At 39.4% G+C, this 461,373-nt stretch carries 433 protein-coding genes, 19 tRNA genes, 7 rRNA genes, 3 pseudogenes and 1 riboswitch (2 of these 463 running past the window's edge); of the genes and pseudogenes, 172 read left to right on the top strand and 290 right to left on the bottom strand.

Features of this window, described 5'->3' with window-relative positions; genetic code table 11:
• Both deoR and H1225_RS17785 read left to right on the top strand, forming a co-directional pair.
• On the top strand, nt 1-344 hold the end of the coding sequence (deoR, locus tag H1225_RS17790) for a DNA-binding transcriptional repressor DeoR (RefSeq protein ID WP_161671001.1). It extends 433 nt beyond the left edge of the window; 344 of the gene's 777 nt are visible here — the last part of the coding sequence; its start codon lies beyond the left edge, outside the window; it ends in the stop codon at nt 342-344.
• Nucleotides 345-700: 356 nt separating this feature from the next.
• Nucleotides 701-880 (top strand): annotated as a pseudogene (locus tag H1225_RS17785) (RtcB family protein); the annotation flags it as partial.
• Between the two features lie 221 nt (nt 881-1,101).
• On the opposite strand, the gene H1225_RS17780 reads toward H1225_RS17785, so the two are convergent.
• The 4 genes from H1225_RS17780 to dpaL form a co-directional block, all read right to left on the bottom strand.
• A complete protein-coding gene (locus H1225_RS17780; RefSeq protein WP_072064521.1) occupies nt 1,102-2,376 on the bottom strand; it encodes an MFS transporter in 1,275 nt (424 codons plus the stop codon).
• Between the two features lie 95 nt (nt 2,377-2,471).
• Nucleotides 2,472-4,058, bottom strand: a complete 1,587-nt coding sequence (locus H1225_RS17775) for an N-acyl-D-amino-acid deacylase family protein (protein ID WP_072064522.1) — start codon at nt 4,056-4,058, stop codon at nt 2,472-2,474.
• A gap of 73 nt (nt 4,059-4,131) precedes the next feature.
• A complete protein-coding gene (locus H1225_RS17770) occupies nt 4,132-5,316 on the bottom strand; it encodes a YgeY family selenium metabolism-linked hydrolase (protein ID WP_072064523.1) in 1,185 nt (394 codons plus the stop codon).
• 31 nt (nt 5,317-5,347) lie between these two features.
• Nucleotides 5,348-6,565, bottom strand: coding sequence for a diaminopropionate ammonia-lyase (gene dpaL, locus H1225_RS17765; RefSeq protein ID WP_109847930.1), 1,218 nt, complete (start codon nt 6,563-6,565; stop codon nt 5,348-5,350).
• Nucleotides 6,566-6,930: 365 nt separating this feature from the next.
• On the opposite strand from dpaL, the gene H1225_RS17760 reads away from it, so the two are divergent.
• From H1225_RS17760 to H1225_RS17730, 7 genes are all read left to right on the top strand, one after another.
• A complete protein-coding gene (locus tag H1225_RS17760; protein ID WP_115065050.1) occupies nt 6,931-8,727 on the top strand; it encodes a sigma-54 interaction domain-containing protein in 1,797 nt (598 codons plus the stop codon).
• A gap of 181 nt (nt 8,728-8,908) precedes the next feature.
• Nucleotides 8,909-9,823, top strand: coding sequence for a restriction endonuclease (locus H1225_RS17755; RefSeq protein WP_239739370.1), 915 nt, complete (start codon nt 8,909-8,911; stop codon nt 9,821-9,823).
• A gap of 125 nt (nt 9,824-9,948) precedes the next feature.
• Nucleotides 9,949-12,540, top strand: coding sequence for a type I restriction-modification system subunit M (locus tag H1225_RS17750; protein WP_161748150.1), 2,592 nt, complete (start codon nt 9,949-9,951; stop codon nt 12,538-12,540).
• A gap of 1 nt (nt 12,541) precedes the next feature.
• On the top strand, nt 12,542-13,771 hold the full coding sequence (locus H1225_RS17745) for a restriction endonuclease subunit S (protein WP_239739368.1): 1,230 nt from the start codon (nt 12,542-12,544) through the stop codon (nt 13,769-13,771).
• Between the two features lie 14 nt (nt 13,772-13,785).
• Nucleotides 13,786-17,010 carry a type I restriction endonuclease subunit R gene (locus tag H1225_RS17740; protein WP_239739364.1) on the top strand — a complete coding sequence of 1,075 codons (3,225 nt, stop codon included), beginning with the start codon at nt 13,786-13,788 and terminating at the stop codon, nt 17,008-17,010.
• Nucleotides 17,011-17,431: 421 nt separating this feature from the next.
• Nucleotides 17,432-17,689, top strand: a complete 258-nt coding sequence (locus H1225_RS17735) for a YjhX family toxin (protein ID WP_161769543.1) — start codon at nt 17,432-17,434, stop codon at nt 17,687-17,689.
• Nucleotides 17,690-17,699: 10 nt separating this feature from the next.
• Nucleotides 17,700-18,446: an SAM-dependent methyltransferase gene (locus tag H1225_RS17730; RefSeq protein ID WP_006535613.1), complete on the top strand. Its 747-nt coding sequence runs from the start codon at nt 17,700-17,702 to the stop codon at nt 18,444-18,446.
• A gap of 760 nt (nt 18,447-19,206) precedes the next feature.
• On the opposite strand, the gene H1225_RS17725 is transcribed toward H1225_RS17730, so the two are convergent.
• The 8 genes from H1225_RS17725 to H1225_RS17690 all read right to left on the bottom strand — a co-directional run bounded on the left by H1225_RS17725 (nt 19,207) and on the right by H1225_RS17690 (nt 24,359).
• Nucleotides 19,207-20,031, bottom strand: coding sequence for a DUF932 domain-containing protein (locus H1225_RS17725; protein ID WP_239739363.1), 825 nt, complete (start codon nt 20,029-20,031; stop codon nt 19,207-19,209).
• Between the two features lie 136 nt (nt 20,032-20,167).
• On the bottom strand, nt 20,168-20,587 hold the full coding sequence (locus H1225_RS17720; protein ID WP_239739361.1) for an antirestriction protein: 420 nt from the start codon (nt 20,585-20,587) through the stop codon (nt 20,168-20,170).
• Between the two features lie 121 nt (nt 20,588-20,708).
• Nucleotides 20,709-20,924: a hypothetical protein gene (locus H1225_RS17715; protein ID WP_239739359.1), complete on the bottom strand. Its 216-nt coding sequence runs from the start codon at nt 20,922-20,924 to the stop codon at nt 20,709-20,711.
• 88 nt (nt 20,925-21,012) lie between these two features.
• Entirely contained in the window at nt 21,013-21,462 is a 450-nt protein-coding gene (locus tag H1225_RS17710) for a hypothetical protein (protein ID WP_223673770.1), read from the bottom strand.
• A gap of 49 nt (nt 21,463-21,511) precedes the next feature.
• A complete protein-coding gene (locus H1225_RS17705; protein WP_223673769.1) occupies nt 21,512-21,730 on the bottom strand; it encodes a hypothetical protein in 219 nt (72 codons plus the stop codon).
• Nucleotides 21,731-21,756: 26 nt separating this feature from the next.
• Nucleotides 21,757-22,443, bottom strand: a complete 687-nt coding sequence (locus tag H1225_RS17700) for a helix-turn-helix transcriptional regulator (RefSeq protein ID WP_239739350.1) — start codon at nt 22,441-22,443, stop codon at nt 21,757-21,759.
• A 38-nt stretch (nt 22,444-22,481) separates the two neighbouring features.
• Nucleotides 22,482-23,213 carry a YaaW family protein gene (locus H1225_RS17695; RefSeq protein WP_239739348.1) on the bottom strand — a complete coding sequence of 244 codons (732 nt, stop codon included), beginning with the start codon at nt 23,211-23,213 and terminating at the stop codon, nt 22,482-22,484.
• Between the two features lie 165 nt (nt 23,214-23,378).
• Nucleotides 23,379-24,359, bottom strand: a complete 981-nt coding sequence (locus H1225_RS17690; protein WP_239739346.1) for a hypothetical protein — start codon at nt 24,357-24,359, stop codon at nt 23,379-23,381.
• A 491-nt stretch (nt 24,360-24,850) separates the two neighbouring features.
• Here H1225_RS17690 and H1225_RS17685 point away from each other — a divergent pair, with 491 nt between their 5' ends.
• Together H1225_RS17685 and H1225_RS17680 are read left to right on the top strand one after the other, a co-directional pair.
• The gene (locus tag H1225_RS17685; RefSeq protein ID WP_239739344.1) at nt 24,851-25,450 is read left to right on the top strand and encodes an inovirus Gp2 family protein; all 600 of its coding nucleotides are present in this window, start codon (nt 24,851-24,853) and stop codon (nt 25,448-25,450) included.
• Nucleotides 25,451-25,555: 105 nt separating this feature from the next.
• The gene (locus tag H1225_RS17680; RefSeq protein WP_165121797.1) at nt 25,556-25,765 is read left to right on the top strand and encodes a helix-turn-helix transcriptional regulator; all 210 of its coding nucleotides are present in this window, start codon (nt 25,556-25,558) and stop codon (nt 25,763-25,765) included.
• Between the two features lie 198 nt (nt 25,766-25,963).
• Here the strand turns inward: H1225_RS17680 and H1225_RS17675 are convergent, their stop codons facing one another.
• Nucleotides 25,964-26,356 carry a hypothetical protein gene (locus H1225_RS17675; protein WP_239739338.1) on the bottom strand — a complete coding sequence of 131 codons (393 nt, stop codon included), beginning with the start codon at nt 26,354-26,356 and terminating at the stop codon, nt 25,964-25,966.
• A gap of 441 nt (nt 26,357-26,797) precedes the next feature.
• Here H1225_RS17675 and H1225_RS17670 point away from each other — a divergent pair, with 441 nt between their 5' ends.
• The 4 genes from H1225_RS17670 to H1225_RS17655 all read left to right on the top strand — a co-directional run bounded on the left by H1225_RS17670 (nt 26,798) and on the right by H1225_RS17655 (nt 33,551).
• Nucleotides 26,798-28,354, top strand: a complete 1,557-nt coding sequence (locus tag H1225_RS17670) for a type I restriction-modification system subunit M (RefSeq protein WP_239739336.1) — start codon at nt 26,798-26,800, stop codon at nt 28,352-28,354.
• Nucleotides 28,351-29,619 carry a restriction endonuclease subunit S gene (locus H1225_RS17665; RefSeq protein WP_239739333.1) on the top strand — a complete coding sequence of 423 codons (1,269 nt, stop codon included), beginning with the start codon at nt 28,351-28,353 and terminating at the stop codon, nt 29,617-29,619. Before H1225_RS17670 ends, H1225_RS17665 begins: the two co-directional genes overlap by 4 nt.
• 128 nt (nt 29,620-29,747) lie before the next feature.
• On the top strand, nt 29,748-32,870 hold the full coding sequence (locus H1225_RS17660; protein WP_239739330.1) for an HsdR family type I site-specific deoxyribonuclease: 3,123 nt from the start codon (nt 29,748-29,750) through the stop codon (nt 32,868-32,870).
• Between the two features lie 162 nt (nt 32,871-33,032).
• Entirely contained in the window at nt 33,033-33,551 is a 519-nt protein-coding gene (locus H1225_RS17655; protein WP_239739328.1) for a uracil-DNA glycosylase family protein, read from the top strand.
• Nucleotides 33,552-33,597: 46 nt separating this feature from the next.
• Here H1225_RS17655 and H1225_RS17650 read toward each other — a convergent pair.
• The 3 genes and pseudogenes from H1225_RS17650 to H1225_RS17640 form a co-directional block, all read right to left on the bottom strand.
• Nucleotides 33,598-33,841, bottom strand: a pseudogene (locus tag H1225_RS17650) (integrase); the annotation flags it as partial.
• Between the two features lie 13 nt (nt 33,842-33,854).
• Nucleotides 33,855-35,126, bottom strand: a complete 1,272-nt coding sequence (locus H1225_RS17645) for a tyrosine-type recombinase/integrase (RefSeq protein WP_239739327.1) — start codon at nt 35,124-35,126, stop codon at nt 33,855-33,857.
• A 317-nt stretch (nt 35,127-35,443) separates the two neighbouring features.
• A tRNA-Leu gene (locus H1225_RS17640) sits at nt 35,444-35,528 on the bottom strand.
• Between the two features lie 1,338 nt (nt 35,529-36,866).
• Here H1225_RS17640 and ampH point away from each other — a divergent pair.
• Nucleotides 36,867-38,096, top strand: a complete 1,230-nt coding sequence (gene ampH / locus H1225_RS17635; RefSeq protein ID WP_072064531.1) for a D-alanyl-D-alanine-carboxypeptidase/endopeptidase AmpH — start codon at nt 36,867-36,869, stop codon at nt 38,094-38,096.
• A 75-nt stretch (nt 38,097-38,171) separates the two neighbouring features.
• On the opposite strand, the gene lptG is transcribed toward ampH, so the two are convergent.
• Both lptG and lptF read right to left on the bottom strand, forming a co-directional pair.
• Entirely contained in the window at nt 38,172-39,251 is a 1,080-nt protein-coding gene (gene lptG, locus H1225_RS17630; protein ID WP_072064532.1) for an LPS export ABC transporter permease LptG, read from the bottom strand.
• On the bottom strand, nt 39,251-40,348 hold the full coding sequence (lptF, locus tag H1225_RS17625) for an LPS export ABC transporter permease LptF (RefSeq protein ID WP_072064533.1): 1,098 nt from the start codon (nt 40,346-40,348) through the stop codon (nt 39,251-39,253). Before lptF ends, lptG begins: the two co-directional genes overlap by 1 nt.
• A gap of 286 nt (nt 40,349-40,634) precedes the next feature.
• On the opposite strand from lptF, the gene pepA reads away from it, so the two are divergent.
• The 6 genes from pepA (at nt 40,635) to H1225_RS17595 (ending at nt 48,295) form a co-directional block, all read left to right on the top strand.
• Nucleotides 40,635-42,143: a leucyl aminopeptidase gene (gene pepA / locus H1225_RS17620; protein ID WP_006535637.1), complete on the top strand. Its 1,509-nt coding sequence runs from the start codon at nt 40,635-40,637 to the stop codon at nt 42,141-42,143.
• A 105-nt stretch (nt 42,144-42,248) separates the two neighbouring features.
• Nucleotides 42,249-42,698 carry a DNA polymerase III subunit chi gene (locus H1225_RS17615; protein WP_006535638.1) on the top strand — a complete coding sequence of 150 codons (450 nt, stop codon included), beginning with the start codon at nt 42,249-42,251 and terminating at the stop codon, nt 42,696-42,698.
• A gap of 13 nt (nt 42,699-42,711) precedes the next feature.
• Nucleotides 42,712-45,600: a valine--tRNA ligase gene (locus H1225_RS17610; RefSeq protein ID WP_161748089.1), complete on the top strand. Its 2,889-nt coding sequence runs from the start codon at nt 42,712-42,714 to the stop codon at nt 45,598-45,600.
• A 374-nt stretch (nt 45,601-45,974) separates the two neighbouring features.
• A complete protein-coding gene (locus tag H1225_RS17605; RefSeq protein WP_161671012.1) occupies nt 45,975-46,484 on the top strand; it encodes a GNAT family N-acetyltransferase in 510 nt (169 codons plus the stop codon).
• A gap of 420 nt (nt 46,485-46,904) precedes the next feature.
• Nucleotides 46,905-47,072: a YhfL family protein gene (locus H1225_RS17600; protein WP_006535641.1), complete on the top strand. Its 168-nt coding sequence runs from the start codon at nt 46,905-46,907 to the stop codon at nt 47,070-47,072.
• 353 nt (nt 47,073-47,425) lie between these two features.
• Nucleotides 47,426-48,295, top strand: a complete 870-nt coding sequence (locus H1225_RS17595) for a pirin family protein (protein ID WP_109399639.1) — start codon at nt 47,426-47,428, stop codon at nt 48,293-48,295.
• 110 nt (nt 48,296-48,405) lie between these two features.
• Here the strand turns inward: H1225_RS17595 and rraB are convergent, their stop codons facing one another.
• Nucleotides 48,406-48,840, bottom strand: coding sequence for a ribonuclease E inhibitor RraB (rraB, locus tag H1225_RS17590; protein WP_109399640.1), 435 nt, complete (start codon nt 48,838-48,840; stop codon nt 48,406-48,408).
• Between the two features lie 184 nt (nt 48,841-49,024).
• Here rraB and argF point away from each other — a divergent pair, with 184 nt between their 5' ends.
• The 15 genes from argF (at nt 49,025) to H1225_RS17520 (ending at nt 61,667) form a co-directional block, all read left to right on the top strand.
• Complete coding sequence (argF, locus tag H1225_RS17585) at nt 49,025-50,029, top strand: ornithine carbamoyltransferase (protein ID WP_006535646.1); 1,005 nt, start codon at nt 49,025-49,027, stop codon at nt 50,027-50,029.
• A gap of 178 nt (nt 50,030-50,207) precedes the next feature.
• Nucleotides 50,208-50,378 (top strand): hypothetical protein, encoded by a 171-nt coding sequence (locus H1225_RS17580; RefSeq protein WP_202608156.1) that lies wholly within the window; start codon nt 50,208-50,210, stop codon nt 50,376-50,378.
• Nucleotides 50,378-51,313 (top strand): aspartate carbamoyltransferase, encoded by a 936-nt coding sequence (pyrB, locus tag H1225_RS17575; RefSeq protein WP_161769546.1) that lies wholly within the window; start codon nt 50,378-50,380, stop codon nt 51,311-51,313. Before H1225_RS17580 ends, pyrB begins: the two co-directional genes overlap by 1 nt.
• 13 nt (nt 51,314-51,326) lie before the next feature.
• Complete coding sequence (pyrI, locus tag H1225_RS17570) at nt 51,327-51,785, top strand: aspartate carbamoyltransferase regulatory subunit (RefSeq protein ID WP_006535648.1); 459 nt, start codon at nt 51,327-51,329, stop codon at nt 51,783-51,785.
• A 326-nt stretch (nt 51,786-52,111) separates the two neighbouring features.
• Nucleotides 52,112-52,498, top strand: a complete 387-nt coding sequence (locus tag H1225_RS17565) for a RidA family protein (protein ID WP_006535650.1) — start codon at nt 52,112-52,114, stop codon at nt 52,496-52,498.
• Nucleotides 52,499-52,842: 344 nt separating this feature from the next.
• The gene (gene nrdD, locus H1225_RS17560) at nt 52,843-54,981 is read left to right on the top strand and encodes an anaerobic ribonucleoside-triphosphate reductase (RefSeq protein WP_072064538.1); all 2,139 of its coding nucleotides are present in this window, start codon (nt 52,843-52,845) and stop codon (nt 54,979-54,981) included.
• A gap of 4 nt (nt 54,982-54,985) precedes the next feature.
• Nucleotides 54,986-55,450, top strand: a complete 465-nt coding sequence (gene nrdG, locus H1225_RS17555; RefSeq protein ID WP_161669232.1) for an anaerobic ribonucleoside-triphosphate reductase-activating protein — start codon at nt 54,986-54,988, stop codon at nt 55,448-55,450.
• Between the two features lie 26 nt (nt 55,451-55,476).
• Nucleotides 55,477-55,686 carry a hypothetical protein gene (locus H1225_RS17550; protein WP_072064540.1) on the top strand — a complete coding sequence of 70 codons (210 nt, stop codon included), beginning with the start codon at nt 55,477-55,479 and terminating at the stop codon, nt 55,684-55,686.
• Nucleotides 55,687-56,103: 417 nt separating this feature from the next.
• A complete protein-coding gene (locus tag H1225_RS17545) occupies nt 56,104-56,889 on the top strand; it encodes an arylamine N-acetyltransferase family protein (RefSeq protein WP_161669360.1) in 786 nt (261 codons plus the stop codon).
• A 5-nt stretch (nt 56,890-56,894) separates the two neighbouring features.
• Entirely contained in the window at nt 56,895-57,458 is a 564-nt protein-coding gene (locus H1225_RS17540) for an RBBP9/YdeN family alpha/beta hydrolase (protein WP_006535658.1), read from the top strand.
• 2 nt (nt 57,459-57,460) lie between these two features.
• Nucleotides 57,461-58,642, top strand: a complete 1,182-nt coding sequence (locus H1225_RS17535; RefSeq protein WP_006535659.1) for an MFS transporter — start codon at nt 57,461-57,463, stop codon at nt 58,640-58,642.
• A 27-nt stretch (nt 58,643-58,669) separates the two neighbouring features.
• Entirely contained in the window at nt 58,670-59,575 is a 906-nt protein-coding gene (locus tag H1225_RS17530) for a diiron oxygenase (RefSeq protein ID WP_006535660.1), read from the top strand.
• Nucleotides 59,576-59,594: 19 nt separating this feature from the next.
• A complete protein-coding gene (locus H1225_RS18460; protein WP_006535661.1) occupies nt 59,595-59,867 on the top strand; it encodes a 2Fe-2S iron-sulfur cluster-binding protein in 273 nt (90 codons plus the stop codon).
• Nucleotides 59,868-59,876: 9 nt separating this feature from the next.
• The gene (locus H1225_RS17525; protein ID WP_109399649.1) at nt 59,877-61,127 is read left to right on the top strand and encodes an ATP-grasp domain-containing protein; all 1,251 of its coding nucleotides are present in this window, start codon (nt 59,877-59,879) and stop codon (nt 61,125-61,127) included.
• A gap of 177 nt (nt 61,128-61,304) precedes the next feature.
• Complete coding sequence (locus H1225_RS17520) at nt 61,305-61,667, top strand: hypothetical protein (protein ID WP_082147380.1); 363 nt, start codon at nt 61,305-61,307, stop codon at nt 61,665-61,667.
• 23 nt (nt 61,668-61,690) lie between these two features.
• Here H1225_RS17520 and H1225_RS17515 read toward each other — a convergent pair whose 3' ends face one another.
• Nucleotides 61,691-62,131 (bottom strand): YhbP family protein, encoded by a 441-nt coding sequence (locus tag H1225_RS17515; protein WP_072064541.1) that lies wholly within the window; start codon nt 62,129-62,131, stop codon nt 61,691-61,693.
• Nucleotides 62,132-62,245: 114 nt separating this feature from the next.
• Nucleotides 62,246-62,497, bottom strand: a complete 252-nt coding sequence (locus tag H1225_RS17510) for a YdgH/BhsA/McbA-like domain containing protein (RefSeq protein ID WP_115065043.1) — start codon at nt 62,495-62,497, stop codon at nt 62,246-62,248.
• 287 nt (nt 62,498-62,784) lie between these two features.
• On the opposite strand from H1225_RS17510, the gene H1225_RS17505 reads away from it, so the two are divergent.
• The gene (locus H1225_RS17505; protein WP_072064543.1) at nt 62,785-63,075 is read left to right on the top strand and encodes a GIY-YIG nuclease family protein; all 291 of its coding nucleotides are present in this window, start codon (nt 62,785-62,787) and stop codon (nt 63,073-63,075) included.
• A 2-nt stretch (nt 63,076-63,077) separates the two neighbouring features.
• Here the strand turns inward: H1225_RS17505 and H1225_RS17500 are convergent, their stop codons facing one another.
• Nucleotides 63,078-63,584, bottom strand: a complete 507-nt coding sequence (locus H1225_RS17500) for a GNAT family N-acetyltransferase (RefSeq protein ID WP_006535668.1) — start codon at nt 63,582-63,584, stop codon at nt 63,078-63,080.
• Entirely contained in the window at nt 63,578-64,111 is a 534-nt protein-coding gene (gene ubiT / locus H1225_RS17495) for a ubiquinone anaerobic biosynthesis accessory factor UbiT (protein WP_006535669.1), read from the bottom strand. Before ubiT ends, H1225_RS17500 begins: the two co-directional genes overlap by 7 nt.
• 216 nt (nt 64,112-64,327) lie before the next feature.
• On the opposite strand from ubiT, the gene ubiU reads away from it, so the two are divergent.
• Nucleotides 64,328-65,323 carry a ubiquinone anaerobic biosynthesis protein UbiU gene (gene ubiU / locus H1225_RS17490; protein WP_006535670.1) on the top strand — a complete coding sequence of 332 codons (996 nt, stop codon included), beginning with the start codon at nt 64,328-64,330 and terminating at the stop codon, nt 65,321-65,323.
• Between the two features lie 13 nt (nt 65,324-65,336).
• On the top strand, nt 65,337-66,215 hold the full coding sequence (locus H1225_RS17485) for a U32 family peptidase (RefSeq protein WP_072064544.1): 879 nt from the start codon (nt 65,337-65,339) through the stop codon (nt 66,213-66,215).
• Between the two features lie 39 nt (nt 66,216-66,254).
• On the opposite strand, the gene H1225_RS17480 is transcribed toward H1225_RS17485, so the two are convergent.
• From H1225_RS17480 to H1225_RS17470, 3 genes are read right to left on the bottom strand one after another with little or no spacing between them, the layout of a single operon-like run.
• On the bottom strand, nt 66,255-67,418 hold the full coding sequence (locus H1225_RS17480) for an ABC transporter permease (RefSeq protein WP_072064545.1): 1,164 nt from the start codon (nt 67,416-67,418) through the stop codon (nt 66,255-66,257).
• On the bottom strand, nt 67,418-68,563 hold the full coding sequence (locus tag H1225_RS17475) for an ABC transporter permease (protein WP_072064546.1): 1,146 nt from the start codon (nt 68,561-68,563) through the stop codon (nt 67,418-67,420). The genes H1225_RS17480 and H1225_RS17475 overlap by 1 nt, the downstream gene beginning before the upstream one ends.
• Before the next feature lie 9 nt (nt 68,564-68,572).
• Complete coding sequence (locus tag H1225_RS17470; RefSeq protein ID WP_006535675.1) at nt 68,573-69,544, bottom strand: HlyD family secretion protein; 972 nt, start codon at nt 69,542-69,544, stop codon at nt 68,573-68,575.
• 233 nt (nt 69,545-69,777) lie between these two features.
• Here H1225_RS17470 and H1225_RS17465 point away from each other — a divergent pair, with 233 nt between their 5' ends.
• Nucleotides 69,778-71,481: a sensor histidine kinase gene (locus tag H1225_RS17465; protein ID WP_115065041.1), complete on the top strand. Its 1,704-nt coding sequence runs from the start codon at nt 69,778-69,780 to the stop codon at nt 71,479-71,481.
• A 2-nt stretch (nt 71,482-71,483) separates the two neighbouring features.
• Nucleotides 71,484-72,200 (top strand): two-component system response regulator BtsR, encoded by a 717-nt coding sequence (gene btsR, locus H1225_RS17460; RefSeq protein WP_006535679.1) that lies wholly within the window; start codon nt 71,484-71,486, stop codon nt 72,198-72,200.
• A 274-nt stretch (nt 72,201-72,474) separates the two neighbouring features.
• Here btsR and H1225_RS17455 read toward each other — a convergent pair whose 3' ends face one another.
• The 16 genes from H1225_RS17455 to rlmE form a co-directional block, all read right to left on the bottom strand.
• Nucleotides 72,475-74,331, bottom strand: a complete 1,857-nt coding sequence (locus H1225_RS17455; protein WP_072064549.1) for a DEAD/DEAH family ATP-dependent RNA helicase — start codon at nt 74,329-74,331, stop codon at nt 72,475-72,477.
• A gap of 171 nt (nt 74,332-74,502) precedes the next feature.
• The gene (gene nlpI, locus H1225_RS17450) at nt 74,503-75,390 is read right to left on the bottom strand and encodes a lipoprotein NlpI (protein WP_072064550.1); all 888 of its coding nucleotides are present in this window, start codon (nt 75,388-75,390) and stop codon (nt 74,503-74,505) included.
• 112 nt (nt 75,391-75,502) lie between these two features.
• Entirely contained in the window at nt 75,503-77,632 is a 2,130-nt protein-coding gene (pnp, locus tag H1225_RS17445) for a polyribonucleotide nucleotidyltransferase (RefSeq protein WP_109847951.1), read from the bottom strand.
• A 250-nt stretch (nt 77,633-77,882) separates the two neighbouring features.
• Nucleotides 77,883-78,152 (bottom strand): 30S ribosomal protein S15, encoded by a 270-nt coding sequence (rpsO, locus tag H1225_RS17440; protein WP_072064551.1) that lies wholly within the window; start codon nt 78,150-78,152, stop codon nt 77,883-77,885.
• A 123-nt stretch (nt 78,153-78,275) separates the two neighbouring features.
• Nucleotides 78,276-79,229, bottom strand: a complete 954-nt coding sequence (gene truB, locus H1225_RS17435) for a tRNA pseudouridine(55) synthase TruB (protein ID WP_072064552.1) — start codon at nt 79,227-79,229, stop codon at nt 78,276-78,278.
• Entirely contained in the window at nt 79,229-79,630 is a 402-nt protein-coding gene (gene rbfA, locus H1225_RS17430; RefSeq protein WP_006535687.1) for a 30S ribosome-binding factor RbfA, read from the bottom strand. Before rbfA ends, truB begins: the two co-directional genes overlap by 1 nt.
• Nucleotides 79,631-79,932: 302 nt before the next feature.
• On the bottom strand, nt 79,933-82,689 hold the full coding sequence (infB, locus tag H1225_RS17425) for a translation initiation factor IF-2 (RefSeq protein WP_115065040.1): 2,757 nt from the start codon (nt 82,687-82,689) through the stop codon (nt 79,933-79,935).
• Between the two features lie 22 nt (nt 82,690-82,711).
• Entirely contained in the window at nt 82,712-84,220 is a 1,509-nt protein-coding gene (nusA, locus tag H1225_RS17420; protein ID WP_006535691.1) for a transcription termination factor NusA, read from the bottom strand.
• 20 nt (nt 84,221-84,240) lie between these two features.
• Entirely contained in the window at nt 84,241-84,693 is a 453-nt protein-coding gene (gene rimP, locus H1225_RS17415; protein ID WP_036914691.1) for a ribosome maturation factor RimP, read from the bottom strand.
• A 202-nt stretch (nt 84,694-84,895) separates the two neighbouring features.
• Nucleotides 84,896-84,972, bottom strand: a tRNA-Met gene (locus H1225_RS17410).
• A 60-nt stretch (nt 84,973-85,032) separates the two neighbouring features.
• A tRNA-Leu gene (locus H1225_RS17405) sits at nt 85,033-85,122 on the bottom strand.
• Nucleotides 85,123-85,180: 58 nt separating this feature from the next.
• Entirely contained in the window at nt 85,181-85,525 is a 345-nt protein-coding gene (gene secG, locus H1225_RS17400) for a preprotein translocase subunit SecG (protein WP_036914692.1), read from the bottom strand.
• 165 nt (nt 85,526-85,690) lie between these two features.
• Entirely contained in the window at nt 85,691-87,028 is a 1,338-nt protein-coding gene (glmM, locus tag H1225_RS17395) for a phosphoglucosamine mutase (protein ID WP_006535694.1), read from the bottom strand.
• Entirely contained in the window at nt 87,025-87,867 is an 843-nt protein-coding gene (gene folP / locus H1225_RS17390; RefSeq protein WP_006535695.1) for a dihydropteroate synthase, read from the bottom strand. The genes glmM and folP overlap by 4 nt, the downstream gene beginning before the upstream one ends.
• Nucleotides 87,868-87,949: 82 nt before the next feature.
• Nucleotides 87,950-89,893: an ATP-dependent zinc metalloprotease FtsH gene (ftsH, locus tag H1225_RS17385; protein WP_072064556.1), complete on the bottom strand. Its 1,944-nt coding sequence runs from the start codon at nt 89,891-89,893 to the stop codon at nt 87,950-87,952.
• A 47-nt stretch (nt 89,894-89,940) separates the two neighbouring features.
• Complete coding sequence (gene rlmE, locus H1225_RS17380; RefSeq protein WP_006535698.1) at nt 89,941-90,570, bottom strand: 23S rRNA (uridine(2552)-2'-O)-methyltransferase RlmE; 630 nt, start codon at nt 90,568-90,570, stop codon at nt 89,941-89,943.
• Between the two features lie 145 nt (nt 90,571-90,715).
• Between rlmE and yhbY the strand changes: the two genes are divergently transcribed.
• Complete coding sequence (gene yhbY / locus H1225_RS17375; protein WP_036914752.1) at nt 90,716-91,009, top strand: ribosome assembly RNA-binding protein YhbY; 294 nt, start codon at nt 90,716-90,718, stop codon at nt 91,007-91,009.
• 121 nt (nt 91,010-91,130) lie between these two features.
• On the opposite strand, the gene greA is transcribed toward yhbY, so the two are convergent.
• The gene (greA, locus tag H1225_RS17370; protein WP_006535701.1) at nt 91,131-91,607 is read right to left on the bottom strand and encodes a transcription elongation factor GreA; all 477 of its coding nucleotides are present in this window, start codon (nt 91,605-91,607) and stop codon (nt 91,131-91,133) included.
• Nucleotides 91,608-92,015: 408 nt separating this feature from the next.
• Between greA and dacB the strand changes: the two genes are divergently transcribed.
• A complete protein-coding gene (gene dacB / locus H1225_RS17365) occupies nt 92,016-93,458 on the top strand; it encodes a serine-type D-Ala-D-Ala carboxypeptidase (RefSeq protein WP_109399659.1) in 1,443 nt (480 codons plus the stop codon).
• An 81-nt stretch (nt 93,459-93,539) separates the two neighbouring features.
• Here the strand turns inward: dacB and cgtA are convergent, their stop codons facing one another.
• The 3 genes from cgtA to rplU all read right to left on the bottom strand — a co-directional run bounded on the left by cgtA (nt 93,540) and on the right by rplU (nt 95,428).
• Nucleotides 93,540-94,712 (bottom strand): Obg family GTPase CgtA, encoded by a 1,173-nt coding sequence (gene cgtA / locus H1225_RS17360; RefSeq protein ID WP_109399660.1) that lies wholly within the window; start codon nt 94,710-94,712, stop codon nt 93,540-93,542.
• Nucleotides 94,713-94,842: 130 nt separating this feature from the next.
• A complete protein-coding gene (gene rpmA / locus H1225_RS17355; RefSeq protein ID WP_006535706.1) occupies nt 94,843-95,100 on the bottom strand; it encodes a 50S ribosomal protein L27 in 258 nt (85 codons plus the stop codon).
• A gap of 19 nt (nt 95,101-95,119) precedes the next feature.
• Nucleotides 95,120-95,428, bottom strand: coding sequence for a 50S ribosomal protein L21 (gene rplU / locus H1225_RS17350; protein WP_006535707.1), 309 nt, complete (start codon nt 95,426-95,428; stop codon nt 95,120-95,122).
• A 263-nt stretch (nt 95,429-95,691) separates the two neighbouring features.
• Between rplU and ispB the strand changes: the two genes are divergently transcribed.
• A complete protein-coding gene (ispB, locus tag H1225_RS17345; protein ID WP_006535708.1) occupies nt 95,692-96,663 on the top strand; it encodes an octaprenyl diphosphate synthase in 972 nt (323 codons plus the stop codon).
• 37 nt (nt 96,664-96,700) lie between these two features.
• Here ispB and H1225_RS17340 read toward each other — a convergent pair whose 3' ends face one another.
• Nucleotides 96,701-97,117 (bottom strand): DNA-binding protein, encoded by a 417-nt coding sequence (locus tag H1225_RS17340; protein WP_006535709.1) that lies wholly within the window; start codon nt 97,115-97,117, stop codon nt 96,701-96,703.
• A gap of 82 nt (nt 97,118-97,199) precedes the next feature.
• Nucleotides 97,200-97,550 (bottom strand): DNA-binding protein, encoded by a 351-nt coding sequence (locus tag H1225_RS17335; protein WP_109399661.1) that lies wholly within the window; start codon nt 97,548-97,550, stop codon nt 97,200-97,202.
• A 186-nt stretch (nt 97,551-97,736) separates the two neighbouring features.
• On the opposite strand from H1225_RS17335, the gene H1225_RS17330 reads away from it, so the two are divergent.
• Nucleotides 97,737-98,003 carry a helix-turn-helix domain-containing protein gene (locus H1225_RS17330; RefSeq protein WP_006535711.1) on the top strand — a complete coding sequence of 89 codons (267 nt, stop codon included), beginning with the start codon at nt 97,737-97,739 and terminating at the stop codon, nt 98,001-98,003.
• A gap of 107 nt (nt 98,004-98,110) precedes the next feature.
• Here H1225_RS17330 and mdh read toward each other — a convergent pair whose 3' ends face one another.
• Nucleotides 98,111-99,049, bottom strand: coding sequence for a malate dehydrogenase (mdh, locus tag H1225_RS17325; protein ID WP_239739324.1), 939 nt, complete (start codon nt 99,047-99,049; stop codon nt 98,111-98,113).
• A gap of 447 nt (nt 99,050-99,496) precedes the next feature.
• Between mdh and argR the strand changes: the two genes are divergently transcribed.
• Nucleotides 99,497-99,967 carry a transcriptional regulator ArgR gene (gene argR, locus H1225_RS17320; protein ID WP_006535714.1) on the top strand — a complete coding sequence of 157 codons (471 nt, stop codon included), beginning with the start codon at nt 99,497-99,499 and terminating at the stop codon, nt 99,965-99,967.
• A 57-nt stretch (nt 99,968-100,024) separates the two neighbouring features.
• Here the strand turns inward: argR and mpl are convergent, their stop codons facing one another.
• Nucleotides 100,025-101,404 (bottom strand): UDP-N-acetylmuramate:L-alanyl-gamma-D-glutamyl-meso-diaminopimelate ligase, encoded by a 1,380-nt coding sequence (gene mpl / locus H1225_RS17315; protein ID WP_072064561.1) that lies wholly within the window; start codon nt 101,402-101,404, stop codon nt 100,025-100,027.
• Nucleotides 101,405-101,568: 164 nt separating this feature from the next.
• Between mpl and fbp the strand changes: the two genes are divergently transcribed.
• Nucleotides 101,569-102,576, top strand: a complete 1,008-nt coding sequence (fbp, locus tag H1225_RS17310) for a class 1 fructose-bisphosphatase (protein ID WP_006535716.1) — start codon at nt 101,569-101,571, stop codon at nt 102,574-102,576.
• A gap of 211 nt (nt 102,577-102,787) precedes the next feature.
• Nucleotides 102,788-103,315, top strand: coding sequence for an inorganic diphosphatase (gene ppa, locus H1225_RS17305; protein WP_006535717.1), 528 nt, complete (start codon nt 102,788-102,790; stop codon nt 103,313-103,315).
• A 93-nt stretch (nt 103,316-103,408) separates the two neighbouring features.
• Here the strand turns inward: ppa and H1225_RS17300 are convergent, their stop codons facing one another.
• From H1225_RS17300 to tamA, 6 genes are all read right to left on the bottom strand, one after another.
• Nucleotides 103,409-104,587 (bottom strand): MFS transporter, encoded by a 1,179-nt coding sequence (locus tag H1225_RS17300; RefSeq protein ID WP_239739322.1) that lies wholly within the window; start codon nt 104,585-104,587, stop codon nt 103,409-103,411.
• A gap of 8 nt (nt 104,588-104,595) precedes the next feature.
• Nucleotides 104,596-105,888, bottom strand: a complete 1,293-nt coding sequence (locus H1225_RS17295; protein WP_239739321.1) for a dTDP-4-dehydrorhamnose 3,5-epimerase family protein — start codon at nt 105,886-105,888, stop codon at nt 104,596-104,598.
• 48 nt (nt 105,889-105,936) lie between these two features.
• Nucleotides 105,937-106,200 (bottom strand): XRE family transcriptional regulator, encoded by a 264-nt coding sequence (locus H1225_RS17290; protein ID WP_109399665.1) that lies wholly within the window; start codon nt 106,198-106,200, stop codon nt 105,937-105,939.
• A gap of 361 nt (nt 106,201-106,561) precedes the next feature.
• Nucleotides 106,562-106,909, bottom strand: coding sequence for a gamma-glutamylcyclotransferase family protein (locus H1225_RS17285; protein ID WP_072064565.1), 348 nt, complete (start codon nt 106,907-106,909; stop codon nt 106,562-106,564).
• Nucleotides 106,910-106,914: 5 nt separating this feature from the next.
• Entirely contained in the window at nt 106,915-110,739 is a 3,825-nt protein-coding gene (tamB, locus tag H1225_RS17280) for an autotransporter assembly complex protein TamB (protein WP_229096591.1), read from the bottom strand.
• Nucleotides 110,736-112,478: an autotransporter assembly complex protein TamA gene (gene tamA, locus H1225_RS17275; RefSeq protein ID WP_109399666.1), complete on the bottom strand. Its 1,743-nt coding sequence runs from the start codon at nt 112,476-112,478 to the stop codon at nt 110,736-110,738. Before tamA ends, tamB begins: the two co-directional genes overlap by 4 nt.
• A 138-nt stretch (nt 112,479-112,616) precedes the next feature.
• Between tamA and msrA the strand changes: the two genes are divergently transcribed.
• Together msrA and paeA are read left to right on the top strand one after the other, a co-directional pair.
• Nucleotides 112,617-113,243 carry a peptide-methionine (S)-S-oxide reductase MsrA gene (msrA, locus tag H1225_RS17270; protein WP_202608833.1) on the top strand — a complete coding sequence of 209 codons (627 nt, stop codon included), beginning with the start codon at nt 112,617-112,619 and terminating at the stop codon, nt 113,241-113,243.
• 150 nt (nt 113,244-113,393) lie between these two features.
• Entirely contained in the window at nt 113,394-114,779 is a 1,386-nt protein-coding gene (gene paeA, locus H1225_RS17265; protein ID WP_072064569.1) for a polyamine export protein PaeA, read from the top strand.
• Between the two features lie 79 nt (nt 114,780-114,858).
• On the opposite strand, the gene H1225_RS17260 is transcribed toward paeA, so the two are convergent.
• Nucleotides 114,859-115,065, bottom strand: a complete 207-nt coding sequence (locus H1225_RS17260) for a DUF1107 domain-containing protein (RefSeq protein ID WP_006535730.1) — start codon at nt 115,063-115,065, stop codon at nt 114,859-114,861.
• Nucleotides 115,066-115,347: 282 nt separating this feature from the next.
• On the opposite strand from H1225_RS17260, the gene H1225_RS17255 reads away from it, so the two are divergent.
• Nucleotides 115,348-115,908, top strand: a complete 561-nt coding sequence (locus H1225_RS17255; RefSeq protein ID WP_161669366.1) for a YtfJ family protein — start codon at nt 115,348-115,350, stop codon at nt 115,906-115,908.
• A gap of 53 nt (nt 115,909-115,961) precedes the next feature.
• On the opposite strand, the gene cysQ is transcribed toward H1225_RS17255, so the two are convergent.
• Together cysQ and H1225_RS17245 are read right to left on the bottom strand one after the other, a co-directional pair.
• Nucleotides 115,962-116,702 (bottom strand): 3'(2'),5'-bisphosphate nucleotidase CysQ, encoded by a 741-nt coding sequence (cysQ, locus tag H1225_RS17250; RefSeq protein WP_006535732.1) that lies wholly within the window; start codon nt 116,700-116,702, stop codon nt 115,962-115,964.
• 142 nt (nt 116,703-116,844) lie between these two features.
• Complete coding sequence (locus H1225_RS17245; protein ID WP_239739320.1) at nt 116,845-117,465, bottom strand: BamJ family beta-barrel-assembly machinery protein; 621 nt, start codon at nt 117,463-117,465, stop codon at nt 116,845-116,847.
• A 274-nt stretch (nt 117,466-117,739) separates the two neighbouring features.
• Here H1225_RS17245 and H1225_RS17240 point away from each other — a divergent pair, with 274 nt between their 5' ends.
• Nucleotides 117,740-119,188 (top strand): NAD-dependent succinate-semialdehyde dehydrogenase, encoded by a 1,449-nt coding sequence (locus H1225_RS17240; RefSeq protein WP_109847958.1) that lies wholly within the window; start codon nt 117,740-117,742, stop codon nt 119,186-119,188.
• A 138-nt stretch (nt 119,189-119,326) separates the two neighbouring features.
• Here H1225_RS17240 and zinT read toward each other — a convergent pair whose 3' ends face one another.
• Genes zinT through H1225_RS17225 form a run of 3 tightly spaced genes read right to left on the bottom strand, consistent with a single transcriptional unit; the run spans nt 119,327 to nt 120,363 of the window.
• The gene (zinT, locus tag H1225_RS17235) at nt 119,327-119,974 is read right to left on the bottom strand and encodes a metal-binding protein ZinT (protein ID WP_072064573.1); all 648 of its coding nucleotides are present in this window, start codon (nt 119,972-119,974) and stop codon (nt 119,327-119,329) included.
• A gap of 4 nt (nt 119,975-119,978) precedes the next feature.
• Nucleotides 119,979-120,104: a type B 50S ribosomal protein L36 gene (ykgO, locus tag H1225_RS17230; protein WP_006535739.1), complete on the bottom strand. Its 126-nt coding sequence runs from the start codon at nt 120,102-120,104 to the stop codon at nt 119,979-119,981.
• A gap of 10 nt (nt 120,105-120,114) precedes the next feature.
• A complete protein-coding gene (locus tag H1225_RS17225) occupies nt 120,115-120,363 on the bottom strand; it encodes a type B 50S ribosomal protein L31 (RefSeq protein ID WP_072064574.1) in 249 nt (82 codons plus the stop codon).
• Nucleotides 120,364-120,598: 235 nt separating this feature from the next.
• On the opposite strand from H1225_RS17225, the gene H1225_RS17220 reads away from it, so the two are divergent.
• Both H1225_RS17220 and H1225_RS17215 read left to right on the top strand, forming a co-directional pair.
• Nucleotides 120,599-122,293, top strand: a complete 1,695-nt coding sequence (locus tag H1225_RS17220) for a hypothetical protein (RefSeq protein ID WP_239739319.1) — start codon at nt 120,599-120,601, stop codon at nt 122,291-122,293.
• A 53-nt stretch (nt 122,294-122,346) separates the two neighbouring features.
• Nucleotides 122,347-123,009 (top strand): LysM-like peptidoglycan-binding domain-containing protein, encoded by a 663-nt coding sequence (locus H1225_RS17215; protein WP_161727337.1) that lies wholly within the window; start codon nt 122,347-122,349, stop codon nt 123,007-123,009.
• An 82-nt stretch (nt 123,010-123,091) separates the two neighbouring features.
• Here H1225_RS17215 and rplI read toward each other — a convergent pair whose 3' ends face one another.
• The 17 genes from rplI to tsaE all read right to left on the bottom strand — a co-directional run bounded on the left by rplI (nt 123,092) and on the right by tsaE (nt 139,584).
• Nucleotides 123,092-123,541 (bottom strand): 50S ribosomal protein L9, encoded by a 450-nt coding sequence (rplI, locus tag H1225_RS17210; protein WP_023583606.1) that lies wholly within the window; start codon nt 123,539-123,541, stop codon nt 123,092-123,094.
• A 40-nt stretch (nt 123,542-123,581) separates the two neighbouring features.
• On the bottom strand, nt 123,582-123,809 hold the full coding sequence (gene rpsR / locus H1225_RS17205) for a 30S ribosomal protein S18 (protein ID WP_000135199.1): 228 nt from the start codon (nt 123,807-123,809) through the stop codon (nt 123,582-123,584).
• A 4-nt stretch (nt 123,810-123,813) separates the two neighbouring features.
• On the bottom strand, nt 123,814-124,134 hold the full coding sequence (gene priB, locus H1225_RS17200; RefSeq protein WP_006535746.1) for a primosomal replication protein N: 321 nt from the start codon (nt 124,132-124,134) through the stop codon (nt 123,814-123,816).
• Nucleotides 124,135-124,142: 8 nt separating this feature from the next.
• Complete coding sequence (gene rpsF, locus H1225_RS17195; RefSeq protein ID WP_006535747.1) at nt 124,143-124,541, bottom strand: 30S ribosomal protein S6; 399 nt, start codon at nt 124,539-124,541, stop codon at nt 124,143-124,145.
• Nucleotides 124,542-124,703: 162 nt separating this feature from the next.
• Nucleotides 124,704-125,447, bottom strand: a complete 744-nt coding sequence (gene rlmB / locus H1225_RS17190; RefSeq protein ID WP_006535748.1) for a 23S rRNA (guanosine(2251)-2'-O)-methyltransferase RlmB — start codon at nt 125,445-125,447, stop codon at nt 124,704-124,706.
• 89 nt (nt 125,448-125,536) lie between these two features.
• Entirely contained in the window at nt 125,537-128,026 is a 2,490-nt protein-coding gene (gene rnr, locus H1225_RS17185) for a ribonuclease R (RefSeq protein WP_115065035.1), read from the bottom strand.
• 39 nt (nt 128,027-128,065) lie between these two features.
• Entirely contained in the window at nt 128,066-128,494 is a 429-nt protein-coding gene (gene nsrR, locus H1225_RS17180) for a nitric oxide-sensing transcriptional repressor NsrR (RefSeq protein ID WP_036914714.1), read from the bottom strand.
• A 427-nt stretch (nt 128,495-128,921) separates the two neighbouring features.
• A complete protein-coding gene (locus tag H1225_RS17175) occupies nt 128,922-130,220 on the bottom strand; it encodes an adenylosuccinate synthase (RefSeq protein ID WP_006535751.1) in 1,299 nt (432 codons plus the stop codon).
• A 102-nt stretch (nt 130,221-130,322) separates the two neighbouring features.
• Nucleotides 130,323-130,493 carry a hypothetical protein gene (locus H1225_RS17170; RefSeq protein ID WP_164525857.1) on the bottom strand — a complete coding sequence of 57 codons (171 nt, stop codon included), beginning with the start codon at nt 130,491-130,493 and terminating at the stop codon, nt 130,323-130,325.
• A gap of 186 nt (nt 130,494-130,679) precedes the next feature.
• Nucleotides 130,680-131,684, bottom strand: coding sequence for a protease modulator HflC (gene hflC, locus H1225_RS17165; RefSeq protein WP_006535753.1), 1,005 nt, complete (start codon nt 131,682-131,684; stop codon nt 130,680-130,682).
• A gap of 2 nt (nt 131,685-131,686) precedes the next feature.
• Complete coding sequence (gene hflK / locus H1225_RS17160) at nt 131,687-132,964, bottom strand: FtsH protease activity modulator HflK (RefSeq protein WP_072064579.1); 1,278 nt, start codon at nt 132,962-132,964, stop codon at nt 131,687-131,689.
• Nucleotides 132,965-133,056: 92 nt separating this feature from the next.
• Nucleotides 133,057-134,340, bottom strand: coding sequence for a ribosome rescue GTPase HflX (hflX, locus tag H1225_RS17155; RefSeq protein WP_072064580.1), 1,284 nt, complete (start codon nt 134,338-134,340; stop codon nt 133,057-133,059).
• Between the two features lie 94 nt (nt 134,341-134,434).
• Complete coding sequence (hfq, locus tag H1225_RS17150; protein ID WP_006535760.1) at nt 134,435-134,722, bottom strand: RNA chaperone Hfq; 288 nt, start codon at nt 134,720-134,722, stop codon at nt 134,435-134,437.
• A gap of 109 nt (nt 134,723-134,831) precedes the next feature.
• Nucleotides 134,832-135,773, bottom strand: coding sequence for a tRNA (adenosine(37)-N6)-dimethylallyltransferase MiaA (miaA, locus tag H1225_RS17145; RefSeq protein WP_072064581.1), 942 nt, complete (start codon nt 135,771-135,773; stop codon nt 134,832-134,834).
• A complete protein-coding gene (mutL, locus tag H1225_RS17140; RefSeq protein ID WP_239739318.1) occupies nt 135,742-137,754 on the bottom strand; it encodes a DNA mismatch repair endonuclease MutL in 2,013 nt (670 codons plus the stop codon). The genes miaA and mutL overlap by 32 nt, the downstream gene beginning before the upstream one ends.
• Before the next feature lie 23 nt (nt 137,755-137,777).
• Nucleotides 137,778-139,103: an N-acetylmuramoyl-L-alanine amidase gene (locus H1225_RS17135; RefSeq protein ID WP_072064582.1), complete on the bottom strand. Its 1,326-nt coding sequence runs from the start codon at nt 139,101-139,103 to the stop codon at nt 137,778-137,780.
• Nucleotides 139,104-139,116: 13 nt separating this feature from the next.
• On the bottom strand, nt 139,117-139,584 hold the full coding sequence (tsaE, locus tag H1225_RS17130) for a tRNA (adenosine(37)-N6)-threonylcarbamoyltransferase complex ATPase subunit type 1 TsaE (RefSeq protein ID WP_072064583.1): 468 nt from the start codon (nt 139,582-139,584) through the stop codon (nt 139,117-139,119).
• A gap of 228 nt (nt 139,585-139,812) precedes the next feature.
• Between tsaE and queG the strand changes: the two genes are divergently transcribed.
• Nucleotides 139,813-140,967 carry a tRNA epoxyqueuosine(34) reductase QueG gene (queG, locus tag H1225_RS17125; protein ID WP_109847962.1) on the top strand — a complete coding sequence of 385 codons (1,155 nt, stop codon included), beginning with the start codon at nt 139,813-139,815 and terminating at the stop codon, nt 140,965-140,967.
• A gap of 716 nt (nt 140,968-141,683) precedes the next feature.
• Here queG and H1225_RS17120 read toward each other — a convergent pair.
• The 4 genes from H1225_RS17120 to orn all read right to left on the bottom strand — a co-directional run bounded on the left by H1225_RS17120 (nt 141,684) and on the right by orn (nt 142,694).
• Nucleotides 141,684-141,759, bottom strand: a tRNA-Gly gene (locus H1225_RS17120).
• Between the two features lie 35 nt (nt 141,760-141,794).
• A tRNA-Gly gene (locus H1225_RS17115) sits at nt 141,795-141,870 on the bottom strand.
• Between the two features lie 36 nt (nt 141,871-141,906).
• A tRNA-Gly gene (locus tag H1225_RS17110) sits at nt 141,907-141,982 on the bottom strand.
• A gap of 166 nt (nt 141,983-142,148) precedes the next feature.
• Nucleotides 142,149-142,694: an oligoribonuclease gene (gene orn, locus H1225_RS17105; protein ID WP_006535770.1), complete on the bottom strand. Its 546-nt coding sequence runs from the start codon at nt 142,692-142,694 to the stop codon at nt 142,149-142,151.
• Nucleotides 142,695-142,809: 115 nt separating this feature from the next.
• Here orn and rsgA point away from each other — a divergent pair, with 115 nt between their 5' ends.
• From rsgA to H1225_RS17065, 8 genes are all read left to right on the top strand, one after another.
• Entirely contained in the window at nt 142,810-143,868 is a 1,059-nt protein-coding gene (rsgA, locus tag H1225_RS17100) for a small ribosomal subunit biogenesis GTPase RsgA (RefSeq protein ID WP_072064585.1), read from the top strand.
• Between the two features lie 87 nt (nt 143,869-143,955).
• The gene (gene asd / locus H1225_RS17095; RefSeq protein ID WP_072064586.1) at nt 143,956-144,852 is read left to right on the top strand and encodes an archaetidylserine decarboxylase; all 897 of its coding nucleotides are present in this window, start codon (nt 143,956-143,958) and stop codon (nt 144,850-144,852) included.
• 22 nt (nt 144,853-144,874) lie between these two features.
• A complete protein-coding gene (gene mscM, locus H1225_RS17090) occupies nt 144,875-148,210 on the top strand; it encodes a miniconductance mechanosensitive channel MscM (RefSeq protein ID WP_072064587.1) in 3,336 nt (1,111 codons plus the stop codon).
• Nucleotides 148,211-149,527: 1,317 nt separating this feature from the next.
• Nucleotides 149,528-150,403: a LysR family transcriptional regulator gene (locus tag H1225_RS17085; RefSeq protein ID WP_115065034.1), complete on the top strand. Its 876-nt coding sequence runs from the start codon at nt 149,528-149,530 to the stop codon at nt 150,401-150,403.
• 204 nt (nt 150,404-150,607) lie between these two features.
• Nucleotides 150,608-151,129, top strand: coding sequence for a fimbrial protein (locus H1225_RS17080; RefSeq protein ID WP_109847964.1), 522 nt, complete (start codon nt 150,608-150,610; stop codon nt 151,127-151,129).
• Nucleotides 151,130-151,187: 58 nt separating this feature from the next.
• Nucleotides 151,188-151,847 (top strand): fimbrial biogenesis chaperone, encoded by a 660-nt coding sequence (locus H1225_RS17075; protein ID WP_109399680.1) that lies wholly within the window; start codon nt 151,188-151,190, stop codon nt 151,845-151,847.
• A 12-nt stretch (nt 151,848-151,859) separates the two neighbouring features.
• Nucleotides 151,860-154,385, top strand: a complete 2,526-nt coding sequence (locus H1225_RS17070) for a fimbria/pilus outer membrane usher protein (RefSeq protein WP_161729719.1) — start codon at nt 151,860-151,862, stop codon at nt 154,383-154,385.
• 9 nt (nt 154,386-154,394) lie between these two features.
• Nucleotides 154,395-155,417 carry a fimbrial protein gene (locus tag H1225_RS17065; RefSeq protein ID WP_006535786.1) on the top strand — a complete coding sequence of 341 codons (1,023 nt, stop codon included), beginning with the start codon at nt 154,395-154,397 and terminating at the stop codon, nt 155,415-155,417.
• A gap of 70 nt (nt 155,418-155,487) precedes the next feature.
• Here H1225_RS17065 and yigL read toward each other — a convergent pair whose 3' ends face one another.
• The 4 genes from yigL to pldA form a co-directional block, all read right to left on the bottom strand.
• A complete protein-coding gene (gene yigL / locus H1225_RS17060) occupies nt 155,488-156,288 on the bottom strand; it encodes a sugar/pyridoxal phosphate phosphatase YigL (RefSeq protein WP_006535787.1) in 801 nt (266 codons plus the stop codon).
• A 12-nt stretch (nt 156,289-156,300) separates the two neighbouring features.
• Nucleotides 156,301-157,305, bottom strand: a complete 1,005-nt coding sequence (pldB, locus tag H1225_RS17055; protein WP_109847967.1) for a lysophospholipase L2 — start codon at nt 157,303-157,305, stop codon at nt 156,301-156,303.
• Nucleotides 157,306-157,323: 18 nt separating this feature from the next.
• Nucleotides 157,324-159,153, bottom strand: a complete 1,830-nt coding sequence (gene recQ / locus H1225_RS17050) for an ATP-dependent DNA helicase RecQ (protein ID WP_109399684.1) — start codon at nt 159,151-159,153, stop codon at nt 157,324-157,326.
• Between the two features lie 114 nt (nt 159,154-159,267).
• Nucleotides 159,268-160,143 carry a phospholipase A gene (pldA, locus tag H1225_RS17045; protein ID WP_006535791.1) on the bottom strand — a complete coding sequence of 292 codons (876 nt, stop codon included), beginning with the start codon at nt 160,141-160,143 and terminating at the stop codon, nt 159,268-159,270.
• Between the two features lie 232 nt (nt 160,144-160,375).
• Between pldA and H1225_RS17040 the strand changes: the two genes are divergently transcribed.
• Complete coding sequence (locus tag H1225_RS17040; protein WP_006535792.1) at nt 160,376-160,843, top strand: thioesterase family protein; 468 nt, start codon at nt 160,376-160,378, stop codon at nt 160,841-160,843.
• A gap of 145 nt (nt 160,844-160,988) precedes the next feature.
• Nucleotides 160,989-161,882, top strand: coding sequence for an EamA family transporter RarD (rarD, locus tag H1225_RS17035; RefSeq protein WP_109399686.1), 894 nt, complete (start codon nt 160,989-160,991; stop codon nt 161,880-161,882).
• Nucleotides 161,883-161,893: 11 nt separating this feature from the next.
• On the opposite strand, the gene H1225_RS17030 is transcribed toward rarD, so the two are convergent.
• The 7 genes from H1225_RS17030 to lptM all read right to left on the bottom strand — a co-directional run bounded on the left by H1225_RS17030 (nt 161,894) and on the right by lptM (nt 168,139).
• Nucleotides 161,894-162,289, bottom strand: coding sequence for a hypothetical protein (locus H1225_RS17030; RefSeq protein WP_115065032.1), 396 nt, complete (start codon nt 162,287-162,289; stop codon nt 161,894-161,896).
• A gap of 146 nt (nt 162,290-162,435) precedes the next feature.
• Entirely contained in the window at nt 162,436-164,589 is a 2,154-nt protein-coding gene (uvrD, locus tag H1225_RS17025; RefSeq protein ID WP_072064593.1) for a DNA helicase II, read from the bottom strand.
• A gap of 144 nt (nt 164,590-164,733) precedes the next feature.
• On the bottom strand, nt 164,734-165,450 hold the full coding sequence (yigB, locus tag H1225_RS17020; protein ID WP_109847969.1) for a 5-amino-6-(5-phospho-D-ribitylamino)uracil phosphatase YigB: 717 nt from the start codon (nt 165,448-165,450) through the stop codon (nt 164,734-164,736).
• A complete protein-coding gene (gene xerC, locus H1225_RS17015; RefSeq protein ID WP_109847970.1) occupies nt 165,450-166,373 on the bottom strand; it encodes a tyrosine recombinase XerC in 924 nt (307 codons plus the stop codon). Before xerC ends, yigB begins: the two co-directional genes overlap by 1 nt.
• A complete protein-coding gene (locus H1225_RS17010; protein ID WP_072064596.1) occupies nt 166,370-167,080 on the bottom strand; it encodes a DUF484 domain-containing protein in 711 nt (236 codons plus the stop codon). The genes xerC and H1225_RS17010 overlap by 4 nt, the downstream gene beginning before the upstream one ends.
• Before the next feature lie 25 nt (nt 167,081-167,105).
• Entirely contained in the window at nt 167,106-167,930 is an 825-nt protein-coding gene (gene dapF / locus H1225_RS17005) for a diaminopimelate epimerase (protein ID WP_072064597.1), read from the bottom strand.
• A gap of 41 nt (nt 167,931-167,971) precedes the next feature.
• Complete coding sequence (lptM, locus tag H1225_RS17000; protein ID WP_006535806.1) at nt 167,972-168,139, bottom strand: LPS translocon maturation chaperone LptM; 168 nt, start codon at nt 168,137-168,139, stop codon at nt 167,972-167,974.
• Between the two features lie 79 nt (nt 168,140-168,218).
• Between lptM and cyaY the strand changes: the two genes are divergently transcribed.
• Nucleotides 168,219-168,536: an iron donor protein CyaY gene (gene cyaY / locus H1225_RS16995; protein ID WP_109399691.1), complete on the top strand. Its 318-nt coding sequence runs from the start codon at nt 168,219-168,221 to the stop codon at nt 168,534-168,536.
• A gap of 70 nt (nt 168,537-168,606) precedes the next feature.
• Here the strand turns inward: cyaY and H1225_RS16990 are convergent, their stop codons facing one another.
• On the bottom strand, nt 168,607-171,201 hold the full coding sequence (locus H1225_RS16990; RefSeq protein ID WP_161724485.1) for a class I adenylate cyclase: 2,595 nt from the start codon (nt 171,199-171,201) through the stop codon (nt 168,607-168,609).
• Nucleotides 171,202-172,199: 998 nt separating this feature from the next.
• Here H1225_RS16990 and hemC point away from each other — a divergent pair.
• The 4 genes from hemC to hemY are packed head-to-tail and all read left to right on the top strand — an operon-like array spanning nt 172,200 to nt 176,389.
• A complete protein-coding gene (hemC, locus tag H1225_RS16985; protein WP_072064601.1) occupies nt 172,200-173,141 on the top strand; it encodes a hydroxymethylbilane synthase in 942 nt (313 codons plus the stop codon).
• Nucleotides 173,138-173,875, top strand: a complete 738-nt coding sequence (gene hemD, locus H1225_RS16980; protein ID WP_239739310.1) for a uroporphyrinogen-III synthase — start codon at nt 173,138-173,140, stop codon at nt 173,873-173,875. The genes hemC and hemD overlap by 4 nt, the downstream gene beginning before the upstream one ends.
• Before the next feature lie 20 nt (nt 173,876-173,895).
• Nucleotides 173,896-175,164 (top strand): uroporphyrinogen-III C-methyltransferase, encoded by a 1,269-nt coding sequence (gene hemX / locus H1225_RS16975; protein ID WP_006535815.1) that lies wholly within the window; start codon nt 173,896-173,898, stop codon nt 175,162-175,164.
• A gap of 4 nt (nt 175,165-175,168) precedes the next feature.
• Nucleotides 175,169-176,389 carry a protoheme IX biogenesis protein HemY gene (hemY, locus tag H1225_RS16970; RefSeq protein ID WP_072064604.1) on the top strand — a complete coding sequence of 407 codons (1,221 nt, stop codon included), beginning with the start codon at nt 175,169-175,171 and terminating at the stop codon, nt 176,387-176,389.
• Nucleotides 176,390-176,471: 82 nt separating this feature from the next.
• On the opposite strand, the gene H1225_RS16965 is transcribed toward hemY, so the two are convergent.
• From H1225_RS16965 to trxA, 19 genes are all read right to left on the bottom strand, one after another.
• The gene (locus H1225_RS16965) at nt 176,472-176,789 is read right to left on the bottom strand and encodes a hypothetical protein (protein ID WP_109399694.1); all 318 of its coding nucleotides are present in this window, start codon (nt 176,787-176,789) and stop codon (nt 176,472-176,474) included.
• 941 nt (nt 176,790-177,730) lie between these two features.
• Nucleotides 177,731-177,807: transfer RNA gene (locus H1225_RS16960), tRNA-Pro, on the bottom strand.
• A gap of 28 nt (nt 177,808-177,835) precedes the next feature.
• A tRNA-Leu gene (locus H1225_RS16955) sits at nt 177,836-177,922 on the bottom strand.
• Between the two features lie 22 nt (nt 177,923-177,944).
• Nucleotides 177,945-178,020 (bottom strand) — tRNA-His (locus H1225_RS16950).
• A gap of 64 nt (nt 178,021-178,084) precedes the next feature.
• Nucleotides 178,085-178,161, bottom strand: a tRNA-Arg gene (locus tag H1225_RS16945).
• Nucleotides 178,162-178,388: 227 nt separating this feature from the next.
• Nucleotides 178,389-179,126: a lipopolysaccharide N-acetylmannosaminouronosyltransferase gene (wecG, locus tag H1225_RS16940; protein WP_072064606.1), complete on the bottom strand. Its 738-nt coding sequence runs from the start codon at nt 179,124-179,126 to the stop codon at nt 178,389-178,391.
• Nucleotides 179,126-180,493 (bottom strand): ECA oligosaccharide polymerase, encoded by a 1,368-nt coding sequence (gene wzyE, locus H1225_RS16935; protein WP_006535820.1) that lies wholly within the window; start codon nt 180,491-180,493, stop codon nt 179,126-179,128. The genes wecG and wzyE overlap by 1 nt, the downstream gene beginning before the upstream one ends.
• Nucleotides 180,490-181,575: a TDP-N-acetylfucosamine:lipid II N-acetylfucosaminyltransferase gene (locus tag H1225_RS16930; RefSeq protein WP_161669515.1), complete on the bottom strand. Its 1,086-nt coding sequence runs from the start codon at nt 181,573-181,575 to the stop codon at nt 180,490-180,492. The genes wzyE and H1225_RS16930 overlap by 4 nt, the downstream gene beginning before the upstream one ends.
• A complete protein-coding gene (wzxE, locus tag H1225_RS16925; protein ID WP_109847972.1) occupies nt 181,572-182,828 on the bottom strand; it encodes a lipid III flippase WzxE in 1,257 nt (418 codons plus the stop codon). Before wzxE ends, H1225_RS16930 begins: the two co-directional genes overlap by 4 nt.
• 2 nt (nt 182,829-182,830) lie before the next feature.
• Entirely contained in the window at nt 182,831-183,961 is a 1,131-nt protein-coding gene (rffA, locus tag H1225_RS16920) for a dTDP-4-amino-4,6-dideoxygalactose transaminase (protein ID WP_072064610.1), read from the bottom strand.
• A gap of 1 nt (nt 183,962) precedes the next feature.
• Entirely contained in the window at nt 183,963-184,676 is a 714-nt protein-coding gene (gene rffC / locus H1225_RS16915; protein WP_006535826.1) for a dTDP-4-amino-4,6-dideoxy-D-galactose acyltransferase, read from the bottom strand.
• Nucleotides 184,654-185,535 carry a glucose-1-phosphate thymidylyltransferase RfbA gene (rfbA, locus tag H1225_RS16910; protein ID WP_072064612.1) on the bottom strand — a complete coding sequence of 294 codons (882 nt, stop codon included), beginning with the start codon at nt 185,533-185,535 and terminating at the stop codon, nt 184,654-184,656. The genes rffC and rfbA overlap by 23 nt, the downstream gene beginning before the upstream one ends.
• Nucleotides 185,536-185,554: 19 nt before the next feature.
• The gene (gene rffG, locus H1225_RS16905; RefSeq protein ID WP_109399716.1) at nt 185,555-186,622 is read right to left on the bottom strand and encodes a dTDP-glucose 4,6-dehydratase; all 1,068 of its coding nucleotides are present in this window, start codon (nt 186,620-186,622) and stop codon (nt 185,555-185,557) included.
• A complete protein-coding gene (wecC, locus tag H1225_RS16900) occupies nt 186,619-187,881 on the bottom strand; it encodes a UDP-N-acetyl-D-mannosamine dehydrogenase (RefSeq protein WP_109399701.1) in 1,263 nt (420 codons plus the stop codon). The genes rffG and wecC overlap by 4 nt, the downstream gene beginning before the upstream one ends.
• On the bottom strand, nt 187,878-189,008 hold the full coding sequence (gene wecB, locus H1225_RS16895; protein ID WP_006535832.1) for a non-hydrolyzing UDP-N-acetylglucosamine 2-epimerase: 1,131 nt from the start codon (nt 189,006-189,008) through the stop codon (nt 187,878-187,880). The genes wecC and wecB overlap by 4 nt, the downstream gene beginning before the upstream one ends.
• A 119-nt stretch (nt 189,009-189,127) precedes the next feature.
• Nucleotides 189,128-190,195 carry an ECA polysaccharide chain length modulation protein gene (wzzE, locus tag H1225_RS16890; RefSeq protein WP_109399702.1) on the bottom strand — a complete coding sequence of 356 codons (1,068 nt, stop codon included), beginning with the start codon at nt 190,193-190,195 and terminating at the stop codon, nt 189,128-189,130.
• A 24-nt stretch (nt 190,196-190,219) separates the two neighbouring features.
• Nucleotides 190,220-191,308: a UDP-N-acetylglucosamine--undecaprenyl-phosphate N-acetylglucosaminephosphotransferase gene (gene wecA / locus H1225_RS16885; protein ID WP_072064615.1), complete on the bottom strand. Its 1,089-nt coding sequence runs from the start codon at nt 191,306-191,308 to the stop codon at nt 190,220-190,222.
• 398 nt (nt 191,309-191,706) lie between these two features.
• Nucleotides 191,707-192,966, bottom strand: coding sequence for a transcription termination factor Rho (gene rho / locus H1225_RS16880; RefSeq protein ID WP_023583649.1), 1,260 nt, complete (start codon nt 192,964-192,966; stop codon nt 191,707-191,709).
• Between the two features lie 565 nt (nt 192,967-193,531).
• Nucleotides 193,532-193,858, bottom strand: coding sequence for a thioredoxin TrxA (trxA, locus tag H1225_RS16875; RefSeq protein WP_006535838.1), 327 nt, complete (start codon nt 193,856-193,858; stop codon nt 193,532-193,534).
• A 119-nt stretch (nt 193,859-193,977) separates the two neighbouring features.
• On the opposite strand from trxA, the gene rhlB reads away from it, so the two are divergent.
• Nucleotides 193,978-195,282, top strand: a complete 1,305-nt coding sequence (gene rhlB, locus H1225_RS16870) for an ATP-dependent RNA helicase RhlB (protein ID WP_072064616.1) — start codon at nt 193,978-193,980, stop codon at nt 195,280-195,282.
• A gap of 3 nt (nt 195,283-195,285) precedes the next feature.
• A complete protein-coding gene (gppA, locus tag H1225_RS16865; RefSeq protein ID WP_109847974.1) occupies nt 195,286-196,794 on the top strand; it encodes a guanosine-5'-triphosphate,3'-diphosphate diphosphatase in 1,509 nt (502 codons plus the stop codon).
• A gap of 75 nt (nt 196,795-196,869) precedes the next feature.
• Here gppA and rep read toward each other — a convergent pair whose 3' ends face one another.
• Nucleotides 196,870-198,894, bottom strand: coding sequence for a DNA helicase Rep (gene rep, locus H1225_RS16860; RefSeq protein ID WP_115065027.1), 2,025 nt, complete (start codon nt 198,892-198,894; stop codon nt 196,870-196,872).
• 172 nt (nt 198,895-199,066) lie between these two features.
• On the opposite strand from rep, the gene H1225_RS16855 reads away from it, so the two are divergent.
• Entirely contained in the window at nt 199,067-199,315 is a 249-nt protein-coding gene (locus tag H1225_RS16855) for a hypothetical protein (protein WP_004253075.1), read from the top strand.
• The gene (locus H1225_RS16850) at nt 199,316-199,585 is read left to right on the top strand and encodes a type II toxin-antitoxin system YafQ family toxin (protein ID WP_006535845.1); all 270 of its coding nucleotides are present in this window, start codon (nt 199,316-199,318) and stop codon (nt 199,583-199,585) included.
• Between the two features lie 258 nt (nt 199,586-199,843).
• Here H1225_RS16850 and ilvC read toward each other — a convergent pair whose 3' ends face one another.
• The gene (ilvC, locus tag H1225_RS16845) at nt 199,844-201,319 is read right to left on the bottom strand and encodes a ketol-acid reductoisomerase (RefSeq protein WP_006535846.1); all 1,476 of its coding nucleotides are present in this window, start codon (nt 201,317-201,319) and stop codon (nt 199,844-199,846) included.
• Nucleotides 201,320-201,489: 170 nt separating this feature from the next.
• Between ilvC and ilvY the strand changes: the two genes are divergently transcribed.
• A complete protein-coding gene (gene ilvY / locus H1225_RS16840; RefSeq protein ID WP_006535847.1) occupies nt 201,490-202,377 on the top strand; it encodes an HTH-type transcriptional activator IlvY in 888 nt (295 codons plus the stop codon).
• Here ilvY and ilvA read toward each other — a convergent pair.
• The 6 genes from ilvA to ilvL all read right to left on the bottom strand — a co-directional run bounded on the left by ilvA (nt 202,363) and on the right by ilvL (nt 208,953).
• The gene (gene ilvA / locus H1225_RS16835) at nt 202,363-203,937 is read right to left on the bottom strand and encodes a threonine ammonia-lyase, biosynthetic (RefSeq protein WP_072064620.1); all 1,575 of its coding nucleotides are present in this window, start codon (nt 203,935-203,937) and stop codon (nt 202,363-202,365) included. The genes ilvY and ilvA overlap by 15 nt on opposite strands.
• Nucleotides 203,938-203,939: 2 nt before the next feature.
• Nucleotides 203,940-205,790, bottom strand: coding sequence for a dihydroxy-acid dehydratase (gene ilvD / locus H1225_RS16830; protein ID WP_109847977.1), 1,851 nt, complete (start codon nt 205,788-205,790; stop codon nt 203,940-203,942).
• Nucleotides 205,791-205,862: 72 nt separating this feature from the next.
• Entirely contained in the window at nt 205,863-206,789 is a 927-nt protein-coding gene (gene ilvE, locus H1225_RS16825) for a branched-chain-amino-acid transaminase (RefSeq protein WP_109396579.1), read from the bottom strand.
• A 10-nt stretch (nt 206,790-206,799) separates the two neighbouring features.
• Nucleotides 206,800-207,075, bottom strand: coding sequence for an acetolactate synthase 2 small subunit (gene ilvM, locus H1225_RS16820; RefSeq protein WP_072064623.1), 276 nt, complete (start codon nt 207,073-207,075; stop codon nt 206,800-206,802).
• Nucleotides 207,072-208,721: an acetolactate synthase 2 catalytic subunit gene (ilvG, locus tag H1225_RS16815; RefSeq protein WP_161670970.1), complete on the bottom strand. Its 1,650-nt coding sequence runs from the start codon at nt 208,719-208,721 to the stop codon at nt 207,072-207,074. Before ilvG ends, ilvM begins: the two co-directional genes overlap by 4 nt.
• A gap of 130 nt (nt 208,722-208,851) precedes the next feature.
• Entirely contained in the window at nt 208,852-208,953 is a 102-nt protein-coding gene (ilvL, locus tag H1225_RS16810) for an ilv operon leader peptide (RefSeq protein ID WP_072064625.1), read from the bottom strand.
• Nucleotides 208,954-209,404: 451 nt separating this feature from the next.
• Here ilvL and H1225_RS16805 point away from each other — a divergent pair, with 451 nt between their 5' ends.
• On the top strand, nt 209,405-210,937 hold the full coding sequence (locus H1225_RS16805) for a YifB family Mg chelatase-like AAA ATPase (protein WP_072064626.1): 1,533 nt from the start codon (nt 209,405-209,407) through the stop codon (nt 210,935-210,937).
• Between the two features lie 45 nt (nt 210,938-210,982).
• On the opposite strand, the gene H1225_RS16800 is transcribed toward H1225_RS16805, so the two are convergent.
• Nucleotides 210,983-211,321, bottom strand: coding sequence for a MaoP family protein (locus tag H1225_RS16800; RefSeq protein ID WP_072064627.1), 339 nt, complete (start codon nt 211,319-211,321; stop codon nt 210,983-210,985).
• Between the two features lie 115 nt (nt 211,322-211,436).
• Here H1225_RS16800 and hdfR point away from each other — a divergent pair, with 115 nt between their 5' ends.
• Entirely contained in the window at nt 211,437-212,258 is an 822-nt protein-coding gene (gene hdfR, locus H1225_RS16795; RefSeq protein ID WP_109399710.1) for an HTH-type transcriptional regulator HdfR, read from the top strand.
• Nucleotides 212,259-212,501: 243 nt separating this feature from the next.
• On the opposite strand, the gene H1225_RS16790 is transcribed toward hdfR, so the two are convergent.
• From H1225_RS16790 to H1225_RS16765, 6 genes are all read right to left on the bottom strand, one after another.
• A tRNA-Trp gene (locus H1225_RS16790) sits at nt 212,502-212,577 on the bottom strand.
• Nucleotides 212,578-212,584: 7 nt separating this feature from the next.
• Nucleotides 212,585-212,661 (bottom strand) — tRNA-Asp (locus H1225_RS16785).
• A 50-nt stretch (nt 212,662-212,711) separates the two neighbouring features.
• A 5S ribosomal RNA gene (rrf, locus tag H1225_RS16780) occupies nt 212,712-212,827 on the bottom strand.
• Nucleotides 212,828-213,036: 209 nt separating this feature from the next.
• Nucleotides 213,037-216,212 (bottom strand): 23S ribosomal RNA (locus H1225_RS16775).
• Between the two features lie 366 nt (nt 216,213-216,578).
• Nucleotides 216,579-216,651 (bottom strand) — tRNA-Glu (locus H1225_RS16770).
• Nucleotides 216,652-216,734: 83 nt separating this feature from the next.
• A 16S ribosomal RNA gene (locus tag H1225_RS16765) occupies nt 216,735-218,277 on the bottom strand.
• Together the 16S, 23S and 5S rRNA genes with 3 tRNA genes alongside form the textbook arrangement of a ribosomal RNA operon.
• A 610-nt stretch (nt 218,278-218,887) precedes the next feature.
• Between H1225_RS16765 and H1225_RS16760 the strand changes: the two genes are divergently transcribed.
• Nucleotides 218,888-219,451, top strand: coding sequence for a gamma carbonic anhydrase family protein (locus tag H1225_RS16760; protein WP_239739308.1), 564 nt, complete (start codon nt 218,888-218,890; stop codon nt 219,449-219,451).
• On the opposite strand, the gene H1225_RS16755 is transcribed toward H1225_RS16760, so the two are convergent.
• Genes H1225_RS16755 through dprA form a run of 5 tightly spaced genes read right to left on the bottom strand, consistent with a single transcriptional unit; the run spans nt 219,427 to nt 222,800 of the window.
• The gene (locus tag H1225_RS16755) at nt 219,427-219,687 is read right to left on the bottom strand and encodes a DUF1488 family protein (protein WP_239739306.1); all 261 of its coding nucleotides are present in this window, start codon (nt 219,685-219,687) and stop codon (nt 219,427-219,429) included. The genes H1225_RS16760 and H1225_RS16755 overlap by 25 nt on opposite strands.
• The gene (gene aroE / locus H1225_RS16750; protein ID WP_072062979.1) at nt 219,684-220,508 is read right to left on the bottom strand and encodes a shikimate dehydrogenase; all 825 of its coding nucleotides are present in this window, start codon (nt 220,506-220,508) and stop codon (nt 219,684-219,686) included. The genes H1225_RS16755 and aroE overlap by 4 nt, the downstream gene beginning before the upstream one ends.
• Nucleotides 220,509-220,513: 5 nt before the next feature.
• Nucleotides 220,514-221,083 (bottom strand): L-threonylcarbamoyladenylate synthase type 1 TsaC, encoded by a 570-nt coding sequence (tsaC, locus tag H1225_RS16745; protein WP_006535526.1) that lies wholly within the window; start codon nt 221,081-221,083, stop codon nt 220,514-220,516.
• On the bottom strand, nt 221,076-221,636 hold the full coding sequence (locus tag H1225_RS16740; protein ID WP_072062981.1) for a topoisomerase DNA-binding C4 zinc finger domain-containing protein: 561 nt from the start codon (nt 221,634-221,636) through the stop codon (nt 221,076-221,078). Before H1225_RS16740 ends, tsaC begins: the two co-directional genes overlap by 8 nt.
• Before the next feature lie 18 nt (nt 221,637-221,654).
• Nucleotides 221,655-222,800 (bottom strand): DNA-processing protein DprA, encoded by a 1,146-nt coding sequence (dprA, locus tag H1225_RS16735; RefSeq protein WP_006535524.1) that lies wholly within the window; start codon nt 222,798-222,800, stop codon nt 221,655-221,657.
• A gap of 130 nt (nt 222,801-222,930) precedes the next feature.
• On the opposite strand from dprA, the gene def reads away from it, so the two are divergent.
• From def to mscL, 5 genes are all read left to right on the top strand, one after another.
• Nucleotides 222,931-223,455 carry a peptide deformylase gene (gene def, locus H1225_RS16730; RefSeq protein WP_006535523.1) on the top strand — a complete coding sequence of 175 codons (525 nt, stop codon included), beginning with the start codon at nt 222,931-222,933 and terminating at the stop codon, nt 223,453-223,455.
• Between the two features lie 26 nt (nt 223,456-223,481).
• Nucleotides 223,482-224,429 (top strand): methionyl-tRNA formyltransferase, encoded by a 948-nt coding sequence (gene fmt, locus H1225_RS16725; protein ID WP_115065025.1) that lies wholly within the window; start codon nt 223,482-223,484, stop codon nt 224,427-224,429.
• 99 nt (nt 224,430-224,528) lie between these two features.
• Nucleotides 224,529-225,797, top strand: coding sequence for a 16S rRNA (cytosine(967)-C(5))-methyltransferase RsmB (gene rsmB, locus H1225_RS16720; RefSeq protein WP_109848577.1), 1,269 nt, complete (start codon nt 224,529-224,531; stop codon nt 225,795-225,797).
• Between the two features lie 112 nt (nt 225,798-225,909).
• On the top strand, nt 225,910-227,286 hold the full coding sequence (trkA, locus tag H1225_RS16715; RefSeq protein WP_069368788.1) for a Trk system potassium transporter TrkA: 1,377 nt from the start codon (nt 225,910-225,912) through the stop codon (nt 227,284-227,286).
• A gap of 114 nt (nt 227,287-227,400) precedes the next feature.
• Nucleotides 227,401-227,808, top strand: coding sequence for a large-conductance mechanosensitive channel protein MscL (gene mscL, locus H1225_RS16710; protein ID WP_006535517.1), 408 nt, complete (start codon nt 227,401-227,403; stop codon nt 227,806-227,808).
• 3 nt (nt 227,809-227,811) lie between these two features.
• Here the strand turns inward: mscL and H1225_RS16705 are convergent, their stop codons facing one another.
• The 37 genes from H1225_RS16705 to H1225_RS16525 all read right to left on the bottom strand — a co-directional run bounded on the left by H1225_RS16705 (nt 227,812) and on the right by H1225_RS16525 (nt 245,469).
• The gene (locus tag H1225_RS16705; RefSeq protein ID WP_109848578.1) at nt 227,812-228,018 is read right to left on the bottom strand and encodes an alternative ribosome-rescue factor A; all 207 of its coding nucleotides are present in this window, start codon (nt 228,016-228,018) and stop codon (nt 227,812-227,814) included.
• A gap of 50 nt (nt 228,019-228,068) precedes the next feature.
• Complete coding sequence (gene zntR / locus H1225_RS16700; protein WP_023583474.1) at nt 228,069-228,482, bottom strand: Zn(2+)-responsive transcriptional regulator; 414 nt, start codon at nt 228,480-228,482, stop codon at nt 228,069-228,071.
• Between the two features lie 297 nt (nt 228,483-228,779).
• The gene (rplQ, locus tag H1225_RS16695) at nt 228,780-229,166 is read right to left on the bottom strand and encodes a 50S ribosomal protein L17 (RefSeq protein WP_004246940.1); all 387 of its coding nucleotides are present in this window, start codon (nt 229,164-229,166) and stop codon (nt 228,780-228,782) included.
• Nucleotides 229,167-229,203: 37 nt separating this feature from the next.
• Nucleotides 229,204-230,193, bottom strand: a complete 990-nt coding sequence (locus H1225_RS16690; protein ID WP_006535513.1) for a DNA-directed RNA polymerase subunit alpha — start codon at nt 230,191-230,193, stop codon at nt 229,204-229,206.
• A gap of 25 nt (nt 230,194-230,218) precedes the next feature.
• Nucleotides 230,219-230,839 carry a 30S ribosomal protein S4 gene (rpsD, locus tag H1225_RS16685; RefSeq protein ID WP_004246942.1) on the bottom strand — a complete coding sequence of 207 codons (621 nt, stop codon included), beginning with the start codon at nt 230,837-230,839 and terminating at the stop codon, nt 230,219-230,221.
• Nucleotides 230,840-230,875: 36 nt separating this feature from the next.
• The gene (gene rpsK / locus H1225_RS16680) at nt 230,876-231,265 is read right to left on the bottom strand and encodes a 30S ribosomal protein S11 (protein WP_002919257.1); all 390 of its coding nucleotides are present in this window, start codon (nt 231,263-231,265) and stop codon (nt 230,876-230,878) included.
• A 16-nt stretch (nt 231,266-231,281) separates the two neighbouring features.
• A complete protein-coding gene (rpsM, locus tag H1225_RS16675; protein ID WP_036914623.1) occupies nt 231,282-231,638 on the bottom strand; it encodes a 30S ribosomal protein S13 in 357 nt (118 codons plus the stop codon).
• Nucleotides 231,639-231,784: 146 nt separating this feature from the next.
• Nucleotides 231,785-231,901 (bottom strand): 50S ribosomal protein L36, encoded by a 117-nt coding sequence (gene rpmJ / locus H1225_RS16670; protein WP_071788572.1) that lies wholly within the window; start codon nt 231,899-231,901, stop codon nt 231,785-231,787.
• A gap of 42 nt (nt 231,902-231,943) precedes the next feature.
• Nucleotides 231,944-233,266 (bottom strand): preprotein translocase subunit SecY, encoded by a 1,323-nt coding sequence (gene secY / locus H1225_RS16665; RefSeq protein WP_006535510.1) that lies wholly within the window; start codon nt 233,264-233,266, stop codon nt 231,944-231,946.
• Between the two features lie 7 nt (nt 233,267-233,273).
• Nucleotides 233,274-233,708, bottom strand: a complete 435-nt coding sequence (gene rplO / locus H1225_RS16660; RefSeq protein WP_004246944.1) for a 50S ribosomal protein L15 — start codon at nt 233,706-233,708, stop codon at nt 233,274-233,276.
• Between the two features lie 3 nt (nt 233,709-233,711).
• Nucleotides 233,712-233,891 carry a 50S ribosomal protein L30 gene (gene rpmD / locus H1225_RS16655; protein ID WP_036914634.1) on the bottom strand — a complete coding sequence of 60 codons (180 nt, stop codon included), beginning with the start codon at nt 233,889-233,891 and terminating at the stop codon, nt 233,712-233,714.
• Between the two features lie 5 nt (nt 233,892-233,896).
• Nucleotides 233,897-234,397, bottom strand: a complete 501-nt coding sequence (gene rpsE, locus H1225_RS16650) for a 30S ribosomal protein S5 (protein WP_006535508.1) — start codon at nt 234,395-234,397, stop codon at nt 233,897-233,899.
• Between the two features lie 14 nt (nt 234,398-234,411).
• Nucleotides 234,412-234,765 carry a 50S ribosomal protein L18 gene (gene rplR / locus H1225_RS16645; RefSeq protein WP_006535507.1) on the bottom strand — a complete coding sequence of 118 codons (354 nt, stop codon included), beginning with the start codon at nt 234,763-234,765 and terminating at the stop codon, nt 234,412-234,414.
• A 9-nt stretch (nt 234,766-234,774) separates the two neighbouring features.
• The gene (gene rplF, locus H1225_RS16640; protein ID WP_036933221.1) at nt 234,775-235,308 is read right to left on the bottom strand and encodes a 50S ribosomal protein L6; all 534 of its coding nucleotides are present in this window, start codon (nt 235,306-235,308) and stop codon (nt 234,775-234,777) included.
• A gap of 14 nt (nt 235,309-235,322) precedes the next feature.
• Entirely contained in the window at nt 235,323-235,715 is a 393-nt protein-coding gene (gene rpsH / locus H1225_RS16635; protein ID WP_072062987.1) for a 30S ribosomal protein S8, read from the bottom strand.
• 32 nt (nt 235,716-235,747) lie between these two features.
• Nucleotides 235,748-236,053 (bottom strand): 30S ribosomal protein S14, encoded by a 306-nt coding sequence (gene rpsN / locus H1225_RS16630; RefSeq protein WP_006535503.1) that lies wholly within the window; start codon nt 236,051-236,053, stop codon nt 235,748-235,750.
• Nucleotides 236,054-236,065: 12 nt separating this feature from the next.
• Nucleotides 236,066-236,605 carry a 50S ribosomal protein L5 gene (gene rplE / locus H1225_RS16625; protein ID WP_004246952.1) on the bottom strand — a complete coding sequence of 180 codons (540 nt, stop codon included), beginning with the start codon at nt 236,603-236,605 and terminating at the stop codon, nt 236,066-236,068.
• 13 nt (nt 236,606-236,618) lie between these two features.
• Nucleotides 236,619-236,933 (bottom strand): 50S ribosomal protein L24, encoded by a 315-nt coding sequence (rplX, locus tag H1225_RS16620; protein WP_006535502.1) that lies wholly within the window; start codon nt 236,931-236,933, stop codon nt 236,619-236,621.
• Nucleotides 236,934-236,943: 10 nt separating this feature from the next.
• Nucleotides 236,944-237,315: a 50S ribosomal protein L14 gene (gene rplN / locus H1225_RS16615; RefSeq protein WP_004246955.1), complete on the bottom strand. Its 372-nt coding sequence runs from the start codon at nt 237,313-237,315 to the stop codon at nt 236,944-236,946.
• Nucleotides 237,316-237,491: 176 nt separating this feature from the next.
• A complete protein-coding gene (gene rpsQ, locus H1225_RS16610; RefSeq protein WP_072062988.1) occupies nt 237,492-237,746 on the bottom strand; it encodes a 30S ribosomal protein S17 in 255 nt (84 codons plus the stop codon).
• Entirely contained in the window at nt 237,746-237,937 is a 192-nt protein-coding gene (rpmC, locus tag H1225_RS16605) for a 50S ribosomal protein L29 (protein ID WP_004238624.1), read from the bottom strand. The genes rpsQ and rpmC overlap by 1 nt, the downstream gene beginning before the upstream one ends.
• A complete protein-coding gene (gene rplP / locus H1225_RS16600; protein WP_006535500.1) occupies nt 237,937-238,347 on the bottom strand; it encodes a 50S ribosomal protein L16 in 411 nt (136 codons plus the stop codon). The genes rpmC and rplP overlap by 1 nt, the downstream gene beginning before the upstream one ends.
• A 12-nt stretch (nt 238,348-238,359) precedes the next feature.
• Nucleotides 238,360-239,061 carry a 30S ribosomal protein S3 gene (rpsC, locus tag H1225_RS16595; protein ID WP_023583467.1) on the bottom strand — a complete coding sequence of 234 codons (702 nt, stop codon included), beginning with the start codon at nt 239,059-239,061 and terminating at the stop codon, nt 238,360-238,362.
• A 17-nt stretch (nt 239,062-239,078) separates the two neighbouring features.
• The gene (gene rplV, locus H1225_RS16590; RefSeq protein ID WP_006535498.1) at nt 239,079-239,411 is read right to left on the bottom strand and encodes a 50S ribosomal protein L22; all 333 of its coding nucleotides are present in this window, start codon (nt 239,409-239,411) and stop codon (nt 239,079-239,081) included.
• A gap of 14 nt (nt 239,412-239,425) precedes the next feature.
• Nucleotides 239,426-239,704, bottom strand: coding sequence for a 30S ribosomal protein S19 (gene rpsS / locus H1225_RS16585; protein WP_004246960.1), 279 nt, complete (start codon nt 239,702-239,704; stop codon nt 239,426-239,428).
• 14 nt (nt 239,705-239,718) lie between these two features.
• Nucleotides 239,719-240,543 (bottom strand): 50S ribosomal protein L2, encoded by an 825-nt coding sequence (gene rplB, locus H1225_RS16580; RefSeq protein WP_006535497.1) that lies wholly within the window; start codon nt 240,541-240,543, stop codon nt 239,719-239,721.
• A gap of 19 nt (nt 240,544-240,562) precedes the next feature.
• Complete coding sequence (gene rplW, locus H1225_RS16575; protein ID WP_004246962.1) at nt 240,563-240,865, bottom strand: 50S ribosomal protein L23; 303 nt, start codon at nt 240,863-240,865, stop codon at nt 240,563-240,565.
• Nucleotides 240,862-241,467 carry a 50S ribosomal protein L4 gene (gene rplD, locus H1225_RS16570; protein WP_072062989.1) on the bottom strand — a complete coding sequence of 202 codons (606 nt, stop codon included), beginning with the start codon at nt 241,465-241,467 and terminating at the stop codon, nt 240,862-240,864. The genes rplW and rplD overlap by 4 nt, the downstream gene beginning before the upstream one ends.
• 16 nt (nt 241,468-241,483) lie before the next feature.
• Nucleotides 241,484-242,113: a 50S ribosomal protein L3 gene (gene rplC, locus H1225_RS16565; protein WP_023583465.1), complete on the bottom strand. Its 630-nt coding sequence runs from the start codon at nt 242,111-242,113 to the stop codon at nt 241,484-241,486.
• A gap of 32 nt (nt 242,114-242,145) precedes the next feature.
• Nucleotides 242,146-242,457: a 30S ribosomal protein S10 gene (gene rpsJ, locus H1225_RS16560; protein WP_001181005.1), complete on the bottom strand. Its 312-nt coding sequence runs from the start codon at nt 242,455-242,457 to the stop codon at nt 242,146-242,148.
• Between the two features lie 327 nt (nt 242,458-242,784).
• Entirely contained in the window at nt 242,785-243,258 is a 474-nt protein-coding gene (gene bfr / locus H1225_RS16555) for a bacterioferritin (RefSeq protein ID WP_006535491.1), read from the bottom strand.
• Nucleotides 243,259-243,335: 77 nt separating this feature from the next.
• Entirely contained in the window at nt 243,336-243,533 is a 198-nt protein-coding gene (gene bfd / locus H1225_RS16550; RefSeq protein WP_072062990.1) for a bacterioferritin-associated ferredoxin, read from the bottom strand.
• Nucleotides 243,534-243,749: 216 nt separating this feature from the next.
• Nucleotides 243,750-244,934, bottom strand: coding sequence for an elongation factor Tu (tuf, locus tag H1225_RS16545; protein WP_006535489.1), 1,185 nt, complete (start codon nt 244,932-244,934; stop codon nt 243,750-243,752).
• Nucleotides 244,935-245,055: 121 nt separating this feature from the next.
• Nucleotides 245,056-245,131 (bottom strand) — tRNA-Thr (locus H1225_RS16540).
• Nucleotides 245,132-245,136: 5 nt separating this feature from the next.
• A tRNA-Gly gene (locus H1225_RS16535) sits at nt 245,137-245,211 on the bottom strand.
• A gap of 82 nt (nt 245,212-245,293) precedes the next feature.
• A tRNA-Tyr gene (locus H1225_RS16530) sits at nt 245,294-245,378 on the bottom strand.
• Between the two features lie 15 nt (nt 245,379-245,393).
• Nucleotides 245,394-245,469, bottom strand: a tRNA-Thr gene (locus tag H1225_RS16525).
• Nucleotides 245,470-245,906: 437 nt separating this feature from the next.
• Here H1225_RS16525 and coaA point away from each other — a divergent pair.
• Nucleotides 245,907-246,854, top strand: a complete 948-nt coding sequence (gene coaA, locus H1225_RS16520) for a type I pantothenate kinase (RefSeq protein WP_072062991.1) — start codon at nt 245,907-245,909, stop codon at nt 246,852-246,854.
• Between the two features lie 130 nt (nt 246,855-246,984).
• Here the strand turns inward: coaA and birA are convergent, their stop codons facing one another.
• The 10 genes from birA to btuB form a co-directional block, all read right to left on the bottom strand.
• Complete coding sequence (birA, locus tag H1225_RS16515; RefSeq protein ID WP_072062992.1) at nt 246,985-247,947, bottom strand: bifunctional biotin--[acetyl-CoA-carboxylase] ligase/biotin operon repressor BirA; 963 nt, start codon at nt 247,945-247,947, stop codon at nt 246,985-246,987.
• Nucleotides 247,944-248,978, bottom strand: coding sequence for a UDP-N-acetylmuramate dehydrogenase (gene murB / locus H1225_RS16510; RefSeq protein WP_006535484.1), 1,035 nt, complete (start codon nt 248,976-248,978; stop codon nt 247,944-247,946). Before murB ends, birA begins: the two co-directional genes overlap by 4 nt.
• 161 nt (nt 248,979-249,139) lie before the next feature.
• A 5S ribosomal RNA gene (gene rrf, locus H1225_RS16505) occupies nt 249,140-249,255 on the bottom strand.
• 51 nt (nt 249,256-249,306) lie between these two features.
• Nucleotides 249,307-249,382, bottom strand: a tRNA-Thr gene (locus H1225_RS16500).
• A gap of 43 nt (nt 249,383-249,425) precedes the next feature.
• Nucleotides 249,426-249,541 (bottom strand): 5S ribosomal RNA (gene rrf, locus H1225_RS16495).
• A gap of 116 nt (nt 249,542-249,657) precedes the next feature.
• Nucleotides 249,658-252,828 (bottom strand): 23S ribosomal RNA (locus tag H1225_RS16490).
• A gap of 367 nt (nt 252,829-253,195) precedes the next feature.
• A tRNA-Glu gene (locus tag H1225_RS16485) sits at nt 253,196-253,271 on the bottom strand.
• Nucleotides 253,272-253,355: 84 nt separating this feature from the next.
• A 16S ribosomal RNA gene (locus tag H1225_RS16480) occupies nt 253,356-254,897 on the bottom strand.
• 398 nt (nt 254,898-255,295) lie between these two features.
• Entirely contained in the window at nt 255,296-256,162 is an 867-nt protein-coding gene (gene murI, locus H1225_RS16475; RefSeq protein WP_109398886.1) for a glutamate racemase, read from the bottom strand.
• A complete protein-coding gene (gene btuB, locus H1225_RS16470) occupies nt 256,107-257,978 on the bottom strand; it encodes a TonB-dependent vitamin B12 receptor BtuB (protein ID WP_109398887.1) in 1,872 nt (623 codons plus the stop codon). The genes murI and btuB overlap by 56 nt, the downstream gene beginning before the upstream one ends.
• A gap of 69 nt (nt 257,979-258,047) precedes the next feature.
• Nucleotides 258,048-258,255: riboswitch (cobalamin riboswitch) on the bottom strand.
• Between the two features lie 112 nt (nt 258,256-258,367).
• On the opposite strand from btuB, the gene trmA reads away from it, so the two are divergent.
• Nucleotides 258,368-259,465: a tRNA (uridine(54)-C5)-methyltransferase TrmA gene (gene trmA / locus H1225_RS16465; RefSeq protein ID WP_161669410.1), complete on the top strand. Its 1,098-nt coding sequence runs from the start codon at nt 258,368-258,370 to the stop codon at nt 259,463-259,465.
• Between the two features lie 123 nt (nt 259,466-259,588).
• On the opposite strand, the gene H1225_RS16460 is transcribed toward trmA, so the two are convergent.
• Nucleotides 259,589-259,990, bottom strand: a complete 402-nt coding sequence (locus tag H1225_RS16460) for a YijD family membrane protein (RefSeq protein WP_072064632.1) — start codon at nt 259,988-259,990, stop codon at nt 259,589-259,591.
• Nucleotides 259,990-260,676: an HTH-type transcriptional repressor FabR gene (gene fabR, locus H1225_RS16455; protein ID WP_072064633.1), complete on the bottom strand. Its 687-nt coding sequence runs from the start codon at nt 260,674-260,676 to the stop codon at nt 259,990-259,992. Before fabR ends, H1225_RS16460 begins: the two co-directional genes overlap by 1 nt.
• 199 nt (nt 260,677-260,875) lie before the next feature.
• Between fabR and sthA the strand changes: the two genes are divergently transcribed.
• Nucleotides 260,876-262,273, top strand: coding sequence for a Si-specific NAD(P)(+) transhydrogenase (gene sthA, locus H1225_RS16450; protein ID WP_072064634.1), 1,398 nt, complete (start codon nt 260,876-260,878; stop codon nt 262,271-262,273).
• Here the strand turns inward: sthA and oxyR are convergent.
• From oxyR to argC, 5 genes are all read right to left on the bottom strand, one after another.
• On the bottom strand, nt 262,265-263,182 hold the full coding sequence (gene oxyR, locus H1225_RS16445; protein ID WP_072064635.1) for a DNA-binding transcriptional regulator OxyR: 918 nt from the start codon (nt 263,180-263,182) through the stop codon (nt 262,265-262,267). The genes sthA and oxyR overlap by 9 nt on opposite strands.
• 190 nt (nt 263,183-263,372) lie before the next feature.
• Nucleotides 263,373-264,755: an argininosuccinate lyase gene (argH, locus tag H1225_RS16440; RefSeq protein WP_239739304.1), complete on the bottom strand. Its 1,383-nt coding sequence runs from the start codon at nt 264,753-264,755 to the stop codon at nt 263,373-263,375.
• A gap of 77 nt (nt 264,756-264,832) precedes the next feature.
• Complete coding sequence (locus tag H1225_RS16435) at nt 264,833-266,041, bottom strand: argininosuccinate synthase (protein WP_115065022.1); 1,209 nt, start codon at nt 266,039-266,041, stop codon at nt 264,833-264,835.
• Between the two features lie 76 nt (nt 266,042-266,117).
• Entirely contained in the window at nt 266,118-266,891 is a 774-nt protein-coding gene (gene argB, locus H1225_RS16430; protein ID WP_161669408.1) for an acetylglutamate kinase, read from the bottom strand.
• Nucleotides 266,892-266,911: 20 nt separating this feature from the next.
• Nucleotides 266,912-267,916, bottom strand: coding sequence for an N-acetyl-gamma-glutamyl-phosphate reductase (gene argC / locus H1225_RS16425; protein WP_072064639.1), 1,005 nt, complete (start codon nt 267,914-267,916; stop codon nt 266,912-266,914).
• Nucleotides 267,917-268,016: 100 nt separating this feature from the next.
• On the opposite strand from argC, the gene argE reads away from it, so the two are divergent.
• Nucleotides 268,017-269,180, top strand: a complete 1,164-nt coding sequence (gene argE / locus H1225_RS16420) for an acetylornithine deacetylase (RefSeq protein ID WP_072064640.1) — start codon at nt 268,017-268,019, stop codon at nt 269,178-269,180.
• A gap of 72 nt (nt 269,181-269,252) precedes the next feature.
• On the opposite strand, the gene poxB is transcribed toward argE, so the two are convergent.
• Nucleotides 269,253-270,977, bottom strand: a complete 1,725-nt coding sequence (gene poxB, locus H1225_RS16415) for a ubiquinone-dependent pyruvate dehydrogenase (protein WP_109848275.1) — start codon at nt 270,975-270,977, stop codon at nt 269,253-269,255.
• A gap of 569 nt (nt 270,978-271,546) precedes the next feature.
• Here poxB and H1225_RS16410 point away from each other — a divergent pair.
• From H1225_RS16410 to H1225_RS16400, 3 genes are read left to right on the top strand one after another with little or no spacing between them, the layout of a single operon-like run.
• On the top strand, nt 271,547-272,368 hold the full coding sequence (locus tag H1225_RS16410) for a DUF3100 domain-containing protein (protein ID WP_006534123.1): 822 nt from the start codon (nt 271,547-271,549) through the stop codon (nt 272,366-272,368).
• Nucleotides 272,365-272,814: a hypothetical protein gene (locus H1225_RS16405; protein ID WP_006534124.1), complete on the top strand. Its 450-nt coding sequence runs from the start codon at nt 272,365-272,367 to the stop codon at nt 272,812-272,814. The genes H1225_RS16410 and H1225_RS16405 overlap by 4 nt, the downstream gene beginning before the upstream one ends.
• The gene (locus H1225_RS16400; RefSeq protein WP_006534125.1) at nt 272,814-273,992 is read left to right on the top strand and encodes a M20 metallopeptidase family protein; all 1,179 of its coding nucleotides are present in this window, start codon (nt 272,814-272,816) and stop codon (nt 273,990-273,992) included. The genes H1225_RS16405 and H1225_RS16400 overlap by 1 nt, the downstream gene beginning before the upstream one ends.
• A 67-nt stretch (nt 273,993-274,059) precedes the next feature.
• Here H1225_RS16400 and H1225_RS16395 read toward each other — a convergent pair whose 3' ends face one another.
• Complete coding sequence (locus tag H1225_RS16395; protein ID WP_072064642.1) at nt 274,060-275,073, bottom strand: LysR substrate-binding domain-containing protein; 1,014 nt, start codon at nt 275,071-275,073, stop codon at nt 274,060-274,062.
• A 705-nt stretch (nt 275,074-275,778) separates the two neighbouring features.
• Here H1225_RS16395 and proP point away from each other — a divergent pair.
• A complete protein-coding gene (proP, locus tag H1225_RS16390; RefSeq protein ID WP_006534128.1) occupies nt 275,779-277,281 on the top strand; it encodes a glycine betaine/L-proline transporter ProP in 1,503 nt (500 codons plus the stop codon).
• Between the two features lie 10 nt (nt 277,282-277,291).
• Nucleotides 277,292-278,719 (top strand): deoxyribodipyrimidine photo-lyase, encoded by a 1,428-nt coding sequence (gene phrB, locus H1225_RS16385; protein ID WP_109848274.1) that lies wholly within the window; start codon nt 277,292-277,294, stop codon nt 278,717-278,719.
• Between the two features lie 76 nt (nt 278,720-278,795).
• Here the strand turns inward: phrB and ppc are convergent, their stop codons facing one another.
• Nucleotides 278,796-281,432: a phosphoenolpyruvate carboxylase gene (gene ppc / locus H1225_RS16380; protein ID WP_109398895.1), complete on the bottom strand. Its 2,637-nt coding sequence runs from the start codon at nt 281,430-281,432 to the stop codon at nt 278,796-278,798.
• 639 nt (nt 281,433-282,071) lie between these two features.
• On the opposite strand from ppc, the gene H1225_RS16375 reads away from it, so the two are divergent.
• Nucleotides 282,072-282,809 carry a cyclase family protein gene (locus H1225_RS16375; protein WP_109398896.1) on the top strand — a complete coding sequence of 246 codons (738 nt, stop codon included), beginning with the start codon at nt 282,072-282,074 and terminating at the stop codon, nt 282,807-282,809.
• Nucleotides 282,810-282,867: 58 nt separating this feature from the next.
• Here the strand turns inward: H1225_RS16375 and H1225_RS16370 are convergent, their stop codons facing one another.
• The 4 genes from H1225_RS16370 to metB all read right to left on the bottom strand — a co-directional run bounded on the left by H1225_RS16370 (nt 282,868) and on the right by metB (nt 287,357).
• On the bottom strand, nt 282,868-283,029 hold the full coding sequence (locus H1225_RS16370) for a YtxH domain-containing protein (RefSeq protein ID WP_006534135.1): 162 nt from the start codon (nt 283,027-283,029) through the stop codon (nt 282,868-282,870).
• 61 nt (nt 283,030-283,090) lie between these two features.
• Complete coding sequence (locus H1225_RS16365) at nt 283,091-283,627, bottom strand: TIGR00645 family protein (protein ID WP_109398897.1); 537 nt, start codon at nt 283,625-283,627, stop codon at nt 283,091-283,093.
• 121 nt (nt 283,628-283,748) lie between these two features.
• The gene (locus tag H1225_RS16360; protein WP_239739302.1) at nt 283,749-286,187 is read right to left on the bottom strand and encodes a bifunctional aspartate kinase/homoserine dehydrogenase II; all 2,439 of its coding nucleotides are present in this window, start codon (nt 286,185-286,187) and stop codon (nt 283,749-283,751) included.
• Nucleotides 286,188-286,196: 9 nt separating this feature from the next.
• On the bottom strand, nt 286,197-287,357 hold the full coding sequence (metB, locus tag H1225_RS16355) for a cystathionine gamma-synthase (protein WP_006534138.1): 1,161 nt from the start codon (nt 287,355-287,357) through the stop codon (nt 286,197-286,199).
• 282 nt (nt 287,358-287,639) lie between these two features.
• On the opposite strand from metB, the gene metJ reads away from it, so the two are divergent.
• The gene (gene metJ / locus H1225_RS16350; RefSeq protein WP_006534139.1) at nt 287,640-287,957 is read left to right on the top strand and encodes a met regulon transcriptional regulator MetJ; all 318 of its coding nucleotides are present in this window, start codon (nt 287,640-287,642) and stop codon (nt 287,955-287,957) included.
• A 150-nt stretch (nt 287,958-288,107) separates the two neighbouring features.
• On the opposite strand, the gene yjjJ is transcribed toward metJ, so the two are convergent.
• Entirely contained in the window at nt 288,108-289,412 is a 1,305-nt protein-coding gene (gene yjjJ, locus H1225_RS16345; protein ID WP_161727307.1) for a type II toxin-antitoxin system HipA family toxin YjjJ, read from the bottom strand.
• A gap of 212 nt (nt 289,413-289,624) precedes the next feature.
• Complete coding sequence (gene rpmE / locus H1225_RS16340) at nt 289,625-289,837, bottom strand: 50S ribosomal protein L31 (protein WP_006534140.1); 213 nt, start codon at nt 289,835-289,837, stop codon at nt 289,625-289,627.
• A 203-nt stretch (nt 289,838-290,040) separates the two neighbouring features.
• Between rpmE and priA the strand changes: the two genes are divergently transcribed.
• From priA to rraA, 7 genes are all read left to right on the top strand, one after another.
• Nucleotides 290,041-292,242, top strand: a complete 2,202-nt coding sequence (priA, locus tag H1225_RS16335) for a primosomal protein N' (protein WP_109848272.1) — start codon at nt 290,041-290,043, stop codon at nt 292,240-292,242.
• A gap of 341 nt (nt 292,243-292,583) precedes the next feature.
• Nucleotides 292,584-293,579, top strand: coding sequence for a DNA-binding transcriptional regulator CytR (cytR, locus tag H1225_RS16330; RefSeq protein ID WP_229578522.1), 996 nt, complete (start codon nt 292,584-292,586; stop codon nt 293,577-293,579).
• Nucleotides 293,580-293,649: 70 nt separating this feature from the next.
• On the top strand, nt 293,650-294,441 hold the full coding sequence (locus H1225_RS16325) for an SPOR domain-containing protein (protein ID WP_239739298.1): 792 nt from the start codon (nt 293,650-293,652) through the stop codon (nt 294,439-294,441).
• A 114-nt stretch (nt 294,442-294,555) separates the two neighbouring features.
• Nucleotides 294,556-295,086 (top strand): ATP-dependent protease subunit HslV, encoded by a 531-nt coding sequence (hslV, locus tag H1225_RS16320; RefSeq protein WP_006534149.1) that lies wholly within the window; start codon nt 294,556-294,558, stop codon nt 295,084-295,086.
• Between the two features lie 12 nt (nt 295,087-295,098).
• Nucleotides 295,099-296,433: an HslU--HslV peptidase ATPase subunit gene (hslU, locus tag H1225_RS16315; protein ID WP_006534150.1), complete on the top strand. Its 1,335-nt coding sequence runs from the start codon at nt 295,099-295,101 to the stop codon at nt 296,431-296,433.
• A gap of 97 nt (nt 296,434-296,530) precedes the next feature.
• Nucleotides 296,531-297,448: a 1,4-dihydroxy-2-naphthoate polyprenyltransferase gene (locus tag H1225_RS16310; protein WP_072064651.1), complete on the top strand. Its 918-nt coding sequence runs from the start codon at nt 296,531-296,533 to the stop codon at nt 297,446-297,448.
• Nucleotides 297,449-297,557: 109 nt separating this feature from the next.
• Nucleotides 297,558-298,061: a ribonuclease E activity regulator RraA gene (rraA, locus tag H1225_RS16305; protein WP_006534154.1), complete on the top strand. Its 504-nt coding sequence runs from the start codon at nt 297,558-297,560 to the stop codon at nt 298,059-298,061.
• Nucleotides 298,062-298,154: 93 nt separating this feature from the next.
• Here rraA and zapB read toward each other — a convergent pair whose 3' ends face one another.
• Nucleotides 298,155-298,397, bottom strand: a complete 243-nt coding sequence (gene zapB, locus H1225_RS16300) for a septal ring assembly protein ZapB (RefSeq protein ID WP_072064652.1) — start codon at nt 298,395-298,397, stop codon at nt 298,155-298,157.
• Nucleotides 298,398-298,691: 294 nt separating this feature from the next.
• On the opposite strand from zapB, the gene H1225_RS16295 reads away from it, so the two are divergent.
• Together H1225_RS16295 and glpK are read left to right on the top strand one after the other, a co-directional pair.
• Complete coding sequence (locus H1225_RS16295) at nt 298,692-299,507, top strand: MIP/aquaporin family protein (protein WP_006534156.1); 816 nt, start codon at nt 298,692-298,694, stop codon at nt 299,505-299,507.
• 42 nt (nt 299,508-299,549) lie between these two features.
• Nucleotides 299,550-301,082 (top strand): glycerol kinase GlpK, encoded by a 1,533-nt coding sequence (gene glpK, locus H1225_RS16290; RefSeq protein WP_109398903.1) that lies wholly within the window; start codon nt 299,550-299,552, stop codon nt 301,080-301,082.
• 101 nt (nt 301,083-301,183) lie between these two features.
• Here the strand turns inward: glpK and emrD are convergent, their stop codons facing one another.
• Nucleotides 301,184-302,368, bottom strand: coding sequence for a multidrug efflux MFS transporter EmrD (gene emrD / locus H1225_RS16285; RefSeq protein WP_109848271.1), 1,185 nt, complete (start codon nt 302,366-302,368; stop codon nt 301,184-301,186).
• Nucleotides 302,369-302,700: 332 nt separating this feature from the next.
• Here emrD and fpr point away from each other — a divergent pair, with 332 nt between their 5' ends.
• Nucleotides 302,701-303,447 carry a ferredoxin--NADP(+) reductase gene (gene fpr / locus H1225_RS16280; RefSeq protein WP_109848270.1) on the top strand — a complete coding sequence of 249 codons (747 nt, stop codon included), beginning with the start codon at nt 302,701-302,703 and terminating at the stop codon, nt 303,445-303,447.
• 54 nt (nt 303,448-303,501) lie between these two features.
• Here fpr and H1225_RS16275 read toward each other — a convergent pair whose 3' ends face one another.
• Nucleotides 303,502-303,933 carry a DUF805 domain-containing protein gene (locus H1225_RS16275; RefSeq protein ID WP_072064656.1) on the bottom strand — a complete coding sequence of 144 codons (432 nt, stop codon included), beginning with the start codon at nt 303,931-303,933 and terminating at the stop codon, nt 303,502-303,504.
• A 97-nt stretch (nt 303,934-304,030) separates the two neighbouring features.
• Between H1225_RS16275 and H1225_RS16270 the strand changes: the two genes are divergently transcribed.
• Both H1225_RS16270 and tpiA read left to right on the top strand, forming a co-directional pair.
• Nucleotides 304,031-304,666: a DUF1454 family protein gene (locus tag H1225_RS16270; protein ID WP_239739297.1), complete on the top strand. Its 636-nt coding sequence runs from the start codon at nt 304,031-304,033 to the stop codon at nt 304,664-304,666.
• Nucleotides 304,667-304,772: 106 nt separating this feature from the next.
• Nucleotides 304,773-305,543, top strand: coding sequence for a triose-phosphate isomerase (gene tpiA / locus H1225_RS16265; protein ID WP_072064658.1), 771 nt, complete (start codon nt 304,773-304,775; stop codon nt 305,541-305,543).
• 103 nt (nt 305,544-305,646) lie between these two features.
• On the opposite strand, the gene H1225_RS16260 is transcribed toward tpiA, so the two are convergent.
• A complete protein-coding gene (locus H1225_RS16260) occupies nt 305,647-306,648 on the bottom strand; it encodes a sulfate ABC transporter substrate-binding protein (protein ID WP_161727292.1) in 1,002 nt (333 codons plus the stop codon).
• Between the two features lie 262 nt (nt 306,649-306,910).
• Nucleotides 306,911-307,888: a 6-phosphofructokinase gene (gene pfkA / locus H1225_RS16255; protein ID WP_109398909.1), complete on the bottom strand. Its 978-nt coding sequence runs from the start codon at nt 307,886-307,888 to the stop codon at nt 306,911-306,913.
• Nucleotides 307,889-308,421: 533 nt separating this feature from the next.
• Between pfkA and fabG the strand changes: the two genes are divergently transcribed.
• The 4 genes from fabG to H1225_RS16235 all read left to right on the top strand — a co-directional run bounded on the left by fabG (nt 308,422) and on the right by H1225_RS16235 (nt 312,705).
• Nucleotides 308,422-309,177 (top strand): 3-oxoacyl-ACP reductase FabG, encoded by a 756-nt coding sequence (gene fabG, locus H1225_RS16250; RefSeq protein WP_006534171.1) that lies wholly within the window; start codon nt 308,422-308,424, stop codon nt 309,175-309,177.
• Nucleotides 309,178-309,299: 122 nt separating this feature from the next.
• A complete protein-coding gene (locus H1225_RS16245; protein WP_239739296.1) occupies nt 309,300-310,841 on the top strand; it encodes a phosphoethanolamine transferase in 1,542 nt (513 codons plus the stop codon).
• Nucleotides 310,842-310,976: 135 nt separating this feature from the next.
• Nucleotides 310,977-311,708, top strand: coding sequence for a glycosyltransferase family 32 protein (locus H1225_RS16240; RefSeq protein ID WP_239739294.1), 732 nt, complete (start codon nt 310,977-310,979; stop codon nt 311,706-311,708).
• 292 nt (nt 311,709-312,000) lie between these two features.
• Nucleotides 312,001-312,705: a hypothetical protein gene (locus H1225_RS16235; protein WP_239739292.1), complete on the top strand. Its 705-nt coding sequence runs from the start codon at nt 312,001-312,003 to the stop codon at nt 312,703-312,705.
• Nucleotides 312,706-312,736: 31 nt separating this feature from the next.
• Here H1225_RS16235 and H1225_RS16230 read toward each other — a convergent pair whose 3' ends face one another.
• The 24 genes from H1225_RS16230 to H1225_RS16115 form a co-directional block, all read right to left on the bottom strand.
• Nucleotides 312,737-312,955, bottom strand: coding sequence for an ogr/Delta-like zinc finger family protein (locus H1225_RS16230; RefSeq protein ID WP_012368178.1), 219 nt, complete (start codon nt 312,953-312,955; stop codon nt 312,737-312,739).
• A 52-nt stretch (nt 312,956-313,007) separates the two neighbouring features.
• Nucleotides 313,008-314,105 carry a phage late control D family protein gene (locus H1225_RS16225; RefSeq protein WP_161745678.1) on the bottom strand — a complete coding sequence of 366 codons (1,098 nt, stop codon included), beginning with the start codon at nt 314,103-314,105 and terminating at the stop codon, nt 313,008-313,010.
• Entirely contained in the window at nt 314,105-314,569 is a 465-nt protein-coding gene (locus tag H1225_RS16220) for a phage tail protein (RefSeq protein WP_036907694.1), read from the bottom strand. Before H1225_RS16220 ends, H1225_RS16225 begins: the two co-directional genes overlap by 1 nt.
• Nucleotides 314,569-317,403, bottom strand: a complete 2,835-nt coding sequence (locus H1225_RS16215) for a phage tail tape measure protein (RefSeq protein ID WP_239739291.1) — start codon at nt 317,401-317,403, stop codon at nt 314,569-314,571. Before H1225_RS16215 ends, H1225_RS16220 begins: the two co-directional genes overlap by 1 nt.
• On the bottom strand, nt 317,396-317,464 hold the full coding sequence (locus H1225_RS16210) for a GpE family phage tail protein (RefSeq protein WP_230507027.1): 69 nt from the start codon (nt 317,462-317,464) through the stop codon (nt 317,396-317,398). Before H1225_RS16210 ends, H1225_RS16215 begins: the two co-directional genes overlap by 8 nt.
• Nucleotides 317,465-317,529: 65 nt before the next feature.
• The gene (locus H1225_RS16205; protein ID WP_239739290.1) at nt 317,530-317,892 is read right to left on the bottom strand and encodes a phage tail assembly protein; all 363 of its coding nucleotides are present in this window, start codon (nt 317,890-317,892) and stop codon (nt 317,530-317,532) included.
• Nucleotides 317,893-317,896: 4 nt separating this feature from the next.
• The gene (locus tag H1225_RS16200) at nt 317,897-318,412 is read right to left on the bottom strand and encodes a phage major tail tube protein (protein ID WP_102086885.1); all 516 of its coding nucleotides are present in this window, start codon (nt 318,410-318,412) and stop codon (nt 317,897-317,899) included.
• A 3-nt stretch (nt 318,413-318,415) separates the two neighbouring features.
• Nucleotides 318,416-319,588, bottom strand: a complete 1,173-nt coding sequence (locus H1225_RS16195; protein ID WP_239739288.1) for a phage tail sheath protein — start codon at nt 319,586-319,588, stop codon at nt 318,416-318,418.
• A 92-nt stretch (nt 319,589-319,680) separates the two neighbouring features.
• Nucleotides 319,681-320,301 (bottom strand): tail fiber assembly protein, encoded by a 621-nt coding sequence (locus tag H1225_RS16190; protein WP_239739287.1) that lies wholly within the window; start codon nt 320,299-320,301, stop codon nt 319,681-319,683.
• Nucleotides 320,301-322,268: a phage tail protein gene (locus tag H1225_RS16185; protein ID WP_239739283.1), complete on the bottom strand. Its 1,968-nt coding sequence runs from the start codon at nt 322,266-322,268 to the stop codon at nt 320,301-320,303. Before H1225_RS16185 ends, H1225_RS16190 begins: the two co-directional genes overlap by 1 nt.
• Nucleotides 322,258-322,869, bottom strand: coding sequence for a phage tail protein I (locus H1225_RS16180; protein ID WP_104836614.1), 612 nt, complete (start codon nt 322,867-322,869; stop codon nt 322,258-322,260). The genes H1225_RS16185 and H1225_RS16180 overlap by 11 nt, the downstream gene beginning before the upstream one ends.
• Nucleotides 322,862-323,770: a baseplate assembly protein gene (locus tag H1225_RS16175; RefSeq protein WP_239739281.1), complete on the bottom strand. Its 909-nt coding sequence runs from the start codon at nt 323,768-323,770 to the stop codon at nt 322,862-322,864. Before H1225_RS16175 ends, H1225_RS16180 begins: the two co-directional genes overlap by 8 nt.
• 1 nt (nt 323,771) lies before the next feature.
• Nucleotides 323,772-324,110 (bottom strand): GPW/gp25 family protein, encoded by a 339-nt coding sequence (locus H1225_RS16170; RefSeq protein WP_071233987.1) that lies wholly within the window; start codon nt 324,108-324,110, stop codon nt 323,772-323,774.
• Complete coding sequence (locus tag H1225_RS16165; RefSeq protein WP_239739280.1) at nt 324,107-324,733, bottom strand: phage baseplate assembly protein V; 627 nt, start codon at nt 324,731-324,733, stop codon at nt 324,107-324,109. Before H1225_RS16165 ends, H1225_RS16170 begins: the two co-directional genes overlap by 4 nt.
• A gap of 65 nt (nt 324,734-324,798) precedes the next feature.
• On the bottom strand, nt 324,799-325,434 hold the full coding sequence (locus H1225_RS16160; RefSeq protein WP_088206915.1) for a phage virion morphogenesis protein: 636 nt from the start codon (nt 325,432-325,434) through the stop codon (nt 324,799-324,801).
• Nucleotides 325,424-325,861 (bottom strand): phage tail protein, encoded by a 438-nt coding sequence (locus H1225_RS16155; RefSeq protein ID WP_239739278.1) that lies wholly within the window; start codon nt 325,859-325,861, stop codon nt 325,424-325,426. The genes H1225_RS16160 and H1225_RS16155 overlap by 11 nt, the downstream gene beginning before the upstream one ends.
• Complete coding sequence (locus H1225_RS16150) at nt 325,836-326,339, bottom strand: lysis protein (RefSeq protein ID WP_239739277.1); 504 nt, start codon at nt 326,337-326,339, stop codon at nt 325,836-325,838. Before H1225_RS16150 ends, H1225_RS16155 begins: the two co-directional genes overlap by 26 nt.
• Nucleotides 326,336-326,740, bottom strand: coding sequence for a M15 family metallopeptidase (locus H1225_RS16145; RefSeq protein WP_129623521.1), 405 nt, complete (start codon nt 326,738-326,740; stop codon nt 326,336-326,338). Before H1225_RS16145 ends, H1225_RS16150 begins: the two co-directional genes overlap by 4 nt.
• Nucleotides 326,733-327,047, bottom strand: a complete 315-nt coding sequence (locus tag H1225_RS16140; RefSeq protein ID WP_239739275.1) for a phage holin family protein — start codon at nt 327,045-327,047, stop codon at nt 326,733-326,735. The genes H1225_RS16145 and H1225_RS16140 overlap by 8 nt, the downstream gene beginning before the upstream one ends.
• A gap of 19 nt (nt 327,048-327,066) precedes the next feature.
• The gene (locus H1225_RS16135; RefSeq protein WP_012368195.1) at nt 327,067-327,273 is read right to left on the bottom strand and encodes a tail protein X; all 207 of its coding nucleotides are present in this window, start codon (nt 327,271-327,273) and stop codon (nt 327,067-327,069) included.
• Nucleotides 327,273-327,728 (bottom strand): head completion/stabilization protein, encoded by a 456-nt coding sequence (locus H1225_RS16130; protein WP_196572908.1) that lies wholly within the window; start codon nt 327,726-327,728, stop codon nt 327,273-327,275. Before H1225_RS16130 ends, H1225_RS16135 begins: the two co-directional genes overlap by 1 nt.
• Nucleotides 327,729-327,805: 77 nt before the next feature.
• Entirely contained in the window at nt 327,806-328,474 is a 669-nt protein-coding gene (gpM, locus tag H1225_RS16125) for a phage terminase small subunit (RefSeq protein ID WP_012368197.1), read from the bottom strand.
• Nucleotides 328,474-329,619, bottom strand: coding sequence for a phage major capsid protein, P2 family (locus tag H1225_RS16120; RefSeq protein ID WP_239739274.1), 1,146 nt, complete (start codon nt 329,617-329,619; stop codon nt 328,474-328,476). The genes gpM and H1225_RS16120 overlap by 1 nt, the downstream gene beginning before the upstream one ends.
• A 15-nt stretch (nt 329,620-329,634) precedes the next feature.
• A complete protein-coding gene (locus H1225_RS16115; protein ID WP_049256947.1) occupies nt 329,635-330,444 on the bottom strand; it encodes a GPO family capsid scaffolding protein in 810 nt (269 codons plus the stop codon).
• Nucleotides 330,445-330,616: 172 nt separating this feature from the next.
• Here H1225_RS16115 and H1225_RS16110 point away from each other — a divergent pair, with 172 nt between their 5' ends.
• Both H1225_RS16110 and H1225_RS16105 read left to right on the top strand, forming a co-directional pair.
• Entirely contained in the window at nt 330,617-332,371 is a 1,755-nt protein-coding gene (locus tag H1225_RS16110; protein ID WP_012368200.1) for a terminase ATPase subunit family protein, read from the top strand.
• Nucleotides 332,371-333,399 (top strand): phage portal protein, encoded by a 1,029-nt coding sequence (locus H1225_RS16105; protein ID WP_087726422.1) that lies wholly within the window; start codon nt 332,371-332,373, stop codon nt 333,397-333,399. Before H1225_RS16110 ends, H1225_RS16105 begins: the two co-directional genes overlap by 1 nt.
• A gap of 976 nt (nt 333,400-334,375) precedes the next feature.
• Here the strand turns inward: H1225_RS16105 and H1225_RS16100 are convergent.
• The 10 genes from H1225_RS16100 to H1225_RS16055 form a co-directional block, all read right to left on the bottom strand.
• On the bottom strand, nt 334,376-335,059 hold the full coding sequence (locus H1225_RS16100; protein WP_239739273.1) for a terminase large subunit domain-containing protein: 684 nt from the start codon (nt 335,057-335,059) through the stop codon (nt 334,376-334,378).
• Nucleotides 335,060-335,265: 206 nt separating this feature from the next.
• The gene (locus H1225_RS16095) at nt 335,266-337,644 is read right to left on the bottom strand and encodes a replication endonuclease (protein ID WP_239739272.1); all 2,379 of its coding nucleotides are present in this window, start codon (nt 337,642-337,644) and stop codon (nt 335,266-335,268) included.
• A complete protein-coding gene (locus H1225_RS16090) occupies nt 337,644-337,967 on the bottom strand; it encodes a DUF5405 family protein (RefSeq protein WP_087726419.1) in 324 nt (107 codons plus the stop codon). Before H1225_RS16090 ends, H1225_RS16095 begins: the two co-directional genes overlap by 1 nt.
• Nucleotides 337,967-338,794, bottom strand: a complete 828-nt coding sequence (locus H1225_RS16085) for a DNA adenine methylase (RefSeq protein ID WP_239739271.1) — start codon at nt 338,792-338,794, stop codon at nt 337,967-337,969. Before H1225_RS16085 ends, H1225_RS16090 begins: the two co-directional genes overlap by 1 nt.
• Before the next feature lies 1 nt (nt 338,795).
• Nucleotides 338,796-339,017, bottom strand: coding sequence for a TraR/DksA family transcriptional regulator (locus H1225_RS16080; RefSeq protein ID WP_124740832.1), 222 nt, complete (start codon nt 339,015-339,017; stop codon nt 338,796-338,798).
• On the bottom strand, nt 339,010-339,216 hold the full coding sequence (locus H1225_RS16075; RefSeq protein ID WP_232467360.1) for a DUF2732 family protein: 207 nt from the start codon (nt 339,214-339,216) through the stop codon (nt 339,010-339,012). The genes H1225_RS16080 and H1225_RS16075 overlap by 8 nt, the downstream gene beginning before the upstream one ends.
• Nucleotides 339,217-339,284: 68 nt before the next feature.
• Nucleotides 339,285-339,680, bottom strand: coding sequence for a DUF5347 family protein (locus H1225_RS16070; protein ID WP_049220105.1), 396 nt, complete (start codon nt 339,678-339,680; stop codon nt 339,285-339,287).
• Between the two features lie 8 nt (nt 339,681-339,688).
• Nucleotides 339,689-339,838, bottom strand: a complete 150-nt coding sequence (locus H1225_RS16065) for a hypothetical protein (protein WP_157849310.1) — start codon at nt 339,836-339,838, stop codon at nt 339,689-339,691.
• A complete protein-coding gene (locus H1225_RS16060; protein ID WP_049220106.1) occupies nt 339,835-340,023 on the bottom strand; it encodes a hypothetical protein in 189 nt (62 codons plus the stop codon). Before H1225_RS16060 ends, H1225_RS16065 begins: the two co-directional genes overlap by 4 nt.
• 1 nt (nt 340,024) lies before the next feature.
• Nucleotides 340,025-340,315, bottom strand: coding sequence for a Cox family DNA-binding protein (locus H1225_RS16055; protein ID WP_124740831.1), 291 nt, complete (start codon nt 340,313-340,315; stop codon nt 340,025-340,027).
• Nucleotides 340,316-340,419: 104 nt separating this feature from the next.
• Here H1225_RS16055 and H1225_RS16050 point away from each other — a divergent pair, with 104 nt between their 5' ends.
• Both H1225_RS16050 and H1225_RS16045 read left to right on the top strand, forming a co-directional pair.
• Entirely contained in the window at nt 340,420-340,725 is a 306-nt protein-coding gene (locus tag H1225_RS16050) for a helix-turn-helix domain-containing protein (protein ID WP_036908544.1), read from the top strand.
• Nucleotides 340,726-340,791: 66 nt separating this feature from the next.
• On the top strand, nt 340,792-341,763 hold the full coding sequence (locus H1225_RS16045) for a phage integrase (protein ID WP_124740830.1): 972 nt from the start codon (nt 340,792-340,794) through the stop codon (nt 341,761-341,763).
• Nucleotides 341,764-342,018: 255 nt separating this feature from the next.
• On the opposite strand, the gene cpxP is transcribed toward H1225_RS16045, so the two are convergent.
• Nucleotides 342,019-342,558 (bottom strand): cell-envelope stress modulator CpxP, encoded by a 540-nt coding sequence (gene cpxP, locus H1225_RS16040; RefSeq protein ID WP_109398939.1) that lies wholly within the window; start codon nt 342,556-342,558, stop codon nt 342,019-342,021.
• A 197-nt stretch (nt 342,559-342,755) separates the two neighbouring features.
• Between cpxP and cpxR the strand changes: the two genes are divergently transcribed.
• The 11 genes from cpxR (at nt 342,756) to trmL (ending at nt 354,171) form a co-directional block, all read left to right on the top strand.
• Entirely contained in the window at nt 342,756-343,454 is a 699-nt protein-coding gene (gene cpxR / locus H1225_RS16035) for an envelope stress response regulator transcription factor CpxR (RefSeq protein WP_006534175.1), read from the top strand.
• Nucleotides 343,455-343,466: 12 nt separating this feature from the next.
• Nucleotides 343,467-344,858: an envelope stress sensor histidine kinase CpxA gene (gene cpxA / locus H1225_RS16030; protein ID WP_161669406.1), complete on the top strand. Its 1,392-nt coding sequence runs from the start codon at nt 343,467-343,469 to the stop codon at nt 344,856-344,858.
• A 344-nt stretch (nt 344,859-345,202) separates the two neighbouring features.
• Nucleotides 345,203-345,598 (top strand): FAD synthase family protein, encoded by a 396-nt coding sequence (locus H1225_RS16025; protein WP_161727306.1) that lies wholly within the window; start codon nt 345,203-345,205, stop codon nt 345,596-345,598.
• Nucleotides 345,595-347,109, top strand: coding sequence for a lipopolysaccharide biosynthesis protein (locus H1225_RS16020; protein WP_239739269.1), 1,515 nt, complete (start codon nt 345,595-345,597; stop codon nt 347,107-347,109). The genes H1225_RS16025 and H1225_RS16020 overlap by 4 nt, the downstream gene beginning before the upstream one ends.
• An 8-nt stretch (nt 347,110-347,117) precedes the next feature.
• Nucleotides 347,118-348,089, top strand: a complete 972-nt coding sequence (locus H1225_RS16015; protein WP_239739266.1) for a glycosyltransferase family 2 protein — start codon at nt 347,118-347,120, stop codon at nt 348,087-348,089.
• The gene (locus tag H1225_RS16010; protein ID WP_239739263.1) at nt 348,086-349,234 is read left to right on the top strand and encodes an EpsG family protein; all 1,149 of its coding nucleotides are present in this window, start codon (nt 348,086-348,088) and stop codon (nt 349,232-349,234) included. The genes H1225_RS16015 and H1225_RS16010 overlap by 4 nt, the downstream gene beginning before the upstream one ends.
• Entirely contained in the window at nt 349,218-350,384 is a 1,167-nt protein-coding gene (locus H1225_RS16005; protein ID WP_239739259.1) for a CDP-glycerol glycerophosphotransferase family protein, read from the top strand. The genes H1225_RS16010 and H1225_RS16005 overlap by 17 nt, the downstream gene beginning before the upstream one ends.
• Nucleotides 350,385-350,392: 8 nt before the next feature.
• Nucleotides 350,393-351,220, top strand: a complete 828-nt coding sequence (locus H1225_RS16000) for a glycosyltransferase family 2 protein (protein WP_239739258.1) — start codon at nt 350,393-350,395, stop codon at nt 351,218-351,220.
• Nucleotides 351,217-352,368 carry a glycosyltransferase family 4 protein gene (locus H1225_RS15995; protein WP_239739257.1) on the top strand — a complete coding sequence of 384 codons (1,152 nt, stop codon included), beginning with the start codon at nt 351,217-351,219 and terminating at the stop codon, nt 352,366-352,368. The genes H1225_RS16000 and H1225_RS15995 overlap by 4 nt, the downstream gene beginning before the upstream one ends.
• Before the next feature lie 121 nt (nt 352,369-352,489).
• Complete coding sequence (locus H1225_RS15990; protein ID WP_109398948.1) at nt 352,490-353,656, top strand: nucleotide sugar dehydrogenase; 1,167 nt, start codon at nt 352,490-352,492, stop codon at nt 353,654-353,656.
• Nucleotides 353,657-353,667: 11 nt separating this feature from the next.
• Nucleotides 353,668-354,171, top strand: coding sequence for a tRNA (uridine(34)/cytosine(34)/5-carboxymethylaminomethyluridine(34)-2'-O)-methyltransferase TrmL (gene trmL / locus H1225_RS15985; RefSeq protein WP_006534201.1), 504 nt, complete (start codon nt 353,668-353,670; stop codon nt 354,169-354,171).
• Nucleotides 354,172-354,241: 70 nt separating this feature from the next.
• Here the strand turns inward: trmL and H1225_RS15980 are convergent, their stop codons facing one another.
• The 5 genes from H1225_RS15980 to H1225_RS15960 all read right to left on the bottom strand — a co-directional run bounded on the left by H1225_RS15980 (nt 354,242) and on the right by H1225_RS15960 (nt 357,704).
• A complete protein-coding gene (locus H1225_RS15980) occupies nt 354,242-354,799 on the bottom strand; it encodes a serine acetyltransferase (RefSeq protein WP_006534202.1) in 558 nt (185 codons plus the stop codon).
• Nucleotides 354,799-355,620, bottom strand: coding sequence for a serine O-acetyltransferase (cysE, locus tag H1225_RS15975; RefSeq protein ID WP_072064676.1), 822 nt, complete (start codon nt 355,618-355,620; stop codon nt 354,799-354,801). Before cysE ends, H1225_RS15980 begins: the two co-directional genes overlap by 1 nt.
• A 90-nt stretch (nt 355,621-355,710) precedes the next feature.
• Nucleotides 355,711-356,727, bottom strand: a complete 1,017-nt coding sequence (gene gpsA, locus H1225_RS15970; protein ID WP_006534204.1) for an NAD(P)H-dependent glycerol-3-phosphate dehydrogenase — start codon at nt 356,725-356,727, stop codon at nt 355,711-355,713.
• Entirely contained in the window at nt 356,727-357,197 is a 471-nt protein-coding gene (gene secB / locus H1225_RS15965; RefSeq protein WP_006534205.1) for a protein-export chaperone SecB, read from the bottom strand. Before secB ends, gpsA begins: the two co-directional genes overlap by 1 nt.
• 69 nt (nt 357,198-357,266) lie before the next feature.
• Nucleotides 357,267-357,704: a rhodanese-like domain-containing protein gene (locus tag H1225_RS15960; protein ID WP_023583406.1), complete on the bottom strand. Its 438-nt coding sequence runs from the start codon at nt 357,702-357,704 to the stop codon at nt 357,267-357,269.
• A 359-nt stretch (nt 357,705-358,063) separates the two neighbouring features.
• On the opposite strand from H1225_RS15960, the gene rimO reads away from it, so the two are divergent.
• The 3 genes from rimO (at nt 358,064) to H1225_RS15945 (ending at nt 361,868) form a co-directional block, all read left to right on the top strand.
• A complete protein-coding gene (rimO, locus tag H1225_RS15955; protein WP_006534208.1) occupies nt 358,064-359,392 on the top strand; it encodes a 30S ribosomal protein S12 methylthiotransferase RimO in 1,329 nt (442 codons plus the stop codon).
• Nucleotides 359,393-359,607: 215 nt separating this feature from the next.
• The gene (envC, locus tag H1225_RS15950) at nt 359,608-360,900 is read left to right on the top strand and encodes a murein hydrolase activator EnvC (RefSeq protein WP_072064678.1); all 1,293 of its coding nucleotides are present in this window, start codon (nt 359,608-359,610) and stop codon (nt 360,898-360,900) included.
• A 2-nt stretch (nt 360,901-360,902) separates the two neighbouring features.
• The gene (locus H1225_RS15945; protein WP_161706358.1) at nt 360,903-361,868 is read left to right on the top strand and encodes a divergent polysaccharide deacetylase family protein; all 966 of its coding nucleotides are present in this window, start codon (nt 360,903-360,905) and stop codon (nt 361,866-361,868) included.
• A 51-nt stretch (nt 361,869-361,919) separates the two neighbouring features.
• On the opposite strand, the gene tdh is transcribed toward H1225_RS15945, so the two are convergent.
• On the bottom strand, nt 361,920-362,945 hold the full coding sequence (gene tdh, locus H1225_RS15940; protein ID WP_006534211.1) for an L-threonine 3-dehydrogenase: 1,026 nt from the start codon (nt 362,943-362,945) through the stop codon (nt 361,920-361,922).
• A gap of 9 nt (nt 362,946-362,954) precedes the next feature.
• The gene (locus H1225_RS15935; protein ID WP_239739256.1) at nt 362,955-364,154 is read right to left on the bottom strand and encodes a glycine C-acetyltransferase; all 1,200 of its coding nucleotides are present in this window, start codon (nt 364,152-364,154) and stop codon (nt 362,955-362,957) included.
• 265 nt (nt 364,155-364,419) lie between these two features.
• Here H1225_RS15935 and rfaD point away from each other — a divergent pair, with 265 nt between their 5' ends.
• Genes rfaD through H1225_RS15915 form a run of 4 tightly spaced genes read left to right on the top strand, consistent with a single transcriptional unit; the run spans nt 364,420 to nt 368,124 of the window.
• Complete coding sequence (gene rfaD / locus H1225_RS15930; protein WP_006534213.1) at nt 364,420-365,358, top strand: ADP-glyceromanno-heptose 6-epimerase; 939 nt, start codon at nt 364,420-364,422, stop codon at nt 365,356-365,358.
• A gap of 9 nt (nt 365,359-365,367) precedes the next feature.
• The gene (gene rfaF, locus H1225_RS15925) at nt 365,368-366,420 is read left to right on the top strand and encodes an ADP-heptose--LPS heptosyltransferase RfaF (RefSeq protein WP_109848260.1); all 1,053 of its coding nucleotides are present in this window, start codon (nt 365,368-365,370) and stop codon (nt 366,418-366,420) included.
• On the top strand, nt 366,417-367,382 hold the full coding sequence (gene rfaC / locus H1225_RS15920; RefSeq protein ID WP_239739255.1) for a lipopolysaccharide heptosyltransferase RfaC: 966 nt from the start codon (nt 366,417-366,419) through the stop codon (nt 367,380-367,382). The genes rfaF and rfaC overlap by 4 nt, the downstream gene beginning before the upstream one ends.
• 4 nt (nt 367,383-367,386) lie before the next feature.
• Nucleotides 367,387-368,124: a glycosyltransferase family 25 protein gene (locus H1225_RS15915; RefSeq protein ID WP_072064684.1), complete on the top strand. Its 738-nt coding sequence runs from the start codon at nt 367,387-367,389 to the stop codon at nt 368,122-368,124.
• 40 nt (nt 368,125-368,164) lie between these two features.
• On the opposite strand, the gene H1225_RS15910 is transcribed toward H1225_RS15915, so the two are convergent.
• From H1225_RS15910 to rfaQ, 5 genes are read right to left on the bottom strand one after another with little or no spacing between them, the layout of a single operon-like run.
• Nucleotides 368,165-369,232: a glycosyltransferase family 9 protein gene (locus H1225_RS15910; protein WP_161729733.1), complete on the bottom strand. Its 1,068-nt coding sequence runs from the start codon at nt 369,230-369,232 to the stop codon at nt 368,165-368,167.
• 1 nt (nt 369,233) lies between these two features.
• Nucleotides 369,234-370,196 (bottom strand): polysaccharide deacetylase family protein, encoded by a 963-nt coding sequence (locus tag H1225_RS15905; RefSeq protein ID WP_161729732.1) that lies wholly within the window; start codon nt 370,194-370,196, stop codon nt 369,234-369,236.
• Between the two features lie 40 nt (nt 370,197-370,236).
• Nucleotides 370,237-371,337: a glycosyltransferase gene (locus H1225_RS15900; protein WP_161729731.1), complete on the bottom strand. Its 1,101-nt coding sequence runs from the start codon at nt 371,335-371,337 to the stop codon at nt 370,237-370,239.
• Nucleotides 371,334-372,464 (bottom strand): glycosyltransferase family 4 protein, encoded by a 1,131-nt coding sequence (locus tag H1225_RS15895; RefSeq protein WP_161729730.1) that lies wholly within the window; start codon nt 372,462-372,464, stop codon nt 371,334-371,336. Before H1225_RS15895 ends, H1225_RS15900 begins: the two co-directional genes overlap by 4 nt.
• The gene (gene rfaQ / locus H1225_RS15890) at nt 372,461-373,525 is read right to left on the bottom strand and encodes a putative lipopolysaccharide heptosyltransferase III (protein WP_239739252.1); all 1,065 of its coding nucleotides are present in this window, start codon (nt 373,523-373,525) and stop codon (nt 372,461-372,463) included. The genes H1225_RS15895 and rfaQ overlap by 4 nt, the downstream gene beginning before the upstream one ends.
• 201 nt (nt 373,526-373,726) lie before the next feature.
• On the opposite strand from rfaQ, the gene waaA reads away from it, so the two are divergent.
• The 3 genes from waaA to coaD are packed head-to-tail and all read left to right on the top strand — an operon-like array spanning nt 373,727 to nt 376,258.
• The gene (waaA, locus tag H1225_RS15885) at nt 373,727-375,004 is read left to right on the top strand and encodes a lipid IV(A) 3-deoxy-D-manno-octulosonic acid transferase (protein ID WP_072064689.1); all 1,278 of its coding nucleotides are present in this window, start codon (nt 373,727-373,729) and stop codon (nt 375,002-375,004) included.
• The gene (locus H1225_RS15880) at nt 375,004-375,783 is read left to right on the top strand and encodes a glycosyltransferase family 2 protein (RefSeq protein ID WP_109848253.1); all 780 of its coding nucleotides are present in this window, start codon (nt 375,004-375,006) and stop codon (nt 375,781-375,783) included. Before waaA ends, H1225_RS15880 begins: the two co-directional genes overlap by 1 nt.
• Nucleotides 375,773-376,258 carry a pantetheine-phosphate adenylyltransferase gene (gene coaD / locus H1225_RS15875; protein WP_239739250.1) on the top strand — a complete coding sequence of 162 codons (486 nt, stop codon included), beginning with the start codon at nt 375,773-375,775 and terminating at the stop codon, nt 376,256-376,258. Before H1225_RS15880 ends, coaD begins: the two co-directional genes overlap by 11 nt.
• Here coaD and mutM read toward each other — a convergent pair.
• Entirely contained in the window at nt 376,255-377,079 is an 825-nt protein-coding gene (gene mutM / locus H1225_RS15870; protein ID WP_072064691.1) for a bifunctional DNA-formamidopyrimidine glycosylase/DNA-(apurinic or apyrimidinic site) lyase, read from the bottom strand. The genes coaD and mutM overlap by 4 nt on opposite strands.
• A gap of 99 nt (nt 377,080-377,178) precedes the next feature.
• Here mutM and rfaL point away from each other — a divergent pair, with 99 nt between their 5' ends.
• Nucleotides 377,179-378,438, top strand: a complete 1,260-nt coding sequence (gene rfaL / locus H1225_RS15865; protein ID WP_109848251.1) for an O-antigen ligase RfaL — start codon at nt 377,179-377,181, stop codon at nt 378,436-378,438.
• Between the two features lies 1 nt (nt 378,439).
• Here the strand turns inward: rfaL and H1225_RS15860 are convergent, their stop codons facing one another.
• From H1225_RS15860 to radC, 7 genes are all read right to left on the bottom strand, one after another.
• Complete coding sequence (locus H1225_RS15860) at nt 378,440-379,609, bottom strand: glycosyltransferase family 4 protein (RefSeq protein WP_115065720.1); 1,170 nt, start codon at nt 379,607-379,609, stop codon at nt 378,440-378,442.
• A complete protein-coding gene (locus H1225_RS15855) occupies nt 379,609-380,712 on the bottom strand; it encodes a glycosyltransferase family 4 protein (protein ID WP_115064986.1) in 1,104 nt (367 codons plus the stop codon). Before H1225_RS15855 ends, H1225_RS15860 begins: the two co-directional genes overlap by 1 nt.
• A gap of 3 nt (nt 380,713-380,715) precedes the next feature.
• A complete protein-coding gene (locus H1225_RS15850; protein WP_006534246.1) occupies nt 380,716-381,717 on the bottom strand; it encodes a glycosyltransferase family 9 protein in 1,002 nt (333 codons plus the stop codon).
• 138 nt (nt 381,718-381,855) lie between these two features.
• Nucleotides 381,856-382,983: a glycosyltransferase family 4 protein gene (locus tag H1225_RS15845; RefSeq protein WP_161670752.1), complete on the bottom strand. Its 1,128-nt coding sequence runs from the start codon at nt 382,981-382,983 to the stop codon at nt 381,856-381,858.
• Nucleotides 382,984-383,131: 148 nt separating this feature from the next.
• Entirely contained in the window at nt 383,132-383,299 is a 168-nt protein-coding gene (gene rpmG, locus H1225_RS15840; RefSeq protein ID WP_006534250.1) for a 50S ribosomal protein L33, read from the bottom strand.
• 11 nt (nt 383,300-383,310) lie between these two features.
• Nucleotides 383,311-383,547 carry a 50S ribosomal protein L28 gene (gene rpmB / locus H1225_RS15835; protein ID WP_036914542.1) on the bottom strand — a complete coding sequence of 79 codons (237 nt, stop codon included), beginning with the start codon at nt 383,545-383,547 and terminating at the stop codon, nt 383,311-383,313.
• A 247-nt stretch (nt 383,548-383,794) separates the two neighbouring features.
• Nucleotides 383,795-384,466: a RadC family protein gene (gene radC / locus H1225_RS15830; protein ID WP_109406973.1), complete on the bottom strand. Its 672-nt coding sequence runs from the start codon at nt 384,464-384,466 to the stop codon at nt 383,795-383,797.
• Nucleotides 384,467-384,768: 302 nt separating this feature from the next.
• Between radC and coaBC the strand changes: the two genes are divergently transcribed.
• From coaBC to slmA, 3 genes are all read left to right on the top strand, one after another.
• Nucleotides 384,769-385,980, top strand: a complete 1,212-nt coding sequence (gene coaBC / locus H1225_RS15825) for a bifunctional phosphopantothenoylcysteine decarboxylase/phosphopantothenate--cysteine ligase CoaBC (RefSeq protein WP_239739249.1) — start codon at nt 384,769-384,771, stop codon at nt 385,978-385,980.
• On the top strand, nt 385,964-386,422 hold the full coding sequence (dut, locus tag H1225_RS15820) for a dUTP diphosphatase (protein ID WP_006534255.1): 459 nt from the start codon (nt 385,964-385,966) through the stop codon (nt 386,420-386,422). Before coaBC ends, dut begins: the two co-directional genes overlap by 17 nt.
• A 112-nt stretch (nt 386,423-386,534) precedes the next feature.
• Nucleotides 386,535-387,137 (top strand): nucleoid occlusion factor SlmA, encoded by a 603-nt coding sequence (slmA, locus tag H1225_RS15815; RefSeq protein WP_072064699.1) that lies wholly within the window; start codon nt 386,535-386,537, stop codon nt 387,135-387,137.
• A gap of 307 nt (nt 387,138-387,444) precedes the next feature.
• Here slmA and pyrE read toward each other — a convergent pair whose 3' ends face one another.
• Entirely contained in the window at nt 387,445-388,089 is a 645-nt protein-coding gene (gene pyrE, locus H1225_RS15810) for an orotate phosphoribosyltransferase (protein WP_072064700.1), read from the bottom strand.
• 80 nt (nt 388,090-388,169) lie between these two features.
• Nucleotides 388,170-388,886, bottom strand: a complete 717-nt coding sequence (gene rph / locus H1225_RS15805) for a ribonuclease PH (RefSeq protein WP_072064701.1) — start codon at nt 388,884-388,886, stop codon at nt 388,170-388,172.
• A 126-nt stretch (nt 388,887-389,012) separates the two neighbouring features.
• On the opposite strand from rph, the gene H1225_RS15800 reads away from it, so the two are divergent.
• Nucleotides 389,013-389,876, top strand: coding sequence for a YicC/YloC family endoribonuclease (locus H1225_RS15800; protein WP_072064702.1), 864 nt, complete (start codon nt 389,013-389,015; stop codon nt 389,874-389,876).
• A gap of 170 nt (nt 389,877-390,046) precedes the next feature.
• Nucleotides 390,047-390,455 (top strand): annotated as a pseudogene (locus H1225_RS15795) (type II toxin-antitoxin system death-on-curing family toxin).
• Between the two features lie 10 nt (nt 390,456-390,465).
• Here H1225_RS15795 and murQ read toward each other — a convergent pair.
• A complete protein-coding gene (murQ, locus tag H1225_RS15790; RefSeq protein WP_006534261.1) occupies nt 390,466-391,365 on the bottom strand; it encodes an N-acetylmuramic acid 6-phosphate etherase in 900 nt (299 codons plus the stop codon).
• A gap of 108 nt (nt 391,366-391,473) precedes the next feature.
• On the opposite strand from murQ, the gene H1225_RS15785 reads away from it, so the two are divergent.
• Nucleotides 391,474-392,211 (top strand): tetratricopeptide repeat protein, encoded by a 738-nt coding sequence (locus tag H1225_RS15785; RefSeq protein ID WP_109848246.1) that lies wholly within the window; start codon nt 391,474-391,476, stop codon nt 392,209-392,211.
• A 94-nt stretch (nt 392,212-392,305) separates the two neighbouring features.
• On the opposite strand, the gene H1225_RS15780 is transcribed toward H1225_RS15785, so the two are convergent.
• Nucleotides 392,306-392,764, bottom strand: a complete 459-nt coding sequence (locus H1225_RS15780) for a GNAT family N-acetyltransferase (RefSeq protein ID WP_115065719.1) — start codon at nt 392,762-392,764, stop codon at nt 392,306-392,308.
• Between the two features lie 127 nt (nt 392,765-392,891).
• Between H1225_RS15780 and pdxR the strand changes: the two genes are divergently transcribed.
• Nucleotides 392,892-394,379: a MocR-like pyridoxine biosynthesis transcription factor PdxR gene (gene pdxR, locus H1225_RS15775; RefSeq protein ID WP_109398971.1), complete on the top strand. Its 1,488-nt coding sequence runs from the start codon at nt 392,892-392,894 to the stop codon at nt 394,377-394,379.
• Between the two features lie 55 nt (nt 394,380-394,434).
• On the opposite strand, the gene H1225_RS15770 is transcribed toward pdxR, so the two are convergent.
• Nucleotides 394,435-395,004, bottom strand: coding sequence for a class I SAM-dependent methyltransferase (locus H1225_RS15770; RefSeq protein WP_072064709.1), 570 nt, complete (start codon nt 395,002-395,004; stop codon nt 394,435-394,437).
• Between the two features lie 473 nt (nt 395,005-395,477).
• Here H1225_RS15770 and asd (H1225_RS15765) point away from each other — a divergent pair, with 473 nt between their 5' ends.
• The gene (asd, locus tag H1225_RS15765) at nt 395,478-396,584 is read left to right on the top strand and encodes an aspartate-semialdehyde dehydrogenase (RefSeq protein ID WP_006534267.1); all 1,107 of its coding nucleotides are present in this window, start codon (nt 395,478-395,480) and stop codon (nt 396,582-396,584) included.
• 85 nt (nt 396,585-396,669) lie between these two features.
• Here asd (H1225_RS15765) and gyrB read toward each other — a convergent pair whose 3' ends face one another.
• Genes gyrB through dnaA form a run of 4 tightly spaced genes read right to left on the bottom strand, consistent with a single transcriptional unit; the run spans nt 396,670 to nt 402,713 of the window.
• Nucleotides 396,670-399,084 (bottom strand): DNA topoisomerase (ATP-hydrolyzing) subunit B, encoded by a 2,415-nt coding sequence (gyrB, locus tag H1225_RS15760; protein ID WP_109398973.1) that lies wholly within the window; start codon nt 399,082-399,084, stop codon nt 396,670-396,672.
• A gap of 20 nt (nt 399,085-399,104) precedes the next feature.
• Entirely contained in the window at nt 399,105-400,193 is a 1,089-nt protein-coding gene (recF, locus tag H1225_RS15755) for a DNA replication/repair protein RecF (RefSeq protein WP_115064983.1), read from the bottom strand.
• A gap of 11 nt (nt 400,194-400,204) precedes the next feature.
• Complete coding sequence (dnaN, locus tag H1225_RS15750; protein WP_006534273.1) at nt 400,205-401,308, bottom strand: DNA polymerase III subunit beta; 1,104 nt, start codon at nt 401,306-401,308, stop codon at nt 400,205-400,207.
• A gap of 4 nt (nt 401,309-401,312) precedes the next feature.
• A complete protein-coding gene (dnaA, locus tag H1225_RS15745) occupies nt 401,313-402,713 on the bottom strand; it encodes a chromosomal replication initiator protein DnaA (protein WP_006534274.1) in 1,401 nt (466 codons plus the stop codon).
• A 741-nt stretch (nt 402,714-403,454) separates the two neighbouring features.
• Here dnaA and rpmH point away from each other — a divergent pair.
• The 10 genes from rpmH to H1225_RS15695 all read left to right on the top strand — a co-directional run bounded on the left by rpmH (nt 403,455) and on the right by H1225_RS15695 (nt 413,028).
• Nucleotides 403,455-403,598, top strand: a complete 144-nt coding sequence (gene rpmH / locus H1225_RS15740; protein ID WP_004246509.1) for a 50S ribosomal protein L34 — start codon at nt 403,455-403,457, stop codon at nt 403,596-403,598.
• A gap of 17 nt (nt 403,599-403,615) precedes the next feature.
• Nucleotides 403,616-403,975, top strand: a complete 360-nt coding sequence (gene rnpA, locus H1225_RS15735; RefSeq protein WP_071788569.1) for a ribonuclease P protein component — start codon at nt 403,616-403,618, stop codon at nt 403,973-403,975.
• Nucleotides 403,939-404,199: a membrane protein insertion efficiency factor YidD gene (yidD, locus tag H1225_RS15730; protein WP_072064717.1), complete on the top strand. Its 261-nt coding sequence runs from the start codon at nt 403,939-403,941 to the stop codon at nt 404,197-404,199. The genes rnpA and yidD overlap by 37 nt, the downstream gene beginning before the upstream one ends.
• A gap of 2 nt (nt 404,200-404,201) precedes the next feature.
• The gene (gene yidC, locus H1225_RS15725; RefSeq protein ID WP_072064719.1) at nt 404,202-405,842 is read left to right on the top strand and encodes a membrane protein insertase YidC; all 1,641 of its coding nucleotides are present in this window, start codon (nt 404,202-404,204) and stop codon (nt 405,840-405,842) included.
• A 130-nt stretch (nt 405,843-405,972) separates the two neighbouring features.
• Nucleotides 405,973-407,337: a tRNA uridine-5-carboxymethylaminomethyl(34) synthesis GTPase MnmE gene (mnmE, locus tag H1225_RS15720; RefSeq protein WP_006534279.1), complete on the top strand. Its 1,365-nt coding sequence runs from the start codon at nt 405,973-405,975 to the stop codon at nt 407,335-407,337.
• A 148-nt stretch (nt 407,338-407,485) separates the two neighbouring features.
• Entirely contained in the window at nt 407,486-407,743 is a 258-nt protein-coding gene (locus H1225_RS15715) for a helix-turn-helix domain-containing protein (protein WP_239739248.1), read from the top strand.
• Nucleotides 407,744-409,057: a type II toxin-antitoxin system HipA family toxin gene (locus tag H1225_RS15710; protein ID WP_161669190.1), complete on the top strand. Its 1,314-nt coding sequence runs from the start codon at nt 407,744-407,746 to the stop codon at nt 409,055-409,057.
• A gap of 405 nt (nt 409,058-409,462) precedes the next feature.
• Nucleotides 409,463-409,927, top strand: a complete 465-nt coding sequence (locus H1225_RS15705) for a DUF1097 domain-containing protein (RefSeq protein ID WP_006534283.1) — start codon at nt 409,463-409,465, stop codon at nt 409,925-409,927.
• 180 nt (nt 409,928-410,107) lie between these two features.
• A complete protein-coding gene (locus H1225_RS15700) occupies nt 410,108-411,040 on the top strand; it encodes a metallophosphoesterase (RefSeq protein WP_109848241.1) in 933 nt (310 codons plus the stop codon).
• A gap of 23 nt (nt 411,041-411,063) precedes the next feature.
• A complete protein-coding gene (locus H1225_RS15695; RefSeq protein ID WP_239739247.1) occupies nt 411,064-413,028 on the top strand; it encodes a hypothetical protein in 1,965 nt (654 codons plus the stop codon).
• Nucleotides 413,029-413,089: 61 nt separating this feature from the next.
• On the opposite strand, the gene H1225_RS15690 is transcribed toward H1225_RS15695, so the two are convergent.
• The 6 genes from H1225_RS15690 to H1225_RS15665 all read right to left on the bottom strand — a co-directional run bounded on the left by H1225_RS15690 (nt 413,090) and on the right by H1225_RS15665 (nt 421,774).
• Nucleotides 413,090-413,884, bottom strand: coding sequence for a cell envelope integrity TolA family protein (locus tag H1225_RS15690; protein WP_239739246.1), 795 nt, complete (start codon nt 413,882-413,884; stop codon nt 413,090-413,092).
• Nucleotides 413,885-413,912: 28 nt separating this feature from the next.
• Nucleotides 413,913-416,960, bottom strand: a complete 3,048-nt coding sequence (locus tag H1225_RS15685; protein WP_239739245.1) for a TonB-dependent receptor domain-containing protein — start codon at nt 416,958-416,960, stop codon at nt 413,913-413,915.
• Between the two features lie 41 nt (nt 416,961-417,001).
• Nucleotides 417,002-418,366, bottom strand: a complete 1,365-nt coding sequence (locus H1225_RS15680) for a surface lipoprotein assembly modifier (RefSeq protein WP_109848239.1) — start codon at nt 418,364-418,366, stop codon at nt 417,002-417,004.
• Between the two features lie 184 nt (nt 418,367-418,550).
• On the bottom strand, nt 418,551-419,339 hold the full coding sequence (locus H1225_RS15675) for a Slam-dependent surface lipoprotein (protein WP_109848238.1): 789 nt from the start codon (nt 419,337-419,339) through the stop codon (nt 418,551-418,553).
• A 422-nt stretch (nt 419,340-419,761) separates the two neighbouring features.
• On the bottom strand, nt 419,762-420,649 hold the full coding sequence (locus tag H1225_RS15670; protein WP_161669187.1) for a LysR family transcriptional regulator: 888 nt from the start codon (nt 420,647-420,649) through the stop codon (nt 419,762-419,764).
• 156 nt (nt 420,650-420,805) lie between these two features.
• Nucleotides 420,806-421,774: a nitrilase family protein gene (locus H1225_RS15665; protein ID WP_109848236.1), complete on the bottom strand. Its 969-nt coding sequence runs from the start codon at nt 421,772-421,774 to the stop codon at nt 420,806-420,808.
• Between the two features lie 200 nt (nt 421,775-421,974).
• On the opposite strand from H1225_RS15665, the gene umoA reads away from it, so the two are divergent.
• Complete coding sequence (umoA, locus tag H1225_RS15660) at nt 421,975-422,511, top strand: UmoA family flagellar biogenesis regulator (protein ID WP_006534301.1); 537 nt, start codon at nt 421,975-421,977, stop codon at nt 422,509-422,511.
• Nucleotides 422,512-422,764: 253 nt separating this feature from the next.
• On the top strand, nt 422,765-423,628 hold the full coding sequence (locus tag H1225_RS15655) for an ATP-grasp fold amidoligase family protein (protein ID WP_109848235.1): 864 nt from the start codon (nt 422,765-422,767) through the stop codon (nt 423,626-423,628).
• 74 nt (nt 423,629-423,702) lie between these two features.
• Here the strand turns inward: H1225_RS15655 and fdhD are convergent, their stop codons facing one another.
• Nucleotides 423,703-424,533, bottom strand: a complete 831-nt coding sequence (fdhD, locus tag H1225_RS15650) for a formate dehydrogenase accessory sulfurtransferase FdhD (RefSeq protein ID WP_006534304.1) — start codon at nt 424,531-424,533, stop codon at nt 423,703-423,705.
• Between the two features lie 179 nt (nt 424,534-424,712).
• Here fdhD and fdnG point away from each other — a divergent pair, with 179 nt between their 5' ends.
• The 7 genes from fdnG (at nt 424,713) to H1225_RS15615 (ending at nt 435,515) form a co-directional block, all read left to right on the top strand.
• Nucleotides 424,713-427,760 carry a formate dehydrogenase-N subunit alpha gene (gene fdnG, locus H1225_RS15645; RefSeq protein ID WP_115065714.1) on the top strand — a complete coding sequence of 1,016 codons (3,048 nt, stop codon included), beginning with the start codon at nt 424,713-424,715 and terminating at the stop codon, nt 427,758-427,760.
• Between the two features lie 11 nt (nt 427,761-427,771).
• Nucleotides 427,772-428,710, top strand: coding sequence for a formate dehydrogenase subunit beta (gene fdxH / locus H1225_RS15640; protein ID WP_239739244.1), 939 nt, complete (start codon nt 427,772-427,774; stop codon nt 428,708-428,710).
• Complete coding sequence (gene fdoI, locus H1225_RS15635) at nt 428,707-429,363, top strand: formate dehydrogenase cytochrome b556 subunit (protein ID WP_072065213.1); 657 nt, start codon at nt 428,707-428,709, stop codon at nt 429,361-429,363. Before fdxH ends, fdoI begins: the two co-directional genes overlap by 4 nt.
• Before the next feature lie 205 nt (nt 429,364-429,568).
• Nucleotides 429,569-430,489, top strand: a complete 921-nt coding sequence (gene fdhE / locus H1225_RS15630; RefSeq protein WP_115065713.1) for a formate dehydrogenase accessory protein FdhE — start codon at nt 429,569-429,571, stop codon at nt 430,487-430,489.
• Nucleotides 430,490-430,504: 15 nt separating this feature from the next.
• Complete coding sequence (gene selA / locus H1225_RS15625; RefSeq protein WP_161670760.1) at nt 430,505-431,896, top strand: L-seryl-tRNA(Sec) selenium transferase; 1,392 nt, start codon at nt 430,505-430,507, stop codon at nt 431,894-431,896.
• Nucleotides 431,893-433,755, top strand: a complete 1,863-nt coding sequence (gene selB, locus H1225_RS15620; RefSeq protein ID WP_109848232.1) for a selenocysteine-specific translation elongation factor — start codon at nt 431,893-431,895, stop codon at nt 433,753-433,755. The genes selA and selB overlap by 4 nt, the downstream gene beginning before the upstream one ends.
• Nucleotides 433,756-433,865: 110 nt before the next feature.
• Complete coding sequence (locus H1225_RS15615) at nt 433,866-435,515, top strand: LTA synthase family protein (RefSeq protein WP_161729726.1); 1,650 nt, start codon at nt 433,866-433,868, stop codon at nt 435,513-435,515.
• 116 nt (nt 435,516-435,631) lie between these two features.
• On the opposite strand, the gene H1225_RS15610 is transcribed toward H1225_RS15615, so the two are convergent.
• Nucleotides 435,632-436,060 carry a TOBE domain-containing protein gene (locus tag H1225_RS15610; protein ID WP_006534318.1) on the bottom strand — a complete coding sequence of 143 codons (429 nt, stop codon included), beginning with the start codon at nt 436,058-436,060 and terminating at the stop codon, nt 435,632-435,634.
• Nucleotides 436,061-436,344: 284 nt separating this feature from the next.
• Between H1225_RS15610 and H1225_RS15605 the strand changes: the two genes are divergently transcribed.
• From H1225_RS15605 to H1225_RS15595, 3 genes are all read left to right on the top strand, one after another.
• Nucleotides 436,345-436,896, top strand: a complete 552-nt coding sequence (locus H1225_RS15605) for an NADAR family protein (RefSeq protein WP_006534319.1) — start codon at nt 436,345-436,347, stop codon at nt 436,894-436,896.
• Between the two features lie 158 nt (nt 436,897-437,054).
• Nucleotides 437,055-437,966, top strand: a complete 912-nt coding sequence (nagK, locus tag H1225_RS15600; protein WP_072065218.1) for an N-acetylglucosamine kinase — start codon at nt 437,055-437,057, stop codon at nt 437,964-437,966.
• 89 nt (nt 437,967-438,055) lie between these two features.
• Entirely contained in the window at nt 438,056-438,640 is a 585-nt protein-coding gene (locus H1225_RS15595; protein ID WP_109848228.1) for a rhomboid family intramembrane serine protease, read from the top strand.
• 19 nt (nt 438,641-438,659) lie between these two features.
• Here the strand turns inward: H1225_RS15595 and satP are convergent, their stop codons facing one another.
• On the bottom strand, nt 438,660-439,223 hold the full coding sequence (gene satP / locus H1225_RS15590; RefSeq protein ID WP_109848227.1) for an acetate uptake transporter: 564 nt from the start codon (nt 439,221-439,223) through the stop codon (nt 438,660-438,662).
• A gap of 354 nt (nt 439,224-439,577) precedes the next feature.
• Here satP and H1225_RS15585 point away from each other — a divergent pair, with 354 nt between their 5' ends.
• A complete protein-coding gene (locus H1225_RS15585) occupies nt 439,578-439,985 on the top strand; it encodes a YgiW/YdeI family stress tolerance OB fold protein (protein ID WP_072065221.1) in 408 nt (135 codons plus the stop codon).
• Nucleotides 439,986-440,241: 256 nt separating this feature from the next.
• A complete protein-coding gene (locus tag H1225_RS15580) occupies nt 440,242-440,691 on the top strand; it encodes a DUF411 domain-containing protein (RefSeq protein WP_109848226.1) in 450 nt (149 codons plus the stop codon).
• Nucleotides 440,692-440,866: 175 nt separating this feature from the next.
• Here the strand turns inward: H1225_RS15580 and H1225_RS15575 are convergent, their stop codons facing one another.
• The gene (locus tag H1225_RS15575; RefSeq protein WP_109848225.1) at nt 440,867-442,273 is read right to left on the bottom strand and encodes a YfcC family protein; all 1,407 of its coding nucleotides are present in this window, start codon (nt 442,271-442,273) and stop codon (nt 440,867-440,869) included.
• A gap of 9 nt (nt 442,274-442,282) precedes the next feature.
• A complete protein-coding gene (locus H1225_RS15570) occupies nt 442,283-443,416 on the bottom strand; it encodes a M20 family metallopeptidase (RefSeq protein WP_109848224.1) in 1,134 nt (377 codons plus the stop codon).
• An 870-nt stretch (nt 443,417-444,286) separates the two neighbouring features.
• On the opposite strand from H1225_RS15570, the gene phnX reads away from it, so the two are divergent.
• Both phnX and H1225_RS18355 read left to right on the top strand, forming a co-directional pair.
• Complete coding sequence (phnX, locus tag H1225_RS15565; protein ID WP_072065223.1) at nt 444,287-445,099, top strand: phosphonoacetaldehyde hydrolase; 813 nt, start codon at nt 444,287-444,289, stop codon at nt 445,097-445,099.
• A gap of 312 nt (nt 445,100-445,411) precedes the next feature.
• Nucleotides 445,412-445,540 carry a DUF1240 domain-containing protein gene (locus H1225_RS18355; RefSeq protein ID WP_082147399.1) on the top strand — a complete coding sequence of 43 codons (129 nt, stop codon included), beginning with the start codon at nt 445,412-445,414 and terminating at the stop codon, nt 445,538-445,540.
• 73 nt (nt 445,541-445,613) lie between these two features.
• Here H1225_RS18355 and H1225_RS15560 read toward each other — a convergent pair whose 3' ends face one another.
• From H1225_RS15560 to H1225_RS15545, 4 genes are all read right to left on the bottom strand, one after another.
• Entirely contained in the window at nt 445,614-446,741 is a 1,128-nt protein-coding gene (locus tag H1225_RS15560) for a TIGR03364 family FAD-dependent oxidoreductase (RefSeq protein WP_161706958.1), read from the bottom strand.
• A gap of 63 nt (nt 446,742-446,804) precedes the next feature.
• Nucleotides 446,805-447,815, bottom strand: coding sequence for a putative 2-aminoethylphosphonate ABC transporter substrate-binding protein (locus tag H1225_RS15555; RefSeq protein WP_198813341.1), 1,011 nt, complete (start codon nt 447,813-447,815; stop codon nt 446,805-446,807).
• A gap of 45 nt (nt 447,816-447,860) precedes the next feature.
• Entirely contained in the window at nt 447,861-449,552 is a 1,692-nt protein-coding gene (locus H1225_RS15550) for a putative 2-aminoethylphosphonate ABC transporter permease subunit (RefSeq protein WP_006534333.1), read from the bottom strand.
• Nucleotides 449,553-449,564: 12 nt separating this feature from the next.
• The gene (locus H1225_RS15545) at nt 449,565-450,641 is read right to left on the bottom strand and encodes a putative 2-aminoethylphosphonate ABC transporter ATP-binding protein (RefSeq protein WP_109848222.1); all 1,077 of its coding nucleotides are present in this window, start codon (nt 450,639-450,641) and stop codon (nt 449,565-449,567) included.
• A 721-nt stretch (nt 450,642-451,362) separates the two neighbouring features.
• Between H1225_RS15545 and H1225_RS15540 the strand changes: the two genes are divergently transcribed.
• Nucleotides 451,363-452,157: an NYN domain-containing protein gene (locus H1225_RS15540; RefSeq protein WP_006534336.1), complete on the top strand. Its 795-nt coding sequence runs from the start codon at nt 451,363-451,365 to the stop codon at nt 452,155-452,157.
• A gap of 192 nt (nt 452,158-452,349) precedes the next feature.
• Here H1225_RS15540 and glmS read toward each other — a convergent pair whose 3' ends face one another.
• The 9 genes from glmS to atpE all read right to left on the bottom strand — a co-directional run.
• The gene (gene glmS / locus H1225_RS15535) at nt 452,350-454,176 is read right to left on the bottom strand and encodes a glutamine--fructose-6-phosphate transaminase (isomerizing) (RefSeq protein WP_072065226.1); all 1,827 of its coding nucleotides are present in this window, start codon (nt 454,174-454,176) and stop codon (nt 452,350-452,352) included.
• A 159-nt stretch (nt 454,177-454,335) separates the two neighbouring features.
• Complete coding sequence (gene glmU / locus H1225_RS15530) at nt 454,336-455,709, bottom strand: bifunctional UDP-N-acetylglucosamine diphosphorylase/glucosamine-1-phosphate N-acetyltransferase GlmU (protein WP_072065227.1); 1,374 nt, start codon at nt 455,707-455,709, stop codon at nt 454,336-454,338.
• Between the two features lie 151 nt (nt 455,710-455,860).
• A complete protein-coding gene (locus H1225_RS15525) occupies nt 455,861-456,277 on the bottom strand; it encodes a F0F1 ATP synthase subunit epsilon (protein ID WP_006534340.1) in 417 nt (138 codons plus the stop codon).
• A 21-nt stretch (nt 456,278-456,298) separates the two neighbouring features.
• Nucleotides 456,299-457,681: a F0F1 ATP synthase subunit beta gene (atpD, locus tag H1225_RS15520; RefSeq protein WP_006534341.1), complete on the bottom strand. Its 1,383-nt coding sequence runs from the start codon at nt 457,679-457,681 to the stop codon at nt 456,299-456,301.
• A gap of 34 nt (nt 457,682-457,715) precedes the next feature.
• On the bottom strand, nt 457,716-458,579 hold the full coding sequence (gene atpG, locus H1225_RS15515; RefSeq protein WP_006534342.1) for a F0F1 ATP synthase subunit gamma: 864 nt from the start codon (nt 458,577-458,579) through the stop codon (nt 457,716-457,718).
• 58 nt (nt 458,580-458,637) lie between these two features.
• Nucleotides 458,638-460,179: a F0F1 ATP synthase subunit alpha gene (atpA, locus tag H1225_RS15510; RefSeq protein ID WP_006534343.1), complete on the bottom strand. Its 1,542-nt coding sequence runs from the start codon at nt 460,177-460,179 to the stop codon at nt 458,638-458,640.
• A gap of 14 nt (nt 460,180-460,193) precedes the next feature.
• Nucleotides 460,194-460,727 (bottom strand): F0F1 ATP synthase subunit delta, encoded by a 534-nt coding sequence (gene atpH, locus H1225_RS15505; RefSeq protein WP_006534344.1) that lies wholly within the window; start codon nt 460,725-460,727, stop codon nt 460,194-460,196.
• Nucleotides 460,728-460,739: 12 nt separating this feature from the next.
• A complete protein-coding gene (gene atpF, locus H1225_RS15500; protein ID WP_036914499.1) occupies nt 460,740-461,210 on the bottom strand; it encodes a F0F1 ATP synthase subunit B in 471 nt (156 codons plus the stop codon).
• Nucleotides 461,211-461,271: 61 nt separating this feature from the next.
• A protein-coding gene (gene atpE / locus H1225_RS15495) for a F0F1 ATP synthase subunit C (RefSeq protein WP_004246596.1) crosses the window boundary here: on the bottom strand, nt 461,272-461,373 show its end. The gene runs 138 nt beyond the window's last position; only the last 102 of its 240 coding nucleotides appear in the window; its start codon lies off the right edge, out of view — the gene reads right to left on this strand; it ends in the stop codon at nt 461,272-461,274.

The following is a 461,373-nucleotide window of genomic DNA, read 5'->3' as shown; positions in this document are numbered from 1 at the left end:
TACTCTGTGGAGGTGAATACCGCCCTAAAAGTGATTCATTCTTCAATCCAACCCAACCTTCTTATCTTGATAGCATTAATCCTAAAAAAGCCTTTATTTCAGCTGAAGGTGTCCATCTTGATTTTGGCGTTACTTGTTATAACATCGACGATCTTTATATGAAGAAAAAAGCGATGGATAAATCTATTCGTAAGATCTTACTCACCAAATATCACTATTTTGATGAAACAGCGACAGCCAATATGGGTGATTTAGCGCAATTTGATGTTGTTATTACTGATAGAAAATTAACGGATGATTACGAAGAGTATTGCCGAAAAAGCTCAGTAAAAGTGATTTATTAATTAAAAGTAGATAACTAACTAAAATAGATAATAAAGAAAAATTAACCTTAAATTAAATAAATTATATTTATTCTCTTTGATAAAAATAAAGAAAAACAACACCAACTTTTAATTGCTAAAGCAAAAAAAAGTGGTTACTATGCCTGCGATTTATTATTTTATCCATTTCACTTAACTGCAAGGAGGTATCCCATGACAACAACAAATATGAATACTCTTTGCGGACAATCTCAGAAGTAATCCTTTTTTCTTTCTTTTTGCTGTCCGCCAACCAATTTATTTTTTAATCCTTTACATTATATGGATTGGTATATGGACAACTGTGTTCATTATTTATCTGATCGCGTTTGCTATAACGAACGGCATTAGGTAGCCGTATTATTTGTGCCAATAAACAACTGATTTATGAAGAAGCACCACAATCTTATAAATCGATTGAGACTGTGATTGAAAGTATGGTGAGCATTGGATTAATTGAGGTTATTGCTCGTTTAAAACCCGTGATCACCTACAAAACAAGTGGGAAGATGGCGTAATGTTATTAATCTAACAAAAACAAAGCCACGATTTTTAATCGTGGCTTTTTTAAGACAACAATACCCTGCAATAAGATTTTTTAAATTAAAAAATCAATAAAGCGTATAGAGCGTTTTAATAAATAAATCTTACTGTTAATACATTTATTTTATTTAATTAATCTTATTTATTTTAATAACATCACATTTATTTAAATATAAACGTTATTGATACTGATTAATTAAACGGGTGCTGGTGTATTGCGCATTTTAACAGTGAACGTCACAACAGCAGAAGCGACTAATGCAATTATCATAAACATAAATGCACTGTCATAACTGCCGCCACTCGCTTTAATTAAGAAGCCCATAACCGGTGCGGAAACAACCCCCGCCATTTGGCCACCGAAGTTAACAATTCCTGAAGCACGACCCATGATTTTATTGGGGATAGTATCCATTAAAATACCCCAGAACATTGCCATGGCAAAGAACATAAACAGTGCTGAAATACACTGATATACAACAGCCATATCCGCACTTTCAACAGTATAAGTCATATATAAGAAGCCCGCGGCAATCACTGCGGTGATCATATATAACCATTTACGCTGTGCTTTGCATTTATCAGAAACATAACCGCCTAATAATGTCCCACCCGCACCAAATAAGAATGGAATAGCCGCCATTACCCCTGTTTTAGCCAAAGAGAATTCACGAACAGTAATTAAATAGCTTGGTAACCACGTTGAAAATCCCCAAAAGGTAATATCAAACAGAAACCAAATCGCCGCCATTTGCCATAACACTGGCATTTTTAACACATCTTTAAAAGGTACGGCTTCAACAGGTTTATCCGTTAATGTGCCATCCGCTGCTAATTCATCGAGATCTTGTTGAGTAATACTTGGGTGATCTTTTGGGTTATCACGAGTAAAGAAATAAATACCCGCTGCAATTAATAAGCCCGGAATACCTAAAACAATAAACACCATATGCCAGCCAAAAGCGCCGATAATACTGGCTGCAACAATGACGGCTAATGCTGGTCCTAACGTATTGACTGTTGATTGAATTGCCGTTGCACGACCACGCTCTTTAGATGGGAAATAAGTCGAGATCATTTTCCAAGAAGCGGATGGAAAACAGCCTTCACCAATACCAAATAAGAATCGCACTGCTAACATTAACGGTAATGTAAACACCATACCCGTTAAACTGGTGAAGACTGACCACCATGCAATGCCAATTGCCATAATTTTACGAGCACCAAAGCGGTCAGCTAAGAAACCACCCGGTATTTGGAATGCCGCATAACCGACAAAGAACGCACTGATGATTAAGCCTTGTTGTGTGGTATCAAGATTAAGATCACGCCCAATAAAGGGTAATGAAACACTCATTACCATTCTATCTAAAAATGAAAGTAACCATGCTAACCAAATTAAGGATAAAACGGTGTAACGAGCTTTCCATGTTTTCTTCGGTTGAAGGTCTGGAATAATATTTGAACTCATTTTCCTGTTCCTCAAGTAAGGGGAAACCATCACGGTTGAAGAACAACCGTGATAAACAGAGATAAGATTTAACGTTTAAGAGCGCTATTGTGTTGTTATGCTCTTAAAACATGACCGCTACAGGCGTAACTTTCGACTCCATTAATTAAAGCGATACGCCCATTGACCATTACCAGATCAATCCCTTCTGGGTATTGGTTTGGTTCAACAAACGTGCCTTTATCAATAATGGTTTCAGGATCAAGCATCACAATGTCTGCCGCATAGCCTTCTTTAATTAAGCCTCTATCGGTTAATCGAAGGACTTCAGCTGGTTTACCTGTCATTTTGCGGATAGCTTGTTCCCAAGTGAGACATTTTTCTTCTCTGACGTATTTCCCTAAAACACGAGGGAATGCACCAAATACGCGAGGATGAGGTTTACCAGCTCCCATTAACCCATCAGTACAGACGTTTTGTTCAGGACGACATAAGAATTTGATAACGTGTTCTTCTGTGCCGTAAAAATCCACCATTCCTACCGCATTTTCTTCTTCGTATAGCAGATCAAAGGTTGCGTTATACGGATCTTTACCTCTCAATTTGCCTAGCTCGACAAGGCTAAGTCCAACGGCATCTTGGTTTTTTTCTGTTTTAGAGCTAGTGACATAAATATTTTCTAAGCCTGCAAAATCAATAAAGTTATCCCAACCCGGAATACCTTTTTCGATATCTTCAATCATCTTTTTACGCAGTTCAGGAGAAGCTAAGCGTTCTAATAATTTCTCTGTACCTCCTGCGTGAACCCAAGGCGGTAAAATCACCCCAAGCATGGTACTGCCTGCCACATACGGATATTGGTCAAAAGAGATACGAATGCCCTCTTCTTGTGCTTGCTCTAACATACCAAGCATTTCGTCGATTAATCCCCAGTTTTTCTTACCGCAAACTTTCATATGGGAAATATGCAACCAAACACCTGATGCTTTGGCGATATCAATAAGCTCTTGAGTTGATTGAATAATATCGTCAGCTTCGCTACGCTGGTGTACAACAAAAATACCATTATGTTTTGCTGTAACCTTACAAAGTTCGATCATTTCAGCGGTATCACCAAAGGCACAAGGCATATAAATCAATCCTGTTGATAAACCAAACGCCCCTGCTTTTAACTCACGCTCTAAGATCTCACACATCTTGGCAACATCTTCACGAGTAGAAGGATTACCTTCTAATCCCATCGCTTCCATTCGGATGTTGCCATGAGGAACAAGGTAAGCAAGATTGGTTGCTGAGCCTCGGGCTTCCAACATTCCCAAGTAACCTTCGGTATTTTTAAAATGCCAATCAATGCTGTCAGAATCTCCATCTAACCCCGCAATATTCTTGCGCCATGCAGAAATATACTGTTCTGGTAAGGGTGCTAACGCGACACCATCTTGCCCTAACAATTCAGTGGTGATCCCTTGGCGGATTTTGGCAGATAACGCAGGATTAAGCAGAGCAGAAAGATCTGAGTGGGTGTGGGTATCAATAAAGCCGGGGCAGACTATCTTCCCTGTAGCATCAATAATTTGATCATTCGTTTTAGCATCAAACTGACCGATTTTTATTATTTTTCCTTCGTTAACCACAACATCAGCTTGAAATGCACTTGCCCCTGTTCCATCAATAACAGTGGCGTTTTTAAATATTGTTTTCATTCTGTTATTTCTCCAAAGAGCATCTGACTATTTCGCCAGATACTCTTCTAGTAAGGATTTTTTTGAGTAAGAATTAAAGGTGATAAAGGCTGTTCATAATGCTGTAATACCCCTTCGCCGCACCTTTTAACTGTTCAATTTCGATATATTCATCAATGGTGTGTGCTAAGTTTTCGCGAGATGGGCCAAAACCAATGGTTTTAATACCCGCTTCACCCGCATAGTGGCTACCGTTGGTACAGAAAGAGTATTGTGTGACGGTAGGGTTAAAGCCGGACTCATGCAGCCCTTTTAAAACGCTTTGCACGTAAGGATCACTCTCTTCTAATACCCAACCTGGGAAGAAACGTTCACCTTCAATAGTGGCGCCGGTGTAACATTTTTCAGTACCGTAGGCATAAGAGACTTTAGCTTTAAAATCAGCGTCTTGAGAAGTTAGTTCATCAATGGCTTTTTGTAATGGTGCAAGCACTTCCTCTTTAGTTTCACCGACTAATAAACGACGATCGTAAGTGGCACGGCAATATTCAGGTACAACCGAAGCGCCTGGATAAGGTGATGATTTAATATCCGTAAGTTCTAAGATCCCTTTTCCTAAAACAGGATGAACGGGTGGTGTTAGGGTTCTGATCTTCTCGATCAGTTTTGCCATTTTATAAACAGAGTTGATCCCTGCATCTGGATTGGCGGAGTGAGCGGGTTTACCAAAGGTTTCAACAACAATCTCGGCACGACCGCGTTGCCCAATTTTGAGGTTTAATTCTGAGGCTTCACCAATCACCACATAGTCTGGCTTATAGCGCTCAGAAACTAATCTAGCGGCAACACCTTCAAAACACTCTTCATGCACAATACAAGAGACATAAATACGACCGGCAAAATTGCGCTGATTATCTTGGCCATAAAAACCAATCGCTGAAATCATGGCTGCGACAGCACCTTTCATATCACTGGTGCCACGACCATAAATCTTGCCATCTTTGATTTCTGCACCATAAGGCTTTTCTTTCCAATCACGTTCACTTACTGGCACAGTGTCGATATGACCATCAAAAACAAGGGTTTTCCCTGGGTGTTGACCTATAATTCCGCCAATGATATTGCCGTATTTATCAATATGAATATCATCAAAATCATAGCTTTTCATCATCTCTTCTATGACTTTAACAACGTTACCTTCTTCACCTGAATAGCTTTTTTGTTGGATTAATAATTGGCAATTCTTAATAACTTCATCAAATCGGTTTGCTGATAACATACTTTTTCACTCCAAAAGACTTATTTGTTTTTTAAAATTGTTTGAAGCTAGGCAACTCGCCATCCCACACGATATCGCGATAACGCTCAGGATCGGTGTCACCTTCAGTGCTGATCACAAGCACTCTTGCATTTTCATCTAATCCCAGCTCTTCTTTCACGCTTTGATAAACTGGTGATTGCATTAAAATAGAGAGCAACCCTGTTGTCACAGCGCCAGATTCACCAGAAATGATGTGCGGATCACCGGGTAAAGGGTTCCCTAAAATCCGCATTCCCCTAGTCGCGACGGCATCAGGGCAAGAGAAAAATGCCGCTGAATAATCGCGTAATAAATTCCAACCAATACTATTCGCTTCACCACAAGCAAGCCCCGCCATAACGGTTTGTAAATCTCCGCCAACAGGAATGGCATCCGCTTTTCCTGATACGGCAGATCGATATAAACAGTCGGCAATACGTGCTTCTGCCACAATCACTTTTGGCGCTTGTTTACCATAAGCAGCGGTGACCATACCTTGCACCATACCCGCAAAAGAGCCTACGCCGGCTTGCACAAAAATATGCGTCGGAGGTACTTCATGTAATTGCGCGAGAGATTCCAGCATTAAAGTGCCATAGCCTTGCATGATCCAAAGTGGGATCTCTTCATAGCCATCCCATGCAGTGTCTTGAACCACGATCCAGCCATACTTTTCAGCCATTTCCGCCGTCATTCTCACCGCATCGTCATAGTTCATATCAACGATTTCAGCGACGGCACCTTCACGTAAAATGGCATCTAAGCGTTCTTGTGATGATCCTTTTGGCATATAGACCACCGCTTTTTGCTTTAACTGTCTTGCCATCCAAGCAACACCACGTCCATGATTCCCGTCAGTGGTTGTCGCAAAAGTGACGCCATTTAACTTTTTCCTGATCTCATCACTGATCATTACCTCATAAGGTAATTCACTTATGTCCATTTCGAGGAAATCAGCAATATGGCGCGCCATCGCGTAAGCACCACCTAACGCTTTAAACGCCTTCAAACCAAAACGGAAAGACTCATCTTTAAGATATAATTCACCCACCCCTAAAGTTTTAGCTAACTGGGGTAAATGAAATAACGGTGTAGGTGCGTATCCTGGAATAGTTCTATGAAAATCTAACGCTTTAGCTAACTCTTCATAACGAAAAGGGGCTAGCTCAGCGGTTGGTTTTCGCGTAAATGAACTTTGGTTAATCAGGTACTGCAATTGCTCCTGCATGGAATTACCTCTTAATCACACTTTAAAATTCGCGATAACCCAATATCGCGATTAATCGGAATACAATAGGGTTATCCCCTATATCGCAATATGTATGCCAACTCACTCAAAAAGCATTTAATAGAGATGCAATATTTTGATTTTAAATAGATTTATTATTTAACTGATTAAAAGATGAAATTAATCATGCAGAAAAGCTGTGATCTAGGCGGTTTTATTTAAGTGATAAATTATCAATAATAAGAAACTGTGTGAGCTTTATACAAAAAATACATAACTATTTAATAAATAACAATTAAATTAACCAATCTAAATAAGTGATGATAATTTATTATCAATATTGATAATTTTAAGGTGAGAATGTGATGCACTCATTGCTAAGTACCCTACAAGATGAAATCAGCAAATATACCGATGCCATTGCAGGGATCACTGGCACTGATGTTGAAATTATTGATAACAATTTAATTCGTATTGCTGGTACAGGACGTTACCGTTATATGCTCAATCAAGATGTCTCCAATAATGGGCATATTTATCGCCATGTGCTGCAAGTACAAAAGACTATTTTGATTGAAGATCCGAAAGAAAATAGCCTCTGCCAACTGTGTCAAAATCGCTTAACATGCACTGAAGAGCTTGATCTAAATGCCCCTATTTTTCTGAATAACCAAGTTATTGGTGTCATTGGCATTATCTGTTCTAACCGAGAACAGAAAATGTTTTTAATGAAGCAAAAACAAGCCTTTATCACCTTTATTGAACAATTTTCAGAGATGATTTCAAGTCGTGTTTTTGAATGCCTTGAAAGGCTTCGTGAACAAGAGCGATTTGGTACTTTTCGCAATTTAATTGATGTGATGGATAGAGGCGTAATTGCTATTGATAGCCAAGGTAAGATTTGGCACGCCAATCTTTCTGCTTTGCGTTTTTTTGATTGTGAGCTTATTGGTCAGTCTCTTGATATCAATATGACAGGCGACATCCTTTATGGTGATGAAGAAGCGTGGCTGATATTAAACCAACAACACTATCATGTTCTGTGTAAAAAAATCACCTTTTCATCGGTTGATAATGACCAACTTACCATGGTTATCTTTCATGATGCTCGTGATTATATGACACAAATAAATACCCTTTCCGTTGATGAAAATCCCCACTCTCCTTTAATTGGTAATTCACAAAATATGCTCCAATTAAAAAGCATGCTAAGTAAAGTTGCCGTAAGTCATGCCAGTGTGCTTATCACCGGAGAAAGCGGTTCAGGTAAAGAAGTGGTGGCTTACACTATTCACCAACAAAGCCTACGCACAAAGCAGCCCTTTATTACTATTAACTGTGCGGCTATTCCTGAACAACTCTTAGAAAGTGAGCTTTTTGGTTATGTGCGGGGCGCTTTTAGTGGTGCTGATCCTAAAGGACGTATTGGTAAATTTGAATTGGCACATGGTGGTAGCCTATTTCTTGATGAAATTGGGGATATGCCTTTGCATTTACAAGCCAAACTTTTACGTGTGCTCCAAGAAAAAAGCATTACCCGTGTTGGCTCTAATAATCTAATTAATATTGATGTGCGTATTATTGCCGCCACAAACAAAGATCTGCGTGAAATGGTAAATAAAGGGCAATTCCGTGAAGATCTGTTTTATCGCCTCAATGTTGTGCCGATCCATACGCCTGCATTACGTGATCATCGAGAAGATATTGCAGAACTAGCACAATTTTTTGCCGACGATTTAGCATTAACCTATCAACGGCCTACGACGAAGATCCCAAATTCCATTATTAACTGCTTATATTCCTATGATTGGCCTGGCAATATCAGAGAGTTACGCAATGTCATTGAGTATATGTATGTTATGCAAGGCGATACTGTTGATTTAAACCTTAGTCACCTTCCGCCTTATTTATTAGAAACACCACATTCTGCTCCTTTAGAAAAAGACAAAACCGTAGTATCCATACAGAAAACAGATAATAAAGATAAAACTCAGCCATTAAACACACAAGAGCTTCTCAAAACTCAAAGCCTGACATCAGAATATCAAACCATTATGAGCATATTAGAAAAAACAGGAACAACACTGGAAGGAAAGAAGAAAGCAGCTGAAATCTTAGGGATCAGTATTGCTACCTTATATAGAAAAATAAAAAATCACTAGGGATCAAAACAAAAATGGAAACAGAAGGAAATCTAAAATTATAAGATAAGCATGATTATTTAAATTTAGATACCCCCTAATTATGGGCATTTATAATACACTCAATCTCTAACTTAACATCCATGAAGTTCAGTGCCATAGTATAGAAATTCATGCTAAACATCTCTTATAGAGGATTTCCATGGCAGTCCCAACCTACGATAAATTTATTGAACCTGTCTTACGTTTTTTAAAACATCACCCTGAAGGTATTGCAGCAAAAGATGTCCATGAAAACGTCGCCAACATATTAGAATTAGATGATAATCAGTGTGCAGAACTCCTTTCAAGTGGACAATTAGTCTATAAAAATCGTGCGGGCTGGGCTCATGATAGATTAAAACGGGCTGGACTGTCGCAAAGCTTATCTAGAGGTAAATGGTGCCTAACAGAAGCCGGTTTTGAATGGATCAAAAATAATCCATTTCCTCTCACTAAAGAACAAATCGATCACTTAGCTTTGGATTTTGTTGATGTAAAACTTAACACTAATCCTGATGTCGTATTACTCGATGAAGATACACCGCGCACCCCAGATAACTCCCAACAGATACGAAGCCCAGACGAGCGTCTAAACGATGCATTAAAAGAAATTCGTGAATCTATCGCTATTGATTTACTCGAAAATTTACTTCAAGTATCACCTACTCGCTTTGAATTTATTGTATTAGATATACTGCATAAACTAGGTTATGGCGGCCATCGTGATGATTTAAAACGAGTTGGTGGTGCTGGTGATGGGGGGATTGATGGAATAATTTCCCTAGATAAACTGGGGCTAGAAAAAATTTATGTTCAAGCAAAACGCTGGCAAGGTACTGTCGGACGCCCTAATTTACAAGCGTTTTATGGCGCCCTTATCGGTCAAAAAGCCAAGCGAGGCATTTTTATTACCACATCGGGTTATAGTGCTCAAGCCATTGACTTTGCAAAGTCAGTTGAAGGATTAGTACTTATTGATGGTAATCGTTTAGTTAACTTGATGATGGATAACGAAATTGGTGTAAGTTCACAAATAGTCAAGTTACCTAAGTTGGATATGGATTATTTTGAGTAATGACAATGGGTTGCAGACATTGTTATACCAATAGTGTTTAATACAGACAAATCCAATTTCGGTACTTGCTTTGCCCTCTTTACGCGCATTGCTCAGTCACAAATAAATAATTATTAGAGTAGGATATGAATAAACAACAATTAGCCGCAAAGATTTGGGAATCGGCTAACCAAATGCGTTCTAAAATTGAAGCGAACGAATACAAAGATTACATACTTGGTTTTATCTTTTACAAATACCTAAGCGACCAACTAGTGCAGTTTGTCACCAAAGAAGGGATGACAGCCGAAGATATCAAAAACCTTAATGAAGAAGACACCGATACTGTTCAATATGTGCAAAGTAACTTGGGTTACTTTATTGCTTATGACAATCTTTTTTCTACATGGGTTGATCCAAAATTTGAATTTGATGAATCCAATGTGCGTGATGCGCTTTCTGCCTTCAGCCGTTTAATTTCACCTACCTACAAAAAACTCTTTGAAGGCATTTTTACGACCTTAGAAACAGGTTTAAGCAAGCTGGGCGAAAGTGCAGGTAAACGAACCAAAGCTATCAGTGATTTATTACACTTAATCAAAAGCATTCCAATGAATGCCAATCAAGGATACGACGTACTGGGTTATATTTACGAATACTTGATTGAAAAGTTTGCCGCTAATGCAGGTAAAAAAGCGGGTGAGTTTTATACTCCACATGAAGTCTCTGTACTGATGTCGAATATTGTCGCTCACGCATTAAAAGATAAAGATAATATTGAAATTTACGATCCAACTTCAGGCTCAGGTTCGTTATTGATCAATATTGGTGAAGCGGTTCAGAAATATGCTAAAAATAAAGATAGCGTCACCTATTACGCCCAAGAATTAAAAGCGAACACCTACAACTTAACCCGTATGAACCTAATCATGCGCGGTATTAAAGCCAGCAATATTAAAACCCGTAATGGGGATACACTAGAAGACGATTGGCCGTATTTTGATGAAAATGATCCACAAGGCTCATACGAAACATTATATGTCGATGCTGTAGTCTCCAATCCCCCTTATTCTCAAAATTGGGAACCTACGGATAAAAGTAACGATCCTCGCTATTCACGCTTTGGTCTCGCCCCGAAAACGAAAGCCGATTTTGCATTTTTACTGCATGACCTCTATCACTTAAAGCCTAATGGCATTATGACTATCGTCTTGCCCCATGGTGTGTTATTCCGTGGCGGTGAAGAAGGTGAAATTCGCAAACAACTTATTGAACAAAATCACATTGATACCATTATCGGTTTACCCGCCAATATCTTTTTTGGCACGGGTATTCCTACCGTCATTTTGGTTCTTAAACAAAAACGTGAAAATACTGATGTATTAATTATTGATGCTTCCAAGCATTTTATAAAAGAAGGTAAAAATAATAAGTTACAAGCCAGTGATATCAAACGCATTACTGACGCAGTGATTAATCGCGAAAATATTGATAAATTTTCGCAAGTGGTCAGCAAAAAAACGCTCCAAGATAATGGCTACAACCTGAATATTCCGCGCTATGTCGACTCTTCGGAAACGCCAGAAAGTTGGGATTTACATGCTACGATGCTAGGTGGTATTCCTAACAGTGAAATTGCAGCGCTACATCAGTATTGGCAAGCATTTCCACAATTACACCATGCGTTGTTTACACCAAAATCAGAGGCTTATAGTGAGCTTGCGATTGAAAAATCAGCAGTTAATGCTTTTATTAGTCAGCACTCTGAAGTAGTCGCGTTTATCAAACACTACAATCAAGCTTTTAATGGTTTTGATGATCATCTAAACCACCAGCTAATACAAAACTACAAAAACGTTAATCGTAATCAGCAAGAAGAAGCACTCAGTGTTGAACTGTTTACTCGCTTAGCCCCTATTGCCTTAATCGACAAATACCAAGCTTATCAATTTCTTAATAACCAATGGCAGGTCATTAGCGCCGATTTAGAAATGATACAAACGGAAGACTTTAGTGCCACTAAAAAAGTCGATCCCAATATGGTGATAAAGAAAAAAAATGGCAAAGATATCGAAGTACAAGACGGTTGGAAGGGTCATATACTGCCGTTTGATTTAGTACAACAAACCTATTTAAGCGATGACTTACAAGCTCTGACTGATCAAGAAACACGGTTAGCAGAAATCACCAGCTCCCTAGAAGAGATTTTTGAATCACTGACTGAAGAAGAAAAAGAGCAAGAAACCGTAAAAGAGAGCAAAGATGGCTTTGCAAATACGGAAGTGGGTAAAGCGGCTAAAGTCTTCTTAAAAGAGCAAAAAGATGCAAAAACCAAATTCGCGCCAGAGAGCTATGAAGCAAAAATCATTGAAGCAAGTAAGCTTATCGATAAAGAAAAAGCGCTGAAAAAAGCGGTAAAAGACGCAAGCATCGCGCTTCATTTAAAAACAAAGACGACCCTCGAAGCGTTAAGTGATGAGCAAGTCCATACGCTGCTACACCTTAAATGGATTGCCCCACTGTGCAATGAACTTCTAACCTTGCCAAACACGGTAATTACCCAACTAACCCGTCAAGTACAAGCATTAGCCGATAAATATGCAGTGACTTATTCACAAGTCGCCAATGAAATAAAAACCACTGAAAAAGAATTGGCTGACATGATGGGCGAACTGACGGGTAATAAGTTTGATATGCAGGGTTTAACTGAACTCGCTAGCTTATTAAAGGGTGAATAAGATGTGTGCAGATAAGAAAGTACCTGAAATTCGCTTTAAGGGGTTTAGTGGGGAGTGGTTAAATAATCCAATTGGTGAGATTTGCGGCTCAATTTTTGGCGGAGGAACACCTTCAACTAGTGAGAAAAGCTTTTGGCAAGGCAATATTCCTTGGATTCAATCCTCTGACATAGCGGATGGTGATGTTAGCTCAGTGAATGCAAAAAAATATATCACTAAAGTAGCTGTAAATAAGTCTGCAACTAAGTTGATTTCTGGTAATTCGATAGCGATCGTCACAAGAGTAGGCGTAGGAAAACTTTCGCTAATGAAAGATAGGTTTACCACTAGCCAAGATTTTTTATCCTTGAGTGATTTGAAAGTTGATGCACAATTTTCGGCTTATGCTATCTGGAAGCAACTACAAATTGAAAAAGAGCAAGTTCAAGGAACTTCGATAAAAGGTATAACCAAGGAAGAATTATTATCAAAAATAATAACTTTCCCTAAGTCTAAAGTTGAACAAACCACCATCGGCAACTATTTCCAAAAGCTCGATAATTTAATCAACCAGCACCAACAAAAGCATGACAAACTCAATAATATTAAAAAAGCCATGCTAGAAAAAATGTTTCCTAAACAAGGCGAAACCGTACCTGAGATTCGCTTTAAGGGATTTCGTGGGGAGTGGTTAAATAATTCAATTGGTGAGATTTGCGGCTCAACTTTTGGCGGAGGAACACCTTCAACTAGTGAGAAAAGCTTTTGGCAAGGTAATATTCCTTGGATTCAATCCTCTGACATAGCGGATGGTGATGTTAGCTCAGTGAATGCAAAAAAATATATCACTAAAGTAGCTATAAATAAGTCAGCAACTAAGTTGATTTCTGGTAATTCGATAGCAATCGTCACAAGAGTAGGCGTAGGAAAACTTTCGTTAATGAAAGATAAGTTTGCCACTAGCCAAGATTTTTTATCCTTGAGTGATTTGAAAGTTGATGCACAATTTTCGGCTTATGCTATCTGGAAGCAACTACAAATTGAAAAAGAGCAAGTTCAAGGAACTTCGATAAAAGGTATAACCAAGGAAGAATTACTATCAAAAATAATAACTTTTCCTAAATCTAAACTTGAACAAATCGCCATCGGCAATTATTTCCAAAAGCTCGACGAACTAATCAACCAACACCAACAACAGATCACTAAACTTAACCATATCAAGCAAGCTTGCTTAAGCAAAATGTTTATCTAGCAGGGAGTGCCATTATGACAACGTTTAAAACTGAAGCAGAATTCGAACAGGCTTTTATTAACGTTCTCACCCAAAAAGGGTGGGAGCCTGAAATACTGAAAAACAAAACCGAAGCGGATTTACTGCAAAACTGGGCAAATATTTTATTTGAGAATAATCGCCAGCGTGATCGCCTAAACGATGTGCCATTAACCGATGGCGAAATGCAACAGATTATTGAGCAAATCAAAGCGCTAAAAACGCCAATCAAATTAAACGGTTTAATTAATGGCAAAACTATCGCCATTAAGCGCGATAACCCTGACGATACCTTGCATCTTGGTAAAGAAATCAGCTTAAAAATTTACGATCGCCAAGAAATTGCCGCCGGTCAAAGTCGTTACCAAATTGCACAGCAACCCCAATTTGAACGTGGTAGCCCTTTGCGTAACGATAGGCGTGGTGATGTATTATTACTTATCAACGGCATGCCTGTGATCCATGTTGAGCTAAAACGCAGTGGTATTCCTGTTAGCCAAGCCGTCAACCAAATCGAAAAATACAGTGCAGAAGGGATATTTAGCGGGCTGTTTTCACTGATCCAAGTATTTGTGGCAATGGAACCAAACGAAACCAAATACTTTGCTAACCCCGGAATGGACGGTAAATTTAACCCCAACTATCAATTTAACTGGGCCGATTTTAATAACGAGCCGATGAATCATTGGAAAGATATTGCATCAACCTTGCTTTCCATTCCCATGGCACACCAGTTAATTGGCTTTTATACCGTTGCAGATGATACTGACGGCATTCTTAAAGTGATGCGTAGTTATCAATATTACGCAGCCAATGCGATATCGGATAAAGTCGCTAAAACGCATTGGCACCAACTGGGTAGTGCAACAAATAATCCTGACCGCCTTGGCGGATATGTGTGGCATACCACCGGTTCAGGTAAAACCATGACCAGCTTTAAATCAGCACAGTTGATTGCACAATCCAAAGATGCCGATAAAGTTATTTTTTTAATGGACAGAATTGAATTAGGAACCCAGTCGCTTGCCGAATATCGTAATTTTGCAGGAGATGGCGAAGACGTACAAGCCACTGAAAATACCTATGTTCTTATTACTAAATTAAAAAGCAATAATCCAGCCGATACCTTAATTGTGAGTTCCATTCAGAAAATGAGCAATATTTTTGAGGAAGTTGATGATGAAGGAACGGCGACGAACTCTGCGGATATTGAAACAATACGTGCCAAGCGCTTAGTGTTTATTATTGATGAAGCACACCGCTCTACTTTCGGCGATATGCTGGTTATTATTAAACGAACCTTTCCACGCGCCCTCTTTTTTGGCTTTACAGGTACGCCGATCCAAGAAGAAAACGAAAAAAATGGGAATACGACTAGCACCGTTTTTGGCAATGAATTACATCGTTATAGCATTGCTGATGGAATACGCGATGGCAACGTACTGGGTTTTGACCCTTACAAAGTCCCTACATTTAAAGACAGTGACATAAGAAAGGCTGTCGCATTAGAGCAAGCTAAGGCTAACTCCGTGCAAGAGGTCATGGGTGATCCGGCCAAAAAGAAAAAATTTAATTATTTTATGAATGATGTTCCTATGGCTGGCTACAAAGATGCCAAAGGTAAATATCATAAAGGAATTGAAGATTATATTCCTAAAAGCCAATATTTAACGGATGCCCACCAAGAAAAAGTGGTAAGTGACATATTAGATAAGTGGGATGTCCTTAGCCAAGGTAATAAATTTCATGCCATTTTAGCCACTAATAGTATCGCCGAAGCCATTGATTATTACCGTCGTTTAAAAAAAGCCAATCCTGAACTAAAAGTATCCGCCCTATTTGATCCCCATATTGATAATGACGGCAGTGGTAACCGTGGCCCCACTTTTAAAGGCGATGGCTTAGAAGAAATTATGGCTGATTATAATGATCGTTATGGTCAAGATTTTGATTTTGCTCGCCACGCTGCTTTTAAGAAAGATCTAGCTGCTCGTCTTGCTCATAAAAAACCTTATGAGCGCATTCATACAGAGCCAACAAAACAATTAGATTTACTGATTGTTGTAGATCAAATGCTCACAGGTTTTGATTCTAAATGGCTAAATACGTTATATTTAGATAAAGTCATTAAATATCAAAATATTATTCAAGCATTCTCACGTACTAATCGCTTATTTGGCCCAGATAAACCCCACGGTATTATTCGTTATTACCGCTATCCACATACCATGGAACAGCACATTAACGATGCTGTAAAACTCTATTCGGGTGACAGACCGATTGGCCTATTTGTTGATAGATTAGAAAGCAATCTTGAGGCCATGAATACGTTAATGGTGGATATTTCAGAGTTGTTTGTTAACGCGGGTGTTAATGATTTTGAAAAATTACCTGATGATATCGAAGCTTGTGCCAAATTCGCTAAATTATTCAATACCTTTAACCAACATTTAGAGGCGGCTAAAGTACAAGGTTTACATTGGGATCAATTAGTCTATTCATTTACTGAAAACGATGAAGAACATGAAGTCACACTGTCCATTGATGAACAAACCTATTTAAGCCTCGTCCTTCGTTACAAAGAGTTAGTCAGTAAAGCGGATAGTAGTGGTTCTGATGGCGGGGATGTTCCTTTTGATATCAGCGGTTATTTAACTGAAATAGATACTGGAAAAATTGATGCTGACTACATGAACAGTCGCTTTGATAAATATTTAAAAGAACTTAATAATCCTCAAGACGTTGCAAGTATTGAAACCACATTAAACGAGCTGCATAAGTCATTTGCATCACTGACACAAAGCGAGCAGAAATACGCTAAGCTTTTCTTACATGACTTACAGCGCGGCGATGCGCAATTAATTGAAGGCCATACTTTTAGAGACTATATCAATACCTATAAAGATAACGCCGAGAATGCACAGATAGGTGCCGTTGTTAATGCACTTGGTTTAAATAAAGAATTACTGATGGCGTTAATGGCGGATAGTGTTAATGAGAAAAACCTTAACAATTTTGGTCGCTTCGATGCATTAAAAGCAACTGTAAATAAAGCGAAAGCGAAAGCTTACTTTGAAAAACAAGATGGTGTCACTTTACCTCCATTTAAATTAAATATTCGTATTGATCAGTTTTTAAAGCAGTTTATTTTTGCAAAAACAGATGATCTCTTAAGTGATGTTGTTGACACAACAGACAGCGAATGCGGTTTTCCATCATAATAGACATTTAGATTAAAAAACCTCTGTTCAATAAACTGGGGTCAGTTCATTTTCACTGCGCGTACGTGTGCGATCCGGATGGGAACAAGCTGGCATTTGTCTATTATGCCAAAACAGTCTGACACCTTCATTTCATGGCGACAATCCTACCGGTAGTTCGACACACTGCCGGCAGGGTTGCCTGTTTGAGATCACACTTTTCACTTCAGCCTTTTCACTTATAATAAACAGGTGTTATCATTCACTCTGTAAATACCTTTTCAACTCAACCCGAGGCTTTGATGCTGGAGAATGTCATCATCTGATAATCAGTTCCTTCGACCTTTACAGGCCGGACTGATTATCAATGCGCCGAAATCGAATGCGGACACCGCTGTGTGTTTGCATATTTTGCACATGATGATTAAACAGGTTTTCCAGTATGAATTTATCCCGTCAGGAACAACGTACCTTACACGTTCTCGCTAAAGGTGGACGTATTGCGTACGTCCGCGATGCATCTGGCCGCGTCACTTCCGTTGAATGCTACAGTCGCGAAGGGCTGTTGCTTACCGATTGCACGCTCGCCGTTTTCAAAAAACTCAAAACCAAAAAGCTGATCAAATCCCTCAACGGTCAGCCTTATCGTATTAACACCACCGGACTGAATAACGTCCGCGCCCAGACCGATAACCGTTAAGGAGAGGATCATGGATATCCCACGCATTTTTACTATCAGCGAAAGCGAACACCGCATTCATAACCCTTTTACGCCTGAAAAGTACGCCACACTGGGACGCGTGTTACGCATGAAGCCGGATGCCCGCATCCTTGACCTCGGCAGTGGCTCGGGAGAGATGTTGTGTACTTGGGCACGCGACTACAACATTACCGGTATCGGTATCGACATGAGCCCGCTTTTCACTACTCAGGCAAAGCTACGCGCAGAAGAACTTGGTGTCAGTGAACGCGTCCATTTTATTCATAACGACGCGGCGGGTTTCGTGGCGGATGAAAAATGCGACGTTGCGGCCTGCGTAGGTGCAACATGGATTGCAGGCGGCGTCGCCGGGACGATCGAACTCCTGGCTAAAAGCCTCAAACCGGGTGGGATCATGCTTATTGGAGAACCCTACTGGCGTCAGCTACCAGCAACGGAAGAAATAGCTCAGGCCTGTGGTGTTAGCTCGACGACTGATTTCCTGACATTGCCAAAGCTTGTCAGCGCGTTCGACGACCTCGGCTATGACGTGGTGGAAATGGTACTGGCAGATCAAGAAGGCTGGGATCGGTATGAGGCTGCGAAATGGCTGACGATGCGCCGCTGGCTCGAGGCTAATCCTGATGACGACTTCGCTGAGGAAGTCAGGGCCGAGCTAACACTCTCGCCGAAACGCCACGTAACGTACGCGCGGGAATACTTTGGCTGGGGCGTGTTTGCGCTCATCGCTAGGTAATAACAGGTTCCCGGTGTTTCTGGCTGGAAATATCGGGAGCTTCGCCTTTGCTTTGATCTTATCCATCACCTGTACAAAAATTATCGAAGTGACGTATATACTCACACGGAGGTTGATGTGGGTTGAGTTAAGTTGACATGCATTGACTGAAAACGCGAGAAAAGCCTTGTAAAACTGGGATTTCAGATACAAAAAAAGACGTCGATTGACGTCCATTGATGTTCTTATGGTGCGAAGGCCGGACTCGCTTTTGATATATAATGCATTGTTTTTATTTAATATAAATTTATAGTATTTTTTTTGTATACTTGAATGTATACTCAGTGGTTTGAGGTTAAAATTAATGTCAAAACTAATGTATTAACCTAAAAAGTTTAACTCATTAAACTTTCTAGGCATTTTACTATTTTATGCGCCGTACAGATAAAATTTCATTTGTATCATCAACTTCATCAGTTAAATACTCAACTTCATTCTCATAATTGCATCTTGAACATGTAATCTTCCCACTATATGTAAAAGAAGAAGTGTGACTACCAGAAGAACCATTACCTTCTCTATGTAACTGCCCTAGACTAAACGTGATTACATTATCGCACCCACTATTACCACAGTTAATTTCCATCTTTTTACCTTTTAGTAGCGGTTAAAGCTTCAAATAAATAATGGTATAAAATAAGCTATATGTAATCCAGCATTAGTACCATTTAAATTATGGTACCAAGATTATTGATAATATCAGTGATAACTCTAACACTTACTATTTATCTAAACACTCATACATCTTTTCTGTCATTACCCACAGCGCCTTATTCAATTTAATATCACCATCAATGCCATTCACTGAACGTGTACGAGCTCGCTTACCTTTCGCATTCCTGCCTGATAATCCCCCCTTGATTAAATTCTCCTGCAAACGTTGATATACCGTCCAAAGGTCATCTTTCTTATCCTCCCAACGACGAGGTTGTAATACTTGTTCTTCAGTAATCGGTTGATATTCCTCTCCAAAACGATAAGTTAAAGCTGCTTGTGCCAAGGCTTGCTGTGCTGGTGGCGGTAACAATAACGATTGCATTTGTTCACGTTTTTCAGCGACCGCATCAAAGGTCTCTAGTACTTCATAAGCACCTTCAATCACTTTACCGACGACATCGCCTTTATGGGGTACACGCACTTCACCAAAGGTATCTCCGCACACTAGCCCATTTTGACACACCGCTCTAAATAGCCCCGGTAACATTTGATAACTGCTTGAACCATCGTGACTATTTAAGAGGATAATTTCAGGCACTTGTATTCCTGTAATTTGGTCATGACGTCTCAGGCGAAGCATGTGTTTGGTGTGCATCTTTCGACTGCTGTCTCTCACTCGTGTTTGACAAGCAAAGAACGGATAAAACCCTTCTTTTTGTAGGCTATCAAGCAAGGTAATGGTAGGGATATAGGTATAACGGTCACTTCTCGACTCATGTTTTTCTTCAGAGAAGACACTGGGTACAGTACAAAATAGTTCTTCAATTGTAAGCGGGCGGTCACGACGAATACTGTTGGCACGCCCAAAGCGTGAGGCTAATCGACTCATCATCAATTCCTTAAATAATATATTGGGTTAGGGTGAGATAAATAAACGCGTTAAATACGGTGAAATAATGTCAATAGAAATAAGACAAATGGGGTGAATGCAGGAAGAAAGGCAAATGTGAATGGGTGATAATAGATTAATCAATCAGATAAAAGATGGCATCCGCTTCTGGGTGTTGCGAAGCAAAATCCCTCAGTTGATAAAAACGTTCACACATCACCTCACTCTCTGTTTTAAATGACCACAAGCTGAAAACTAATAAGCACACGACAATGCCCATCGCGTGAGGCGAAACCTGCGCTTCATGCCCGTTATGCGGATTGATTAATAGCAGTTTCTCTTCCAATAAATCCGGGTAAAGGTAAGCGCCTTGATTTGATAACGTACAGAACGACCAAAAACCGCCGTGATAGTCAGGACATAATTGGTCGAGGGTGTGAAAGATAACGGATTCTATTTTTAACCATTGTGGAATAGCACCAAAGTGCTGAAACCAAAAATTATCACGATGGCGTAACGAAACTTCTTTAGAGATAACGTGTTCAATTGAAGACATGATAAATTTCCTTGTTTAGGGCATAAAAAAACGAGGCGTGATGAGCCTCGTTATAGGGATTAAAATGTTAATGAAGGCAAATCAGGATGGAGTGAGTAAAACCAACTGTCCATCGTGATAGTTAGGGTTTAAAAAGCGCTTGTATGCTTTTATCCACCACACTGCCGACGATAACGGCACACGTAAACGCCGCACCCAAACGGGCTGTTTGACGGCTATCATCACTGAGTTCAGGGCGTTGCTGTAACGTTTCATCCACCGCTTTTTGGGCACAGTAGGCGGATGCTAAAACCACGAGTGCCCCACTGGCTTGGGCAACCCATCGACATAACGACATAGAAAAACCTCAAAAAAAGCCACTCAATGTGAGTGGCGTATAAAAGGGAAACGTGTTGATGTTAATAATGCTATCAACCTATATTGATTCATTGAGGGCCAGACCATGTATCTGATTGTAAGGTTAAAAATGACTCACAGCGTGGTTCACCGACTTTACACACTTTAGTGGCGATGGATTTAGCCGGCCATTGACGTGACGTGCTGTACTCAAGGCCTTGGTTATCTAAACACGCCACTTTTAACCAATTCTCTTGTGCCCCCGTATTAAAATAAATACTACTGATGCAAGTAATTGCTTTGGGCGCAGGTTTATTTGCCGCTTTTTGCCAATTGGTTTCTGAGACTAATTGTCCTGCCGGTAAGCCCAATCGCCATTTCCCTTCCCGTTTATCATTTTCGACTTTTAATTGTTGAGCAAATTCAGGGGTTAAATAATAGGTATAACGGTCTGATTGAACTTCACCGGGTAAATAAAGTGCACTTGCGGAAGGAATAATCACCGCACTCATCATGAATAAACCGATTTTCTTAAGCATAATAAAACTCCTTAATTAATAAAATAATTAACCCGATAATCAAAAACACTTATAAAGAAGAGAAGGTAGCTTTAATAATGGCGTCAGATAAACCCCCAATAATGACCACAGTGATAAAGGACATTATCAGTCGTACAACACGTTGTACGCTGGTTGGGGTATCATTGTGTGACATATTTACTTCACAACGTGCTTGGGCTTGATAAGCGAGATACAGTGTTGCAAGTGTTCCTAATACACTTGCAATACTTCTATTTAACGAAGACATAAATTATTCCTTATGACACCCCGAAATTAAGAAGACATCATGAGTGTTTTGATATAATGAAAATGAGGAAGTGCCGTAATAAACTGCGGTTGCTGTATTAATTGCTCTACCTCCTGTTGTTTAATAAAAGTGTGTTGAGTGACGAACACATCACTCATTTCTTTAAGATAAAAAACCTGTATGGCTTTATTTTTCACTTTCACACCACAAAAATACCAATGACCGTCAAAATAAATCAGTTTGTACGGTGCGATACCTTTTATCGTGGTGTCGCAATACAAGAACTGAATACAGCGTTTATCAATAATAGCTTGAGTTAATACTGCAAACGCCCCAAACAACGAAGGCGAATGCTGAGGAGCCTCATGATAAATCAGATAAGGCGGTGCTTCTTCAGTGTCCAATAACACCGAAATAAGCTTTCTATCCAGTGAAGGAAAGAACGGCACCATGCTCGTCATCGACGCAAATTGCAGAATGTCTTTATCGGTTCTAAAAAAACGTTGTGATTTTGCTAACCAATAACATCCTGCTTTATAGTCCAAATCGAGATAAATAAGCCGTTCATTAAAGTCACGTTGTAAAGTGCGTACTGACACATTAAATTCTTGTGCTAATACTTTTAAGGATAAGATTTCTCCTTTAAACAACTGGGTAATAATAAAGGCCAACCGTTGTGCCAAACGGTCATGCCGATGTTGAGATGATGACATAGACGTTATTCCGTTAAAGCAACAAATGAAAAGCCAACTTAGTCGCAAGAAAGGTGTTTTTGGCGTAAATAAGCCACGATAATGCACGCCGGCACCGTGACACGATAGGCAGGGCCTGCAATATCAGATAATAACCAAGCTGAGCTTAGCGCTAATCCAATCGGTCCTGCGATAAATACCAATGCTCGCTGAGCCGCGAAAAGAGTCCCAAATGTCGCGATACCGCCTAAGGCGTTAATGACACTGATGGCCGATAACGTAGCTAATTCTAAAGCTGCAAAACCGGATGTTTTAATGGCAGCTTGCATGGCAATTAATATCAGTTGCGGGGTAGGGTTGGTCAGATTTAATTGTAACTCTTGAGCTAATTTTTTTAATTCCTCCTCTGTCATTTTGTCTAAGCTTTTCTCAAAAACTTTTAATAAAAGATTTAATTCAATGGTTTCTGTTTCACTATTTTTAGCGTAATTCACCTCCAACTTATCACAGACATCCGTTAATATTTCACGATACAACACACCTTTATTACCACGAAATAAACTCACTAAACTGTTAGCACCATAAGTTTGTAATTCTGCACAAATGGCAGGCCAATACTTTTGATGGTCAGGATAAAAGAGTTGATATTCAGGGGTGTTGGTTAACGTTTCAGACCAACGTTTTTCACCGTCTTTAACATCATGCGTTAATACTGATAATAATAACGAGAGGTCTTCATTACTGCATTGCCCAATAAAGGATAAATCTGCATCAATACGATAAGTTGCCATCTTGGTATACCTCATTAAATATAAGATGGCATTACTATAAAACACCCGCCTGACAGGATATGGCCGGCAAATTGATTATTTTTGAATAATAAAAAAGACTGAAACGACAGGATGTGTCGCTTCAATGATAAACCCTTTGTTTGGCTTCAAATGATTAATATATATCTAAGACTTTTTTGATTTATTCTTTTCTTTATCTTTTTTTAGCTTATTTTTTGCCATTTCTACTGATGCCATACCATAGCCTCTAAAATTCGGTATATAAAAAGATTTTTTTGCTAACGATATAAGGTAATTTTCAAAAAATTCTTTTTTATTATCATTATTGAAATAATATTCATAATTTTCATTACCTTCATTAAAATCAGGATAAACAATAAGAGTTTTATCATTTTTCATGGATGCAATAGAAACCACTTTTTCATATTTCTTTTTTATCTTTCTTCTTGTGGTGCTATCCCCTATACTTTCATATTGTTCAGCTGGGTTAATATTTTCTTTCATTGTGAAATATAAAACCTCACCTGTTCTATTTTCTGATTTAATCACCTTTCTCCAAATACCATTTATTTCCCTTACTAGCTTTTGGTTAAAATGACAATCCTTTAAATAAAAATTCACATGTGCATAGCAACAATTATTCGATTTTTTCTTGAGTAAAACCCAAAAATAGCCAATCACAAAATCTTGATAAAACGCATGAGACCGAAGATTATTAAAAAAACGAGATAATACTTTTTTATATTCTTTTGCAAAAGTAGCGTAAGATTCATTATGACTTATTTCATCCATTCCTAAAGAGACACAAATTGTGTATCTTTTTTTATTTATTGTTATCAATTTATTATGATAATTTTTTATCTTTCTATAGAGTAATGTCTTTTTATAGATTTGTTCATGTAAAGAATTTAAAACTTTTCTGGGAATATCATAGTTATAATTATTGAAATAATACTCATATAAATAATTTAATATTGATCCAAAAACTACCTTACCTTGATCCAATACCTCAATAAAGAAACAGTAATCCTGCATTAATCTTTCTATTTTTTCTATCAACGCCTTGTCAGCCTTAACTTCAATATAAGCATCTTTTTTGTCAGGTAACACAAAGTAAAAGTCTTCTCTCATTTCCTTTAAAATCATTATACAAACCTTATCTATTTAAAAACAAATATTATCTAAAAAAACACAGTAGTTATCATTTTAAAATACACAAATTATCACTTTACATAGAAAACACAAGGAAAAATAGGTGATGATGATTAAAACTAATATCAGAGTAAAAAAGGGAGAAGAAAACTCAAAAAAAGAGGGGGTAGAAAGCCTGTTTTTTCTCAACAAAGGCTGAGGGTAAACTCCCTTTTGTTGGTTTAGTAATATACCCAAGATTGTGACATGATTATCTTTGTTACATATTCACTTTATTGGTATATCTACCTTACTCATATACATACACTCCTCTCTGTGATAAAGATGAGTAAGTCATCACTAAGCACTCTCGCAGTAATATATATTAAGCATTCATATTAACTCACCAATAACGGTTCAATTAAACCATTAACAATAAATTACAAAGTAAAAAATAAACATTCTATCCATTGATATGAACAAACCCATTATCAAGGATAAATATCATGTTTATTAACTACCCTGACGAGAGTTACAATTCGTCTTACCTAACAATCATTCACGGTGTGATTAATGATGCGATAAATTCATTATCGCGTATTATTGCTATTCGTGTTGATCTCCGTTTTCCTTATTCCTCTATTGATATTCCACCTAATAATAAAGTGATGACACGCTTTATCGAATCACTCAAAGCAAAACTAATCAGTGACACGAGAAGAAAAGAGAAAGCTTGGGGTAGGCGTCTCAATAATCCATTACATTATGTTTGGGTAAGAGAGTACGGTGAAAGGAATAAACAAAAACATTACCACCTTCTTTTATTACTGAATAAAGACATCTATTACACATTAGGTCGATATAATGAAAGTGATAATAGCTTATCTTCTATTATTCAATCTGCTTGGTGTAGCGCACTTAATATTAATTATCCTGCCAATGCTTCTTTAGTCCATTTTACAGAGCACGGGAAATATTATTTAGATAGAAACTCACCTTCTTTTAAACAAGACGTAGATTCCCTTTTAACGCGTGTAAAATACTTGGCTAAGCATCATACAAAAGATTATAACGATGCTTACCGTTCGATTGGTTATAGCCTCTAATAGTCTTTTTTTACACAGAAGGGTAATGATATAGAAGTCATACTCTTCCCTTAATTAAGAGACGACTTCTGCTTTTTCATTCCCATAAAAGACAGGAGTATTATCATGAGTACACAACCCACTTCTTTATTAGACGGTGAATTAATCGATATGAAATTTATTACTCGATTTACTAAACTCACCGATAAATGGTTTTATGCACTGATTCAAAAGGGTGAATTTCCTGAGCCCATTAAACTAGGGCGAAGTTCACGCTGGTATAAATGTGAAGTAGAAAAATGGTTAGAAAAGAAGATTAGAGAATCAAGAAAGTAATTAACGCCTTTCTTATTTTCTTTTCGCTTACCTCGCTTATTTCTGAGTTAAATTATTTCATTGCCATCACGCTTATCATGTTAATCATGAGGCATAACGGTATCTGTCGTTTCTATTATTATTAATAACTGTTAACAGTAACCCACTGGCTTAAATCACGGCGAGTGGGTTACAAATACAATTAAGATCATTCTTTAATTAAGGCAACTCGACTTCACTGATACTCGGTGTTGCATTCGTGCTACCTTGATAAATATTGGCATATCCTTGCTGTGGATAAATAACCACGGCATTTTTTTCAATATCAAAATCACAGTTAGTCATATTAGGCATAAAGACAGCTTGTTTCTTCTTAACGTTAACAGCCCAAATCCCGCCTGATTCACAATCTCTAGGTAGCTGAGTTTTTACCACGCTATAACGTCCTTTCTCTGCTAAAAGCTCGCACATAATATATTCATTACACCCCTCAAAAGGTGAGACTCCCTCTGACGTCTTTACCGCTTCCAATTCATCCCAAGTTACCGCATAAGCATTTATAGATAACAATGATAAAGCTAGCCCTAGTATCAATTTTAGCTGTCTATTCATTACGATATCCTACTTTGTTAAATTTCAATGAAAAACATAAGTTATCTTAATAGTGTAGTCGTTTTTTCTGAGCTTTTTATCTCATTCACGCTTATAGCTAACTTATAAAAATACTTTCTTGGCTTATCAATGAACACTGAGCTTAATCTATCGCTTTATGGTATTATCTGAACAATCATTGTTTAAGTAGAAAAAATAGAATTAGGCATTATTAATCAGTAAGTAACTGTCTATTTTACAGCATTGTCATGACCAAAATAGCCAATCCGTACTACTGCAAAAATTAGCTATGTGCCACTGGTACACCAGATAAATAGTCAACTTAGAAAGTGGATCTCGTTATAGTTGAAAATGGTACTAGTTATTTGTTCAATGCATAGATAATTAACTAATTTAACTGATACAAGAATATACGATTAATAAATCTAAACAGGATAAGAAATGACAAGTCAACAACAACGTGCTGAATTACATCGCCAAATCTGGCAAATCGCTAATAATGTCAGGGGATCTGTTGATGGATGGGATTTTAAACAATACGTTCTAGGGGCTCTTTTTTATCGTTTTATCAGTGAAAACTTTGCTAACTATATTGAAGCTGGTGACGAGAGTATCAAGTATGCAGAATTAGATGACAATATTATCACAGACGATATCAAAGAAGATGCCGTGAGAACGAAGGGATATTTTATTTACCCAAGTCAACTGTTTTGCAATGTAGCAGCAACAGCAAATACTAATGACAGACTAAACGCAGATTTAAACAGTATTTTTGTGGCAATTGAAAGCTCTGCATCAGGCTACCCATCTGAACCCGATATTAAAGGCTTGTTTGCTGATTTTGATACCACCAGCAACCGATTAGGTAGCACAGTAAAAGATAAAAACAGTCGCCTTGCCGCTGTCTTAAATGGGGTAGAAGGCCTGAAGTTAGGGGATTTCGATGCTCATCAAATAGACTTATTCGGTGATGCTTATGAATTTCTGATTTCTAACTATGCCGCAAATGCGGGCAAATCAGGTGGAGAGTTCTTCACACCTCAGCACGTCTCAAAACTAATAGCGCAATTGGCTATGCATGGTCAAACACGTGTCAATAAAATCTATGATCCGGCTTGTGGTTCTGGTTCACTCCTCCTTCAAGCAAAAAAGCATTTTGATAATCACATTATCGAAGATGGCTTTTTTGGTCAGGAAATTAACCATACGACATTTAACCTTGCTCGTATGAACATGTTTCTGCACAACATCAACTATGACAAATTTAATATAAAACTAGGTAACACTCTGCTAGCACCTGAGTTTAAGGATGATAAGCCATTTGATGCAATTGTTTCTAATCCACCGTATTCGGTGAAATGGATTGGTAGTGATGACCCAACACTAATTAATGATGATCGCTTTGCACCTGCGGGAGTATTAGCACCAAAATCAAAAGCTGATTTTGCTTTTGTTCTTCATGCTCTAAATTATCTGTCATCTAAAGGACGAGCAGCCATCGTCTGCTTCCCTGGAATTTTCTACCGAGGCGGCGCGGAGCAAAAAATTCGTCAATACTTGGTTGATAATAACTATGTAGAAACCGTTATTTCATTAGCGCCAAACTTATTCTTCGGAACAAGTATTGCGGTGAATATTTTAGTGCTATCAAAACATAAAACCGATACCCATGTGCAGTTTATCGATGCAAGTGAGTTATTTAAAAAAGAGACCAATAACAATATCCTAACGGATGAACATATCAAAAAAATTATTCAGGTATTTGATAGTAAAGTAGATATCGACTATTTAGCAAAGTCTGTCGAGTATAAAACTATCGCAAGTAATAATTATAACCTGTCTGTCAGTAGCTATGTGGAAGCCAAAGATACACGTGAAGTTGTCGATATCGCTGCACTTAATGCTGAGCTAAAAACGACCGTTAGCAAAATTGATCAGTTACGCAAAGATATTGATGCGATTGTAGCGGAGATTGAAGGTAGTGAGGTACAGGAATGAGTAAGTTGAGCTATCTAGAAAAATTACTAGATGGGGTTGAGGTTGAGTGGTTGCCTTTATGGAAAGTTACTATTTGGGATAAAAAATTTAATGCTGTTGATAGAAAAAAACAACCTAAGGTTATTAATTATCAATACTTACTTGCAGCAGAGCTTTTTAAGTTAGAACAAAAGAATGGTGATGTTTTTTTACTGTCAACTGGTGAGAAAACAGGGTGGACTAACGAGGTATTAGCTGGTTCATATTTACGTGAAGGTGAAGTAGTGACCATTCCTTGGGGAAAATCTCGGCCAGTTAAAGATGTTATAAAGTATTATAAAGGTCGATTCGTAACAGCCGATAATAGGATCGCCACGTCAAACAATACTGCTGTGCTACTGAATAAATATTTGTACTATTGGATGATGCATCAATCACAACTAATTGATAGTTATTATCGGGGTTCTGGAATTCAACACCCAAGTATGGCTGATGTTTTAGATATGTTAATTCCAATTCCTTCAGTTGCAATCCAATCTGAAATCGTACGGATTTTAGATAAATTTACTGCCCTTACCGCTGAGCTTACCGCTGAGCTTACCACACGTAAAAAACAATATAACTACTATCGTGACCGGCTATTGAGTTTTAAAGAAGGTGAGGTTGAATGGAAGACATTGGGGGATGTTACTAAAAAATGGTATTCTGGCGGAACTCCAACAGCAGGTAACCCTGAATATTATGTAAATGGCAAAATTCCATGGTTAAGAACTCAAGAGGTTAAATTTACTGATATTTCAGCAACTGACGTTAAAATAACTGAAGCTGCATTGAAGAATTCATCCGCAAAATGGATCCCTAAAAACTGTGTCATTATAGCAATTTCTGGAGCTACAGCAGGTAGATCAGCTATTAATAAGATACCATTAACTACAAATCAGCACTGTGGCTGTTTAGAAATAGATAGTAAAAAAGCTCTATACCGCTATGTATTTCATTGGGTTAGTTTTAACTACGAAAGTATTAAAGTACTTGGGCAGGGAGCTAGAGGGGATCTTAACTCCACAATCATAAAAAATTTCAAACTACCGATTCCTTATGCCACTAATCCTGAAAAATCACTACAAGAACAAGCAAAAATTGTTGCTGTCCTTGATAAATTCGACGCACTAACAAACTCAATCTCCGAAGGCTTACCCCGTGAAATTGAGCTACGACAGAAGCAATACGAATACTATCGAGATTTATTATTTAACTTTCCCAAACCAAAACCCGTAACCAACTAATATAATCCCCCCTTGTTAGTAAGCGTATTTTGCTGACAAGGTGATCATTTATTTAATCGCCTGATACTCTATACCGTACAAGTATCACTGGCTCACCGAAAAACAGAATAATGAAAGCAGGGAGCAGTATGATGCAACAAACAAAAACGATTGCCGAATCCAATCACTTTATTGTGCTAGATAAATACATCACTGAATGGGAAGCAAATGATCGCTATCAAAGTGAGGCAGAGTTAGAGCGTGAATTGATCCAAGATTTACGCAATCAAGGCTATGAGTTTGTGCCTGATTTAACATCACAATCAGCTATGTTGGCAAATGTTCGAGTTCAACTCCAAACACTGAATAATGTTGTTTTTACAGAAAGTGAATGGCGACGCTTTACCGAGCAATATCTCGATAATCCCAGTGATACGATTGTCGATAAAACACGAAAGATCCACATCGATTATATTTGTGATTTTACTTTTGATGATGGTCGACTAGAAAATATCTACCTTGTTGATAGAAAAAACCTGCTTCATAATAAGGTGCAAGTTATTCAGCAATTTGAACAAACAGGTTCACACGCCAATCGTTATGATGTCACTGTATTAATCAACGGTTTACCATTGGTACAAATTGAGCTGAAAAAGCGTGGCGTAGCGATTAAAGAGGCATTTAACCAGATACACCGTTACAGCAAAGAGAGCTTTAACTCCGATAATTCCCTGTTTAAATATCTGCAAGTTTTCATTATCTCAAATGGCACAGATACCCGCTACTTTGCTAATACCACAAAACGCGATAAAAACAGTTTTGATTTTACTATGAACTGGGCGCGCTCAGATAACACCCTGATTAAAGATCTCAAAGACTTTACGGCAACTTTTTTCCAAAAAAATACATTATTAAACATTTTATTCAATTACAGTGTATTTGATATTAGTAATAACCTGCTAATTATGCGCCCTTATCAAATAGCGGCGACTGAACGAATTTTGTGGAAAATTAACAGTGCCTACCAAGCCAAAAGTTGGAGTAATAAAAATAGTGGTGGATTTATTTGGCATACAACGGGTTCAGGTAAAACCCTGACCAGTTTTAAAGCTGCACGACTGGCGACCGAACTCGACTTCATTGATAAAGTGTTCTTCGTGGTTGATCGTAAAGATCTTGATTATCAAACAATGAAAGAATATCAGCGTTTTTCCCCTGATAGTGTTAATGGTTCTGATAGTACTGCGGGGCTGAAACGTAATCTGGAAAAGAATGATAATAAAATCATTGTGACGACGATCCAGAAACTGAACAACCTGATGAAAGGTGAAACAGATTTACCTATCTACCACCAGCAAGTTGTTTTTATTTTTGATGAATGCCACCGTAGTCAGTTCGGTGAAGCACAAAAGAATCTGAAAAAGAAATTCAAACGATTTTACCAATTCGGTTTCACGGGTACACCGATTTTTGCGGGTAAAAATGCCTTAGGAGCAGAAGATACGGCAAGTGTCTTCGGTACTGAATTACACTCTTACATTATCACCGATGCGATCCGTGATGAAAAAGTGTTGAAGTTTAAGGTAGATTACAATGATGTTCGTCCACAGTTTAAATTGATAGAAACCGAAACGGACGAGAAAAAGCTCAGTGCGGCCGAAAACAAACATGCTCTACTTCACCCTATGCGGATCAGTGAAATTACTCATTACATCCTAAAAAACTTTCGTAAAAAAACACATCGAGCTTTTTCTGGAGCAAAGGGATTTAATGCGATGTTTGCCGTTAGCAGTGTAGATGCAGCAAAAGCCTATTATGAGACTTTTAAACATCTCCAACAGGCTGCTATTGAGCAAGATAATCATTATAAACCACTCAAAGTGGCCACCATCTTTTCTTTCGCTGCCAATGAGGAGCAAGATGCTATCGGTGATATTAATGATGAGAGTTTTGATGTTACTACGATGAACAGCAGTTCACGGGAGTTTTTAGAGTCAGCTATTGACGATTATAATACTGAATTCAAAACCAACTTTAGTACTGATGGTAATAGTTTTCAAAACTACTACCGAGATCTTGCAAAACGAGTTAAAAACCAAGAAATTGACTTACTGATAGTCGTCGGCATGTTCTTAACAGGCTTTGATGCACCAACACTCAATACCTTATTTGTAGACAAAAACCTACGCTATCACGGATTAATGCAGGCATTTTCTCGCACCAATCGAATTTATAATGCCACAAAGACCTTTGGTAATATTGTCACTTTCCGTGATTTAGAGCAGGCAACCGTCGATGCAATTACTCTGTTTGGAAAAAGTAATACCAAAAGTGTTGTAATGGAAAAAAGCTACATCGAGTATATGGAAGGCTTTACAGACAGCTTAACAGGTGAAGCACGACGCGGTTTTATGGATATTGTAAGCGAATTAGAAAACCGCTTCCCTAACCCTGCTGATATTGAATCCGAGAAAGAGAAAAAAGCCTTCATCAAACTATTTGGAGAATATTTACGTGCTGAAAATGTTCTGCAAAACTACGACGAATTTACCTCATTAAAAGCCTTACAAACCGTTAATCTTGATGACCCTGATGCAGTAGAAGCCTTTAAAACCGAACATTATTTGGATGATGAGAAATTCGCAGAACTTCAAATAATACGTTTACCCGCAGATCGCAAGATCCAAGATTATCGCTCAAGTTATAATGATATCCGTGAATGGCAACGTCGTGAACGCGATGCTAATGCTAAAGACAAAAATACCGTTGACTGGGATGATGTCGTTTTTGAGGTGGATTTACTGAAATCACAGGAAATTAACCTCGATTATATTTTAGGGTTAATTTATGACTACAATAAAAATAACACCGATAAAGAGACGCTCAAAGAAGAAATTAAACGTTTAATCCGTGCCAGTTTAGGCAACCGAGCAAAAGAAGGATTAGTCGTTGACTTTATCGAACAAACAAACTTTGATGATATACCAGATAAAACAAGTATCATTGAAACGTTCTATACCTTTGCACAACAAGTCCAACAACGTGAAGCGGATGCGTTAATCAAAGAGGAAAATTTGAACGAAGCCGCTGCACGACGTTATATCAGTACCTCATTAAGACGCGAATATGCCACTGAAAATGGTACTGCGTTAAATGAGACTCTCCCCAAACTCAGTCCGCTTAATCCTCAATACAAAACTAAAAAACAAACTGTGTTTCAAAAGTTTGTGGCTTTTATTGAGAAATTTAAAGGAGTGGGGGGGAACGTATAACATATCATCTAATTTACTAGTACATCTGATTTTGACAATATCAAACTCGTGATCATGCTAAATAAAATTAGACATAGTACTACATTTTATCGTCTACGATCCCCCTATGACCGTAATTTAACCCCTTCCTAATAGGTTAGTAATACGTTTGAGGAAAAGTATATGACTAAATTTTTACCTTTTATTGGTCGTAAATATAACAATAGTATCTATGAAGTGAGAGTTATGATCTTAGGATTATCTCATTATGGTGATTACGAAGATCAATATCACGAATTTACAAGAGATGTTATAAATGAAAATGCCTATTCAACAGGAAATAGATTTTTTACGCTTTTAACTAACTTATTACGTTTATCTAAAATAGCGCCAAGTGATGATGAAAGAAAAGCTGCATGGGAACATGTTGTTTTTTATAACTATATACAAGATATTGTTGGAGCTACAGGAAGGATATCACCCACAACAGAAATGTGGAATGCAGCAAAACGCCCATTTTTAAATGTAGTTCAAGAATTGAAACCACAATTAATCATTGTTTTAGGTACCCAATTATGGGATCAACTTCCTGAAATTAATGGAATTGAATGGTGTTATGTGAAGCACCCTAGTTCAGGAAGCTTTTCATATGATGAAGCTTTCCAAAGTTTTCAAGAAGCGCTAAAACGTATAAAAAAATAATTCACACAGTAACCATCTTTACGTATAGACGTAAAGATGGCTACTGTTATTTAAATTTTATACTCAACACATTACTCAAACTCCTTTCCAACTCATCCATATAATCCGCATACCACTGCATCATTTCTCTGCCGCCCATCCATATACTGAGCATGATTATACGTGCCACGGATCGCATACTTATCGATATATCCAGTTCAGTCCATGTAGAGTTATCTTTTTTCATGCAAAATTGTGCTCATCGTATAGAGGAATACATCCCCTGTCAGCCTCCCTTTATATCCGACAATTCAATGTTCTAATTTAAATTGCCTTTAATGGATTACCCGACTTAGCAAAACTAAACGGCGAAATTTCCCTTTCCCTATTCGCATCTAGATAATCAGCCCACCACTGCACCATCAGTCGCCGTTCCTCAATATGCTCTGCTTTATGAATATAAGCAGCTCTTACTGAGTTTCGTTCTTGGTGGCTCATCTGCCTTTCTACTGCATCCTTCGACCATAGCCCTGACTCGATCAGCGAGCTACACGCCATCGTTCTAAAACCATGACCACAAACTTCTGTCTTAGTGTCATAGCCCATCACGCGTAATGCGTTGTTAACCGTATTTTCACTCATAGGTTTTCTAGGGTTATGATCGCCAATAAAAATCAGTTCATGGTTGCCGCTGAATTGATAGAGCTGTTTTAAGATCTCAATGGTTTGTCTACTTAAAGGGACTAAATGAGTAGTACGCATTTTTGATCCGCGATGTGAATGCTTAACCCCTTCTATCGCTTCTCTTTCAGCGGGGATCGTCCACATGGCATTTTCAAAATCGATTTCATCCCAACGAGCGAAACGGAGTTCACTGGAACGAATGAAGACTAACAAGGTAAGTTTGACTGCAAGCTTAGTTAACGGTCTTCCCTTATAATCATCGATGCGTTGTAAGAACTCAGGTAAGCGTTTAAGCTCTAATGCGGCTCTATGAACTCGTTTACCAGTGGCAACTGCGCCAGCCATATCTTGCGCTGGGTTATAGTCGATTAAACCGCTTTGTACGGCATAACGCATTATGGCAGTCACACGTTGCTGTAAACGCGCCGCCACCTCAAGACGTCCAGACATCTCTACGTCTTTAATCGGTTCGAGTAGGTCACGAGTTTTCAGTTCAGCAATATTACGTTTACCTATAGAGGCAAAGATATTGTCTTCAAGACTTTTTAATACTCGATGGCTATGCCCCTCTGACCACTTCTTATTCGTTGCGTGCCAATCGCGAGCAACCTTCTCAAAGGTATTAAATTCCTTTTGTTGTTCTTCCTTTAATTCTTTCTTGAGTTCGCGTGGATCGATGCCTAAAGCAACTTGTTTTCTGGCAGCATCCCTTCTTTCTCTTGCATCTGCTAAAGAAATTTCAGGGTATACACCAAAAGCCATCAAATGTTGTTTGCCACCAAAGCGAAAACGGAAACGCCAATATTTAGAACCATTGGGGTGAATATAAAGAAACAAGCCATTACTGTCTGTCAGTGTATAAGCTTTCTCTTCAGGTTTAGCTGCACGAACTTTTGTATCGGTTAATGCCATATTCTTTGTCCTCTTCACCCCTGAGTGAGTATATAAACAAGATATCTCAGATTACTGTTGATGATTTCAAGTTACATAAACAACTAAGTGCCTACGCCACAGGCTTCACCTGCATTGCACTATCATCGGTAATACGAGGTAAAATGAGTATACATTCATTATCGAAGCGATGTATATACTCAGATGTATACTCACTCGGAGGTTGATGTGGGTTGAGTTAGATTGACATGCATTGACTGAAAACGTGGGAAAAGCCTTGCTAACATTGGATTTTAGATACAAAAAAAGACGTCCATTGACGTCCATTGATGTTCTTATGGTGCCGAAGGCCGGACTCGAACCGGCACACCCGAAGGCGGTTGATTTTGAATCAACTGCGTCTACCAATTTCGCCACTCCGGCACTGAAGTGTGTCTGGAAAACCCGCCCATTATACTTGCGTGAAGAACACTCGCAACAATTATTGTTTGTTTTCAGTTTGATTGGCGAAAAAAAGTGCATTTAAGGTTTGTTGCTATCATAAAACACAACTTATAGTTTACATCAGAGTATCTATCGTTAATGCTTTAATCATATTGTATTGATAGATCACTTGTTTTGTGTCTGAATTTATTCGTTATCTTATTTTTACTTTTTTCTTATCTTTTTTTCTTATCTTTTTTCTTTTAAAGATTACATCATCATAATATAAATTTATTAAAACTAACTTATTCAATCGATATATTTTAAAATATATAGCGATAAATAAAAAAAGGATCAAAACTTGGGTTAGTGTTTTGATCCGACAGTACTGCTAATAGAGGGCTTAGTTTTATTTTAATGACTATAAGTTATTTTTATAGCGTCACTGCCCTTTTCTTCCCTGGTGTGAGGAAGAAAGTAGTTATGTTTTATTAATATAATGTACTTATTTACTGCTATTTTACTGCTATAACGAAGGTACTATTCTTTAATATAATGGTGTTGAAAGATTACTATTAATATATAACTTACTTATTATTGAAGAGGCTCATTTTATATATGCCTTCTTATTGCTTCACTCTATTATCGCTGTGTTATCTTTGCTCTGTAACGCTTATATTCTCAGTCTCTCAACTTGATGAAGCTATAATAAGTTTAATTGTACAATCCCACAATCAGTAAATTATTACAAAATATGACACACTCTTATATTACTTTTATAAACACCCAAAAAACAAATCAAACCAAGATATAATAAAGAATAATAAACTATAAAATATCGACAACCAAGATTATAATACCATTCATTAACATTTTCTTGATATACACTTCCTAACTTAATAATAAAGGAAAGCTAATGAGATGATTAAAAACAAGGGTAAATTGAGGAAAAATGTAACTTAACGGTAATACTTACCTCATTTTTAGAGGATAAATATAAGGAAAATGTCTTTTTATGATGCAATTTTTCTTCACTATCTTTTTCTTAGAGACAATTTGACACATTTAATGCCAACTTTTTGATAACTGGCTCTTGCACTGATAGACATTCTTATTTCTGATAATATAATCAAAATTTGGTTTAAATCTGATTAGAAGGCGGTGTTATGGGCATTGTTGGCTGGATTATTACAGGCATATTTGTTGGTATTATCTTAGGTGCCGTATTAAAAATGATAAAGAAAAAATAGCGCGATAAGAAAGGCACCAATTTAAAACATAAATCATTTTATGTTTATCGCATTCCTTTCACTTCACTGACTTCTGTTGAAAGTAAAAATGAAAAAACATTTTCTAAAATATCTTATGATCCCCGTCGCTTTACTGACATTGAATGCGTGTAGCCAACGTTCGTCATTACCACCAGCGACACAACCTTCTATGTTAAATCAACAGAACAGTGTGCCTGAATTAACACAATGGCCTACGGCATTAAGCCCTAATGTAAGCAATGCAAGAACACTGTTTGATAAATATGCCTCACAAATTTATCAAAAAAGTCATCCTCAAGGCATGGTTATTGTCATGATCAATAACTCTCAAACCTTGAATCGTTCTTTTGGGACAACAACACCTGAAAGCCGTAATGCACCATCCATGAACTCACTGATCCGCATCGCGTCTATCACAAAACTGATGACGAGTGAAGTGATGTTAAAGTTACAAGATGATGGAAAATTATTAGTCACCGATCCACTGCAAAAATACAGCTACTATGGTGTAGACATCCCATTAGTTAGCGCTCAATCCCCTATCCGTCTTTATCATTTAGCAAGCCATACCAGTGGTTTTCCACGAGAACAACCTGGCGGAAAATGGGGAAGACCTGTTTTTATTTGGCCAACTCATGGCGACCGTTGGAACTGGTTAAAAAAAGCAACATTAACATCGCCTGCGGGTAATCAAGCTGCATATTCAAATTTAGCGTATGACTTATTAGCAGATGCCTTAGTGAAAGCATCAGGTAAAAGTTATCCTCAACTTTTACAACAATATGTCACTCAGCCTGCCGGTATGACTAACACAACATTGACGCCAACCCCTGCACAGTGCCAAAGATTATTAATAGGATATAAACCAAGTCCATGTTCTGACACTATTGCTGCAGCCGGAAGTGGTGGTGTGTACTCGACGCCTGCCGACATGCAACGTTGGATGCAAGGCTTTTTGACTTCTCATAATGCCATGCGAAAAGCAACGGCAAGCAAAGAGCAATCTGTCTATTTCCCTCGTAATCGACTCTCTTCAATAGAAGGAATGGATGTTGCGGGTCGTGCTGATGGTGTAGGTTTAGGTTGGGTTTATATGGCTCCCGCCAATGGAATTCCGGCGATTTACCAAAAAACCGGCGGCGGTGGCGGGTTTAATACTTATATGGCAACCATTCCTGAATTAAATATCGGTGTATTTGTGGTGATCACCCGTAAACCTAATGGCACTAAATTTAGTGAAGTGACTCAGGGGACTAATGCGCTTGTTCGAGCACTAGCAAAAGATTTTTATCAGTGATCGCAAACACGATAGCGATAAAAAAAGCGCCTTACCTAAGGCGCTTTTTGTTTTTCTGGCTGAAGTGGATATTACCTAGCGATTACGCCTCATCAATAACCATAGACTCAATGTTAGGAATAATATTGCTGGTACTAATGCTGCAATCACGGCAGGTATACCATAAACCAAACTTAATCGTCCTGAAACTTCATTGACGATATAAAACAAGAAGCCAAAAGAGATACCCGTTAGAACTCTTAATCCCATTGGTACAGTGCGTAATGGGCCAAAGATAAATGACAATGCCATCAGCATCATTACCGCAACAGAAACTGGCGCAAAGATTTTTTTCCAGAAATTCAGCTCATAGTTTGCTGATTCTTGCCCACTCTGTTTTAGATATTTAACATATTGATAGAGTCCACTAATCGATAATGCATCTGGATCTAAGGCCACAACGCTCAGTTTTTCTGGCGTTAATCGGGTTGGCCATTCAAGTGATACCTGTTTTTTACCGGTGATTTTTTGTGGATTGGTTAAGTCTGATTGTTCGACTTGTTTTAGCATCCACGTTTTTTTATCGACATCATAGGTTGCACTTGATGCATAACGCACCGTTTCTAGTTTTCTATCATTATTAAAATCATAGAGCGTGATGCCTTGCATCTCATTTTGGCTCTTTATTCGGTTGATATGAATAAATTGGTTGCCATCTTTAGCCCACATACCACGGTTAGTAGAAACTAAAGAGTTACCCATGATTTTTTCAGCACGATAGTTACGTGCATATTGTTCACCTTGTGGTGCTCCCCATTCGCCAATCAGGACTGTCAACAGTACTAATGGAATAGCGGTTTTCATCACAGAACCTGCGATTTGCAAACGTGTAAAACCAGATGCCTGCATCACCACCAGCTCACTACGTGTTGCCAATGCGCCTAACCCTAATAATGCACCGAGTAACGCAGCCATGGGGAAGAAGATCTGCACATCTTTAAGGATATTTAAGATCGCATAAATACCCGCATCAAGTGTGGTGAAATCCCCTTGCCCTACTTTACGGAGTTGATCGACAAATTTGATAATGCCAGATAGAGAAACCAGCAAAAATAGTGTCATCAAAATCGACTGTAAAATAGTACGCCCGATATATCTATCTAATACACCAAACATCAGGCAACTCCTTTCTTAAAGCGAGCTCGGAATTTACGCATAGGCAAGGTATCCCAAACATTCAATAAGATTGCCAAGGCAAGATAAACGCCATTAACACTCCACATCGCAATGAGAGGGTCAACTTTTCCTTTTTCGCCATTAGAATGTAGCGAACTTTGTAATAAGAAAAAGACCAGATAAAGCAACATTGCGGGTAACATACTTAATACGCGACCTTGGCGTGGGTTAACTTCACTTAAAGGCACGACCATCACCGCCATAATGACAACAGAGAAAATCAAAGTTAAGCGCCAATGGAATTCAGCAATAGATTCTGTTTCATTAGAATGCCAAAGCTCAGACATTGTCTTTTGTTCTACGCGATTGCGATTAATCGTAGATTCTCGATGGCCAATTACCGCTTGGTAGTCATTAAAATCGGTAATACGAAAATCACGTAGTACTGCCGTACCTTCATAGCGAGTCCCCTCACTCAATACGACTATCTGATTCCCGTTAGGTAATTCTTTGGTATAGCCTTTATCTGCCACTACAACAGAAGGACGCTGATCTTGCGTTGGACGCAATTGTGCAAGGAACACATCTTGGAATTGGTTTCCTTTTACACTACCAAGATAGAGTACCATATTGCGGTCACTGGACATTTTAAATTGCCCTTCCATCAACGCGGCTAAACTTGGGTTTGCTTTAGCATCCTCAAGGACTTGCTCTTGATGCACCGAAGACCAAGGAATAAGCCAAATGACATTTCCTGCAGCTAATGCGCTGGTCAGTAATGAGAGCAACAGTGCCGCTTGCACTAATGCTTTCTTACCTATTCCGCACGCATTCATGACGGTTATCTCACTTTCAACATAAAGTTTGCTGTAAGTCATCAGAAGCCCAAGAAAAAGGCTTAATGGAAGAATAAGCTGTGCCATCTCAGGAATTCCCAGCCACAGCAGAGAAACCACGAGGTTTGTAGGAATATTACCTTCAACAGCAGCCCCTAAAATTTCAACCAGTTTCTGGCTAAAAAAGATAAGCATCAAAATAAATAAGATGGCTATCTGGCTTTTAAGGGTTTCCCGAGCTAAATATCGAATTATAATCACGCTAGTTATGCCTGTGAAAACTTGTCTTTTTGCAGGAAAATCGCTAACTTCGTTGTATATCTATCATTTGTGCATCTCAGTTAGACATTCTTGCAGCCCAAATGATATCAAAACATGCTATAAACAGGTTCCCAATAAGAACAAGCTTATAAGTTAGCTAAATTAGTTGTGTTCAATTAATGCATTTAGCTTAACATAAAAAGTAAACTTTCTATGGGGTAGATTAATGCGGATCACTATTCTAAACGATACTTTCCGTTTTTGTCTTTAATATTCAGGAGAACGCATGGAGTTTAATGTAAAAAGCGGCAGCCCAGAGAAACAACGCAGCGCTTGTATTATCGTGGGGGTGTTTGAGCCTCGTCGTTTATCTCCGATCGCGGAGCAACTTGATAAAATCAGTGATGGCTATATCAGCGCCTTATTACGCCGAGGTGAGCTGGAAGGCAAAGTTGGACAATCACTGCTGTTACATCATGTACCTAATGTTCTCTCTGAGCGCGTTTTACTGATTGGTTGTGGTAAAGAGCGTGAATTGGATGAACGTCAGTATAAACAGATCATTCAAAAAACCATTAACACGCTCAATGAGACTGGCTCCATGGAAGCCGTATGCTTTCTGACTGAGTTACATGTTAAAGGTCGTAATAATTACTGGAAAGTACGTCAAGCGGTTGAGACTGCAAAAGACTGCCTCTATACCTTTGATCAACTAAAGAGCAATAAGACAGAATTACGTCGCCCATTACGTAAGATGGTCTTTAATGTTCCTACTCGCCGTGAACTACCTAGTGGTGAGCGAGCCATTGCTCATGGCTTAGCTATCGCATCAGGCATTAAAGCATGTAAAGATTTAGCAAACATGCCACCAAATATCTGTAATGCTGCTTATTTAGCTTCTCAAGCGCGTCAATTAGCAGACTCCTCTTCAAATGTTTCTACGCGTGTTATTGGCGAAGAGCAAATGAAAGAGCTCAATATGAATGCTTACCTTGCGGTAGGACAAGGCTCTCAAAATGAATCTTTAATGTCGATTATCGAATATAAAGGCAATAAAGATCCTGAAGCTCGCCCAATTGTGTTAGTCGGTAAAGGGCTGACATTTGACTCGGGTGGTATTTCTATCAAACCTGCTGATGGCATGGATGAGATGAAATATGACATGTGTGGTGCTGCAACGGTTTATGGTGTGATGCGTGTTGTTGCTGAACTCCAGTTACCGATTAACGTCATTGGTGTACTTGCGGGCTGTGAAAATATGCCGGGTGGAAAAGCCTATCGTCCTGGTGATATCTTAACAACAATGTCCGGCCAAACCGTTGAAGTATTAAACACCGATGCTGAAGGTCGCTTAGTATTATGTGATACGTTAACTTATGTTGAGCGCTTTGAGCCTGAGTTAGTTGTTGATATCGCAACATTAACAGGTGCATGTATGGTGGCTTTAGGGCATCACTATAGCGGATTAATGTCTAACCATAATCCATTAGCACATGAGTTAATGAATGCATCAGAGCAAGCGGGTGACCGCGCTTGGCGTCTACCATTAGGCGATGAGTTCTATGAACAAATCGAATCTAATTTTGCTGACTTAGCAAATACAGGTGGCCGTTTAGGTGGCGCAATTACTGCCGGTTGTTTCTTAGCGCGTTTTGCGACGAAATATAACTGGGCTCACTTGGATATTGCGGGTACAGCATGGCGTTCTGGTAAAGCCAAAGGCGCAACAGGTCGTCCTGTTTCTTTACTGTCTCAGTTCTTACTTAATCGCGCGGGTTTGAATAGCGACGAGTAATACCGCATAATTATCAGGGTTAAGGTATTACCCTATTATTAGGGTAAATAGAGCAGACTCCAAGAAGGGTATTGCAACGCAATACCCTTCTGTTATCGGGATATCATGAAAAACGCCACGTTTTATTTAATGGAACACCCATCAATACACGATGATTTACAGGCTCATGAGTGGCTTGCCTGTCAACTTACCGCTGAACATTGGCGATTAGGCAAACGTATTTTGTTGGTTTGTGAGTCTCAGGCTCAAGCTGAATTGCTTGATGAGGCATTATGGGCAAGAGAACCTCATCAGTTTGTTCCTCATAATCTTGCAGGTGAAGGGCCTCGTTATGGCGCTCCTGTTGAATTATGTTGGCCTGGAAAACGTGGTAATGCACCTCGTGATCTCTTGATTAATTTGCAATCTCAATTCGTAGACTTTGCCACAGCTTTCCATGAAGTGATAGACTTTGTACCTATCGATGAACAATTAAAACAGTTGGCGCGTGAACGATATAAAATTTATCGTAGCGTCGGCTTTACTTTGACAATGGCTACGCCGCCAACCTATTGAATACGTAAAGAATATGGAAAATAAATCCGCACCGAAAGAGCCATCGCTCGACACAACTTATAACCCCGCAGAGATTGAACAACCTCTGTATCAGCATTGGGAAAAAAACGGCTATTTCAAAGCCAATGGCGATACAACAAAAGAAAGCTTCTGTATCGTGATCCCACCGCCAAACGTCACAGGTAGCCTACATATGGGTCATGCTTTCCAGCAGACCATTATGGATACCATGATCCGTTATCAGCGCATGCAAGGTAAAAACACCTTATGGCAGTCAGGGACTGACCATGCGGGTATCGCGACTCAAATGGTCGTTGAGCGTAAAATTGCCGCTGAAGAAGGTAAAACTCGTCATGACTATGGTCGTGATGCGTTTATCGACAAAATTTGGGAATGGAAAGCCGAATCAGGCGGTAACATCTCTAACCAAATGCGTCGTTTAGGTAACTCGGTTGATTGGGAACGTGAACGTTTCACCATGGACGAGGGTTTATCTAAAGCGGTTAAAGAAGCTTTTGTGCGTTTACACAAAGAAGATCTTATCTACCGTGGTAAACGCCTTGTTAACTGGGACCCTAAATTACACACAGCGATTTCTGATCTTGAAGTCGAAAACCGTGAAGTTAAAGGATCTATGTGGCATCTGCGTTATCCTTTAGCGGATGGGGCAAAAACAGCAGAAGGTAAAGATTACCTGATTGTTGCAACAACACGTCCTGAAACCATGTTAGGTGATACTGGTGTTGCGGTTAACCCAGAAGATCCTCGCTATAAAGATTTAATTGGTAAAGAAATTATTCTACCAATCGTTAACCGTCGTATTCCTATTTTAGCGGACGAACACGCGGATATGGAAAAAGGTACCGGTTGCGTAAAAATCACCCCTGCTCACGACTTTAATGACTATGAAGTTGGACGTCGTCATCAATTACCAATGATTAATATCATGGATTTTGACGGCAATATCCGTGTGAGTGCAGAAGTATTAGATACTAATGGTGTTGAGTCTGATATTTACAGCACTGAAATTCCAGCAGCCTACCAAGGTATGGAACGCTTTGCTGCCCGCAAAGCAATTGTCGCTGAATTTGAACGTCTAGGTTTACTAGAAGAGATCAAGCCTCACGATTTAACCGTACCTTACGGCGACCGTGGTGGCGTGGTTATCGAGCCTTTATTAACAGACCAATGGTATGTTCGCACAGCACCTTTAGCGAAACCCGCAGTTGAAGCCGTTAAAAATGGCGATATCCAATTTGTACCAAAACAGTACGAAAATATGTACTTCTCATGGATGAATGATATCCAAGATTGGTGTATTTCTCGTCAACTGTGGTGGGGTCACCGTATCCCTGCTTGGTACGACAATGAAGGTAATGTCTATGTCGGTCGTGACGAAGAAGAAGTTCGTCGTGAAAACAATATCGCCGCTGATGTGGCATTACGCCAAGATGATGACGTATTGGATACATGGTTCTCATCTGCACTATGGACATTCTCAACATTAGGCTGGCCTGAAAATACTGAAGCACTGAAAACATTCCATCCAACGAATGTCTTAGTCAGTGGATTCGATATTATATTCTTCTGGATCGCTCGCATGATCATGATGACCATGCACTTTATCAAAGACGAAGACGGTAAACCGCAAGTTCCATTTAATACGGTTTATATGACAGGTCTTATTCGTGATGAAGAAGGCCAGAAGATGTCAAAATCCAAAGGTAACGTGCTTGATCCTCTGGATATGATCGACGGTATTTCATTAGAGAACCTGTTAGAAAAACGTACTGGTAATATGATGCAGCCACAAATGGCTGAAAAAATTGCTAAACGTACTCGCAAAGAGTTCCCAGAAGGGATTGAAGCACACGGTACAGATGCGCTGCGCTTTACCTTAGCCGCATTAGCGTCAACAGGTCGCGATATTAACTGGGATATGAAACGTCTATCTGGTTACCGTAACTTCTGTAACAAGCTGTGGAACGCAAGCCGCTTTGTTCTGATGAATACTGAAGAGCAAGATTGTGGTTACCAAGGTGGCGAAATGACATTCTCACTCGCTGACCATTGGATCTTAGCTGAATTTAACAATACCGTTAAAGCCTATCGTGAAGCATTAGACAACTATCGTTTCGATATCGCTGCCGGTATTTTATATGAGTTCACTTGGAACCAATTCTGTGACTGGTATCTGGAGCTATCAAAACCTGCAGTACACAAAGGTAATGATGCACAAAAACGCGCAGCTCGTCATACTCTGATTGAAGTGTTAGAAGGCTTACTGCGTCTTGCTCATCCAATCATTCCATTTATCACAGAAACCATCTGGCAACGAGTGAAGGAAGTGAAAGGCATTGAAGGTGAAACCATCATGCTACAAGCTTTCCCTGAGTTTGATGCTTCGCTGGTGGATGAACAAGCACTTAACGATCTTGAGTGGATCAAAGAAGTGATTGTTGCCGTTCGTAATATCCGTGCTGAAATGAATATTGCACCAGGTAAACCACTTGACGTTATCTTACGTGGCGCTGATGACAATGCTAAACGCCGTGTTAGTGACAATATTGGTTTCTTAAAAGCTATGGGTCGTTTAGCTGATATTCGTCCATTAGCAGAAGGTGAAGAAGCACCATTATCAGTGACTAAACTGGTTAGCGGTGCAGAATTGCTGATCCCAATGGCTGGCTTTATCGATAAAGATGCAGAGCTTGCACGTTTAGATAAAGAGATTGAAAAAGTAGAGAAAGATATCACAACTTTAGACAGCAAATTATCTAACGATGGCTTTGTTAGCCGTGCACCAGAAGCAGTTGTTGCTAAAGAGCGTGAACGCTTAGCGACATGTCTAAGCGCAAAAGAAAAGCTCATTGCACAGAAAGTCTCTATCGCCTCTTTATAAGCACTATCGCTTTAAAGTCACAGAGATTGATAATGAAAACCCGCGTTTATCGCGGGTTTTTACTTAGTTTCTTTCAGTCAAAAAATAAAACCATTTTTCACTTTATTTCTTATTATTCTCGGTTCTATTCTCGTTAATATGTCTTTCTATTACTTATTTTCTCTTAAATTTAATCACCCACTAAAATATAACGCTAGCAATAAAGAGGGTAAGTAAGCAAAGAAAAAAGGTTTACGGTTTACAAACACGCTTAATCAATTAAGATAGTTTTTGTAGCCATCCGCGCTACTTTCAATGAAGAAGTTCCTTTCCGGTGCTCTCTCAATAAATAATCAAAAAATATTCTACTAATAAGTGAAACGATGAGTGCAACTATGACTGCAATCCAAACTATAACCCCAAATATTGTTATCCGAGCTATTGAAGAAAAAGACAACGCAGGTATTGCACGCGTTATTCGTGAAGTCTCTGCGGAGCATGGTTTAACTGCTGATAAAGGCTTTGCGGTTGCCGATCCGATTTTAGATACTCTCTATGAAGTTTATCATCAACCGCGCAGTGCTTACTGGGTGGTAGAAATGGATGGAGAAATTGTTGGCGGTGGCGGTGTCGCACCACTTGCTGGTGGTGATGGCAATACTTGTGAATTACAAAAAATGTATCTTTCATCCAAGCTGCGCGGCAAAGGTATTGCGAAAAAAATCGTTCTGCAATCTCTTGAATTTGGTAAAGAGCAAGGCTTTAGCCGCTGCTATTTAGAAACCACAGATATCTTAAAAGCGGCTGTCGGTTTATACGAAAAACTAGGATTCGAATTTATTGATGAAGCATTAGGTAACACTGGACATAGTGATTGTGAGATCCGTATGGTGAAGCCACTTTAAGCGTTCTTGCTGTTCCCTACGCCATACCATAAATAAAATAAGCTCTACTTTACCCGTATTTCTTATGCGGGTTTTTATTAGCCCCAATAGCATCTATTAGCACAAATTCTATTCATCAAAATGGTATAAACACAGTATATTTCTATGTTTGTTTTCATAATTAGTTTCTTAATTAAATATCATTAAAAAATTATTAATGAATTTTTTATCTTAAATATTATTAAAACTCACAAGTTTAAATTATTTTCCATTTTACTCTAGATAATTAGATCCCCCCTCTTAAATAAAATATTATTTATCTTGTTTTATATTTTAAAAAAAAGATTTTTTTATATTGCTATTTATAGCTAATTTAATATCTTTATACAGATAAAGTCATGTGTTGGCTTTTATAACTCTAAAATTTAAAAGGAATTTTTGATGAAAAACTTTGTTAAAATTGCACTTATTGCTTCTGTCATTACTGTAATGACTGGTTGTACTGGTAGCGTATACAATAAAGAAAAAGACTGTAACTATGACTACTTACTGCACCCAGCCGTTTCTGTTTCTAAAATTATTGGTGGTTGTGGCGACACAAATAAATAAAGTTTGAGAAACAATCGTATTAATAAACTACATTCTGGCTTATTGTTGCTAAGAAAGAATGTAGTTTTTTCTATTTAATAGAAAAAACAATAATTAAATTTATTCAATTAAAATATCCTTACTCAATTATTCAAATATAACCTATTTATTGTTTCTATTTTCTTTATTACAGATCTTTTATTTTTATCCACTCAAGTTATTCATTTTTTTTGAACACCATCAACAAAATCCCCCTATTTTGTTCATATCGCGAACACTTTATGATCAGCTTCATTAAGAAATCGCAATAATCTGTATTACCTCCTTCTGTGTCTTGGTTATTGCGGTTTCTTTCCTAAACTTGGAGAACAATCATGACTATCAGACAGATTAATCATATTTATTCGGCGCCAAATTCACACTGGGTAGGCAATGGCTTTCCAGTCAGCACCTTATTTTCCTATCAGGAAAATGGTGAGAAACATAGCCCGTTTCTGCTGATGGATTATGCTGAACCAACACTGTTTAAACCTGTTACCAATGCCCGTGGTGTAGGCGCGCATCCTCATCGTGGGTTTGAAACTGTGACAATCGCTTATCAAGGTGAGGTTTCTCATCATGACTCTAAAGGCCATGCAGGAACTATTACCGCAGGTGATGTGCAATGGATGACCGCTGCTTCTGGTATTTTGCATAAAGAATATCACTCTGAAAAAATGACCAAAGAGGGTGGCGTATTAGAAATGGTGCAACTTTGGGTAAACCTGCCGACAGCATACAAAATGACAGAGCCTCGTTATCAGGCGCTGAAAGCAGAGGATATCCCTCATGTTGAATTACCTAATAGCCAAGGCTATGTCAGAGTGATTGCGGGTGATTATGCCAATACACAAGGTGTGGCAATGACCTACTCACCGCTAAATGTGTGGGATCTGCGTTTAAATCGCGCGGGTGTTTCACATCACAGTATTCCTGAAGGCCATAATGCAATGCTGTTTGTGGTGAGAGGTGCTGTACATATCAATGACAGTGAAATTGCACGTCAACACGATATGGTGATGTTAGATAATCATGGCGATACACTGACATTAGAATCAATGGGTGACACCATTGTTTTAATTCTAACTGGTGAGCCCATTAATGAGCCTATTGCAGGACAAGGGCCTTTTGTAATGAACACGCCAGAAGAGTTACAACAGGCTTTTGATGATTATGACAATGGCAAATTTGGTGTGATGGATTAATAGCTCTCCCCTTAAAACCAATAGTACCAGTCACAAAGTAACGATTTTGTGGCTGGTACTATTATTTTGCACTGATAAATCAGGTACAAAGGGACAACATTTAGCAAAAATTAATGTAAGCGTGATGACTTATCAGACTCTTCTTCTTCGCCGTCTTCGTCGTCACTGTCTTCATCATCATACTCTGCGTCAGGATCTTCAAAATAAGTCCCCCAACCATCGTAATAGACACCCATTTTTTCAGCTAAATTCATTAATTGCTCAACTTGAGCATCAATAAGTTCAGCATTCAAACCACTTTCACTCACAGCATCAAAGCAAAATAAGATCTCACCTGATTCGACTTCGATTTCCTCAGGCTCTGTCACTTCGTAACCTAATTTAAAAACTTCAACAGCTGCTTTTTCTAGTGTTTCAAAATTTTCACAAGAAATATGGTGCTCAATGGCATACAGTGCATCAGGATCACTGCCATCTTCCAGTAATTCTTCAATAATAAGACGTGTTTCTTCACGTTGTTCTGCTAACTCTTTGCTGTCCGCCATAATCATGCTCCGCAATAGTCTGAAAAGGTATCTTGTTCATTCTCCCACAGGCAGGATCAACACTCCATACTTAATATGATGCCCTTATCGCATACTGTTTAAATTAAAAGTTTTCCTTTAGGGGTTGATGGTGAATATTTATTGATATAAATTGAATATAAATTCAACGACAGGATATCACTCTATGAACCCTTTTTATCAAAAATCATTCTTACGTTTACTTGATTTTTCACCTGCAGAAATTCAGCAATTGCTGGCATTGTCAGCACAATTGAAAAAAGCCAAAAAATCAGGCAAAGAAACTCAATATCTTACTGGAAAAAATATCGCACTGATTTTTGAAAAAGACTCAACACGTACCCGTTGTGCATTTGAAGTTGCTGCATTTGATCAAGGTGCAAGAGTGACTTATTTAGGCGGCGGAAGCCAAATTGGGCATAAAGAATCGATAAAAGATACCGCTCGAGTATTAGGGCGTATGTATGATGGTATTCAGTACAGGGGTTACGGACAAAAAACGGTAGATGCACTTGCACACTATGCAAGTGTACCTGTTTGGAATGGTTTAACCAATGAATTTCACCCAACACAGTTATTAGCAGATTTATTAACTATCACTGAACACCAAACTAAACCATTATCAGAAACAGTCTTTGCTTACCTTGGTGACGCTCGTAATAATATGGGAAATACCATGCTAGAAGCGGCAGCATTAACTGGTATGGATTTACGTTTAGTTGCACCTAAAGCATGTTGGCCTGAAGCAAGTTTAGTGGCTCAATGCCAAGACATTGCCAAGAAAAATGGTGGAAAAATCACACTCACTGAAAATGTGGCTGAAGGTGTCGAAAATGCTGATTTTCTTTACACCGATGTATGGGTCTCTATGGGTGAACCAAAAGAAGTTTGGAAAGAGCGTATTGCGTTACTGAAGCCTTATCAGGTTAATATGGATGTAATTAAATTAACAGGCAATCCAGACGTTAAATTCCTTCACTGTTTACCCGCTTTTCATGATGAAGAAACCACAATGGGTAAAACATTAGCTAAAGAGTTTAATTTATATGGTGGTTTTGAAGTCACTGATGAGGTTTTTGAATCAAAACACAGTATTGTGTTTGATGAAGCAGAAAATCGCCTTCACACCATAAAAGCCGTGATGGTAGCGACCCTTGCCAATCCGTTCTAAAATACATAATCATGCAAAACACCTATTTTTTATTGATGAAAAAATAGGTGTTTTCTTCGTTTTACCTCAAGCTTATTGATTTTTAAATTAAAAAAATTTTTTTTGTAAAAAGCAAAAGCAAACGCTTGCGCACAACACTAAGATGCGTATAATGCGCCACAATTTGTCAGGAGGAAAGATGAAACAGCGCCTATTCCAATTCGTAACAAAAAAAAGCACCTTAACTGGTCGCAAGCGCATTCTCTTTTTTCCAATAATTCAATTTTTTAAAACCCCTCTTATTGAGGGGTTTTTTTTGGCCTATAAAAAACCACTCATCGCACAATTCATCGCTAAAGGAGAACTCTAATGACTAATCCGCTCTACCAAAAGCATATTATCTCCATCAATGATCTGGACAGGGAAGATTTGGAGTCTGTTCTTCACGTTGCTAACAAACTAAAACAGCAACCTAATAACGAATTGTTGAAAGACAAAGTGATTGCGAGCTGCTTTTTTGAAGCATCAACACGCACTCGCTTATCATTTGAGACAGCTATCCAGCGCCTCGGCGCATCAGTTGTTGGTTTTTCAGATGGAAGCAACACGTCACTGGGTAAAAAAGGTGAAACATTGGCAGATACCATCTCAGTTCTTCGTACTTATGTTGACGCCATTGTGATTCGCCATCCTCAAGAAGGCGCAGCGCGATTAGCTTCTGAGTTTGCTGGCGATATTCCGGTACTCAATGCAGGTGATGGCGCAAACCAACATCCAACACAGACTTTGCTGGATTTGTTTACCATTCAAGAAACACAAGGCCGTTTAGATAATCTCAATATCGCGATGGTCGGTGACTTAAAATATGGTCGAACTGTGCATTCTCTGGCACAAGCATTAGCGAAATTTAAAGGTAATCATCTCTATTTTATCGCCCCTAAAGTACTTGCGATGCCAGAGCATATTCTTCATTTACTGGAAGAAAATGGCGTTGAATATAGCCAGCATGAAACCTTAGATGAAGTGATGCCAGAGCTGGATATTCTCTACATGACACGCGTACAGAAAGAGCGTTTAGATCCCTCTGAATACGCGAATGTAAAAGCACAATTTGTTTTAACTAGCGCAGATTTAGTGAATGTTAAAGACAACCTCAAGATCCTACATCCACTGCCACGTATTGATGAAATTACGACAGATGTCGATAAAACACCTTACGCTTATTATTTCCAACAAGCAGGCAACGGTATCTACGCACGTCAGGCATTACTTGCCTTAGTTCTAAATAAAAACTTAGTTCTTTAATAAGGAGCACACCATGACACATGATCACAAACTAAAAGTTGAAGCTATCAAACGTGGGACTGTTATTGATCATATTCCAGCGCAGGTGGGCTTTAAAATTCTTTCGCTGTTTCGCTTAACAGAAACGGACGAAAGAATAACAGTAGGTTTTAATTTACCTTCAGAAAATTTAGGTAAGAAAGACTTAATTAAAATCGAAAATGTCTTTTTAACCTCTGAGCAAGCAAACCGTTTAGCCATGTATGCACCTCAAGCAACGGTCAATATTATCGATGATTATCAAGTCGTTAATAAGATGGCATTAAGCTTGCCAGAATTACTTGAAGATGTGGTGCCTTGTCCTAATAGCAACTGTATTAGCCATAACGAGCCAGTACAAAGTAGTTTCCGAGTCAAAAAACTGGCCTCAGATGTTGTATTAACCTGCAAGTACTGTGAAAAAGAATTCGAACGCCACGCGGTTATTCGTTAATTCTTTTAACTATCTGCTCGCAAGGGCAGATAGTTTTTTATAAAAAAAAGAATAATTATCTCTTAAAAGCCTCAAGACTATTTTTAGTAAAAATGGAAATAGTCTATTTCCTCTTTTTTATAAAAAATATTACTATAGCTTTAGTATTTTTATGGGCTAAAACTAGCGCTAAACCGTAATTCAGCTCTATGTTCATTTTCTTTTTATACTTACAGACTTTATGATAAAGCCTGATATCTGTCATATTGCTAACTTACAGCACTGGCTATAATAGCGCCGTGCTAATCAAGCGTTAGTCTTAATCTTATAAAAAACAGGAGTTCTACATGTCTTACGAAATTAATACCGATAAAGCCCCTGCAGCAATTGGCCCTTATGTACAAGGCGTTGATTTAGGTAATTTAGTGATCACTTCAGGTCAATTACCTGTTGATCCTGCGACCGGTGAGTTTGTTTCTGATAATGCAGCAGAACAAGCTCGTCAATCTTTAGAAAACGTAAAAGCAATCATCGAAAAAGCAGGTTTAACTGTTGCTAATATCATCAAAACAACTGTTTTCGTAAAAGATTTAAATGATTTTGGTACAATCAACGCTGCTTATGAAGCATTCTTCAAAGAGCATAACGCTGCATTCCCTGCTCGCTCTTGTGTTGAAGTTGCACGTTTACCAAAAGATGCAAAAGTAGAAATCGAAGTTATCGCTATCCGTTAATTTCGTCTCAATAGCAAGCCATAAAAAAGCAAAGGTCTCTTTATGAGCACTTTGCTTTTTTTATGTTCTCACTTTTTGATGAATAATTTATCACTTCTGTTTTTGGCGCATATTTACAATTCTGCCAATCCCTCTTGATGCCTGATGTAGCAAAAATACCTTGATGTAGATCAGTTTTAATGAAGATTATTTTCCTGCCAATAACTATATATTGTGCTTTAATACATACAGACCTACAACATATAGTAATTATACACATCTTATCCACAATGAGCCTGAATGCTGTGCCATCACCTGCTTTTATGGGATTTGAGCCTGTGGATAAATAGTTAAGGAGTAAGATTGTGAAAACCATAGTGATAAAACGAGACGGATGTAAAGTCTCTTTTGACCAAACCCGCATCAGCGATGCTATCAAAAGAGCCGCCGTAGCTTGTGAGATCACTGATGATGATTATTGCGTATCTGTCGCTCAATCTGTTTCACAATCTCTCGCAGGACGTTCGAATGTCGATATCCGTGAGATCCAAGACGCCGTAGAAAATCAGCTGATGGCTGGCAAGCATAAAGATGTTGCCAGAGCCTATATTGAATACCGTCATGACCGAGATGTTGCCCGTGAGCAACGAGGAAGATTAACTCAGGAAATCCGAGGTCTTATCGAACAAAGTGATGTCTCTATTCTTCATGAAAATGCGAATAAAGACAGTAAGGTTATCCCTACCCAACGTGATTTACTTGCGGGTATTGTGGCTAAACATTACGCAAAATTACATATCCTGCCAAGAGATGTGGTACTCGCTCATGAGCGTGGTGAAATTCATTATCATGATCTCGATTATTCACCGTTTTTCCCTATGTTTAACTGTATGCTAATTGACCTTAACGGCATGTTAAACAATGGTTTTAAAATGGGAAATGCGGAAATAGAACCCCCTAAATCTATTTCAACAGCAACAGCAGTAACTGCACAAATTATCGCACAAGTGGCAAGCCATATTTATGGTGGTACAACGATAAATCGTATCGATGAAGTATTAGCGCCGTTTGTAAAATCAAGTTATGACAAACACTATAAAGTCGCGCAAGAATGGCAAATTGCTGATAAAGAAGCCTATGCCAATGCGCGCACTGAAAAAGAGTGTTACGACGCATTCCAATCTTTAGAGTATGAAGTTAATACACTACATACCGCTAATGGACAAACACCATTTGTCACTTTTGGTTTTGGCCTTGGTACGTCAAAAGAAGCACGTTTAATTCAACGTTCTATTCTTGAAAATCGTATGGCGGGTTTAGGCAAAAACCGTAAAACGGCGGTTTTCCCTAAACTCGTTTTTGCCATTAAAGATGGATTAAACCATAAATTTGGTGATCCTAATTACGATATCAAACAACTTGCTCTTGAATGTGCAAGTAAACGCATGTATCCCGATATCTTAAATTACGATCAAGTGGTTAAAGTAACGGGTTCATTTAAAACGCCGATGGGATGCCGTAGCTTCTTAGGTGTTTACGAAGAAAATGGTGAGATGATCCATGAAGGTCGTAATAACCTAGGCGTTATCAGCCTGAACTTACCGCGTATCGCTATTGAAGCTCAAGGTGATGAAGCCACGTTTTGGTCACTACTTGACTCTCGCCTCGAATTAGCGAAAAAAGCACTGATGACACGTATTGCTCGTTTAGAAAACGTCAAAGCCCGTGTTGCCCCAATCCTTTATATGGAAGGTGCTTGTGGTGTTCGCTTAAAAGCAGATGATAATGTAGCTGAAATCTTTAAACATGGCAGAGCATCAATCTCATTAGGTTATATCGGTGTCCATGAAACCATTAATGCACTGTTTGGTACTCAAACTCACGTTTTTGATGACGAGATCTTAAGAGAAAAAGCGGTGGCGATTATCAATCGTCTACGCGAAGCAACAGATCAGTGGAAAGCTGAGACAGGTTATGGCTTTAGCCTTTACAGCACACCAAGTGAAAACTTATGTGATCGCTTCTGTCGTTTAGATGCAGCTGAGTTTGGCATTATTCCTGGTGTTACAGATAAAGGTTATTACACCAATAGCTTCCACTTAGATGTTGAAAAGAAAGTAAATCCATACGACAAACTAGATTTTGAAGCACCTTATCCACCATTAGCCAATGGCGGTTTTATTTGCTATGGCGAATATCCCAACTTACAACATAACCTTAAAGCATTAGAAGATGTGTGGGATTACAGCTATACCCGAGTTCCTTATTACGGGACAAACACTCCGATTGATGAATGTTATGACTGTGGTTATACCGGCGAATTCTCTTGCACTAGCAAAGGGTTTACTTGCCCACGTTGTGGTAATCACAATCCAGCAAGAGTGTCTGTTATTCGCCGTGTATGTGGATATTTAGGTAGCCCAGATTCACGTCCATTTAATGCGGGTAAGCAAGAAGAAGTTAAACGTCGTGTGAAACATCTGGCAAATGGTCAGTTAGGTTAAGAGTGTGAATTACCATCAATATTACCCTGTTGATGTTGTCAATGGTCCAGGTACTCGTTGCACCCTGTTTGTTTCAGGGTGCATACACCAATGCCGAGGCTGTTATAACAAATCAACGTGGTCATTAACGTCAGGCAAGCCATTTACACAAGAGATGGAAGATCAGATTATTGCCGATCTTCAAGACAGTCGAATCAAACGACAAGGATTATCACTTTCAGGTGGCGATCCCCTACACCCTCAAAATCTTTCTGCTATATTAAAATTGGTAAAACGTGTTAAAACGCAATGCCCTGAAAAAGATATTTGGGTTTGGACTGGCTATTTGCTAGCAGACTTAACCCCAGAGCAGCAAGAAGTCGTTAACTATATTAACGTACTGATTGATGGAAAATTCATACAAGAACTTTATGATCCCGCATTACTGTGGCGTGGTAGTCGTAATCAGGTGATCCATAAGTTGAAATAATACACATTGAATTAACTGGAGGATGTATGCCTTTAAGTGATAATAAATATGTAAGCTTTTCTGAAGATCATGAACTGAACTACCATTTAAAAAAATGGGGTAAGAAGCAGTCTAAAGCGAATCGAGAACAACTCGTGAAGCTAGGCACTGAATTGAAAAAGAAACTCGGTGTTAAACATCTTCAACACACTGAAATAGATGCAGAGATAGAAAAAAATCTTTCATCATTTGAATAACACCTAAAAGCCCATTTTTTGAAGTGGATCCTTGAAATTGGACACTTTTATTAAGTAACTTGTAAGGCCTGATTCCGATATTCAACTGGGATCAGGCCTTTTAATATAATCAATAATTATTTAAATATTCTCATTTTTCATTTCAACTATAAATTTAATTAAAAATATCAAAATAAAAAATAAAAAATAAAATAATTATTATTAAATCAATATATTTAAATATAATTAAAATACAAAGAAATTAAAATAACCGCATCTATTAATAAAAGATTCAATTTGGTAAAAAAATATTGATCAGGATTTTTTTATGTAATATGTTTTTAACAACCCATATTTTAATTAAAGATTTAAAATTATGATTGCATTATTTATCTTTTCTATAATTCCAGATAGAAATTAAATTAGAGATCAATAAATATGAAATACATACATCATTATCTAAAGCGATTAAATATAGATCTTCCATTAGTTGCAAATTATAAATTTCTATCTAAATTTCATCATGCACATTTTTATTCTATTCCGTTTGAAAATATTGAAATGAAAAAAAACACTTTTAAACTTCTTTCTTATCAAAATATTGCAAATAGAATAATATTTAATAAAAGAGGTGGCATTTGTTTTGATTTTTCTATTTTAATTAAATCATTCTTTGAGCACATTGGCTACTCGTATAGTGTTAGGTTAGCAAGGCTTTTAACTCCATTAATAACACCTACAACACATCTACTCTTTATTGTAACAATTGATGAAACCAAATGGATATTTGATATTGGATATGGTGCAAAAGGACCTCGCTCACCACTGATGTTGATAGATGGTTATGTACATGAGCATTCTTTTCTTTCTTCAAAAGTTAATTGGCATTCTGAATTTGGGTGGATTGTTTCAATAAAGGAAAATAGTCAACATGATGCAATTTGGGAAAATATATATGCCTTTCACGATATAGAGGCACTAGAACCCGATATAAGTATGGCTCATTTTTACACAATTAATTCCTCAGAAAGTCTTCTTAATACCAATATAGTTGCTAGTTTACCAAAAGAAAATGGAAGAATAAGTATCCGAAATAATGTTTTTACTGAAGTTAGAGGATATCTATCTTCATCTTTTCAAATTGCGAATAAACGAGAACTATCGGATTTGTTATTAGAAAATTTTGGCATTGAAATTCCCTTTCAACAAATACGAGAGGAATAAATTAAATGAGAGCGACTTATCTCATCGTTCCTGGATATACAAATTCTGGTGCAGATCATTGGCAATCCTATATGGAAAAAAAATATACCAATGTCACTCGTGTACAACAAAATGATTGGAATAATCCCTCCCGTTCTGAGTGGATTGAAAAACTTAACGAAATTATTAATAAAACCGATGGAGATATTATACTTCTTGGTCATAGTTGTGGTGCAGTCACTATTGCGCAGTGGGCATCTTCTAACAGATGTAACAAAATAAAAGCCATTATCCTTGTAGCACCAGCCGATGTAGATGCTAAATCAGCAATCTCTCCAATTCATCAGCAACGACCACTACCATCAACACCATTAGGTGTACGATCATTACTGATATATAGCGATAATGATAAATACCTCAGTAAAACTCGTGCACGTGCACTCGCTGAATTGTGGGGAAGTAAAACATATTGCGTTCAAGGGGCTGGACATATTCATAGCGCATCTGGATATGGCGAATGGATAGAAGGTGAAAAATTATTTGAAGAATTCACGAGGATCCCATTATTACATACAAGAAAAAAGGTATAACAATGTTTAGAAAGATTAAACATTTCAATCCTATTGTGCTTCACTTTCTTATCGCAACATTTTTGATGGGATTAAGTAATGGGATATTCGATGCTATATATAATTTTTATCTTGAAACTCGTGGTGTAGACAAGACTACGACAGGTTACATATATGCAATAGCAATGGTAATGATGGCTTGTGCCGTAATTCCTCTGATCTATTTGAGTAGACGAATGTCTCAAAAAAAGTTACTCCTTCTTTTTTCATTTGTTTATGCAATCCCATTTATTTTACTTCCAATACTGACATCCGTATGGAGTAGTGCTATCGCATTAGGATTTATCCTTTCTGGCATGATAGCTCTCTTATCTTTGGGAAATTCTTTGATTGGTTCCAACATTAAGGTTGAATATAGAACAACATTATTCAGTTATTTCTTTGTTTCTTACTTATGGGCAGCAATGATAGGTTCAGTAGTAACCAGTTTAGTAACCTATTATTCTCCCGCAACAGCCTTAACCAATTACCAAGGGCTTCTCATTGCATCTTTTATAGTTTCTCTTTTAATGATTTATTTTCGTGCGAAATCTATCCAAGGTATCTCAGAACCTGAACGAGATATTAGAAAATTTACTTGGGATAACAATATGGAGTGGAAGAATTTCGTCGCTCTATTCATTGCATCACTACTTCTAGGAGCCTCTATTACTCTCATTTTTCGATTTATAAATATTGTGATTAGCCTAGCTTACTCCATAAATGTCAGTGAAATAGCATTAATAATGGGAGGAGATAAAATTGTTAGCATCATTGGTGCATTATGTGCCCCACTTTTAGTTAAAAACTTCCCCCTAAAGCCAACTATTATTATTGTGGGTATACTAACTGCGTTATGCCTCTATCTAGCCTCATATAATATACCGTTAATCATTTTCACCTCACTCTATTTTATTAGGCTATTTCTCAACTATTGCCTAATGCCATTATTGGATACTCTTGCAATTACAGGTTTTGCCAAGAAGAGAATGCTTTTATCTACAAGTATACGACAGCTTGCCTTTTATCTGGGTAGTGCGCTATCTGCTGTCTTTTATGGAAAACTATTAGATGAGGCCCAATGGGAATATACATTAATAATTTCTTCTATTTTCGCACTTATAGGTGCCATTTTTATGAGTTTTATTCGCAGGGAAAATAAGTAGGAAATTAATATTTAAAAGGAATTAATTATGACAAAGGATATTGTAATACCAGATAGTGAAAATGTTGCATTTATGCTGAAAAAACTTTCTGCACTCTGGAAAAACCGAGCAGCGGTAAACAACAAACACACTGATTATTCTGAATTAGCTTTTGAACCATCAAAGAGTGATTTTAGCGAATCGTTATTGCCATTTCGAAACCATGATGCATGGAGAGAAGCATCTCAAGATATTAAAAGCCGTTGCTTATCTTATGCATGGGGTATTTATAACCTAAAAACAATCTATATAGAATGCGATGTCGTGACGCCTGCCTGTGAAGATATTATAAAACGTCCTCCAATAAATTCGATAAATAGAGTGGAATTACAGGATGTAATGTCCGAAGCCCTTTTGGATGAAGCATTACATACTAGAATGTCAATAATAGCCTGTAACTATATATACGACCGTCGAAGATTAGAGCCTCTACATTATACAGATTTTAATTTAATTAAATGTCGCCAGATGATGCTTGCTGATTGTAATGCAGAATGGCAAAGAAGGCTTACTTGTTTTGCAGTAGCATGTGCGAGCGAAACCCTCATAACTGATTATCTGAAAGTCATGGCTGAAGATAATAGTATTCAAAGACTTTGCCATGAAGTCACAAAAGTTCATGCTCAAGATGAATGGAGCCATTCAAGCGTATTCAGCTATGTTGCTTATGATATTGTGCGAGATTTAACCTTTAGTGAACGCAAGCACATGAAAAATATTATGTTAAGAACTGCTGATTTATTTGCCAATAATGAACTGGGAGCTTGGAAAGAAGCCTTCAGACTTTCTCGCATGCCCTATGCGAGAGAAATCATTGAAGAAACAGATAATTGTAATGAGATAAATATTTATCTTGAATCTGTGGAAGCTATTATTTCTAGAATTGGCTTATAGCGCCAATAATGAGCTAAAAATGGAATCTATCTGCATTATTCAAGTCCAGGATCTTAATTGTGAATTATTAGTCGATAACAATAAAAGTGTTCTTGATAATCTGTTACATCACAACATTCCTATTAGACACAAATGCCATTTGGGAATATGTGGTAGTTGTAAATATAAATTAAAAAATGGAAAAGTCAGAAATAATCCCGATTTTTGTTTATCAGAAAAGGAAATAGCTGAAAACATCTACCTTGCTTGTTGTTCCTTTCCTGATGAAGATTTCGAGATTGAAATTATATAAGGAGGTTAAATGAACGATAAATATGTATTGATCGTAGATCCATTTTCCAGTGGCGCTATTTTTGCAAATAGAGTTAAAGAACTTTATGGATATAACGTTATTGCTCTGATTACAAATAATAATCTTCCTCCTACGATTGTGTCTACGTTCAAGGAAGAGGATTATTCTGCTGTGTTTAATTATGCTTCACATGAAGAAGCTGCACAGCAAATAGAATTAGCACTGGGGCGTGCACCTGATTTCATCATATGTGGTTCAGAGCCTGGAGTTCTTATTTTTGATCTACTTTGTCATAGATGGAATCTACTCCCTAATCTATTTAAACTCAGCCAAGCTAGGCGTGATAAATATCTGATGCAGAAACAATTGATGCTTGATGGGATTCGTTACATTCCTCACTATCGCTCGGGTCAATTATCCAAAATATTAACATGGTGTGAAGAAAACCCCTTCAAGGAATATGTAATAAAACCCGTTTGTTCCTTTGGAACCGAAGGTGTATTTTTCTGTAAAAATACGGCTGAAATAAAAAATGCATTTAACTTGTTAATAAATACATTTGATTACTCTGGAAATAAAAACAAAGAATTACTTATTGAACAAAAAATCAATGGTATAGAATATGTAGTAGATGCAGTGAGTAGTAATGGTGTACATTTCATTGTAAATATATTTAAGTATCTAAAACAAAAAGTAAATGGCATTCCAATTTATCATCAGATGGTTACGGAGCCTGTTAATCTATTTCCAGAACTGGTTGACTATACAAAATCTGTACTTACTTCACTCGGTATCAAAAATGGTACTTCACATAATGAGATAATTATGTCTTCAAATGGCCCAGTACTGATTGAATCTGGAGCAAGAATGCATGGAGGTCTTGGACCAAGCCTTGTTGAACGATGTAATTCACACTCTCTAATAGATATGAGTCTACTAGTCCGTATAGCCCCCCACCAATTCACAGACGCAATTTGCACTTCACCTGTTTTACAACGTTATGCAGTCGAGTATTTTCTCTGCGCCCCCAATCAAGGGCATATAAAAGAAATAAATATTGAGAAACAGTGTAGTACCTTAAAAAGCTATGGTTTTACCATCTGTAAATACAAACCTAATGATTATTTACAAAAAACGACTGATTTAGTGACATCTTATGGAAGAATTGTTTTGTTTAATGAAGAATATTTGGCTTTGTCAACCGATGTACAAGTTGTAGCTGATTTAGAAAAAAAAGGAGCATTAATTAGTATTATATAACTCACTAAATCTTACGATATTGGTCTTTATATATTTTATCCAGTAGTAGGTTATCCAAATACTTACTTAATCACTCCTGTTATCAAATGCGAATCATTTTCAAAAAAGATGGTAAAAGTGATTAGTTTTGTTTTATTATTAATACTCTTAACTATTCTTTTTATGATGATATTTGATATGAAATTGGCCCTCTTCTCTGTATTTTCAATGATCTTACTTTCGGGTTGCAGCACTACTTGGGAACCTCAAGGTGCATCAGATTACACGTTACAAGAAGCAAAACTCATTTGTGATTTCGATGCCAATACTCGCTACCCTATCCGCAAAGAAGTGCTACAACGGACTGTCTATCGTGATGTACAAAAGACATGTCGTAAGGATGATAAAGACCATTGTGGTGATAAAAAAACCTACACTGAACGTGTACCCATGACAGAAAGCTATGTTGAAGACATTAATCAAGAAGACAGAAAAACCTTCTACACTTCTTGTATGTCTTTAAAAGGATGGGAACAAAAAAATCATTATTTTTGGGAATAGTAGAAAGTTAAGAAAAAATAAGTTTAGTCACGCTGCCAATAGAGCTTAGTTCCAAAGCCTAACTGATTATTGACCATCTTAATTTCTTGTAATTGCAATTCCCATAAAGGCACATGGATGGCGGCTAATGCAACAGGAAAACGTAAACAATAATGTTTTCTTGCATTGATGTCGTCCTTACCAGCCAATAAAGCAACCGAACCTGTAAATTGAATACCTTGCAGATCGGATACTGCAATTTCTTGGGTACTAATACTTCCTGCAACTAATAAATTTTCCTGCATCATTTGAGCATGCCGTGTTTTCTTTTCAGAAAGAAAAACAAGTCTCATCTGATTTTCATCAAACCAATAAAAACAATTAGCACACCAAACATCACTCAATGAACGTGTTGTGCATAAGGTAAACACATGCTTATCACGTATATATTGTTTAATTATTTTGATCGAATCTGAAGAAGACATAATATACCTGTATAGACACACAAAGAGACGCTGTTTAGTTGATAATTATATCACCAAAACGAGCGTCTTTCCGAATGTCTCTTATTGCAGGTTATTTATCTGGAATAGTTAATATTAACGATAAATTTCAGCATCTACAGTGAGGTAATTATCACCTGTTGCGCCTACAACTTTAAAGCTTTTTGCGCCTTCATCTTTTACGATTTGGGCAATCTTAGCAGTTAAACCATCTAAAGTATCACTACCTGTGATTGTGATATACTCACCATTCATCGAAGAACTTTTTGATACACTATCAGATGCGATTGAACCAAATGAAATAGCGCTTAAAGCTAATGTAGCAGCGATTAATGTAGATTTTTTCATAATAAACTCCAAATATATTCTAATTTTGCTAAGTATCGCGGAGTGTCTCTCTGTGATGTGGATCATATTATGCACTTTCGTTTAACTTTAAAATTAGTAATAATTGCTGTTCATTTTCAAAAAAATTGAATGTTATTTTTTAAATGGTAGAACCTATTGTCACAAATATTTCACAACATACTGATATATCTAATAGATTTTATTTTGATAAAACGATAAATTACTCACTTAAAAAATTAAGAAATATTATTTATCAAAAGAAAAAATAGCACGAAAAGGAAAAAATGATGACGGAGACAATATGGTCACTCTATATCGTTAGAAATCGTCTCGGTTCTCTTTATACAGGGATCACAACAAATGTTGAGAGGCGTTTTCAACAACATCAGAATGGAACTGGCGCTAAAGCACTGAAAGGTAAAGGCCCTTTATTACTAGAGTTTTATTGTCAGGTAGGAGATAGACAACGAGCTTCTCAACTTGAATACCAATTAAAGCAGCTGAAAAAAACGCAAAAAGAAAAGCTGATCATTGACCAGCCTTCAGACATTGCACTGTATTTAATACAAGATAAATAAATTTAGCTAAATTGGTCAAACAATGGTGAATAGTTGACTAAACCATGGATATCATCAACATTGCCATTTTCTAACGCATAAAGCTGAAAAGCATCTTCTGTATCAGGCCATTTGCAATGTAAGCCTTGTGACTTAGCTGGGATAAATCCTGATTTTTGATAGTACTCAGGCTCACCCAACACCACAACTGCACCGTAACCAAATTCATTTAGACTATCTAGCCCTTCATTAATCAGTTGACGTCCAATACCTTGGTTTTGGAAATCAGGCGCAACAGCAAGTGGTGCAAGCCCTACCCACTGACAATCTTTTCCATCAATATCAACAGGTGTAAAACCGATATAGCCAATCAATTGGCCCTCATCGCTAATTGCCACCATGCCTAATGTTAATAACCCTTCTTCACGTAAGTGTCCGACTAAATCAGCTTCAGCACTTGTCGGAAACGCTTGGCGTAAAAGGTTATCAATTGCAGGAATATCAACGGGAATTTCAACACGTATTAGCATGAAGTTGAGCTCAGTTCATGGCTGTGTAGCGTGTCTTCTTTTTCTTCTTGAAGCCCACTTTTTACAAACTCAGCCAGTTGTAATAAACCAAAACGCAACACAGATGGCATTGAGTCTAATTCAATTGCATCCATCAGGTTCTTAACATATAACCCGAGTTCTGTATCACCCTCAATTTGTAGACGACGTTGGAAAAATAAGGTGTCAGGATCTTCTTTGCGGGCAGCTATTAAAATAAGATCATTAGCATTTCCACTAAAGCTGACATCTTCTTTCTCTAAGCGACTGACCACTAATTTATCATCACGAACACTGATAAACCACTGTAAATGTAAGTCTCTTATCTCAACTTTTAGCCATTTATCTTCTAAAAAGTGTAAATCACCTTCAGCTAACGATTCACGAAATTGCCAACTTAAGAACTGTTCTAAAATGTCACGTTGCAAAGCAAATGGCGTAACTTGTAAAGGGTAACGTAAAAAACGAGGTCCCTCTTTAACCAAATGGGTACGAATTTTGTTAAACACGTTCGGACTCCTATAAATAAAATTACGGGCTATTGTGCCAGATATAGACAGATATTCTGCGATCCTATATCAATATTCGGTTAATCCGTTGTTCACATTTTGAGTTCTTTGATTTTACTTAAGCAAAAAACAGAGTTCTCTGCCCTAAATCAAAACCTTTTTTTATCTTGCTCATTACAATTTCTGATCATTCTTAATTTCTAAAGGGAAGTGAAGATGGAATTGCTGTGCCCAGCGGGTAATTTACCTGCCTTAAAAGCGGCCATAGATAATGGTGCGGATGCCGTTTATATCGGCTTAAAAGATGATACTAACGCAAGACATTTTGCTGGTTTAAATTTCACAGAAAAGAAGTTACAAGAAGCGGTTAATTATGTTCATCGCCACCAGCGAAAATTGCATATTGCAATAAATACCTTTGCTCATCCTGATGGATTTGACCGCTGGCAAAAAGCCGTTGATATGGCAGCATCTTTAGGTGCGGATGCTTTTATCTTGGCGGATATCGCCATGTTAGAGTACGCTGCAGAGCGTTATCCTCATATTGAACGCCATGTTTCTGTACAAGCCTCAGCAACTAATACACAAGCTATTGAATTTTATCAACGTAACTTCGATGTGGCGCGTATTGTTCTTCCTCGTGTTCTATCTCTTCATCAAGTGAAACAATTAGCACAAACGAGTCCAGTACCTTTAGAAGTTTTTGCCTTTGGTAGCTTATGTATTATGGCTGAAGGTCGATGCTATCTTTCTTCTTATTTAACAGGTGAATCTCCTAATACCGTTGGTGCTTGCTCTCCTGCTCGTTTTGTACGTTGGCAACAGACTCCACAAGGCATGGAATCTCGTCTTAATGATGTGCTTATCGACCGCTATTCACCCAATGAAAATGCAGGTTACCCGACATTATGCAAAGGACGCTATTTTGTTGATGATCACTGTTATCACGCATTAGAAGAGCCAACGAGTCTCAATACACTGTCTCTCTTACCTGAACTCATGGCGATGAATATAGCATCCGTCAAAATTGAAGGTCGCCAGCGTAGCCCTGCTTATGTCACTGAAGTCGCAAGAGTTTGGCGCGCTGCAATTGATCAATGCAAGAAAGATCCTCAAGGTTTTAGTACTCACCCGCGTTGGATGAATGCATTAGGAAAAATATCAGAAGGAACGCAAACAACCTTAGGTGCTTATCACCGTAAATGGCAATAATAAGGATATAAAAATGAAATATGCATTAGGTTCTGTACTTTATTATTGGCAAAAAGAGACGCTTGAAACCTTCTATGAAAAAGCAAAACAGTGTGATGCAGATATTATCTATTTAGGTGAAACAGTTTGCAGTAAGCGCAGGGAAATCAAGCCTCAAGATTGGATAAATCTCGCCAAAGAAGTCGCTAAAAGTGGTAAACAAGTGGTTCTTTCTACCTTAGCGTTATTACAAGCACCTTCTGAATTAAAAGAAATTGCTAAGTTAGTTGATAACGGTGAATTTTTAGTTGAAGCGCATGATTTTGGTGTGATCAACATGCTTTATGAGCGTAATCTTCCTTTTGTCGCAGGCCATGGGTTAAATTGCTACAACGCTTATGCACTACGTTTATTGTATAAGCAAGGCATGATACGTTGGTGTATGCCTGTTGAGCTTTCTCGTGAGTGGTTAAATAATCTGTTAATTCAATGCGAAGAATTAGCGATTAGAGATAAATTTGAAGTTGAAGTATTGGCTTACGGGCATCTTCCTTTAGCCTATTCTGCGCGTTGTTTTACTGCCCGTTCTGAAAATCGCTCTAAAGATGATTGTGAAACTTGTTGCCAAAAATACCCTCAAGGCCGTGAAGTATTATCGCAAGAGAACCAACAAGTCTTTGTTTTAAATGGTATTCAAACGCAAAGTGGCTACTGTTACAATTTAGGGAATGATTTAGCGTCAATGGCAGGTCTAGTGGATATTATCCGCTTATCTCCTGAATCTGACACGATTTTTGATACCTTGCAGCAATTTCGACGAAATGAACAAGGTCAACAACCACTGACAACAATTCATCATCATGACTGTAATGGCTATTGGCGTAAGTTGGCAGGATTGGAATTAGTAGAGTAAAAATATAATATGTTGGAATAAAAAGCCCATAAGGGCTTTTTATTTTGACTCACCGCGATGATGTAACCAATGCTTAAATTGGTGCGTAATATGTCTTAATTCACCATTACGTAACATTCCCACCAGTACACCTAATACGGTGTAAATCACACCTAAAACCAGCATCATCACGATATCACCTAATATACTTTGGAATGACAATCCCATCTGGTTAATTCCAGCCATGGCGTTTACTGCCCATGTAGAAGGTAATGCAGATGAAATGGCAAATACCCAGTTAGGCATCGCTTGTAATGGCCAAATCGTACCGGAAATATAGAACACAGGGGTTGTAACAAATGCCAGTGTTAGATAAATCATCTCAACACTACGCAAGCATTCTGTAATTAATTTACCTAATCCTAAGACTGCCAATAAGAATGGAAATGTCAGCATCCAGATTTGATAAAGTGGAGCCTCTTGGCGATAACCTAATACCCAAGGCCATAATGCAAAGAATACCGCGGATAAAAATAACCAAATCGGAATAAGTGCCGATAGCGCTCCTAAATAGACCGCTAATGGTGGCTTTCCTTTTGGCGTACTTCTCACGGCAATACTGACACGCACGCAGGCAATTAAAAGGGAATGTTGCAATAACATCACTAATAATCCTGGAAAAATAATCGCAGCAAAACTTACCCCAGGGTTATACATCGCAATAGTTTCACCCTGAATAGGCTTTAATAGGATTTTTGATTGCTTAACACTAAAGCCTGCATTTTGTAAAATGCGCCCATTGTAAGAATCTAATAACTGTTGATAAGCCAACATTAATTCCTGCTGAATTTGCCCGCTAGCAAGACGGTTTGTGGCATCACCAAAGACAGGAACAGTGACATCTTTACCATTGAGTAATTTCTTCTCAAAATCAGTTGGTACAATAATGATGGCAAAAAGCTCTCGCATAATCATATCGTGGCGTGCTTCATCTAAATTATCATAGTTCTTGATGCTTAATTTAGGTGTCGAGTTTAATGCGCGAATAAGTGAATAACTGGCAGGACTGTGATCTTGATTGATAACAGCGACAGGTAGATCCCATAAAACAGGTTTGGCATAAACCAAACTCATCACACACAGAGAAACAATTAACAACATCCACATAGGTTTTTCTAGCATACCTAATAGAACGCGCTTAAAGGTTTGGAAGTACATCTGCATCATGCAACACCTACCTGTAATTCCAATCGTTTAAAAATACGTTTGCGAACTAAGAAGGCGATAGCAAAAGGATAAATCAGCAAGAGTGAGCAAACATACAAAATACCTTGTAATGATACTTCTCTTAAAAAGATATCAAACATCGCATTTAAGGCGTGAGTTAAAGGTTCTAGATTCGAAATAATTTGTGCAGGTAATATCATTGAGAGTTCAGGTACAGCCATGCCTGAAAATGCTAATGCAATACTCACCAACATCCCTATCATACTGTATGCCGTGATCGCACTATTGGTAAACGCAAAAAGCAGTAACCCCACACTTTGAGCCGCAATAATATAAAAGAATCCGACCAACACCATATATAGCGGATTACCATTCACCTTCGCCCCTGAAAAATGCACTAATGCTGCTAGTTCAACAATTAATAAGGTTAAGAAAAACAGAGTGTAAGGAGTGAGCTTACCTATAAGTGCAAATGTGAAGGGCTTAATATTCAAGAGCATATTACCGCGCGACAACGAATAAATCGTACAGGTCACGACAAATAGTTGAAGCATATGGATCGTAGCCGCAAATTGCTGATAATAAATATAACTACCACTGGCATTAAACAAACTGTCATAAGAGAAAGTCACTTTTGCCAATGGTGGAACAGGTTTATTCATTTCTTGCGCTAAGACCGTGCGATATTGCGCATTAAGTTCTGCAATTAGTCCACTAAAATCCTGTATTGCATAACTCCCAGCAGCATAATATAACCCGTTGTAATACATACGTGTGGTGGGTTGCTTTCCAGCTAATACGTTGCTTTCAAAATGGCGGGGGATCGTAAGTATCGCGTAATCCTTTGCGCTACCAAGCCGTTCCATTGCAGTACGAGGATTACCATCTAGCGTATTTAATTGCGCATGAGAGCCTGCATTTAAGTCTCTGATCAGTGTTCGCGATAATGGGCTATTATCATTATTGATCACAGAAACTGGCAAATTCAGCAATGTACCTTCAGAAAAGTTAGCACTAATTAACGTGAACAACATTAATGGAAATAACCAGCTTAGCCAGTGAAAAACCGGGCTACGAACTGCCATATGAGTTTCTCGTGAAAATGCGCTACTAAAGCCACGCCAAGCTGCTTTTACTCTCATTATTCGCCCTTATTTATCCCAGCGCCATAACGCACTCATTCCAGGACGTAGTCCCTCAATCGGCGTCACAGGATACAGTCGAATTTCAAACGTTTTTAAATCGAAATCACCCGTTGCTCTTGTCGCTCTTTTGGTTGCATAGTCACCCATTGGTGCAATATAACGAATTTCAGCTTCTACCTCTTTATTACCTAATGCAGGAACCGTAATCGTAATACGATCACCTTTGCGAATATTCGCTAAAATATCTTCACGAAGGTTATAAACAAAATAAGCTTCAGGAAGACGAATAAGGGTAACAAGCGGGCTATTGGCATTAAAAAGTTCACCTATTTCCGCAGGAATAGGACCAACTTCTCCGTCCACTGGCGCTTTAACTTGGAGATCGTTTTGTTGGATCTTCAATTCAATAAGTTGTTGTTCTGCCTGTTGTACTGCTGCTGTATATTTATGGCGTAATTCAATACGATCGCCATTTTTGGCTTCATCCAATTCTGCTTGCGCTGCTCTTACGCGTTGTGATGCAACATCTCGGCTACGGCGTGCATTATCCAATTCTGTCGCTGATACATAGCCTTGGCTAGCCACTGTGCTAATACGCTGATAATCTCTTGTCGCATTTGCTGCTTCTACTTTGGCTTGAGCCAGCACCGCTTCTAGGTTGCGAATGCTCTCTTCTCTTGTGCCATGTAATGACAAATCTAATTGAGCTTGAGCTTGTGCTTTAGCGGCCTCAAGTGCAGCAACTTGCGCATTGAGTTCAGGGCTTTCTAATGTGATCATCAATTGCCCTTTTTTAACATCATCACCTCGCTCTATATGACGTTCAATAACACGACCTTTGGCTTTAGAGGCAACAATCACTTCTGGAGCATCAACTTCTCCTTGCAATAATAAATATTGATTATGCGCGCGGAAAAGTACGGCTAATGCAATTAGTATTAGCATTAATAAAATAAGATAAATGGCTCTTTTTTTCATATAACGATTAGACCTTAATAGTGAAGTAGAACACTCACTGACTGAGTTATATTACACAATAACTCAGAATTTCTTTAAGAATTTTGTGCGCCAGATCACTGATGCAAAGGAATATTTTCTTTGATAGTGCGATTAAGTTATTCTTATATCGAACTTTATTGCCTAATTAATATCCCGCTTTATCTGAACTTTTTATATTTATCAGATAGAAAAGAGAACGGTACTCAATACTTATGTATGAATTTGATCTTATTTTGCTGTTATTACAGCAAATGTGCGTTTATTTAATTATTGCTTGGTTTTTAAGCAAAACACCTCTATTTACGCCACTTTTACAGGTCACTATAAAGCTACCACATAAATTGATGTGCTACGTCATATTCTCTATTTTCTGCATTATGGGTACTTATTTTGGGCTACATATTAATGATTCTATTGCTAATACGCGTGCTATTGGCTCCGTCTTAGGTGGGTTGCTAGGCGGCCCTTATGTCGGCTTTCTCGTTGGTTTTACGGGAGGCTTACATCGCTATTCGCTCGGTGGTATGACTGCATTTAGCTGTATGGTATCGACTATTGCAGAGGGATTAATTGGTGGGCTAGTTCACCGTTATTACGTAAAACACGGGCAGATGCACCGAATATTTAATCCGTGGACGGCAGCGGCAGTTACCTTCTTTGCTGAAATAATACAGATGAGCATCATCTTATTATTGGCACGCCCGTTTAATGAAGCACTTGCCTTAGTTAAAGATATTGCCGCCCCTATGATCGTAGCCAATACTATTGGTGCGGCGATGTTTATTCGAATATTACAAGATAGACGCGCTATATTTGAAAAATATACCAGTGCATTCTCAACACAAGCATTAAAAATCGCCGTTTGCACCGAAGGTATTTTGCGTAAAGGATTTAATCAAGACAATAGTACCCGAGTTGCAAAAGTTATTTATCAAGAATTAAGAGTCAGTGCGGTTGCTATTACAGATAGAGAAAAGCTGCTGGCTTTTATTGGTATTGGCGCTGATCACCATTTACCCGGTACGCCTATTTCATCAGAACAATCGAAACAAGCCATTAATAATAATGAAGTTGTTTATGCTGACGGTAATGAAACACCCTATCGTTGCACTCTTTCCCCTCATTGCAAACTAGGATCAACCTTAGTTATTCCGCTAAGAGGTGAAAATAATCAAGTCATTGGAACAATAAAACTTTATGAAGCTAAAAATCGCCTGTTTAGTTCAATTAACCGTACTTTAGGAGAAGGTATTGCTAGTTTATTATCTGCGCAAATTCTGGCGGGGCAATATGAGCGAAATAAGCAATCACTTTTAGAATCAGAGATTAAACTTCTGCATGCACAAGTAAATCCACATTTTCTTTTTAATGCGTTAAATACACTACAAGCCGTTATTCGCCGTGATAGTGAACAAGCAAAACAATTAGTGCAATTTCTTTCTACGTTCTTTCGTAAGAATTTAAAAAGACCTGAAGCCGTGGTGACATTAAGTGACGAAATTGAACATGTGAATGCGTATTTACAAATCGAAAAAGCGCGTTTTCAGGAACGGTTACAGATTAATATTCAAATTCCTGAAAATTTAGCTAATGCACGCTTACCGGCATTTTCTCTTCAACCCATGGTCGAGAATGCAATTAAACATGGAACATCACAGTTATTGGACACAGGAAAGATTACAATTAGAGCATATCAAGAGCACCATTTAATCATTATCGAAATTTGTGATAATGCCGGACTTTACCGTCATCAATGCCCATCGCATCAATTAGGTTTAGGCATGAGACTAGTGGATAAACGATTAAAATTACGCTATGGCGAGCTTTATGGTGTTTTAGTTGAATGCCAAGCCGATAAATATACAAAGGTGAAAATCTGCTTACCTCTCGAAAAAAGCATGGATAAAACTACATAAAAATGAATATATTAATCGTTGATGATGAGCCGTTGGCTCGTGAAAACTTACGTTGTTTACTTGAAGTTGAAAAGGATATTCATATTGTTGGTGAATGCAGTAATGCGATTGAAGCCATAGGAGAAATACATCGAAAAAAGCCTGATGTTGTTTTTCTAGATATTCAAATGCCTCGTATTACTGGTCTTGAAATGGTCACAATGTTAGATCCTGAACATCGCCCTTATATTGTCTTTTTAACTGCATTTGAAGAGTATGCAATTCAAGCTTTTGAAGAGCACGCTTTTGATTATTTACTCAAGCCATTGGAACAAGAGCGTTTAACAAAAACATTAAATCGTTTACGCCAAGGTAAGAAACAGAATATTGATCTCTTAACACCTCCTGAAGAGCGTTTAAAGTGTATTCCCTGCACAGGTCATAGCCGTATTTGGTTAATGCCCATTGATGAAGCTGTATTTGCCACATCAAGACTCAGTGGTGTTTATGTTACCAATAATCAAGGCCAAGAAGGCTTTACTGAATTAACACTACGTACATTAGAAACACGCACACAATTAGTTCGTTGCCATCGCCAATATTTAGTGAATATGGATTATGTTAATGAAATTATTTTTGGTGACAATGGGCAGGCTGAATTGATATTACACAATAATAGCCAAATTCCTGTTAGTCGCCGATATTTAAAACCATTAAAAGAAGCGATTGGTTTAAGTTAATTTTTCATCAATTTAAGGGACAATAAATAGCATACGGATTGTTAAAAGTAGAAATTCGCTTATGTAATGAGATCCTTGCGGCTGGGTTTAGTAACAAATATAAAAACCATGATTAATGCAAAACTCACACCACAGATAGAAACAAAAGTGATTGAGCTAATTAATAAAGCCTAGCAATAAAAATAAATATGCATAAAAAAACCAGCCAACTTTCGTTGACTGGTTTTTATTTTTTATCATCAACTCAATTTAATATTGAGTCGATTGTAGGCTCTTATTGGTTATGAGAGCTGCTACGACGACGTGGAGTACCTTCGTTATTACGACTACGGAAGTTACCGCGTTCGCCACCACGATCGTTATTACCACGACGTTGTGGTTGGTCACCGTTACTAAAACGACGACCACCTTGTGGCTGACCATCACGACGGCTGTTATTACGACGCTCACGGAAAGGCTGAGATTGAGCATCACCCACTAATTGCATATTCAGTGGTTTGTTCATAATACGCGTGCGTGTGAAATGGCTTAATAAATCAGTTGGCATACCTTTTGGTAATTCAATGGTTGAGTGAGAACCATACAGTTTGATATTACCAATGTAACGGCTGCTGATATCACCTTCGTTAGCAATCGCACCAACGATATGACGAACTTCAACACCATCATCACGACCCACTTCGATACGATATAAATCCATTTCGCCAGCATCACGACGTTCACGACGAGGAGAACGCTCGCGGTCGTTATCACGGCGACGATCGTCACGATCGTTAAATTCACGACGAGGACGACGAACGGGATCAGGTGGCAGAATAAGTGCGCGCTCACCTTGAGCCATTTTCAGTAATACCGCAGCCAGTGTTTCCATATCCAGCGCTTCTTCACCTTGTGGAGCTAATTTAGGTAACAGAGCACGGTACTGGTCAAGGTTGCTAGTTTCTAATTGTTGCGCGATTTGCTGTGCAAATTTTTCCTGACGACGTTGGCTGATGAGTTCTGCATTTGGCAGTTCTACTTCAGGAATTGTCATCTTCATTGTACGTTCGATATTGCGCAGTAAACGACGCTCACGGTTATCAACAAATAAAATTGCGCGACCAGCACGGCCGGCACGACCAGTACGACCAATACGGTGAACATAAGATTCTGAATCCATTGGGATATCATAGTTCACAACAAGGCTGATACGGTCAACATCAAGACCACGAGCTGCAACATCAGTCGCGATTAAAATGTCTAAACGACCATTTTTCAAACGCTCTAACGTTTGCTCACGCAATGATTGGTTCATGTCACCATTTAATGCGGCACTGTTATAGCCATTACGTTCTAATGCTTCAGCAACTTCTAATGTTGCGTTTTTAGTACGAACGAAAATAATTGCTGCATCAAAGTCTTCCGCTTCTAAGAAACGAATTAATGCTTCATTTTTACGCGCACCAAATGTCATCCAGTAACTTTGGCTGATATCTGGACGAGTTGTTACACTGCTTTGAATGCGAACTTCTTTAGGATCATTCATGAAGCGACGTGTAATACGACGAATAGCTTCTGGCATGGTTGCAGAGAACAGCGCAGTTTGGTGTTCTGCTGGGATCTTACTTAAGATATTTTCAACATCTTCAATAAAGCCCATACGCAACATTTCATCAGCTTCATCTAAAACTAAACCTTTCAGTTTAGATAAATCTAATGTGCCACGGTTTAAATGGTCTAATAAACGACCTGGTGTACCTACAACCACTTGTGGTCCTTGACGTAACGCACGTAATTGAACGTCGTAACGCTGACCACCATATAAAGCAACAACATTTACTTTTGGTAAATGCTTAGAAAAATCTTCAATTGCTTCAGCAACCTGAACCGCAAGTTCACGAGTAGGCGCTAAAACTAAAATTTGTGGTGCTTTTAATGATTCATCAAGATTATGTAATAATGGCAGGCTAAATGCGGCAGTTTTACCACTACCGGTCTGTGCCATACCTAAAACATCATTACCGTTTAAAAGGAAAGGAATACATTGTTGCTGAATTGGAGAAGGCTTCTCGTAGCCTAAGTCATTCAGTGCAGTCAAAATAGGTGCTGATAAACCTAGATCAGCAAAAGTCATATCGGTTTCAGTAGTCATGTCACTGTGCCTCATTCATTATGGCAGCCAGTTGACATAACATACCGCATGGTTTGTCGGTCTTTATCATCTAAAATGTGAACTGGCTCAAATTATATTATTAAACGAACAAACAAGCCCTCATCCTATGCAGATGATGGCTTTCAAACTGATCAGAGAAATGTTCGTCAGCTATTGCTGGTCCGATTCCGCTAGGTCTTCTTGTTGGCCTAACAGTGCTAATTCCAACAATGCGTAGCGGTGCTCAACAAAGTTATGTGCGTTGTTGGCAACCGTCAGCTTGAATAACGCTTCTGCGCTATCCGTATCCCCCAGACTTAGGTAATACTTACCTAAATAGAAGTTAGTTTCACTAAGATGCTCAGCGAGCGAAGTGTTATCGGTTGAAGCCTCATTTAGTTTCAACATTAATGTTTTCTCATTAATGTCGCCTAAATAAAACTCAACTATATTCCATCCCCATTGTCCCGTTTTATCCGCCTGCTGGTATCGCTGTTTTAGCTGTTGTTTAGCCAAATCAGTGTTTATCTCTTTTTCTACAAGATATAACCAAAGCGAACGAATGGGATCATTTGGATCGACCTGATAAAACGCCTGCAGATCATCCTGCGCCAATTTCAATCGGCCACCGTAGTACGAAGCGATACCACGATTAAAACGCGCATTATTGTAAGTTGGATCAAGCTCTAAAACAGAATCAAACGCTTCATAAGCAGCATCGTAATTCGCTGCTTGCGTAAAATAGATACCTAGAAAATTAAAAATTTCTAGCATATCTGGTCGTATTGATAGCGCCATTGAAAAATCATTACGCGCTAAAGCTCGTAAACCGAGACTATCATACAGCACACCACGCTCATATAAAAGCTGTGCGTATTCATCTTCGGTTAATGAGCGGCTCGCTAGGATTTGTTCTATACGAGCTAATATCACTTCTTGTTGTAAAGAAGGCTGCAATGGTGTGGCAAAAACCGCATTCTGACGCCATTCTGGACTAGTGCTGCATCCGGAAATAAAGATGAAAACAGCAATAGAACAACTGCGCAGAAATGTTTTCATTTCTCACTCCCAAAGTCAGACCTTTCAACAAAAAGCGTTCTAGACGTCCTACTTGTCAATCATAATAAGTCTCTACCGATACCCATGTCTAGATATCGGTAGTAGAGTATCATTAATTAGCAGAATCTTCAGAAGAAGTTTCTGTTGCTTCCTGCTGATTAGCTTGAGCTTCTTTCATGCTTAAGCGAATACGGCCTTGACGGTCAATTTCCAGTACTTTTACTGGAACTTCTTGACCCATTTCCAAGTAGTCACTCACCTTCTCAACGCGTTTGTCTGCAATTTGAGAAATATGAACCAGACCTTCTTTGCCGCCACCGATAGCAACGAATGCACCGAAATCTACAATACGAGTGACTTTACCGTTGTAGATACGACCCACTTCAACTTCTGCAGTGATCTCTTCGATACGTGCGATAGCTTGTTTTGCTTGATCGCCACTTGTTGCAGCAATCTTCACAGTACCATCATCTTCGATTTCGATCGTTGTGCCCGTTTCTTCCGTTAATGCACGGATAACTGAACCGCCTTTACCGATAACGTCTTTGATCTTGTCTGGATTAATTTTGATAGTATGAATGCGTGGTGCGAATTCAGAAATATCAGCACGAGGTTTGCTAATTGCATCTTCCATTACGCCTAAAATATGTAGACGTGCGCTTTTCGCTTGGTTTAATGCGACCTGCATGATTTCGCGAGTGATACCTTCAATTTTGATATCCATCTGTAATGCGCTGACACCGTTACGGCTACCCGCAACTTTAAAGTCCATATCACCTAAATGGTCTTCATCACCCAGAATATCGGAAAGAACAACAAAGTTGTCGCCTTCTTTAACTAGACCCATTGCAATACCTGCAACAGATTCTTTAATTGGTACACCTGCATCCATCAGTGCTAAAGAAGCACCACATACAGATGCCATTGAAGAGGAACCATTTGATTCAGTAATTTCAGAAACCACACGAACAGTATATGGGAATTCTTCAATTGTTGGCATTACAGCTAACACACCACGTTTTGCTAAACGACCATGACCGATTTCACGACGTTTTGGTGAACCCATCATGCCTGTTTCACCAACAGAGTATGGAGGGAAGTTATAATGCAGTAAGAATGTATCAGTGTGCTCACCCATGATGTCATCAATAGTTTGAGCATCACGTGCAGTACCTAATGTTGCCGTTACCAGAGCCTGAGTTTCACCACGAGTAAACAGTGCTGAACCGTGGGTACGTGGTAATAAACCCGTGCGAATATCTAATGCACGTACCATGTCTTTTTCACGACCATCAATACGTGGTTCGCCAGCTAATACGCGAGCACGAACGATGTTTTTCTCAAGACCTGAGAAGATTTCGCTAATTTCAGCTTCATCTAAAGTTTCATCTTCAGCGAGTAATGTCGCGATAACTTCATCACGGATAGCTTCGATTTGCTCATAACGTTCTTGTTTTTCAGTGATACGGTAAGCATCACCAATACGAGCTTGTGCTAATTGTGCAATACGGTCATGTAAAGTTTGGTTGATAGCTTCTGGCGCCCAATCCCATTTCTCTTTACCCACTTCTGCAACTAATGCATTGATGTTTTCGATCACAACTTGTTGTTGATCATGACCAAATACGACTGCACCTAACATTTCTTCTTCTGATAATAAATCAGCTTCTGATTCTACCATCAGTACCGCGCCTGCTGTACCGGCAACCACTAAGTCTAATTTACTAACTTTTAGCTCATCAACAGTTGGGTTTAGAACATATTGCCCATCGATAAAACCAACACGAGCACCACCAATAGGACCATTGAATGGAACACCTGACAGCGCTAATACCGCAGAAGCACCAATCATTGCAACGATATCTGGGTTAACTTGTGGATTAACTGAAACAACGGTAGCAACGATTTGAATTTCGTTTAAGAAACCTTCTGGGAATAATGGACGTAAAGGGCGGTCAATTAAACGTGCAATTAACGTTTCGCCTTCACCAGGACGACCTTCACGACGGAAGAAGCTACCAGGAATACGACCAGCAGCGTATGAACGCTCTTGGTAGTTAACCGTTAATGGGAAGAAATCTTGTCCAGCTTTAACTTTTTTCTTTGCAACAACAGTAACAAAAACAGCAGTGCCGTCCATGTCAACCATAACAGCAGCTGTTGCTTGACGAGCCATCATACCTGTTTCTAATGAAACAGTATGTTGACCGTATTGAAATTTACGAACTGTAGGATTCAGCAAAATAATATCCTTTATCTTATTGTCGCCAGATGTTTAGCGACGATGAATGATCTTTTCTCCGCTACGTCCCCTCGCGACTAATGAAAATATTAACCACTTAATGATAAACACTTTCATTAGCCGCGCGAATTGTCGTAACTAGAGAGACTAAATAACAATCACCACATTAAAACATAACGACTAATATTAAAAATAGCACTTTCTAGTAGAAAAGGGGCCAACAGGCCCCTTTCCACTGAAACTCTCTTGATTAGCGACGCAGACCTAAACGTTCAATCAGTGCAGAGTAACGAGCAACATCTTTACGTTTCAGGTAGTCCAGCAGATTACGACGGCTGGAAACTTTACGCAGCAGACCACGACGGCTGTGGTGATCTTTTTTGTGCTCTGAAAAGTGACCTTGCAGGTGGTTGATTTCTGCAGTCAGCAGTGCAATCTGAACTTCGCTTGAGCCAGTATCGTTAGCATCACGACCAAATTCAGCAACGATTTTTGCTTTCGCTTCAGTACTTAGAGACATAATAAACTCCAAATTAAGTAAAATTTTCAGATAGCCAATCTCTAATTCAGCTATCCAACTCAGCCACCTAAACAGATAGCCGCATTATTCTACGCTCCAAACACTTTTAGCGCAAGATTGCTATTAAGTGTTATCTTGTGCGCTATAGTCTACAACGACTCTTTTTGGTGCAACTAAGCCATCTTTAATGATAGCAAGGCCAATGAATTTTTTTTCATCACCTTCAGTTACTCTCACCCATTCGCCTTCATTGATATCATGATTAACGCGAACAGGCTGTCCTAACTTGAGATAACCCGCAATAATCGTGGTCAGATTCACAGCAGGAAAATGTGCAACAGCGGTATCCATAGGCAATAACAGTGCATCAAGTGCCGCGAAAGGATCGTCTTGTGCTGTTTGTGCATTCTCTTTCATCGCACTTAATTGCTCTAACGTTACCATTCGTTCTTTAGGATAATCGGCAACTTCTAGTCGACGTAAGAAAATAACGTGAGCACCACATTGTAATTTCTCACCAAGATCATCAATAATTGTTCGAATATAAGTACCTTTGGAACAATGAATTTCCAGCTCTAATTCATCACCTTCCCAGCGAATAAACTGAAGTTCATAAACGGTAATCGGTCTTGCTTCTCGCTCAACTTCTATGCCTTGTCGGGCATATTCATAAAGCGGTTTACCTTGATGTTTTAAGGCAGAGTACATTGAAGGAACTTGCAATGTTTCACCACGAAAACTATCCAAGGCATCATCTAAAACTTGCTGTGTAAATTGCACAGGGCGCTCTTGAATAATCTCGCCATGTGCATCAGAGGTGTCGGTTCGTTGCCCTAAACGGGCAATAACACGATAACGTTTATCCGAATCCAATAGAAACTGTGAAAATTTCGTTGCTTCACCTAAACAAATAGGAAGCATACCTGTTGCTAAAGGATCCAATGCCCCCGTATGCCCTGCCTTACTGGCATTAAACATACGGCGGACTTTTTGGAGTGCATCGTTAGAAGAAATATCTTGGGGTTTATCGAGTAGCAATACACCGTTAATCTCGCGCCCCTTACGACGACGCCCCATTATTTGTCCTCTTTATGACGGCGCTCTTCATCGCTTTTAACGACGTTAGAAACTAAGTTAGACATACGCATACCTTCAACTAATGAGTTGTCATAAGCAAATGTCAGTTCAGGCACAATTCGTAAACGCATTGCTTTGCCTAATAAAGAACGAATAAAACCAGCGGCTTCATTAAGTGCGGTTAAACCCTCTGCAACCATTTCTTCTTCGCTTTTTTCACCACCAGATAAGTTTAAAAAGGTGACGAATACTTTGGCATAAGCCAAATCACGAGAAATTTCAACGCCAGACACAGTGGCCATTCCAATGCGTGGATCTTTGACTTCACGTTGTAGAATGATGGCGATTTCTTTTTGCATTTCCTGAGAAACACGCTGACTACGGCTAAAATCTCTTGCCATTTTATCTCTCCCTGACAATAGGGTATCGCCCTGATTGTCATTATTAATTCAAATCTAAAATTAATGATATCTAAAGAGTATACATGAAGTGGTATTTAACAACCGCTTTCTCTGATTTCTTTCTTTAGAAATAAAATGTTTCTTTGGTGCTATTTTACCCTGTTATTTCACTTTCATAAATTACTGAAAGGCTGTCTATTTCGGTTATATTGAAAATTGGAGAGGAAATAAGCGAAGAATACAACAAAGAAAGGAATAAGAAGGGAGCCCTTAAGCTCCCTTTTAAAACAAGACGTACTAAATTAATCAATAGAACGTTTGATTTCGATAACTTGGAAGACTTCAATCATGTCGCCGACACGGACATCGTTGTAGTTTTTCACACCGATACCACATTCCATGCCATTACGCACTTCGTTGACGTCATCTTTAAAGCGACGTAATGACTCGAGTTCGCCTTCATAGATAACCACGTTATCACGTAGAACACGAATTGGGTTATTACGTTTGATGTTACCTTCAACCACCATACAGCCCGCAATCGCGCCGAATTTAGGTGATTTAAACACATCACGGACTTCTGCAAGACCCATGATTTCTTGTTTATATTCAGGTGCCAACATACCGCTCATTGCCAGTTTGATTTCATCAATCAGGCTATAGATGACGGAGTAGTAACGTAAATCAACGCTTTCTTGTTCAATGATACGGCGAGCAGATGCATCAGCACGAACGTTGAAACCAAGAATGATTGCGTTAGAAGCGGCCGCTAATGTTGCGTCAGTTTCGGTGATACCACCTACGCCCGAACCGATGATTTTCAGTTTAACTTCATTAGTAGACAGTTTAACTAATGCATCAGTAATCGCTTCACAAGTACCTTGAACGTCTGTTTTCAGAACGATGTTCAGTTCAGAAGTTTTACCTTCTTCCATGTTAGCAAACATGTTTTCCAGTTTAGATTTCTGCTGACGAGCCAGTTTAACATCGCGGAATTTACCTTGACGGTATAATGCAACTTCACGCGCTTTCTTCTCGTCACGAACAACCGTTGCTTCATCACCCGCAGAAGGAACATTAGACAGACCTAAAATCTCAACAGGCATTGATGGGCCAGCAGATTGAACGTCTTTACCTAATTCGTTACGCATTGCACGAATACGACCGTATTCGAAACCACACAGAACGATGTCACCTTTATTCAGTGTACCTTCACGGACAAGAATTGTTGCAACTGGGCCACGACCTTTATCAAGGTAAGATTCGATAACAACACCGCTTGCCATACCTTCTTTAACTGCTTTCAGTTCGAGAACTTCAGCTTGTAAAAGAATAGCATCCAGCAGTTCGTCAATCCCTAAACCTTGTTTTGCAGATACATGGATAAACTGAGTTTCGCCACCCCAATCTTCTGGCAGAATGCCATATTGAGACAGTTCAGTTTTAACGCGATCTGGATCAGCTTCGTGTTTATCAATTTTGTTCACTGCAACAACAACAGGTACATTTGCTGCTTTTGCGTGTTGAATTGCTTCGATAGTTTGTGGCATGACACCATCATCTGCCGCAACAACCAGAACAACGATATCCGTAACCTGAGCACCACGAGCACGCATTGAAGTAAACGCGGCGTGACCTGGAGTATCTAGGAAGGTGATTTCACCTTTGTCAGTTTTAACGTGATAAGCACCGATATGCTGGGTGATACCACCCGCTTCGCCTGATGCTACTTTCGTTGAACGAATGTAGTCCAGTAATGATGTTTTACCATGGTCAACGTGACCCATAATAGTCACAACTGGAGCGCGAGATACTGCACTTTCTTCGCCAGTATCACGATCGCTCATAACTTGTTCTTCTAACTCGTTTTCACGACGTAAGATAACTTTATGACCCATTTCTTCAGCAACAAGCTGTGCAGTTTCTTGGTCTAAAACCTGATTAATGGTCGCCATCGCACCCATTTTCATCATAGTTTTGATAACTTCAGACCCTTTCACTGCCATTTTGTTAGCTAGTTCAGCAACAGAAATAGTCTCACCGATAATAACATCACGGTTTACAACAGCTGCTGGCTTATTGAAGCTTTGCTGTAATGAACTACCTTTACGTTTACCTTTCTTGTTAGTACGACCAGCAGCACGTGCTTCTTCACGATCTGCTTTTTCAGAATGGCGGTTGTTCTTCTTAGGACGAGGAGCCTTAGCATTGCGACCACGACCGCGGCCACCTTCAACTTCAGCATCACTTTCATCTTCTGCATCACGAGCATAACGTGATGTTGTTACATGATAGTCTGAGCCTTCAGTTTCTGGTGCTTTAGGTTCAGCAGTCCATTTTTCAGCATTTTCTTCAGCTAAACGACGTGCTTTTTCTGCTGCTATACGTGCTTCTTCTTCCGCTTTACGGCGCTGTGCTTCTTCCGTTTTACGCTTCAGTTCAGCCTGTTCAGCATTGCGACGTGCTTTTTCCTGATCTGCTGCTTTATCAGCTTTTGGTTTATCGTTTTGTTTCACTTTATCTTTTTCCGCTGCTTCGCGCTTAGCTAATTCCGCTGCTTCACGTTTTGCTTCTTCAGCTTTACGTTTCGCTTTTTCTTCGGCGTCTTTCTTTGCCTTTTCAGCTTCACGTTTTGCTTTTTCTTCAGCTTCGCGCTGTGCTTTCTCTTGTGCTTCGCGCTGGGCTTTTTCTTCGGCTTCGCGATGCGCCTTTTCTTCCGCTTCACGCTGAGCTTGCTCATCCGCTTGCGCTTTTTCAATGGCGTCACGGTTCACATAAGTGCGTTTTTTGCGGACTTCGATGGCTACTGATTTACTTTTGCCACCTGTACCAGGAACACTTAACGTACTACGCACTTTGCGTTGTAACGTTAACTTTTCTGGTTGGTTGGTTGATACGTCTTTATCACGATTCAACCAAGCCAGTAAGGTTTCTTTCTCTTTTTGGGAGACGGAATCAGAGACGGTCTTCTTAATACCGGCATCAGCAAACTGCTGTACCAAACGTTCAACCGGTGTCTGAATCTCTTCTGCCAGTGATTTTACTGTTTCATCTGTCATTCTGTTCCTTCCTGCTCAGTTGTTACGCATCATTCCCAAACCAGCAGATATTACGTGCGGCCATAATGAGTTCGCCTGCGCGCTCACTATTTAAACCTTCAATATCAGTTAGGTCATCGATACCCTGTTCGGCAAGATCTTCCAGTGTGCAGATACCACGGGCAGCTAGATCAAATGCTAAAGAGCGCTCCAAGCCTTCGAGAGCTAATAAGTCCTCAGCTGGCTGGTTATCGCCTAGGCTTTCTTTTTGAGCCAACTCAATCGTTGTTAGTGCAGCTTTTGCTCTTTCACGTAGAGCTTCAACGGTGTCTTCATCTAATCCGTCAATAGCCAGCAGTTCACTGATTGGCACATAAACTAACTCTTCAAGGGTAGAGAAACCTTCTTCAACTAAAACAGTTGCGAAGTCTTCATCAATGTCGAGATGCTTAGTAAATATTTCAATGGCTGCGTTTGCTTCTGCCTGATGTTTTGCATTCAGTTCATCAGCAGTCATGACGTTTAATTCCCACTTGTCATCACCACGATGTTTTTTCAGTAACTGTGCTGCCAGACGAACGTTTTGACCATTACGGCCGATTGCCTGTGCAAGGTTACTGCTTTCGACTGCAACATCCATTGTGCATTTGTCTTCATCGACAACAATAGAAGCAACATCTGCCGGAGCCATTGCATTAATGACGAATTGTGCAGGATTATCATCCCACAAAACAATATCAATTCGCTCGCCGCCCAATTCACTGGAAACGGCTTGTACACGTGCACCACGCATACCAACACAAGCACCCACGGGGTCAATACGCTTGTCGTTAGTTTTTACTGCGATTTTGGCACGAGAACCTGGATCACGCGCTGCAGCTTTAATTTCAATGATTTCTTCGCCAATCTCTGGTACTTCAATACGGAAAAGTTCAACCAGCATTTCAGGGCGAGAGCGTGTCACGAAAAGTTGTGCACCACGAGTTTCTGTACGTACGTCGTATAAAACACCACGTAAACGGTCACCTGGACGGAAGTTTTCACGCGGTAACATATCTTCGCGTAAAATAACCGCTTCGGCGTTATTACCTAAATCTAAAGTGATATTTTCACGGTTCACTTTCTTCACAACACCCGTGATAATTTCGCCTAATTGTTCGCGGAATTGATCAACAACCATTGCTCTTTCAGCTTCACGTACTTTTTGTACGATAACTTGTTTAGCAGTTTGTGTTGTAATACGGTCGAAAGTAACAGATTCAATCTGATCTTCAATATAACCACCTAGTTCAATACTAGGATCTTCATATTGAGCAGCTTCAAGTGTGATTTCACGAGTTGGTTGAGTCACTTCATCAACAGCAACCCAACGACGGAATGTATCAAAGTCACCGGTTTTACGGTCGATACAAACGCGAACGTCAATTTCTTGCTCGTATTTTTTCTTAGTTGCTGTCGCTAGTGCGGTTTCCAGTGCTTCAAAAATCTTTTCACGAGGAAGAGATTTTTCGTTAGAGACCGCTTCCACAACAGCCAGAATCTCTTTGTTCATCCTAGTTGCCTCTTCAAAACTTAAAAGTGGGGTACCAGGTTAGCTTTCTGGATGTTGCTCAGTGCGAACACTTCGTCTTTACCATCCACAGTAACCGTGATCATTTCGCCAGCGACAGACTTAATAATGCCCTGCCATTTACGGCGGTTTTGCATTGCAATTCGTAATACAATAGCGGCTTCTTCACCGATAAATTGTTCATAATGCGTTGCAGTGAATAAAGGTCGTTCTAAACCAGGAGAGGAAATCTCAAGGTTATAAACTGTTTGAATTGGATCTTCAACATCCAGCACAGCACTGACCTGGTGGCTAACATCAGCACAATCATCAACAGTGATACCGTCTTCACTATCAATATAGATGCGCAATGTTGATTCTCGGCCACGAATAAACTCAAGACCGACAAATTCAAAGCCTAATGCTTCTACTGGTGCTGAAACCATCGCTGTTAATTTTTGCTCTAATGTGGACAAACCCACCCCCAAGGCATAAAAAAAGGGCCTATAGCCCAGTATTCTATTCTCTGATAACAAAAAACCCCGAAATTCGGGGCTTTATGCAACTGGACCCTGTAACTTGCCATTCGAGAATAACCTCTTCTTACGGCACATTCCACTCAGGATCATAATCGGTTCAACAAGATGATTAATGAGAAAAGTGCTGTATTGTTAGAAGTGGTTGCGGGGGCCGGATTTGAACCGACGACCTTCGGGTTATGAGCCCGACGAGCTACCAAGCTGCTCCACCCCGCGTTCGAAAAACGTGGCAAATTTTACGCTGATAACAAGCAAAACGCAAGCTATCTGGAATAATGGTGCCGAGAACGGGACTTGAACCCGTACGCCCGTTTTATAGGCACTACCACCTCAAGGTAGCGTGTATACCAATTTCACCACCTCGGCACTTAATGAGACTGTCACTGCGTAAATATTAACAATCTCATTTAAATCTTTACTTAGTTTACTGCGGAATATCTGTATTTGCTGGCGCTACAGGCGCTGCTAACTGCTCAGCTTTTTTAGCTTCTTCTGTAGTCTGCTCGATAGACATCCATTTGCTGTCTTCACGCACAGTTTTATTGGCACTTAGATTACCTAAAATAAGGGCAAGTACAATAAAAGCTGTCGCTAAAACAGCGGTCATACGGGTCATAAAATTAGCTGAACCGCTTGAACCAAATACTGTACCGGAAGCACCTGCACCAAAAGAAGCGCCCATATCAGCACCTTTACCCTGCTGTAACAGGATCAGACCAACTAGCCCTGTTGCTACAATGATAAGAATAACAATGAGTGCCGTATACATTTGCGTTACCTTTTCTATGGAACTTATCGACTTAACGATAACCTTCGATTGCTTCACCCGCTTTAGTTCAAGACCTTACTAAGCGGGTGTGAATACTAACCAAAGCTGAACTGACAAGCAAGGTTATTTTACTACAAAGTGATTGATTGAAGAAAAAATCATCAATTAACCAACGTGCTTCACTGCGTCAGCAATACGATTTGCCATCGCAGTCACTTGCTCTTCATTTTCACCTTCAACCATGACACGAATTAAAGGTTCTGTACCTGATTTACGCAATAATACACGACCTTTACCAGCCAGTTCGTCTTCAACTGCTTTAGCGACTTTCTGAACTTCTGCTGTTTGTAGCGGATCATGGCTACCCGTAAAGCGAACATTCACTAAAACTTGTGGTAATAGTTTCATACCACTACATAGATCATGCAGACTCATATGGTTACGCACCATTGCACTTAAAACTTGTAAACCTGCAACAATACCGTCACCTGTAGTCGTTTTATCTAATAAAATAATGTGGCCTGAATTTTCAGCACCTAAACGCCAACCTTTCTCTTGTAATTTTTCAAGCACATAGCGGTCACCCACTTTTGCTCTGACAAAAGGAATACCCAGTTGTTTAAGTGCAATCTCTAATCCCATATTACTCATTAGAGTACCAACTGCACCACCACGTAATTGGCCTTGGCGTAACGCTTCTCTTGCAATAATGTAGAGAATTTGGTCACCATCAACTTTTAGACCTTGATGATCAACCATAATGATACGGTCACCATCACCATCAAAAGCTAAACCAACATCAGCGCCTTCTTCTAATACGCGTTTTTGCAACATACGAACATCTGTTGCGCCACACTCTTCGTTAATATTGATACCCGTTGGCTCACAACCAATAGTGATCACTTCAGCGCCTAATTCACGAAATACGTTTGGCGCAATATGGTATGTTGCACCATGAGCACAATCGACAACCACTTTTAAACCATTAAGGTTGTTTTCATTCGGAAAAGTCCCCTTACAGAATTCAATATAACGACCTGCCGCATCCACGATACGATTTGCACGACCAAGCTCGGCTGATTCAACACAAGTAATTGGCTTTTCCATTTCAGCTTCAATGGCTTCTTCTACTTCATCCGGTAATTTTGTGCCATCAATAGAGAAGAATTTGATCCCGTTATCGTAATAAGGGTTATGAGAGGCCGAAATGACAATCCCAGCTTCAGCGCGGAATGTACGCGTTAAATAAGCAACAGCAGGTGTTGGCATTGGCCCAGTAAATGAGGCTGATAAACCTGCAGCCGCTAAACCCGCTTCTAATGCTGATTCCAGCATATAGCCTGAAATACGAGTATCTTTACCAATAATGATTTTGCGAGAGCCATGACGTGCTAATACTTTACCCGCAGCCCAACCTAGTTTTAAGACAAAATCAGGTGTAATCGGACTATCACCTACTTTTCCACGGATACCATCTGTTCCAAAGTATTTACGTTCGCTCATTCATTATTTTCCTTTGCAGAAAGAGTCGCTTGTACGACTTTCATCGCATCAACAGTCTCTTTAACATCGTGTACACGAATAATTTGTGCGCCTTGCATCGCTGCAATAACTGCACAGGCCACGCTACCAGCAACACGCTCTTGTGGTGGCACATTCAATAATTGTCCAACCATTGATTTGCGTGACATTCCGGCAAGTATAGGTAGGCCAAAGTGATGAAGTTCACTTAAGTGTGCTAATAATTGGTAATTATGCGCTAAATTTTTACCAAAGCCGAATCCTGGATCAAGAATAATTTGATTTTTTTCGATCCCAGCATCAACACAACGCTGAATATTTTCTTGTAAAAAACGATCGACATCCATCATCACATTCTCATAATGTGGTGATTGTTGCATAGTTTTGGGGTTGCCCTGCATATGCATAATACACACAGGCAAACCTGTTTTAGCGGCTGCTTCAAGTGCTCCCGGCTCTCGTAAAGAGCGAATATCATTGATAATTGAAGCACCTACGTTTGCTGATTCAGTAATGACCTGAGCTTTGGATGTATCAACAGAGATCCAAATATCAAAACGCTGACGAATAGCCTCAACAACAGGAACAACACGCTGCAACTCTTCATCAATAGAGACATCACTTGCGCCAGGTCTAGTAGACTCACCACCAATATCGATGATAGTAGCCCCTTCAGCGATTAATTTTGCCGCATGATCAACTGCATCATTAAGTGAATTATGAGTGCCACCATCAGAAAAAGAGTCTGGAGTAACATTCAAAATCCCCATAACTTGAGGTGCTGATAAGTTAAGTTCTGTTCCTCTCGCCATTAATTTCATTTCATTGATACCTTCATAAAAAAACCCCAGAAGCCTGGGGTTTGTATTTATAGCTTACTCAATGTGCATAACCCGATAAGGATTAGTGAGTATTTTTATCAGAAGGTGTATCACTTTCTGACTCTGGCTTATCTTTTGGCTCACTCGCTACATGCGCTTGTGCTGGCTGGGCAGTAGTTGTACTACTATTGCCATTATTGCCTTCCCAACCCGCAGGTGGACGAACATCACGACGATTCATTAAATCATCAATTTGAGGCGCATCGATAGTTTCATAAGTCATCAGTGCATCTTTCATTGAGTGCAGAATATCAAGGTTGTCCATTAAGATCTGACGAGCACGAACATAGTTACGATCAACGATAGCTTTAATTTCTTCGTCAATTGTACGCGCTGTTTCATCAGACATATGCTGCGCTTTAGCAACAGAACGACCTAAGAACACTTCACCTTCTTCTTCTGCGTACAGCAATGGTCCTAATTTTTCAGAGAAGCCCCACTGTGTCACCATATTACGTGCAATATTAGTTGCCACTTTGATGTCATTAGAAGCACCCGTAGAAACATGCTCTGCTCCATAGATAATTTCTTCAGCTAAACGGCCACCGTAAAGTGTTGAAATTTGGCTCTCTAACTTCTGGCGACTCGCACTAATTTGATCGCCTTCTGGTAAGAAGAAAGTCACACCTAATGCACGTCCACGAGGAATAATCGTTACTTTATGCACAGGATCATGTTCAGGTACTAAACGTCCAATAATTGCGTGGCCAGCTTCATGATAAGCAGTTGATGCTTTTTGTTCTTCCGTCATCACCATTGAACGACGCTCTGCACCCATCATTATCTTATCTTTCGCTTTCTCAAACTCGACCATTGAGACAACACGTTTATTACCACGTGCAGCGAATAAAGCGGCTTCATTAACTAAGTTAGCTAAGTCAGCACCAGAGAAACCTGGCGTACCACGTGCTAAAATTGCTGGATCAACATCTGGTGATAAAGGCACGCGGCGCATATGGACTTTAAGGATTTGCTCACGTCCACGCACATCAGGTAAACCAACAACCACTTGGCGGTCAAAACGACCAGGACGAAGTAATGCTGGGTCTAACACATCAGGCCGGTTAGTTGCCGCAATAACAATAATACCTTCATTACCTTCGAAGCCATCCATTTCAACGAGCATTTGGTTCAGTGTTTGTTCACGTTCATCATGACCACCACCTAAACCGGCACCACGTTGGCGACCAACCGCATCGATTTCATCGATAAAGATGATACAAGGTGCTGCTTTTTTAGCTTGTTCAAACATATCACGAACACGAGAAGCACCCACACCCACAAACATTTCAACAAAATCAGAACCTGAAATGGTAAAGAATGGAACTTTCGCTTCACCCGCGATGGCTTTTGCTAATAACGTTTTACCTGTACCAGGAGGCCCCACCATCAGAATACCTTTAGGGATTTTACCCCCTAACTTCTGGAAGCGACCCGGATCACGCAAATATTCAACTAATTCGCTTACTTCTTCTTTCGCTTCATCACAACCTGCAACATCAGCAAAAGTTGTTTTGATTTGGTCTTCTGTCAACATGCGCGCCTTGCTTTTCCCGAAAGACATCGCACCTTTACCGCCACCACCTTGCATTTGGCGCATAAAGAAAATCCAAAGACCAATAAGTAATAGCATTGGGAACCAAGACACAAAAATTTGAGTCAGAAGACTTTGGCCTTCAAGTGGTTCGCCCGTTACTTTTACATTACGGTTCATTAAAGTGGTCAGCAGGTTGTCATCACGCATAGGCATATACGTGCTGTACTTTGAGTTATCTGTTTTAGTTACATTAATATCATAACCACTTATGCTGACCTCGCGTAATTGGTTATTAGTTAACTCATTGATAAAGGTAGAGTAATCCACCTTACGACTATTCGAATCGCTGGGTCCGAAGCTCTGGAATAATGACATCAAAACGACTGCAATAACTAGCCAGAGGATCAGGTTTTTCGCCATGTCACTCAAGGGATTAACCTCATATTACAACTGTGTTAACAAATAGCTTTAGGGTACTAAAGTTTACGCCCTGTGGCTACAATATATACTTCACGAGAACGAGACCGCGAAGCGTCTGGTTTACGAACTTTCACTTTCGTAAACAGGGAGCGTATTTGCCCCAGGTACTCATCAAAGCCTTCTCCCTGAAACACCTTGACAATAAAACTTCCCCCGGGAGCCAGTACATCACGACACATATCAAGCGCTAACTCTACTAAATACATGGATCGAGGGATATCGACCGCGGGTGTACCGCTCATGTTTGGAGCCATGTCAGACATGACAACCTGGACTTTGTTTTCACCTACTCTATCAAGCAATGCCTTCAACACAAGTTCATCACGAAAATCGCCTTGAAGGAAATCGACTCCGACTATAGGATCCATAGGTAAAAGGTCACATGCGATGATTCGACCTTTGCTTCCTAACTTCTGTACAACATATTGAGACCACCCTCCTGGGGCTGCTCCTAAATCGACAACGGTCATACCTGGTTTAAAGATATTGTCACTTTGCTGAATTTCTTCAAGTTTAAACCAAGCACGAGAGCGAAACCCTTTTTTCTGTGCTTGCTGAACATATTTATCACTAAAATGTTCTTGTAACCAGCGGCTAGAGCTTGCCGAACGTTTTTTATTGGCCATTGCGTTTTCCAACTATCATACACTTAGCTATCAATATTTTTACTCTTTCACTCATTTAACCCCGTATTAACGACATTTTATGGTGATAAATGAGAGATGGCGTTAGAATAGATCGTTTTCAATCCCAACAAAGCAAAAATTAATGATGACTCTTAACAAAAAACAAATTCAACACCTGAAAGGGCTCGCTCATCACCTGAATCCAGTCGTTATGATTGGTAACAACGGGTTGACTGAAGGCGTTCTTGCAGAAATTGAACTCGCTCTGGCGCACCATGAGCTTATCAAAGTCAAAATCGCAGGCGAAGATCGAGATGTTAAAAACTTGATCGTGGCTGCGATTGTACGCGAAAGCGGTGCACAGAATGTACAAGTTATCGGAAAAATTCTTGTTCTTTATCGTCCTTCAGAAGCACGCAAAATTATTTTACCGAAATAAAACTTGTATCTTTATATAAAAATGCCATAACTAACTCTATGGCAAAAAAGGCCTTTTAAGGCCTTTTTTATATTACCACAGGATGGCACTCTAGTTTTCTATAGAAACGTAAAATTATAAATTAAATATATTCTACGTTTAAAACTTCATACTCGACTTGTCCACCAGGTGTAGTAATAACAACGACATCATCTAACTCTTTTCCAATCAACCCACGCGCAATCGGTGAATTAACAGAAATTAAGTTTTCTTTAATGTTAGCTTCATCATCACCAACAATGCGGTAAGTTTGCTCTTCTTCATTTTCAACATTTAACAGTGTAACTGTTGAACCAAAAATAATACGGCCATTGTTATTCATCTTAGTAATATCAATAACTTGAGCATTTGATAATTTTGCTTCAATTTCTTGTATACGACCTTCACAGAAACCTTGTTGCTCTCTTGCAGCATGATATTCCGCGTTTTCTTTTAAGTCTCCATGTTCACGAGCTTCTGCAATAGCTGCAATAATCTCGGGACGACGAACATTTTTTAAATATTCCAGCTCTTCGCGTAATTTTTCTGCACCTAGAACTGTCATAGGGATCTGATTCATGTGTTAATACCTCAATACTATTCCTAATAAAAAATAGGTATCATCCTGATTTTTTATACTAACAACACAGAGAAAAGGCTCTATTTACTCTTCTCAAGACAAAAAAAGACACAGGCAACCTTAAATTGGGCCTGTCTCTACGTATATTCGGTGAATGAGGGGCGCTAATATATTCCCAACTCATGCTATTGGGACGTAAACTAAACCACCCATACTTAAAACTAAATCTAACACAACAGAAGCATTGCTTCACGCCTTATCTCTCTTTATGAAGAGATAAACAGACTTTTTCCGATAATGGGCTAATCCTGCTTGTTACCGTTTACTTTTGCCCTCATTGCCCTTTAGTATTAGCCTCTGGCAATCAATACTGTAACGTTACACGCTATAGTCACAGATAGAGAAATTATGCGCTTACTATCAACATTTCGACGGATACTTTACACATTAAGTATCATCAGTTTTTCAACCCAAGCGATACCTGTTGAAAACTATATATCCCTTCTTCCTGAAGGAACACAAGTGGGTTTAATAACTCAACCCGTTGGCGCTGCTTCTCCTAATCTTAACTATCATGCCGATCAATTAGCACTTCCTGCAAGTACTCAGAAAGTAGTGACCGCACTTGCTGCATTACTTCAATTAGGGGGAGATTATCAATTCACCACAACAATGGAAACAGAAGGTAAAATAAAGGGCAGTCAGCTTAATGGTGATTTGATCTTTCGTTTTACAGGCGATCCTACATTAAGTCGCCAGCAATTAAGAGCAATGGTTGCCGTATTAAAGCAATCCGGCGTTACAAAAGTACAGGGTGATTTGCTTATTGATACCTCTGCTTTTTCAAGCCACGATAAAGCACCAGGTTGGGTTTGGAATGATCTAACTCAATGCTTTAGTGCCCCTCCTAGTGCCGCGATTGTTGATAAAAACTGCTTTTCCGTTTTATTGCAAAGTGGTAACAAAGAAGGTGATATTGCCACAATACGTAAAGCTTCGTTCTATCCTGTAACCGTTTTAAGTGAAGTTGAAACTTATGAAAAAGGATCAACTCATACCCGTTTTTGTGAATTAGACGTCACTGTTCGAGACTTAAATACTTATGTCATCACAGGTTGTATTCCTAAACGTGACGATGCTGTACCTTTAATGTTTTCTATTCAAGATGGAGCTCATTGGGCCGGTACAATTTTAAAAGAAGAGTTACAGCGCGCCAATATTGAACTTGATGGCTATATCAAACGTCGATCTCAACTAAAAGCACCTGTTACTGTACTCGCACAGACGCAATCAAAACCGTTACATAACTTACTGACTACCATGCTAAAAGAGTCTGATAATATGATTGCAGACACCGTTTTTAGAACCATTGGTCGTGAGTATTATGGTGTTGCAGGGACTTGGCGATCTGGTGCAGAGGCAACCCGTGCTATTTTAAAACAAAAAGCCGGAATTGATTTAGGAAATACCGTTATGGTTGATGGCTCTGGTCTTTCTCGCCATAACCTCATTTCACCTGCAACCATGATGCAAGTCCTTCAATATATTGGACAGCATGAGAGTGATTTAAACTTTATCACGATGCTTCCCCTTTCAGGGCATGACGGTACATTACAATATCGAGGCGGTTTTCATGAAGCGGGTGTTGATGGCAAAGTTTCCGCCAAAACCGGTTCATTAAAAGGGGTTTACAATCTTGCGGGCTTTATGACCACGGCAAATGGGCAGAAAGTTGCGTTTGTACAGTACGTTTCAGCGTATTCACCTCCCACAAAGAATCGCAATGCTGGACGCGCTTATTTAGTGCGTTTTGAAACGAATCTGTATAAAGATATGTACAATAACCGTTAGATTTACACGAGATAAGCAACAGATACAAAAAACGCCTAATTAATCAGGCGTTTTTTATTTTAATCACAACCAGAATGATCCTTAACGTTGGTAGATAAATTCAATACCATCATCGTCTTCTTCATCCCAATCATCGTCATCATCTTCTTCGAAATCAGGATTTTCAAGCTGTTCTTTGTGATAATCATCCCACATAAAGTCAACTTTTCCTGACTCTGCATTTGTTGCAACAACATCTTGCTCACGCGGAGTAACATTCAGGAATTCCATGATATTCCAGCAAAGTTTTTTTACACCTTCTTGGTTGATGGCTGCTATCATATAATAGTTTTCATCCCAACCCAGTGCTTCAACAATTGCTTTTGCCTTCTCTTTTGCTTCTTCAGCATCAAGAAGATCAACTTTATTGAACACTAACCAACGTGGCTTCTGTGCTAATTTTTCGCTGTATTTCTCTAGTTCAGAGACAATAATTTTTGCATTCTCCACAGGATCTGATCCATCAATAGGATCAATATCGATCAAGTGTAATAACACACGGCAGCGTTCTAAGTGCTTTAAGAATTGGATCCCAAGACCTGCGCCATCAGCAGCGCCTTCGATTAATCCGGGAATATCTGCAACCACAAAGCTTTGGTGATTATCCATACGCACCACACCTAGGCTTGGTACTAACGTTGTAAATGGATAATCAGCAACTTTAGGCTTTGCTGCTGATACTGCACGAATAAATGTGGATTTACCCGCATTCGGCATACCTAACATACCTACATCGGCTAATAACATTAGCTCTAAGAGAACTTCTCGAGATTCACCCGGAGTACCCATAGTACGTTGGCGTGGAGCACGGTTAACCGAAGATTTAAAGCGAGTATTACCTAAACCATGAAAGCCACCTTTAGCAACCATTTGCTTTTGACCATGGACAGTCAAGTCAGCAATAATTTCATTAGTAGCTAAATCACGGACGCGTGTTCCAACAGGAACACTAATTGTAATGTCTTGACCACGCTTACCGGTGCAGTCACGACTGTGACCATTTTCACCACGTTCTGCGCGATAAGATTTTGTAAAACGGTAATCAATTAAGGTGTTGAGGTTTTCGTCCGCAATCATGTAGACATCACCACCATCACCACCATCACCACCGTCTGGTCCCCCATTAGGGATATATTTTTCGCGACGAAAGCTCACACAGCCGTTACCACCATCGCCCGCGACGATTAGGATCTTGGCCTCATCAACAAATTTCATGATTTTACTCCGTATAGTAGCCATTAACGTGCTGGATGGCCGAAATTACCCAGAGATGGCCTTTTTTAAATATAAAAAGCCCCGCAACAGATTTGCAGGGCTTTTGACTCGGTGCTTAAAGGACCAGTAATTATTCAGCTTCGATGCTGATAAATTTACGGTTGTTTGGACCTTTAACTTCGAACTTAATTTTTCCGTCAGCTAATGCAAACAGGGTGTGGTCACGACCACAACCAACGTTAGTACCTGCATGGAACTTAGTACCACGTTGACGAACGATGATGCTACCTGCTAATACAGCTTCACCACCGAAACGTTTAACACCCAGACGTTTTGCTTCGGAATCACGACCGTTACGAGTCGAGCCGCCAGCCTTTTTATGTGCCATTGAACTACTCTCCTAAACCTTAAGCGATACCAGTGATTTTAACATCAGTAAACCACTGACGGTGGCCCTGTTGTTTACGGCTGTGTTTACGACGACGGAACTTAACAATCTTAACTTTATCGCCGCGACCGTGAGCAACCACTTCCGCTTTAACTTTAACGCCCGCAAGGATTGGAGCGCCAATTTGAATGTCATCGCCATTAGCGACCATCATTACAGTATCAAACTCGATTGTTTCGCCAGTAGCTACTTCCAGCTTCTCTAAACGAATAGTTTGACCTTCGCTGACTCGGTGTTGTTTACCACCACTTTGGAAAACCGCGTACATATAAACTCCGCTTTCCGCACACTCCCAATATGTATAATTTGAGTGCACAATTAAAATATTCACATAGGGCGCGAATTCTACGCAAATTTAGTGCCGATGACAAGTACAGATCGCAAACTAGCGTTAAAAAAAAGAGTTTTTTACACGATATTTATTTCAGCCATTTTTAAAGTACAATCTAAATTATAAGAGAGTAAAATCTATGGCATGATCATTTTTTATTAATAATAACGCGCTCATTGGCGAGCCAAAGTCGAAAAAACATGAATTTAGAATCTATTATAAAACTAACATCCGCTGATATGACTGCGGTAAATGAGGCAATCCTTTACCAGCTTAATTCAGATGTTTCTTTGATAAACCAACTTGGTTACTACATCATTAGTGGTGGTGGTAAAAGGATCCGACCAATGATCGCTGTGCTCACTGGACGAGCATTGGACTATCAAGGTGACAAACATATCTCGGTCGCCGCGCTGATCGAATTTATTCATACTGCAACATTGTTACATGATGATGTTGTTGATGAATCTGATATGCGCAGAGGAAAACAAACGGCAAATGCTGTCTTTGGCAATGCTGCTAGTGTACTTGTTGGCGACTTTATTTATACACGATCCTTTCAAATGATGACGGATCTTGATTCGATGCGTGTACTAAAATTAATGTCTAGCGCCACCAATGTGATCGCTGAAGGTGAAGTTTTACAGCTAATGAATTGTAACGATCCTGACATTTCTGAAGATGACTATATGCAAGTTATCTACAGCAAAACAGCTCGTCTTTTTGAAGCCGCTTCTCATGCATCAGCAATCCTTTCGGGTGCAACGCCTGAGCAAGAAAAAGCATTCCAAGATTATGGTCGTTATCTTGGGACTGCTTTTCAGCTCATTGACGATTTGCTTGATTATGATGCAGATAACAACCAGTTGGGTAAAAACACTGGTGATGATCTCGATGAAGGTAAACCAACGTTGCCATTACTTCATGCTATGCATAATGGCAATGAAGAAGAATCCAAATTAATTCGCCAAGCCATTGAGCAAGGTAATGGCCGTCATTTATTGGATACTGTTTTAAATACTATGAAACAGTGCGGCTCTTTGGAATATACCCGTCAAAAAGCAGAAGAAGAAGCAGACAAAGCGATTGAAGCTTTATCAATTATACCTAACTCACCATATAAAGATGCACTTATTGGGCTTGCTCACGTCGCTGTGCAACGCCAATCATAACATTAATGTAATAATGTAAAGAAGCCCGCTAGAGCGACTACATCGATTCTGGTGGGCTTTTTAATTTATTGAGAACTTCTTCGTTTTCTCGTTCGATAGCATCTTGATTATCCGCATCAATATAGCTAATAAGCTTTGCTAGCCCTTCGCGCAGTACGAATTTCACAATCTTTTCTCGTTCTGATTTAGTCAATTGATAATAGGCTTCAACCCAAATCAAAAAGGCATCCTGACGTTTAGATAAATACTCTGCTGGAGGTTCATGTGCAGCGAGCACACTAATCACCTCATCAGGCAGACTTTTTACGGAATACTCGACAGCTTTACCCTGCACGCCACGTTTACGACGGTTTTCCCATCCTTCACGACGCGCCATCAAGTTAACTCCCTGTGGGGAGTTAGGTAACCCCGCAAGCCCCACTAATTCTTTCGCTGTATACCATTCTTTTTTCATGATCTCATCTCACATTCAACTAAGAGGTTAGTCAGATAGATATCTGTTGCGGATAACGCAATAATAGATTCTTTAAAATCACCTAATCATTAACGAATTTTTCTAAAAAACTTCTAATACCATCCCGCAATATCAGCTCTGTTAATGTTTTTTGTTCACCATCATTTAGTTGTTGGAATGCTTTCACCCAGATAACGAGTGGCTCCTCTTTTTTATTTAGTTTGTAATGTGCTAATGGCTCATAAAGTTCTAGAGCAATTAATGTTTCTTCTGGTAAACAAGAATAATGATATTCAACACCATTACCTTGCTTATTTTTTACATTCTGTTTTTGCCAAGACTCGCGTCTCGCTTTTGAATTTACACCTTGTGGTGATTTAGGTAATCCACCTATACCCGTCAATTCCTTTGCCGTATACCACTCTTTTTTCATTATGTTTCTCTAAAATTGTTATCAACTTCAAAAAAGAAATTATTAAGAAAAAAATCAGAAATCTTTTTAGAAAAATAATGTTATTTTATTTTCTAAATAATCAGTTTAAATGCTTTAGGACATTTCTAATAAACTGTTATTTATACCACTAACACAGCAATCAATTTTATAGAAAAAGGATTAAAAATGATTTCAAGGAAATCTGATTGGCATCCTGCCGATATTATTGCCGCACTTAGAAAACGAGGAACAACACTTGCTGCCATCTCTCGCAAAGCTGGGTTAAGCTCTTCAACTCTCGCTAATGCACTGTCACGACCTTGGCCTAAAGGAGAGAAAATCATTGCAGACTATCTTGGTGTAGCTCCTAGTGAAATTTGGCCTAGCCGTTATTTCCATCCTGAAACAGGAGAATTACTTGAACGAAAGATTCGTATCAAAACTAATAATTAACTAATAATTACAGGCATTATAATTAATAAAAAAAACCGCTGATATAGTATCAGCGGTTTTTATTTAAATTTGCATTATTTTTATAGCAAAAATAAGTATTTCTTTATTTATTTATTAATAAATTCTTCACCAAGAATTATATCTTTTTTCAATACATCTAACATACCATTTAGAGATTGCTTTTCAAAATCACTCAATTTGCCAATAGATAAATATTCCTCTACACCGTTTTTACCTAAAAGAATAGGTTGTGCAAAGAAACGGGCATATTCTCCATCGCCTTCTGTATAGGTACATTCAATAATATTTTTCTCGCCATTTAAAGCGCGAATTAATGAAAGACCAAAACGTGCGGCTGCTTGCCCCATAGATAATGTTGCAGATCCGCCACCCGCTTTTGCTTCAACAACCTCAGTACCTGCGTTTTGAATACGTTTAGTCAACGCTGCAATTTCATCATCGCTAAATGAAACGCCGTCAACTTGAGAAAGTAGAGGAAGAATAGTCACACCAGAGTGTCCACCAATCACAGGAACGTTGGTTTTTTGTGGATCTTTACCTTTTAGTTCTGCAACAAAGGTATTGGCGCGAATAATGTCGAGTGTAGTGATACCGAAAAGACGTTTCTTATCGTAAACGCCTGCTTTCTTAAGCACTTCTGCTGCGATAGCAACGGTTGTATTCACTGGGTTAGTAATGATACCAATAAGTGCTTTCGGGCAATTTTCTGCAACCTTTTCAATTAGGTTACGCACAATACCAGCGTTAACATTGAAAAGATCTGAACGATCCATGCCTGGTTTACGAGCAACGCCCGCAGAAATCAGAACAACATCAGCGCCTTTTAGCGCAGGGGAAGGATCTTCACCCGCAAAACCTTTTACAGTAACTTGAGTCGGGATATGGCTTAAGTCAGCTGCAACACCCGGTGTGACGGGAGCGATATCATATAAAGAGAGTTCACTACCAGCTGGAAGCTGATTTTTAAGAAGAAGCGCCAGTGCCTGACCAATACCGCCTGCTGCACCGAGAACTGCTACTTTCATTCTGATACTCCTTAGTTTACGAGATAGTGGAACGCCTTCGAGATACTCACTATTACGCAATTCACCTTTAAAAAAACAATTATTTAACAGTGATATTGCATAATAAGGCATTTTCGGTGAAAAATAATACTTTGGTTATTCTAAACAAAATGCTTATCTGTTAATGAGATAGCGGACACTCTTTTGATAAATAATTTCAATAAATATGATAAAGTGTTAAGTACACCATCATCCTTATGATAATCATTTAAGCTTATCAGTTAATTAACAAATATTTTACTTTACTTAAATTATCACATTCACACGCTGTAAATAAATTTTTTTTGCAATACATTCTAATTTACAATTTTGAGGAGGCCATCACTCACCTTCCTTCGTCTTATGTTGCATAAAAATTCACTTCTCTGCATAATACACAGGTTATTGATAACTCACTAAAGGTGAACTATGCGCGTTCCTTCTAAGCAAGAAGACTTGGTTAAAGCGTTTAAAGCCCTGCTGAAAGAAGAAAAATTCAGTTCACAAGGCGAGATTGTGACAGCATTACAAGAGGCTGGATTTGATAATATTAATCAGTCCAAAATCTCTCGCATGCTAACAAAATTTGGTGCAGTAAGAACCCGTAATGCCAAAATGGAAATGGTGTATTGCCTTCCTACTGAGCTTGGTGTACCAACAGCAAGTAGCCCATTAAAAAATCTGGTACTCGATATCGATCATAACCATTCTGTTGTAGTAATAAGAACGAGTCCGGGTGCGGCACAACTTATTGCACGTTTACTAGATTCATTAGGTAAAGCAGAAGGGATCCTTGGCAGTATTGCGGGTGATGACACTATTTTTTCAACACCAGCACCAGGATTTTCCACAGAAGAATTACGAGACGCTATTCTGAATCTGTTTGATCAGGAATTATAATTCGTCTCTATACCGCTTCAAAAAGTAAGCCACTGAATTTTCAGTGGCTTCTTATTTCTAATACGGATTATCAAGATCTTTAGGCTGTGCTAATTTTGCAAGTAGTTTTTCATGAATACCACCAAAGCCGCCATTACTCATAATCAAAATATGATCGCCCGCTTGTGCTTCTTTCGCAATCATATCCACTAATGTATCAAGATCGGTACTCCAACGAGCTGGCTGTACGCAATGCTCTGCAATATCACTCACTAACCATTGAATATTCGGTGGCTGGAATAAAAAGACTTCGTCAGCACGACCTAATGCTGGAGCGATATCATCCTTACTAATGCCCATTTTCATGGTATTTGAACGAGGCTCTAACACCGCAATAATACGAGCCGTTCCACCGACTTTACTACGTAACGCTTCAAGTGTTGCCAAAATCGCTGTGGGATGATGTGCAAAATCATCATAAACACTGACTTGGTTAACCTCACCACGTAGCTCTAAGCGACGACGCGCATTAATAAACTTATTCAATGCTTCACAAGCATCAGCAGGTAAAACACCAACGTGGTGCGCTGCAACAATCGCCATTAAGCCATTTTGCATGTTGTGTTCACCCGAAAGCCCCCAACACACCTCTCCGACTCGCTCATCTTTGTGAAATACTTCAAAATGACTACTGTCATTACTGAGTTTTTTGGCTTGCCAATCCCCAGTTTCTCCCGTGAACTCTTGTTCACTCCAACATCCCATGCCAATAGTCTGTTTTAAATTCATATCATTGTCAGGCATGATGATTTTCCCTGAGCCAGGGACAATACGAACTAAATGATGGAATTGTTTTTGAATTGCAGCTAAATCATCAAAAATATCGGCGTGATCGAACTCAAGGTTATTTAAAATCAGCGTGCGTGGAGAATAATGAACAAATTTAGAGCGTTTATCAAAGAAAGCACTGTCATACTCATCTGCTTCAATCACAAAGAAGGGGCTTTCGCCTAACTGTGCTGACACTTGGAAATTACCCGGTACGCCACCAATTAAAAAACCGGGTTTATAACCACAATCTTCTAAAACCCAAGCCAACATACCTGCTGTTGTAGTTTTACCATGAGTTCCTGCAACCGCTAATACCCAACGTTCAGGTAGAATATAATCATGTAGCCATTGAGGGCCTGAAGTATAAGGCAGACCTTTTTCAAGTACAGCTTCAACACAAGGATTTCCTCGTGTCATCGCATTACCAATAATCACCATGTCAGGAGCAGGTTCTAATTGTTTAGGGTCATACCCCTCAATCAATTCAATTCCCTGATTTTCTAATAAAGTACTCATGGGTGGATAGACATTAGCATCAGAGCCTGTAACTTTATGTCCCTTCGCTCGAGCTAAAATGGCAAGACTTCCCATAAAGGTGCCACAAATACCAAGAATATGAATGTGCATGAATTTCTGTCCAATAGCATGAAGTTGGTCACTATTCTAACGATCAAAAAGCAGATAAGAAACGGATTAACCTTTGAATCATCCAATTCTTTGGCTAAACTTGCCACCACCAAGGAGTTTTTCCTCCTTTTTTACTTTACCCACTCACATTCAGGACCTGCGTCATGAAAACATTAGGCGAATTTATCGTCGAGAAACAACAAGATTTTCCCCATGCAACTGGTGAACTTACGGCATTACTTTCAGCAATTAAGCTTGGGGCTAAAATTATTCACCGTGATATCAACAAAGCAGGGTTAGTCGATATTCTTGGTACTAACGGTGTTTCTAATGTTCAAGGTGAAGCCCAGATGAAACTGGATCTTTACGCGAATGAGAAGCTCAAGGCTGCATTAAAAGCACGTGGTGAAGTTGCGGGTATCGGATCAGAAGAAGAAGATGATATTGTTATCTTTGAAGGTGATCGTGCTGAAAATGCTAAGTATGTCGTGTTAATGGATCCATTAGATGGTTCTTCGAATATTGATGTAAACGTTTCCGTCGGTACTATTTTCTCTATTTACCACCGTATTACACCTATTGGCCAATCAGTGACCTTAGATGACTTCTTACAACCAGGTCATCGTCAAGTAGCTGCTGGCTATGTCGTTTATGGCTCATCAACCATGTTAGTTTATACAACAGGTTGTGGTGTTCATGCCTTTACTTATGATCCTTCTTTAGGTGTATTCTGTTTATCTCATGAAAGTGTACAATTTCCACCAACAGGAAATATGTACTCAATCAACGAAGGTAATTACATCAAATTCCCATTAGGTGTAAAAAAATACATTAAATATTGCCAAGAACAAGATGCTGCAACAAATCGCCCTTATACCACACGTTATATTGGTTCTTTAGTTGCTGATTTTCATCGCAACTTACTGAAAGGGGGGATTTATATTTACCCAAGTACGGCAAGCCACCCTACTGGTAAATTACGTTTGCTGTATGAATGCAATCCAATGGCGTTCTTAGCTGAACAGGCTGGCGGTAAAGCAAGTAACGGTAAAGAACGTATTCTTGATATCGAACCCAAAGAACTTCACCAACGTATGCCTTTCTTTGTAGGGACTAAATCGATGGTTGAACAAGCTGAAAGCTTTATGGCGCAATATCCTGACGAAGAATAATTCATTGGCTTAGTCGCCATCGCCATATCGCCATATAGATAAACCGGGCTTCTCTTTCGTCCGGTTTTTTCATCTTTAGAAATAGAGTCTCTTTTTATTTACTGCTCATTTTTGCATCATAACGCAACAGGTTTGGCAAAAAACGGGTATTGTTAAAAACTTTTCGCTATACTACAGGCCACGTAAAATTATTTTTTATAGGAAATTTTTTATGAGCCTGAATCATGTTCCTGCTGGTAAAGAACTACCAGAAGATATCTATGTTGTTATTGAAATTCCAGCAAACGCTGATCCTATCAAATACGAAGTGGATAAAGAAAGTGGCGCACTGTTTGTTGACCGTTTTATGTCAACTGCAATGTTCTACCCATGCAACTACGGTTACATTAACAACACGTTATCTTTAGATGGTGATCCAGTAGACGTTCTGGTTCCAACTCCATATCCATTACAACCAGGTTCAGTTATTCGTTGCCGTCCTGTTGGCGTACTGAAAATGACTGACGAATCAGGTGAAGATGCGAAACTGGTTGCAGTTCCACACACAAAACTGAGCAAAGAATACGATCACATTAAAGATGTGAACGATTTGCCTGAACTGTTAAAAGCACAGATCAAACATTTCTTTGAACACTATAAAGATTTAGAAACTGGCAAATGGGTTAAGGTTGACGGTTGGGAAGGCGTAGAAGCAGCTAAAGCTGAAATTCTGTCTTCTTTCGAGCGCGCTAAAAAATAATTCTGTGCAATGAGAATTAGCTTGATAAACAATCTGTTGATTGCTTAACAAAAATAAGCCCACATCAATAAATGTGGGCTTATTTTATGATTATCAATTTTGATTATTTAACCGCATAATAAGCATTATGCCACTCATCAAGGTGATCGCCATGGCGATTATCATCAATGTATAGACTGTCGAAACATTCCCTGTGGAGAAAAAGAGTACCCCCCCAATAATAGGCAATATCAATTGATTAAATAAAATAATTAGTGAGGAAATACTGGCTAATTGTGTTACAGGAATAATTTCTATTCTTAACATCCGTAAGATATTCCCTGAAAAAACCTTACCGATAATGGATAAGGCATAAAAGATAACAAAAATAGTGATATCTTTTTGAAAAATAATTAGTAAAGAAGAACTTATTGTGATGATGAAAATCGATAGAGACATTAATAACTTTCGATTTAAATAGTGGGTTAAATAACCATATAAGTAGGTTCCTATTACACCACAGATCCCCGCAGATATATCAATAAAGCCATAGTATTTAATGGGTAAGCTCATCGATTGATCAATTAATGCAGTACCACTCGACTCAATTAATCCGTCAAACATATTATTGCCGATAGCAATAAAAATAGAAAAAATCAAAATAGGAGACGTGAAAATAATCACCATTCTTTTAGTCACTCGTAATGCCTTTGTTAGGCTATTTAGTTGAGTGGTGGATTGGTTCTCTTTTGGCTCTAGATAAAAGAATAAAAAAAATACTGCATTAATGGAATAGAATAGACAAGGAATAATAAGTAAATAATGGTAACCATAATCAATAAATAACATACCAATTAATGGACCGATGATCATGCCAAAAAAATCCATTCTAGACATTATATTAATATGATGTTCTTTATGGTGGCTCATTAATGCAATAATTTTTTCATATGAAATCAGTGTCTGTGAATTACCAATAGAAATTAAGCTTCCTACTAATCCAAAACTAATTGCAATAACTAAATCAGAGGAAAAACCTGAAGTTAATAAAAATAAACAACCAATAATTTTACTACTATCGGAAATAATAGAAATAGGGCGAACACCTAAGGCATCAATATATTGACCAATAAGTGGTATTAAAAAAATGCGTGGTAACCACCATAAGGCGTATGTCAATCCTGTATACTCAATACTTGTTGTTAATTGATAAACAATAACAGGTGTTAAAAAAACCATTAAACCATCAGCACTTAACACCAGAAAAAGCATATAAAAAAAGACAACACGCATAATAGAAGTTACACCTTTTCTTTAATTAATACTTTAATAGGCTGGTTATTTTCATCATAAACAATAATCGATTTTGGGGTATGATGAGTGGGCTTATGTTTCATTAATTCTTGTTGTTTAGAAACAAGGAATTGATAATAGCTTAAATCTGCTGGTATTTTATTAACACGATAAGATTGATAATTTTTATTAGTGATCTCCCAGTCGATAACATCATGTCCCGGAATATATTCTTTTTCTTTGTCTAAATAGATAACAGGCCGATTAACTGTAATGATATTAGCCATATTAAACAGTGCATGAGCTACCCCACAGGGGATCACTAATTCCATATTAGGTAAAGGCTTGAACGTTATTTCATCTTCACAAAATAGAGTGGCTGAGCCTTCTCGCATATCGACAAGTTTTAATGTTATCTCACTAGAAGCCTTTCCTAAAAAAGTTAAATGATCTTCTTGCCCTAAATGTAATCCATAAGAGTCAAAATCATAATCCTCATGACCATGCTCAACCAGATACATAGGGGATTGTCGCGTTAATGGGACAATACCACTCTCTTTGCCAGTATGTAGGGTCGCCATTTCGCGAAATTCCACGCCTAAAATAGTCGATGTAGGTAATTGTTGTTTTTGAGTATCTACCATTTTCTCTCGAAACCGTAAATTAATCTCATCACCATTATCTAAGCGGATTTTGCGAGTTTCAGAGTGTAGGAATCGATGTTGACTTAACCACTGTTGTTGTATCTCGGCAATCCGATGATAGACCAGTGCAGAAGCTTCTTCTGTCATTGGTTCATAGCCTTCAATCTCATTAATATCGATATTTTCAGGAAGGTTTATCACATCATTATTAGGTGACCAATTTAGTGTTTCACTTGCGAATTGCTCGATAGTGGGTAAAAAAAGAGAGTAGCTATTTAAGGTAAAAACATTCTCTAGATAAGAAAAAGTATGAGCGACCCCTGGGGGAATAATTAGTGTTCTTGCTGATGATGGTGTTATCTCAAAACTTAATTCTGATTTAAATGTTGGTGAGTTTTTACGACAATCAATAAATTTAGCCAATATCTTTTGTTTCTCATCACCTAAAAAAGTTAATGTATCTTGTTGACCAAGATGAATGCCGTACTGCCCATATTTAAATTCACTTTTACCATGGTAAACAATATTAATAGGATAGGTTGTTGCGAAAGGAATAACATAAGAATGCTGTTTTCCATTATTTATTCGCCAGCGAGCAATCCAGTATAATCCTACAATATTAATATTTTTATTGAGTTCATTAATATCCTTATTCACGACTATCTCCTATGCAGTTAAAAAAGCAGCCTTATGGCTGCTTTTTTATTAAATACTGACAATTTCGATATCATAACCAAGTAGCTTTGCACTTTTTTTCAATTCATCTAAATTAGTTGTATTTAATTTTAAATACTTATCATCTGCAGGTGCATTTTTAATACCGGCAAGATAGGCTAGTTTATCTAATGCATCTGTTGTTACAGTTTTTGTTTGTAATATCAAATCAGTAAAACGATGATTTACTATATTGTATTTTAAATCTTTTGGTGGATTATTATAAAGTTGAGTAATATCATTTAATTTATCCATAAAATTACCTTATTTCACTATATTAATAATAGGATAATTATCTCTTTCCCTCTCAAACAAGACTGTTTTAACATTAAATTTATTTTGTTGTCAATCAGGTCTACTATTAATAATTTTCATATCATTATAGATAAATTTTAAATAAATAATTACCGACTTAAATTTAAAACAATATAAATAAATATACATATTAGAATATATGACTACCTCTACTATAAATAGTAAAGTAATAATAAAAATTAAAGTTTATGATTAATTTTATAGAAAATAATAGTTTCACTAAAAATAAAAAAGCGCGATATAAATATCGCGCTTTTTTATCATTACTAAGTCATCTATCGTAATAGCTAAAATTTGCTTATTACTCTTCTTCGTGGCGCTTTAACCAGTCACCACTTTTTATTTCACGTAAACCATCCACAGGCTTTTGATAAAGGTAGATCCAAGCACTGCCATAAGGCGTTGATATCAGTTGTCGCTTGTAATCCTGATCATTCTTTTTCAATTCATCAAGCTCTGTCAAGATAGAGGGCGTTATCCGATAAACTTCACACTCTATCTCTCCTTCACCTTCAATAACCGCAGGGTAAAACCCTAAATCATAGAGTTTATATCCCACTAATTTATGCTCACCCAAAAGCTGTGCATAGGTCATCCAGTGATGATTGCCTTGGTTTCGCCGTAAACTACCATAAACAATAATTCGCATATAATTTAAAACTCAAATTGATAAAGCAGATCTATTGCCTGATTCATACCAGACACTGCTTGTAAATACAACCTGGGCATCAAGCGATAACGTAAGGTTAACGTCGCTAGCGAATCAAATATACCCACTCCATACTTCACTTGTAGATCGTTCGTTATCTTACCACTGACCACAACTTGTGAGCTATCCCCCACACCTTGTGTATCAAGCGCTAAATCCGAAACACCAAAGGTTTCACCTATGCGCCCTACAAGCTGACCACTCTGACCAACGCCTAATCCTATCAGCATTGCTGTCATTTGTGATGAATCAGCATCACCACTACTTAGACCTTCGCCTCTTAACAAGTAAGATAATGCTTCTTGTTGTGTTTTAGCCGGCTCAGAGAAAATTTCCACTTTAGGCTGGTCAGCAAGCCCTGTTACTCGAACCCCCGCAATGACATTATCTGCGGTATTATCTGGGTTACGAATAGCCTCGATATTTAAGTAAGGTTGATCAACAGGTCCAGAGAACAAGATTTGTCCCTTACGTACTTGTAAGTCTTGTCCATAGGCTTTGAATTCCCCTCTTGGAATATCAACTTGCCCATTTAAACCTAGCCCTTGTTTATTCTGATTGACTTTAAGTGTTCCCGTCAATCGGGCTCTAAGTCCAAATGCGTCCAGTGTCACATCATCACCAATATTAATCGCTAAATTGCTTTGAATTGGAATCGATGTCTCTTTTGGTGCTATAGGTTGCAGGTTTTTATCTAGCATGACTTCATCAGAAGATGCCGATACCGCTGATTCCGGTAATTCTTGAACCACAATACGAGCCCAAGGGATATCAATACGACCATCTAGTTTCAGTAAATGAGGGTTAGCCTCAAACACTAAATCAGGATTAACATCAATACGCACCATTGGAGGCAATGACACTCGTAGCTTATTACCATTAGCAGCGACCACTGCGCGCCATTCATCTAACTTACGCCAATCTGCATTCCCAGTAAGATTTAAATAACCTTCTGGCGTTTCAATTCTGCCACCTAAATCCGATGTTGCTCCATTGAATCGAACATCAACATTACCTTTCGTAATATCAAATGGGATCCAATGTCCAACCACTTTTAATTGATTAATTCCAAATTGACCAAATAACAGTGGCGATTGAGCACTTCCTCCTAAACGTAATTGAGCGCCAATATTCCCTTGAGCAATTTCACCTTTACCTAAGAACGGTTTGATTAAATCTAATGTCAGATTATCAATATCAACCGTACCTGATAGTTGGCGATTTTTCTCAAGATCGGCAACATGTACATTACCTTTAAAGTCACCATTACCCGCAATACTAATCAGCCATTGCAATGTTGCTTTACCATTATTCATACCCGCATTTAAGGTAATAGCATCAAAATCAATAGGTAAAATTGTTCCTTCAATATTTTGTTTTACCGCAACACCTTGCCCTTTTAGATTGACAGATGCTTTCGGTAATCCGCCTTTTGAGTTCCATGTTGCAGTGGCGTCCCCTGTAAATAGGCCTTGAACAGAAGTTTCAGGTGGTAAGAATGGCTTTATCATTGCTAAGTCAAAACGTGTTAGCGTAATTGCAGCAGTTCCACTTTCACCCACGGTTATCGCTTTAGGAACACAAACTTGCGCATTTGGGTTCACCCAGCAATGAGAGCCAATAGTGATCTCTTGCTTTTCTGCCAACAAATTCAGCGCCATGGCTTTATTTAAACGCCATTCACCCACAGGCGTATCAAAAGCTGTATTATTTAGCGTTCCTTTCCACTGTTGTTTCTCTTTATCAAATGATCCAGCTAATGTCAGCCCACCAGAAACAGGCTCGCCATCCATTTTCAACGTGAGTTTATGCTGTTTTTCTGTACCAGCAGCATTCAACGTTAAATTACGAATAACTAAATCGGCTTGTTTTAACTGACGAGCAGTAATAGCTAACTTACCACCAATTTCTTTGTCCGATTGAACATCACCTTTGATAGTGATGGATTCAACACTGACTTGATCTTGCCATTTAATACCATGAGCATTGATATCAGCGATAATCTTAGGTTTGTTCATATCACCGCGGATATTCACTTTCCCTTTAATAACGCCCGCAAACCCAGGAACAAAACCATTTAAACCAGGAGCATTAATATTGGCATCTAATGCCCACTTATCACCTAAATGCCCTTCAATATCGAGGTTATTTTTACCAAGAATGAGTTTTAGTTGAGGGATATTCCATTGCCCAGAATCGTTACCATACGCATTCCCCCTTGCCTTAATTAAATTATTTTTGAAATTACCATCTAAGGTAATTTCAGGAACACGTAATTGCCAACTTCCACCATACAGGCTTCCCGTTGTAGCGATACGCCCATCTAATTTAGCGGGTATATCAGGATACTGTTTTGCGGTATTAACTCCCGAAATAGTGAGCAATGCATTCCAGCTAATTGCCTTACTCCAATCAGCGACACCAGTAATATCGGCATGACCTTGCAAAGCGGCTAAACGTAAACGCGTTAGCTCTATTTTCTCTTCATTCCCTTTCGCATCCAGCATTAATTTTGCTGGCGGGATCTCCTGACCTTCAATATCAGAGCGTAATGAAAGATCATAGTTATCGGTCTGACCATTCAAGCGTAATCGAGTGTCATTAAGTTGATACTGTACATCACCAGTTAATGGCCAACGTACTTTTTGACTCTCTAGCGTCAGTTTTAAAGGAAGATGAGGCTTAGCCAATTCGGCTTGAGCATCAAGGGTTGCTGTAACCGTTCCTGTTAAAGAAAGGGCGAGTTTAAGTTCTTCGAGTAACGCACCTTGCAAAGAAAGTGTGGCTTTTTGATCTTTAAAATCTTCAAGCCCCACAACATCACGAATGGTTGCGTTGATATCTAAATTAACAGGCCATTGTTTATCAAGCGTGATCCCCCCATTTAAACTGACCTCACCTTCTGGTGCATCAACACGTAATTTAGTGAGATTAACTTGCTCGCCTTGGGTATTTGCCTCAAAAGATAATTGATTGATGGTAACTGGGGTATCCCCACTTACTTGTAATTGCTTACCTTCAATACCTTCAATATTGATATCTACAGGGATAATAATTTCCGGTAATTCAGCTAATAATGGCTTAGCAAAAATCGTTTTAATTGTGTCTGCTAATGCTTGTTCTTTTTCTTCCGGTGTTTTAGGTTCAGCTTTAGGTTTTGCAGTTGCGACTTCTTTTACATCTTGGGCAACCGCTTCAACACTACCTTCTTCTGGCGTTTTGGGTAACGCCACCAGCAAATCATTAATGACGGTTGGATTTAATGTAACTTGGCGACCTTCCCACTGCGCACCGGTTTTAAACTCATCCAACGAGATTGCCATATCGTCAATCTTCACATGCGTATTTTCTAATGAGAGCGAGTTTAAATAGATAGGTAACGGAGCATTGAGCTCAGTTAAAGGTTCTGATGGTGGGGTTTCTTCAGAGGGTGGGAAAGCACTAGTATCAACATTAACAACCACATCGCGTGTCGCCAATGTATCAATACAAACTTGTTTATCCGTCAGGCACGCTAAACGTAATCCTAATGATAACTCACCTACATTCACATCAACCCCAGGCATTTGATATTCAACACCCGTTAAATGCAGATCTTTCCAGCCACCATTAACATCTTTGATAACTAAACCTGGAACCCAGCGAGTTGCACTATTAATGGCAAAATGTAAACCCGATTGTGTTCCTAAGATCCAAGCTACAGCACCCAATGTAAGCAAAATAATGATAAGGAGTGTTAACGCAATCCATTTCAACCACTTTTTTATCATAACTCTGCTCCTAACCCGATATAAAACTGGAGTCTACGTTTATCCACGTCACTCACAGGTAATGCTAAATCAAATTTAATTGGACCCACTGGGGATGCCCAACGAACACCTGCACCCGCACCTGTTTTAAAATCACTACGAGTAAAATCATTAACGGCTTCGCCACTATCAATAAAGACAGCACTCCACCAATTACCCGTGACGTTATATTGATATTCAACCGATCCAACGAGCATCCTTGATGCCCCTGTTAAATTACCTTTACTATCTTCTGGTGAAATACTTTGGTATTTAAAGCCTCGAACACTTCTATCACCACCAGCAAAGAAACGTAACTCAGGTGGTACTTGCTCAAACGCATTGGTTTCAATCCAACCAAAATTACCTCTTACCACAAAACGATGTCCTTCCCATGGTGTACGGATCCAAACCTGTTGAGCTTGGAATGCAGCAAACTCAACATCAGAACCCCATATTTTATTGGAGTAGTCTAATGAGTAACGTTGGCTGTCTCCCCAATAAGGCATCATTCCACCGCGTTGACGTACACGGCTGGCTGTAACACCGGGATAAAGCAACATGGTGGTATTTGTGACTTCACCTTGGGTAAAGTGGCTGAGACTCCAACGTGTATTCACACTGTATTGCCAGCCTGTCGACATATCCCAGTTACGAGACACATTTAGTGTTGTGGTATCAGAACGAGTATCATTTAAATCGGTACGTTTAAAACCACCTTGAACACCATAGTACTGCTCTAATGGATTGACCTTCAGTGGAATTTTATAGTTGGCACCAATAGATTGTTCAGGCTGAGAAACACTGATATTAGAGGTTAAACTATGGCCTCGTGAGTTCATCCAAGGCTTATCCCACTGCATATTAAGGCGAGGGCCAACATCTGTAGCATAACCACCACCAAGCTCAACATAGTTACGAGAGCGAGGTGTTACAACTGCACTCATCGGTAACAAATAAGAGCCTTCTGCACGCGCTTTAGCAATATCGGGCGTCACAACTGCAGAGTTAAACCACCCCGTTGCGGCTAAACGGCGATTAAATTCAGCCAGATCTTCTGATGCATAATATTGTCCCTCTTTAAAAGGAACGATATTTTGTAGGTAGTCTTCACGAATTTGAGATCCTGTATAATTCACTTTTCCAAAACGATAGCGTTCCCCACTATCGAAAACAAAATCCCAATATGAGGCATGATTATCTAAAGAAACGCCTAACTGGCTTTTATCCATTTCAGCATCAAAATAACCTCGACGGATAGCAAGTCCTGTTAATGAACCTTTGAGCTTTTCATAAGCTGCATGATTTAACACACTATCAAGAGGAGGCGTATTTTCTTTAATAACTTTTGCATATTGCTCATCGGTTTTAGCGCCACCTTCGAGAACAATATCGACCCCTTTTAATAAAATAGGAATACCCGGTTCAACTTTAGCGGTTAATACTGATCGTGCAGGCGGTGTATTTTCTTGATAGGAGAATGTTATTGTTGGCTGATAATAGCCTAAAGGGCGAAGTCCTTCTTTAATTGCCTTCTCAACACGCGCGCGAAAACGCCCGTCAGGTGCAACTTCTTCTGTTGTAATGTTCGATAATTGGACTCGTGCATTTTTTTCGAGCTGCCCTTCTAAACCTTCTACTTTTAAACGCAAATTTGCCCCATAGGCAACAGGCGCGATAAAAGACAAACAGAGAACGTAGATAACGGAGTATCTCGGCACGTTTTCTCCTCAATATTATTTAATCCATGTGATGAATTGACGACAAACTATCTTAAGCTTTATTGTAGATTTAGTTTATAACAATATTAAATCTTTACCATAGTAAAGCGTTTACAAATATACAAATTGGAGTCTACCTTGCAACATAAACCTTACCAACCAGAGAATGCCTTAAGGGGTACTTCGACACCATTAGAAATATCTGCTAATCATGCAGTAAATGGGCATTCTATTAATGATATTCCAGCTAATATGGATATTGCTTATTTTGCGATGGGCTGTTTTTGGGGGGTTGAACGTCTATTTTGGCAACAACAGGGCGTTTACTCAACAAGTGCGGGTTATAGCGGTGGTGTAACAGAAAATCCTACCTACCAACAAGTTTGCCAAGGTTTAACGGGTCATAGTGAAGTGGTGAGAGTTGTTTTTGACCCCGCAATAATTAGCTACCAACAACTTCTGGCTCTTTTTTGGGAAAATCATAATCCATCACAAGGTATGCGCCAAGGTAATGATATTGGTAGCCAATATCGCTCGGCAATTTACACAGTTAATGCAGAGCAATATGCGCAAGCTATTGAGTCCAAAAAACGTTATCAACAAGCGATGAATGCCCAAGGCGCAACAACGGAAATTACGACAGAAATACAACCAGCGGGTCCTTTTTATTTTGCTGAAGATTACCACCAGCAATATTTATACAAAAAACCACAAGGTTACTGTGGATTAGGCGGGATAGGTATCTGTTTTCCACCCGAAAAGTAACACTAGCAGAAAATAGCAGGGCGATGATATAATTTCGCCCTCTTATCTATCTTTGTGAATAATTTCATCACAATATATTGATTTATCTTCTATTTTTAACACTCTAGTATTACCCTTTGGATTAAATACTCGGGGTGATGTGAGCCTTATATGCTTAATAGTTTACTCATTGTGCTTTTGCTTTGTGCTATCAGCGCCTTTTTTTCGCTGTCTGAAATCTCTCTTGCTGCTTCTCGTCGAATTAAACTCAAACAACTTGTTGATGAAGGCAATATTAACGCTGCCCGCGTCTTAAAAATGCAAGAAATGCCAGGCATGTTTTTTACTGTCGTTCAAATAGGATTAAATGCTGTTGCCATTTTAGCGGGTATCGTTGGTGAGTCTGCATTCTCCCCTTCACTAAAAAGTTTCTACCTACAATTTTTTGAAGAGCCTCTCGCCCAACAGCTTGGATCTATCTGTTCTTTTATTATTGTCACATCAATGTTTATTTTGCTGGCTGACTTAACCCCAAAACGTATTGGTATGATTAAGCCTGAAGCTATCGCATTAAGAATTGTGAATCCAATGCGTTTCTGCCTTGCTTTCTTCCGCCCTTTGGTGTGGTTATTTAATGGTATGGCAGATCTCATCTTCAAGTTATTTAAAATCCCAATGGTCAGAAATGAAGACATCACTTCTGATGATATTTTTGCCATTGTAGAAGCCGGTGCTGTTGCTGGGGTTTTACGTAAACAAGAGCATGAGTTGATTGAAAATGTCTTTGAATTAGAATCTCGTACTGTACCATCCGCAATGACACCACGAGAAGATGTAGTCTATTTTGATCGTGAAGAGACTGAAAATGATATCAAAGAAAAAATTGCTACTCAGCCCCACTCTAAATTTTTAGTTTGTGAAGGGGATATTGACCATATTATTGGTTATGTAGATTCTAAAGAGCTTCTTAATCGCGTTATTAACGGACAAAGCCTAAATCTCAATGAAGGTGTTCATATTCGTAAAGCGCTGATTATTCCTGACACATTAACGCTTTCAGATATGTTGGAAAGCTTTAAAACATCCGGTGAAGACTTTGCCATTATCCTTAATGAATACGCCATGGTAATGGGCGTTATTACACTAAATGACGTGATGACAACCTTAATGGGTGATTTGATTGGACCCGGACAAGAAGAACAAATTGTGAGCCGTGATGAGCATTCATGGTTAGTTGAAGGCGGTACGCCAATTGATGATGTGATGCGTGTACTTGATATCGACGATTTCCCTGATTCAAGTAACTACGAAACAATCGCTGGTTTTATGATGTATCGTTTACGTAAAATTCCTAAACGTACTGATTATGTGAAGTTTTCAGGATATAAGTTTGAGGTTGTCGATATTGATAATTACAAAATAGATCAATTGCTTGTAACAAAAATTGATGATATCCCTCCTGTTAAACCTGTTTTACAAGAACATGTTCCTGTTACACAGACGACTACAACAGAAGTAGATACTCAAAAAAATGAGAATGATAAAGTAGCTAATTAGTTAGTAACGATTTGTAATTAATAACTGAGTCTTATCTAAATTATTAGAAAAAAAGACTCAGTTATCTATCAGATAAAAGTTAGCCCATTTCTGCTTTCAGTAAAACGACCTGCTGGTTCACTTCACTCATGACATTAAAATGTAGCTTATCTCTTATTTTTGGTAATAAAATTTTACCGTAATCGAATTCAAATGCACCCATTCCTTTGATATAAAACCGTCCACGAAATAACGTCTTAACGTAGAGAGCAATTTTTTCAGGGTTATAGCGATTGAAGATTTTCATCTTTCAGTTGTCTCCCATGCTCGTTGTTGAGTTTAATAAGTCATAAAGACTTATCTTTATATATCAAATTTAAAGACCTAATTATAAGTACTAGGTTCCACTTATTTAGTTTTCTTATCTATTTTTACATTTATTGACAGTAAAGAATATAAATAAAGATAGCATGCGCATTATTTTACCCACTCAATGTTAAATAAATGTATCAGTGATGAGGTATTATTCTTCACTAGCTTCTATGCTTAGATAGAATCTAACGTCGATTTCAATAATAGGACAATGGCTATGCACAAAATAACCTTAGCTGCTCTTTTACTTAGTACATCCACATGGGCATTCGCACATAACATCACCGAAAATACAATCCTTCCCGCTGTTACAATCAATGATAAAGGTGAGCTACTTTATGACACAACCAAAGATAAGTTTAGCTACCAAAATTGGAATAGTGGTCTGCTCAGTGGAAAAGTGCGTACTGTTCAACATATAGCAGGACGTAGCAAAGCGAAAGAGATGAATGCGCCGTTTATTGAAGCGGTAAAACTAGCTAAATTCCCACATGCCAGTTATCAAACTACAACGATTATTAATACTGACGATGCTGTATTTGGCACAGGCCCATTCGTTCGTGGCAGCGTTGAAGACAGTAAAAAAGAATTTCCTTGGTCACAATTTATTGTTGATGCCGATGGCGCAGCATTAAAAGGCTGGGGATTAGAAAAAGAGAGTTCAGCGATTATTGTTTTAGATAAACAAGGCAAAGTCCGTTTCGTCAAAGAAGGCGTATTAAGCGGCGCGGAAATTACGTCTGCTATCAACCTCATCAACGACTTAATTAAAGAATAATTTCTGAATCAGAGCCCTTCTAAAACAAAGGGCTCCAATTTCATAAAGCGGTACTAAAAGATAGAGACTCGAAATCCCGGATTTATTAGCGACTCTTTTGGCGAGTAATCTAACGTTACCCCTTTCCAATCCGTAACATGGGCGCCAGCTGCAATCGCAATAGCATGGCCTGCTGCAGTATCCCATGTATGCGTAGGTCCAAAGCGAGGATAAAGCTGTGCTTTACCTTCAGCGACTAAACAAAACTTCAAAGATGAACCAACGGCGACCGTTTGATGTTCACCTAGCTGTGATAAATATTCTTTTAATTCATCATCTTGATGAGAACGACTAATCACGATCACGGGTGGCTCAGCACGACTTGCATGAATGGGTAATCGCTGACCACACTCCTCTTTCCACGCTTTTTTATTGGCAGCCGCATATAACACATTTTGCACTGGTGCATAGACGACCCCTAAAACCGGAATACCCTTTTCGATTAAAGCGATATTTACCGTAAATTCACCATTTTTACTGATAAATTCTTTAGTGCCATCTAATGGATCAATTAGCCAATAGCGATCCCAATGACGGCGAACTTCCCATTCAGGTGGATCTTCTTCAGATAATTGAGGTATATCAGGAGCAATAGAAGCAAGTCCTTGTTTGATAATTTGGTGAGCGGCTAAATCTGCTTCTGTAACAGGTGAATTATCACTTTTTTCCTGTACTTGGATAGGCTCTGATTGCTGGTAAATTTGCATTATCGCCATACCTGCTTGGCGGGCTAATTTGCTGACTTGTTCTAACATAATGCACCTCGCTTATTTCTATAAGTAGATAACATCTCTTATAAAAATCAATTATCCTACTGTCTATTCATTTTAGTCCAGAGACAAAAATAGCCGGCAAAACCGGCTATTTTTTTACTCTGATTTACAGCAGAATAAGAAATTATAAAATTTCTAATAATTCTACTTCAAATACTAATGTTGCGAATGGAGGAATAGCCGCCCCAGCTCCACGTTCGCCATAAGCTAATTGGTAAGGAATATATAATTCCCATTTTGAACCAACTGGCATTAATGTTAATGCTTCAATCCAGCCAGCGATAACACCATTTACTGGGAATTCAGCTGGTTGCCCACGTTGAACTGAGCTATCAAACACAGTACCATCAATTAAACGACCCGTGTAATGAACACGAACATGATCAGTACGCGCAGGGATTGCACCTTCACCGGCTGTCAGCACTTTGTACTGTAAGCCCGATTCTGTAACTTGAACACCTTCATTTTTCACATTTTCTTCTAAGAAAACTTTACCAGCATCAGCCAGCTCTGCTTGGCGTTCTTGACGCACAGCTTCCGCACGCTCGTGCATAGTACGTAAGGCATTGTGTAATGTTTCAACAGGTACAGAAGGTGCATTACCTTCTAATGCATCGGTCAAGCCAGCTAACAGTGCTGCGGGCTCTAATCCTTGAAGACCTGATTCAGTCAGTTGTTGACCGACTTGCAGACCAATACCGTAACTTGCCTGTGATTCGGTAGAATCAAATGATGGTTTTGACATGAAAAATACCTGTTTTTTATGAAAGTTAGATCCAAGAATAACAGTGGTAAGGTACAGCGTAAACCTTCAGCCTTAAGTAATGGGGATTATTCGTTAAAAACCTAAATAATTGACTCTATTTATCCTGTCTTTAGTACTTTTTTAGTGTGATTTGTCATACTTATTTTCACAACATCGCAACACAGGCATATACTTATACGTAGGCATAAAACTGCCTAGCTCTGTTAATCCAGAGCTAAATATCAATATACAGAGATGTTCAGAGAGGTATTAAGTGAAAATAACTGCAAATCCCTATTTCCGCGAACAAGGCTATATTGATGGTCTGTGGTGTAATGCTAAAAACAACGAAACTGTTGATGTTATCGATCCTGCCACGGGTACTTTACTGGGTACCGTACCCAATATGGCAACACAAGAAGCAATAATGGCTGTTGATGCTGCACAAAAAGCCTTACCAAAATGGCGTGCACTGACAGCACATCAGCGCGGAGCATTGTTGCAAAATTGGTTTAAATTAATTATTGAAAACAAAAGAAAACTTGCTGAATTAATGACATTCGAGCAAGGCAAACCCGTTGCTGAAGCTGAAGGTGAAATTACTTATGCGGCTTCTTTTATTGAGTGGTTTGCTGAACAAGGTAAAAGAACCAACGGTGAAATCATTCCTTCACCTTCTGCGGATAAACGTTTGATGGTGATCAAACAAGGTATCGGCGTTTGTGCCGCCATCACGCCTTGGAATTTTCCGGCGGCGATGATCACCCGTAAAGCCGCGCCTGCATTAGCTGCGGGTTGTACAATGGTGATTAAACCTGCCAATGAAACACCTTATACTGCACTAGCTTTAGCTGAATTAGCGGCTCAAGCGGGTATCCCCGCCGGTGTTATTAATATTGTCACAGGTGATGCGATTAAAATTGGCGAAGTCTTTACCTCTGATAACCGTGTTCGCAAATTAAGTTTTACAGGCTCTACGGGGGTTGGACGTTTATTAATGCGCCAGTGCTCGGATAGCGTAAAAAAAGTCTCTTTAGAGTTAGGTGGTAATGCACCCTTTATCGTGTTTAACGATGCTGATATTGATAAAGCGGTTGAAGGTGCTATGGGGGCAAAATTCCGTAATGCAGGACAAACTTGTGTTTGCGCTAACCGTTTTTATATTCATAAAGATGTTTATCAAAAATTTAGCGAGCGCTTTGTTGATGCGGTTAAAAAACTTAAAGTGGGAAATGGTTTTGAAGAAGGTGTCTCTATTGGACCTCTGATTAACCGCAAAGCCGTTGAGAAATCACAATCATTACTTGCTGACACACTAAAACGCGGTGCAACACTGCTTTGTGGTGGAGAAAGTGATAACGCAGGTGAAAACTTTTTCCAGCCTACTGTTGTTGGTAATGTACCTACTGATAGCCATATTCTTGAAGAAGAAATATTTGGCCCTGTCGCACCTTTAGTGATTTTTGAACATGAAGATGAAGTGGTACATTTAGCCAATAACACCATTTATGGCTTAGCTGCTTATTTTTATAGTGAAAATCCACAGCGTATTTGGCGCGTTGCTGAAAATTTAGAATATGGCATGGTGGGGATTAACACGGGGTTAATTTCTAATGAAGTTGCACCATTTGGTGGTATCAAACAATCAGGTTTAGGTCGTGAAGGCTCTGAGCACGGGATTGAAGACTATATGGAAATGAAGTACCTCTGCCAAGGGTTATAATCTTTAACGCTATTTATAAAAGTAAGTCAGCATGGATGCTACTGCTTTTTCCTTTTTTATCATTATTTTTAAAGAAAAATACCCTCGATAATAACCAAGGGTATAAGATGTCAGCCCAATATTCTTATCAATAAGTTATCAGTGATAAAGCATTTCGTGAACAATATCATCTGCTTTCATTGAATAAGGGTAATATGTTGGCCAGTTACTTAGCTCTTTAAGTAATTCATCTTGCGATGTATTGCCCATATATAAATGGAAGTGCCCCGCTTTCTCTGGTGCAATAATGTGGTCGCTAAATTGAATAAATTTGGGCGCTTGGCTTTTGGCATCATCACAGCGAAAAAGATAACGTACTCCTTTTTTACCAGACTCATAATGTAGAATACGATAACCATCATAGTGATATTCACAGCTATCTACGTTCTCACCACGATGGAACTCAATAATATTGTTTTCAATACCAATCATATCCACATCCGTTTTATAGCCTTGTGTATAGTAAGCGCGGTACTCCTCAACCGTTTTATCCTTTTTGGTTTCTGCTTTTTTCTGTAAAACCTCATCTAATTCGCCACTGAGAAGATAAGGCTCTACAGATTGCCATACACCTTCCCAATCACTGAGTTGGCGATCAAGCACATCCTTATCCTCAAAAATACCATTAGCAGCATCTCGTTGTGATTGTGTTTGTACTTTTTCATGATGATGCCCATGAGCCAAAACAGACATCGCACTACTCAATAGTCCCATAATCAAAACACAAGAAAGTATCGGTCTTTGCATGATGTTACCCCTGAACTGCTTTAAAACGTGGATTTGACTTACAAATCACATAAAGACGACCACGGCGACGCACAACCTTACAATCTGGATGACGTTGTTTAGCACTTTTTAATGAGCTTAATACCTGCATTATCTCTTCCTTACTTAATAAATTGACCAAAACGTTTATTAAAACGTGCCACATTACCTTCTTGAGAATGTGTCTTTTGTTTACCGGTATAAAATGGGTGTGATTGAGAGGAAACATCTAATGTCACATAAGGGTATATTTGCCCTTCATACTCTATTGTTTTTTCCGTTTGGATGGTTGAACCCACTTTAAAATAAGCATCTGCACTAGTGTCATGAAAAATCACTGTTCGATATTGAGGGTGAATACCTAGTTTCATAATAAACCCCATTTGTTTGTTATGTTATATTGTAACAAATTAGAATTGTGCTAATGTAGCGCTTTTTTATTTTATTGACCAGTTTTTTTTGATTTGTTTTTCTATTTCAAGAAAGAAAGTATGCTTTTGAGAGGGATTTTTTAAGTGATATAAATGGATTTTTTGGCTTTTTTTATCCAGTTTTCCTATTTTCCGCTAAAGTTATACTAAGATGGAAAAACAAATAGGATTTATTATGACTCATTGGCGCGATAAGCTTTTCAGTAAGTCACTTCTGTCTATTGATCGTCATATAGACTTTCCTAATGTTTTTCCTACTTCTACCCCTTCGCTTTTTTCACTATTAACTCCTTATGAAATAGGCGATGTGCCTTTACCTGATGAATTAAATCTATTGTCAGAAAGTCACTTAAAAGAAAAATCAAATAATGAATCTATTCCTTTCAGTTGGTCAGCAGGTGCTCGCGAAGGCATTATTCTGCATCAACGGATAGGTCGCGCGATCGAACAGCAACCTTCACAACAATCATGTGAGGAATTTGTCCTCTCACTCTATAACGCAATCAAACATGTTGTGCTTTTACCCGATAAAGATCATATCACTTCTTTTTATGCAATAGCCTGTCAGGATAAACTCGCCCCGATAACTTATCTATCCCAATTGATCGACCAAATAGAACAAGATGAAGTACTGGTTAAAAATGAGATCTATTTTCAGTTGATCTTATGGATCTTAAAACTGAGCCCTGATAAAAATCCCGTTAAAATCGCTTTAGGATTGTTAAGATCATTTCATGATAATACTTCTCAACATTTGCTTTTATTGTTTGCTCTTCATCCTGAATTTACACTTTATGCTATCCGCTCACTAAAACAGCGTCTTTCTTGCGAAGAGTTTGAGCCTTTTTTATATTCCCTTGGTCAGCGAACCAAAGGCTGGGGACGTATTCAATTTATTGAATATCTGCCAACAGCACTTTCGGTAAATAACCGTTATTGGTTACTCACTGAAGGCTATAAAAATAATGTAATGACAGAATATGTCGCCTATGACTGTGTAACGAAAGGCAAACTATTAGAGATGCTTCATACGCATCCTTTGGATAACACACTGCTACTAGGTTGTAGTGATTTATTGCGTGCATTAATTAATGGTGGCCCAGCAAAAGATATTTATGATTACATTGAGGGTGTCCACGTTTGCAAAGCGTTTATTTCACAAGTCGATGCACTGCCACCGAAAGAGCTAAAATTGCTTCATTGTGTTTGTGAAATCGCTGATTTTGTACAGAATAGTGGTGAAGATTGGTTATTACTCGAAACATTAGGATGGGATGACCACGTCCAACAGCAAATTATGTCTGTTTCACAAAATATTATTCAAAAACCAGAGTGGTCAACACTCATTGTTGAAGCATTACAACATCCCTCCCGCTCAAAAAATTACCAAGCAAGTTTGGTAGCAAAATCTCTTCGTCTTGATATTTGGGAATTGCTTTTTTCACTGCAAAAAGATAATCCCAATGCTGATTGGTGGCATCAGTTAATGCAAACAGATGCTTCTCATAAAATAGAAAGAGTAGTCAAACTTGCAGAACAACAAATTGCATTAACAGCATTAGATAGCACAGATGATCCATTAATAACTATCTACTCTGAATATCAGTCTCATCATGCCGTTGAATATATTATGCAAGATCTTGGTGGTTTTCCCGGTATCGGCTGGTCACTCATCAAACGGCAGTTACATAGCCCAATATTGCGTGATAGAAATATGGCACTGAATGTTCTTTCAACATGGTCTGACACATTATTACCTCATGATCTTTATGGTGAATTAACACAAGCCTTAACCATAGAAACCGATAAAAATGCTTATCAACGTATGAAGCTATTTTTAGTTAACCATCAAGGAAATGAAGAACATTAATGGTTAGAGCGAATAGATAATTCTGAAAAGAATTCAGGGAGCAGGTTAGGATCATGGTTCGTGCTAGTATGGCTACAAGGAATAAAAAAGATGTTACAGCAATTCATAATACTGATTCACAGATCAATAATGAGGTGAATATGGGCAAATTCCCTGGCTTACATCGTCGAGCAATACTCGTTATTGCTATTGCTTTATTGGTCGTGTTTTTTTGGCCAACAAGTGAAAATAATGGTGAGCCACCTCAACCGTCATCATCGACGCATGATCTTCCTGTACCAATAGCGCCTACCAATGATCCGGTGTATCAAGCACCGATCCCTCAAGCACAAGATAGCTTAAATGCCGATCCAGAGGTTTCTTCATCAATAGATAACCCAACGGAAAATGATCCTGTGGGAACGGTTGCTCAAACGACGCCACCACAAGACACTCAATCAACACCAGCGCAAAAAACATGGCAAACTTACACTATCAAAGAAGGACAAACCTTAGCGCAACTTTTTAGAGACAATCAACTTCCTGTCAATGATGCATTTTCTATGGCGAAATCAGAAGACCAACAAAAATCATTAAGCCAATTGCGCTCAGGGCAAACTATTCGTTTACAGCGCAATCCGCAAGGTGATGTTAGCATGCTAGAAGTGACAAATAGCGCCGGTACTGTTATCACTTACACTCGTTTAAGTGATGGAAGTTATTACCGTACACCATAGTAGAAGAGCATTTATTCTCCCCAAAAAAAACGCCAGCTAAGCTGGCGTTTTTCTTTATCAACATTAACTGTTTAATCAGAGATTATTCAGCAACGATGATAACATTCAGTTCAGCGAATACGTCACTGTGAACTTGGAAGTGAACTTCGTGGTCACCAGTAGTACGCAGAACGCCATTTGGCAGGCGAACTTCGCTCTTACACATTTCAACGCCAGCTGCAGTTACTGCATCAGCGATGTCACGAGTACCGATTGAACCAAACAGTTTACCTTCGTCACCCGCTTTAGAGCTGATAGTGACAGAACCCAGTGCATTGATCTTCGCTGCACGAGCTTCAGCTGCTGCTAAAGTTTCAGCTAATTTAGCTTCTAACTCAGCACGACGCGCTTCGAAAAACTCGATGTTTTTCTTAGTCGCAGAAACAGCTTTACCCTGTGGGATTAAATAGTTACGAGCATAGCCCGATTTTACGTTAACCTGATCACCCAGGCTACCTAGATTCGCTACTTTATCAAGCAGAATAATTTGCATTACCTTATCCTCTACAAGTCATTAATGGACTATATACCTATTACTGATGACGATCAGTATAAGGTAATAAAGACAGGTAGCGTGCGCGCTTGATAGCACGAGCCAGCTGACGCTGGTATTTTGCACGAGTACCGGTGATACGACTTGGTACAATTTTACCACTTTCAGTGATATAGTTTTTCAGCGTAGCGATATCTTTATAATCGATCTCTTGTACGCCTTCTGCTGTGAAACGGCAGAACTTACGACGACGGAAATAACGTGCCATATGGCTAGTCTCCAGAATCTATCAATTCAATCTGCTCGGCATGAAGCACCAATTTAAATAATCCATTTCGCGCCTGATGGCTACTAATGAATCCTGAAACGGTGATTTGGCTGCCGACCGTTATACTGTGAGTAACTGCTTGTAACGCTTTCCCGCTAGCAATAATGGGCATTCGGCACCATGATTGTCTTTTTAATCCCGCCTCTTCTTGTATTGAACGATGTTCAATAACAAATTGACAGTGCGGGATCCCAGCGGGGCTAACTTTTCGTATTAATGCTTTGCACACTGTGCCAGTTAGCACCAAATGATTATTAGCCGTCACAGCACTAATTACTCTTCAGAATCCTCTGCTACATCATCAACTTCTTCTTCACCATCTAGGTCATCAGCGATATCACGACGGCGTTCGTCTTTTGCTTTAACCATTGGAGAAGCTTCAGTTACTGCGTGTTTAGTACGCATAATCATGTTGCGGAGAACGGCATCGTTGAAACGGAAAGTAGTTTCCAGTTCATCAATCACTTCCTGCGGAGCTTCAACGTTCATCAGAACGTAGTGTGCTTTGTGCAGTTTGTTGATTGGATAAGCTAATTGACGACGACCCCAGTCTTCTAGACGGTGGATCTGACCATTTGCATTAGTGATAGCGGTTTTATAACGCTCGATCATGCCCGGAACTTGTTCGCTCTGGTCAGGATGAACCATAAAAACGATTTCGTAATGACGCATTTGATATTGCTCCTTACGGATTTATCAGCCTCCTGTCAGGGTCAGTCACCACCCATGGAGGCAAGGAACTTGTTTAGTTGTGACTGAAAAAATTGACGCGTAACTATACCCCCACGGTCAATAAAACTCAAGGGAGTATAGAGAATAAAATAAACTAAACGATTATTTCACAATAATACGCTGGCGCATCGCTTCAAATAAACAAACACCAGTTGCGACAGAAACGTTGAGCGAAGACACCGTACCCGCCATTGGAATACTGATCAGTTCATCACAATGCTCACGTGTTAAACGACGCATACCTTCACCTTCAGCACCCATCACTAATGCCATTGGGCCAGTAAGTTTGCTTTGATATAAAGTATGATCTGCTTCGCCTGCTGTGCCGACAATCCAAACATTCTCTTCTTGCAGGAAACGTAATGTACGAGCAAGGTTAGTCACTTTAATTAAAGGAACGCTTTCTGCTGCACCACAAGCCACTTTTTTCGCTGTTGCATTTAATTGTGCAGAACGATCTTTAGGTACGATAACAGCGTGTACACCCGCAGCATCTGCGCTACGCAAACAAGCCCCTAAATTATGGGGATCAGTAACACCGTCTAGCACTAATAAGAAAGGTGTACCGACTTTAGCTAATAAGTCAGGTAAATCTTGTTCTTGATACTGACGACCTGGTTTCACTTTTGCAATAATACCTTGGTGAACAGCACCCTCTGTTTGGCTATCTAACCACTGACGATTAGCCACTTGAACTAAAATCCCCTGGGCTTCTAATTCATGAATAACGGGAGTTAAACGGCGGTCTTCACGCCCTTTTAATACATAAACTTCTTTAAAACGTGCAGGATCACGCTCAAGCAATGCTTTTACTGCGTGAATACCATAAATAATTTCTTCGCTCATAGCGGTACTTACTCATTAAAAAATAAAAGGCACAAAACAGATAAAAGGCGGAGTCTCCGCCTTTTAAAAAAGAACTAGAAGAACAAATCTTATGCTTTATCGCGTTTGGCAGCGCGCTTAGCTTTAAGCTTTGCTTCTATCTTTTTGGTTTGTGATGATGCTTTCTTGCGTTTACTGCTTGCTTTATCTTTAGCAACTTGGTCTTTTACAGCGCTGTCTTTGTTTGCATTACTTTTAGCTGATTTTCCTTTTTTAAAGGCGCTATCTGGCTCAAAGTTTTTATCTTTACTTGCATCACGACGTCGAGACTTACTAGAACTTGCGTTTCTCTTGTCTTTTTCACCCTTTAACCCGCGAACGCGTGCTGTTTTACCCGGGTTACGCGCGGTACGTGTTGTTGAAATTAAGGAGAAATCGATAGTACGTTCATCCATACTGACTGCTTCAACTTTAACTTCAACTTCATCACCAAGGCGATAGACTTGTCCTGAGGACTCACCAATTAAACGCTGCCCCACATTATCATATTGATAGTAATCATTATTTAATGTAGAAACATGTACCAAACCATCAATAAACAGATCATTTAAACGAACAAAGAAACCAAAGCCCGTTACGCTGGTGATTATACCGGTAAATTGTTGACCAATTTGATCCAGCATAAAGTCACATTTCAGCCAATCAGCCACATCTCTTGTTGCTTCATCAGCACGGCGTTCAGTTAAAGAACAGTGCTCGCCTAATTGCAACATGGTGTCCATATCACTATGGTAGCCACCTGTTGGGGTCCAACGCTGTGAGCCATGGCCTTCTTGTTTGGCAATTTGATATTTAATTGCACGGTGCAAAGCTAGGTCAGGATAACGACGAATTGGTGAGGTAAAGTGCGCATAAGATTTTAATGCTAAACCAAAGTGCCCACGGTTTTCAGGATCGTAAATCGCCTGCTTCATTGAGCGCAAAATCATGGTTTGTAGCATTTCACGATCAGGTCTGTCTTCAACCTCTTTCATGACTCGCGCATAATCTGCTGGCTCTGGCGTTAAGCCCCCTGGCAACGTTAAACCTAATTCATTAAAGACTGAACGTAAATTCAGTACGCTTTCTTCTTTCGGTTTATCATGAATACGATAAAGTGCAGGTTCTTCATTCTTCTCAACAAAACGAGCTGCAGCAATATTCGCTAAGATCATGCACTCTTCAATTAATTTGTGTGCATCGTTACGAACAACAGGCTCGATACGTTCAATACGACGCTCTGCATTGAAGATAAATTTCGCTTCTTCAGATTCAAACCCTATCGCACCACGTTGCTCACGCGCTTTATCAAGCGCTTGGTATAACTCATATAGATGTTCAATATCTTTAACGATAGGCTTATAGTGCGCACGTAGTTCTTCATCACCTTGAATAATTTTCCACACTTTGGTGTAGGTCATTCGAGCATGAGAACTCATCACTGCTTCATAAAATCTATAAGAAGAAAGGCGCCCTTGCTCAGAAACCGTCATCTCGCAGACCATACACAAACGGTCAACTTGTGGGTTTAATGAACATAATCCATTAGACAGAACTTCTGGCAACATCGGTACGACTTGAGAAGGGAAATAAACAGAGTTTCCTCGACTACGCGCTTCTGCATCTAATGCCGTCTGTGGACGCACATAGTAGCTAACATCAGCAATTGCAACCCATAAACGCCAGCCGCCACCCTTTTTACGTTGACAATAAACAGCGTCATCGAAATCTCGTGCATCTTCACCATCAATTGTGATTAAAGGCAAACCACGTAAATCAACACGGCCTTCTTTGGCAGATTCAGGCACTTCCTCTTTTAAATCAGCGACTTCTTTTGTGACTTTTGCAGGCCAAGTGTAAGGAATTTCATGGGTACGTAATGCGATCTCGACGGCAATACCCGTTCCCATCGTCTCACCTAAAATTTCGACAATACGACCTACGGCTTGAGTTCGTCGCGTTGGTCTTGTAGTGACTTCAACCACCACCACATTACCCATACGTGCACCCATGATATCTTCTTTAGGAATAAGAATATCAAAGCTTAAACGGCTATCATCAGGTACAACAAATCCCATACCTGACTCAATAAAATAGCGACCTACAATTTGATTATTTCGTGGTTCAATCACGCGAACAACACGACCTTCACGGCGCCCTTTTCTATCCATACCTAAAGGTTGAGCAAGGATAACATCGCCATGCATGGTTTTTTTCATTTCATCTTGTGAAAGGTAAAGATCATCTTTTTGACCTTCTGCACGTAAAAAACCATAACCATCACGGTGACCAATTACCTTTCCTTTCCATAAATCAAGGCGTTCAGGTAACGCGTAGCACTGGCGACGGGTAAAAACTAATTGACCATCACGCTCCATCGCTCTTAAACGACGACGTAATGCTTCTAAGTCTTCTTCACCTGAAATTTTTAACGCCTGTGCTAAATCTTCACGGCTCATGGGTGCCGTGCGTTTTTTCATTTCTTCTAAAATATATTCGCGACTAGCAATTGGAGAGGCGTATTTTTCTGCTTCTCTATCCTGAAAAGGATCTTTTGACATTATGACCTCCAAGCTATCAGATTTGATGAAATAGTAGACTCAAACATCTTCTAATAACAATTTATATAAGGAGCTATTATTTTCAACTAGCTCAGCGAGTGTGTGACGGTCTAACTCTTTCAAAAACTGCTCAATTGCCTGATTCAAGACCAGTTTTAGTCGACACGCAGGGGTAATGTGGCAAAACTCAGCACTACAGTTTACTAATGAAAGTGGCTCTAAAGCACGAACAACCTCACCCACAATGATGTCTGTTGCAGGCTTACCTAAACGGATCCCACCATTTTTACCACGAATAGCCTCAACAAAACCTAAGTGGCTAAGTTGATTAATAATTTTCACCATATGGTTACGCGAGACACCATAGACTTGTGTCACTTCCGTGATACTCGTCATTTTGCCTTCTGGCAATGAAGCCATATATATCAATGCCCGCAATCCATAATCTGTAAAACTGGTTAATTGCACAATGACCTCTGAAAAGTGGTTTTCCCTATTAAAGTCGTTAAGGGATAAGTAATTAGTAATGAGAATATCATTTTATTAAGCAATATTATGTTTAATTTTTGGACATTTAGCAAAGATATGCTCAAAAGTGAGTTATTTCCATCTCTCACTTGACTACTAACAAAATAATAGCGACATCATAGGCAAAGAAAAAGCGATACTGTCGATTTTCAACAGATCGCTTTTCTATTTCTGGCATTACAACAATAACATTGTCTTATTGTTTTTACGCATTACGGATAAAACAGAAGCAAAACCGAGTGTAAAGCTGTCTTATCTTATATGTGTAACGCGTATTTTTATCTCAATTTAACCAACAAACAGATACGAAAAAATCGCCCCTGTCATTTTCAGGGACGATTTTCACATCAAACGAATTTAATGCAGATTATGCATCAAATGGATGACGGAGAATGATTGTTTCTGAACGGTCTGGACCAGTAGAAACGATATCAACAGGAACACCTGTTAACTCTTCTACACGTTTGATGTAGTTCAGCGCCGCTTGTGGCAGTTGAGCGTGATCTTTCACACCAAAAGTACTTTCATTCCAACCTGGCATTGATTCATAGATAGGCTCGATACCTTCCCATTCATCAGCAGCTAAAGGTGTTGTATCAATGACTTCACCGTTTGGTAAGCGATAACCCACACACAGTTTCACTTCTTTCAAACCATCTAACACATCCAGTTTCGTCATGCAAAAACCAGACAGTGAGTTGATTTGAACAGCGCGACGAATAGCGACGATATCTAACCAACCAGTACGACGGCTACGACCCGTGGTTGCACCAAACTCTTGGCCTTTCTCACGTAAGAAGTCACCCACTTCATCAAACAATTCAGTTGGGAATGGACCTGCACCTACACGAGTAGAGTAAGCTTTGATGATCCCTAATACGTAACCAACATAACGAGGGCCTAAACCTGAACCTGTTGCTACACCACCTGCGGTTGTGTTTGAAGAGGTTACATACGGATAAGTACCGTGGTCGATGTCTAATAAAGTACCTTGTGCACCTTCAAACATCACTAACTCACCGTTTTGTGTTGCTTTGTACAGTAAGTCAGAAACATCAACAACCATACCTGTCAGAATATCAGCGATTGCCATGATATCGTCTAAGGTTTTTTGGTAATCAACAGGTTCAACTTTGTAGTAGTTAACCAGTTGGAAGTTATGGTATTCGATGATTTCTTTGAGTTTTTGTGCAAACGCTTTTTTATCAAACAGATCGCCAACACGTAAACCGCGACGAGCAACTTTATCTTCGTAAGCTGGACCGATACCACGGCCTGTTGTACCGATAGCTTTCTCGCCACGCGCTTTCTCACGCGCATTATCTAATGCGATATGATAAGGAAGGATTAATGGGCAAGCTTCAGACAGAAGTAAACGAGAGCGAACAGGAATGCCACGATCTTCAAGTTGGGTCATTTCCTTCATCAGCGCTTCCGGTGATAACACGACACCGTTTGCTATGATGCTAACAACATTTTCACGGAGAATGCCTGATGGGATCAAATGAAGAACGGTTTTTTCACCGTCGATGACTAGAGTGTGGCCTGCGTTATGGCCACCTTGGTAGCGAACAACATACTTAGCGCGTTCTGTCAGCAAATCGACTATCTTGCCTTTGCCTTCGTCACCCCACTGGGTGCCCAATACGACAACGTTATTACTCATTTCAAAATACACTCGGTTGCTTAAAAAAGGATTCTACCATCTCAAATCAAGAGTTACAGTAGATTTTATCTAATTATGTCATCCCCGCTTTTAAGCAATAGATTATCTTGCCATTGTCAATATTTTTGCCCGAAAAATCCGCACCACAAACATATTGTGACTTTCATCAACAGTTTTGATCGCAAAAATAGGAAGCAGAGTGACATAAAAGTGAAAATGGCGAAGAAGACGCTTCGGAATTGCCGAAGGTTTATCTTGAAATGCAATTTTCACTTTATACTATCCCAGCTAAAACCATTTTGGAAACCATTAAGCATAAATTTTCATCTTTTTATGCACAATTATTTATTTCTTAGCTTGATTATTAGCATTAACTTATTAATATCCAAAAAAAAATCCCCCACTTTTTAAAGATGGAGGATTTTATAATTTACTCAAACGGTTTAATACGTTTGGAAATTACTCTTCAATCGCTCGCGCTTTTGTTGGTGCTTTCATATAGCGTAAGAAATCGCTATCTGGGCTTAATACCATGACGTCATTGCCATCTTGGTTAAAGCTTTTCTCATAAGCACGTAAGCTACGAATAAAGGCATAGAAGTCTGGATCTTGGCTGAATGCATCAGCAAACAGTTTAGTTGCTTGGGCATCACCTTCACCGCGAAGACGTAAAGATTCACGCTCAGACTCAGCAAGTGTCTCTGTTACGGTTTTATCCGCAGCAGCACGAATTTTCACAGCTTGCTCTTGACCTTGTGAACGGTGACGACGAGCAACAGCTTCACGTTCTGCACGCATACGCTGATAAATCGCCTCAGAAACTTCCATAGGTAAGTTGATTTGCTTGATACGAACGTCAATCACTTCAATACCTAATGCCGCCATACTGTTCATATTGATAGCGGGAGCTTGACCTTTAGTTTCTTCAGCTACCTTCTTCGCTGCAATAGCAATAGCATCATCAGCAGCACTTGTATCACGAGAAGGTGTACCTTCATTCAGTGCATTACGAACATCAATGGTTAAACGACCACGAGAATCTGTAATAATTTGGTTTACGCTCATACGACCAATTTCTGAACGTAAACGGTCACTAAATTTGCGACGCAGCAAAGTTTCAGCTTGCGTTGTATTACCACCACCTGTTGCCAGATAGTAAGTACTGAAGTCACTGATACGCCATTTCAGATAAGAGTCAACTAATAAGTCTTTATTCTCACCGGATAAGAAGCGGTCTTGCTGGATATTCATAGTTTGAATACGCGCATCCAGTTTTTTCACATTCTCAATAAATGGAATTTTAAAGTGAAGACCTGGCTCATAAACAACCGGTTTATTTTCAGCATCACGTACCACTTTCGCAAAGCGTAAAATAATGCCACGCTCATACTGTTGAACGACAAATACAGAAGAGTACAACAACGCTAAAATAATAACTGCAACAACAGCGATAACTTTACGCATGATTATTGTCCTCCTTGATTATTGCCGTAAGGCTGACCATAACCGCCATTATTACTACTACCATATCCACCATTACCATAAGTCGTTGTTGCTGGTTTTTGTGTCGGTGTTGGATTTACAGTTGGAGCGGGTGTGTTGATACGAGCCGGCGCCTCAGGGGTTTTTGATACACCCGTATGAGATGGCTGACGTAGCATTTGCTCTAAAGGTAGCACTAACATGCTGTTGCCTTTATCATTAGCGATGACTTTACGTGTTTTGGATAGCACTTTTTCCATCGTTTCAATGTAAAGACGCTCGCGAGTAATTTCAGGAGCAGCACGATATTCAGGTAAGATTTTAGCAAAACTTGCTACCTCACCTTCTGCTTTCATCACCACACTGGTTTTATAAGCCGTCGCTTCTTCAATCATACGTTGTGCGTTACCTTTTGCTAACGGTAACACTTCGTTTTTATAAGCTTCAGCTTGACGAATTGTTTTTTGTTCTTCTTCACGAGCCGCAATTACGTCATCAAATGCTGCTTTTACCGCTTCTGGTGGGCGCGCAACTTGGAAGTTGACGTCCACAATCGAGATACCCATGTTATAAGGGCGGATAGTCTCTTCTAATTCTTGACGTGTTTGGTCACGAATTTCTGAACGGTTTGAGGTCAGAATTTTTTCCATTTCTGAACGACCAATAACACCACGTACAGCACTGTCAGTTGCCTGACCTAAGCTGTTAATTGGTGTTGTCAGGTTAAACAGGAATGTTTCTGGATCAGAGACAACATACTGCACGTTTATCTCAACTTGAACCATGTTTTCATCTGACGTTAACATCATGCCACCCGTAGTTAAATCACGGATAGTTTTTACGTTAACAGGCTGAACTTCATCAATAAAAGTCGGTTTCCAGTTCAGACCGGGTTCAACGATTTGGTAAAATTTACCAAAACGAGTCACTACGCCTTGCTCTGCCTCTTTGATGGTATAAAAACCACTTGCAGCCCAAACTACGACAACCGCACCTAATGCAAGAGAAATCAAAAGATTTCCAGCATTACCACGAGGCCCGCCATTTTGCCCAGAAGAGGAGTTCCCACCTTTTTTACCACCGAAACCACCAAGTTTTTCACTCAGTTTACGGAACATATCATCGAGATCTGATGCTCCACGATTCCGACCTCCTTGATTGCCGTTGGAGTTACCGTTACCATCGCCATTATTATTGCCGCTGTTTCGGTTACCCCACGGGTCGCGGTCTTGTCCGTTGTTACCGGGCTGATTCCACGCCATGTTCTAGCTCCATTATTATGATTAGATTTATCAGGCTTAAGAGCCGATTTCGTCGCCAGCTCTCAGTTAATGTTCATTTTTATGGCCGAATATCAGACCACGTAATCCAATAAATTGGGTTCCTGCTTGCAAAGGCGGCGCCAGTCTATCATAGGCATACGTATGATTAGTCCAACTTTACCGTCTTTTTCAATCCATTCACGTTCTATTGACTGTAATTGATAAAAGCGGCTACGCAAGCGCCCTGTATCTTCTGGCGGTAAACGTAATTCAAAGTGTGCGATCTCACCTGAAAGACGTTCTGTCAACGCCTGATACAACAGAGGAATACCTTCGCCTGTTTGTGCCGAAACCCAAACCCTAACGGGTAAGTTTTCTTCATTTCGATCAATTCTTGGAGTGAAGTCTTCAAGAAGATCAATTTTGTTCATAACATGCAGTGTTGGTATCTCTTGAGCATCAATCTCTTCTAATACACTTTCAACGGCATGAATATTTTCCTCAAAACGACTATCTGCTGCATCAATAACATGAAGAAGTAAGGTTGCTTCTCGTGTTTCTTGTAAAGTGGCTTTAAAAGCAGCAACAAGATCATGAGGTAAGTGTCGAATAAATCCAACAGTATCGGCTAATACAACCGTTCCCACATCCTCAACTTGAATACGTCTTAATGTAGGATCTAATGTTGCAAACAACTGATCTGCTGCATATACATCAGAGCAGGTGATATGATTAAATAAACTCGATTTCCCCGCATTCGTGTAACCAACAAGGGATAATGTTGGAATATCAGCTTTACTCCGCGCTTGTCGTCCTTGTTCACGCTGACGCTCAACTCTACCCAATCGCATTAGAATTTGACTAATTTTACCTCGGAGTAAGCGGCGGTCTGTTTCTAGCTGAGTTTCGCCTGGTCCTCGTAACCCAATCCCCCCTTTTTGTCTTTCAAGGTGAGTCCACCCTCTGACTAAACGGGTTGACAAGTGACGTAACTGGGCGAGTTCTACCTGTAGTTTTCCTTCATGGGTTCTTGCTCTTTGAGCAAAAATATCAAGGATAACTCCCGTGCGATCAACCACTCGGCATTCACAAAGTCTTTCCAGATTTCGCTCTTGTGCAGGTGTCAGTGCATGATTAAATAAAACAACATCTGCACCACTTGCTTTTACAGCCTCGGCAATTTCTTCTGCCTTACCTTCACCCACATAATATTTGGGATGAGGTGCTTTACGATTTCCTGTAATAATCTGAACTGGCTTAACACCCGCAGATGTCACCAAAGATTCAAATTCTTGCAAATCATCAACGTTCTTTTCTTGAGAAAAGAAGACGTGCACTAAAACGGCTAATTCGCCACCTTCATAACGATCAAACAAAGGCGAAACCTCTTGGACTTTATAAAAACAGGAAAAAACATAGGTAAAGTCTCCCTACCTATGTTTTTCTTATATCAAGAATAATATTGGATTATTATTCTGCAACATCATCCTGCTGAGCAGCACCACTATTGTAGCCTGTACCAGTTTGGTTCGTGCCTGTATTGCTATGATGAGAAACAGGACGCGAAGGTACCACGGTAGAGATAGCATGTTTATATACCATCTGACTGACTGTGTTTTTCAGCAAAATAACAAATTGGTCAAAAGATTCGATCTGACCCTGCAATTTAATGCCGTTTACCAAATAGATAGAAACGGGAACCCTTTCACGACGTAATGCGTTCAAGAAAGGATCTTGCAAAGATTGCCCCTTAGCCATTCTATGTTTTCCTTATTTTGTTGTTTTATATTAGAACCCAATTGGTTCGAAAAATGAACTACTCAAAAATTGCGCTTTGGCAACTATCAATTTTACACAAACCTACCATCTATGCACTAACTACCTGCAAAACAGTGTCAAGAGATTGTTTTGGATCTTCACTGTCAAGCCAGTGAATGTTATTCCAACCCCTTAACCAGGTGATTTGTCGCTTCGCTAATTGCCGGGTCGCGCAGATCCCTCGATAAACCATCTCATCATAATCTATTTCGCCTGATAAATATGACCACATCTGGCGATAACCGACACAACGTACAGAAGGTAGATCTTCATGCAAATCGCCCCGTTCATACAATGATTTTACTTCATCTTCAAATCCACACGTTAACATCTGTTTAAAACGAGCTTCAATGCGTTGGTGAAGAACATTTCTGTCTTTCGGAGCAATCGCAAATTGATAAACATCATAGGGCAAAGACTCGCCTGATATTTTTGTCAATTCCGTCATTGTCTTACCTGAAATCAGGTAAACTTCTAACGCACGAGAAAGCCGTTGAGGATCATTAGGATGGATCCGTTGCGCTGCAACAGGATCAACTAACGCTAACTCTTTATGTATTGCCTCCCACCCTTGCTCTGCTGCTTTTTTTTCTATTTCAGCACGAACATCCGAATTGGCACTAGGTAAAGGCGATAGACCTTCAAGTAACGCTTTAAAATATAGCATAGTCCCACCCACTAATAGTGGAATTCGTCCAACTGCAGTAATTTCTTCCATTGCATTTAATGCATCTCGTCGAAAATCTGCAGCAGAATAGGGAAATGCGGGGTCTAGAATATCAATTAATCGATGTGGAGCAAGCGATTGCTCATTCGCATCTGGCTTTGCTGTACCAATATCCATACCACGATAGATAAGAGCTGAATCCACGCTAATAATATCTACAGGCAGTTTCTGTCTCAGTGCAATTGCTAATGCTGTTTTACCTGACGCTGTAGGTCCCATTAGAAAAATTGCTTTAGGTTTTATTTGCGTGTTCACTTCGCTCATTATTTAATGCCACTACCACCGGTTGTAAATCAATTAATTGTAATAAGTTTTTGGCTGGCTGTCTGACATATTGAGGACAGAGTCTTTCAATATCAGCCAATAGTCCTACTGCTTGAGCTTGCGACCATTGCGTCTGCTCTGCCCCTAATTGTTTTGCAAACCACTGTCCAAGTTGTTGCTCGGTACAAGATTGCTCTGCTGACAAATAAGCGAATAATGCTGTCAGTAACACGGGTAAATTTTGCTGACGCAAAGGTAACGACACTGCATGTATTGTTGCTTTACCGTGAGAAATTTCGATAACGATCCCGAAATGACTGATTAGCGACTGAAACTGATTGAATACACTAATCTCCTCTTTACTCAACGCCAACTTTAAAGGCACTAGCAAAGGTTGTGGCTTCAATGTTTCATCTTTAGGCAGTAATTGCGCACATTTTAACAGAAAATCCGCTTCTTCCAATGATAATAGCCCAAGACCTTGTGAAGATTCTATTAACGCATATTTGTGCTGATAAATTGCCAATACTCGCCCAAAAGTATAATCAGTTTGTCCATCTTTCGCATTGACGGAACGAGGCATCACCGAAATAGTATCTTCTTCGATATTATTAGTTGTATGAACGATTTCACCTAAATTCAATGGGGCACGCTCAGGAAATAGGGGTATTTTTTCTTTATCTTTTGATGTTGATACACTTTCTTGCATCATTTTTTGATAAAGCGCACCTTGTGTCCGCTGATAACTTTCACCAAACTGATGGCGACCTCCAAATTGAGAGGCTTGCTTTTGATGTGAGTTACTGTTGTGCTCTCGTTCACTGTATTGGTATGATGATGATCGATTTGACGGAGTTTGAGCTATTGGTACTTGATAAGGCTGAGAAAATACGTTTTCACCTGCAACTTGACGATTTTCAGGGAAGTTTAACGCTGTTTCGTGTTCTTCTTCATCATCTGAAGCTAATGATAAAGGTTCTTGGGTTGCTTGTCGTAAAACACTCAACACACCTTGATAGATAAAATCATGAACCAAGCGAGATTCATGAAAGCGAACTTCATGTTTAGCGGGATGGACATTAACATCGACTTGGTGAGGATCAACACTTAAATACAAAATGTAAGAAGGTTGCTGTTCTCCTTGCAAATAACCTTCGTAAGCTTGGCGAATAGCATGATTAATTAATCTATCACGCATCATTCGTCCATTCACATAGCAATACTGAATTTCACTACTTTGCACTGGTGATAAAGGATGTTCTACCCAACCTTTTATTGCTAAATCACCATGTTCCCACGATAACTGCATTGATTGATTGACAAAATTATTACCACAAATCGCACTCAAACGGCGATTTTGCTGACTTTCATCTTTTACTGCACGGTATTGCCGAACACGTTTGCCGTTATGAGTAAGATTGATAGTGACATCAAAACGCGATAACGCAATTCTACGAATCACTTCATCAATATGTGCAAATTCTGTTTTTTCAGTCCGTAAAAATTTACGTCTTGCTGGCGTGTTATAAAACAGATCAAGAACTTCAACCGTACTTCCCACAGGATGAGCGGCAGGTTTAATGGTGACTGCCATATCTCTGCCTTCTGCGTAAGCTTGCCATGCTTCTTCTTGATCTTGAGTACGCGATGTCAGGATCAAACGGGAAACAGAACTAATGCTCGCTAATGCTTCTCCACGAAACCCCATACTCATTATGGCTTCAAGATCGTCAAGAGTTGATATTTTGCTAGTTGCATGGCGAGCAAGTGCTAACTTCAAATCATCACGATTGATACCGCATCCATTATCACGAATACGAATTAGCTTAGCGCCACCTTTATCGATATCAATATCAATCGAGGTCGCGCCTGCGTCTAAACTATTTTCCAGCAGCTCTTTAACAACAGAGGCTGGTCTTTCAACAACTTCCCCTGCGGCAATTTGGTTTGCAAGCTGAGGAGGTAATAAATTTATCGCCATTACCTTTATTCCATTCTACTCAATCAATTAGGCGCGTTTTGTAAAGGGTGAGCCAGAAAATAATTTCTTAAACCTGCGTGAATAGATGCCGCGAGTTTTTCTTGATAAGCATTAGAAATCAGTAACTGCTCTTCTGACGCGTGGCTGATAAAACCTGTTTCAACTAAAATTGAAGGGATATCTGGTGAGCGTAAAACCCCTAAGCTGGCATGTTCTGGTGTTTTCTTATGTAATGAACCCACTTTTCTTAGCTCAGACAATACAGCAACGGCGACGTCATAACCCACTCGCTGTGAATTACCAAACTGCAAATCGAGCACCGTTTGACTTAAATAAGGATCAGCACCTTCTGATAAAGCATCACCAGCACCGCCTAACAATTCTGATTGTTTTTCACTTTGTTCAAGCCACTTACCTAATTCGCTGTTTGCTCGACGATTAGAAAGCACCCACACAGAAGCGCCTCTTGCACTACGATTTGGTGCTGAGTCAGCATGAATAGACACTAACATATTCGCACTTTGTTTACGGGCAACTTCAGAGCGCCCCGCAACTGAGATAAAATAATCACCACTGCGTGTTAGAACAGGTTTAAACATAGGATCATTACGTAATCGAGCTTCCAACTTTCTTGCTACACTTAATGTCACGTCTTTTTCACGATTACCTTTCTGACCAATCGCCCCCGGATCTTGCCCACCATGTCCTGCATCTATCGCAATAATAATTTGGCGAGAGCCCGCTTGTGGTTTTGATGGAGTGGTGCGAGGTTTCACAATAGGAGCAACTGGAGCAACCTCTGCTTTAGGTGTCATGGTTAAAGGCGCCATTTCTCTATTTGTATTTGAGGCTGATGCCGTCATTGTTGTCGGTGATAACGCAACAACAGTGACTGTTGATTGTGCATTGCTATTTTGTCGACTATTCATAGCCTTGATAGTAAGCACTAACTTATATCCACCACCTACATTCACTAAACTCTCCGTCACCACAACGGGCTGAGCAAGTTCTACAACCATACTTTGGTATTGGCTATCTTTTGATTGCGTTGAGCGGATTTTATGAGCTAACTGCCCATTACCTAGTATTGCCGGTAATCCCGTGATTTTTGTGCTCTGTTTAAAATCCATCACCAAACGGTCAGGACTTTTTAATGAATAATATCGATAACTCGGCTTCCCATCACTAAACGTAAATGTGAGGATTGTTGCTGAAATGCTGTTTTCTGCTTTCACTTCTGTCACAGTAGCGGCTTGTGCTGTTTGCACAAAAAATAAAGACAAAACAACCAACAGAAAGGCAACAACATAGCGCTGACTTTGACTCACAATAGTAATGAGACTCGACATAATCAATATTCCTTTATGCAGACTGAATACGGGATAAAACAGTATTCCCTCTTTGTGAAAGGGCAACAAAACGCGCTTTTCGACCTTCATCTTCATAACTTAGATGAAGTTCTAAATCCGCGTTAGGTAAAAAGCCTTCGCCTTGCGATGGCCATTCAATAAGGCATAACGCGTCTTGCTCAAAATAGTCACGTATCCCCATAAACTCCAACTCTTCAGCAGAAGCTAAACGATAAAGATCAAAATGATAAACCGGATTTGGCGACAGCATATAAGGCTCAACTAATGTATACGTTGGGCTTTTTACATGTCCTTGATGACCCAGCGCTTGTAAAAAGCCGCGGCTAAAGGTTGTTTTTCCAGCACCAAGATCGCCATATAAATAAATGATCAATCCGTGATGCTCCGTTGCCATTGCAACAGTACGCCCGAGTTCAACTGTTGCCGCTTCATCTTCTAATGTAACAACCCATTCTTTCATATTTATATAATCTATTGTTAAGTTATAACAGCTTAATAAAGTGAGATCGTTGGAGAATATCAAATACTAAGCTTTATATGTTTTCTTAAGGCAAATAGTTATCGAAATCACTATCAAATAACCATACCATAAATCTATTTATTGCGAGGATTTTTCCTACTGCCTCACTATGATACACTGCGCGCTCTTAGGACTCACCTCTTACCTATTTATTGATTTGGTTTATTCATGTCATCACTTGATCTTAATCTTCTCGCTCAAAACATAAAATTATGGGGCTCTGAGCTAGGTTTTCAACAAACAGGAATATGTGATACTGACTTATCACTTGAAGAACCTCGCCTGCAAGCGTGGTTAGATAAGCAATATCATGGTGAAATGGCATGGATGGAAAAATATGGAATGACACGAGCCAGACCTCACGAATTGGTTCCGGGTACATTACGTGTTATCAGTGTCAGAATGAATTACCTCCCCACGGATGCGGCTTTTGCACGCACCTTAAATAATCCAGAACAAGGCTATATCAGCCGTTATGCGCTTGGTAGGGATTATCACAAAGTATTAAGACAGCGTCTTAAAAAACTCGGCGAAAGAATTTCACAATATTGTCAGCAATTTGAATATCAAGGGATAGTCAACTTTCGTCCTTTCGTTGATTCAGCACCGATTATGGAGCGCCCATTAGCCGTTAAGGCTGGGCTTGGTTGGGTTGGTAAACACTCACTTGTGATTAACAATCAAGCAGGCTCTTGGTTTTTCCTTGGTGAACTACTGATTGATTTGCCATTACCTACTGATAGTCCTGTTGAAGAACAATGTGGTAAATGTGTCGCCTGTATGACAACCTGTCCGACAGGTGCCATTGTTGAACCTTATACCATTGATGCTCGCCGTTGTATTTCTTATCTCACCATCGAGCTCGATGGTGCTATTCCTGAAGAATTTCGCCCTCTAATGGGTAATCGTATTTATGGTTGTGACGATTGCCAGCTTATCTGTCCTTGGAATCGTTTTTCATCACTGACTGACGAAGACGATTTCTCCCCAAGAAGAGCGCTTCATACCCCAGAATTACTCGATCTGTTTCAATGGAGTGAGGATAAATTTCTGCGTATCACCGAAGGTTCCCCGATCCGTCGTATTGGCTATTTACGTTGGCTTAGAAATATTAGCGTGGCGTTAGGAAATGCACCTTATCAAGATAAAATTATACTTGCCCTGCAAGAACGCTTTGGATTGAGTGATGTGTTAGATGAACATTTAAACTGGGCGATTGCACAACAGACAGCGAAGAGAAATGAAAAAGAAGTAAAAATACAGACTTCACAACAAAAACGCTTAGTAAGGGCGATAACTAAAGGCTTACCTCGTGATGCTTAATTTTTAACAGATTAAACACATTACGAGTAACCATTAATTTCCTCTGTGAATAAAATAAAAATCCCTTGTCTATCAACATGAACAAAAAATTCAAGCGAACTAAGACCCAAAATTTAAAAAAATAAAATAAACTTAGTTATCAATTAGATATAAAATCCAATCAATTTATTGAAGAGAATAATATCCTTATCACTTAAGGATACGTACTTGTGGATAACTCTGTGCAGTAAAAAAATAAATAGTGCTTAGATGCGGTTATTATTAGCATCTCACTGTGGATAAATCGATTTGGAAAGATTTTAAGAATAGTAGAATATATATCACATTTTTTTAAAGAAAAGCCTGAGAAACCCTTTTCTTTTTCTAAAATACTATTCAATGCATGTTTAACAGAATAAAGGCCTAAAACCTAAAAAATGATCTTGCCTCTGATTTCCCCTCTAAATGAGGAAAGGCGCACATTCTAGTGCTGTCAAATTAGAAATGCAAGCAAAGATCAAAGATAGATCACAAAAAAATAGCTTGATCTTACATGTAGTAATGACATTTTCTTTTTTGAACAAATATTCCGCACGCTCTTTTTACGCGTATTAAGTTACATCCCTCAATCTGCACCCTAAAACAGTGTAGTCGATATTAAAAAATGTGAGAGAAAAAACTTAAAATTTCTTTACGGGGATTAAAAATGAGATTTGGTAAGACAGAAGAGAAAAACTTGGAGCGGGAAACGAGACTCGAACTCGCGACCCCAACCTTGGCAAGGTTGTGCTCTACCAACTGAGCTATTCCCGCATTTGGTAAGTTTTGACAATCACTAGTAAAATATTTGGAGCGGGAAACGAGACTCGAACTCGCGACCCCAACCTTGGCAAGGTTGTGCTCTACCAACTGAGCTATTCCCGCGTCGCATAACACCACTAATAACTGTCTAAGAAAGATTGGAGCGGGAAACGAGACTCGAACTCGCGACCCCAACCTTGGCAAGGTTGTGCTCTACCAACTGAGCTATTCCCGCGTCTTTCTTACACCCGTACAAATAAAATTCTTCATCGGTACGGGAAGCGCATTATACGAGAAAAATGCTTAACCGCAAGCCCTTATCAACAAAAAAATACGTTTTTTTGATTACATGCCGATAAAATCATCATAGTGATGTAATATCAATCATGAATGCACGCTTTTTACTCTTTAATAAAGGTTTTACGATAATAAGCAAGCTCTGCAATGGATTCACGAATATCATCCAATGCCTGATGAGTATTCTTTTTCTCAAAACCTTCTAAAATTTCAGGTTTCCAGCGACGTGCTAATTCTTTTAATGTGCTCACATCAAGATAACGGTAGTGAAAATATTGCTCTAGTTCTGGCATATAACGATATAGAAAACGTCTATCTTGCCCCACACTATTACCGCAGATAGGTGATACGCCTTTCGGTACCCATTTTTCTAGGAATTCAATAGTCGCTTTTTGTGCTGAATTATCATCATATGAACTGGCTTTTACGCGCTCAACTAAGCCGCTACCTGTGTGGGTACGTGTATTCCATTCATCCATTAAGCTTAATTGTTCATCAGATTGATGTACTGCAATTACTGGGCCTTCGGCTAAAATATTAAGTTGAGGATCTGTCACGATAGTGGCAATTTCTATGATACGGTCACATTCAGGATCAAGACCTGTCATTTCCAGATCTATCCAGATCAGATTGTTCTCGCTTTTTGACATAATATATCCTAGCTGTTTCTAAGTGTGAGACATGATATTTTAGCGTTTATCATAGCGCGTTTACTCAATAAGCACGATAGAAGAACATCTAACCGAATAATACAAGTGAGGATCGGTGACAAAACGTAAATTATCTAAAGGCCAGCAACGCCGAGTACAAGAAAATCATAAAAAGCGTTTGCAGAGCAAAGAGAAAAAAAACCACGTTGAATTAGACGATACGCAATTAGGCGAAGCAACCGAAGGGCTAGTGATCAGCCGTTTTGGTCAACATGCAGATATCGAAGCAGCTGACGGCACAATTACACGATGCAATATTCGACGCACAATTTCATCACTGGTAACGGGTGATAAAGTTGTTTGGCGCCCTGCGCTACAAACACAAGAAAATGTCCGCGTAAATGGCATTGTAGAAGCCGTACACGAACGAACTTCAGTGCTTACTCGTCCTGACTATTATGATGGTATTAAGCCTATTGCCGCTAATATTGATCAAATTATTATCGTTTCGGCTATTTTGCCTGAACTTTCGTTAAATATTATCGACCGTTACCTTGTAGCATGTGAAACGTTAAATGTTGAGCCTCTAATTGTTCTCAATAAAATCGATATGCTAGATGAAGAAAGCCGTAAGACCGTTAGTGAATGGATGCAAACTTATAAAAATATTGGTTATCGTGTCCTTGAAGTCTCTAGCTATACCAAAGAAGGATTAGAAGCACTGACTCAAGAGCTTATTGGACGCATCTCTATTTTTGCAGGGCAATCTGGTGTTGGTAAATCGAGTTTACTTAACACGCTGTTACCACCAATGGAAGAAAGCATTGTTGTTAATCAAGTTTCTGATAACTCTGGTTTAGGTCAACATACCACAACAGCATCACGCCTTTACCATTTCCCACAAGGTGGCGATGTAATTGACTCTCCGGGTGTGCGTGAATTTGGTTTATGGCACTTAACGCCAGAACAAGTAACAAAAGGTTTTGTTGAATTCAGGCCGTATCTTGGTGGTTGTAAATTCCGCGATTGTAAGCACTTAGACGATCCGGGTTGCTTAATAAGTGAAGCGGTGAGAAACAACGAAATTGCAGAAACGCGATTTGAAAATTACCATCGAATTTTAGAAAGTATGAGTCAGGTGAAAGTTCGTAAGAACATTAATTTAGACTCTTAACAATTGATTCACTGACACCCCTATTAAGGGTGAGTACAATAGACCCCTTTTGTCTATTTTTATCGTTTAATCCCAGAGGTTGCCATTTTGGACAAGCTAAAAATTAAACTACAGTATTTATTGCCTAAATTATGGCTAACACAGTTAGCTGGCTGGTTCGCAAATAAAAAAGCGGGTGCTATCACCCAGTTTGTTATCAAGGCTTTTGCAAAAGCTTATAAAGTTGATATGAATGAAGCGAAAGATAGCCAGTTTCAAGCTTATTCCACTTTCAATGACTTTTTTATTCGCGCCTTAAAAGACGGTGCTCGCCCTATTATTGAAGGTAATGACAAACTTGCATTACCGGCTGATGGTGCAGTAAGCCAACTTGGTCCAATTCAAGATGATCAAATCTTGCAAGCCAAAGGACATCACTACACCCTTGAAGCATTACTTGCTGGTAATTTTATGTTGGCAGATAAGTTCCGTAATGGTCAGTTTATTACGACATATCTTTCACCTCGTGATTACCACCGAGTTCATATGCCTTGCGATGGTTTATTAAAAGAGATGATTTATGTTCCAGGTGATCTCTTCTCTGTTAATCCATTAACGGCGGCTAATGTCCCTAACTTATTTGCACGTAATGAACGTATTATTTGTCTCTTTGAAACACAATTTGGCCCAATGATACAAATTTTGGTTGGTGCAACAATTGTCGGTAGTATTGAAACGGTTTGGTGTGGCATGGTCACGCCACCTCGCGAAGGTATTATTAAACGTTGGACATATCCTCAAGCAGATAAAGCAGGAGCGATATTCTTGAAAAAAGGTGAAGAGATGGGTCGATTCAAGTTAGGCTCAACAGTCATCAATCTTTTCCCAGAAAATACCGTTCAATTGAATAAAGATCTTATGAATGGCTCCGTTACATTAATGGGAGAACAACTGGGTTCCATCATTAATGTCGCTGGTAATGACAACAATGCCATCAGTGAATAACACGTAATTCGGAGTAACCTTTGTGCGCCTGATAATCAGTCTTTTCTTCTCGCTTTTTTTGACATTTTCATTCAGTACATCCGCAATATCAGCAGATGTAGAAAAATTGCGTCAAGATATAAAACAACTTGAAGGAAGTACCAATCCTCAAGATATTGAGACAGTTCAGGCGCTACAAGGCACTATCAATTGGATTAATGATGGCGAAAAAGCGCAAGCAAATGCAGATAATTATCAAAAAGCTATTGATGATTATCCAGAGATCACGAAAGAACTCAGAACTAAGCTTCTTGAAGAAAGCCACTCAGTTCCAACTATCCCAGAAAAAATTAGCATTCCTGATTTAGAACAGAAAATTATTCAAGTCAGTAGCCAATTAATGGAGCAAGCAAGGCTTCAACAACAAGAGCAAGACAAAAGCCGAGAAATTAGTGAATCGTTAAACTTATTACCCCAACAGCTTTCTGAAGCACGCCGTTTACTCAGTGACGCGACAGCAAGACTCGCGGCTGTTAGTGCGTCAACAACACCGTTAACAGAAGCACAAAATAAGCTCACACAAGCGGAAGTTACCGCACGTAAAGCCATGGTTAATGAGCTTGAAATGGCACAACTTTCAGCTAATAACCGCCAAGAAATCGCTCGCCTTCGCTTAGAATTGTTTAAGAAACGCTATCAGCGCCTTGATGTACAACTACAACAATTACGCAGCTTATTAAATATAAAGCGCCAAGAAGTCGCTGATCTCGCATTAGAGAAAACAGAGATGTTAGCGGAGAAAGGTGGTGAGCTTCCTGAGTTTCTGACAAAACAGATCCAAACTAACCGTGAACTCTCTCAAATCTTGAATAAACAAACACAGGAAATGAGCGAACTGTCAGAAAAACAGCGCATTACTACACAACAGACACAACAAGTTCGTCAAACACTTACCACGATCCGAGAACAAGCACAGTGGTTAAGTGGCTCGACAGCATTAGGTGAAGCATTAAGAACACAGCTTTCCCGCTTACCCGAAATGCCTCGTTCACAAGAGCTTGATAGAGATATCATTCAATTACGTGTTGAACGTTTACGTTATGAGGATATGCTGGAAAACTTAAGTAAAATCCAGCCACCAGAAACGGCTGATGGTTCTAAATTACCTGAAGCTCAGCAATATATTTTTGATTCTCTTATCCAGGCACGTCATGAATTATTGAATTCGTTGCTATCTGGTTATGACTCTCAAATTCTTGAATTAACAAAACTAAAAGTTGCGACAACACAATTAGCCGATGCTTTAAAAGAAACAAAAGACGCGACAAACCGTTATATGTTCTGGGTTGCTGATATGAGCCCAATCAAATTTAATTATCCAGTTCTATTAGTTAAAGATATCACTCGACTGCTTTCATTAGATACCTTTTCACAATTAGGTCATGCTGCTATCAGCATGCTTAAAAATCAGGATACGTTCCTATTCTTATTTGTCACTTTATCCATTGTGGGCTTTAGCCTGCGCACTCGAAAACATTACAACGCATTCCTTGAAAGAGTCAGCAACCGTATAGGTAAAGTCACTCAAGATCATTTTTCACTGACGATACGCACCGTTTTTTGGTCTATTTTAATTGCACTTCCGCTACCGCTGTTATGGTCTGCGGTCGGTTATGGCTTACAAAGTGTTGAATGGCGTTATCCAATGGCCGGCGCGATTGGCTATGGTGTAACAGCAGCCGCTCCCGTGTTGTGGCTATTTATGATCAGTGCAACCTTCGCACGGCATAACGGCCTGTTTATTGCTCAATTTAAATGGAAAGAGAGCCGTGTTAAAAAAGCAATGCGCTTTTACCAACTCTCTATTTTTGTCATCGTTCCGCTGATGATGTCATTAATTACCTTTGAATATTATAGCGATAGAGAATTTGCACCGACGGTCGGTCGCTTCTGTTTCTTACTACTCTGTATCGCCCTAAGCTTTATTACGTCTAGCCTTAAAAAAGCTCACGTTCCGCTTTATCTTGATAAACATGGATCTGGCGATAACCTGATCAACACCATTTTATGGTGGTTCTTACTGGTTGCGCCTGTTATTGCAGGTTTAGCCGCCGTCTTAGGTTACCTTTCTACCTCGATTGTCTTGCTCGGTCGTTTAGAAATGTCTGTCGCCATTTGGTTTGCTCTACTGATTATCTACCATATTATTCAGCGATGGATGCTTATTCAGCGCAGAAAATTAGCCTTTGAACGTGCTAAACAAAAGCGTGCAGAAATTCTGGCACAGCGCGCAAAAGGTGAAGATGAAAATACGATTGTCGGAAGCAGTGGTGAAAGCACAGTAGGACTTGAAATTGAAGCTCAAGAAATAGATCTTGATGCGATCAGTGCGCAATCTATTGGTTTAGTTCGTTCTATTCTGACTATGATTGCATTAGTCTCAATGATCTTATTGTGGTCTGAATTAAACACAGCGTTCTCTTTCGTCGACAATATCCGACTTTGGGATGTCACCTCATCGGTGAATGGTGTTAACACAGTGCAACCTATCACCATGGGCTCTATTTTAGTGGCGATCCTTGTCATTATTATTACAACCCAATTAGTTCGAAATCTCCCTGCTTTACTTGAGTTGGCTATTTTACAGCATCTTGATTTAACGCCCGGTACAGGTTACGCCATTACCACCATGACCAAATACACCATCACCTTAATTGGTAGTATCGTGGGTTTCTCTTTATTAGGGATTGAATGGTCAAAATTACAGTGGCTAGTGGCAGCAATGGGGGTCGGATTAGGTTTTGGTTTACAAGAAATTTTTGCCAACATCATTTCAGGTTTGATGATCTTATTTGAAAAACCAATTCGTATTGGCGATACCGTTACCATTCGTAATTTGACCGGAAATATCTCTAAGATCAACACGCGAGCAACTACGTTAACCGACTGGGATAGAAAAGAAATTATCGTACCGAACAAGGCCTTTATTACAGAGCAATTTATTAACTGGTCACTATCAGATTCAATTACGCGTATCGTAATGACAATCCCAGCACCTGCAGACTGCAACAGTGAGCAAGTGACCAATGTGTTATTAGAAGCCTCAAAACGTTCTACGATGATTTTAGAAAACCCTGCGCCTGAGGTTTATCTGGTCGATTTACAGCAAGGTATTCAAATTTTCGAACTACGTGTTTATGCAGCAGAGATGGGACACAGAATGCCAGCAAGACACGAGATCCATCAAAATATTCTCTTAGCCTTTGCAGAACACGGTATTCCATTACCGTTCCCACCATTCCAAGCAAGAGTGGATATGATGGGTAATACAATTCGCAGCTCAATGCGCGCAACACCAAGAGAAGTCGGTGGATTATAAGTTCGGCTTCAATTAATTTGATAAAAAGCCATTATCTTATAGAAAAATTACGAAAGATAATGGCTTTACTCCTTTCTTTCTCATTTTTTCAACCTCTTTTATGACGCTTTCTTCACCCTATACTGTGTATCTATTTCTCTTATAGCTCATTGATTGTATAAAATTAATCCGCATTTTCTTTTTAGTCTCTTCTTTCTAAAAAAAAGGAAAATTATTTTTTGATTTTTTGTTTAATAAAATTGATAAGTAATAACTCAAAGAAACTATCTATCACTCGATGGTAATATGAAGATAATAAAGTGAGTATCATAAAGAGAGTGTTACTTTCTCTGGTGAATATTATTAATACAGTATATTTTTCTAACCAAACACCAATTCAGCCAGGTGATAAAGCGCCATTTTGGATACGGCATTTAATTTATCTCAAGGTGAAATGTATTTTATCTCACCTTTATTATTTTACTGCCTCATTAACGACACTGAGCGCTTAACTAAAACCAACCTCCAGTTATTGACCTAAATCATATTTTTACGTTTTTACACTTAATTTAACTCCCTCAACGAGTAGAAATTGCTTTTTGTTAGCTTTTAACTTTTAAATTATTATCTTTAGCTGATCAGTTTGCCTACCTAAGTTAAATAAATTAAGCCATTTATAGCTAACAAAACTTAGCGTCTGCATTTAAAACACCAGCAGCTTTACATATTAAAATATCTCTGCATCCCCATATTTAACACTGAGCACAGTCTAATTTGGATTATCACATAGTGTTTGTTATCAGAAGTGATCTTCTTTTTCTTTCTTTAATCATTTTAAGCTAAATATAGAAATATTTAATCTTTTAAGTTTTAATACTAAAAAAGAATAAGAATAAATTAAAAACAAAAAGTAAAACAATTAAAAATAATAAATTTAAGAAAATTAAAAAACAAAGAAACAAAAAATACCAATTAATTTAAAATCGTGAATTAATATAATTGAAATTATAAAAAAATAAAAAACAGAACAAATAAAAATATAGATATAAAATCTCATTAACTATTATAAATAATACTTTTAATTATATTAAAAAAAGAATAAAAATGTTCTACATCTTATTTATAAAATCATATTAATAAAAAATAAAAAATAAAAAATAATAAATATCTCTTCTAAAATTTTTTCTATTGATTGAAAAATAACATTACAGCTTATAATGTTAATATTTTTTTAACTTGATTTAAAAATGAGTATTCTTACCTATTAACAATGCTAAGATATATTGCTAGCTTCATTTTTAATGAGTATTAAATAAACAATAATAAGAAGGTTCCATTATGGAAAAATCCCGAACGACTCTCGATCAGTGGATTACCTTACAAGCCGTCGTTGACTACGGTGGCTTTGCTCAGGCCGCAGATGCATTACATAGAACACAATCATCAATTAGCTATACTATCAATAAATTAGAGCAAACTTTAGGAGTTGAAATCCTCTCTTTAGAAAAAAGACGTGCAGTACTCACTCACGAAGGTAAATTGTTACTTGAACTCTCTAGAGAAATAACTGAAAAAGCAATCTCATTAGAAAAAAAAGCTAAAAATTTAATGTTTAACAACAAGTTAAAGATAAACATAGTCATCGATCCTTTATATATTTCAGCTCTTTTCTGGAATAAAATTTCCCAATTTATTAAAGAAAATAAACACTATGATATTAATATTCATAAAACAGCACTCAGTAAATCAGATATTTTAGCGCAAAAAGATCAAGATTTGGTAATAACACATTATAATGTGAAATCACTACAACCCATTGATTTAGAAAGTATTAAAACAGTATTAGTCACACATCCGAAGAGTGTTTTACAACATCTTCAACATGATGAGTTATCTAAGGAGTTACAAAGACATACCTATATTTCTCTACTCGCTGATGGCTCAAATGCCGATCATAATAACCAAGTTATTCAAGTGGGCTCTGTGGAAACAGCAATAAACTTTGTCAAGCAAGGTCTGGGTTATTCTCGGCTTCCCCTGACCGTTGTTCAGGAAGAGTTGAATAAAAATACGATAAAACAATTAAATATACATAGTGAAGATAAAGAATATAAATTCTACCTTTATTTGAATAAAAATTCATTTTCAACAGAAGATATAAAAAACTTATTATCCTTAATAAACAATCCACATCAAAATTTAATTATTGATTAATTAAACGTTATTTTTAATTTTAAAAACGAACATTAAACAATTTGATATAAAGACAAAAAAACTCATGTAAATCTTTATTAACTTAAATTTTTTGTGATGTTATATTTTATTGGCATATTCCCTATGCGAATAAACTAATACTTAAATCTATACTTATAAATAAATTAAAAAGTAACAATAACTACTTTTTATATAGGACCGATCATGAGCAAATTAAATAAATCTCTCTATTTATTAGGGATGAGTCTCTCTCTACTTTCTGCACCTGCTGCTTTTGCATCGGGCACAATTAACTTTATCGGAGAAATAACAGATCAAGCCTGTACTGTGGATAGTTCTTCTAAAAATCTAACTGTAGATTTAGGAAAAGTATCATCAAAAAGTTTAGCAACAAAAGGGGAAGTTGCTGGCCTTAAAGATTTCACAATCAAACTGATTGATTGCCCTGTCAATACCACTGTCTCTGTCCGTTTTGGCGGGACTCGTGATGCCATTGATAGCGATATTTTAGCCATTGATCAAGTTTCAGGTGGTGCGACAAATGTGGGTATCGCTCTCTTTGAAAAAGATGCCGTATCTCAAATAAACCTATATGACGATTCGAAAGAAGTCGAAATCAATGGAACTGAAATTAACTTAGATTATGTTGCACGCTACAAAGCAACAGCACAAGCAACACCAGGGCCAGCTAACGGATCAGCCGTTTATAGCATCCAATATAAATAATAAAAACGAGGGTAATACTTATTACCCTCTTATTTCCCTTAATCTTGTGGCACCATTTATGAAAAAGAATATTTTTCTAACTCTATTTTTATTATTTTCTCTCATAACGGTAAGCCATGCTGCTGGAATAAGTGTGGGGGGAACTCGGTTTGTTTATAACGATAATGCTCGTGAAATAAGCATTCCTATTCTAAATACCGATAAAGAAAAACCTTATCTTATCCAGAGTTGGGTCTCTGCTTTTCAAGGTACAGAAAAAACGCCTTTTATTGCAACACCCCCGCTTTTTCGTATCGAACCTGATGGCACAGGAACTGCACGTATTTCCTATACTGGTGAACCGTTAAATTCAAATACTGAAGTCGTCTATTGGCTGAATATAAAATCAATTCCACCTGTTGAAAAAAGTCCTGAAAATCAATTACAACTAGTGATTAACTCTCAATTTAAACTCTTTTTACGCTCTCATGATATTGAGCCACTTAATTTTAATAACGTTGAGTTATCCAAACAAAGTCAAGGGTTGGTGCTTAATAACAAAACACCTTATCACCTCACGATTAAACATATTTTTATTGATGATAAACGCTACCCTTACGACCCTTTAATCAACCCTCATCAAGAAGTAGTGTTACTTAAAGAGAGTCCTATTTCCCAGAAAGTCACTGTGCAGTTTATTAATGACTACGGTGCAACTGTAGATAAAGTATTAAATTAAGAGTACAGAGTTATGACTTTATCCATCATCGCGTTATCTACAAAACGATTATCGGTATTTCCTGCTGATAATCTCTATCGCCACTGTGTACTAGCTATGGCAATAGCCTCTATTTTATTTCCTTATCAGGTGATTGCTGAAGAGCAATTTAACCCTGATGCACTCAACTTAGGAATAGAAAATCAAGTCGCAGATATTAATAGCCTTGATTATTTTTCTTATGCGGGAGGACAGCTTCCTGGTGTCTACTCTGTTGATATTTATCTCAATAATAAATTAATCGATAATCGCCAAGTCCGTTTTATTTTCGATGAAGAAAAAAAGGTACTGACACCTGAACTCACCAAACAAGATTTATTAAATTGGGGAGTAAAAGAGTCTGTGACTTCGCAATTTAACCAGCAAGCGAGTACATCAACAGTTACCGATATTGCTAGCGTTATTCCGAATGCAAAATATGAGTATGATTTTTCACGAGCACGTTTGTCGTTTTCTATACCACAAATTGCTTTATACAATTATGGGCAAGGCTATATTCCACCAGCACAGTGGAACGATGGCATAAATGCCGCCTTTGTAAATTACACTTATCGTCAAAATCAATATTGGTATCGTGACCAAAACAACAGTAACTCTATTTTCTTAGGATTACGAAGTGGTGTTAATGTTGGCGCTTGGCGTTTACGTAACCACAGTAACTACAATAAAAATAGTGATAACTCATCTCAATGGAATAGCTTGCAGACTTATGTTGAGCGAGATATTCGTCGTTTAAAAAGTCGTTTAACTCTCGGTGAAACGGCTTCTGATAACGATGTATTGGAGAGCATTCCTTATCGTGGTATTAAATTAGCTTCAGATGAAAGCATGTTGCCACAAAGCCAACGTGGATTTGCTCCTATCGTCAGAGGTATCGCGCAAAGTAATGCCGTTGTCACCATTCGACAAAATAACAGCATCATTTATCAGACCTCCGTTCCACCGGGTGAGTTTGCTATTTCAGATTTATATCCCACTTCTTACAGCGGTGATTTACAAGTTACGATTGAAGAAGCCGACGGAACAACCCGTACTTTTTCACAACCTTTTTCTGCTGTTCCCATGATGCAACGCGCGGGTAGCTTAAAATACAGCGTAGATATTGGTAAATATTATGCAGATACGGCTGCGAGGAAACCTAATTTCTTTCAAACCTCAGCTATTTATGGACTTCCTTACAATCTCTCCATTTATGGTGGCACATTAATCTCTGCTGATTATCAAGCTTATGCGTTAGGTACAGGAGTTAATCTTGGCTATTTAGGTGCCGTTTCTGCGGATATAACTCACGCGAGAACAACCTTAATAAATAACGATGAAGCCCAAGGGCAATCTTATCGTGTTCAATATTCTAAATATTTACCTGATACTAAAACGGGTTTTTCACTGGCTTCTTATCGCTATTCAACAAAAGATTATTACGATTTCTCGGCAGCTAATGAACGTTTTTCTCATCTTTATCGTAAGAAAAAACAGTTCCAGTTATCCGTATCACAATCTTTAGGAGATATGGATTATCTCTCATTAAATGGTTATCAACAATATTATTGGTATCAAGACAGAGTCGATCGCAATATGAATGTGAGTTTTAACTCAAATTATCGAGCTTTAAGTTATAGCGTCTCTTATGCTTATAACAAGCGTCAAGAAAGTGGGTTAACCGATCAGATTTTATCTATTAATTTTAGTCTTCCGTTTAATGTTGCTCAGAATAACAACTGGTTAAGTTATCGCTATAACACCAGTAAACAAGGTGATTCTATTAGCTCAGTGAGTTTAAGTGGCACTCAGTTGGAAGATAACAACCTGCAATATGATATTTCACAAAACTACAATCATTCTCGTCAAGAATACAGTGGCTCTGTTAATGGCAACTACAGTGCTTCAGGGGGCGAAATCAGTGCGGGTTACAGTTACGACAAACGTTATCAATCAATGAATTGGGGGGCAACAGGTGCACTTTTGGTTCATCAAGGTGGGATCACGCCCTCGCGAACTATTTACGATTCTGCCATTTTAATTAAAGCAGAAGACGTTGATAACTTAAAAGTCAGTAGCGCACAAAGCCTTTATACCAATGCTCAAGGTTATGCTGTTATTCCTAATGTGTCACGTTATGAACGGAATAAAGTGACGGTTGATCCGGCTTCTTTAACGGGGAATAACGACGTTGAATTAACATCGACAACCGTTATTCCAACTAAAGGAGCAATTGTCTTAGCCGATTTCAAAGCAAGAAAAGGCGCTCGTGTACTTGCAAACTTGCACTACAACGGAACACCACTGCCATTTGGTACTCAAGTTGAAATTTATAAAGACGATCAGGTACTTTCAAGTGGAATTGTGGCCAATGATGGTGAGGTTTTCTTAAATGGCGTACCCGAACACAGCCAGCTACGAGCTAAATGGGGCAACAGTGCTGTTGAACAGTGCCAAACGACGTTAAATGTGGATCTTGCCTTAGAAAAAATCCAATTTTTACAACTTGAATGCAGATAGGTGATCACAATGAATAAATCTATAACTCTTGGTTGTCTGTTTGCTATTTTGTATACATCAACCACATTTGCAGAATTTAGGGCTGAATTTACCACTAAAACGGTCACCTATTCTGCTCCTATTTATGTCTCACGTTCAGCGCCGATTTTAACCGAAATCGCTACTATTCCGTTAGGAACGATGAACGCATGGACATGGTGGAACCTCTCCGGTAGTGCAGTAAGACCTGGGATTTATTTACCGGGCTCTTTAAATGCATCAAGCCCAAAAGTGAATGGCGCTTATGTCAAAGAACTTAACAGCAGTGGTGTAGGTTATACCTTACATGGCACCATTAACGGGAGTTGTAGTGGCTCTGCTTATGTCGATGGTCAGCAAAATATTGATGGTAACTACAGTAATCGCCTTATTTGCTCAACCTATGCTACCAGTGGTAATTATTCTGTTTCATTAGAAATGAAGCTTTATAAATTACGAGATAATGTAAAATCACAAACCATCCCTGCTTCATGGGTGGCAATGTTAATTATCTACAACAATGGCTTTATCACTAGTGACTATGTGGGGAAAGTAGAACCCAAAATTAACCTCTCATCATTAAATATTATCTCAAGTGGTTGTGATGTGGTGAATAACAACATTAATGTCCCACTCGGTGCAGTTCCTAAATCAAGTTTTAACGGTGTTGGCTCTGTAAGCCCCGAAAGTATTAAAAATTTTAATATCGACTTGAGTTGTGATCCTGTTTCACCAATCAAAATTCGGTTTGAGGGCGTCGCTGATGATCAACAAACTGCTGGAACCATTGGTTTAAGTAATCCAACAGACAGCAATACTGCCAAGGGTTACGGTATCCAAGTTAAATATAAAAATCAGCCTATTAAGCTAGGACAACTCATTACTGTGAGTGAAGAAAATAGCGGTGCAGGGAGTTATTCTATCCCTTTGGAGGCAGGCTATATCCAAACCTCTGATACAACGAGCGCAGGCAAAGCCAATGGGACATTACAGTTTACGATGCAATATCACTGACGAAATGTAGACAGATTTAAAAAGAAAAAGGCGAACAACACATCTTCTTCGCCTTTTTCTTTAGAAGGGATCACACTTGGTATAACTTACGTAAATAATGAGGAACGGCTTCATCCGCGTTAGTACCGATCACTTCCATATTGGGTAGCAGATCTTTTAATGCCTGATGGGCATTTTCCATAATGCAGCCTTTACCCGCTATCTTGAGCATCTCTTTGTCATTCATACCGTCGCCAAACGCGATAGCATCTTTCGCAGAGTGTTGCATCAGTTCAGCTACTTTCTCTAGCGCCTCACCTTTAGATACACCACCAGCCATCACTTCTAAACAATTACGCAGTGAGAAACTCACATTGACCTTATCACCCCAGCGCTGATTAATTTCATTCTCTAGCTTCAGTAATAGCTCATGATCCTCAGAGGTGAAAAAGACCTTACAGACATTGGTGGTCGGGAATCCTGTTTTACAATATAACTCATAGCTAAAGTCTGATTCTCGAAAAAACTCACAAGCCCCCGGCATCTCTTTATTAACATACCAATAGTCACTAGCATAAATATTAGTTTCAATTTCAGGGTGATCAAAAACCATAAGAGCCAAGTCATAAGCAATTTCAGGCTCAAGATCTTGGCTAAAAATAAGGTCACCATGCGTGTTATGCACTCGTGCACCATTAGAGGTTATCATATAAGCGTTAATGCCTAATCCATCACGAATTTGAGCAACATCAACATGATGACGACCTGTTGCGAATACAAAATGCACCCCTTTATTAATAAGTAGGTGCAGGGTTTCTTGCGTATAGGGAGTTAAGACATGATTAGGTGATAACAACGTGCCATCAAGATCTGAAGCGACTATCGAATACATACACATTCCTGATTAAAATAAATGCTTATCATAAAACTCACAGATTTCATTTAATGCTTGTGAGCGTAGCTTATCTATTTCGAACAAGATTTCATGATGCGCACCCTCAATCACCAGTGGCAATTTTTGTTTTTCTTCTCTTGTTCTGGACTGACTATAACGTTCACAGAAAGCCCTTAGCTCTTGATTATCTACCACCTTATCAAGCTCTGCTTCGAGCACTAATAGAGGGGTATTAATCTCTCCCGCATGTTCAATTAACCAATCTCCCATTTTTAGACTCTCTCCCATCCAATGATAAGTAGGTCCACCTAATCGCAGTTCTGGAAAATCAGCATAATAACGTAAATATCGGCGATATCGCTCATGGCTATGTGTTAACACATTAAGGATAAATGGCAGTGGAAACCATTTACCTGTTGATACCGCGTAATTATTTCTTTCAGATTGATTCTGTTCTGCTCGGTTAACTAAAAAATTAGCCACCCAGCGAGGTATGGGTAATTTAATACCAAACATCGGCGCACTTAATGCCGCAGCTTTAAAAACATGAGTTTGCTTTAGAAGATATCCCGCTAAGATTGCCCCTCCCATTGAGTGAGCTAATGCAAAATAATGCGGGTATTGAAAAGGCAGCACTATCGTATCGACGAACGTCGAGAAATCATCGATATAATCACTAAATTTCTCTACATGTCCTTTTTGCGTATCTTCTAACAGTCTGTCAGAAAGCCCTTGTCCTCGATGATCGAGAAGAAAAACATCATAGCCTGAGTGAAAAAAATCGAATGCAACTTCAGGGTACTTTACATAGCTTTCACTACGGCCCGAAGCAATAACTAGAGCTTTATTGTGCGATGGTGAACGCCAATAAACATAGCGAATTTTGGCGCCATCAACACCAACAAACTCACCTTCTTCGCGTTGCCCCCAAAAATCCAATAAGACGCCGTTCGTAAATGCAGAAAACTGCTTTTCACGCGATAACCACGAATATTTAAACAAAGTGGTTGTCATTGACTCTCCTTATTAGCGTTATTCAAAGCCCTCAATATGGTCACGAATGAGTGTCATAAAAGCAGGTCCAAATCGTTCTAATTTTCGTTGTCCGACACCGTTTATTAATAATAACTCATCAGGATAAACAGGGCATTGTTCTGCCATTTCAATCAATGTGACATCATTAAAAACGACAAATGGTGGAATGTTTTCTTCATCAGCAATAGACTTACGCAATTTACGTAGTTTCGCAAATAATTTTCTATCGTACTGTCTATGGGTATTTTTTGTTTGTTGATTACGGCTTTTTGTCGGGCTTAATAATCTAGGCACGGCTAATTGTAATGGCACTTCACCACGTAAGATGGGTCTTGCCATTTCTGTCAGTTGTAATGCAGAGCGATGGACAATATTTTGTGTCACCATACCTAAATGAATAAGCTGGCGGATCACACTCACCCAATGTTCATGGCTTTGCGCTTTACCAATACCATAAACAGGTAATGTATCGTGTCCCAAATCCCGAATACGCTGATTATTCGCGCCTCTTAAAATTTCAACAATATAACCAATACCAAAGTGCTGACCAGTACGATAAATACAGGACAATGCCTTTTGTGCATCCACTAAACCATCATATTGCTTAGGGGGATCAAGACAAATATCGCAGTTACCACAAGCATTTTGTCGATGCTCATCGAAGTAATTTAGTAACACTAAACGTCGGCATGTTTGCGCTTCAGCAAATGCTCCCATTGCGTTGAGCTTATGCATTTCAATCGCTTTTTGGTCGCTTTCTGGCTTTTCATCTAAACAACGACGCAACCACGCCATATCGGCAGGATCATAAAATAATACCGCTTCCGCGGGCAACCCATCTCGCCCTGCTCGTCCTGTTTCTTGGTAATAAGATTCAATATTTCGCGGAATATCAAAGTGAACGACAAATCGGACATTGGGTTTATTAATGCCCATACCAAATGCAACAGTGGCAACCACAATTTGCAAATCATCACGTTGGAAAGCTTCTTGCACTTTAGCACGTTGTGCAATTTCCATTCCAGCATGATAACCCGCAATACTTAATCCTCGTTTACTCAGGCGTTCTGCGGTTTCTTCGACTTTACTGCGACTATTACAGTAAATAATGCCTGATTTTCCTTTTTGGCCACGAATAAATAGCCAAAGCTGATCGAGTGGTTTGTATTTCTCTACTAAAGTGTAGCGGATATTCGGTCTATCGAAACTGCTGATATGAATTAAGGGATCACGCAACACTAGCTGATTAATAATATCGTAACGTGTTGTATTATCGGCCGTTGCCGTCAGTGCAATAATAGGAACGTCAGCAATATATTGTCTTAATAATCCTATACCGCGATATTCAGGACGAAAATCATGTCCCCATTGTGAAATGCAGTGCGCTTCATCAACGGCCAGTAATACCGGTTTCCACTGCACTAATTGATGAAGAAAACTCTCCATCATTAAACGTTCAGGGGCAATATACAGCAGTTTTATTTCACCCTTTTGACAACGTATTTGAACATCAAGCTGCTCTTCACGCGTTTGGGTTGAATTTAAATAAGCCGCTTCAATACCATGAAGGCAAAGTTGATCAACCTGATCTTTCATCAGTGAGATGAGTGGCGAAACAACCACTGTCAGCCCATCAAGCAATAAGGCGGGAATTTGATAACAAAGAGATTTACCACCCCCTGTCGGCATCACAACTAGACAATCTCTCCCAGTTGTAATGGTATGGATGACTTCTTGCTGACCAGGACGAAATTGCTGATACCCAAAGGTTTCTCGCAAAATAGCCTGTGCTGATGGCATTGAGTTAAGAACTTCTGCTGTGGACACACCGTTCCTCTGAAAAGCTGCTGATAAAAACTATGATGAGGAGTAAAAGAAAAGGCACCAATGTGAAGGTGCCATCATCATTTATAGCGCTATGCTAACCCAGAACGGGGAAAATTACAGCATATCATTCAGCATCACACCCACACCGACCCGTGTCTGGCGAAAATTATAGTCAATCATCGATTCACCATAACCACTAAATACTTGGGTATAAAAACGTACATGTTTAGTGATTGGGTAACTCCAGCCTAATTCAGCTGCCCCATAACCACTGTTCCAGTTATAACGTCCAGTCGCAGTGATCACACTTTCGCCTAGTCGATAGCCCACTTTTAAACGGTAATACCCCATATAGCGATTAATATCTGGATTATCATCACGTTGAGCACTTTCACTAAAGCGATACCACGGTTTTAGATCAAGCTGTAAATTGCCTTTTTGGGCCATAAAACGCGCATAAGCGCGGTTCCAGCTACGAGAGGTGGGATCAGAACGACCATTCGATTCGTGATTAAAACCTGTTTCTATTTCACGAAGTGTCCAACCTGCAAATTTATAGTCTGTTGCCCAACCTAGAAAAAGTTGCGGTTCATAGTTTGTTTCACGGAAAGGGGCTGATTCTTTCTTATTACTTAATTGCCACCAAGAGCGTTGAGTATAAGATGCCGCTAAAACAGAGTTTTCACCCGCAATACCGCGCCACAAAGGGAAGGCCAAACTGAGCTGAAATTTCACCTCATCTTTTTTAGCCTTATTACCCCAATCATAACTTTGAATAGCCTCTTTATTCATATCAGAGGTGTCAGTGTAAATAATATAATTGGATTCATAAGGATAAAGAACAAAAGGTGAATCGTATTCTTGTAATAAACCAGAAATGATACTGCCCTGAACAAGCGGTGCAGGAGATGATGATGCTTGAATTTCCGATGCAAATCCCCATGCTGGATAGAATAAAACCACCGCAAGTAAAGAACGGATGTAACGCATAGTTAATTATCCTGTTTCATTATTGAATAATATAGAAGTTAGTACTTACTTTAGAATTAGTTCTTATATATGTGCTTTATTGCACTTTAGCGTCCATATTTTACACGTAATTGCCATTAAATCTCGTATATTTTCACATCATTATATTTATAGCACGAATGTGCAATTACGAATTTGTCATGTATCATTAACATAATATTAACTTGATGATGTGATATCAGAGGTTCTAAAAATGGAAAAACAGTTAACATTAGAAGAGGCTCAAACACTAATTGGTCATGTTTTTGTTTATAAGATGCCCTTTAATCAATTAATTGGCTTAGAGCTAGTTCGTTTTGAGCAAGACTACGCTGAAATTCAATTTCGGTATCAAGATAAACTTGTTGGTAATATTGCTCAACGTATCTTACATGGTGGGCTTATTGCTTCTGTACTTGATGTCAGCGCGGGATTAGTTTGTGTCGGTAACGCATTAACACGTTTAGCACCAATATCCCAAGAGCAACTCGAACAAAAACTCGCTAATATGGGCACGATTGATTTACGTGTTGATTATTTAAGACCGGGACGTGGAGAATGTTTTACTGCAAGTAGCCATATTTTACGCAGTGGTAATAAAGTGTCTGTTGCTCGTGTTGAATTACATAATGAAAAACAAATTCATATTGCGAGTGGGACAGCAACTTATATTGTAGGTTAAGCCTTTGCTAAAATTCATTGTGCGCGATAATGCTTAGATTAGTATTAATTACTTGTAAAAATACATGCCTAATGACACATTAAATAATGTCATTGGGTATGATAACCCCGTCACATTTTTCCTTTCCATCAATTCCAGAGATAGCATGAGCCAGAAAAACACGATGAAAGGCGTTTTATGTGCCTTAGGCGCCTATTTGATCTGGGGTATTGCCCCTGTCTATTTTAAAAGCATTCAAGAAGTGCCCGCAGAAGAGATCTTAACGCACCGCATTTTATGGTCGTTCTTTTTCATGTTGATTTTAATGACTATCAGTCGTCATTGGCCTTATTTGCGCCAATTAATACGTCAACCTAAAAAAATTCTTCTTTTAGCACTGACTGCCATTATTATCGCAACGAACTGGCTTACCTATATATGGGCGGTTAACCACGGTTATATGCTAGAAGCCAGCCTTGGCTACTTTATTAACCCACTCGTTAACGTACTATTTGGCATGCTTTTCTTGAGCGAGCGGTTCCGCCGTATGCAATGGATAGCAGTAGGTTTGGCATTTACTGGTGTATTTATTCAACTCTGGCACTTTGGTTCAGTGCCCGTGATTGGATTAAGCCTTGCCGTGACTTTTGGCCTTTATGGCTTACTGCGTAAAAAATTGGGTGTCGATGCACAAACAGGTATGCTGGTAGAAACATTATGGCTATTCCCTGTTGCATTAGTTTATATCTTATTTTTCACACATTCGCCGACTAGCAATATGCTTGAAAATAGTTGGTCATTAAATACCTTGTTAATTGCAGCCGGTATTATTACAACTGTACCGCTACTACTCTTTACAGAAGCTGCACATCATCTGCGTTTATCAACTTTGGGCTTTTTCCAATATATTGGCCCCACCTTGATGTTTATTCTTGCCACAATGGTATATGGCGAGCAAATTGATGCAGAAAGATTAGTGACCTTTGGTTTTATTTGGGTTGCACTGATCCTCTTTACACTTGATGCACTTTATACACAACGCCGTTTGAGACGTAGCTAACCTCCTAAAACTCACTCTTCCGCTAAATTACTAATTTGTGTAAAAGCGGAAGAGAGTTTTTTCTGCTTACTCTTCTTTAATGAATGCGCACTCTTTGATTTCGCTTCTACATAGCGATTTGAGTACCTAAATAACGTTGATATTGCATTATTAACCCATTGAATATGGTTAATCACAACGCTGTAATAGAGATTAACACGAGGAACAAAATCACGTTGATGTCTCAATAAATTACAATACAAATCTTCTTCAAATTCATTGATAGGTTCACTGGGATGATAAGTATCACACAGGACTTCCTCAGTATTTTCAATCAATAATTCATTACTAGAAAAAGAGGCGGAAGAAGTTCGCGTGCAAGGTGAAACAAAAGAGTAGGTATAAAAGAATACGCTAGAGAATTTCATCAATTAATCCCGTTGAGTAAGAATAGATAACGAGATTATTAAGTAATCAAATCGAACATCCCTTAAAAAAACACCCTTACTTATTTGATAGATAAGTAAGGGTGTTTTTTATATTAAGATAGTAACTGCTCACTTTAAATGACAACTTACTCTAGTCGAGCAAATGCAGCTACCAGCCATTTAATACCTTCACCATTAAAGGCGATTTGTAATCGGCAATGTTCACCGCTACCTTCAATATTGATAATGGTGCCATCACCAAATTTAGGGTGCTTCACACGTTGCCCAAGCGAATAACCGGTATCATTGCTAATCGGAGTGCCTAAACGGCTATGATTGACAGGACGTGAAACCGTCGCACGTAAACGAACTTCTTCAACACACTCTTTAGGTAACTCACCAATAAAGCGAGATGGCCGATGACTGACTTCTTTTCCATATAGACGGCGGTTTTCAGCGTAAGTAAGCGTTAACTTTTTCATTGCTCGCGTGACACCCACATAAGCCAAACGACGCTCTTCTTCTAAACGCCCACCTTCATCTAGCGACATCTGACTTGGGAACATACCTTCTTCTACACCCACAATAAAGACTTGTGAAAATTCGAGCCCTTTAGCCGAATGAAGTGTCATTAACTGCACAGCATCTTGATATGCATCAGCTTGGCTTTCGCCTGATTCTAATGCAGCATGAGAAAGAAACGCTTGCAGTGGCATCAAATCTTCGTCTTCATCTTGATAACTAAATTGGCGAGTCGCAGTAACCAGCTCTTCTAAGTTTTCAATACGAGCTTGTGCTTTTTCACCTTTTTCTTGCTCATACATCGCTTTTAAACCTGAATCACGAATAATTCGGTCTGTTTGCACATGTAATGGCATATCTGCCGTTTCAGAAGCAAGTGTTTCGATCAGTTCTAAAAACCGTTGGATTGCAGCGGTTGCTCGCCCTGCTAGCATTTTATGTTCGATAACCTGTAATGCGCTTTCCCATAAGGTAATTTGGTTATCTCTTGCAACTTGGCGAACAATATCTAATGTTCTATCACCAATCCCCCGTGTTGGTGTATTCACAACACGCTCGAAAGAAGCATCATCATGGCGATTCGCCGTTAATCGCATATAAGAGAGTGCATCTTTGATTTCTTGGCGCTCGAAGAAACGCTGACCGCCATAGATACGATATGGCATCGCTGCTTGTAATAATGCTTCTTCCATTATACGAGATTGGGCATTACTGCGATAAAGAATGGCACAATCTGTCAGTGCACCGCCTTCTTCTTGCCAGCGTTTAATTCGACCAACTACATAACGCGCTTCATCTAAATCATTAAAAGCACAATACAGCGAAATAGGCTCACCTTCTGCACCTTCAGTCCACAGATTTTTACCTAATCTGTCACTGTTATTAGCAATGAGTGCATTCGCGGCTTTTAGAATATTGCTGGTAGAACGATAATTTTGCTCTAATCGGATAGTCTCTGCGCCGGGGAATTCATTTAAGAAGTTTTGAATATTCTCAACCTGTGCACCACGCCAACCATAAATGGATTGGTCGTCGTCGCCGACAATCATCACTTTACCCGTTTGACCCGCCAGCATTCTAATCCATGCATATTGAATACGGTTAGTATCTTGAAACTCATCAACCAAGATATTAGTAAAGCGATTTTGGTAATGTTCTAAAATTTGCGGCTTATTCAACCAAAGCTCATGAGCACGTAATAAAAGCTCTGCAAAGTCCACCAGCCCCGCACGATCGCAAGCTTCTTGATATGCTTGATACACTTTCAACCATGTTGTTTCAACAGGATTACCATAGGTTTGAATATGCTGAGGGCGTAATCCTTCATCTTTTTTACCGTTGATGTACCACATTCCTTGTCGTGCAGGCCATTGTTTATCATCAAGGTTCATCGATTTAACAATGCGACGAATAAGACGATATTGATCGTCACTGTCAATAATTTGAAAGTCTTGTGGCAAATTTGCATCAAGATAGTGTGCGCGTAATAAACGATGAGCAAGGCTATGGAACGTGCCGATCCACATACCGCCTTGACTTGTACCAATTAAGTCTTCAATACGATGTCGCATCTCTGCGGCGGCTTTATTGGTAAACGTCACAGCCATAATCGAAAAGGGAGAAGCTTGTTCAACAGATAATAACCATGCGATACGATGTACCAGTACCCGTGTTTTACCACTGCCTGCGCCAGCTAACACCAGCATATTAATGCGAGGTGCGGCTACCGCTTCGCGCTGTTTATCGTTAAGGCCTTCTAGCAGATATGAGACGTCCATAATTACCAATCATTTAGTGAAGAAAATACTGTGGATATATACAGAAATAGAGAGTAAGCAACAAACTAACAGGAATTCACGTGCTATGCAAAATAAAGCCTTTCTTAACCGCGTTTATCTGTGCCATTCTTACCGCATATCACATTAAACTAATTCTATTAGTTTGCTTAAATCTGTAATTTCAATATGCGGCATTACTCTGGTTTCACCTTCTTCAAACAAACTACGGCTATCAAGGTTAATCCAACACGCTTGTAATCCACTACTAACGGCTCCCTCGACATCGGTTACAAGGTGGTCTCCCACATGTAGGATTTTCTCATGTGGAAGATCTAACAGTGCGGCAGCTTTATCAAACATATCAGGATAAGGTTTAGAGCGACCATCAGGGCCAGCTTTTAAAATATGTGAAAAATACTGTCCTAAACCACAACTTAATGGGTTTGCATTACCATTTGTAATCGCAATTAATGGGATTTTCTGTGCCAATTCGGTGAGAACATGATGAGTATTATTAGGTACATTAATGCGGCTACGCCAATAAGCAAAGTGCGCCATAATTTCATCCGCACCTTGTTGTGCTTTGGCTTCACTGTAACCGTAATCTAACAACATATTTCTAGCCGCAAGCCAACGCCATTGCGTAATATCATGAAAAATATCAGGATCATTTTCTAAAAGTGGCTTTTTGTAGGCATCCACATCGTGTTCTGTAAAATGATTAAAACGCAAATCATATTGACGAATAAAATCCAGCGTCTCTTTTTCTGTTTTATCCATCACTGGCACATTGTCATACAGCGTATCATCTAAATCAAAAGTCATCGCTGCGATTGGCGTCAGAGTTCTGTAAAAGCGCATTATGATTTTTCTCTCTTAGCTCTCGGATGAGCAGCATCATAGACTTTCGCTAAATGCTGAAAATCTAAGTGGGTATAAACTTGTGTGGTCGATAAATTGGCGTGCCCTAATAACTCTTGTACAGCACGCAAATCACCACTGGATTCCAATAAATGTGTGGCAAATGAGTGGCGCAATTTATGAGGGTTCACATGGCTACTTAGTCCTTGCTTAATCCCCCAAAGTTCAAACCGTTTTTGTACACTGCGCACAGATAAACGCTTACCACTTTGGGTTGAGATAAAGACAGCTTTATCTTCAGGTGCATAGAGCTCTCGTATCGGAAACCAATTTTGTAACCACTCTAGCGCTTTTCTTCCCAGCGGCACTTTTCGTTCTTTACTCCCTTTACCTAAAACACGAACTTCGCCTTCATTCATGTCGATATCGCTAATATTTAAGTTAGTCAATTCTGATAGACGTAATCCTGCACCATACATCACTTCCAACATGGTTCTATCTCTAACAGAAAGCGGATCTTTTAGGTCGATATTCATCAATTGGCTAACTTCATCAACATCCATATTTTTAGGAAGGTGACGACCCGATTTAGGCGTTCGAATACCTTTTGCTGGATTAACCTCTAACATTCCTTGTGCCACTTGCCAATCAAGAAAACTACGTAACGCCGAAAAGCGCAAAGCAAGACTAGTCGGTTGTAACCCGCTACGATTGCTTTTTGCTAATAACATGCGTACATGTTGGCTTTCGAGTGATATCCATTGTGTGATTTTCATCGCCACCATCATTTGTGCTAATGCCATCAGTTGGCGATGATAATTTTCTACTGTGACAGGGCTTAATCGACGTTCAACTTGAATATAACGCAGGAATTGCTCGATAGCGGTGGAGAGTGTTTCTGGAATATCTATTGGTTGATTCATTGCCTTGCAATCCAACGAAGTAATAATTCGGGTAAAATATGGGCTAGCTTATCCAGCATTACTGTTCCCATCCCTTCCTGAAAATGTTGGTTATCTCGGCTATTAAAAATAATCACCCCCAAATCACCATAATGCCCTAACAATGAAAGCGCAACGGAACCAGAACGTCGTACATTCGGCATCAATAACATTATCTCTTGCCCATTTAATGGGCCTAAATAGTGATTATCATCACCCATACGTTGAATGCGAAAATGTTCAAATGCTTGACGAGATAATGGGAGATCTTGTGCATCTAAAGGTGGCTGCAATTGCCAGCGATCAGTAAATAGGCGTAATTGAACTGAATAAAGCCCTAATCCTTTTGCCCAAAGGTTTAAGCGCTCTAGCATTTCGTGAAGAGAAGCACTGTTGGATAGTTCAGAAATTAATAATAAGAGTTGGCTAAACAGTGCTTCATTTTCCGAGGCTTGTTCTATCAACAAACGCATATCTTCTTCAAGATAATGGATACGGTTTCGTTGACGCGACATTATCCATTCAACTAAAGAAACAGTTCCTCTGACGGGATGAGGAACTTTCATTTGCTCGATATAGCTTGCATTACGGATAAAAAAACCAGGATGCTCCCTAAGGTAACGGATCACTTGTTGATCATTAAGTTCGTTTGTTTCAGGGCAACAAAACTGCTCATTTTTATCCGTCATACAGATAGCCTCTCAAAAAATAATATTATAGCTGGATGATCCCATCATAAATATGTGTCGCTGGCCCAGTCATATAAAGAGAGTTACCCTCTCCTTTCCATTCAATTAGCAGTACACCACCGGGTAAAGTCACTTTCACTCGTTTATCTAATAAACCTTGTGAAATACCGATAGCAACAGCAGCACAAGCTCCGCTACCACAGGCATTCGTTTCGCCCGCACCTCGTTCAAATACCCGTAAATGAAGGTTGTTTCTGTCTACAATCTGCATAAAACCAATATTAGCACGTTCAGGAAAACGTTCATGTTGCTCTAACACAGGTCCTAACAACTCAACTTCGGCTGTTTTAATGTCTTCGACCTGAATGACGCAATGGGGATTTCCCATTGAAACTACACCACATAATACAGTGCGTTCCATTGCCCTGATAATATAGGTCTTTTCTGCCTTTTGTGCACGGAAAGGGATTTTTTGAGGTTCAAATTCGGGCTCCCCCATATTGACGCACACATCGTCATTATCCATAACTTGCAAGGTCATTCTGCCAGACTGTGTACTGACTTTTATCTCTCTTTTGTTTGTAAGACCTTTTAATCTCACAAATCGAGCAAAGCAACGAGCGCCATTACCACACTGCGCAACCTCACTTCCATCCGCATTAAAAATGCGATAATGGAAATCGAGTTCAGGATCATAAGGTGCTTCAACCACCAATAATTGATCAAACCCAACACCAGTATGGCGATTCGCTAATCGACATATTAATTCTGGTGAAAAATAAACATTTTGAGTCACAGCATCGACCACCATAAAGTCGTTACCAAGACCATGCATTTTTGAAAATTGCATCTTGCCCCTGCCTGAAACGAAATTACCGTTTCTAAAATTGACTAATTGGTCTGAGTTGAGGCGCTCTCAACTTGCTGGGTTGGCTGGGGTGACTGTGTCATTTTTGCCTGAGTATCTTCAGGTGGGAAATAAAGAGGGCCTTTCAAGCCACAACCAGAAAGAGAAATCAGTGTTATTATAGCAAGAGTGCAACGTAAATACGTTTTCATTCGAAATCTGCCTGTCATTTATTTGGTTAATATCCTCTATAATCGCAGTTAGATCTCGAAAAGCAAATAGGAAATGAAGATGAACGACAGTGAATTTCACCAATTAGCTGACGAACTCTTGTCAGAAATAGAACAAACTATTGATAATTATGAAGGTGACGCAGATATTGATTGTGAAATCAATGGCGGTGTAATGACATTAACCTTTGAAAATAATAGCAAAATTATTATTAATCGTCAGGAAGCGTTTCATCAAATTTGGTTAGCAACACGTTCTGGTGGTTATCACTTTGATTGGAAAGATGAGCAATGGATTTGTGATAGAAGTGGTGGTGAATTTTTAACCATGCTAGCACAAGCAATAACAGAACAAAGTGGGGAAGCGTTTTCTTTCTAAGAAGCGCGGTTAATTACAATAATGGGAGCTATCAAAGCTCCCATTTGTGTTTTTATTGACTCATACTCAATTAAGTGTGTTGCACTGCTTTATAATCTGTAAATCCATGGGCAACAACATTCATCTCAGGTTGCGCTTCTTTACTACCTAGATCGGATAATTTACCAAATGATCCGCCAGCAAAAGGTAGCACTTGTGTTAAGCCTTCCACTTTCACAATTTGATAAAATTGTGGCAAGTTAAAATTAATAAAGCTTGAGCCATATGTAAATCGGTCATGAGAGGAAGAGTAGAAACGGCTAACATCTTTCACTAACTCTTCTTTACTTCCTTCACAATGGGAATAAATTTCGACGCGATTTGCTTCATCTAAGATATAGATATTAAAGACATTATTATCTTCTGTGGTTTCAAAGAAGAATTGGATAATCCCTTCACACGCAAAACCATCAATCACCGCAGGTAAATAGCGAGCATCTTTATCTAATTTAACCGGCAACCCATGAAGCTTGTTATATGAAATTGCACCATAAAACTCGATAGCATTTTCTAATTTTTGTACTGACACATTGAGGCGTTCAAAGAACAATCCCCACGTTTGCCCAGCAATACGCAAAGCTTTAAAACGCCCCGGCTCTAAACGATTCGTTGATAACCGCAATTCAATACATTCTGAAACTAACTGCTGAACACGAGTACGGATTAAACCACGCAAATGTTGGCTATAACAGAATACTTCAACAGAAGCAGGTGGAGCCGCATCTTGGTGCATTTTACCTAAAATCGTTTTTAACGATTCCAACATAGATTGTGTACCACTGAAATGAAGGGTTCTTACTTCATTCCAAGAGTTACGATACAACAAATCAATGCTACCAATAAGACACTGCTCTTTTTCGCCAAAACTAAAGACATCTAATTTTCTAAAATCAAAGTGAACCACTTGATCAGAAAAACTTTCGGTTGGGTCAGTTTCTAAATTGACAATAATCGCAAGGTGTCTAATTTCACAAGGGCTATACAGTGCTTTCGGTGTCGGTGCAGGTAAACGAATCGGGAAATGGCTCGACATATCCCTAACTAATTCATGTAGTTTAATTTCATCACAAGAAGATTCTCCTTGATGAATATAAACTCGAGACTCTTTCGTTAACAGCCCATTAAAGTAAGACCATGCCACTAATTTATTTAAATAGCGGTTATATTCTAATGGTTGATGTCCAACGATATTTTCAAAATCAGGGGCACGATTATATAAATACCAACCGCTACGATTTGCTCGGCCTTGTGGTACATAAATAAAGGTTAAATGCGACTCTGATAAATCAGGAGATATTTGCGGATTAACCAGTGTCACTTTACCAGGCAATGCTTCAAATGCCGCATAAAGTTTACGTGTTAATACACCAATATCTTGTGGACTTGCACTGACACTTAAATTATTGCGACGCGCGAAACGGATAAGATTACGATAGCTTTGCATCATCGTATCTAATAGTTCGTTGTGCGCATCACGTACTCGCTCGATTTTCCAGCTATCACGGGTATCGAGTATCGTTAACCGTTCGTTATCCCATTGCCACTGAGTGACCAATTGCGATAAAACTTGTCGTCTCCAACCTTCGGATTCATTTTGTGTTTTTTCGTTAGATAATTTTTCACACACTTTAAGGTAGAAACAGCGACGGATAAGATCAAGGCGGGTTAAATCATTGATAGAAACCAAATAACGAGTAACACGCTCAAGCATCATACAATAAGCATCTAAACCATAATTAACGATTTCGCCACGGTGTAGATGTTGCTTCATCTCTAATGCTAGCAGTTTTCCATTAGGATAGTCCGCTGAATAAGCTTCTAATAAAATACTTTTTAATACCGCTTTATATGGTGAATCAACGCTTTTATAAAGCTGCCATAAACTTGCGCCGAAATACTCTTCGGCTGAAAGTTCACCTAACCCCCCCAAATCTAACCACTCATTAGGTGTTAATACGCCCTGAGCATAAAGGGAGTTAACATATTCATCATAATGGTGTTCTTCTTCTACTGGCACCATCGTCCATAGCAAGCGTTTACCTGCAAGACGTACCGCTGTACGGTAAAATTCGTCAAGTAAAAGAATATGTTGAGTAGAACCACAATCTTCCCCACCTAAGCTACCGCTTGCATGATGGCGAAATCTATTTTCATCGATTAAGAAAAATGTAACGTCAATGCCTAGCTCACCAGCCCACTGTTCAATCAGTTGGCACTTACGTTGTAAAAGCGCACGCTCATCCTGATCCAGCCATGATTGATGGCAGACCCAAATATCAATATCAGAGCAGTGACTTTGCCCAATAGAAGAAGTGCTACCCATCGAGTAGATGCCTGTAATTGGCAACTCTCCGCTGGCGTACCCTTCCATTGGCTCATCACATAATGCGTTAATCAGCTTATTGGCCCATTGACGTTGCATGTCATCAGGTTCAAAGAAACATGTGCCGTGAGGAACATTTCCTTGTATGTAGCCGGGCAACTCAGGATGGTGGTAATGCAATAAAACAGGAATTAAACCATAGACCTGTTTAAAAACATCACACATCGATGCAAATGCTCGTTCCAGTCTGAGTTGATTAATCGCATCCAGCCGTTGCTTCAGTGTTTCAATATAAAGATACAAGAGTTTCGCCTGAACAATACTAAGAAGATAGTAGAATCTGAGTTTATAAGTCACCAAGGTTGAGTTAAGTAATATTAATAGATAAAACTTTACTAACAAAATCTCGGAAACGTGATCAATTTAACACCTTGAACGCAAGGCGTAAAGAGGATCTCAAAATATAGCACCAAGATCTAAAAGTGATATTTAAACGCTTAATCGTGTAAAGCTATCGAATAAACGCCCTTAAAATCATGAAGATAAATCACTTTACTTACATAAAAAATGATAAAAAAAATCGCTCAATCCTCTCTTTAGCCTATAAAAATCCCTGTTTACTTAATGATGAAACTGAAAATAAATTTTGACAAAACATCAAAAAGCGATAAAAAATCGGAAATAGAAACAACTGATTGATAATAATGAATTATTTATATTTTTTGATTGTTTTTCATTTTTATACTTAAAATAATAATTCTATTTTTAATATTGCGATAATAATATTTAAAATAATATTTAATTTTTATTAATTATTTATTTAAATTAAGACTAAATTATTTTCTCTATTTTTATTATTTCTCTTTCTTTTATTTAATAATAATTTTGTTAAAATTTATCGTGTTTTTATATATTAAAAAAATAATAAGAAAGATAAGCATATTTACAATAATAGCCGTTTTATCAATATGTTCAGATAAAACATAATATTTATATCTCTTCTTGCTTATAGCTTGTTAACAAACATAATCTAATGTTTTAATTTTGTTAATAACCACACTTTTAATATAGATATAAAAAGAATAAAATTCTAAAAATAACTAAACCCAATAGTATCCATTAATAAATTACTTATTTTTTATTTCCTTTTTCTTTTTTTCTTTTTCGATGATGACCTCATTTCTTTCATTGTTATTACGATACAAAGCGCCTTAACTGGAAAATTGGGCCTTAAAGTGTTAAAACAATGGCTTATTTCTAAACAAAAATATCGCTAATCGCTCGGAAGAGATAATACTATTATGTCAAAAAGTACCATCCGTATTGCTACCCGCCAAAGTCCTCTCGCTATGTGGCAGGCGCTTTATGTGAAAGAACAACTGCAACTTACTCATCCAGGTTTAGTCGTCGAATTAGTACCGATGGTCACTAAAGGTGACATCATCCTAGATACACCTTTAGCTAAAGTGGGTGGCAAAGGGTTATTCGTAAAAGAATTAGAACTTGCTCTACTTGAATCACGTGCAGATATTGCTGTGCACTCCATGAAAGATGTTCCTATTGATTTCCCTGAAGGCTTAGGGTTAGTTACTATTTGTGAACGTGAAGATCCTCGTGATGCCTTTGTTTCTAATCATTATAATGCGTTAGAAGAACTTCCTGCGGGTAGTATTGTAGGCACATCAAGTTTACGTCGCCAATGTCAATTAAAAGCACAACGCCCTGATCTAATTATTCGTGATTTACGAGGTAATGTAGGCACTCGCTTAAGTAAATTAGATAACGGCGATTACGATGCTATTATTCTTGCTGTTGCAGGCTTAAAACGCCTAGGCCTTAATGAACGTATTCGTACGCCATTATCAGCTGAGCAATCTTTACCCGCGGTTGGACAAGGCGCTGTGGGAATTGAGTGTCGCTTAGATGACAATGAAACTCGCCAGCTATTAGATGCGCTCAATCATTCCCGAACAGCAATTTGTGTTAAAGCAGAGCGTGCAATGAATACGCGCCTTGAAGGCGGTTGCCAGGTTCCAATTGGAAGCTACGCTATTTGGCAAGATGACAAAATTTGGTTGCGGGCTTTAGTCGGTTCACCTGATGGTGAAACTATTTTACGAGGTGAACGTTTAGTGACGCCTGAAAACGCTGAAACCGCGGGCATCTCATTAGCTGAAGAGCTTTTAGATAAAGGTGCAAGAGCTATTTTAACGGCAGTGTATCAAGGTAGCACACCTGCATGAGTATTTTAGTTACTCGCCCCAACCCAGCAGGAAAAGCATTAACCCAGCGTTTAATTGATGCGGGTAAAACAGCTTTTCAAGCACCTTTAATCGAGATCACCGCAGGTCGTGAACTCCCTTTATTAGATGCTAAACTAAAAGGATTAAAGGCGGGTGATTGTGTATTTTTACTTTCCAAAAATGCGGTGTCATACGCAAACTGGCAGCTAAATCAATTACAACAATCATGGCCAGATACGCTATCCTATTATGGAATAGGTAAAAGCACAGCGAAAGATTTCCAACATTTAAGTAGTCTTCCAATTTGCTACCCTGAGCAAGGAGAAACCAGTGAGGATCTTCTTAACCTTTCTGCGCTTAATCAGGTGAAAAACAGGCGAATATTACTGCTTAGAGGTAACGGTGGTCGTGACTTACTCGCAAAAACATTGAGTCAACGAGGCGCAATTGTTGATGAATGCGAATGTTACCAACGCCTATTTATTAATTATTCCCCTGAAGAATTTGCGCTTCAATGGGAAAAAGCACAGGTTGATATGCTTGTTGTCACTAGCGGTGAAATGTTACAACAACTGTTTGATCTAGTCGCTGAATCTAAAAAAGCATGGCTGTTAAACTGCCATTTAATTGTGGTCAGTGAACGATTAGCAACAATAGCAAAAACATTAGGGTGGGAAACTATCACCGTTGCTGAAAGTGCCAATAATGATGCTTTATTTCATGCATTAATATAGAACCTAAATGAGACGCCGATATGACGGAACAGAAAAATACAAATGATAATGACTTGCCAAAAGATGCAGTTAAAGCTGATGAGAATGTCCGCTATCAGGAAGTCAAACCTGTTAATAACAAGCGCTCAGGCCTAATTGGAAGTGCTGTTGCTATTCTTGTTATTTTGGCAATCGGTGGTGGCCTTTACTATTACACCAATCAACAAGCATCAAAGCTGAGTGTAGAAAATCAATCACTCAAATCTGAGCTTACCCAATTACAACAGCTCCAAAACACTTATCAACAACGCTTTGACAATATTGATAGCATGTTTAACTCACAAAAACAGACTATTGATAAGTTACAAAATGAGCGCCAAACAACAGAGCGCCAAATCCAAGATCTACAAACACGCTTTGCCGCTATTTCTAATGCAGATGTCAAAAGTTGGCTATTAGCACAAGCTGATTTTATGGTGAAAATGGCAGGTCGGAAGTTGTGGAATGATCAAGATGTCGTGACCGCAGTAAGTCTACTAAAAGGTGCTGATAGTAGCTTAGCGGAAATGAATGATCCGAGCTTACTTGAGATCCGCCGTGCTATTAATGAAGACATCAGCAGTTTAGCTGCTCTCACTAAAATCGATAATGATGGCACCATCTTACAATTAAACCAGTTAGCGAATCAGATTGATAATCTCCGCTTAGCGGGTTTGGAGCGTAATGGCTCACCAATGGATAAAAACGACGAAACCATTTCAGGTTCACTTTCTGATTGGAAACAGAATCTCAGCAAAAGCTGGAAAAGCTTTATGGATGATTTTATTACTATTCGTCGCCGTGATACCGCAGCCGTTCCTTTATTAGCGCCAAACCAAGATATCTATTTACGTGAGAATATTCGTTCACGTTTATTAATTGCTTCCCAGGCTGTTCCTCGCCATCAAACTGAGATCTACCAGCAATCGCTTGAGGCAGTATCCACATGGGTTCGTGCTTATTTTGATACCTCTGATCCAAGTACAACCGCATTTTTAGATACGGTATCTGATTTAGAGAAACAACCTATTACGCTTGCAATACCATCAGAATTGAAGAGCCCGACCTTGCTAGAAAAACGAGTAGAAAAGCAAATCCGCAATTTACTGGCACAAAATGAGTATGCAGAGCCACAAATTGCTGAAACACAAGCTGTTGAAGCCCAAGATGCCCAAGCTGTAGAAGCTGAACATAACGCATCAGAAAGCGCACAAGATGCTGCAGCTGATAGCACAGCAGTTGATGCACCAGTAACACCTCGAGGAGAATAGGCTTATGTTAAAAATACTGCTCCTTTTTGTGGTGCTTATTGCGGGTATCATTTTTGGCCCACTATTGGCAGGCCATCAAGGTTATGTGCTTATACAAACTGATGATTGGGATATTGAAACCAGTGTAACCAGCTTGGTCATTATGTTTGTTTTGCTACAATTAGCACTACTACTAATTGGTTGGAGTTATCGTCGCTTTATTGGTACAGGCTCAAAAGCCTATAGTTGGTTTTCTTTCCGTAAACGTAATCGTGCGCGCAAACAAACCAGTATGGCATTAATGAAATTAGCGGAAGGTGATTTTAAAGAAGTTGAAAAACTGATGAGTCGCAACGCAGACTATGCTGAACAGCCAGTTGTAAACTACCTATTAGCAGCAGAAGCAGCACAACAGCGCGGTGATGAATTCCGAGTTCAGCAACACCTTGAACGCGCAGCTGAGCTTGCCGATACCAATCAACTTCCAGTTGATATTACACGGGTGCGTATTTTATTGGCGCAAAATGAAAATCATGCGGCGCGTACTGGCGTTGATGAATTATTAAATCAAGCACCTCGCCATCCTGAGGTTTTACGTTTAGCTGAAACGGCTTATACCCGAACCGCTGCTTGGCAAGCATTGCTTGATATCATTCCTTCCATGCAAAAAATTGCATTACACACGGATGATGAACTCGCTCAATTACGCCAAAAAGCCTACATTGGCATTATGGGGCAGAAGATGTCCGAAAATGGCTGTGATGGACTGAAAAATTGGTGGAAAGCGCAGCCTCGTAAAGTGCATCACGATAATGCATTACGTGTTGTTTTAGCTGAACACCTTATTGAATGCAACGATCCTGATAGCGCTCAAACGATCATCTTAGACGGCATTAAACGCCAATATGACGAGCGTTTGATCCTACTATTACCTCGTTTAAAAAATACAGATGCCAGTGTGATTTTGAAAGTACTCAATTCATTAATTAAACAGCATGGGCCAACACCATTACTCAATAGCACATTAGGTCAGATAGCAATGCAACAAGGGCAATGGGGTCAAGCTGAAGAGGCTTTTCGTAATGCATTAAAACAACGCCCTGATGTTCATGATTTTGCGTGGCTTGCTGATGCATTAGATAAACAGAAAAAATCTGAAGAGTCGGCGAAAGTGCGTAAAGATGCTTTATTAATGACACTGAAAAAAGACTCTGTCATTTTTGAAGAGCCTAAAAAAAGTAAATAAACACATTCGATGAGAACGTGATCATAAATCGTTTAATTAACTGATCTAAAAACCCTCTTTATTGAGGGTTTTTTTATGTGATTTAAAAGCCTCGTTGAAATAACAACACCACTTCTACACATAGAGTCAAAAACACATACACCCAAGCGATACGATAAAAGCGAGTGGGTATTCCCTTCTCATTTTCTTGCTTAAATGCCAAATAATGTTTTTTCGCTTGATAAAACACGACGATATAAATCAGTGCGATCCCCTGACAAAGAAAAACCACATATTTAGCCCATGATTTGCCACCTATAATGAGCATGATAAGAGGGATCAAAAAAAACAATAATGGGCCAAACTTCTCTATAAGAAAGAGTTTTTCTTGTGCAAGATATGCTTTTTGCTTATTTATCATATTGATGCTATCCCCAATCTCCCCTTGCACTGGATAATAGCGTGTTAATGCAGTGAATACAAAATGGATGTGTGGTTGGTATATAAAAAAACGCCTGTATAAAACTATACAGGCGCATAAATATACAATCAGGTCTACAGACGGATGGTGCCTCACTCAACGTTTCGTCCTGTTGATGATGAATGATGTTCATCGTTAACGTGGACGTAGGCACCGAATAATCGGCTCTGCATCATTCCTAGGTTTATGAAGTCATATGCTGTCATAAGGAGTGGAATGAGCATCTACAATATACATAAAGCATTTAGCGTGCCAATTTTTCATTTTTTATTAAAAATATCACCTATCCCTAAAAAAGTAAGGTAACTTATTGAATTCTGCTCTTCCTTTCTGACTCTACTCATTTTCAATGATAAATAAGCGACGACCTGTACTTCCAACACGCTATTGCTAAGTAGAAAAAGAAAATATAGTGTCTGATATACGTCTCTTTTTCACGACAAGAAAAACACAACCAATATTTAACCCTATAAAATCAATGTATTACATGTCTCCTATTGGAGACACCCAAAGTAGCGAGTGTTGGCATTTGCCGACAAATAAAATAAAAGACTTATATTTCATATAATTACTATCTATTATTTTATGTATTTAATTCATCTTTTTTTGAAGATTAAAATTCAGCAATAAATTAAATTATTAATAACTCTTAAGTGATAAGAACGATATTTCTGTTAAAAGCATCATTTTAGTTTTCTTATCTGAAACACATAACACGAAATAAAAAACATAAATTGTAGATGTAGATGTAGATGTAGATGTAGATGTAGATGTAGATGTAGATGTAGATGTAGATGTAGATGTAGAAAAAGTATGGCGGGTTTTAAAAAGCTAAATCGTAGATACGAAAAAGCCTCGATATAATCGAGGCTTTTTCTTATTGGTCGGCGAGAGAGGATTCGAACCTCCGACCCACTGGTCCCAAACCAGTTGCGCTACCAGGCTGCGCTACTCGCCGTCTGCATCACTGCTCTTATCTTGTTTATTGGTGCGAAGGGGGGGACTTGAACCCCCACGTCCGTTAGGACACTAACACCTGAAGCTAGCGCGTCTACCAATTCCGCCACCCTCGCATAAACAATAACTAAGATAAGATGGGGTGGCTAATGGGACTCGAACCCACGACAACTGGAATCACAATCCAGGGCTCTACCAACTGAGCTATAGCCACCATAACAGCTATCTTATTACTTCTTACAACAACGTTCTTCACCGTAACTCTTAGCACGCTTTAATGGCGCGCCCGACAGGATTCGAACCTGAGACCTCTGCCTCCGGAGGGCAGCGCTCTATCCAGCTGAGCTACGGGCGCTTCACGCCGTTGCGGGAGAGGATAGTACGGATTTACGCTCTGTCTGTCTAGTGCTTTTTGAAAAAAAAAGTTTGTTTGACGATAGTTTGTGCATTTCGTCGATAAATGGAGCGCTTTTACACACTAAACGCTCCGTCAGTATAATAATTAAACAACCAAGATGCTAGATAAAAGCATGAATAAATTATTTAATCAGCTCCGTCTAACAAAAAAAGACGCTATTACGACTACAATTTATTGGAATAATAATACCCGACGAATTTTAGTAGCTTAAATTGACGCTTAATTCGGCTTGGTTGTGATAACAAACGATATAACCATTCTAAGCCAAGGTTCTGCCATGCTTTCGGTGCTCTTTTAACATGACCTGTAAATACGTCATAAGTTCCGCCAACGCCCATATATAAAGCATCAGGATAAATTTCACGACACGCACGAATAAATAGCTCTTGCTTCGGTGATCCCATGGCAATAGTCACTATCTTCGCACCAGAGGCCTTTATACGCTCAAATAACGCCTCTCTATCTTGTGGTGTGAAGTAACCGTTCTGACTCCCCACAATATTTACGTTCCACTGTGCTTTAAGCTTATTTTCGGTTTGAGAAAGAATTTCAGGTTTACCACCAACAAGAAAGACTGGCGTTCCCTCTTTACCCGCCCTTTCCATTAATGCTTCCCATAAATCTGCACCTGCAATACGAGAAACATTTGCATCAGGATACTTGCGACGAATACCTCGCACGACACTGATACCGTCGGCATAAAGATAATCCGCTTCATTGAGTAGCTCATTGAGTGCAAAGTCTGTTTCTGCTGTGAGAATTTTTTCTGCATTAATGGCAATCAAAGAGCCGCTTTTTATTTGTGCTCCTTCATAGAGATAATCCAGAAAATGAGCCATATCGCGAAATCCCCAGATATTATGTCCGCGGATTGAATACTTCGGAATTGAATTGGATCCCATTACTTTTCCTTTTTCTCTAAACAACGAAGTTCACTTTGTATTTGGCGGGTTACGTAATTACGCACTAATCCCGCACTTTCAAATAGCCAATAAAGCAGTTTGGCGGCCACCAAACATAAACCAAAAATTAAACAGAAAAACACAACGCGAGAAACGAAAGAATCAACACCTTCCCGCGCCAAAACAATCATATTAAAAATAGCCCCAAAGCAGAACGCTTGCAAAATAGCCGATTTATAACGATTGCTTTCATTGAGCCCTTGCTGATATAGCCAATCAAACCACTTAATAATCAGTCCTACAACAATTGCACCTAATGGGATAAAGGCAATACCTCCCATTACAACTAATGAGCCAATTAAAGTCGGTGAAATGGCAAGCCCCGCATGGTAATTAAGCACTTCCCATGTAAAGTAATTTGCCGAGTTCAGCACAACGTCAGGGCGTTCTGGCCATACCCAAGAAGGAATAAAGACATAGAAATCACGAATGATTGGCGCAAGCCCTTGAAACTCAATCTTGTCATAATTATTCAGTAACAAAGCTAGATTTTCCCAAGGAGAGAACGTATCGCGAGTGAGATACAAGAACGTATAGAATGCCTCGGCACCACTGACATCAAGCCCATAACGTTTTAATGCCAGCCAAAACATGCCAACAATACTCATCACTCCTGCTGCAACCAGCATCCACAAGGTTATCCAGCCGCGAACAATACCGATAAACAAAAACAGCGCGAAAGCGATGATGATATTAGCGCGGGTTCCTCCCACGATAATGTAAGTTAAGATCCCAAAACCCACCGTTGCACAAAGGAAGAAAATCCAGCGCTGTTGAGTCGGTTTTAAGAAATAGACCACCAGCATGGCGGGAATAAAGAAATAGAAAAAGCGCTTAAGCGCCACACCCGATACTTGGCTTGAAAAAATTTGGCTATATGTTTTGAGCTTAAAAAGTAAAAAACCATTTTGTAGGAAGAAAATACCCACAGTTACAAAGGCAATTAATGCTAATAAAATCCAAGTGAGGTTGGTCTCTACTCTATTCATCGTAAATAACGGCCTAGAAGGGCCGTCAACCGATTTTCTCAGTCTTACCTTATAAGTTACATAATAAATGGCATAGAAGCTGGTAGAGGCTAATAGCGCGTATAATAATGAGTCAACGGGTACAACTGCGACATCAAATTGGAATACCAACATACAAGTTAGTGGAAAGCCAAAATAGAAAGTCAGCAGATAGAGCATTGAGAAAAAAACATTAAAATTAAAACGAACTCGACGAAACTCTTGATAAGTCAGTAATAAAATAAAACTTAAAGAGATAAAATAAACAAGTGTTAAGCCACCCAGTTCCGCCAATGTCATTGCGGCTCTCCTGTACTCATCTCAATTAACGCTTTCCAACCGTCCGTAAAATTAGGCGCAAAGAAGGCAATATTTTGGCGATCAAGTATCAACAATTGACGTTTAGCCTCTTCAATTAGCGCAACATCTAATTTATCACCTGAGAAAAAGACTGGAACATTCTGTTCTGTTAAATCTTGCCAAAACGGGTTTTGACGGCTAATAACAAAAGGGATCGCAAATTGAATAAGCAGACAAAGGGTGCCAATACCTTGTTGTCGATGAAAAATAAAATAACCTAAATCACATGTTTTCAATAACGCTAGATAATCATCAAATACCAATTTATCACGTAATATTTCAACCTGATTATAGGGAAGCAACTGGCTAGCGGCTTGAGCGACTTCATCAATATAAACGTGATTATTTTCAGGATATCCCATTGGAATAATCACTTTTGCACGTGTTCCATATTGCTCTGCAATTGCCTGTAACGCTTCAATGTGGCGATTCGAGCTATCCCCTGAATTACCCACAATAATGGTAAGTTGTTTTTCATCAATAGGCGTTTTTTCTGTCACCGTAAGCGCAGGATCCATTCTTGTTGGGAAATAGAGTAAATTGGCAGGAATATTAACGTTAAATTGCGCGAAGTAGTTAAGATCACCTCGTGTACCAAATACTCGCCCCACGCGTTTTTGAGCGAGTTTACGAAGAAGATAGAAAAGTCTAAATTTTAGCTGTTTAGAATCCTGATACAAATCAGCACCCCAAATATGCCACCAAAATTGATGACGTTTAATTTTACCTGTTAATAATGCCAACCAAATAGGTGCATTAAACTGACCTAAAAAAAGGAATCGTTGGTGAGTATCGGCTTTTGCCAATGTGACCACTCTCTGTGCAACCTGCTTTTTATCGACTAAACACTCAATATCTAAAGCTGGATAGCTTTCTTGCAGTGAAGTATTTTTACTGGCAACGATAAAACGAGGTTTATACATTAACCCCGCCTCAGTCACGAGGTGGTCGTTAAAAAAACGTAACATTGTGTTGTTATGATGCACAATGTCTGAACCTAGTACGTAAATCAAAGTTGTCATTTGCGCCTGCAATAAATCACGAAAACGGAACTACAGAGAAGGAAGTAAATAATGTACGTTGCCATATAGGCTTGAGCGGCACCTAGTGCGCCATGTTCAGGAATAAGCCAACGCGAAAATAGCGTTAATAAGGCAAATTGACTGACTTCTGTAAGGATATAAAAACGCAGTGCCGCTTTTGCAATGATGAGATAACCAAAGACATAAGCGCCTACCTTTAAAACATCACCGACAAGTTGCCATGCGAATAAATCACGCATAGCGACAAATTTATCTGAAAACAGTAACCAAATCGCGAAATCACGTAATAACCACACCATAAAACTCGCAACCGCTACCACGGGTAATACAAACTTCAGTGACTTAACAATCTCTTTGGTAATATCACTCTTTTGCGTTAATCGGGAGAGTGTTGGCAGTAAATAAACTGAGAACGATGCGGTAATAAACTGCAAATAAGCATCTGAAATACTGGTCACCCCTTGCCAAATCCCTACGTCTTCCCAACTATAGTGCTCAGCAAGTAAATTACGCATCATGATATAAGCGACGGGTAATGTAATCGAGGTCAGTATTGCCATAATGGTAAACTTACCAAGATGACTTGCTATCGCTTTATCCCAATGAGGTTTAAGTTCACTGAAAGCGAAGCGTTTACGCTTGACTACTAAAAATGTAGCAGGAAATAAAATAAGTGCTGGAACTAATGCTAATCCAATCAATGCACCGTGATAACCCGCAAACAAATAGCACAAATAATAAGCAACAACACCAATAATGCTACCTGCAATCACAGATAAGGCATTACCTGCTGCGTCACGATAACCTTTTAATATGGCAAGAAAATAGTTGCTATATGCTATCCCCATTTGAATAAAAGCAACGGCTCTTACAATATCCTGATATTGATGATAATTATCACCAAATAACACTTGGCTAATGGGGGCAGAAAAAAGAAGAAATAAAATAGCCAATAGTGTGGAAAATAGCAAAATCATGGATGATGAAGTACCCAACACTTTTTTACGTTGAATATCATCATCTTGATATTGTGCGATTAATTTCGTCACACCATTAAAAATGCCCGCACCAGACAAGACGCCGAGTACGGTAATTAATTGACGAAAGTTACCCGCTAACCCGACTCCTGTTGGACCAAAAGAGACTGCAAGTAACTTAACGACAAGCAGACCAGCCCCGATTTTTATCAGGGTTGATCCCGCTGTCCAAATTGATGCTTTGGCTAATGACATAATTAAGCAAAGAAATCGCGAATATGGCCAATAACAGTCTGCTGCTCTTCTTCTGTCATATTGTAGAACATAGGTAAACGCACTAAACGCTCACTTTCTTGTGTAGTGAAAATATCTTCACCATCAAAACGACCAAATTTCATACCTGCTGGACTGGTATGTAGTGACACATAGTGGAATACCGTTAAAACACCATGCGCTTTCATATAGTCATTAAACGCACTACGTTGCTCAATATCTTTCAGTTTGATATAGAACATATGCGCATTGTGTTCTAACCCTTCAGGAACGATTGGAAGCGCCAATAAGCCTTTTTCCGCTAATGGCGTTAATGCATCATAGTAAATCTGCCAAAATGCTAAACGACGCTCATTAATTTTTTCGGCTTCTTCAAGTTGAGCCCACAGGTAGGCTGCTTGTAAATCTGACATTAAGTAGCTAGAACCAATATCACGCCAAGTATATTTATCTACCTGGCCACGGAAAAATTGACTACGGTTAGTGCCTTTTTCACGAATAACTTCTGCGCGATTGATTAAATCAGGATCGTTAATTAACGTTGCCCCACCCTCACCGCCTGATGAGTAATTTTTAGTTTCATGGAAACTATAACAACCAATATGACCAATCGTACCAAGAGCCTTACCCTTGTAAGTTGACATAACACCTTGTGCCGCATCTTCAATCACGAACAGGTTATGTCTTTTCGCAATCGCCATAATGGTATCCATTTCACAGGCAACACCTGCATAATGAACAGGCACGATAGCACGAGTTTTTTCTGTAATCGCCGCTTCAATTTTTGTTTCATCGATATTCATGGTATCTGGACGGATATCAACAAAAACAATCGTTGCTCCACGTAATACAAACGCATTAGAGGTCGAAACAAAGGTAAAACTCGGCATAATGACTTCATCGCCTGGCTTGATATCTAATAAGATAGCAGCCATTTCAAGCGATGCAGTACAAGATGGCGTTAACAGCGTTTTATGACAATGAAATTGTTCTTCTAACCACTTTTCACATTTTTTTGTGAAATTGCCATCGCCACAGAGCTTGCCACTTTCCATGGCCTGTTTCATATATTCTAATTCGGTGCCGACAACGGGTGGTTTATTAAACGGAATCATATTATCCCCTGTATAACCAATAAGTGGTGCTCTCTATTAAGCCCCCACTGTGTGTGTATAAACGCGAAGCTGCAATATTGCTGATTTGTGTTGCAACATATAGGGTTGAAATACCTTGCTGTTGACACCAAAACTTCGCGGCCGACATCAGTTGTTTACCAATGCCTTGTCCTGTTCTATTGGGCATTACCGCAAGTAATCCCACTCTTGCTTCACTTTCAGATAGACGACGTAAAGTGACAAAACCACTCATGTTATTGTCAATATCATAAGTCAGTAAGCAGATATCATCGAACGTGCCTAGTACGGCTTTTTTAACCCATAATGCATAAAAACGACTGCTATCACCTTCTTGATACCAAGGTGTTCTAAAACGGCTTTGTACAAAAGCTTCTGAGGCTGTTGCCATCAATAAATCGATATCATCTTCATTGGCTTTTCTAAAACAGCATTCAGGCGCATTCTTACAAGCATTTTCTATGCCAATTGAAAGTTTAAAATCAATTTCACCTTCCGCAAATTGAAAACCTAATTGGCTGAGTTTATCGATGAGAGAAAGCTCATGAGATGCGATTTTAGCTTGAACCACAGCAAAAGCATCAAGCTGTTCGCCTGTTAACACGGGCGCTTGTATATCAAACTCAAGGCGCCCTGTTTTGAGGGAGAAAAATTCACTTTCCCACTCAAGATAATTAATATTGGCGAGGACGGACATGTAATAAATCCAATAGATAACGACCATAACCCGTTTTAGACAGCGATTTTGCACTTTCTCTTACTTGGTCATCATTGAGCCATCCATTGCGCCAAGCAATCTCTTCAAGACACGCCACTTTAAATCCTTGGCGCTTTTCAACGGTTTGAACGAAAGTACTGGCCTCAATTAAACTGTCGTGAGTGCCGGTATCTAACCATGCAAAACCACGCCCTAACAGTTCAACATTAAGCTCACCACACTCAAGATACATCTGATTAATCGACGTAATTTCTAGTTCGCCACGAATAGAGGGTTTTACTTTTTTAGCAAAATCCACCACACGGTTATCGTAGAAATAAAGCCCTGTTACAGCCCAATTAGATTTAGGTTGTTCTGGTTTTTCTTCAATCGACAGTACTTTGAAATCATCATCAAATTCAACAACACCAAATCGTTCAGGATCCATGACTTGATAACCAAAAACTGTTGCTCCCCGTTCACGTTGAGCAACTTGTTTTAGTTTTGGACTAAACCCTTGACCAAAATAGATATTATCGCCTAACACTAAACAGCAATGATCATCGCCAATAAATTCTTCACCTAAAATAAACGCTTGAGCTAAGCCATCTGGCGATGGCTGTATTTTATATTGAAGATGAACACCAAATGCAGAGCCATCCCCCAATAAGCGCTGAAATGAAGTCATATCATCGGGTGTTGTGATGATCAAAATATCCCGAATACCGGCAAGCATTAGAACTGAAAGCGGATAATAGATCATGGGCTTATCATAGATAGGCAATAACTGCTTCGATACCCCTTTGGTTATCGGATGCAGTCGTGTACCAGAGCCACCCGCTAGAATAATACCTTTCATCATTTATCCTTTTACTTAATCAGTTTCCAAGCCCTAGACGTTCGCCTGCATAAGAGCCATCTAACACACGTTTCCACCATGTTTCGTTATTTAAGTACCACAAAACTGTTTTACGAATGCCTGATTCAAATGTCTCTGCGGGTTTCCAGCCTAATTCAGCTTCAATTTTTGCCGCATCAATCGCATAGCGCAGGTCATGACCGGGTCTGTCTTTCACATAAGTGATGAGATCGACATATTGAGCAACACCTTCTGGTTTTGCTGGATATAACTCTTCTAATAGTGCACAAATCGTTTTAACAACATCAATATTACGGCGCTCATTATGACCACCAATATTGTAGGTTTTACCCGGTGTTGCTGTTGTTGCGACTAAATAGAGGGCGCGAGCATGATCTTCAACATAGAGCCAATCACGGATCTGCTCACCTTTACCATAAACAGGTAATGGTTTTCCTGAAATCGCATTTAGAATAATTAATGGGATTAATTTTTCAGGGAAATGATAAGGGCCATAGTTATTTGAGCAGTTCGTGATCACGGTGGGTAAACCGTAGGTGCGTAGCCAAGCTCGAACTAAATGGTCACTTGAAGCTTTCGACGCTGAATATGGGCTACTTGGTGCATAAGGTGTAGTTTCAGTAAAGAAGTCATCTGTACCTTCTAAATCGCCATACACTTCATCTGTTGAGATATGGTGGAATCGGAACGCTGTTTTCTTCCCTTCAGGCAGTGCTTGCCAAAAGCGGCGAGCCGCTTCCAATAAGGTGTAAGTCCCCACAATATTGGTTTCAATAAACGCAGCCGGACCATCGATAGAGCGGTCAACATGGCTTTCGGCCGCTAAGTGCATCACAACATCTGGCTGATATTGAGCAAATAAGCGATCAAGCTCAGCGCTATCACAGATATCGACTTGCTCAAAGGCATAGCGTTCACTGTCAGCAACAGTTGCTAATGACTCTAAATTACCAGCATAAGTCAGCTTATCCACCACAACAACGCTGTCATTGGTATTTTCAATAATATGTCGAACAACAGCAGAGCCGATAAAACCGGCTCCACCTGTCACTAGAATGCGTTTCAACGCCATACTCCTTTAGTATCTACAATCCATTTTTGAGTCACTTTACTACCCGGGATCGCTTTAAATTGTTGGTGATCAACAAGCATTAAGACAATATCAGCATCTTTTAATGCTTGTTCTGTTGATACTAACTCTGTGATCCCTTTCAGTTTTGTTGGTAGCTCATGAATATTTGGCTCAACGGCTAATGTTGTACCACTGTGCCAATCTGCGATTTGTTTAGTGATATTCATCGCTGGGCTTTCACGTAAATCATCAATGTTAGGTTTAAAAGCTAAACCAAAGCAGGCAATCTTAATTTCGTTTGCACGTTTACCAGTTTCAGTCAGGCAATCTGCAACCGCAGCTTTAACTTGATCGATAACCCACACAGGTTTGCCATCATTGACTAAACGCGCAGTGTGAATTAAACGGGATTGTTTTGGATTTTGTGACACGATAAACCAAGGGTCAACTGCGATACAGTGTCCACCAACGCCTGGGCCTGGTTGTAAAATATTGACGCGAGGATGGCGGTTCGCCAAGCTAATTAGTTCCCACACATTAATATCTTGCTCAGCGCAGATCAGCGATAATTCGTTAGCGAATGCAATATTCACATCACGGAAGCTGTTTTCCGTTAGCTTACACATTTCTGCGGTACGCGCATTGGTGATAACACATTCACCCTCAAGGAAAATTTTGTATAACTCACTCGCACGCTCGGAGGATTTACGGTTCATTCCACCAACAACTCGGTCATTGCGAATAAGCTCAATCATAACTTGGCCTGGTAATACACGCTCAGGACAATAAGCAATATCAATATCTGCTTCTTCACCGTCTTGATGAGGAAACGTTAAATCTGGACGAGCTTCAGCTAACCACTGTGCCATTTGTTCAGTAGAACCAACAGGTGACGTCGATTCTAGAATAATAAGATCACCTTTTTTCAGTACAGGTGCGATAGAACGAGCCGCCGATTCAACATAAGCCAAATCAGGCTCATGTTCACCTTTAAACGGTGTTGGTACTGCAATAAGGAAAGCATCTGCTGGCTGTGGCGTGGTATAGGCTTTTAAATGGCCTTCTTCAACCGCTTGTTTAACGACTTTATCGAGATCAGGCTCAACAATGTGAATTTGACCTTTATTAATTGTATCAACAGCATGCTGATTAACATCAACACCAATGACGCTTTTTTTACGAGAGGCAAAAGCTGCCGCTGTAGGTAAACCAATGTAGCCGAGGCCGATAACAGAAATAGTTTCAAAACTCATAATGTCACCTGATTTTTTTTCAATGCTTCAAGAATACGTTGGCAGGCATGTCCATCACCATAAGGGTTTGTCGCCTTACTCATTTGGTGATACGCATTTTCGTCTGTCAATAAAGAGGTTACTTCGCTAACAATACGTTTAGTATCTGTTCCCACTAAACGAACAGAGCCTGCTTCAACAGCTTCTGGGCGCTCTGTCGTGTCTCTCATTACCAGAACTGGCTTACCTAATGAAGGGGCTTCTTCTTGAATTCCACCAGAGTCGGTCAGAATAAGGTAAGCATGGTTCATTAGATAAACAAATGGGAGATAATCTTGTGGCTGTATTAGTTTAATGTTGTCAATACCGTGAAGAATACGTTGAACAGGCTCACTCACATTTGGATTTAAGTGAACAGGATAAACAACTTCAACATCAGGGTGTGCTAATGCAATTTCAGCTAAAGCTTGGCAAATCCGTTCAAAACCACCACCAAAGCTTTCTCGACGATGTCCTGTTACCAAGATCATTTTCTTGTCAGGCTGAATAAATGGATAGTGTACAGCAAGCTCATTTAAGAGTGTTTGATTGCCCATCACTCTGTCACTTACCCAAAATAACGCATCTATTACCGTATTTCCCGTGACAAAAATCTTTTTATCCGCAACCGCTTCACGTACCAAATTTAATTTTGCAGTTTCTGTTGGTGCGAAATGATACATTGCAAGATGTCCTGCAATGGTGCGGTTTGCCTCTTCAGGCCAAGGAGAGTAAAGATTGCCAGTACGTAATCCAGCTTCCACATGACCAACTGGAATTCGTTGATAAAATGCGGCTAAGCTTGCTGCCATGGTCGTTGTTGTATCACCATGTACTAAAACAACATCAGGTTGAAATGACGCTAATACTGGTTTTAACCCTTCTAAAATACGACAGGTAATATCCGTTAAATCTTGTCCTGGTTTCATAATATTGAGATCGTAATCTGGTTTGATCTCAAAAAGATTTAATACCTGATCAAGCATTTCTCGATGTTGGGCCGTAACACATACCTTCGCTTCAAACGAATCATCATTTGCTAAAGCGTGCACTAAAGGTGCCATTTTTATCGCTTCAGGGCGTGTGCCAAAAACAGTCAACACTTTCACAGTGGCTCTCTTTTTTTCATTGTTATATTGCTTATTTTTGGGAAAGCAATATGCCCTTATTCTCAAAACATCAGGTGCCGAAACACCTGATGTCTCGTTATTGTCATCAATGACAAAATTTAATTATTATTATTTTTTAATGAACTGCGTCTTACTAATGCAACACCTGCACCCACTAAAACGCCAATAGCGCCCCAAAGTACCATCATAAAGGCACGACGAGGGCTATCTCGTTTTACAGGATCTTCAGGGGTACGTAGAAAACGGTAAGTTTGGAAGTTGTCTTGTAATTTTGCGCCCACAGTAAGGGTCGCTAACATTGCCGTATTTTGATCATAATCACTATCAAAATCAGCACCTGTTGCAATTAAAGTTTCTAGCTGTGATTGCAACAGAGGAACACCTAACAGAAACAATTTAGAATCCGGTAACTCATCAATCGCAATCGAGGTCTGTTTTTGAGAAATACCTTGTTTCTCAGCCACTTTAATTGATTGCTCTAATAAGTTAATTTGGCGTTGATACGCAGATTGAGCCGCCATTTCTTGACGTTTAACTAGCGCTTTCATTGATTGAGTTCGAGTTGACCAAGCTGTTATCACTTCATCATTAAGATGGGTAGACGCTCTCTTATTAGCAAAAGCAATATACTCATTTAATAATTGGCTCGCTTCTTTTGACGTTTCTGCGATAAGTTTCAGTTGATCATTAACTAATTTTTTCTCATCGGCAGGCGTAAATTGAATATTGTTAATTAATTCATCCAATAATGCAGCATTAGCCTGTTCATCACTCTCTTTGCGCTGTTTAAAATAATCCGTTTGCAGCCAAAACTCACGACGTGTATCAAACGCAGCAACCTGAGTAATAAATTCTTGATAAGCTTCATCTGAAATAGTTAAAGCAGATGTTTGTGCGGCTGGATTAATTTGTGTATCAAGATTGCGCAAAAATTGAGATTGCGAATAATAACTACCTAAGTTATTAATCGTTGGTTTCTCTGTCATTGCGATCGCACTCCATTTAGGCTGCATCAAATAAGATGCACCCAGTGCAATCACGGCAAAAAGCAGAGCGAACCCTATAATCCAGCTTTTTCCTGACCAAAGTGCACAAAAAAGACCTCGAATATCGAGTTCATTATCTGGCTGATCACCCTGTCGGGAGGCGTTATTTTCCGAGTTCATCACGTTAAAAAACCTCTGCTTATATTAATGCTGTTGTGTTGCTCTACGTAAGCGACGCTTATGTCGTTTAATAAAACGAGCGACTCGCCACGCGCGTTTAATGCAATAACCATACATAACAAATGCAAGCAAGAATAATGCCAACATAAACCATTCAGGGACAAATGATAGGTTCTGACCGATAATACCAATCGCGGCTAATAACGCGGCTGACAGTGTAATCAAAATGAAAGCTTGGCGGGAGGTAAAACCTGCACGCATAATCAAATGGTGAATATGTTGACGGTCTGGAGAGAAAGGACTCATTCCTTTACGTAAACGACGATACATAATTGCTACCATATCCATAAGAGGTATAGCAATTATCCATAATGCAGTGACAGCTTTAACTGGGCGAGGCTGGGTTTGTGTTGATGCGACCAATAACCAAATAATAGTAAAGCCAATCAGTGTACTTCCTGCATCACCCATAAAGACTTTGAATTTTTTACCGCAGACGCCTAAGTTTAAAAAGATATAAGGTAAAATTGCCGCGATAAATGAGAAGCACCAGAATGCAAGAGCGGAATTGCCACCTTGATATAATAAAATACCAAGTGCACCAAAAGAGACACAAGAAAGACCGCCTAATAACCCATCAATACCATCAACCATATTAAAGGCATTGATTGCTGCCCAAACCGCGAAAAGTGTAACAATATAACCGAAAGGCCCTAAATGCATTTCCCAAGGACCAAAAGCATGACCTAGCGTGTCGAGTTTTAAACCCGCGCCCACCATCATCACGATCCCAACAAAAGCCTGAATTGTTGCTCTAATTTTGACACTAATATCGAAGCGATCATCTAATGCGCCGATAAAAACAAGAAGTCCCGCACATGCCAGATACAATTCCTTATGAGGAATATAGATATCTGAAATATAAAATGCGAAAACAATACCAAAATAGACTGATATTCCGCCAACGAGGGGGATCAATCCATGATGTTTTTTACGATAATTCGGTTTATCCACGAGTCCTATTTTTTTTGCAATTTTACGAGCCAAGAATAAAAATGCGAAAGAAAATAAGAACACATAAAAAACGCTTGTGCTCATTTTTAGTATATCCACAGTACTGTTCTCTATAATAAATATAGCTGGTTATTTTACCCATCCATGTGTTTTTATTCTTTTTTCCAGCCTCACCACGACGAGTTTATTCGAAACCCACCACCCTTCATCAATTATAAGTTTTCCTTAACTATTTTCATTGATGCCATCGCTATTTTTATCAATTACTAAAACATGCAATATATATACCAATATCTCACTAAAATATTGCAATCTAAATTTGGATTACATCCATAAAAAACAAAAAACGCCACAACTATTGTGGCGTTTTCATCATATCGTCATTCTTACAAAGTAAACGAGCTTAACAGCATATAAATTGAGGTGATATTACTTATTCTATAATAGAGCACACTATTTTAATTCTATTCTCAGCTCAATCACTTTGTTAATACATTTTATGAACGTTTCATAAAGTCGAAGAATTCTTCATTGGTCTTAGTCATTGCTAACTTATTAATGAGGAATTCCATTGCGTCAATTTCACCCATTGGATGAATAATTTTACGCAGGATCCACATTTTTTGTAGCTCATCTTGAGACGTCAGTAACTCTTCTTTACGTGTACCAGAACGATTATAATCAATCGCTGGGAAAACTCGTTTTTCAGCAATCTTACGAGACAGGTGTAATTCCATATTACCTGTCCCCTTAAATTCTTCGTAGATAACTTCATCCATCTTAGAACCCGTATCGACTAATGCTGTTGCAATGATAGTCAAACTACCACCTTCTTCAACATTACGAGCAGCACCGAAGAAACGTTTAGGACGATGTAATGCGTTTGCATCCACACCACCTGTTAACACTTTACCTGATGAAGGAACAACCGTGTTATAAGCACGCGCTAAACGTGTGATGGAGTCTAACAGGATGATAACGTCTTTTTTATGCTCAACTAAGCGCTTCGCTTTTTCAATCACCATTTCTGCAACTTGTACGTGGCGAGAAGCGGGCTCATCAAAAGTTGAGGCAATAACTTCACCTTTAACTAAGCGTTGCATTTCTGTCACTTCTTCTGGACGTTCATCAATCAGAAGTACCATTAATACGCAATCTGGGTAGTTATGAGCAATATTGGCTGCAATGTTCTGCAGCAACATGGTTTTACCTGCTTTTGGTGGGGCAACGATAAGACCACGTTGACCACGGCCAATTGGTGCCGCTAAGTCAAGAACACGCGCAGTTAAGTCTTCTGTTGAACCATTACCACGCTCCATGCGTAAACGATTATTAGCATGTAGAGGTGTTAAGTTTTCAAAGAGGATTTTACTACGGGCATTTTCTGGTTTATCAAAGTTAACTTCATTAACTTTTAGGAGGGCAAAATAACGTTCACCTTCTTTAGGAGGACGAATTTTCCCTGCGATGGTGTCACCAGTGCGAAGGTTAAAACGGCGAATTTGACTTGGAGAAACGTAGATATCATCGGGACCAGCAAGGTAGGAACTGTCTGCGGAACGCAGGAAGCCGAAGCCATCCTGCAATATTTCCAGCACTCCGTCACCGAAAATATCTTCTCCACTTTTCGCGTGTTGCTTCAAGATAGAGAAAATAATGTCTTGCTTTCTCATTCGAGCCAGATTCTCTAGCCCCATATTTTCGCCAAGTGCTATCAGTTCTGATACCGGCGTATTTTTTAATTCGGTAAGATTCATAATGGTGGGTTCTTAATAACTCGGGGTAACTCTCGAACTATGAACGTGAATAGTATAACAGCAAATTGCTGTCAGTTTCGTCATGTGTAAAATTACAGATTATAACTTTCTAACATAAGGGTATAACTAAAATGATAATGTTAGAGAGTGTTAATACTATTAGACCAGTCTGCTTTATCCCAGAGAAGTGACATTCATTTTCGCGATGCATGAGTGTACTTTCAACTTATGGGTTAGGAACATACTTTGGAAAATTTATATCCCTTGAATACTATAGATTATTCTAAGGCAACTTGACTGGTTAGATGAATTCAGATTACTTATATTAAATATCATATTAGATTAAATATCATATCATGTTATTCAATTCTATTACTTTGCACGCTTGATATTCAATATCTCAGACTTATTTAATCATGTCTAATCATATTGACAAGTAGATTCGATATATTATGTAAGTAAGTGGCGCTAACTTATCATGCTTCGAAGCGGACGTCTAGCGGTCAATAACAGAAATACTGACAAGATCTAAACGTCCTGCTTTATTTTTGATATCTAAATCAAATTAGATATTTTCGTCTAAAAACTCTTTCAGTTGAGTTTTTGACAATGCGCCTACTTTTGTCGCAGCAACTGCACCGTTTTTGAATAAAATGAGTGTAGGAATACCGCGAATACCGTATTTTGGTGCTGTCAGCGGATTTTGATCGATGTTTAACTTCGCAACTGTTAATTTACCAGCGTATTCTGTTGCAACTTCATCTAGAATAGGAGCAATCATTTTACATGGGCCACACCATTCAGCCCAGAAATCAACAAGCACAGGGCCGGTTGCATTTAATACATCAGCATCGAATTTGCTGTCAGATAAGTGAAGGATTTTATCGCTCATTGTTCTACTCCAAAGAATAATATTGACCGTACCAGTGTAACATTAAATAACAAAAGTCTGTCTGCATTTCAGCGGATAAACTTTTGTAATGCAACCTATAACTGATATTCTATTACATTATGAGCAAAACATATTTGACAGAAAAGAAGTTTTCCGACTTCGCCTTGCATCCAAAAGTGATAGAAGCCCTTGAAAAAAAAGGGTTCTCTAATTGTACACAAATTCAGGCATTGACGTTACCTATCACTGTGAAAGGTCAAGACATTGCCGGGCAAGCCCAAACAGGAACAGGAAAAACGTTGGCGTTTTTAACCTCAACGTTTCATTATCTTTTAACACACCCTACTAAAGAAGGGCATGAAACCAATCAACCTCGTGCACTTATTATGGCGCCAACACGCGAATTAGCCGTGCAGATTTATTCTGATGCTAAAGAGCTTGCGCAAAGTACAGGAATTAAAATGGGCCTCGCCTACGGTGGCGATGGCTATGACGAACAACTCAAAGTATTAAGTAATGGTGTCGATATTGTTATTGGCACAACAGGTCGTTTAATTGACTACGTTAAGCAAGGACATATTAACCTTAACGCAATCCAAGTTGTGGTACTTGATGAAGCTGACAGAATGTACGATCTCGGCTTTATTAAAGATATTCGTTGGATCTTCCGCCGTATGCCAGTTGCCGCTGAGCGTATGAATATGCTGTTCTCTGCAACGCTTTCTTACCGTGTAAGAGAACTGGCTTTTGAGCAGATGAATAATCCTGAATATGTTGAAGTTGAACCTGAACAAAAAACAGGTTTTAGCATAAAAGAAGAACTCTTTTATCCTTCAAATGAAGAGAAAATGCGTCTTCTTCAAACATTAATTGAAGAAGAATGGCCAGATCGCTGTATTATTTTCGCCAATACAAAACATCGTTGTGACGACATTTGGGCACACCTTGTCGCCGATGGACACCGCGTTGGTTTATTAACCGGTGATGTACCTCAGAAAAAACGTCTACGCATTTTAGAAGATTTTACCCAAGGTAATCTTGATATTCTGGTTGCCACTGACGTTGCCGCTAGAGGTCTTCATATTCCTTCAGTAACTCATGTTTTTAACTATGATTTACCTGATGATTGTGAAGACTATGTTCACCGTATTGGTAGAACAGGACGTGCTGGAAATAGTGGTAACTCAATCAGCCTTGCATGTGAAGAATATGCCCTGAATTTACCTGCAATTGAAACTTATATTCAACACGCTATTCCTGTGAGTAAATATAATAGTGATGCGTTATTAACTGATCTTCCTGAGCCAAAACGCCGTCACCGTCCTCGACAAGGTCAGCCTCGTCGCAATAATGCGTCAGTGCGAAATAATAGAGGAAATAATACTCAACGTAACAACCGAAATAAACGCCCGAGTCATCCATAAATTATGCTGAAATCCTCATCACTTTATGCTGCTATTGATTTAGGTTCTAACAGTTTTCATATGTTAGTCGTTCGAGAAATCGCGGGCTCTATACAAGTCCTTTCCCGCGTGAAACGTAAAGTTCGACTTGCTGCTGGCCTAAATAGTGAAAATGAATTGTCAGAGCAGGCAATGGAACGCGGTTGGCAATGTTTACGACTTTTTTCTGAATATCTACGTGATATTCCAACTGAACAAATCAGAGTCGTCGCAACAGCCACATTACGCATTGCTAAAAATGCAGATATTTTTGTCGCAAAAGCGTCTGAAATATTAGGCAATACTGTTCATGTTATTAGTGGTGAGGAAGAAGCACGCCTTATCTATCGTGGCGTTGCACATACTACAGGTGGTGCAGAGCAACGTTTAGTCGTCGATATTGGTGGTGGCAGCACAGAACTGGTGACAGGTACGGGCGCTAAAACGACGCAATTAATGAGCTTAAGTATGGGCTGTGTCACTTGGTTAGAGCGCTATTTTACTGATCGTTCTTTAACTCAAGAAAATTTTGCTAAAGCACAAGACGCAGCCAAAGCGATACTCGCCCCAGTGGCGGATAAATTAATCGAGCAAGGCTGGCAAGTGTGTGTAGGCGCCTCTGGTACTGTACAAGCGTTGCAAGAGATCATGATTGCTCAAGGTATGGATGAATTAATCACCTTACCTAAGCTTGAGCGGCTCAAACACAAAGCCATTGAGTGTGGAAAACTCGAAGAGCTGGAAATTGAAGGACTTACTTTTGAACGAGCCTTAGTGTTTCCGAGTGGACTTGCTATCTTAATCGCCATATTTGAAACACTGCATATTGACAATATGATCTTAGCAGGTGGTGCATTACGAGAGGGCTTAGTCTATGGAATGTTGCATCTTCCTATTGAGCAAGATATCCGCCAACGTACTCTTCGTAATGTCCAGCGCCGGTTTCAAATTGATATTGAGCAAGCACATCGAGTTCAACAACTGGCAGAACACTTTTTTATCCAAGTCAGTAAGCATTGGCAATTAGATAATCGTTGCCGTGAGTTGCTTAATAGTGCCTGTGCATTACATGAAATTGGCCTAAGTGTCGATTTCCGCCAAGCACCTTCACATGCAAGCTATCTGATCTCTCATCTTGATTTACCAGGATACACTCCGGCCCAACGACGTCTATTAGCTTCTTTGCTAAAAAACCAAACAGGGATCATCGATCTTGCACCTCTTAATCATCAAAATGCCCTACCGATAACTCAAGCCAATCGACTAGTGCGTTTACTGCGATTAGCCATCATTTTTGCTAGTCGTCGCCGAGATGATACGCTCCCAGCATTACGATTACGCACTGTCGATGAAACACTCATTATTACATTGCCATATCAATGGCTTAATGAGCACCCGTTACGAGCTGAAAATCTCCAAGAAGAGATCCAATTACAGAGTTATGTACATTGGTCTTTAATGATTGAAGAACAAAATAGCTCTCGTATAAGCTAACTTTTTACTTATACAAAAATAAAACCCTCTTGGAGATCAATAGGCCAAGGGGGCATTTTATCTACCATTTTTATGCTATTGCGGTTTATGCCTTGCCAGCATAGCTCTTAATCCTGCAACACCTTTTTGGCCTTTCTCTTGTTTTTCCTCTGCACTTAACACTTTCTTTTTATTAGTATCCCAATTCAAATCATCTTGAGGTAACTCATAAAGAAAACGGCTTGGATCAGGTTTGATTAATTCACCGTATTGACGTCGTTCTTTACATAACGTAAACGTGAGTGTTTTTTGTGCTCGAGTAATGCCCACATAAGCAAGACGTCTTTCTTCTTCTACATTATCTTCATCAATACTACTTTGGTGTGGCAATATCCCTTCTTCCATTCCCACTAAAAATACATGAGGAAATTCAAGACCTTTAGAGGCATGTAATGTCATTAACTGAACTTGATCTAATTCTTCTTCTGTTTCTCCTCGCTCCATCATATCACGCAGGGTAAACCGGTTAACGACTTGGGAAAGCGTCATAGGTTCATGTAATTCATCACCTTCAAGCATTTCACTCATCCATAAAAATAGCTGATTAATATTTTTCATCCTCATTTCTGCAGCTTTCGCACTGCTTGAGGTTTCATATAACCAACTTTCATAATCCATTTCATGCAATAAATCACGTACAGCTAATAGTGGCTCTCGTTCTGATTTTTGTACTATACGCGACATCCATTGTGAAAATGCGTGTAATGAATTCAAGCCTCGACCTGTTAATGTTTGGCTTAACCCTAAATCAAAACAGGCATTGTATAAGCTTTTATCTCGAACTTTTGCCCACTCACCTAACTTTTGGATCGTCATGGGCCCGATTTCACGACGAGGCTTGTTCACAATACGCAAAAATGCCGCATCATCATCAGGATTAACAATGACTCGTAAATAGGCCAGAATATCTTTGATCTCTTCTCGTGAGAAAAAAGAGGTTTCACCTGAAATACGATAAGGAATGCGATTTTGCATCAAGTACTTTTCAAAAATACGAGACTGATGGTTACCACGATAAAGGATCGCATAATCCTTATAATTAGTTTTATTAATAAAGTGATGCGCAATTAATTCACCCGCAACACGTTCGGCTTCATGCTCTTCATTATTCGCCGTTAAAACGCGCAGTTCATCACCATAACCTAACTCTGAAAATAGTCGTTTTTCAAAGACATGGGGATTATTTTCAATCAAGATATTCGCTGATTTTAAAATACGTCCAGAAGAGCGATAGTTTTGCTCAAGCTTAATGACATTAAGTTGTGGAAAATCTTTTTGTAATAACACTAAATTTTGAGGTCGAGCACCACGCCAAGAATAAATGGATTGGTCATCATCACCGACAACCGTAAAGCGAGCCCTTTCACCGACCAACCATTTGACCAATTCATATTGGCTGGTATTCGTATCTTGATATTCATCCACCAGCAAATAGCGGATGCGTCTTTGCCAGCGCTCTCTGACTTCTTCATTTGTGCGCAATAATAGGGTTGGTCGGCTAATTAAGTCATCAAAGTCGAGCACGTTACAACTACGCAGATGTTGCTCATAACGTCGAAAACATTCGGCAAAAGTATGATCTTGTTGCGATCTCGCCATTCCAATTGCTTGCTCTGGCGTGAGCATATCGTTTTTCCAATTAGAAATTTGGCTCTTTAACTGAGAAAGCAAATCTTTATCTTCTTCTAATAAATCAGCGGTTAATTCTTTGAGTAGTGCAGACTGGTCTTGATCATCAAATAATGAAAATTTAGCTTTAATCCCTAACGCTTTATATTCACGTTTAATAATTTCCAACCCCAATGTATGGAACGTTGAGATCATTAATCCTTTTGCTTCTTGTCGACCTAAAGTTTGAGCGACACGCTCTTTCATTTCACGTGCTGCTTTATTGGTAAACGTCACCGCTGCAATTTGCTTTGCTGGGTATTGGCATTGACGAATAAGGTGTGCAATTTTATGAGTAATAACCCGTGTTTTTCCCGATCCTGCTCCTGCCAAGACCAAACAAGGGCCTGACACATATTCTACTGCTTTTTGTTGACCAGGATTTAATCGCATAGGTTTTCCACACTTCATTAGCCAAGAACATAACGGGAGACAATTGTAGCAGAAAGCGCATAAGAAAATGGTTCAGTTTTTTGAGCATTATTTCTCTAGGTAAAGGAAGTTTAACCTTGTTTAATAAAGTTTTACTTTGTATAATATTCAAACAAATATGGAGGTGTATATTATGAGTATAAAAAGCGAATTAATAGCCACTAAAGTTGATATAGAGCTCAAAGAGGCTTTTGTTGCAATAGCTCGAAATAAACACAGACCAGCCTCTCAAATCTTAAGAGATCTCATTCGAGTTTATGTGGAAAGTAATCAAACACAACCAAATGAAAAAACATTAAACACTTTTGCAAAAACAGATAAAGGTGATGATGTTTTTTATGCTGAAGATGCCCATGATTTATTCAAAAAATTGGATATCTAAATGCGAAAAGTGAGTTATTCAGGACAATTTAAAGAAGACTTAAAACTCGCAGAAAAACGAGGAAAGGATATTAATAAACTAAAAGAGATTATATTACTATTAGTGCAAGGAAAGCGACTACCTGCTCAATTGAAAGATCATCCATTAACAGGAAACTGGAAGCCTCGTCGAGATCTTCATATCGAACCTGATTGGCTACTTATTTATAAAATAGACAATGATACTGTTCATTTCGACAGAACTGGCTCACATTCTGATTTATTTAAATAAAAACCACATATCAAATTGATAGATATGTGGTTTTATCTTTTTAAGATATATTTAGCACTTATTTTTCTAAGCTATCTATTTCAAGATAATAAACTTATATTCTGTTTTATCATTTAAAATATATTAGCACTTATTTTTCTAAGCTATTTGCGTGAGAAGAAGGCGACAAAAGAGGTTATCCCAAGGAGCATACATCAGTATGTGGCTTGGGTAACCGAGTGTAGCCAACGCACTTATCACGTAAAGAGCGACGAAAAATTAGTTGCCGACAGCAATCTTCTTCATATCCGTCATATACCCGCGCAATGTTTTACCTACAGCTTCAATTGGGTGCTGACGAATGGCTTCATTGATATCACGTAATTGTGCATTATCGGTTCCATTATCTTGAACTTTCTTCGCTAAATCGCCAGATTGCAATGTTGTCATAAACTCTTTCAGCATAGGAACAACAGCAAACGAGAACAGATAGTTACCATATTCTGCCGTATCTGAGATAACCACGTTCATTTCATATAAACGCTTACGAGCGATGGTATTCGCGATTAATGGCAACTCATGCAGTGATTCATAATAAGCTGACTCAGCAAAGATACCCGCTTCAATCATCGTATCAAAAGCTAACTCAACACCCGCTTTAACCATTGCAACCATTAATACACCATGATCAAAGTACTCTTGCTCACTGATTTTACCCTCATATTCAGGATAATTTTCAAATGCGCTAGCTCCTGTCTCTTCACGCCATGTCAGCAAGTTTTTATCATCATTTGCCCAGTCTGCCATCATCGTTTCAGAGAATTTACCTGAAATGATATCATCCATGTGTTTTGCAAACAGTGGAGCCATGATCTCTTTCAGTTGCTCTGATAATGCATAAGCGCGCATTTTCGCTGGGTTAGATAATCTATCCATCATCAAGGTGATACCACCTTGCTTCAGTGCTTCTGTAATCGTTTCCCAACCAAACTGAATCAACTTACCTGCATAGCCTGGTTCAACACCATCGGCAACCATTTTGTCATAACATAACAGAGAGCCTGCTTGTAACATACCGCACAGAATGGTTTGCTCTCCCATTAAGTCTGATTTTACTTCAGCAACGAAAGAGGACTCTAAAACACCGGCACGATGACCACCTGTTGCCGCAGCCCATGCTTTCGCAATGGCCATACCTTCACCTTTTGCATCATTTTCAGGGTGAACGGCAATCAGTGTTGGAACACCAAAACCACGTTTATATTCTTCACGAACTTCTGTGCCCGGACATTTTGGTGCAACCATAACAACGGTGATGTCATCACGAATTTTTTCGCCCACTTCAACGATATTAAAACCATGAGAATAACCTAATGCTGCACCTGATTTCATCAGCGGTTGAACCGCTTGAACAACCGCTGAGTGTTGTTTGTCTGGTGTTAAGTTAACAACTAAATCTGCTTGAGGGATCAACGCTTCATAGGTTCCAACCTCAAAACCGTTTTCGGTAGCACGACGCCATGATGCACGTTTCTCATCAATCGCTTCTTGGCGTAAGGCATAGGCGATATTCAAGCCTGAATCACGCATATTTAAACCTTGGTTAAGGCCTTGTGCGCCACAACCAACGATAACGACTTTTCTGCCTTTCAGGTAATTTGCTTCATCAGCAAATTCTTCGCGCGACATAAAGCGACATTTACCCAATTGCGACAACTGCTGACGCAGATTCAATGTATTAAAATAATTTGCCATGAGGGACTCCAAAATCGTTGTGTATGTGTTTGCTGTTATTATCCTCACTCTCTGTGAGGTGTTGCATGACTTTACTATAGGGGATGAAAGCCATTGCTTAAATTGATATATTTACAAGATAGTGTTGCAAAAAATGCAACGTTCTTTTTTAGCACCTAAGGTGGGTGACAATGGATATTCGAGATCTCAAACTCTTCCTACATTTAGCTGAAAGTTGTCACTTCACTAAAACGGCACAAGCAATGCATGTCAGCCCTTCCACGCTCTCACGCCAAATTCAACGCCTTGAAGAAAGCTTAGGTCACCCACTGTTTTTACGTGATAACCGACAAGTCACTCTCACTGATGCAGGCGAACAATTAAAGCGCTATGCTCAACAAACTCTGTTGCAATATAAGCAACTGAAACATACGCTAAACCAAAATAGCCCAAGCCTTTCTGGTGAACTACGACTATTTTGTTCTGTAACAGCGGCTTACAGCCATTTACCGCCTATTCTTGACCGTTTTCGTGCAGAAAATCCATTAGTTGAAATAAAGCTCACCACTGGAGATGCGGCTGATGCCGTCGATAAAGTGCTATCTGATGAAGCTGATTTAGGTATCGCAGGAAAACCTGAAAAACTTCCTGAAAATATCTGTTTTGAAAAAATAGGTGAAATCCCATTAGTGCTGATTGCGCCCGCTCTGCCTTGCAATGTTCGCCATCTTGCAACGCAAGAGAAGCCCGATTGGCTTAATATTCCGTTTATCATTCCTGAACATGGCCCATCAAGACAACGGATCGCGCTATGGTTTAAGCGCCATCGTATCCATAATCCCTCAATTTATGCGACGGTTTCGGGACATGAAGCGATTGTTTCAATGGTTGCATTAGGTTGTGGTATTGCACTTATTCCACAAGTTGTCGTTGATAATTGCCCAGAGCCCGTTCGTAATCGCATCTCTTCATTGGATAATATTTCAATGGTAGAACCTTTCGAGTTAGGCGTTTGCGCATTACACAAACGCCTTCAAGAGCCAGTGATCAATGCTTTTTGGCGATTACTCCACAACTAAACTAGTCGTTTGTGGTGACAGGAATAACTGAAAAGAAGGATTTCCTGTCTCATCATGATACTCATAACCCAAGTCATCTAAATGTCGCTCAAAACGCCCTTGCGTTTCAGGGAGTTCAAACGCTACCAGCACACGCCCGTAATCAGTGCCATGACTACGATAGTGGAATAATGTGATATTCCAATAAGTCCCTAATGTTTTTAGAAACTTCATTAAAGCGCCCGGAGATTCTGGAAATTCAAAACTAAATAGGCGTTCTTTAAGTGGCTTATTAGGGCGCCCCCCGACCATATAACGCACATGAAGTTTTGCCATTTCATCGTCAGAAAGATCAGCCACTTGATAACCCGCAACCGTGAGTTCACGTAAAATTTCTTTACGCTCTGCGAGTCCTTGACTTAAACGTACACCGACAAAAATACGTGCATTTTCAGGATCAGCATCGCTATAACGATAATTAAACTCAGTAACAACACGTTGACCTAAGATCTGACAAAAACGTAAGAAACTTCCTTTCTGTTCAGGAATAGTCACCGCTAATAGCGCTTCACGTTTTTCACCGAGCTCACAGCGTTCAGAAACATAGCGTAAGCCATGAAAATTCACATTTGCACCGGAAAGCACATGCGCAAGGCGCTCACCTTTGATTTGATGCTGTTCTACGTATTTTTTAAGTCCTGCTAATGCCAATGCGCCTGAAGGCTCTGCAATCGCACGTACATCTTCAAATAAATCTTTTACTGCGGCACAAATTGCATCACTATCCACTGTGATAACATCATCAACATATTTTTGGCATAAACGGAACGTTTCATCACCGATACGTTTAACCGCAACACCTTCAGCAAATAATCCCACTCTTGCTAATTCAACGGGATGCCCTGCCTCTAATGCTGCTTTTAAGCATGCAGCATCTTCAGCTTCAACACCTATTACCTTAATTTCTGGCATAAGCTGTTTGATTAATACGGCAACTCCAGCAATTAAACCACCACCACCAACAGGTACGAAAATACGATCAAGATGAACATCTTGTTGTAAGAGTTCCATTGCCAGTGTTGCCTGCCCTGCAATGACTGCGGGATGATCAAAAGGCGGAACAAAGGTGTATCCCATCTCTTCAGATAGCGCGATAGCTTTTGCTTTTGCTTCATCAAAATTGGCACCATAAAGCAATGCTTCTCCACCAAATTGGCGAACAGCATCAACTTTAATATCTGCTGTTGCCACTGGCATCACAATGAGTGCTTTTACTCCCATTCGATTAGCTGACAACGCAACACCTTGCGCGTGGTTCCCCGCTGATGCCGTCACGACACCTTTCGCTTTTTGCTCAGGAGTCAACCCTGCAATCATGGTATAAGCACCACGTAATTTAAAGCTATGAACGGGTTGTCTATCTTCTCGCTTAACTAAAATCGTATTTTCTAAACGTTCAGATATTTTTGTCATCTCTTGAAGCGGAGTGACTATTGCGGCTTCATAAACAGGTGCGCTCAGCGCCGCTTTTAAATATTCAGCGCTGCTTGGCGCTGAATTTAAAGGTCTAAAGGCAGCCATTCTTAGCCCCCTAACTTAGATTTATCACGCACCGCACCTTTATCGGCACTGGTGGCTAAAGAGGCGTAAGCACGTAAAGCAAAGGAAACTTGGCGCTGCCTATTTTGTGGTGTCCACGCTTTATTACCGCGAGCATTTTGTGCATCACGACGAGCTGATAACGTTTTATCATCCACCTTTAATGAGATCTCGCGGGTTGGAATATTGATAGAAACAATATCGCCTTCTTCCACTAAACCAATCACGCCACCATTTGCCGCTTCAGGTGACACATGCCCGATAGATAAACCCGATGTTCCACCAGAGAAACGCCCGTCAGTGATAAGTGCACAAGCTTTCCCTAATCCCATTGATTTTAAATAAGAGGTTGGATACAACATCTCTTGCATACCAGGACCACCTTTAGGGCCTTCATAGCGGATAATTACCACATCGCCTGCCACGACTTTGCCACCTAAGATAGCCTCTACTGCATCATCTTGGCTTTCATACACTTTTGCGGGACCACTAAAAATTAAGTTATCTTCATCAACACCCGCCGTTTTAACAATACAGCCATCTTCCGCTAAATTTCCTGATAGCACGGCTAATCCACCATCTTGGCTATAAGCATGTTCTTTGCTACGGATACAGCCATTTTCACGATCTGTATCTAAAGTTGGCCAACGACAATTTTGTGAAAAAGCTTTCGTTGTACGAATACCTGCGGGGCCTGCTTTGAACATCGATTTTACTTGCTCATCTTGTGTTAACATCACATCATATTGCGACAATGTTTCTGGCAAACTTAACCCTAAGATATTATTAACATTGCGATTGAGTAATCCTGCTCTGTCTAACTCACCTAAAATACCCATAACGCCACCAGCGCGGTGAACATCTTCCATATGATATTTTTGTGTACTTGGTGCCACTTTACATAAATGAGGTACTTGGCGAGAAAGTCTGTCGATATCTTCCATGGTGAAATCAACCCCACCTTCTTGCGCGGCAGCCAATAAATGCAGAACCGTATTTGTTGAGCCACCCATTGCAATATCCAAGATCATCGCATTTTCAAAGGCTTCTTTTTTAGCGATATTGCGTGGTAATGCAGACTCATCATCTTTTTCATAATAGCGTTTGGTTAATTCAACAATACGCTTGCCTGCATTGATAAACAGCGTTTCACGATCTGCATGTGTCGCTAATAATGAGCCATTTCCGGGCTGAGATAATCCCAGTGCTTCTGTTAAACAGTTCATGGAGTTTGCGGTGAACATACCCGAACACGATCCACATGTCGGGCAAGCAGATCGTTCGATTTGCTCACTATCAGCATCGCTGACATTTGGATTCGCCCCTTGGATCATGGCATCAACCAGATCTAATTTGATCAGTTGATCTGAAAGCTTCGTTTTACCCGCTTCCATAGGGCCACCCGAAACAAAAATAACAGGGATATTCAAACGTAAAGACGCCATTAACATTCCTGGCGTGATCTTGTCGCAGTTTGAGATACACACCATCGCATCAGCACAGTGCGCATTAACCATATATTCAACAGAGTCAGCAATAAGTTCACGCGATGGCAAAGAGTAAAGCATGCCACCGTGTCCCATTGCGATACCGTCATCAACTGCAATGGTATTAAATTCTTTAGCAACACCACCCGCTGCTTCAATTTGCTCAGCAACGAGTTTTCCTAAATCCCGCAGATGCACATGACCTGGTACAAATTGCGTAAATGAGTTCACAACAGCGATAATGGGTTTACCAAAATCAGCATCAGTCATTCCCGTTGCACGCCATAAGGCACGGGCTCCAGCCATATTACGACCATGTGTCGTTGTTGCTGAACGGTATTTAGGCATTTTTCACACTCCTGCGATAAAAAAAGCGAGCAGGGAACGATCTACCCGCTAAATAAATTTATTTGATTATGTTTATGAATTGATTGGATCTAACCAGCCGTATTTATCTTCTGTCTCACCCGTAAACAGTCCAAAGAAGGCTTTTTGAATTGATTTAGTCACAGGACCACAGCGCCCGATACCTACTTGAATACCATCAACACTACGTACTGGCGTTATCTCTGCAGCGGTACCTGACATAAAGACTTCATCGGCAAGATAAAGTGATTCACGAGAAAGTACTTGTTCACGCACCTCATAACCGAGATCTTTTGCTAATTTGATGATGGCATCACGCGTGATCCCCGGTAGTGCTGATGAAGTAAATGGAGGCGTAAAAATAACACCATCTTTTACTTCAAATAGGTTTTCACCTGCACCTTCTGATAAATAACCATGAACATCTAGTGCAATTCCTTCTTGATAACCATGACGGCGAGCTTCGCTTCCCACTAATAGTGAAGATAAATAGTTACCACCCGCTTTTGCTGCAGTTGGAATAGTATTCGGTGCAGCGCGATGCCAAGAAGAAACCATTGCATCAATACCTTTATCTAAAGCTTCTTCACCGAGATAGGCTCCCCATGGGAATGCAGCAATGATTACATCTGTTTTATAACCTGCTGGCGGATTAACCCCCATGCCGACATCTCCAATAAAAACTAATGGACGAATATAAGCACTGACTAATTTGTTTTTACGTAAGGTTTCACGACATGCTTCCATTAACTCATCAACACTTTGCTCAACAGGCATACGGTAGATTTTGGCTGAGTCATGTAAACGTTGCATATGCTCACGATGGCGAAATACCACAGGACCTTTATGAGAATTGTAACAACGCACACCTTCAAATACGGAAGTACCATAATGCAATGCGTGAGACATCACATGAACCTTTGCCTCAGCCCATGGAACCATTTCACCGTTAAACCAAATATAATCAGCTTGCTTTGTCATTCTTTTATCCTTACATGGCACTTAGTGCATTCATGAATCGTAATTTTTCTTTCTGTTGATGTAATACTTGAATACCTGCAACATCAGCTAATTTTGTTAACTGGCTGCACAGAAGTTCTAATGGTCGCTGACTACTCACCGTCAGGCTTAAGTTAATATTGTTGCTCTCTGTGATATTCATATTCATTGAGCATATATGAAAACCACGATGACGAATAACTCTCAGGATACGTTCTAAGATCTCTGGACAAAAACGGGCTTCAATTGTGATATTGTGTTGGTTCATTTTGATTTCTCCATCATCTCATCATTACTTGCGCCCGGCGGGACTAAAGGCCAGACATTTTCTGCGTCATCGATAGATACCTGTAATAAGTAAGGACCATCGCTCTCTAATAAACATTTTATTGCATCAGCAACTTGTGCTTTTTCTGTGATACGTTGCCCAGGGATATCAAACGCTTTGGCTAAGGCAACAAAGTCAGGGTTATCTGTTAAAATTGTTTCGCTATAACGTTGTTCAAAAAACAACTCTTGCCATTGACGAACCATACCAAGACGTTGGTTATCTAATAACACCAATTTGATAGGTAATTGTTTACGTTTAATTGTGCCCAGTTCCTGCACATTCATCATAAAAGAGCCATCACCAGATACGCAGATAACACAAGCGTCAGGTCTAGCAATTTGAGCGCCTACGGCCGCAGGGATACCAAATCCCATGGTGCCTAAACCACTTGAAGTAATAAAATTTTCAGGTGCATCAAATGTCATATGTTGCGCCGACCACATTTGATGCTGACCAACATCTGTTGTCACAACGGTATTTTTAGGTTTGGCGTCTGATAATTGTTTTAATAATAAAGGGGCATAAATCGCAGAGCCCGGATGATCATAACGCCAAGCATGTTCTGTTTTTAATGCTTGTACTTCTTGTTGCCAAGATGCGATAGATAATGGCTGAGACAAAACAGGCAACAACACCTTAGCATCCCCCAATAACGCAACATGAGCTTGTTTTAATTTATTTAATTCTGCATGGTCGATATCGATATGGATAACTTTGGCATTAGGTGCAAAAGTATTTAATCGCCCTGTCACGCGATCATCAAAACGTGCACCAATAGCAATTAATAAATCACTACGCTGAACAGCATAATTTGCCGCTTTAGTGCCATGCATACCAAGCATGCCTAGATAGTTGGCATTTGATGCATCAGCACAACCTAGCCCTTTTAAAGTAGAAACAACGGGTATTTCTGTTTGCTTCACAAATTCTCTTAACGTTTCCACTGCATTACTCATGGCAACGCCACCACCTACATACAAAATAGGTTTTTGTGCCTGTGCTAACATCTGCTTAGCTTGTGCTATTTCTTGTGTTGGGTAAGGAAATTCTTGCTCTTCTGGTAATTCATAATTTGATAAATGGGAAGCATCGGCTAATTGAACATCTTTCGGGATATCGATTAAAACGGGGCCGGGACGACCTTGAGAGGCTATAGAAAATGCCTCTGATAACACTCTAGGTAATTCATCAACAGATGAGACTAAAAAACTGTGTTTAGTACATGCCAACGAAAGACCTAAAACATCTATTTCTTGGAATGCGTCAGTACCAATCAAATCGGAAGCAACTTGTCCAGTGATAGCAACAACAGGCACAGAATCTAACAATGCATCAGCAAGTCCAGTGATAACATTAGTAGCGCCTGGGCCTGATGTCGCGATACAAATACCTGTTGTCCCCGTAGCGCGAGCAAAACCAATCGCAGCAATTGCAGCACCTTGTTCATGGCGACATAAGATATGTTCAACACCGCCATCATAAAGAGCATCGTAAACAGGCATGATCGCACCGCCAGGATAACCAAAGACTGTCTCGACTTGATGTTTTCGTAATGCCTGTACTAACCACTGTGCTCCATTCATTCTTTCACCCTGCCATCTTAACTTCTTGTTTAATTTAAATTTATTTTCTATTTCATCTCTTTTTCAAACTCTGGCTCAAAAAAAACCCCCGCGCCTTTCGGTGCGGGGGTTTTTAAGAGATCCGGCTAGTTTAGTTAGCCTTTCTTCGTCCTAGTGCAGCCCCGCACGGTGGGTTAATAATCACCACCACGCTGATAATAATTAGGCTAATCACTAGGACGATAGTATTCATAGTTTTATAACTTCTTTTCTTATTTAAAATGTATATTTGTAATGTTGTGTTGTGCTTTCTTTCACTCTTTCCTTTTAGAGTTATCATGATATTTTAGAATTGACAATGTTTATTTTAAAAAAAAATCTAACATAATGAATTTCATATGTTTTTTTATATCACAAACACACGACAGAGTTTTAATCTATAAACCATTTGTTTTATAGTTATTAATACCAAGAAAGAACACGTTATTTTGTTTTTTCTACTATTAAATTTTATTATTCCAAGTTAAGAATCAATAACATTTTTCATTATATTTATATTAATTTATTAAATTAATTATTTAAAAAATTAACTGTTATATTTCAATGATTTGAATTATTCTTGAGATATCTCGCATTTATTTAATTCTTTATTTAACACAAAAGAAAAAATAATTTAAAAAGAAAAAAATAATGGAGAATAAAAAATGGCATTAGCAATAATATATACACGTGCTTCTTTAGGAATATCAGCTCCGCTTATTACTATCGAGGCACATATTAGTCAGGGATTACCTGGATTAACATTAGTTGGATTACCTGAAACTGTTGTAAAAGAAGCAAAAGATAGAGTAAGAAGTGCATTAATTAATAGCGGATATACTTATCCTGCAAAAAGAATAACGATTAATCTTTCACCGGCCGATTTACCCAAAGAAGGTGCACGTTATGATTTACCTATTGCACTAGCAATATTAATTGCATCCGAGCAATTAAAATCAAATAAATTAGAGTGTTATGAGTTTATTGGAGAACTTGCACTTTCTGGAAAATTACAACGAGTTAATGCCGTTATTCCTTCAATCCTTAGCGCTTCAAAAGATCATCGAATATGCATTGTATCAATAGAACATCAAACTGAAGTTTCATTATTACCCAATAGATCTGCTTTATTAGCCTCTCATCTTTTAGAAATTTGTCATCATCTAGAAAATAATACGCCATTAATTGAAACAGAAAGCTTTATTATTAACGATGAAATTGAAAATCAAGATAATAAAGATATGAGCGATATAATTGGTCAAAATAATGCAAAAAGAGCAGCAGAAATTACAGCAGCAGGAAATCACAATATTTTATTTCTTGGGCCTCCAGGAACAGGAAAAACAATGTTAGCACAAAGGATAACTACGCTTCTTCCTCCTTTAACGGCTAAAGAAGCACTTGATGTATTAATCATTAGTAGCTTAAGAGGTCTGACATTTAATGAAAGAAAGTGGCCTACAAGACCATTTAGAGCCCCACATCATACTTCCTCTGCTGTTGCTTTAACGGGAGGTGGCTCTCTTCCTAAACCTGGAGAAATTACATTAGCGCATCACGGTATTTTATTTTTAGATGAATTGCCAGAATTTGAGCGTCGTGTACTTGATGCATTACGTGAACCTCTAGACGCTAGAGAAATTACTATTTCACGCGCAAAAGCTAAAATAAGCTACCCTGCTAATGTATTATTGGTCGGTGCATTAAACCCAAGCCCAACAGGGCATTATCAAGGTAATCATAATCGAGTACCAATAAAACAGATCCTGCGCTATTTAAGCAAGGTTTCTGGACCTTTTTTAGATAGGTTTGATTTATCTGTCGAAATGCCACTTCTTCCTCAAGGTTCGCTTATTCATCCTACATTTACCACTGAAAATAGTTCAACAATTAGAGAACGAGTTCTAAAGGCTAGAGAAAGACAATTTTCACGATGTGGAAAAGTGAATACTTATCTAACTGGAAAAGAGATTGAAAGCTATTGCTCATTAAATACCAGTGATGCCACTTTTCTTGAAGATACGCTTAATAAATTAGGACTATCGATACGAGCTTGGCACAAAATTTTAAGAGTATCGAGGACTATTGCAGATCTCGAAAATGAAGAGAAAATACAGAGAAATCACTTGATTGAAGCTTTAAGTTTTCGTGCAATGGATAGATTAATGATCTATTTACAAAAACAATTAGATGGGTAAATAAAAGGAGCGAAAAAACGCTCCTTTTTACTAAAACTAATGATATTAATCATCAGAATCGGTATAGTCATCAGATGGATCGAGCTGTGGCTTTCCACCCGATAATGTATGAAAACGTTTTGGACGACTTATACGACTAGTATATTTCTTCCAAATTTTTTCTTCGATTGTTGCTGCTTCTCGTTCGCCACGACACATGGCAACAAATAATTTTTCCGCTTCAGTTATAGGCTCTCGTTTGCCTAAATCAAGCTCATTAAAGGCTTGACCATGACGTTCCAATATCTGGGATTCCTTGATAGTGAAATCGCCATGACGAGAAAAACCACGCGGATAATGTTTATTGTCAAAAAAACGATTAGTCGTGATAAAACTTTCTGCCATCTGACACACTCCTAATTCTCTATCGTCATACTTATGGCGCGGAGTATTAGATAGTCATGCGGTTCTGTAAAACAAAATATTTAAATCGTAACGACAAATTTTTTTGGAGATAGATGTGGATACCGAATTACTGAAAACCTTTTTGGAAGTCAGTAAGACTAGACACTTTGGACGAGCCGCTGAATCTCTTTATTTAACGCAGTCTGCGGTTAGTTTTAGAATACGACAATTGGAAACACAACTAGGCACAAATCTGTTTACTCGCCATCGTAATAATATTCGTTTAACTGCCGCGGGTGAAAGGCTAGTCCCCTATGCTGAATCGTTAATGAATACATGGCTTCTTGCTAAAAAAGAGATTAGCCATGCTTCTCAACATTCAGAGCTATCAATTGGCGCCACAGCATCACTCTGGGAAGCATATCTAACATCTTGGTTACAGGAGTCTTATTTAGAAAGAAAAGAGCTTAGAATCGAATCTAGAGTCTCTACACGGCAGTCTCTTGTAAAACAACTTCATGCAAGAGAACTAGACCTTCTTTTTACAACTGAAGCACCCAAGATGGATGAATTAGAAAGTAAAATTATTGGTGATATTACTTTTCAGTTGATGAAAATAGCATCAAATAAAACAGAGAAAATAGTACAATTTATCAAAATTGAATGGAGTGCTGATTTTCAGCCTTTTCTTCCTAATAGTGAAGTGCAAAAGATTGACCCTATTTTAACCACTAATTCTGCAATGGTTGCTTATCAGTTAATGAAAACAACACAAGCAGTTGCATTCCTACCTACACATTGGCTCGATCTCTATTCAGATCTAGCACCAGCCTCAACAGAAATTATTCAAAAACCTTTATTTGCGGTTTGGCTAAATACTAGTGATCAACAAGTATTGATACAACAATTATTAAAACAACCGGTAAATCATCAATAAAGCTTAAATCCATTCTATATGTATTCATAGCATTAACAAATCACCCTTGGAATTAAGCTTTACTCTAGAATTTTCATTACATATTACAGGAAATATTATTGATAAATGTTAGTAAAATCAGCATATTGATAGATCAATCGATGGGAATATAGTGAAATAAATATTGAGAATAGATAACAAAAAGCCCAGTTAATTAACTGGGCTACAAAGAAGTATAAATTTTGTTATTACTTAATTGGTAATTGGCAGGGGCGGAGAGGCTCGAACTCCCAACACCCGGTTTTGGAGACCGGTGCTCTACCAATTGAACTACGCCCCTAAATAGTTGGCGGAACGGACGGGACTCGAACCCGCGACCCCCTGCGTGACAGGCAGGTATTCTAACCAACTGAACTACCGCTCCGCGTATTCTTTTCGCGATTAATGTTATTTAACATTAACGCTTTAATTGATGCTTGGCAGTTCCCTACTCTCACATGGGGAGACCCCACACTACCATCGGCGCTACAACGTTTCACTTCTGAGTTCGGCATGGGATCAGGTGGGACCGCTGCGCTATGGCCGCCAAGCAGAATTCTTCAAATTCTTTAATTATTCGTCTCTTCCTGAGACTCACCCCTTTGGGGCCAGTGCTCCGCACTGTTCCAGTTTGTTCCAGACAAACTGGTCGATTTTATTACCCGCTTCTTTCCTTTCGGTTAGTCGCCAGCAATATTCAATCTTAAACAAGCCTACTTCATTCATCTTTGTCTCTCAGACAAAACACCTTCGGTGTTGTCAGGTTAAGCCTCACGGTTCATTAGTACTGGTTAGCTCAACGTATCGCTACGCTTACACACCCAGCCTATCAACGTCTTAGTCTTAAACGTTCCTTTAGGTCACTCAAGGTGACAGGGAAGACTCATCTTGAGGCAAGTTTCCCGCTTAGATGCTTTCAGCGGTTATCTCTTCCGCACTTAGCTACCGGGCAATGCCATTGGCATGACAACCCGAACACCAGTGGTGCGTTCACTCCGGTCCTCTCGTACTAGGAGCAACCCCTCTCAATCTTCCAACGCCCACGGCAGATAGGGACCGAACTGTCTCACGACGTTCTAAACCCAGCTCGCGTACCACTTTAAATGGCGAACAGCCATACCCTTGGGACCTACTTCAGCCCCAGGATGTGATGAGCCGACATCGAGGTGCCAAACACCGCCGTCGATATGAACTCTTGGGCGGTATCAGCCTGTTATCCCCGGAGTACCTTTTATCCGTTGAGCGATGGCCCTTCCATTCAGAACCACCGGATCACTAAGACCTACTTTCGTACCTGCTCGAGCCGTCACTCTCACAGTCAAGCTGGCTTATGCCTTTGCACTAACCGCATGATGTCCGACCATGCTTAGCCAACCTTCGTGCTCCTCCGTTACTCTTTAGGAGGAGACCGCCCCAGTCAAACTACCCACCAGACACGGTCCCCGACCCAGATTATGGGCCTAGGTTAGAACATCAAACGTTAAAGGGTGGTATTTCAAGGTTGACTCCATGCAGACTGGCGTCCACACTTCATAGTCTCCCACCTATCCTACACATCAAGGCTCAATGTTCAGTGTCAAGCTATAGTAAAGGTTCACGGGGTCTTTCCGTCTTGCCGCGGGTACACTGCATCTTCACAGCGAGTTCAATTTCACTGAGTCTCGGGTGGAGACAGCCTGGCCATCATTACGCCATTCGTGCAGGTCGGAACTTACCCGACAAGGAATTTCGCTACCTTAGGACCGTTATAGTTACGGCCGCCGTTTACTGGGGCTTCGATCAAGAGCTTCTCCTAAGGATAACCCCATCAATTAACCTTCCAGCACCGGGCAGGCGTCACACCGTATACGTCCACTTTCGTGTTTGCACAGTGCTGTGTTTTTAATAAACAGTTGCAGCCAGCTGGTATCTTCGACTGGCTTCGGCTCCGTCCGCAAGGGACTTCACTTACCGCCAGCGTGCCTTCTCCCGAAGTTACGGCACCATTTTGCCTAGTTCCTTCACCCGAGTTCTCTCAAGCGCCTGAGTATTCTCTACCTGACCACCTGTGTCGGTTTGGGGTACGATTGTTGGTAACCTGAAGCTTAGAGGCTTTTCCTGGAAGCAGGGCATCAATTGCTTCACCACCTTAGTGGCTCGTCATCACACCTCAGCATTAAGTGACCGGATTTGCCTAATCACTCTGCCTACATGCTTGAACCGGGACGACCGTCGCCCGGACAACCTAGCCTTCTCCGTTCCCCCATCGCAGTTACCACCAGTACGGGAATATTAACCCGTTTCCCATCGACTACGCTTTTCAGCCTCGCCTTAGGGGTCGACTCACCCTGCCCCGATTAACGTTGGACAGGAACCCTTGGTCTTCCGGCGTGCGGGTTTTTCACCCGCATTATCGTTACTTATGTCAGCATTCGCACTTCTGATACCTCCAGCATACCTCACAGTACACCTTCGCAGGCTTACAGAACGCTCCCCTACCCAACGAACGTATCCTTAAATTCGCTTAATCTCGCTTTCGCCTCGACTTTGATGGACGCATTGACGTCACTTCGTTCCGTCAATCGGTTCATCACAAACAAATTTAAGTGATACGTTCGCTGCCGCAGCTTCGGTGCATGGTTTAGCCCCGTTACATCTTCCGCGCGGGCCGACTCGACCAGTGAGCTATTACGCTTTCTTTAAATGATGGCTGCTTCTAAGCCAACATCCTGGCTGTCTGAGCCTTCCCACTTCGTTTCCCACTTAACCATGACTTTGGGACCTTAGCTGGCGGTCTGGGTTGTTTCCCTCTTCACGACGGACGTTAGCACCCGCCGTGTGTCTCCCGTGATAACATTCTTCGGTATTCGCAGTTTGCATCGAGTTGGTAAGTCGGGATGACCCCCTAGTCGAAACAGTGCTCTACCCCCGAAGATGAGTTCACGAGGCGCTACCTAAATAGCTTTCGGGGAGAACCAGCTATCTCCCGGTTTGATTGGCCTTTCACCCCCATCCACAAGTCATCCGCTAATTTTTCAACATTAGTCGGTTCGGTCCTCCAGTTAGTGTTACCCAACCTTCAACCTGCCCATGGATAGATCACCGGGTTTCGGGTCTATACCCTGCAACTTATTCGCCCAGTTAAGACTCGGTTTCCCTACGGCTCCCCTATACGGTTAACCTTGCTACAGAATATAAGTCGCTGACCCATTATACAAAAGGTACGCAGTCACCCCATCCTCAAATGTCCCGCTTGCTTTTACTGTCAAACTGGCGCGATTTTTTAACTTCCGTTGCTCGTGTACTTCTATGTACACTGCGCGACGGCTTGAAAAAATCACCCCATTTTGTAGGTAAATGCTGCGCTGTTTTCGAGTGGTTTTGCCAATCACTCAGTGCGAGGCACTTGAGTGATGGGGCTCCTACTGCTTGTACGTACACGGTTTCAGGTTCTTTTTCACTCCCCTCGCCGGGGTTCTTTTCGCCTTTCCCTCACGGTACTGGTTCACTATCGGTCAATCAGGAGTATTTAGCCTTGGAGGATGGTCCCCCCATATTCAGACAGGATAACACGTGTCCCGCCCTACTCGTCGAGTTCACAATAACAGCATCTTCGGATACGGGGCTATCACCCTTTACTGCCGGACTTTCCAGACCGTTCTCCTGATGCTGCCATTGATTAAGACTCTGGGCTGTTCCCCGTTCGCTCGCCGCTACTAGGGGAATCTCGGTTGATTTCTTTTCCTCGGGGTACTGAGATGTTTCAGTTCTCCCGGTTCGCTTCCTAACACTATGTATTCATGTCAGGATAATATCCATGGGATATTGGGTTTCCCCATTCGGAAATCGTCGGGTATAACGGTTCATATCACCTTACCGACGCTTATCGCAGATTAGCACGTCCTTCATCGCCTCTGATTGCCTAGGCATCCACCGTGTACGCTTATTCGCTTAACCTCACAACCCGAAGGTGTCTTTTCTTGAAGACATCTGGGTGGTGATGGCTGCGCAGATTACATTTCGTCGTTGGGCAGTGCTCGCCATGCTCACATACTTATGTATGTTGCGCTGGCTGTGCGCTGGCCGCCTCGAACTGTAAATTGCTCGCTCATCCCACTTTGATGTCGAAAAACACATTCAAAGTTTGAGATTTTGAGAGACTCATCAATATACCTCGGTGATATATTGATTTGTTTTCAATTTTTCAGCTTGTTCCAGATTGTTAAAGAGCATAATAGGTAAAATAACTCATCGAATTATCTTAACTATTCCTGATTTGCATCAGACTATAGTGTGGTACGCCTTTCACTCATACCGCGCAATTGGCGTCCCCTAGGGATTCGAACCCCTGTTACCGCCGTGAAAGGGCGGTGTCCTACCTCTAGACGAAGGGGACTTCAGTCAGCTTCGCAGACGCGCTTTGCTCGTTCTTCATCAGACAATCTGTGTGAGCACTTCACATAACACGTATCTCTTAGGTAAGGAGGTGATCCAACCGCAGGTTCCCCTACGGTTACCTTGTTACGACTTCACCCCAGTCATGAATCACAAAGTGGTAAGCGCCCTCCCGAAGGTTAAGCTACCTACTTCTTTTGCAACCCACTCCCATGGTGTGACGGGCGGTGTGTACAAGGCCCGGGAACGTATTCACCGTAGCATTCTGATCTACGATTACTAGCGATTCCGACTTCATGGAGTCGAGTTGCAGACTCCAATCCGGACTACGACAGACTTTATGAGTTCCGCTTGCTCTCGCGAGGTCGCTTCTCTTTGTATCTGCCATTGTAGCACGTGTGTAGCCCTACTCGTAAGGGCCATGATGACTTGACGTCATCCCCACCTTCCTCCGGTTTATCACCGGCAGTCTCCTTTGAGTTCCCGCCATCATGCGCTGGCAACAAAGGATAAGGGTTGCGCTCGTTGCGGGACTTAACCCAACATTTCACAACACGAGCTGACGACAGCCATGCAGCACCTGTCTCAGCGTTCCCGAAGGCACTCCTCTATCTCTAAAGGATTCGCTGGATGTCAAGAGTAGGTAAGGTTCTTCGCGTTGCATCGAATTAAACCACATGCTCCACCGCTTGTGCGGGCCCCCGTCAATTCATTTGAGTTTTAACCTTGCGGCCGTACTCCCCAGGCGGTCGATTTAACGCGTTAGCTCCAGAAGCCACGGTTCAAGACCACAACCTCTAAATCGACATCGTTTACAGCGTGGACTACCAGGGTATCTAATCCTGTTTGCTCCCCACGCTTTCGCACCTGAGCGTCAGTCTTTGTCCAGGGGGCCGCCTTCGCCACCGGTATTCCTCCACATCTCTACGCATTTCACCGCTACACATGGAATTCTACCCCCCTCTACAAGACTCTAGCCAACCAGTTTCAGATGCAATTCCCAAGTTAAGCTCGGGGCTTTCACATCTGACTTAATTGACCGCCTGCGTGCGCTTTACGCCCAGTAATTCCGATTAACGCTTGCACCCTCCGTATTACCGCGGCTGCTGGCACGGAGTTAGCCGGTGCTTCTTCTGCGGGTAACGTCAATTGATAAAGGTATTAACTTTATCACCTTCCTCCCCGCTGAAAGTACTTTACAACCCTAAGGCCTTCTTCATACACGCGGCATGGCTGCATCAGGCTTGCGCCCATTGTGCAATATTCCCCACTGCTGCCTCCCGTAGGAGTCTGGGCCGTGTCTCAGTCCCAGTGTGGCTGATCATCCTCTCAGACCAGCTAGAGATCGTCGCCTAGGTGAGCCTTTACCTCACCTACTAGCTAATCCCATATGGGTTCATCCGATAGCGCAAGGTCCGAAGAGCCCCTGCTTTGGTCCGTAGACGTCATGCGGTATTAGCCACCGTTTCCAGTAGTTATCCCCCTCTATCGGGCAGATCCCCATACATTACTCACCCGTCCGCCGCTCGTCAGCAAGAAAGCAAGCTTTCTCCTGTTACCGCTCGACTTGCATGTGTTAGGCCTGCCGCCAGCGTTCAATCTGAGCCATGATCAAACTCTTCAATTAAAAGTGTTTGATGCTCAAAGAAATCGAAAACTTAGCTATTCATAAATGAATTTACTTTTGTTGTTCACTCTTCAAGACTTGATATATCTAATATTTTAGAAGATATCGTCTCTGCGAGTGCCCACACAGATTGTCTGATAATTTGTTAAAGAGCAGTGCAACATTCGCTGCCGTTTCCGGTCTTCTGCGTTGTTGCGAGGAGGCGTATATTACGCTATTCCTCTGAAGAGTCAAGAGTTTTTTCAAACTTTTTTCTTTTCTCTTCACTGTCCTGCGTGGCTTGTTGTTTGCTCATCGCCGGTCAGTGGATGCGCATTATAGGGAGATCTCGGATTAGCGCAAGTGTTTATTTCAATTTTTTTTCCGTTCGTTCTCTTTTTGAACTTTGCGTCTATTTTTGATACGGGAAAACCCTATTGCGGGTAAAAAATATACACTTTATATTGTTATTGTCTATTCGGTATATTCTATCAATCATACTTTATTGCTTTACTTTCTCTATTATCGATTTTTATCGTCATTCATTATAAAAATCATGACTCTCGCCAGCTCCCCCATCCACTGCTATTCTTTTCTTATTATAAAGTGAAACTAAGTACGAGGTTAAATTATGGGAAAATCAACAATCAGGAATTACTTACACCTTTCGCCTTCTATTGATAAAGATGTTTTTATTGATGAAACCGCAACGGTCATTGGGGATGTGCGTATTAGTGAAGATGTCAGTATCTGGCCAATGGTTGTTATTCGTGGTGATGTGAATTACGTGAGTATTGGGAAAAGATCAAATATCCAGGATGGTTCGGTTCTTCATGTTACTCATATTTCACCTAATACTCCTGAAGGTTTTCCTCTTATTATTGGTGATAATGTTACTGTTGGGCACAAAGCAATGCTACACGGATGTACGATCGGAGATCGTGTATTAGTAGGAATGGGTTCTATTTTACTTGATGGTGCAATTATTGAAAACGATGTAATGATTGGTGCAGGTAGTTTAGTTCCTCCAGGAAAGCGACTTGAAAGCGGTTTTCTTTACTTAGGAAGTCCTGTGAGAAAAGTTCGCCCTCTTTCACCAGCAGAAATAGAGCACTTTGTCTATTCTGCTAATAATTATGTCGGATGGAAAAACAACTATTTAGCCAATCATCAATCTGCCATTGACAAAGAATAGATAGGATAAAGAGTTGATAACTCATACTCTGTTACCAACTCTTCAAATTCTTCTTCAATGTCCCAACGATTTTGTTTAAATAATAAAAGTCCCTCACCAATGCCAAAACGCTTAATAAGCTCTTGCTCTGTAATTTGACAATCAAAAAGCATTCCGTTGATCATGATAGGAAACAGAACACTTCTATTCTCAACTAGCCATATTTCACGATCTGGAAATTGAATAGATTGGTTCATTGATTCAATCGTTCTCTTAATACATTAAGGACAGGGTTAATATCTGGTACAAGTTCATACCACAATTCAAATGCATAAGCTGCTTGTCCTACTAACATACCTAACCCATCTGATAAACGCGTACTTCCATGTTTTAATGCATTATATAAAAATGAAGTCATTCCAGTTTGATAGTAAAGGTCATAACATGCTGTTTCAAAACCATAAACATCATTAGGAATAGGCGGTAAATCATTAGTCATACTAGATGCCGATGCATTTATAATTAAATCGTAATGTCTATCAGCAACCTCTTCAGCGGCGATTGCTCTGATCGTTCCAAATTGACTAAACTCTTTTACTAATTGCTCAGCTTTAGCAAATGTGCGATTGGTTAAAGTAATATCACAATCGTAATCAAGTAATGGAAGTAATATTCCTCTTGTTGCACCACCAGCGCCAATAACTAAGACTGATTTAACCTTATTAGGTACAATAAAATCGAGCCTTGCTAAATCTAGAATAAGTCCTTGCCCATCAGTATTATCACCAAGAAATGATCCATCTTCTAATTTAACAATAGAGTTAACTGCACCACATGCTTTTGCCCTATCAGTTAATTTATCCACAAAACGGAATGCATCTTCTTTAAAAGGAACGGTAACATTAGCACCTCGCCCTCCATTAGAAAAAAAATGCGAGGCGGTTTTATCAAATTCACCTAAAGGAACCAGTAGGCGTCCATAGCCATACTCTATTCCTGTTTGTTTTGAAAAAAATTGGTGAATGAAAGGAGACTGACTATGCTCGATAGGATTCCCCATCACTAAATATTTTTCCATCACAATCACCCTTGTCGGTACAATTCACCCGTTAATGCATCTCGGATTTCAGAAGGATTCTGTCTACCACCAACATTCCCTTCAACAATAGGAATTGTGTCCTCAAATTGTTCTCTTACTTCTTCAACTGTACGACATGGTGGTAATCCACTTAAGTTAGCACTCGTTGAAACTAAAGGTTTTCCATAAGCCAAACATAGTTCTTTAACAACTGAGTGATCTGTTACTCTCACGGCTAAAGAATCAAATTTCCCAGTTAACCACTTTGGCGTCGTTGATTTAGCAGGAATAACCCATGTAACAGGCCCCGGCCAAGATGCAAACATTCGATCTCGTTGAGTTTGTGTTAATGCACTATCGTCAATATAAGGTTTCAGTTGCCCATAGTTATCAGCAATTAAAATTAGTCCTTTTTCAATTGAACGTTGCTTTAACATTAATAGTGCCATAACAGCCTGCTCGCTATCAGGATCACAACCTACCCCAAATACAGCTTCTGTTGGATATGCGATAACTTTATTATTTTTTAATGCTTCTATAATAGTATTACTTACAGGTGATGCTTCGTTATTCATGTTCTTCTCTTTTTGTTTTTTGTTGCTTTCCACATAATTTGCTGGCGCACACTAATCTTACTCCTTGAGAAGACCTTTTTTCCATCAATAATGGATAGTGGCAATGTTCGCATTCACCATTAATAGGTTTGTTATTTAATACAAATTGGCATTCTGGATATTGGTTACAAGCATAAAATGTCTTACCAAACCGAGATTTACGTTGTAATAGTTTTCCTTTTTCACATTGAGGACAAGGTATAACTGTTTCATCAGGTTTATCAATTTGTTCTATATGTTCACACTCAGGGTAATTGCTACAACCAATAAACATCCCAAATTTACCTTGACGTAAAACTAAATCAGCACCACAGCACTTACAAGGTTGACCTTCCAAAACTTTAATAATTTGCCCATCACCTTGTGGTTTCAATGTTTTAATATAGTGGCAATCAGGATAAGCAGAGCATCCTAAAAAAGGGCCATGTCCTCCATTTTTCATCACTAATGCGCTGCCACATTCAGGGCATTTTTCCTGTTCAGGTTGCTGTGTAAACGGCATATTCTTTGCCATTATTTTACCTCATTACACTTATTCCAATCGAGTATAACCACCAGCCACAATAGCGACTTTTTTAATAAGCTCAAGTTCTAATAAAAGAGGAGCTAATGCAGAAGTTGATAATCCACTAGCCTGAGCAATGATATCAATAGGTAGCGTTTTATTAAAATGAAGCAAAGGCAAGATCACATCCATCGCTTGTTGTTGTTCGGATGTAAATTGCTCTATTTTAGACTCTCGTTTTTTATTATTAATAAGCGTTGTATATTCTTCTGTTATTAGTTTTTGTCGATGTTCATTATCACAAGTAAGCCACTGCAAAGAGCTATTTAAATATTCTAGGATATCTTCTGGTGAAGATGCTAAATTTGCACCTTGCTTAATAAGCTGGTGATTACCTTCAAAATGAGCATCACCTAATAATCCAGGTAACACAAACAACTCTTTACCTTGTTGCAAAGCATAATTTGCTGTTATTAAAGAACCACTTTTAATTCCTGCTTCTACAATAAGCAGTGCAGTACTTAGGCCACTAATAATCCGATTACGTTGAGGAAAATAGCGTGCTAAAGGTGGTGTCATAGGTAAATGTTCAGAAATAATAAGGCCTGATTCTTTTATTTGTGTTGCAAGAGTACGATGGAATGACGGATAAATCTGTTCTAAACCGCTTCCTAGTACAGCAATAGTAATACCATTGCTTTTTAATGCGCTTCGATGCCCAATACCATCAATGCCTTGAGCTAACCCACTTGTAATTGTCAGTTCTTTCTTTACTAATTCCTGAGCAAAATAAGTTGCCCATTTGGAACCATATTGTGTAGCAACTCTACTTCCAATTAATGCAATTTGTGTGCTTTTTAAATGCTGCCGGTTTCCTGCAACAAAAAGCAAAAGTGGCGGTGATGAAATTTGCTTTAATAAAGATGGATAATCTGAATCTGTAATCGTTAATAATGATGATTCGTTTTTATCTAACCACTTTAATGTATCAGTGACAGCATTTGCAGAAAGTCTTAAGAATTGATGACTTTGCTGTTCTGAAAGACCACAACCTATTAATAATTTTTGATTTAACTGAGTCAAAGATTGTAGATATTTTGCAATTTGAATCGCTTTATTAACAGGTAGTCTTGAAACAGCATTAAGCCTGATCCATATTTCTCTAGCATCCATGCATTATCCTAATATTGTTTTTAACAAACAAGGTGAGTGTGGAACACACCAAATACTGTCAATCTAGACAATAAATGTCTAGAATAGACGTTAAATCCTATTCACATTTTAGAAACAGTCCGAATAAATTATGGCAGTGTTACACGTATTACATTATCCAGACGAGCGCCTTCGCACGATTGCAAAACCAGTCGAAAAAGTTGATGCCGAAATTCAAAAAATTGTCGATGATATGTTTGAAACAATGTATTTGGAAGAAGGTATCGGTTTAGCCGCGACACAGGTGAATATTCACCAGCGCATTATCGTCATTGATGTCTCTGAAACAAGAGATGAAAGACTGGTATTAATAAACCCAGAACTTCTTGATGCCAACGGTGATACAGGCATAGAAGAAGGCTGTTTATCTATCCCAGAACAGCGTGCTTTTATTCCTCGTGCAGAACATGTAAAAGTAAGGGCCCTTGATTACAACGGTCAGCCTTTTGAGTTAGAAGCTGATGATTTATTAGCTATCTGTATTCAACATGAAATGGATCATTTAGTTGGTAAGCTATTTGTAGATTATTTATCTCCATTAAAACGCCAACGCATCCGTCAAAAAGTTGAAAAACTCGATAAGCTAGATAAAAAAAGAGCTAAAGCAGGACAGTAACAGTTAATTTGAAACAGGAAGGAAACGTGTCTGATTCATTACGTATTATTTTTGCGGGAACACCCGATTTTGCGGCTCGACATTTAGCTGCATTATTATCAACCCAACATCGTGTGGTGGGAATATTAACACCTCCAGATAAACCCGCAGGAAGAGGTAAGAAACTGACTATTAGCCCTGTCAAAGAACTGGCATTAGCTCATGATATTCCTGTTTATCAACCAACCTCTTTAAAACCAGAAGAGAACCATGAATGGATAGTGGCACAACAAGCAGACATTATGATTGTTGTCGCTTATGGCATGATTTTACCTAAAGCCGTTCTTGAAATACCGCGTTTAGGCTGCCTTAATGTGCATGGTTCTCTCCTTCCTAGATGGCGTGGCGCTGCACCAATTCAACGCTCTTTGTGGGCCGGAGATAAAGAAACGGGCGTTACCATTATGCAAATGGATATTGGTTTAGATACAGGTGATATGCTGTATAAAGCGTCCTGCCCAATTACGAATGAAGATACCAGCGCATCCCTGTATGAAAAGCTTGCAGAACTTGGTCCCAAAGCTCTAACAACTACTTTAGATCTCATTACCTCGGGTAAAGTAAAAGCTGAAAAACAAGACGATAATTTAGCGAATTACGCACAAAAATTATCTAAAGAAGAAGCAAAAATTGATTGGGCATTATCAGCAGAACAGATTGAACGTTGCATAAGAGCATTCAATCCATGGCCAATGAGCTTTTTCATGTTAGACGGGCAACCTGTAAAAGTATGGAAAGCACAAGCTATTGCAGATAATACCAATCAACTTGCAGGAACCTTATTAAAAGCAGATAAAACGGGTATTTATATTGCGACAGGTAATGGCATTCTAAATATCACTGAGTTGCAACCATCAGGTAAGAGACCTATGGCTTCTGCTGATTTCTTAAACTCCAAGAGAGATTGGTTCACTCCTGGAAAAGTCATTCAATAATAATTCTAAACCCTGATATCTAATATTATTATCAGGGTTTTCCTTTTTTCACGCCAATGTAATGCATCTCTGGCGCTAATTATTAAACGTCAACTCATCATGAAAACGTCATACAACTTACGTAGCATTGCAGCTAAAGCAATTAACCAAGTATTAGATCAAGGGTTATCTCTAAGTACTGTCATACCAGAACTTCAGAAAAATATTTCAGACAAAGATAAAGCCTTGTTGCAAGAAATCTGCTTTGGCGTATTACGTACATTGCCACAATTAGAATGGATTATTCAGCAACTCATGGATAAGCCATTAAAAGGTAAACAACGTATTTTACACTACCTTATTATGGTTGGTTTATATCAGCTTCTTTATACACGCATTCCTGCTCACGCAGCTTTAGCTGAGACAGTAAATGGTGCTGTTGCACTAAAAAAACCACAGTTAAAAGGATTGATTAACGGTGTGTTACGTCAGTTTCAACGCCAACAGGATATCCTTAATGAACGTTTTCAAAATAGCGAAAATCGTTTTCTTCATCCATCATGGCTACTTGCTCGCATCAAAAAGGCTTATCCTGAACAATGGATGAATATTATTGAAGGCAATAACCAAAAACCACCAATGTGGTTACGTGTAAATCAGCGTCATCACTCTCGAGAAGACTATTTAACATTACTTGAAAATGAAGAAATTCCCGCTATTGCTGATAACAGCCACCCTTTCGCGATCCGTTTAGAAAATCCATGCAACGTGAGCCTGCTTCCTGGATTTGCTGATGGTTGGGTAACAGTGCAAGATCGTTCAGCTCAACGTTGTGCTGAATTATTAGCACCAGAAAATAAAGAGCAGATCCTTGATTTATGTGCAGCGCCAGGTGGTAAAACAACACATATTCTAGAGATAGCTCCTCAAGCTCAAGTACTCGCTATTGACATAGATGAACAACGTTTAAAACGAGTAAAAGAAAACCTTACCCGTTTAAAACTTAATGCAGTCGTCAAAAGTGGTGATGGTCGTTATCCTGAAAAATGGTGTGCCGGCATGCAGTTTGACCGCATTTTACTCGATGCACCATGCTCAGCAACAGGTGTTATCCGTCGTCACCCTGACATAAAATGGCTTCGTCGTAATGACGATATTGAGCAATTAGCTCAAATTCAAAAAGAGATCCTTCACGCTATTTGGCCATACCTAAAATCGGGTGGCACGTTGGTGTATGCAACCTGCTCTATTTTACCAGAAGAAAATAAACAACAAATTGAAGCATTTTTAGCATCAACGAAAGATGCACAATGTGATTATCAGCACCAATGCTTACCAGAAGAAGAAGGTGGCGATGGTTTCTTTTATGCATTGATCAAGAAAATATGATCTTGTGATAAAAGATGATATCAGTTCTAAAAAACGCTACTATTTCAACGCAAGATCATCAAGATCTTGCGTTTCTTTTCTATTTGTTAATCGAATACTTTGAGAAATTACGATGAAAATTATTATCTTAGGCGCTGGTCAAGTAGGTGGTACTCTCGCTGAAAATCTTGTCGGGGAGAATAATGATATTACTGTCGTTGACACTAATGCAGATCGCTTACGCCAACTTCAAGATAAATTCGATTTACGAGTAGTCAATGGACATGGATCTCACCCAAGGGTCTTAAGAGAAGCAGGTGCTGAAGATGCAGATATGCTGGTTGCCGTCACCAACTCTGACGAAACCAATATGATAGCGTGCCAAGTTGCTTACACTCTGTTTAATACACCCAATAAAGTTGCTCGAATACGTGCCTCTGAATTTGTTCGTGAAGCAGACAAACTCTTTCTCCCAGAAGCTATTCCCATTGATTATTTAATCTCACCAGAGCATTTGGTTATTGATTATATTTATAAATTAATCCAATACCCTGGTGCCTTACAAGTTGTTAATTTTGCCGATGGCCAAGTCAGTATTGTTGCGGTAAAAGCGTATTATGGTGGTTCTCTCGTTGGGAATGCGTTATCAACATTGCGTGATCATATGCCACATATTGATACACGCGTTGCAGCGATTTTTCGTCAAGATAGACCTATCCGACCTCAAGGCTCCACAATTATTGAAGCTGGAGATGAAGTTTTCTTTGTTGTCGCATCTCAGCATATTCGCGCAGTAATGAGCGAATTACAACGATTAGAAAAACCTTATAAACGCATCATGATTGTTGGTGGTGGTAATGTCGGTGCTGGTTTAGCTGCGAGATTAGAAAAAGATTATAGCGTCAAGCTTATTGAACATAATCAGCAACGTGCAACAGAACTGGCTGAGCTACTCCATGACACCATCGTTTTTTATGGTGATGCATCAGATCAAGAACTTCTTGCTGAAGAACATATAGAACAAATCGATGTCTTTATCGCACTGACTAATGATGATGAGGCCAATATTATGTCAGCGATGTTAGCCAAAAGAATGGGCGCAAAAAAGGCGATGGTACTTATTCAACGTAGTGCTTATGTTGATTTAGTCCAAGGAGGGGTTATTGATATTGCAATATCACCACAACAAGCAACTATTTCTGCACTTTTAGGCCATGTACGTAAAGCAGATATCGTTAGTGTTTCATCATTACGACGAGGTGTTGCAGAAGCAATCGAAGCTGTGGCACATGGTGATGAAAATACATCGAAAGTTGTTGGTCGCCGTATACAAGATATAAAGCTACCACCTGGAACCATCATTGGTGCAATTGTCAGAGAGCAAGATGTTATTATTGCGAACGCAAGTCACTCTATAGAACAAGGGGATCATGTAATTATGTTTATTACTGATAAAAAATATGTCCCTGAAGTTGAAAAACTTTTCCAACCTAGCCCATTTTTCTTATAAAACCACGTAGAAATAAGAATAGTAGTAATTGTTGCTTGTAATGATCTACTATTATCATATTAGATACTATATTTTTACATAATAAATCTATGCATAGATAAATAAGGGGTGGTTATGTCTTTTTTCAAAGAGTTTCGTGAATTTGCAATGAAAGGCAACGTTGTTGACATGGCAGTCGGTGTCATCATTGGTGCAGCCTTCGGTAAGATTGTTTCATCATTAGTTGCTGATATTATTATGCCACCTCTAGGTTTATTAATCGGTGGTATCGATTTCAAACAGTTTAGCCTTATTTTAAGAGAGGCTAATGGGGATGTACCAGCGGTTGTACTTAATTATGGTATGTTCATTCAAACTGTATTTGACTTTGCTATTATTGCATTTGCAATTTTCTGTGCAATCAAATTAATTAACAAAACACGTCGTCAAGCAGAAGAGGCACCTAAAGCACCACCGGCTCCTTCCGCAGAAGAAACGTTATTAACAGAAATTCGTGATTTATTAAAAAATCAGCAAAAATAAAAACTAAAAGGCCAGTGATAACAATTGAAAAAATCTTTTGTTATCACTGGCCTCCCAGTTCCCTTTCTTAGCATGTTTTGCTTTTCTCATATAACTTCCTTTTCCTTTCTTATTCTTTTCCACACGTTGTCTAAATAGTGGATCATGAACAAGTGCCGCTAAAGCATTATCTTTAATAACACCTTTCTGGTGCTGATATTTGCTAGACATAAAAACCTCTTAAATTATTAAAGAACATAAAACGTAACACGGTATAAATACTATTGCTTTGTAGCTCCAGATTCAAGTATTTCAAGAATAGAACAATAAGTACTTTCATGAGCACTACCACAACAGGCATTACTCAACATCTTCAATGAATCTCGCATTCTTTCCATTTCTTTCAAGCGAATTTCCACTTCAGCAAGTCTTGCATCAACAATTTGCTTTGACTCAACACAAGTGTGATGAGCAGGATCAACCCGAATAGAGAGTAGCTCTGTAATCGCGTCTAATGTAAAGCCTAACTCTTTTGCATAACGAATAAAACGTAAACGTTGGAGATCTTGCTCTGTATATAGACGATAACCGCCTTCTGTTCGTCTGTCATGATCCATCAATCCTTGTTTTTCATAAAAACGGATTGTATCTGTTGTCACATTCGCTAATTTTGCAACTTGTCCAATACGATACATGGATCATTCCCTCACTTTAAATGATGAATAAGCATAGCAAATAATCAAAAGAATAGAATTGAAATATAGTGCGAAGCTTATCTTATCAAAATAGCAGCATGCTGAAATCACAAAAAATAAATATAATGCAACACAAAAATAAATAAAAAAGTAAGGAATAACAAATAGAAAGGTTAGAGTATGAGTTGATAAGTTATTTTTACAAAAAATAATTTAGTAATTATCATTTTCAATAAACGTAAAAAAACCGGATTAAAAATCCGGTTTTTTTATTCGCTTCACTAAATAATAATTAAATTATTCAGCTGCTGCTTCTGTTTCAGAATCAGCACGGTCAACAAGCTCAATGTAAGCCATTGGAGCATTGTCACCAGCACGGAAGCCACACTTCAGAATACGAGTGTAACCACCTGCGCGGCTCGCAAAACGCGGACCTAATACTGTAAACAGTTTTGCCACGACTTCGTTATCACGAGTACGGGCGAATGCCAGACGACGATTAGCTACGCTGTCGGTCTTGGCAAGAGTAATCAGCGGCTCAACGACGCGACGCAGTTCTTTCGCTTTAGGCAAAGTTGTCTTGATGATCTCATGACGAACTAAAGAACCTGCCATGTTACGAAACATAGCCTGACGATGGCTGCTGTTGCGGTTCAATTGACGACCACTCTTACGATGGCGCATGACCTTATCCTTCTCAGTAAAACCTTAACCTGTGATCTTATTCATCAGCGATACTTGCAGGTGGCCAATTCTCAAGGCGCATGCCAAGAGATAAACCACGCGACGCCAGTACGTCTTTAATCTCAGTAAGAGATTTCTTACCAAGGTTAGGCGTCTTAAGTAATTCAACTTCAGTACGCTGTACCAGATCACCGATGTAGTGGATTGCTTCTGCCTTCAGACAGTTAGCAGAGCGGACAGTCAATTCAAGATCGTCTACTGGGCGCAGTAAGATAGGATCGAATTCTGGCTTCTCTTCTTTAACTTCTGGCTGACGAACATCACGTAAGTCAACAAAAGCTTCAAGCTGTTCAGCCAGGATAGTCGCTGCACGGCGAATCGATTCTTCTGGATCGATAGTACCGTTAGTTTCCATCTCGATTACCAGCTTATCCAAGTCGGTACGCTGTTCAACACGAGCTGCTTCCACATTATAAGCAATACGCTCAACTGGGCTATAGCACGCGTCTACTAAAAGGCGACCGATAGGGCGCTCATCTTCTTCCGAATGAATTCGGGCAGAAGCCGGCACATAACCACGACCACGCTGAACTTTGATACGCATGTTAATAGATGCGTTTTCGTCTGTAAGGTGGCAGATAACGTGCTGCGGCTTGACGATTTCGACATCACCGTCATGGATGATATCGGCTGCAATAACAGGGCCAATGCCAGATTTGCTCAAAGTAAGAATAACTTCATCTTTACCATGAACTTTTACCGCCAACCCCTTAAGGTTGAGCAGTATTTCTAGGATATCTTCCTGAACACCTTCTTTGGTGCTGTACTCATGCAGTACACCATCAATCTCAACCTCTGTTACCGCACAACCCGGCATAGACGAAAGCAGAATACGGCGCAGTGCGTTACCAAGAGTATGGCCGAAGCCTCGCTCTAATGGCTCAAGGGTCACCTTGGCGTGCGTCGAACTGACTTGCTCGATATCAACCAGGCGCGGTTTTAGAAACTCTGTCACAGAACCCTGCATTGTGTCCTCTCTTTGGTGCTAAGCCTTACTTGGAGTAAAGCTCGACGATCAGGTGCTCGTTAATGTCAGCAGACAAGTCAGTACGTTCAGGAATACGCTTGAACACACCTTCCATCTTAGCAGCATCAACTTCCAGCCATGTTGGCTTTTCACGCTGTTCAGCCAGCTCTAAAGCAGCCTTAATACGAGACTGTTTTTTCGATTTTTCACGAACGCTGACTACGTCATTCGGGGAAACCTGATAAGAAGCAATGTTAACCACGCGACCATTTACCATGATTGCTTTATGGCTAACCATCTGACGTGCTTCTGCGCGAGTTGCGCCAAAGCCCATACGATAAACAACGTTATCCAGACGACCTTCCAGCAAAGTCAGCAGGTTTTCACCTGTGTTGCCTTTCAGACGAGTTGCTTCTTTGTAGTAGTTACGGAATTGACGCTCTAGAACACCGTAAATACGACGTACTTTTTGTTTTTCACGTAACTGAACACCGTAATCAGAAAGACGCGGTTTACGTGCGCCGTGCTGACCTGGTGCTTGTTCCAGTTTACACTTGGTGTCAATCGCCCGAACGCCAGATTTTAGAAATAAATCTGTACCTTCACGGCGGCTCAGCTTGAGCTTAGGACCCAAATATCTTGCCATTTTCTTTCTCCAACTTTCCTAAAAACGAAAACGTTATTAAACGCGACGTTTTTTCGGTGGACGACAACCGTTATGAGGAATCGGAGTCACATCAGTAATATTAGTGATGCGGAAACCAGCCGCGTTTAATGCACGGATAGTTGACTCACGACCAGGACCAGGTCCTTTAACCATAACTTCCAAGTTCTTAATTCCGTACTCTTTAACAGCTTCAGCGCAACGTTCTGCTGCAACCTGAGCCGCGAACGGAGTAGATTTACGAGAACCACGGAAACCGGAACCACCGGCAGTAGCCCAACCCAATGCGTTACCTTGACGATCGGTAATAGTAACGATTGTGTTGTTGAAAGAAGCATGGATATGAGCCACACCGTCAGAGACTTGTTTTCTTACACGCTTACGTGCACGAATAGGTGCTTTTGCCATTGTTCAAATACCCCGATTATTTCTTGATCGGCTTACGCGGACCCTTACGGGTACGTGCGTTAGTCTTAGTACGCTGACCGCGAACTGGTAGACCACGACGATGACGTAAACCACGGTAAGTACCAAGATCCATCAGACGTTTGATGCTCAGGGTAACTTCACGACGCAGATCACCTTCTACAACGTATTTGGCAACTTCGTCACGCAGCTTGTCGATTTGCTCTTCAGACAGCTCACTGATCTTAACATTTTCAGCAATACCAGCAGCTACACAGATAGCCTGTGAGCGGGTCTTACCGATACCGTAAATCGAAGTTAATGCGATTACAGTATGTTTATGATCAGGAATGTTAATGCCTGCTATACGGGCCACTATGCACTCCTAAATTAGCAGTTATACAGTACTATTCTGAAAAGCCCGTTTTCAGGATACTCAAACAATACTGTATATATTATAAAAGATTGGGCTGGCTAATTTAGCCAGCTCAACCGAACTTTGCAAGAAAAAAATGCAATAAATTAGCCTTGACGCTGTTTATGCTTAGGCTCGACGCTGCAAATTACACGCACGTGACCGTGACGTCTAACAATTTTGCAGTTACGGCACATTTTCTTGACGGAAGCACGAACTTTCATTTTTACTCTCCGTAACTTCTAAAACAAATCGCTTATCAGTAATTAACCTTTAAGATTTGCTTTTTTCAATGCAGACTCATACTGACTTGACATCAGGAGAGTTTGCACTTGAGCCATAAAATCCATGATGACTACAACCACGATTAAGAGGGAAGTACCACCAAAATAGAAAGGTACTTTCATTGCGTCACGCATGAACTCCGGGATGAGACAGATAAAGGTAATATACAAGGCACCGATTAAGGTTAAACGTGTCATTACTTTATCTATATATTTAGCCGTCTGCTCTCCCGGGCGAATTCCTGGTACAAATGCACCGGACTTCTTCAGGTTATCTGCCGTTTCTCTTGGGTTGAAAACCAACGCCGTATAGAAGAAACAGAAGAATATGATTGCAGCAGCGTATAGTAACACATAAATAGGTTGACCAGGCTGTAGATTTAAAGAAATCGTAGTCAGCCAACCCCACCCTGTACCATCGCCAAACCAAGAGGTTATTGTACCAGGAAACAGGATAATACTTGAAGCAAAAATTGCTGGTATAACACCCGCCATATTTACTTTAAGTGGTAGATGTGTACTTTGTGCCGCGTATATTCTACGCCCTTGTTGACGTTTTGCATAGTTAACAACGATACGACGTTGTCCTCTTTCTACAAAAACAACAAAGAAAGTAACCGCGAACACCAATACTGCAACCAACAATAACAGGAGGAAGTGCAGTTCGCCTTGCCGCGCCTGCTCGATGGTTTGACCAATGGCAGGTGGAAGACCTGCAACGATACCTGCAAAGATAATGATTGAGATACCGTTACCAATACCACGTTCAGTGATTTGCTCACCTAACCACATTAGGAACATTGTCCCAGTGACTAAGCTCACAACAGCCGTAATATAGAATGGTAGACCTGGATTAATTACCAGACCTTGCATTCCTGGCATATTCGGTAAGCCTGTTGCGATACCAATTGATTGGAATATCGCCAGCACCAAAGTACCATAACGGGTATATTGGCTGATCTTACGACGACCGGCCTCCCCTTCCTTCTTAATCTCTGCTAACCGAGGGTTAACCACTGATAAGAGTTGGATAATAATCGATGCCGAAATATAAGGCATGATACCCAGCGCAAAGATAGAAGCACGGCTAAGAGCACCACCAGAGAACATGTTAAACATTTCAATGATGGTGCCTTTTTGCTGATCGAGCAATTTGGCAAGCACAGTGGCATCAATACCAGGGATAGGAATAAAAGAGCCAATCCTAAAGACAATAAGTGCACCAAGAACAAACAAAAGTCTGCGTTTTAGTTCACCAACACCACCTTTAGCACTCTGAAAATCTAAACCTGGTTGTTTAGCCATCTGTCACTTATTCCTCAATTTTACCGCCAGCTGATTCGATTGCTGCACGGGCACCTTTGGTAACACGCAGACCACGAATAGTCACTGCACGGTTAACCTCGCCAGACAGAATTAATTTTGCAAATTCAATCTGTGGGCCAACAACGTTTGCGGCTTTCAGTGCATTCAGATCGATTACATCGCCTTCAACGTAAGCTAAATCAGACAGACGGATTTCCGCAGTCACAAATGATTTACGTGAAGTAAAACCAAATTTTGGTAAACGACGATATAAAGGCATCTGGCCGCCTTCAAAACCACGACGTACGCCACCGCCAGAACGAGATTTCTGACCTTTGTGACCACGGCCGCCAGTTTTACCTAAGCCAGAACCGATACCACGACCTACACGTTTAGGCGCATGCTTGGCACCTTCAGCCGGAGACAGAGTATTTAAACGCATCTCTTACTCCTCAACTTTAACCATATAGGAAACCAAGTTGATCATACCGCGAACTGCTGGTGTATCTTCGCGTTCTACAGTGTGACCGATGCGACGCAGACCTAAACCTGTCATCGTTGCCTTATGTTTAGGCAAACGACCGATTAAGCTGCGTGTTTGAGTAATTTTAATAGTCTTAGCCATGGTCATTACCCCAGAATTTCTTCAACGGATTTACCACGCTTAGCTGCGACCATATCTGGAGACTTCATGCTATCTAAAGCGTCCAGTGTTGCACGAACCACGTTAATCGGGTTAGTGGAACCATAGGTTTTAGCCAGTACGTTACGAACGCCAGCCACTTCTAGAACTGCACGCATTGCACCACCTGCGATGATACCGGTACCTTCATGAGCAGGCTGCATAAATACGCGTGAGCCTGTGTGAGTACCTTTAACAGGGTGGAACAGAGTACCGTTGTTTAAAGAGACGGTTTTCATATTGCGACGGGCTTTTTCCATCGCTTTCTGGATTGCTGCCGGAACTTCGCGAGCTTTGCCATATCCAAAACCAACGCGGCCATTACCATCACCAACTACTGTAAGAGCGGTGAAGCTAAAGATACGACCACCTTTAACGGTTTTAGATACGCGGTTTACCGCGATCAGCTTTTCCTGCAGTTCGCCAGCTTGTTTCTCGATGTGAGCCATCTTACACTCCTACCTTAGAACTGAAGGCCAGCTTCACGGGCAGCATCTGCCAGTGCCTGGACTCGACCATGATATTGGAAACCGGAACGGTCAAATGATACTACTTTGATACCTTTTTCCAGAGCGCGTTCAGCAATAATTTTACCAACTACCGCTGCTGCTTCTTTGTTTCCAGTGTTTTTCAGTTGCTCAATGATAGCTTTTTCTGTAGTAGAAGCGGCCACCAAAGTTTCAGAACCGTTTGGTGCAATAACCTGCGCATAAATATGGCGAGGGGTACGGTGTACCACCAGGCGAGTCGCACCCAATTCCTGGAGCTTACGGCGTGCGCGGGTCGCACGACGGATACGAGCTGCTTTCTTATCCATAGTGTTACCTTACTTCTTCTTAGCCTCTTTGATACGCACAACTTCGTCGGCGTAACGAATACCTTTACCTTTATAAGGTTCAGGGCGACGGTAAGCACGCAGTTCAGCTGCTACTTGACCAATCACTTGCTTATCCGCACCTTTCAGTACGATTTCAGTTTGTGTTGGGCATTCAGCAGTGATGCCTGCTGGCAGTTGGTGTTCCACTGGATGTGAAAAACCTACTGATAAGTTAACCGCATTGCCTTTAATAGACGCACGATAACCTACACCTACCAGTTGCAGTTTCTTAGTGAAGCCTTCGGTAACACCTACAACCATTGCATTTAACAGAGAACGAGTAGTACCCGCCTGTGCCCATGCATCAGCAAAACCATCGCGAGGTGCGAAAGTTAATTGGTTGTCAGCATGTTGAATTTCAACTGCATTATGGATAGTACGAGTAAGCTCGCCGTTTTTACCCTTAATCGTAATTACCTGACCGTTGAGTTTAACCTCTACGCCGGCAGGAATGACGACGGGTGCTTTTGCCACACGAGACATTCTTTCCTCCCGAATTAAGCTACGTAGCAGATAATCTCGCCACCAAGACCTGCTTGGCGAGCTGCACGATCAGTCATAACACCTTTTGAGGTAGAAACAACAGCGATGCCCAGTCCTGCCATAACTTGTGGCAGCTCATCTTTTCTTTTATAGATGCGCAGACTAGGACGGCTTACGCGCTGAATGCTTTCTACTACAGCCTTACCTTGGAAATATTTTAAAATAATTTCCAGTTCTGGCTTAGTGTCGCCTTCAATTTTAAAATCTTCGATATAACCTTCTTCCTTAAGCACGTTGGCAATCGCCACTTTCAGCTTGGAGGAAGGCATTGTGACCGCAACTTTATTCGCGGCCTGACCGTTACGGATACGGGTCAGCATATCCGCGATGGGATCTTGCATGCTCATCTGTCTTTACTCCCGTGATTCAATTATGGTAATTACCAGCTAGCCTTTCTAAGGCCCGGGATTTCACCGCGCATAGCGGCTTCACGGACTTTAATACGGCTGAGGCCAAATTTCCGCAGGAAACCGTGCGGACGTCCAGTTTGACGGCAGCGGTTACGCTGACGTGAAGGACTTGAATCACGTGGCATAGTTTGCAGTTTCAGAACAGCATTCCAACGATCTTCGTCAGACACGTTCACATCTGAAACGATAGCTTTCAGTTCTGCGCGTTTTGCGAAGAATTTCTCAGCTAAATTCGCACGTTTTACATCACGTGCTTTCATAGATTTCTTAGCCATGAATGCCCTGCCTTACTTGCGGAACGGGAAGTTAAACGCTGCTAACAGTGCGCGACCTTCATCATCTGATTTCGCAGTCGTAGTAATGGTAATATCCAAACCACGAACACGATCCACTTTATCGTAATCGATTTCAGGGAAGATGATTTGCTCACGTACGCCCATGCTGTAGTTACCACGTCCATCAAATGATTTAGCGGACAAACCACGGAAGTCACGGATACGTGGTACAGCAATAGAGATCAGGCGTTCAAAGAACTCCCACATGCGTTCGCCACGCAGGGTCACTTTACAGCCGATCGGATAGCCCTGGCGGATTTTGAAGCCTGCAACAGATTTGCGTGCTTTGGTGATCAAAGGTTTTTGACCTGAGATTGCTGCTAAATCAGCTGCTGCATTGTCCAGCAGTTTTTTATCAGCAATAGCTTCACCAACACCCATGTTCAGGGTGATCTTCTCGACCCGAGGGACTTGCATGACAGAATGGTAACCAAACTGAGACATCAGTTTTTGGACTACCTCGTCTTTGTAGTAATCATGCAGTTTCGCCATCGTATACTCCAAATTACTTGATAGTTTCTTTATTAGACTTGAAGAAACGAACTTTTTTGCCGTCTTCGAATCTAAAACCTACACGGTCAGCCTTACCGGTTGCCGCATTGAAGATTGCAACGTTAGAAACTTGGATAGAAGCTTCTTTTTCAACGATGCCACCTGGTTGGTTCAGAGCCGGAACTGGCTTCTGATGTTTTTTAACCAGATTGATACCTTCAACGATAACTTTACCAGAAGAAAGAACCTGTTTTACTTTACCGCGCTTACCTTTATCTTTACCAGTCAGCACGATAACTTCGTCTTCACGACGGATTTTCGCTGCCATTGCCTGCTCCTTAGAGTACTTCAGGTGCCAGAGAGATTATTTTCATAAACTTCTCGTTACGAAGTTCACGAGTAACCGGCCCAAAAATACGCGTACCAATAACTTGCTCGCTGTTGTTGTTTAACAATACACAAGCGTTGCTATCGAAGCGAATGACAGAACCGTCAGGGCGACGAACACCCTTCTTGGTGCGCACCACTACCGCTTTCAGTACATCACCTTTCTTAACTTTACCACGTGGAATTGCTTCCTTGATGGTAATTTTGATGATGTCACCTACATCTGCGTAGCGACGGTGCGAGCCACCTAGAACCTTGATACACATTACGCGACGTGCACCGGAGTTGTCGGCCACGTTCAGCATAGTCTGTTCTTGGATCATTTTAGTGCTCCGCTAAATGTCAACTACTACTGAGCCACTTCCACATTAGAAGAGGCCGTTCAATATCCCATAATACGAGGGAGCGGCATTATAACACCACATTCTCGATATGGACAGAAAAAATAAACGGCTCGTTCAGTTTTGAGCCGTTTATTTCGTACGAAAAGGCTATTTTATTACAGAATAGCTTTTTCTACAACGCGAACTAACGCCCAAGACTTAGTCTTAGATAGTGGACGTGTTTGACGAATTTCTACTACGTCACCAATTCCACATTCGTTGTTCTCGTCATGTACATGCAGTTTGGTCGTACGACGGATAAACTTACCATATAATGGGTGTTTAACCATACGATCGATAGCAACGACAATAGATTTTTCCATTTTGTCACTAACTACACGACCTTGCAGAGTACGGATTTTATCGGTCATTACGCACCCGCCTTCTCAGTCAGTAAAGTCTTAACGCGTGCGATATTACGACGCACTTGTTTCAACAGATGAGACTGTTGTAACTGACCACTTGCTGCCTGCATACGCAGATTAAACTGCTCGCGCAGTAAGTTCAGCAGTTCTGTGTTCAGCTCTTCAACGCTCTTTTCGCGCAGCTCTTTTGCTTTCATTACATCACCGTCTTAGTTACAAAGGTGGTTTTGATAGGCAGTTTTGCTGCCGCCAGCTTGAATGCTTCACGGGCCAGTTCTTCAGGCACACCATCCATTTCATACAGGACTTTACCTGGCTGGATTAAGGCAACCCAATACTCAACGTTACCTTTACCTTTACCCATACGGACTTCGAGCGGCTTTTCAGTGATTGGTTTGTCTGGGAACACACGGATCCAGATTTTACCCTGACGCTTAACTGCACGGGTCATTGCACGACGTGCCGCTTCGATCTGACGTGCAGTCAGACGACCACGGCCCACAGCTTTAAGACCGTAAGTCCCGAAGCTTACATCCGCACCAGCAGCTAAGCCACGGTTGCGGCCTTTGTGCACTTTACGGAATTTTGTACGCTTTGGTTGTAACATCAGCGACTCTCCTTACTTGCGGCCTTTACGCTGCTGCTTTTTAGGTTGAGCAGCCGGTTTTTCCGCCTGTTCAACTGCAGCCATACCACCCAGGATCTCACCTTTGAAGATCCATACCTTAACGCCGAGCACACCATAAGTGGTTTGTGCTTCTGAGGTATTGTAGTCGATATCTGCACGCAGAGTGTGCAGAGGTACACGACCTTCACGATACCATTCAGTACGAGCGATTTCAGCGCCACCTAAGCGACCACTTACTTCCACTTTAATACCTTTAGCGCCTAAACGCATAGCATTCTGTACCGCACGCTTCATAGCACGACGGAACATAACACGACGTTCCAGCTGTGAAGTGATGCTGTCAGCAACTAATTTTGCGTCCAGTTCAGGTTTACGTACTTCGGCGATATTAATTTGCGCAGGAACGCCAGCGATATCCGCTACGTTTTTGCGCAGTTTTTCAACATCTTCACCTTTTTTACCGATAACGATGCCTGGGCGAGCAGTGTGAATAGTCACACGGATGCTTTTCGCAGGACGTTCGATAACGATACGAGATACAGATGCTTTAGCCAGTTCTTTAGTTAAGTACTGACGTACTTTAAAATCGCTGTCTAGGTTGTCAGCGAATTCATTGGTACCCGCATACCATGTGGAATTCCAAGGCTTGACAATGCCAAGGCGGATACCATTAGGATGTACTTTTTGACCCATTGCTAGTCTCCAGAGTCTCAGCGATCAGACACAACCACAGTGATGTGGCTGGTGCGCTTCAGAATACGATCTGCACGGCCTTTTGCACGAGGCATAATGCGCTTCATAGAAGGACCTTCGTCAACAAAGATCTTAGCTACTTTCAGATCATCAATGTCAGCGCCATCGTTGTGTTCTGCATTAGCAATAGCAGACTCCAGTACTTTCTTCACTAAACCAGCAGCTTTCTTGTTGGTAAAGGTTAAAATTTCCAGAGCTTGCGACACTTTCTTACCGCGAATCAGGTCAGCTACCAAGCGAACCTTCTGAGCAGAAGAACGAGCGTGGCGATGCATAGCGATAGTTTCCATCTCTTCCTCCTACCTTATTTTTTCTTAGCCTTTTTATCGGCTGCATGACCGCGATAAGTACGGGTCGGCGCGAATTCACCCAGTTTGTGACCAACCATTTCGTCGGAAACGTAAACTGGAACATGCTGACGACCATTATGGACAGCGATGGTCAAACCGATCATGTTAGGAAAGATCGTTGAACGACGGGACCAAGTCTTAACAGGCTTTTTGTCACCGCTTTCCACCGCTTTCTCTACCTTCTTCAGCAAGTGCAGGTCAATGAAAGGACCTTTCTTGAGAGAACGTGGCATGGCTTATCCTCTAATTATTTCTTAGTACGACGATGAACGATGAAATGTTCAGTGCGTTTGTTTTTACGAGTCTTCTTACCTTTGGTTTGAACGCCCCAAGGTGTTACTGGGTGTTTACCAAAGTTACGACCTTCACCACCACCATGTGGGTGATCGACTGGGTTCATCGCAGTACCGCGAACGGTAGGACGAATACCACGCCAGCGACTTGCACCAGCTTTACCCAGAACGCGTAACATGTGCTCAGAGTTGCCAACTTCACCGATAGTTGCACGGCAATCAGAAGGAACTTTACGCATTTCACCAGAACGCAGACGGATAGTGACATAAGCACCATCACGAGCAACGATCTGAACGTAAGTACCAGCTGAACGAGCTAACTGACCACCTTTACCTGGTTTCATTTCTACGTTATGAACTGTAGAACCAACCGGGATATTACGCATTGGTAAGGTGTTACCCGCTTTGATAGCAGCATCAACGCCAGACTGAACTTTATCACCCGCTTTCAGGCCTTTTGGAGCCAGAATGTAGCGACGTTCACCATCAGCATACAGCACTAAAGCGATGTTAGCTGAACGGTTTGGATCATATTCCAGACGTTCTACTGTCGCAGGGATACCATCTTTGTTGCGTTTAAAGTCAACAATACGGTAAGCCTGTTTGTGACCACCACCGATGTGACGGGTAGTGATACGACCATTGTTGTTACGACCACCGGACTTGCTGTTCTTTTCCAGCAATGGCGCATAAGGTTTCCCTTTATGCAGCTCAGGGTTTACCACTTTAACTACGTGGCGACGGCCCGGAGACGTAGGTTTACATTTAACAATTGCCATTGTTCTTTACTCCTCCGACTTACTCAGCGCCGCCGACGAAGTCCAGATTCTGGCCTTCCTTCAGGGTGACGTAAGCTTTTTTCCAGTCGCTACGACGACCAATACGCTGACCGTGACGTTTCACTTTGCCTTTCATCAGCAGAGTGTTAACACTTTCAACTTCGACTTCAAACAGTTTTTGTACAGCTGCTTTAATCTCTGCTTTGGTCGCGTCTTTAGCAACTTTGAGAACGATGGTGTTTGATTTTTCCATCGCGATAGAAGCTTTTTCAGATACATGCGGCGCGCGCAGTACTTTCAGCAGACGTTCTTCACGGATCATGCCAGCATCTCCTCAACTTGCTTCACAGCGTCAGCAGTCATGACGACTTTGTCGAAGGCGATTAAGCTAACAGGGTCGATTGTTGCTGCATCACGTACGTCAACTTTATATAAGTTGCGTGCTGCTAAATACAGATTCTCATCTAAATCAGCAGTGATGATCAGAACATCTTCCAGAGCCATATCTTTCAGTTTCTGTGCTAAAAGCTTAGTTTTAGGCGCTTCAACAGAGAACTTCTCTACGACGATCAGACGATCTTGACGTACCAGTTCAGACAGAATGCTCTTCAGAGCACCACGGTACATCTTTTTGTTTACTTTTTGACTGTGGTCCTGTGGTTTAGCTGCGAAGCTAACACCACCAGAGCGCCAAATTGGGCTCTTGATTGAACCTGAACGTGCACGACCTGTACCTTTCTGTCTCCAAGGCTTTTTGCCTGAACCAGAAACTTCAGCACGGGTTTTCTGAGCACGAGTACCTTGACGAGCACCAGCAGCGTATGCAACGACTACTTGATGCACAAGCGCTTCGTTAAAGTCACGCCCGAAGGTAGTTTCGGAAACAGTCAGCGCGCCTTGCGCGTCTTTCATTACCAATTCCATTCCTATCTCCTCGACGTTACGCCTTGACAGCTGGTTTAACGATCAGGTCACTGCCAGTTGCACCTGGAACAGCACCTTTGACCAGCAGCAGGTTGCGCTCAGCGTCAACACGTACTACTTCCAGGCTCTGAACGGTAACTTGTTCGTTACCCAGTTGACCTGCCATTTTCTTGCCTTTGAACACCTTACCCGGAGTCTGGTTCTGACCGATAGAACCCGGAACACGGTGAGACAAGGAGTTACCGTGGGTAGCATCTTGAGTACGGAAATTCCAGCGCTTTACAGTACCAGCAAAACCTTTACCTTTAGATGTTCCAGTAACGTCGACTTTTTTAACGTCAGCGAAAATTTCTACGCTAATGCTTTGACCTACAGTGTATTCTTCGCCTTCGTTCAGACGGAATTCACGTAGTAAGCGGCCAGCTTCAACACCAGCTTTAGCAAAATGACCTGCTTCAGGTTTCAGTACACGGTTAGCTTTTTTGCTACCAGTAGTCACCTGAATGGCACGATAACCGTCTTTCTCTAGATCTCTGACCTGAGTAACACGGTTGTTTTCAATTTCGATAACGGTTACAGGGATTGAAACGCCATCTTCAGTGAAGATACGAGTCATTCCTACTTTCTTACCGACTAAACCAATCATTGTTTCAACCTCTCAATCGCTTGATGACCTGATTAACCTAGGCTGATCTGCACGTCTACGCCGGCAGCCAGATCCAGACGCATCAGAGCATCAACGGTTTTCTCGGTTGGCTCAACGATGTCAACCAGACGTTTGTGAGTGCGAATTTCATACTGATCACGCGCATCTTTATTAACGTGCGGAGAAATCAACACTGTGAAACGCTCTTTGCGAGTCGGCAGTGGGATTGGACCACGAACTTGCGCACCAGTGCGCTTAGCAGTCTCTACGATTTCCGCAGTTGATTGATCAATCAGACGATGATCAAAAGCTTTCAGGCGGATACGGATTCTTTGGTTCTGCATGAGACCAGAGCTCCAACTATTTTTTATAAACGTAAATGATTACTACTCGTACCCATTTCGATTGATGAGAGAGTGTAATCGTTCTGCATATAACTCCCCAATCGGGAGTATTATATTAATGCAATAAAAAATCTGCATTAGCTGATAAATCAGCCCCACTAAATCAGTGAGCCTGCGCATTATACTTGCCTGAGTGATGAAATCAAGCCAAGAATAAAAAATCAGCGATAAAAATTCATTTTATCTTTTCGAAAATAAAAAAAGCAAAGGTAACCTTCATCACCTTTGCTTTAAAAACCGTCTCAAAATTCATTAAAGAATGATGGATTATTCTTCAATAATTTGAGCTTGTAGATAGTTTTGAAGCCCTATTCGTTCGATAAGTTCAAGCTGGGTTTCAATCCAATCAATATGCCCTTCTTCATCAGTTAGAATTTCTAGCATAAGATCACGACTGACATAATCATGAATTGAATCTGCGTAAGCAATAGCTTCACGTAAATCTTTGGCACCACCTAATTCCAATTCCAAATCAGAACGTAGCATCTCTTCAACATCTTCACCGATGTTTAGTTTGCCTAAATCTTGTAAGTTTGGAATGCCTTCAAGGAACAAGATACGCTCGATATATTTATCCGCGTGTTTCATCTCATCTATGGATTCATGATATTCCATTTCATTAAGGCGTGTAAGACCCCAATTCTTGAACATTCGGGCATGTAGGAAATACTGATTAATTGCAACAAGCTCACCACCTAATAACTTATTAAGGTGGGCTATCATTTTTTTATCACCTTTCATTTTTATGCTCCTTTGCTTCCAGTCTTTTTAGTGTAGACCTTTTATACAAAGTGGAGAGAAAGGAAATTTAAAATTTGTTATGCAACTTCAGAAATTTGAGGGTAAAGGATAGATTGCTCACTTTCAATTATTTGACGAGCTTGACGTACACACTTACCGCAACAACTACCAACAGGTAAGATCTTGCGTAATTCATTAATAGTGTGGATTTGATGTTTGTGTACTGTAGAGATAATTTTTTTATCACTCACACCATGGCAAAGACAGACGTACATAATAGCAACCTCATTAACTACTCACGCATTGAATAGTAAATGATAACCATTATGATTTCAATTTCTATTTAACTTAGATATTCTAACCTAATATAGAAACTCTCATGATAATGAGAGAATAAATTGAGGACGGGATTTAACTAAGATGAAAAGCGCTATTTTAGATACAAAAAAAGGGCATCAATGATGCCCTTTTTTAGGAAATTACGCGAGTAATTAACCTAATACTTTAGCAACAACGCCCGCACCTACTGTACGGCCACCTTCACGGATAGCGAAACGTAAACCGTCGTCCATCGCGATTGGGTGAATCAGTTCAACGATCATGTTGATGTTGTCACCTGGCATTACCATTTCTACGCCTTCTGGTAATTCGATAGTACCAGTTACGTCAGTTGTACGGAAGTAGAACTGTGGACGGTAGCCTTTGAAGAATGGAGTATGACGACCACCTTCATCTTTGCTCAGAATATAAACTTCTGATTCAAATTTAGTGTGTGGGTTGATTGAACCTGGTTTCGCCAGTACTTGTCCACGTTCGATTTCTTCACGTTTAGTACCACGCAGAAGAACACCTACGTTCTCACCTGCACGACCTTCGTCAAGTAATTTACGGAACATTTCAACACCAGTACAAGTTGTTTTCGCTGTTGGTTTAATACCAACGATTTCAACTTCTTCACCAACTTTGATTACGCCACGCTCAACACGACCTGTTACTACTGTACCACGGCCTGAAATTGAGAATACGTCTTCAATTGGTAACAGGAATGGTTTGTCAATTGCACGCTCTGGCTCTGGGATGTATGAATCCAGTGCTTCTGCTAATTCAACAATTTTTGCTTCCCACTCTGCTTCGCCTTCCAGTGCTTTCAGCGCTGAACCACGGATTACTGGAGTGTCATCACCTGGGAAATCGTACTGAGACAGAAGTTCACGAACTTCCATTTCGACTAATTCCAGTAACTCTTCATCATCTACCATGTCACATTTGTTCAGGAATACGATGATGTAAGGAACACCAACCTGACGACCTAACAGGATGTGCTCACGAGTTTGTGGCATTGGGCCATCTGTCGCAGCAACAACCAGGATAGCTCCGTCCATTTGCGCAGCACCAGTGATCATGTTTTTAACATAGTCGGCGTGACCTGGGCAGTCTACGTGTGCGTAGTGACGAGTTGGGGTGTCATATTCTACGTGTGAAGTAGAGATGGTGATACCACGAGCTTTTTCTTCTGGTGCGTTATCGATTTGATCGAATGCACGAGCAGCACCACCATAAGTTTTAGCTAAAACTGTAGTGATTGCAGCAGTCAGAGTTGTTTTACCGTGGTCAACGTGGCCGATAGTACCAACGTTAACGTGCGGTTTTGAACGTTCAAATTTTTCTTTAGACATTTAAATTGTCCCTCTAAGACACGGAATCGGTGGTTACACCACATCAACCAAGCAGTAAGTAAATTAGCGATTTGCTAGTGCTTGTTAAGATTTTAATCAGGGAGGCAAGAACATGAAGGAGTGGTGCTGATAGGCAGATTCGAACTGCCGACCTCACCCTTACCAAGGGTGCGCTCTACCAACTGAGCTATATCAGCACATCTGGAGCGGGCAGCGGGAATCGAACCCGCATCATCAGCTTGGAAGGCTGAGGTAATAGCCATTATACGATGCCCGCAGAACTCGGCTACCTGACTTAAAATCAGCTTTGTATTCTACTTAAGTGTTTACTAATTTAAAACACTTAAGTTTGGAATTAATGGTGGTGGGAGAAGGATTCGAACCTTCGAAGTCTGTGACGGCAGATTTACAGTCTGCTCCCTTTGGCCGCTTGGGTATCCCACCAAACCTAATTTTTAATGGTGCCGGCACCAAGAGTCGAACTCGGGACCTACTGATTACAAGTCAGTTGCTCTACCAACTGAGCTATGCCGGCTAAGTGGTGCGCATTCTAGGAGGACTTTCATCATGATGCAACAAAAAAATTGCGATATTCGTTCTTTTGCTTAGATTTTGTTCATTTTTAATTGAATTGTTGATTTTTTAGGAAAAAAACGACCAAAATGCCAACAAAAAATCATGCTAGATTAGCAAGCTAATTTAGCTAATCACTCCCGAATTTATTCACCACCAATAAATTTTTAGAAAAAATTTGATTGCCCCCCTGTTAGTCTACGCTAAAAAATTATTTTCATGACTATTTTTTATACTTTTTTTACAAATTTATTCAGTTCGTGTCAAAAAAAGTAGAAAAAATTTAAAAAATATCTACGCCTAAGAGTCATCACTCGTTATGATGCTGTTTATTTTTTATCGGATACGGGTGTTTTAAACAGCCTGTCCAACCTGCGAATATTAGGCAGATGTTGGCTTATGAATAACAAAGAACGCTTTATAACCCCTTATTTAGAGTTTGACAGAAAGCATTGGGCAACGTTAAGAGATTCCGTTCCTTTAACATTAACCGAAAAAGAGATCGCTGATTTAAAAGGAATTAATGAAGAAATTTCTATTGATGATGTAATTGAGATTTATCTTCCTCTTTCAAGATTACTCAATTTTTACATAAGTTCTAACTTGCGCCGTCAAGCTGTCTTAGAGCAGTTTCTTGGAACACGAAGCGCCAAAATCCCCTACATTATTGGTATAGCGGGTAGTGTTGCTGTTGGTAAAAGTACCACAGCTCGTTTGCTACAAGCGCTTTTAACCCGTTGGCCAGAACATCGTAAAGTTGATTTAATCACTACTGATGGCTTTCTTTTGCCTAATGCAGAGTTAAAGAGACGCGGAATAATGAAAAAGAAAGGATTTCCTGAATCCTATGATATGCATAGCCTTGTCTCTTTCGTTTCTGATATAAAATCAGGCAAAAAACAAGTAACAGCCCCTGTCTATTCTCATTTAGTGTATGACATCATTCCAGATAAGGAACAGGTTATTGAACAACCTGATATTTTGATCCTTGAAGGATTAAATGTATTACAGAGCAATCAGGATTATCCTCATGATCCACATAATGTTTTCGTATCAGATTATGTAGACTTCTCCATTTATGTTGATGCTGAAGAAGAATTACTAAAACACTGGTACATCAGTCGCTTTTTAAAATTTAGAGAGGGTGCGTTTACTGATCCTGAATCATATTTTAATAATTACTCTAAATTAAGTAGAGAAGAGTCTATTGAAATAGCATCTTCAATTTGGCAAGAAATTAATGGTTTAAATCTGAAACAGAACATCCTGCCTACAAAAGAAAGAGCGAGTCTTATACTAACTAAAGGTCAAAATCATTCGATCACTAACGTTCGATTACGTAAGTAAATCTAAACAATTATCACCATTTGGTCTAAGAACTATTATATTTTAGTTATTAAAAATTGTACTGATAACTAAAAAGCTTTCCAGTTTAGGAAAGCTTTTTAGTTTTAGATTTTCGATGCAATTTAAAGCATTATGGTGCACTTCTCAGTGATATTTCACCACCTATATAAGATATTATTTTTCCATTTTGTTCTAAAAGTAAAGCACCTTGATCATTAATGCCTTTGGCAATACCAAAGATCTCTTTTTCACCAATAATAAGCTTTACACGGCGATCCATAAAGTTATCTAAACGTTTCCAACGCTCGATAAACACAGATAACCCTTGTTTTTCAAATTGTACAAATGCTTCTCTTAATGCATTAGTAATTTCACAAGCAAGTTCATTTCTGTCAATTTTAATACCAACTTGCTCCAAATTAATCCATTGTTGGTTAATGGCTTCATTTTGATTTTTACTCATCGCAATATTGATACCAATCCCTGTGACAATATGAGCAACATCACCTGTTTTCCCTGTTAGCTCAACAAGAATACCTGAAAGCTTTTTATCATTTAAATAGAGGTCGTTAGGCCATTTAACTTTAACGCCATCTGCACCAAGTTTTTGCAATACTTCAGCCATAATAACGCCGACAACCAAACTCAGTCCTATTGCAGCAGCAGGCCCTTGATCGAGTTTCCAATACATACTCAAATATAAATTTCTACCAAAAGGCGAAATCCATTGACGCCCTCTTCTACCTCGCCCAGCAGACTGGTATTCAGCAATACATACATCACCCGATTTTAATTCGCTGATACGTTGGATCAAATATTGATTTGTAGAATCTATAACAGGAATAACGCTAGCCGGCTCACCTTTAATATTCTGATTCACAATATCTGCGTTCAATAAGTTCATTGGTGCATCTAATTGATATCCTTTTCCTGCAACCGTCTGAACATCGATACCCCAGCTACGCAATGTTTGAATATGTTTATTAATGCCTGCTCGAGTCATTCCTAAACTTTCGCCTAATTGTTCTCCTGAATGAATATTTCCATCAGCAAGGAGTTCAATTAATAATAAAGGAGTTGGTGTTTCTTTCATGAAATAGCATCCACTGCATTGATTTCGCCATATTGACCAATAAAGCGAACTTCTGGCTCTAATTTTACACCGAAGCGTTCTGAGACTTTCTGGCGAATATATGCGGCTAAGTTCACAATATCTTCACCTGTCGCGGTGCCGTCTTTATTAATAAGTACCAGTGCTTGTTTAGTGTGGACTGCTGCACCACCAATTTGATGCCCTTTAAGACCACATTGATCAATCAGCCAACCTGCCGCAAGCTTCACACCATCTCGCTGTACATATTGAGGGCAAAATGGATATTCTGTTTTTAATTGTTGTGCAATACGAATATCAACAATTGGGTTTTTAAAAAAACTTCCAGCATTACCCGTTATTTTTGGATCGGGTAGCTTGCTTGTTCTCATTAAGCATACAGATTCGAACACATCCTTTGGTGTAACAGTTTCTAATGATAATTTTGATAAATCACCATAAGTAAGAATAGGTTCCCATTTTTTACTTAGTAGTAAACCGACAGCAATAATAGCAAAGCCTTGTTGATAATGATGTTTAAAAATACTATCGCGATAACCAAACTCACATTCTTCATTTGTTAATCGACTAATATTGCCTGTGCTTAATTCAACAATATCAACATAGGCACAAACATCTTTCAGCTCTTTACCATAAGCACCAATATTTTGTATCGGCGCAGAACCAACATTGCCAGGGATCAACGCTAAATTTTCCAGTCCATAGATATTTTTTTCTAACAGATATTCAATAAGCGCATGCCAACTCTCGCCAGCTCCAACATGAATAGACCAATATTGTTCATCTTCAGTAATTTCAATGCCAGTAATACAGTTACGGATAACAATACCATTAAAATCTTCAGTAAATAGCACGTTACTACCGCCACCTAGAATAAGGGTTGGTAATCTCTTCTCATGGGCATTTTGCCAATATGTACAAAGCTCATCTTTATTATTTGCAGTTTCTATTTGGTGAGCTTTTACTCTCAAACCAAATGTATTAAATGCTTGCAATGAAACCGATTCTTTCATGAAAGTCTACCTCATTTAGCTGATAGCTTAGTTTAACAGCCAAGTATCATTGAGGATAGCAAAGTGATAAGTGATTAGAAAAGAGAAAGTATATTTGTATTTTAAATATCTTAAACGCAAAAAAGCCAACCCATTGGGTTGGCTTTCTCGTCTTATTTAATGCCTGGCAGTTCCCTACTCTCACATGGGGAGACCCCACACTACCATCGGCGCTACAACGTTTCACTTCTGAGTTCGGCATGGGATCAGGTGGGACCGTTGCGCTATGGCCGCCAAGCAAATTCTGTATTTATAACTGTCTGTTTATGCAGCTATAATAATTTTTTATTGGTGCTGATACCCAGATTCGAACTGGGGACCTCACCCTTACCAAGGGTGTGCTCTACCAACTGAGCCATATCAGCACTAGTGGCTTATTGTCACCGGCTGACACAGCCTAAATTTAATGCCTGGCAGTTCCCTACTCTCACATGGGGAGACCCCACACTACCATCGGCGCTACAACGTTTCACTTCTGAGTTCGGCATGGGATCAGGTGGGACCGTTGCGCTATGGCCGCCAAGCAAATTCTGTATTACTACTCGTTACTTCGATTTTTCGTCATAACCAGCAATATTCAATCTTAAACAAGCTTACTTCATTAATCTTTGTCTCTCAGACAAAACACCTTCGGTGTTGTCAGGTTAAGCCTCACGGTTCATTAGTACTGGTTAGCTCAACGTATCGCTACGCTTACACACCCAGCCTATCAACGTCTTAGTCTTAAACGTTCCTTTAGGTCACTCAAGGTGACAGGGAAGACTCATCTTGAGGCAAGTTTCCCGCTTAGATGCTTTCAGCGGTTATCTCTTCCGCACTTAGCTACCGGGCAATGCCATTGGCATGACAACCCGAACACCAGTGGTGCGTTCACTCCGGTCCTCTCGTACTAGGAGCAACCCCTCTCAATCTTCCAACGCCCACGGCAGATAGGGACCGAACTGTCTCACGACGTTCTAAACCCAGCTCGCGTACCACTTTAAATGGCGAACAGCCATACCCTTGGGACCTACTTCAGCCCCAGGATGTGATGAGCCGACATCGAGGTGCCAAACACCGCCGTCGATATGAACTCTTGGGCGGTATCAGCCTGTTATCCCCGGAGTACCTTTTATCCGTTGAGCGATGGCCCTTCCATTCAGAACCACCGGATCACTAAGACCTACTTTCGTACCTGCTCGAGCCGTCACTCTCACAGTCAAGCTGGCTTATGCCTTTGCACTAACCGCATGATGTCCGACCATGCTTAGCCAACCTTCGTGCTCCTCCGTTACTCTTTAGGAGGAGACCGCCCCAGTCAAACTACCCACCAGACACGGTCCCCGACCCAGATTATGGGCCTAGGTTAGAACATCAAACGTTAAAGGGTGGTATTTCAAGGTTGACTCCATGCAGACTGGCGTCCACACTTCATAGTCTCCCACCTATCCTACACATCAAGGCTCAATGTTCAGTGTCAAGCTATAGTAAAGGTTCACGGGGTCTTTCCGTCTTGCCGCGGGTACACTGCATCTTCACAGCGAGTTCAATTTCACTGAGTCTCGGGTGGAGACAGCCTGGCCATCATTACGCCATTCGTGCAGGTCGGAACTTACCCGACAAGGAATTTCGCTACCTTAGGACCGTTATAGTTACGGCCGCCGTTTACTGGGGCTTCGATCAAGAGCTTCTCCTAAGGATAACCCCATCAATTAACCTTCCAGCACCGGGCAGGCGTCACACCGTATACGTCCACTTTCGTGTTTGCACAGTGCTGTGTTTTTAATAAACAGTTGCAGCCAGCTGGTATCTTCGACTGGCTTCGGCTCCGTCCGCGAGGACTTCACTTACCGCCAGCGTGCCTTCTCCCGAAGTTACGGCACCATTTTGCCTAGTTCCTTCACCCGAGTTCTCTCAAGCGCCTGAGTATTCTCTACCTGACCACCTGTGTCGGTTTGGGGTACGATTGTTGGTAACCTGAAGCTTAGAGGCTTTTCCTGGAAGCAGGGCATCAATTGCTTCACCACCTTAGTGGCTCGTCATCACACCTCAGCATTAAGTGACCGGATTTGCCTAGTCACTCTGCCTACATGCTTGAACCGGGACGACCGTCGCCCGGACAACCTAGCCTTCTCCGTTCCCCCATCGCAGTTACCACCAGTACGGGAATATTAACCCGTTTCCCATCGACTACGCTTTTCAGCCTCGCCTTAGGGTCGACTCACCCTGCCCCGATTAACGTTGGACAGGAACCCTTGGTCTTCCGGCGTGCGGGTTTTCACCCGCATTATCGTTACTTATGTCAGCATTCGCACTTCTGATACCTCCAGCATACCTCACAGTACACCTTCGCAGGCTTACAGAACGCTCCCCTACCCAACGAACGTATCCTTAAATTCGCTTAATCTCGCTTTCGCCTCGACTTTAATGGACGCATTGACGTCACTTCGTTCCGTCAATCGGTTCATCACAAACAAATTTAAGTGATACGTTCGCTGCCGCAGCTTCGGTGCATGGTTTAGCCCCGTTACATCTTCCGCGCGGGCCGACTCGACCAGTGAGCTATTACGCTTTCTTTAAATGATGGCTGCTTCTAAGCCAACATCCTGGCTGTCTGAGCCTTCCCACTTCGTTTCCCACTTAACCATGACTTTGGGACCTTAGCTGGCGGTCTGGGTTGTTTCCCTCTTCACGACGGACGTTAGCACCCGCCGTGTGTCTCCCGTGATAACATTCTTCGGTATTCGCAGTTTGCATCGAGTTGGTAAGTCGGGATGACCCCCTAGTCGAAACAGTGCTCTACCCCCGAAGATGAGTTCACGAGGCGCTACCTAAATAGCTTTCGGGGAGAACCAGCTATCTCCCGGTTTGATTGGCCTTTCACCCCATCCCAAGTCATCCGCTAATTTTTCAACATTAGTCGGTTCGGTCCTCCAGTTAGTGTTACCCAACCTTCAACCTGCCCATGGATAGATCACCGGGTTTCGGGTCTATACCCTGCAACTCATTCGCCCAGTTAAGACTCGGTTTCCCTACGGCTCCCCTATACGGTTAACCTTGCTACAGAATATAAGTCGCTGACCCATTATACAAAAGGTACGCAGTCACCCCATCCTCAAATGTCCCGCTTGCTTTTACTGTCAAACTGGCGCGATTTTTTAACTTCCGTTGCTCGTGTACTTCTATGTACACTGCGCGACGGCTTGAAAAAATCACCCCATTTTGTAGGTAAACGCTGCGCTGTTTTCGAGTGGTTTTGCCAATCACTCAGTGCGAGGCACTTGAGTGATGGGGCTCCTACTGCTTGTACGTACACGGTTTCAGGTTCTTTTTCACTCCCCTCGCCGGGGTTCTTTTCGCCTTTCCCTCACGGTACTGGTTCACTATCGGTCAATCAGGAGTATTTAGCCTTGGAGGATGGTCCCCCCATATTCAGACAGGATAACACGTGTCCCGCCCTACTCGTCGAGTTCACAATAACAGCATCTTCGGATACGGGGCTATCACCCTTTACTGCCGGACTTTCCAGACCGTTCTCCTGATGCTGCTATTGATTAAGACTCTGGGCTGTTCCCCGTTCGCTCGCCGCTACTAGGGGAATCTCGGTTGATTTCTTTTCCTCGGGGTACTGAGATGTTTCAGTTCTCCCGGTTCGCTTCCTAACACTATGTATTCATGTCAGGATAATATCCATTGGATATTGGGTTTCCCCATTCGGAAATCGTCGGGTATAACGGTTCATATCACCTTACCGACGCTTATCGCAGATTAGCACGTCCTTCATCGCCTCTGATTGCCTAGGCATCCACCGTGTACGCTTATTCGCTTAACCTCACAACCCGAAGGTGTCTTTTCTTGAAGACATCTGGGTGGTGATGGCTGCGCAGATTACATTTCGTTGTTGGGCAGTGCTCGCCATGCTCACATACTTATGTATGTTGCGCTGGCTGTGCGCTGGCCGCCTCGAACTGTAAATTGCTCGCTCATCCCACTTTGATGTCGAAAAACACATTCAAAGTTTGAGATTTTGAGAGACTCATCAATATACCTCGGTGATATATTGATTTGTTTTCAATTTTTCAGCTTGTTCCAGATTGTTAAAGAGCATAATAGGTAAAATAACTCATCGAATTATCTTAACTATTCCCTGATTTGCATCAGACTATAGTGTGGTACGCCTTTCACTCATACCGCGCAATTGGCGTCCCCTAGGGGATTCGAACCCCTGTTACCGCCGTGAAAGGGCGGTGTCCTAGGCCTCTAGACGAAGGGGACTTCAGTCAGCTTCGCAGACGCGCTTTTGCTCGTTCTTCATCAGACAATCTGTGTGAGCACTTCACATAACACGTATCTCTTAGGTAAGGAGGTGATCCAACCGCAGGTTCCCCTACGGTTACCTTGTTACGACTTCACCCCAGTCATGAATCACAAAGTGGTAAGCGCCCTCCCGAAGGTTAAGCTACCTACTTCTTTTGCAACCCACTCCCATGGTGTGACGGGCGGTGTGTACAAGGCCCGGGAACGTATTCACCGTAGCATTCTGATCTACGATTACTAGCGATTCCGACTTCATGGAGTCGAGTTGCAGACTCCAATCCGGACTACGACAGACTTTATGAGTTCCGCTTGCTCTCGCGAGGTCGCTTCTCTTTGTATCTGCCATTGTAGCACGTGTGTAGCCCTACTCGTAAGGGCCATGATGACTTGACGTCATCCCCACCTTCCTCCGGTTTATCACCGGCAGTCTCCTTTGAGTTCCCGCCATCACGCGCTGGCAACAAAGGATAAGGGTTGCGCTCGTTGCGGGACTTAACCCAACATTTCACAACACGAGCTGACGACAGCCATGCAGCACCTGTCTCAGCGTTCCCGAAGGCACTCCTCTATCTCTAAAGGATCCGCTGGATGTCAAGAGTAGGTAAGGTTCTTCGCGTTGCATCGAATTAAACCACATGCTCCACCGCTTGTGCGGGCCCCCGTCAATTCATTTGAGTTTTAACCTTGCGGCCGTACTCCCCAGGCGGTCGATTTAACGCGTTAGCTCCAGAAGCCACGGTTCAAGACCACAACCTCTAAATCGACATCGTTTACAGCGTGGACTACCAGGGTATCTAATCCTGTTTGCTCCCCACGCTTTCGCACCTGAGCGTCAGTCTTTGTCCAGGGGGCCGCCTTCGCCACCGGTATTCCTCCACATCTCTACGCATTTCACCGCTACACATGGAATTCTACCCCCCTCTACAAGACTCTAGCCAACCAGTTTCAGATGCAATTCCCAAGTTAAGCTCGGGGCTTTCACATCTGACTTAATTGACCGCCTGCGTGCGCTTTACGCCCAGTAATTCCGATTAACGCTTGCACCCTCCGTATTACCGCGGCTGCTGGCACGGAGTTAGCCGGTGCTTCTTCTGCGGGTAACGTCAATTGATAAAGGTATTAACTTTATCACCTTCCTCCCCGCTGAAAGTACTTTACAACCCTAAGGCCTTCTTCATACACGCGGCATGGCTGCATCAGGCTTGCGCCCATTGTGCAATATTCCCCACTGCTGCCTCCCGTAGGAGTCTGGGCCGTGTCTCAGTCCCAGTGTGGCTGATCATCCTCTCAGACCAGCTGAGATCGTCGCCTAGGTGAGCCTTTACCTCACCTACTAGCTAATCCCATATGGGTTCATCCGATAGCGCAAGGTCCGAAGAGCCCCTGCTTTGGTCCGTAGACGTCATGCGGTATTAGCCACCGTTTCCAGTAGTTATCCCCCTCTATCGGGCAGATCCCCATACATTACTCACCCGTCCGCCGCTCGTCAGCAAGAAAGCAAGCTTTCCTCTGTTACCGCTCGACTTGCATGTGTTAGGCCTGCCGCCAGCGTTCAATCTGAGCCATGATCAAACTCTTCAATTAAAAGTGTTTGATGCTCAAAGAAATCGAAAACTTAGCTATTCATAAATGAATTTACTTTTGTTGTTCACTCTTCAAGACTTGATACATCTAATATTTTAGAAGATATCGTCTCTGCGAGTGCCCACACAGATTGTCTGATAATTTGTTAAAGAGCAGTGCAACCTTCGCTGCCGTTTCCGGTCTTCTGCGTTGTTGCGAGGAGGTGCATTCTACATCTTCCTCATTCAGTGTCAAGCGTTTATTTTCAAGGCTTTTCACTTTATTTTTTTGTCCTCTTGGCTAACTCACTTAGCGTGATTTGCCGTGACAACGAGGGCGCATTATAGGGAGTTTTGTGAAGCTGGCAACACTTTTTTTTAGTTTTTTAACCGACCGTTGAATTTTCCACCAAATTGCACTTAAAGCGCTAGTTTTCTGAGCGATTCAAAGCCAAAACCCGCTAAAACAGGTTTTAATAATTCGCTATTCTCATCTTCTTTTAAGCAATAAGCGAAGCTAATTTCATTTGAACCTTTTATTTTCGCTTGATTTACGACCAACCACGCAGTTCTTCGTGCAATTGCAGCACCAGAATCGATAATTCGTGTGCCATCAGGTAAAACAGAAAGAAGTTCATCAGCTAATAAAGGGAAATGAGTACAGCCTAATACGACTGTATCTGGTGGCTCTTTCATTTTTAGCCAAGGTGTAAGAATTTTACGAAGCGCATCTAGAGAAACTTCCTCGCCATGAAGTTTCCTTTCTGCTAGTTCCACCAGCTCGGCTGAACCTAAAGAATGAACTTTGCAATCAGTTGCAAAGCGTTCTATCAGTTCATGGGTATAAGGGCGTTTAACTGTTGCTCTCGTCGCTAATAATCCAACGACCCCATTACAGGTTAATTTAGCGGCAGGCTTAATAGCAGGTACAACTCCCACAATAGGAATATCAGTAAACTTTGCACGTAAAGCAGGAAGGCTTACCGTACTAGCAGTATTACAGGCAATAACAATTGCCGCGAGAAAGTGCTTCTCAGCCACCGCGCTAACTATTCGAACAACACGGTCAATAATGAATTCTTGTGATTTCTCACCATAAGGGAAAGCTTCATTATCGAAAACATAGATATAGTGAGCATCCGGTAATTTTTCACGGATCTCACGGTAAACAGATAAACCGCCAACCCCTGAATCAAAAATCAATACAGTAGGGTTAGCGGTAGATAGTGCATCAGAAGTTGTAGCTTCCTGTGAGGAAGTATTCACGTCCTGGCGTGCGATAGCCATAAGCTGTCTCATAATCTTTATCAAACAGGTTGGCTATTCTACCACGAATTGAGAGATGTGATGTAATAGGATATGACGCAGTTAAATCCCAAATACTCACACCGCCTAGAGAAATAGGTTTTGATGAATAAGTTGAAGGATCATACTCTTTATCAGTACGTTGACCGATATATTGGTAAGTTACCCCCATATCTAATTTTTCGACTTGCCAATCAAGCTGATATTTCACTTGCTGACGAGCTCGACGATCAAGACGTTGGTGCGTTTCTTTATTTCTTGCATCTATATATTGGTAATTAAAGGTGTGATGGAAAATCCACGTATCCATTTCACCCGTAAATTCGACGCCTTTAATTAAAGCTTCTCCAATATTATAATTTTTCCATCCTTGCTTAGAATCAGCTTCAATTAAATTAGTAATATTATTTCTATATGCAGTCAAACGCCACTCTAAAGGTCCTGTTACGCCTTCAAAGCCCCCCTCCCACTGTTTACTCTTTTCGGGTTGTAAGTTTGGATTACTTCCCCATTCACTATAAAGTTGCATCAGTGTCGGTGCTTTAAATGCTGTACCATAACCACCAATCACACGATAGCCCTCAACGAACTCCCACGCTAAATTAGATTGCCACGTAGTATGCCAATTGTATTCAGAATGATGATCAGAACGTACCGATGCTTCAGCAATCACATTGCCTAACTTTTGCTGTCCAGTTAGATATAAGCCTGTATTATCGAAATGTTCTTTATTAGGGAATCCATTAGAACCTTCTTTAACAGATTGACGTTGCCAATCCACTCCACCACCTACACTACCATTGCCTAATAAAAGGTGATTGCCCCACTGCACATTATATTGTTCAGAGTTGGTAAACCGGCTGCCTTTACCATAGCGACCTTGATGTGGATCGTAATCATAGTCTTTGGTGTAGTTATAACTGGTATTTAAAGAAGAAGAGTAGTTATCACGATGAAATTGCATACCTGCATCATAGGTGCGGCTAAACAGTGCGCGAGTATCAACAATAATAGTATTATCGTTATAATCTGGTTCAGCATCATAAGCGGTACGATTATCAAAACCATAAGCCCTTGCAAATAAAGAAACGTTATCATTTATATCGTGATTAACGCCTAACCATAGTGACTTATTCATAAAACCATCACGATCAGGTTGAGGATGCCCGCCTGTATTACCTCTCGCTTCTATATCGTAGCCTTTGGTATAGAGATAACTACCTGCCGCCGTTAGTGTTGTTTTATCACCGATTTTTTGTTTTACAGAGCCATCATATTCTTGATAACCATGAGAACCCATTGTGGCATTGAGTGTTCCTCCTTCTGTTTTTCTTTCTGTGAGGATATTAATCACACCACCAATTGCATCTGAACCATAAACAGAAGAACGAGGCCCTCTTATATATTCAATGCGTTGAACAAGAGAAAGCGGAATTTGGCTAATATCAGAACTACCAGACACATTAGCCTGATTTAAACGTACACCATCCACTAAAATAAGCACGTGGTTTGAATTTGTACCTCTGACAAATATTGAGCTTTGTTGCCCTATTCCACCATTTTTCCCCACATCAATACCGGGCATTCTGCGTAATACATCAATAACACTATTACTCTGCCAACGATCAATCTGTTCACGTTCAACAACGGTGATAGGTGCTAAAATAGAAGAGTTCGGCTCTTGAAAGCGGTTTGCTGTCACACTTAATGTATCGCTGTTATTCGCAAACGCACTAAAACTCCCCACCATTACACTCAACGCTATATTTGAAATAAGAAAAACTTTTTTATTATTCATGAAAATCTGCATCCAACAGAATAAGTAGCAGGATGCCGCCAAAATTAAATAAAACGCGTATTTAATTTAAGATGCGACAGGTCTTCGGCAGGTCTTCGGACTCTAGGTTAAATAAACAATTTTGTGTATTTAAGATAATGACTTCCCACTGTACTTATTAAGGTACTTTGTAGTGTCTTTTATTATCCTTGATCCTATTACCGCTGCGCGTCAGTTCTGGCTTTGCACCAGATTCCCTTTTCACTCCTATTAGGAGACCGAACAGCTATGCTACGATTTCAACTCCACTGAGTCCAGAAATTGAACATGAAGAATACTGGACATCTTCATGAGGATCTCTACAATTTCGCTCGCTTAACTTTATTACTGCCAAAAAAAGGCGAGATACCATGCAGAATTCATTACCAACGCAAACATATCAGTCTCAACTGAATGAAAAAACACAACGTCTACAAACGATGATGGCTCCTTTTAATGCGCCTGAAGCAGAGGTTTTTTCATCACCAGAACAGCATTATCGTATGCGTGCGGAATTCCGTATCTGGCATGAAGACGATTCTCTCTATCATATTATGTTTGACCAAGAGACTAAGCAGCGTATTCGTGTTGACCAATTTCCGGTTGCTAGCCAGCTTATTAATAAAATGATGGTTGTCTTGTTGGCAGAAATAAAAGATAAACCAACACTCAGAAAGAAACTATTTCAGATTGATTATCTTTCTACGTTGAGTAATAAAATTATTGTTTCTTTGCTGTATCACAAGAAAATTGATGAAACTTGGCAACAAGAAGCACAAGCATTACGCCAGATCTTAATTGCTCAAGGCTTTGATGTGCAGTTAATCGGTCGTGCATATAAAACAAAAATTATGCTCGATAACGATTTTATTGATGAAGTGTTACCTGTCGCAGGTAAAGAGATGATTTATCGCCAAGTTGAAAATAGCTTCACGCAACCTAATGCTCAGGTCAATATTAAAATGTTGGAATGGGCATTAAAGGCAACAGAAAACGCGAAAGGTGATCTGCTTGAGTTGTATTGTGGTAATGGCAACTTTTCATTAGCACTCGCGCGTAATTTCGATCGCGTACTGGCAACAGAAATCGCAAAACCTTCTGTTTATGCCGCGCAATATAATATTGCAATGAACCATATTGATAATGTGAAAATTATTCGCATGTCTGCGGAAGATTTTACACAAGCAATGAATGGGGTAAGAGAATTTAAACGTCTAGAAGGGATTGATTTAAAAGATTACCAATGTGAAACCATTTTTGTCGATCCACCTCGTAGTGGTTTAGATGAGAAAACTGTAGAACTGGTTAAAACTTACCCTAGCATTTTATACATTTCTTGTAACCCAGAAACATTGTGCCAAAATTTAGAAACCCTAACAAAAACACATAAAATCAGTAAATTAGCTTTATTTGATCAATTTCCATATACCCATCATATGGAATGTGGTGTGTTATTAGAAAAAAGATAACTGCTTATTTCTCTTCTTAGAGTAAAAAATCCTTTAATAACGCGAATAAAAACAAAAACACCAGCAAGATAACTTGCTGGTGTCAAAATTTCGCTGTGTTTACAACAAATAGATAAGTACAGACTAGTACTGTTCTGCTTGTGATGCTCTCTCAGCTTCTTCTGCCTGTATACGTAAACGTTGACGATGTTTGAACTGACGATAAATCCATAACGCAACGATAACAATACAAACTGAAGAGAAGAAGTTTGAACCCCATTCAGGGTTAACGGTTCTGGTGTAAGCGTTATAACCGAAGAAGCCTAATAAAAAGAATGAAAAAATCAACTTAGGCATTCCATCAGTCATAGGTTGATTTAAATAGCGCTGATATAAACAGTAAACTGCCAAGATTAAACTGACGAGTGGGAAAACCGACCACGTTTCAATCAACGGGTTAAAAAAGCTTGAATATGTACCATGTAAAGCGACACCAATGACTGCGGCAAGTAATAGCGTGCTTTTTTCACAGCGATTTTGTTCCATCATTTGTCTCCTTTCTGATGCGTTTTTTTCTTTATCTCTGGGTTATCTTGTTGAGGTATTTGCGTTTCTTGCTCACGTCGATACCAATAATAGGCACCTTTAGCAATCATTCGCAGCTGTATAACTAATCTTTCTTCTAATTGTTGACGCTTTTCAATATCGATATCCAGTGCTTCTGCGCCTGCACTAAATACAATAGTGACCATTGCTTCAGATTGCATTTCTGTAAAATAACGTGGCATATGACTCTCTTGCTCAAGATAGTCTGCCAGTTCTGCAATAAAATGTTGGATCTCTCGTGCGACTGCGGCACGAAATTCCGCCGAAGTCCCAGAACGCTCACGTAATAATAATCGAAACGCATTAGGATTATTGCCAATGAATTCCATAAAAGTGGCTACTGATGTTCTAATAACGCTACCACCTTTCGCAATACGTTGACGTGCTTGTCGCATCAGTTGGCGTAACATCAATCCACTTTCATCAACCATTGTCAGCCCAAGTTCATCCACATCTTTAAAATGGCGATAAAATGAGGTAGGCGCAATACCTGCCTCTCTAGCGACTTCTCGTAAACTTAAACTGGTAAAACTACGCTCGGCACTGAGTTGGCTAAAAGCTGCTTCAATTAAAGAGCGACGGGTTTTTTCTTTTTGTTTAGCTCTGATGCCAATATTATTACTCACAGAAATCCTGATAATCCTAATTTGGTTTATGCTCAATATATCAAACTTTGTTAAAAAAGCAGTGCGTACAATCATCTCTCAAGACACATTCTCATAAAAACTCAACAAAGTGTGACTAATGCCCTTAATGTCAATTGGGCTATTATTCATTCTAATGTTAATATACCGTTGTCGGTTTGTATAAAACAGGTCTCTTCCTATGCAACATTCTCATTTCGATGCCATTGTTATCGGTTCAGGTCCTGGCGGTGAAGGCGCGGCCATGGGGCTTGTTAAACAAGGAAAACGCGTCGCAGTTATAGAACGTTATAACAAAGTTGGTGGTGGCTGTACGCATTGGGGTACCATTCCCTCCAAAGCCCTACGCCATGCAGTAAGTCGCATTATCGAGTTTAATCAAAACCCACTTTATAGCGACCAATCTCGTCTTATTAACTCCTCTTTTTCTCAAATACTTCGTCAAGCCAGCACCGTGATTAGTCAGCAGACTAAAATGCGTCAAGGTTTTTACGAGCGTAATAATTGTACGATGTATTCGGGTGAAGCCGCATTTATTGACGAACACCGGGTCAGCGTGCGTTATCCTGATGGTACTTGCGATATTCTTTCGGCTGATAACTTTATTATTGCAACAGGCTCTCGCCCTTATTGCCCGCCAGATGTCGATTTTTCTCATTCTCGTATTTATAACAGTGACACTATTCTCGATTTAGAGCATGAGCCTCACCATGTCATTATTTATGGCGCAGGTGTCATTGGTTGTGAATATGCCTCTATCTTTAGAGGATTAAGAGTAAAAGTAGATTTAATCAATACTCGTGATCACCTATTGTCTTTCCTTGATCAAGAGATGTCTGATGCACTTTCTTATCACTTCTGGAATAACGGCATTGTTATTCGTCATAATGAAGAATACGAAAGCATTGAAGGTGTCGATGATGGTGTTATTGTTCACCTAAAATCAGGTAAAAAAGTCAAAGCAGATTGTCTACTTTATGCGAATGGCCGAACAGGAAATACAGACACTCTAGGCTTAGAAAACGTCGGTATTAAAACAGATAGTCGTGGGCTCGTTTCTGTTAATGCCCACTACCAAACCAGTTGTGAACACATTTATGCCGTAGGTGATGTTATTGGTTATCCAAGCCTAGCTTCAGCCGCTTATGATCAAGGCCGAATTGCGGCTTTAGCAATCACAACCGGAAAATCAGAAACACATTTAATTGAAGATATTCCAACGGGGATCTACACCATTCCTGAAATTAGTTCTGTTGGTAAAACAGAGCAACAACTCACTGCAATGAAAATCCCTTATGAAGTGGGTCGAGCTCAATTTAAACATCTGGCAAGAGCACAAATAGCAGGTATGAATGTGGGGAGTTTGAAAATTCTCTTCCACCGTGAAACCAAGCAGATTTTAGGTATTCACTGTTTCGGTGAGCGTGCGGCTGAAATTATTCATATCGGCCAAGCAATTATGGAGCAAAAAGGTGAAGGTAATACTATCGAGTATTTCGTTAATACCACCTTCAACTATCCAACAATGGCAGAAGCCTATCGTGTTGCGGCGCTTAATGGTTTAAACCGCTTATTTTAATGCGTTTTGTTTTTCTGCATAAAATGCGGTCATATGTTCACGGATTGTCTCTGCTAATTGTTCATAACGATTACGCAAAGGCGATCCGGGACGATAAACCAAAATAATAGAACGTGATGGATTTGGATCGGTACATTCTAAGTAACACACTCCATCACGTTTTTGTTCTTGAGGTACGGATAAATCAGGTAATAAGGTTATTCCACTACCAGCAGCGACCATATTACGTAATGTCTCTAAGCTCGTTGCTCTAAAATGAGTATCTTCTTTTGCGCCAGCTTGGAAACAGAACCCTAACGCTTGATCGCGTAAACAGTGTCCATCTTCTAACATTAATAAACGTTGACCCGCTAAGTCACCCATCGGCACAGAGCTACGTTCATGCCATGGATGTCCTTCATAAATCGCTAATTTCATTGGCTCTTCAAATAAAGGCACTTCAATAAACGGTGCACTCTCTTTAACCATTGCTAAAATTGCACAATCGAGTTTTCCACTATCTAATTGAGCTAATAAGCTATGAGTTTGTGCTTCATGAAGGTACATCTCTAACTTAGGGTAGTTTTTATGTAATTCAGGAATGATGTGGGGCAATAAATAAGGGCCAACAGTAGGGATAAGCCCAATATGTAAAGGTCCCGCCATACTTTCGCCTTGCAATGAAGCCATTTCTTGTAGCACTTTTACTTCACGTAAAACAGTTTTCGCTTGATCCACCAGCAATAAGCCTTGTTGGGTAAACAAAACCTTACGGCTCGTTCTTTCAAGTAACATTACACCGAGTTCATCTTCAAGTTTACGAATTTGACCACTTAATGTTGGCTGGCTCACATGGCAAGAATCTGCCGCCCGACGAAAATGTTTATGCTCAGCTAGAGCCACCAGATATTCCAAGTCACGGATATTCATTGCAGATCCCACATTTATTGCTGATAGTTAATGTCTATAGATAATATAGTAACTGATAAATTTTTCTATCAGTCGAATGTTATTCTGTCTCTCTTTTTCGATATTATCGGCAATTTAAAATAAAAAAACAGAGTGAAGTTCACCCTGTTCTTTTTTAATAACAGTAAGTTGTCTTAAATAAACTCTTTTCTTATTTATCTATATTTAAAACTTCTTTGGCTTTTGCTATCGCATAAGCAACCTGTTTTTGAGAAACACCCCCTTTTGCAAGACGTTTATCTAAACATGATTGAAGCGATAAAATATCGTACACATCAATCATAATTTTACTGTTAAACATCTGTAATTCAGAAAGCGGAAGCTCTTCAATCGCTTTACCTTGCTCAAGGGCGCAAACAACCACTTCACCCACAATATGGTGAGCTTCACGAAATGGCACGCCTTTAGCAACAAGATAATCTGCCAGTTCAGTCGCGTTGGCATAACCTTGTTTAGCGGCTTCTTCACAGCGAGGACGACGGATTTGAATGCCATCAAGAACTAATGTTGCCATATGCAAGCAATCAGACCATGTATCAATAGCATCAAATAACCCTTCTTTATCTTCTTGCATATCTTTATTGTAAGCCAAAGGCAAACCTTTTAAGGTCATCATCATGCCCGTTAATGCACCTTGAACACGTCCACATTTCCCACGAATAAGTTCAAGTGCATCTGGATTTTTCTTTTGAGGCATTAATGATGAGCCAGAGGTCACTTTGTCTGATAATTCAATAAAGCCCGCTTCACCACTATTAAAGAAAATAAGATCTTCTGCAAAACGAGATAAATGTACCATCCCAATAGATGCGCAAGATAATAGCTCCAAGACATGATCACGGTCGGATACACTGTCTAAACTATTGTTAGTTGCACTCGCAAAACCTAACCATTCCGCTAATTGTTCACGATCGATACCGTAAGCTGTACCCGCTAATGCACCGCATCCTAGTGGACTGATATCCAAACGTTTCAAAGCATCGGCTAAACGGCTTTCATCTCTAGCTAACATTTCATTGTAGGCTAAACACCAGTGTGCGAATGTTACTGGTTGAGCACGTTGTAAATGGGTATAACCCGGCATCACCGCATTTTGATTTTTTTCTGCGGTAATAACTAACGCTTTTTGTAACTCAACAATCGCTTGGCGAAGATGAATAACTTCTTCTTTACACCATAATTTTAAATCTGTTGCGACCTGATCATTACGACTACGCCCCGTATGTAATTTTTTACCTAAATCACCCACTTTGGCAATGAGCTTACTTTCAACCCAACTATGGATATCTTCTGCATCACTTTGCAAAATAGACTGCGGGTTTGCCGTTACTTCTTCTGATAATTCATTTAAAGCTTGCTCAAGTTGAACTTGTTCATCTTGTGATAACACACCAACGGTGACTAACGCTTTAGACCAAGCTACTGAGCCAAAGATATCCTGTTGTGCCAGTCGAAAATCAAACCGCAGTGAATCATTGAATTGTTTAAACCGTTGATCAGCTTCCTGACTAAAACGTCCACCCCAGAGTGCCATAATCGCTTCCTGTATCTATTCTGTGTAATAAAAAAGAGTGAGAGTGATGCTTGTTAGCACCACTCTATTGCCTTACGTTATTTTTTGCTCAGTGCACGAATACGTGATGGCAGAGAATATAAACGGATAAAACCTTCAGCATGACTGTGATCGTAAACTTCATCTTCACCAAAGGTTGCAAATTCCTCAGAGTACAGGCTATTTTCTGACTTTTTCTGAATGGCATTCACATGGCCTTTATAAAGCTCTAAAACCACTTCGCCATTCACATCTTGTGCCAGCGATTCTGCAGCCGCTTGTAGTGAAGCACGGATTGGCGTAAACCAACGACCGTCATAAGCCACATACGACATCTCTAAACCCAGTTGTTGACGCCATTTAAACGCATCTCTATCAAGAACAAGTTGCTCAACACCACGCAGGGCTGCCATCATGATAGTGCCCCCTGGAGTTTCATAGCAGCCACGAGATTTCATTCCCACTAAACGGTTTTCAACAATATCAATACGTCCAATACCGTGCTTAACACCTAATGTATTTAATGCATCTAAACACTCAAAAGGTGATTGTGTTTTACCGTTTACCGCGACAACTTCACCCGCTTTAACTGTAACAGTGACTAATTCTGGTGTTTCTGGCGCTTTCTTAGGATCAACAGTCCATGCCCAACAATCTTCATTTGATGCATTCCATGGGCTTTCTAATACACCACCTTCCGTTGAGATATGCCATGCATTTTCATCACGGCTATAAATTTTCTCAAGTGTCGCAGTAGTAGGAATATTACGGACTTTCAGATAATCCAGCAGTGCTTCACGAGAACGTAAATTCCACTCTCTCCAAGGCGCAACCACTTTCAGCTGTGGAGCAAGTGCCGCATAAGTGCTTTCAAAACGAACCTGATCGTTACCTTTACCTGTTGCACCATGAGCAACAGCGTCAGCACCTAATTTTAATGCCAACTCTACTTGAGCTTTAGCAATAACAGGACGTGCCATTGAGGTACCTAATAAGTAGCTACCTTCATATAAAGCACCTGTTTTTAATACAGGGTAAACGTAATCTTTGATAAATTCTTCACGTAAATCGACGATATGACACTCGCAAGCACCTGATGCCAATGCTTTTTGTTCTACACCCACTAAATCATCACGGCTTTGACCGACATCCGCCACAAAAGCGACAACTTCACAGTTATCGTAATGCTCTTTTAACCAAGGAATGATCGCCGAAGTATCTAATCCGCCTGAGTACGCTAGTACGATTTTCTTAATACCTTTAGTCATAGTGATAACCTTCAATTCCCAATTTGTTTAAATTCTGCCAACTATCAAATAGCAATAAGATTTCTAGAGTGATTTTTTAAGCTAAAATACGGGTTCCGACTGCAACACCATTAAACAGTGCCGTCAGTTTTTCAGCATGGCGCCAACTTGCGATTTCAACAGGTCTACCAAGTGTTTTAGCCGCATCTAACGCTGCGTTTACTTTCACTACCATGCCGTCAGTGATGATACCTTGGTCAATTAATGTCTGTGCTTTTTCGGCTGACATCTCTGCAATCTTCTGACCTTTGCCATCTAAAATGCCACTGACATCGGAAAGCAGGACTAAATCAGCGCCTAATGTTTCAGCAATAGCGGTTGCGGCTTGATCAGCATTCACATTCATCAGCTCACCTTTTTCAGTCATACCGATAGAACTAATAATTGGTAGATAGCCCGCACCTAATAATAAATTGAGTAAATCAGGAAAGCCGGGAGTTGCATTTCCTACATGGCCTAACTCTTCATTGATTTGAGTGACTTTTGCTAATTGCCCATCACCCAAAGAAAGTCCCACCCCATTAAGCCCAAACTGAGTTGCCCACGATAACAAGGTCTTATTAGCACTTCCGGCCAGTGCTCCTGTGATGATATCTATCTGATCTGCAGGTGTGACACGCAGGCCTTGCTTTTTCACGACAGGTAATTGCAATTTACCCATCAATTCATCCACCAAACAGCCACCACCATGTACGATGACTAAAGGACGAGAATGCGTTGAGCGATATTGTTGTAATGCGGTGAAAAACCGTGTTAACGCTTCTTCGTTATCAAGAAGCACACCACCCAGTTTGATAATTAATGGTTCCATGAAACTTCCCTACTCATTATTTAAATAAGTGATTCGGTTTCAGCGAAACCAAACCGAATATTCATACATTGCACTGCTTGTGCAGCAGCCCCTTTCAATAAGTTATCTTCAACACCGACTACAATCAGATGTTCACCTTGTTGAGCAAACCCAATATCACAAAATGCAGTTCCTACCACGGCTTTTAATGCAGGTAATCCTTTGTCATAAACACGCACTAATGGCTTGTCTTGATAAGCATCATCAAAGACTTGTCTGACATTCTCTTGTGTCACGCCAGCTTTTAACTTACAGGTGATAGTGGCTAAGATCCCTCTGGCAAAATTGCCTAAGTGAGGGGTAAAAATCACATCAATACCCAGATGTGTTGCAATTTCGGGTTGATGACGATGAGTAAACACGCCATAAGGTTGCAAACTCACCTCACAAAAACTGCTGGTTAAAGAGGCTTTTCTACCTGCACCACTTACACCGCTGGTGGCATTAATGACTGGCCATTGCGCGGTATCTAACAGCCCCGCTTCCACTAAGGGTTTTAATGACAACTGAGAAACTGTTGGATAACAGCCTGGCACAGCAATTAATTGCGCCTGACTGATAATGTCAGCATTCCATTCAGCTAATCCATAAACTGCCTGTGATAACCAATCAGTATTCTTATGTTCAAATCCATAGTATTGTTGATAAAAATGCTTGTTTTGTACTCGATAGGCACCCGATAAGTCGAACACCACACAACCTTGCTCTAAAAAAATCGGGGCAATGTCATGGCTGACTTCATGGGCTGTTGCTAAAAAAACGATATCAATATTTTCAGCCGCTTTCACAACATCAACCATTGGCTCTAAAGGGAGATCCACTAAGCCACGATATTGAGGATGAAGTTCAGAAAAGCACTTTCCTGCATCTGCACTTTGAGCTGATACCATCAGTCTGCTCAAATTCACATGAGGATGCTGCTGAAGATAGGCGGCTAATTCAGCGCCAGTGTAACCACTTGCTCCTACAATCAGAGTATTTAACATGTCATTCTTACCTTGTACTATGAACACAAACCGATTAATGTATTTTTATTCAAAAAAAGTGCATGAATATTGATACTATTATGAAGAAAGGCTGTCAACAGTGAATATTAAATTACCTACATTTATTGAGATTTATCGTCAATTAATTGCAACGCCCTCTATCAGTGCTACAGATGCTAAGAACGATCAAAGCAACGAATCACTGATTAATTTGCTTGCTAATTGGTTGGAAACATTAGGTTTTTCAATTGAAATTCAACCTGTACCTGAAACTCGAGGAAAATTTAACCTTTTAGCAACATTAGGAACAGGCAAAGGCGGGTTATTACTTTGTGGCCACACTGACACAGTGCCGTTTGATGAAGGTCGTTGGACACAAGATCCTTTTACACTGACAGAGAAAGAAAATAAGTTATACGGCTTAGGCACTGCGGATATGAAAGGCTTTTTTGCCTTTATTCTTGATGCATTGCGGGATGTCGATACTAAAACGTTAACTCATCCTCTTTATATTCTTGCTACCGCAGATGAAGAAACCTCTATGGCAGGGGCACGTTATTTTGCCGCTCATACCGCAATCCGCCCTGATTTTGCCATTATTGGCGAACCAACATCCCTAAAACCTATTCGTGCTCATAAAGGGCATTTATCGAATGCGATACGCATTACGGGACAATCAGGACATTCTAGCGATCCAGAAAAAGGTGTGAACGCGATTGAGCTAATGCATGAATCCATTACTCACCTGAGTACACTGCGCGATACGCTAAAAACGCGCTATAACAACCCTGCATTTGTAATCCCTTATCCCACCATGAACTTTGGTTATATTAATGGCGGTGATGCAGCAAATCGGATTTGTGCTTGCTGTGAATTACATATGGATATTCGCCCATTACCTGGACTTACATTGCAAGATTTAGATGATTTACTACACGAAACGTTAGCGCCCGTAAAAGCACGTTGGCCGGGGCGTTTAAGTGTTGAAGCGCTACATGATCCTATTCCCGGTTATGAGTGCCCCACCGATCATAAAATGGTCGCCGTAATCGAAAAACTATTAGGTGAGAAAGCGCAAACGGTGAATTACTGTACTGAAGCGCCGTTTATTCAAGATCTCTGCCCTACCTTAGTTTTGGGCCCAGGTTCTATTGAACAAGCCCACCAGCCTGATGAATTTATTGATATGGCATTTATTGAACCAACTCGTGAATTAATGGGGCAACTAATTGAAAACTTCTGTTTAGCAGAGAAAGCGCAATAATAAAAAACCCTATCGTCTTATGTTGATAGGGTTTGATCTATTTATCTACTATTTATACTTTAAATAAAACGATTAACGTAACCAATTGGTTTTGGCTAGTTGAACGATTTCATCGCCACGACCATTAATAATCGCTTTCATCATATACAAACTAAAGCCTTTAGCCTGTTCAAATTTAATTTCAGGAGGCATAGAAAGCTCTTGTTTTGCGGTTACCACATCCACAATTACAGGGCCATCATGTTCAAAGGCTTCTTTAAGTGCATGATCCAGATCTTCACCGTTTTCAACGCGAATACCCTTGATACCAGATGCATTAGCAATAGCAGCAAAATCTGGGTTATGCAAATCTGTGCCATCCGTTAAATAACCACCAGCTTTCATCTCCATCGCCACAAAACCTAATACGCTGTTATTAAAAATAATTACTTTCACTGGCAAATTCATTTGCGCTAACGAGATAAAATCCCCCATTAACATGGTAAATCCACCATCACCACACATTGCCACAACTTGACGTTTTCTATCTAACGATTGTGCACCAATGGCTTGAGCCATCGCATTTGCCATAGAGCCGTGATTAAAAGAGCCCAGTAAACGACGTTTTCCATTCATCCCAACATAACGGGCGGCCCATACTGTTGGTGTTCCGACATCACAGGTAAAAATGGCATCATCATTTGCCAGTTCACTTAATCGGCGTGCCAAGTATTGTGGGTGAATAAGCTCACGCTCACTAGGTTGTGCAAGTGCATCCAGATCTTGCCGTGCTTTGGCATAATGTTTTAAGGAAGCATCAAGATGAGCTGTGTCTGTTTTTTCTTTTAAACGAGGTTGTATCGCATTCAGAGTGGCTTTAATATCGCCAACCATCGCCATATCAACATGACAATGCGAACCAATACTACTTGGATTAATGTCGATTTGGATAATGTTGGCTTTTGATGGATAAAATGCACGATAAGGGAATTGCGTACCTAATAGCACTAACGTATCAGCATTTTCCATCGCATGATAACCCGATGAAAAACCAATTAATCCTGTCATGCCCACGCTATAGGGGTTATTCCACTCAATGTATTCTTTCCCTCGCAATGCATGTACAACAGGCGCTTTTAATGTTTGAGCCAGTTTAATCACTTCATCACGAGCTTGAGCACATCCAGCACCACACATTAAGGTGATATTTTTTCCATTATTCAATGCATCAGATAATTTTTCGATTTCGAAACGATTTGGCATGATGAGTGGAGACTGCAACGGATACCAGTTTTCATGCGCATCTTCTGGAGCTGGTTTTAGTGCAACATCTCCCGGTAAAACAACAACTGAGACCCCTTTTTTTAAAATAGCGGTTCGCATTGCAATAGCAAGCACTTGAGGGATCTGCTCTGGATTTGAGACTAATTCACAATAATGGCTACATTCGCGAAAAAGTTCTTGCGGATGTGTTTCTTGAAAATAATTACTACCAATTTCAGCAGAAGGAATATGTGCAGCAATGGCTAACACAGGAACATGATTACGATGGCAATCAAAAAGCCCATTGATAAGATGTAAATTTCCCGGCCCACAAGAGCCTGCGCAAACCGCTAATTGGCCATTAACTGCCGCCTCTGCTCCTGCAGCAAAAGCAGCAACTTCTTCATGGCGAGTTCCCATCCACTCAATCGTTCCCATCTTTCGCAAACTATCACTTAATCCATTGAGAGAATCTCCTGTCACGCCCCAAATACGTTTTACACCTGCATTATGGAGTACTTTAGCAATATAGGTTGCAACTGTTTGCTTACTCATGGTGATGTTTTTCCTCAGTTTTGGGTGAATTGTGCCTCTCTGCGAGCTACATTTATTTCCTTCCCATATTCTATCTCTCTTCCTCACCAGCTTGCAGAGAAAATAATCTTACTAACTCAAATATAAAGAATAACACCAATCGTTATAATGTCACTGTGAAGATAAGATCCGCCCTTAAAAATACAAAGAATAAAATATCACTTTCAAATACATTCATTAAATTTATAATAACCGCACCAAATAAGAATATATCTCATTAATAACGTATTATTATTTACTAAAGTGTAGACAAAATTTTATTATAGGATTATTTTAATAATTAAAATAATTTTTAATTATTATTTTTCTCATTACATCTTTATTAACAATTAAGCTGACTCATTTCAGCCTTACTCACTGTCTTTATTAAAAAATTTAACTTTCCTCTATTTGTTAATAAATTTATTACCATTGCATTATTTCATGCTCCATGAAAAAGAGGTATGAAATAAACATGACATTGGTCACGCTACCTTTTGCTTTTTGTCCTCTAGAATAAAGCCTGATTATTTTTCAACGGAGATTAACGGATGGACAAAAGTAGAAGTCCGATAAAGGTTTTCTTTATTAGTATTCTGGCAGTCCTTTTCTTAATTTTTATTTCACAATATGTCATTGGTAAAAAAGAAATTAAGATTGGCATTGCGGTAATACCTATTTTACCAATGTTATTTGCTGTAATTATTGGTATGTGTATATCTGCTGGATTTACCCGTAAAAAAATTAAAGTATGGGGTAAATTATTTACAGAAAAAGAAGAAGGCTTCTGCGGTAAAATGGTAGGTTTCAGCCTACTTATTTTAGGTACACAATATGCAGGAATGATTGTTCCTAATATTAAAATGATTTTAAGTGTCGGTATTCCTTTATTTGTTCAGGAACTCGGAAACTTATTACCTGTATTAATTGCAGTTCCATTAGCGATTAAATTTGGATTTGGTCGTCGTGCAATTGGTGCTTGTTCGTCTATTAGCCGTGAACCTTCTATTGCTGTAATTCAAGGTAAATTTGGTACAGGCTCACAAGAATATATTGGCGTATTAGCCATCTATTTATGTGGTTCTGTTATCGGTACTTTGTGGTTTAGCGTATTAGGTAGTATTGCGCCATTAACCGGATTACACCCACTTGCACTTGCTGCAGGCTCTGGCGTGGGTTCTGGTTCCATGTTAAGTGCTGCATCAGGTGCGTTAATTAATGGTCTTGATGAAACATTAGCACAGCAAGTATTAAGTGTTGCCGCTGCATCTAACTTATTATCATCAGCACTTGGCGCACTGTCATTAACCTATTTAGGTTTACCTCTTTCAGAAAAAATTTATAAAATTTTCACCAGAGGCAAAACTGCATGAAAAATATAATTATTGATATGAAATTTGTATTCGTTGCTATTTTACTGGCAATGTTTACTCAGACGTTAACATCAGGGATCGCTCTTTATGCAATGTGGGATAGCTTTATTGCTATGTCATTAGTGGTATTTATTTCACTCGTTGCAAAACATTATTTACCTTCATCTTTACCAACATTTGCTTATGCAACAATTATTGGGATACTTATTTGTTTACCCGAAACACCAGTAAGAGATTTCTTTATTAGTTCTATTGGTAAAGTCTCTTTCTTATCTTGTTGTGTGCCTTTATTAGCATTTGCTGGTTTATCTGTTGGTGGTCAATTAGAAGAACTTAAGAAAATGTCATGGAAAGTTATTCTTATTTTCATGATTGTTTCAACTTGTTGTTTCTTTGGAGCATCAATCGTCGCGCAAATTGGATTTACGATCCAGGGAGTTATCTAATGAATAATATTTATAATGTCAGTGAAAAACTCTTTCAATTAAATGACTTTAGTAAAAAAACACGACAAGACTTGCACAAAATACCTGAGTTATCAGGTGAAGAATATAAGACATCAAAGTATTGCCGTGAATTAATGGAAAGTTTTGGTTATCAAATTAAAACTTTTGATGGGTATACTGGTTTCACAGCAGACTTAATTGTTAATGCTGAATTTCCATTAATTGCTATCCGTGCTGATATGGACGGATTAGAAATGCCAGACTTAACGAATAATGAACATAGTTCAGTTCACCAAGGTTGTGCACATAACTGTGGTCACGATACTCATATGACCATGGCATTAACCAGTGCCAAGTATCTTGCCGAAAATAAAGAAGAGATGAGCGCGAACGTTCGCTTTATTTTCCAAATGGCTGAAGAAGATATGCGTGTACCTGGCGCTGAAAAAATGGTTGAACTCGGTTGCATGGAAGGCGTTGATGAAACTTATGCACTCCATAACGATGCCGCCATTGAAACGGGTTGTGTTCGCTTTAATGATGGTGTGATGTCATCTTATGGCTCTGCATGGACATTAGATGTTTATGGCGTTTCTGCACATGGTTCAACACCACACAAAGGCTTAGATGCCATTCGTGAAGCCACTCGCTTAATTGATTATATGGATTATGTTGTTGCGAAAAAGACAGATCCATTTAGCCCAGCAGTCTTTGGTTGTGGCATGATCAATGGGGGAACAATCCCTAATGCATTAGCTGATCACGTACAAGCTCGCGGTACGATCCGTTCTATGGATGAAAATACCGACCAAGTACTAAAAGCGAGTTTTGATGAAATTGTGGCTCGTAGTACAGCGGGTGGATTTAAAACCACATTAAGCTATAGCGGATACCCTGCAGTTGTCAATCATCCAACTGCACATCAGCATTTATTAGATGCAATGCGTAAATTCTTACCTGAAGAGAATATTGAATCAAACGGTAAGCCAATGACAGGCAGTGAAGACTTTAGCTATATGGTTAATGCCACAAAAGGTAAAGTCGGTGCCATGTTCTTCTTAGGAAGTGGTAATCAAGCGAAAGGTATTAATAATTACCTTCACGCAAATCCTTATTTTGTCGATGATGATTGTTTACTAGTCGGTGCTCAGATTTTTGTTAATATTCTGACTCGTTAAACTCTTATTATTCTGCCTTAAGCCCGTTATTGCCCCCGCAAAAAACGGGCTTTTTTTATTCTGACTTCTATTCTGCAACACTATTATTCACATTGACTGAACGTAAATCAGGTAATCCTTGGTAGACCTCTTTACTGTGCCATTGTGTTCCCCACTGTTCTGGCATCTGAATAATATTTTTATCAATGTGAGGAGCATAAAGAGAAATAAACTCATGCATATAATCTTTCATATGGGTATGTTTACTGACACAAATATGGGTGTAACTCGGTTGCACTAAATGATCGATATTAATACATTTTAATGCGTCACCATCTTCAGTCTCATCATAAGAGGCGGTGGCAATAACACCGATACCTAAATGTCGCTTAACATAGTATTTAATAATCTCTGTATCCGTCGCTGTTAATGCTACTTTGGGCTTAAGATTATTTTTATAAAATACCTTGTCTAATTTAGATCCTCTTGTAAAACCAAAAACATAGGTAATCAATGGATACTCTGCCATTTGTTCGATAGTAACCTGCTCATCATCTTTCAATAAGGCAAGAGGATGATCATAAGGAACTAATAAACTACGAGTCCAGCGGTAACAAGGCAATGTAATCAGATCTTCATAAAGGTGCATAGACTCTGTTGCGATAGCAAAATCCACATCGCCGTTTTTAACCATTTCTGCTAATTGAGCTGGTGCGCCTTGATGAAAATGTAGTGAAATATTAGGGTAATAGTGACGAAAATGATCAATCACATTCGGCAATGAATAACGTATTTGAGTGTGTGTTGTCGCAATATGTAAATCGACTTTTTTATTACGATCTTCTTCAGCCACAATGCTTTTGATTCGATCAACTTGCCCAAGAATATCACAAGCAATTTTATGGACTTCTTTACCCATCGGACTTAATGCTAATAAATTATTATTTTTACGCACAAACAGTGACACACTGAGCTCATCTTCTAATATTTTTAGTTGCTTACTGATTGTCGGTTGAGAGGTGTAGAGTTTTTCAGCCGCATTAGTAATGTTGAAATTATTTTTTACGACTTCAACAAAGCTTTTCAGTTGATTAATATTCATAGAGGTACCCGGGTTAATTTGCACAAATGCGCGGTTAATTATTAATTTTTATTCTAAATATGAGCACTAGATAAACTATCTTTAATATTTCTGTCGTGATATCTCGTCATACTATCTTGATTTAATCTTATAATAAGAATAGCGAGATCTATTCTATTATCCACACATTCACTTTAACTATTCGAAAGAATAATAAAGCAAAATAAGGTGTTATTATTTTCTACTTATCTATCAATCTTTGTATTATGCACAATGCTCATATAAATGCGTTAGCCTGAATCAAAAAAACAGAAAAAGGATATAACACACTGTTATTAAAACAAAAAACAAATTTGTTTTTTCATTTATTTTTGCGAAGCTTTCAATTGCCTTAACGCAAATAACCCGTCAATAACGCCATAAATTTTACAGAAAAGCAGAATTACGTTATGATATTGATCAGGTTTTAATACTTAGAGGCTCTGTTTTGTTATATCAAAACAACAAAGAAAACATTCTAATATCTTATTCAATCTCATCTATACTTAATAAATATTCTCTTATCTATTAGCTTAATACCACTATTTAAATTTAAACTTAGTAGAAGTAAGCTGTTTTTTAGTGAATTTTTATTACTCATTCTTCTCGCTAACAAATAGTCACTTCATTTCTTTTAATTAATTGAACAACAAGAAATTACGAATACCTTAATAAAGGTCACTTAATATGAAAATGAAGAAAAAAAGAAACAAACCGCTAAGAATCAATGATATAACTATTATTGATGATAGTAAGCTTAAAAAAGCGATTACGGCGGCAGCATTAGGTAATGCCATGGAATGGTTTGACTTTGGTGTCTATGGCTTCCTTGCATATGTCTTAGGTCAAGTATTCTTCCCTGGCGCATCACCCGGTGTACAGATGATTGCTGCCCTTGCCACATTCTCAGTACCATTCCTTGTAAGACCGTTAGGGGGTGTCGTATTTGGGATGCTTGGGGATAAATTTGGTCGTCAGAAAGTGTTATCTGTTACCATCATCATTATGGCACTCAGTACATTTGCCATCGGTCTTATTCCTGCTTATGAAACTATCGGTATTTGGGCACCAGTCTTATTATTACTCGCTAAATTAGCACAAGGTTTCTCTATTGGTGGTGAATATTCAGGCGCTGCGATTTTCGTTGCTGAATACTCACCCGACCGTAAACGTGGATTTATGGGAAGCTGGTTAGACTTTGGTTCTATTGCTGGTTTTGTTATGGGTGCAGGTGTTGTTGTACTTATCTCGACTATCCTTGGAGAAACAGCATTCCATGAGTGGGGATGGCGTATCCCATTCTTCTTAGCATTACCATTAGGTCTTATTGGTCTATATTTACGCCATGCTTTAGAAGAAACCCCAGCATTCCAACAACACGTCGATGAAATGAATAGCGACGATCGTAAATCTATCCAAGATCCACCTCGTGTTTCATTACGTGAAATTGCATCAAAATATTGGAAAAGCTTAACCGTCTGTGTAGGTTTGGTGATTGCCACTAATGTTACCTACTATATGTTATTAACTTATATGCCGAGTTATTTATCTCATAACTTAAATTATTCGGCAGACCATGGTGTGCTGATCATCATCGCGATTATGATAGGTATGTTGTTTGTACAACCTGTCATTGGGTTATTGAGTGATAAAATTGGCCGTAAACCGTTTGTTATTGGTGGCAGTATTGGTTTGTTTGTCCTTGCTTACCCTGCGTTTATGATGATTAACAGTGATGAAATCGGTTTAATTTTCTTAGGATTATTAATTCTTGCAGTTTTACTCAACTGTTTTACTGGGGTTATGGCATCAATCTTACCGGCTATTTTCCCAACCCATATTCGTTATAGTGCATTAGCAATTGCTTTTAATATTTCAGTATTAATTGCAGGGGCCACACCAACAGCAGCAGCTTGGTTAGTTGAAGCAACCGGTGATTTATATATGCCAGCTTATTATCTGATGATTGTCGCTGTTGTCGGTTTGATAACCGGTATCAAGATGATCGAAACTGCAAATAAACCTTTACGAGGTGCAACACCTGCGGCATCAGATAAATCAGAGGCAAAAGAAATTCTCTCTGAACATTATGATAATATCGAACAACGTGTTGAAGATATTGAAGCAGAAATCGAAGCATTACAGAAAAAACGCCAATCCCTTATCGATCAACATCCTAAGTTAGATTAAGAGAGGTTACATGCACCCGTCCCCTGTTCATTTAGTTTGGTTTCGTCATGATTTAAGAGTGACAGATAACAAGGCACTCTTTCACGCTTGCCAAGATAAACAAGCACAGGTGCATGCTATTTTCACCGTAACGCCTGAACAATGGAAAGCCCATAATATGGCTTTGTCATGTCAGGCGTTTATTCATAATGCGTTGCTGGATCTTTCAACTTCACTAGCAAAACTCAATATTCCACTGACAATAGTAATTAGCGATACTTATTCAAATGCAGCCGATAAAGTGGCTGAGTATTGCCAACAACATCACGTCACTGCGCTTTTTTTCAATCACCAATATGCCCTTAATGAACAACGCCGTGATAAAAAAGTCACTGAGTTACTAAAGAATAAGACAACCGTTTATACTTATCATGACAATGTGTTTATTCCACCAGGTAATGTAGTTACCCAACAAGGAGAGATGTTCAAGGTTTTTACTCCCTTTAGAAATGCATTTTTGCGGCTCTTTGTTTCACAAGATAACGCTTCGTTACCTATCCCAGAGATAAGAACACATCAAAAAGCGGTATCGCCTTTAAAAGCACCACTATTTTCACTTGAAAATACAAGCTCGCTCTCTTTTATCTCCACTGAAGAAGAGGCACTTAAACGCTTAAAACAATTCTGTTACGAAAGCGTGCCACATTATGCAAAATGGCGAGACATCCCTGCTGTTGATGGTACAAGTCGATTATCCCCTTATCTTTCAATTGGATTATTGTCTATTCGCCAATGTTTTAATCGCCTTTACCAAACTGAACCTAATTTCTTAGAAAACAATACATCGGGTGCATTTGTTTGGTTTAATGAACTTATTTGGCGAGAATTTTACCAACACTTAATTGTGGCAAATCCTAATTTATGTAAACACATTGCCTTTCAGCTTTGGACAGAAAAAATCAATTGGCGTAACAACCAAGATGAATTTAATGCTTGGACTCAAGGCTCAACAGGTTTTCCTATTATTGATGCTGCAATGCGACAGCTTAACCAAACAGGTTGGATGCATAACCGCTTACGTATGCTCACAGCAAGTTTTCTTATCAAAGATTTGTTGATTGATTGGCGTTGGGGTGAACGTTATTTTATGTCACAACTCATTGATGGTGATTTTGCATCAAATAATGGGGGTTGGCAGTGGGCTGCATCAACAGGAACGGATGCCGTACCTTATTTTCGAATTTTCAATCCCACAACCCAAGGCCGTAAGTTCGATCCCGATGGCGAATTTATCCGTCATTGGCTTCCTGAGCTAGCCAGTGTGCCGAGCCGATATATTCACACACCTCACGAATGGGCGGCAAAAACCAATAATCCTCTTGATTATCCATTACCGATAGTTGATCACGCCAAAGCACGAATAAGAGCGATTGAGTCTTATGAAAAAGCAAAAAAATAAAATCAATAGTAGTAATAAGAGATAAAAAAACAGCGCTGTTATTCAGCGCTGTTTTTCTTTTTAAATACTGATGACTCTAGCCTGTATTACGCATACCAGCAGCAATACCTGCAATAGTAACCATTAGTGCTTGTTCAATACGCGGATCAGACTCGCTATGAGTACGAGAGCGCTGTAATAATTCAGCCTGAAGCACATTCAATGGATCAGTATATACATTACGCAGTGCAATAGATTCAGCAACCCATGGCAAATCTGCCATTAAGTGTTCATCTTTTGAAATTGCCAAGACACTCTTAATATCATCAGAAAGTTGCTGACGCAATTTTGCGCCTAATGGCCATAAACGTTCGTCTACTAAGCGTTGATCATAGTATTCCGCTAACCATAAATCTGCTTTCGCATACACCATCTCTAACATCGCAATACGTGTATTAAAGAACGGCCAGTTCTCACACATATCGTCTAATACCGCTTGTTTTCCGCTATCAATTTCATGTTGTAATGCGGCTCCAGCCCCCAACCAAGCAGGTAACATTAGGCGGTTTTGAGTCCATGCGAAGATCCACGGAATAGCGCGCAACGTTTCAACACCACCGGTAGGACGGCGTTTTGCAGGACGTGAACCTAATGGTAGTTTGCCCAACTCACCTTCTGGGGTTGCTGCTCTAAAATAAGGCACAAAGTCTTCTTCCCCTCGTACATAGTCACGATACATCGCACAAGAAACGTCAGACAATGAATCCATCACTTCAATCCAAGGGGCTTTGGGCTCTGGTGGTGGCAATAAATTCGCTTCTAAGATTGCACCTGCATAGTGAGCAAGGCTACTGATGGTGACTTGTGGTAACCCAAACTTAAAGCGGATCATTTCGCCTTGTTCCGTCACACGCAGGCCACCTTTCAAGCTTCCCGGTGGTTGAGAAAGTAATGCCGCATGAGCGGGTGCACCGCCACGACCAATCGTACCGCCACGTCCATGAAATAGTGTTAATGTCACACCTGATTTTTCACAAAGTTTGATTAATGCATCTTGAGCACGATATTGCGCCCATGATGCCGCCATCACACCCGCATCTTTTGCTGAGTCTGAATAACCAATCATCACCATTTGTTTATCATCGATTAAATCGCGATACCAAGGAATATCAAACAAACGAGTCATCACGCTTTCAGCGTTATTTAAGTCTTCAAGTGTTTCAAATAACGGGGCAACAGGTAATCGGATATCCGCACCCGCTTCTTTCAATAATAGCTTTACAGCTAATACATCAGAAGGCACTTTTGCCATTGAGATGACATAAGAAGCGATAGAGTCTTTAGGTGATTGCGCAATAACACGACAAGTCTCAAAGACTTCTTGTGTTGGGGCACTAGGTTGCCAATTCGTCGGAATAAGAGGACGCTTAGAGTTTAATTCTTCCAATAAGAATGTTTGTTTTTGCTCTTCAGACCAATTCGCGTAATCACCAAGTTCTAAATATTGTGTTAATTCAGAGAGCGCTTCTGTGTGATTAGTACTTTCTTGGCGAATATCAAGCTTAACTAGCTGTAAGCCAAAACAACGGATTCGACGTAATGTATCTAACAGCTGCCCATTAGCGATAATACGCATACCACACTGAGTCAGTGACTGATAACACGCATACAGTGGTTCCCAAAGCTCTGCGTTATCAATTAATAATCCTTCCGGTGGCAAAGATTGTTGGCCTTTAATGCGTTGTTCTAAATAATCACGGGTCACTTGTAAGCGAGTACGCAATTGTTTAGCTATTTCACGATAAGGCTCTGCAACATCAGCACCACCCGCCAATTCACGCAGTTCCGGTGTACTTTCTGTCATCGAAAGTTCCGAAACAAGAACTTGGATATCATTTAAGAATAAATCAGCGGCTTTCCAACGGCTTAATAGCAAAGCGTGGCGTGTGATCTCAGCTGTAACGTTTGGGTTACCATCACGGTCTCCGCCCATCCATGAGGTAAAACGAATAGGAGAAGCTTCTACGGGTAAGTTGTAATCAATGGATTCTTTAAGCTGCTCATTAAATTCACGTAAAAAAGCAGGGACACCTTCCCATAAACTATTTTCAACAACCGCAAAACCCCATTTTGCTTCATCAATTGGTGTTGGGCGAATTTTTCTAATTTCATCAGTATGCCATGATTGGGCCACTAACTGGCGCAGACGGCGCATAATATTAGTACGCTCGTAATCCGCTAAATCATCGTGATCGAGTTGAGATAAACAGGTATTCACTTCAACCAACTTATGAATAAGTGTACGACGTGCAATTTCGGTTGGGTGTGCCGTTAATACCAGCTCAATAGAGATTTGCTCTACGGCTTCTTTTAATTGCTCGTCGGTAAAATTCTTATCTTTTAGTCGAGAGATTAATTTCGCCAATGCCACCGGATTACTCGCAGCTTCACCATGAGGTGAAATGCTATGGTATTGTTCGGCTACATTCGTCAGGTTCAAGAATTGATTGAATGCTCTAGCAACGGGTAATAATTCATCATTAGAGAGATTCTGTAACGTGAGTAACAGCTTTTGTCGCTGCACTTCATTACCTGCTCGTGATGATTTAGATAGTTTTCGAATAGATTCAACCTTATCTAAAATTTCTTCACCAAGTGCTTCTTTTATCGTATCTCCAAGTAGCTTGCCAAGCATACTGACATTGCTACGCATAGCAGAATATTGTTGATTCATGAGACTCCTGACCTTGTCTTTGTGGCGGTAACAACATGCATCTTCCTATCAGAAAAGTCATGTCCTCCCAGTTGTGTAATTAACTTTCATTTCTGATGTGACTTTATTTTGATTTTTGTGATAAGCCACACTGCTTTTTTTACTTAGCCTACTATTCATATCAGAAAATAATCGTTTTGGGGGATTTTTCTGAAATTTAATTACGGCTTTAGTGTTATAAGAATGACTAATATTCACGCTGTTCTAACTCAATTTTATCAAGAATAAGGACATTTTTTCGTTTCTTATCTACTACGAAGAGTTTTTTACTAGAAAGAGGGAGATACGTGAAAATTTATCTGGTGAGAAATTTAGATGATTTTTTTTAATATTGATAAATTGTCTGGTAGATTTTACCATTTTTTAATTTTTCACCCCCATGTGTTATAACGAATTACTCTATCTCATACCTTATTTTTCCTATCTTTTTTTACTCACTCTGTCAGATTAAGACTTTTATTACCAAATAGGTCGATGCTTTATTTCGTTTTCTCTTTATGATCATTGTCAATAAAGCAAACCATCGTTGTTCAAAATAAAATCAATGTAAATATCTAGAACACTTAGATCACTATTTCCGTTATCAGACAGGGGAAGCCGATGACAAATGAATTAATTAATGCTTTTTCTATCATAAAATCTAAAAAATGGGTCGATTTAACACATAGTTTTGATAAAGATTCACCCCATTTTTTTATGTTCGATCCCGCTAACTTCAAAACTCTTTTTGACTATCAAGATGGTTTTTTCGCGCAACAATTTACCTTTCCGGGTCAATACGGTACACATATTGATGCCCCTTGCCACTTTGTGCCTAATACTCGTTATTTGCATGAACTAGAACTTAAAGAGTTAGTGTTGCCTTTGATAGTTATTGACCAATCTGAACGTGCAAATATTGATGCGAATTTTTCATTTTCTAAAGATGATATTCTTGAGTTTGAAGAAAAATACGGTGAAATTGAAGCAGGTACTTTTGTTGCTTTACGCACAGATTGGAGCAAACGTTGGCCATCACAAGAAGCGATGGATAATAAAAATGAGGAAGGCCAGAATCAAATTCCTGGCTGGGGTCTTGATGCATTAAAATTCTTATTTGAAGAGCGAAAAGTTAAAGCCATCGGCCATGAAACCTTTGATACAGATCCAGCAAAAGAATTTCATAAAAATAATGCGTTATTAGGTGAATATTATATTTTGGAGCAAGACACTTATCAGATTGAGCTAATGACTAATTTAGATCAATTACCAACACGTGGAGCCGTTATTTTTAATATCGTAGCTAAACCTAATAATGCCAGTGGCTTTCCTGTGCGGTCTTTTGCTATTTTACCTTAAGATTTTACGATAAAAATAAAGCGCTGGTATTCAGCGCTTTACGTTAATTAAAACATATTCATTTTTTCAATGAATCGACTTTCTTTTCAACATCTTCTTTTAGCTCAGACGTCTTATGTTTCACATCATGAGCGGTTTCTGATATTTTCTCTTCTGCTCGATGTTTTACCTCCGTCGCTTTGTCTTTTAATTGATCTATCTGTTTTTCGATCTTTGACATTTATGACTCCTTTGTGACTAGAGATAGCTTAAGTATAGCCCAATTTTAAAATAAGCAAGTGTCATAGCTCACTCTTTTCATCTACTCGGCTAAGTTTATCTTTGCTTTTACTTCGCTTTGAAATTTTTTCTAAATAACCCATGACAAATGCAGATAAAACGAAGGTTAGGTGCAACACGACATACCATAATAATTTATTATCAGGGATATTCTTTAAATCCATAAAAACCCCCAATAAATGAATAGATGAAATTGCAACAATAGAGGCTGCTACTTTATTTTTTAGGGACTCAGCATCCATTTTCCCTAGCCAAGAAAGCTCCTTTTGATCCCTTTCAATTTCCATATTAGAAATAAAATTCTCATACCCTGAGAAAATGACCATAATCAATAATCCACCCACTAGCGCTAAATCAATTAAAGATAATAAATGTAAAACAAGCGTAGCCTCGGATAAGGAAAGAATATTAGGCAAGATTTCATACATTGACTGAAAAAATTTAATCGTTAGTGCCAATAGCCCTAATGACAAACCAATATAGACAGGTGCAAATAGCCAACGAGAGCGATACATCCATTTTTCTACAACTTTGTTCATAATTCCTCTCTATCTACGCAAGAATAAAAACTTCCTTGAGTATAGAGGAGAAAAAAATACACAGAAAACTATCAGCAATAAAAATTACTGATAGTTTCTTATTAATAATGAAAATATCGTTTTACAATAACTGAGAAAGGCGATTTAAATCTGACTGAATTGCGCCAGCGGTCACATCTCTTCCTGCTCCCGGTCCTCTTATGACCAGTGGGTTATCACGATACCAACGACTTTCAATCGCAAACAAATTATCTCCGGGTAACAATGATGCCAGTGGATGATCTTTTCTTACTGCTTCCACACCCACTTTGGCTTTTCCATTGGCATCAAAACGCGCGATATACCGCAATACCATATCCATTTCATTTGCAGCAGCTAATCGCTGTGCCATCTGCTCATTGATCAACGCGCTGTTATCAAAGAACGCTTCTAGCGAACCCGTTTCAGCTTGTACAGGCACTAAAGATTCAACTCGTACTTGTTCAGGCTCGATGTCATAACCCGCTTCACGAGCAAGAATAACCAGCTTACGCATGACATCTTGTCCTGATAAATCAATTCGCGGATCAGGCTCTGTTAACCCTTGTTGCCATGCTTGTTCTACCAATTCACTAAACGGTACAGAGCCATCAAATTGTAAGAATAACCACGATAATGTACCTGAGAAAATACCACTAATTGATAAAATGGAATCACCACTTTCACGTAAATCGCGCACAGTATGGTTAATCGGTAAACCGGCGCCTACAGTGGCATTATATAACCAGTGACGACCAGTTTTAGAGAAAGCGTCTCGTGTGGTGCGATAGCGTAAACTTGATGCAGATCCTGCAATTTTATTAGCGCTAATAACATGAAAACCATAGCTGGCAAAATCTTCATAAGATGTAGCAAGGGACTCATTGGCTGTAATATCAACAACCACTAAATCATCATAAGGGTGTGCTCTCATCCAAAGATAAAGTGATTCTTCAGTATGTTCTGTTGCTTCATCATCAAAGAAAGCCAAAGCACGACTAGGATCAATCCCTTGATAATCAAGTAAACTACGGCGACTATCAACGACACCTGCAAGAATAAACTCGAAATCACTACGTGCGGATAACGGCTCTTGTTCACGAGCAAACAATTCTAACCAACGAGAGCCAATATTCCCTTTACCAAACAGCACTAAGCCAATTTGTTTTTCAGCTCTAAATAATGTTTGATGCAAACCTTGTAATAAATGCTCAGTATAATTGCGCAATACAGCGACTAAGCTGATATTATCTTCAGCATGCCAAATAAATTCAACCGGTTGATCTTTAAGTTGCTGATAAAAACGATGGCAATGCAATGGATTTTTACACACACCTGCACCCACTAACGCCACTAAAGAGAACCCTTCTCGTAAATGTAATTTCCCCGGCAAAACGGCATCTTGTAATACATCTAAAGCACTGTTAGCCACTTCACTGGTATAACAAAGTTGTAAAAGTTGGCTATCTTTATCCACGCCAGTTGCTAAAGGACGGATTTGCGCACGCTTAAGTAATTCATCAACTTCTTTTGCTACTTGCTCAAAGTTTTGATGGGATGAGAGTTGTAGTTCAATTAAACAAACATCGTCATGGCTTGTGACTATCTTCGCACCCGTTCCTGATGCTAAGACACGTTCTATGCGAGTAGACCCCTGCTCTGGTTGATAACTACAACGAAGTTGCAAATCAATGTTACTACCTGATACGGGTTGCAATGTACGTGTATGTAACACGGGGGCGGCTAAACGCGCCAATTCACTGGCTTCATCTAAGCGTAATAGAGGTAATAAGCAGGCATCTTTAACTTTACGTGGGTCAGCACTGTATACCCCCGCAACATCACTCCAAATTGTGACTTTACCGACATCAGCTAAAGCACCCACTTGTGTAGCAGAGTAGTCACTACCGTTACGACCCAATAAAACCGTTTCACCTTGTTGGTTACGACTAATAAAACCAGTGACGACAAAACGGCTTTCAGGATATTTAGCTAATAGTGATTGTAATAATGGCCGAGATAACGCTTCGTTCACTTGAGGTTGTGCGGCTCGTTCAGCACACAAAAATTCACGTGCATCTAACCACACACTAGGTAAACCTTGCTCTGTAAGCAAACTTGCCATTAATCTTGCAGACCAGATTTCGCCGTGGCCGACAACTTCAGCATAAGTTGCATCTGTAATAGGTTTATCAAGCAAATAACTCAAACGTTCGAGATCAGCAATAAAGGCTTGAGAGAGAAGTTCTGCATTCTCTTTTGAAAGAAGTCCTTCAATTAATGATAATTGGTAACGTCGTAATGTTTGCTGAACTTGATGCGCTGAGATACGATCATTCTGACTCAGCTTGAGCCAGCTAATTAGCTGATTAGTTGTTGATCCTGCAGCTGAAACCACCATAAGATCATTAGGTTGGCTATAGTTCGTCATGATATTCACGACACGTTGATAACATTTTATGTCCGCAAGACTGCTACCACCGAATTTATGTAACTGACGGCAAATCGGCTCCGCCTGTTGTGTAATCGCCACTACGCTCATGATCCATGGTTACCTTTTAGTTGCTGCATCAAACGCACTTTGCAAATCGTTGATTAAATCCTGACTATCTTCAATACCCACCGAGATACGAAGTAATGAGGGACTTATCCCTGCTGTGTTTTTCGCTTCTTCTGACATACCTGCATGTGTCATGGTGGCTGGGTGACAAATTAAGGTCTCTACCCCACCTAAAGATTCTGCCAGTGTAAAGAGTGTTAATTGAGATAAAAAGTGTTTAATCACATCCAATCCCCCTTTTAACTCAAAACTTAACATCGCACCGAAACCTTGCTGCTGTTTTTTTGCTATTTGATGACCTGCATGATTTTCCAGTGCGGGGTAATATATTTTCTCGACTAAAGGTTGTGTCTGTAAAAATGCCACTAATGCCTGTGCATTTTCTTGTTGAAGTCGAATTCGAGGCACTAATGTTCTTATGCCACGTAATAATAAATAGCTATCAAATGCGCCAGAAGTGACACCAATATTATTCGCCCACCAGCTTAGCTCCTCAAGTTGTTTCTGACACTGACAGATAACAACACCTGCCACAATATCAGAATGCCCGTTAAGGTATTTTGTACAGGAATGCACAACGATATCTGCACCTAATGTTAACGGTTTTTGCAAAACAGGGCTCATAAAGGTGTTATCCGCCACCACTAAAGCCCCTTGTTGATGAGCCAATTCACTGATCTTTTGAATATCCGTTATTCTCAGTAATGGGTTGCTAGGTGTCTCAATAAAAACAATTTTAGGCTTGTGAGCTAAAGCTTGTTGTAATGCAACATCATCATTTTGGTCAACAAAAATGACACGATAAGCGCCACGTTCTTGTTGGCTGTTAAAAAGGCGATAACTTCCCCCATAACAATCATGAGGCGCAACAATGACGTCGCCAGGTTTTAGAAAAACCGTACAAATTAAATGAATAGCTGACATTCCACTGCTAGTGACAACTGCACCCACTCCACCTTCTAGTTCGGCTAATGTCTTTTGCACCATATCTCGAGTTGGATTACCTCGGCGAGAATAATCATGTTCGCGAGGCTGATTAAACTCTAAAAAATTATAGGTACTAGAAAGATAGATAGGCGGTACGACACAACCAAATTGAGTGTCTTCATTTAGCCCATTATGGATAGCAATTGTTGCTGTTTTCTTCGTCATACAGGCACCTTGTCACAGCGATAAGTGGGAAAGTCGACAACAGCATATCTAATTAGACACCAAGACGTCAACACATCTAGACATCTAAACTCCTTTACGGATAGATTAAGTAATGAAATAATAGCCAAATTAAGGATATCACCAGTGACTATCACTTTTTCTCTCACCTTCAGTCAGAAGAGTCGGTGGTTTTAGAAAAGTCATGATAAACTGGTATCGCCCATCAGAATAAGGGTTAACCCTGTTCTGACTTCAACTAAATGATATTAATAAAGGTAATCCATGGCTGAATGGAACGGTGAATATATCAGCCCTTACGCTGAGCATGGCAAAAAGAGTGAGCAAGTTAAGAAAATCACAGTTTCAATTCCGTTGAAAGTGTTGAAAATTTTGACCGATGAACGCACTCGCCGTCAGGTTAATAACCTAAAACATGCAACCAATAGTGAATTATTGTGTGAAGCATTTTTGCACGCATTTACCGGACAGCCTCTGCCAAATGATGAAGACTTACGTAAAGAACGTAACGATGAAATCCCTGAAGAGGCAAAAGAAATAATGCGCCAGCGCGGGGTTGATCCCGATACTTGGGAGTATTAATCAGCGCCAGTTTTTGATTTATTGCTTGATTAACACGAACAAAAAAGCCCAAAGCAAAAACTTTAGGCTTCAGATTATGCCCCCTTAGCTTTTAGCGAGAGGGGGTTCTTTAGGTATGCTTTCCAATCAACCGCATAGGTCTATTTGTCATCACCCTAGGCGAGCTATACGCGAACTTGCTTCATCAAGATGACGACGTAATGCTTTAAGGCATGGAGAAAAATTGTCAGAAAAACAATTACAGCTCTCAGCTAAAGTATAAAACTGCTCGGCTAACTCTAAACATTCCCGCCAAATTTCACCACTGATCCCATCAAGTAATGTCACTGGACGAAGTGTATTGACTATTTCACCACCGGACTTAGGTGCAAATCCCATTGGTAAAATATCGTAGGCAGGTGAAATCTCATATGGGCGGCCATGTCTACTGATAAACGATAAATTGCCATGATGCATATCAGTATTTCCAATCAACATACCAAATGCCCAACGGCGTGCCGTGCTAATCGCAGCATCAGGATGAACGCGTTTTTGCTTAATTAGCTCATTAACTAATACTGGCCAAGGCTCCCTTGCCCGTCCTATAAACTCGGCATCTAGTGCTTGTAAAGAAAAAACGCCTATACGGCCTAGTGGACCTACACGGTCAAATCGTGGGATTTCGAGGAAGCGTTGCCCTTCAAAATCAAATACCTCTGTTTCAACGCCAAGTACTTTTAATGCCAAGTGCTCAGCTTGAAGTAGATCACGCCAACGCTCACTAACAGCATTATTGTTAGGCGCCGTAAATTTTACGATAACATGACCTTGCTCTGTATAGGCACAGAATTTGGGTTGCTCCCCACCCGCGGATGAACCAGGATCTTCTCCCGAACTAACGGCTCGTGCTAATGTGGGAAAAGTTTTATCACGCTCAACAATTTCTGGTGTCTGCATACCCAAAAATTGATCTCTTGCCTGCTCTCCTATTAGCAGATTTCCCACTGCATCATGCCCATGAGTCAATAATGCTCTAATTATATCTGTATCAGACCAACGATCGGGGTTTTGAGGTAAACCAAGCTCAGCCGAATAGGCAGAAGCATAAGCTCTCCCAAGATATCCTTGGGGGCGCATATCCAATAACCACCACGGCAAACCTTCACTATGTCGGTTCACATTGTCTATCCGCTCCATGACGAAACCTTCTGGGAAAACTGGCGTCAATTTACCTAGTGGCTTGACCTTACCTTCTTCATTTATGCGATAAATAGGAACTGAATTAAAGCCACGGGAACTATCGCGTAAAGTATATTGAATAGAAGCTCCCGAACCAATTCTAACAATATCGTCACCTAGCGCATTTAATGCCCGTGACAATGTTGGCTGGCTAATATTCAAAATATCAGTAAGTTGCCTTGCTGACCTAGGTTCATTACGTAATATTTTCCGTATCAATTCAGAGCGTATTGTCATGATATTAATTGCTTTATGAATAAGTAAGTGAATAGATGAATGAATAGATAATTTATCAATTGTGATCTGGCTTGTCACTATCAAAAGCGTTATCTAAAAAGAGAATACTTTGCCCATAAAAAAAGCCCAAAGCAAAAACTTTGGGCTTTTTTTCAATTCCGAACTGTCTGCAAGATGCCAGACTAGGCTGACATCTTGTGACAACAAATATCTTATTTGCTGCCTGGAATTTTGAAGCGTTTGTTGAACAGATCAACACGACCACCAGTTGCAACATCACGTTGTTTACCAGTATAGAATGGGTGGCATTTGTCACAAACGTCCAGATTCAGGTTATGACCCGCAGTGGAGTTGATTTTCATAACGTTACCGCAAGAACAAGATGCAGTAATTTCTTCGTATTTAGGATGGATATCTTTTTGCATGGAAAACCTCTACTAAGGCCGTGTCGCCATTCAGCCCACAGCCGAACACCACACGTCGTGTTGATTGAAATTAAGTGTTTGGTAATTTATCTACCAAAGGGGGCGGATCATACAGAATATCGACTAAACGCGCAATGAAATCTGCACACTTTTTGTGATATTCTTAAAGACACCTTTTCGCTAAAACTCTCGGAAACCCTGATATGACCATAGTTCAGGTGATTTTACCTGTACCACTATTTTCCTCTTTTGATTATCTGTTACCAGAAGGGATGGATGCACCTGTTATCGGTAGTCGGGTGATCGTGCCTTTTGGTAATAAACGCCGCTCTCTTGGTATTGTCAAAGGACTCAGCACACACAGTGAGTTTCCTATCGAAAAGCTAAAGCCTATTGATGAGCTCCTTGATAGCGAAACGCTCTTTCCTGGTGTTTTGTGGGATATGTTAAATTGGGCATCGGCGTATTACCACTATCCGTTAGGGGAAGTGTTATTTCACGCCATGCCAATTTTGTTACGACAAGGAAAACCCGCAGAATTCACACCACTATGGCAATGGTACGCCACTGAAGAGGGACTTAATCTTGACCTCAATAGTTTAAAAGGTGCAAAAAAACAGCAACAAGCATTAGCGGCGCTTCGCCGTACACCATTATATCGCCATCAACTTGATGAATTTGAGATCACCACAGCAACACTCAACAACTTAAAAAAGAAAGCCTTTGCAGATCTCCGTCCTATTCAACCTGCTCCTATACACTGGCACAATGATCTTACTGTTCAAGGCGAACGGTTTAAATTAAATACTGAACAAGCTATTGCCGTAGGTGCGATCACTGCACAGGCCAATCAATTCTCACCTTGGTTATTATTGGGCATTACAGGTTCAGGTAAAACAGAAGTTTATTTAAGTGTATTAGAAAAAATTCTCGCGGAAGGTAAACAAGCATTGATTCTCGTGCCTGAGATTGGCTTAACACCTCAAACCATTCGTCGTTTTAAGGCGCGCTTTAATGCGCCTGTTGATGTGCTTCATTCAGGATTAAATGATACTGAACGCTTAGCCGTTTGGTTACGAGCAAAACGCGGTGATAATGCCATTATTATTGGTACACGATCAGCGCTCCTCACCCCTTTCCAGCATCTTGGTATTATCATTATCGATGAAGAGCATGATGGTTCTTATAAACAACAAGATGGTTGGCGTTACCATGCACGTGACCTCGCTGTTTTCCGTGCAAAACAAGAAAATATTCCTATCGTGATGGGAACCGCAACGCCATCAATTGAAACCAGTTTTAATGTTGAGCAAAAAAAATATCAACAACTCACTCTAACTCAACGTGCAGGCAATGCAAAACCTGCAACCGAGCATTTAATTGATTTAAAAGGCCAACCACTCACAACAGGGTTGTCTCCAATTCTTATTAAAGCAATCAAAGAGCACCTTAATGCGGGTAACCAAGTTATGCTCTTCTTAAATCGCCGAGGATTTTCGCCCGCATTGTTATGTCATGAATGTGGTTGGATAGCAGAATGCCCCCGCTGTGATCACTATTATACGATCCATCAAAAACATGGCATGTTACGTTGCCATCAATGTGATAGTCAGCGACGAATTCCAGCACAATGCCCACAATGTGGCTCAACAAATTTAATACCCGTAGGATTAGGAACAGAGCAACTTGAGCAAGGGATTGGTGAATTATTTCCTGATACACCAATAACGCGAATTGATAAAGATACAACAAGCCGCAAAGGCGCTTTAGAACAACAACTGGAAGATATTTATCAAGGTGGCTCACGTATTCTTATTGGTACACAGATGTTAGCCAAAGGGCATCACTTCCCTGATGTCACCTTAGTGGCTTTACTGGATGTTGATGGCGCGCTGTTCTCCAGTGATTTCCGTGCGGCCGAACGCTTTGCCCAGCTTTATACACAAGTATCAGGCCGTGCAGGCCGAGCAGGTAAGCAAGGCGCGGTATATTTACAAACTCACCAGCCAGATCACCCTCTGCTGCTGACACTATTAGAAAAAGGTTATGACGCTTTCACGAAAGAAGCTTTACAGGAGCGACAAGCCACTTTTTTACCGCCTTATTCTAGTCATATTATGATCCGCTCTGAAGATCACAATAATCAACGTGCCCCCCAGTTCTTGCGACAGCTTAAGCAGTTTTTTGAACAACACCCAATGCGAGATACTAATTTATGGGTAATGGGGCCTGTTCCGGCAATTCAAGCTAAACGAGGTGGAAATTATCGTTGGCAATTATTGCTCCAACATCCTTCGCGGAGTTATTTACAAAAATTAATGTCTGTCACTTATCCTCAGATTGTCGCCTTACCTGAAAGTAAAAAAGTGAAATGGAATATTGATGTTGACCCAACAGATTGTTAAGGATCTTCTCTACCAAACTTGACTATATTTTAGCCAGCGTTATGTTAAGGATATAATTCCGCTTGAATACTCGTTACAATCAAAGACTATTTATCAATTTTGCGAACTACCTCATAAAAACGATTGGTATCACACTTTTTATGCAAACTAGGTAACAGTATCTATTTAAAAAGTGGGTAGAATAACAATTTAGAATATTTCTTGAATTAAAAACCGTCGATAAAATCCTTTTTTAAATATTGGCGGTTTTTTTGCAATAAAAAAGCAATCGTTTAACTAAACCATCCAAAAGGGAGGTATGGGGTTTGCAACAAAATAATAAAGATAATACGCAAGCAACAATGAAAGATGTTGCCCTTGCAGCCGGCGTGTCCACAGCAACTGTGTCACGTACATTAATGAATCCGGAAAAAGTATCCTCACAAACCCGTCAGAAAGTTGAACAGGCTGTTCTTGATGTCGGCTATTATCCACATAACCTGTCAAAAAACCTTAAACGTAACGAGTCAAAAACGATCCTAGTGATCGTCCCTAACATCAGCGATCCCTTTTTTACTGATGTTGTGTGTGGCATTGAAGAAACCGCTGCACAACATGGTTATCTCGTGTTAATTGGTGATTGTAAACATCAGCAAAAACATGAAAATGCCTTTATTAATCTTATTATCACCAAACAAATTGACGGCATGTTACTTCTTGGCTCACACATCCCTTTTGATGTTTCCAAAGAAGAACAGAAAAATTTACCGCCGATGATCATGGCAAATGAGTTTGCACCTGAACTTGAATTACCGACTGTTCATATCGATAATCTGACAGCCTCTTTTAGAGCAACACACTATTTACAGCAAATGGGGCATAAGCGTATTGCTTGTATTACAGGCCCTGAAGATATGCCTTTATGTCGTTATCGCTTGCAAGGCTATATTCAAGCCATGCGTAGAACAGGCGTACCCTTACGTGAAGATTATATTATTCGTGGTGATTTTACCCATGAAAGCGGTGCAGAAAGTCTGAAAAAGTTAATTTCATTGCCTGAGCCACCCACTGCTGTGTTCTGTCATAGTGATATAATGGCAATTGGCGTTATGTGGCAGGCAAAAAAATTAGGATTAGAGCTTCCTAAAGATCTCTCTGTTATTGGTTTTGATAATCTGGATATCACACGTTATAGCGAACCTGCTCTGACAACAATGGAACAACCTCGTTATCAAATAGGACGTGAATCGATGTTGTTATTACTCGACCAACTACAAGGTAGACCTGTTGCACCTGGCTCTCGCTTATTAGATTGTGAGCTAATTATAAGAGACAGTGTCTGTCGGCTTAAAAGCTAGGCAAAACACACTATGTTAAGTAACATATCGTTTGTGATACCTATTCCTTTAATTATCAGCGAATCGAACTGTGGCACAACGAGACTATGTGGGACGAGGGCAGACATCTGCTCGTCGTAAAAAAACAACGAAAAGTAAGAGCAAAAAGGCTGCTAAAGGGCTGCCTTTAACAACGCTTATCGCGGCAATCGCTATTGTGGCGCTGTTTATCGGCGGCCTCTATTTTATTACACATAATAAAAAAGAAGCCGTAGAAACAACGCCAACTATCACTGGGCAACATCCAGCGAATAGCCTACCGCCAAAACCGCAAGAGCGTTGGCAATATATTAAAGAATTGGAAAATCGTCAGGTGGGTACACCTTTACAGCCTGAATTTCCTTCATCAGGTAGCCAGATTAATCCGAAAGCAACACTTTCGCCTGAACAATTGCGTTTTTTACAACAAATTGAAGCGGATAAACGCCAACCCGCCCTTCAACTGCCAGAAGTGCCTTATAATGGTGAAGTCCCGCGCTCACAAGTGGTTGTAACACCACCAGCAACAACAACGCCTTCTGTTTCACAACAGCCAGCACAAACTCAACAACCGCAAGCACCTGCGATTGTTACAACGCCTAAACCTACGGTGACTGAAACAAAATTTTTAGTGCAATGTGGCTCATTTAAAAATACCGAACAAGCTGAATCTGTGAGAGCAACGCTAGCTTTTTCTGGTGTTGAAAGCCGAGTAACGAAAGGCAATGATGGCTGGATCCGCGTATTATCAGGCCCTTACAGTAAAGAACAAGCCAACTCAGTGAGTAAACAAGCGACTGGAGCGGGTGTATCAGGTTGTATTCTTCGCTCTTCTGGGGGTTGAAAAATAAATTATCTCCCCCACCTATAATTCTAATTCACACAACGGGTCGTACTTTATCTTAGATAAAAGCACTTCCCGTCCCATTTTTTTATTGATTAAACCAGGGGCTGACTCATGACTACAATCGTAAGTGTTCGCCGTAAGGGCCAAGTTGTAATCGGTGGTGATGGACAGGCGACGATGGGTAATACCGTCATGAAAGGCAATGTTCGCAAAGTACGCCGTCTTTATAACGACAAAGTCATTGCGGGATTTGCTGGCGGCACTGCTGATGCTTTTACTCTTTTTGAACTGTTTGAACGCAAATTAGAACTTCACCAAGGGCATTTAACTAAAGCTGCGGTAGAACTTGCTAAAGATTGGCGTACAGACAGAATGCTACGCAAATTAGAAGCGTTGCTTGCTGTTGCAGATGAAAATACATCGCTTATCATCACGGGTAATGGTGATGTGGTTCAACCAGAAAACGATTTAATTGCTATCGGTTCTGGTGGCCCTTATGCACAAGCAGCGGCTAGAGCTATGCTAGAAAATACCGAACTTTCTGCACGCGAAATCGCTGAAAAAGCGCTGAGCATCGCTGGAGATATCTGTATTTATACTAACCACAATGTTAACTTTGAAGAACTCTCTTCAAAAGAGTAAGGATTTGAGAGCATGTCTGAAATGACTCCTCGCGAAATTGCCAGCGAACTCGATAGATTTATTATTGGTCAAGATAAAGCGAAACGTGCGGTGGCAATTGCCCTACGTAACCGCTGGCGTCGTATGCAACTTGATGAAGCGTTGCGTCACGAAGTAACACCTAAAAATATTCTGATGATTGGACCTACTGGTGTAGGTAAAACTGAAATTGCACGCCGTTTAGCAAAATTGGCCAATGCGCCTTTCATCAAAGTTGAAGCAACCAAATTCACCGAAGTGGGTTATGTGGGTAAAGAAGTTGATTCAATTATCCGTGATTTAACCGACTCTGCAGTCAAAATGGTGCGTAGCCAAGCTATCGATAAAAATCGTTTCCGTGCTGAAGAAATGGCTGAAGAACGTATCCTCGATGTACTTATTCCACCAGCAAAAAATAACTGGGGCGTAGCAGAACAAGCATCAGAACCTTCAGCAGCACGTCAATCTTTCCGTAAAAAATTACGCGAAGGCCAATTAGACGATAAAGAAATTGAAATTGAATTATCTGCAACACCAATGGGTGTTGAAATCATGGCTCCTCCAGGAATGGAAGAGATGACTAATCAATTACAATCTATGTTCCAAAATTTAGCAGGTCAGAAACAAAAAGCACGCAAGATGAAAATCAAAGATGCGTTTAAGCTGATTGTTGAAGAAGAAGCAGCTAAATTAGTTAACCCTGAAGAGCTTAAACAACAAGCGATTGATGCGGTAGAACAACACGGTATTGTCTTTATTGATGAAGTAGACAAAATCTGTAAACGTGGTGGACAAAGTTCTGGCCCTGACGTTTCTCGTGAAGGCGTACAACGTGACCTCTTACCATTGGTTGAAGGTTGTACAGTTTCAACAAAACACGGTATGGTAAAAACAGACCATATTCTGTTTATTGCATCAGGTGCTTTCCAAGTTTCCAGTCCTTCTGATTTAATTCCTGAGTTGCAAGGACGTCTGCCAATTCGTGTCGAACTTCAAGCGCTGACAGCAGAAGATTTTGAGCGTATTCTAACTGAACCTAATGCATCGTTAACAAAACAGTATGAAGCATTAATGGCAACCGAAGGGGTGTCTATTAGCTTCACCGAAGACGGTATTCGCAAAATTGCTGAATCAGCATGGCGTGTAAACGAAACCACTGAAAATATCGGTGCTCGTCGTTTACATACTGTTTTAGAGCGTTTGATGGAAGAAATTTCCTACGATGCGAGTGAACGTCAAGGTCAATCAATATTGATTGATGCAGAATATGTAAAACAGCATCTGGATGAGCTTGTCGCAGATGAAGATCTGAGTCGATTTATTTTATAATCAACTTGTGCGATCCTTATCAGCAATATTTACGTGGGAGGCTTGCCTCCCATTCTTATTTTTATAATAACAACGAACATGAGTATCGAATTTCAGCATGAGCTCTCTAAATTCCACTAGCCGGACTCAAGCCTGGCTTGAAAGTTTACGACCCAAAACACTGCCTTTAGGGTTAATTGCCATTGTGACTGGCTCCGCATTAGCGTATTGGATGGGGCATTTTGAGCTACCTATTGCACTGCTTGCTATTTTGACAGCAGGAACGTTACAGATCCTATCAAACCTTGCTAATGACTACGGTGATGCCGTAAAAGGAACGGATACTGAAGAGCGTTTAGGGCCACTTCGTGGAATGCAAAAAGGCATAATAACAGCCGCTCAAATGAAAAAAGCGCTGATTTTAAATGTTATTATTTCCTGTATCTGTGGTATTGCACTGATTATTGTCGCCTGTAAAAAGCCTGAAGACGCTATTGGCTTCTTAGTGATGGGTTTACTCGCTATTGTTGCTGCAATTACTTATACCGTGGGTAAGCGCCCTTATGGTTATATGGGGCTAGGTGATATCTCTGTTTTAATTTTCTTTGGCTGGTTGAGTGTCATCGGAACTTATTACTTACAATCTAACACCTTTGATATTGTTACCCTACTTCCTGCTACGGCCTGTGGTTTACTTTCTGTCGCTGTTCTAAACATTAATAATATGCGCGATTTAGAAAGTGATATTCAGGCAGGTAAAAATACATTAGCGGTTCGCTTAGGCCCTGCTGGCTCTCGGACTTACCATACCTGTGTTATTTTTCTCTCTATTGCCTGCTTAATTATCTTTACTCTACTCTATATGCATCGCTGGACCGCGTGGTTATTTTTACTCGCCACCCCGATGCTTTTACTGCATATCAAACGTGTAAACGCTGATCACTCCGGCGAAGGGATGCGTCCTCTACTCGAACACATGGTAAAAGCAGCACTGCTAACTAACGTTCTTTTCTCTTTAGGTTTAGTTTTAGAATAATTTCACTCGATTGTTGATTTGACTCACTGAAATTTCAGTGAGTCTTTTGCCAACCACCCCTGTTAAGGGATATACTGGCCTTTCCTGTGGCAACCTGACGTAATCTCCTATGAAATATGATACTTCTGAACTCTGTGATATCTATCAAGAAGATATCAATGTCGTAGAACCGCTTTTCTCAAACTTTGGTGGTCAAAGTGCCTTTAACGGGCAAATCATCACCGTTAAATGCTTTGAAGATAATGGCCTGCTTTATGATTTACTCGAAGAAAATGGTAAAGGCCGCATTCTTTTGGTCGATGGCGGTGGCTCTGTACGTAAAGCCTTAGTTGATGCTGAACTCGCGCAACTTGCTGTTTCTAATGAATGGGAAGGCATTGTTGTTTACGGTGCAGTACGTCAAGTTGATGCATTATCAGAGCTTGATTTAGGTATTCAAGCAATGGCAGCTATCCCTGCGGGTTGCCAAAGTGAAGGCATTGGTGAAAGTGATATCCGTGTTAACTTCGGTGGTGTTACCTTCTTCTCTGGTGATTATCTTTATGCCGATAACACTGGGATCATCTTATCAGAAGAACCATTAGGCTTAGATGAAGATTTGATTGAAGAGTAATTGTTACTTTTTAATTGCATTCTTACGATTTCAATACTCAAAAGCCACCTAACGGTGGCTTTTGTTTTTTAGGTTTTAAGCAAACAAAGACAATTACTGCACGTCTTCCATTTTGCCTAACAGCGCACGTAAGCGCTCTTGCCAGCTTGATTGCTCTTGTTTCAATTCTTCATTTTCACGAACAAGGGCTTCGCGTGATCCTTTTGCTTCTTGAACTTCTTGGCTCAGCGCATCATTTTTTTCTTTTAGCTCTTCGATTTCCATCTGTAATAACGTGATGGTATCAATTGCTTGTTGTACTTTTGATTCTAACTTTTCGAAAACTTCAAATGACATACTGTAATCCCCCATATAATCGATACTTCCGATTGTAAGTAGCCTATCAACAACTGTCTAGCATCTTCCGAGGAATTACATTCTTTTTTCAATTTTTCAAAAACACTGGTCAGATCACATTACAAATGTCGATCAAGTCACTAATTAAGAGCGTTTTCACTCATTTTCTTGATGAGACACACAAATTTCAATTTCGCTTATTCTCGTTTACGCTCATTAACGATAAATTCACAGTTATCTTTTCAATTCGAAAAGAATACTAACAATAAATAACCCTCTTTCAGGATAGAATATATGAGCCAGACGAAAACCTCTCTTATGGGTCAATGCATCTCTGAATTTATCGGAACTGCGTTGCTAGTCTTCTTTGGTCTTGGTTGTGTTGCTGCAGTACGTATTGCAGGTGCAGAGCTAGGACTGTGGGAGATAAGTATTATCTGGGGGCTGGGTGTTGCCTTAGCCGTTTATCTTACCGCTGGCACTTCTGGTGCTCACTTGAACCCAGCAGTAACTGTTGCGTTTTGGTTATTTGCTTGCTTTGAACGCAGAAAAGTTATCCCTTATATTATTGCACAAATGTTAGGTGGCTTCTTTGCCGCAGCTATTGTGTACTTTATGTATTACAGTGTTTTCCTCGACTACGAACAAGTTAATGGCATTGTCAGAGGCTCACAAGAAAGTCTCTTCACCGCTGGTGTATTTTCAACTTATCCTGCAGCTCAAATTTCCGTTATACATGCCTTTTTTGTTGAAGTTATCATTGCCGTTATATTAGTTGGCTTAATTTTAGCCTTAACTGATGATGGCAACGGTGTACCTAAAGGCCCATTAGCACCTTTATTAATTGGTATCTTAATTGCCGTAATCGGTGGTGCATTTGGCCCATTAACCGGATTCGCCTTAAACCCAGCTCGTGACTTTGGTCCAAAATTGGTTGCGTACTTTGCTGGCTGGGGTGATATTGCGCTGACTGGTGGACGCGATATCCCTTATTTCTTAGTTCCAATAATTGCTCCATTTATCGGTGGTATCTTAGGTGCATTGGCTTACCGTAAATTAATTGGCCGTCATTTACCTTGCGATACCTGCAAAATTGAAGACGATAAATAAAATTAAGAGCAATATTGTTGATTATCAGAACAGGTTACTAATATGACAACAGAAACAAATACATCGAATACCGAGAAAAAATACATTGTTGCACTGGATCAGGGTACAACAAGCTCACGTGCCGTAGTTATTGATCATGATGCCAATATCGTCAGTATTTCACAACGCGAATTCACCCAAATCTATCCTAAGCCAGGCTGGGTTGAACACGATCCAATGGAAATTTGGGCAACACAAAGTGCAACCCTAGTTGAAGTATTAGCAAAAGCAGATATTCCATCCGACCACGTTGCCGGTATTGGTATTACAAACCAACGTGAAACCACGATTGTATGGGATAAAGAAACGGGTAAACCTGTTTATAACGCCATTGTATGGCAATGCCGTCGTACTGCGGATTTCTGTACGCGTTTAAAAGATAAAGAAGGTGTTGAAGAATATATTCGTCAAAACACCGGGTTAATGGTTGACCCTTATTTCTCTGGTACAAAATTAAAATGGATCCTCGACAACGTCGAAGGTGCGCGTGAAAAAGCAGAAAAAGGCGAATTGCTATTCGGTACTGTTGATACTTGGCTAGTTTGGAAAATGACACAAGGTCGCGTTCACGTTACAGATTACACTAACGCCTCACGCACCATGTTATTCAATATCCACTCTTTAGATTGGGATCAAAAAATTCTCGATCTGCTGGATATTCCTCGCAATATGTTACCAAAAGTGGTGCCATCTTCAGAAGTCTATGGCCAAACAAACATTGGTGGTAAAGGGGGTACACGTATTCCTATCGCGGGTATGGCGGGCGACCAACAAGCTGCACTTTATGGTCAACTTTGCGTACAAAGTGGGATGGCGAAAAATACCTATGGTACAGGCTGCTTCTTACTGATGAATACGGGTACAGAAGCCGTTCGCTCTAATCATGGTTTGTTAACAACTATCTGCTGTGGCCCTCGCGGTGAAGTAAACTATGCCTTAGAAGGTGCCGTATTCGTTGGTGGCGCGTCCATTCAATGGCTACGTGATGAGCTAAAACTCATTGATGAAGCCACCGACTCTGAATATTTCGCAACTAAGGTAAACGATACTAATGGTGTCTATGTTGTTCCTGCATTTACAGGCTTAGGTGCACCATATTGGGATCCGTATGCTCGTGGTGCTATTTTTGGTTTAACCCGTGGTGCTAACCGTAATCACATCATTCGTGCAACCTTAGAATCTATCGCTTATCAGACACGCGATGTACTTGATGCAATGCAAGCCGATTCAGGTGCGCGTTTACAATCACTGCGTGTTGATGGTGGTGCTGTTGCCAACAACTTCTTAATGCAGTTCCAATCCGATATTTTAGGTACTCGTGTAGAACGCCCTGTTGTTCGTGAAAGTACCGCATTAGGTGCAGCATTCCTTGCAGGTCTTGCTATTGGTTTCTGGAGTGATTTAGAAGAAGTGAAAAACAAAGCTGCTATTGATAAAGAATTCCGCCCTGGTATCGAAACCACTGAGCGCAACTATCGCTATAACGGCTGGAAAAAAGCCGTCGCTCGCGCTCAAGAGTGGGAAGATCGCGCTTAATTAATACAACGAGTTGAGAGAGAAGTAGCCTAGGCTACAAAACCAAAATGCCGAGAAAATTCTATTCTCGGCATTTTTATTTAATTGATGACACCAATAGCCTAAATAGTATGTTCTTCATGGCTAAAACGATGAGCCAAAGGAAGCCAACAAAGCATAATAGCCACTGACATCGCAAACATAATCATACCTAAGCTAAATTGATTATGTTGTGGTAATAAGGCTGAAAACCATGTTGCAACACCTGAACCCACATTTTGTAGTCCACCCACCAATGCACCCGCGGAGCCTGCTAAATAAGGGAATGGTTCCATTGCACCCGTTGTTGCCAATGGAAATAGCATACCAGCACCAAAGAAAAATAGTGCGGCAGGTACTAGAAGCGTCCAAATATTCATGATATTTAGCCAACCGGGGAGCCACATTAAGATACCGGCTGATAAACAACAAAAAACAGAATGCCACATCAATTGCACAAAGGTTTTACCTTCACGACCAGCATACCAAGCGCCAAAAAATGCCGCAGGGATCGGTAAAATAAATAATATACTGATAGTAATACTATTTAATCCTAATACTCCTCCCATTAACACACCGCTTGATGCTTCAAAAACAGCAATACCAGATAATGCACAAATCAACATAATCAAAAATGCACTGAAAGTACTATTTGAAAGTAGTAAGTAAAATGATGACAACATTTTACGTTTTTCAACTTGCACTGGGCGCGTTTCTGGCATCCAACGATACATACAAAACAGGACACTGGTTCCTAATAATAATAAGAAGATATAACACGCATGCCAGCCAAAGAAGTGAGCGACAACACCACCAATCATCGGCGCTAATAATGGACTAACTAAAACCCCCATATTTAACAAACTATTGGCGTAACGTAATGCAGTGCCTGTATATAAATCACGAGGTTGAGTACGTGTCATGACACCCGCAACACCTGTTCCCATACCTTGCAAGGTACTGGCAATAACCAGTGTGATTAAATTTTGCGAGAAAATCGCCACCAGCGTAGATAAACAAAAGATAGTCATTCCGACTAAAATAACAGGACGGCGCCCTACTTTGTCGGATATAGGTCCATAAATTAACTGTGAAAAACCATAAGAAAAAAGATAGGCCCCCATAACTTGCTGTACCGCCCCTGTGGGTTCACCAAAGTAAACGGCCATATCAGCAATAACAGGAACATAAATAGTTTGAGTCATTTGACCCACAGCAACCAATGCAATTATCAATAATAATAGATTTGCATGCTCTAACTTTCTCATTTCTTTTCTCAAGAATTTTAGATAAATAAATTAACGGACAGACGCATACCACAGAGAATTTATAAAAATAAACTCTGCAAAATGCGTACCTTCTCAGAATGAGACTAAGTTAACAAATTTGGAGAAATTTGCGAGATAGTCAGCAATTTTTGTATAAAGATTAATGTCAGAGAAATACACCATAGATGTCAATATAAATGTACATTTTGTGTCATTTATTGACAAAATCTTAGATTAATCACATCACCACACCATATTGATAAATAAAAAGCCACTTCCTATTTAGAATAAATAAGCAACATAAGCGTGTTTATCAAAAGGAGATTATCTCTATGGCTAATTGGGTGAATGGAAAAGTTATTCAAGTTCATCACTGGACTGATGCGTTAATAAGTCTCGTCGTCAATGCTCCTATTGATAAGTTTACAGCCGGACAATTTGCAAAATTAGCGCTAGATATTGATGGAGAGCGAGTACAACGAGCCTACTCTTATGTAAACGCACCAGATGATCCCAATTTAGAATTCTATCTGGTCACTGTGCCTAATGGAAAATTAAGCCCTAAATTAAGCGCACTTAACGTCGGTGATGAACTCCTGATCACTAAGCAAGCCAGTGGTTTTTTTGTATTAGAAGAAATTCCCACAACAAATACACTTTGGATGCTTTCGACAGGAACCGCCATTGGGCCTTTTTTATCTATTTTGCAATTAGGTCACGATCTTGAGCGATTTGAAAATATCGTTCTTGTTCATGCTGTTCGATATGCTAATGACTTAAGTTATTTACCTTTAATGGAAAAACTCGTTGAACGTTATCAAGGCAAATTACGTATTCAAACCATTGTCAGCCGTGAAAATCACATTGGCTCATTAACCGGACGTATTCCTGCATTAATTGAAAGTGGCGCTTTAGAAAAAACGGTTGGCCTAACCATCAGCCCAGAAGAGAGCCATATTATGTTGTGTGGTAATCCTCAAATGGTCAGAGATACTCAACAACTCTTAAAAGAACAACGGGAAATGCGTAAGCACTTACGACGCAAACCCGGACATATCACCAGTGAGCAATATTGGTAATAAAAAATAAGGGTGAGCTTATTTCTCTCACCCTCATTAATTTAATCATATAGATTAACGCCAGCGACGATAATCTACTTGTTCAGTCTGTTTACCAAAATAGTTTTCACCGTCATTACCAACAAAGACACCGCAATCAAGCAACATAATCATTCCGATAAAAGAAGGAAGAAAACGTCCTATCGCCCATTGCCAAAATGGTTCTAAACTACTTGTATCTGCCAGCCCCAACATCACAGCAAGTAAAAGTAATAAAAGCCATATTCCTCTTTTATTTCTATCATGGAGTCTTTTAGTAAAAATTGCACATAGCGGATAAAGAATAAAAAGGAACACTATCCATATTACAATGGCAGGTAATGGATAAATCATATCATTGATAATAAAAAGGCCTAAAAAAAGAGCGAAACAACCCCCTAAACCAGCCCAAAAGTCACGACGTCCAATTCGCCCTTTGAATGAAAATACCCAATGTTGTAAGGTCATAAATTCTCAATAATTTACTTAATTTGTGAATTACACTGTCCATTTAGTATCAAATAATACAGACTAGCCAATAACAGCACAGACAAGCGGAGGACAGATGATAAAAGCAAATACACTTTCTACGTTATACCTGATAATCATAAGCATTGCTCTTTGTTTGCCAACTTCTGTTTTTGCAACAGAGATGTCTGTCGCACAAAAACAGCCCAGTAAAGATGATATTGCCTATCTTAAGCAAGATGCACCTGTTTTTGAAATGACAATTCCGGAGCTAAGAGCTAAGTTCAATCAACAAAATCCGTTGTTATCGCTTAATGAATATAAAATTATCACTAATCACGATATTGCCATTCCGCTTGTCAGAGCCGCAACGCGTATTACACCTTATCTCTATTCATCTGCAATATTAGAGCGCGGTAGCGAAAAAATAAAAAGCTTACAACTCACGCTGATCCATACCCCTGATTCACCTGAATTAGAAAAGAGAAATCGCGAGATCACCACACAATATATTATTACTTTGGTGGCTCAATTTGACTCATCAATAACCCCAGAGCAAATTCAAGAGGCTCTCAATTTATTCACCTTTAAAAATCAAACTTCTGATTATATTAGCCATGATGTGGGTGCTATTCGCTATATTGTTGCCCATGAAGGTGAACAATTAACAACCTTTGCTATTGAACCGATTAAGCTTTCTTTAAACAGCAAGATCGTTTCAGCTATTCCGTGATAAAAAACAAAGCTATTCTATTCATTGTTCTCTATACTGTTGTGCATCAACAGAATTCGTGTTTATTAGCAAACTAAATTTAAACCACTCGGTTGGAGGAAAAGTTATGCGCCATCCATTAGTCATGGGTAACTGGAAACTCAACGGCAGCATTCATATGGTTCATGAATTAATTGCTGCATTACGTAAAGAAGTTAGCGGTGTTGCAGGTTGTGATGTTGCTATCGCACCACCCGCAGTTTATCTATGCCAAGCACGCCATGAAATTGGTGGAAGCCGTATCGCATTAGGTGCTCAAGATACCGGTGTTCACTTATCAGGTGCTTTCACTGGTGAAACTTCAGCAGAAATGCTGAAAAACGTTGATGTTAAATACGTTATCATTGGTCACTCTGAGCGTCGTACTTATCATAAAGAATCTGACGAGTTTATCGCTCAAAAATTCGGCGTGTTAAAAGAGTTAGGTTTAACACCAGTATTATGTATTGGTGAAACTGAAGCAGAAAATGAAGCTGGCAAAACGCAAGAAGTGTGTGCTCGCCAAATCGATGCCGTGTTAAATGCACATGGTGCTGCAGCATTTAAAGATGCCGTTATTGCTTATGAACCAATCTGGGCTATCGGTACTGGTAAATCTGCAACTCCAGCACAAGCACAAGCTGTCCATAAATTTATCCGTGATCATATTGCGAAGAAAGATGCCGCTATCGCTGAACAAGTAATCATCCAATACGGTGGTTCTGTTAACGATAAAAATGCCGCTGAACTGTTTGGTCAACCAGACATCGACGGTGCATTAGTCGGTGGCGCTTCACTGAAAGCTGATGCATTTGCCGTTATCGTTAAAGCAGCCGCCGCTGCAAAAGCGAAAAAATAATTTTATCTTTTTGGCTTCTGCCATTAAGAGATAAAAAATAGAGAAAATCACCTTACTGAATATCAAGCAGAAGGTGATTTTTTTGTTTTTGCTTTATGACACATCAACGACGACTTATTTCATCAAACACACCGCCTGTCGCAAAATGTATTTTCTGTGCTGATTGCCAATCACCAAAAACCTCATCAATCGTAAATAGTTCGAGTTTTGGGAAACTGCTTTGGTATTTCTCTGCTATTGCTTTATCTCTAGGGCGATAATAGTTTTTTGCTGCAATCTCTTGTCCCTGTGATGAGTAAAGATAATCTAAGTACGCTGTGGCAATTTCTCGTGTTCCTCGTTTATCGACAATCTTATCAACTACAGATACTGTAGGCTCTGCAAGAATAGATACTGATGGTGTGACTATCTCAAATTTATCAGCACCTAGTTCATTAATCGCTAATAACGCTTCGTTTTCCCATGCAATTAATACATCACCGATGCCTCGCTCAACAAAGGTATTGGTTGCGCCTCGCGCTCCTGAATCTAATACTTCAACTTGCTGATAAAGTGCTTTAACGAAGGCTTTCGCTTTTTCACTATCTTGATGATTAGCTTTTAATCCATAACCCCATGCCGCAAGATAGTTCCATCTGGCACCTCCTGAGGTTTTGGGATTAGGTGTAATAATGGAAACACCCGGTTTTATCAGCGAATCCCAATCTGTTATCTGCTTAGGATTTCCTTTTCTCACCAGAAAAACAATCGTTGAAGTATAAGGAGCAGAGTTATCGGGTAATCGTGTTATCCATTGCTTATTGATGCTTCCTCTTTGTGCAATCGCATCGATATCATAAGCGAGTGCCAATGTGACAACATCCGCTTCAATACCATTGATAACTGATGTCGCTTGCTTTCCTGAACCACCATGTGATTGGCGAATAGTGACACTATCTCCCGTTTTCTGCTTCCAATACTGACTAAATGCTTGGTTATACTGCTGATAAAGCTCTCTCGTTGGATCATAAGAGACATTTAATAACTGAATATCTTTAGCCCATAAACTATTAGAAAAAAGTAATACGACTAAAGTCGTTGATAATAAACCCCATTGTTTAAACATAACTATCCACCCTTTATCGTTAAGTATTTAACTAGGCTGACAGAAAGTGTTATCACGATGAAATAACAAAAAACCGATGGATATACACAACGGGAATATGACTATCAATATAAGGGGATAAAAAGAAATAATGGAGGATAGAAATAGTTAAATGAAATATTTTCACTCGAGAAGCTACTCTGACACAAAGAAAATGTATCAGAGCAGTTCACGAATAAGGATAGAACTCAGAAAGGCTCAGGTATTACGATAACACTATTGATTAATAGAGTTTTTTCGCTGTTTCATACCAATCAGCTTTAAAGACACGTTTCATATTCATGACCGCATCAATAATATCATGGTGAACCAGTTTTTCATTTTGAATACCAACACAACGACCACCGTAACCTTCTAATAGCAGTTGTACAGAATAAGCTCCCATACGAGAAGCAAGAATACGGTCGTAAGCAACTGGAGAACCACCACGTTGGATATGACCTAATACCGTTGCACGCGTTTCATGTTTAGTTTCGGCTTCAATAAAACGAGCTAATTCATGCACATCACAAACATGTTCGGTGATTGCGACGATTGCGTGGCGTTTACCACGTTCAATACCCGCTTTGATTTCTGCCAGCAATTCATCACGATCAAAAGGTAATTCAGATTCAGGCAGAACAACAAATTCACAGCCCCCTGCGATTGCCGCAGACAGTGTTAAGTCACCACAGTAACGCCCCATCACTTCCACGATAGAGATACGTTTGTGAGAAGTTGATGTATCACGTAAGCGGTCAATTGCTTCAACAGCCGTTTCTAATGCAGTAAAATACCCGATAGTATAATCAGTGCCAGCAACGTCATTATCAATTGTGCCCGGTAAACCGATACATGGAAAACCTGCTTCCGTCAGTTTTTTCGCACCAAGATAAGAACCATCACCGCCAATAACGACTAGGGCATCAAGCTCATTTTGTTTCATGTTCTCGATGGCAACAGCGCGAACGTTGTCTTCACGGAATTCAGGGAAACGAGCAGAACCAAGGAACGTACCACCACGGTTGATCATGTCTGACACACTAAAACGGTCGAGTTTTTTCATGCGATTTTCGTATAGCCCCATATAGCCATCCATAATCCCATAAACCTCTAAACCTTCACTTAGTGCGGCACGAACAACACCACGGATCGCGGCATTCATACCTGGTGCATCACCACCACTTGTTAAAACCCCAATTCTTTTGATCCTATTGACCATGATTACCTCTGATTCTTATTCGATGTAATTATTGCAAAATTGTTGGAATAACTTTTTATCTCAATATCGGCTTGTCTGGTATTATATACCGATATCGTAAATGCTGAATTGATTCAACAATACCATTGTACGCATATTTTTTACCAGTTCATCATTATCGTATATTTTTTTTCATAAACTTGATGCGCATTAAACTAATCAAATGGGCTATATAAAGATTATACTAGTCTATCTCAAATATGTTTCTCTAATAAGTTAACACTTTTTATACAGACACTTTACTGCCTTTTTGCATTCATCTCAAAAAAACGCTATTTATGCTAAAAAATAGCATCGGCATATTTTGATAAATATTCAGTTTTTCTCTGGTGTGATGTTCTATCTGCCGTTTATCTCTCTATTTTGTGATGTCATCCTTTTAAAGAAAAAAATGATCTAAGGTACATTTGTGACCGACAACAAAGTTCTCTGGTTGATTTACCGCTTTTCAACCGAGACTGATACAGTGGAACTTTCACTTAATAGGAGGTTTTATGTTTGATTTAACGGGTAAAATCGCTTTAGTTTCAGGTGGCGCAAAAGGCATTGGTAAAGGTATTGTCATCGCCCTAAAAAATAGTGGTGCTAAGGTGATTATTGCCGATATTGATGATGTTGCTGGCAATAAAACAAAACAAGAATTAAATGTTGAGTTTATGCACCTTGATGTCACTCATCAATCCGCCTGTGAAAAAGTGGTTGATGATGTCGTAAAAGAGTATGGCAAACTTGATATTCTTTGTTCCAATACAGGCATTTTCCCTCAAGCCACGATTAAAGAGATGACCGAAGCTGATTGGGATAAAATGCATACAGTTAACCTTAAAGGTATGTTCTTTTTAGTGAAAGCTGCACTTCGTGTCATGGAGAAACAAAAACAAGGTCGTGTGATTATCACGTCATCCATTACGGGTGCAATCACAGGCTATCCAGGTTGGAGCCACTACGGGGCAAGCAAAGCAGGACAACTTGGCTTTATGCGCAGCGCAGCATTAGAATATGCACGTCATGGTATAACCATTAATGCTGTGATGCCGGGTAATATCCTCACCGAAGGCTTACAGGCGCAAGGTGAAGCATATTTAAATCAAATGAAGGCATCAATCCCAACACATACTTTAGGTGAACCTGAAGATATCGGTTACGCCGCTGCCTTCTTTGCGTCGAATGAAGCAAAATATATTACAGGGCAGACAATTATTGTCGATGGTGGACAGATTTTACCTGAATCTCCAGAGGCGTTGTTGTAATAACCTCATTAACCAAGGAAATAATTTGATTTCCTTGGTTTTCCTCGTCCTAAAAAAAAACTATAATGCCTAAAATAATACAGCCATAATTAATCAATAATCATTAATCCTTAATTGACATCATGAAGAAACTCTTAAAAAACAGCATTATTCAATGCTTAATTTTGCTTATTTTTGTTTTATTACTACATATCTCTCTAGGCTATATACTACGTTTTTTTTATGTTCTTACTTTTACTGCATTTCTTCTATGCTTATCTGGTCGTTTTAAAAAAATCTATTCTATTTGTATAGTATTATTATCAATAACAGGCGCTATTTATACACCGATTGGTTTAAAATATGGCTCTCCTAACATTAATTCTGTAATTTCAGTTTTTTATACAAATACGAATGAAACTTTAGAATTTATTCAAACCCTTTCGCCTATAAATATAATATATAGTTTATTGGTTGTTATATTTGGTTTACTTAGCTTAAAAGTTAGTGTTTTTATTAAAAATAAACCCTGCTTTTTCATTACTTTTATTTTTATTATAACAAGCATTACTTGGCCAATAAAAGACCTGATAAATAATGGTACCTATAACTTTGAAGCAAAATTACCAATACTGCGTTTTTTTAGTGATATAAAAAAACATTATGATAGTGTAAAAATAGAAAATAAGTGGATCAATACAGAACTGAATAAGAAAGATAATTGGCAACCTATTAATAATACAAAATATAATAATTATATCTTAGTTATTGGAGAGAGTGTTAGGCGAGACTTTATGCAACGTTATGGTTTTTCTATAAAAAACACACCATTTCTAGAAAAAAGCCCGGTTATTCAATTTAATAATTATATCTCGGCAGCACCTTCAACACTACTTTCGCTTCCTCAATCTTTAACAGTAAAAAATAAAAATACTCATGAGCTTGAGTTACCAAACAATATTATCACTCTAGCTAAAAAAGCGGGTTTAAATACTTTTTGGTTTTCAAATCAAGGTTCTATGATTGGTTCAGACTCAATTATTTCCACCATAGGAAAAAGAGCAGATACCTATCATTTTTTAAGCAAAGGCGATTATCATAATAATGGTCTCACAACCGATAATGATTTATTACCTGATATTAAGAAAGCTCTTTTCAATTCTAATGGAAAAACCAATCTCATTGTTGTGCATTTGATAGGCTCTCATTCACAAGCGTGTGCTAGAACACAAGGTAAATATGATGAATTTTTTCAATCAACCGAATTATCTTGCTATGTTCAAAGTATCAAAAATACAGATAAGCTATTAGAAAATATTGTAGATATATCAAATAGCACAGGGAAATCATGGTCTTTACTTTATTTCTCCGACCATGGGCTATCTTATGAAAATAAAGGTAAAAGTTATGCAAAATTAGCTCATGACGATAAATTTAAACAGAATTTCGAGGTGCCTCTTTTTATCCTATCCAGTGATAGCAAAGAAAAAATAAATATAACCAAAAGAAGAAATGGCCGATATTTCATGTCACTTTTCTCTGAATGGACGGGTATCACTGACTCAAAAATCCCTAACTATTGCCATATGATTTCTAATGATATTTGTTCTGACCAAAATACAGTTATAAACTTTCAAAAAGAAGAAATTGATTATAATCTGCTACCAGAAGACAAAATCAATTAACCACATTATATAGCTCTCTTAATAAAGAGAGCTATTATTTACTCTATCCAATCGATAGCTTTCAAAATATTATCCAATTACATTCAATTAATATATAATTAGACAACCTTATATTGATAAATGTGATTTAAAATCATGAATGTCTTAATCCCTAATCTACTAGGACATATATGGATAGGCCCTGATCCTAAACCAACTCAATGGATGAACACATGGGAAAATAAACATACGGATTGGAAATACACTGTTTATGATAATAATTTTTTAAATAATTATCATTTCAAAACACGAAACCTTATTGAGTTCTATTATAAACTAGGCCTATATGCTGGTGTCGCTGACCTAATGCGATATGAAATCTTATACGAATTTGGTGGATTTATTCCTGAAGCAGATAGCATCTGTTATCATAATACAGATGAATTATTTACAAAAAAGCAAGCCTATACCGTATATGAAAATGAGTTTATTCGAGGAAATTTGGTTGCACCTATTTATGCATGTGAACCTAAAAATGAATTCGTTGGACAATTAATAAATGAATTACTGCAATTAACACCTTTAGACTTGGATTATCCTTGGATATCAACAGGAAATTTTTTTGTAGCCAAGATGATTCAAAAATATAATCCAGACATCACAATTTTTCCATCACACTATTTTAATCCTATTCATTATGAAGGAATAGTGTATAACGGTGATGATAAAGTTTATTCAAAACAACTATTTGGCTCCACTTCATCGAAATATAAAAAAAGTATTAATCCCATTAATATCTTTAAAGCTAAACAACAGAAAAAAATGAGGAAAATTTTTCTTAATAATATTTCAAAAAGAAAAAAGGAAAAATTTTCAATTGATTTTTAAACAATTAAAAATTATTAAACTCCATAAAATAATTAAACAAAAGAACAAAAAAAAGCCCCTCTCCAGAGGGGCTGCAAAAGACAGGGATGGTGTCCGAAAATAGAATCTAACCCATTGTTTTTATTAGATTCCAATAGCGCACTGTCCACCAACTGTCCACATCCACTAAAAAAAACGACCACATTGATATAAAGACTAGCCCCTTACTTTAGGGGCTTTACTTACCACATTTCGTGTCTCATCATTAGAAATTCTTAAGATTCTTCTGTTTATCGTTAGAAAGGGAAAAAACATGGAATTTCTATTCATTGTATCAATTTTTTTATTTTTAATATCTGTCGTTTGCATAACTCTAGGCATGATAAAACCTAGCATCATCAAGTTAAAAAACCGCAAACAATCGTTTATTGCTTTTCTTATTACCTTTGTTTTATCAATCATTGGGGTTCTTAATTTCGCTCCCGATACTCCTGACAACCAAGTCACCGAAACACAAGAAACAATAACCGATTCTTTTGTATGTAGTAATAAAAATGCAATCTACCCTACTGTCGCAAGCATGATGGAAGATTTTGGAGACTATCCTTCTGATACCAACGCGTTTGAAATTATCAATGAATCTCCTCTAAAAATTAGATTGTCAGCAACCGCTTACGATAATGATCCAACTAGTGTAAAAGATAATTTAGCAAAGCGCGCCCTTATTTATGGAGTATTACGCACATTTATCAATACAAATAATAATGATGTGACAGTAGTGTCTTACCTTATTAATAATGATAATCACCAAAAACTTAAAGATAGCCCTGAATACACAGCTACAATTACCAAAGATCAAGCTCTAAAAATTACCCAGAAATATATTCCAATCAATTCATTGAACGACTTAATTGATGAAAACTGCTCATTCACAAAACAGTTTAATGAATTACGTTATGACGATAGCGGTAAAAAAGGTTTTGATAAATTCTTTAATGAATTAACGGCAAATAAATAAAACAACGCCCGGAATACTCCGGGCATTTTCCTCAAATCGCTAATGCCTGTTGGCAACACTTATCTACATGCGGCTCTACCCGTTCAATCAACTGAGGCTTTGAAATAAACCGCGTTACGGTTTCATGGCTCACGAACGTCGCACCACAATTGATATTCTGGCACTGGTTATAACGTTCTTTGGTATCGGAAGATATTTGTTGACTACTACGGGTATGGGCGGCATGACCACAAACAGGACAAATCATCATAAACGGGTTACCTCTTTATGATGTGGAAATTACCTGTAATTATACACAGGCACTATTCCTTATCCATATCTATCTCACTGCTTTTAACTTCTAATTCTAACGAGGTGGTAAATCCGCTATTGTTCAATGAATGACTCACCGTGACCAACGTCCAATAGGCCTCATCAATCTCAGGCTTAAATCCGCTAACCTTTACGGGTAATTCAGGAAAGAGATCCGCACGCCCTTTCGCAAGGGTAATACTAAAAGAGGCAACACCTCGCTGTATTTTTTCCCACGCGGCTTTCGCGGCACGTTCAGCATTGGTTTTACTCGCATAAGTATGAGACAACACCATCACATTACCTTCTTCACCTACTAAATAATCGCCTTGTTTTTCTTGTTCTTTTTTCGGCTTATTGTTACCTCGTCTTCGCCTTCTTATTTGCGCTTGAGACTTTTCTTGAGGCTTCCGAGTATTCAAAAAATGAGCAACAACTCCCGTGTAAGCCCCTCTATCCACTAATGAGAAACGGTGTCCATCTCCCGCACTTCGGGTGATTTGTACTAGCGGTAATGCTTGACCACTGGCGGTAGTATTGCCCCCTTGTACCATAAACAACAAATTGCCGTTTTTAACACAAGCGGTGGCACCGTTTAATTGTCCTAAGCGCGTTAAAAAACTACCGTCTGACTCATTAGTCTGATCGATATGTTCAATCTTTACCGTATCAAGACCAGGATCAACCACCGCCGTGACATTATTACGCCCTGCAATGGTTCTGACGATATCGCCTAATGTTTTTTGGTGGTAAGACATTTCACGGCGCACATTCAGCGTTGCCCTAAAATCGGCACTACGAGCGCGCAATGTCATTTTATCCGGCACACCTGAATGCTCTATTTCATCAACTGTAAACGAGCCTTTATGAATAAGGTTTTCACCCTGCCAACCAAGATGTAAGGTTAACACCTCACCCCGCTTTGGCATCATTAATGCGCCATCAGAATCATCTAACTCAATATCAAGCCGGTCAGCTTCAAAGCCCCGATTGTCCGTTAATGAAAGCGAAATTAATCGTCCTTGAATTTTGGCGCTAATATCTTCATCACCAGCAATTAACACAAAAGCCGGTATGCTACTTTTACCGGTGATCATTTCTGGCAACATTATGATAAAACTCCTTTCATCGCTTCACCGGCACCATTGGCCATCATGCCTAATTGGTCGCTTAAATCTCCCAACATCTGACTGATGGAGTCATCCACCCGTTTTAGTGTCAGCGAGAAATCAATTTTTCTGGCTGCACCATCTTGGAAAAATTCGGTATGGGTACGTTGTAAATCGGTGATCACAAACATGCCATGAATGGTACCCGTACCATCAATAAACGACCATGCTTTACCGCTATCCGCCATGAGTTCTAGAGCCAGCAACGACACTTTACCGCCAGTTAATGAGGGATAAAGCGCCCCCGATAAGGTGATCACATCGGTATCAGGGCCAATAAATTGTTGTGCCGGTCGGCGTGCGACACGTTGAGTAAAACCATGTCGCCACGTTTGTTGTTTTTGTAGGGATTGATAAGGTACGGTGCGTAACTCGAACACAAATACCCCAAGTGCTGCCATCATTACCACACCTCACTGTCTTGATAACGGCTATTTAATCGTGCTTGTTTTTCACGCTCACGGCGTTCGATTTCCGCAATAACAAGCTGGGCAATATCTTGCGCAGATTGATTCGGTTGAGGATGAATATTAATTTCATAATGTGCCGGCGCGCCTTGATAACGCTGTTGTTGAATATTCACATTAGCCGGAGCAGGACGATAGTTTTCAACGGGCAAACTGTGCGGGTGCAACGGGGCATTTTGTGCCTGTAACGAAAAGGCACTGCCTAGCGATAATGCGGCAGCCGCTAACATCGCAGTGTGTTTACGACTAGTGATATTCGCAGGGCCTTCGACAATTTCAGGGCCATTTTCTCCCGCAATACCAAATTTACCACGAGGAATATAACCGCCGGAATCATACATACCGGCAAAGTTGCTGTTGTACGAATCTAACGCAGACTGCACTTTCGGATCATTACTTTTCATAAACTCAGGGGTGAGTGCTTCTTTAGCGGCGGTTGCCAATTCCCCAATGCTATTTTTAAAGTCCGCCCATTTATTTTTGATCCCCTGAATAATGGCATCAATCAGGTCACTACCAAACTGCAAAAATTTAGCCGGTAATGCTTTGGTGTCTTCGACAATTTCATTCCATTTTGTTAATATCGTGGTTTTTATCGTTTCCCACGTTTCTTGTACAGACTTAACAATATGATTCCAACCGTTTTTAAATGTTGTTTTAATCCCTTCCCAAGCATCTGAAATTTTAGTTTTTATCATCGTCCATGTTGTTTGGGTGTAACTGACTATCGAATTCCAATGTTTAATAATGAGCCCAAGCGGTGTCCAATTAAAGAATATATACTTGATGGCCTCCCATGCACTCTTAATAGTATCTTTTAGCGCTTGCCATGCGATAGCAGTATATCTTTTAACGGTATCCCATACCTTGTAAACGTAGGGGCCAATGGTGTCCCAGTTTTTATAAATCAGATAAACAGCAGCCGCAATAGCGGCAATAACCAACAAAATAGGGTTAGCTAACATGGCTTTACCCAACCCTAAAAATGCACTACCTAATAATTTTATCGGTTTTAATAACAGTGTGAGCGCGCTACCGCCTTTAATGCCTAAAATTGACAAGCTTAATTTCGCGGCGGCTAATGGCCCTAACATTGCCGCAATGGATAACGAGAGAATACCCAGCGTGGTAATAATGCCTGCTATCGCTAAACCGATCATCGTCAGCGTTTTAGCCAGTTCAGGGTTAGCCTTTACCCATGATTCAACCTTTGATATTGCCTTTGTAATACTTTGAGAAATTTGACGTAATGGTTTATCAATTCCATCAAATATTTTTATACCTAAAGCTTCCCACGCTGATGTTAGATTTTTCATATCACCATCAAGGTTGTCCGTCATAGTACCCGCGACGTTTTGCGCTTCGCCTTTAGCTTTTTTTAATTCATCTACAAACTTCTGTAATTCTCCTTTTCCTGCTTGTTCAGCAAGCACAGATAATGCAGAAAAAGCCTCCTCACCGGCAATCGCTTTAAAGAAGCCTGCCCGTTGTGCATTACCCATCTTAGCGGTTTTCTTATCCAACTCAGCTAATAACTCAGGAAAGTCGCGTAAGTTCCCTTTTGCATCGCGGGTTTTAATGCCAAGTTCTTCTAATGCTTTGGCGGCCATTTTCGGTGGCTCCGCCAAACGTCCTAAAATTGCCCGCAATGAGGTACCCGCCATTGAGCCTTGAATACCCGCATCACCCAATTTACCCGTTGCGGCGGCTGCGGTTTCTAAATCAACCCCTAACCCTGACGCCACCGGTGCAACGTATTTCATGGTGTCGCCAAGCATGGTTAAACTGGTATTTGAACGAGTAAAGGCCCCGACCAACACATCACTCACTCGCCCCATTTGGTCAGAATCGAGCTTAAAGCCGGTTAAAATATTGGAGCCGATATCTGCCGTGGTACCTAAATCAATATCACCTGCTAATGACATTGCCAATGTTCCGGGCATAGCATTTTTAATTTGCTCAGGCTTAAAACCTGCCATGGCGTAGAATGCCTGACCTTGCGCCACTTGGTTGGCAGTAAAGGCTGTAGTTGCGCCTAATTCCTGCGCTTGCTCACGCAACATCTTAAATTCATCAGAATTTTTATCTAAGCGCGTTAATGCCTGCACCTTTGACATCCCGACATTAAACTCGTACCCCGGCATTAAGGTTTGTTTGGCGGAATACAACATACCCACACCGGTTGCCGTCATGGTGGCACCAGTGCCCGCCATTTTATTTCGTACATCGAGCGTCTTTTGATACTGCGATTTAGCCGCTGCCATGCGCCGCTCTTGTTCAGCACTGCGCCTTAACTGATTTTCTTGCCGGCGGAGCTGTTGCGTAGTGCGTTCAATATCACTATTCAGTCGCCGTTGCGCTTGACCGAGTTGGTTTGTTGAAATGCCATTAGCTTGTAATGCTGAGCGCTGTCGCTGTGCCGACTGCTGTAATTGCTCATACTGGGCTTTGAGTCGCCCCGCTTCCCGTTGCGCTTTTTTAAACGCCTCTAACTGTTTTTTAGTAGGGTTTTCACTGTTGGCAATTTCTTTGGCGAGAGTAGCAACACGTTGTGTGGCGGATTGATACGCCTGCTGTGTAGAGGTTAACTGCTGTTTAATCTTACGAAAGCCGTCAATTTGTGAGGCTTGCTGATTGAGGTTTTTTAGCGAGTCACGAGATTGACGCACAGCGGACGCCAATCGTTTATTACTTTCTTGCGCACTGCGAAACGGTGCGGTTAATTTATCAACCGCACTCAGTACAACTTGTAATTTTAAGTTATTACTCATCCTGTTGTCCGCACCGTTTCGCCGCTTGATAGCGCCATGACAATAATTCTGAAAGGCTCATTTTGCCGGTGTCTGCCGGTGACCAATGAAAAATGACGGCGATATCTGCCGCCAGTTCATCGGTGGTTAATTCGCTAGGGAATCGGGCATAACCGACTTCGGTAATAAAAAATTAACCACCTGCACACTTAGATTTATCAAGTCGCCCGCGGCTAAAGACAGCACATCTTGCTTTGTCAGTGTTGGCATAGTAATGCGCGGTAGCACCTGCATCATGCTATCAACATCCATATCCATTAACGGCTGTAAACGCACACCGCGTAATGCCCCTGAATTGGGTTTAAGCACGGTCACTTTTTCAATTTTGGTTTCACCACGCATAATCGGTTGTTCTAAGGTCACCGTAGCTTGGTCGCCATTAACAACAACCCACTCAACTTGCTCTTTGTTCTGTTCTTCGATTGGCTCTTTCATGTTCTCTTTCCGCATTTAATTAAAGCCCCAGCGCGTCACGCTGTGCTTGTAACAGGTCTTTACCGTCCACTTTTTCCACCATATTGACGATATCAATCTCAATGATTTCTTGACCGTCCATCACTAACTTGTAGTAAGTGGGTTTTACGGTGATTTTGGTTTGTGTGTTATCACCCGATTTCCAGTTACCCGGATCGATTTCGCTATAACGGCCACGCAGAACCACCTCTACAGCAAGCACTTCCCCCGTATCATCACGCTGATAAGCACCACAAAAACGCAGTTGTACGGCATCAATGGTTGAGGCACCCCATTGGCGGTAAACGTCGATATCAGCACCACCGAGAGTAAACTCACTATCAAGCGCGCCGTCATCAAGACCCATATCAATTTGCACCGAACCATTCATACCGCCCCCGCGATAGGCTTCTAACTTGCGGGTGATTTTGGGTAATGTGAGTTCTTCCGCAACGCCCACATAATTGACGCCATTCATAAATAAATTAAAATTCTTTAGCTTGCGTGGTAACGCCATGATTTACCCCTTGATTTTGTTACCGAAATCCATCAGGTATTTATCGGTAATACGCTGACGTAACATCAGATTTTCCATTGGTGGCACTGGTGTATAGTCATAATCCAGTGTGAGTTTGCCGTCTTTGAGTGCTTCTTTGCTATTTGATATTGGGTCATACCAACATTCACCGCCTAACAAGTAGCCCTGACTGACCAGTGAACGTAATTTTGCATTGATGGTTTCAACGATATCCCGCGCTAAAGATGGCGTTAACGGTTTATCAATTGCCCACATCTGCCCTTCCGCCATGGTGTCAGCGAGGACTTGCGCAGTTCGGGTATAAGATTCAAAGGCAAATAGTGGATCATCCGAACAGGTACGCGAACCCCAAAAACGAAAACCATCACGGCGGATAAGTGTCGTCACCCCTTTTTCATTCAGTAAACCGGCATCAGTCGTGGGATCTTGTAAATCCCAATAGATATCTTTAGAAATACCCGTGACACCGTTAACGGTGATATTGGACAGCGTCTTATGCCAGCCAATATCATTGTCTAACTTGGCGCGCAAACCTAACGCTCGCGCCGTGGCATAAGCGGTTGATTCGCTGTTAGTGGTGCTATCCCATGAGGTAAAATCAGGAAAAATCACCATTAATTCACGCTGACCAAAGTTGTCACGGTACTTGATTGCTTCGCTGATATTTTTACAGTCGTAAGCCGAAACATAGCCAAAGGCGCGGAGCTTTTGACAAATCACCGCAATCTCATTGGCAACGGCTAACGTATCGTGACCGGGCACGCCAATAATACGAGGCTTAATGCCGTGTTGAGATTGAGAGGCTAGCAGTGCTTGTAATCCTGTTTTTAGCCCTTCTTCGGTAGTGCCACCGATAATATTAGTGGTGGTTTCTGCCTCTTCTTCACCTTGTGCAACACGTACTACAATAGTGATGGGTTTAGCCTGATCTGCAATCGCCTTTAACGTGCTGGCTAAAGTACCGGTTTTCCCTGCTTTACCGATACCCTGTGATACATCGGTCAATAAGACGGGCTTGTTTAAAGGAAAGGCTTTTTCGTCCGCATCATCAGCGGTGCAAACCACGCCAACAATAGCGGTGCTGATAGTGCGAATGGGGCGGGTGCCTTCGTTAATTTCAATAACGCGCACACCGTGATGATAATCTTGTGCCATGCTCACGGACTCCTATAACTGTGTCCGTGTAGCATGAAAAATTAGCGGTTAAATTGCACGAAAGCAGGATTCTTTGAACGATGATACAATGACTAAACTGGCTTTTGAGGCCATTCGATATCTGGCGCCATTGAAATATCAACACGATTTAACAGAACTCGGTATTTTTTCCATTTTTGCAGTGCTGTAGCCTCTTCTTCTGTGGCTAAGTCAACATCAATAGCTTCTTGCAAATAAGTGATTATGTTATCTGCTTCATCTAAGCGTTGTGACTTCTCCTGCTTAATCTGTGTAATGAGTGCCGCTTTTTGGGCTTCTGTGTCAACAATCCAGTTCTTACCATCCCATTTATCAAACTCACTATTCGGTTTTAACAATGTGAGAGATTCAGGCAATGGCCCCATAAAATCAATGATGATAGGTTGCTTTGTTTGCGTATTGTAGGCGGTTAAATCTCGGTAATCGTCAACAATCTCCCATGTACTACCATCTTCTCTACGTCTAACGGCTTGATTTTCTTTTTCGGGTAATGGTGGTTCATCTAAATAAGCCCCCGCAGATAATGAAACATCAAACATGACATTTTCCATGGTTGCGCCCATATATTCATGCGTAATTGGATGAGCTAAATAACACTTAACCCAACCTGCGATTTCTGCCAAACCATTATTACCGATTTTTCCTTTCTGGATATCTAAACTATATTTGCTCATTATGCTGCTCTCACTATATATAAAAAGGCGATATTACGTGGGCGGGTTTCATTGCCAAATTTTCCTTCAATTTGTTGCAAGATACCGTAACCTCCTTGATTATTAGTGCCCGTACTCCCTATCCAACCCACCTTTTCCTCATACTGTTGCGCTACCTCGCTATCATTACTAAATAAGTTGGTTGACAACAAGCTATTACCTTTTTGAGCTGATAATACGGAACGCCCCGCATCAATACCTCGCCCACTATCCAAACCACGAATAAACTCACCGCGCAAATCGGGTAGTTTTCCTGATGGATAAGCAACGGCAAGTTTTGGGTATGTTGATTTATTAAATGTTTGACCATTGCAGATTAGATAACCACTGGGCGCTGTGGGTAATGACCAAGGGATTGGGTGAGAAATTGTAAGATCTGACTCGGTTAAAACCCTCTCCCTATTGAAAGTAAGTTTGCTACTTTCGATATTGATACTGGCATTTTCTTCTTCATTGCTAATCGTCAGAGTATTATTAAAGCCCCCGTAGCCAATGTACCCCCTGCGGCTATCATTCCCATGATGGAAAGAAATTAACTCAGGTTGCGGTGAGTCAGGTTTGGAATCACTTCGTTTAAGTTGCAAATTCCTTCCGTGACTATCTGTTGTCACTATAATTGCACCAACCTCACCACCAGACTTATCTAGTTTGTTATTGAGTAAGTTGTTTTCCTCTGCTTTTGTGTAGCTATCACCTTTTAATGCGTAGTTACCAACAGGTTGTTTTTTATCCAGCGCTGTGTTCATTTCTGATACTGTTGGATAATTTCCTTTAGGCTGAAATATCTTTCCAGCTTCTGTTTTGGTTAAAATGTTATCCCCATTAAAAGTAAGTTTGCTACTTTCGATATTGATACTGGCATTTTCTTCTTCATTGCTAATCGTCAGAGTATTATTAAAGCCCCCGTAGCCAATGTACCCCCTGCGGCTATCATTCCCATGATGGAAAGAAATTAACTCAGGTTGCGGTGAGTCAGGTTTGGAATCACTTCGTTTAAGTTGCAAATTCCTTCCGTGACTATCTGTTGTCACTGTAATTGCACCAACCTCACCACCAGACTTATCTAGTTTGTTATTGAGTAAGTTATTTTCTTCTGCTTTTGTGTAGCTATCGCCTTTCAACGCGTAGTTACCGACAGGTTGTTTCTTTCCAATCTCTCTTGTCACCAAATCTAAACTGGGTACTTTATTTACATCATTACCGAGTTGCTGTGAGAGACTTGATTTATCTATTTTTTTATTGATTTCTAAATTAAATGTCTCAGTAGTGACATAATTACCGGCAGGCTGATAATTGCCTTTGGGTTGAAATAATTCTGTCACGCCTTTTTGACTAATAACTTTTTCTTTTGATACGCCTTTTTCATGTACGATATTACTGTTGTCAAATTTCTTTTTTACTTCGTCTTTTGTTGCATATTCTTTTTCAACCGTATCTAAAATGGATTTTGACGCTATTTCAATAGCATTGTCTACAGACTCACGCGTAGCAAGTATCACCGAGGGGTCAACCTTTAACTCAACGGATTCGGTGTGACTAACGGTTAAAATCATGCGGATAGTCTGCGTTCGTCCGCTTCCCTCTTGTAATTGTGGCTTATAGGTTTCAGGGCAATTACCCACGGCAATTAAACTGCCCTCATCATCAAATAAACCAATCTCACGTATCCAGTAACCGCCCTCGTTTTCGGGTATAACCTGCTCTGCAACGATTTGATTCGCATTTTTTGAATCAATAAACAGGGTATTAATTCCAGCTCGACGTTTTTCATTAACTAATTTTGTTTGCTCTGCGCTTGGCATCGGTAACGTTCCGCCACCGTCACCCACAGCCATTTGGGTAATTTTTAAGGTAGTGCCTAGTGCCGTGGCTTTTGCCAGTTTATTGGCACCAATCACCGTTAATAAGGCAAAAAACTTAGCGCTCATGTGCGACCTCAACTTTATCAATAATGTGTACTCCGACCGCCGTTAATGGCGCACCAGACACGGTAATTTCTTCTGCAAAATAGGGGTAAACCGTTAACTCATCACCGCTCAACGTCGCGGCAGAAAGATAAAACTCACCTTGCGAATCAAGGTTGATAGATAACCCCAAGAGATGCCGACTAACAGGGCGTGCATCGGCAATCAAACGCTCTAATTCGTCATAAATTTCTTGAGTAATGCCGTTTTCTTGCACGCCCACATCAAGGCGAAATGTGCCCGGAGGGTCGTCGGTTTGCCACCATTCAGTGACTTTGATGATGTAACCTAACGGCTCGACCACGCGCTTAAGTGCGCCAATGGTGCCCTTGTGTCGGTGAATAAACATCGAATCCCGTACGACTTGGCGCTTAACGGATTCTGACCAGTTTTCATCCCATCTATCAACCGACCAGGCCCATGCGAGATACGGCAATAACTCAACAGGGCATGTGCTGGCGTTCCATAGTTGGCGTAAAGGCACCGGCAAGGTTTGCAAGGACTGGCAAGCAATAGCGGCGGCCTTTTCTAATGGGCTACTGCCTGACGGTAATAAGCTATTCATCAGAGCCACCAATGGTTAAGGTACTTTGGGTACAATAGGAGGCTTGCGTTTTATCCAGTACCACATCTTTAGTGGGTTGTTTTAATTCCACACGTTGCACGCCCTCCACATGCAACGCGGCATAAATCGCTGACAGGCGAATATCACGCCCTAAGCGGTGTTGCTCTGTGATGTATTGCGTCAAACGTTGATTTGCTTCTTTGCGTATCGGCTCCGACTCAGGCCCCGGAAATAAAAATAACGTGGCATCAATTTGATAGGGAATAATTTTGGCAGATTGCACTTTGATGCGATCAGCAACCGGTCGCACATCTTCATCGTTTAACGCGTGCTCAACAATGCGCAGTAATTCTTCCGATGCAGTGCCGTCACCCTCACGAGATAACACGGAAATAGTGACATTTGCCGGCGCTGGGCTGATCGCGGACACATCGGACACCCGACCATCGGCACTACGGGCATGAAATTCATAACTACCCACCGGCCCCGCAACACTTAGCCCCTCAAACGCGGCGGGAATGCGTAAACGCAAATCATCGTCAGACTCTAAAATCGCCGGTGTAGGCGGAATAGTGTTGTTATTGGCAGGGCGTAACACTAAACGCGATAAATTATAATTCGCCGCTAACTGATCTAAATCCGCCCCTTTTGCATACGCCACCATCACCGCGCGGGCAGACTCATTGATACGCTGGCGCAATAACAACTCACGATAGACGTTTTCTTCTAACAACTTGGTCAGCGGTTCCGACTCTAACGATAACGTATTAGCAACCGCATCACGCAAATGGACGGGCATTGCGGCAATCAATGCCGTTTTGCGTTCGCGTAATAATTGTTCTGCATCTAACGACTCAATCACATCGGGCGGTGTTAATTGGCTTAAATTAATCGTTGGCATGTTATGTCACCGGTAGAGAGAAATTAATCGGTTGTTGGTTATGGGCGTAATAGCCGGTGATATCGACAATCACCTGTTCGTGTTGGCTATGAATATCAATGGCCGTCATCACAATACGTGGCTCCCAACGATAAACTGCGGTGTAACACGCTGACATTAATTGCAATCGCATCTTGGCGTTAACTGGGCCATCAATTAAATCGGCAAGCAAACTGCCATATTCACGGCGCATCAATCGGCTACCAATGGGGGTGTTAAAAATATCTTTGACCGATTGGCGAACGTGCTCAATATCGGTAATACGTTCACCGGTTTGTGCATTCATACCGAGATAGTTCATTGCGGTTTCCCCGTATTACCATCACCAGTACGCACGCCACCGTGGGTATGGGTTGAAACCACCACGCCATTAGAGGACATTTTCCCACCAACATGGGTAATATCACCGGTCATGGTGCCGCCTTTTTGCACCGTCAGTGATCCCGTGGTTAAGTTGTTGGTACAAATAACGGTAGGGGTATCTAAGGTGATTTTGCTTGTCGCGACACACGTAATGTCAGGTGACGTGACTTTGACCGACTCGCTGGCTTCAATCACGGCGGTTTTAATTCCCGTGACTATTAGCGCCCCTGTTGCCGGCTCATATTCAATTACTGCCCCGTCTTTATACTCATGACGATGCGCGGTTAATGAGGTTGACGGCTCTGAAAAATCATCACTAAATATCGCCGGCAACACAAACGAGGTAGTTAAATCGCCACCGATTGATAGCAATAACACTTGTTCGCCAACATTGGGCGCCCACCATGAGCGCGAGTTACCAGCACGTGCAGTAAGCCACGGGCGCCAGTCGGTTTCATTGTCGCCCGTTTTAACTCGACAGCCTTTTTCCGCACTGACATCAATCACAACGCCAGTGCGGATCAAGTTTTGTATTTTTCGGATAAGTTCTGCGATATTCATACCCGCAATGTGCAACGGGAAATAAAAAAACGCACGGGGTTGGGATTGTTTCAAAGACAGGACAATTAACGAGAAAGAAATTCCAGTAACTGATTTTCGATATGTTTAATATCTGTCGGTGAAAAGCCTAATAGCTTTCGTTCAGGGTATTGAATTTCTAATGACTTACCCCGCACACGCTCTTTTAAACCGTAATGATGCACGGCAGCAATGCCCGCCACTTGCGGAGCAAAAGAAAGCGTGACACCTTTATCATTGGCCGACATACGCAAATAGCGGGCGGTGGCTAAACGCTTAAACATGCGAGTCTGTTTATTGGGCTTTGCGGTGCTAATTTTGTCTTTTTTTACTTCAATAAAACGCAGAATATCGCGCTTATAAAAACTACGTTCGGCTTTCTTTTCCAAATCGTAACCGGTGATCACCTCACCTTTTTTTGTTTTGCGTAATCGCCAGTTTTTTAAACTACGTGGTTGCCCTTTCCAGACAAATTTCATTCCTCGCAACACGGTAACCGTTGATGCTTTACGTTTGGTGAATGCCGTTCCATCGGGATTTTTTTGCGCACGGATACGTTGTAAATTGCTTTTGCGTAAATCACGGGCAATTTCACGGGCTAATTTTTTACGTTCATTGGGTGACGCTTTTGCCAACATAGCGGCTAATGCTTGGGTTAACGGGCTGAAATCATCAGCGTTCATGAGCCACACTCTCCCAACTTTCAAACGGATCAGCCGGCTCTTCAATGGCACCAACAACCAATTTATCCGCTTGCACATTAACGAGGACACGCTCAGTCAACTTTAAATCAATGCTAATACTGGCGGTCTGGTTGCTATCAATAAAGGCATCAAAGGTAAAATGATTTTGGCGTTTATCGGGATTAAGGAAAATATCAGGCTGATGTTGTTCAATCCAACCAATGATCACCGCCATTAACACATCTTGGTCACCGGGATAATCATCAATAATAATATTGAGATTGTATTGATACTCATAAGATTGACTACGGGCACCGCTTGCCACAATCGCCCCGCCGTCAATAAAGGTGTAGAGCCTATCGGGGTTATCCCCTAAATAGGCCACCTTTTTAATTAAGGTATCACGTAGGTTTGCAGGCTTTTTCATGGTTTAACTTATTGATGTATTGTAATAATTGATTTGTATAATCAATCAAATATTCCGTTTGCGCCTTATTCTCCGCCATCATTTCGAGGAGACGTAAATAATCTTGTTGAGCTGTTTCGGTAAGTCGTGCGGAGGTTGCATTACCCATGCCGGCGGTGGCGGTGGTGTGATTATCGGGGTTGGGGCAATCGGCTTTGATGTACACCCGTTTAGTATTATTGCGCAACTCATCATTAAGCCGGCTAATATCATTTTTTGCATCGGTTAACGCCTTTGTGTGTTGTTTATCCAATTCTGATAAGCGGGCAAGTTCTTCCTGATAATGTTCAATGGTGTCTTGATGACTGATAACACTTTTCTTAAGGGCGAGATTATCACCCTTAAGCTGGCTATTCTCAGTGAGCAAAGCATCAAACTTAAATATCAGTAGCAAGCCCATCACACCCGCCACAATAATAAGCAGTACGTTCCTTTTCATCGTGGGATCTCGATATGAGGATAATCAGGAAAGCGGGTTTCAACGGGTAAACTGGGATCACTTTTCCAGTTTTTACCAAAACGTAATGTTACCCCTTCTTCATCTGCCGCTTTCTTAAATGCCATTAAAACCGGCTCAAAAAAATGCGGGTACCATTCCATTCCTGGTTTAATCGCAGAAGGCAAAATATCAATGGCATCGCCTGTTAAATGACGGCTGTCTAATGTTTTTGAAACGCCTTTTTTCACATTTTCTTTTTGCTTTTTAAGTGTGCGAACACCTTCAATCACTGCAAAGTCCGCCGTAGAAATGTCTAACGCACGATAAGCAATTTTCACTAATAGCGGATTAACGCCACTAAGATTATTTTTACTGCGCTGACTGAATGAAAATTTACTCACCTGATGCCTTCCTTAAGAATTGTTTTTCTAATGCACTCACCAATGCAGCGCCAGACCAGCCCGCCATACCGGCAAAGCTACCAGCTATCTCTATTTGCCATTGAAAATAACTTGCTCCCAACAGGACAAACATACCCGCAAACATGGAAACAATAATTTGTGCAATTAAAATCCCAAAGCGGAACGGTTCGCCTTTTAACACCTTATTGGCATAACTGGCGATACTGCCAAAGAGCGCCATTAAGCTAACTAATAACGCTGTCAGCCAATTAATATTACTTGGATCTTTATAGGGCATTTTCTTCATACCTTCCCCCTTAAAGGGGTTAATCCCAAAGTTGTAAAATCGGTGTGGTGCTGTGTTGTTGAGGCGTATCCGGTAACTCAATCGCGGTGCCAGTGGGTAATATTGCCCCTAATTCAACCAGCCCCGGATTGGCTTCTAATACTTGTTCAATCATGCCGGATGACTGACCAAAGTAACGCCAACAAATATCATCTACGGTGTCCCCTTGCTGGGTATAAATCCGCATTAGATAAGCTCCACCGTGTTATGGGTTTCCCCTTTGATACGTTGTAACGCCCACTTGCCATCACGCCACACTTCATCAATAGCCGGCGTCATGGTATCGGCTTTTTTATTACCTTGTGCGGTAGTATCAATATCGCGATAACGCTCGATTAAACTGGCTTTTGCAAAACAGAACACCGCACGCTGATATAAAATCATCAGTTCACTTTCACCATTAATCTGTTCAGCGGGCACCTCTTTTAATGTTTTCGCAGCTTGACCAATACGCCACTGATACAATTCGCGATTCACTTCAATCATGGCGTTCAATAACGTGCTTTTCAGCCGTTCCGGTGTCACAGTGCCATCGACGCGAGTTTGCAATTGAAAATCACGAGTTTGAATATCAGGGAAAAAGCCATTATTTTTAATGGTTTCGTCTTTTTGTGGTACAGGGTTAGCAGAAATATAATCCATAAGAAAACCTTAAAATAGGTGGGCGGTGGACGAAAGAAAGCAAATTGCTTTTTCCGTGCCGCCCTGACGTGGTGTCACTATGCTTTTTCAGCGTCACGCTGGGCTTTAAGCACTTTATCGAGTTGTTTTAATTCGGTTTTCACACCGATATTCATGTTTAACTCTAAAGCTCGACTTAATACGCAGTAGCTTTCTTGTGGGCGATTATTATCGCGTAGCACTAACCCTAAGATTTTGTAGAGTTTTGCCCTCACTTCATCAGGCATATCTTCATCATCGGTCAAGGCACGTGTACGCTCTAATGTTGCCAATGAAACCGGTGATTTCACGGCATACGCTCGCATGGCAGAATCGGCGATTTCTTCGGCAATCACGGTGCCCGTGGTGCGGTTAACTCCGGGGATCACTAAACGGTTAGCTAATGCGTAAACGGCAATATCTAACGCCCCCTCATAATCCCCCGCATCAATTTTCCACAGCAAAATCGTCATTAAGACATCATCTTGCACACCGCTACCACCGGACAATGCCCCATCAACCCACGGCTGATAATTGGCTAATATCTTGCGCTTATAAGCTTCTTTGCGTTCGCGTGACTGAAAATGTTTTAGCTCTTTTTTATCTGTCGCAAGACGTAACAGCATCATGTGATAGCCCTGTGTATTGCGGCTAACATGCCCACCCAATTGGCTGGACTGTTGCGCGCTAAGGCTCATGCGGTGTTTTTCCCACGGAGATAATGCCATTATTTCGCCTTTTTATTTTCAGTTGGTGTTTCTTCTGTTACTGCTTTGTCGTCTTTGACGACTTCATTTTCAGAAGCTCCCCCCTCTTTTTTTGTTTCTGGCTGTGTCTCTTTTACATCTTCAAAAACAATATTTTCGACCAGCGCCACACCGCGAAAATCTTCAACCACAAAATCTTCATTGACGGACTCGTAGTTTTCGATGCGATCGCGTTTTGGGTTATCTAACACTTGACGACGACGAGAATCCGCAAGGAAATAAATCGACAAGTTATCAAGGCGAGTGATAAAAAACGTATTGTCAGGGAAGAACGGCGCACGTACAGCCGGCAAACCGCCGATACGTTTCTGGCTGATAATGGTATCTGCCGCCAGTTTTTCACTGTTATCTTGGTCTTTATTAACCAGTGGAAAATATTTATCTGCTAATAATTTACGGCCACAAATCACAACAAGACCGGTATCGTCCTGATATTCAGGATCAATCGCCGTATCGACCGTATCTTGCACTAATGCGTCAAGATTTTGATAAGCTTGCCCTTTACCGACCAGAATAGGCTGCGCTGTGGTTGCACCGTCTTTCGTTTCACTGCCCATCACATGCTCTGGCGCACGCTCGCGTACTTTTTGTAACCAGCCTGAATTCACATCTTGCAGTAAGGGGTATTTTGTCCGATCAGAATTATCGGCGCGGTGCGTACCATTAAAACCAATCATAATGCGGTCTAATGCCTGACGGCGGATAATCGCATCGCGGATACGGGTTTGAAAGTCGGTAAACTTCGCCCACATATCAATTTTCGCGTAATCAAGGTGGGTGTCGTAATTGGTTTTCTGGCAATGATAGCTATTTTTGGTCAGCTTAATCGGATCACTTGTTTCGCGCTCTTTTGCTGTTGTATCGGTAGTGCCTGCGATAGTTGACCCGATACCTAAACCGATGGCCTCACCCACTTGCTCATCAACGGGCACGATATTAACGTGTGTTAAAAATTCTGCTGACTGCTGAATATTGGTTTCCAGCGTTTGCGCGGCAGACGGTTCAATTTGAACCTTTGTATCACTAAACTCTTGGGCGCTAACACCGTAAATTTTACCGAGTTGCGTGAGGTACGCATTAAATTTAAAACGAGTTTCTTTTTTCATGGTCTGTTCACTACCTTAGCAATCCGTCAGCACTTCGCTATTATTTTCGCCACCCGTGGCCGGCGGACGATGTGAGAACGAGGCGTCTGTATTTTCAAATTGGTTTTTTAATTCCGTGAGTTGTTGCGTAAGTGCTTTTACCGCTTCGCTTTGGTCGGCGTTTTTTAATGCGGTAATTTCTGCAGAAAGGGTTTGTACTTCTTGGGCGCACAGCTCCACCGCCTGATGCACATCGGTAAATCGCGCATCATCACTGTGTTGTTTTTTAGAAAACATCTCTTTAATAATGCTAAAAAGCCCCGGCTTCTCGCTCTGCGGGTTTTCATCAATAAATTCAAAGTGATTTTCTTCTGCAGCAGTAAAAACGTTATCTTTGCTTTGTTTGCGCTCTGAAAGCGGGCTACTTTGTGCATTAGCACTAAATTGCAGCATTTCAGTGCCTAAACTCGCGGGGTTATCGGTGACCGCCAGCCCGACTAAATACGCTTCGCCGGTATCTGAAAAACTCGGGTCAATTTCAACAGAGGTATAAACTTTTTGACGTTTTTTATTGAGTTCAATTAAATCAGGCGTCGGATTGATCACACCATACAGTGCCAACTTACCCGCCAGTGCCCCTTCTTTAATTTCCTCGGTATACACCGACTCCACATCACCAAAGCGTGGTGCCCATGAATAGTTATAGTGATCGATATTGACTCGCGCACCATAAACCGTGGGATCAAAGTTTTTCGCGATTTGGGTTAACCATTCGCGATCAACTCGACGCCCGTCCGTTGTCGCCCCTTCAACACAAAGACGAACCGGTTTTGATTTCTTCGACATGCACTACTCCAGACTGCATTCGTTTATTCGTTGGTCTGTATGTTGTCGGTTAAAAGGGGCGTTAAACAATGGATAGGGTTTGTCTGAGATATGGCACAACAGGAATAAAGCGAATCGGTGATCAGCGGTCAATAGACTAGCCGTAACTTAAGCAAGAAATCGTGATTGTGCAATGACTATTACAGAAACATTTGATAACCGAAAAAAAGCAATGCACCTGTATTTTGCCGGTTACCGCATTGCTCGCATAGCGGAATCGCTAGGCGAAAAGGCGTCCACTATTCACAGTTGGAAACGCCGCGATAATTGGGATGAAATCAGCCCTACCGAACGCGCAGAGTTAACCGTTGAGGCGCGTTATTGCAATCTAATTTTAAAAGAGAGCAAAGAAGGCAAAGATTTTAAAGAAATCGACTTGTTAGGGCGTCAACTCGAACGCATGGCGCGGATCAGAAAATATCAAAACGGCGGTAATGAAACGGACCTTAATCCTAAAATTGCTAACCGCAACAAAGGCGAACGCCGTCAGCCAGAGAAAAACTTCTTTTCAGAAGAACAAATTGAAAAACTGGAAGATATCTTTCGCAATACGTTGTTTGAATATCAAAAGGTGTGGTATCGCGCCGGTCATCACCGTATCCGCAATATTTTAAAATCCCGTCAAATCGGCGCAACATTCTACTTTGCGCGAGAAGCCTTTATTGATGCCCTGACCACCGGACGTAATCAGGTTTTCCTCTCCGCCAGTAAAGCGCAAGCCTATATGTTCCGTGAATACATTATCAAAATGGCATTGGAGGTTGATGTTGAATTAAAAGGCGACCCATTGATGTTAAGCAACGGTGCAACGCTCTATTTCCTTGGCACTAATGCACGCACAGCACAAAGTTATCACGGTAATTTATATCTGGATGAAACCTTTTGGATCCCGAAATTTCAGGAGTTACGCAAAGTGACTTCGGGTATGGCGATACAAAAACATTGGCGACAAACCTACTTTTCAACACCGTCAACCATGAGCCATGAAGCGTACCCCTTTTGGTCAGGCAAGCTGTATAACCGCGGGCGCAAAAAAGAAGACAGAGTTGATATTGATATCTCACATGAAGCCTTAGTCAATGGACGTTTATGTGAAGATGGGCAATGGCGACAAATCGTCAATATTGAAGATGCACTACGAGGCGGTTGTGATTTATTCGATTTAGAGCAACTCAAAAAAGAGTATAGCCCGGACGAATATAACAACCTGTTAATGTGTCACTTTATGGATGATATCGAATCCCTATTCAACTTTAACATGATGCAAAACTGCATGGTGGACAGTTGGGAAGTGTGGGACGACATTCAACCGTTAGCGCTGCGCCCTTATGGTTATGATCCGGTTTGGGTAGGTTACGACCCCAGCAAAGGCGGTGAAAATGGTGATAGTGCCGGTTGTGTGGTTATCGCGCCGCCGAAAGTACCCGGAGGAAAATTCCGCATATTAGAACGCCATCAATGGCGTGGTATGGATTTTCGCGCACAAGCTGACGCCATTAAAAAAATCACCGAACGTTTCTATGTGGAATATATGGGTATTGATACCACCGGCTTAGGGCATGGGGTTTATCAGAATGTTATCCAGTTTTTCCCTGCTGCGCGTGAGTTTATTTATAACCCGAATGTCAAAAATGCCTTAGTCATTAAAGCCTATGACGTGATTAGTCACGGACGCTTAGAGTTCGATGCGCAGTGCGTTGATATCATTCAATCCTTTACATCCATTCGTCGTACCACCACAGGAAGCGGTAACCGCCCAACCTATGAGGCCTCGCGCAGTGAAGAAAGCGGACACGCTGACCTTGCATGGGCAACGATGCATGCCCTTTTCAACGAACCATTAACCGGCACCACCGAGAACAGTAATAATATTGTGGAGATTTATTAATGAGCCGTAAAAATAAAAAGCGTTTTAAAGCACAACAAACGGCAACCGCCAATAACAGCATGGAAGCCTTTACCTTTGGTGATCCCGTTCCGGTGTTAGATAAACGAGAAATTTTTGATTATCTGGAATGTGCGCAAATTGATAATTGGTATGAGCCACCGATTAGCTTTGATGGATTATCAAAACTGTTTCGTGCGGCGACGCATCATAGCAGTGCAATTTATGTCAAACGTAATATTTTAGTCAGCACATTTCAGCCTAACCGTTTTCTCTCTAAGTTAGACTTTAGCCGGTTTGCGCTCGACTTCTTAACCTTTGGCAATGCCTACCTTGAACGGCGTAATAATATGGTGGGGAACTTATTAAAACTCACCCCCGTTCTCGCCAAATATACCCGCCGTGGTGTTGCTGATGATAGCTATTGGTTTGTGCGCTATGGCTATGACTCAAAGCCGTATGAATTTAAGCCCGGTAGTGTATTTCAGTTATACGAACCCGATTTAAATCAAGAGCTATACGGGTTACCAGAATATCTGGCCTCCACGATGTCAGTGCTACTGAATGAAGCAGCAACCTTGTTTCGTGTTAAATATTATCGCAACGGAAGCCATGCCGGATTTATTTTATACGTCAGTGACGCCTCACAAAACCAAAGTGATATTGATAAAATTCGTAACGCAATGCAAAACTCAAAAGGCCCCGGCAATTTCCGCAACCTGTTTATCCACGCACCGAACGGCAAGAAAGACGGCGTGCAAGTTATTCCATTAAGTGAGATTGCAGCAAAAGATGAATTTCTCAATATCAAGAATGTCAGCCGTGACGATATGTTAGCGGCGCACCGTGTACCGCCTCAAATGATGGGGATCATTCCACAGAATACCGGTGGCTTTGGTGATGTTGAAAAAGCAGCAAAGGTTTTCTTTCGTAATGAGTTGGCGCCACTACAAAGCAAGATATTACAAATTAATGATTGGTTAGGTGAAGAAGTGATTAAGTTTGATAAGTACACGCTAGATGATGAGTAACATCACCACACAAAGAACAATACCGCCGACACTGGCGGTATTTTTTTACCTGCAAGGTATGAATGTCGGTCTGACTAATAATAATAGTGACCCGATTCTATTATACCCTTTACCCCCTGATAAGGCGAATCCGCCTAATTTTCACCCTCTCAAACCTGTATTAAATGCGCCTACAATCCATTTTAAGCGCACGTAATTTATTTGATACCTAGATAACTTTATCTTGTTTTAATTGCTCTACGCGCTGGAAATTTGCGAGGAATAATGTTTTTAAACCCATCAAAACGCAATCGTGACCCCGCCACGCCCGCGCACTAAATCGACCTCTTTTTATGCACTTGCATGAGTGCCACAAAAGCCCGTGATATCTGGCGCCTTCGAACAACTTTGATCCTTTTTTGATCTTGCGGATTTATTCCGCTTATTGCAGAAACACGCACCTCAAAAAGGTAAAGCGCAAATATTACTTTTTTTCATCGTTTTTTTCAAAAATATCAATTTTTACCCTACTTTTTACCGGTTTTTAACTTTTCTTTATAAATAAATATATGGGCAACATATTAACCTGCTTAGTGGATTGTCCCTCTCAGCTAGGTAATTATTCACAAGGATGTAAATAATGAATATTAAACAAATTTTAAAGAAGATTAAATTCTCCTTACTTATTATTAAAATTTTTATAATTCACTTTCCATTATCTATTTCAATATCAATTTTTATTATCATCAATTTAATTCACTGCTTGGTCAGCCCGCAAGGTTTTTACAAGAAGCTTAAACAAATGTTAAATATTAAAATAGCATGGAGAAAAATAAGATTAAAATTAAATAAAGCAAAGCGATACTTATCAAAATTTACAAATTGGTTTTACTAATATAATTATCAAATGGGGTAATGGTTAAATTACCCCTTTTGTTTTATCGCGCATTATTATCTTTACTACTAACCGCATTTCTAAAGGAGCAATTGCTTTATCTTAATAATTCCCATTGAATTGACACAATATCATTTCATTAAAATAATCATCACCCCTATCATTTCTTATATTTTCCATATTTAAAAAGTTATAACACCCCATATTAATAGATGGAACAACATCCCAATACGTTTCCTCATTAAAAATTTTATAATGTTTAAAATAATCATTATCAACAATATGGCCATTATCTAACTTGGAACGACTTGAATAAAAAGTTCTTCTCCATTTTTTATTTAAACTCACTGATTTAACTAGACTTATAATATAAGAAGGGTCTTGAAACCAACTCCATTCTGAAACATAAATGTCACCAATGATATCAACCCATGACTTAAGACTCTCAGGTAAAAAATACAATACTGCGCCGTTATCTAATTCTATTTTTGTTACAGGATTATTGCTTTCTATGCCTAAAAAACATTTAACAATCTCCATTTCATTAGAGATAAATTCATCATCTGGCTCACAAACATGGCTTATATATACTTTATTTCTTCCTGTTAGACAGGCATCTAACAAACCCTCTAGAGCAAAGAAATAACTGCTACCTATTTGACGTCCTTTATGTAAATATCTATTTCTCTCAAACCTGTGGTTATACCAACGTGTTTGCCATGGATATAAGTTACCTAACTTGTTATATAAACTTATCAATAAATCAGTTGTTACCTTGACTTTCATTTTATCTCTCCTCACTCATACCAATAAATTTGCTATATTTCTCTGAAATAAAAAAATATGGCGCAATAAAAACATAAAGAGGCCATAACATTGAATAATCTATCGCTTCACCCAAACTATATTTATCGTGATAACTCTTTTTAGATTTAATAGTCCTGTATATAAAAAGAGTTACCGATACCAATAAATAAAACAAAATTAAATATTTAATCATTTATTCCTCTCAATTTATTAACCTTAGCCATTACCCTATCTCGTGTATTTGAGATATTCTTTTGCTTTACTTTTTCAAAATTAACTTTTTCACTATTCGCCGATGAAATTTGAACCTTCCCGTTTTCAAACCAAATCACCTCATCGCCATAACTCAGGCGCATACCGTTCATCACCATTGACCACATTGTATCTGGTGGTAAATCCAATCCCATTTTTTCGGCAAAAGCTTTAAATTCAGGTATCAAACGTTCCTGATTTTCACTTAATGACACCGTTGAAATTATTCGCTGACTCTTTTTATGCTCTAAAACCTCGCCAAATGATTTCTCCCAATCGCTATATTGTGAATGAAGGTCGAAATATTCAGGCTCAGAAATCCCCCATACGGGCGATTTTAAGCCCCTATCGTGTGGGTTTTTAATATCGGGTGAACTGCCCGATCCACAGTTATTGACAGGACTCCGAGGCGCGCTGATCGCGCTTTTTAAAGTCAAAACCCGACCCGTTTCTGACTTACGCTTATGCTCAATTGCCTCAATATCCTGCTTAGATTTACGAACTAAACGATACTGACGCTCACGCGTTTTTACTAAATCACCGCTTTTCAATGGTGAACATAGCCCAATAACGCGCATCACTTCTTCATCATAAGAATTCGGCTCATCGGCAACAGTACGAGCGACTAATAACGTTTGTAGGTTACGCTTAACGTTAGGGCCTCCTTGGTGCTCGATATAAGCGGCGAAATCTCCTGCATCGGCAGACGCTCTTACTTTTTCCGCTATATCACCCAATTTATCAGCGATACTCACACCACGAATACGACGACACTCACGCCACACACCTTTAGACGGCAAGCCAAACATGTGAAATTGAGGAATACGCCAAGTAGACGCCCACGCAGTAACGGCTGATGCAACCTCGGTTAATAATTCTCCCGATTCGTCATCAACTTCGCCCTCTAATGCATAACCGTCGATATTTTTTGAGATATATTTAGCGAGATAACCCGTAGCACCGCCTTTATTTAAATGCTTTGCTTCAAAACGATGTTTCTTTGCGCCCCGTTCTTCGCCGTCTTCTTCAAGGGCATACTTACGCATGATCTCAATCGCTGATGCACGTTGAGATTTATCCAGAAACATCATCATATGCCAATGGGGTGTAGCGTCATGATGAGGTTCAACAACTCTGATCCCGTAAACGTTAATATCGTTATCTTTAAAAGCAGTGCGAATTTTCGCCCATACCCTCACTAAATAACGTTGACCGTCTTTCGGAGTGTATGCGCTGTTATTCCATTTCTCGTTAATGAGAACTTTTTTCTTTTTCTCATCTTTAGAAACATTAATTTGCTTGGTGGGATGGTATTTTGAAGGGGTGGTTAACGTAATAAATAAACCAATATCACCTCTTTCTTCGGCAACTTTTTGAATACCTGCGGCTTGCGCCATTAATTCCATACGGCGAATTTTAGGGTTAGCGATACTCGCTAATACTTTTTCCATTAAATCGAAGCGATCACCCGATTCAACGTCTTGAATATCCATCATTTCAAGATAATTCATATTCGCTAAACGTTGCGATCTGACTTCACGAACTGCATTTTTACTGGCGTAAGGTGTCTTATCTGAATTCACATCACCAAAGGCAATATGCAAAGACTCACGCCAACGTTGGCGATGAGCTTTTAACTTTTTCAGCCACCAATTTTCATCTGTTAACCGGTTTAATCCGGACAACGCATTTTCTGGTGTTAGTTTTCCTTTTTGAGCTTTTCCCCAAAACAACGGTGTTACATGTAAATAGGTAATTAACTCTCCTAATTGATGATAAATAGGGTTAATCACTTTTAGGTTAAGTAACACCTCACGATCACCGTTATTTTCAGCAATTGCCTGATCAGCCAATTCATCGAATAAGTTGTCACACGCGTTTGCAAATGACTTCGCCATATGACGCAATATTTTGTCATGCGCATCTGGCAAACGATTAAAGAACATGGCTTGATCAAAATCTCTATCTAACAAAAATTGACGTTTATCTTTCGCTAAACCATAGCGCGCATTAACGGCTTGCAAACGCTGATAAACGCTTTTATGGAACTTAAAGACCAGCCAGTTATGAACTTCTTTCGGCGTTTTCTCTTTTTTAAGATGTTCGATGTACTTAAATAAGCGAGATTTAAGAAAGCGAGGCAGTTTTTCAATATCGAATAAAATCGCTTGCCCCTGAGCCAATTGCTCACGGGTAAGCGGTCTTTCATAAACAACTGGCTCATGCTGTTTCCCATTCCACCAATATGTCCATTGCATATCAGCAGGATAGGAAACAGGAGGCTGAGAAAAATCAATCAGACGGCTAGCCATTACCGCACACCGCCTAAATGCTTCGGATCAATAATTTCAATGGCTGTTTCGCACAGTTTAGCAACGTGAGTCATTACGTCTATCAATTCAGAGATAGATTTAATTTCAGCACTAATAACACGACTCACATGTGCACCAACAACGCCAGCCGTCACATTTACCGCAGAGTCATACCACGCAATCACTTCACGGCGCACACGACCATCAATCACAGTGACTTCAATTAATCCAAATTGTTTTTTCCAATAAACGATAGCAAAACGAGTGCCGGTAATATGCACCCCATTTTTTGGATCTTGAATATCGACATAGCCCTGTTCCATCAGCACACCTCCGGCAAAACGGCGATAATCTCTTTTGCTGATTGGCGGTTTCCATTTGCAGAAATAGAACGAGGCGCATCAATCTCGTGAATAATAAAACCGAGATCGACATACAGCTCTTTGGCGTGAATGGAATTAGAGACAGTAATCGGGTTACCTTGTGATTGATTTAATGCCTTTAATGCTTGAGCTAACTCAATTTGATGAGCGTGAGTAAAATCCGCGTGATGATATTTAGTAAAACTACCTTCATCTCCCATATATGGAGGATCACAATAAACACCATCACCGAAATCAACGAGTGACAAAGTATCTTGCCATTCTAAACAAGCGATAATGGCATTAGTGGCTTTCTCAGCAAATTGTCTGATTTCCTCCTCTGGAAAATAAACACGGGCATATGTTCCGAATGGCACATTAAATTCACCCGAATTGTTATATCGACATAATCCATTAAAGCAATGACGATTTAAATATAAAAACCGAGCAGATTGTATATATTGATCACACTCGTTTTTATCTAATATCTTAATTGAATTAAATAACTTTCTAATAGCAATGTAATCATTTTTATGATTGTTTTCTTCCCACGCATAGAACTCTTTACGCGCCATTATTTCAGTATGTTCTACGACATTACGATATAAACTAATTAAATCCTGATTGACATCTACAATTAAATATTCGTTATATTCTGTATTCATCATCACAGCACAAGAACCGGCGAAAGGCTCAACTAAGCGCTTTGCTTTTGGCAAATGTGGAATTAATTTATCCATGATACGGACTTTTGACCCCGCCCATTTCAGAATGGTTTTATTCGCCATTTCACACACTCCGATAATGCTTAGATTTCAGCTCGTACACTGTTTGGCAATCTGCACAGCGGGTGCATCCCATTACTGCAATACGGCGCTTTTCTGGGATTTCACGACCGCAATCTTCACATTCAAACGCTGATACACCGACGTAACGCCCTGTTACTGCTTTTATTTGTTTATCAAGCAATAACTGTGATTGTTCAGAGGCTAAATCCATTTCTTTAGACATAATTCCATTCCTGCGCTTGATGTTCGATATTCTCGATTTCCCCTTCCACTAACTGAACGATTTCAGGGCGTTCCATTTGTTCGCTTGTTATTTTTGATATCAATGAATGCAAACGAACTGCATAAAAAACCGCCCGAGATTTTCTTTCATCTTCTCGAACGGCATTAATTAAATCGGTTACATCACTTTCTTTAGACATAATCAGACCTCTGATAATCAGATATAAAAAGTCCTGACAAATAAATGTCATTTATTTTTTAGGTGTAATTAAATAGGCATTGCTAATTTATTTGGGATTAATGCGCTCAATACTTTTATTTGATGAAGTGCATTAATGATTTTTATTTTATCTTTCCTCTTTAATAATAAATAATCTATTCCGTTCTTTTCTTTTTCTATCTCAGCAAGGTAATAAATCATCTGATATATACGATTATTTTCATTTCTTAAATAATCAAGAAACTCACCAATCAAAATATCATCACTATTTTTATTTAACTTACTTAATAAATCAGCCCTAACTTCGGCTGTTTTATTCATACCACTGACGCGCTCATCAAATGAAAGACCATCATTGCGATAATGCTTTACCACTTTAGACTGATAAAAATCATCATTGCCTTGTAGTTGCTCTCTTGCTTGAATAAGCTCCGCAGCATTCATAACAACACCTAGATAGAAACTTTCACAAGAAACGAAACAATAACAATGGCACATAAAGCCAGTGTTACTCTATCCGCTTTTGAATACTTTTTACTTTTATTAGTAAAAGATTCACTGCTTAATTTATATTTATTTCTTTGCTTAATTAATTGGTTCATTGAATGTCACCTTTTAATAAGTCGATATAGTGAGTTGCTTCTGCCATTGCATCAAACTTACCGAATGACTGATCATCTAACCAAACATGATAACGAGTTATCGGTGTTACTGCTTTTCTTGGCAGTTTAATAATGGTGAAACCTCGATACATAAAACTATGCTCTGTAATTTGTTTCACCTGCATCTTATAGCCCTACCCATAAAAGCCATGCATCACGTAACTCTTTTGGCCTATTTTCAAATGCATCTCGCATAGCACGATTGAATTCTGGGATATAAACCCAATTCTCACCACGAGTTTTGGTATTTCCTTTGTTATCTGGATTTTGCCAAGGAATAAGCGGTAATTTATTGTTATCAACCATGTTTTTAACTGCGGTTGGAGTTTTCCCAATTAGCTCCGCAAACTTTTGATAAGGCACGGCATCAATTGGGTAATAGACCTGCATATAACTTTCTGCGTTCTTCTCACTCATATGTCATAATCCTTTTCTTGAATGCTTATAAATGCTTCTTTTTGCATCTTTAGGCTTTTAATAGTTAGACACATGTGACCAACTAAAGAGGATATTAGACACATATGACCAACACGTCAAGACTTGGAGATAAAATTCGCTTAATACGTGAAGCGGAAGGACTTAACAGAAAAGAGCTATCAGAATTGTTAGGTATCTCTTATGGAACTCTCAATAACTATGAAACTAAAGGAATTCAGCTTACGGAGTCATCAATAGTCAAATTTACTAATCATCCTAGATTTGAAAAATACACTTTATGGCTTCTAACAGGAAAGACTAACGAATCCATTGGGCAAATTAGTCCGTCTCTCTCCCCTGATGGAGCAGATTCAACAACATTACCCCAATCAGAGAAGAAAACTGGCTAGACCTACATTTAGATTTTATTGATTGGATAGATAGCCAATCAATTTGCCACATCGGAGGGCTTTAATATGCCTATTAAAAAAACCGATGATGGCCGTTATTTAGTGGATATAAGACCTCTTGGACGACAAGGATATCGAATCAGGAAAGTCTTTAACAAAAAAGCAGAAGCTATTGCATTTGAAAGATACACAATGGCTAATGCGAATATTTCCGATACAAAAAAAGATCGCCGGACATTAAGCGAATTATTAGATTTATGGTGGTTATATCATGGCGCTAACCTTAAAAATGGTGAGATTGAAAAACGCCAATTAAACAAGACTATTGCTTCCCTAAAAAATCCAGCAATAAACCGCCTAAATAAAAAAGTATTGCTTGAACACAGAACAGAGAGGCTTAGCAATTCCGTTAGTGCATCAACAATCAATCGTGACATGTACCGCTTATCCGGTATGTTAACTGTTCTGAAAAAATTTGAGTTATTCAACGGTGACAATCCAATTAAGGGATTACCACCATTAAAAGAAAAAGAGCCAGAAATGACTTTTTTATCTCGAGAGGAAATACGTCAGTTATTAAATGTATTAGATGGAGATGAAAAACGAGTAGCACTACTTTGCTTAAGTACAGGCGCGAGGTGGAGCGAAGCGGCTAATTTAAAAGGCAAGCAAGTCATGCATGGACGAGTTACCTTTTTAAAAACCAAAAATGGTAAACAGCGAACTGTTCCAATCTCAGAGGAGCTGGAGAAACTCCTAAGAAGTGAAACATCTGGTGCTTTATTTAAAGTTGATTATGAATCTTTCAGAACGAAACTAAAGGCGGTAAAAAGCGATCTACCGAGAGGACAAGCAACTCATGTATTAAGGCATACATTTGCTAGTCATTTTATGATGAATGGGGGGAATATTGTTGCACTACAACAAATATTAGGTCATGCAAGCATAAACCAAACAATGGCATATGCTCATTTAGCGCCTGATTATTTGCAATTCGCCATTTCACTAAACCCACTAAAAGGTAAAGTGGAAATTTAGCATTTATAAACCTTTAAAAGTGTCCACAAAGTGTCCACACTTGAGATAAATTTAGATGCTTTTAGAGACTTACCGTTAGATCTCATAAATCATTATCTATTTGTTTTATAAGGATTTAAAATATAATAGATAAAAAAAAGCCCCTCTCCAGAGGGGCTGCAAAAGACAGGGATGGTGTCTATGGCAAGGAAAAAACTTCGTTGTTGCTACTTACTCTCTAACTAGGTACTACTTTACTACACTCTTACTTCATTACTAATTCTGTTGACTTTGTTGGTCAAAATACGACATTCGCTGTTGGTAATTCTTTTCCAATTGCGCTTTCTGTTCTGGGGTTAACAACTGATACATTTGGTTATGGACTTTTGCCATTTCTACATGGCGCTCTATTGCTTGTTTATCCATATCTTGCATCTGTGCTCTGACTGCTGCTTCGTCAAACTTTTCAGCAGTAACTAATTTATGCATATTCTCATGATATTGACGGAAATTTCCGTTATATCTATCTTGATGATGCTGGCGCATTAAATCGCGCATTTGAGTACGTTGTTGCTCAGTTAATGTGATACCGTTAAACATACGTGACTCGCCATAATTGCGATCCATCATATGTCCTCGTTGTCCGCGGTGACCTCTATAATCACGGTCGCCATGCATTCCATAGCCATAACCGCAGTGGTAGTTACCATTATACTGTTGCTCAGTAGGCGGATTAGTATTTGCGGTTTCAGCTAATACCATCGTCGGAGCTGCCAAAAACATTGATGCTAGTGCAACTACTGCTACTTTACGCATTGCTTCACTCCTAATTCGGTAAATTAATACCGACCTAATTAATACGACTCAATGTGTATAATTCATATGTGTAATTCTTTGCTATGTGGATTACTATACCGTTACGGCTGCAAACTAGCGTCAGAGCGTGTAAAAGAACGTAAAGTCATAGATTCGCGCTATTTATTATCGTATTTTTCTCTTGGAGGAATTGACGAATGCATAAAATCTTATTAGTGGATGACGATCGCGAATTAACATCGCTATTGAAAGAACTGCTTGAAATGGAAGGCTTTAATGTTGTAATCGCCTCTGATGGCGAACAAGCACTTAAACTTTTGGATGCGTCTGTCGACTTGTTATTACTGGATATCATGATGCCACGTAAAAACGGGATTGAGACACTCAAAGAGTTACGCCAAAATTTCCAGACCCCAGTCATTATGTTAACGGCAAGAGGCAGTGATCTTGACCGAGTTCTTGGCTTAGAGCTAGGTGCTGATGATTATTTACCAAAACCTTTTAATGATAGAGAGCTAGTTGCGCGTATCAGAGCTATTTTGCGTCGTTCAAACTGGAGCGAACAAAAACAGACTGATAGCACGACATCTCCAACATTACAGGTTGATAAATTACAACTTAACCCTGGCCGACAAGAAGCAAGTTTTGATAATGAACCGCTAGAGTTAACAGGAACTGAGTTTACTTTGCTTTATTTACTTGCTCAGCATTTAGGACAAGTGGTATCACGCGAACATCTAAGTCAAGAAGTCCTTGGCAAGCGCTTAACACCGTTTGATAGAGCGATTGATATGCATATTTCTAATTTACGCCGTAAATTACCAGAAAGAACAGATGGACAACCTTGGTTTAAAACGTTACGTGGCCGCGGTTATCTGATGGTTTCAATAACTTGATAAATATTCTTTATGATAAATAGTCTGTCAGCGCGCATTTTCGCAATATTCTGGCTGACGCTAGCATTAGTTCTCGTGCTAGTTATGATGGTTCCAAAGCTGGACTCGCGCCAGCTTACCCCTCTTTTAGAGAGTGAATACCGTCAAGGCGTTATGCTAGAACAACATATCGAAGCTGAATTAGCTCAAGATCCGGCTAACGATCTCCTTTGGTGGCGTCGATTAATTCGAGCCATTGATAAATGGGCTCCCCCTGGCCAACGTTTAATTATTGTCACGAGTGAAGGCCGGATTATCGGTGCTCAACGTAATGAGATGCAAGTTGTCAGAAACTTTATTGGTCAATCTGATAACGCCGATCACCCCAAAAAGAAAAAATATGGTCGCTCTGAGATGCTAGGGCCTTTTTCTGTAAGGGATGGTGAAGATCATTACCAACTTTATCTCGTGCGCCCTTCAAGTAGCCCTCAATCTGACTTTATCAACTTATTATTTGATAAACCATTGTTGTTACTCATATTCACCATGCTTATCAGCACACCATTATTAGTATGGCTTTCTTGGAGCTTAGCAAAACCCGCAAGACAGCTTAAAAATGCCGCTGACGATGTGGCTAAAGGTAACCTACGCCCTCACCCTGAACTAGAAACTGGCCCTCAAGAGTTTTTAGCCGCAGGCACGAGTTTTAATCAGATGATAAGTGCTCTTGAACGTATGGTAGAGGCGCAACAACGTCTGATCTCTGATATTTCTCATGAACTACGTACCCCATTAACACGCTTACAATTAGCCAGTGCATTGTTACGTCGTCGTAGTGGAGAGAGCAAGGAGCTAGAGCGTATTGAAACTGAGACTCAACGCCTTGATGGTATGATTAATGACTTACTAGTACTTTCCCGTAATCAGTATAAAAACGAGTTATTACGCGAAACGGTAAAAGCCAACGAATTGTGGGATGACATTTTAGATAACGCTAAATTTGAGGCCGAACAAAGTAATAAGACACTGCAAGTCACAACACCTCCAGGAGCCTGGCCTATTTACTGCAATCCATATTCTCTGGCGAGTGCATTTGAGAATATAGTCCGTAATGCTCTGCGTTATTCAAATTCTCGCATTGAAGTCGCGTTTACTGAACAAAACCAAGGTATCACCATTATTGTTGATGATGATGGCCCTGGCGTTAGCCCTGAAGATAGAGAGCATATCTTCCGACCATTCTATCGCACTGACGAAGCTAGAGATCGTGAATCCGGTGGTACTGGCTTAGGATTAGCGATTGTTGAAACTGCCATCAGCCAACACAGAGGCCATGTTAAAGCCGATGACAGTCCATTAGGTGGGTTGAGGGTTGAGATTTGGTTGCCGAGAGCGGGTGCAAGTAACAAATCGCCAACGGCTTAATAGAGTAATTAAACTGTTGTATCAAAATATCCTGCCATCTATTGAAGAATAGGTGGCATATTCTTTTTGTTCGCATTTATTGATGCAATTCAGAATGATCTGGCTGAATCGATCGCTATTCCGATATTTATATATCTACAATCAATGCTAAAATACCCAGCTATTACTTGACCGTCTGGTTTGAAGAGTCTACTCTCAGTGCGGATTTTCGCATATTGTTAAAGTATGCTTATATAATAAAACTCTTATATTACATATAGATAGGGGTTTTTCGAGATAAATTTTGGCGCTCTGGGGGCCGTAAACCCAGTGCGGTAGCTATGACTAATAAAGAGAATTTAAAAATGAAACGTGTTATTACGTTTGGTACATTTGATGTATTTCATGTAGGTCATGTAAATATCTTGGAAAGAGCCGCTGCATTAGGTGACTATTTAATTGTTGGAATTTCCTCAGATCAATTAAATTTTAGCAAAAAACAAAGATATCCTATTTACAGTCAGCATGATAGAACTAAAATAATATCATCACTAAAGTATGTAAATGAAGTCTTTTTAGAAGAATCATTAGAACTAAAACTTGAATACATTAAAAAATATAAAGCTGATGTTTTAGTTATGGGTGATGACTGGGAAGGAAGATTCGACTGGGTAAAAACTGATTGTGAAGTTATTTATTTACCAAGAACACCCTCAATATCTACCACTGAAATTATTGAAGTTGTTAGAAGTATAAAATGAGACAACAAAAATCACTAAAAAATATAAAAACTGATTTTATCATTACACTATTAATAGTTTTTATAACCTTTTTTAGTAGAAAAATAATTATTGATAATATGGGAGCTGATTTAACAGGGCTAATATTACTATTTAATCAATTATTAAGCATGTTAAATATAGCCGAGTTAGGTATAGGAACAGCGACAGCAAGTCTACTATATAAACCTTTAAAAGAAAAAAATAATTACGAATTAGAACAAATATTATCAAGCGCCAAATATATTTATAATATAATTTTTGTTGTTGTTATAGCTTTAGGAATAATCAGTGGTATAATTGTCTACTTCAATATTGAGGGCGTAAACAGCATACCGAACTCATATTTTTACTGGCTTTTATTAGTATTTTCAACATCGATAAGTTATAAATATTCTTATATAATAATATTTTTCACTGCAAATCAAGAGTATTATCTTATTAGAAAAGTTCAAGGGATATATAAAATAGTAATACTATCATTACAAATGATAGTCATATATTTTTTACATAGTTACTTATTTTATATACTAATAGAATTATGTTTTAATTTACTACAATTAGTACATTTTAATAGATTAAAAATCAAAAAACATCCAGAATTACAAATCTTGACCAAAAAAGGTTATTATTATCAAGATGTAAAAAGAAAAATTAAAAATTCATTTTTTCATAAGATAGCATCGATTGTTGTATTTAATTCAGATTATATTGTAATCTCAAAATTATTATCTCTATCCATTGTCACAATATATGCATCATATATGATGATTCATCAGGCCATCACCCTTTTTATAAACGTACTAGGTAATTCAATTACTCCTAGTGTGGGTGACTTTATTGTATCAAAAAATAAAGATGATATTTTTAATTTACTTAAAGAAATATTTTTTATATTTTATTTTCTAGCACTGATAATATCTATAGTAACATACTATATGATAGATGGTTTTATCCACATATGGATTGGTAATAGCTATATTATAGAGCAAAACATACTAATTATATTTATTGCAAACTTATTTATATCAATATCTAGAATATCTATTGATGTATTTAAAAATGCAAAAGGAATTTTTGAAGATGTATTTAATCCTATTTTAGAAGCTGTTATTAATTTAGCATTTTCAATTATCCTAACAATTTATTATGGATTGATAGGAATATTAATTGGCACACTGATATCTAATATATTAATTATATGTTTGAGCAAACCAATATATACTATAAAAAAAATACTAGGCAATAATTATGTAATAAAATTCTATATGTTTATTTTCAAACTTATATTATTAACTGTATTACCAATTACATTTATTATTAACATAATTACAAAAGAAAACTATCCATTTATTACTGAATGGATAGTTAACTTTTCCTATTGCTTATTTATAACTTTATTATTTACTATAATTTTTCTTTCCATTGAGCCTACCACTAGAAAAGTAATTAATAGATTTTTAAAAATAACATTAAAATACAAAAACACTTAATACCTATTATGAATGAAATTACATCTCCTATACTCAGCATAATAATTCCATGTTATAACGTTGAGAATTATATCATTGCTTGTTTAGAATCTCTTTTTAACCAAATAGATGATAAATGTGAGCTTATTATAATTAACGATGGTTCAACAGATAACACAGACCATATAATAACATCATATTTAAATAATATTTTTAATGAAAATATTTATTATGTAAAACAAATTAATAGCGGATTATCAGCCGCAAGAAATAAGGGTATAAAACTATCAAATGGAAAATACATTTCATTTCTAGATAGTGATGACATTTGGCTTCCAAACTCCTATGAAAAAATAATCGAAAAATTAAATTCTAATATAGATATACTTGAATTTGATGCAATCAAATTTAATAAAAGCTTTGCGAAAAAAAGCATTTTTTATAATTATTTTAAAAATAAAAATGAACATTCAATATATGAAAAAAATGACATTTTAGAAAGTTGTTTTGTAGCAAATACTTGGTATGTTTGGTCTAGAATTTATAAAAAAGATCTTTTTGAAAATAAAGAGCTTTTTTTTGAAAATGGCAAAAGATATGAAGATATCATGTTCACACCTTATATTTATCTAAATGAAAAAACAAAAAAAATATCCATATTAAAACATATTGTAGTTGGATATAGATATAATGACTGTAGTATTACAAAAAAACCGATGAAAAATGATATTAAAGATATTATCTATGCAATTAAAAAGCTCATGAAAAATAAAAATACATCTCTTATTTCATACCCAGTCATTAAGTATTGGCTAATTGCAAAAGAGATTGATTTTAAAATAAATAATAAAATCACACCTGACCTAGATTTATTAATAATAAGAAATTTTATATTGAAAAACATTAAAATACCTAAAAATATTACTGTTGTAGAAAAAAGGAATCTACTACTCCCAAGATTTTCTAATTTATTATCAAAAATAAAAAAATCATTATTATGATACTATACTTATATGTAGCATTTATTTCCCTCTCTTCTATTTCGTTAATTCTAACTAAAAAGAGTAATATATTAATACTATTTTTACAGTTTTTTATTATTTGTCTAATTCTGGGTGGTCGCTATGAGACAGGTGTAGACTGGATAAATTATATAAAGTTATTTAATAATGTAGCCAGTTTTGGAGAAAGTGGCTTTTATTATTTTTTACTTTTTTTTAAAACACTAAGTTTTGATTATTGGCATATAATCAGCATTATCACAATAATAAATTTATTTACAATTATAATATTATCTTGGCGAATATCACCTTATCCAAGCATACTATTTACATTTTTGATCTTCTTTCAGTGGATTTATTTTAATGAAAATGTTCGTCAAATGCTGGCAACATCAATTGTATATCTTTCATTATTTATTTTTTTTAAAAAAAACCACTTAAATCTTTATAAATACACCATATTTGTTATTGCAAGTTGCTTTTTTCACAGCTCTAGTATCATTTTATTATCGTTAATAATATATAAATCTATTTTAAAGAGAATAAATTTAATATTATTTATATACATAATAGTTTTCATTCTAAATATCTCAGGCCTAAATCCACTTTATATACTCAATTATATACCTATAGAAAATATTTATTTTACAAAGTTTATTCATTACTTAGCGAATGATAAACTAGAATTAACTTTTGGTTTTTTATTTAGAACAATAATATTTTTATTTTTTTTACTGTATTATAATAAATTTAGAGAAAATGCCATCAAAAATAATATAAGTAAGATCTCTTTTGAAATAACTGCATATTTTTATATTATTTTTTCATTAATAGATGTCATTTTTTTACAATCCGTATTAGTACGATTAAGATTTCAAAATACATTATCTCCATTTTATTTTGCCATCTTAACATATTTGATAATATCCAAAGATATTATATTACGTTTAATAAAGAATTTTATTTTGATTTTTTATGTCACTTTATCATTTTATAAAACAATTACATCTGATATTGGACAAAATTTTTACAATATTAATGTAAACTATTGGCTTCAATCTAAAAGAGACATAGATAAAAATCATCAATATAGATTAAATAAAGTTATTGAGTTTTGGAATAATACAAATGAAAAAAAACAATAAATTAACCATTTTCATAATAAAAAATATAATATATATACTATCTTATATATTTTCTATTCTTATAAAAAAAAGAGATATTATTATATTCTCTGGCAGAAGAGGTACTGACTATTTTGATAATAGTCGATATCTATTTGAATATGCTATAAATAATGATAAATTTAAAAAATATCAATTTAAATGGCTATATCTTGATGGACAAAACCTACCTACGGATAAAATATATAGAAATAATTGTATTAATTTAAAATCAATACGAGGATTGTATTATTTTTTTTCTGCAAAAGTTGCTTTTGTATCATATAGTAGTACTGATTTTGGTTGGCTAGCAACAGGACCTAGAACTAAACTAATCCAGCTTTGGCATGGTATACCTTTAAAGAATATCTTTTTATCTCAAAAGAAAATTTCGTATATGCAAAAGTTATTAGAAATTTACGAAATGAAAAAATATGACCATTTTATTGTTTCATCTTCTATTGAAAAAAATCTCATAGAATCAATGTCAAAATCACATTTAAAAAATATAGACATATTAGGTTATCCAAGAAATGATATTTTAAAATTACAAAATGAAAATGAAAATGAAAATGAAAATGAAAAATATAATATAAAAAAAATATTATTTGCACCAACATTTAGAGAAAATGGTAATGTTTTCTCTATGATTTCAATCGATGAATGGAAGTTGTTTTTTAATAATATTAGAAAATTAAATATAAAATTATTTATAAGAGCTCATAAACGAGATTTTTCAAATCAAAATTTACTTATAGAAGAAAATGACACCAATATAATATTTGCTGATAGCTGTTCATATCCAGATGTTCAAGAATTAATGATAAACTCTGATATTTTGATCAGTGATTATTCTGGAATAATTGCTGATTACTTACTATTAGATAAACCTATAATCAGATTTATTTTCGACGAAGAAGAGTATAACTTATCTAGAGGTGTAACTTTTCATAGTAGTGAACTATCTTGTGGGTATATTACAAGAGACTTGTATGAACTATATTCAATAATTCTAAATTTAAAAGAATCTAATAACAAGAAAGATATAAATTTTTTAAAATATCATAAAAATTTATTTCATAAAAATTTAAAACCATGCTCACAAGAAATTCTTAATAAATATTTGAGGTAATCCTTTAAATGGGAAATAATAAGCTTGGCAGTATTACAGTCATAATTCCATATTTTAATGCAGATACTACTATTGAAAGAGCTTTAACTTCAGTAAGTCAACAAACATTATTACCAGAATCAATCATTATATTAAATGATGCAAGTACACTTCAATCTACACAGCAATTAAACCATATAGTTCAAGAAAAGTTTAGTACTCTACCAATTAATATAATTGAAATGAAAGACAATGTAGGTCCTGCTAAGTTAAGAAATATAGGGTGGAACTTATCAAACACAAAATATATTTCTTTTTTAGATGCAGATGACTCATGGCATCCTCAAAAATTAGAAATACAATATTATTTTTTTACAAAACATGAGGAGCTTGATTTTATAGGACATAAAATGGAAATACATAAAAATAACTATATTTATGATACAATCCTCCCCCCAAACAAGCTTAAAATAAAAAAAATAAATAAAAGAAAAATATTATTCAAAAATTATTTCAATACACCAACGGTTATGTTAAAAAGAAATATTCTATTTAGGTTTAATGAAGATCTTCGCTATAGTGAAGATTATGCATTATGGTTAGATATTATATATGACAATCAAAAAGTTGCTTTTATTGACACTTGTTTAGCTTACTCCCATAAAAGTTTCTATGGTATATCTGGATTAAGTTCTAATCTTTATAAAATGGAAAAAGGTGAATTATATAATTTTATTAATTTATATAAATGCAGAAAAATAAACTTTTTTTATCTTATTTTGGCAATGAGTTTTTCTTTGATAAAGTATATAAAAAGAATATTAAAAACAAATTTAACAAAAAAGAAAATAAAATGATAAAAATAGCTCATATTCAATTACTTCCATTATTAAGTGGAGCTCAACGCGTTTCATTAGAGGAATTAAAAAGACTTCCTAGTAATAAGTATAAAAAATACCTTATATCTAGTTCAGAAGGCCCTTTAACACAAGAAGCAAAAAAATATGATATAGAATGTATTATTGTCCCTACATTAAAAAGGGAAATATCGCCTAAAAATGATTTACTGTCTCTTTTTGCATTAATTAAAATAATAAAAAAAGAACGCTTTGATATTGTTCATACTCATTCATCTAAGCCTGGTATTCTTGGCAGAATAGCTGCATTCTTACTTCGAACTCCTCTAATTGTACATACTGTACATGGTTTTTCATTTCCAGCTGCTAAAAATAAAAAAGAATATTTTTTATATCTTACAATGGAAAGAATTGGTACTTTTTGTGGAGACTCATTAATTTGTCTTCATAATAATGATAAAAACATTGCTATTAAAAAATTATATATAAAAGAAAAAAATATTCTTGTTATTCCTAATGGAGTAGACACAAATCTATATACTCCTTTAGATAAAAAATATAAAAATGAAATTAGAAAAAACTTACAAATTAATAATAACGATATTTCTATCGGAATGATCGGTAGATTATGGGAACAAAAAAACCCCTTACTATTACTTAATGCTGCGATTGAACTTCTTCATAAACACTCTAATCTTAAATTTTATTTTGTAGGAGATGGAGAGTATTTTAATTTAATGGATGACATTATAAAAAGAAACGAATTAACGAATAAGATTTTTCTCTTAGGTTGGCGTAATGATACTGAAATTATATTGAATGCCCTTGATATATTTGTTCTCCCATCAAAATGGGAGGGAATGCCTTTAGCTATTCTAGAAGCACAAAGTACTGCTGTACCCTGTGTTGTATCTGATATCCAAGGAAACAAAGAGATTATCGTCAATAATAAAACTGGTATTCTTTTTGAAAGTAATTCAAAAAGTGAACTAATAAAAAGTATAGATCTTTTAGTCTCTAATCCAGAGAAACGGAAGGAAATTGCTCAAAACGCAAGGAACTATATCACTGAAAATCACTTCATAAATGATAGAATAAATAAATTAGACCATTACTATACTATTAAATTAAAAAATCAGATTAGATAATACTACTCTTATTTATTTTAAATTATCATATTAAATTTGTTTATAGCTTATTATTACCTAATACTTTATATATTTAATATTTTTATAATTTGATTCAAAATATTTTAGATAAGAGAAAACTATGAAAATCACCATCTCCGGTACCGGCTATGTCGGTCTATCTAACGGGATACTTCTTTCCCAACACAACAAAGTTGTTGCGTTAGATATCAATAAAGAAAAAGTTGAATTACTTAACAAAAAAATCTCGCCAATTACAGACAAAGAAATTGAAGAGTTTTTAGCAACCAAAGAGCTCGACTTTACAGCAACATTAGATAAAGAATTCGCTTATAAAGATGCTGAATTCGTTATCATTGCTACACCAACCGATTATGATCCTAAAACGAACTATTTCAACACCTCTTCTGTAGAGTCTGTTATTCGTGATGTTTTAGAATATAATCCAAACACGACAATGATTATAAAATCAACCATTCCTGTTGGTTTTACCAAAGAGATGAGAGAGAAATATAATACCAATAATATTATTTTCTCCCCTGAGTTCTTACGTGAAGGTCGTGCGCTTTACGATAACTTATACCCATCTCGTATTGTGATTGGTGAACAATCAGAAAGAGCACAAAAGTTTGCTGACCTTTTACAACAAGGCGCACTGAAAAAAGATATTGATGTTCTGTTCACTGACTCCACAGAAGCCGAAGCGATTAAATTATTTGCTAATACTTATCTAGCACTCCGTGTTGCTTACTTTAATGAGCTAGATAGCTATGCCGAATCTTATGGACTGAACTCAAGACAAATCATTGAAGGTGTCTGCTTAGATCCGCGTATTGGCAATCACTATAACAATCCATCATTCGGTTACGGCGGTTACTGCTTACCAAAAGATACTAAACAGCTGTTAGCCAACTACGACTCTGTCCCTAATAATATTATTAGTGCAATAGTGGAAGCTAACCGCACACGTAAAGATTTTATTGCAGACTCTATTATTGCAAAATCACCCAAAATCGTCGGCGTATATCGTTTAATTATGAAATCTGGCTCGGATAATTTCCGTTCTTCTTCTATCCAAGGCATTATGAAACGCATTAAAGCCAAAGGGATTGAAGTGGTGATTTATGAGCCAGAAATGAAAGAAGAAACCTTCTTTAACTCAAAATTAGTTCGTGATTTAAATGAGTTTAAAGCAATGTCTGATGTCATTATTACCAATAGAATGTCATCAGCACTAAACGATGTTGAAGAAAAAGTTTATACTCGTGACCTCTTTGGTAACGATTAAATCGATTTTATATGCTCAATATCGTCTTATTTGAACCCGAAATTCCACCGAATACGGGTAATATTATCCGCCTGTGTGCCAACACAGGCTTTCATCTTCATTTAATCCAACCATTGGGTTTTACTTGGGATGATAAACGTCTACGTCGTGCAGGGCTTGATTATCGTGAATTTGCTGATATTAAACAGCACCACGATTATTATGCTTTTTTAGAAAGTGAAGGTTTAAACCCTGATAATGCACAATCACCATCAGGTGCGCGTGTATTTGCCTTAACCACAAAAGGCACGCCAGCACATAGCAATGTCAGTTATCAAGATGGAGATTATCTCCTGTTTGGCCCTGAAACCCGTGGTTTGCCACCTTATGTATTAGATAATATGCCAACACAGCAGAAAATCAGAGTCCCAATGCTTGCTGATAGCCGCAGTATGAATCTGTCAAATACGGTTGCGGTTGTGGTTTTTGAGGCATGGCGCCAACTTGGTTATCCTGGTGCATTACTAAGAGACTGAAATGCAAAAAGCGCTGATCATAAATAATGACTAGCGCTTTTTAACTTCAAATAACTAACATGTTAATTTATTACATTGAGGATTGTTTTATTTCAGCAACAACCTTCGTGATATATCGACACCCTTCCCCTACATCCTTCAGTACTAATGCATGAGCTCCAATCACCGCATTATCACCAATCTCTATCTCACCGCCGATAATCGATGAGTTACAACCAATATAAACGTTATTACCAACCCGAATATCCGCTTTGCCATTCTTTTCTTTTACACCGATTGTCACACCTTGCATTAACGTCACATTCTCGCCTAGCTGACAGTAATTAGTTAGTACGATCCCTATGGGATGTGGTAATGAAAGGCCTTTACCTATGCGCGTTCTTAGTGAGATATCGTTGCAATATATACGATTGTTTTTAGCACCAATACGAATGCCTAATTTTTTGATAAAACGATTTTTAGAAAAATAAAAGAATTGGGCGACACGCCACCAAAATAGATAACGTGAACGTTGGCAGAAAAAAACACGGTGATAAAGTCTTATCCAACTAAAAGGCTTGTTATCACCAATATACTCAGCGTGTAAACAAGCCTTTAGTTCAGAAAGTGTGACTTCAGTTAATGCCATTAAATGCCATCACCACATTCAAAACCGGGTACGACACCATTAAAGTGTTGATCCATATCGAGTGATGGCTTATCACTCGTTGGTTTACCCACAATGCGAGCAGGAACACCAGCAACGGTAGTGTGCGCAGGAACTTCATGTAAAACGACTGATCCCGCACCAATTTTGGCACCGCGACCAATCTCGATATTGCCGAGTATTTTTGCACCCGCGCCAATCATAACACCTTCACGCACTTTAGGATGACGGTCACCGCAAGTTTTACCTGTTCCACCTAACGTCACAGATTGTAAAATAGAAACATCGTTCTCTACGATAGCGGTTTCACCAATCACAATGCCTGTTGCGTGATCAAGCATAATACCGTGGCCAATACGGGCAGCTGGATGAATATCAACACCAAAGGTCACAGAGATCTGGTTTTGCAGATACACCGCTAACGCTTTGCGATCTTGATTCCATAACCAATGCGCGATGCGATAAGCTTGTAAGGCATGGAAACCTTTTAAATAAAGCAGTGGTGTAGAGTATTTATCAACGGCAGGATCGCGTAAACGCACAGCCGAAATATCATAAGCTGCCGATTCAATCATAGAATTATCACTACGATATGCTTCTTCAACAATCTCCCGAACAGCAATCGCGGGCATTGTTTGAGTTGCTAGCTTATTTGCCAACATATAACTTAAGGCACTACCTAAGTTTTCATGTTTGAGTAATGTCGCATGGAAAAAACTCGCCAAAATTGGCTCGCAATCTGCCAAGCATCTTGCTTCATTTTTAATATGATCCCAGACTCTTTTTAGCTCTTCTAGCGACATACTCACTCTCATTCTTTTTACATTGAAGCCTAAGTAAATACTTAGGCTTCTTATGTTTAAAACAGAAATAAATAACTATCTAAAATAGACTTAGAACAGATTGCTGTCTATCTCATCTTTAGTAGCTCGGCCTAATAAAGATAATGCCGCTTCTTTCGCGTCTTTATGCTGATATAAAATTTGGTAGATCTGCTCAGTAATAGGCATTTCAACACCAACTTGTTCGGCTAATGCGCGAACTTCTTTAGTATTACGATAGCCTTCAACTACTTGTCCAATTTTTTCTTGGGCAGTCTCCACATCAAGGCCTTGACCTAACATCATACCAAAGCGACGATTACGAGATTGGTTATCGGTACAGGTTAAAACTAAATCACCCAACCCCGCCATGCCCATAAAGGTTGCAGCATCTGCACCTAACGCTTTACCTAAACGGCTCATTTCAGCAAGGCCACGAGTAATCAATGCTGTACGCGCATTAGCACCAAACCCCATACCATCAGACATACCTGCGCCAATAGCAATCACGTTTTTTACCGCACCACCTAATTGGACACCGATAAAGTCAGGATTTTTATATACTCGGAAACTTTTGCCACAATGGAACAACTGTTGTAACTCTTCAGAGAAGGTATTGTCCGTTGAAGCCACAGAAATCGCAGTAGGCAGACCTGCTGCAAGCTCTTTGGCAAAAGTAGGGCCAGATAAAACTGCAAGCGGGATTTCATTACCTAATACTTCACGCGCTACATCTTGCAATAAGCGACCAGTATGAGCCTCAAGTCCTTTTGTCGCCCAAACAACACGTGCATCCTGACGTAAAAAGGGTTTGATCTGCTGTAATACATCACCAAAAACATGGCTTGGGATCACAACCAGAATATTACGGCTAGCTTCAATGGCTTTTTGCAAAGAAGCTTCCATGTATAAACTATCAGGAAAGGAAACATCGGGCAGAAAGGCCTGATTACAGCGAGCTTGCTCTAACGCAGCAACATGTTCAGGATCATGACCCCAAAGTACAACATCATGGCCATTGCGCGCTAAGGTAATCGCTAAAGCGGTGCCGTATGAACCGGCACCGATAACTGTCATAGAAGCGTTCATTAAGCTTCTTCAGCCCCTTCATTAGCGGCATCAGTTTGTTGCTGTTGTAAATAGTTCATAAACAACGCATCAAAGTTAACTGGTGCTAAGTTCAGTTGTGGGAAAGTACCACGGCTGACTAAGTTAGTGATACATTCACGAGCATAAGGGAACAGAACGTTAGGGCAATATGCACCTAAGCAATGTGCTAATTGAGTGCCTTCAATACCTTCAACGGTGAAGATACCTGCTTGTTGCACTTCACACAGGAATGCAGTCTCGTTATCCATAGTTGCCGTTACAGTAACGCGCAGAATAACTTCATAGACGTTTTCAGCTAAAGTGTTAGAAGAAGTATCTAAATCTAATTTAACTTCTGGTTGCCACTCTTTTTGGAAAACTTGTGGGGCATTAGGCGCTTCAAAAGAGATATCTTTTGTATAGATACGTTGAATTTGAAAAGTCATCTCTTGGTTTTGCTGTTCTGACATAATAATCTTACCTTTTTATATCCTTATTAATTGAATAGCAGTAAGTATAGAACTCAATCTGCCCGCTCGTTATTTTTTACCTTTAGCCAGTGGTAAATTTTCACCACTCCAGCCTGAAAGACCATCTTTTAAGATAAAGACTTTTTCAAAACCGAGTTTAATTAAGCTTTCTGCCGGTTTTGCACCTTCAATGCCTGACGGTGATACAACAATAACTGGCTGTGATTTATATTTCTCCAGCTCAGCAATATTATTATTTTTGATTTCAGAAGGCGTTAAATTGATAGAATCAATGATGTGTCCTTTACGGAATTCATCACGGCTACGGATATCAACACACACCGCATTCTCTTTATTTATCAAAGAAATCGCTTCTGTACGGGAAATATTTTTCGTCTTAGAAAAAAGCCCTTTAAAGGTCAATACGATGACCGCCACCAGCAGCGCAACCCAAACAAAACTTAACAGGGTGTGCCGGTTGAAAAATTGCATTACTTCTTGCAGCATAGGATGCAATCACTCTCGTTAGTTAAAAATAGTATCAAAGAGCCAAAGTATACCTTTGTCATGGCGCAATTACAGCCTATTCCTGCGTTTCTCTTTCAGTTTTTGCGGAAAGTTTCTCAACAATCATTTTTTTTATTGACGGATTTATGTACCATTAGTGTCGGTTCCGTGAAAAATGATGAATTGAAAAGGCCTTACCTTTTTACTCTACAGGATCCCTCTTCAGGCAAGCTATTAATAAATCAACATCCCTAATAGTGGCTACTTACGTATAAAATCGCCCATATTACGTAAGATTTATACCTGTCTGAGATACAACAACTATCTGTTATTTATTTAAAAGTATTGAGAACACGAGCATGTCGCAAACAAATCAAGTGCCTAAAATTGGATTCGTTTCATTAGGTTGCCCTAAAAATTTAGTGGACTCTGAACGTATCCTAACCGAACTGCGTACAGAAGGTTATCAAGTTGTTCCTACCTATAATGATGCTGATTTAGTCATCGTCAACACCTGTGGGTTTATTGACAGCGCAGTACAAGAATCGCTAGAAGCGATTGGTGAAGCACTCGATGAAAACGGTAAAGTCATTGTTACTGGCTGTTTAGGTGCCAAAGAAAATCAAATCCGTGAAGTTCATCCTAAAGTACTCGAAATCACAGGGCCTCATAGTTATGAACAAGTTTTATCTCATATTCACCACTATGTCCCCAAACCTGATCACAACCCTTTTCTCAGCCTTGTTCCTGAACAGGGTGTAAAATTAACGCCTCGTCATTACGCGTACTTAAAAATTTCTGAAGGCTGTAATCATCGTTGTACTTTCTGCATCATCCCATCAATGCGAGGTGATTTAGATAGCCGTCCAATTGGTGAAGTATTAGGTGAAGCAAAAAGATTAGTTAATGCAGGCGTAAAAGAGTTACTGGTTATTTCTCAAGACACTTCTGCTTACGGTGTGGATACTAAACATCAAACAGGCTTTTGGGATGGAATGCCTGTCAAAACCAGTATGGTCAGTTTATGTGAACAACTGGCAAAATTAGGTATTTGGGTTCGCTTACATTATGTTTATCCATACCCACATGTCGATGATGTCATTCCTTTAATGGCTGAAGGTAAAATTTTGCCTTATTTGGATATTCCATTACAGCATGCTAGCCCTAAGATTTTAAAACTAATGAAACGCCCAGGTTCCGTTGAGCGTACCTTAGAGCGCGTAAAACGCTGGCGTGAAATTTGCCCAGAATTAACTTTACGTTCTACCTTTATTGTCGGTTTTCCGGGTGAAACAGAAGAAGATTTCCAAATGCTATTGGATTTCCTCACCGAAGCACGTTTAGATCGCGTAGGTTGCTTTAAATACAGCCCTGTTGATGGTGCAAAAGCAAATGAACTGGCAGATCAAGTGCCTGAAGAAGTGAAAGAAGAGCGTTATCATCGCTTTATGCAATTACAGCAACAAATTTCGACTGAACGTCTGCAAGAGAAAATCGGTAAAGTGTTGCTTGTTATGATTGATGAAGTCGATGAAGAGGGGGCAATTGGTCGCAGTATGGCTGATGCACCTGAAATTGATGGTGCCGTTTATCTCAATGAGCAATTTGATGTAGAACCAGGGCAAATCGTCCGTGTGCTTATTGAACATGCAGATGAATATGATCTGTGGGGTACTATCGTCGAATAATCTCTATCTTAGACAGCGTGATAATCTATTGCGCTGTCACATAGATTGCCTCTTTTTTCCTCTCTTCCACTATTATTGCTTTATAATCTCTTATTAATTGAATAGATTACCTGTTAGGTATTATCTGAAATTTCGGCTTTATTTCGTGTTAGCTGGTCAGTTGTTTTGTGGCATGAAATAATCTTACAAACTGTTATGAAGGGTACGTTGGTCAGATGGCAAAGAAAATGGATCTTCAAAAAAAAACACATCCGTCTTATCGTGTATTTTCTTTACCGTTAATCACGTTGATCATTAGCACAACGCTCTTTTCTGCATCTCCTGTTTTTGCTAATACATTAACAGATAATCGTAATCAGCTAAAAGATCTACAAACCACGATCGCAGAAAAAGAAAAACAGGTTCAAGAACAGCAAAAACAACGAACTGCACTTCTTAATCAATTAAAAACGCAAGAAACCCAAATCTCTAATGCCAGTCGCTCTGTGCACGAAACACAAAACCGCTTACAAACATTAGGTAAAGAGATAAAAACCATTACCGCAAATATTGCACGTCTACAAAAACAGTATCAGTCTCAACAAGAGTTATTAGCTCGCCAAATGGATGCGGCTTATCGTCAGGGTAAACATCAAGGTATAGAGCTTCTATTTCGAGGTGAAGAAGGCCAACGTGAAGAGCGTATTTTAGCGTATTACAGCTATATCAATGATGCGCGCAAAGAGACAATGGCCGAACTGGCTGAAACCTCAAAAGAACTGGAAGCGGAAAAAGCCGCACAGCAAGCAAAACAAAATGAACAAAAACAAGTCTTAACTAAACAACAGCAAGAAAAACAAAAGCTGGATAACGCATTAGCCGCGCGACAAAAAACACTAACCCAACTTGAATCCACCTTAAAAGCGGATCAGAAAAACTTAGCCACTATGCGAGCTAACGAAGCGCGATTAAGAAATAAAATTGCGCAAGCAGAGCGAGAAGCCAAAGCTCGCGCAGAACGTGAAGCCCGAGAAGCGGCACGCATTGCAGCCAAACAACGAGAAGCTCAACAGCGCGGTTCAACCTATAAACCAACGGCCGAAGAGCAATCATTGATGTCACGTACTGGTGGTTTAGGTAAACCTGCGGGACAAGCAATTTGGCCAATAAGAGGCTCTTTATTACACCGTTTTGGTGAATCTATTTCTGGCTCTGGTGAATTACGTTGGAAAGGAATTGTCATACCCGCTGCACAAGGCACAGAAGTAAAAGCCATTGCTGATGGGCGAGTGCTATTAGCCGATTGGCTTCAAGGCTATGGTTTAGTGGTTGTGGTTGAGCATGGTAAAGGTGATATGAGCCTTTACGGTTATAACCAAAGTGCTTTAGTGAGTGTTGGTCAACAGGTTAAAGCAGGCCAGCCTATTGCTTTAGTTGGTAACAGTGGTGGGCAAGAGCGTTCAGCACTCTATTTTGAAATTAGACGTCAAGGAAAAGCAGTAAACCCTGTTCCTTGGCTTGGGAGGTAAGTTTGAAATTACTTGGCACATTACAACGCAAGCGTCCGTTTTTACTTAGTTTAATGTTGCTAAGTCTGGTTGTAAGTACACCTGTATTTGCAGCCAAATTAGCCATTGTGATTGATGACTTTGGTTATCGAAAAAAAGAAGATAACCAGATTTTACAACTCCCTACAGCCGTTTCTATCGCTATTTTACCTGATTCTCCTCATGGAAAAGAAATCGCGACGAGAGCACATGCGCAAGGGCGGGAAATCCTGATCCACATGCCTATGGCGCCAATTAGCAAACAACCTCTAGAACGCGATACTTTAAAACCGTCTATGGATCAGGCTGAAATTAATCGTATTATTCAACATGCTATTAATAATGTGCCTTACGCTGTCGGTATGAATAACCATATGGGTAGTGCGATGACATCAGATAGACAAGCGATGGATAGAGTCATTAAAGCGCTTAATCACTCAAATCTCTATTTTTTAGATAGCGTAACCATTGGTAATACACAAGCTGCCATTGCTGCCAAAGCCGCGGGCGTTCCCTCTTTACGTCGCCATGTGTTTTTAGATAATGTGCAAACGGAAGCCGAAACCCGACAACAGCTTAATCGTGCTATTGCTTTAGCGCGAAAAAATGGCTCTGCGATTGCTATCGGACATCCTCATCCCTCAACTGTTAGGGCATTACAACAACAGTTGCCTTTATTACCTGCGGATATTCAACTGGTTGCACCAAGTACTCTATTAAAGCCACAGTCAGAAAAACCGATACAACCCGAACCGCCTAAAGTTGTCCCCCCCACAGAACAACCGCAAGAGCCAAAACCTGCATCTTGGCTAAAACCTGCACAAAAAGCGATTATTTCGATGAAAAAAAGTACACTAATTAATACGTTATCCAGTGGATTTAGCTCATCAGAAAAAAAGAAAATACCCAATACGCCTACTCCAAACGAAACGGGTGAAATAAAAGAATAACGCAATAAAAAAGAGCCTGTTAAGGCTCTTTTTTCGCTTAATGATCACTCATTACTGCCAATCTAAAATCACTTTACCAGATTGACCTGAGCGCATGATATCAAAGCCTTTTTGGAATTCATCAATAGGAAACTGATGCGTAATAATAGGCGAAATATCAAGGCCAGACTGAATAAGTGCTGCCATTTTATACCATGTTTCGAACATCTCACGACCGTAGATACCTTTAATAAACAGTCCTTTAAAGATAACTTGTCCCCAATCAATTGCCATATCAGAAGGCGGAATACCCAACAGCGCAATACGACCGCCATGATTCATGGTATTCAGCATGGTACGAAACGCAGGTGGTGCGCCTGACATTTCTAGACCTACATCAAATCCTTCAGTCATACCTAACTCTTTCATCACATCGATTAAGTTTTCTTTGCTGACATTTACGGCTCGGGTAACTCCCATTTTTTTAGCAAGATCAAGACGATATTCATTAACATCAGTGATCACCACATGACGAGCGCCAACATGCTTACAAATTGCAGCCGCCATGATACCAATAGGGCCAGCGCCGGAAACCAGCACATCTTCGCCCACTAAATCAAAAGATAATGCGGTATGTACAGCATTACCAAAGGGATCAAAAATAGCCGCTAATTCATCAGGAATATTGTCTGGAATTTTAAATGCATTAAAGGCGGGGATAACCAAATATTCAGCAAAACAGCCCGGGCGATTTACCCCTACACCAATAGTATTACGGCATAAATGAGTGCGACCACCGCGACAATTACGACAATGACCACAAGTGATATGCCCTTCGCCCGAGACACGATCACCAATATTAAAACCTTTAACTTCCTGCCCTATCGCCACAATTTCACCGATATATTCATGACCTACAACCATAGGTACAGGAATTGTTTTTTGTGACCACTCATCCCAGTTATAAATATGAACATCAGTGCCACAAATTGCTGTTTTGCGAATTTTGATCATCACATCGTTATGACCAATTTCAGGTACTGGAACATCGGTCATCCAGATACCTTCTTGTGCTTTTAATTTTGACAATGCTTTCATAGAGTAACCTTATGCAATCACATTAAGTTCTTTGCCAATTTTGATAAATGCCGCCACTGCACGCTCAATTTGTTCAGTGGTGTGTGCTGCCGACATTTGTGTACGAATACGTGCTTGCCCTTGAGGTACAACAGGATAGAAAAATCCTGTGACATAAATTCCTTCATCAAGTAAGCGTGTTGCAAACTCTTGTGCTAATTTAGCCTCTCCTAACATCACTGGAATAATGGCATGATCTGCGCCAGCCAATGTAAAACCCGCCGCACTCATTTTTTCACGGAAAAGTGAAGCGTTACGCCATAAACGAGCACGAATTTCATCTCCTGATTTCAGCATATCTAAAACAGCAATAGAGGCTGAAACAATTGCAGGGGCTAATGAATTGGAGAATAAATAAGGGCGAGAACGTTGACGTAACCACTCAACCACTTCTTTACGAGCTGCGGCATAACCACCAGAAGCACCACCTAGCGCTTTACCTAAAGTACCCGTGATAATGTCAACTCTTCCCATTACATCGCAATATTCATGGGTTCCGCGACCTTGTGCCCCCACAAAACCCACGGCATGCGAATCATCGACCATCACTAATGCACCGAATTCATCCGCTAAATCACAGATAGATTTTAGGTCGGCAATCACGCCATCCATTGAAAATACACCATCAGTGGCGATCATAATGTGGCGAGCATTATCTGCTTTAGCTTTTTCAAGTTGTGCGCGCAGTTCTGCCATATCGTTATTGGCGTAGCGATAGCGTTTTGCTTTACATAAACGCACACCATCGATAATAGAAGCATGGTTTAAGGCATCAGAAATAATGGCATCTTCAGGGCCCATTAATGTTTCAAATAATCCACCATTCGCATCAAAGCAAGATGAATACAGAATGGCATCTTCCATTCCTAAAAATTCAGCGATTTTATTTTCTAATGTTTTATGTGAATCTTGAGTACCACAAATAAAACGCACAGAAGCCATACCAAACCCGTGGCTGTCCATACCCGCTTTTGCAGCTTCAATTAATTTTGGATGATTAGCCAAACCTAAATAGTTATTGGCACAGAAGTTAATAACATGGCTTCCGTCAGCAACGGCGATATCTGCGTTTTGTGAAGAAGTGATGATGCGCTCATTTTTAAACAGGCCATCTTGACGAGTTTGTTCGAGTTGTTGATTAATTTGTTGGTAAAACGCGGGAGTAGGCATACTTTCTCCTAAACAGAGACAAAAAGAGACTATGGTTATAATTGATTATAATACAATCACGTTGTTTCTTATTTTATGCCTTTGCTCTATTAAAAACGACAAATGTAAATAAATAATGTTATTTGTGTAATTAAGATCACTAATACACACTGTGTTTTTCGAGAATTTCAGCCTGTTATTCCGTGATGAATACTACCGTTAACGCTGTTCAGTGTTATTATAGACCTAGAGCTAATTTTAGATTTTTATATAAAGGGGTAGCCACATGATTATCGTCACGGGCGGTGCAGGTTTTATCGGCAGCAATATTGTTAAAGCATTAAATGATGAAGGTTATACCGATATATTGGTTGTTGATAACCTTAAAGATGGCACCAAGTTCGTGAATTTGGTTGATTTGAATATCACTGATTACATGGATAAAGAAGACTTTATTGCGAGCATTGTTGCAGGTGATGATTTTGGTGATATTGATGCCGTTTTCCATGAGGGTGCTTGCTCTTCTACCACTGAGTGGGATGGCAAATATATGATGGATAACAACTATCAATATTCTAAAGAGCTACTCCACTACTGTTTAGATCGCCAAATTCCTTTCTTATATGCCTCTTCAGCGGCTACTTATGGTGGTCGTACGGATAACTTTATTGAAGAGAGAAAATACGAAGCACCTTTAAATATCTACGGTTATTCAAAATTCTTATTCGATGAATATGTGCGTCAGATTTTACCTGAAGCAGAATCGATGATTTGTGGCTTCCGTTATTTTAATGTTTATGGCCCTCGTGAAGGACATAAAGGTGGCATGGCAAGTGTTGCATTCCATTTAAATAACCAAGTCAATGCCGGTCAAAATCCAAAATTATTTGAAGGTAGCGAAACCTTCCAACGTGACTTTATTTATGTGGGTGATGTTGCCGCGGTTAATTTATGGTTTTGGCGCAATAATGTATCCGGTATTTTTAACTGTGGTACAGGCCGTGCTGAATCATTCCAAGCTGTTGCAGATGCCGTTATTGCTCATCATAAAGATAAAGATCTCTCTATCGAACATATTGAGTTCCCAGAAAAATTGAAAGGTCGTTACCAAGCCTTTACTCAAGCTGATCTAACAAATTTACGTAAAGCAGGTTATACCGCACCATTTAAAACGGTTGCCGAAGGTGTCGAGCTTTATATGCAATGGTTAAATCAAGGTAAGTAATCGCTGTTTATGAAAATCTTTGTGGTAGGGCCTTCATGGGTCGGGGACATGATGATGTCCCAAAGTCTTTATCGTACATTGAAAGCATTACATCCTGCGGCAACGATTGATGTGATGGCACCAGCGTGGTGCCGTCCATTATTAGAAAAGATGCCAGAAGTTGATAATGCAATACCAATGCCATTAGGTCATGGAGCTTTAGCCATTGGTGAACGCCGTCGTTTAGGAAAACAATTAAAAGAGAATGGTTACACGCATGCTTATGTATTACCTAACTCATTTAAATCGGCATTAGTGCCTTTCTTTGCAGATATTCCTAAGCGTACAGGCTGGCGTGGAGAGATGCGCTATGGTCTATTAAATGATTTGCGACCTTTAGATAAAGATGCATTTCCTTTGATGGTTGAACGCTATGTCGCGCTAGCTTATGACAAACTAAAAGTCCAAAAAGCGACTGATTTACCTCAACCTCTGTTATGGCCTAAGTTATCAGTAACCGAGAGTGATATCTCTACCACATTGCATCAATTTTCATTATCTACTCAACGTCCTGCTATTGGTTTTTGCCCAGGCGCTGAATTTGGCCCCGCTAAACGTTGGCCTCATTATCATTATGCCGCTTTAGCGCAGAAACTCATTACAGAGCAAGGGTATCAAATCTTCTTGTTTGGCTCTCAAAAAGACAACGATGCAGGCGAAGAGATAAAACAAACGCTGACGCCAGAAGCTCGTGAAGCCTGTTTTAATCTCGCTGGCAAAACCAGTCTTGAACAAGCAGTAAACTTGATTGCATCTTGTAAAGCTGTTGTCAGTAATGACTCTGGTTTAATGCACGTTGCAGCCGCGTTAGAGCGCCCGTTAGTCGCACTTTATGGCCCAAGTAGCCCTGATTTTACGCCACCGTTATCCCATAAAGCACGCGTGATCCGTTTAATTACTGGCTACCACAAAGTGCGTAAAGGGGATGCCGAACAAGGCTATCACCAAAGCTTAATAGATATTCAGCCAGAGAAGGTTTTTGCTGAATTAGAAAATTTATTGTCAACGGAGCCAGCAGCGTGAAGCGGGTATTAATCGTTAAAACCTCTTCCATGGGCGATGTGTTACATACATTGCCAGCATTAACTGATGCAATAAATGTTTATCCTGATATTCGTTTTGATTGGGTAGTCGAAGAGGGTTTTGCACAGATCCCAAGTTGGCATCAAGCTGTTGATACAGTGATCCCGGTGGCGATACGCCGTTGGCGAAAAAACTGGTTTAGTGCGCCTATTCGTGCAGAGCGCATGCAATTTCGTCGCGCTATTCAAGCGCATCATTACGATGCCGTGATTGATGCACAAGGTTTACTGAAAAGTGCATTCTTAGTGACTCGATACGCCAAAGGCACTAAACATGGTTATTCGCGTCAATGCGCTCGTGAACCTTTGGCCAGTTTTTTCTACGATATTCGCCACGATGTCAGTAAAAAAATGCATGCGGTTGAACGAATTCGCCAACTATTTGCCTTAAGCTTAAATTACCCGATCCCTCAATCTCAAGGTGATTATGGGATTGCACAGCATTTTCTCTCACTTCCCGCCTTTGATGAGCGCCCTTATTTAGTCTTTTTACACGCAACTACGCGTGATGAAAAACACTGGCCAGAATCCCATTGGCGAGAATTAATCGCCCTACTTGCAGATTCAGGGATACGCATTAAATTGCCTTGGGGTGCAGAGCATGAACATCAACGTGCCATTCGCTTAGCCGCAGATTTCGACTATGTTGATGTATTGCCCAAAATGTCGCTAGCACAAGTAGCTCAGGTTATTGCGGGTGCGAAAAGTGTGGTGTCTGTCGATACAGGGTTAAGTCACTTAACTGCGGCACTGGATAAACCCAATATCACGCTCTTTGGCCCTACCAATCCCGGTTTGATTGGCGGTTACGGTAAGGCACAAATGTCAGTGAAAGCAAAAGGTGGGGATATTTCTCAAACCTCAGCAAATGATATTTTTATAAAACTAAACAGTAATGAATAATAATATGAAGATTTATATTGTTAATTTAGAAAAAGATGTTGAAAGAAAAGCATCGATTAAAGCACAGCTTGATGACTTAAACTTAGACTATGAATTTATTTCTGCTGTTTATGGAAAGAACCTTACTCAAGAAGAAATCTCACGCTTAAGCCCTGATTTTGAAAAAACTCGCCTCACATTACCTGAGTTAGGATGTGCTTTAAGTCATTTAAAAGTCTATAAAAAAATAATCGAAAATAACGATAGTATTGCTCTAGTATTAGAAGATGATGTAAAAATAAATTCAGATATAAAAAAATATTTAGACTTAATAGATCATTATTATAATTCTAATAAACCAGAAGTAATACTCCTAGGTAAAGTAAATGAATATATCGAGAGTTTTAAAAAACAGCTAGATGATACATATTCATTAGTAAATGTCATCGACTCAGTGGGCGCATATGGATATTGTATAAATCAAAAAGCGGCAGAAAGACTGCTTGAGTTTTTACAACCCATTTGGATTGTTTCAGATGAATGGAAACTCATTAGAGAGAAGAATATTGTAAAAATAAAAGCGATTGTTCCGCCATTAATTACTTTTACTCAACATGCTGATGCATCAACTATATCTAATGAACCTCGAGCATTACTAACTCACTTTGATAAAAAAAAGCGCAAAAGAAATATTTATGAATCTATTAGACTTTTATTATGGCGTATATTCATTAGAAGCTGGGTCAAAAAAATAAGACCATAAGAAAAATAACTCAAATTATTATTTCCTATGGTAATAAGTCTTACAATATATTGTTTATAGCTTTAAATACTTCATCCGTATTTATTTGTTCCATTGGATGCTCATAACTTGGGTCATACTCTTTTTTAATAACTTGATGAATATCCATATCTTGATACGGGCCTGAAATTTTTGGATCAGCAGTAACAAATAAACTTACTGTTGGTTTCTTTAAGGCAATCGCAATATGTAAAGGCCCTGTATCCCCAGTAACTAATACAGACATATTATCAATATGACTAATCAACTCAGGTAATGTTGTTTTTCCTATTAAATCAACAATATTATTACTGTATTCAGGTTTAATTTTATTCAAAAACACAGATGATAAAGATAGCTCTCTAGAAGAACCAATCAGCTTTATAATAGTATTAGGGTTACTTTCAATTAACTTCTCAGCCAATTGAACAAATTTATCAATACCCCATGTTCTAATTGGGCTAGATGTTCCTAATTGAAATCCAATTATAACTTTATTAGATTCTTCCAAAGGAATATATTTACAAGTTAAGTCCATCTCTGGTGATATATCTTTTTCAGTAATATCTAATGATTTTAATAAATTTAATTTTCTTTGAATAAAATGTCCTGATTGTGGTTTATATTCTGCAACAATCCATTTTCTAAACCATTCAGGGATCACATCATAAGTATTGCGTAAGATATACTGGCAACCCGCCATTACTGCAAATAACACATCGTAAGGAAGATGAGAATGGAGAATAATCGCTAATTCAGGTTTATCTTTTTTTGCCTGTAGTGCGATAGGAAGTAGATTTCTAATTTTATTATCCCAATAAACCACACTATCTATTTGATCATAGTTTTCAACTAATAATCTATTTTTTTCGCTGGAAACCAATGTGATATGTGCATTAGGGTAATGTGCACGAATCGCTCTTATTGCTGGGGTATTAAACATAAAATCACCCAGCGCTGTCGTAGAAAAAATAAGAATACTGTTAAATTGAATATCAGATGAAAATGTATCCGTTTTTTTCATCTTGCCAAAAAGTGGGTTATAAATATTTAGGAAGTTATGTACCCATTTTAATTTCTTTAACTTCATCTTATTTTGCCTGCACCTGACTTTGATAATACTCAGCTAATGTCATTCCCTGCACTTTATCTGATAAGAAGCTAAATAAGGTTTCTAAGTCGTTATATAACCCTTCAATATCTTTTTCAGTACGGAATGTTGGACTACCACCCGGCATAAATTCAGACGAATGCAACATAAATTCAATATGGTCATTGCCTTGAGCTAATGATTTTTCTGCTACATCAATCATCTGTTGGGCATTGCCACCTTTAGGGCGTAGCCAATTTACAGAAGGTGCTCGCTGTTTCCCTCTTAATTTATCGTAACTCTGCTTAATTTTATTCATTAAAGGCGAGTGCTTATATTGAATACTCATCGGCACTTCTAGCAATGTAGAATTGCCCGGTTTAGTGATATCTTCTAGATCCATAAAATAAGCATGGCTAGGAAAATCAGTATAATTAGTGCCTCCTGATTGTGTAGGATCACCTTTAGTCAATCGCCAATCTACTTTAGGTGTTACAGAACAATCGACTTGATAACCAAATTCAACTAAAAGTTGTGCATAAATCTCATTAAATGCCCAACGCCCCGCACGGTGGCTTAACATTTTGGTTTGTAGTTTATCTTCAAGTAAGTCTGTCATTAATGCGATTTTTTCTCGCATTTGATCTTTGGGGTATTCAATTAAATAAGGCTGATAACGTAAATCATCATCTGTTAAAGGTGTTAGTGGTGGACTATTCCACGCATGTAAGTGCATACCAATTTCACCGGTATTGCGGGCAATTACATCACGAGCAAACTCAATATAGGCATCATCCATTACCATTTCATAATTTGTTAGCCAAACAGGTTTAAAATAAAAGCGCTCACAAAGCTGCTGAAAACGAGGAAGAAAGTACGTATTTTGCGTGGTGATCTCCCCCTTATTTTCCCAAAGATTATCGCCTTCGGTATCTAATGTGATAATAAATGCTGGTTTGGTCATTGAAAATACCTTACGCCTTCTTTAGAAATAAATAACTTTATTACTTAATAAGTGATATGTACTGATCAATCACTTCATTAATATCAAATTTTTGGTACATCTCTGGTGTGATTTTAGGTGGCGTAAAATAAACCAACCGCATTTTTTCCGCTAAGGATGCTACATTTAACTCAGCTTTATAGGACGCAAGTTCACCTTCCATAATCTCACCAATACCACCAGGGCAATTGGTACTGACAATAGGGGTATTACAAATCAAGGATTCGACTAATACATTACCTAAACCTTCGCTGTCAGAGCTCAAAACAACCGCTTTTGCATCTTTAATAACCGCAAATGGGTTTGCTAAAAAACCAATTAAACTTACTTTACCTTCTAAATTAAGCTCTGCTATTTTATTTTTAATTTTAGTGGTCACCTCAGAAGAGCCTTGTCCTGCAATAAATAATTTACAAGGTAAATCCGCTAACGCAAATGCTTCTAATAATCTGTCATGTCGTTTAACTTCATGAAAACGACCAATATGCAGTAAATAATCTTGTCCCTGATAAGAATTACTTTCTAAAGCTAAATTTCTAATTTCCTGAATATCAAACGGATTATAAATTGTCTTTAATTGTTGTGGTGATACCCCCACATTTTGGATCAAATCCTGCCCTGCTGCATTGGAAACCGTAATAATATTTTTCCCTTGGTATACTTTTTGGATCTTCTTTTGTTTTAACCAACGAGAAAAACCTGTTTTATTACCTAAATAAGATTGGGAAAAAATGCCATGAATGCAATACCACGTATTTTTATCTGCCAACTCTTTAGATAAAGCGACGATTCTATCTGTCTTATGCAAATTCGAGACAACCAGTGATGGAATACCTTTACGCGCAAATAATGATTTTAACGTATTATCCATTGATTTTGCTCGACGTTTCAGTTCAGTTTGCCGATAAAATAACCCACGGTAACTATCTGCATCAATCAATAACTCAATATTAGCGGGAATAGAATAATCACACTTTTCTGCTAAAGAGAGTAACGTAACAGCATAACCACGCTGGCTTAAGCCATGACATAACCTGATAGTGACATTTTCAGCACCGCCACCAGGTAATCCATCAATAATAAAAAGGATATGTTCCTTCATAAACTAAGAACCTTTTGGTAAAGCCCAATCAGTTGTTGAGATAAATGCTCTGGCGTATAAGGCAATATCTTATTTCGGGCAGCTTTAGACATTTTATTATCAAGATTATCGGCAGAAATTGTCTCTATTGCATTTACCATTGCCGAAATATCTAGTGCATCAGTGACAAAGCCATTAACACCTTGCTCAATAAATTCAGAGCCACCGCAGGTATAACTAGTGATCACTGGTAAACCACATGCCATTGCTTCTAAAACAACATTAGGAAAAGGATCATATAAAGTGGGTAACAATAAACCATCTACCATTTGATATAAAGGTAAGGTATCTTTTTGCACACCTAAAAAATGAACTCGATCATGACTTTTTAATTGATGAGCGAGTTGCTGATATTTTTTCTGTTCTTTATCTTGTCCAATAACAAGTAAATGTGCATTTGTACAACTAATTGCTTCTATGGCCGCTTTTAAGCCTTTACGTTCAAACCCTGAGCCCACATAAATAAAACATTTCGCTTCTATTGGAATATAGTATTGCTGGCGTAACTGTTCGCGATAAAGTGTTGTTGCTGGAAAAAATCGCTGATTATCTATTGCATTATAAATTACACTAATACGTTCACTTTCAATACCAAAGTCTTCCATCACTTCACGTTTTACCATCTCTGAATTACATATAACGCGTTTTAGTTCTGGTGAATGATACATCTCTTTTTCAGCCGTCATTACATAGCGGTGATAACAACTATTTAGCAATAATTGACTACGCAATGGGCTTAAAACGCGCGAACGTTGTAATAACCAGCGGTGATGAACACCATCTCCTGCACGATAAATATCGCATCCTGCAATACGCTCATGACTTTGCACTAAATCGAACTTTTCTTTTTGCCAACATTGTCTTGCTGCTCGAGCAAAACCTTTTTCACGGCTAATTCGCCCCCATTTCATTGGATTGACAATATGAATATGCCACTGAGGTTGTACTGCACCAATCCATGAACGCGTGATCACATTAAGTTCTACAGCTTGATTATCTAATGCCTCAAGTGCTCGAGAAACAAAACGTTCTGCCCCCCCATCAGGTCGGTATTTTTGACGCACTATAGCCAATCGGAATGAATTCATTTTAGTTGTCCCCTTACGGCATTCAGTACATCTTCGACAGGTATTAAACTGAGATAACGCGTTTCTGTGTTGGTATTGACATCATCAGGATCGGGGAGTTCACCATAATTTCCCGCCCATAACACTTCACCAATATGTTCCCATGGTGACCAATGAAATAATTTTGAGGGCCCAAAGAGTGCAATAAGGGGCGTTTTAAGTGCTGCGGCCATATGCATGGGAACGGAATCAACGCCAATAAATAAACGAGCATGATCAATTAACGCAGCAAGTTGAGGTAAAGAGAGTTGTCCTGATAATGAAACCACACTATTTGAAGTACACCCTTTAATTATAGTTTCAACCATCTCTTGCTCTCTTGGATCGGGACCTGATGTTAAAACAATTTGATTTCCTTCTTGTTCTAAAACATCAATTAATTCCGACCATTTATTTTCATCCCAACATTTAAAAAACCAACGAGATGTCGGTTGAATAACAATATAGCTACCCAATACTTTATGTACTTTTAATTTTTCGGTAACGATATATTTATCTTGATGACTATATACCATTGATACTTGGGTATCTATTTTAGGTAACTGTAATGGTTGCAAGAGCGCTAAATTTTGCTCAACAATATGTTTTTGATCTACAGAACCTAGCGGGATCAAATGCGTAAAACATTTTTTCCAAATAGGGCTTTGACGTTTATAAATATCATATCCAACACGAATTTTAGCCCCCGTAAAACGCGTTATTATTGCGCTATTCCATTGATCGGCTAAGTTTATAACAACATCATATTGTTGATTTCTTAAATCGGTTATTAACTTCCATTCATGACGTAACCTTGCCAGCTTCCCTTCACTTTTCCAAGCTTTGTCTAGTGCAAAGATATGATGAATAGAGGAAAAGTGCTCAATCATTGGCATCGTTTCTTTATTGATTAAGACATCAACTTCAGCATTTGGAAAGTTAGCTTTTAATGTATTAATAACAGGGGTAATTAACAAAGTATCACCATGATGTCGTAACTTAATAATAAGAACCCTTTGTATTAACTTCATTTTTTCACTCATAGCATTCCAAATATACTTGAATAATTAGCGATGTGATTTGATTATAAAAAAAATTCTATCAAGTTTCCTGAATAAAGCCTGTTAAAATTAATAAAAAAGCATTATACCGCGTTGTTTAATGCCACAACGTTTGTTTTTACACACTTTATCCCACACAGTGTGATACTATAAGCGTTCGTCTAGATAAGTGAATTTGATAGCATGTTGTTGCGTTTATATCAGGTACTTCTTTACCTTATTCAACCTCTGATTTGGTTGCGTCTTTTATTACGCAGCCGTAAAGCCCCCGCCTACCGAAAACGGTGGGGAGAGCGCTATGGCTTTTGCAAAGGCAAAGTCGTGCCTCAAGGGATATTATTGCACTCCGTCTCTGTCGGTGAGACTCTCGCCGCAGTACCGCTTGTTCGCGCCCTTCGCCATCACTATCCTGATTTACCTATAACAGTCACGACCATGACTCCGACAGGTTCGGAGCGTGTGCGTTCTGCGTTTGGTGATGATGTTTACCATGTCTATCTTCCTTATGATTTACCCGGTTCAGTTAATCGTTTTCTTAAAACGGTTGACCCCAAACTGGTGATCATAATGGAAACAGAGTTATGGCCTAACTTAATTTCAAAACTGCATCAACGAAAAATTCCGTTGATTATCGCCAATGCTCGTTTATCAGAACGCTCTGCCGCTGGTTATCAGAAATTGGGCAGTTTCGTCAAAACGATGCTGCAAAAGATCACCTTAATTGCCGCTCAAAACCAAGAAGATGGTGAGCGTTTTATCGAATTAGGGCTTAAACGTTCACATTTGCATGTTACAGGTAGCCTAAAATTTGATATTTCAGTTACCCCTGAATTAGCCGCAAGAGCCGTTGCTTTACGCCGTCAATGGGCAGCTCATCGCCCAGTTTGGATTGCAACAAGTACCCATGAAGGCGAAGAAAGTATTATTTTAGAGACACATAAAAAGCTACTGACACAATTTCCTCAACTTTTGTTGATTTTAGTGCCTCGACACCCAGAGCGTTTTCCTAAAGCAGAACAGTTAACTCGTGAAGCAGGGCTAAAATATACCTTACGAAGCACGGATGCTGTACCCGATGCACAGACCCAAGTGGTGATTGGCGACACCATGGGTGAACTGATGTTGCTCTATGGTATTGCCGATCTGGCATTTGTGGGGGGAAGTTTAGTTGAGCGTGGTGGTCATAATCCTTTAGAAGCCGCTGCCCACGCTATCCCTGTAATTATGGGACCACATACTTTTAATTTTAAAAATATCTGTGCCAAACTTGATCAAGCTGAAGGATTAATTACTGTTACAGACAGTGAATCAATGGCAACCGCGATTGCCTCACTGCTTAATGATGAAGATTATCGCCGTTACTATGGTCGCCATGCCGTTGAAGTGCTTCATGAAAACCAAGGAGCATTACTGCGTTTGCTTACCTTACTTTCACCTTATCTTCCCCCTCGGAGTCACTAATGAGCCAAAGTAAGCGCCTTTCTGTGGTGATGATCAGTAAAAATGTCGCTGATGTCATTGGCGAGTGCTTAGACTCTGTACAATGGGCGGATGAAATTATTGTGTTGGATTCAGGTAGCCAAGATAACACTCGTCATATTGCGACAGAAAAAGGGGCTAAAGTCTTTATCAACAGTGAATGGCCAGGATTTGGCAAACAGCGTCAACTAGCGCAACAATATGCTACTGGCGATTATATTTTTATGATTGATAGTGATGAACGTGTCACTCCTGAACTAAAAGTCAGCATTCAAGCTATTTTGCAGCAACCTGAAGAAAATGTGGTTTATAACTGTGCTCGCCGTAATTTATTTATGGGGCGCTTTATGAAACACAGTGGTTGGTATCCGGATAAAGTGACCCGTTTATATGCTCGTGAACGTTATCAATATAACAATAATTTGGTTCATGAATCGTTAGAAACCCAAGGTGCAACTACCAAAACATTACAAGGTGACCTCTTACATCTTACTTGTCGTGATTTAATGGAGTTTCAGCAAAAGCAGCTAAAATATGCCGCCGAATGGGCAAAAGAGCGTCATCAACAAGGTAAAAAAGCCAGTTTCGGCTCAATCTTAAGTCATACGTTAGGCGCCTTTTTTAAGACTTGGTTATTAAGAATGGGGTTTTTAGACGGAAAACAGGGGTTGATATTGGCATTTGTTAACGCACAGTATACCTTTAATAAATACGCCTCTTTATGGGAACTCAGCCAGAAGACTGTAAATAATGAAAAATAAAGCTATCTACCCCGGAACTTTCGATCCCATCACTTATGGCCATATCGATATTTTAACCCGCGCAGCAGGTATGTTTGATACGGTTTTATTAGCGATTGCTGATAGCGCCCGTAAAAATCCGATGTTTACCTTAGAAGAACGAGTTGATTTAGCCAAACAGGTAACGAGTCATTTATCCAATGTTGAAGTAGTGGGGTTTAATGAACTAATGGCTAACTTTGCTAAACAACAACAAGCGACGATTTTAATTCGTGGTGTTCGTAGCGTTTCTGATTTTGAATATGAATGGCAACTGGCGAATATGAACCGTCATTTTGCACCGGATCTTGATAGCGTATTTTTACTGCCCTCTCAAAATCTTTCATTTGTCTCTTCATCTTTAATTAAAGATGTTGCGCGCCATGACGGTGATGTCTCTACGTTTTTACCTGACGTTGTCACCACCGCCATGCTAAAAAAACTCGGTAAGATTTAACGCTCGTTCTCACCATGTTGGCAATGTCGGCAAAAAAATGTGCTACGTTGCCCTTGCTTTATACTTTCAATCGGTTGCCCACAAATTAAACACGGTTTGTCTTTACGCCCATAAACAAATAGCTCTTGTGCAAAATAACCGGGTTTACCATCAGATTGTAGAAAATCTTTAAGTGTTGTCCCACCTTGCTCAATGGAACGGGTTAATACCCGTTTGATCGCCGTAACAAGAACTTCACACTCTTCTGATGTTAAGCTATTGGCTTTTCTATCTGGCATAATACCTGATGAAAATAGTGCTTCATTAGCATAAATATTACCGACGCCAACCACTAATTTATTATCCATTAACCACGGTTTGATGGCTGTTTTTTTATTTTTAGACTGTTGATAGAGATATTCGGCATTAAATTCATCCGAAAGCGGCTCTGGCCCTAAATGGGCTAATACCGTGCTTGTGGCTAAATCTTCACACCATAGCCAAGCACCAAAGCGCCGAGGATCGGTATAACGCAGTACCTTGCCATCACGAAAAACCAAATCGATATGATCATGTTTTTCTTCAGGTTGCTCTTCTAATAAAATACGTACACTTCCTGACATCCCTAAATGAATAATGATCCATCCTGTATTAAGCTCGACTAGCAAGTATTTAGCGCGTCGTTTTACGCTTAAAATAGGTTCATCCAATAAGGTTTTTATTTTTTCTGAGACAGGCCAGCGTAATTTACTATTACGCACAATGGCGTAGTGCAACACATTACCCACAAGATGAGGCTCAATACCTCGACGACTGGTTTCGACTTCTGGCAATTCTGGCACAGGTGACTCCATGATTATCAGATAAGAGATACAGCGATAACATCATTTTTATTGTATGATCAGCTTCCCTAAAAGTATAAAGGACGATAGCAGATTATTATGATGGTGTTTAAAGACTATAGTAAAAAATCCCTGTGGAATTTATCCATTATTGGGCTTTACATTATATTGATCTACTTACCGGATATCACCCGTTATAAAAATATTGTGATCGGATTGATTGGTGCAACAGCGCTGTGGTATCTGGTACGTGATTTTAAAACTATCTGTAAAATTTTTAAAAATAATCTGGCTTTCTCGCTACTGTTTTTATTACTGACTATTGGTTATTCCATACTGATTTCTGTCGAGCCAAATATTAGTATCAAAGAAGTAAATAAGCCTATTTTAAATGGCTTACTGCTTTTTGCTGTTACCTTTCCGATTGTATTATATAAAGAAAAACCCACTGATATTGCCAAGATGGTGATGGTAGCTTTTGCAATTGGATTGTTGGTGATTATGGCAAAAGAACTGGTGCAGTATTATTTAGAGTATCAGAAAGGTATTTGGCCTTTTACAATAAAAAGTCAGTTAATTCATAGGGAAATATCCTATGCTCTTCTTTTTTTCTTTCCTATTATATTAGCATTATGGGCTCTAAAAAAACGTAACGCTATTATTAATTGGTTGCTGTTAGCTATTGTTAGTTTAGCATTTGTTTTTATTATGTTAGGAACCTTAGCACGCGGAGCATGGGTGGCATTAGCAATTAGTACGCTACTTATCTTGGTCATTAATCGCCAATGGTTACTACTAATAATCAGTACGTTAATCTGTGCTCTGTTATTTATTGGGGCGACAAATTTACCGGCAAATCCCGTTATCAGCAAATTACTTCAATATAAATTAACCCAAACCAATAGTGGACTACGATTTGATAATGGCACCCAAGGTGCTGCACTTGATCTTATTCTAGAACAACCGATTAAAGGCTATGGTTATGGTAATCAAACTTACCATAATGTTTACAATGAGCGAGTTAAAGATCACAAAAGTTGGGTATTCAAAAAATCCATTGGTCCCCATAACGTCTTTTTAGCTTTTTGGTTTGCTGGTGGTATTTTAGGGCTATTGGGTATTCTCTATTTTTGCTCGTCAATAATTGTGCAAGGTATTCAGCTAATAAGAAAAAATCATGGGATTATTCGCCAAGCAGCTTTAGTGCTATTGATGTCATTTTTAGGAGTGTATGTACTACGAGGATTATTTGAAAATGCCTATATCAATCAAGTGGGTATTTTGGTGGGATTAATGCTGGCACTGCGCCACGCTTTACTCAATAATCAATCCGTCACACCATCAGGTAAACAACAATAAGTTACTTAATTAACGTCTTTATTGTCTTTAGAATAACCTCAGCCCGTTTATCCCAGTTGTAATAATTCTCAACCAGAGAACGGGCATGAGTGGTTTTTTCTTTAGCTCGTTGTGGGTTTTCTCTTAACTGTATTATCTGTTTTGCAAAACTCTGCGCATCGCCACTATCTGCAAAACTTACCGCTTTTTCATCTACAACATCACGAATTGAAGGAAAATCAGAGATCACCACGGGTTTTTCCATCGCCATATATTCAAATAACTTGAGTGGTGAAGTATAGCGGCTTCCAATACTGGTTAACGTAAGCGGGAGTACGCAGATATCATGCTGAGCAATCGCTTCAAAGCGTTTTTTGGGATCAACAAACCCCAAAAAATTGACCTTATCTTTTACGTCCATTTCTTGAGCTAATAAAGTTAATCCGCTAATCTGCTCCGATGTTCCCCCTGCGATATTTAACCGTGCGTTATCAAGATATTTCATTGCTCGCATCATGGTAGGAATACCTTTCCATTTATGCAAACTTCCTAAATAGAGCACTTCAGTAATAGATTGATTTAATTTAGCAGGCACTACCTGACTATCCGCCACTGCATGTAAATCTACACCATCAGGCACAATAATTATTGGTGTAACAACTTGATACTGCGAAACAATATCATCTCTTAATAATGAAGTAAGAACAAAAATACCCGTCGCTTGGCTATAAACTAACTTCTCCATTTTTAATAGCTTATGATATTTTGCACGATTCTTTTTTTTCTCAAATGAATGAGACTCAGCAAAAGATTGAGCAAAAATTTCATGGCTTTCAAAAAAGAGGGGAATTTCTGGATAATTTTCACAAAGATAACACGCTAGCTTTAAGTTACGGGTAAACAACGCATCTACATCATTTTGTTTTATCCAACGAGCAATTTGTAATGAGAAAAGTTTTTGTGAATTAAATGGAAAATACCATTTACGTCGAATATCTCTTAAGGAAACTAAGCTCGCATTAGTGTGAATTGAACGACCTAATATATCGCTATCTTGATATTGTCCTTTTGGCGTGACTAAAGTGACTTCTGCACCCGCTCGAGCAAATGCATCCACATTTTGCAAGATTTGCAAGGAAGCAACACGTAAGTCAGGAACTGGGTAAGGATCAAGATAGGCGATCTTCATTATTATGACGCCAATGCCTGTAATAAACGTTGCGCGGAATGTTGCCAAGTATAACGTGTTTCTATACGCAAACGCGCATTCTCACCCATCGCTTTTCCTCTATCAGGTAATTGGCGAAGATGATTAATCGCCATCACAATTTCATCTGCACTACCAGGAGCAACTAATAATCCCGCAGTGCCTTCATTACCGACAACTTCAGGGATCCCCCCTATATGGCTGGCAATCACTGGTTTTGCACACGCCATGGCTTCTGCAATCGTAATACCGAAGGCTTCATCTCCTGTACTTGGGAAAATACCTGCATCACTGGCTGCATAAAATTCAGGTAATTGATTATGCCCAACGGGTTGATGAAAAATGACTTGTTCTGCAATACCTTTCGCCACCGCTTTACTTTTCAATCGTTCTAAATCATCACCAGCACCGATAATCAAGAGCTTAACATCTTCACCTTTTAGTTTTTCAATCGCATCAATCGCCACACTTAAGCCTTTCCAACCCACTAATCGACCTGCAAATGAGAGTAAAAATGTAGACTGACTTATTCCTAATTGCTCACGTAATGAGGTACTCATTGGCTTAAATTTTGCAATATCCACGCCATTATAAATTACGCTCGGGAATTGCTTAAAATGGTGTTGAATTTGCCAAGCATTAAAATGACTACATGCAACCCATGCTGAGATTTTCTTACCTAACCGACGATCACCTTTAAAAAAGCTGGTGCCTCCACTCATATAACAAAAACGCGTTGAGGATGATTTAGACATCATAGAGGGCCAAAAAAAATCAAACGGTTTGGTTAAAATAATCCAATCAAAATGTTGGTTGATAACATCTTTTTTAGCGTGCCGCGCAAAAGTGTAACGCTCAACAATACGGCGAAAACGTCCACCGAGATCGATAACTTTATCCCGCGGTGTATAAGGATAAGTGTGTACCTGTATTTGGCGTCCTGCCAGATTGTGTCGAATATCGCCATTGCCACCATAAAGATGAACTTCATGCCCAGCATCATGCAGTTGCTTAGCAAGCTCCCAAACCGCGGTTTGGATCCCGCCATAAGACATGGTGATTGTGACATCAATTATACCGATCTTCATGGATTACTTTTTCACCTTCATTCCATTCATGATATTACGCACTGCATTCCACACTTCTTCAACTGATATTTCAGCCATATTGTCTTCACGGTGGGCATTTTCCAACGATGTTGGATGTTGGATAACCTGACAACAAGAATGTTGTAATGGTGCTAAATAACATCCTGGGTGATAGCTATGATATAGCGCCACCATTGGGATATCTAAAGCCCCTGCTAAATGTGTAGGCCCTGTATCTACCCCTACATAGAGCGATAAATTTGCCATAATCGCCGCATTTTGTCGCATTGAAACTCGACCCGCTAAGGCTAAACAATGCTCTTCACCGATCTTTTTAGCTAAATCAATGGATAATTGTTGGCTTTCCTGACTACCTAATAGCAAAAAGTACGTACTCGCGTCATGGGTAATAATCTGTTTTGCTAATTGCAGAAAATTTTCTACGGGCCAATCCCTATAGGCTTTAGCCGGAAAACTTTGCAGTTGAAAACCAACAATATTCTTATTAATTAATGCATTATCTTTTAAAAACTGTTGTGCAAAAGCCGTTTCTTCGTCATTGATAAAATAACGTAATTGCCAACAACTCGGATAAATCCCTAATGCATTAATTAATAAGGCTCGCTCTTTTTGTGCAACCATTGGCGAAGTGGGACGCGCAACCCAAGTCGTATTACCTTGCTGCTGAGAAATATCAGCAAAAGCAACGGTATGATGAGATTGACGACGAGCATAGTTCACCAATTCACTATCATTACCGTAAACCAAAGCCAAGTCATAAGGCTTATGGGGTAACCATCCAGACCAAACTGCTCTTTTTTTAGAAAAAGGCCTAATACAATCAATATCAGGATTATGCTCAAGAATGCATGCACTACGTTTATGTGCAAATACATGAATATGAGCATTGGGCCAGCGCTGCTTTAAAGCATGAAGAACAGGAGTGATAAGTAATGTATCACCAAAACGCGCTACCGCTATAACCAATATATTTTTTGGATCCATATGCTTTTTATTTGGTTTAAATGATACATTTACTTTTCAGACTATACACTAAAAAGTATTACAAATATTCATCAATGAGATGAATACACCAAGTTAATAATAGAGATAATCATTTCACGACTTTATTATCAACATTAATCATACTGATTTATTTTTATCGTTGATTGCCTGAATAAAGATCCTTTCCATCTTATCTAACATGTTATCTAAACTAAATCGTGAAATGGCATGTTCAAGCGCTGCTTTTCCCATCTGTTCACGCAATTCATCTGAACTCATTAATTTAGCTAAATGACGGGTTAATAATTCTTGTACTTGCGGTACTAATGTAAAACCGGTTTTACCATCAATAACGGCTTCACTAATCGCGCCCACCATTGTAGAAACAACAGGTAAACCACAGGCCATCGCTTGCATAATGCCTTGCGGTACACCTTCATTACCAAAAGAAGGTAATGCAAATAGATCCATTGCATTTAAACAATCAGGCACATCATTACGATTACCAAGGAAGAAGATACTTTGTTCTAGTCCCGCCTCTTTCACCATCGGTTCTAAATTTTTACGTTGAGGTCCATCACCAACAAAAATTAATTGCCAATCAGGAAACTGCTGATGCAATGATTTCCATGCTTCTACTAAATATTTATGTCCTTTCCATACACGCATAGTTGCAACAATACCTAATGTCAGCTTATTCGGTATTCCAATTTTTTCTCTAGCGTGTTGTTTATCTTGAGGAAAAAAACGTTGTAAATCGATTCCTGTAGGCACCGATGTCATTTTTTCTAATGGAAATTTATTATGCTGATGGAGCGTCTGGCGTAATTTCTCACCTGTTGTCACAACATGGGCACTGGATGAAAGATAAAGCCATCGTGTTGGTAATGAACGTGAAACATCCGTAGAAACATGACGAGTTCGAACCACCACGGGTGATTGGCGTAATGTGGCACAAGAAGCAGCAACTAGCCATGCATCAGTTGAACTATGAGTATTGATAATATCAAATTGGTGATGATGTAATTTCAGCCATTGACGAAGTGCTTTTAATGATGAAAGACGTTTTTTTTCAATGGGCAATGTGAAAACTTCAATACCATAATCAGGTGCTGCTTTAGCAATTTTAGATGTGGGACAACACACCAATGCCACTCGGTGTCCTTTGCGGATCATACCTTGAGATTCCGTCAGTATACGAATTTCCTGACCACCCCATCCACAAGATGATTCTGTATGTAATATTGATAGTGCTGACTTACTCATCCGCAATCCATTCACCTGACGATTCAAAAGAGCCATAGTATAACTAAAGAGCAAGCTAAGGTCACAATAGCTTTACTTTGTTATACTTAGCTGGCTCCAGATAACAAAAAACCCGACACGAAGGTCGGGTTTTTTAAGAAAACTAAAATTATTTAATTTTAGCTTCTTTATAAAGCACATGTTGACGAACAACTGGATCGAATTTTTTCATTTCCAGTTTTTCTGGCATAGTGCGTTTGTTCTTCGTAGTGGTATAGAAGTGACCTGTACCAGCAGAAGAAACGAGTTTAATTTTCTCGCGAATACCTTTAGCCATTTTTCAGCTCCTTAGAACTTCTCACCACGGGCACGTAAATCTGCTAATACAGATTCGATGCCTTTCTTATCAATCACACGCATACCTTTAGCAGATACACGCAGAGTTACGAAACGTTTCTCAGACTCAACCCAGAAACGGTGAGAGTGCAGGTTTGGCAGAAAACGGCGTTTAGTCGCGTTTAATGCGTGAGAGCGGTTGTTTCCACTCACAGGACGCTTGCCGGTAACTTGGCAGACTCGGGACATGTCTATTCTCCAAAAATCTAATCAGCTCGAGCTTTAATATCAGGTTTGACCGCCTCGTCAGGCTTTGGAGCCCATCTCAGCAACTTTTAACGATTGAAAAACTGTGTAAACACCTCAGAAAAAACTTGCTGAGATAGGCTCTTCTCGCCAAACCCAAGATCCTCAAAGGTGGCGTAGTATACGCCCAATGGCCTCAACGCTCAAGACCCGTACAAATAAAGATTGACAATAATTACAAAAATATTTGCTATAACCAACCTCGTTCTGCAAAAGAAACACAATCATCATGCCCTATCACAAGGTGATCGAGTACATTTACGCCCACTAATTGGCAAGCAAGAAAAATTTTTTCTGTTATTTCTTTATCTGCGAGACTCGGTTCGCAAACACCAGAAGGGTGATTATGAGCAAGAATAATAGATGTTGCATTCTTTTTTATTGATTGACGGACAATTTCTCTAGGATGAACCTCTACACGATTAATTGTTCCTTTAAACATCTCTTCAAATGCAATCAATTGATTTTGATTATCAAGAAAAAGTACCACAAACACTTCTCTGTCTCGCCAATGCAATAGTTTTTGTAAGTAATACTTTGTATCCTCTGAAGAAGATAAAACATTTTTATACATAAATTGTGTTGTGGAAAAACGCTGTGCCATTTCATTGATAGCTTGCAATTGAGTAAACTTTCCTACACCGACACCTTTAAAACGCCCCAATGTTTCATAATCAGCATTAATAACATGATAAAGAGAACCACACTCTTTAAGTAGAAAAGCCGCCAATTCTAATACAGATTTTTCATAAGTGCCGGTGCGCAAAAAGAGCGCCAATAACTCAATATCAGTGAGTGATTCCACGCCATAAAGTAACAATTTTTCTCTAGGTAACAGTTCACTAACCGATTGATTTTCCATCCGTGGACTCCTTAATACGTAAAGACAGTGGGATTAATGATCTATTTTATTTCTTCACATAAATATTAAAATTTAGGCGAAGTATCACTCATCATTAAATGCTAATCGCAAAACAACTGTTGTTTTATACAGTTAACTTACTATAAACTGCTAATCTTGTATAAAAAAGACACATATTAAATTTATGCGAGACAAATCGCATAAATTTAATCTATAAAACATGAAGTTACATAGAATTCCGAATTCACGATGACCTTGTGGTAAAATTATGGGCAATTATTTATGTACTTAGGCATTTCATCATGACTACACTTCACGACAAAAAGATCATTCTTGGTATCAGTGGTGGTATTGCGGCCTATAAAGCACCTGAACTTGTACGCCGTTTACGTGATAAAGGCGCGATTGTCCGTGTTGTAATGACACCCGCAGCACATGCTTTTGTCACACCATTATCATTACAAGCCGTTTCTGGCTTCCCTGTAGCAGATGACCTACTTGATCCTGCTGCAGAAGCCGCTATGGGGCATATTGAATTAGGCAAATGGGCTGATTTAATTCTACTTGCACCCGCTACCGCCGATCTTATTGCACGCTTACGAGTGGGGATGGCAAATGATTTACTTACCACACTCTGTTTAGCGAGTAGCGCACCGATCGCTATCGCGCCAGCAATGAATCAGCAAATGTACAGAGCCACAATTACACAAGAAAATTTATCAGCTTTAGAGCAGCGAGGCTGTTTAATTTGGGGGCCTGACTCTGGTAGCCAAGCTTGTGGTGATGTAGGACCAGGGCGAATGCTCGATCCTTTAGAGCTAGTCTCATTAGCGGAAAAACAACTTACTTTACAACCACAAGATTTTGCAGGTAAAAAAATTACAATCACCGCAGGGCCTACTCGTGAAGCACTCGATCCGGTACGTTTTATCAGCAATCATAGCTCTGGAAAAATGGGCTTTGCAATTGCACACGCAGCCGCACTACGTGGAGCTGATGTCACGCTTATTGCTGGGCCTGTCACATTACCGACACCCGCTTGTGTTAAACGTATCGACGTTGAAAGTGCACAAGACATGTATGAACAAGTGATGTTAATCGCACCTTCACAAGATATTTTTATTGGTTGCGCTGCAGTTGCAGATTACCGCGCTAAACTTATCGCGGCTGAAAAAATAAAAAAACAAGGTGATGAAGTCACCATCACTATGGTAAAAAACCCCGACATTGTCGCGAGTGTCGGAAAGATGGTTGAACACCGTCCTTTTGTTGTTGGATTTGCAGCCGAAACCCAGAATGTGGAAGAATATGCCCGCAAAAAACGAGAACAAAAGCAGCTCGATTTAATCTGTGCCAATGATGTTTCAATAGAAAATCAAGGCTTTAACAGTGACAACAATGCATTACACCTTATTTGGGCTAATGGAGAAACGCGCTTACCACACAGTAGTAAAGCACAACTTAGCCATCGCCTACTTGACGAGATAGCCAAACATTATGATGAAAAAAATTGATGTTAAAATCCTTGATGCACGTATTGGTCAAGAATATCCACTTCCTGCTTATGCCACAACAGGCTCTGCTGGTTTAGATTTACGCGCTTGCCTTGATGCACCATTGGTTCTTGAACCAGGGCAAACCGAATTATTACCTACAGGTCTTGCTGTACATATTGCCGATGAAGGATTAGCAGCAATGGTGCTTCCTCGTTCAGGGTTAGGCCATAAACATGGTGTTGTATTGGGTAACTTAGTGGGACTGATTGATTCTGACTACCAAGGTCAACTCATGGTGTCAGTTTGGAATCGTGGTCAAACAGCGTTCACTATCGAACCGGGTGAGCGTATCGCTCAAATGATTATCGTACCTGTCGTTCAAGCTGAATTTAATATTGTTGAAGATTTTACCGCAACGGAACGTGGTAGCGGTGGCTTTGGTCACTCCGGCCGCCAATAATAAAGACGTCTTGCATTTAATTATATCAATGACGATATCACTCCCTTTGCACTAAAACCTTAGTGCAAAGGTTTACTGATTTGTTTTGCTTTTAGCAGGGGCCTTATCAGTCATGGCAGAAGAAAAAGAAACCAAAAAGAAAAGAAATAGACGGGATGAAATCTTACAGTCACTTGCCCAAATGTTGGAATCAAGTGATGGTAGTCAGCGCATCACAACGGCAAAGCTTGCCGCCAATGTTGGTGTATCTGAAGCTGCACTCTATCGACATTTCCCAAGTAAAACCAAAATGTTTGATAGCTTGATTGAGTTTATCGAAGACAGCTTAGTTTCTCGTATTAATTTGATTTTAAAAGACGAAAAAGAAACGATAGCCAGAATTCGCTTAATTCTTATCTTGATCCTTGGTTTTGCTGAGAAAAATCCAGGACTATCTCGTATTTTAACGGGCCATGCATTAATGTTTGAACAAGATAGATTGCAAGGGCGAATAAACCAACTTTATGAGCGCATTGAGGTTCAACTACGACAAGTTATTAAAGAGCGTAAGATCCGTGAAGGTAGTGCTTTCTTGCATGATGAAGCGTTACTTGCGTCACAATTACTCGCTTTTTGTGAAGGTATGCTAGCGCGCTTTGTTCGCACTGAATTTCGCTATCAGCCCACTCAAGAATTTGAAGCCCGATGGCCATTAATCTTGGCACAGTTACAATGAAATGATGGACTCGTGATTTAACTCAACAATTTGAAATTTACAGATATGCCGTTTTTTTCTTATTTGTGTTAACATGCGTCTTCTGACACATAGTTACCTATATGTATTTATCAGGAATGGCACTCGTGCAGTTCCTACATTGTGGCATTAGCAACTCGCTTTGCCCCTGCAGTAAAAGTCCTTTTTATATTTCAATATCTGTGATATTTATCACAGAAGCTTCATTGTACTACTCACCCCGCCCATAATTGGGCGAGGGCTTTTTTTATCTATAATCGACCAACTTGTTTATCGCTTATTAACTTTATTAATTCACGCCATAGCGCTCACGATAAGCTTTAACTGCAGGTAAATACTCAGACAAAGTTTCGCTCTCACTTAGGTAGCTAATTAAATCATCCAAAGTAATAATCGAATACACTTGGCATTGATAATCGCGTTTTAACTCTTGTATTGCAGAGAGTGCTTCTCGCCCTTTCTCTTGTCTATCCAAACTTAATAATACGGCAGAAAGCGTTGCATCATGCTGTTTGATGATTTCCATTGATTCACGAATTGCAGTACCTGCCGTAATAACATCATCGACAATCACAACATTACCTTTCAATGGGCTTCCGACTAACGTTCCTCCTTCACCATGATCTTTAGCCTCTTTACGATTAAAACAGTAAGGGATATCGATATCATGATGTTCAACTAATGCGACTGCCGTTGTAGTTGCAATAGGTATCCCTTTATAAGCGGGCCCAAACAACACATCACAAGACACATTATTATCTAATAATGTTTGCGCATAGAACTGCCCCAGTAAAGCCAAATCACGCCCTGTATTAAATAAACCGGCATTAAAAAAATAAGGACTCACCCTTCCTGATTTCAGTGTGAACTCACCAAATTTCAAGACATTTTTTGCTAATGCTAGTTCGATAAAGCGGCGTTGGTAGGCTTTCATTTCTTTCTCCTCTCTACGTTACTTGATGATAAATTTTAGGCATAAAAAAGGCGACTTTTCAGTCGCCTTAAAAATAAAATTTATTGCTTCAGCGCCTCTTTTTGCGCTTCAAATATTTTCTCTAATCCCCCTTTAGCAAGGGCGAGTAAAGCAAGTAATTCTTCATGGCTAAATGGCGCACCTTCTGCCGTACCTTGAACTTCAATCATACGGCCATCATCGATCATCACCACATTCATATCTGTTTCTGCGGCTGAATCTTCAACATATTCAAGATCGCATAATGGTTCACCATCAACAATTCCCACAGACACAGCAGCAACCATTGATTTAAGAGGGCTCTTTTTCAGTTTGCCTTCTTCAACCATTTTATTTAAAGCATCAACTAACGCGACGCAAGCACCGGAGATAGAGGCGGTACGTGTGCCACCATCTGCTTGAATAACATCACAATCGACGGTGATGGTAAATTCACCTAACGCTTTTAAATCAACCGCGGCACGTAATGAGCGAGCAATTAAACGCTGGATCTCCATAGTACGACCCGTTTGTTTACCGCGAGCCGCTTCACGAGCATTACGACTATTTGTTGCACGAGGAAGCATGCCGTATTCTGCGGTCACCCATCCTTGCCCTTGTCCTTTCAGAAAACGTGGTACACCGTCTTCTACAGTGGCATTACACAAGACTTTAGTATCACCAAATTCAACTAATACAGAACCTTCAGCATGTTTTGTATAGTGGCGAGTAATGGTAATAGGACGTACTTGGTTTGCTTGTCTGTCTGCTGGACGCATGGTGTTATCTCCGCTTTCTCTGACATATTGGGGGCGCATTATACGACCTAAAATGGCTTATGCCTATCCTTGTATTGATGCATAGGGTTATAATCGTATTATCTTTTACACTATTGAGACCCTATTATGATCCGTAGCATGACCGCTTTTGCTCGCCGAGACATTAAAAAAGACTGGGGTAGCGCTGCATGGGAACTGCGTTCCGTAAACCAACGCTACCTTGAAACTTATATTCGTTTGCCTGAGCAATTACGTAGTTTAGAACCTGTTATTCGTGAACGTCTACGTAATCGCTTAACACGCGGTAAAATTGAATGTAACTTACGCTTTGATCTTAATGCTCGCTTTCAAGGCGAACTTAATCTGGATGAAAACCTCGCCAAACAACTCATTGTTTCTGCCAACTGGGTAAAAAGCCACAGCCATGAAGGCACTATTAGCCCATTTGATATTTTACGTTGGCCAGGTGTTATTTCAGCACAAGAGCAAGATTTAGATGCCATTGGTACTGAGCTTTTAGCGGAATTAGATTTGGCAATTGATGCTTTTATTGCTAGCCGTGAAACCGAGGGACAAGCACTTAAAGCACTAATTGAGCAGCGTTTAGATGCAGTTAGCGAAGAAGTCATTAAAGTAAGAGCACAAATGCCAGAAATTTTACAATGGCAACGTGAACGCTTAACCAGCAAATTAGAAGAAGCGCAAATTCAAATTGATAATAATCGTTTAGAACAAGAGTTAGTGATGCTAGCGCAGCGTTTAGATGTTGCTGAAGAGCTTGATAGATTAGAAGCTCACGTTAAAGAAACACGCAAAATTCTAGTGAAAAAGGAAGCGGTAGGCCGCCGTCTTGATTTTATGATGCAAGAATTTAACCGTGAATCCAATACGTTAGCCTCAAAATCAATTAATACAGAAGTCACCAATTCAGCCATTGAATTGAAAGTTTTAATTGAACAAATGCGTGAGCAGATCCAAAATATTGAGTAAGATTTCTTAGCGGTTTACAGCCCATCATTAGGCCAGTAGATACATTGTATTTGCTGGCTTTTTTGTTATAACAATTTTCTAATTTTAGTGAGCTTCATTTTTTATAAATTGAAAATTGCACACCTGAAATGTTCAATTCAAATGTACATTAAATAATGTGAGAAAATATTATGCATACTTATACCTCCACTCAAGCTCGGGCTCATATTTCTGAAGTTTTAGACACCGCTATTCATGATAAGATCTTAAAACAACTTCCTGGTGTTGCAGGAATGCCTGAGCCCAGAAGAGCTGAGGCACTTATTTACAGAGTACAAAATCGTACTCATGATGAAGGAATAACAGATATTTATGAGCTAGCTGCAACCTATTGGATCGCCATTTCTCGAGGCCATATTTTTAATGATGGTAATAAACGAACTGCATTTTTTGTCACTATGTTTTTTCTTTATCGCAATGGTATAAAAAATAATAGATGTTGATGATGTATTGGAAAATTTAACCGTTGATGCAGCCACAGGAGCTAAAAATAGCCAACAGTTGGCACAATACCTAAGAAAATTAAGTGATAAAAATTAAAACGATTTAATCACTCACCTAATGCCTTTCTAATAAACCCTCTATTTTGTGTAAGCATCTGTGTGGCTTGCTGTGCATCTACGTTTGCTAAGATCATCAAAATTGCCGTTTTACAGTGGCGATGACATTGTGATAACGCGTCTTCAGCGATAGCTCTTTCACACTCTGTTGCTTGCATTACAATACGAATTTGACGTTCAACAAGTTTGGCGTTGGTTGCTTCAACATCCACCATTAAATTACCAAAAACTTTGCCGATTTTTATCATCGCCCCTGTTGTGATCATATTTAAGATAAGCTTTTGTGCTGTACCCGCTTTCATACGTGATGATCCGGTTATCACTTCTGCACCCACAACTGGTGTAATAGCAATATCAGCAAGTCTGGCAATCGGGCTTTCAGGATTACAACTTATCGCCCCTGTTGTTGCACCTAATGATTTAGCGTAATTCAATGCACCAATCACATAAGGTGTTCTGCCACTTGCTGCAATACCCACTAAAATATCTTGCTTATTAAAATTAAGTTGTCGTAAATCCTCTTCACCTAATTGCGCATTATCTTCAGCATTCTCAACAGCTTGTAAAATAGCTTTATGCCCACCCGCAATTAAACCAATCACCATTTCATGAGGTGTGCCATAAGTTGGCGGACATTCACTGGCATCTAAAATCCCTAATCGTCCCGAGGTGCCTGCTCCGCAATAAATAAGACGACCACCTTGAGAAAAAGCAATTGCAACCTTATCAATTAATTGAGCAATTTCAGGTAACACTTTCTCGACGGCTAATGGCACTTTTTTATCTTCATTATTAATGACTTTTAGCATGCCTAATGTTGAAAGTGTGTCTATATTTTCACTGTTATGATTTCTACTTTCAGTGACAAGATTGCTAAGGTCAATCGCCATTATCGCTCTCCCAATATTGTTATTTATTTGATTAACTCGAAGAAATAAACTGCTTTTATACCATTATTATTGGTAAGATTTTCAAAATCATTACAAACGGTACTCTACATGACATTTATGAAATATATTTCAACCTTTACCACCCTACTTACTCTTGTTTGCTCGTTTTCTTTGCAGGCAAATTTTGAAGAACAAGACAAAAGAAAATTTGAAGATACTCGCAAAGAAGCACTCAATCACAATGCACAAGCTCAATATCAGTTGGCCGAAATGTATTTAATGGGAACGGGTGTAGAAAAAAACTTACTTAATGCACAATTGTGGGCTAATGAGTCCATAAAAAACGACTATGCAGATGCCTATGCATTACTTGCTGATCTCTATTTATTTAATGCTGATCCTTATTTTAAAAACCATTATGTTGAAGCGAGAAAATTAGCAACAATCGCTACAAATAAAGGAAGTATAAGAGGAAAAATAAGTCTAGCAACAACACTAATATCACCTTTATCTGGTGAAACAGATTACAAAAAAGCCATTGTATTACTAGAAGAAGCCGCCACAACTCATCAACCCGAATTTGTCTATGCGCCAATTTGGTTAGGTGTGCTTTATAGCGGTGTTGGTAATGTGCCTGCAGATACTGAAAAAGCCAATATGTGGTTTACGAAAGCGAACGAAATGACTTTTGAAGGCTTTGCTCAAGCAATGGCTTCTTTTATGTTTTCTGGTCAATATCATATTATTGAACCCAATAAGCAAAAAGCTGACGAATTAATGAAACAAGCGTGTGAAGAAGCCAAAAAAGTTGGCAATGAGTTTTATTGCCAACACGAGTTTAATTAACCTAAATTAAATCAAATAAATAACCCTAACTCAGAAAAGAGCTGGTAAATCTTACCATCTCTTTTATACCCTATATGTTCTACCTAACGTTCTTTTACAGCGCCATACGGTATTCAATCACACCCGGTTTTTCTGCCACCCAGTTATATAAGCGTTGTCCTCGTAAATTAGTTTCCTGCGTATGCCAATATAGACGGGCACAATTACGCTGTTTTGCTTGTTGATTAACAAATTCAATAAGTTGCTTACCGACATGGCGACCACGCGTATCTGGTGAAACAAATAAATCTTCTAAATAACAAAAATCACTTTCAGCCCATGTTGAGCGATGAAAAAGATAATGAACAAAACCCAATACCTTTTCACCTTCCATTGCGACGGCACAATAAACCGGCTCTTTTTCATCAAAAAAACGCGCCCATGTTGTTAATGTGGTCTCTTCTGATAACTCGACTTTATAAAATGCTTGATAACTTAACCAATATGGCAACCATTGAGCATAATGCTCTTGTTCAACAAACTGAATTGAAACAGTTATTGGTGTTGTGCTCATCTCTTCACTTCCTTCTACTTTCATCAATGCGATAAAAAAGTATCGCCTGCCTTTAATCGTGGCCATGGTACGTTTAATTTTGGTTCCCAATAAGGTACACTTTTTGTGTTTTTATAGGGTCCACTTTATGAAACAGAAAAAAACAGCTTATTTTCCTAACCTTGTTTTAGAAGAAGGGCCTATTGGCTCTCAGGTTTATCACGCAATTAGAAAAGCGATTTTAGATGGGCGCTTAACATCAGGTAGCCGTCTACCATCAAGTCGCACATTAGCTGAAATGATGTCGATTTCTCGTAACTCTGTTATTGCAGGATTTGAACGTTTAATTGATGAAGGCTATTTATTTACTCGGCGCGGTGCTGGTACTTTTGTTGCAAGCACAATCCCTGATGCGATTATTTCAGATCAGTGGATCAAAACAATCCACTCTACTTCTTCAACACACATCAAAAACCCATTAGAAACGCTAAATCCCAATATGCAAAAAGCCCACGCTTTTTGGCAACAGTCACAACCCAATATCAATAGCAGTCCTACATTTCATGTTGGCGTTGGCTGTGTCGATCTTTTTCCTCATGAACTTTGGGGAAGATTATTAGGGCGGGTTTGGCGGCAATCAAAAAAAGCACTCGCAACATTTAATTCGCCAACAGGCTACACGCCATTAAAAGAGATGATATGCCAATATGTTCAATCAACTCGAGGGCTTTTTTGTCAGCCTGAACAAATCATTATTGTAAATGGTACGCAGCAAGCGATAAATCTCACCACTAGAGTTCTATTACAAGAGGGAGATACTGTTTGGCTAGATGATCCTGGTTATGACAGTGCTCGGGGTATCTTCACTTCTTATGGTATAAAACCACATCCAATAAGTTCAGATATTGATGGAATGGATATTTCTCGAGGAATAGCGCAGTGTCCAGAAGCAAAACTTGTTTTTACAACTCCTTCTCATCAATTTCCCTTAGGCAATACACTCTCACTTTCACGTCGTATTGCGTTATTAGAGTGGGCATCATCCAATAATGTGTGGATCTTCGAAGATGACTACAATAGTGAATTTCGTTATCACTCTAAACCGATTCAATCTCTACAAGGTTTAGATAAATACCAGCGGGTTATTTATGCTGGTACATTCTCAAAAATGATGTATCCCGGATTTCGTTTAGGCTTTTTAGTGGTTCCTTTACCTTTAGTTGATACATTTAAAGCTGCTAAATATTACACCGATTCGCATTCAGGTTTTCTAGAACAAGCAACATTAGCGTTATTTATGTCTCAAGGGCATTACGCCCGCCATGTAAGAAGAATAAGAAAAGCCTGCTATGAACGTTATCAAGTGTTAACTAATGCGATAAAAACACATTTATCTCATGTCTTCTGTGTTGAACCAACAGACTCTGGCATCCATATTGTCTGCTGGCTACAGGCTGGTTATACAGAAGAATATATTGTGAAAAAATCACGAGAAATTGGATTAGCTATACAGCCTTTATCACGTTACTGCATTCAAACCTACCCAAAACAAGGCGTATTATTAGGATATGCTGCTCATAATCCTCTTGAAATTGAAAAGAGTGTTATTTTACTTGCTCAAACATTATCTAAATAAATAGCATTGATTCTTAATTGTTATTTACAATATAAATGTCGAGCAAGCTTTGCATTTACCCTATATTATTTTTAGGCGTGCAATAATAAACCCAAGCAGGGGGAACATTCCGCATAACTAATTTCTTTTCTAAATGAAAATAACGAGATAACGTTTTTTCATATCGAGTGGTATATTGAAATAACACAAAACAACCTTGTGTTTTTAATAACTCTTTATGTACCCGTTTTAAAATTCTTAAACCTGTTTTCTTTGGTATCGATAAAAAAGGTAACCCTGAAATAATCATATTATAATGGCTATTTAATTTCTCCGCCGATGCTGTATAAACTCTTAATCGATGATCATTAATTTTATCTAATTCTGTTGCAAAACTAGGTTCTATTTCAAAAACATCTAATGAGGAATTCACCGACATTCTTTTTAAGATCTGTTGAGTAATAACACCCGTGCCAGCACCTAATTCAGCAACTTGAATGTCCTGTTGCCAATTGAGTTTATCCAGCATTTCATAACATAACCAACGAGATGAAGGCGCGATAGTACCCATCGTGGTTGGTGAAATCACAAACCGTTTTAAATACGAGTAGTACGTAGATAATGGAATGACTGTGGATATATCCATTTCGCCTCCTAACACCACTTAATAAGCGGTAAAATAAAATTCAAATAAAATGAAGAACCTTCATCATTATTTTTTATTTATGAAAATACATCATCTATTAAACAGTAGCGTTTAGTATAAAGCTTGGAGTGACCTCTAAGTAAATACGTTTTTCTTATATATTACACTATTTTACATTTTTCTATTTTTACTCTATTTTCTTAAATATGAATATATTTTTATTTATCCTAAAAAAGAAAATAAGATATAGCAGAATATTCTTACACTTTTATGGTAAATTTATTTTCTTTTTTAACAACTCATTGATATTTGTTCGTTCTGTGGCTTTCTTTTGTTAACTCTACGCAGACTATAAGAAACACTTCTAATTCTTTGGTAAATAATCAATAAATTAACTTGCACCTATCTCTATATTTTGTCAGGTTAGTGTGAGGTCTCTCACTATTCCTACAGACAAAGACAGGGTAATTACAATGAAAAATGTTGGTTTTGTGGGCTGGCGTGGTATGGTCGGCTCCGTTTTAATGCAAAGAATGGTTGAAGAACGTGATTTTGATGGGATAAACCCTGTTTTCTTCACCACATCTCAATTAGGTGAAGCAGCTCCTGCTTATGGTAATCACCGTAGCACTCTGCAAGATGCTTATGATATTGATACGCTAGCATCACTCGATATTATTATTAGTTGCCAAGGTGGTGACTATACCAATGAAATCTATCCAAAGCTGCGCCAAGCAGGTTGGCAAGGTTACTGGATTGATGCCGCATCAGCACTGCGTATGAATGATGATGCCGTGATTATTCTCGATCCCGTCAACGGTCAACATATTCAAGACAGCTTAAACAAAGGCATTAAAACTTTTGTCGGCGGTAACTGTACGGTCAGTTTAATGCTGATGTCATTAGGTGGCCTGTTTGCTAACAATTTAGTGGAATGGGCAAGCGTATCGACTTATCAAGCCGCTTCTGGGGCGGGAGCTCGCCATATGAGAGAGTTACTGTCACAAATGGGCTCTTTACATAATCAAGTAGTGAAAGAGCTAGAAAACCCAGCATCTGCAATCTTAGATATTGAACGTAAAGTCACTAACTTTACGCGCAGTGGTACAATGCCAACTGAGCAATTTGGTGTTCCTCTGGCAGGTAGCTTGATCCCTTGGATTGATAAACAATTAGAAAACGGCCAGAGCCGTGAAGAGTGGAAAGGACAAGCTGAAACTAACAAGATCCTAAATACAGGTTCAAATATTATTCCTGTCGATGGCCTTTGCGTTCGTATTGGTGCATTACGTTGCCATAGCCAAGCCTTTACTCTAAAGCTGAAAAAAGATTTACCTGTTGCTGAAATTGAACAATTACTTGCCAACCATAACGACTGGGTAAAAGTCATCCCTAATGATCGTGAGTTGACTATTAGAGAGTTAACACCAGCCGCAGTAACGGGCACATTAAGCACTCCTGTAGGGCGTATTCGTAAACTGAATATGGGCCCTGAATTTATTTCAGCCTTTACAGTCGGTGACCAACTACTATGGGGTGCAGCAGAGCCTTTACGTCGCATGTTGAATATTCTGCGTTAATTTTCCAATAAAACAGCTCCCATAAATAGAAAAAAACCAGCTAATTGAATTAGCTGGTTTTTTTACTTAGCGACATTACACGTCATTAGATATCAATATTTGCCGCTTTCAACGCATTCTCTTCGATAAAGGCACGGCGAGGTTCAACCGAATCACCCATCAAGGTGGTAAATAACTCATCGGTTGCAATCGCATCTTTAACGGTAACTTGCATCATACGACGTGTATCTGGATTCATGGTGGTTTCCCATAATTGTTCTGGGTTCATTTCACCAAGGCCTTTATAACGCTGTACAGCAAGACCACGACGAGATTCTTTTGTAAGCCACTCAAGTGCTTCTTCAAAACTTGAAATCGCCTGGCGACGCTCTCCACGCTCAATAAACGCCCCCTCTTCAATTAGGTTACCAATAATGTCACCTAAATGAGTAATACGTTGATATTCGCTACTGTGGATAAAGTCATAATCCAGTTTATAGTCTGTATCAATACCGTAAGTACGGATACGTAATACAGGCTCGAACAGACGGTTTTCATCGTTTTGAGTGATGGTATAACTATAAGTGCTACTTTGCTCTTCCGCATTATTTAAACGGTTGACCAAGCCACTCATCCACTCTTCAACTTTGGTTTTGTCAGATAAATCTTCTTCTGTGAGCGTTGAATGGTACACCAAGCTATTTAACATGCTCAGTGGATAAATGCGCTCCATACGACGAATAATTTTATGTGCAGCATGGTAGTCAACAACCAGTTTTTCAAGTTGTTCACCGTGCATTGCTGGCGCATGTTCACTAATATAAAGCGCTGCACCATCAAGCGCTATCGACATCAGATATTCGTCCATCGCATCATCATCTTTGATGTATTGCTCTTGCTTCCCTTTCTTCACTTTGTAAAGTGGTGGTTGAGCAATAAAGATATGACCACGTTCGATAATTTCTGGCATTTGACGATAGAAGAAAGTCAGTAATAACGTACGAATGTGAGAACCATCGACGTCGGCATCCGTCATGATGATAATGCTGTGATAACGCAGTTTATCTGGGTTATATTCATCACGACCAATACCACAACCTAATGCTGTGATTAATGTTGCTACTTCTTGAGACGCCAGCATTTTATCAAAGCGCGCTTTCTCAACGTTGAGGATTTTACCTTTTAACGGCAGAATAGCCTGTGTTTTACGGTTACGCCCTTGTTTTGCAGAGCCGCCCGCAGAGTCCCCTTCCACTAAGTACAGTTCAGAGAAAGCAGGATCACGTTCAGAACAGTCTGCTAATTTACCTGGTAAGCCACCTAAATCTAATGCACCTTTACGACGTGTCATCTCACGTGCTTTACGTGCAGCTTCACGAGCACGAGCAGCATCAATAATTTTACCGACAACGATTTTCGCATCGTTTGGATTTTCTAACAGGTATTCCACCAGCTTCTCATTCATCAGCGTTTCTACCGCTGTTTTAACTTCTGAAGAAACCAGTTTATCTTTGGTTTGTGATGAGAATTTAGGATCTGGAACTTTAACAGAGATAACCGCAATCAAGCCTTCACGCGCATCATCACCCGTTGCACTGATTTTCGATTTCTTATTAAACCCTTCTTTATCCATATAGTTGTTTAACGTACGAGTCATTGCAGTACGGAAACCAACTAAGTGTGTACCACCATCACGTTGTGGAATATTGTTGGTAAAGCAATAAACATTCTCTTGGAAGCCATCATTCCACAGCATCGCAACTTCAACACCAATACCATCTTTTTCAGTGGAGAAATAGAATACATTTTGATGAATTGGCGTTTTATTACGGCTTAAGTATTCAACGAATGCCTTAATACCGCCTTCATAATGGAAATGATCTTCACGGTTATCACGTTTATCAATTAAACGGATAGAAACGCCTGAGTTTAAGAATGACAACTCACGCAGACGTTTTGCTAAAATGTCATACTGGAATTCAGTCTCGCCTTTAAAGGTTTCAAGACTTGGCCAGAAGCGAACAAATGTGCCTGACTTTTCGGTATCACCAATCACTTTTAAGCGATCATCAGGTACACCATGACGATAAATTTGCTGATGGATTTTTCCATCGCGATGAATAGTCAGTTCGAGTTTTTCAGACAACGCATTAACAACAGAAACCCCTACACCATGAAGTCCACCAGAGACTTTATAGGAGTTATCATCGAATTTCCCCCCCGCATGCAGAACCGTCATAATAACTTCTGCTGCTGAAACACCCTCTTCTTGGTGAATGCCGGTTGGAATTCCACGACCATCATCTCGAACAGAGACGGAGTTATCTGAATGGATAGTGACAATAATCTCATCACAGAAACCCGCGAGGGCTTCGTCGATTGCGTTGTCGACCACCTCGAAGACCATGTGATGCAGACCGGTTCCATCATCTGTATCCCCGATATACATCCCCGGGCGCTTACGCACCGCATCCAGCCCTTTTAATACTTTGATACTTGAGGAGTCATATGTATTCGACATCAACGTTTCTCGCTTTATTCCTATGGTTTAACCTCTATTTTGCCACGTTCTACGCTAAATAGCCTGCTATTTACATCTAGCATATCTTTCACTTGCCCTTGTGTTATCGCACTGACAAACACTTGAGCTTGCGTAGACTTTAGACGCTCGGCTAACAATTGACGCCGACTTGCATCTAATTCGGAAGCAAAATCATCGAGCAGATACAGGCATCTTTGCCCATTCTTACGAGTGAAATATTCACCTTGTGCCAGCCTCAATGCACACATCAACAACTTGAGCTGGCCTCGTGACAACATATCTTCTACTGGCGTGCCATTTGCTCTAATACGTAAATCCGCTTTATGAGCACCAAGTGAGGTATAGGCTAACATTTTATCACGTTCAAATTGACGTGCTAGCAACTCACCATAATCAGTTTCTTTATCCCACCCCCGCTGAAAACTGACTTTCAGCGAAAATTCAGGTAAAAACAGACGACACGTTTCTTCAATATCTTTAGCGATATCTTCAGTATATTGAGCTCGCCATTCACTTATCTGTTGCGTTAATAAGATAAGTTCTTTATCCCAAGGCATCAGCTGTCGATAAGACGTTGCTTGCCTTAGTGCTGCATTACGTTGCTTTAAAACACGTTTTAAATCCGACCATGCAGCGAAAAATCGAGGTTCATTATGAAAACAGCCCCAATCGATAAACGCGCGACGATATTTAGGCCCACCATTCAGTAAAGTAAAACCTTCAGGTGTTATTAATTGCATGGGTAACAATTTTGCTAACTCTGCAATTTTATGACCATCGCTACCATCAATACGAACTGTACTATTTCCTTCGCGATCTTTACTTAATCCAATCGCATAGCCACGGCTTTCTTCATTAAGCCCACTTAAACGCCCATGAAGAATAAATGCATTTTCATCATGTTGGATCACGCGATTTGCTTGAGAACTACGAAATGCTCGTCCATGTCCTAAGGTGTAAATCGCTTCAAGTATACTTGTTTTACCACTCCCGTTTGGTCCAACAAGAAAATTAAAGCCATCCGCTAATGGCAGATCCGCCTGTTCGATATTTCTAAAATGGCGGATCAATAAACGGGATAAAATCATGTTAGTGACTATTATAAACGCATTGGCATAACAACATAAGCAGCTGCAGAACTTGCCACATTTTCAACTTGAACACTTGAAACGGCATCAGTCAGTAACAGCTTAACTTCTTCGCATTTCAAGGTATTCAATACATCAAGGAGATAGCTGACATTAAAGCCAATTTCCATTTCTTCGCCTTGATATTGAACATCAACAATTTCTTCTGCTTCTTCTTGCTCAGGGTTGTTGGCTGTGATTTTTAATTGACCACTCGTGAGGTTAATACGCACACCGCGGAATTTCTCATTAGATAAAATGGCAGCACGAGAAAATGCCTGTTTAAGAATATCACAACCTGCAATTACTGTTTTGGTTGGGTTTTTCGGTAATACACGACGATAATCAGGGAAACGACCATCAACCAACTTCGAGGTAAAAATAAAATCACCTACATGCGCACGTATATTGTTACTACCGATTTGTAGTTGCAGTGAACTTTCACCACCACCATCCAGTAGACGCATTAATTCAATAACACCTTTACGAGGAACAATAACCGAGTGACCAGGTAAAGATTGTCCGATATCCATCGAACATACGGCTAAACGGTGCCCATCTGTTGCAACCGTGCGTAATTCAGTGTTTTCAGTTTCAAACAACATACCGTTGAGATAATAACGCACATCTTGATGTGCCATTGAAAACTGAGTGGATTCAATGAGGCGTTTTAATGTTGCTTGAGGCAAAGTAAATTCAACCTCACTTTGCCAATCATCTAAGTTAGGAAAATCAGATGCAGGTAATGTTGATAAGGAGAAGCGGCTACGACCTGAACGCACTAATAGGCGGTCACCATCTAGCTCAACACTGATTTCAGCACCTTCAGGTAGCCCACGCCAAATATCAAAAAACTTACGCGCAGGAACAGTTGTGGCGCCAATTTCATGAGACTGGCTAAGGTTAACTCTCGCTACCATCTCCATTTCAAGGTCAGTTCCTGTTAGTGATAAGGTGTTTTCAGTCACCTTAAGCAATAAGTTACCTAAAATAGGTAATGTTGGACGACCACCTAAAGGGCCACTTACTTGTTGTAGCGGCTTAAGAAGCTGTTCACGTTCAATGATAAATTTCATAGCGCTAGGATGATAATGTTCTGATTAAGTTAGAAAAATCTTCTTTGATGTCATGACTTTCTTCACGCAATTGCTCTATCTTTCTGCATGCATGAAGTACAGTTGTATGATCACGACCCCCAAAGGCATCCCCGATTTCAGGCAAGCTGTGGTTTGTTAATTCCTTTGCCAGCGCCATTGCCATTTGCCTCGGACGGGCAACCGATCGAGATCGTCGCTTTGACAGTAAATCAGCGACTTTAATTTTATAATACTCAGCAACCGTTTTTTGAATATTATCGATAGTGACTAATTTTTCTTGCAAGGCCAGCAGATCACGTAATGCTTCACGTACAAAGTCGATAGTAATCGCACGACCTGTAAAGTTTGCGTTAGCAATCACTCGATTTAACGCACCTTCAAGCTCACGGACATTAGAACGAAGTCTTTTAGCAATAAAAAAAGCCACTTCGTCAGGTAACTGAATTTGGTTTTCATCCGCTTTTTTCATCAAAATCGCGACTCGGGTTTCAAGTTCAGGTGGCTCAATAGCAACCGTTAATCCCCAACCAAAGCGCGATTTTAATCTATCTTCAACACCGTTAATCTCTTTAGGATAACGGTCTGACGTTAAAATAATTTGCTGATTACCCTCTAACAATGCATTAAAGGTATGAAAAAATTCTTCTTGTGAACGCTCTTTATTGGCAAAAAATTGAATATCATCAATTAAGAGGGCATCCACAGAACGGTAATAGCGTTTAAAGTCTTCTATCGCATTATTTTGTAACGCTTTTACCATATCTTGTACAAAACGTTCAGAATGCATATAAACAACTTTTGCATTCGCTTTACGTTCCATAATGCTGTTACCCACTGCGTGCAACAAGTGGGTTTTACCCAGTCCTGTTCCACCATATAAAAAGAGTGGGTTATAAGCGCCACCTGGGTTATCAGCGACTTGTCTTGCTGCTGCCCTTGCTAACTGGTTTGATTTACCTTCAACAAAGTTATCAAACTTATGTTTAGGGTTAACATTAGAGCGATAATTGAGCTCAGGCAGTTGAGACGCAGGTTGATTATCCCAACTAGGGCGAACAGGCTGGCTATGTGTTGGAGTTGTATTCACCGTTGGATGTACAACAGCTTTAGGAATACTTTCCGTAGTACGCCCTGATGCTGGCTTATTACCAACTTCAAAACGTAAAGAAGGGACTTCTGAGCCACAAAAATCCACTAATAATGCATTAATATTATTAATGTATTTTTCTCTCACCCAATCTAAAACGAAACGATTAGGTGCATACAGTGCCAGCGTATTATCGCTTAGTTCTGCCTGCAAGGGACGTATCCACATACTAAATTCAGTGGCAGGTAACTCATCCTGCAATCGGGCAAGACAATGCTGCCAAAGCGAAAGTGACACGGCGGACTCCCCTAAAAAAACAAGACTAAAAAATAAACAGGAAAAATGCAGTTAAACACTGTGTGCCTAAATACAAAGTGCACAACACCGTTCCTCTTCAATTCTTAATAAGGAACAACTCTTGGTGACAACGATTTTTTTACATCGTGACTCACGATCGCAGACTGGCTATTCTGATCGTGACGGGGGATCATATCGCAAAATGAAACGAAGATCCTCTTTCTTTTGCACAGTTTTTATGGTTTTTATCCACAGGCTTACTGATTTAAGATAATTCACCAAATGAAATATGCAAAGGCGTTCTAGTGTACTTGAGTCGCCCTATAAATAGCAATTGGGGATAACTTTCTCTTTACATAAATCTCTCCTTCTTATAGGAAGTGATCAAATATCTCTCATTTGATCCACCAAAGATCCTTGCGCTTTCACCATGAGTCCGTATAATCTTGCACCCTGCGTGCTTGTACCAACAAAGTCACTTATTAAGGCTCTCTTTCAGGTCGCTAATAAGCGTACTCGTTGCGCATAAGTCAGGATTGATTATCGGGTTTGCTAAAAAAGACGACAAAAATCGGTACTTAAAGCGTCATCTTGATTGACGCATTTGAGTGATTTTATTACAATCCCGCATCTTTCCATCATTGATGCTGCGATTGAAGTACTGGTTTGTTTATTTATTGCACGCCTGTCTGTCAACGCATTTGCTGAATCAGTAATTATATTAAGTAGGTAGAAATCGCCATGAAACGCACTTTTCAACCGTCTGTACTGAAGCGCAACCGTAACCACGGCTTCCGCGCTCGTATGGCCACTAAAAATGGTCGTCAGGTTCTGGCTCGCCGTCGTGCGAAAGGCCGCGCTCGTCTGACCGTTTCTTCGAAATAATAAAAGCTAACCATTCCGTGGTTAAGCTCGCTTTTCCAAGGGAGTTACGTTTGTTAACTCCCAAGCATTTCAATTTTGTTTTCCAGCAACCACAACGTGCGAGTTCTCCAGAAGTTACTATTTTGGGTCGCCAGAATGAGCTGGGGCATCCCCGCATCGGTCTAACAATCGCAAAGAAAAACGTTAAACGTGCTCATGAGCGTAATCGTATTAAACGATTAGCCCGTGAATACTTTCGTTTACATCAGCATGAATTACCGCCGATGGATTTTGTGCTATTAGTAAGAAAAGGGGTTGCTGAACTTGATAACCATCAATTGACGGAAGTGTTGGGTAAATTATGGCGTCGTCATTGTCGCTTGGCTCAAAAGTCCTGATTTTGCTAATTAGGGGCTATCAACTGGGGATTAGTCCTCTGTTGGGGCCTCGTTGTCGTTTTAATCCTACGTGCTCTAATTACGGAATTGAGGCATTGCGCAGGTTTGGAATGATAAAAGGTAGTTGGTTAACAGTGAAACGCATATTAAAATGCCACCCTTTACACGAAGGTGGTGATGATCCTGTCCCACCTAGAAAAAACGACGATAACAGAGAAAATTAACGATGGATTCGCAACGCAATCTTCTATTCATCGCTTTGCTGTTCGTTTCTTTCCTGATCTGGCAGCAGTGGGAGGGTGATAAAGTTTCACAAAACACCACCACTACCGCTCAGGTCTCGCAACAAGCGGACGTGCCAAGCAGTGATAGTCTTGCTGTAACTGGTAACAGCAATGAGCAGGCAAAATTGATTACCGTAAAAACTGACGTACTTGATCTTCGTATCAATACTCAGGGCGGTACTATCGATGAGGCTGATTTGTTAGCCTATCCCGCCGAGCTTAATTCGACTACGCCTTTCCGTTTACTGGAAACTACACCACAATTCCTGTATCAGGCTCAAAGTGGCTTAATCGGCCCTGATGGTCCAGATCAGAAATCTCGCCCAGTTTATAGTGCTGATAAAAACGAATTCGTACTTGGTGAAAATCAGGATGAATTACGCGTACCTATGACTTTTGTGAATGAAGAAGGGGTGAAATTCATCAAAACCTTCATTCTGAAAAAAGGTCAATACGATATCAGCGTTGATTACAAAATTGAGAATACAACAGATAAAACACTGACAATGAACTTCTACGGTCAGTTAAAACAATCTGTTAAATTGCCAGAAAGCCGTGATACTGGTAGCAGCAACTTTGCGCTACACACTTATCGTGGTGCGGCATACTCATCAGATGAAACCAACTATAAAAAATACAGCTTTGGTGATATCGAAGATAAAAACTTATCTCTAACCACCAATAATGGCTGGGTTGCAATGTTACAACAGTACTTTGCAACAGCATGGGTTCCTTCTAAAGATAGTCAGAATAATCAATTCTATACTATCACTTTGGAAAACAAATCTATTGCTCTGATTGGTTATAAATCAGCACCGGTGACAATTGCACCCAATAGCACAGCTGACATCAGCTCTACATTATGGGTTGGTCCTGAAATTCAGTCAGAAATGTCCGCTATCGCGCCACATTTAGACCTGTCTGTAGACTACGGTTGGTTATGGTTTATCTCTCAGCCACTGTTTAAACTGCTGAAATTCCTTCACAGCTTTATCGGTAACTGGGGCTTCTCCATCATCATGATCACCTTTATCGTTCGTGGTATCATGTACCCGCTGACTAAAGCACAGTACACCTCCATGGCGAAAATGCGTTTACTGCAACCAAAACTGGCTGCACTGCGTGAACGTATTGGTGATGACAAACAACGTATGAGCCAAGAAATGATGGCGTTATACAAACAAGAGAAAGTGAATCCTCTGGGTGGTTGTTTACCACTGATTATCCAGATGCCAATCTTCCTTGCTTTGTACTACATGCTGATGGGCTCAGTTGAATTACGTCATGCGCCATTTATGTTATGGATACAAGACTTGTCTGCGCAAGATCCATACTACATCCTGCCATTATTAATGGGTGTGACAATGTTCATCATTCAGAAACTGTCTCCAACTGCAGTGACTGACCCGATGCAACAAAAAATCATGACCTTTATGCCGGTTGTGTTTACTGTATTCTTCCTGTGGTTCCCATCAGGTCTGGTTCTGTACTATATCGTCAGTAACTTAGTGACCATTATCCAGCAGCAGTTAATTTACCGCGGTCTGGAAAAACGTGGCTTACACAGTAGAGACAAAAAATAAGGTCACATGAGGAAAAACCTCTTCCTTGGTTACATTCAAAGGAAAGTGACATAAAATAGCGAAGGCGGTCTACAATGACCGCCTTCTGTTTTTTATATTGATATGATTATTCTGATTAAGCGAGTACACCATGCATAGCACTGATACTATCGTCGCTCAGGCCACACCTCCGGGAAGAGGCGGTGTTGGTATCCTACGCGTTTCTGGCCCCAAAGCTGCCCTTGTGGCGCAAACCGTTTTAGGCAAATTGCCTAAACCTCGTTATGCCGATTACCTGCCATTTCGCAATGATGACAACTCAGTACTTGATCAGGGTATCGCCCTTTTCTTCCCTAATCCGAACTCATTTACAGGTGAAGATGTACTAGAACTACAAGGCCATGGCGGCCCCGTTATTCTAGATTTATTACTAAAACGTATTTTACAAATTCCTGGTGTGCGTATTGCAAATCCCGGAGAATTTTCTGAACGTGCATTTTTAAATGACAAACTCGATTTAGCACAAGCAGAAGCGATTGCTGATTTAATTGATGCCAGCTCAGAACAAGCAGCACGTTCAGCGATTAATTCATTACAAGGTGCATTTTCTTCTCATGTTAACGAGATGGTAGAGTCATTAACTCACTTACGCATTTATGTTGAAGCGGCTATTGATTTCCCTGATGAAGAGATTGATTTTCTTTCTGACGGCATCATCGAAGGAAAACTCAATGCTGTTATTGCTGAATTAGATGATGTTCGTGCTCAAGCTCGCCAAGGTAGCCTGTTACGTGAGGGAATGAAAGTGGTTATCGCTGGTCGTCCTAATGCAGGTAAATCAAGCCTATTAAATGCATTAGCTGGCAGAGAAGCGGCCATTGTCACGGATATTGCTGGTACAACTCGCGATGTATTGCGTGAACATATTCATATTGATGGTATGCCTTTGCATATTATCGATACAGCAGGCTTACGTGAAGCCAGTGATGAAGTTGAACGCATTGGTATTGAACGTGCTTGGAAAGAGATTGAGCAAGCAGACAGAGTGCTATTTATGGTTGACAGCACCACAACCGATGCAACAACACCTGAAGATATCTGGCCTGAATTTATGGCACGTTTACCAAACACCTTGCCTGTGACTGTTATTCGTAACAAATCAGATTTAACAGGGGAAAATGCCGAGATCACGGCACAAGGAAACTACCCGATGATCCGCTTATCTGCTCGTGATGGTATGGGTATCGAGTTACTGCGCGATCACTTAAAAGAAGCGATGGGCTTTAACAGTAATACTGAAGGTGGTTTCTTGGCTCGTCGTCGCCATTTACAGGCATTAAATACCGCAGCAGAACATTTACAGCAAGGCCATGAGCAACTGGTTTATGCAAAATCAGGTGAGTTATTAGCAGAAGAGCTAAGACTCGCTCAACAAGCATTAAGTGAAATTACAGGTGAATTTACCTCAGATGATTTATTAGGTCGTATTTTCTCTAGTTTCTGTATTGGGAAATAACAACTCAACATTACCTGCTATACCGTGTAACTTTCAATTTAACGGTTATAGCAGGTAAAATCAGATCTACACGCTATAACCATTAGACCTTGATCTACACGCTATAACCGGTATATTAGATATTAACGCCTATAACCGGTAGAAAATGATGATTATAATTAACGCCTATCAACTCAGCGTACATCTAAAAGATGTCCGATTAACAAAAAAACTATCTCAAAGTAAAGTCGCCAAAAAAGTAGGAATTCGACAAGACACCGTGTCCAATTTTGAACTTAATCCTAATTCCACCAAACTAGAAACCTTTTTCAAACTGCTCTCTGCACTAAATTTAGAGATGGAAATTCATCCTAAAGGTGCTAAAAATAATTTAGCACACAAAAGTGAATGGAAAGAGGAGTGGTAAATGGCGAGTCTTGATGTATATATGAATGAATACTATGTGGGGATTTTTACTAAAAAAAGCTCAGGTGCGCATTCATTCCAATATACTGAAGATTGGGTTAATCAACCAGGAAGTCGTCCGATCTCTCTTTCGATGCCATTACAACTTCAAGAATATCAAGGAGACTGTGTCTATAATTTCTTTGATAATCTGTTACCTGATAATACTGAAATTAGAAATCGTATTGTGAGTCGCTATAATGCGAATTCAAACCAACCCTTTGATCTTTTAGCGGCTATCGGTGCAGATACTGTTGGTGCATTAAGGTTACTTCCTAGTGGTAGTACACCCGCGAATATCAAAAAAATAGAATATCACAAACTCGATGACACTGAACTTGAGAAAATTCTACTAGGATATCAATCCAATACACCACTCGGTATGCTTGAAGAATATCCTGACTTCAGAATTTCTATTGCTGGTGCGCAAGAAAAAACAGCATTACTTTTAAAAGATGATCATTGGTGTGTGCCACACAATAATACGCCGACTACACATATTATTAAGCTGCCTATTGGTGTTATTGAAGGTCATTCTTATACAATGGATTTATCCGATAGTGTAGAAAATGAATATCTTTGTACCTTAATTGCCAAAGAATTTGATCTTCCTGTTCCTCACTGCTCTATTATTAAAACAAAAAATATTAAAGCGCTTGCTGTAGAACGTTTTGATAGAAAATACTCATCAGATAAATCGTGGATAATACGTTTACCTCAAGAAGATTTTTGCCAAATTCTAAATATACCTTCTGCACTAAAATATGAAAATGAAGGGGGCCCTGGCATTATCGATATTATGAAATATTTACTTGGCTCATCAAATGCCGATCAAGACCGTTTTCATTTTATGAAGGCGCAAGTGCTATTTTGGCTTTTAGCGGCAACAGATGGACATGCAAAGAATTTTTCTGTTTTTATCAACCAAGAAGGACGTTTTCATCTCGCGCCTCTTTATGACATTATGTCTATCTATCCCAATTTTGGAGGAAAAGGACTTAATCCACGAGATGCAAAACTTGCTATGGGATTAAAAGCAAGCCGAGGCAAAAAATACGCAATAGAACAAATTTTTCCTCGCCATTTTTACCAAACAGCCGAAGCTGTCGGTTTCGATCCTTCCTTGATGAGCAAGATTCTTCGTTATTTTTATCAAGAAATGGACGATGTTATACAACGCGTAAAACAGCAATTACCCGAAGATTTCCCTTCTGAGATCAGCAATACAATATTGGATGGAATGAAAGCACGCGTTGTTAGATTAGCTAATATTTAGCAACTTACCTGCTATACCGTGTAATTTTCAATTTAACGGTTATAGTAGGTAAAAGTTATAGGTGCGTATTTAACTTAGGTAATAAACTTTCTCAAGAAAAGTAAAATGAATGACTTATCTTCTTTTACTTTTTATATTATTTAATACCATTCTTTAATTACACGATTAAAAATAAATATCAGACGATATATCTAGTTATTTTTTATTTATTCATTGAGTAAACAACGCAATCGTTTACTTTATCTTTTCCTTTTTTAAAAAGAAAAATAGATTTTAGATAGAGAAAAAATAGGTATTAAAATTATCATGTTTCATGATCAAAATATAGAAAACCAGTCAATGACAATGCTAAACTTCGCCTTTAGTTAACTGGGTAAATATCCCCTTTATATTTAAGAGTCTATCGTGAGAACGCTTTATTTTACTGCGCTGACAACAGGCATTCTTTCTGCCATTTGGGCATTTGTAGCTAATCAATTTGATTTATTAAGTTGGGCTGGTTTTCTAGGTTGTACGGCTTATTTTGCTTACCCTAAAGAAGGATTAAAAGGATTAGCAGTAACAATTGCCACAATTATGAGTGGCGTGATTTGGGCATTGGTAATTATTTATGGTAGCCAACTGTTTGATGATATATCTATTTTCGGCTATGCCGTAACGGGTGTGATTGCCTTTATAATGTGCGTTCAAGCTAAAAGCACTCTGCTTGCCTATATTCCTGGTACCTTTATTGGCGCCTGTACCATTTTTGCTGCTCAAGGTGATTTAACACAAACCATTCCTTCACTTATTGTCGGTGTGTTATTTGGTTATGCAATGAAAATGAGTGGACTGTGGGCTGCCAATAAATCACAGAGAAAAGCAGTTTAATTAATTTATCAAACCAATAAAAAGCGGTAACTTGATACTTTCCCTCTTAAAGTACCGCTTTCTTTTTCCCTTATCTTTTCTACTTTCCCTCATAGATAACTAACAAACTTTGAAATTGTAGTTCATTTCTATTTACGTCAAAAAGGAGATCTCACACAAAACGCGAAAAGGAATATAGCTATGACGACCCCGACACAATCTACACACTACAACATTATTGTAATGTCAGATCCTCAACCTTGGAGACTCAATTTAGATAATAATGATCCCAATGACGATCAAACTCGTTGGGAGGCAACAGTTAGAAAAGTCAGAGATAGCATACAATTATTACATCGCGAAAAATCTTTTGCTTTTGGTATTATTAACGGCGACTTAACGGAATTTGGTCGTCGTCACCAACGAGAAAGTTTTCGCTCTCTTTTTGCCCCATCTCCCTTAGGATTTAATACCTATGTCGGTTTAGGTAACCATGATTATCAAAATAATGTCGGTGATTGCTCAGAACCGAGTAATTCTGATTACAGTATGAATGCTTGTGCCAGAGGCATGGTGTTTGATATGCATTATCGTATTGAAGAATACCGTCATTATTCAACCTCAGAAAATTTCCGGTACGATAGTAGTGAATATTCAGGTAGTAAAGCCTATTCGTGGGACTATGGTGAAATCCATTTTGTTCAATTACAAAATTATCCTACTTATCACGTAGTACTCGACCATTGGGCTGCATCAACAATCAATGTCACGGATTCCATTGATTGGTTAGAAAAAGATTTAATCCAAGCTCGCAATCGTAATAAAACCATTATTTTAAATTTTCATGATGGTAACCAACATTTTCCTGAAAACTCCTCTCAAGAAGAACTCTCCTTTTTTAAATACATGATTGAGCACTATGGTGTGAAAGCAGTATTTGTTGGCCATACACACTATGTTGGACAAGATAATCGTTACGGTGGTAGTGAGATCTTTGGTGATATTCCCGTTTATAACAGTGGCGCTTTATTTAAAGGGGATTACTTATCTGTTGAAGTTAATGGCTCGCAACTTTCTATTGCTGTTTATAACGGATTATCTGGCCAGCCTCAATTAATCGAACAATGGAACTAAATATTAAACAAGGAGTTTTCTTTATGCATTTCAATCCATTAAAAGTCGCCATTAGTCCTTCATCACTCCCTGCAACACAGCCATTAATCTGTATCGACTACCAAAAACTCCAAGAAGGTATGTTGGATATGATTAACCGCAATAGTAATGTATTACCGACCATTGTCGATAAATTTAATGAGCAAGATCCACTCAATGCTCCCATTATTGTAGGACAAACCGTCATCGGACATATTATTGGTTTAATACCGGTTGTCGGTGGTGCATTATCAAAAATCACCTCTGCACTCTTTGGTATGATGAATAAAAATATGAAAGATAGCTCGCTAGCTAATCAAATTATCGAGCATGTCTCTCGTATTATTGACGCTAAAATTGCGGATAATAATGTTAAAATTATCAAACTCACCACAGAGGGAATATCCGATGTGTATCAGTTATTCTCTGATTCGTTTGCTCGTTATCTTGATCCTACAATGCATTATTCTGTACAACAAAAAAAAGATTTACGGGAACAAGTACTCAACCGTTTTGATGATGTAAGTACGACAATCGTTTCTCAACAACCATTAGTCTTAAATTTAGCGCAATCCGCAGGCTTACCTTTTTATTGTCATTGTTGCGCCCTTTTTGTTGCTGCGCATTACGATATTCTCACTAATAAAGATAAACTTGAATTAAGTGATGATTACTTTAAAAGTAATCTAAAAACATTAAGAGAAAGTGTAGATAAATTTAATAGCGCAATTCATACCGCCATTTATCGGCAAACATCTAATATATTTAAAGATGATTATAATAAAAGTAATGTTTTTTTATCCGGTATTTACACATCAGGATTATCTTTTTATCAGGCTTGGATAAAAAAGAGTTTTGAAATCGAATTTAACACACCATTTTCTCGCTGGAATAGCTTAGAGTTATATGGACATGACTATAGCCATACCGATCCTAAAATCAGCTATTACAAAGCTTACTTTGATATAGGCAAAGATATATTACATCGAACATCCATGTTACAAAGTATCGAAACCTATTCTCATATTGATGCTGTTATTCGTATTAAACACAACTACTTAAGTACTGAAAAAGTAGCAGATAGTTTTCAATATGAAGGCTGTTATGGTGTCGCGGGGGATAGTCGTGATGTATTAAAAACAGACACTTTTTTTACACCAGATAGCAGTAAAGCATATTTATCGCCCTCTCAAATTTTACCTTCTGTACGTTATATTTCTGACACCCCTTGGGGCGCATTACACTATATGGTGCTTGATGATGTAAACAATAATAGCTTTACCATTGGTCAAGGCCGCCGAGAGAACAAGTCTTATCTTAATATTCCTGGTTACTGTTTTAATGGCGTAAACCTTTATTTAAGCCGACATAATGGTAAACAATGCCATGATGATTCTGGCGCTTGGTTAACAGAATCTGCACCTATATTCCGTTTTTATGACGGTTATGCTTCTCTTACACTAGAAACTAAAAACCACTTGCCTGTACTACAAAAAAGCTATGAATTGGATTTAAATCATGGGTTTGATACGCAATTAAGTAAAGCTCAATATGGGTATAGTGATATGCTGGTGGGTAAAAACTGTATTTTGTTAAATCAAGAAGCCTATTTTTGCTTACCTTCAGAAGAAACGATTGGAAAAACAAATAATTCGCAAAAAATGAAGGTGTTATTACAGTGCGCAGCTGAAAGTGAACAATCACTTTCAGTTTCTGTGAGAACGGGCAATGCCCTTAAAGGGACATTAATTGCTTCAAATACCTTTTCTCTTGGCCTAAATCAGGACAATATCATTTATAAAATAACACCATTACTTAATCATCCAGTAACAAATAAAAAAGCCTATTTTCGAACTTATCAACTTGAATTAGATTATTTATTCACACAAGAAAACGCATCCAATCTTTATTTTTATTTGCACTTTTCTAAACCTAACACTGTGTTAGCAGATATTACTGTACTGTTTTAACCATTAATTCTAATAAAAACACCTAAGTCTAAATTCACTCTTAGGTGTTTTATTTACTAGATTAATTTAATTGAAAATCTAATGAAACAATAAGCGGGTTCAATACGCTTTCAGGCTTAGGCCCTATCGGTTTTACTCGCTTTACAGCAGCCATTGCTGCATTATCCAGTGAAGAAATCCCTGAAGAGTTTTCTATCTCAACCATGGCAATAGCACCTTCTGCGGTGAGAGAAAAACTCACCACTACCTGACCTTCATGTTGCATGCGGCGCGCTTGTGATGGATAACGTTTATGACGCTCTATTTCTCGGCGCAATGAGCTTATATAGTGATTGTCAGATTCACCTTGCCCGATGCCTTTCTCGCTTAGTGCATGACTTCTTCCTGCTAACGAACTTGCCGTATGTTGCGTTAAGCTTTCTGCAGATGCTTCTGATGTTATTTGTGCTACTTGGCTTTCTAAATCACGCTGTTTTATCGGTTCTACTTTTTCTTGTACGACCTGTTTTTTTACTGGTGTAACTGGTTTTATAGGTATCGGTTTTTCTTTGGGCTTTTCAGGTATTTTCTTTGGTACTTCAACAAACTCTCCTATTTCGGCATTTGGCAACACAATGGGAGTTTCTTGAGGTGCCGTTTCCACTAAAGGCTCAGGCACGACTGTCGATTGTTGGGGCGGTGAAAATACCACTTGGTAAACAGATAATGTATTTTCTTGTTGCTGATGAATATGGTGTGCACTTTCTGCCATAGAAAGTGAACGCAACAGCCAACTTAATATAGCGATATAAACTAACGAGATAGCTATTAGCCAGTAATAAATATTAAGCGGTTGCCTGACAGAAAGTGCCAACATAACAAAAAGCTCCTTAATTCTCTTTTAATTAAAATTGTGCAGTCACACCCAATCGGAAGGTTCTTCCGGGTGCAGGCATACCTGATCGCGTTAAAGGATCAATGTAGTATTCGTTTAATAAATTACTGCCTGTTATTTCAAACGATAAATTAGGGCTATATTGATAGTTAATATAGGCATCGACGGTAAAAACTTTTGCCCAACGCATCGGATTATTATTTCTGCCGTACATTTCTCTTGGTAACTTTTCTTTTAGCCATTTTTCATCTTTATTTTCTACTTCTGATGAATAGAGCCAGCGACTGCCCACCTCTAACTTATTATCTAACCAACGGGTACCTAAATGTAAATTAACCGAATATTTAGGCTGAATAGAAGTACGTAAAAAACCACCCGGATACCCCCCTGTCATACACTCTTTAATTCCCAAGAAACCAAAAGGATCGTAGTGACTAAAGGCATTTTTATCGCATACCTTATTTTTATGGCTATAAACTAAAGCCGTATCCATAAAAATAAAACCGTTATCAAAACGCGCTTGAACTTCCAGCCCCTCTAATTTTTGCTTTTCAAATTGCCTAATTTGCCAATTTGCATCTCTATCAAACACATTTTCGATATTGGTATGAAAATAATTAATTTTAATATCGGCATGGCGCTCGACATTAAGCCAATCGGTCAAATCAAATACAACCCCAAACTCTGTACTTTTGGCGCGTTCTGGTTTTAATTTAAAGCCATAATAACGAGCTTTAGAGCCTGAAAATCCGCTAGTGTCTTCAAATAAATTAGGCAAACGCAGTTGCTCGGTATAACGGCCATAAAAACGCAATATCTCGTTGGCATACACCGTTGCAGACACCAGTGGTGAAAAGGCCCCATGCTGATAACTGGGCTCAGGTGCAAAATTATCTTTATCATCATCAAGATAAATAGGGATTGGATTGGTCACACCCATTTCATATTTATTAACTAATTTACCTGTAATGGGATCGGGCACTTTTTCATTGATATCAGCATAACCACTTAAGAACATATTTTTACTTTTAGATAATTCGCCATTTTTATCATAAAGTATGACGGTATATTCCGTGATCATAGGACGTTTTTGAGAAGATTCTATATTGAGATTTCCTTGTTCATCACGAAGAAAATCATCGTGCATCATATGAACTTGAGTTTTTTTAACTTTATGATGATTAATAATTTTTTCTTTTATTTCAGGTGATAAATTTTCATATTCAGGATAAACAAATTTAGAGAGTAAAAACTTACGCATTTTTTTATCTATTTCTGGATAACGTCGATAATTTTTAAGCTCTTCAGGTAACGTTTCTACATCCACCCTATGGTAAGCTTTATATAATAAATATTCCTCCGCAGTTAATGTACGTCGATAAGGCAAAATAAAGCCTCTTATTGAAGGGGATTTTTCATAACCTTTTACATTATTACGTCGCTTATTATTTAAAAAAGTATCGGTTAAATGATAATAATGATATTTCCCGCCCGCAGTAATAGCTAACCAAGAAAGTGGCTTCCAATCTGTGGAAAGGGCTAAGTTAATTTCATGACGTTGTCCTGCTCGCCCGGAGGTAACAAAATCAAAACCTGCAGGTAATTCCAATTCATCACTGTCTAATTTTTCAAATTGATAATGACTGGAAAATGAAAGAGAAAATTGCGGTGATAATTTAAATATCGAAGATAAATCAATACCGTAACGGTTATTTTCTTGATAAAGAGAAGCAGTATCAATAAAACGCGTGTCTACTTTTGTATCCCATTTAGATAAATATTTTTCATCATAATCAATTTGCCGAGATACTCTAGGTTCACCACCACGAGTATTGGTATGCCCAGAAGTTACATTCCCCCATAACCGTAACAGTAAATCGGTTTGTTTATCTTCGGGTTTATATTGATAAGTTAATATACCTGTCTGTTGATTAATCGTTGCTAATGGCCATTGAGTCACTAAATTTTTTTCATAACGAGCCCACTCTAATCGTAATGGCATAATATCGCCAAACAGTAAATCGGTGTATCGATAATTAATCGAAAAACGGTGTGTTGATTCAGGGAATAATGTCCCTTTAACTAAAAATGAACGATTACGGCTGGATGTATTCGGTACTTCATTACCAGGACGATAAATATGAGCAATAAAAGGAACATAAGGTGTTAACCTTACTTTATAATCAATTGAGTGGATAGATTTCATATTATCGGTTTCGAGATAAGCTTTTGTATTTCTTTTTCCTGCTAAATAATTGCCTTTTTCTCGCAGTGCATAAGCAAATAATAAATTAAATTTTTCTTTTTCAAACCCAATGCCTAGGCGAAATGAATGATCATGAAAATGCCAATCTTTATTTTTTTGTGGTGTGATTTCTAACGCAGGATCAATAACTCTTGAACCATAATGATAAAAATAAGGCTGATTACGGTAATCTCCAAGCATATTTAAATAAACTTCTTTATACCGTGTAGAGTTATTACTAATATCCCCTTTAAAATTAATACCAAAAGAGTCACCAATAGGCACAATATCACGAATATCTAGGGTTTTAATCGCAATACCGCCACCAATACCTGTTTTCATATCTGGAGTTAATGAAGGGCCTTTTTCAATATAGATACTACTAATCAAATTAGAATCAATATAGTTACGATTAGAGGCACCACTATAACCTCGATAAACGGTAATTGCCTGCTCTGTACCATCCACCGTAACAGGAATACGTCCTTGCCCTTGAATACCCCGAATATTCGGATCAAGCGCCCCACCATTACGCGCTTCACCACTATAAACCCCAATGGCGCTTTTTAGTAAATCAGCTGGAGAAATACCTTGATAACGCTCTAATAGCTCTTTGCCTAAATAAACATTAGAGACATCTTTCTCATAAACTTGTGAATAACCTTGCGTATCTTTTTCTTTATTATCAGAAATTTGAATATGACCAAGATCGGTTTTATCTTCTTTGGCTTGCAGATAAAAGCACGGAGAAAATAGCGATAGAGAAACGAAGATTGAAACAATTTTTCGCTTTCTAAAAAGCATTATATGCATTGTTTTACCTATTCAATTAATAAAAGAAGTGATTTATTTAATTAAAACTGTTTTTCTAATTTAAATAACACTTCGTGTTGCTGATATTGATATAACCAATCCACATTGCTTAATCTTCGGGTATAACGAAATTCTATTGCGGGATAAAACCCTAAAATAAAAGATGATTTATTTTTAATATTGGTTGTAAAAACAATACTATTATCTTTTCTTCTCTTTTTTAATAAAGGGTTATAGTTATTATAGTATTTAAATTGATACTGTAAAAAAAGAGATATATGCCAATTCACTGACAAGGGATAATAAACGCCAGTTTTTATACCATACAGCTGATAATTTAATAAAGTATTTTTTTTACGATCTAACTGATAATTTAATTGATTAACTAACTGCATTCTATTATTAAAATAATAGTTATGGTTAGTACTATAACTAAGTCGCCGACTATTTAAATTATTTAACGCTTCTTGATATTTTTTTATTTTATAATCAAAACTTAAATTAATAGTTTGCTTTTTATTAATAAAATAAGAAAATTGCGCTTCACTTCCCCATGCTTGATATTCATATTGAGCTTGTGGTTTTTTTATTTCGTAATAAGGAGTCATTGACCATTGATATTGCGATTTTTGATAGCGATAACCCAGCTGTGTATATAATGCCAAAAAGTTAGCACGACGGTGAGAGTGATAATCTATATATCGTGCATAAGTATAAGAAGAAAAAGTATGGTGAGAATAAATGATAACAGGCTGATAAAAAGAAAAATAATGAGTAAGACCCGTTGATACAATGGGTTTTGCACTTCTTAAAGTCACTTTTCTTTGCGTGGATTGAGAGACCACTTTTTCAGCTATATCAGGTGCATGGTTAATATTATCGTTATAAAAGAAGCTAAGTTGATAGAAACGTTGACCTTGAAAATAAGCGGCTAATTTAACCTTATAAAACTCAATGGATTGACTAATATCTTTTGGTAAATCAACAATACTACTCAACTGATCGAGTTGTTGCTGTGCTTTTTTATATTCTCGCAAATGAAAATAAAGCTGTATTAACCCTGTTTGTGCTGGGATAAAATCAGCTTTTTGTTTAAGTTGCTGCTGATAATAAAACTCAGCCTGTAAAAAATTGCCTTTTGTTTGGGCTAAAAGCGCTTTAGCATAATCAATTAAGAGTGTTTCATGGAAAGGTAATTGTTGATAGTCCAGTAATAGTTCTTCGGCCTTTTTCCACTGCTGTTGCTGTAAAGCGCGATAAAGTTGTTGGCCTATTTGGGCAACTTGGTGTTGAGGTGAAGAATAGGAGAATAAAACAGAACTATTTTCTTTGGCATTTACTTTTAATGGAATAAATAACACACTGATAATAAAAAACAACTTCATTCGTTTTTGATAATAACGCATGTATATCCTTATAATAAAAATCGACCTATTCCTTAAGATCAGTTTATTTTTAATAAAAAAAAACAGATAACCCTATACCTGATTATCTGTTGCTAACATTTAGCTTAATGACCACTAATACCACTTTTTAAAGAATTAACCGATTTTATTACCAAACAAATTTATAATATTATTTTTGAAAAAATTAAGAAGCATCCGTGCTTGCTGTTATTTCTTCACTTTCACTACTATTTTTCGTACCACCAAAACCGATATCTTTTGTGTGATCCGAACTAAATACCACAATACCTGCTAACACTTCGGCATTTTCGCCAAAAAAGGCACCTTCAACAACCCCTGATGTTGTATCCTCTTTTGCATCTGCAGAAAACGTTACTTGGTTATTTGCGGTATAAAGATTTCCACCTTCTAACTCAACAGTACGCTGCTCATTCTTCAATGAACCTTCAATTTTCTTTTGAGAAAAATCAACATCAAACGTACCAGAAAGTTGGTTACTACCGTTATATTTACTGATACCCATTACCGTATAAGTGGCGCTATCTGTCGGTAGTGTGGTTGTCACATCTTTACCGATATAATAGGTTTGATGTGTTGCATCTGTTGCTGATGTTGTTTTTGCCCAGTCACCAAAATAGACATTAGCATTAGTGATTTTAGCAAAGTGAAAAACACCCATATCACTATGTTGGTGATTAGATTGGATTGTATAAACACCATGACTATCCGCTCCACCACTCATCATTGGTGATGTTAACGAAGCAAAACCAATTTTTTTCCCACCTCCTACGGTACTAATCCCCACGCCTGGCTCTCCAGCTGGTGTTTGATGAAGACCTCGATTAATTGCATCACTTGCCCCCACAACCATCGTAACCAGAGAACCGCTTTGATTAGAATGAATTTCAGCTTGTACAGCATGAGTCCCCATTAATATAAATAATGCGCAGACTAATTCATTACGTTTTTTCATAATAACTTCCTTATTATTAGTTTGAGGGTGTGGCTACTTATTATAAATAATAAGTAGCCACTTACAGAGATATTAATATTCTATCTTTACAGCTTCATTTTCGAATATAAAGCTTGCTGTTTCGGGCGTGGTTAATATTAAATAAATCTCTGTCATTGTAAATAACTTATTTTAATAAACTGATTTTTAATTAGCCTTATTTATATTATGGTGATTAAGTTAATTAAATGATTTACTTTATTTTTTTATTTAAACACATAAAAAACCAATAAATATTTCATGTTTATTTTTGTGAACAAACTCGCAATTATTTATCTTTATTTCTTTTAAAAACAATTATTATTTATTAGGTGTTTTAGCTTTATTATAAGTTATATATTGGTAATATAATCATTTCTAAAATTAAAAACAGTTTTCATTCATTATAATTTATTTATTTCCTCATGAATTATTTTTATAAAAATATCACGATCTTTATTATGAATATTATTATTCCAAATAACACCTATTTCCCATTGTGTATACAAACCAGACAGTGGCAATAAAGTGACTTTTTGTTTGTCACAAATAAGCTCTGCATTTTTAGGTACCAATGCCATCCCTAATCCAGCAGCAACTAACGCTAATTGTGTTTGGATATCTTGTGATTGCTGTAATACACGAGGTTTAATTTGATGATATTTTAAAAAATCATTAATTTGTTGATGTAGTTTTTTTCCTTTTTCTGGAACCAGTTGAATAAGCCCAAGTATATTAAAATAGTGTAATGGATCATCTTCAATCTCTAACACCATAATGTTTTGTGTTGGAATAGCTAACATCAATCGCTCTTGTGCTAATGAAATCCCCTTGAGGGGTTCTGTAACAGGTAAGCGTGAAAATGCGAGATCGAGTTCTCCTAAACGTAATTTATTTTCCATCATGCTAGAAGGCATATCATCGATATGAACGGTAATATCAGGATGAGCGTGATTAAATTTTGCCAATAATGGGGTAATAAAATTTAATGAGGACAAACCAAATCCTGCATAAAGCTCTGCTTTTTGGGGTTCACTTAATTGGCGAGCTTGTTTTTCTAGAACGCGAGCCTCTCTTAAAACTGATTGAGATTGACTCAGTAAATACTGCCCTTCAGGCGTTAATTTTGCACCATAACGTCCACGCTGAAAAAGTGTGATACCTAACTGAGACTCCAGTGTTTTTATCTGTTTTGTGAGAGCTGGTTGGCTAATAAAAAGCTTTGATGAAGCTTCACCAAAATGTTCTGTTTCAGCTAAAACAACAAAAGCATGTAATAAACGGGTATCCATGACTAATTATTGATCCTATCTTATTTTTCTTTTTATTATTCTAACATAAAATAAATAAATAAAATTAATAACCAATATATTAATAAGCGAAGTAAATAAATTACTCTTTAGCTAAACAAAAACAGCTCACAAAATGAAAGCTGTTTTTTTATTAAATTACGCTTTACCAAATCGAACCGAAATAGGATCTTGTTCATTTCCAAATTTTGTCGTTAATATCGAATAAAGTTCAGGTCTTCGCCCTGTTAACCAGCGTCTTCCTGTAGAGTTTTCTAATAATGTGAGGTCAAGATCTGCAATCACCATATCATCATTAATCGCTTTGCTCTCTTTTACTACGCGCCCATAAGGGTCAATGATCATTGCATTCCCAGTACGAACCTCTTCTTCATCACGACCAACACCATTACTAAATAACACAAACATACCGTTATCATGCGCTCTTGCAGGTAACCAACGCATTAGCCAACCTCTTCCATGCTCACCTTGAAATGCCTCTTGTAATGATTGAGGATCTTGATGTCTATTTTCCCAAAGCGTCATGGGAATAGGCTTCATACTATGTGGGCTACGTGAATTTGTTCCACCCGTTTGATGAGGAGCGAGTAAAATATCGGCACCTAACAATGCATTAGCTCGTGCATTTTCGACCAAGTTATTATCCCAGCAAATTAATACGCCCATTTTAACCCCCCAAGGGGTTTCGAATACGGTATATTGCTCACCACTTTTGATGATCGGATGTTCGAAGGCATGTAATTTCCGATGTTTATGCAAAGAGCCATCAGGCATACAAACAACCCATGTATTATAGAGTGTATTGTCTTCTGCTCGCTCAATAAGTCCGACACCTATCGCCATTTGATGCGTTATCGCTTTTTGTTTTATTAACGCTAAAGATCCACTGTCAGAGACTCGTTCACTTAATGCATACACTGATTGGTCTGATAATTTAGGAACGTGCCAATATCCTGTAATACACATTTCAGGAAACACTAATACATTCACCTTTTCAGTCGCTGCTTTATCTATAAACTGATGAATTTTCGCTAAATTATAAATTTTGTCGTTTGCTTTATGTTGAAACTGCACTGTAGCAACGCGTAATGTTTTAGATGTGTTCATACGTTTTCACCTGTTAAGACATATATCTCTTCAATATAAAAACGTATTTATTGCTTAAAAGATAATCACTTATTCGCTACTTCCGATAACTTTTTGGAATGAAATTAAGATAACAGCAAGAAATTACAAGGTTCTATCGCTCTATTTCACGGAATAAGCACCTTATTTTCTGGCATCATAATGGCAATAAAGGAGTATTTATGTCTGCTAAGTCCCTATTTATAATTCTTTCATTATTAGGATTATCCGCTTCCTGTTTGGCAGGAGATGGCTTAGTGGATAGAACATGGACAGCTTCAGGGTTAAATACTCAAAGTTATCGACAAGCATTAAGACAACCGGCCGCAACCTCTCGATATACCCTTTTTAATATCACGCCAGATATGCCTGTTCCGGGTGGTGCAAGCCATTCTGATCATCAAGGTATTCGTTATATTGCAATGAAGTATGGCCCTTATGGTCAGCCAGAACATTATAAAACCTACCAAATCATGTTTTCTCACTATTCAAATAGTAGTACGAAAAAAATTCGCTATTTAGGCGAGTTATATACTGTTGTGGGTGATATCTATTTAATTGATCCTTTTGCAACAACCAATGAATGGCAACGAGGTCGTAGCCAAATCGTTGAAGAGTACTATGAGATATTAGATGCTCACGGAAATAGAACAGGCAAAGGATTACGCTTTAATAATTGGGATAAGCCAATTCATATAACTAAATGGTCATCAAATTAATATATTCTTAATCAATATTCCCTTTTGTTAACTCTCTCTTAATGTCGCCACGTTTTCTTTTATTAAAATAAATACTTTGAATATTAACTCACATTAATACTTTCTAAATTTATACAAATAAAAACGATAAGAATATCAATAACTGGCATAACTCTCTTAATTTCTATCTAATTTAGTTATTTCTTTATAGAAATTTAATTCAAAGAAAAGTTAGTTTTTATTTCACTTATCTATTTAAAATAATCATTAGCTTATGAAAATCATAGAATATTATTTCAAACTGTTTCGAACTATCGTATTGCCTGATCGTGTGTATTTAAAGAATAAGTTTATTCGTAACTTAGGTTATCAACCTAACTTTAAAATACCGACATCACTTAATGAAAAAATCAATGCACGTATGCTATTTGATAGAAATCCAATTTATACGCGCTTAGCAGATAAAATCAAAGTAAGAGATTATGTGATAGAAAAGATTGGTCCACACTATCTGGTTCCTATCATTAACACCTATTCTCATCCTGATGAAATCGATATCACTCAACTTCCTTCACGTTTTGTACTCAAATGTAATCACGATAGCGGTAGTACAATCATCTGCCTTGATAAAGCAACTTTTGATATTGAAAAAGCAAAGAAAAAGCTGCAATTTCATTTAAAACGTAATCTCTATCCTGTTACCCGTGAATGGCACTATAAAAACATCAACGCTCAAATCATCTGTGAAGAATATATTGATTTATTTGATACACAAAATCCAATGATACCAACGACTTGTCGTCTTCACTGTTTTAATGGTCAACCTCATTATGCGGAAATTGATATTTCTGATACCAAAGGGAATGGGTATATAAATGTGTATGATACAAATTGGCAGTTACAACCCATCACATTAGAAGATCCCAACACACCCAAACTTATTGAAAAACCAACGCAATTTGAAATCATGTTGCAATTAGCCGCTAAACTGGCAAATGGCTTTGATTATTGCCGAGTTGATTTTTTAATGTCTGAAAATAGACTTATCTTTAGTGAAATGACCTTTACCCCAAATGCAGGGCGTATCCCCATCAAACCTAAAGAATGGGATTACAAATTAGGTGCATTGTGGTCATAAAAGAGAAAATTAAACAGGTGTAAATCGTTACATAAAACGATTACACCTATTTTTAAAAATTTCATTTTATGATGTCAATCTGTCAGTCGTTGTGGATGAGTAAATACTGTTGCTCTTCCGCGGCGACAAAAACCCACCAGCGTGACATTGTATTTATTAGCAACTTCAACCGCTAAAGAGGTTGCTGCAGAAACAGCAAATAAAATTTCTGCGCCACACATTGCGGCTTTCTGTACCATTTCATAGCTTGCTCGACTAGAGACTAATACCGCGCCTTCATTCCACTTTTCTTGTGCTTTCATACCTAAAAGCTTATCAAGCGCAACATGACGACCAACGTCTTCACATCCCCCTTGCATTTCACCCTCTGGTGATAACCAAACAGCCGCATGAGTACAGCCAGTTAATTCACCAATTTCTTGAACGGTTGTCATCTGCTCTAAGGCTTTATCAAGATTTGAAAGTGAAAATGTTTGTGTAAAAGGTAACGGAGTAATAGGTCGAAAAATCTCTTCTAGCTGTTCAGTTCCACAAATACCACAGCCAGTGCGCCCCGTCATATTACGGCGTCGCTCTTTTAATCCCATAAAACGTCGGCTTGATAATTCAACTTGAACTTCAATACCGCCGTTACAACTTTCCATAATTTCGATACTGCGAATTTCATTAGAAGATTCTATAATGCCTTCGGATAAAGAAAATCCGACAGCAAACAACTCTAAATTTTTAGGGCTCGCCATCATAACGACGTGAGATATTCCGTTGTACACTAATGCAACAGGAACTTCGAGTGCAATATAATCGTCTTCTTGTCTGTTTAGAGATCCCTTGTGTTGCACAATTGTTTGATCTACGCCAACGATTACACGTTTAGTTAACAATTTTGTCGATTTTGTTTCATCCATAAGATGAATTCCTAAATTTATTAATACATAATAACAATACGGGTAAAAACGATTTTACACTACCTATCAGGCAATGAACCTGATCCTATTAGGGATAATAGGGATAAAAAAACAATCAGCTCCATTTTCGTGAAGAAAATTAGAGTCAGTAAAAGCAATGTATGATGAGGAGAGACCCCATGCAGGTCAGCAGAAGACAGTTCTTTAAGATCTGTGCTGGCGGTATGGCAGGTACTACAGCGGCAGCGCTTGGTTTTGCACCAGCAGTTGCGCTAGCAGGCTCACGTCAGTATAAATTACTGAGAGCCCGCGAAACCCGCAATACCTGTACGTACTGTTCTGTCGGTTGTGGACTATTAATGTATAGTCTGGGCGATGGCGCCAAAAACGCAAAAGAAACGATATTTCATATTGAAGGTGACTCAGACCATCCAGTAAACCGCGGTGCATTATGCCCTAAAGGTGCTGGTCTTGTGGATTTCATTCACAGTGAAGGTCGTTTAAAACACCCAGAATACCGTGCACCCGGCTCGGATAAATGGGTAAAACTCTCATGGGAAGAAACGTTTGATCGTATTGCGCGCTTAATCAAAAAAGACCGCGATGCCAACTTCCAGAAATTCAATAAAGAAGGTGTAGAAGTCAACCGTTGGTTAACAACGGGTATGCTTTGCGCCTCTGCAGCAAGCAATGAAACTGGGTTTTTAACTCAGAAATTCTCAAGAGCTCTTGGGATGCTGGCTGTCGATAACCAAGCGCGTGTCTGACACGGACCAACGGTAGCAAGTCTTGCTCCAACATTTGGTCGCGGTGCGATGACCAACCACTGGGTTGATATGAAAAATGCCAACCTTATCGTCGTTATGGGCGGTAATGCGGCAGAAGCACATCCTGTGGGATTCCGCTGGGCGATGGAAGCTAAAATCCATAATAACGCCAAGCTCATTGTTATTGATCCTCGCTTCACCCGTACTGCGGCTGTTGCGGATTTCTATACGCCAATCCGTTCTGGTACTGATATTACGTTCTTATCGGGCGTTATCTTATATCTGCTCGAAAATAAGAAATATCAAAAAGAATACGTTGAGGCTTATACCAATGCGAGCTTGATTGTCCGTGAAGACTATCATTTTGATGATGGTTTATTCAGCGGATATGATGCAGAAAAACGTAAATACGATAAAACCACTTGGAACTACGAGATGGATGAAAATGGTTTCGCAAAACGCGACACCACATTACAACATCCTCGTTGTGTCTGGAATCTGTTAAAACAACACGTTAGCCGTTACACGCCTGATGTGGTTACTCAGATTTGTGGTACACCAAAAGATGATTTCTTAAAAGTCTGTGAATATATTGCTGAAACAGCAGCGAAAGATAAAACAGCCTCTTTCCTGTATGCACTAGGCTGGACTCAACATACTGTTGGTGCTCAAAACATCCGTACCATGGCAATGATCCAATTACTGTTAGGTAATATGGGTATGGCTGGTGGCGGTGTTAACGCACTACGTGGTCACTCTAATATTCAAGGCTTAACTGACCTCGGTCTATTATCTCAAAGCTTACCAGGTTATCTAACTCTGCCTTCTGAAAAGCAGACTACATTAGAAACCTACTTAGCTGCGAATACGCCAAAAGCGACAGTACCGGGACAAGTTAACTACTGGGGCAATTATCCTAAATTCTTCGTGAGTATGATGAAGACATTCTATGGTGATAATGCTCAACGTGATAATGATTGGGGCTTCTCACTGTTACCTAAGTGGGACAAACCTTACGACGTTCTACAATACTTCGATATGATGGATAAAGGTGAAGTCAACGGCTATATCTGCCAAGGCTTTAACCCTGTTGCCTCATTCCCGAATAAGAACAAAGTTATTCGCTCATTATCAAAACTGAAATTCCTTATCACAATGGATCCGCTAAACACTGAAACTGCGTGTTTCTGGCAGAACCACGGTGAAGAGAACGACGTTAAAACAGCCGATATTCAGACAGAAGTCTTCCGTCTGCCAACAACCTGTTTCGCAGAAGAAGACGGTTCTATCGTTAACTCTGGTCGCTGGTTACAATGGCACTGGAAAGGGGGTGATGCCCCTGGTGTGGCTATCCCTGATGCTGAGATTTTATCGGGTATTTTCCATCGTTTACGCCAACTCTACAAAGAAGAAGGCGGTGCGATGCCAGAGCAGGTGTTGAATATGACTTGGGATTACTTTGATCCTGATAATCCAACATCCGCAGAAGTTGCACAAGAAAGTAATGGTAAAGCATTAGTCGACTTAAAAGACGCTGATGGCAATATCATTCTGAAAAAAGGTCAACTGCTTAGCTCGTTTGCTCAGTTACGTGATGATGGTACAACGGCGAGTGGCTGTTGGATCTTCGCAGGTAGCTGGACAGAGAAAGGCAACCAAATGGCTAACCGTGATAACTCCGATCCATCAGGATTGGGTAATACATTAGGTTGGGCATGGGCATGGCCTCTTAACCGTCGCATTATTTATAACCGCGCATCAGCAGACCCACAAGGTCAACCATGGGATCCTAAACGTAAATTAATCGAATGGGATGGCAGCAAATGGACGGGTATTGATGTACCTGACTATAGCAACGCTGCACCGGGTTCTGATGTTGGTCCATTTATTATGCAGCCGGAAGGTATGGGACGTCTGTTTGCTATCGATAAGATGGCAGAAGGTCCATTCCCTGAGCACTATGAGCCAATTGAAACACCATTGGGTACTAACCCACTGCATCCAAATGTCGTTTCAAACCCAGCGGCGCGTATCTTTAAAGATGACTGGGAAGATATGGGTAAAGCAGAAGATTTCCCCTATGTCGGTACAACTTATCGTCTGACAGAACATTTCCACTTCTGGACTAAACACGCGCGCTTAAATGCGATTATTCAGCCACAACAATTTATTGAAATTGGTGAGCGTTTAGCCGCAGAGAAAGGCATTGTTCAAGGCGATACCGTTAAAGTCAGCTCAAAACGTGGTTATATCAAAGCGAAAGCGGTGGTCACTAAACGTATTAAAACCCTTGATGTTGATGGGCGCAAAGTGGATACCATTGGTATTCCTATTCACTGGGGCTTTGAAGGTGTTGCTGTGAAAGGCTTTATTGCGAATACGTTAACGCCATTCGTTGGTGATGCGAATACACAAACGCCGGAGTTTAAAGCGTTCCTTGTTAATGTGGAAAAGGTGTAAGGAGATAAATTATGTCACTGCAATCCCAAGACATTATTCGTCGCTCTGCCACCAATTCCCTTACTCCCGCGCCTCAGGTGCGGGATTACAAGGAAGAAGTGGCAAAACTTATCGACGTAACAACCTGTATCGGCTGTAAAGCCTGTCAGGTAGCTTGTTCTGAATGGAACGATATTCGCGATAAAATTGGCACTAACGTCGGTGTTTACGATAACCCAACTGATCTAACCGCAAAATCATGGACAGTGATGCGTTTCTCTGAAGTTGAAGAGAACGGCAAACTGGAATGGTTAATTCGTAAAGATGGTTGTATGCACTGTGCTGATCCGGGCTGTTTAAAAGCCTGCCCAGCAGAAGGTGCTATCATTCAATACGCTAACGGTATTGTTGATTTCCAATCAGAACACTGTATTGGTTGTGGTTATTGTATTGCAGGTTGTCCTTTTAATGTGCCTCGCATTAACGAAGAAGATAACCGTGCTTACAAATGTACGTTATGTGTTGACCGTGTTGAAGTCGGCCAAGAGCCTGCATGTGTGAAAACGTGCCCAACAGGCGCGATTCATTTTGGTTCGAAAGAAGCGATGCTCAATCTTGCTGATGAACGTGTTGCAGAGCTGCAAACTCGTGGCTATGACAACGCAGGTCTTTACGATCCACAAGGTGTGGGTGGTACACACGTAATGTATGTTCTCCATCATGCTGACAAACCAAACCTGTATCATGGTTTACCTGAAAACCCAGAAATTAGCTCAACGGTTAAATTCTGGAAAGGCATCTGGAAACCATTGGCTGCTGTTGGTTTTGCCGCAACCTTCGCGGGCGCTATTTTCCACTATTTAGGTGTCGGTCCAAACCGTACAACTGAAGAAGATGAAGAAGAAGCACTCAAAGAGATGGAAGCATCTTCTAAAACACAGACCTCTGTGAATAAGGAGGAGCAGAAATGATGAAGAAGAAAGGTGATAAAATTCTTCGCCATACCGCATCAGAGCGTATAAACCACTGGGTCGTTGTGATTGTCTTTCTGTTCACAGCAATCAGCGGATTGGGTTTCTTCTTCCCATCTCTGAACTGGTTCATGAATATTTTAGGTACACCAGAACTGTCACGTCTGTTACACCCGTTTGTGGGTAGTGCTATGGCAATTCTCTTTATCTTTATGTTCTTCAGATACTTGAAGTATAACTTTATTGATAAAGATGATTTAGTCTGGGCTAAAAATATTCATAAAGTGCTACAAAATGAAGAAGCTGGCGATATCGGTCACTACAATTTAGGTCAGAAAGGCATTTACTGGATGTTAAGTATCAGCCTTATCTTACTAACAGTCAGTGGCATTATCATTTGGCGTCCTTATTTCGCAGAATATTTCTCGATCCCAGTTATTAGAATTGCCTTATTAGTTCACTCATTATCAGCAATATTACTGATAATCACCGTAATTGTTCACGCTTATGCGGCATTCTGGGTAAAAGGTTCAATTCGTAGCATGGTTGAAGGCTGGGTAACTCGTGGTTGGGCTAAAAAGCACCATCCTCGTTGGTATCGTGAAATTCTCGAAGAAGAGAAAAAAGAAGCCGAAAAGAAGTCACAGAAATAATGCCTTAAAGTGTATTTCTGAACAAACGGAGGCTTGATTAGCCTCCGTTTTTTATTCAATTTACGCCCACTTTTAAGACGTAAAAGAACAATAACACACTATTATTACCCACTGTCATGGCTTCATGTTTGCTTTTGATTTATTCTGAAGTCAAATCCTGTGGGTATTCACTATAAAATTTATGATAATAGGAAGATAGAACGTTATGAGTATTCGCATCGTTCCTAAAGAGCAATTAGGTAAAGATCAATCAGAAAAAGGGATTAGCTTTATTCCACCTGTATTATTCCCTAATCTGAAAAACCTTTATCAACGTCGTGCTGAACGTTTTCAAACACTAGCAAAAGATAATCCTTTCGCAGACTACCTTGAATTTGCAGCAGAAATTGTGAAAGCTCAAGAAAAAGCACTTCATGATAATCCACTTACCATTGATCTTGCCCCACTCCTGACACAGCAAATTGGTGTAGCACCTTTAGATAGAAAAACATTCAAACGCAGTAAACATTGGCATGCTTTATTAGCCTCGATTATTGCTGAATTACGTCCAGTTGTGCCTGAAAGTGCCACTATCACTTTAGAAAATCTCGCTAAAGCGTCTGAAACTGAATTAGAAGAAATGGCAACGGCATTACTTAATGATGAATATTCAAAAGTTTCAGCAGATAAATCTGTCTTTATTTGGGCAGCGTTGTCTCTTTACTGGGCACAATTAGCGGCAAATATTCCAGGTAAAGCTAAAACAGAATACGGTGAAAATCGTCAATTCTGCCCAGTTTGTAACAGTATGCCTGTAGCAAGCATGGTACAAATCGGCACAACCCAAGGTTTACGCTATTTACACTGTAATTTATGTGAAACCGAGTGGCATGTTGTACGCATTAAATGCACCAACTGTGAATTAACAGGTAAATTAAATTACTGGTCATTAGACAGCGAAAATGCTCCCGTGAAAGCAGAAAGTTGCGGTGATTGTGGAAGCTATCTAAAAATTTTATATCAAGAAAAAGATGCCAATGTAGATGCTGTCGCTGACGATTTAGCGTCTATTGTCCTTGATGCAAAAATGGAAGAAGAAGGCTTTGCTCGTAGTAGCATTAACCCATTCCTGTTCCCAAATGAATAATAATTAGGTATTAGCATGACAAATGATACGCGCTCACTTTATAGCCAGCTTCCGTCCATTGATAAGTTACTGCATCAAGAAGAAATTCAGGCTTTAGTTGCTTCTTATGGTCAGACATTTATTACTGAGCATTTACGAAAGTTACAAGAAGAAGCGCGTATCATTATTCGCCAAGATAATAACCTACCTGCATGGCATAACCAGTGGGCGAATGAATTACAAAATCGCATTACATTACAACGAAAATCGTCAATTAAACCTGTTTTCAATTTAACAGGAACGGTTTTACACACCAATCTAGGCCGAGCATTAATGGCCGAGTCCGCTATTGAAGCGGTTAGCCAAGTTATGCGCTCAGCGGCAACCTTAGAGTATTCTCTTGATGGTGCTTCACGAGGACACCGTGATCGCGCTATCGCTGATTTGTTATGTGAATTAACGGGCGCTGAAGATGCCTGTATTGTTAATAACAACGCAGCTGCTGTTTTACTAATGCTCGCAACGGTTGCGCCCAATAAAGAAGTCGTGGTTTCTCGTGGTGAATTAGTGGAAATTGGCGGCGCTTTTCGTATCCCGGATGTGATGACTCAGGCAGGCTGTACACTCAAAGAAGTAGGAACAACAAACCGCACTCACCTTAAAGATTATCGTAACGCCATTAATGAGAATACCGGTTTGTTAATGAAAGTTCATACTAGCAACTATTGTATTCAAGGCTTTACAGCAGAAGTACATGGCGACGAACTTGCCGCACTTGGTAAAGAGATGAACTTACCCACGGCTATCGATTTAGGCAGTGGCTCAATGACTAATTTAGCCGCCTTGGGTTTACCTTCAGAGCCGATGCCTCAAGATTATCTACAGCAAGGTATCGATCTTGTTACCTTCTCTGGTGATAAATTATTAGGTGGCCCTCAGGCGGGCATAATCTTAGGCAAAAAAACATGGATTGAAGCTATTCAGCGCCATCCTTTAAAGCGCGCATTACGTGTTGATAAAATGACGTTAGCGGCATTAGGTGCCACATTACGCCTTTATCAGCAACCTGAAAAAATGGCTGTTGAAATTCCAACATTACGTTTGTTAACTCGGACACAAACAGAAATTAATGACATGGCGCAACGGTTATTGCCTCATTTTCAGGCATATTATGGAGAAAATTACCATATCACGATATCCTCATGCGCTTCTCAAATAGGCAGTGGTTCATTACCTATTGAAAGTTTACCGAGTGCAGCACTTACCTTTGAAGCCAAAGATGGAAAAGGTAGCCAGTTAGATGCGTTAGCTGCGCATTGGCGTAATTTAGAAAAACCGATTATTGGTCGAATTACTGATGGTCGCCTGTGGCTCGATCTGCGCTGTCTTGAGGATGAAAATGCATTAATACAGGCACTTTTACTATGATTTTTGCAACGGCAGGTCACGTAGACCACGGAAAAACCACACTGATACAGGCTATTACTGGAGTAGATACTACCCATCTCCCTGAAGAAAAAAAACGAGGCATGACCATTGATTTAGGTTATGCCTATTGGCGTCAAGATGATGGGACGTCTATTGGTTTTGTCGATGTGCCCGGTCATGAAAAATTTCTTTCCAATATGCTTGCGGGCGTTGGTGGGATCTCTCATGCACTATTAATTGTCGCTTGTGACGATGGTGTTATGGCCCAAACCATTGAGCATATTTCTATTTTACGCCTTGCTGGCTGTCCTCAAGTTACCGTTATTCTCACTAAAGCAGATCGTGTTACGCCTGAACGAATTAAAGAAGTTCGTTCACAAACAACGGATGTATTGGCCAACTTAGGCTGGCAACAACCTGATGTTTTTATCACCTCAGCACCTTCTGGTGAAGGGATCCCTGCGCTTCGTGACTATCTTGTTAACCTTCATCAACAAGAACAACAACACCCCCAATGGCATAAACGCTTTCGCTTAGCGATAGACCGTGTTTTTAGTATTAAAGGGGCGGGATTAGTCGTGACGGGTACCGCCCTCGCTGGACAAATAGCCATTGGTGATACTTTTTGGCTAACAGGTGCGGATAAACCAGTAAGGATCAGAGCGTTACACGCACAAAATCAACCAGTAGAAAGTGCTGGAGCCGGTCATCGTATTGCCATTAATATCACTGGAGATGTCAGTAAAGATAATGTCTCTCGTGGCGATTGGTTACTCTCTCAAGAGCCTAACTACCAAGCCCATAAAGTCTTAGTCAGTTTAATCGCTGATGAACCTTTAAAGCATTGGCAGCCAGTACATATTCATCACGGTACTCGCCATATTACAGGTCGTGTTGCGCTCTTAAATGATGCGAATGAAACACCACAGTTAGCAGAGCTTATTCTTGATGAACCCCTTTGGCTGGTGGATAACGACAGGCTTATCTTGCGTGATATCAGTGCTCAACGCACCTTAGCCGCAGCGAAAGTCTTACATTTGCATTCGCCACGTAGAGGCAAACGACAAAGTGAGTTCTTATCTTGGCTACATCAAATTGATAATGCTGACAGTGTCAGCGCCAAGTTAGCGTTATGTTTACCAAAAGGTGAATTATCTCTAAATCAGTTTGCTTGGGCTCAGCAATTAACTGAAAATGCACTCACTCAGCTACTAGAAACATTTGACCTAATTAACGTTGCTGGCGTTATTCTTTCTAAAGAAAATGCGGATAAAGCGAAACAGAAATTACTCGATACACTTGAGGAATATCACCAACAACATAATGATCAAATGGGTGTGGGTCGTTCTCGTTTAAAACGGATGGCACTACCTACTTATCATGATGAATTGGTTTATCACCTAATTGATCAGTTACGAAAAGAGGGTGCAATTAGCCAAAGTCGCGGTTGGCTTCACCTCCCAACCCATGGTCTTGCTTTTTCACCAGAACAAGATGCGCTATGGCAACATGCTAAAGTCTATTTTGAGCAATCTGAACCTTGGTGGGTGCGTGATCTCGCCAATGAAATGAAAAATGATGAGAAAGTGATCCGCTCATTATTACGTAAAGCGGCACAATTAGGTTTAATTATTCCAATTATTGCCGACCGCTACTATACACACCAATCAATGGAAAAATTTGCATCTATCATTGTGAAATATAATGAGAGTAATGGTAGTGTCACCGCCGCGGACTTCCGTGATGAGTTATCTGTTGGGCGTAAGTTAGCAGTACAAATCTTAGAGTATTTTGACCGTACTGGTTTTACTCGTCGTAAAAAAGATCTTCATATTTTACGAGACAAAGGTTTATTCTAAAAACAGATGTTAACTTAGGCTAAATAAAGTTATTTAGCCTATTTAAAATTATCGCCTACAATTTTTGTAAAATATCCCCTTTATTCTTTATAGCTATACTCGGAAGAGATATGAAAAAATATTTAGGAAGTGCTTATCTTGCACTTATTCTTATTGCCTCATTTTTTATTGTTTTTGAGAAAGCAACGTTTATTTATACTGCACTTATTTCAGTCGGTGCTTATTTTATTCTTTTTTCTCTTTGCTTTATTTTATCAGCTCGTATCTTATTTTCAGCTATTACCACTGGCACCCTCTTCGTTATAACTAAGTTTATTAATCAACTCAAAGTCCATTATTACAAAGAAACATTAATGTTCTCTGACTTTGATTTGGCTTTTGATAGCTCTAATTTAGGGACATTAGGCCATTATTGGGAAGCCGGTGTTGCATTGATTGCGATGCTAATATGGCTTCTTATCAATATGTCTATTGCTTGGCATTTTTCCAAAAAATCACGCCCAAGCTTGCGTATCAGTGGCTTACTTTTAATGGCCATTGGATTTACTACAATCCATTTCACCGTAGAAAAATGGCAAGCTGAATGGGAGGGTACACTTCCAGGAGGACGAGGTACTGTGACTAATTTAATCATGTCTGGCTACCAAACGGCGTACCATCCTCCTTATTTCAATGAAAATGCGGATTACTTTCTGGAACAAGCGAACAAAACCGTATTGCCAGAAACACAGACAGACATAAAACCTGATATTGTCGTTTTATTACAAGAATCGACGGTTAATCCTGATATTTATCAATTTGATACCGATGTTACACTGCCTGATTTATTTATGTTTCAAAAAGATGAAGGTGTCAGTGCACAAAGCCCTTTACGTGTACAAACCTTTGGTGGTGGTACTTGGCTTTCTGAATTTTCTGTATTAACAGGGTTAAATACGGATGATTTTGGTGCACGTAAAAACTCGGTATTCTATTTTGTTGTCGATAATCTTAATGAGAGTTTATTCCGCCAACTAAAAGCCGAAGGTTATTACACCGTTTTACTGACTCCATTTAATCGTAGTGCTTACCATGCCGGTTACGCTTATGAAAAAATGGGAATTGATGAAATCATTCAACCTCAAGAGCTGGGTTATCCGGGAACATTAGAAGAAAACCTCTGGAAAATATCGACGGCAGATATGCTGGGTTACGTTGAAGAGGTACTAAAAAAGCGTACTGACAAGCCATTGTTTATATTCTCATTAACCATGTATGAACATGGCCCTTATGATGAATCACACAGAGATATGTACCAAATTACAGGTCATACAGAAAGCAGTAATGCACCAGGCAAATTTAGCCACTATATGGAAAAAATCATCACCAGTGATCCGGCAATTAAAGATTTCTCTAATTTTGTCGCCCAAAGAGAAAAACCGACGATGTTCCTCTATTTTGGTGATCATCAACCCAATATTGAGCTCAAAAATTATCAGTCACCTTTTAATAACCCTGCATATATTACTCAGTTCACCTTAAGAGATAACCTATCGCAAGGTGCACCAATAACAACGGGTGAATTAACTGATATTAGCTTCTTAGGTGGCATGATCTTAGAGCGCGCTCGTTTGCCATTATCTCCTTTCTACAAAGCAAATATTCAAATGCGCCACTTATGTGAAGGTAAATTAAATGACTGTGAAGATGAGAAATTAGTTAACAGTTATAAAAATTATATCTATGACAAACTGAAAATTGCAGGTAATACAGATAATTAATTCTTATTACTTGAATAAACGATGATCGGGATGATAAATCCAAAAAGATAAGTAATATCAAAAGGAAAGAGGCTAACTATTTAGCCTCTTTTTTATTTCAAGAAACAAACGTACAATTATTTGCGTGTTGCCACAATCACACTTGATGCTTTTACTAATGCTAAAACATCACTGCCTTTTGCCAATTTCATTTCTTGTAAGCTTTCATTGGTGATAACCGCAGTCAGTGCTAAACCTTTCGCCGTTTCTAAATGAACAGTAGAGTTCACCGCACCTTGTACGATTTGAGTCACTTTTCCTGCAAATTGGTTACGCGCAGAGAAATTTAAACCGCAATCAGGCAGTGCTAATACAACCCACGGCGCTTTAATAATGGCAATAGCTTCACCATCTTTTTTAATATTTAAGCTTTCACAACTTTCTTTGGTGATGATTGTCGCTAGTTTCTCACCGTGTGCTAAAGATAAAATCACTTCGCTATTAACGGCACCTTCAATAATATCCACAACTTTACCGACTAACTGATTGCGTGCTGAAACTTTCATTTATCCACCCTATCATTGATGAGAAATTATATTAATAATACTATCAAGCTATTAGGATAACCTTAGCATAAATATCATTAAATAAATTATTCTTAGATCATAGATTAAAGTTTATTTGTTATTAAAAAAAACCAATCAAATTAAGATAAATTTAATAAGAATAAATCAAAATAGCGGAATCGCTTCACCTACTCACAGAATCGCAAAAAGGCACTCAATCCTTCTTTACTTCTATGCTATCTTTATTATGTGAATTAGGAATATTCAACATAATGGGAAAAAAGATGGATTTAGAACAATTAAAAAAAGAATTTCGTGCAGGAAAGAAAATAAAGTACATCTACTTTTGGGGGCACCAAAGTAAAGGTAATGACATCACAAAAAGTTGCTTTAGCCAATGGTACCCAGCACCTTTTATATTAGATGATGTGCGTTATGCCAGCGCTGAGCACTATATGATGGCTGAAAAAGCGAAGCTATTTAATGATATAGACGTCAGAAAGCGCATTATTACTGCATCTAATCCAGGCTCAGCAAAAGCATTAGGCAGAGAAGTAAAAGGATTTGACCAAGATATTTGGGAGCAACACCGTATGGATATTGTTATTCGTGCCAATATCGCTAAGTTTTCCCAAAATAAAGAACTCGGTAACTTTCTGATTTCAACAGGCAATCGAGTGCTTGTTGAAGCAAGCCCTGTTGATAAAATATGGGGGGTCGGTTTAAGTGAGCAAGACAACGAGATTAACAATCCCCTTCTTTGGAAGGGATTAAATTTATTAGGTTTTGCTCTAATGAAAGTACGTAGTATTTTGATTGAAAGTAGTCATCAATAGATAAAGAAAACTCAACTGTCACCAATCACTGTTCTTCTTTAACCTAGTGTATATAAGCAGTAGAGATAACTTAAGTATTGACTGAAATAGAAATGACCACGTAACGACAACCTTGTCGTTGCTATAAATAATATTTACAGAATAATTAAGAGACTGATATGTATTATGGTTTTGATATGGGCGGCACCAAAATTGAGCTTGCCGTTTTTGATAAAGATCTCACTCAAGTATGGCAGAAACGTGTTCCAACACCTAAAAACGACTATCAAGCATTATTGAATGTTTTTAAAGAACTGACTTTAGAAGCTGACAATGAATTAGGTTATAAGGGAAAGGTGGGGGTTGGTATTCCTGGTATTGTGAATGCTAAAGAAGGAACCGTATTTACGACTAATGTTCCAGCAGCCAAATACAAGCCTATGGTTCACGATCTCTCGCATATACTCAATAGACCCGTTAAAGTTGAAAATGATGCTAACTGTTTTGCCTTATCGGAAGCTTGGGATCCTGAATTTCGTCATTACCCTTCTGTACTAGGTCTCATATTAGGAACTGGCGTGGGGGGCGGTTTTGTTATTGATGGTAAAGTCTTGTCTGGCAAGAATGGGATTGCTGGAGAAATCGGTCATATGAATCTGAATGTGGATGCAGATAACGTGATCGGCGAAACGATGCCAAAAATTATTTGTGGTTGTGGCAAAAAAGCCTGTTTTGAAACCTATTTATCAGGCCGTGGTTTTGAACGTATGTATAAAGCCTTCAATGATGCGCCACAAAGAGCGGTTGATATTGTTGAGCAATATTATGCGGGCGATAAAAAGACTCAAGAGCATGTCGATCGCTATATGAAAGTACTTGCGATTTACCTTAGCAATATTCTTACGGTACTTGACCCTCATTTAATTGTTATTGGTGGTGGACTATCACAATTTAACGCACTGTATGAGCTATTACCTGAATATCTCTCACACTGTGTTTACGGAAATGCACAAATTCCATTAATAGAAAAAGCTCGTCATGGTGATGCAGGTGGCGCTCGTGGAGCTGCTTGCCTTAATTTATTAGACTGATAAATAAAAAAGAGCCTTCTTCTTTTTTATTAAGGGCTCTTCTATTTATAGCGTTTTATCAGCGTCATCACATTATTAAGGCTACCATTATGGATAAAGTTTGGTTTAAAAAAAGACTCACCTTTCTTGGCGGGTTAACTATCATATTAGTCTTACTTCAACTTATTAACTCACTCTTTTCCATATCTCTTCTTCAATGGGGTATTATTCCAAGAACGGGTGAAGGTTTAATGGGTATTTTTATCGCGCCTTTCATTCATGGATCTTGGTCTCATCTATTTAGTAATCTACTCCCATTTCTTATTCTTAGCTTTTTATCTATGACACAATCTCTACGAGAATATGTGTTATCCAGCATATTTATTATTATCGTAAGTGGTTTATTAGTTTGGATTTTTGGACGAAGTGCTATTCACGTTGGTGCAAGTGGATGGATCTTTGGATTATGGTCTTTATTGATTGCTCACGCTTTTACTCGACGTAAAATTATCGATATTGTCATTGCCCTTTTCGTTTTATTTTATTATGGATCAATGGCCTATGGGTTAATTCCAGGTCAATTAGGTGTATCGACTGAGTCACATATTGCAGGTGTGGTTGCAGGATTACTTTATGCATGGTGCGCAAGAAAGCTAATTCGTCGTAAAAGCCAAGTAGTAGAAGTGGCTAAATAGCCACTTCTCTATAAAACGATTATTTATGACCAATTGGCAGTATTGTTCTGCCATACATCTCATTTAATACTTCAGCCATTGCCAGATAAAAAGCACTGGTACCACAAATAATACCTTCAAAACCTGCAATTTTTAAAATTAGAGCATTACCTGTGATATTTCCGATTGCCAGCAAAGCAAATAAAATAGTCAGGCTTAAAAAAACAAATTGGAGTGCTCGATTAGCTTTTAAGGTGCCAATAAACATGAAAAAGGTAAAAATTCCCCATAACGCTAAAAATACGCCCAAAAAGAGAGGTGTTGTTGGCTCACTTAAGCCCATCACGGGTAATAACCAAATTCCTACCAATGTTACCCAAAAGAAACCATAAGAGGTAAATGCGGTTGCACCAAAAGTATTGCCTTTTTTGAACTCAAAAATACCAGCAATAACTTGAGCGATCCCACCATAAAAAATTCCCATACTCATAATGACGGAGACTACTGGGAAAAAACCAGCATTATGTATATTCAACAAAATCGTTGTCATACCAAAACCCATTAAACCTAATGGACCCGGATTGGCAATGCGTTCGTTAGTCATAAAACCTCTAAAAATAATAGGGGAAAATTAAAAAAAATTTGAAGGCGCTGGATGATAAGAGGTAATACATCTAAAAACAATGATCTTGCAGGGTATATTTTTGAATAACAGCCTACACTGATCCTAATGGGAAATAACCAGTGGATTTAACTTAGAGAAAAGAAGTATTTAGTGATAGATGCTTATATCAATAAAAAACACAAAGAAAAATAAAGAACTATAATTTTAAGAGTAATATCAATCAGTTGATATATTAATACTGAAATTTACCTTAATATGCGGTTTTATACATGAAAGTGAAATAAAATCTAATACATTAATTAGTTGAATTATTAACCTATAAGTGAGTTTGTTATGAAAAAAATTCTAGTATTATTAATTGGTAGTACGTTGGCTTTTGCATCTCAAGCCAATACAACCTCTCATAATAATGGTGGCTTTGTTTCTCCTCAAGGCACTATCCAATCAAGTGCAGATCAAGGGGGATTTAAAGGCCCTTCAATTAGCGAAACCACCGTTGTAAAAGCCAAAGATCTTTCTGATGATACTTGGGTTATCTTAACGGGCAAAATTACCAAAAAAATTGGTGATGAGCTGTATGTTTTTGAAGATAGCACCGGTGGTATCAATGTAGATATTGATAATAAAAGATGGCGCGGACAAACAGTTACCCCAGATAATACCGTCAGAATTGAAGGTAAAGTTGATAAAGAGTGGACAAGTACTGAGATCGATGTAAAACAAATTACCATTATCAAATAATTTATCTTTACATTAAACATCCTGATTATTTAAAAAGCTAATATATTTCAATATATTAGCTTTTTATTTTTCTTTTTATATCCAGTAATATCCTCTATAAAAACAGAAAGAAAGATACACAAAGTATTCTTTATACCTTTGTTTTCTATAAATATTCTTTTACAAAACTCTACGTGTTTATACCTTAATTAAATTGACCTTCCCGTAGGGGGAAAGATTATTGTTTCGTCTATCAACTTAATGAAAGGAATGAACAATGAAAAAATTATTACTGCCTTCTATCATTGCAATCTCTGCTTTTACAAGTACAGCGTATGCTTCTAATCATAATGTTGTTGATGTTTATAAAACAGAAAGTTGCGGATGCTGTACTTTATGGGCTGATGGTGTGAAAGAAGCTGGCTTTAACGTCAAAGTGAATATTGTTTCAGAAACACAATTAATGAAAAAATATCAACAAGCAGGTGTACCAAATAATTTATTAAGTTGCCACTTTGCGACTTATCAAGGTAAAGATTTAGTCGGACATATTCCAGTTGATAGCTTAAAAAATATCGACTTAGTGAATAAATCTAAATCCGGTATTGCGGTAGCAGGAATGCCCGCGGGAAGTTTAGGTATGTATGCGGGGGATTACAAAGAGCCTTACCAAGTTATCGCCTTTGATAAATCAGGTAACCAATCTCTATTTAAGTCTTACAACTAGTCATTTTCTTATTTAGTTTGGTTCTGACTGTAGTGTTGTTTTAATCGTATTATTTCTCTCCGAGAGTGCTATTTTCCTCTGCCTGTATTCAGTTTACAGACAGCGTTTTATTAAGGCTTTAGCCAAACACATAAAACCACCCGTAAAATGGGTGGTTTTATAATTATCTTATAAATCAGACTGGACCATAATTAATTGCTGTTGCAATACCAATCGCAGCCATACCTATCACTACCCAAATCATTAAAATAGGAAAAACAAATTTAACCCAACGAGTCCAAGGCACTTTACCTACTGCCAATACAGCCATTAATACGCCAGATGTTGGTGTAATAATGTTAGTAAATCCATCACCTAATTTAAGGATCAAAACACCTGTTTGGCGAGTTAGATCCAAGATATCTAAGATAGGTACCATGATTGGCATCACAATAGAAGCTTGTCCAGTTCCTGATGTTACTAATAAATTGAATAATAAATTAAAGAAATAAAGTAACTGAGCTCCCCAAAAATGAGAAGTTTGCTGTAATGGAACTAATGTGGCTTGAACAATAGAATCCAGCACACGTCCTTCATCTAAAATAACAATCACGGCTCTTGCAATACCGACGACTAATGCACCATAAACTAAGGATTGAGCACCCTTCATAAAGGTTTTAATGTAGTCATTAGGCGCAATTTTAAACATCGCAGCAACGACAATACTCATCATAATAAAGATGGCAGATAAGTGCTCAATTCCCCACTTATATTCAAATGCTCCGTATAAAAACAATCCAATAAATGCAATAAAAACCACTAGACTCAATTTCTGCATTAAAGAGAAATTGCCGTCCATTGTTTGATCTTTATGGGCATCATAATCAGGATCATCAGTTGCTAGTCCATACATATAGCTTTTGGTTGGATTATTAGCGATACGTCTTGCATACCAAACAATATAAGCAATAGTGACTATAATCAGAACTGAGAATAATACAATTCTAAAAATTACACCTGAAAATAAAGGTACTTCAGCTAACGTTTGTGCTGTACCTAAAATAGTAGGATCTAAAACGCCGACAGCATTTCCTGCATAATATCCGAGGTAAACAACAGCAACCCCCGTTATGGCATCTAATTTCATCGAACGCGAAAGGGCTATTCCTATTGGAATAAAAGCAATAACTGCGTTTGCGGCCAATCCTAATGATGAAAGCATTCCAAATATAAATGCAACGGTAATAATCAGTGCTTGGTAATTACCTTTTGTTTTGACAATTAATGCATTAATCCCTGAATCAATAGCGCGTGTTCTATCATAAATAGCAATCGCACCACCAATCATAAAGATCAGAAAAATAATACTTGCTGACTGCTTTAATCCCACAGGGATAGCATAGAAAATATCCATTAATGAGGCTGGATTTTGATCAACATAACCAAAACTACCTGGTACAACACGATTTAGCCCATTAACTGTTTCACGTTCATAAGTTCCTGCGGGGATTAAATAAGTCGCAATAGCGGCTAAGATAACGATGCCAAAAATAATAATAAAAGCATCAGGCATAGCCCATTTTATTTTTTTATTCTTATCCATACATTCACCTTATTGAGACAAGCGCTTTAAAATATTGGCAAATAGCACCGTTCTTTCGGTCAATGACGGTAAATCGAGATACTCTTTATCACTATGTTGATAACCACCGATAGGGCCTAAGCCATCTACACTTGGCGTGCCAACTCCGGCGGTAAAAGAAGCATCAGAACCACCACCAGTTGAAATATCTTCAATATCAAAATCAAGCAGACGGGCTTGCTCTTTGATGATGTCAATTAATGCACCACTTTCAGGTGTTTTAACCATTGGAGGGCGATTGATACCGCCATTAAGTGTTAGCTTAATCCCTTCTAATATAGGTTTACTGCATACTTCTCTTACAAGCTTATCAATTTCAACACCTTGTTCATCGGTTGAAATACGAACGTCAATCTCAGCACGAGCATTAGGTGCAACGGTATTGACTGATGTACCACCAGAAATCAGACCAACATTAATAGAAAGCCCTTCATCGTGACGAGAAAGCGCATGTAGTGCCTGAATTTTGTATGAAAGCTCTTGAATGGCACTAATTCCAGCTTCTGGTGCAATACCAGAGTGAGATGCTTTACCTTCAATTAAAAGTTCATAAGTTCCCACACCTCGACGCGCACTAACAATCGCTCCATTGGCACGAGCGGGCTCCATCACTAAGGCATAAGATTTATTCTTGGCATACTGTTCAATCAGGCCACGAGAAGTTTTTGAGCCAATTTCTTCATCACAATTTAGAAAAATTTCAACATTCTTATAAGCATTATTGCCTGATTGTATAAGTGCATTAATAGCGTAATAAGTCAGAACATGGCTCGCTTTCATATCAATAACGCCGGGGCCATAAGCACGACTACCTTCGATACTAAATGGACGCGCTGCCACAGTTCCTTTAGGGAAGACGGTATCTAAATGTGCCGCAATGAAGATTTGCGGATCAGTGGCATCTTTATGAACTAAGCGGTAGTTATTTCCTAGTTTGTCATTTTCAAATACTTCAACAACAAAACCTAGTTTTTCATAACGTTGAATTAAAAGATCAGCGACTGCATCAACCCCTTCTTTATCATAAGAGCCACTTTCTGTGTTCACTAATTCTTTCAAAAAATCAACCATTTCACCGTATTGTGAATTAATTGTGTTTTGCATTTGATTTACCTCTTGTAATTATAATTTGTCTTTTTAGCTAGATATTTAAATCAAGATAGCCTTTATCAACTGCAATAAAATGCTTGATAAAAAGCATTAGCATTAAAATAAAATGTGGATTTATTTATCAATAACATCACATTAAACCTTACATATATTTAATATTATTGCATCCATTTTTTAAAATCATAATAACAATTAATTAAATAGAATAAGATCTGCTAGAAGTAACATGATAGGAATAGATAAAATAATCTAAATATAATGTGATCATTAAAAAATAAAAAAGAGGTTAAAGATAAAATACTTTTTACTGTTTTATCTTATTTTTAGAGAGACTTATTTTAAATAAATTTTATTTATTTTTTGATAAAACCTAAAAACAAAAATAAAACCAAACTATTTCTTATCAAAAAAACAATAATAACAATAAAATAACCTTCAAACAGACTAAATTAAGAAAAATTGCTCTCTTATTAAAATAAAAATATTTATTATCAATTTTATTTTAAAAAAGAATAACACGATAAAACTCGGTAATAAAATTATCATACAATATAAAATATTCATGATAATAAAAGATATTTTATCTTATCTAATAAAGTTTATTGATTAATAAAAAACAATCACTCTCTTTTTATGCGTTACATTATGATCTTAATATCGTTTTTTATATTAGTTTTATTTACTTTTTTTCGTATATGACTTTGAGAACTAAGCCACTTTCACTATCGTATTTATTGTTATGACATACCTATGTCATAAATCCCCTCTAAAATTGACATCACAATGACGCATTTTTTAAGGTTGAATGTTCTACGTTCTCCCCATTCGCCATTTTTAGTGATTTCACATAGTAGGTCTAAACATATGAATAAATCAGTTGAAGCAGTGATTTTAGATTGGGCTGGTACCGTGGTAGATTTTGGCTCTTTTGCACCCACTCAAATTTTTGTCGATGCTTTTGCTCAAGCCTTTAACTTTAAAATAAGTTTATCAGAAGCTCGTGGCCCTATGGGAATGGGTAAAATCGATCATATTCGTACTTTACTTAACCAGCCTAATATTCACACTCGCTGGATCGCGCAATTTGGTAACGAGCCAAGTGAAGAAGATGCACAGCATATCTATCACACCTTTATGCCTTTACAAATTGCACAAGTGGTACATTTTGCTAAACCGATAGAGGGAGCACTTGAGGCAATCACCACCATTAAAGCGCAAGGGATTAAAATCGGCTCTTGCTCTGGTTATCCTAAAGCCGTGATGGATGTATTAGTACCCGAAGCCGCTAAATATGGTTATCAGCCTGATTGTGTGGTTGCTAGCGATGAAATTGCCGCCGGCTCTCGCCCTGGCCCGTGGATGGCATTAAAGAATGTGATTGAACTTGGCGTGATGTCTGTAGCACACTGCGTTAAAGTCGATGATGCGGTAACGGGTATTGCCGAAGGGCTAAATGCGGGTATGTGGACTGTCGGGTTATCTGTTTCAGGCAATGAGTTTGGTGCCACCTTTGAACAATACCAAACAATGGAACAAGCAGAAATAGAAAGCCGTAAGCGTATTGCAGAAAATAAACTCCGTACCGCAGGTGCTCATTATATTATTGATACCCTTGCCGATTTACCCGCGGTGATAGAAGATATTAATCAGCGACTCGCTAATAATCAAAAGCCGTAACTATTATCTAATACCAACGCCCAATAAAGGATTAATGGGCGTAATTAGTAGATAGATAATATAAATCAATTGACATTAAATCTAGCTTTACTTACACAGACCTCTTCTGTGATAATTTTTTCTTTTAAAGCAAATATAAGAAAATTTCTAAGTTTTCTTTCATATAAAAATAACACTCAAAATTTTTTATATTTCTATATTTTGTTTTTTATTAATTAATATTCTTTTTATATCTGACTTTTCTTAGCTTCCAAGTTCATTTTTCTCAGTGGGTAAAAATTAGTTATGGTTAAAATAGAACCTGTATAATGGATATTATTTAGCTTTTTCTTTTCAATTTATATCGGTCTCGATTTAACCTCTAAAGGCTATTATAGATGTTATAAGTCATCTACTGTTACACCAAATGAATATGTTATTTCAAAAGAGATGTGTAAATAATAAACATCTCTTTTGCGTCGATTCGTAAAATGATCGTTAGGATCAAACAATCTCTTTATATTCCCAAAAGGAGCTAATCAAAAATTTGACGGATGTTTTGCTCACCTAAACCGGGCCCGACACTCATTCCTAACCCCGTGCGCATCAATACTGCGGTGACTTTTTCACTCGGCGTTAAAATCGAAATCGGCTCTTTTCCTTTTGCCCCATAGACCCCCTGCCAACGCTCTTTTACTTGGACCGAGCAACCTAATGTGTGCTCAGCTAACTCAATCAAGAGGTTATCAACCTCTTCACTGTTAAAAGGCTGTGCATCTAAGCTATATTCGTGTGAATCACCAATAATAAGATCGCCATAAGGGGTCGGGGTAATTAATAAATGAATACCATACTGCTCAAGTAATGGTGATTGCGCTTTAATTTCTTTCGCTAAAGCCTGCGCTTCAGGTAAATCAGCAAATGCCCCATAGTGAGTGCAACTTAACCCTGTCATGAGCGCATGCTCCAATCCCATATTTTGCTCTGGGGTCACTCGCAACATCTGCAAGCGACAAACTATCGGATCAAGTTTTTTTATTTCATCAGCCAGCAATGTTTGGTAATCGTGCCCTGAGCAGACAACTATTTTCTCTGCACAAAATGTTCCATTGCTGGTGATCAATGTTCCTGTATCGATATCAATATCCCGTACTAATGTTGAAAAATAGCTATTCACATTAGCTAAACTGTCTAGATAAGCCGCCAACTGTGGAATGGCTTCTCGTGAAAACAGCACCTGATCTTCTTTGCCATGCAACGCCGCGCGATGGTGTTGTAATTGTCCACCATAAACCGTCGCTAATTGTGGTTTAGAAAGTAATTCACAATCATAGCCATAGGTTTTAGCTCGACCATCGACAAAGGCTTCAAGAACAGCTTGTTCAGACTGCGTACGCGCTAAGAGGTAAGTCCCTTTTTGACGAGCTAAAAACTTAGCTTGTTTGGCCATATTTGCCCAAATCTCACGGCTATTTTTCGCTAAATCTAGCATTTTACCCGGCGCTTGACCCAAAATTAATCCGTGGCCGAAATTACGTACAGAAGCTCCCACAGGCGTGTAACTACGCTCAAAAATAGCAACTCGTAAACCTCGCTGAGCCGCAGCATACGCATGAGATAAACCAATAATACCCGCACCAATAATAGCAATATCAAATTTCATATGACACCCTAAACAAGATAGAGCGCACCGCGCCCTATCCATTAATGAATGAAGTAAAAATAATTATTTTGCACTCTTGCCGTCATAGCGCTTACGCCATTCGTTTAAGATGGTGTCGCGTTTTTCAGCGGCCCAAATAAAATCATTTTTTATTAAACGTTGGGCATAATCGCTAGGTAATTCTGTTTGGCTTACTGGCACATTGGTATTGGCTAATACGGCAAAATTAGCACTGTAAAGTTTCATGGCTTCCTCTGTGGTGGAGAAATCAGCCAATTTTTGTGCTGCATCTAGCTTATTAGTGCCTTTGATGATGGCTGTTGCTTCAATATCCCAACCTAATCCTTCTTGCGGTAATATGATTTCCAGTGGTGCCCCTTGTCGTTTCAATTGGATCGCCGGATATTCAAAAGATATGCCTATCGGGTATTCACCCGATGCGGCCATTTTGCAGGGCTTAGAGCCAGAATGAACATATTGACCAATATTCTGATGCAACTTATCCATATATGCCCATCCATCTTGTTCACCAAATAGTTGTAACCAAGCACTGACATCTAAAAATCCAGTTCCTGATGATGCCGGATTTGGCATCACGATTTTGCCCTTGTACTCTGGCTTAGTAAGATCTTGCCAAGAAGCAGGTTTAGATAACCCTAATTTTTTTGCTTCTATGGTGTTGTAGCAAATGGTTGCCGCCCATACATCCATACCAACCCAAGTTGGTGGATTATTGCTATCACGAAATTTCACATCAATATTATCTAATTGCGCCGGAGCATAAGGCTCAAGCATATTTTGCGCTTTTAATATCGCTAAACTTGATGCGGCTAATCCCCACACAATATCAGCTTGAGGACGATCTTTTTCTGCTAATAATTTAGCGGTGATAATACCAGTTGAATCTCTTACCCATTTTATTTTTATATCAGGATATTTAGCCTCAAATGCTTGTTTATAATCTTGTAATTGTTCACTTTCTATTGCGGTGTATACCGTAATTTCAGTCGCCGCAAAGACCGTCCCCGCAGAGAATAATAAGCTGGTGGCAAGTATCAGTTTTTTTAACATCATGCGATTTTCCTAGTATTGCTATGTGAGAGTATTGGATCTTTAAATTTATGGCTTAGCTTCACGCTGATGCCATGCTTGTGTACGCCGAATAACACCTTTGGAAGCAATAGATAACAATATCGATACCCCTGCAGAGGTGGTTAAAATCAATGTCGACATAGCCGCCGCGCCACCAATATTGCCTGCATCATCCATATTCAATACCGCAACCGCGGCTAAAATAGTGTCTGGACTATAAAGGAAGATCGCTGCGGAAACGGTTGTCATAGCAGAAACAAATAGATAACGATAAATATCTAATAATGCAGGTAAGCAAAGAGGAATGGTGATCCGCCAAAAGTGACGATATAAAGGTGCTTTTAATGATAATGAAGCCGCCTCAAATTCTTTATCTAACTGGCGCAGTGCAGTATTTGCCGTCATATAGGCGGTAGTGAAAAAGTGTGCAATGGAGCACAACACTAATAACGTCATACTGCCGTATAAAAAGTTAAGTGGATTATTTGGCAAATTAAAGAAAAATACATACCCTAATCCCAACACTAACCCGGGAACGGCCATCGGTACAAAACTTAGCATACGTAGCAAATTGTTAAGCCAAGAGTGGGAAGCGGTTTTTTCTATTAAGTAAGCCCCCATAAAGATCAGCAAACTGCCGATAGTCGCGGTGAAAAATGCCAAAATAATACTGTTGGTATAAGCTAACCAACCACCGGGTAATCCTTCAAAGTTATAGTGACGTAACGAAAACGATAAGTTATAAGGCCAGAACTGAATAAATGAGGAGTAAACCGCCGTACCAAATACCAGTAAAAATAGTGCACAGATCAGCATCACAAATATTAGATAAAGCGTGTCACGCTGAAAATTAGCTTTTGGTAAATAGAGTTGAGCGCGCGAACTCATTGCATCACGTTGGCGTTTACGTAACCAAACATCGACACTGAAGGTCAACAATGCAGGCAATAATAACAACATACCAATTAAGGCACCGCGACCAAATTGTTGCTGACCAAGTACTGCTTTATAGGCTTCTAACGCCAGTACTTGATAATCTCCTCCTACTACAACCGGAATACCAAAGTCAGTAATAGTTAACGTAAATACCAAACACAGTGCTGCGAAGATCCCGTGTCTGCTCGATGACCAAGTGACACTACGAAAAGTGCGCCAAGAAGAAGCGCCCAAGCTAGATGCAGCATCAAATAAACGAGCATCAGACATAGATAACGCGGAGAGTAAGATCATAAGTGCATGGGGAAAAGTGTAGATCACCTCGCCAAACACTAACCCCCAATAACCATAAATACTATCTGGAAGTAAGCTACGTAATAGCCCTTGATTACCAAATAGATAGACCAATGCAATGCCTGGTAGCATAGAGGGAGCAAGTAAGGGTAATAGTGATATTCCACGCCACCATGATTTGAAGGGGATCAAGGTGCGATGTAAAGCATAAGCAAACAGGTAAGCCAGTGGCACCGTAATAACAGCAACACTTAGCGAAACGCTAATACTATTACCAACTAACCACAGAAAATGAGCACTAGTGAACAAGTTTATAGCAGCCTGAAAACCACCGCCTTGTGATATATCAGGACTAAAACCACGCCAGAAAATGGCTAATAAAGGCAATAAAACGCCAAGTGTAAGTAAGCAAATAATAAATAGCTTACCACCAGCAACAAAAAAACTATCTAAACGATTAATAGATTTGGTAGGTACTATCACTGACATTATCTAGCCACCTTACGCAAATATGTGTAGTTCGTTAGCTGGTAAGGTCACTTTTACTTTACCGTTTTGAATACGATGTAGCTCAGCAGCAGATACCTCTGCTTGTAATAAATGCCCCGGCAAATGGTCTAATTCAAACTTCATAATGCAACGACTCCCCAAAAACACCACATTTTGTACATTGGCGTCGTATTGATTATGTTTGTTTTGTATCGGATTAATTTCAATTGATTCAGGTCGACAAAAGAGACGCCCTTGGTTATGAGCTATCGCAGCATGTTTTAATTGGACTTCTCGTGAGCCAATCATCGCCTCACCATGCTGATTTCTATTGAAAGGTAACCAGTTGCCTTTTCCTACAAACTCCGCAACAAATGGCGTTTGTGGATGGTTGTAAATCTCTTCACTACTGCCATACTGTTCAACCTTACCGTTATTCATAACGGCTATCCTATCGGCCATCAGCATGGCTTCATCTTGATTATGAGTGACCATTAATGTAGTAATATTTAAGCTTTGCTGTAAATTACGTAGTTCAACACACAAATGTTCTCGCACTTGTGCATCTAATGCCGACATCGGCTCATCCAGTAAGAGTAAAGAAGGGGCTGGTGCCAAAGCACGAGCGAGCGCCACACGCTGTTGTTGACCGCCAGATAATTCTCCTGGGTATTTTTTCTTTCGGTCTTGTAAACCAACGAGCTCAAGCATTTCATTAACGCGATTTTTAATCACATTACGAGGCTGACCAGCTAAACCATAAGCAATATTCTGCTGTACCGTCAGGTTAGGAAATAATGCATATGACTGAAATAAGATCCCATAATCACGGGCTTGTGGTGGAAGGTGTGAGATGTTGTTATCGTAATTAAAGATATTACCGTGATCTTGCGTTTCTAATCCGGCAATACAGCGTAATAATGTGGTTTTGCCACATCCAGAAGGCCCTAATAGGCAAACTAACTCGCCTTGTTGAATATCTAAAGAAACACCATCTAGAGCAATAAACTGATTAAATCTTTTTTGAATATTTTCTACACGAATATGTGGCATTGAGCCATTTTGTGAGTTTGTAGTGAACTGTAACATATCGCTTACCACGCCAAATTATGATGATTGACTAGATATTAAGCGACAATGATGAAAGTTTTATGAAAATTTAAATTTGATTTATAATTTTTTAAGTGGCTAATAACGAGTAGATCTATCATAAAGTTCAAATCTAGGTTTTAGACTTAAATCTTTACATTAAAACAATAACATAATTAAAGTTATTTGAATTTTCATCGATAGGTTTATAGTTAATGATATATTTATCTAATATAAAATCTATTTTCTTCACTTTATTAAAAGTGTATAGGTAGTAATAAACAAGTTTCAATTTAGTATATTATCTATCATCAGGAAATATTTATTCCTATAATATATTTTAATAATTACGTTATAGGAAAACATAGCAAAGTTTAGAATATTTTTGTTGTCGTAACGTAGATTTTAATATTTTTTCAAATATATTATGAGTATGAATAATGCACAAATAGTAGTTATTTAAAAATGATTGATCACTACATGACCATACAATGAAACATAGATGGCTATAGACAAAATACGTTAAATTTAAAGCGTTAAAACATTAGTATAAGATGAAAGAAAGTATTATTAAGAGCTTGCTGCTTTGTTCACTTTTTGTTGACATCACAGATAAAATAACTAAGATTGATCATATAGCACCCGCGGCAACGCTTGGTTCATTTGTTAACAACCTTGCCCCACCCGCGGGTTTTTTATATCTGGGCTAATAAATAATTTTATGAACATAAAAGTTGCTGTACTAGTAGACGCCTCTTTCTTTCTAAAACGCCTAAATTTTTTCAAACGCCATTACTTCCCTTCTGAACCTGAATTAACACCTAAACAAATTGTGCAAGTTTTAAATAGTTGCATTAGGCGACATATCAACGACGGTAATAAAAGCACTTATCAGCATCTATATCGTGTATTTTACTACGATTCACCACCATTAGACATAAAAGTTCATTACCCTCTAGTTAATCAGGGAGAAACAAAACATAGGGTTTTAGATTTCTCTAAACAACCAGAAACAATTCATCGTAACGAGATTTTAGCAGAAGTTAAAAAACAGAGAAAATTTGCTCTCCGCCTAGGTACCATCAAACATGACAAGCAATGGAAACTATCTGATCGAGCTCTCAACGATGTTTTAAAAGGTAATCGTAAATTTGAAGAACTAACAAATAATGACTTCTATTATAGTATACGTCAAAAGGGAGTGGATATTAAACTTGGCGTTGATATTACCAGTATTGCACAGAAAAAACTCGTAGATAAAATTGTTCTTTTTGCTGGAGATAGTGACTTTGTACCAGCGGCAAAGTTAGCACGAACTAATGGTATAGACTTTGTCTTGGATGCTCTACGAAATAATATTGCTCCTAGTCTGCATGAGCATATAGATGGCTTAGTGTCTTACGATTTAGTTGCCATATTGAAAGATATCTTAGGTAAGCCACCAACGACAACTCCAGCATGGTGGTCTAATGGTACTAGCCCCAAAAAAGCTAAAAATCAAAATCGTAAAAAATAGGTTTTTCTCTGATTTCTAGAGTTGAACGATGAATACGTTCTCATTGCTCTGTTCAACAACTACCAGATTCTTTTCCACAGACATTTTGGAGTATGTTAGATTTAAAAATGGTAGCGTAACAATGTTATCGCCACCATTTTATTATGAGACTTTAATGACTCTTCTACATTAGCAATTGACTATCAAATAATATTACTCAACAGTCACTGATTTAGCTAAGTTACGAGGTTGGTCTACGTCGGTACCTTTAATTAAGGCAACATGATAAGACAACAACTGTAATGGTACGGTATAGAAAATCGGTGCGATCAGTTCTTCAACATGCGGTAAAGAAATTAACTTCATCGTTTCGTTTTCTTCAAAGCCTGCGTCTTGATCAGCAAACACATACAGTAAACCACCACGAGCGCGTACTTCTTCGATATTAGATTTTAATTTCTCTAATAATTCGTTATTTGGCGCAATAATGATAACCGGCATATCCGCATCAATTAATGCTAATGGACCATGTTTTAATTCACCCGCAGCATAAGCTTCTGCATGAATATAAGAGATCTCTTTTAGCTTTAATGCACCTTCTACCGCAATTGGGTATTGATCGCCACGACCTAAGAATAAAGCATGGCTTTTTTCTGAGAAATCTTCAGCTAACGCTTCAATCACCTTATCTTTCGATAACATGCTTTCAATACGGCTTGGTAATGCGTGTAATGCCGTTGAAACATCGTGCTCTAGTGTTGCAACACCTTTAATTCGTCCCATATATGCCACCAGCATTAATAGAACAGTTAACTGTGTTGTAAATGCTTTGGTTGATGCAACGCCAATTTCAGCGCCAGCTTTAGTCATTAAAACAAATTCAGACTCACGAACCAAAGAAGAGCCAGCCACATTACAAATAGCTAAAGAAGATAAATAACCTAACTCTTTAGATAAACGCAGAGCCGCTAATGTATCCGCTGTTTCACCCGATTGGGATAATGTGATTAATAAGCTATTACGGCGAGTTGCCGGTTTACGGTAGCGATATTCTGATGCAATTTCGACATCACAAGGAATACCCGCTAAAGACTCAAACCAGTAGCGAGAAACCATCCCCGCATTATAAGACGTTCCACAAGCTACTATTTGAATATGTTCAACTTTAGATAAGATCTCTTCAGCTTTAGGGCCTAATTCACTGAGATCAATCGAATCTGATTTTAAACGACCTTCAAGGGTGTTTTTAATCGCCAGAGGCTGTTCGTAGATCTCTTTTTGCATGTAGTGACGATAAACACCTTTATCACCCGCATCATATTGAACGTTAGATTCAATCGTATCACGATTAACTTCATTGCCATTCACATCGAAAATATGAACATGACGGCGTGTGATTTCAACAATATCCCCTTCTTCAAGGTAGATAAAGCGACGAGTCACTGGCAATAATGCCAATTGGTCAGAAGCAAGGAAATTTTCACCCACACCAAGACCAACCACCAGCGGACTACCAGAGCGAGCTGCGATTAATAACTCTGGAGTACGGCTATCCATAATTACAGTACCGTAAGCACCACGTAATTGAGGAATAACGCGTTGTACAACTTCACGTAACGTACCGCCTTGGCGCTGTTCCCAGTTTACCAAGTGAGCAATCACTTCGGTATCTGTTTGAGATGCAAACTGATACCCTTTTTTAATTAATTCTGCTTTCAGTTCTTGGTAGTTTTCGATAATGCCATTATGTACAACCGCAATTGTACCCGATACATGAGGATGCGCATTATCTTCACAAGGTTCACCATGTGTTGCCCAACGTGTATGAGCAATACCTGTACCACCAATCACTTGTGTTTTTTCTGCCTCTTCAGCCAGCATTTGTACTTTGCCAGCTTCACGTAGACGTGTCATTTTACAGTCATTATCCACAACCGCTAAACCCGCAGAATCATAACCGCGGTATTCTAAACGACGTAAGCCTTCAATTAAGATTTCAGCGATATCGCGTTGTGCAACTGCACCTACTATTCCACACATTGTGTTATTCCTAAAACTGTGCGTTTATTCGCACTTGGATGTCTTATACCTGATTGGTTTATTCCCCAAGCCATTGTAGAAAGTGGGGATATTTTTTGTTTTTAGAATAATAGCGTACAAGAAAAGGGCGCTAATTAAATATACGCCCTTCTCTTAAAATTATTGTTTTTTCTTCACTGGACGTTTCCATCCAGTGATATGAGTTTGCTTAACTCGGCTGATCACTAATTCGTTTTCATTCACGTTTTTAGTGAGTGTTGTTCCTGCACCAATGGTTGCACCATTAGCAACAGTAACGGGTGCCACTAATTGGGTATCTGAACCAATAAAGACGTCATCACCAATAATGGTTTTAAATTTATTCGCGCCATCGTAGTTACAAGTAATAGTACCTGCGCCGATATTAACGTTAGCTCCCACTTCTGTATCGCCTAAGTAAGTCAGATGACCTGCTTTAGAGCCAACACCTAAGCTGGCTTTTTTCATCTCAACAAAGTTACCAACGTGAGCTTTATCCGCTAATTCACTACCTGGGCGAAGACGTGCAAATGGGCCAACCGTACACGCTTGTGCTAAATTTGCATCCTCGATCACCGTATATGGACTAATAATAGAATTATCACCAATTACACAGTTTTTTAGAACACAACCTGTACCAATTTCAACGTTATTTCCCAATGTCACATTACCTTCAATGATAACGTTGGTATCAATCACCACATCTTTACCATGAGTTAATGTGCCACGTAAATCAAAGCGAGCAGGATCAAGCAACATAACACCTTCTAATAATAAGCGCTCTGCTTGTTCTGTTTGGTAAATACGCTCTAATGCAGCCAGTTGTAGACGGTTATTGACACCTTCCATTTCACTATGGCGACGAGGATGAGCCGTTTCAATTTTACGACCTTCTTTATGCGCTAACGCGATAATGTCAGTAATGTAATACTCTTTTTGTGCATTATTATTATCGAGTTTACCTAACCAACGTTTTAAATCACCACCATTGGCGACTAAAATACCGGTATTGATTTCAGTAATTTTGAGTTGTTCTTCAGAAGCATCTTTTTGTTCGATAATGCCTGTCACTTCGCCATTTTCACGAACAATACGACCATAGCCAGTTGGGTTATCTAAAATAACCGTTAATAAACCAATACCGCCTTCTGGTTTGACGTCAATTAAACGCTCTAACGTTTCTTTGGTAATAAGTGGAACATCACCATAAAGCATCAGGATATCTTCATCATCAGCAAAGAAAGGCGCGGCTTGTTGCATTGCGTGACCTGTTCCTAGTTGCTCTGCTTGTAGTACCCAATTAACAGGTTGTGAGCCTAATTTTTCTTTCATTAGTTCACCACCATGCCCATAGACAAGGTGTGTTTGTTGAGCACCTAATGACTTTGCAGTATCAATCACATGTTGAACCATGGATTTACCCGCAAGTTTATGAAGAACTTTAGGTAACTGTGAATACATGCGAGTGCCTTTTCCCGCAGCAAGAATAACAACGCTTTTAGCTGAATTAGACATAATTAACCCGATAACTCCCGTAAAGAATGGCAAGTAAACCTGTTTATGCCAAATAATACTACATATTTCGTCACACAAAATATTTCATGACGCAAAAAAGCCAGTTAGCGAAGACCAACTGGCTTTTTTATTCATAGACTGCCTATTTACATCAACGTCGAGTCAGTTCGATTACACGTAGTTTTGCAATCGCCTTGGCTAATTCTGCTGATGCTTGAGCATAATCAACATCACCATGAGAGGATTGAATGTGTTCTTCAGCTTTACGCTTAGATTCCAACGCTTTCGCTTCATCCAAATCACGACCACGGATAGCTGTATCTGCCAGTACAATGACGCCAGTCGGCTGAACTTCGAGAATACCACCTGAAAGGTAGATAACCTCTTCTTCGCCCGATGTTTTTACGACACGTACCATGCCCGGTTTTATGGCAGTTAATAACGGGGTATGCTGCGGATAAATACCGAGCTCACCTTCGCTACCAGTTACCTGAATTCGTTTGACTTCGCCGTCATATAACTGCTTTTCAGCGCTGACAACTTTCAGGTGGAACGATGTATCGGCCATATCAACCTCCCGTCAGCCGTATTAAAGCTTCTTAGCTTTTTCTACTGCTTCTTCGATAGTACCAACCATGTAGAACGCCTGCTCTGGCAGGTGGTCATAATCACCGTTCAGAATACCTTTAAAGCCACGGATAGTGTCTTTCAGGGAAACGAACTTACCTGGTGAACCGGTAAATACTTCAGCAACGAAGAATGGCTGAGATAGGAAGCGCTGGATCTTACGCGCACGCGCAACAACCAGTTTATCTTCTTCTGACAGTTCATCCATACCTAAGATAGCGATGATGTCTTTCAGTTCCTGATAACGTTGCAGGATAGACTGAACACCACGAGCGACATCATAGTGCTCTTGGCCAACTACCAGTGGGTCTAACTGACGACTGGTTGAATCCAGTGGGTCAACCGCAGGGTAGATACCTAATGAAGCAATTTGACGGCTCAGTACAACTGTCGCATCTAAGTGAGCAAACGTTGTTGCTGGTGATGGGTCAGTTAAGTCATCCGCAGGTACATATACAGCCTGTACAGAGGTGATTGAACCTGTTTTGGTTGAAGTGATACGTTCTTGCAGAACACCCATCTCTTCAGCCAATGTTGGCTGGTAACCTACCGCTGATGGCATACGACCTAACAGTGCTGATACTTCTGTACCGGCTAAGGTGTAACGATAAATGTTATCGACGAATAACAGTACGTCACGGCCTTCATCACGGAATTTTTCAGCCATAGTCAGACCAGTCAGTGCTACACGCAGACGGTTTCCTGGTGGCTCATTCATCTGACCATAAACTAACGATACTTTGTCAAGAACGTTAGAATCTGTCATTTCATGATAGAAGTCGTTACCCTCACGAGTACGCTCACCAACACCAGCAAATACAGAGTAACCTGAGTGCTCGATCGCGATATTACGGATCAATTCCATCATGTTAACTGTTTTACCCACACCCGCACCACCGAACAGACCTACTTTACCACCTTTAGCAAACGGACAGATTAAGTCCATTACTTTGATACCGGTTTCAAGCAGTTCTTGTGAGTTTGATAACTCTTCGTAGGTTGGTGCTTCACGGTGAATAGACCAACGTTCTTCAGTTGCAATATCACCTTTCATATCAATAGGTGTACCCAGAACGTTCATGATACGTCCCAGTGTTGCTTTACCTACTGGTACTTCAATTGGGTGGCCTAAATCTTCAACTTTTAAGCCACGGCTTAAACCGTCTGATGTACCCATTGCGATACAACGAACGATACCACCGCCTAACTGTTGCTGAACTTCCAGCACCAGTTTTTCTTTACCATTCATAACCTCAAGAGCGTCGTATACTTTAGGGACGCTATCCTGAGGGAATTCGGCGTCCACTACGGCGCCGATTACCTGGACAATCTTTCCAGTAGCCATCTTGAATCCTCTACGTAATTCGTAAACCTAGCTGTTATACCGCGGCTGCACCAGACACAATTTCTGTAAGTTCCTGAGTAATGCTTGCTTGGCGTGCTTTGTTGTACACCAATTGCAGTTCTTTAATCAGGTTACCACCGTTATCTGTAGCGGCTTTCATCGCAACCATTCGGGCGGCCTGCTCACTCGCTAAGTTCTCTACGACGCTCTGATAAACCTGCGATTCGATATAACGACGCAGTAAAGTATCCAGTAACGCCTTAGGATCAGGTTCGTACAGATAATCCCAAGATTTTTCTTTCAGCTCTTCATCATCACCTGGTGGTAATGGTAAAACCTGAAGAATTTTAGGCTCTTGAGCCATGGTATTGATGAACTTATTTGCCACCACATACAGTTTATCTAAACGACCTTCGTCATAAGCCTGCAACATGATATTGACTGGACCGATAAGGTCTGACAGTTTTGGATCATCACCCATACCCGTTACTTGACCAACAACATTCCCGCCTACTGAGCCAAAGAATGAAGCGGCTTTAGAACCGATTAGCGCTAAATCTACCTGCACACCTTTTTCAGACCACTCTTTCATGTCTGCCAGCAGTTTTTTGAACAAGTTAATGTTCAAACCACCACACAAACCACGGTCGGTCGAAACAACCAGGTACCCGACACGTTTAACTTCACGCTCTTCGAGGTATGGATGTTTGTATTCCAGATTCCCTAACGCAAGGTGACCAATCACACTGCGCATGGTTTCTGCATAAGGACGGCTGGCTGCCATGCGTTCCTGCGTTTTACGCATTTTCGACGCGGCGACCATCTCCATCGCTTTAGTGATCTTCTGTGTGTTTTGCACACTGGCGATCTTCGAACGTATCTCTTTTGCGCCGGCCATTTCTGCTTCTCCTCATGAACCAGACGGCCTAATGTTTAACTATTAGGCCGAATAGTTATTACCAGGACTGAGTCGCTTTGAAGTTTTCTAGCACGCCTTTCAGCTTCGCTTCGATTTCTTCGTTATAAGTACCAGTCTGGTTGATTTCTTTCAATAAATCAGCATGTTCACGAGAGGCATAAGCTAATAAAGCCGCTTCAAATGGCACAACTTTTGAAATTTCAACATCTTCCAGATAACCACGTTCTGCTGCAAACAGTGATAAAGACTGTTGTGCGACAGACATAGGTTCGTACTGTTTCTGTTTCAGCAATTCAGTCACTTTCTGACCGTGGTTCAGCTGTTTACGGGTAGCATCGTCCAGATCGGAAGCGAACTGTGAGAATGCTGCCAGCTCACGATACTGCGCAAGAGCAGTACGGATACCACCAGAAAGTTTCTTCATAATCTTAGTCTGAGCTGCACCACCAACACGAGATACGGAGATCCCTGGGTTAACAGCTGGACGGATACCTGCGTTAAACAGGTTAGATTCTAAGAAGATCTGACCATCGGTAATAGAGATTACGTTCGTAGGAACGAATGCAGAAACGTCCCCTGCTTGCGTTTCGATAATTGGTAACGCAGTCAGAGAGCCGGTTTTACCTTTAACTTCACCATTAGTGAAAGCTTCTACGTACTCAGCATTAACACGAGCAGCACGCTCTAGTAAACGGGAGTGCAGATAGAAAACGTCACCAGGGTATGCTTCACGTCCAGGTGGACGACGAAGTAACAGTGAAATTTGACGGTATGCGACAGCCTGTTTAGACAGGTCATCATAAATAATCAGGGCATCTTCACCACGGTCACGGAAGTATTCACCCATTGCGCAACCTGAATAAGGAGCGAGGTATTGCAGTGCTGCTGATTCTGATGCAGAAGCAACAACAACAATGGTGTTTTCTAACGCGCCATGTTCTTCTAATTTACGAACAACGTTCGAAATAGTAGAGGCTTTCTGACCGATAGCGACATAAATACATTTAATGCCAGAGTCGCGTTGATTGATGATCGCATCGACAGCCAGAGCAGTTTTACCTGTTTGACGGTCACCGATAATCAATTCACGCTGACCACGACCGATTGGGATCATGGCATCGACGGATTTGTAACCTGTTTGTACAGGCTGATCAACTGATTGACGGTCGATAACACCAGGAGCAATCATCTCAACAGGTGAGAATCCATCATGCTCTACTGCACCTTTACCATCAATCGGCTCACCCAGTGTATTTACCACTCGGCCAAGCAGACCACGCCCAACAGGTACTTCCAGAATACGACCTGTACATTTAACTTTCATGCCTTCTGCTAAGTCAGCATAAGGACCCATCACAACCGCACCAACAGAGTCGCGCTCTAAGTTCAGTGCGATAGCGAAACGGTTACCCGGCAGTGCGATCATCTCACCCTGCATAACTTCGGCTAAACCGTGGATACGAATGATACCGTCACTAACGGATACAATCGTACCTTCATTGTGAGCTTCACTCACTACATTGAACTGAGCAATGCGCTGCTTGATCAGTTCGCTGATTTCAGTGGAATTCAGTTGCATATGCTCCAGTCCCCTTAAGACTGCAAGACGTCAGTTAATCGCTCTAAACGGCCACGAATACTGCCATCGATGACGAGGTCACCGGCGCGTATAATCATGCCTGCGATAACAGACTTATCAATTTTGCAATTCAGCTTCACTTTGCGTGATAGACGTTTTTCCATCGCTGCAGAAATGTTAGCTAGCTGCTGTTTAGTTAGCTCAATGGCAGAAGTTACTTCAACGTCAACCGTTGACTCGAGTACTGCGCGCAATTGAATAAATTGGCTCAATACTTCAGGCAACGTTGATAAACGGCCATTATCAGCCATAACACGAATTAAATTCTGAGCATGACCATCTAATTGTTCGCCACAAAGGTCAACAAAGATGTCAGCCAGTTTTTCTGATGCTAAAGAACCAGAAAGTAATTCGGTTACCTGCTCATTGCGTGCTACTTCAGCGGTGAACGCCAGCATAACCTGCCATTTATCGACAGCCTGGTTTTCCACAGCAAAGTCAAAAGCTGCTTTGGCGTAGGGGCGAGCTACCGTTGCTATTTCAGACATGCCCCTCCCTCCTTACAGTTCAGCGACCAGTTTATCAACGATGTCGCTATTAGCAGCTTCATCCACGGAACGTTCAATAATTTTCTCGGCACCTGCGATAGCCAGCATTGCGACTTGTTTACGAAGTTCTTCACGAGCACGTTTACGCTCTGCATCCAATTCGGATTGAGCTTGTGCAACGATCTTACTACGTTCTTGCTCTGCTTCTGCTTTAGCATCTTCAATCATTTGTGTGCGTTGTTTATTCGCTGATTCAATGATTGCTTGAGCTTCTGCTTTTGCTTTCGCTAGCTGATCGCCTGCATCGGCTTTCGCTAAATCTAAGTCCTTTTTAGCACGTTCTGCAGATGATAAACCGTCAGCAATTTCTTTTTGACGTTTTTCAATGGCCGCCATAATTGGTGGCCATACGAATTTCATGCAGAACAAAACAAACAGGACAAATGCGACGGCCTGGCCGAGGATTGTTGCATTTAAATTCACAGCACAATACCTCTTTCTTGGTTATAAACTAACTTGATGCTTTTACTGCTCATTACCATCATTAGGCAACAGCAAACATCACGTAAAGGCCCAGACCCACAGCAATCATTGGGATGGCGTCAACCAGACCCATAACGATAAAGAACTGTGTACGCAGAAGAGG

The organism is Proteus penneri (assembly GCF_022369495.1).
Classification (GTDB): Bacteria; Pseudomonadota; Gammaproteobacteria; order Enterobacterales; family Enterobacteriaceae; genus Proteus; species Proteus penneri.
This window is presented reverse-complemented; position numbering and strand designations above follow the sequence as displayed.

Bases quoted from the DNA above. Each gene is read 5' to 3' on its own strand.
- H1225_RS17780 (WP_072064521.1), bottom strand. From the start codon at position 2,376: ATGAGTTCAAATATTATTCCAGACCTTCAACCGAAGAAAACATGGAAA.
- H1225_RS17775 (WP_072064522.1), bottom strand. From the start codon at position 4,058: ATGAAAACAATATTTAAAAACGCCACTGTTATTGATGGAACAGGGGCA.
- H1225_RS17770 (WP_072064523.1), bottom strand. From the start codon at position 5,316: ATGTTATCAGCAAACCGATTTGATGAAGTTATTAAGAATTGCCAATTA.
- dpaL (WP_109847930.1), bottom strand. From the start codon at position 6,565: ATGCAGGAGCAATTGCAGTACCTGATTAACCAAAGTTCATTTACGCGA.
- H1225_RS17760 (WP_115065050.1), top strand. From the start codon at position 6,931: ATGCACTCATTGCTAAGTACCCTACAAGATGAAATCAGCAAATATACC.
- H1225_RS17755 (WP_239739370.1), top strand. From the start codon at position 8,909: ATGGCAGTCCCAACCTACGATAAATTTATTGAACCTGTCTTACGTTTT.
- H1225_RS17750 (WP_161748150.1), top strand. From the start codon at position 9,949: ATGAATAAACAACAATTAGCCGCAAAGATTTGGGAATCGGCTAACCAA.
- H1225_RS17745 (WP_239739368.1), top strand. From the start codon at position 12,542: ATGTGTGCAGATAAGAAAGTACCTGAAATTCGCTTTAAGGGGTTTAGT.
- H1225_RS17740 (WP_239739364.1), top strand. From the start codon at position 13,786: ATGACAACGTTTAAAACTGAAGCAGAATTCGAACAGGCTTTTATTAAC.
- H1225_RS17735 (WP_161769543.1), top strand. From the start codon at position 17,432: ATGAATTTATCCCGTCAGGAACAACGTACCTTACACGTTCTCGCTAAA.
- H1225_RS17730 (WP_006535613.1), top strand. From the start codon at position 17,700: ATGGATATCCCACGCATTTTTACTATCAGCGAAAGCGAACACCGCATT.
- H1225_RS17725 (WP_239739363.1), bottom strand. From the start codon at position 20,031: ATGAGTCGATTAGCCTCACGCTTTGGGCGTGCCAACAGTATTCGTCGT.
- H1225_RS17720 (WP_239739361.1), bottom strand. From the start codon at position 20,587: ATGTCTTCAATTGAACACGTTATCTCTAAAGAAGTTTCGTTACGCCAT.
- H1225_RS17715 (WP_239739359.1), bottom strand. From the start codon at position 20,924: ATGTCGTTATGTCGATGGGTTGCCCAAGCCAGTGGGGCACTCGTGGTT.
- H1225_RS17710 (WP_223673770.1), bottom strand. From the start codon at position 21,462: ATGCTTAAGAAAATCGGTTTATTCATGATGAGTGCGGTGATTATTCCT.
- H1225_RS17705 (WP_223673769.1), bottom strand. From the start codon at position 21,730: ATGTCTTCGTTAAATAGAAGTATTGCAAGTGTATTAGGAACACTTGCA.
- H1225_RS17700 (WP_239739350.1), bottom strand. From the start codon at position 22,443: ATGTCATCATCTCAACATCGGCATGACCGTTTGGCACAACGGTTGGCC.
- H1225_RS17695 (WP_239739348.1), bottom strand. From the start codon at position 23,213: ATGGCAACTTATCGTATTGATGCAGATTTATCCTTTATTGGGCAATGC.
- H1225_RS17690 (WP_239739346.1), bottom strand. From the start codon at position 24,359: ATGATTTTAAAGGAAATGAGAGAAGACTTTTACTTTGTGTTACCTGAC.
- H1225_RS17685 (WP_239739344.1), top strand. From the start codon at position 24,851: ATGTTTATTAACTACCCTGACGAGAGTTACAATTCGTCTTACCTAACA.
- H1225_RS17680 (WP_165121797.1), top strand. From the start codon at position 25,556: ATGAGTACACAACCCACTTCTTTATTAGACGGTGAATTAATCGATATG.
- H1225_RS17675 (WP_239739338.1), bottom strand. From the start codon at position 26,356: ATGAATAGACAGCTAAAATTGATACTAGGGCTAGCTTTATCATTGTTA.
- H1225_RS17670 (WP_239739336.1), top strand. From the start codon at position 26,798: ATGACAAGTCAACAACAACGTGCTGAATTACATCGCCAAATCTGGCAA.
- H1225_RS17665 (WP_239739333.1), top strand. From the start codon at position 28,351: ATGAGTAAGTTGAGCTATCTAGAAAAATTACTAGATGGGGTTGAGGTT.
- H1225_RS17660 (WP_239739330.1), top strand. From the start codon at position 29,748: ATGATGCAACAAACAAAAACGATTGCCGAATCCAATCACTTTATTGTG.
- H1225_RS17655 (WP_239739328.1), top strand. From the start codon at position 33,033: ATGACTAAATTTTTACCTTTTATTGGTCGTAAATATAACAATAGTATC.
- H1225_RS17645 (WP_239739327.1), bottom strand. From the start codon at position 35,126: ATGGCATTAACCGATACAAAAGTTCGTGCAGCTAAACCTGAAGAGAAA.
- ampH (WP_072064531.1), top strand. From the start codon at position 36,867: ATGAAAAAACATTTTCTAAAATATCTTATGATCCCCGTCGCTTTACTG.
- lptG (WP_072064532.1), bottom strand. From the start codon at position 39,251: ATGTTTGGTGTATTAGATAGATATATCGGGCGTACTATTTTACAGTCG.
- pepA (WP_006535637.1), top strand. From the start codon at position 40,635: ATGGAGTTTAATGTAAAAAGCGGCAGCCCAGAGAAACAACGCAGCGCT.
- H1225_RS17615 (WP_006535638.1), top strand. From the start codon at position 42,249: ATGAAAAACGCCACGTTTTATTTAATGGAACACCCATCAATACACGAT.
- H1225_RS17610 (WP_161748089.1), top strand. From the start codon at position 42,712: ATGGAAAATAAATCCGCACCGAAAGAGCCATCGCTCGACACAACTTAT.
- H1225_RS17605 (WP_161671012.1), top strand. From the start codon at position 45,975: ATGACTGCAATCCAAACTATAACCCCAAATATTGTTATCCGAGCTATT.
- H1225_RS17600 (WP_006535641.1), top strand. From the start codon at position 46,905: ATGAAAAACTTTGTTAAAATTGCACTTATTGCTTCTGTCATTACTGTA.
- H1225_RS17595 (WP_109399639.1), top strand. From the start codon at position 47,426: ATGACTATCAGACAGATTAATCATATTTATTCGGCGCCAAATTCACAC.
- rraB (WP_109399640.1), bottom strand. From the start codon at position 48,840: ATGGCGGACAGCAAAGAGTTAGCAGAACAACGTGAAGAAACACGTCTT.
- argF (WP_006535646.1), top strand. From the start codon at position 49,025: ATGAACCCTTTTTATCAAAAATCATTCTTACGTTTACTTGATTTTTCA.
- H1225_RS17580 (WP_202608156.1), top strand. From the start codon at position 50,208: ATGAAACAGCGCCTATTCCAATTCGTAACAAAAAAAAGCACCTTAACT.
- pyrB (WP_161769546.1), top strand. From the start codon at position 50,378: ATGACTAATCCGCTCTACCAAAAGCATATTATCTCCATCAATGATCTG.
- pyrI (WP_006535648.1), top strand. From the start codon at position 51,327: ATGACACATGATCACAAACTAAAAGTTGAAGCTATCAAACGTGGGACT.
- H1225_RS17565 (WP_006535650.1), top strand. From the start codon at position 52,112: ATGTCTTACGAAATTAATACCGATAAAGCCCCTGCAGCAATTGGCCCT.
- H1225_RS17550 (WP_072064540.1), top strand. From the start codon at position 55,477: ATGCCTTTAAGTGATAATAAATATGTAAGCTTTTCTGAAGATCATGAA.
- H1225_RS17545 (WP_161669360.1), top strand. From the start codon at position 56,104: ATGAAATACATACATCATTATCTAAAGCGATTAAATATAGATCTTCCA.
- H1225_RS17540 (WP_006535658.1), top strand. From the start codon at position 56,895: ATGAGAGCGACTTATCTCATCGTTCCTGGATATACAAATTCTGGTGCA.
- H1225_RS17535 (WP_006535659.1), top strand. From the start codon at position 57,461: ATGTTTAGAAAGATTAAACATTTCAATCCTATTGTGCTTCACTTTCTT.
- H1225_RS17530 (WP_006535660.1), top strand. From the start codon at position 58,670: ATGACAAAGGATATTGTAATACCAGATAGTGAAAATGTTGCATTTATG.
- H1225_RS18460 (WP_006535661.1), top strand. From the start codon at position 59,595: ATGGAATCTATCTGCATTATTCAAGTCCAGGATCTTAATTGTGAATTA.
- H1225_RS17525 (WP_109399649.1), top strand. From the start codon at position 59,877: ATGAACGATAAATATGTATTGATCGTAGATCCATTTTCCAGTGGCGCT.
- H1225_RS17520 (WP_082147380.1), top strand. From the start codon at position 61,305: ATGAAATTGGCCCTCTTCTCTGTATTTTCAATGATCTTACTTTCGGGT.
- H1225_RS17515 (WP_072064541.1), bottom strand. From the start codon at position 62,131: ATGTCTTCTTCAGATTCGATCAAAATAATTAAACAATATATACGTGAT.
- H1225_RS17510 (WP_115065043.1), bottom strand. From the start codon at position 62,497: ATGAAAAAATCTACATTAATCGCTGCTACATTAGCTTTAAGCGCTATT.
- H1225_RS17505 (WP_072064543.1), top strand. From the start codon at position 62,785: ATGACGGAGACAATATGGTCACTCTATATCGTTAGAAATCGTCTCGGT.
- H1225_RS17500 (WP_006535668.1), bottom strand. From the start codon at position 63,584: ATGCTAATACGTGTTGAAATTCCCGTTGATATTCCTGCAATTGATAAC.
- ubiU (WP_006535670.1), top strand. From the start codon at position 64,328: ATGGAATTGCTGTGCCCAGCGGGTAATTTACCTGCCTTAAAAGCGGCC.
- H1225_RS17485 (WP_072064544.1), top strand. From the start codon at position 65,337: ATGAAATATGCATTAGGTTCTGTACTTTATTATTGGCAAAAAGAGACG.
- H1225_RS17480 (WP_072064545.1), bottom strand. From the start codon at position 67,418: ATGCAGATGTACTTCCAAACCTTTAAGCGCGTTCTATTAGGTATGCTA.
- H1225_RS17475 (WP_072064546.1), bottom strand. From the start codon at position 68,563: ATGAGAGTAAAAGCAGCTTGGCGTGGCTTTAGTAGCGCATTTTCACGA.
- H1225_RS17470 (WP_006535675.1), bottom strand. From the start codon at position 69,544: ATGAAAAAAAGAGCCATTTATCTTATTTTATTAATGCTAATACTAATT.
- H1225_RS17465 (WP_115065041.1), top strand. From the start codon at position 69,778: ATGTATGAATTTGATCTTATTTTGCTGTTATTACAGCAAATGTGCGTT.
- btsR (WP_006535679.1), top strand. From the start codon at position 71,484: ATGAATATATTAATCGTTGATGATGAGCCGTTGGCTCGTGAAAACTTA.
- H1225_RS17455 (WP_072064549.1), bottom strand. From the start codon at position 74,331: ATGACTACTGAAACCGATATGACTTTTGCTGATCTAGGTTTATCAGCA.
- nlpI (WP_072064550.1), bottom strand. From the start codon at position 75,390: ATGAAAACATTTCTGCGCAGTTGTTCTATTGCTGTTTTCATCTTTATT.
- rpsO (WP_072064551.1), bottom strand. From the start codon at position 78,152: ATGTCTCTAAGTACTGAAGCGAAAGCAAAAATCGTTGCTGAATTTGGT.
- truB (WP_072064552.1), bottom strand. From the start codon at position 79,229: ATGGGGCGTCGTCGTAAGGGGCGCGAGATTAACGGTGTATTGCTACTC.
- rbfA (WP_006535687.1), bottom strand. From the start codon at position 79,630: ATGGCAAGAGATTTTAGCCGTAGTCAGCGTGTTTCTCAGGAAATGCAA.
- infB (WP_115065040.1), bottom strand. From the start codon at position 82,689: ATGACAGATGAAACAGTAAAATCACTGGCAGAAGAGATTCAGACACCG.
- nusA (WP_006535691.1), bottom strand. From the start codon at position 84,220: ATGAACAAAGAGATTCTGGCTGTTGTGGAAGCGGTCTCTAACGAAAAA.
- secG (WP_036914692.1), bottom strand. From the start codon at position 85,525: ATGTATACGGCACTCATTGTTATTCTTATCATTGTAGCAACAGGGCTA.
- glmM (WP_006535694.1), bottom strand. From the start codon at position 87,028: ATGAGCGAACGTAAATACTTTGGAACAGATGGTATCCGTGGAAAAGTA.
- folP (WP_006535695.1), bottom strand. From the start codon at position 87,867: ATGAAATTAATGGCGAGAGGAACAGAACTTAACTTATCAGCACCTCAA.
- rlmE (WP_006535698.1), bottom strand. From the start codon at position 90,570: ATGGCCAATAAAAAACGTTCGGCAAGCTCTAGCCGCTGGTTACAAGAA.
- yhbY (WP_036914752.1), top strand. From the start codon at position 90,716: ATGACTCTTAACAAAAAACAAATTCAACACCTGAAAGGGCTCGCTCAT.
- greA (WP_006535701.1), bottom strand. From the start codon at position 91,607: ATGAATCAGATCCCTATGACAGTTCTAGGTGCAGAAAAATTACGCGAA.
- dacB (WP_109399659.1), top strand. From the start codon at position 92,016: ATGCGCTTACTATCAACATTTCGACGGATACTTTACACATTAAGTATC.
- cgtA (WP_109399660.1), bottom strand. From the start codon at position 94,712: ATGAAATTTGTTGATGAGGCCAAGATCCTAATCGTCGCGGGCGATGGT.
- rpmA (WP_006535706.1), bottom strand. From the start codon at position 95,100: ATGGCACATAAAAAGGCTGGCGGCTCGACTCGTAACGGTCGTGATTCC.
- rplU (WP_006535707.1), bottom strand. From the start codon at position 95,428: ATGTACGCGGTTTTCCAAAGTGGTGGTAAACAACACCGAGTCAGCGAA.
- ispB (WP_006535708.1), top strand. From the start codon at position 95,692: ATGAATTTAGAATCTATTATAAAACTAACATCCGCTGATATGACTGCG.
- H1225_RS17340 (WP_006535709.1), bottom strand. From the start codon at position 97,117: ATGAAAAAAGAATGGTATACAGCGAAAGAATTAGTGGGGCTTGCGGGG.
- H1225_RS17335 (WP_109399661.1), bottom strand. From the start codon at position 97,550: ATGAAAAAAGAGTGGTATACGGCAAAGGAATTGACGGGTATAGGTGGA.
- H1225_RS17330 (WP_006535711.1), top strand. From the start codon at position 97,737: ATGATTTCAAGGAAATCTGATTGGCATCCTGCCGATATTATTGCCGCA.
- mdh (WP_239739324.1), bottom strand. From the start codon at position 99,049: ATGAAAGTAGCAGTTCTCGGTGCAGCAGGCGGTATTGGTCAGGCACTG.
- argR (WP_006535714.1), top strand. From the start codon at position 99,497: ATGCGCGTTCCTTCTAAGCAAGAAGACTTGGTTAAAGCGTTTAAAGCC.
- mpl (WP_072064561.1), bottom strand. From the start codon at position 101,404: ATGCACATTCATATTCTTGGTATTTGTGGCACCTTTATGGGAAGTCTT.
- fbp (WP_006535716.1), top strand. From the start codon at position 101,569: ATGAAAACATTAGGCGAATTTATCGTCGAGAAACAACAAGATTTTCCC.
- ppa (WP_006535717.1), top strand. From the start codon at position 102,788: ATGAGCCTGAATCATGTTCCTGCTGGTAAAGAACTACCAGAAGATATC.
- H1225_RS17300 (WP_239739322.1), bottom strand. From the start codon at position 104,587: ATGCGTGTTGTCTTTTTTTATATGCTTTTTCTGGTGTTAAGTGCTGAT.
- H1225_RS17290 (WP_109399665.1), bottom strand. From the start codon at position 106,200: ATGGATAAATTAAATGATATTACTCAACTTTATAATAATCCACCAAAA.
- H1225_RS17285 (WP_072064565.1), bottom strand. From the start codon at position 106,909: ATGCGAATTATTGTTTATGGTAGTTTACGGCGAAACCAAGGCAATCAT.
- tamB (WP_229096591.1), bottom strand. From the start codon at position 110,739: ATGATAAAAAAGTGGTTGAAATGGATTGCGTTAACACTCCTTATCATT.
- paeA (WP_072064569.1), top strand. From the start codon at position 113,394: ATGCTTAATAGTTTACTCATTGTGCTTTTGCTTTGTGCTATCAGCGCC.
- H1225_RS17260 (WP_006535730.1), bottom strand. From the start codon at position 115,065: ATGAAAATCTTCAATCGCTATAACCCTGAAAAAATTGCTCTCTACGTT.
- H1225_RS17255 (WP_161669366.1), top strand. From the start codon at position 115,348: ATGCACAAAATAACCTTAGCTGCTCTTTTACTTAGTACATCCACATGG.
- cysQ (WP_006535732.1), bottom strand. From the start codon at position 116,702: ATGTTAGAACAAGTCAGCAAATTAGCCCGCCAAGCAGGTATGGCGATA.
- H1225_RS17245 (WP_239739320.1), bottom strand. From the start codon at position 117,465: ATGTCAAAACCATCATTTGATTCTACCGAATCACAGGCAAGTTACGGT.
- zinT (WP_072064573.1), bottom strand. From the start codon at position 119,974: ATGCAAAGACCGATACTTTCTTGTGTTTTGATTATGGGACTATTGAGT.
- ykgO (WP_006535739.1), bottom strand. From the start codon at position 120,104: ATGCAGGTATTAAGCTCATTAAAAAGTGCTAAACAACGTCATCCAGAT.
- H1225_RS17225 (WP_072064574.1), bottom strand. From the start codon at position 120,363: ATGAAACTAGGTATTCACCCTCAATATCGAACAGTGATTTTTCATGAC.
- H1225_RS17220 (WP_239739319.1), top strand. From the start codon at position 120,599: ATGACTCATTGGCGCGATAAGCTTTTCAGTAAGTCACTTCTGTCTATT.
- H1225_RS17215 (WP_161727337.1), top strand. From the start codon at position 122,347: ATGGTTCGTGCTAGTATGGCTACAAGGAATAAAAAAGATGTTACAGCA.
- rplI (WP_023583606.1), bottom strand. From the start codon at position 123,541: ATGCAAATTATTCTGCTTGATAAAGTAGCGAATCTAGGTAGCCTGGGT.
- rpsR (WP_000135199.1), bottom strand. From the start codon at position 123,809: ATGGCACGTTATTTCCGTCGTCGTAAGTTCTGCCGTTTCACAGCAGAA.
- rpsF (WP_006535747.1), bottom strand. From the start codon at position 124,541: ATGCGTCATTACGAAATCGTTTTTATGGTTCATCCTGACCAGAGCGAA.
- rlmB (WP_006535748.1), bottom strand. From the start codon at position 125,447: ATGAGCGAAGAAATTATTTATGGTATTCACGCAGTAAAAGCATTGCTT.
- rnr (WP_115065035.1), bottom strand. From the start codon at position 128,026: ATGTCAAAAGATCCTTTTCAGGATAGAGAAGCAGAAAAATACGCCTCT.
- H1225_RS17175 (WP_006535751.1), bottom strand. From the start codon at position 130,220: ATGAGTAATAACGTTGTCGTATTGGGCACCCAGTGGGGTGACGAAGGC.
- hflC (WP_006535753.1), bottom strand. From the start codon at position 131,684: ATGCGTAAAGTTATCGCTGTTGTTGCAGTTATTATTTTAGCGTTGTTG.
- hflK (WP_072064579.1), bottom strand. From the start codon at position 132,964: ATGGCGTGGAATCAGCCCGGTAACAACGGACAAGACCGCGACCCGTGG.
- hfq (WP_006535760.1), bottom strand. From the start codon at position 134,722: ATGGCTAAGGGGCAATCTTTGCAAGATCCTTTCTTGAACGCATTACGT.
- miaA (WP_072064581.1), bottom strand. From the start codon at position 135,773: ATGAGCGAAGTGAACACGCAAATAAAACCTAAAGCAATTTTTCTAATG.
- mutL (WP_239739318.1), bottom strand. From the start codon at position 137,754: ATGGCGATAAATTTATTACCTCCTCAGCTTGCAAACCAAATTGCCGCA.
- H1225_RS17135 (WP_072064582.1), bottom strand. From the start codon at position 139,103: ATGTCGAGTCTCATTACTATTGTGAGTCAAAGTCAGCGCTATGTTGTT.
- tsaE (WP_072064583.1), bottom strand. From the start codon at position 139,584: ATGAAAGAATGGGTTGTTACATTAGAAGATGAAGCGGCAACAGTTGAA.
- queG (WP_109847962.1), top strand. From the start codon at position 139,813: ATGTCATCACTTGATCTTAATCTTCTCGCTCAAAACATAAAATTATGG.
- orn (WP_006535770.1), bottom strand. From the start codon at position 142,694: ATGTCAAAAAGCGAGAACAATCTGATCTGGATAGATCTGGAAATGACA.
- H1225_RS17085 (WP_115065034.1), top strand. From the start codon at position 149,528: ATGGAAAAATCCCGAACGACTCTCGATCAGTGGATTACCTTACAAGCC.
- H1225_RS17080 (WP_109847964.1), top strand. From the start codon at position 150,608: ATGAGCAAATTAAATAAATCTCTCTATTTATTAGGGATGAGTCTCTCT.
- H1225_RS17075 (WP_109399680.1), top strand. From the start codon at position 151,188: ATGAAAAAGAATATTTTTCTAACTCTATTTTTATTATTTTCTCTCATA.
- H1225_RS17070 (WP_161729719.1), top strand. From the start codon at position 151,860: ATGACTTTATCCATCATCGCGTTATCTACAAAACGATTATCGGTATTT.
- H1225_RS17065 (WP_006535786.1), top strand. From the start codon at position 154,395: ATGAATAAATCTATAACTCTTGGTTGTCTGTTTGCTATTTTGTATACA.
- yigL (WP_006535787.1), bottom strand. From the start codon at position 156,288: ATGTATTCGATAGTCGCTTCAGATCTTGATGGCACGTTGTTATCACCT.
- pldB (WP_109847967.1), bottom strand. From the start codon at position 157,305: ATGACAACCACTTTGTTTAAATATTCGTGGTTATCGCGTGAAAAGCAG.
- pldA (WP_006535791.1), bottom strand. From the start codon at position 160,143: ATGCGTTACATCCGTTCTTTACTTGCGGTGGTTTTATTCTATCCAGCA.
- H1225_RS17040 (WP_006535792.1), top strand. From the start codon at position 160,376: ATGGAAAAACAGTTAACATTAGAAGAGGCTCAAACACTAATTGGTCAT.
- rarD (WP_109399686.1), top strand. From the start codon at position 160,989: ATGAGCCAGAAAAACACGATGAAAGGCGTTTTATGTGCCTTAGGCGCC.
- H1225_RS17030 (WP_115065032.1), bottom strand. From the start codon at position 162,289: ATGAAATTCTCTAGCGTATTCTTTTATACCTACTCTTTTGTTTCACCT.
- uvrD (WP_072064593.1), bottom strand. From the start codon at position 164,589: ATGGACGTCTCATATCTGCTAGAAGGCCTTAACGATAAACAGCGCGAA.
- yigB (WP_109847969.1), bottom strand. From the start codon at position 165,450: ATGCGCTTTTACAGAACTCTGACGCCAATCGCAGCGATGACTTTTGAT.
- xerC (WP_109847970.1), bottom strand. From the start codon at position 166,373: ATGAATCAACCAATAGATATTCCAGAAACACTCTCCACCGCTATCGAG.
- H1225_RS17010 (WP_072064596.1), bottom strand. From the start codon at position 167,080: ATGACGGATAAAAATGAGCAGTTTTGTTGCCCTGAAACAAACGAACTT.
- dapF (WP_072064597.1), bottom strand. From the start codon at position 167,930: ATGCAATTTTCAAAAATGCATGGTCTTGGTAACGACTTTATGGTGGTC.
- lptM (WP_006535806.1), bottom strand. From the start codon at position 168,139: ATGAAAACGTATTTACGTTGCACTCTTGCTATAATAACACTGATTTCT.
- cyaY (WP_109399691.1), top strand. From the start codon at position 168,219: ATGAACGACAGTGAATTTCACCAATTAGCTGACGAACTCTTGTCAGAA.
- hemC (WP_072064601.1), top strand. From the start codon at position 172,200: ATGTCAAAAAGTACCATCCGTATTGCTACCCGCCAAAGTCCTCTCGCT.
- hemD (WP_239739310.1), top strand. From the start codon at position 173,138: ATGAGTATTTTAGTTACTCGCCCCAACCCAGCAGGAAAAGCATTAACC.
- hemX (WP_006535815.1), top strand. From the start codon at position 173,896: ATGACGGAACAGAAAAATACAAATGATAATGACTTGCCAAAAGATGCA.
- hemY (WP_072064604.1), top strand. From the start codon at position 175,169: ATGTTAAAAATACTGCTCCTTTTTGTGGTGCTTATTGCGGGTATCATT.
- H1225_RS16965 (WP_109399694.1), bottom strand. From the start codon at position 176,789: ATGATAAATAAGCAAAAAGCATATCTTGCACAAGAAAAACTCTTTCTT.
- wecG (WP_072064606.1), bottom strand. From the start codon at position 179,126: ATGGGATCCAATTCAATTCCGAAGTATTCAATCCGCGGACATAATATC.
- wzyE (WP_006535820.1), bottom strand. From the start codon at position 180,493: ATGACATTGGCGGAACTGGGTGGCTTAACACTTGTTTATTTTATCTCT.
- H1225_RS16930 (WP_161669515.1), bottom strand. From the start codon at position 181,575: ATGACAACTTTGATTTACGTACTAGGTTCAGACATTGTGCATCATAAC.
- wzxE (WP_109847972.1), bottom strand. From the start codon at position 182,828: ATGTCATTAGCCAAAGCATCAATTTGGACAGCGGGATCAACCCTGATA.
- rffA (WP_072064610.1), bottom strand. From the start codon at position 183,961: ATGATTCCGTTTAATAAACCACCCGTTGTCGGCACCGAATTAGAATAT.
- rffC (WP_006535826.1), bottom strand. From the start codon at position 184,676: ATGTCCGTCCTCGCCAATATTAATTATCTTGAGTGGGAAAGTGAATTT.
- rfbA (WP_072064612.1), bottom strand. From the start codon at position 185,535: ATGAAAGGTATTATTCTAGCGGGTGGCTCTGGTACACGACTGCATCCG.
- wecC (WP_109399701.1), bottom strand. From the start codon at position 187,881: ATGAGTTTTGAAACTATTTCTGTTATCGGCCTCGGCTACATTGGTTTA.
- wzzE (WP_109399702.1), bottom strand. From the start codon at position 190,195: ATGAACTCGGAAAATAACGCCTCCCGACAGGGTGATCAGCCAGATAAT.
- rho (WP_023583649.1), bottom strand. From the start codon at position 192,966: ATGAATCTTACCGAATTAAAAAATACGCCGGTATCAGAACTGATAGCA.
- trxA (WP_006535838.1), bottom strand. From the start codon at position 193,858: ATGAGCGATAAAATCCTTCACTTATCTGACAGCAAATTCGATGCTGAT.
- rhlB (WP_072064616.1), top strand. From the start codon at position 193,978: ATGAGCAAAACATATTTGACAGAAAAGAAGTTTTCCGACTTCGCCTTG.
- gppA (WP_109847974.1), top strand. From the start codon at position 195,286: ATGCTGAAATCCTCATCACTTTATGCTGCTATTGATTTAGGTTCTAAC.
- rep (WP_115065027.1), bottom strand. From the start codon at position 198,894: ATGCGATTAAATCCTGGTCAACAAAAAGCAGTAGAATATGTGTCAGGC.
- H1225_RS16855 (WP_004253075.1), top strand. From the start codon at position 199,067: ATGAGTATAAAAAGCGAATTAATAGCCACTAAAGTTGATATAGAGCTC.
- H1225_RS16850 (WP_006535845.1), top strand. From the start codon at position 199,316: ATGCGAAAAGTGAGTTATTCAGGACAATTTAAAGAAGACTTAAAACTC.
- ilvC (WP_006535846.1), bottom strand. From the start codon at position 201,319: ATGGCAAATTATTTTAATACATTGAATCTGCGTCAGCAGTTGTCGCAA.
- ilvY (WP_006535847.1), top strand. From the start codon at position 201,490: ATGGATATTCGAGATCTCAAACTCTTCCTACATTTAGCTGAAAGTTGT.
- ilvA (WP_072064620.1), bottom strand. From the start codon at position 203,937: ATGGCTGCCTTTAGACCTTTAAATTCAGCGCCAAGCAGCGCTGAATAT.
- ilvD (WP_109847977.1), bottom strand. From the start codon at position 205,790: ATGCCTAAATACCGTTCAGCAACAACGACACATGGTCGTAATATGGCT.
- ilvE (WP_109396579.1), bottom strand. From the start codon at position 206,789: ATGACAAAGCAAGCTGATTATATTTGGTTTAACGGTGAAATGGTTCCA.
- ilvM (WP_072064623.1), bottom strand. From the start codon at position 207,075: ATGAACCAACACAATATCACAATTGAAGCCCGTTTTTGTCCAGAGATC.
- ilvG (WP_161670970.1), bottom strand. From the start codon at position 208,721: ATGAATGGAGCACAGTGGTTAGTACAGGCATTACGAAAACATCAAGTC.
- ilvL (WP_072064625.1), bottom strand. From the start codon at position 208,953: ATGAATACTATCGTCCTAGTGATTAGCCTAATTATTATCAGCGTGGTG.
- H1225_RS16805 (WP_072064626.1), top strand. From the start codon at position 209,405: ATGGCATTAGCAATAATATATACACGTGCTTCTTTAGGAATATCAGCT.
- H1225_RS16800 (WP_072064627.1), bottom strand. From the start codon at position 211,321: ATGGCAGAAAGTTTTATCACGACTAATCGTTTTTTTGACAATAAACAT.
- H1225_RS16760 (WP_239739308.1), top strand. From the start codon at position 218,888: ATGGGAAAATCAACAATCAGGAATTACTTACACCTTTCGCCTTCTATT.
- H1225_RS16755 (WP_239739306.1), bottom strand. From the start codon at position 219,687: ATGAACCAATCTATTCAATTTCCAGATCGTGAAATATGGCTAGTTGAG.
- aroE (WP_072062979.1), bottom strand. From the start codon at position 220,508: ATGGAAAAATATTTAGTGATGGGGAATCCTATCGAGCATAGTCAGTCT.
- tsaC (WP_006535526.1), bottom strand. From the start codon at position 221,083: ATGAATAACGAAGCATCACCTGTAAGTAATACTATTATAGAAGCATTA.
- H1225_RS16740 (WP_072062981.1), bottom strand. From the start codon at position 221,636: ATGGCAAAGAATATGCCGTTTACACAGCAACCTGAACAGGAAAAATGC.
- dprA (WP_006535524.1), bottom strand. From the start codon at position 222,800: ATGGATGCTAGAGAAATATGGATCAGGCTTAATGCTGTTTCAAGACTA.
- def (WP_006535523.1), top strand. From the start codon at position 222,931: ATGGCAGTGTTACACGTATTACATTATCCAGACGAGCGCCTTCGCACG.
- rsmB (WP_109848577.1), top strand. From the start codon at position 224,529: ATGAAAACGTCATACAACTTACGTAGCATTGCAGCTAAAGCAATTAAC.
- trkA (WP_069368788.1), top strand. From the start codon at position 225,910: ATGAAAATTATTATCTTAGGCGCTGGTCAAGTAGGTGGTACTCTCGCT.
- mscL (WP_006535517.1), top strand. From the start codon at position 227,401: ATGTCTTTTTTCAAAGAGTTTCGTGAATTTGCAATGAAAGGCAACGTT.
- H1225_RS16705 (WP_109848578.1), bottom strand. From the start codon at position 228,018: ATGTCTAGCAAATATCAGCACCAGAAAGGTGTTATTAAAGATAATGCT.
- zntR (WP_023583474.1), bottom strand. From the start codon at position 228,482: ATGTATCGTATTGGACAAGTTGCAAAATTAGCGAATGTGACAACAGAT.
- rplQ (WP_004246940.1), bottom strand. From the start codon at position 229,166: ATGCGCCATCGTAAGAGTGGTCGTCAATTGAACCGCAACAGCAGCCAT.
- H1225_RS16690 (WP_006535513.1), bottom strand. From the start codon at position 230,193: ATGCAGGGTTCTGTGACAGAGTTTCTAAAACCGCGCCTGGTTGATATC.
- rpsD (WP_004246942.1), bottom strand. From the start codon at position 230,839: ATGGCAAGATATTTGGGTCCTAAGCTCAAGCTGAGCCGCCGTGAAGGT.
- rpsK (WP_002919257.1), bottom strand. From the start codon at position 231,265: ATGGCAAAAGCACCTATTCGTGCACGTAAGCGTGTAAGAAAACAAGTC.
- rpmJ (WP_071788572.1), bottom strand. From the start codon at position 231,901: ATGAAAGTTCGTGCTTCCGTCAAGAAAATGTGCCGTAACTGCAAAATT.
- secY (WP_006535510.1), bottom strand. From the start codon at position 233,266: ATGGCTAAACAACCAGGTTTAGATTTTCAGAGTGCTAAAGGTGGTGTT.
- rplO (WP_004246944.1), bottom strand. From the start codon at position 233,708: ATGCGTTTAAATACTCTGTCTCCGGCTGAAGGTGCCAAGCATGCGCCT.
- rpmD (WP_036914634.1), bottom strand. From the start codon at position 233,891: ATGGCTAAGACTATTAAAATTACTCAAACACGCAGCTTAATCGGTCGT.
- rpsE (WP_006535508.1), bottom strand. From the start codon at position 234,397: ATGGCTCACATCGAGAAACAAGCTGGCGAACTGCAGGAAAAGCTGATC.
- rplR (WP_006535507.1), bottom strand. From the start codon at position 234,765: ATGGATAAGAAAGCAGCTCGTATCCGTCGTGCGACCCGCGCACGCCGT.
- rplF (WP_036933221.1), bottom strand. From the start codon at position 235,308: ATGTCTCGTGTGGCAAAAGCACCCGTCGTCATTCCTGCCGGCGTAGAG.
- rpsH (WP_072062987.1), bottom strand. From the start codon at position 235,715: ATGAGCATGCAAGATCCCATCGCGGATATGCTGACCCGTATCCGTAAC.
- rpsN (WP_006535503.1), bottom strand. From the start codon at position 236,053: ATGGCTAAGAAATCTATGAAAGCACGTGATGTAAAACGTGCGAATTTA.
- rplE (WP_004246952.1), bottom strand. From the start codon at position 236,605: ATGGCGAAACTGCATGATTACTACAAAGACGAGGTAGTCCAAAAACTG.
- rplX (WP_006535502.1), bottom strand. From the start codon at position 236,933: ATGGCAGCGAAAATCCGTCGTGAAGACGAAGTTATCGTGCTGACTGGT.
- rplN (WP_004246955.1), bottom strand. From the start codon at position 237,315: ATGATCCAAGAACAGACTATGCTGAACGTGGCCGACAACTCCGGTGCA.
- rpsQ (WP_072062988.1), bottom strand. From the start codon at position 237,746: ATGACCGATAAAATCCGTACTCTGCAAGGTCGTGTAGTTAGTGACAAA.
- rpmC (WP_004238624.1), bottom strand. From the start codon at position 237,937: ATGAAAGCAAAAGAGCTGCGCGAAAAGAGCGTTGAAGAGCTGAACACA.
- rplP (WP_006535500.1), bottom strand. From the start codon at position 238,347: ATGTTACAACCAAAGCGTACAAAATTCCGTAAAGTGCACAAAGGCCGC.
- rpsC (WP_023583467.1), bottom strand. From the start codon at position 239,061: ATGGGTCAAAAAGTACATCCTAATGGTATCCGCCTTGGCATTGTCAAG.
- rplV (WP_006535498.1), bottom strand. From the start codon at position 239,411: ATGGAAACTATCGCTATGCATCGCCACGCTCGTTCTTCTGCTCAGAAG.
- rpsS (WP_004246960.1), bottom strand. From the start codon at position 239,704: ATGCCACGTTCTCTCAAGAAAGGTCCTTTCATTGACCTGCACTTGCTG.
- rplB (WP_006535497.1), bottom strand. From the start codon at position 240,543: ATGGCAATTGTTAAATGTAAACCTACGTCTCCGGGCCGTCGCCACGTA.
- rplW (WP_004246962.1), bottom strand. From the start codon at position 240,865: ATGATCCGTGAAGAACGTCTGCTGAAAGTACTGCGCGCGCCGCATGTA.
- rplD (WP_072062989.1), bottom strand. From the start codon at position 241,467: ATGGAATTGGTAATGAAAGACGCGCAAGGCGCGCTGACTGTTTCCGAA.
- rplC (WP_023583465.1), bottom strand. From the start codon at position 242,113: ATGATTGGTTTAGTCGGTAAGAAAGTAGGAATGACTCGTATCTTCACT.
- rpsJ (WP_001181005.1), bottom strand. From the start codon at position 242,457: ATGCAGAACCAAAGAATCCGTATCCGCCTGAAAGCTTTTGATCATCGT.
- bfr (WP_006535491.1), bottom strand. From the start codon at position 243,258: ATGAAAGGTGATAAAAAAATGATAGCCCACCTTAATAAGTTATTAGGT.
- bfd (WP_072062990.1), bottom strand. From the start codon at position 243,533: ATGTACGTCTGTCTTTGCCATGGTGTGAGTGATAAAAAAATTATCTCT.
- tuf (WP_006535489.1), bottom strand. From the start codon at position 244,934: ATGTCTAAAGAAAAATTTGAACGTTCAAAACCGCACGTTAACGTTGGT.
- coaA (WP_072062991.1), top strand. From the start codon at position 245,907: ATGAATAACAAAGAACGCTTTATAACCCCTTATTTAGAGTTTGACAGA.
- birA (WP_072062992.1), bottom strand. From the start codon at position 247,947: ATGAAAGAAACACCAACTCCTTTATTATTAATTGAACTCCTTGCTGAT.
- murB (WP_006535484.1), bottom strand. From the start codon at position 248,978: ATGAAAGAATCGGTTTCATTGCAAGCATTTAATACATTTGGTTTGAGA.
- murI (WP_109398886.1), bottom strand. From the start codon at position 256,162: ATGGCTATCGCACGCCAGGACGTGAATACTTCCTCACAGGAAGCTACA.
- btuB (WP_109398887.1), bottom strand. From the start codon at position 257,978: ATGAATAATAAAAAAGTTTTTCTTATTTCAAATATAGCGTTGAGTGTA.
- trmA (WP_161669410.1), top strand. From the start codon at position 258,368: ATGCAGAATTCATTACCAACGCAAACATATCAGTCTCAACTGAATGAA.
- H1225_RS16460 (WP_072064632.1), bottom strand. From the start codon at position 259,990: ATGGAACAAAATCGCTGTGAAAAAAGCACGCTATTACTTGCCGCAGTC.
- sthA (WP_072064634.1), top strand. From the start codon at position 260,876: ATGCAACATTCTCATTTCGATGCCATTGTTATCGGTTCAGGTCCTGGC.
- oxyR (WP_072064635.1), bottom strand. From the start codon at position 263,182: ATGAATATCCGTGACTTGGAATATCTGGTGGCTCTAGCTGAGCATAAA.
- argH (WP_239739304.1), bottom strand. From the start codon at position 264,755: ATGGCACTCTGGGGTGGACGTTTTAGTCAGGAAGCTGATCAACGGTTT.
- H1225_RS16435 (WP_115065022.1), bottom strand. From the start codon at position 266,041: ATGACTAAAGGTATTAAGAAAATCGTACTAGCGTACTCAGGCGGATTA.
- argB (WP_161669408.1), bottom strand. From the start codon at position 266,891: ATGGAACCATTAATTATCAAACTGGGTGGTGTGCTTCTTGATAACGAA.
- argC (WP_072064639.1), bottom strand. From the start codon at position 267,916: ATGTTAAATACTCTGATTGTAGGAGCAAGTGGTTACACTGGCGCTGAA.
- poxB (WP_109848275.1), bottom strand. From the start codon at position 270,977: ATGAGTAAGCAAACAGTTGCAACCTATATTGCTAAAGTACTCCATAAT.
- H1225_RS16410 (WP_006534123.1), top strand. From the start codon at position 271,547: ATGGACAAAAGTAGAAGTCCGATAAAGGTTTTCTTTATTAGTATTCTG.
- H1225_RS16405 (WP_006534124.1), top strand. From the start codon at position 272,365: ATGAAAAATATAATTATTGATATGAAATTTGTATTCGTTGCTATTTTA.
- H1225_RS16400 (WP_006534125.1), top strand. From the start codon at position 272,814: ATGAATAATATTTATAATGTCAGTGAAAAACTCTTTCAATTAAATGAC.
- H1225_RS16395 (WP_072064642.1), bottom strand. From the start codon at position 275,073: ATGAATATTAATCAACTGAAAAGCTTTGTTGAAGTCGTAAAAAATAAT.
- proP (WP_006534128.1), top strand. From the start codon at position 275,779: ATGAAAATGAAGAAAAAAAGAAACAAACCGCTAAGAATCAATGATATA.
- phrB (WP_109848274.1), top strand. From the start codon at position 277,292: ATGCACCCGTCCCCTGTTCATTTAGTTTGGTTTCGTCATGATTTAAGA.
- ppc (WP_109398895.1), bottom strand. From the start codon at position 281,432: ATGAATCAACAATATTCTGCTATGCGTAGCAATGTCAGTATGCTTGGC.
- H1225_RS16375 (WP_109398896.1), top strand. From the start codon at position 282,072: ATGACAAATGAATTAATTAATGCTTTTTCTATCATAAAATCTAAAAAA.
- H1225_RS16370 (WP_006534135.1), bottom strand. From the start codon at position 283,029: ATGTCAAAGATCGAAAAACAGATAGATCAATTAAAAGACAAAGCGACG.
- H1225_RS16365 (WP_109398897.1), bottom strand. From the start codon at position 283,627: ATGAACAAAGTTGTAGAAAAATGGATGTATCGCTCTCGTTGGCTATTT.
- H1225_RS16360 (WP_239739302.1), bottom strand. From the start codon at position 286,187: ATGAGCGTAGTGGCGATTACACAACAGGCGGAGCCGATTTGCCGTCAG.
- metB (WP_006534138.1), bottom strand. From the start codon at position 287,357: ATGACGAAGAAAACAGCAACAATTGCTATCCATAATGGGCTAAATGAA.
- metJ (WP_006534139.1), top strand. From the start codon at position 287,640: ATGGCTGAATGGAACGGTGAATATATCAGCCCTTACGCTGAGCATGGC.
- yjjJ (WP_161727307.1), bottom strand. From the start codon at position 289,412: ATGACAATACGCTCTGAATTGATACGGAAAATATTACGTAATGAACCT.
- rpmE (WP_006534140.1), bottom strand. From the start codon at position 289,837: ATGCAAAAAGATATCCATCCTAAATACGAAGAAATTACTGCATCTTGT.
- priA (WP_109848272.1), top strand. From the start codon at position 290,041: ATGACCATAGTTCAGGTGATTTTACCTGTACCACTATTTTCCTCTTTT.
- cytR (WP_229578522.1), top strand. From the start codon at position 292,584: ATGAAAGATGTTGCCCTTGCAGCCGGCGTGTCCACAGCAACTGTGTCA.
- hslV (WP_006534149.1), top strand. From the start codon at position 294,556: ATGACTACAATCGTAAGTGTTCGCCGTAAGGGCCAAGTTGTAATCGGT.
- hslU (WP_006534150.1), top strand. From the start codon at position 295,099: ATGTCTGAAATGACTCCTCGCGAAATTGCCAGCGAACTCGATAGATTT.
- H1225_RS16310 (WP_072064651.1), top strand. From the start codon at position 296,531: ATGAGCTCTCTAAATTCCACTAGCCGGACTCAAGCCTGGCTTGAAAGT.
- rraA (WP_006534154.1), top strand. From the start codon at position 297,558: ATGAAATATGATACTTCTGAACTCTGTGATATCTATCAAGAAGATATC.
- zapB (WP_072064652.1), bottom strand. From the start codon at position 298,397: ATGTCATTTGAAGTTTTCGAAAAGTTAGAATCAAAAGTACAACAAGCA.
- H1225_RS16295 (WP_006534156.1), top strand. From the start codon at position 298,692: ATGAGCCAGACGAAAACCTCTCTTATGGGTCAATGCATCTCTGAATTT.
- glpK (WP_109398903.1), top strand. From the start codon at position 299,550: ATGACAACAGAAACAAATACATCGAATACCGAGAAAAAATACATTGTT.
- emrD (WP_109848271.1), bottom strand. From the start codon at position 302,368: ATGAGAAAGTTAGAGCATGCAAATCTATTATTATTGATAATTGCATTG.
- fpr (WP_109848270.1), top strand. From the start codon at position 302,701: ATGGCTAATTGGGTGAATGGAAAAGTTATTCAAGTTCATCACTGGACT.
- H1225_RS16275 (WP_072064656.1), bottom strand. From the start codon at position 303,933: ATGACCTTACAACATTGGGTATTTTCATTCAAAGGGCGAATTGGACGT.
- H1225_RS16270 (WP_239739297.1), top strand. From the start codon at position 304,031: ATGATAAAAGCAAATACACTTTCTACGTTATACCTGATAATCATAAGC.
- tpiA (WP_072064658.1), top strand. From the start codon at position 304,773: ATGCGCCATCCATTAGTCATGGGTAACTGGAAACTCAACGGCAGCATT.
- H1225_RS16260 (WP_161727292.1), bottom strand. From the start codon at position 306,648: ATGTTTAAACAATGGGGTTTATTATCAACGACTTTAGTCGTATTACTT.
- pfkA (WP_109398909.1), bottom strand. From the start codon at position 307,888: ATGGTCAATAGGATCAAAAGAATTGGGGTTTTAACAAGTGGTGGTGAT.
- fabG (WP_006534171.1), top strand. From the start codon at position 308,422: ATGTTTGATTTAACGGGTAAAATCGCTTTAGTTTCAGGTGGCGCAAAA.
- H1225_RS16245 (WP_239739296.1), top strand. From the start codon at position 309,300: ATGAAGAAACTCTTAAAAAACAGCATTATTCAATGCTTAATTTTGCTT.
- H1225_RS16240 (WP_239739294.1), top strand. From the start codon at position 310,977: ATGAATGTCTTAATCCCTAATCTACTAGGACATATATGGATAGGCCCT.
- H1225_RS16235 (WP_239739292.1), top strand. From the start codon at position 312,001: ATGGAATTTCTATTCATTGTATCAATTTTTTTATTTTTAATATCTGTC.
- H1225_RS16230 (WP_012368178.1), bottom strand. From the start codon at position 312,955: ATGATGATTTGTCCTGTTTGTGGTCATGCCGCCCATACCCGTAGTAGT.
- H1225_RS16225 (WP_161745678.1), bottom strand. From the start codon at position 314,105: ATGTTGCCAGAAATGATCACCGGTAAAAGTAGCATACCGGCTTTTGTG.
- H1225_RS16220 (WP_036907694.1), bottom strand. From the start codon at position 314,569: ATGATGGCAGCACTTGGGGTATTTGTGTTCGAGTTACGCACCGTACCT.
- H1225_RS16215 (WP_239739291.1), bottom strand. From the start codon at position 317,403: ATGAGTAATAACTTAAAATTACAAGTTGTACTGAGTGCGGTTGATAAA.
- H1225_RS16205 (WP_239739290.1), bottom strand. From the start codon at position 317,892: ATGCGGAAAGAGAACATGAAAGAGCCAATCGAAGAACAGAACAAAGAG.
- H1225_RS16200 (WP_102086885.1), bottom strand. From the start codon at position 318,412: ATGGCGTTACCACGCAAGCTAAAGAATTTTAATTTATTTATGAATGGC.
- H1225_RS16195 (WP_239739288.1), bottom strand. From the start codon at position 319,588: ATGGCACAAGATTATCATCACGGTGTGCGCGTTATTGAAATTAACGAA.
- H1225_RS16190 (WP_239739287.1), bottom strand. From the start codon at position 320,301: ATGAGCAAATATAGTTTAGATATCCAGAAAGGAAAAATCGGTAATAAT.
- H1225_RS16185 (WP_239739283.1), bottom strand. From the start codon at position 322,268: ATGAGCGCTAAGTTTTTTGCCTTATTAACGGTGATTGGTGCCAATAAA.
- H1225_RS16180 (WP_104836614.1), bottom strand. From the start codon at position 322,869: ATGAATAGCTTATTACCGTCAGGCAGTAGCCCATTAGAAAAGGCCGCC.
- H1225_RS16175 (WP_239739281.1), bottom strand. From the start codon at position 323,770: ATGCCAACGATTAATTTAAGCCAATTAACACCGCCCGATGTGATTGAG.
- H1225_RS16170 (WP_071233987.1), bottom strand. From the start codon at position 324,110: ATGAACTATCTCGGTATGAATGCACAAACCGGTGAACGTATTACCGAT.
- H1225_RS16165 (WP_239739280.1), bottom strand. From the start codon at position 324,733: ATGAATATCGCAGAACTTATCCGAAAAATACAAAACTTGATCCGCACT.
- H1225_RS16160 (WP_088206915.1), bottom strand. From the start codon at position 325,434: ATGAACGCTGATGATTTCAGCCCGTTAACCCAAGCATTAGCCGCTATG.
- H1225_RS16155 (WP_239739278.1), bottom strand. From the start codon at position 325,861: ATGAAAAAGCCTGCAAACCTACGTGATACCTTAATTAAAAAGGTGGCC.
- H1225_RS16150 (WP_239739277.1), bottom strand. From the start codon at position 326,339: ATGAAAAGGAACGTACTGCTTATTATTGTGGCGGGTGTGATGGGCTTG.
- H1225_RS16140 (WP_239739275.1), bottom strand. From the start codon at position 327,047: ATGAAGAAAATGCCCTATAAAGATCCAAGTAATATTAATTGGCTGACA.
- H1225_RS16135 (WP_012368195.1), bottom strand. From the start codon at position 327,273: ATGCGGATTTATACCCAGCAAGGGGACACCGTAGATGATATTTGTTGG.
- H1225_RS16130 (WP_196572908.1), bottom strand. From the start codon at position 327,728: ATGGATTATATTTCTGCTAACCCTGTACCACAAAAAGACGAAACCATT.
- gpM (WP_012368197.1), bottom strand. From the start codon at position 328,474: ATGGCATTATCTCCGTGGGAAAAACACCGCATGAGCCTTAGCGCGCAA.
- H1225_RS16120 (WP_239739274.1), bottom strand. From the start codon at position 329,619: ATGAAAAAAGAAACTCGTTTTAAATTTAATGCGTACCTCACGCAACTC.
- H1225_RS16115 (WP_049256947.1), bottom strand. From the start codon at position 330,444: ATGTCGAAGAAATCAAAACCGGTTCGTCTTTGTGTTGAAGGGGCGACA.
- H1225_RS16110 (WP_012368200.1), top strand. From the start codon at position 330,617: ATGACTATTACAGAAACATTTGATAACCGAAAAAAAGCAATGCACCTG.
- H1225_RS16105 (WP_087726422.1), top strand. From the start codon at position 332,371: ATGAGCCGTAAAAATAAAAAGCGTTTTAAAGCACAACAAACGGCAACC.
- H1225_RS16100 (WP_239739273.1), bottom strand. From the start codon at position 335,059: ATGAAAGTCAAGGTAACAACTGATTTATTGATAAGTTTATATAACAAG.
- H1225_RS16095 (WP_239739272.1), bottom strand. From the start codon at position 337,644: ATGGCTAGCCGTCTGATTGATTTTTCTCAGCCTCCTGTTTCCTATCCT.
- H1225_RS16090 (WP_087726419.1), bottom strand. From the start codon at position 337,967: ATGGAACAGGGCTATGTCGATATTCAAGATCCAAAAAATGGGGTGCAT.
- H1225_RS16085 (WP_239739271.1), bottom strand. From the start codon at position 338,794: ATGGCGAATAAAACCATTCTGAAATGGGCGGGGTCAAAAGTCCGTATC.
- H1225_RS16080 (WP_124740832.1), bottom strand. From the start codon at position 339,017: ATGTCTAAAGAAATGGATTTAGCCTCTGAACAATCACAGTTATTGCTT.
- H1225_RS16075 (WP_232467360.1), bottom strand. From the start codon at position 339,216: ATGTCTAAAGAAAGTGATGTAACCGATTTAATTAATGCCGTTCGAGAA.
- H1225_RS16070 (WP_049220105.1), bottom strand. From the start codon at position 339,680: ATGAATGCTGCGGAGCTTATTCAAGCAAGAGAGCAACTACAAGGCAAT.
- H1225_RS16065 (WP_157849310.1), bottom strand. From the start codon at position 339,838: ATGAACCAATTAATTAAGCAAAGAAATAAATATAAATTAAGCAGTGAA.
- H1225_RS16060 (WP_049220106.1), bottom strand. From the start codon at position 340,023: ATGCAGGTGAAACAAATTACAGAGCATAGTTTTATGTATCGAGGTTTC.
- H1225_RS16055 (WP_124740831.1), bottom strand. From the start codon at position 340,315: ATGAGTGAGAAGAACGCAGAAAGTTATATGCAGGTCTATTACCCAATT.
- H1225_RS16050 (WP_036908544.1), top strand. From the start codon at position 340,420: ATGACCAACACGTCAAGACTTGGAGATAAAATTCGCTTAATACGTGAA.
- H1225_RS16045 (WP_124740830.1), top strand. From the start codon at position 340,792: ATGCCTATTAAAAAAACCGATGATGGCCGTTATTTAGTGGATATAAGA.
- cpxP (WP_109398939.1), bottom strand. From the start codon at position 342,558: ATGCGTAAAGTAGCAGTAGTTGCACTAGCATCAATGTTTTTGGCAGCT.
- cpxR (WP_006534175.1), top strand. From the start codon at position 342,756: ATGCATAAAATCTTATTAGTGGATGACGATCGCGAATTAACATCGCTA.
- cpxA (WP_161669406.1), top strand. From the start codon at position 343,467: ATGATAAATAGTCTGTCAGCGCGCATTTTCGCAATATTCTGGCTGACG.
- H1225_RS16025 (WP_161727306.1), top strand. From the start codon at position 345,203: ATGAAACGTGTTATTACGTTTGGTACATTTGATGTATTTCATGTAGGT.
- H1225_RS16020 (WP_239739269.1), top strand. From the start codon at position 345,595: ATGAGACAACAAAAATCACTAAAAAATATAAAAACTGATTTTATCATT.
- H1225_RS16015 (WP_239739266.1), top strand. From the start codon at position 347,118: ATGAATGAAATTACATCTCCTATACTCAGCATAATAATTCCATGTTAT.
- H1225_RS16010 (WP_239739263.1), top strand. From the start codon at position 348,086: ATGATACTATACTTATATGTAGCATTTATTTCCCTCTCTTCTATTTCG.
- H1225_RS16005 (WP_239739259.1), top strand. From the start codon at position 349,218: ATGAAAAAAAACAATAAATTAACCATTTTCATAATAAAAAATATAATA.
- H1225_RS16000 (WP_239739258.1), top strand. From the start codon at position 350,393: ATGGGAAATAATAAGCTTGGCAGTATTACAGTCATAATTCCATATTTT.
- H1225_RS15995 (WP_239739257.1), top strand. From the start codon at position 351,217: ATGATAAAAATAGCTCATATTCAATTACTTCCATTATTAAGTGGAGCT.
- H1225_RS15990 (WP_109398948.1), top strand. From the start codon at position 352,490: ATGAAAATCACCATCTCCGGTACCGGCTATGTCGGTCTATCTAACGGG.
- trmL (WP_006534201.1), top strand. From the start codon at position 353,668: ATGCTCAATATCGTCTTATTTGAACCCGAAATTCCACCGAATACGGGT.
- H1225_RS15980 (WP_006534202.1), bottom strand. From the start codon at position 354,799: ATGGCATTAACTGAAGTCACACTTTCTGAACTAAAGGCTTGTTTACAC.
- cysE (WP_072064676.1), bottom strand. From the start codon at position 355,620: ATGTCGCTAGAAGAGCTAAAAAGAGTCTGGGATCATATTAAAAATGAA.
- gpsA (WP_006534204.1), bottom strand. From the start codon at position 356,727: ATGAACGCTTCTATGACAGTTATCGGTGCCGGTTCATACGGCACCGCT.
- secB (WP_006534205.1), bottom strand. From the start codon at position 357,197: ATGTCAGAACAGCAAAACCAAGAGATGACTTTTCAAATTCAACGTATC.
- H1225_RS15960 (WP_023583406.1), bottom strand. From the start codon at position 357,704: ATGCTGCAAGAAGTAATGCAATTTTTCAACCGGCACACCCTGTTAAGT.
- rimO (WP_006534208.1), top strand. From the start codon at position 358,064: ATGTCGCAAACAAATCAAGTGCCTAAAATTGGATTCGTTTCATTAGGT.
- envC (WP_072064678.1), top strand. From the start codon at position 359,608: ATGGCAAAGAAAATGGATCTTCAAAAAAAAACACATCCGTCTTATCGT.
- tdh (WP_006534211.1), bottom strand. From the start codon at position 362,945: ATGAAAGCATTGTCAAAATTAAAAGCACAAGAAGGTATCTGGATGACC.
- H1225_RS15935 (WP_239739256.1), bottom strand. From the start codon at position 364,154: ATGCCTACTCCCGCGTTTTACCAACAAATTAATCAACAACTCGAACAA.
- rfaD (WP_006534213.1), top strand. From the start codon at position 364,420: ATGATTATCGTCACGGGCGGTGCAGGTTTTATCGGCAGCAATATTGTT.
- rfaF (WP_109848260.1), top strand. From the start codon at position 365,368: ATGAAAATCTTTGTGGTAGGGCCTTCATGGGTCGGGGACATGATGATG.
- H1225_RS15915 (WP_072064684.1), top strand. From the start codon at position 367,387: ATGAAGATTTATATTGTTAATTTAGAAAAAGATGTTGAAAGAAAAGCA.
- H1225_RS15910 (WP_161729733.1), bottom strand. From the start codon at position 369,232: ATGAAGTTAAAGAAATTAAAATGGGTACATAACTTCCTAAATATTTAT.
- H1225_RS15905 (WP_161729732.1), bottom strand. From the start codon at position 370,196: ATGACCAAACCAGCATTTATTATCACATTAGATACCGAAGGCGATAAT.
- H1225_RS15900 (WP_161729731.1), bottom strand. From the start codon at position 371,337: ATGAAGGAACATATCCTTTTTATTATTGATGGATTACCTGGTGGCGGT.
- H1225_RS15895 (WP_161729730.1), bottom strand. From the start codon at position 372,464: ATGAATTCATTCCGATTGGCTATAGTGCGTCAAAAATACCGACCTGAT.
- rfaQ (WP_239739252.1), bottom strand. From the start codon at position 373,525: ATGAGTGAAAAAATGAAGTTAATACAAAGGGTTCTTATTATTAAGTTA.
- waaA (WP_072064689.1), top strand. From the start codon at position 373,727: ATGTTGTTGCGTTTATATCAGGTACTTCTTTACCTTATTCAACCTCTG.
- H1225_RS15880 (WP_109848253.1), top strand. From the start codon at position 375,004: ATGAGCCAAAGTAAGCGCCTTTCTGTGGTGATGATCAGTAAAAATGTC.
- coaD (WP_239739250.1), top strand. From the start codon at position 375,773: ATGAAAAATAAAGCTATCTACCCCGGAACTTTCGATCCCATCACTTAT.
- rfaL (WP_109848251.1), top strand. From the start codon at position 377,179: ATGATGGTGTTTAAAGACTATAGTAAAAAATCCCTGTGGAATTTATCC.
- H1225_RS15855 (WP_115064986.1), bottom strand. From the start codon at position 380,712: ATGAAGATCGGTATAATTGATGTCACAATCACCATGTCTTATGGCGGG.
- H1225_RS15850 (WP_006534246.1), bottom strand. From the start codon at position 381,717: ATGGATCCAAAAAATATATTGGTTATAGCGGTAGCGCGTTTTGGTGAT.
- H1225_RS15845 (WP_161670752.1), bottom strand. From the start codon at position 382,983: ATGAGTAAGTCAGCACTATCAATATTACATACAGAATCATCTTGTGGA.
- rpmG (WP_006534250.1), bottom strand. From the start codon at position 383,299: ATGGCTAAAGGTATTCGCGAGAAAATTAAACTCGTTTCTTCTGCTGGT.
- rpmB (WP_036914542.1), bottom strand. From the start codon at position 383,547: ATGTCCCGAGTCTGCCAAGTTACCGGCAAGCGTCCTGTGAGTGGAAAC.
- radC (WP_109406973.1), bottom strand. From the start codon at position 384,466: ATGGAAAATCAATCGGTTAGTGAACTGTTACCTAGAGAAAAATTGTTA.
- coaBC (WP_239739249.1), top strand. From the start codon at position 384,769: ATGACTACACTTCACGACAAAAAGATCATTCTTGGTATCAGTGGTGGT.
- dut (WP_006534255.1), top strand. From the start codon at position 385,964: ATGATGAAAAAAATTGATGTTAAAATCCTTGATGCACGTATTGGTCAA.
- slmA (WP_072064699.1), top strand. From the start codon at position 386,535: ATGGCAGAAGAAAAAGAAACCAAAAAGAAAAGAAATAGACGGGATGAA.
- pyrE (WP_072064700.1), bottom strand. From the start codon at position 388,089: ATGAAAGCCTACCAACGCCGCTTTATCGAACTAGCATTAGCAAAAAAT.
- rph (WP_072064701.1), bottom strand. From the start codon at position 388,886: ATGCGTCCAGCAGACAGACAAGCAAACCAAGTACGTCCTATTACCATT.
- H1225_RS15800 (WP_072064702.1), top strand. From the start codon at position 389,013: ATGATCCGTAGCATGACCGCTTTTGCTCGCCGAGACATTAAAAAAGAC.
- murQ (WP_006534261.1), bottom strand. From the start codon at position 391,365: ATGGCGATTGACCTTAGCAATCTTGTCACTGAAAGTAGAAATCATAAC.
- H1225_RS15785 (WP_109848246.1), top strand. From the start codon at position 391,474: ATGACATTTATGAAATATATTTCAACCTTTACCACCCTACTTACTCTT.
- H1225_RS15780 (WP_115065719.1), bottom strand. From the start codon at position 392,764: ATGAGCACAACACCAATAACTGTTTCAATTCAGTTTGTTGAACAAGAG.
- pdxR (WP_109398971.1), top strand. From the start codon at position 392,892: ATGAAACAGAAAAAAACAGCTTATTTTCCTAACCTTGTTTTAGAAGAA.
- H1225_RS15770 (WP_072064709.1), bottom strand. From the start codon at position 395,004: ATGGATATATCCACAGTCATTCCATTATCTACGTACTACTCGTATTTA.
- asd (WP_006534267.1), top strand. From the start codon at position 395,478: ATGAAAAATGTTGGTTTTGTGGGCTGGCGTGGTATGGTCGGCTCCGTT.
- gyrB (WP_109398973.1), bottom strand. From the start codon at position 399,084: ATGTCGAATACATATGACTCCTCAAGTATCAAAGTATTAAAAGGGCTG.
- recF (WP_115064983.1), bottom strand. From the start codon at position 400,193: ATGATTTTATCCCGTTTATTGATCCGCCATTTTAGAAATATCGAACAG.
- dnaN (WP_006534273.1), bottom strand. From the start codon at position 401,308: ATGAAATTTATCATTGAACGTGAACAGCTTCTTAAGCCGCTACAACAA.
- rpmH (WP_004246509.1), top strand. From the start codon at position 403,455: ATGAAACGCACTTTTCAACCGTCTGTACTGAAGCGCAACCGTAACCAC.
- yidD (WP_072064717.1), top strand. From the start codon at position 403,939: ATGGCGTCGTCATTGTCGCTTGGCTCAAAAGTCCTGATTTTGCTAATT.
- yidC (WP_072064719.1), top strand. From the start codon at position 404,202: ATGGATTCGCAACGCAATCTTCTATTCATCGCTTTGCTGTTCGTTTCT.
- mnmE (WP_006534279.1), top strand. From the start codon at position 405,973: ATGCATAGCACTGATACTATCGTCGCTCAGGCCACACCTCCGGGAAGA.
- H1225_RS15715 (WP_239739248.1), top strand. From the start codon at position 407,486: ATGATTATAATTAACGCCTATCAACTCAGCGTACATCTAAAAGATGTC.
- H1225_RS15710 (WP_161669190.1), top strand. From the start codon at position 407,744: ATGGCGAGTCTTGATGTATATATGAATGAATACTATGTGGGGATTTTT.
- H1225_RS15700 (WP_109848241.1), top strand. From the start codon at position 410,108: ATGACGACCCCGACACAATCTACACACTACAACATTATTGTAATGTCA.
- H1225_RS15695 (WP_239739247.1), top strand. From the start codon at position 411,064: ATGCATTTCAATCCATTAAAAGTCGCCATTAGTCCTTCATCACTCCCT.
- H1225_RS15690 (WP_239739246.1), bottom strand. From the start codon at position 413,884: ATGTTGGCACTTTCTGTCAGGCAACCGCTTAATATTTATTACTGGCTA.
- H1225_RS15685 (WP_239739245.1), bottom strand. From the start codon at position 416,960: ATGCATATAATGCTTTTTAGAAAGCGAAAAATTGTTTCAATCTTCGTT.
- H1225_RS15680 (WP_109848239.1), bottom strand. From the start codon at position 418,366: ATGCGTTATTATCAAAAACGAATGAAGTTGTTTTTTATTATCAGTGTG.
- H1225_RS15675 (WP_109848238.1), bottom strand. From the start codon at position 419,339: ATGAAAAAACGTAATGAATTAGTCTGCGCATTATTTATATTAATGGGG.
- H1225_RS15670 (WP_161669187.1), bottom strand. From the start codon at position 420,649: ATGGATACCCGTTTATTACATGCTTTTGTTGTTTTAGCTGAAACAGAA.
- H1225_RS15665 (WP_109848236.1), bottom strand. From the start codon at position 421,774: ATGAACACATCTAAAACATTACGCGTTGCTACAGTGCAGTTTCAACAT.
- umoA (WP_006534301.1), top strand. From the start codon at position 421,975: ATGTCTGCTAAGTCCCTATTTATAATTCTTTCATTATTAGGATTATCC.
- H1225_RS15655 (WP_109848235.1), top strand. From the start codon at position 422,765: ATGAAAATCATAGAATATTATTTCAAACTGTTTCGAACTATCGTATTG.
- fdhD (WP_006534304.1), bottom strand. From the start codon at position 424,533: ATGGATGAAACAAAATCGACAAAATTGTTAACTAAACGTGTAATCGTT.
- fdxH (WP_239739244.1), top strand. From the start codon at position 427,772: ATGTCACTGCAATCCCAAGACATTATTCGTCGCTCTGCCACCAATTCC.
- fdoI (WP_072065213.1), top strand. From the start codon at position 428,707: ATGATGAAGAAGAAAGGTGATAAAATTCTTCGCCATACCGCATCAGAG.
- fdhE (WP_115065713.1), top strand. From the start codon at position 429,569: ATGAGTATTCGCATCGTTCCTAAAGAGCAATTAGGTAAAGATCAATCA.
- selA (WP_161670760.1), top strand. From the start codon at position 430,505: ATGACAAATGATACGCGCTCACTTTATAGCCAGCTTCCGTCCATTGAT.
- selB (WP_109848232.1), top strand. From the start codon at position 431,893: ATGATTTTTGCAACGGCAGGTCACGTAGACCACGGAAAAACCACACTG.
- H1225_RS15615 (WP_161729726.1), top strand. From the start codon at position 433,866: ATGAAAAAATATTTAGGAAGTGCTTATCTTGCACTTATTCTTATTGCC.
- H1225_RS15610 (WP_006534318.1), bottom strand. From the start codon at position 436,060: ATGAAAGTTTCAGCACGCAATCAGTTAGTCGGTAAAGTTGTGGATATT.
- H1225_RS15605 (WP_006534319.1), top strand. From the start codon at position 436,345: ATGGATTTAGAACAATTAAAAAAAGAATTTCGTGCAGGAAAGAAAATA.
- nagK (WP_072065218.1), top strand. From the start codon at position 437,055: ATGTATTATGGTTTTGATATGGGCGGCACCAAAATTGAGCTTGCCGTT.
- H1225_RS15595 (WP_109848228.1), top strand. From the start codon at position 438,056: ATGGATAAAGTTTGGTTTAAAAAAAGACTCACCTTTCTTGGCGGGTTA.
- satP (WP_109848227.1), bottom strand. From the start codon at position 439,223: ATGACTAACGAACGCATTGCCAATCCGGGTCCATTAGGTTTAATGGGT.
- H1225_RS15585 (WP_072065221.1), top strand. From the start codon at position 439,578: ATGAAAAAAATTCTAGTATTATTAATTGGTAGTACGTTGGCTTTTGCA.
- H1225_RS15580 (WP_109848226.1), top strand. From the start codon at position 440,242: ATGAAAAAATTATTACTGCCTTCTATCATTGCAATCTCTGCTTTTACA.
- H1225_RS15575 (WP_109848225.1), bottom strand. From the start codon at position 442,273: ATGGATAAGAATAAAAAAATAAAATGGGCTATGCCTGATGCTTTTATT.
- H1225_RS15570 (WP_109848224.1), bottom strand. From the start codon at position 443,416: ATGCAAAACACAATTAATTCACAATACGGTGAAATGGTTGATTTTTTG.
- phnX (WP_072065223.1), top strand. From the start codon at position 444,287: ATGAATAAATCAGTTGAAGCAGTGATTTTAGATTGGGCTGGTACCGTG.
- H1225_RS15560 (WP_161706958.1), bottom strand. From the start codon at position 446,741: ATGAAATTTGATATTGCTATTATTGGTGCGGGTATTATTGGTTTATCT.
- H1225_RS15555 (WP_198813341.1), bottom strand. From the start codon at position 447,815: ATGATGTTAAAAAAACTGATACTTGCCACCAGCTTATTATTCTCTGCG.
- H1225_RS15550 (WP_006534333.1), bottom strand. From the start codon at position 449,552: ATGTCAGTGATAGTACCTACCAAATCTATTAATCGTTTAGATAGTTTT.
- H1225_RS15545 (WP_109848222.1), bottom strand. From the start codon at position 450,641: ATGTTACAGTTCACTACAAACTCACAAAATGGCTCAATGCCACATATT.
- H1225_RS15540 (WP_006534336.1), top strand. From the start codon at position 451,363: ATGAACATAAAAGTTGCTGTACTAGTAGACGCCTCTTTCTTTCTAAAA.
- glmS (WP_072065226.1), bottom strand. From the start codon at position 454,176: ATGTGTGGAATAGTAGGTGCAGTTGCACAACGCGATATCGCTGAAATC.
- glmU (WP_072065227.1), bottom strand. From the start codon at position 455,709: ATGTCTAATTCAGCTAAAAGCGTTGTTATTCTTGCTGCGGGAAAAGGC.
- H1225_RS15525 (WP_006534340.1), bottom strand. From the start codon at position 456,277: ATGGCCGATACATCGTTCCACCTGAAAGTTGTCAGCGCTGAAAAGCAG.
- atpD (WP_006534341.1), bottom strand. From the start codon at position 457,681: ATGGCTACTGGAAAGATTGTCCAGGTAATCGGCGCCGTAGTGGACGCC.
- atpG (WP_006534342.1), bottom strand. From the start codon at position 458,579: ATGGCCGGCGCAAAAGAGATACGTTCGAAGATCGCCAGTGTGCAAAAC.
- atpA (WP_006534343.1), bottom strand. From the start codon at position 460,179: ATGCAACTGAATTCCACTGAAATCAGCGAACTGATCAAGCAGCGCATT.
- atpH (WP_006534344.1), bottom strand. From the start codon at position 460,727: ATGTCTGAAATAGCAACGGTAGCTCGCCCCTACGCCAAAGCAGCTTTT.